The sequence below is a fragment of the Massilia sp. GER05 genome (genome assembly GCF_052056005.1).
Taxonomy (GTDB): Bacteria; Pseudomonadota; Gammaproteobacteria; order Burkholderiales; family Burkholderiaceae_D; genus Telluria; species Telluria orientalis.
Window position 1 is genome coordinate 5,154,357 of record NZ_CP178858.1, and the last position, 459,246, is coordinate 5,613,602.

379 protein-coding genes, 5 tRNA genes, 6 pseudogenes and 1 riboswitch (2 of these 391 running past the window's edge) are annotated in these 459,246 nt (G+C 67.0%); of the genes and pseudogenes, 191 read left to right on the plus strand and 199 right to left on the minus strand.

The genetic code is table 11. The features are described from left to right. Nucleotides 1-1,015 carry the 3' portion of a TCR/Tet family MFS transporter gene (locus tag ACL58G_RS22820; RefSeq protein WP_440963274.1) on the plus strand. 221 nt of this gene lie to the left of the window's left edge, so the window shows 1,015 of its 1,236 coding nt (coding positions 222-1,236); its start codon lies off the left edge, out of view; its stop codon occupies nt 1,013-1,015. Then, nucleotides 1,012-1,848, plus strand: a complete 837-nt coding sequence (locus tag ACL58G_RS22825; protein WP_413388270.1) for an EamA family transporter — start codon at nt 1,012-1,014, stop codon at nt 1,846-1,848. The genes ACL58G_RS22820 and ACL58G_RS22825 overlap by 4 nt, the downstream gene beginning before the upstream one ends. 2 nt (nt 1,849-1,850) lie before the next feature. Here ACL58G_RS22825 and ACL58G_RS22830 read toward each other — a convergent pair whose 3' ends face one another. From ACL58G_RS22830 to ACL58G_RS22845, 4 genes are all read right to left on the minus strand, one after another. Next, on the minus strand, nt 1,851-3,347 hold the full coding sequence (locus tag ACL58G_RS22830) for a glycoside hydrolase (protein ID WP_413388269.1): 1,497 nt from the start codon (nt 3,345-3,347) through the stop codon (nt 1,851-1,853). Continuing rightward, nucleotides 3,348-4,850 (minus strand): tryptophan halogenase family protein, encoded by a 1,503-nt coding sequence (locus ACL58G_RS22835; protein WP_413388268.1) that lies wholly within the window; start codon nt 4,848-4,850, stop codon nt 3,348-3,350. A gap of 92 nt (nt 4,851-4,942) precedes the next feature. Beyond that, nucleotides 4,943-7,762: a TonB-dependent receptor gene (locus ACL58G_RS22840; RefSeq protein WP_413388267.1), complete on the minus strand. Its 2,820-nt coding sequence runs from the start codon at nt 7,760-7,762 to the stop codon at nt 4,943-4,945. Between the two features lie 315 nt (nt 7,763-8,077). Beyond that, a complete protein-coding gene (locus tag ACL58G_RS22845; RefSeq protein ID WP_440963275.1) occupies nt 8,078-10,261 on the minus strand; it encodes a TonB-dependent receptor plug domain-containing protein in 2,184 nt (727 codons plus the stop codon). 191 nt (nt 10,262-10,452) lie between these two features. Between ACL58G_RS22845 and asd the strand changes: the two genes are divergently transcribed. Further along, nucleotides 10,453-11,304, plus strand: a complete 852-nt coding sequence (gene asd / locus ACL58G_RS22850; RefSeq protein WP_413388265.1) for an archaetidylserine decarboxylase — start codon at nt 10,453-10,455, stop codon at nt 11,302-11,304. A 56-nt stretch (nt 11,305-11,360) separates the two neighbouring features. After that, nucleotides 11,361-11,927 carry a DUF7010 family protein gene (locus tag ACL58G_RS22855; protein WP_413340039.1) on the plus strand — a complete coding sequence of 189 codons (567 nt, stop codon included), beginning with the start codon at nt 11,361-11,363 and terminating at the stop codon, nt 11,925-11,927. A 3-nt stretch (nt 11,928-11,930) separates the two neighbouring features. On the opposite strand, the gene ACL58G_RS22860 is transcribed toward ACL58G_RS22855, so the two are convergent. Beyond that, nucleotides 11,931-12,842, minus strand: a complete 912-nt coding sequence (locus ACL58G_RS22860) for a LysR family transcriptional regulator (protein WP_413340037.1) — start codon at nt 12,840-12,842, stop codon at nt 11,931-11,933. A 105-nt stretch (nt 12,843-12,947) separates the two neighbouring features. Here ACL58G_RS22860 and ACL58G_RS22865 point away from each other — a divergent pair, with 105 nt between their 5' ends. The 3 genes from ACL58G_RS22865 (at nt 12,948) to ACL58G_RS22875 (ending at nt 15,058) form a co-directional block, all read left to right on the plus strand. After that, nucleotides 12,948-13,541, plus strand: a complete 594-nt coding sequence (locus tag ACL58G_RS22865) for an FMN-dependent NADH-azoreductase (protein ID WP_413340035.1) — start codon at nt 12,948-12,950, stop codon at nt 13,539-13,541. 28 nt (nt 13,542-13,569) lie between these two features. After that, the gene (locus ACL58G_RS22870) at nt 13,570-14,463 is read left to right on the plus strand and encodes a pirin family protein (protein ID WP_413388263.1); all 894 of its coding nucleotides are present in this window, start codon (nt 13,570-13,572) and stop codon (nt 14,461-14,463) included. Between the two features lie 109 nt (nt 14,464-14,572). After that, on the plus strand, nt 14,573-15,058 hold the full coding sequence (locus ACL58G_RS22875; RefSeq protein ID WP_413388262.1) for a hypothetical protein: 486 nt from the start codon (nt 14,573-14,575) through the stop codon (nt 15,056-15,058). Here ACL58G_RS22875 and ACL58G_RS22880 read toward each other — a convergent pair. Continuing rightward, entirely contained in the window at nt 15,027-16,175 is a 1,149-nt protein-coding gene (locus tag ACL58G_RS22880) for an acyltransferase family protein (RefSeq protein ID WP_440963276.1), read from the minus strand. The two genes, ACL58G_RS22875 and ACL58G_RS22880, sit on opposite strands and share 32 nt — an antisense overlap. Before the next feature lie 91 nt (nt 16,176-16,266). Between ACL58G_RS22880 and ACL58G_RS22885 the strand changes: the two genes are divergently transcribed. Both ACL58G_RS22885 and ACL58G_RS22890 read left to right on the plus strand, forming a co-directional pair. Beyond that, the gene (locus ACL58G_RS22885; protein ID WP_413388260.1) at nt 16,267-17,241 is read left to right on the plus strand and encodes a succinylglutamate desuccinylase/aspartoacylase family protein; all 975 of its coding nucleotides are present in this window, start codon (nt 16,267-16,269) and stop codon (nt 17,239-17,241) included. 68 nt (nt 17,242-17,309) lie between these two features. After that, nucleotides 17,310-17,921 carry a LysE family transporter gene (locus ACL58G_RS22890; protein WP_413388259.1) on the plus strand — a complete coding sequence of 204 codons (612 nt, stop codon included), beginning with the start codon at nt 17,310-17,312 and terminating at the stop codon, nt 17,919-17,921. A gap of 27 nt (nt 17,922-17,948) precedes the next feature. Here ACL58G_RS22890 and ACL58G_RS22895 read toward each other — a convergent pair. The 4 genes and pseudogenes from ACL58G_RS22895 to ACL58G_RS22910 form a co-directional block, all read right to left on the minus strand. After that, a pseudogene (locus ACL58G_RS22895) lies at nt 17,949-18,173 on the minus strand (lipid-A-disaccharide synthase N-terminal domain-containing protein); the annotation flags it as partial. Next, nucleotides 18,166-19,029 (minus strand): phosphatase PAP2 family protein, encoded by an 864-nt coding sequence (locus ACL58G_RS22900; RefSeq protein ID WP_413388258.1) that lies wholly within the window; start codon nt 19,027-19,029, stop codon nt 18,166-18,168. The gene ACL58G_RS22900 and the pseudogene ACL58G_RS22895, both read right to left, overlap by 8 nt. 4 nt (nt 19,030-19,033) lie before the next feature. Then, nucleotides 19,034-20,632, minus strand: coding sequence for an ArnT family glycosyltransferase (locus ACL58G_RS22905; RefSeq protein WP_440963277.1), 1,599 nt, complete (start codon nt 20,630-20,632; stop codon nt 19,034-19,036). Then, nucleotides 20,629-21,669 carry a glycosyltransferase family 2 protein gene (locus ACL58G_RS22910; protein WP_413388256.1) on the minus strand — a complete coding sequence of 347 codons (1,041 nt, stop codon included), beginning with the start codon at nt 21,667-21,669 and terminating at the stop codon, nt 20,629-20,631. Before ACL58G_RS22910 ends, ACL58G_RS22905 begins: the two co-directional genes overlap by 4 nt. A 205-nt stretch (nt 21,670-21,874) precedes the next feature. Between ACL58G_RS22910 and ACL58G_RS22915 the strand changes: the two genes are divergently transcribed. Next, a complete protein-coding gene (locus ACL58G_RS22915) occupies nt 21,875-22,642 on the plus strand; it encodes a substrate-binding periplasmic protein (protein WP_440963278.1) in 768 nt (255 codons plus the stop codon). 18 nt (nt 22,643-22,660) lie between these two features. On the opposite strand, the gene sugE is transcribed toward ACL58G_RS22915, so the two are convergent. Further along, the gene (gene sugE / locus ACL58G_RS22920) at nt 22,661-22,981 is read right to left on the minus strand and encodes a quaternary ammonium compound efflux SMR transporter SugE (protein ID WP_056131479.1); all 321 of its coding nucleotides are present in this window, start codon (nt 22,979-22,981) and stop codon (nt 22,661-22,663) included. Between the two features lie 162 nt (nt 22,982-23,143). On the opposite strand from sugE, the gene ACL58G_RS22925 reads away from it, so the two are divergent. The 3 genes from ACL58G_RS22925 to ACL58G_RS22935 all read left to right on the plus strand — a co-directional run bounded on the left by ACL58G_RS22925 (nt 23,144) and on the right by ACL58G_RS22935 (nt 27,888). Next, nucleotides 23,144-24,208: an alkene reductase gene (locus ACL58G_RS22925; RefSeq protein ID WP_440963279.1), complete on the plus strand. Its 1,065-nt coding sequence runs from the start codon at nt 23,144-23,146 to the stop codon at nt 24,206-24,208. Nucleotides 24,209-24,403: 195 nt separating this feature from the next. Further along, nucleotides 24,404-27,067 carry an aminopeptidase N gene (gene pepN, locus ACL58G_RS22930; RefSeq protein WP_440963280.1) on the plus strand — a complete coding sequence of 888 codons (2,664 nt, stop codon included), beginning with the start codon at nt 24,404-24,406 and terminating at the stop codon, nt 27,065-27,067. Nucleotides 27,068-27,069: 2 nt separating this feature from the next. Then, nucleotides 27,070-27,888, plus strand: coding sequence for a hypothetical protein (locus tag ACL58G_RS22935; protein WP_440963281.1), 819 nt, complete (start codon nt 27,070-27,072; stop codon nt 27,886-27,888). Nucleotides 27,889-27,907: 19 nt separating this feature from the next. On the opposite strand, the gene ACL58G_RS22940 is transcribed toward ACL58G_RS22935, so the two are convergent. Further along, on the minus strand, nt 27,908-28,276 hold the full coding sequence (locus ACL58G_RS22940) for a hypothetical protein (protein ID WP_440963282.1): 369 nt from the start codon (nt 28,274-28,276) through the stop codon (nt 27,908-27,910). A 130-nt stretch (nt 28,277-28,406) separates the two neighbouring features. Here ACL58G_RS22940 and ACL58G_RS22945 point away from each other — a divergent pair, with 130 nt between their 5' ends. Next, nucleotides 28,407-29,273, plus strand: coding sequence for an endonuclease/exonuclease/phosphatase family protein (locus ACL58G_RS22945; RefSeq protein WP_440963283.1), 867 nt, complete (start codon nt 28,407-28,409; stop codon nt 29,271-29,273). A 78-nt stretch (nt 29,274-29,351) separates the two neighbouring features. Beyond that, nucleotides 29,352-29,798: an acyl-CoA thioesterase gene (locus tag ACL58G_RS22950; RefSeq protein ID WP_440963284.1), complete on the plus strand. Its 447-nt coding sequence runs from the start codon at nt 29,352-29,354 to the stop codon at nt 29,796-29,798. Between the two features lie 29 nt (nt 29,799-29,827). Here ACL58G_RS22950 and ACL58G_RS22955 read toward each other — a convergent pair whose 3' ends face one another. The 5 genes from ACL58G_RS22955 to arsC form a co-directional block, all read right to left on the minus strand. Continuing rightward, nucleotides 29,828-30,196, minus strand: a complete 369-nt coding sequence (locus ACL58G_RS22955) for a hypothetical protein (RefSeq protein WP_413388247.1) — start codon at nt 30,194-30,196, stop codon at nt 29,828-29,830. A 177-nt stretch (nt 30,197-30,373) separates the two neighbouring features. After that, nucleotides 30,374-31,204 carry an aldo/keto reductase gene (locus ACL58G_RS22960; RefSeq protein WP_440963285.1) on the minus strand — a complete coding sequence of 277 codons (831 nt, stop codon included), beginning with the start codon at nt 31,202-31,204 and terminating at the stop codon, nt 30,374-30,376. After that, nucleotides 31,201-33,309, minus strand: a complete 2,109-nt coding sequence (fusA, locus tag ACL58G_RS22965; RefSeq protein ID WP_440963286.1) for an elongation factor G — start codon at nt 33,307-33,309, stop codon at nt 31,201-31,203. The genes ACL58G_RS22960 and fusA overlap by 4 nt, the downstream gene beginning before the upstream one ends. 247 nt (nt 33,310-33,556) lie before the next feature. Beyond that, nucleotides 33,557-35,035, minus strand: a complete 1,479-nt coding sequence (locus ACL58G_RS22970) for a glycoside hydrolase family 30 protein (RefSeq protein WP_440963287.1) — start codon at nt 35,033-35,035, stop codon at nt 33,557-33,559. A 99-nt stretch (nt 35,036-35,134) separates the two neighbouring features. Further along, nucleotides 35,135-35,482 (minus strand): arsenate reductase (glutaredoxin), encoded by a 348-nt coding sequence (arsC, locus tag ACL58G_RS22975; RefSeq protein WP_440963288.1) that lies wholly within the window; start codon nt 35,480-35,482, stop codon nt 35,135-35,137. A gap of 160 nt (nt 35,483-35,642) precedes the next feature. Here arsC and ACL58G_RS22980 point away from each other — a divergent pair, with 160 nt between their 5' ends. Then, on the plus strand, nt 35,643-36,275 hold the full coding sequence (locus ACL58G_RS22980) for a 1-acyl-sn-glycerol-3-phosphate acyltransferase (protein WP_413388242.1): 633 nt from the start codon (nt 35,643-35,645) through the stop codon (nt 36,273-36,275). Here the strand turns inward: ACL58G_RS22980 and ACL58G_RS22985 are convergent. The 11 genes from ACL58G_RS22985 to ACL58G_RS23035 all read right to left on the minus strand — a co-directional run bounded on the left by ACL58G_RS22985 (nt 36,249) and on the right by ACL58G_RS23035 (nt 45,476). Next, complete coding sequence (locus ACL58G_RS22985) at nt 36,249-36,863, minus strand: HupE/UreJ family protein (RefSeq protein WP_440963289.1); 615 nt, start codon at nt 36,861-36,863, stop codon at nt 36,249-36,251. The two genes, ACL58G_RS22980 and ACL58G_RS22985, sit on opposite strands and share 27 nt — an antisense overlap. A gap of 12 nt (nt 36,864-36,875) precedes the next feature. After that, the gene (gene ureG, locus ACL58G_RS22990) at nt 36,876-37,487 is read right to left on the minus strand and encodes an urease accessory protein UreG (RefSeq protein WP_440963290.1); all 612 of its coding nucleotides are present in this window, start codon (nt 37,485-37,487) and stop codon (nt 36,876-36,878) included. 13 nt (nt 37,488-37,500) lie between these two features. After that, nucleotides 37,501-38,166, minus strand: a complete 666-nt coding sequence (locus ACL58G_RS22995; protein WP_413344103.1) for an urease accessory protein UreF — start codon at nt 38,164-38,166, stop codon at nt 37,501-37,503. After that, on the minus strand, nt 38,163-38,672 hold the full coding sequence (gene ureE / locus ACL58G_RS23000; RefSeq protein WP_413388238.1) for an urease accessory protein UreE: 510 nt from the start codon (nt 38,670-38,672) through the stop codon (nt 38,163-38,165). The genes ACL58G_RS22995 and ureE overlap by 4 nt, the downstream gene beginning before the upstream one ends. A gap of 15 nt (nt 38,673-38,687) precedes the next feature. Next, complete coding sequence (gene ureC / locus ACL58G_RS23005; protein WP_440963291.1) at nt 38,688-40,388, minus strand: urease subunit alpha; 1,701 nt, start codon at nt 40,386-40,388, stop codon at nt 38,688-38,690. After that, a complete protein-coding gene (locus ACL58G_RS23010) occupies nt 40,389-40,706 on the minus strand; it encodes an urease subunit beta (protein ID WP_413388236.1) in 318 nt (105 codons plus the stop codon). 7 nt (nt 40,707-40,713) lie between these two features. Further along, the gene (locus tag ACL58G_RS23015; RefSeq protein ID WP_413344107.1) at nt 40,714-41,016 is read right to left on the minus strand and encodes an urease subunit gamma; all 303 of its coding nucleotides are present in this window, start codon (nt 41,014-41,016) and stop codon (nt 40,714-40,716) included. A gap of 9 nt (nt 41,017-41,025) precedes the next feature. Then, nucleotides 41,026-41,850: an urease accessory protein UreD gene (locus ACL58G_RS23020; RefSeq protein ID WP_440963292.1), complete on the minus strand. Its 825-nt coding sequence runs from the start codon at nt 41,848-41,850 to the stop codon at nt 41,026-41,028. Between the two features lie 254 nt (nt 41,851-42,104). After that, the gene (locus tag ACL58G_RS23025; protein ID WP_156133696.1) at nt 42,105-42,266 is read right to left on the minus strand and encodes a hypothetical protein; all 162 of its coding nucleotides are present in this window, start codon (nt 42,264-42,266) and stop codon (nt 42,105-42,107) included. Between the two features lie 91 nt (nt 42,267-42,357). Next, on the minus strand, nt 42,358-44,025 hold the full coding sequence (locus ACL58G_RS23030) for a SulP family inorganic anion transporter (protein WP_440963293.1): 1,668 nt from the start codon (nt 44,023-44,025) through the stop codon (nt 42,358-42,360). 14 nt (nt 44,026-44,039) lie between these two features. Continuing rightward, nucleotides 44,040-45,476 (minus strand): diguanylate cyclase, encoded by a 1,437-nt coding sequence (locus ACL58G_RS23035; RefSeq protein ID WP_413388233.1) that lies wholly within the window; start codon nt 45,474-45,476, stop codon nt 44,040-44,042. A gap of 147 nt (nt 45,477-45,623) precedes the next feature. Between ACL58G_RS23035 and ACL58G_RS23040 the strand changes: the two genes are divergently transcribed. Genes ACL58G_RS23040 through ACL58G_RS23050 form a run of 3 tightly spaced genes read left to right on the plus strand, consistent with a single transcriptional unit; the run spans nt 45,624 to nt 48,002 of the window. Next, the gene (locus ACL58G_RS23040) at nt 45,624-46,595 is read left to right on the plus strand and encodes an SDR family oxidoreductase (protein WP_413388231.1); all 972 of its coding nucleotides are present in this window, start codon (nt 45,624-45,626) and stop codon (nt 46,593-46,595) included. Between the two features lie 18 nt (nt 46,596-46,613). Then, on the plus strand, nt 46,614-47,714 hold the full coding sequence (gene ku / locus ACL58G_RS23045; RefSeq protein WP_440963294.1) for a non-homologous end joining protein Ku: 1,101 nt from the start codon (nt 46,614-46,616) through the stop codon (nt 47,712-47,714). Beyond that, nucleotides 47,715-48,002, plus strand: coding sequence for a hypothetical protein (locus ACL58G_RS23050; protein WP_413388229.1), 288 nt, complete (start codon nt 47,715-47,717; stop codon nt 48,000-48,002). Between the two features lie 48 nt (nt 48,003-48,050). On the opposite strand, the gene ligD is transcribed toward ACL58G_RS23050, so the two are convergent. Together ligD and ACL58G_RS23060 are read right to left on the minus strand one after the other, a co-directional pair. After that, nucleotides 48,051-50,669 (minus strand): DNA ligase D, encoded by a 2,619-nt coding sequence (ligD, locus tag ACL58G_RS23055; protein ID WP_440963295.1) that lies wholly within the window; start codon nt 50,667-50,669, stop codon nt 48,051-48,053. A gap of 160 nt (nt 50,670-50,829) precedes the next feature. Then, nucleotides 50,830-52,500 carry a M28 family metallopeptidase gene (locus ACL58G_RS23060; protein WP_413388226.1) on the minus strand — a complete coding sequence of 557 codons (1,671 nt, stop codon included), beginning with the start codon at nt 52,498-52,500 and terminating at the stop codon, nt 50,830-50,832. Nucleotides 52,501-52,711: 211 nt separating this feature from the next. On the opposite strand from ACL58G_RS23060, the gene ACL58G_RS23065 reads away from it, so the two are divergent. After that, nucleotides 52,712-53,047, plus strand: coding sequence for a hypothetical protein (locus ACL58G_RS23065; protein WP_440963296.1), 336 nt, complete (start codon nt 52,712-52,714; stop codon nt 53,045-53,047). A 117-nt stretch (nt 53,048-53,164) separates the two neighbouring features. Continuing rightward, nucleotides 53,165-54,109, plus strand: a complete 945-nt coding sequence (locus tag ACL58G_RS23070; RefSeq protein ID WP_440963297.1) for a D-2-hydroxyacid dehydrogenase — start codon at nt 53,165-53,167, stop codon at nt 54,107-54,109. Here the strand turns inward: ACL58G_RS23070 and ACL58G_RS23075 are convergent. Then, nucleotides 54,106-58,011, minus strand: coding sequence for a sensor histidine kinase (locus tag ACL58G_RS23075; RefSeq protein ID WP_440963298.1), 3,906 nt, complete (start codon nt 58,009-58,011; stop codon nt 54,106-54,108). The two genes, ACL58G_RS23070 and ACL58G_RS23075, sit on opposite strands and share 4 nt — an antisense overlap. 87 nt (nt 58,012-58,098) lie before the next feature. Here ACL58G_RS23075 and ACL58G_RS23080 point away from each other — a divergent pair. The 3 genes from ACL58G_RS23080 to ACL58G_RS23090 all read left to right on the plus strand — a co-directional run bounded on the left by ACL58G_RS23080 (nt 58,099) and on the right by ACL58G_RS23090 (nt 58,847). Continuing rightward, nucleotides 58,099-58,175, plus strand: a tRNA-Arg gene (locus ACL58G_RS23080). Between the two features lie 75 nt (nt 58,176-58,250). Beyond that, nucleotides 58,251-58,712 (plus strand): N-acetyltransferase family protein, encoded by a 462-nt coding sequence (locus ACL58G_RS23085; RefSeq protein WP_440963299.1) that lies wholly within the window; start codon nt 58,251-58,253, stop codon nt 58,710-58,712. Nucleotides 58,713-58,770: 58 nt separating this feature from the next. Then, nucleotides 58,771-58,847 (plus strand) — tRNA-Arg (locus tag ACL58G_RS23090). 38 nt (nt 58,848-58,885) lie between these two features. Here the strand turns inward: ACL58G_RS23090 and ACL58G_RS23095 are convergent. Continuing rightward, the gene (locus tag ACL58G_RS23095; RefSeq protein WP_440963300.1) at nt 58,886-59,080 is read right to left on the minus strand and encodes a hypothetical protein; all 195 of its coding nucleotides are present in this window, start codon (nt 59,078-59,080) and stop codon (nt 58,886-58,888) included. Nucleotides 59,081-59,092: 12 nt separating this feature from the next. After that, the gene (locus ACL58G_RS23100; protein ID WP_440963301.1) at nt 59,093-59,947 is read right to left on the minus strand and encodes an SPFH domain-containing protein; all 855 of its coding nucleotides are present in this window, start codon (nt 59,945-59,947) and stop codon (nt 59,093-59,095) included. 151 nt (nt 59,948-60,098) lie between these two features. On the opposite strand from ACL58G_RS23100, the gene ACL58G_RS23105 reads away from it, so the two are divergent. From ACL58G_RS23105 to ACL58G_RS23130, 6 genes are all read left to right on the plus strand, one after another. Further along, nucleotides 60,099-60,175, plus strand: a tRNA-Arg gene (locus ACL58G_RS23105). Between the two features lie 122 nt (nt 60,176-60,297). Continuing rightward, nucleotides 60,298-60,930 (plus strand): S8 family serine peptidase, encoded by a 633-nt coding sequence (locus ACL58G_RS23110; RefSeq protein ID WP_440963302.1) that lies wholly within the window; start codon nt 60,298-60,300, stop codon nt 60,928-60,930. Then, nucleotides 60,863-61,036, plus strand: a complete 174-nt coding sequence (locus tag ACL58G_RS23115; protein WP_440963303.1) for an Ig-like domain-containing protein — start codon at nt 60,863-60,865, stop codon at nt 61,034-61,036. The genes ACL58G_RS23110 and ACL58G_RS23115 overlap by 68 nt, the downstream gene beginning before the upstream one ends. A gap of 48 nt (nt 61,037-61,084) precedes the next feature. Beyond that, a tRNA-Arg gene (locus ACL58G_RS23120) sits at nt 61,085-61,161 on the plus strand. Between the two features lie 120 nt (nt 61,162-61,281). Continuing rightward, nucleotides 61,282-61,358, plus strand: a tRNA-Arg gene (locus ACL58G_RS23125). 402 nt (nt 61,359-61,760) lie between these two features. Beyond that, a complete protein-coding gene (locus ACL58G_RS23130) occupies nt 61,761-62,312 on the plus strand; it encodes an FxDxF family PEP-CTERM protein (protein ID WP_413388218.1) in 552 nt (183 codons plus the stop codon). A gap of 49 nt (nt 62,313-62,361) precedes the next feature. Here ACL58G_RS23130 and ACL58G_RS23135 read toward each other — a convergent pair whose 3' ends face one another. Together ACL58G_RS23135 and ACL58G_RS23140 are read right to left on the minus strand one after the other, a co-directional pair. Then, on the minus strand, nt 62,362-64,251 hold the full coding sequence (locus ACL58G_RS23135; RefSeq protein ID WP_371765043.1) for a hybrid sensor histidine kinase/response regulator: 1,890 nt from the start codon (nt 64,249-64,251) through the stop codon (nt 62,362-62,364). Beyond that, the gene (locus ACL58G_RS23140) at nt 64,251-64,835 is read right to left on the minus strand and encodes a YfiR family protein (protein ID WP_413388217.1); all 585 of its coding nucleotides are present in this window, start codon (nt 64,833-64,835) and stop codon (nt 64,251-64,253) included. The genes ACL58G_RS23135 and ACL58G_RS23140 overlap by 1 nt, the downstream gene beginning before the upstream one ends. 606 nt (nt 64,836-65,441) lie before the next feature. Here ACL58G_RS23140 and ACL58G_RS23145 point away from each other — a divergent pair. The 5 genes from ACL58G_RS23145 to ACL58G_RS23165 all read left to right on the plus strand — a co-directional run bounded on the left by ACL58G_RS23145 (nt 65,442) and on the right by ACL58G_RS23165 (nt 74,421). Then, complete coding sequence (locus tag ACL58G_RS23145; protein WP_413388216.1) at nt 65,442-66,275, plus strand: response regulator; 834 nt, start codon at nt 65,442-65,444, stop codon at nt 66,273-66,275. 233 nt (nt 66,276-66,508) lie between these two features. Then, nucleotides 66,509-69,553 carry an ATP-binding protein gene (locus ACL58G_RS23150; protein ID WP_440963304.1) on the plus strand — a complete coding sequence of 1,015 codons (3,045 nt, stop codon included), beginning with the start codon at nt 66,509-66,511 and terminating at the stop codon, nt 69,551-69,553. A 158-nt stretch (nt 69,554-69,711) separates the two neighbouring features. Beyond that, on the plus strand, nt 69,712-70,734 hold the full coding sequence (locus ACL58G_RS23155) for a GGDEF domain-containing response regulator (protein WP_413388214.1): 1,023 nt from the start codon (nt 69,712-69,714) through the stop codon (nt 70,732-70,734). A gap of 132 nt (nt 70,735-70,866) precedes the next feature. Next, nucleotides 70,867-71,793 carry a hypothetical protein gene (locus ACL58G_RS23160; RefSeq protein ID WP_440963305.1) on the plus strand — a complete coding sequence of 309 codons (927 nt, stop codon included), beginning with the start codon at nt 70,867-70,869 and terminating at the stop codon, nt 71,791-71,793. 309 nt (nt 71,794-72,102) lie between these two features. Next, nucleotides 72,103-74,421 (plus strand): TonB-dependent receptor, encoded by a 2,319-nt coding sequence (locus ACL58G_RS23165; RefSeq protein WP_440963306.1) that lies wholly within the window; start codon nt 72,103-72,105, stop codon nt 74,419-74,421. A 41-nt stretch (nt 74,422-74,462) separates the two neighbouring features. Here ACL58G_RS23165 and ACL58G_RS23170 read toward each other — a convergent pair whose 3' ends face one another. After that, nucleotides 74,463-74,909 carry a hypothetical protein gene (locus tag ACL58G_RS23170; protein ID WP_413388211.1) on the minus strand — a complete coding sequence of 149 codons (447 nt, stop codon included), beginning with the start codon at nt 74,907-74,909 and terminating at the stop codon, nt 74,463-74,465. 226 nt (nt 74,910-75,135) lie between these two features. Here ACL58G_RS23170 and ACL58G_RS23175 point away from each other — a divergent pair, with 226 nt between their 5' ends. Next, nucleotides 75,136-76,782: a response regulator gene (locus ACL58G_RS23175; RefSeq protein ID WP_440963307.1), complete on the plus strand. Its 1,647-nt coding sequence runs from the start codon at nt 75,136-75,138 to the stop codon at nt 76,780-76,782. A 94-nt stretch (nt 76,783-76,876) separates the two neighbouring features. Here ACL58G_RS23175 and ACL58G_RS23180 read toward each other — a convergent pair whose 3' ends face one another. After that, on the minus strand, nt 76,877-77,386 hold the full coding sequence (locus ACL58G_RS23180) for a hemerythrin domain-containing protein (RefSeq protein WP_413341724.1): 510 nt from the start codon (nt 77,384-77,386) through the stop codon (nt 76,877-76,879). Between the two features lie 156 nt (nt 77,387-77,542). Here ACL58G_RS23180 and ACL58G_RS23185 point away from each other — a divergent pair, with 156 nt between their 5' ends. Continuing rightward, nucleotides 77,543-78,268 carry a sensor histidine kinase gene (locus ACL58G_RS23185; RefSeq protein ID WP_413388208.1) on the plus strand — a complete coding sequence of 242 codons (726 nt, stop codon included), beginning with the start codon at nt 77,543-77,545 and terminating at the stop codon, nt 78,266-78,268. A gap of 3 nt (nt 78,269-78,271) precedes the next feature. Here the strand turns inward: ACL58G_RS23185 and ACL58G_RS23190 are convergent, their stop codons facing one another. Both ACL58G_RS23190 and ACL58G_RS23195 read right to left on the minus strand, forming a co-directional pair. Continuing rightward, nucleotides 78,272-79,576 (minus strand): NAD(P)/FAD-dependent oxidoreductase, encoded by a 1,305-nt coding sequence (locus ACL58G_RS23190; protein WP_440963308.1) that lies wholly within the window; start codon nt 79,574-79,576, stop codon nt 78,272-78,274. Between the two features lie 79 nt (nt 79,577-79,655). Further along, nucleotides 79,656-80,156, minus strand: a complete 501-nt coding sequence (locus ACL58G_RS23195) for a hypothetical protein (RefSeq protein ID WP_440963309.1) — start codon at nt 80,154-80,156, stop codon at nt 79,656-79,658. 178 nt (nt 80,157-80,334) lie between these two features. Between ACL58G_RS23195 and ACL58G_RS23200 the strand changes: the two genes are divergently transcribed. From ACL58G_RS23200 to ACL58G_RS23215, 4 genes are all read left to right on the plus strand, one after another. Then, a complete protein-coding gene (locus tag ACL58G_RS23200; protein ID WP_440963310.1) occupies nt 80,335-81,006 on the plus strand; it encodes a hypothetical protein in 672 nt (223 codons plus the stop codon). A 63-nt stretch (nt 81,007-81,069) separates the two neighbouring features. Next, nucleotides 81,070-81,198: a hypothetical protein gene (locus ACL58G_RS23205; RefSeq protein ID WP_413388205.1), complete on the plus strand. Its 129-nt coding sequence runs from the start codon at nt 81,070-81,072 to the stop codon at nt 81,196-81,198. A gap of 92 nt (nt 81,199-81,290) precedes the next feature. Next, nucleotides 81,291-81,395, plus strand: a riboswitch (TPP riboswitch). A gap of 94 nt (nt 81,396-81,489) precedes the next feature. Then, nucleotides 81,490-82,749: a D-amino acid dehydrogenase gene (locus ACL58G_RS23210; protein WP_440963311.1), complete on the plus strand. Its 1,260-nt coding sequence runs from the start codon at nt 81,490-81,492 to the stop codon at nt 82,747-82,749. Nucleotides 82,750-82,813: 64 nt separating this feature from the next. Beyond that, a complete protein-coding gene (locus tag ACL58G_RS23215) occupies nt 82,814-83,056 on the plus strand; it encodes a hypothetical protein (RefSeq protein ID WP_440963312.1) in 243 nt (80 codons plus the stop codon). 71 nt (nt 83,057-83,127) lie between these two features. Here the strand turns inward: ACL58G_RS23215 and ACL58G_RS23220 are convergent, their stop codons facing one another. Continuing rightward, nucleotides 83,128-83,307, minus strand: a complete 180-nt coding sequence (locus ACL58G_RS23220; protein WP_413388202.1) for a hypothetical protein — start codon at nt 83,305-83,307, stop codon at nt 83,128-83,130. Nucleotides 83,308-83,515: 208 nt separating this feature from the next. Between ACL58G_RS23220 and ACL58G_RS23225 the strand changes: the two genes are divergently transcribed. Further along, a complete protein-coding gene (locus tag ACL58G_RS23225; RefSeq protein WP_440963313.1) occupies nt 83,516-84,784 on the plus strand; it encodes a DEAD/DEAH box helicase in 1,269 nt (422 codons plus the stop codon). Here the strand turns inward: ACL58G_RS23225 and ACL58G_RS23230 are convergent. The 3 genes from ACL58G_RS23230 to ACL58G_RS23240 form a co-directional block, all read right to left on the minus strand. Then, the gene (locus tag ACL58G_RS23230; RefSeq protein WP_440963314.1) at nt 84,774-85,109 is read right to left on the minus strand and encodes a hypothetical protein; all 336 of its coding nucleotides are present in this window, start codon (nt 85,107-85,109) and stop codon (nt 84,774-84,776) included. The two genes, ACL58G_RS23225 and ACL58G_RS23230, sit on opposite strands and share 11 nt — an antisense overlap. 89 nt (nt 85,110-85,198) lie before the next feature. After that, nucleotides 85,199-85,696 carry an N-acetyltransferase family protein gene (locus tag ACL58G_RS23235; RefSeq protein ID WP_440963315.1) on the minus strand — a complete coding sequence of 166 codons (498 nt, stop codon included), beginning with the start codon at nt 85,694-85,696 and terminating at the stop codon, nt 85,199-85,201. Continuing rightward, the gene (locus ACL58G_RS23240) at nt 85,693-88,383 is read right to left on the minus strand and encodes a bifunctional acetate--CoA ligase family protein/GNAT family N-acetyltransferase (protein ID WP_440963316.1); all 2,691 of its coding nucleotides are present in this window, start codon (nt 88,381-88,383) and stop codon (nt 85,693-85,695) included. Before ACL58G_RS23240 ends, ACL58G_RS23235 begins: the two co-directional genes overlap by 4 nt. 88 nt (nt 88,384-88,471) lie before the next feature. Between ACL58G_RS23240 and ACL58G_RS23245 the strand changes: the two genes are divergently transcribed. Beyond that, nucleotides 88,472-89,422 (plus strand): cation diffusion facilitator family transporter, encoded by a 951-nt coding sequence (locus ACL58G_RS23245; protein ID WP_440963317.1) that lies wholly within the window; start codon nt 88,472-88,474, stop codon nt 89,420-89,422. Here the strand turns inward: ACL58G_RS23245 and ACL58G_RS23250 are convergent. After that, nucleotides 89,383-89,772 (minus strand): hypothetical protein, encoded by a 390-nt coding sequence (locus tag ACL58G_RS23250; protein ID WP_440963318.1) that lies wholly within the window; start codon nt 89,770-89,772, stop codon nt 89,383-89,385. The two genes, ACL58G_RS23245 and ACL58G_RS23250, sit on opposite strands and share 40 nt — an antisense overlap. A gap of 144 nt (nt 89,773-89,916) precedes the next feature. Here ACL58G_RS23250 and ACL58G_RS23255 point away from each other — a divergent pair, with 144 nt between their 5' ends. From ACL58G_RS23255 to ACL58G_RS23270, 4 genes are all read left to right on the plus strand, one after another. Next, nucleotides 89,917-90,258: a hypothetical protein gene (locus ACL58G_RS23255; RefSeq protein WP_440963319.1), complete on the plus strand. Its 342-nt coding sequence runs from the start codon at nt 89,917-89,919 to the stop codon at nt 90,256-90,258. Nucleotides 90,259-90,323: 65 nt separating this feature from the next. Next, the gene (locus tag ACL58G_RS23260) at nt 90,324-91,727 is read left to right on the plus strand and encodes a TolC family protein (RefSeq protein WP_440963320.1); all 1,404 of its coding nucleotides are present in this window, start codon (nt 90,324-90,326) and stop codon (nt 91,725-91,727) included. Then, nucleotides 91,724-93,091 (plus strand): multicopper oxidase family protein, encoded by a 1,368-nt coding sequence (locus tag ACL58G_RS23265; protein WP_440963321.1) that lies wholly within the window; start codon nt 91,724-91,726, stop codon nt 93,089-93,091. The genes ACL58G_RS23260 and ACL58G_RS23265 overlap by 4 nt, the downstream gene beginning before the upstream one ends. A 77-nt stretch (nt 93,092-93,168) precedes the next feature. Beyond that, nucleotides 93,169-93,303, plus strand: coding sequence for a hypothetical protein (locus ACL58G_RS23270; RefSeq protein ID WP_440963322.1), 135 nt, complete (start codon nt 93,169-93,171; stop codon nt 93,301-93,303). Here ACL58G_RS23270 and ACL58G_RS23275 read toward each other — a convergent pair. From ACL58G_RS23275 to tssF (ACL58G_RS23285), 3 genes are read right to left on the minus strand one after another with little or no spacing between them, the layout of a single operon-like run. Further along, the gene (locus ACL58G_RS23275) at nt 93,284-95,689 is read right to left on the minus strand and encodes a heavy metal translocating P-type ATPase (RefSeq protein ID WP_440963323.1); all 2,406 of its coding nucleotides are present in this window, start codon (nt 95,687-95,689) and stop codon (nt 93,284-93,286) included. The two genes, ACL58G_RS23270 and ACL58G_RS23275, sit on opposite strands and share 20 nt — an antisense overlap. A gap of 53 nt (nt 95,690-95,742) precedes the next feature. Continuing rightward, nucleotides 95,743-96,744, minus strand: coding sequence for a type VI secretion system baseplate subunit TssG (gene tssG / locus ACL58G_RS23280; RefSeq protein ID WP_440963324.1), 1,002 nt, complete (start codon nt 96,742-96,744; stop codon nt 95,743-95,745). Beyond that, a complete protein-coding gene (gene tssF / locus ACL58G_RS23285; RefSeq protein ID WP_440963325.1) occupies nt 96,735-98,576 on the minus strand; it encodes a type VI secretion system baseplate subunit TssF in 1,842 nt (613 codons plus the stop codon). The genes tssG (ACL58G_RS23280) and tssF (ACL58G_RS23285) overlap by 10 nt, the downstream gene beginning before the upstream one ends. Before the next feature lie 98 nt (nt 98,577-98,674). Here tssF (ACL58G_RS23285) and ACL58G_RS23290 point away from each other — a divergent pair, with 98 nt between their 5' ends. Continuing rightward, nucleotides 98,675-99,385, plus strand: a complete 711-nt coding sequence (locus tag ACL58G_RS23290; protein WP_440963326.1) for a glutathione S-transferase N-terminal domain-containing protein — start codon at nt 98,675-98,677, stop codon at nt 99,383-99,385. A gap of 6 nt (nt 99,386-99,391) precedes the next feature. Here the strand turns inward: ACL58G_RS23290 and ACL58G_RS23295 are convergent, their stop codons facing one another. Then, nucleotides 99,392-100,120 carry an SDR family oxidoreductase gene (locus ACL58G_RS23295; RefSeq protein WP_413388186.1) on the minus strand — a complete coding sequence of 243 codons (729 nt, stop codon included), beginning with the start codon at nt 100,118-100,120 and terminating at the stop codon, nt 99,392-99,394. Here ACL58G_RS23295 and ACL58G_RS23300 point away from each other — a divergent pair. Next, nucleotides 100,111-100,293 (plus strand): annotated as a pseudogene (locus ACL58G_RS23300) (hypothetical protein); the annotation flags it as partial. The gene ACL58G_RS23295 and the pseudogene ACL58G_RS23300 overlap by 10 nt on opposite strands. A gap of 55 nt (nt 100,294-100,348) precedes the next feature. On the opposite strand, the gene ACL58G_RS23305 reads toward ACL58G_RS23300, so the two are convergent. Together ACL58G_RS23305 and ACL58G_RS23310 are read right to left on the minus strand one after the other, a co-directional pair. Beyond that, the gene (locus ACL58G_RS23305; protein ID WP_440963327.1) at nt 100,349-101,041 is read right to left on the minus strand and encodes a hydrolase; all 693 of its coding nucleotides are present in this window, start codon (nt 101,039-101,041) and stop codon (nt 100,349-100,351) included. A gap of 198 nt (nt 101,042-101,239) precedes the next feature. Then, the gene (locus ACL58G_RS23310; RefSeq protein WP_413345112.1) at nt 101,240-101,572 is read right to left on the minus strand and encodes an energy transducer TonB; all 333 of its coding nucleotides are present in this window, start codon (nt 101,570-101,572) and stop codon (nt 101,240-101,242) included. Nucleotides 101,573-101,806: 234 nt separating this feature from the next. On the opposite strand from ACL58G_RS23310, the gene ACL58G_RS23315 reads away from it, so the two are divergent. From ACL58G_RS23315 to ACL58G_RS23325, 3 genes are read left to right on the plus strand one after another with little or no spacing between them, the layout of a single operon-like run. Then, nucleotides 101,807-102,556 carry an SDR family oxidoreductase gene (locus ACL58G_RS23315; RefSeq protein ID WP_440963328.1) on the plus strand — a complete coding sequence of 250 codons (750 nt, stop codon included), beginning with the start codon at nt 101,807-101,809 and terminating at the stop codon, nt 102,554-102,556. 13 nt (nt 102,557-102,569) lie between these two features. Further along, a complete protein-coding gene (locus tag ACL58G_RS23320; RefSeq protein ID WP_440963329.1) occupies nt 102,570-103,469 on the plus strand; it encodes an SDR family NAD(P)-dependent oxidoreductase in 900 nt (299 codons plus the stop codon). Nucleotides 103,470-103,500: 31 nt separating this feature from the next. Next, nucleotides 103,501-104,388 carry a LysR family transcriptional regulator gene (locus tag ACL58G_RS23325; RefSeq protein WP_413345336.1) on the plus strand — a complete coding sequence of 296 codons (888 nt, stop codon included), beginning with the start codon at nt 103,501-103,503 and terminating at the stop codon, nt 104,386-104,388. Here ACL58G_RS23325 and ACL58G_RS23330 read toward each other — a convergent pair. Next, nucleotides 104,379-105,053, minus strand: a complete 675-nt coding sequence (locus ACL58G_RS23330; protein WP_440963330.1) for a M24 family metallopeptidase — start codon at nt 105,051-105,053, stop codon at nt 104,379-104,381. The genes ACL58G_RS23325 and ACL58G_RS23330 overlap by 10 nt on opposite strands. A 173-nt stretch (nt 105,054-105,226) precedes the next feature. On the opposite strand from ACL58G_RS23330, the gene ACL58G_RS23335 reads away from it, so the two are divergent. From ACL58G_RS23335 to ACL58G_RS23345, 3 genes are all read left to right on the plus strand, one after another. Further along, entirely contained in the window at nt 105,227-106,198 is a 972-nt protein-coding gene (locus ACL58G_RS23335; RefSeq protein ID WP_440963331.1) for a GlxA family transcriptional regulator, read from the plus strand. Nucleotides 106,199-106,286: 88 nt separating this feature from the next. Continuing rightward, the gene (locus ACL58G_RS23340; protein ID WP_440963332.1) at nt 106,287-108,188 is read left to right on the plus strand and encodes a putative bifunctional diguanylate cyclase/phosphodiesterase; all 1,902 of its coding nucleotides are present in this window, start codon (nt 106,287-106,289) and stop codon (nt 108,186-108,188) included. Nucleotides 108,189-108,378: 190 nt separating this feature from the next. Further along, a complete protein-coding gene (locus ACL58G_RS23345; protein ID WP_440963333.1) occupies nt 108,379-108,936 on the plus strand; it encodes a TetR/AcrR family transcriptional regulator in 558 nt (185 codons plus the stop codon). 5 nt (nt 108,937-108,941) lie between these two features. Here the strand turns inward: ACL58G_RS23345 and ACL58G_RS23350 are convergent, their stop codons facing one another. Then, on the minus strand, nt 108,942-110,006 hold the full coding sequence (locus tag ACL58G_RS23350) for an aldo/keto reductase (RefSeq protein ID WP_440963334.1): 1,065 nt from the start codon (nt 110,004-110,006) through the stop codon (nt 108,942-108,944). Between the two features lie 137 nt (nt 110,007-110,143). On the opposite strand from ACL58G_RS23350, the pseudogene ACL58G_RS23355 reads away from it, so the two are divergent. Together ACL58G_RS23355 and ACL58G_RS23360 are read left to right on the plus strand one after the other, a co-directional pair. After that, nucleotides 110,144-110,644, plus strand: a pseudogene (locus tag ACL58G_RS23355) (AraC family transcriptional regulator); the annotation flags it as partial. Between the two features lie 33 nt (nt 110,645-110,677). Next, nucleotides 110,678-111,037: a helix-turn-helix domain-containing protein gene (locus ACL58G_RS23360; RefSeq protein ID WP_440968098.1), complete on the plus strand. Its 360-nt coding sequence runs from the start codon at nt 110,678-110,680 to the stop codon at nt 111,035-111,037. Nucleotides 111,038-111,108: 71 nt separating this feature from the next. Here the strand turns inward: ACL58G_RS23360 and ACL58G_RS23365 are convergent, their stop codons facing one another. The 16 genes and pseudogenes from ACL58G_RS23365 to ACL58G_RS23440 all read right to left on the minus strand — a co-directional run bounded on the left by ACL58G_RS23365 (nt 111,109) and on the right by ACL58G_RS23440 (nt 125,481). Then, nucleotides 111,109-111,273, minus strand: coding sequence for an SRPBCC family protein (locus ACL58G_RS23365; RefSeq protein WP_156403797.1), 165 nt, complete (start codon nt 111,271-111,273; stop codon nt 111,109-111,111). Then, the gene (locus ACL58G_RS23370; protein WP_413389105.1) at nt 111,194-111,445 is read right to left on the minus strand and encodes an RHS domain-containing protein; all 252 of its coding nucleotides are present in this window, start codon (nt 111,443-111,445) and stop codon (nt 111,194-111,196) included. The genes ACL58G_RS23365 and ACL58G_RS23370 overlap by 80 nt, the downstream gene beginning before the upstream one ends. Nucleotides 111,446-111,525: 80 nt before the next feature. Next, complete coding sequence (locus ACL58G_RS23375) at nt 111,526-112,053, minus strand: SMI1/KNR4 family protein (protein WP_440963335.1); 528 nt, start codon at nt 112,051-112,053, stop codon at nt 111,526-111,528. 815 nt (nt 112,054-112,868) lie between these two features. Next, nucleotides 112,869-113,342 (minus strand): macro domain-containing protein, encoded by a 474-nt coding sequence (locus ACL58G_RS23380; protein WP_200948866.1) that lies wholly within the window; start codon nt 113,340-113,342, stop codon nt 112,869-112,871. After that, nucleotides 113,339-113,497, minus strand: coding sequence for a hypothetical protein (locus tag ACL58G_RS23385; protein WP_156403799.1), 159 nt, complete (start codon nt 113,495-113,497; stop codon nt 113,339-113,341). The genes ACL58G_RS23380 and ACL58G_RS23385 overlap by 4 nt, the downstream gene beginning before the upstream one ends. 98 nt (nt 113,498-113,595) lie before the next feature. Continuing rightward, a complete protein-coding gene (locus tag ACL58G_RS23390) occupies nt 113,596-115,113 on the minus strand; it encodes an RHS repeat-associated core domain-containing protein (protein WP_440963336.1) in 1,518 nt (505 codons plus the stop codon). A 212-nt stretch (nt 115,114-115,325) separates the two neighbouring features. Then, nucleotides 115,326-115,706 (minus strand): hypothetical protein, encoded by a 381-nt coding sequence (locus tag ACL58G_RS23395; RefSeq protein WP_440968191.1) that lies wholly within the window; start codon nt 115,704-115,706, stop codon nt 115,326-115,328. 73 nt (nt 115,707-115,779) lie between these two features. Then, nucleotides 115,780-116,255: pseudogene (locus ACL58G_RS23400) on the minus strand (IS5 family transposase); the annotation flags it as partial. A gap of 117 nt (nt 116,256-116,372) precedes the next feature. Then, nucleotides 116,373-116,711: a DUF7716 domain-containing protein gene (locus ACL58G_RS23405; RefSeq protein ID WP_440963337.1), complete on the minus strand. Its 339-nt coding sequence runs from the start codon at nt 116,709-116,711 to the stop codon at nt 116,373-116,375. Nucleotides 116,712-116,725: 14 nt separating this feature from the next. Then, nucleotides 116,726-117,046, minus strand: coding sequence for an SMI1/KNR4 family protein (locus tag ACL58G_RS23410; protein ID WP_413342489.1), 321 nt, complete (start codon nt 117,044-117,046; stop codon nt 116,726-116,728). A 191-nt stretch (nt 117,047-117,237) separates the two neighbouring features. Beyond that, nucleotides 117,238-117,711: a hypothetical protein gene (locus ACL58G_RS23415; protein WP_413342487.1), complete on the minus strand. Its 474-nt coding sequence runs from the start codon at nt 117,709-117,711 to the stop codon at nt 117,238-117,240. 395 nt (nt 117,712-118,106) lie between these two features. Next, a pseudogene (locus ACL58G_RS23420) lies at nt 118,107-118,424 on the minus strand (RHS repeat-associated core domain-containing protein); the annotation flags it as partial. Between the two features lie 1,064 nt (nt 118,425-119,488). Beyond that, on the minus strand, nt 119,489-119,869 hold the full coding sequence (locus tag ACL58G_RS23425; protein WP_440963338.1) for an SMI1/KNR4 family protein: 381 nt from the start codon (nt 119,867-119,869) through the stop codon (nt 119,489-119,491). A 125-nt stretch (nt 119,870-119,994) separates the two neighbouring features. Beyond that, nucleotides 119,995-120,414 (minus strand): HNH/ENDO VII family nuclease, encoded by a 420-nt coding sequence (locus ACL58G_RS23430; RefSeq protein ID WP_440963339.1) that lies wholly within the window; start codon nt 120,412-120,414, stop codon nt 119,995-119,997. Nucleotides 120,415-120,538: 124 nt separating this feature from the next. Then, entirely contained in the window at nt 120,539-120,994 is a 456-nt protein-coding gene (locus ACL58G_RS23435; RefSeq protein ID WP_413342481.1) for a hypothetical protein, read from the minus strand. Between the two features lie 8 nt (nt 120,995-121,002). Next, nucleotides 121,003-125,481, minus strand: a complete 4,479-nt coding sequence (locus ACL58G_RS23440) for a DUF6861 domain-containing protein (protein ID WP_440963340.1) — start codon at nt 125,479-125,481, stop codon at nt 121,003-121,005. 137 nt (nt 125,482-125,618) lie between these two features. Here ACL58G_RS23440 and tssI point away from each other — a divergent pair, with 137 nt between their 5' ends. Genes tssI through ACL58G_RS23475 form a run of 7 tightly spaced genes read left to right on the plus strand, consistent with a single transcriptional unit; the run spans nt 125,619 to nt 132,222 of the window. Further along, nucleotides 125,619-127,985 (plus strand): type VI secretion system tip protein TssI/VgrG, encoded by a 2,367-nt coding sequence (gene tssI, locus ACL58G_RS23445; protein WP_440963341.1) that lies wholly within the window; start codon nt 125,619-125,621, stop codon nt 127,983-127,985. 8 nt (nt 127,986-127,993) lie between these two features. Beyond that, nucleotides 127,994-128,851, plus strand: coding sequence for a DcrB-related protein (locus ACL58G_RS23450; protein WP_440963342.1), 858 nt, complete (start codon nt 127,994-127,996; stop codon nt 128,849-128,851). Next, nucleotides 128,852-130,126, plus strand: a complete 1,275-nt coding sequence (locus tag ACL58G_RS23455) for a PAAR domain-containing protein (protein WP_440963343.1) — start codon at nt 128,852-128,854, stop codon at nt 130,124-130,126. It begins immediately after the preceding gene. A 31-nt stretch (nt 130,127-130,157) separates the two neighbouring features. Continuing rightward, nucleotides 130,158-130,886, plus strand: coding sequence for an SMI1/KNR4 family protein (locus ACL58G_RS23460; RefSeq protein WP_413388160.1), 729 nt, complete (start codon nt 130,158-130,160; stop codon nt 130,884-130,886). After that, the gene (locus tag ACL58G_RS23465; RefSeq protein WP_440963344.1) at nt 130,879-131,283 is read left to right on the plus strand and encodes a tetratricopeptide repeat protein; all 405 of its coding nucleotides are present in this window, start codon (nt 130,879-130,881) and stop codon (nt 131,281-131,283) included. Before ACL58G_RS23460 ends, ACL58G_RS23465 begins: the two co-directional genes overlap by 8 nt. After that, nucleotides 131,280-131,753, plus strand: coding sequence for a hypothetical protein (locus tag ACL58G_RS23470; RefSeq protein ID WP_440963345.1), 474 nt, complete (start codon nt 131,280-131,282; stop codon nt 131,751-131,753). The genes ACL58G_RS23465 and ACL58G_RS23470 overlap by 4 nt, the downstream gene beginning before the upstream one ends. Before the next feature lie 16 nt (nt 131,754-131,769). Then, entirely contained in the window at nt 131,770-132,222 is a 453-nt protein-coding gene (locus ACL58G_RS23475) for an SMI1/KNR4 family protein (RefSeq protein WP_413388157.1), read from the plus strand. An 85-nt stretch (nt 132,223-132,307) separates the two neighbouring features. Here the strand turns inward: ACL58G_RS23475 and ACL58G_RS23480 are convergent, their stop codons facing one another. Beyond that, the gene (locus ACL58G_RS23480; RefSeq protein WP_440963346.1) at nt 132,308-132,838 is read right to left on the minus strand and encodes a PEP-CTERM sorting domain-containing protein; all 531 of its coding nucleotides are present in this window, start codon (nt 132,836-132,838) and stop codon (nt 132,308-132,310) included. A 314-nt stretch (nt 132,839-133,152) separates the two neighbouring features. Here ACL58G_RS23480 and ACL58G_RS23485 point away from each other — a divergent pair, with 314 nt between their 5' ends. The 3 genes from ACL58G_RS23485 to ACL58G_RS23495 all read left to right on the plus strand — a co-directional run bounded on the left by ACL58G_RS23485 (nt 133,153) and on the right by ACL58G_RS23495 (nt 134,150). Further along, nucleotides 133,153-133,557 (plus strand): hypothetical protein, encoded by a 405-nt coding sequence (locus ACL58G_RS23485; protein ID WP_440963347.1) that lies wholly within the window; start codon nt 133,153-133,155, stop codon nt 133,555-133,557. Beyond that, nucleotides 133,550-133,795, plus strand: coding sequence for a hypothetical protein (locus tag ACL58G_RS23490; protein WP_440963348.1), 246 nt, complete (start codon nt 133,550-133,552; stop codon nt 133,793-133,795). The genes ACL58G_RS23485 and ACL58G_RS23490 overlap by 8 nt, the downstream gene beginning before the upstream one ends. A gap of 85 nt (nt 133,796-133,880) precedes the next feature. Further along, nucleotides 133,881-134,150, plus strand: a complete 270-nt coding sequence (locus tag ACL58G_RS23495; protein WP_440963349.1) for a hypothetical protein — start codon at nt 133,881-133,883, stop codon at nt 134,148-134,150. A 12-nt stretch (nt 134,151-134,162) separates the two neighbouring features. Here the strand turns inward: ACL58G_RS23495 and ACL58G_RS23500 are convergent, their stop codons facing one another. Further along, on the minus strand, nt 134,163-135,152 hold the full coding sequence (locus tag ACL58G_RS23500) for an aldo/keto reductase (protein ID WP_440963350.1): 990 nt from the start codon (nt 135,150-135,152) through the stop codon (nt 134,163-134,165). A 132-nt stretch (nt 135,153-135,284) separates the two neighbouring features. On the opposite strand from ACL58G_RS23500, the gene ACL58G_RS23505 reads away from it, so the two are divergent. Next, nucleotides 135,285-135,491 carry a LysR family transcriptional regulator gene (locus ACL58G_RS23505; protein ID WP_440963351.1) on the plus strand — a complete coding sequence of 69 codons (207 nt, stop codon included), beginning with the start codon at nt 135,285-135,287 and terminating at the stop codon, nt 135,489-135,491. A 16-nt stretch (nt 135,492-135,507) separates the two neighbouring features. Further along, nucleotides 135,508-136,173, plus strand: a complete 666-nt coding sequence (locus ACL58G_RS23510; RefSeq protein WP_440963352.1) for a LysR substrate-binding domain-containing protein — start codon at nt 135,508-135,510, stop codon at nt 136,171-136,173. Here the strand turns inward: ACL58G_RS23510 and ACL58G_RS23515 are convergent. Further along, on the minus strand, nt 136,170-137,951 hold the full coding sequence (locus tag ACL58G_RS23515) for an amidohydrolase (protein WP_440963353.1): 1,782 nt from the start codon (nt 137,949-137,951) through the stop codon (nt 136,170-136,172). The genes ACL58G_RS23510 and ACL58G_RS23515 overlap by 4 nt on opposite strands. Before the next feature lie 103 nt (nt 137,952-138,054). Here ACL58G_RS23515 and ACL58G_RS23520 point away from each other — a divergent pair, with 103 nt between their 5' ends. After that, on the plus strand, nt 138,055-138,252 hold the full coding sequence (locus ACL58G_RS23520) for a hypothetical protein (protein ID WP_056131219.1): 198 nt from the start codon (nt 138,055-138,057) through the stop codon (nt 138,250-138,252). Between the two features lie 2 nt (nt 138,253-138,254). Here the strand turns inward: ACL58G_RS23520 and ACL58G_RS23525 are convergent, their stop codons facing one another. From ACL58G_RS23525 to ACL58G_RS23540, 4 genes are all read right to left on the minus strand, one after another. After that, nucleotides 138,255-139,175, minus strand: coding sequence for a pirin family protein (locus tag ACL58G_RS23525; RefSeq protein ID WP_413388151.1), 921 nt, complete (start codon nt 139,173-139,175; stop codon nt 138,255-138,257). Nucleotide 139,176: 1 nt separating this feature from the next. After that, nucleotides 139,177-139,560 carry an OsmC family protein gene (locus ACL58G_RS23530; protein WP_440963354.1) on the minus strand — a complete coding sequence of 128 codons (384 nt, stop codon included), beginning with the start codon at nt 139,558-139,560 and terminating at the stop codon, nt 139,177-139,179. Between the two features lie 111 nt (nt 139,561-139,671). After that, nucleotides 139,672-140,091 (minus strand): DoxX family protein, encoded by a 420-nt coding sequence (locus tag ACL58G_RS23535; RefSeq protein WP_440963355.1) that lies wholly within the window; start codon nt 140,089-140,091, stop codon nt 139,672-139,674. A gap of 50 nt (nt 140,092-140,141) precedes the next feature. After that, nucleotides 140,142-140,843, minus strand: a complete 702-nt coding sequence (locus ACL58G_RS23540) for a pirin family protein (RefSeq protein WP_440963356.1) — start codon at nt 140,841-140,843, stop codon at nt 140,142-140,144. Between the two features lie 225 nt (nt 140,844-141,068). Between ACL58G_RS23540 and ACL58G_RS23545 the strand changes: the two genes are divergently transcribed. The 3 genes from ACL58G_RS23545 to ACL58G_RS23555 all read left to right on the plus strand — a co-directional run bounded on the left by ACL58G_RS23545 (nt 141,069) and on the right by ACL58G_RS23555 (nt 144,998). Continuing rightward, nucleotides 141,069-142,742, plus strand: a complete 1,674-nt coding sequence (locus ACL58G_RS23545; protein ID WP_413388148.1) for an AMP-binding protein — start codon at nt 141,069-141,071, stop codon at nt 142,740-142,742. Between the two features lie 345 nt (nt 142,743-143,087). Beyond that, nucleotides 143,088-144,035, plus strand: a complete 948-nt coding sequence (locus tag ACL58G_RS23550) for a LysR substrate-binding domain-containing protein (protein ID WP_440963357.1) — start codon at nt 143,088-143,090, stop codon at nt 144,033-144,035. A gap of 123 nt (nt 144,036-144,158) precedes the next feature. Then, complete coding sequence (locus tag ACL58G_RS23555; RefSeq protein WP_413388146.1) at nt 144,159-144,998, plus strand: alpha/beta fold hydrolase; 840 nt, start codon at nt 144,159-144,161, stop codon at nt 144,996-144,998. Between the two features lie 18 nt (nt 144,999-145,016). On the opposite strand, the gene ACL58G_RS23560 is transcribed toward ACL58G_RS23555, so the two are convergent. Beyond that, nucleotides 145,017-145,181: a hypothetical protein gene (locus tag ACL58G_RS23560; protein ID WP_413388145.1), complete on the minus strand. Its 165-nt coding sequence runs from the start codon at nt 145,179-145,181 to the stop codon at nt 145,017-145,019. A 115-nt stretch (nt 145,182-145,296) separates the two neighbouring features. On the opposite strand from ACL58G_RS23560, the gene ACL58G_RS23565 reads away from it, so the two are divergent. After that, nucleotides 145,297-146,244 carry a LysR family transcriptional regulator gene (locus ACL58G_RS23565; RefSeq protein WP_440963358.1) on the plus strand — a complete coding sequence of 316 codons (948 nt, stop codon included), beginning with the start codon at nt 145,297-145,299 and terminating at the stop codon, nt 146,242-146,244. Here ACL58G_RS23565 and ACL58G_RS23570 read toward each other — a convergent pair. After that, nucleotides 146,213-147,181: a TIGR03571 family LLM class oxidoreductase gene (locus ACL58G_RS23570; RefSeq protein ID WP_440963359.1), complete on the minus strand. Its 969-nt coding sequence runs from the start codon at nt 147,179-147,181 to the stop codon at nt 146,213-146,215. The genes ACL58G_RS23565 and ACL58G_RS23570 overlap by 32 nt on opposite strands. A 202-nt stretch (nt 147,182-147,383) precedes the next feature. On the opposite strand from ACL58G_RS23570, the gene ACL58G_RS23575 reads away from it, so the two are divergent. The 8 genes from ACL58G_RS23575 (at nt 147,384) to ACL58G_RS23610 (ending at nt 157,503) form a co-directional block, all read left to right on the plus strand. Beyond that, the gene (locus ACL58G_RS23575) at nt 147,384-148,646 is read left to right on the plus strand and encodes a cytochrome c (RefSeq protein ID WP_440963360.1); all 1,263 of its coding nucleotides are present in this window, start codon (nt 147,384-147,386) and stop codon (nt 148,644-148,646) included. Continuing rightward, entirely contained in the window at nt 148,643-149,101 is a 459-nt protein-coding gene (locus ACL58G_RS23580) for a (2Fe-2S)-binding protein (RefSeq protein ID WP_440963361.1), read from the plus strand. The genes ACL58G_RS23575 and ACL58G_RS23580 overlap by 4 nt, the downstream gene beginning before the upstream one ends. Beyond that, nucleotides 149,098-151,335: a molybdopterin cofactor-binding domain-containing protein gene (locus ACL58G_RS23585; RefSeq protein ID WP_440963362.1), complete on the plus strand. Its 2,238-nt coding sequence runs from the start codon at nt 149,098-149,100 to the stop codon at nt 151,333-151,335. Before ACL58G_RS23580 ends, ACL58G_RS23585 begins: the two co-directional genes overlap by 4 nt. A 130-nt stretch (nt 151,336-151,465) precedes the next feature. Further along, nucleotides 151,466-153,481, plus strand: a complete 2,016-nt coding sequence (locus tag ACL58G_RS23590) for a sensor histidine kinase (protein WP_440963363.1) — start codon at nt 151,466-151,468, stop codon at nt 153,479-153,481. Then, nucleotides 153,474-153,800, plus strand: coding sequence for a helix-turn-helix domain-containing protein (locus ACL58G_RS23595; RefSeq protein WP_056131176.1), 327 nt, complete (start codon nt 153,474-153,476; stop codon nt 153,798-153,800). Before ACL58G_RS23590 ends, ACL58G_RS23595 begins: the two co-directional genes overlap by 8 nt. Before the next feature lie 24 nt (nt 153,801-153,824). Beyond that, on the plus strand, nt 153,825-155,687 hold the full coding sequence (locus tag ACL58G_RS23600) for an amidohydrolase (protein WP_440963364.1): 1,863 nt from the start codon (nt 153,825-153,827) through the stop codon (nt 155,685-155,687). Between the two features lie 16 nt (nt 155,688-155,703). Then, a complete protein-coding gene (locus ACL58G_RS23605) occupies nt 155,704-156,399 on the plus strand; it encodes a YoaK family protein (RefSeq protein WP_440963365.1) in 696 nt (231 codons plus the stop codon). A gap of 273 nt (nt 156,400-156,672) precedes the next feature. Then, nucleotides 156,673-157,503 carry an alpha/beta fold hydrolase gene (locus ACL58G_RS23610; protein ID WP_413389103.1) on the plus strand — a complete coding sequence of 277 codons (831 nt, stop codon included), beginning with the start codon at nt 156,673-156,675 and terminating at the stop codon, nt 157,501-157,503. A 152-nt stretch (nt 157,504-157,655) separates the two neighbouring features. Here ACL58G_RS23610 and ACL58G_RS23615 read toward each other — a convergent pair whose 3' ends face one another. The 4 genes from ACL58G_RS23615 to ACL58G_RS23630 form a co-directional block, all read right to left on the minus strand. Continuing rightward, the gene (locus ACL58G_RS23615; RefSeq protein ID WP_413388136.1) at nt 157,656-158,279 is read right to left on the minus strand and encodes a response regulator transcription factor; all 624 of its coding nucleotides are present in this window, start codon (nt 158,277-158,279) and stop codon (nt 157,656-157,658) included. A gap of 68 nt (nt 158,280-158,347) precedes the next feature. Then, complete coding sequence (locus tag ACL58G_RS23620; protein ID WP_413388135.1) at nt 158,348-158,743, minus strand: response regulator; 396 nt, start codon at nt 158,741-158,743, stop codon at nt 158,348-158,350. After that, the gene (locus tag ACL58G_RS23625; RefSeq protein ID WP_440963366.1) at nt 158,727-159,002 is read right to left on the minus strand and encodes a XapX domain-containing protein; all 276 of its coding nucleotides are present in this window, start codon (nt 159,000-159,002) and stop codon (nt 158,727-158,729) included. The genes ACL58G_RS23620 and ACL58G_RS23625 overlap by 17 nt, the downstream gene beginning before the upstream one ends. A gap of 95 nt (nt 159,003-159,097) precedes the next feature. After that, nucleotides 159,098-159,784, minus strand: a complete 687-nt coding sequence (locus ACL58G_RS23630) for a hydrolase (protein WP_440963367.1) — start codon at nt 159,782-159,784, stop codon at nt 159,098-159,100. A gap of 133 nt (nt 159,785-159,917) precedes the next feature. Here ACL58G_RS23630 and ACL58G_RS23635 point away from each other — a divergent pair, with 133 nt between their 5' ends. The 3 genes from ACL58G_RS23635 (at nt 159,918) to ACL58G_RS23645 (ending at nt 164,394) form a co-directional block, all read left to right on the plus strand. After that, nucleotides 159,918-162,932: a triple tyrosine motif-containing protein gene (locus tag ACL58G_RS23635; protein WP_440963368.1), complete on the plus strand. Its 3,015-nt coding sequence runs from the start codon at nt 159,918-159,920 to the stop codon at nt 162,930-162,932. An 86-nt stretch (nt 162,933-163,018) separates the two neighbouring features. Next, nucleotides 163,019-163,891, plus strand: coding sequence for an AraC family transcriptional regulator (locus ACL58G_RS23640; protein ID WP_413388132.1), 873 nt, complete (start codon nt 163,019-163,021; stop codon nt 163,889-163,891). Beyond that, nucleotides 163,888-164,394, plus strand: a complete 507-nt coding sequence (locus ACL58G_RS23645) for a DUF1993 domain-containing protein (RefSeq protein WP_413388131.1) — start codon at nt 163,888-163,890, stop codon at nt 164,392-164,394. Before ACL58G_RS23640 ends, ACL58G_RS23645 begins: the two co-directional genes overlap by 4 nt. Before the next feature lie 14 nt (nt 164,395-164,408). Here ACL58G_RS23645 and ACL58G_RS23650 read toward each other — a convergent pair whose 3' ends face one another. Genes ACL58G_RS23650 through ACL58G_RS23660 form a run of 3 tightly spaced genes read right to left on the minus strand, consistent with a single transcriptional unit; the run spans nt 164,409 to nt 169,371 of the window. Beyond that, complete coding sequence (locus tag ACL58G_RS23650; protein ID WP_413388130.1) at nt 164,409-165,005, minus strand: hypothetical protein; 597 nt, start codon at nt 165,003-165,005, stop codon at nt 164,409-164,411. Further along, complete coding sequence (locus ACL58G_RS23655) at nt 165,002-166,612, minus strand: hypothetical protein (protein ID WP_413388129.1); 1,611 nt, start codon at nt 166,610-166,612, stop codon at nt 165,002-165,004. Before ACL58G_RS23655 ends, ACL58G_RS23650 begins: the two co-directional genes overlap by 4 nt. Then, complete coding sequence (locus tag ACL58G_RS23660) at nt 166,609-169,371, minus strand: type VI secretion system Vgr family protein (RefSeq protein WP_440963369.1); 2,763 nt, start codon at nt 169,369-169,371, stop codon at nt 166,609-166,611. Before ACL58G_RS23660 ends, ACL58G_RS23655 begins: the two co-directional genes overlap by 4 nt. A gap of 456 nt (nt 169,372-169,827) precedes the next feature. On the opposite strand from ACL58G_RS23660, the gene ppk1 reads away from it, so the two are divergent. Continuing rightward, nucleotides 169,828-171,987, plus strand: coding sequence for a polyphosphate kinase 1 (gene ppk1, locus ACL58G_RS23665; RefSeq protein WP_413388126.1), 2,160 nt, complete (start codon nt 169,828-169,830; stop codon nt 171,985-171,987). Beyond that, a complete protein-coding gene (locus ACL58G_RS23670; RefSeq protein WP_413388125.1) occupies nt 171,953-172,426 on the plus strand; it encodes a SixA phosphatase family protein in 474 nt (157 codons plus the stop codon). Before ppk1 ends, ACL58G_RS23670 begins: the two co-directional genes overlap by 35 nt. Here ACL58G_RS23670 and ACL58G_RS23675 read toward each other — a convergent pair. After that, entirely contained in the window at nt 172,418-173,641 is a 1,224-nt protein-coding gene (locus ACL58G_RS23675) for an MFS transporter (RefSeq protein WP_440963370.1), read from the minus strand. The genes ACL58G_RS23670 and ACL58G_RS23675 overlap by 9 nt on opposite strands. An 89-nt stretch (nt 173,642-173,730) precedes the next feature. Between ACL58G_RS23675 and ACL58G_RS23680 the strand changes: the two genes are divergently transcribed. The 4 genes from ACL58G_RS23680 to ACL58G_RS23695 all read left to right on the plus strand — a co-directional run bounded on the left by ACL58G_RS23680 (nt 173,731) and on the right by ACL58G_RS23695 (nt 178,420). Next, entirely contained in the window at nt 173,731-174,522 is a 792-nt protein-coding gene (locus tag ACL58G_RS23680; RefSeq protein ID WP_413388123.1) for an AraC family transcriptional regulator, read from the plus strand. Nucleotide 174,523: 1 nt separating this feature from the next. Then, nucleotides 174,524-175,657 (plus strand): helix-turn-helix domain-containing protein, encoded by a 1,134-nt coding sequence (locus ACL58G_RS23685; RefSeq protein WP_440963371.1) that lies wholly within the window; start codon nt 174,524-174,526, stop codon nt 175,655-175,657. A 122-nt stretch (nt 175,658-175,779) separates the two neighbouring features. Continuing rightward, entirely contained in the window at nt 175,780-177,207 is a 1,428-nt protein-coding gene (locus tag ACL58G_RS23690; protein WP_440963372.1) for a polysaccharide deacetylase family protein, read from the plus strand. 46 nt (nt 177,208-177,253) lie between these two features. Next, nucleotides 177,254-178,420, plus strand: a complete 1,167-nt coding sequence (locus tag ACL58G_RS23695; RefSeq protein WP_440963373.1) for a helix-turn-helix domain-containing protein — start codon at nt 177,254-177,256, stop codon at nt 178,418-178,420. On the opposite strand, the gene ACL58G_RS23700 is transcribed toward ACL58G_RS23695, so the two are convergent. From ACL58G_RS23700 to ACL58G_RS23720, 5 genes are all read right to left on the minus strand, one after another. Continuing rightward, a complete protein-coding gene (locus tag ACL58G_RS23700) occupies nt 178,353-178,991 on the minus strand; it encodes a GNAT family N-acetyltransferase (RefSeq protein WP_440963374.1) in 639 nt (212 codons plus the stop codon). The genes ACL58G_RS23695 and ACL58G_RS23700 overlap by 68 nt on opposite strands. After that, nucleotides 178,942-179,460 (minus strand): nuclear transport factor 2 family protein, encoded by a 519-nt coding sequence (locus tag ACL58G_RS23705; protein WP_440963375.1) that lies wholly within the window; start codon nt 179,458-179,460, stop codon nt 178,942-178,944. Before ACL58G_RS23705 ends, ACL58G_RS23700 begins: the two co-directional genes overlap by 50 nt. 103 nt (nt 179,461-179,563) lie before the next feature. Continuing rightward, entirely contained in the window at nt 179,564-181,015 is a 1,452-nt protein-coding gene (locus ACL58G_RS23710; protein ID WP_440963376.1) for a Ppx/GppA phosphatase family protein, read from the minus strand. Between the two features lie 86 nt (nt 181,016-181,101). Beyond that, entirely contained in the window at nt 181,102-182,790 is a 1,689-nt protein-coding gene (locus ACL58G_RS23715) for an alkaline phosphatase family protein (RefSeq protein WP_440963377.1), read from the minus strand. A gap of 81 nt (nt 182,791-182,871) precedes the next feature. Beyond that, nucleotides 182,872-183,783, minus strand: a complete 912-nt coding sequence (locus tag ACL58G_RS23720; protein ID WP_440963378.1) for a LysR family transcriptional regulator — start codon at nt 183,781-183,783, stop codon at nt 182,872-182,874. Between the two features lie 112 nt (nt 183,784-183,895). Between ACL58G_RS23720 and ACL58G_RS23725 the strand changes: the two genes are divergently transcribed. After that, entirely contained in the window at nt 183,896-184,642 is a 747-nt protein-coding gene (locus ACL58G_RS23725) for an SDR family oxidoreductase (RefSeq protein ID WP_440963379.1), read from the plus strand. 59 nt (nt 184,643-184,701) lie between these two features. Here ACL58G_RS23725 and ACL58G_RS23730 read toward each other — a convergent pair whose 3' ends face one another. Then, nucleotides 184,702-185,721 carry a LacI family DNA-binding transcriptional regulator gene (locus tag ACL58G_RS23730; protein ID WP_413342787.1) on the minus strand — a complete coding sequence of 340 codons (1,020 nt, stop codon included), beginning with the start codon at nt 185,719-185,721 and terminating at the stop codon, nt 184,702-184,704. A gap of 191 nt (nt 185,722-185,912) precedes the next feature. Here ACL58G_RS23730 and ACL58G_RS23735 point away from each other — a divergent pair, with 191 nt between their 5' ends. From ACL58G_RS23735 to ACL58G_RS23745, 3 genes are read left to right on the plus strand one after another with little or no spacing between them, the layout of a single operon-like run. Beyond that, nucleotides 185,913-187,253: a GH1 family beta-glucosidase gene (locus tag ACL58G_RS23735; RefSeq protein ID WP_440963380.1), complete on the plus strand. Its 1,341-nt coding sequence runs from the start codon at nt 185,913-185,915 to the stop codon at nt 187,251-187,253. Between the two features lie 44 nt (nt 187,254-187,297). Next, nucleotides 187,298-188,350, plus strand: a complete 1,053-nt coding sequence (locus ACL58G_RS23740; RefSeq protein ID WP_413388113.1) for a glucokinase — start codon at nt 187,298-187,300, stop codon at nt 188,348-188,350. Next, a complete protein-coding gene (locus ACL58G_RS23745) occupies nt 188,337-189,704 on the plus strand; it encodes an MFS transporter (protein ID WP_413342793.1) in 1,368 nt (455 codons plus the stop codon). Before ACL58G_RS23740 ends, ACL58G_RS23745 begins: the two co-directional genes overlap by 14 nt. A gap of 118 nt (nt 189,705-189,822) precedes the next feature. On the opposite strand, the gene ACL58G_RS23750 is transcribed toward ACL58G_RS23745, so the two are convergent. Both ACL58G_RS23750 and ACL58G_RS23755 read right to left on the minus strand, forming a co-directional pair. Then, the gene (locus ACL58G_RS23750) at nt 189,823-190,578 is read right to left on the minus strand and encodes a hypothetical protein (RefSeq protein ID WP_413388112.1); all 756 of its coding nucleotides are present in this window, start codon (nt 190,576-190,578) and stop codon (nt 189,823-189,825) included. A gap of 87 nt (nt 190,579-190,665) precedes the next feature. Continuing rightward, a pseudogene (locus ACL58G_RS23755) lies at nt 190,666-191,192 on the minus strand (M23 family metallopeptidase). A gap of 90 nt (nt 191,193-191,282) precedes the next feature. On the opposite strand from ACL58G_RS23755, the gene ACL58G_RS23760 reads away from it, so the two are divergent. Beyond that, nucleotides 191,283-193,097, plus strand: a complete 1,815-nt coding sequence (locus ACL58G_RS23760; protein ID WP_440963381.1) for a sensor histidine kinase — start codon at nt 191,283-191,285, stop codon at nt 193,095-193,097. Between the two features lie 69 nt (nt 193,098-193,166). Next, a complete protein-coding gene (locus ACL58G_RS23765; protein WP_440963382.1) occupies nt 193,167-196,574 on the plus strand; it encodes a response regulator in 3,408 nt (1,135 codons plus the stop codon). Here ACL58G_RS23765 and ACL58G_RS23770 read toward each other — a convergent pair. Further along, on the minus strand, nt 196,552-196,947 hold the full coding sequence (locus ACL58G_RS23770) for a cupin domain-containing protein (protein WP_440963383.1): 396 nt from the start codon (nt 196,945-196,947) through the stop codon (nt 196,552-196,554). The two genes, ACL58G_RS23765 and ACL58G_RS23770, sit on opposite strands and share 23 nt — an antisense overlap. 201 nt (nt 196,948-197,148) lie before the next feature. On the opposite strand from ACL58G_RS23770, the gene ACL58G_RS23775 reads away from it, so the two are divergent. The 4 genes from ACL58G_RS23775 (at nt 197,149) to ACL58G_RS23790 (ending at nt 200,355) form a co-directional block, all read left to right on the plus strand. After that, nucleotides 197,149-198,147 (plus strand): LysR family transcriptional regulator, encoded by a 999-nt coding sequence (locus ACL58G_RS23775; RefSeq protein WP_440963384.1) that lies wholly within the window; start codon nt 197,149-197,151, stop codon nt 198,145-198,147. Further along, nucleotides 198,144-198,956, plus strand: a complete 813-nt coding sequence (locus tag ACL58G_RS23780) for a DMT family transporter (RefSeq protein WP_413388105.1) — start codon at nt 198,144-198,146, stop codon at nt 198,954-198,956. The genes ACL58G_RS23775 and ACL58G_RS23780 overlap by 4 nt, the downstream gene beginning before the upstream one ends. Before the next feature lie 126 nt (nt 198,957-199,082). Then, nucleotides 199,083-199,562, plus strand: a complete 480-nt coding sequence (locus ACL58G_RS23785; RefSeq protein ID WP_440963385.1) for a carboxymuconolactone decarboxylase family protein — start codon at nt 199,083-199,085, stop codon at nt 199,560-199,562. Between the two features lie 13 nt (nt 199,563-199,575). Next, nucleotides 199,576-200,355, plus strand: a complete 780-nt coding sequence (locus ACL58G_RS23790; protein ID WP_440963386.1) for an SDR family oxidoreductase — start codon at nt 199,576-199,578, stop codon at nt 200,353-200,355. On the opposite strand, the gene ACL58G_RS23795 is transcribed toward ACL58G_RS23790, so the two are convergent. Further along, nucleotides 200,322-201,317: a GlxA family transcriptional regulator gene (locus ACL58G_RS23795; RefSeq protein ID WP_440963387.1), complete on the minus strand. Its 996-nt coding sequence runs from the start codon at nt 201,315-201,317 to the stop codon at nt 200,322-200,324. The genes ACL58G_RS23790 and ACL58G_RS23795 overlap by 34 nt on opposite strands. Nucleotides 201,318-201,469: 152 nt before the next feature. Here ACL58G_RS23795 and ACL58G_RS23800 point away from each other — a divergent pair, with 152 nt between their 5' ends. The 5 genes from ACL58G_RS23800 to ACL58G_RS23820 all read left to right on the plus strand — a co-directional run bounded on the left by ACL58G_RS23800 (nt 201,470) and on the right by ACL58G_RS23820 (nt 207,860). Further along, a complete protein-coding gene (locus tag ACL58G_RS23800) occupies nt 201,470-202,885 on the plus strand; it encodes a circularly permuted type 2 ATP-grasp protein (RefSeq protein ID WP_413388101.1) in 1,416 nt (471 codons plus the stop codon). After that, nucleotides 202,885-203,832 (plus strand): alpha-E domain-containing protein, encoded by a 948-nt coding sequence (locus tag ACL58G_RS23805; RefSeq protein ID WP_440963388.1) that lies wholly within the window; start codon nt 202,885-202,887, stop codon nt 203,830-203,832. Before ACL58G_RS23800 ends, ACL58G_RS23805 begins: the two co-directional genes overlap by 1 nt. A gap of 1 nt (nt 203,833) precedes the next feature. Continuing rightward, complete coding sequence (locus ACL58G_RS23810; protein ID WP_440963389.1) at nt 203,834-204,643, plus strand: transglutaminase family protein; 810 nt, start codon at nt 203,834-203,836, stop codon at nt 204,641-204,643. Nucleotides 204,644-204,679: 36 nt separating this feature from the next. Then, complete coding sequence (locus ACL58G_RS23815; RefSeq protein ID WP_413388098.1) at nt 204,680-205,555, plus strand: peptidase; 876 nt, start codon at nt 204,680-204,682, stop codon at nt 205,553-205,555. A gap of 244 nt (nt 205,556-205,799) precedes the next feature. Continuing rightward, entirely contained in the window at nt 205,800-207,860 is a 2,061-nt protein-coding gene (locus ACL58G_RS23820) for a family 43 glycosylhydrolase (RefSeq protein ID WP_440963390.1), read from the plus strand. A 40-nt stretch (nt 207,861-207,900) separates the two neighbouring features. On the opposite strand, the gene ACL58G_RS23825 is transcribed toward ACL58G_RS23820, so the two are convergent. Further along, entirely contained in the window at nt 207,901-208,278 is a 378-nt protein-coding gene (locus ACL58G_RS23825) for a winged helix-turn-helix transcriptional regulator (RefSeq protein WP_413388096.1), read from the minus strand. An 86-nt stretch (nt 208,279-208,364) separates the two neighbouring features. On the opposite strand from ACL58G_RS23825, the gene ACL58G_RS23830 reads away from it, so the two are divergent. Then, the gene (locus ACL58G_RS23830; RefSeq protein WP_440963391.1) at nt 208,365-208,799 is read left to right on the plus strand and encodes an oxidoreductase; all 435 of its coding nucleotides are present in this window, start codon (nt 208,365-208,367) and stop codon (nt 208,797-208,799) included. A gap of 64 nt (nt 208,800-208,863) precedes the next feature. Here the strand turns inward: ACL58G_RS23830 and istB (ACL58G_RS23835) are convergent, their stop codons facing one another. Beyond that, entirely contained in the window at nt 208,864-209,649 is a 786-nt protein-coding gene (gene istB / locus ACL58G_RS23835) for an IS21-like element helper ATPase IstB (RefSeq protein ID WP_413382469.1), read from the minus strand. Further along, a complete protein-coding gene (istA, locus tag ACL58G_RS23840; protein ID WP_440962794.1) occupies nt 209,646-210,725 on the minus strand; it encodes an IS21 family transposase in 1,080 nt (359 codons plus the stop codon). Before istA (ACL58G_RS23840) ends, istB (ACL58G_RS23835) begins: the two co-directional genes overlap by 4 nt. A gap of 234 nt (nt 210,726-210,959) precedes the next feature. Here istA (ACL58G_RS23840) and ACL58G_RS23845 point away from each other — a divergent pair, with 234 nt between their 5' ends. The 3 genes from ACL58G_RS23845 to ACL58G_RS23855 all read left to right on the plus strand — a co-directional run bounded on the left by ACL58G_RS23845 (nt 210,960) and on the right by ACL58G_RS23855 (nt 215,584). Then, on the plus strand, nt 210,960-211,685 hold the full coding sequence (locus tag ACL58G_RS23845; protein ID WP_413388089.1) for a VRR-NUC domain-containing protein: 726 nt from the start codon (nt 210,960-210,962) through the stop codon (nt 211,683-211,685). Nucleotides 211,686-211,694: 9 nt separating this feature from the next. Next, nucleotides 211,695-212,771 (plus strand): type VI immunity family protein, encoded by a 1,077-nt coding sequence (locus tag ACL58G_RS23850; protein WP_413388090.1) that lies wholly within the window; start codon nt 211,695-211,697, stop codon nt 212,769-212,771. 470 nt (nt 212,772-213,241) lie between these two features. Further along, the gene (locus tag ACL58G_RS23855) at nt 213,242-215,584 is read left to right on the plus strand and encodes a glycoside hydrolase family 31 protein (RefSeq protein WP_413388091.1); all 2,343 of its coding nucleotides are present in this window, start codon (nt 213,242-213,244) and stop codon (nt 215,582-215,584) included. 34 nt (nt 215,585-215,618) lie between these two features. Here the strand turns inward: ACL58G_RS23855 and ACL58G_RS23860 are convergent, their stop codons facing one another. Both ACL58G_RS23860 and bufA2 read right to left on the minus strand, forming a co-directional pair. Then, entirely contained in the window at nt 215,619-216,182 is a 564-nt protein-coding gene (locus ACL58G_RS23860) for a multinuclear nonheme iron-dependent oxidase (RefSeq protein WP_440963392.1), read from the minus strand. Between the two features lie 39 nt (nt 216,183-216,221). Next, a complete protein-coding gene (gene bufA2 / locus ACL58G_RS23865; RefSeq protein ID WP_440963393.1) occupies nt 216,222-216,572 on the minus strand; it encodes a BufA2 family periplasmic bufferin-type metallophore in 351 nt (116 codons plus the stop codon). Between the two features lie 414 nt (nt 216,573-216,986). Here bufA2 and ACL58G_RS23870 point away from each other — a divergent pair, with 414 nt between their 5' ends. Further along, on the plus strand, nt 216,987-220,103 hold the full coding sequence (locus ACL58G_RS23870; protein ID WP_440963394.1) for a TonB-dependent receptor: 3,117 nt from the start codon (nt 216,987-216,989) through the stop codon (nt 220,101-220,103). Nucleotides 220,104-220,220: 117 nt separating this feature from the next. Here ACL58G_RS23870 and ACL58G_RS23875 read toward each other — a convergent pair whose 3' ends face one another. Beyond that, nucleotides 220,221-220,964 (minus strand): oxidoreductase, encoded by a 744-nt coding sequence (locus ACL58G_RS23875; RefSeq protein WP_440968101.1) that lies wholly within the window; start codon nt 220,962-220,964, stop codon nt 220,221-220,223. Between the two features lie 92 nt (nt 220,965-221,056). Here ACL58G_RS23875 and istA (ACL58G_RS23880) point away from each other — a divergent pair, with 92 nt between their 5' ends. Then, nucleotides 221,057-222,136 (plus strand): IS21 family transposase, encoded by a 1,080-nt coding sequence (istA, locus tag ACL58G_RS23880; RefSeq protein WP_440962794.1) that lies wholly within the window; start codon nt 221,057-221,059, stop codon nt 222,134-222,136. After that, nucleotides 222,133-222,918 (plus strand): IS21-like element helper ATPase IstB, encoded by a 786-nt coding sequence (gene istB, locus ACL58G_RS23885; RefSeq protein WP_413382469.1) that lies wholly within the window; start codon nt 222,133-222,135, stop codon nt 222,916-222,918. The genes istA (ACL58G_RS23880) and istB (ACL58G_RS23885) overlap by 4 nt, the downstream gene beginning before the upstream one ends. Nucleotides 222,919-222,989: 71 nt before the next feature. Here the strand turns inward: istB (ACL58G_RS23885) and ACL58G_RS23890 are convergent, their stop codons facing one another. Then, nucleotides 222,990-223,433, minus strand: coding sequence for a PAAR domain-containing protein (locus ACL58G_RS23890; RefSeq protein ID WP_440963395.1), 444 nt, complete (start codon nt 223,431-223,433; stop codon nt 222,990-222,992). 226 nt (nt 223,434-223,659) lie between these two features. Next, on the minus strand, nt 223,660-226,692 hold the full coding sequence (locus ACL58G_RS23895; protein ID WP_440963396.1) for a TonB-dependent receptor: 3,033 nt from the start codon (nt 226,690-226,692) through the stop codon (nt 223,660-223,662). 454 nt (nt 226,693-227,146) lie between these two features. Between ACL58G_RS23895 and ACL58G_RS23900 the strand changes: the two genes are divergently transcribed. Then, entirely contained in the window at nt 227,147-228,406 is a 1,260-nt protein-coding gene (locus tag ACL58G_RS23900) for an ROK family protein (RefSeq protein WP_440963397.1), read from the plus strand. Nucleotides 228,407-228,429: 23 nt separating this feature from the next. After that, nucleotides 228,430-229,506, plus strand: coding sequence for an oxidoreductase (locus ACL58G_RS23905; protein WP_440963398.1), 1,077 nt, complete (start codon nt 228,430-228,432; stop codon nt 229,504-229,506). On the opposite strand, the gene ACL58G_RS23910 is transcribed toward ACL58G_RS23905, so the two are convergent. Next, nucleotides 229,503-229,922, minus strand: a complete 420-nt coding sequence (locus ACL58G_RS23910; RefSeq protein ID WP_413388084.1) for a MarR family winged helix-turn-helix transcriptional regulator — start codon at nt 229,920-229,922, stop codon at nt 229,503-229,505. The genes ACL58G_RS23905 and ACL58G_RS23910 overlap by 4 nt on opposite strands. Nucleotides 229,923-230,017: 95 nt before the next feature. Here ACL58G_RS23910 and ACL58G_RS23915 point away from each other — a divergent pair, with 95 nt between their 5' ends. Further along, nucleotides 230,018-230,752, plus strand: coding sequence for a siderophore-interacting protein (locus ACL58G_RS23915; protein WP_440963399.1), 735 nt, complete (start codon nt 230,018-230,020; stop codon nt 230,750-230,752). Between the two features lie 86 nt (nt 230,753-230,838). Here ACL58G_RS23915 and ACL58G_RS23920 read toward each other — a convergent pair whose 3' ends face one another. The 3 genes from ACL58G_RS23920 to ACL58G_RS23930 all read right to left on the minus strand — a co-directional run bounded on the left by ACL58G_RS23920 (nt 230,839) and on the right by ACL58G_RS23930 (nt 234,979). After that, nucleotides 230,839-231,396, minus strand: coding sequence for a PEP-CTERM sorting domain-containing protein (locus ACL58G_RS23920; protein WP_440963400.1), 558 nt, complete (start codon nt 231,394-231,396; stop codon nt 230,839-230,841). Between the two features lie 11 nt (nt 231,397-231,407). After that, nucleotides 231,408-233,750: a family 43 glycosylhydrolase gene (locus ACL58G_RS23925; RefSeq protein ID WP_440963401.1), complete on the minus strand. Its 2,343-nt coding sequence runs from the start codon at nt 233,748-233,750 to the stop codon at nt 231,408-231,410. Nucleotides 233,751-234,013: 263 nt separating this feature from the next. After that, on the minus strand, nt 234,014-234,979 hold the full coding sequence (locus ACL58G_RS23930) for an MBL fold metallo-hydrolase (protein ID WP_440963402.1): 966 nt from the start codon (nt 234,977-234,979) through the stop codon (nt 234,014-234,016). A gap of 114 nt (nt 234,980-235,093) precedes the next feature. Between ACL58G_RS23930 and ACL58G_RS23935 the strand changes: the two genes are divergently transcribed. Together ACL58G_RS23935 and ACL58G_RS23940 are read left to right on the plus strand one after the other, a co-directional pair. Further along, nucleotides 235,094-236,206 carry a sensor histidine kinase gene (locus tag ACL58G_RS23935; protein WP_440963403.1) on the plus strand — a complete coding sequence of 371 codons (1,113 nt, stop codon included), beginning with the start codon at nt 235,094-235,096 and terminating at the stop codon, nt 236,204-236,206. Beyond that, a complete protein-coding gene (locus ACL58G_RS23940; protein ID WP_440963404.1) occupies nt 236,203-237,003 on the plus strand; it encodes a LytR/AlgR family response regulator transcription factor in 801 nt (266 codons plus the stop codon). The genes ACL58G_RS23935 and ACL58G_RS23940 overlap by 4 nt, the downstream gene beginning before the upstream one ends. Here ACL58G_RS23940 and ACL58G_RS23945 read toward each other — a convergent pair whose 3' ends face one another. From ACL58G_RS23945 to ACL58G_RS23955, 3 genes are all read right to left on the minus strand, one after another. After that, nucleotides 237,004-238,905, minus strand: coding sequence for a sialate O-acetylesterase (locus ACL58G_RS23945; RefSeq protein ID WP_440963405.1), 1,902 nt, complete (start codon nt 238,903-238,905; stop codon nt 237,004-237,006). 60 nt (nt 238,906-238,965) lie between these two features. Further along, nucleotides 238,966-241,308, minus strand: coding sequence for a dockerin (locus tag ACL58G_RS23950; protein WP_440963406.1), 2,343 nt, complete (start codon nt 241,306-241,308; stop codon nt 238,966-238,968). Between the two features lie 297 nt (nt 241,309-241,605). Beyond that, complete coding sequence (locus tag ACL58G_RS23955) at nt 241,606-243,933, minus strand: dockerin (protein ID WP_440963407.1); 2,328 nt, start codon at nt 243,931-243,933, stop codon at nt 241,606-241,608. 200 nt (nt 243,934-244,133) lie between these two features. On the opposite strand from ACL58G_RS23955, the gene ACL58G_RS23960 reads away from it, so the two are divergent. After that, nucleotides 244,134-245,087, plus strand: coding sequence for an IS1595 family transposase (locus tag ACL58G_RS23960; RefSeq protein ID WP_413388074.1), 954 nt, complete (start codon nt 244,134-244,136; stop codon nt 245,085-245,087). A 101-nt stretch (nt 245,088-245,188) separates the two neighbouring features. Here ACL58G_RS23960 and ACL58G_RS23965 read toward each other — a convergent pair whose 3' ends face one another. Both ACL58G_RS23965 and ACL58G_RS23970 read right to left on the minus strand, forming a co-directional pair. Beyond that, nucleotides 245,189-248,215 (minus strand): TonB-dependent receptor, encoded by a 3,027-nt coding sequence (locus ACL58G_RS23965; RefSeq protein WP_413388073.1) that lies wholly within the window; start codon nt 248,213-248,215, stop codon nt 245,189-245,191. Between the two features lie 218 nt (nt 248,216-248,433). Beyond that, complete coding sequence (locus ACL58G_RS23970; RefSeq protein WP_413388072.1) at nt 248,434-249,672, minus strand: ABC transporter substrate-binding protein; 1,239 nt, start codon at nt 249,670-249,672, stop codon at nt 248,434-248,436. 66 nt (nt 249,673-249,738) lie between these two features. Here ACL58G_RS23970 and ACL58G_RS23975 point away from each other — a divergent pair, with 66 nt between their 5' ends. The 3 genes from ACL58G_RS23975 (at nt 249,739) to ACL58G_RS23985 (ending at nt 254,471) form a co-directional block, all read left to right on the plus strand. Further along, entirely contained in the window at nt 249,739-250,434 is a 696-nt protein-coding gene (locus ACL58G_RS23975) for a response regulator transcription factor (protein ID WP_413388071.1), read from the plus strand. Continuing rightward, nucleotides 250,418-251,872 (plus strand): sensor histidine kinase, encoded by a 1,455-nt coding sequence (locus tag ACL58G_RS23980; RefSeq protein ID WP_413388070.1) that lies wholly within the window; start codon nt 250,418-250,420, stop codon nt 251,870-251,872. The genes ACL58G_RS23975 and ACL58G_RS23980 overlap by 17 nt, the downstream gene beginning before the upstream one ends. 61 nt (nt 251,873-251,933) lie before the next feature. Continuing rightward, nucleotides 251,934-254,471 carry a bifunctional diguanylate cyclase/phosphodiesterase gene (locus ACL58G_RS23985; protein WP_413388069.1) on the plus strand — a complete coding sequence of 846 codons (2,538 nt, stop codon included), beginning with the start codon at nt 251,934-251,936 and terminating at the stop codon, nt 254,469-254,471. On the opposite strand, the gene ACL58G_RS23990 is transcribed toward ACL58G_RS23985, so the two are convergent. Together ACL58G_RS23990 and ACL58G_RS23995 are read right to left on the minus strand one after the other, a co-directional pair. Next, entirely contained in the window at nt 254,460-255,392 is a 933-nt protein-coding gene (locus tag ACL58G_RS23990; protein ID WP_440963408.1) for an SDR family NAD(P)-dependent oxidoreductase, read from the minus strand. The genes ACL58G_RS23985 and ACL58G_RS23990 overlap by 12 nt on opposite strands. An 84-nt stretch (nt 255,393-255,476) precedes the next feature. Beyond that, a complete protein-coding gene (locus ACL58G_RS23995; RefSeq protein WP_413388067.1) occupies nt 255,477-258,185 on the minus strand; it encodes a glycosyl hydrolase 115 family protein in 2,709 nt (902 codons plus the stop codon). A gap of 154 nt (nt 258,186-258,339) precedes the next feature. Here ACL58G_RS23995 and galB point away from each other — a divergent pair, with 154 nt between their 5' ends. The 10 genes from galB to ACL58G_RS24045 all read left to right on the plus strand — a co-directional run bounded on the left by galB (nt 258,340) and on the right by ACL58G_RS24045 (nt 271,086). Beyond that, the gene (galB, locus tag ACL58G_RS24000) at nt 258,340-261,114 is read left to right on the plus strand and encodes a beta-galactosidase GalB (protein WP_440963409.1); all 2,775 of its coding nucleotides are present in this window, start codon (nt 258,340-258,342) and stop codon (nt 261,112-261,114) included. Between the two features lie 104 nt (nt 261,115-261,218). Further along, nucleotides 261,219-262,220, plus strand: coding sequence for an SDR family oxidoreductase (locus ACL58G_RS24005; RefSeq protein WP_440963410.1), 1,002 nt, complete (start codon nt 261,219-261,221; stop codon nt 262,218-262,220). A 20-nt stretch (nt 262,221-262,240) separates the two neighbouring features. Next, nucleotides 262,241-264,028, plus strand: a complete 1,788-nt coding sequence (locus ACL58G_RS24010) for a thiamine pyrophosphate-requiring protein (RefSeq protein ID WP_440963411.1) — start codon at nt 262,241-262,243, stop codon at nt 264,026-264,028. Nucleotides 264,029-264,186: 158 nt separating this feature from the next. Beyond that, the gene (locus tag ACL58G_RS24015) at nt 264,187-264,924 is read left to right on the plus strand and encodes a hypothetical protein (protein ID WP_440968103.1); all 738 of its coding nucleotides are present in this window, start codon (nt 264,187-264,189) and stop codon (nt 264,922-264,924) included. Further along, complete coding sequence (locus ACL58G_RS24020; RefSeq protein ID WP_440963412.1) at nt 264,921-265,532, plus strand: gluconate 2-dehydrogenase subunit 3 family protein; 612 nt, start codon at nt 264,921-264,923, stop codon at nt 265,530-265,532. Before ACL58G_RS24015 ends, ACL58G_RS24020 begins: the two co-directional genes overlap by 4 nt. Further along, entirely contained in the window at nt 265,529-267,157 is a 1,629-nt protein-coding gene (locus ACL58G_RS24025; RefSeq protein ID WP_440963413.1) for a GMC family oxidoreductase, read from the plus strand. Before ACL58G_RS24020 ends, ACL58G_RS24025 begins: the two co-directional genes overlap by 4 nt. 12 nt (nt 267,158-267,169) lie before the next feature. Beyond that, nucleotides 267,170-268,327 (plus strand): alpha-hydroxy acid oxidase, encoded by a 1,158-nt coding sequence (locus ACL58G_RS24030; RefSeq protein ID WP_440963414.1) that lies wholly within the window; start codon nt 267,170-267,172, stop codon nt 268,325-268,327. Further along, entirely contained in the window at nt 268,328-269,572 is a 1,245-nt protein-coding gene (locus tag ACL58G_RS24035; protein ID WP_440963415.1) for a family 1 glycosylhydrolase, read from the plus strand. Nucleotides 269,573-269,635: 63 nt separating this feature from the next. Continuing rightward, complete coding sequence (locus tag ACL58G_RS24040) at nt 269,636-270,217, plus strand: PEP-CTERM sorting domain-containing protein (RefSeq protein WP_440963416.1); 582 nt, start codon at nt 269,636-269,638, stop codon at nt 270,215-270,217. Nucleotides 270,218-270,291: 74 nt separating this feature from the next. Then, entirely contained in the window at nt 270,292-271,086 is a 795-nt protein-coding gene (locus tag ACL58G_RS24045; RefSeq protein ID WP_440963417.1) for a YdcF family protein, read from the plus strand. Between the two features lies 1 nt (nt 271,087). On the opposite strand, the gene ACL58G_RS24050 is transcribed toward ACL58G_RS24045, so the two are convergent. The 13 genes from ACL58G_RS24050 to ACL58G_RS24110 form a co-directional block, all read right to left on the minus strand. Then, entirely contained in the window at nt 271,088-272,239 is a 1,152-nt protein-coding gene (locus tag ACL58G_RS24050) for a diguanylate cyclase (protein WP_440963418.1), read from the minus strand. 93 nt (nt 272,240-272,332) lie between these two features. Beyond that, a complete protein-coding gene (locus ACL58G_RS24055) occupies nt 272,333-272,659 on the minus strand; it encodes a cytochrome C oxidase subunit IV family protein (protein WP_440963419.1) in 327 nt (108 codons plus the stop codon). Between the two features lies 1 nt (nt 272,660). Next, on the minus strand, nt 272,661-273,305 hold the full coding sequence (locus tag ACL58G_RS24060) for a cytochrome c oxidase subunit 3 (protein WP_440963420.1): 645 nt from the start codon (nt 273,303-273,305) through the stop codon (nt 272,661-272,663). Further along, on the minus strand, nt 273,302-274,885 hold the full coding sequence (gene ctaD, locus ACL58G_RS24065) for a cytochrome c oxidase subunit I (RefSeq protein ID WP_413388055.1): 1,584 nt from the start codon (nt 274,883-274,885) through the stop codon (nt 273,302-273,304). The genes ACL58G_RS24060 and ctaD overlap by 4 nt, the downstream gene beginning before the upstream one ends. Then, on the minus strand, nt 274,860-275,810 hold the full coding sequence (gene coxB, locus ACL58G_RS24070; protein WP_413388054.1) for a cytochrome c oxidase subunit II: 951 nt from the start codon (nt 275,808-275,810) through the stop codon (nt 274,860-274,862). The genes ctaD and coxB overlap by 26 nt, the downstream gene beginning before the upstream one ends. Next, the gene (locus ACL58G_RS24075) at nt 275,800-276,555 is read right to left on the minus strand and encodes an SCO family protein (protein WP_440963421.1); all 756 of its coding nucleotides are present in this window, start codon (nt 276,553-276,555) and stop codon (nt 275,800-275,802) included. Before ACL58G_RS24075 ends, coxB begins: the two co-directional genes overlap by 11 nt. Further along, nucleotides 276,552-276,872, minus strand: coding sequence for a hypothetical protein (locus ACL58G_RS24080; protein ID WP_440963422.1), 321 nt, complete (start codon nt 276,870-276,872; stop codon nt 276,552-276,554). The genes ACL58G_RS24075 and ACL58G_RS24080 overlap by 4 nt, the downstream gene beginning before the upstream one ends. Beyond that, a complete protein-coding gene (locus ACL58G_RS24085; RefSeq protein ID WP_440963423.1) occupies nt 276,865-277,872 on the minus strand; it encodes a hypothetical protein in 1,008 nt (335 codons plus the stop codon). Before ACL58G_RS24085 ends, ACL58G_RS24080 begins: the two co-directional genes overlap by 8 nt. Next, nucleotides 277,869-278,465 carry a c-type cytochrome gene (locus ACL58G_RS24090; RefSeq protein WP_440963424.1) on the minus strand — a complete coding sequence of 199 codons (597 nt, stop codon included), beginning with the start codon at nt 278,463-278,465 and terminating at the stop codon, nt 277,869-277,871. Before ACL58G_RS24090 ends, ACL58G_RS24085 begins: the two co-directional genes overlap by 4 nt. Continuing rightward, a complete protein-coding gene (locus tag ACL58G_RS24095) occupies nt 278,462-278,998 on the minus strand; it encodes a DUF3341 domain-containing protein (protein ID WP_440963425.1) in 537 nt (178 codons plus the stop codon). The genes ACL58G_RS24090 and ACL58G_RS24095 overlap by 4 nt, the downstream gene beginning before the upstream one ends. After that, on the minus strand, nt 278,995-280,359 hold the full coding sequence (gene nrfD, locus ACL58G_RS24100) for an NrfD/PsrC family molybdoenzyme membrane anchor subunit (protein WP_440963426.1): 1,365 nt from the start codon (nt 280,357-280,359) through the stop codon (nt 278,995-278,997). The genes ACL58G_RS24095 and nrfD overlap by 4 nt, the downstream gene beginning before the upstream one ends. Further along, nucleotides 280,356-283,130: a 4Fe-4S dicluster domain-containing protein gene (locus ACL58G_RS24105; RefSeq protein WP_440963427.1), complete on the minus strand. Its 2,775-nt coding sequence runs from the start codon at nt 283,128-283,130 to the stop codon at nt 280,356-280,358. Before ACL58G_RS24105 ends, nrfD begins: the two co-directional genes overlap by 4 nt. After that, nucleotides 283,109-283,759, minus strand: a complete 651-nt coding sequence (locus tag ACL58G_RS24110) for a cytochrome c3 family protein (protein ID WP_440963428.1) — start codon at nt 283,757-283,759, stop codon at nt 283,109-283,111. The genes ACL58G_RS24105 and ACL58G_RS24110 overlap by 22 nt, the downstream gene beginning before the upstream one ends. Before the next feature lie 209 nt (nt 283,760-283,968). Between ACL58G_RS24110 and ACL58G_RS24115 the strand changes: the two genes are divergently transcribed. Further along, nucleotides 283,969-285,570, plus strand: coding sequence for a methyl-accepting chemotaxis protein (locus ACL58G_RS24115; RefSeq protein ID WP_440963429.1), 1,602 nt, complete (start codon nt 283,969-283,971; stop codon nt 285,568-285,570). A gap of 400 nt (nt 285,571-285,970) precedes the next feature. After that, entirely contained in the window at nt 285,971-287,638 is a 1,668-nt protein-coding gene (locus ACL58G_RS24120; protein ID WP_440963430.1) for a sodium:solute symporter family transporter, read from the plus strand. A 344-nt stretch (nt 287,639-287,982) separates the two neighbouring features. On the opposite strand, the gene ACL58G_RS24125 is transcribed toward ACL58G_RS24120, so the two are convergent. Beyond that, nucleotides 287,983-288,633 (minus strand): TetR/AcrR family transcriptional regulator, encoded by a 651-nt coding sequence (locus ACL58G_RS24125; protein WP_440963431.1) that lies wholly within the window; start codon nt 288,631-288,633, stop codon nt 287,983-287,985. A gap of 172 nt (nt 288,634-288,805) precedes the next feature. On the opposite strand from ACL58G_RS24125, the gene ACL58G_RS24130 reads away from it, so the two are divergent. Further along, nucleotides 288,806-289,699 (plus strand): NAD(P)/FAD-dependent oxidoreductase, encoded by an 894-nt coding sequence (locus ACL58G_RS24130; RefSeq protein WP_440963432.1) that lies wholly within the window; start codon nt 288,806-288,808, stop codon nt 289,697-289,699. 57 nt (nt 289,700-289,756) lie between these two features. Here the strand turns inward: ACL58G_RS24130 and ACL58G_RS24135 are convergent, their stop codons facing one another. Together ACL58G_RS24135 and ACL58G_RS24140 are read right to left on the minus strand one after the other, a co-directional pair. Further along, the gene (locus tag ACL58G_RS24135; RefSeq protein WP_440963433.1) at nt 289,757-290,656 is read right to left on the minus strand and encodes an alpha/beta hydrolase; all 900 of its coding nucleotides are present in this window, start codon (nt 290,654-290,656) and stop codon (nt 289,757-289,759) included. Between the two features lie 102 nt (nt 290,657-290,758). Further along, nucleotides 290,759-293,092 carry an outer membrane protein assembly factor BamB family protein gene (locus tag ACL58G_RS24140; RefSeq protein WP_440963434.1) on the minus strand — a complete coding sequence of 778 codons (2,334 nt, stop codon included), beginning with the start codon at nt 293,090-293,092 and terminating at the stop codon, nt 290,759-290,761. 294 nt (nt 293,093-293,386) lie between these two features. Here ACL58G_RS24140 and ilvD point away from each other — a divergent pair, with 294 nt between their 5' ends. After that, a complete protein-coding gene (gene ilvD, locus ACL58G_RS24145; protein WP_440963435.1) occupies nt 293,387-295,261 on the plus strand; it encodes a dihydroxy-acid dehydratase in 1,875 nt (624 codons plus the stop codon). Nucleotides 295,262-295,347: 86 nt separating this feature from the next. Here the strand turns inward: ilvD and ACL58G_RS24150 are convergent, their stop codons facing one another. Then, the gene (locus ACL58G_RS24150) at nt 295,348-296,100 is read right to left on the minus strand and encodes a sulfite exporter TauE/SafE family protein (protein ID WP_440963436.1); all 753 of its coding nucleotides are present in this window, start codon (nt 296,098-296,100) and stop codon (nt 295,348-295,350) included. 351 nt (nt 296,101-296,451) lie between these two features. Here ACL58G_RS24150 and ACL58G_RS24155 point away from each other — a divergent pair, with 351 nt between their 5' ends. From ACL58G_RS24155 to ACL58G_RS24205, 11 genes are read left to right on the plus strand one after another with little or no spacing between them, the layout of a single operon-like run. After that, nucleotides 296,452-297,558: a methyl-accepting chemotaxis protein gene (locus ACL58G_RS24155; protein WP_440963437.1), complete on the plus strand. Its 1,107-nt coding sequence runs from the start codon at nt 296,452-296,454 to the stop codon at nt 297,556-297,558. A 14-nt stretch (nt 297,559-297,572) separates the two neighbouring features. Beyond that, the gene (locus ACL58G_RS24160) at nt 297,573-297,941 is read left to right on the plus strand and encodes a response regulator (protein WP_105377323.1); all 369 of its coding nucleotides are present in this window, start codon (nt 297,573-297,575) and stop codon (nt 297,939-297,941) included. A 44-nt stretch (nt 297,942-297,985) separates the two neighbouring features. Then, the gene (locus tag ACL58G_RS24165) at nt 297,986-298,288 is read left to right on the plus strand and encodes an STAS domain-containing protein (RefSeq protein ID WP_440963438.1); all 303 of its coding nucleotides are present in this window, start codon (nt 297,986-297,988) and stop codon (nt 298,286-298,288) included. Nucleotides 298,289-298,290: 2 nt separating this feature from the next. After that, the gene (locus ACL58G_RS24170; RefSeq protein WP_440968105.1) at nt 298,291-300,420 is read left to right on the plus strand and encodes a chemotaxis protein CheW; all 2,130 of its coding nucleotides are present in this window, start codon (nt 298,291-298,293) and stop codon (nt 300,418-300,420) included. Nucleotides 300,421-300,444: 24 nt separating this feature from the next. Beyond that, a complete protein-coding gene (locus ACL58G_RS24175) occupies nt 300,445-302,088 on the plus strand; it encodes a methyl-accepting chemotaxis protein (protein ID WP_440963439.1) in 1,644 nt (547 codons plus the stop codon). Nucleotides 302,089-302,118: 30 nt separating this feature from the next. Then, nucleotides 302,119-304,035: a HAMP domain-containing methyl-accepting chemotaxis protein gene (locus ACL58G_RS24180; RefSeq protein ID WP_440963440.1), complete on the plus strand. Its 1,917-nt coding sequence runs from the start codon at nt 302,119-302,121 to the stop codon at nt 304,033-304,035. 16 nt (nt 304,036-304,051) lie between these two features. Next, nucleotides 304,052-306,214, plus strand: coding sequence for a HAMP domain-containing methyl-accepting chemotaxis protein (locus ACL58G_RS24185; protein WP_440963441.1), 2,163 nt, complete (start codon nt 304,052-304,054; stop codon nt 306,212-306,214). A 14-nt stretch (nt 306,215-306,228) separates the two neighbouring features. Further along, nucleotides 306,229-306,738, plus strand: coding sequence for a chemotaxis protein CheW (locus ACL58G_RS24190; protein WP_413345811.1), 510 nt, complete (start codon nt 306,229-306,231; stop codon nt 306,736-306,738). Between the two features lie 5 nt (nt 306,739-306,743). Further along, the gene (locus ACL58G_RS24195) at nt 306,744-307,562 is read left to right on the plus strand and encodes a CheR family methyltransferase (RefSeq protein ID WP_440963442.1); all 819 of its coding nucleotides are present in this window, start codon (nt 306,744-306,746) and stop codon (nt 307,560-307,562) included. Between the two features lie 5 nt (nt 307,563-307,567). Then, nucleotides 307,568-308,647, plus strand: coding sequence for a protein-glutamate methylesterase/protein-glutamine glutaminase (locus ACL58G_RS24200; protein WP_413388029.1), 1,080 nt, complete (start codon nt 307,568-307,570; stop codon nt 308,645-308,647). A gap of 55 nt (nt 308,648-308,702) precedes the next feature. Beyond that, nucleotides 308,703-309,314 carry a hypothetical protein gene (locus ACL58G_RS24205; RefSeq protein ID WP_440963443.1) on the plus strand — a complete coding sequence of 204 codons (612 nt, stop codon included), beginning with the start codon at nt 308,703-308,705 and terminating at the stop codon, nt 309,312-309,314. Here ACL58G_RS24205 and ACL58G_RS24210 read toward each other — a convergent pair. Next, nucleotides 309,301-310,572, minus strand: coding sequence for a cytochrome P450 (locus ACL58G_RS24210; protein WP_440963444.1), 1,272 nt, complete (start codon nt 310,570-310,572; stop codon nt 309,301-309,303). The two genes, ACL58G_RS24205 and ACL58G_RS24210, sit on opposite strands and share 14 nt — an antisense overlap. Nucleotides 310,573-310,693: 121 nt before the next feature. Between ACL58G_RS24210 and ACL58G_RS24215 the strand changes: the two genes are divergently transcribed. The 4 genes from ACL58G_RS24215 to ACL58G_RS24230 all read left to right on the plus strand — a co-directional run bounded on the left by ACL58G_RS24215 (nt 310,694) and on the right by ACL58G_RS24230 (nt 314,924). Beyond that, entirely contained in the window at nt 310,694-312,142 is a 1,449-nt protein-coding gene (locus tag ACL58G_RS24215; protein WP_440963445.1) for an amidase, read from the plus strand. After that, a complete protein-coding gene (locus ACL58G_RS24220; RefSeq protein WP_413388024.1) occupies nt 312,127-312,882 on the plus strand; it encodes a TetR/AcrR family transcriptional regulator in 756 nt (251 codons plus the stop codon). Before ACL58G_RS24215 ends, ACL58G_RS24220 begins: the two co-directional genes overlap by 16 nt. 222 nt (nt 312,883-313,104) lie before the next feature. After that, on the plus strand, nt 313,105-313,695 hold the full coding sequence (locus tag ACL58G_RS24225) for a VOC family protein (RefSeq protein WP_413388023.1): 591 nt from the start codon (nt 313,105-313,107) through the stop codon (nt 313,693-313,695). Next, entirely contained in the window at nt 313,668-314,924 is a 1,257-nt protein-coding gene (locus tag ACL58G_RS24230) for a HupE/UreJ family protein (RefSeq protein WP_440963446.1), read from the plus strand. The genes ACL58G_RS24225 and ACL58G_RS24230 overlap by 28 nt, the downstream gene beginning before the upstream one ends. A gap of 3 nt (nt 314,925-314,927) precedes the next feature. On the opposite strand, the gene ACL58G_RS24235 is transcribed toward ACL58G_RS24230, so the two are convergent. The 9 genes from ACL58G_RS24235 to ACL58G_RS24275 form a co-directional block, all read right to left on the minus strand. Beyond that, nucleotides 314,928-316,880, minus strand: a complete 1,953-nt coding sequence (locus ACL58G_RS24235) for a sigma-54-dependent Fis family transcriptional regulator (RefSeq protein ID WP_440963447.1) — start codon at nt 316,878-316,880, stop codon at nt 314,928-314,930. A gap of 83 nt (nt 316,881-316,963) precedes the next feature. Then, nucleotides 316,964-317,977 (minus strand): lipoyl synthase, encoded by a 1,014-nt coding sequence (gene lipA, locus ACL58G_RS24240; protein WP_440963448.1) that lies wholly within the window; start codon nt 317,975-317,977, stop codon nt 316,964-316,966. Nucleotides 317,978-317,985: 8 nt separating this feature from the next. Next, nucleotides 317,986-319,563 carry a GMC family oxidoreductase gene (locus ACL58G_RS24245; RefSeq protein ID WP_413388019.1) on the minus strand — a complete coding sequence of 526 codons (1,578 nt, stop codon included), beginning with the start codon at nt 319,561-319,563 and terminating at the stop codon, nt 317,986-317,988. A gap of 34 nt (nt 319,564-319,597) precedes the next feature. Continuing rightward, nucleotides 319,598-320,173: a gluconate 2-dehydrogenase subunit 3 family protein gene (locus ACL58G_RS24250; RefSeq protein WP_413388018.1), complete on the minus strand. Its 576-nt coding sequence runs from the start codon at nt 320,171-320,173 to the stop codon at nt 319,598-319,600. Between the two features lie 11 nt (nt 320,174-320,184). After that, entirely contained in the window at nt 320,185-320,958 is a 774-nt protein-coding gene (locus ACL58G_RS24255; RefSeq protein ID WP_413388017.1) for a lipoate--protein ligase family protein, read from the minus strand. Beyond that, nucleotides 320,958-321,635: a dihydrolipoamide acetyltransferase family protein gene (locus ACL58G_RS24260; protein WP_413388016.1), complete on the minus strand. Its 678-nt coding sequence runs from the start codon at nt 321,633-321,635 to the stop codon at nt 320,958-320,960. Before ACL58G_RS24260 ends, ACL58G_RS24255 begins: the two co-directional genes overlap by 1 nt. A 3-nt stretch (nt 321,636-321,638) precedes the next feature. Further along, entirely contained in the window at nt 321,639-321,884 is a 246-nt protein-coding gene (locus ACL58G_RS24265) for an acetyl-CoA carboxylase biotin carboxyl carrier protein subunit (RefSeq protein ID WP_413345795.1), read from the minus strand. Then, nucleotides 321,881-322,948 (minus strand): alpha-ketoacid dehydrogenase subunit beta, encoded by a 1,068-nt coding sequence (locus ACL58G_RS24270; protein ID WP_413388015.1) that lies wholly within the window; start codon nt 322,946-322,948, stop codon nt 321,881-321,883. Before ACL58G_RS24270 ends, ACL58G_RS24265 begins: the two co-directional genes overlap by 4 nt. 15 nt (nt 322,949-322,963) lie before the next feature. Next, nucleotides 322,964-323,974: a thiamine pyrophosphate-dependent dehydrogenase E1 component subunit alpha gene (locus ACL58G_RS24275; RefSeq protein ID WP_371762795.1), complete on the minus strand. Its 1,011-nt coding sequence runs from the start codon at nt 323,972-323,974 to the stop codon at nt 322,964-322,966. 263 nt (nt 323,975-324,237) lie between these two features. Here ACL58G_RS24275 and ACL58G_RS24280 point away from each other — a divergent pair, with 263 nt between their 5' ends. From ACL58G_RS24280 to ACL58G_RS24295, 4 genes are all read left to right on the plus strand, one after another. Further along, entirely contained in the window at nt 324,238-325,440 is a 1,203-nt protein-coding gene (locus ACL58G_RS24280; RefSeq protein WP_440963449.1) for a hypothetical protein, read from the plus strand. Nucleotides 325,441-325,469: 29 nt separating this feature from the next. Then, nucleotides 325,470-327,134 carry a pyrroloquinoline quinone-dependent dehydrogenase gene (locus ACL58G_RS24285; protein WP_440963450.1) on the plus strand — a complete coding sequence of 555 codons (1,665 nt, stop codon included), beginning with the start codon at nt 325,470-325,472 and terminating at the stop codon, nt 327,132-327,134. Nucleotides 327,135-327,223: 89 nt separating this feature from the next. After that, nucleotides 327,224-327,583: a c-type cytochrome gene (locus tag ACL58G_RS24290; RefSeq protein ID WP_440963451.1), complete on the plus strand. Its 360-nt coding sequence runs from the start codon at nt 327,224-327,226 to the stop codon at nt 327,581-327,583. Nucleotides 327,584-327,592: 9 nt separating this feature from the next. Beyond that, on the plus strand, nt 327,593-328,372 hold the full coding sequence (locus tag ACL58G_RS24295; RefSeq protein ID WP_440963452.1) for a substrate-binding periplasmic protein: 780 nt from the start codon (nt 327,593-327,595) through the stop codon (nt 328,370-328,372). A 1-nt stretch (nt 328,373) separates the two neighbouring features. On the opposite strand, the gene ACL58G_RS24300 is transcribed toward ACL58G_RS24295, so the two are convergent. Continuing rightward, on the minus strand, nt 328,374-329,174 hold the full coding sequence (locus ACL58G_RS24300; RefSeq protein WP_440963453.1) for a hypothetical protein: 801 nt from the start codon (nt 329,172-329,174) through the stop codon (nt 328,374-328,376). A 199-nt stretch (nt 329,175-329,373) separates the two neighbouring features. Between ACL58G_RS24300 and ACL58G_RS24305 the strand changes: the two genes are divergently transcribed. Genes ACL58G_RS24305 through ACL58G_RS24330 form a run of 6 tightly spaced genes read left to right on the plus strand, consistent with a single transcriptional unit; the run spans nt 329,374 to nt 337,728 of the window. Then, on the plus strand, nt 329,374-330,213 hold the full coding sequence (locus ACL58G_RS24305; protein WP_413388010.1) for a M15 family metallopeptidase: 840 nt from the start codon (nt 329,374-329,376) through the stop codon (nt 330,211-330,213). A gap of 16 nt (nt 330,214-330,229) precedes the next feature. Next, entirely contained in the window at nt 330,230-333,997 is a 3,768-nt protein-coding gene (gene tssM / locus ACL58G_RS24310) for a type VI secretion system membrane subunit TssM (RefSeq protein WP_413388009.1), read from the plus strand. Beyond that, entirely contained in the window at nt 333,994-334,980 is a 987-nt protein-coding gene (gene tagF / locus ACL58G_RS24315) for a type VI secretion system-associated protein TagF (RefSeq protein WP_440963454.1), read from the plus strand. The genes tssM and tagF overlap by 4 nt, the downstream gene beginning before the upstream one ends. Nucleotide 334,981: 1 nt before the next feature. Continuing rightward, complete coding sequence (locus ACL58G_RS24320) at nt 334,982-335,776, plus strand: OmpA family protein (RefSeq protein WP_440963455.1); 795 nt, start codon at nt 334,982-334,984, stop codon at nt 335,774-335,776. Nucleotides 335,777-335,795: 19 nt separating this feature from the next. Next, complete coding sequence (gene tssA, locus ACL58G_RS24325) at nt 335,796-336,830, plus strand: type VI secretion system protein TssA (protein WP_440963456.1); 1,035 nt, start codon at nt 335,796-335,798, stop codon at nt 336,828-336,830. 28 nt (nt 336,831-336,858) lie between these two features. Next, nucleotides 336,859-337,728: a LysR family transcriptional regulator gene (locus tag ACL58G_RS24330; protein ID WP_440963457.1), complete on the plus strand. Its 870-nt coding sequence runs from the start codon at nt 336,859-336,861 to the stop codon at nt 337,726-337,728. On the opposite strand, the gene ACL58G_RS24335 is transcribed toward ACL58G_RS24330, so the two are convergent. The 13 genes from ACL58G_RS24335 to ACL58G_RS24395 form a co-directional block, all read right to left on the minus strand. Then, nucleotides 337,690-338,412 carry an SDR family oxidoreductase gene (locus tag ACL58G_RS24335; RefSeq protein ID WP_440963458.1) on the minus strand — a complete coding sequence of 241 codons (723 nt, stop codon included), beginning with the start codon at nt 338,410-338,412 and terminating at the stop codon, nt 337,690-337,692. The genes ACL58G_RS24330 and ACL58G_RS24335 overlap by 39 nt on opposite strands. Before the next feature lie 98 nt (nt 338,413-338,510). Beyond that, on the minus strand, nt 338,511-339,557 hold the full coding sequence (locus ACL58G_RS24340; protein WP_440963459.1) for a LacI family DNA-binding transcriptional regulator: 1,047 nt from the start codon (nt 339,555-339,557) through the stop codon (nt 338,511-338,513). Continuing rightward, a complete protein-coding gene (locus tag ACL58G_RS24345) occupies nt 339,554-340,663 on the minus strand; it encodes a glycoside hydrolase family 43 protein (RefSeq protein ID WP_413388000.1) in 1,110 nt (369 codons plus the stop codon). Before ACL58G_RS24345 ends, ACL58G_RS24340 begins: the two co-directional genes overlap by 4 nt. A gap of 13 nt (nt 340,664-340,676) precedes the next feature. After that, entirely contained in the window at nt 340,677-343,028 is a 2,352-nt protein-coding gene (locus ACL58G_RS24350) for a beta-galactosidase (RefSeq protein WP_413387999.1), read from the minus strand. Between the two features lie 75 nt (nt 343,029-343,103). Further along, nucleotides 343,104-346,088 (minus strand): TonB-dependent receptor, encoded by a 2,985-nt coding sequence (locus tag ACL58G_RS24355; protein ID WP_440963460.1) that lies wholly within the window; start codon nt 346,086-346,088, stop codon nt 343,104-343,106. 307 nt (nt 346,089-346,395) lie between these two features. Then, nucleotides 346,396-349,005 carry a type VI secretion system ATPase TssH gene (gene tssH, locus ACL58G_RS24360; RefSeq protein ID WP_440963461.1) on the minus strand — a complete coding sequence of 870 codons (2,610 nt, stop codon included), beginning with the start codon at nt 349,003-349,005 and terminating at the stop codon, nt 346,396-346,398. A 27-nt stretch (nt 349,006-349,032) separates the two neighbouring features. After that, nucleotides 349,033-350,115, minus strand: coding sequence for a type VI secretion system baseplate subunit TssG (gene tssG, locus ACL58G_RS24365; protein ID WP_413387995.1), 1,083 nt, complete (start codon nt 350,113-350,115; stop codon nt 349,033-349,035). Beyond that, nucleotides 350,079-351,920 (minus strand): type VI secretion system baseplate subunit TssF, encoded by a 1,842-nt coding sequence (gene tssF, locus ACL58G_RS24370; RefSeq protein ID WP_413387994.1) that lies wholly within the window; start codon nt 351,918-351,920, stop codon nt 350,079-350,081. The genes tssG (ACL58G_RS24365) and tssF (ACL58G_RS24370) overlap by 37 nt, the downstream gene beginning before the upstream one ends. A gap of 1 nt (nt 351,921) precedes the next feature. Continuing rightward, complete coding sequence (gene tssE / locus ACL58G_RS24375) at nt 351,922-352,416, minus strand: type VI secretion system baseplate subunit TssE (protein ID WP_413339864.1); 495 nt, start codon at nt 352,414-352,416, stop codon at nt 351,922-351,924. Between the two features lie 15 nt (nt 352,417-352,431). Continuing rightward, nucleotides 352,432-352,926 (minus strand): Hcp family type VI secretion system effector, encoded by a 495-nt coding sequence (locus ACL58G_RS24380; RefSeq protein WP_056125847.1) that lies wholly within the window; start codon nt 352,924-352,926, stop codon nt 352,432-352,434. Nucleotides 352,927-352,976: 50 nt separating this feature from the next. Next, complete coding sequence (gene tssC, locus ACL58G_RS24385) at nt 352,977-354,464, minus strand: type VI secretion system contractile sheath large subunit (protein ID WP_413339866.1); 1,488 nt, start codon at nt 354,462-354,464, stop codon at nt 352,977-352,979. 2 nt (nt 354,465-354,466) lie between these two features. After that, nucleotides 354,467-354,970, minus strand: coding sequence for a type VI secretion system contractile sheath small subunit (tssB, locus tag ACL58G_RS24390; protein ID WP_413339867.1), 504 nt, complete (start codon nt 354,968-354,970; stop codon nt 354,467-354,469). A gap of 27 nt (nt 354,971-354,997) precedes the next feature. Continuing rightward, nucleotides 354,998-355,606, minus strand: coding sequence for a tetratricopeptide repeat protein (locus tag ACL58G_RS24395; protein WP_413339868.1), 609 nt, complete (start codon nt 355,604-355,606; stop codon nt 354,998-355,000). A 322-nt stretch (nt 355,607-355,928) separates the two neighbouring features. Here ACL58G_RS24395 and tssK point away from each other — a divergent pair, with 322 nt between their 5' ends. Both tssK and icmH read left to right on the plus strand, forming a co-directional pair. Further along, nucleotides 355,929-357,278 carry a type VI secretion system baseplate subunit TssK gene (gene tssK / locus ACL58G_RS24400; protein WP_413339870.1) on the plus strand — a complete coding sequence of 450 codons (1,350 nt, stop codon included), beginning with the start codon at nt 355,929-355,931 and terminating at the stop codon, nt 357,276-357,278. Nucleotides 357,279-357,294: 16 nt separating this feature from the next. Continuing rightward, the gene (icmH, locus tag ACL58G_RS24405; RefSeq protein WP_440963462.1) at nt 357,295-358,059 is read left to right on the plus strand and encodes a type IVB secretion system protein IcmH/DotU; all 765 of its coding nucleotides are present in this window, start codon (nt 357,295-357,297) and stop codon (nt 358,057-358,059) included. Between the two features lie 44 nt (nt 358,060-358,103). On the opposite strand, the gene ACL58G_RS24410 is transcribed toward icmH, so the two are convergent. The 3 genes from ACL58G_RS24410 to ACL58G_RS24420 form a co-directional block, all read right to left on the minus strand. After that, entirely contained in the window at nt 358,104-358,961 is an 858-nt protein-coding gene (locus ACL58G_RS24410; protein ID WP_440963463.1) for an aldose epimerase family protein, read from the minus strand. 103 nt (nt 358,962-359,064) lie between these two features. Then, entirely contained in the window at nt 359,065-360,255 is a 1,191-nt protein-coding gene (locus ACL58G_RS24415; protein WP_413338402.1) for a XylR family transcriptional regulator, read from the minus strand. A 386-nt stretch (nt 360,256-360,641) separates the two neighbouring features. Next, the gene (locus ACL58G_RS24420) at nt 360,642-361,844 is read right to left on the minus strand and encodes a helix-turn-helix domain-containing protein (protein ID WP_413338401.1); all 1,203 of its coding nucleotides are present in this window, start codon (nt 361,842-361,844) and stop codon (nt 360,642-360,644) included. 315 nt (nt 361,845-362,159) lie between these two features. On the opposite strand from ACL58G_RS24420, the gene ACL58G_RS24425 reads away from it, so the two are divergent. Beyond that, on the plus strand, nt 362,160-364,274 hold the full coding sequence (locus tag ACL58G_RS24425; protein ID WP_413338398.1) for a beta-galactosidase: 2,115 nt from the start codon (nt 362,160-362,162) through the stop codon (nt 364,272-364,274). A gap of 122 nt (nt 364,275-364,396) precedes the next feature. On the opposite strand, the gene ACL58G_RS24430 is transcribed toward ACL58G_RS24425, so the two are convergent. From ACL58G_RS24430 to ACL58G_RS24465, 8 genes are all read right to left on the minus strand, one after another. Continuing rightward, entirely contained in the window at nt 364,397-365,332 is a 936-nt protein-coding gene (locus ACL58G_RS24430) for an alpha/beta hydrolase (RefSeq protein ID WP_440963464.1), read from the minus strand. A gap of 19 nt (nt 365,333-365,351) precedes the next feature. Continuing rightward, nucleotides 365,352-367,820: a TIM-barrel domain-containing protein gene (locus tag ACL58G_RS24435; RefSeq protein WP_440963465.1), complete on the minus strand. Its 2,469-nt coding sequence runs from the start codon at nt 367,818-367,820 to the stop codon at nt 365,352-365,354. Beyond that, nucleotides 367,817-369,811 carry a glycoside hydrolase family 97 protein gene (locus ACL58G_RS24440; protein ID WP_440963466.1) on the minus strand — a complete coding sequence of 665 codons (1,995 nt, stop codon included), beginning with the start codon at nt 369,809-369,811 and terminating at the stop codon, nt 367,817-367,819. Before ACL58G_RS24440 ends, ACL58G_RS24435 begins: the two co-directional genes overlap by 4 nt. A gap of 2 nt (nt 369,812-369,813) precedes the next feature. After that, nucleotides 369,814-371,445 (minus strand): alpha-L-fucosidase, encoded by a 1,632-nt coding sequence (locus ACL58G_RS24445; protein ID WP_440963467.1) that lies wholly within the window; start codon nt 371,443-371,445, stop codon nt 369,814-369,816. Nucleotides 371,446-371,556: 111 nt separating this feature from the next. Next, entirely contained in the window at nt 371,557-373,074 is a 1,518-nt protein-coding gene (locus tag ACL58G_RS24450; protein WP_440963468.1) for a tryptophan halogenase family protein, read from the minus strand. A gap of 79 nt (nt 373,075-373,153) precedes the next feature. After that, a complete protein-coding gene (locus ACL58G_RS24455) occupies nt 373,154-376,198 on the minus strand; it encodes a TonB-dependent receptor (protein ID WP_440963469.1) in 3,045 nt (1,014 codons plus the stop codon). Nucleotides 376,199-376,375: 177 nt separating this feature from the next. Then, entirely contained in the window at nt 376,376-377,587 is a 1,212-nt protein-coding gene (locus ACL58G_RS24460; RefSeq protein WP_413387982.1) for a helix-turn-helix domain-containing protein, read from the minus strand. A 131-nt stretch (nt 377,588-377,718) separates the two neighbouring features. Next, entirely contained in the window at nt 377,719-379,875 is a 2,157-nt protein-coding gene (locus ACL58G_RS24465; protein WP_413389099.1) for a glycoside hydrolase family 3 C-terminal domain-containing protein, read from the minus strand. A 275-nt stretch (nt 379,876-380,150) separates the two neighbouring features. Between ACL58G_RS24465 and ACL58G_RS24470 the strand changes: the two genes are divergently transcribed. Further along, nucleotides 380,151-381,044 (plus strand): alpha/beta hydrolase, encoded by an 894-nt coding sequence (locus ACL58G_RS24470; RefSeq protein ID WP_413387981.1) that lies wholly within the window; start codon nt 380,151-380,153, stop codon nt 381,042-381,044. A 66-nt stretch (nt 381,045-381,110) separates the two neighbouring features. Here the strand turns inward: ACL58G_RS24470 and ACL58G_RS24475 are convergent, their stop codons facing one another. The 4 genes from ACL58G_RS24475 to ACL58G_RS24490 form a co-directional block, all read right to left on the minus strand. Beyond that, complete coding sequence (locus ACL58G_RS24475; RefSeq protein WP_440963470.1) at nt 381,111-383,879, minus strand: TonB-dependent receptor; 2,769 nt, start codon at nt 383,877-383,879, stop codon at nt 381,111-381,113. Between the two features lie 219 nt (nt 383,880-384,098). Further along, nucleotides 384,099-385,352, minus strand: coding sequence for a DUF2264 domain-containing protein (locus tag ACL58G_RS24480; RefSeq protein WP_440963471.1), 1,254 nt, complete (start codon nt 385,350-385,352; stop codon nt 384,099-384,101). 16 nt (nt 385,353-385,368) lie between these two features. Continuing rightward, nucleotides 385,369-387,711, minus strand: coding sequence for a beta-galactosidase (locus ACL58G_RS24485; protein ID WP_440963472.1), 2,343 nt, complete (start codon nt 387,709-387,711; stop codon nt 385,369-385,371). Nucleotides 387,712-387,735: 24 nt separating this feature from the next. After that, a complete protein-coding gene (locus tag ACL58G_RS24490) occupies nt 387,736-390,603 on the minus strand; it encodes a TonB-dependent receptor (RefSeq protein WP_440963473.1) in 2,868 nt (955 codons plus the stop codon). A gap of 283 nt (nt 390,604-390,886) precedes the next feature. Here ACL58G_RS24490 and ACL58G_RS24495 point away from each other — a divergent pair, with 283 nt between their 5' ends. Further along, nucleotides 390,887-391,966 carry a LacI family DNA-binding transcriptional regulator gene (locus ACL58G_RS24495; protein WP_440963474.1) on the plus strand — a complete coding sequence of 360 codons (1,080 nt, stop codon included), beginning with the start codon at nt 390,887-390,889 and terminating at the stop codon, nt 391,964-391,966. Here the strand turns inward: ACL58G_RS24495 and ACL58G_RS24500 are convergent. From ACL58G_RS24500 to ACL58G_RS24520, 5 genes are all read right to left on the minus strand, one after another. After that, nucleotides 391,905-393,245, minus strand: coding sequence for an MFS transporter (locus ACL58G_RS24500; protein ID WP_440963475.1), 1,341 nt, complete (start codon nt 393,243-393,245; stop codon nt 391,905-391,907). The genes ACL58G_RS24495 and ACL58G_RS24500 overlap by 62 nt on opposite strands. Nucleotides 393,246-393,434: 189 nt before the next feature. Beyond that, a complete protein-coding gene (locus ACL58G_RS24505; RefSeq protein WP_440963476.1) occupies nt 393,435-394,604 on the minus strand; it encodes a glycoside hydrolase family 88/105 protein in 1,170 nt (389 codons plus the stop codon). 16 nt (nt 394,605-394,620) lie between these two features. After that, nucleotides 394,621-396,606, minus strand: coding sequence for a heparinase II/III domain-containing protein (locus tag ACL58G_RS24510; RefSeq protein WP_440963477.1), 1,986 nt, complete (start codon nt 396,604-396,606; stop codon nt 394,621-394,623). A 123-nt stretch (nt 396,607-396,729) separates the two neighbouring features. Then, nucleotides 396,730-397,746: a LacI family DNA-binding transcriptional regulator gene (locus ACL58G_RS24515; RefSeq protein ID WP_413387972.1), complete on the minus strand. Its 1,017-nt coding sequence runs from the start codon at nt 397,744-397,746 to the stop codon at nt 396,730-396,732. A gap of 60 nt (nt 397,747-397,806) precedes the next feature. Next, on the minus strand, nt 397,807-399,165 hold the full coding sequence (locus ACL58G_RS24520) for an MFS transporter (RefSeq protein WP_413387971.1): 1,359 nt from the start codon (nt 399,163-399,165) through the stop codon (nt 397,807-397,809). Between the two features lie 179 nt (nt 399,166-399,344). Here ACL58G_RS24520 and ACL58G_RS24525 point away from each other — a divergent pair, with 179 nt between their 5' ends. From ACL58G_RS24525 to ACL58G_RS24535, 3 genes are all read left to right on the plus strand, one after another. Continuing rightward, nucleotides 399,345-400,442: an alkene reductase gene (locus tag ACL58G_RS24525; protein WP_440963478.1), complete on the plus strand. Its 1,098-nt coding sequence runs from the start codon at nt 399,345-399,347 to the stop codon at nt 400,440-400,442. A gap of 64 nt (nt 400,443-400,506) precedes the next feature. Continuing rightward, the gene (locus tag ACL58G_RS24530) at nt 400,507-401,727 is read left to right on the plus strand and encodes an MFS transporter (RefSeq protein WP_440963479.1); all 1,221 of its coding nucleotides are present in this window, start codon (nt 400,507-400,509) and stop codon (nt 401,725-401,727) included. After that, nucleotides 401,724-402,908, plus strand: coding sequence for an FAD binding domain-containing protein (locus tag ACL58G_RS24535; protein WP_440963480.1), 1,185 nt, complete (start codon nt 401,724-401,726; stop codon nt 402,906-402,908). Before ACL58G_RS24530 ends, ACL58G_RS24535 begins: the two co-directional genes overlap by 4 nt. Here ACL58G_RS24535 and ACL58G_RS24540 read toward each other — a convergent pair. From ACL58G_RS24540 to ACL58G_RS24550, 3 genes are read right to left on the minus strand one after another with little or no spacing between them, the layout of a single operon-like run. Further along, nucleotides 402,847-403,470, minus strand: coding sequence for an HD domain-containing protein (locus ACL58G_RS24540; protein ID WP_440963481.1), 624 nt, complete (start codon nt 403,468-403,470; stop codon nt 402,847-402,849). The genes ACL58G_RS24535 and ACL58G_RS24540 overlap by 62 nt on opposite strands. Then, a complete protein-coding gene (locus tag ACL58G_RS24545; RefSeq protein ID WP_440963482.1) occupies nt 403,467-403,859 on the minus strand; it encodes a cupin domain-containing protein in 393 nt (130 codons plus the stop codon). Before ACL58G_RS24545 ends, ACL58G_RS24540 begins: the two co-directional genes overlap by 4 nt. Before the next feature lie 10 nt (nt 403,860-403,869). Beyond that, on the minus strand, nt 403,870-404,328 hold the full coding sequence (locus ACL58G_RS24550; RefSeq protein WP_440963483.1) for a carboxymuconolactone decarboxylase family protein: 459 nt from the start codon (nt 404,326-404,328) through the stop codon (nt 403,870-403,872). A 96-nt stretch (nt 404,329-404,424) separates the two neighbouring features. On the opposite strand from ACL58G_RS24550, the gene pdxR reads away from it, so the two are divergent. The 5 genes from pdxR to ACL58G_RS24575 all read left to right on the plus strand — a co-directional run bounded on the left by pdxR (nt 404,425) and on the right by ACL58G_RS24575 (nt 410,926). After that, on the plus strand, nt 404,425-405,849 hold the full coding sequence (pdxR, locus tag ACL58G_RS24555) for a MocR-like pyridoxine biosynthesis transcription factor PdxR (protein ID WP_440963484.1): 1,425 nt from the start codon (nt 404,425-404,427) through the stop codon (nt 405,847-405,849). 61 nt (nt 405,850-405,910) lie between these two features. Then, nucleotides 405,911-406,579, plus strand: coding sequence for an ABC transporter ATP-binding protein (locus ACL58G_RS24560; protein ID WP_413345966.1), 669 nt, complete (start codon nt 405,911-405,913; stop codon nt 406,577-406,579). Continuing rightward, entirely contained in the window at nt 406,576-408,480 is a 1,905-nt protein-coding gene (locus tag ACL58G_RS24565) for an HlyD family secretion protein (RefSeq protein ID WP_440963485.1), read from the plus strand. The genes ACL58G_RS24560 and ACL58G_RS24565 overlap by 4 nt, the downstream gene beginning before the upstream one ends. 8 nt (nt 408,481-408,488) lie before the next feature. Beyond that, nucleotides 408,489-409,694: an efflux RND transporter periplasmic adaptor subunit gene (locus ACL58G_RS24570; RefSeq protein WP_413387961.1), complete on the plus strand. Its 1,206-nt coding sequence runs from the start codon at nt 408,489-408,491 to the stop codon at nt 409,692-409,694. After that, nucleotides 409,691-410,926, plus strand: a complete 1,236-nt coding sequence (locus ACL58G_RS24575) for an ABC transporter permease (protein WP_413387959.1) — start codon at nt 409,691-409,693, stop codon at nt 410,924-410,926. Before ACL58G_RS24570 ends, ACL58G_RS24575 begins: the two co-directional genes overlap by 4 nt. Nucleotides 410,927-410,929: 3 nt before the next feature. Here ACL58G_RS24575 and ACL58G_RS24580 read toward each other — a convergent pair whose 3' ends face one another. From ACL58G_RS24580 to ACL58G_RS24630, 11 genes are all read right to left on the minus strand, one after another. Continuing rightward, the gene (locus tag ACL58G_RS24580; protein ID WP_413346260.1) at nt 410,930-411,259 is read right to left on the minus strand and encodes an L-rhamnose mutarotase; all 330 of its coding nucleotides are present in this window, start codon (nt 411,257-411,259) and stop codon (nt 410,930-410,932) included. Between the two features lie 10 nt (nt 411,260-411,269). Then, a complete protein-coding gene (locus ACL58G_RS24585; protein WP_440963486.1) occupies nt 411,270-412,100 on the minus strand; it encodes an amidohydrolase family protein in 831 nt (276 codons plus the stop codon). A gap of 25 nt (nt 412,101-412,125) precedes the next feature. Continuing rightward, nucleotides 412,126-413,040 carry a GntR family transcriptional regulator gene (locus tag ACL58G_RS24590; RefSeq protein ID WP_440963487.1) on the minus strand — a complete coding sequence of 305 codons (915 nt, stop codon included), beginning with the start codon at nt 413,038-413,040 and terminating at the stop codon, nt 412,126-412,128. 79 nt (nt 413,041-413,119) lie between these two features. Further along, on the minus strand, nt 413,120-414,130 hold the full coding sequence (locus ACL58G_RS24595) for a zinc-binding alcohol dehydrogenase family protein (RefSeq protein ID WP_413389098.1): 1,011 nt from the start codon (nt 414,128-414,130) through the stop codon (nt 413,120-413,122). 129 nt (nt 414,131-414,259) lie between these two features. Beyond that, nucleotides 414,260-415,390, minus strand: coding sequence for an FMN-dependent L-lactate dehydrogenase LldD (gene lldD, locus ACL58G_RS24600; RefSeq protein WP_440963488.1), 1,131 nt, complete (start codon nt 415,388-415,390; stop codon nt 414,260-414,262). A gap of 9 nt (nt 415,391-415,399) precedes the next feature. Beyond that, complete coding sequence (locus tag ACL58G_RS24605) at nt 415,400-416,164, minus strand: SDR family NAD(P)-dependent oxidoreductase (protein WP_413387952.1); 765 nt, start codon at nt 416,162-416,164, stop codon at nt 415,400-415,402. Further along, entirely contained in the window at nt 416,157-417,455 is a 1,299-nt protein-coding gene (fucP, locus tag ACL58G_RS24610) for an L-fucose:H+ symporter permease (RefSeq protein WP_440963489.1), read from the minus strand. Before fucP ends, ACL58G_RS24605 begins: the two co-directional genes overlap by 8 nt. 122 nt (nt 417,456-417,577) lie before the next feature. Further along, nucleotides 417,578-418,444: a fumarylacetoacetate hydrolase family protein gene (locus ACL58G_RS24615; RefSeq protein WP_440963490.1), complete on the minus strand. Its 867-nt coding sequence runs from the start codon at nt 418,442-418,444 to the stop codon at nt 417,578-417,580. 43 nt (nt 418,445-418,487) lie between these two features. Continuing rightward, nucleotides 418,488-419,474 (minus strand): aldo/keto reductase, encoded by a 987-nt coding sequence (locus ACL58G_RS24620; protein WP_440963491.1) that lies wholly within the window; start codon nt 419,472-419,474, stop codon nt 418,488-418,490. A gap of 1 nt (nt 419,475) precedes the next feature. Next, nucleotides 419,476-420,705: a UxaA family hydrolase gene (locus ACL58G_RS24625; RefSeq protein WP_413387946.1), complete on the minus strand. Its 1,230-nt coding sequence runs from the start codon at nt 420,703-420,705 to the stop codon at nt 419,476-419,478. After that, nucleotides 420,702-421,040: a UxaA family hydrolase gene (locus ACL58G_RS24630; RefSeq protein WP_413387944.1), complete on the minus strand. Its 339-nt coding sequence runs from the start codon at nt 421,038-421,040 to the stop codon at nt 420,702-420,704. Before ACL58G_RS24630 ends, ACL58G_RS24625 begins: the two co-directional genes overlap by 4 nt. Before the next feature lie 177 nt (nt 421,041-421,217). Between ACL58G_RS24630 and ACL58G_RS24635 the strand changes: the two genes are divergently transcribed. Both ACL58G_RS24635 and ACL58G_RS24640 read left to right on the plus strand, forming a co-directional pair. Continuing rightward, complete coding sequence (locus ACL58G_RS24635; RefSeq protein ID WP_440963492.1) at nt 421,218-424,061, plus strand: ligand-binding sensor domain-containing diguanylate cyclase; 2,844 nt, start codon at nt 421,218-421,220, stop codon at nt 424,059-424,061. Nucleotides 424,062-424,148: 87 nt separating this feature from the next. After that, nucleotides 424,149-424,586: a Rid family hydrolase gene (locus tag ACL58G_RS24640; protein WP_440963493.1), complete on the plus strand. Its 438-nt coding sequence runs from the start codon at nt 424,149-424,151 to the stop codon at nt 424,584-424,586. Here ACL58G_RS24640 and ACL58G_RS24645 read toward each other — a convergent pair. Further along, the gene (locus ACL58G_RS24645) at nt 424,583-425,476 is read right to left on the minus strand and encodes a LysR substrate-binding domain-containing protein (protein ID WP_440963494.1); all 894 of its coding nucleotides are present in this window, start codon (nt 425,474-425,476) and stop codon (nt 424,583-424,585) included. The genes ACL58G_RS24640 and ACL58G_RS24645 overlap by 4 nt on opposite strands. A gap of 75 nt (nt 425,477-425,551) precedes the next feature. Between ACL58G_RS24645 and ACL58G_RS24650 the strand changes: the two genes are divergently transcribed. Next, nucleotides 425,552-426,730, plus strand: a complete 1,179-nt coding sequence (locus tag ACL58G_RS24650; RefSeq protein WP_440963495.1) for an MFS transporter — start codon at nt 425,552-425,554, stop codon at nt 426,728-426,730. An 80-nt stretch (nt 426,731-426,810) separates the two neighbouring features. Then, nucleotides 426,811-427,194: an SMU1112c/YaeR family gloxylase I-like metalloprotein gene (gene gloA2, locus ACL58G_RS24655; RefSeq protein ID WP_440963496.1), complete on the plus strand. Its 384-nt coding sequence runs from the start codon at nt 426,811-426,813 to the stop codon at nt 427,192-427,194. A gap of 15 nt (nt 427,195-427,209) precedes the next feature. On the opposite strand, the gene ACL58G_RS24660 is transcribed toward gloA2, so the two are convergent. Further along, a complete protein-coding gene (locus ACL58G_RS24660; protein WP_440963497.1) occupies nt 427,210-427,968 on the minus strand; it encodes a sulfite exporter TauE/SafE family protein in 759 nt (252 codons plus the stop codon). Continuing rightward, nucleotides 427,962-428,840, minus strand: a complete 879-nt coding sequence (locus tag ACL58G_RS24665) for a LysR substrate-binding domain-containing protein (protein WP_413387931.1) — start codon at nt 428,838-428,840, stop codon at nt 427,962-427,964. The genes ACL58G_RS24660 and ACL58G_RS24665 overlap by 7 nt, the downstream gene beginning before the upstream one ends. Before the next feature lie 117 nt (nt 428,841-428,957). Here ACL58G_RS24665 and ACL58G_RS24670 point away from each other — a divergent pair, with 117 nt between their 5' ends. Continuing rightward, on the plus strand, nt 428,958-430,487 hold the full coding sequence (locus tag ACL58G_RS24670) for an MFS transporter (protein ID WP_440963498.1): 1,530 nt from the start codon (nt 428,958-428,960) through the stop codon (nt 430,485-430,487). Here ACL58G_RS24670 and ACL58G_RS24675 read toward each other — a convergent pair. Next, nucleotides 430,457-431,491: a LacI family DNA-binding transcriptional regulator gene (locus tag ACL58G_RS24675; RefSeq protein WP_440963499.1), complete on the minus strand. Its 1,035-nt coding sequence runs from the start codon at nt 431,489-431,491 to the stop codon at nt 430,457-430,459. The two genes, ACL58G_RS24670 and ACL58G_RS24675, sit on opposite strands and share 31 nt — an antisense overlap. 156 nt (nt 431,492-431,647) lie before the next feature. Between ACL58G_RS24675 and ACL58G_RS24680 the strand changes: the two genes are divergently transcribed. Genes ACL58G_RS24680 through ACL58G_RS24700 form a run of 5 tightly spaced genes read left to right on the plus strand, consistent with a single transcriptional unit; the run spans nt 431,648 to nt 438,689 of the window. Continuing rightward, nucleotides 431,648-434,287, plus strand: a complete 2,640-nt coding sequence (locus ACL58G_RS24680; protein ID WP_440963500.1) for a TonB-dependent receptor domain-containing protein — start codon at nt 431,648-431,650, stop codon at nt 434,285-434,287. Between the two features lie 10 nt (nt 434,288-434,297). After that, nucleotides 434,298-435,476, plus strand: a complete 1,179-nt coding sequence (locus tag ACL58G_RS24685) for a cytochrome P450 (RefSeq protein ID WP_413387922.1) — start codon at nt 434,298-434,300, stop codon at nt 435,474-435,476. Further along, nucleotides 435,473-436,498 carry a hypothetical protein gene (locus tag ACL58G_RS24690; protein WP_413387920.1) on the plus strand — a complete coding sequence of 342 codons (1,026 nt, stop codon included), beginning with the start codon at nt 435,473-435,475 and terminating at the stop codon, nt 436,496-436,498. Before ACL58G_RS24685 ends, ACL58G_RS24690 begins: the two co-directional genes overlap by 4 nt. Then, the gene (locus ACL58G_RS24695) at nt 436,495-437,745 is read left to right on the plus strand and encodes a hypothetical protein (RefSeq protein ID WP_440963501.1); all 1,251 of its coding nucleotides are present in this window, start codon (nt 436,495-436,497) and stop codon (nt 437,743-437,745) included. The genes ACL58G_RS24690 and ACL58G_RS24695 overlap by 4 nt, the downstream gene beginning before the upstream one ends. A 23-nt stretch (nt 437,746-437,768) precedes the next feature. After that, nucleotides 437,769-438,689 (plus strand): alpha/beta hydrolase, encoded by a 921-nt coding sequence (locus ACL58G_RS24700; protein ID WP_440963502.1) that lies wholly within the window; start codon nt 437,769-437,771, stop codon nt 438,687-438,689. A 5-nt stretch (nt 438,690-438,694) separates the two neighbouring features. Here the strand turns inward: ACL58G_RS24700 and ACL58G_RS24705 are convergent, their stop codons facing one another. After that, nucleotides 438,695-440,386: a glycoside hydrolase family 43 protein gene (locus tag ACL58G_RS24705; protein WP_440963503.1), complete on the minus strand. Its 1,692-nt coding sequence runs from the start codon at nt 440,384-440,386 to the stop codon at nt 438,695-438,697. 321 nt (nt 440,387-440,707) lie between these two features. On the opposite strand from ACL58G_RS24705, the gene ACL58G_RS24710 reads away from it, so the two are divergent. Further along, entirely contained in the window at nt 440,708-441,160 is a 453-nt protein-coding gene (locus tag ACL58G_RS24710; protein WP_440963504.1) for an RrF2 family transcriptional regulator, read from the plus strand. Nucleotides 441,161-441,230: 70 nt separating this feature from the next. On the opposite strand, the gene ACL58G_RS24715 is transcribed toward ACL58G_RS24710, so the two are convergent. Genes ACL58G_RS24715 through ACL58G_RS24725 form a run of 3 tightly spaced genes read right to left on the minus strand, consistent with a single transcriptional unit; the run spans nt 441,231 to nt 442,692 of the window. Then, complete coding sequence (locus ACL58G_RS24715; RefSeq protein ID WP_413387911.1) at nt 441,231-441,653, minus strand: hemerythrin domain-containing protein; 423 nt, start codon at nt 441,651-441,653, stop codon at nt 441,231-441,233. A gap of 39 nt (nt 441,654-441,692) precedes the next feature. Then, a complete protein-coding gene (locus ACL58G_RS24720; RefSeq protein ID WP_440963505.1) occupies nt 441,693-442,229 on the minus strand; it encodes an IS630 family transposase in 537 nt (178 codons plus the stop codon). After that, nucleotides 442,198-442,692: a helix-turn-helix domain-containing protein gene (locus tag ACL58G_RS24725; protein WP_440963506.1), complete on the minus strand. Its 495-nt coding sequence runs from the start codon at nt 442,690-442,692 to the stop codon at nt 442,198-442,200. The genes ACL58G_RS24720 and ACL58G_RS24725 overlap by 32 nt, the downstream gene beginning before the upstream one ends. Nucleotides 442,693-443,602: 910 nt before the next feature. Here ACL58G_RS24725 and ACL58G_RS24730 point away from each other — a divergent pair. Next, complete coding sequence (locus ACL58G_RS24730; protein WP_440963507.1) at nt 443,603-446,743, plus strand: TonB-dependent receptor; 3,141 nt, start codon at nt 443,603-443,605, stop codon at nt 446,741-446,743. Here the strand turns inward: ACL58G_RS24730 and ACL58G_RS24735 are convergent. Further along, nucleotides 446,740-447,777 carry a LacI family DNA-binding transcriptional regulator gene (locus ACL58G_RS24735; RefSeq protein ID WP_440963508.1) on the minus strand — a complete coding sequence of 346 codons (1,038 nt, stop codon included), beginning with the start codon at nt 447,775-447,777 and terminating at the stop codon, nt 446,740-446,742. The genes ACL58G_RS24730 and ACL58G_RS24735 overlap by 4 nt on opposite strands. Before the next feature lie 518 nt (nt 447,778-448,295). On the opposite strand from ACL58G_RS24735, the gene ACL58G_RS24740 reads away from it, so the two are divergent. The 5 genes from ACL58G_RS24740 (at nt 448,296) to ACL58G_RS24760 (ending at nt 458,242) form a co-directional block, all read left to right on the plus strand. After that, on the plus strand, nt 448,296-449,183 hold the full coding sequence (locus tag ACL58G_RS24740; RefSeq protein WP_413387905.1) for a LysR family transcriptional regulator: 888 nt from the start codon (nt 448,296-448,298) through the stop codon (nt 449,181-449,183). Between the two features lie 117 nt (nt 449,184-449,300). Then, on the plus strand, nt 449,301-450,641 hold the full coding sequence (locus ACL58G_RS24745) for an enolase C-terminal domain-like protein (protein WP_440963509.1): 1,341 nt from the start codon (nt 449,301-449,303) through the stop codon (nt 450,639-450,641). A 138-nt stretch (nt 450,642-450,779) separates the two neighbouring features. Continuing rightward, nucleotides 450,780-453,716: a TonB-dependent receptor gene (locus tag ACL58G_RS24750; protein WP_440963510.1), complete on the plus strand. Its 2,937-nt coding sequence runs from the start codon at nt 450,780-450,782 to the stop codon at nt 453,714-453,716. 151 nt (nt 453,717-453,867) lie between these two features. Further along, on the plus strand, nt 453,868-456,831 hold the full coding sequence (locus ACL58G_RS24755) for a glycosyl hydrolase 115 family protein (protein ID WP_440963511.1): 2,964 nt from the start codon (nt 453,868-453,870) through the stop codon (nt 456,829-456,831). A gap of 31 nt (nt 456,832-456,862) precedes the next feature. Further along, nucleotides 456,863-458,242 carry a glycoside hydrolase family 43 protein gene (locus ACL58G_RS24760; RefSeq protein ID WP_440963512.1) on the plus strand — a complete coding sequence of 460 codons (1,380 nt, stop codon included), beginning with the start codon at nt 456,863-456,865 and terminating at the stop codon, nt 458,240-458,242. Between the two features lie 47 nt (nt 458,243-458,289). Here ACL58G_RS24760 and ACL58G_RS24765 read toward each other — a convergent pair whose 3' ends face one another. Beyond that, on the minus strand, nt 458,290-459,246 hold the final stretch of the coding sequence (locus ACL58G_RS24765; RefSeq protein ID WP_440963513.1) for a glycosyl hydrolase 115 family protein. It continues 1,980 nt past the right edge of the window; 957 of the gene's 2,937 nt are visible here — the last part of the coding sequence; the start codon falls outside the window, past its right edge — the gene reads right to left on this strand; it ends in the stop codon at nt 458,290-458,292.

A 459,246-nucleotide genomic window follows, 5' to 3' on the forward strand; every position in this document is an offset into this window, starting at 1 on the left:
CCCCGTGCTGCTGTATTCGATGGGCGGCATGTGCATCAACTTCCTCGCGACCGCCTGGGCGCCCAATCTTGCATGCCTGTTCATCGGGCGCGTGATCGGCGGGGCGTCGTCGGCCAGCATGTCCGTCGCGTCCGCGTACGCATCGGACGTGTCGACGCCGGAAAACCGCGCGAAAAGCTTCGGCAAGATCGGCGCCGCGTTCGGCTTCGGCTTCATCTGCGGACCGATCCTCGGCGGCCTGCTGGGCAATATGGGATTGCACCTGCCGTTCTACGTGGCGGCCGCGCTGTCCGCCGCGAACTTCGTCTACGGCTACTTCGCGGTGCCGGAATCGCTGCCGCGCGAGCGCCGCGCGGCGTTCCAGTGGTCGCGCATCAACCCGTTCACCTCCCTGCTGCGCCTCGTGCGCCGCACGGATATCCGCGGCCTGATCACCGTCTACACGCTCGTCGCCTTCGCCCAGATGATGCTGCAGTCGACGTGGGTGCTGTTCACGACGTTCCGCTTCGACTGGACGCCGCGCGACAACGGCATCGCCCTGTTCTGCGTGGGCGTGTGCTCGATCGTCGTGCAGGCCGGGCTGCTCGCGCCGCTGATCCGGCGCTTCGGCGAAGTGCGGCTGTCGCTGATCGGCCTCGCGTCCGGCGCCGTCACCTACTTCCTGTACGCGATCGCGACGCACGGCTGGATGATGTACGTCTTCATCCTCTGCAACCTGCTGTCGTTCGCCGCGGGACCGGCGCTGCAGGGCATCCTGTCGAAATCGTCGTCCAGCCGCGAACAGGGAGAACTGATGGGCTCCCTGCAATCGATCAGCAGCATCGGCCTGGTCGTCGCGCCGCTCGTCGGCACGCTGCTGCTGGGCGCCGCGAGCGACCTGCCGCCGCAGGACTGGCGCGTGGGCGGGCCGTTCTTCCTGTGCGCCGCCATGCAGGCGGCCGCGCTGCTCGTCGCACACCGCTACTTCCGCCGCCACGGCATTCCCGAGACGGCACCGGCGGCCGAGCAGGCGTGACGCCTTCCGTGCTGTGCGCCGTGCTGGGCGCGGCGTTGCTGCACGCGAGCTGGAACACGCTGCTCAAGCGGCGCGGCGAGCCGCTGCTCGCGACCGTGCTCGTCGTGGCCGGATCGGCCTGCGTCGCCATCGTCCTGCTGCCTTTCCTGCCGGCGCCGGCGCGGGCCAGCTGGCCGTTCATCGCGGCGTCGGGCGTCGTCCAGGCAGCCTACTTCCTGCTGCTCATCGAGACCTACCGCGACGGCCAGGTCAGCCACGCCTACCCGCTGATGCGCGGCTGCGCGCCGCTGCTCGTCGCCATCGTCAACGGGCCGCTGACGGGCGACCGGCTGAGTCCCGGCCAGTGGGTCGCCATGCTGCTGATCTGCGGCGGCGTGCTGGGGCTATGGCTTGCCCCGCGCGCCGCCGGTGCGCGCCGGACAACCGTGTTCGCCCTGCTGACGGCCGGCGTGATCGCGGCCTATACGCTGATCGACGGCCAGGGCGTGCGGCGTTCCGGCGCGCCGGCCGCGTACACGCTATGGATCTTCCTGCTGACGGGCGCCTGGGTGTGCGCCTGGACGGCCCGCGGCCGCGTGGGCGCGCTCGTGGCGTTCGCGCGCGCGCATCCGCTCGTGGCGCCGCTGGGCGGCCTCGCCTCCGTCGGCTCGTACGGCATCGCGCTATGGGCGATGACGCGCGCGCCGGTCGCCGCCGTCGCCGCGCTGCGCGAGACATCGATCCTGTTCGCGACCGCGATCGCCGCCCTCATCCTGCGCGAACCCATCGGCCGCGCACGGCTGGCGGCCGTCACCCTGATCGCGTGCGGCGCGGTCGCGATGCGGCTGGCCTGACCCTATTGTCGAGGCGTCGCAACGACAGTCACCACCGACATGGGCCGCGCATGCACCGACAACCTGGCGCCGCATGATGCGGGTTTCGACGTCGCGAGGCTGTCTTCTGCCTGGGTGATATAGGTCTTGCATGTCATCGTGCCGCGCTTTGCATCCGGCAGCCGGATGTCCAGCATCCGCGACACGATCCCCGGATTGACGGCCACGATGACGACTTCGTGCGTTTCCGGATTTTCGGCCACCAGCGCATCCTGGTTATCGGATTTCAGGAACCGATATCCCGGCCTGATGAATCTCGTAAAATTGGCAAACGCCCAGAATTTCTTGGTGATTTGGTAGTCCGGTCGCTCGAGGTTTGAAAAATCAGTCTTGATCAATCCCCAGTTCGAGCTCTTATTGGGATCGGACGACCTGTTTTCGATGGCTTGCCACAGGACCCAGGCGCGCGGATTCATGCTGTTGATGTCAGTGACGATCTGCTGCGCCAGAGCAATGGCCGGGCGCATGTCGTTGATGTCTTCCCGCACATTGCTGGGCGATAGATCGACTTCCGACATCCATAACCGTTTTCCCGACGTTTCCGCGATGTCCCGCACCCCACTTTTTGCTATCCATTCGTAGGTATGGACGTTGAGTTGCCGGATAACGCTTTTCGCATCGGGTGACAAACCGGCCCAGTCGACGAAAAAAGTCTGGGGATTGGTTTCGTCCGGCCCCGATATTTCCGTCTTCATGCCATATTCGGCCAGCACCTTGGCCAACGCAATGAACATGCGCGATTGCGCTTCCGGCGACCAGTGAGCGCCTTCCTGTTTGTTGGTGGAAAACCAATAAGGCGTATTGGGCTCGTTGACCGGAGACAGGGTCCTGAATCGGATACCGTGGCGTCGCTCGAGCTCCGCCGTGACGCGCGCGAGATATTTGGCAAACTGGGTTTCGAATCCCGGACGAAGGTTGTCCTCCAGCCCATTGACGTTACCGGAAACCAGGCCACTGCGCGTCATGAAATACGGCGGCGAGTTCGAAAACGCCTCCAGGATCAAATCGGGCGGCGCGACCCGCGCCTTGATGGCATCGAGCCACCAGCGCTGCCCGGCATCCGCGGACCAGTCCCAGGCATCGTCGGCGTCCGGATTCCACCCATCCGGCTTGCGCCAGAATCCGGGAATATCGCCACCGGGGCGCAAATACGCTGGTGCCCCGGGCGCATTGCCGCCACCAATATTGTAACGCGCGATATTCAATGCAAGACCGTCCCGCCCATAGAGCAAATCAGCCAACCGGGTGCGCTGCGGCTCGGCGAATTTCCCGGTCACATGGGCAAACCAGGCGAGCGCGGTGCCCCATCCTTCAAACGGCGGCGTCGGATGCCGCCAGTCGACATGGATCACGACGGGAACGGTCGCCGGCTTGTCGCCAGTATGTCCGGCATGGGCGCCGCTTGCCAGGACACCCAATCCGACGACAACCATATACTGCAGTACCTTGCGCAACCTCATTCAGCGATTCTCCATGGTCGAGGCCAGCTTGTGTTCCTTGATGTAGGCGGCGTGATCCGGAAGCCTTGACACGATTTTCTTGAAGTTGCGCTCCAGATTGCTGTACGCATTCGCGAGCATGGCGTCGTCTTGAAGGGCCATCGTAGGCATGTAGGCTCTTGGCCGAATCCCTTGGCCCAACAGGACGGCATGCCACGACGTGCTTTGGAACAGTTCTTCGGCGGCAAGGTTCAGTTGTCCACGCTCACGGAACAGCTCAATTCTTTCCTGGAGACTGTCCGGAATCTGCATGGCTTTCACGTAGCGCCATAATGCCGAGTCGTCACGTTCCGTCGCGTGGTAATGCAGGATGAGGAAGTCCCTGACGTTTTCGACTTCCCGGGTCGCCTCCTTGTTGAAAGCCTGTGCGCACACCGGGGCCAAACCGGCGTCCGGAAAATAGCGGATGAGTCGCTGGATGCTGGATTGAATGAAATGAATACTGGTCGACTCCAGCGGCTCCAGGAATCCGCTGGCAAGCCCGATGGCGACCACGTTCTTCGTCCAGGGCGTCCTGCGCCTTCCTGCCGTGAACTTGATGCGGTTGATCGGCGCCAGCGGCTCCCCCTCCAATCCATCCAGCAGACACCGCTCCGCCGCTTCATCCGTGGCAAATTCGCTCGAATACACCACGCCGTTACCAACGCGATGCTGCAAAGGTATCCGCCACTGCCAGCCGAAAGGTCTGGCGGTGGAAATCGTATAGGGCGTCAGTGCCAGCTTTCGTTCGCAAGGCACCGCACAGGCGCGGTTCATCGGCAGCCAGCGCGACCAGTCTTCATACTCGACACCCAGCTCCTGCCCGAGGAGCATGGCGCGCATGCCGGAGCAGTCGATGAACAAGTCGCCCGGCACGAGCTCGCCCGTCTTGAGCTTCAGGCCTGTGACATGCCCGTTTTCCGGGTCACGCTCCGCCGTCAGCATGTCGCCAATCTTGTGCGACACCCCGCGCGCCAGGCAGACCCCCTTCAAGTATTTCGCATAGCGGCCGGCGTCGAAGTGATAGGCGGACTGGAGGTGCTGCAGCGGATCGCCCGGCCGTTCGGACGCGGGCGCAAATACGTTATGTCGCGCTGCCAACGTGCATAGCGAGAATTCGGAGAAGTCCGAAACCTGCCCTTTCTCCTTCAAACGCAGCCAGTACTGGAAGAAGTAGCCGATGTCGCGCTCCACCCCATACGCGCCGAAAGGGTGGAAATACGTCGAACTGTCGTTGAGCCAGCCGCGAAATTCGATACCGAGTTTGAACGTCGCGCCGGTGGCGCGTATGAACTCGGCTTCATCGATGCCGATCATCTGATGAAACGTGCGGATCGGCGGGATCGTCGCCTCGCCAACGCCCACCGTGCCGATGGCGTCCGATTCCACCAGCACGATCTCGACGGCTTGACCGAACGTGTGGGACAACGCGGCCGCCGTCATCCATCCGGCGGTTCCGCCGCCGAGGATGACAACCTTGGCCATCCATCTATCCTTGACCATCCTGCCCCCTTGTGGATCGCGTTCACAAAAAGCGCGCCGCGGAAAGACCCGCGGCGCGTTCGCTCATATCAGCGTTAGAAGCTTGCCTTCAGGGACACACTATATCGACGATCGTTAAGTTGCCACAACAAACCGCCCGAGGGCCGCTCGACATACGTGTGGTACATCGAGTTCCTCAGATTCACGGCGTCCGCCGACAGCGTGAAGATCTTGTTGATCTGGTAGCTCACCGACGCATCGAGCGATGAATACGGCGCCGCATACTGGTTCGCACCAAACACACCGCTGCCGTTGATCTGGTCGAGGTAGGAGGAACGCCAGTTGTACGCAAGACGCGCTTGCAGCGGTCCCTTTTCATAGAGGCCGATCAGGTTGTAGCTATTCTTCGACAACTTCGGCAAGGGAATGAGGGTTCCGGGCTTGAGCTCGACTTTCGAGTCGACATAGGTGTAGTTGGCCTGGATGCCGAATCCCTTGAACGGGTCGGGAAGGAAATCAAAGAACTGGGTAAAGCCGGCTTCGATGCCTTTTACCGAGCCCTTGCCGAGATTGATGCTGGTGCCGATATCGTAGACGACGCCACCGAAGTTCATCGGTTCGGTGCCGCCGGCCAGGTAACCGTCGATATCCTTCTTGAATAACCCCAGGAACGCCATATTCGACGTGCCCCAATAGTCTTCCAACGTCAGATCGTAGGACGTCGCAGTCATCGGCTTCAGGTACGGATTACCGGAACTGCCCGTCGGGCGGCCGTTGGCGTCGTATTGCGAAGGGATGTTTGGATTCAGCTGGACATGGGCGGCCATGTCGGTAAAGTTTGGCCGCGTCATCGTCTTGCTGTAGCCAAAGCGGACCTGCACATCCTCGTTCAGGTGCAGGCGTGTATTGAGGCTCGGGAGGAAATTCCGGTAGCTGTTATTGAGCGTGGCGGCACGCGACCCGTTGCTGTCCTGGACATAGCCGATCGACGTCTGGTCGGTCTTCACGACGCGAATACCGGCGGTACCGTCGAGTTCGTAACCGAATACGCTGGTACCGAAATCACCCGTGACAAAGAACGACCGCGTCTTTTCGTGTTGCTCGTTGATATCCCCGGGACGGAACGTCGTGTCGAATGTATACGTATTCGGCTTGCCGGCGAATAACTGCGCATACGTCGCGACGGTTCGATCGAGAACGCTCGAGTTGGGATTGGCGTACTCCGGGAACACGGCGACTGGCCAGCCAATACCCGGCTGCATGAAATTGCTGGAAGGCCCAGCGTAGGCGAGATCCGGATGTTGCGCAACCGGAATAAGCGGGCATGCGCCCCAGCTGGGGTTGGTGCCCGTATCGTTACAGACACCGGTATTGTTCCAGTTACCCCGCAACAGCACCTTGGTATCGGCTGCGCGTATGCCGACGTGCAGTTTGGTAAAGAAATGATCGCCGAGGTCATAGTCGAAATCCTGGCTGAGGGCCGACATCTTCAGCTTGTGACGGTCGACCGCATTCGCGAGCCACTCGTAATACCAATTCTTCGGATTGCCGAAATAGGCGTAAGGATTGGCCGGATTGGCTGGATCGACGATAGAAAATGTCGGGATCCGGCCGCGCACGTCGAAAGCCAGGTTCAGGTTGGGGATATTGGCGACACTCCTGCTTTCATTATCGTAAAGCTTGATGGAGTCGCCATTGCGGTCGGCATCGTAGTTGGCACGTTCATACGCGAAGTCGGTCTTCGACTTGAGCCTGTCCGAAATGCGCCACTTGACGTTCACCGCGGACAGGTTCGTGCGATTGCGAACGTCCTGGTCGAACCGGGAGGATGAAAAAATCTGCGGCGACAACGTGCCGCTCGTGGCACTGCCATCAGGTGCCCACGTCCATGTGGAACCTGCCGCTGCGCGCGGGTCGCTGTTCTTGTCGTCGCCGTAGATGTATTCGCCGCGCCGGATGAACGTGTAGTTCGAATAGAGGTTTTGTGCCGTGAGGAGAACGTCGCTGTTCACCTGCCACTGGTAGGCGAGCGCCAGGCCCTGGCGCTTTCGCTCACCCGAGTCCTCGTACATCTCGAAGGAGGTCGGCACATAGAGTTCCGAAAGCGCCCCCTTGTTCGGCATCGAATTGTAGGCCGCGACCTTGGCCGCCGAGGGCGGTTGCGCCGCGTCCGTCGCACATTTCCCAACCGTTGCCGTCAGGCAGTGCTGCTGCTGTTGAAGAACGGCGTCCTGGCGATAATAGGTCTTGCTCGCGGTCGCATTCACCAGGAAGCCCATGCGGCCGAAATCCGTCTTGAACTGGCGGCTCAACAGGCCCGATCCCGCCGGCGAATACTTGCGAATGCGGTCGTAGTAATTGGACTTGAGCGTAATGACGTTGACGTCTTCTTTCGAGTCGAACGGCAGTCGCGTGCGAATGTTGACCACGCCGCCGACACCGCCTTCGATCAGGTTCGACGCCGCGTTCTTGTACACGTCGACGCCGGCCATCAGTTCGGAGGGGAGCCCTTCCAGGTCCGGTGCCCGGCCCCCGTTCGCCGTGAAGAAGTCGCGCCCGTCGATCAGGTTACGGACTTGCGTAATGCCGCGGATCGTGATCGCGGGCTCGGTGCGATGGTCGTAATCGGTGCCACCCTCGCCATAGCGGCGCTGGATCTGGACGCCGGCGACCCGCTGCAGCGACTCGACCGTACTCACGTCCGGCAGCTTGCCGATATCGGTCGCCTGGATCGAGTCGACGATCTGGTTGGCGTCCTGCTTGAGATCGCGCGCCGATTTCAACGCCGCGCGCTGACCGGTGACGATAACGGTGTTCGGGGCGCTCGTGTCCCCGCTTGCACTCGCAACGTTCGTGTCCTGCGCATGCGCGGCAATGGGCCCTGCCACGAGAAGCGCGCAGGCCTGGGCCACCATCGTCTTTCCAATCGTTTTTACATTTCCGTTTCGCACAGCAAATATCTCCTTATAGTAATTTTTGGGCATTGCCTTGTATGCTGCCGGCTCGTATGGATCACATTCCAGCCGGCGGGAATGTCGCGCAAGTCATCGCGCTCGACCACCGGAGCAGCGCGACAACGTTATCGCATAAATACAATGTTACGAGAAAGGATTGCCAACAATCCTATGCGGATTTTGTATGGTGGTATAACGATTGCGGATAGATCGGGATAGGCGTCCGGCCCGGCGTGGCCGGGCCGGTGCGCGATGCTGCGGCGCGTCGGTGCGGGATCAGAACTTCTTTTCGAGCGTCGCGCGCACGCTGCGGTACAGCGGCGTGATGGTGCGCGTCGACTGCGTGCCGTTGCCGGCCAGGACGTAGCTGCTTTCGCTGATATAGTCCTGCGCGAGCAGGTTCGCGGTGGCGACGCGCAGTTGCAGCTTCGGGTCGAATTTCCACAGCGTGTACAGGTCGAGGTCGCGGCGCACGGACTGGTAGCTGATCTGGTTCGCCGAGACGCGCACCTGGCCGCCGTTCTTGAACACGTACGAGCCGCCCACGGTCAGCGGTCCGCGCTTGTAATCGGCACCCAGCGTGGCCGAGACCGGCGTCTGCGCGTCCAGGCGGTTGTTCGGCCCCGGCACGGAGTCGACGGTCGACCAGTTGCGCGACAGGCTCGCGCGCAGGTCGAGCGCCTCTTTCGTGTCGATCAGGGCCTTCAGCGGGAATTTCGCTTCCAGTTCCAGACCGTGGGTACGTGCCTGGCCCGCGTTGGATGGCGTCGACACCCAGCGCGTGCCGTCGAACAGTACCTGGTTGCGCGTGTAGTCGTCGATGCGCCGGCTCGATACGCTCGCCGACAGCAGCGCGCCCTCGGCCCAGTAATGCTCGTACGACGCGTCGATGCCCAGCGCCAGCTCGGGCTTCAGGTTCGGGTTGCCGATGAAATCCGGCTCCGTCTGGCTATTGTTGACGGACGTGAAGCGGTGCGGGATGAGGCTCTGCAGGCCCGGCGCCTTGTACGTGCGCGTGACGGCGAAGCGGACTTGATCCCCCTTCGTGTCGGGCAGCTTGTACAGCGTCTGCATCAGCGGGCTCCACACGGTCGAGCGCGAGTGCGCCGTCGCGAACGTGTTGCCTTCGGTTCTCGTCTGGATGCCTTCCCAGCGCGCGCCCAGGTACACGGACCAGCGCGGCGTCACGTTCCACTCGTCCTGCGTGTAGACCGCCAGCCGGGCGACGTGGGCATTGTAGATTTCGTCGCCGCCGGGCAGCGCGACGTCGGGCCGGAAATAGTCGCGGTCGCGCCGGGCATCGTCGCGCGTCGAATAGCCGCCGTCCCAGCCGAACGCGAGCGCGTGGCCTTGCCAACTGGCGCTTGTGTATTTGCCCATCGAACTGATGCCGCGGTCGGTGCCGGCCGAGAAGATGACCTCGTGCAGCGCTGGGGAGGCCGGGTTGCCGCTGCCCGTGCGATACGTCGCGTTGGCAAGGGCGCCGTACAGCCCGCTCAGCTTGGCGTCCAGCTTGCCGCCGCCCGCGAACTTGTGCACCCAGTTCAGCTCTTCGCGGAAGAAGCGGTTGTCGTTGCTCATCGTCTGGTCCAGCGCGGGATACGCGGCGAGCGGGCCGAGCCGGGTCGTCAAACGCCCCTCGGACGCGTTCTGGAACCGGTTGATGTTGAAGAACGTCTGCGACGTCAGCGTGTCGCCGTTGTCGAAGCTCCAGTTCAGGCGCGGGCTCAGGTTGAAGGCCGTGAACCGGGCGGCGTCGGACTGGCCGCCCAGGCGCAGGCCGTCGAGGCGGCCGGCCGTGTCGAGATGCCGTTCGACGGTCGCCGGCTCGCGCCAGAAGTGCGAGCGCGACAGGTTCGCCGCCAGCGAATACGACAGCTTGCCGGCGCGGTCCGACAGCTGCAGGTTAAAGGACGGATTCGCCACGTCATGCCCGTGGCCATAGCCCGCCTTCAGTTCGCGCTGGGCCGTTTTCACCGTCTTCTTGAGGACGATGTTGATCGTGCCGGCGATCGATTGCGTGGAGAATTCCGCGCTCGCCGCGCGCAGCACTTCGATGCGTTCGATGACGTCCGGCGCCAGCGAATCGATGGAAAACCCGGCCGGCGCGCGCTCGCCGTTGAGCAGCACCTGCGTGTAGCCGGCGCCGAGCCCGCGCATGCGGATCTCGCCGCCCCGTCCGCCACCCGTCCCGCTGACGGTCACGCCCGGCACGCGCTTCAGCACGTCGAGCACGCTCGTGTCGCCGTACTTGACGATCTCGTCGTGATTGACGACGATCTTGCTGGCGGTGTCGTCGCGGCGCGGATCATAGGCGTCGGCCGCGCCTTTGACCTCGACTTGCTGGATCTTGTCGTCCTTGGCGAGCGGTGCCGAAGGTTGTTGGGCGTGGGCGATGCACGGGGCGGCGATGGCGGCGATGGCGGCGGCCAGCAAGGTCAGGCGGAATGGCGTTTTCACGGTATGCATGTCAGAATGGCAAAAGAGACCGGCCGCCATTGTCCGACAGATCGCCGGCCTTTTGTTGCTTTTGCGTAAATATTTTTGATATGCATTGGCGCGCGGCCGGCCCTGCGGGCCGCCCGCCCGTGGTTTTGCCTTAGAGAACATCCGTGCCGCTATAATGGCGCGTCTTCATATCGAGGTTCACCGTGTCCGATCGCCTGAAAGTCCTGCCCCAGTACCTGTTGCCGAAACGGCGCCTCACGACGTTTGCCGGCCGCGTGGCCGGTGCCAATGGCGGCACGGTGACGACGCGGCTGATCCGCTGGTTCGTCGCGAAGTACGGCGTGAACATGCTGGAGGCCGAGAATCCCGACATCACGAGCTACAAGAGTTTCAACGAATTCTTTACCCGTCCGCTGAAAGCCGGCGTGCGTCCGCTGGCCGAGGCCGACTTCGTCTGCCCCGTCGACGGCGCCATCAGCCAGTTCGGCGCGATCGACGATCACCACATCCTGCAGGCCAAGGGCCACCGCTTCACGACGACGGAACTGGTCGGCGGCGACGCGTCCCTCGCCAAGCAGTTCCAGCACGGCTGCTTCGCCAACCTGTACCTGTCGCCGAAGGATTACCACCGCCTGCACATGCCGTGCGACGGCAAGCTGACCCGGATGATCTACGTGCCGGGCGCCCTGTTCTCCGTGAACCCGACGACCGCGCGCGGCGTGCCGAACCTGTTCGCGCGCAACGAGCGCGTCGTGTGCGTGTTCGAATCGCCGGAACACGGCACGTTCGTGCTGGTGCTCGTGGGCGCGACGATCGTCGGCAGCATGGCCACCGTGTGGCACGGCGTCGTGAATCCGACGCGCCTGCAGAAGGTGACGGAGTGGACTTACACGGACCGCGACATCGTCCTGAAAAAGGGCGAAGAGATGGGCCGCTTCCTGCTCGGCTCGACGATCGTCATGCTGTTCCGCCCCGACACGATCCGCTTCAACCCGGACTGGGCGCCGGAACGCGCCGTGCGCCTGGGCGAATTGATGGGCAACCGGCCGGCCTGATTGTACTGACAAGTTTTTCGTGGCAGCATGGACGCCTTATTTCATGGAGGCAAGCCATGCAGGACACCCTTACCGTCGCCGGCGCCCAGCAGGACATGCGCACGGCTTACCTGGGCGGCGCGCCCGGCCTGTTCGTGTCGGGCACCGTGTGGACCATCGCCGGTCTCGTCTGCCTGTGGAAGTCGCCGCGGGACGCCGTCTGGGCCCTGTACGCGGGCGGCGTGCTGATTCATCCCGTGTCGTCCCTGCTGACCCGCCTGCTGGGGCGGTCCGGCAAGCACGCCGCGGGCAATCCGCACGGCATGCTCGCCTTCGCGACGACGATCTGGATGATCATGATGCTCGCCCTCGCCTACGGCATCTCCCTGTGGCGCATCGAGCTGTTCTTCCCCGCGATGCTGTTCGTCATCGGCGGGCGCTACCTGACGTTCGCCACGCTATTCGGCACGAAGCTGTTCTGGGTGTGCGGCGCCGTGCTGGCGCTGGCGGGCTACGGCCTGGCCGCCCTGCATGCGGCGCCGGCGGTGGGCGCGTTCGCCGGCGGCGCCATCGAGATCGTGTTCGGCGCCATCGTGCTGGCCGCCCTGCGCGGGACGAAGGACACGTTGCGCGTATCGGCCTGACGCTTATTCGGACTTGTTCCGGTCCTTGCAAAACACCTCGTCCAGCATATCGAGGAACGCCCGCGTCTTCGCGGGCATCAGCCGGCGGCCCGGGAACACGGCCCAGCCCGTCGAGCCCGGCAAATCCCAGTCCGGCAGCACGCGCACCAGTTCTCCCTTCCTGACGTGCTTGGCCACGATGAAATCCGTGCTCGCCGCGATGCCGGCCCCGCTGCACGCGATCTTCGCCAGCAACTGCGGCGAATTGGCCGTCAGGCGCGCCGTCAACTCCTTTTCCCAACGCACCTTGCCGCGCTGCAGAATCCACGGCACGGCACCGCCGGACCGGCTGAGGATGCACAGCAGGTCATGCTGCAGCAGATCGTCCGGATGCTCGGGCAGGCCCCGCCGCGCGAGGTAGGACGGCGCCGCGTACAGGCCGAACTGCTGGATCGCGACGCGGCGCGCGGCCAGCGTGGAATCCTCGGGCAGGTCGCCCATTCGGATCGCGATGTCGAAGTTTTCCGCGACGAGGTCCACGCGCCGCGGCGACAGGTCGAGTTCCAGCGACACGGCCGGATAGCGGTCCATGAACTGCGGGATCATGTCGGCCATGACGACGTTGGCGAAATCCTGCGGCATCGAGATGCGCAGCTTGCCGCTGGGCGCCGCCTGGCGGTGCTGGGCCAGCGCGCCCGCCGCCTCCACCTCTTCCGCCACCTTGCGCGCGTGCTCCAGCAGGCTCGCGCCGAACTCCGTCAGCATCAGGCGCCGCGTCGTCCGCTGCAGCAGGCGCTCGCCCACGCTCGCCTCCAGCATCGCGATGCGGCGCGATACGGTCGACTTCGGCAAATCGAGGCGCTGCGCGGCCATGCTGAAGCTGCCCGCCTCGACGATACGGGCGAACAGCAGCAGGTCGTTCGGTTCGACGTCCATATGATTGTTCCACTCGTTGAATAATGTTATCCATTCTAACGTCTACCGCACGATATTTGGAACCGTTAAAGTGTCCATATCGAAACGCAAACCAAGGAAGACACCATGAACATCCTGCAGATCAATTCCAGCCTCCGCGGCACCCAATCCGAATCGACCCGCGTGGCCAATGCGATCGTCGCCAAAGTGGCCGCCGCCAATCCGGGCGCGACCGTCACGGTGCGCGACCTGGGCGCGAACCCGCATCCGGTGCTGGACGAAGCGGCGCTGGGCGCCCTGTTCACTCCGGCCGACCAGCGCACCGCCGACCAGGCTGCCCGCGTGGCCCTGGACGACGCGCTGATCGCCGAAGCGCAGGCCGCCGACGTGATCGTGCTCGGCGCCCCAATGTACAACTTCGGCATGCCGATCCAGCTGAAAGCCTGGTTCGACGCCATCGCCCGCGCCGGCGTCACCTTCCGCTACACGGAAAGCGGTCCGGAAGGCCTGCTGAAGAACAAGAAGGTGGTCGTGGCCACGGCGCGCGGCGGCATCTACCCGCTTGACGCCGATCCGCAAGTCCCGCACATCCGCATGCTGCTGAACTTCCTGGGCCTGACGGACCACCAGTTCATCTACTCGGCGGGCCTGGCGATGGGTCCGGAGGCGGCGGCGAAAGGCCAGGCCGAAGCGGACGCCGCGGTCGCAGCACTGGCATAAATCATTAACATTGCGTCGAGGAGAGATCATGACCCAGCAAGTGCAAACCCAGGCCGTGGCCACCAGCCGCGGCGTCGAACGCCTCGTCGGCGGCCAGTTCGTGATGGATGGCGCAGGCGTCAAGATCAACCGCGTCCTGACGCAACCGCTGCAGCGCCGCCTCGACCCGTTCCTGATGCTGGACGCGTTCGGCAGCGACAAGGCCGGCGACTACATCGCCGGCTTCCCGGAGCACCCGCACCGCGGCTTCGAGACCGTCACCTACATGCTGACCGGGAACATGCGCCACCGCGACAGCGCCGGCCATGAAGGCGCGATCACGAACGGCGGCGTGCAGTGGATGACGGCCGGCCGCGGCGTGATCCACTCGGAAATGCCGGAGCAGAACGAAGGCCTGATGGAAGGGTTCCAGCTGTGGCTCAACCTGGCCGCCAGGGACAAGATGAGCGCGCCGTGGTACCGCGACATTCCCGCCGAAGCCGTGCCCCGCTTCACCCTGGACTCGGGCGCGACCGTGCAGGTGATCGCCGGCAGCTCCCACGGCGTCGCCGGCGCCGTGCAGCGCGAGGTGACGGAACCGCTGTACCTGGACATCGAGTTGCCTGCCGGCGCCACGTTCGAGCAGGCGCTGCCGGCCGGGCACAACGCGTTCCTGTACGTGTTCCGGGGCGAGGTCGTCGTCGAGGGTAAAGCCGTGCCGCAGGCCCGCATGGCGATCCTCGACAACGCCAAGGCCGCCGACGGCGTGCGCATCAAGGCGTCGCAACCGTCGCGCCTGCTGCTGATCGCGGGCCGGCCGCTGAACGAGCCGATCGCACAATACGGCCCGTTCGTGATGAACACGCAGGCCGAGGTGTTCCAGGCCGTCGAGGATTTCCGTAACGGGAAATTCACGGACAGCACGGCGGCTTCGGCGGCGTAAGCGCTCGAGCTGGTTTTGCGCGCGGGCGAGCGACCTGGGGTCCGCTCCCCGCGCATTTCCTTTTCTTGGTCTACACTAGCGCGCATTGCCCGATTGACGTTCGCTAACGATGCCGCTTCTCCCCGTCCTGTCGTCCCTGCTGTCCCGCGCCAGCCGCGCCCTCGGCCTGGAAAGCGTCGACGCCTTCCCGCCCGGCCACCGCTATTCCCACACGCGCTGGGACCGCGCCTATTTCGACATCGCTTCCGACCTCTCGGCGGACCAGATGGAGACGGCGATCTGCGAAGCCATCACGAACACCCCCACCGTCTTCGCCCACATCACCCATCCGACCCCGCGCATGCAGCGCGCGCTGCTGGCCATCATCCACGCGCGCCTGCGCCGCGGCGGCACGGCGCCGACGGACCTCGTCGCGATGCTGATCGACGCCTGCGACAGCCCGCGCACGCCGGAAGCCCTGCCCGGCCTGCGCGCGGCGCTGGCGTCCACGGACGGCTACGACCCGTCGATGCGCATCGCCCACCTGCAAGCCTGGCTGGCCGACATGCCGGCCGCCTTCGACGTCATCGAAGCGCCGGTGCGGGTGCGGGGCTGAGTGCCGCATCCCAGCGTGCGCGCAGGCGCATGAACGGCGCCTCGACGAGGACGTACAACAGCCCCCCGGCCGCCAGCGATGCCGCCATGCATGCGGCGACCGTGATCGCCTCCTCCGCCCCGTGGCCCGCCTGCGCCAGCCGTTGCGCGACGAGGATGCTGACGGATTTGTGCGTCAGGTAGATTGCGTACGACCACAACGCGAGGCCGGCCGCGCCCGGCACGCGCACGCGGTGCAGCAGGGAATGCGGCGCCAGCGCGGCCAGGATCAGCAGGGCAAAACCGAGGGCGAGCAGCGGGTAGCCGGCGACCGTCTGCGCAAATCCATAGTGATCGTCAAGAAACCATGCAAACGCGACACCGATGACGGCGGCCCCGGCCGCGAGCAGCGCATCGCCGTACGCAAGCAAGCGGCGCCACAACCCGGGCGCGCGATGCTTCAGCAGCGCGAGCGCCACGCCCGCCAGCAATTCGTCGGCGCGGCACCAGCTCGAGTAATAGATGTACTGGTAGTAGTAACCGAGTCGGTTAGGTGCATTCTCGCCGTCCTGCCAGATCGTCGCGCGGGCCAGCATGCCGCCCGCGACGGCCAACAGCAATGCGCCCCACGCCCAGCGCTGCCGCACGCCACCTTGCCCCAGTGCGGCACCGAGGATGGCGGCCGCCGGCAACAGCATGTAGAACTGCTCTTCGATGCACAGCGACCACGCGTGCGAAAACGCGGTGCCCGGCTGCAGATGGATGTTTTGCGTGAACGTCAGGTATTGCCACAGCGGGAGCATCGGCGTGTCGCCGCGCCACGCCGGCCACAGCGCGTACAGGGCCAGCACGGCCCAGAAATTGGGAAGCGTGCGCAGCAGCCGCCGCACGTAGAACCGGCCGAGTCCGAACCCGCTGGCGGAACCGAGCGCCGCCAAGATCTGGTTGCCGATCAGGTAGCCGGACAGCGCGAAGAACAGGTCGACGCCCGCCCAGCCCATCGTCCCGACCCAGCCGAACGTGGGCGCGTCGCTGACGAACAGCGTGTAGTGGTGCAGCACGACGAGCGTGACCGCAAGGGCGCGCAAGGTGTCGAGGCCGTGGATGCGGGACGCAGTCCCCGTATTGACGCCGTCCATGCTGACATTCTTCTACGAAAACCACGGATGATGCCATGGGCGGGGCCGGCACGCTACAATGCCGGCATTCTTTTTTCCTGGAACACGACGCATGATCCCCGCCAGCCAGCTGCACTTCAAGTCCGTCAACTACACCGGCCAGGGCCCCGGTCCGAAAGTCATCATCATGGGTGCCACGCACGGCAACGAAAAGTGCGGCACCCAGGCCATCCAGCGGATCATGGCGGAGATCGACGCCGGTACACTCCCCATCGTCAACGGCAGCGTGACCTTCGTCCCCATCGTGAACCCGAAGGCGTATGCGCAGAACACGCGCTCGGGCGACCGCAACCTGAACCGCGACCTGTCGCCGAAAGCGGAGCCGCACGACTTCGAAGACCACGTCGCCAACTGGCTGTGCCCGCTGCTGGCGCAGCACGACGTGCTGCTCGACCTGCACTCGTTCAACGCCGCGCACGGCGAACCGTTCGTGATGGTCGGCCCGCTCGACAACGACGGTCCGCTGGAGCCCTTCACGCACATGCGCGCCGAACGCGCTCTGGCACGCCGCCTGGGCGTGCGCCGCTTCGTCACGGGCTGGATGGCCGCGTACGGCGGGGGCGTCCAGCGCCGCTCGCGCGGCAACGCGCAGGAACTGCAAACGGTGCTGCGCTACGGCATGGGTACGACGGAATACATGCGCAGCACGGGCGGCTACGCGCTGACGCTCGAATGCGGCCAGCACCTCGACCCGCGCGCGCCGGACGTCGCGTACACCGCGATCATGAACACCCTCGCCTTCCTGAAAATCATCGACGCACCGGAACCGGAACCGATCCCGTTCGAACAGATGGAAGCGCTGCAGATGGTCGTCGTGCACGACAAGCTCGACGCCGGCGACCAGTTCACGCGCCAGTGGGCCAGCTTCGACCCCGTCGCGGAAGGCGAACAGATCGGCGTGCGCGCGGACGGCTCGCCCGTCGTCGCGGAATTCGCGGGCCGCATCCTGTTCCCGGACGTGAACGCCCAGCCGAACCACGAGTGGTACTACCTGACGCGTCCGAATCCCGCGTTCGGGCGCGAGTGATGTCGAGGTCTGCGGACTGACGCGGACGGTGCTACGATGTCCGGCACCGTCCACGCCGCCTTCAGACCATGACGTCCAACACCTTGTTCCTCATCCTCGGCATCCACGCGCTGGCGCTGATCTCACCGGGCCCCGACTTCGCCGTCGTGACCCGCACCGCCATCGTCTCCGGGCGCCGCGCCGGCCTGTGGGCCGCCGCCGGCGTCGCGACGGCGATCGGCATCTACGTCCTCATCTCGGTCCTCGGCATGTCGCTCGTGCTGGCCGCGCTGCCGGGCCTGTCGCGCATCCTGGCCGTCGTCGGCGCGCTGTACCTCGCCTGGCTCGGCATCCAGTGCCTGCGTTCCCGCGGCCAGTTGCCCGAGGCGCAGGCGGCCCAGGCCGGCCACAAGGCGTTCGTCAGCGGCTTCCTCACCAACCTCCTGAATCCGAAGGCCATGCTGTACTTCGGCTCGGTGCTGTCCCAGGCATTGAAGCCGGACCTGGCCACGGCCGACGTCGCCCTGCTCTGGACGCTGCTCGTCGCCGAGTCGCTGCTGTGGTTCGCGCTCGTCGCGCTGCTGTTCTCGTCGCGCCCCGTGCTGGCGTGGCTGCGCGCGCGCCTCGTCTGGCTCGACCGGACGGTGGGCGCCATACTGCTCGTGCTGGCCGCCAAGGTCTCCCTGCTCGCCGTGCGCTGAGCGCCGGATCAGCCGCAGGTTGCGCAGGTAGATCGCGACGCCAAGGCCCTGCCCGGCGACGAACACGGGATCGCGCCGGTGCAGTGCATAGGCGAGCAGCAAGAGCGCGCCGGCGATGCTCAGGTACCAGAACGACACGGGGATCACGCTGCGGCGGTTGCGCTCGCTGGCCAGCCACTGGATGACGAACCGCCCCATGAACACGGCCTGTCCGCCGAAGCCCAGCAGCAGCCACCCATCTACCTCAGCCATCCTGCCTCCTTCTCTGGACCCGCTGGACGAGCCGGACCAGGCCGATCTTCGGCGGCCACCAGCGCAGCTGCGGCGCGCGGATCGGCGGTGCTCGGGACAGGCAACCGATGTCCCAGGCGCCCCAGGCGACGCACGCGACCGCGAGCAGGCGCTGTGCCGGCAGGATCGCCGGAATGCCGATGTGGCGACTGACCACGAGGCTCGCCGCGACGGCCATCAGCAGCGCGCCGGCGAGCTTGCCGGCCGGTCCCGCCGTCTGCCATGGTCCGTGCCGGCTGGCCTGCAGCGCGAGGCCGCACCACGCGCCCAGCCAGCCGCCCAGCATGCCCCACAACACGTCCAGCGGCCAGTGCACGCCGACCATGATGCGCGACACCCCGACGAGACTGGCCAGCACGAGCAGCAGGCCGCGCCACAGCCGCCGGCCGCGCACGCCCATCGCCCAGATGCCGGCCAGCGCGAACGCGGCCGCGGCGTGGCCGGACGGGAACGACACGCGGCGGTAGGCCGGTCCGGCCTGGTGAAACGCGCCGCCCGCGAACACGGACAACGGACGCGGCACGTCGACGAACTCCTTCGTGACCTGGGTCCACAGGCCCGCCACGATGGCCGCCAGCAGCGCGGCCCAAAAGAGGCGCGGCGCGCGCCGGATCCAGGGCAGCACGAGCGCGAGCGCCACCGCGCCATCGCCCAGCATCGTCAGGTGGAACCACACGAGGTCGCCGACGGCCTGGCCGGTCCGGTTCAGCCACAGGAACAGCGCACGGTTGGTGTCCGTGGCGAGGATGCCGGCCACCAGCGCCAGCGCGACGGCGGGCGGAAGCCAAGTCCAGGGCGAGCGCAGCGAGACGGGCATCGCCTCACCCTTCCACGCGCACCAGCAGCACGCCGCCTTCGCGGTACAGCACGCGGACGGGCGACGGCAAACCGTCCAGCGCGTCGCTGCGCGTGAGGATGACGTCGCCCGGGCCCGGCGCGTCCGTCGCGGGCGTGACGGCGCCGCGGTAGACGGAAAAGCTGGGCACGTTGATGCGCCAGCTGCGCACGGGCCAGCCGGCCTGCCGGGCCAGCAGCGCGGCCCGCTTGACGGGGCCCTGCTGCAGCTCGGCCGCGGCGGGCAGCAGCAGGCCGCCGATGGCGTACGAACAGGCCAACGCCGCCGCGACGAGGCGGGGCCACGGCCCCCCCGTGCGCGGCCGTCCGGGCCACAGCATCAGCAGCACCACACTAGCGAGCAGCGCGACCGCCTGCGCATGCCAGGCCGGGCCAAGGACGTCGGTCCGCGCCAGCGCGTCGCGCACATAGGCGTTGCGCGCGCCCGGTGCGGCAAGGCGCAGTGCGGACGGCAGGGCCGCGACGGCGCCGCCCAGCACCAGCGCCGGCAACAGTGCCGCCACGCGGCTGCGCAGCGTGTGGCGCCGGCGCGCCATCAGGATGAACAGCGGCGTCGCGCCGTACAGCAGGTAATGCGTTAGCTTGGTGCCCGCCAGCGTGAAGAAGCCGAACACGAACAGGAACCAGCACCACAGCAGGGTGTCGAGCGGTGTCGCGCGCAGCCGCCGCATGCCGGGAAGCGTGGCGAGCAGGAGACCCGTGTACGGCAGCACGAGCAGCAGCAACGCCGGCAGGTAGAAGAACGGACTGCCCGCGTGCCCTTGCAACGGCACGAGGAAGCGTTCGACATTGTGGCGCATAAAAAAGCCGGCCAGGAACGCATCGCCCTGGGCCGCGTATTCCAGCGCATACCAGGGCCCCGCGACGCCGAGCAGGATCAGCCAGCCGGCCGGGTCGCGCACCGCGCGCCACCAGCCGGCCATCCGTCGCTGCAGCCCGAACGCGAGCAGGCTGGCCGCAGCCGGCACGAGCAGCGCGACCGGTCCCTTCGTCAGCACGCCGAGCGCGATCCAGAAGAATGCGCGGCGGCGCCAGCGCGGCCGCGGGTCGACGAGCTCGCGGTAGACGTCGAACAGCGCCAGCGCGAGAAACAGGTTCAGCAGCGCATCGGCGATCGCGCCCCGGCCGATCACGACGATGCCCGCGCTCGTGGCCGCGATGAACGCGGCGGCGCGGGCCGTGTCGCGGTCGACAACGCGGCGCGTGAACGTGTGAATCGCGGCGATCCACGCCGTGGCCGCGAGCGCGGACGGCAGCCGCAGCGCGAATTCGTCCAGGCCGAACAGGCGCACGGACGCGGCCTGCAGCCAGTAGATGAGAATCGGCTTGTCGAAGCGCGGCTGGCCGTTCAGCCACGTCGACACGTAGTCGCCGCGCACCAGCATTTCCCGCGTCGCTTCGCCGAACGCCCCCTCGTCCACGTCGAACAGCGGGATCGCGCCCAGGTTGTAAAACAGCCCAAGCCACACGGCCGCCGCGAGCAGGACCGGCCATGCCCATGCCGCCAACAGGGCGCGCGCCCCGGACGGGGGCACCGGTACCGTTTGACCACGCGCCGCGCTCATGGCCGCTCCCGTGCCGTACGCGGCCGCTGGTGGGACGGCAGGTCCTCGCCGCTGCCGCCGACCGTCTCGCGCACGAGATAGGCCGGCGCACCGCCCGCTTCGAACCAGGTCCGGGCCACCATTTCGGTGAGGATGCCAGTGCAGACGAATTGCGCCCCGATCACCACGAGCAGGATGGCCAGCAGGAGCAGCGGGCGCCCCGCGATGGCGGCGCCCTCGCCCAGCTTCTGCCACGCCAGCCACCCCAGTGCGGCGAGCCCGGCGCCGCCGCATCCGAGCCCGATGCGCCCGAAGAAGTAACCCGGGCTGGCGCGGAAGCGCACGAAGAACGCCATCGTGAGCAGGTCCAGCAAGACTTTCACGGCGCGCCCGAGGCCGTACGCGCCGTATTTCGAGCGGCCGTGACGGCGCGGGAAGTGACTCACCTCTTCCTCGCGGATGCGGTCCGGCGACGTGAGGGTCGCCATCCAGCTCGGGATGAAGCGGTGCATCTCGCCGTACAGGCGCACCTGGCGCAGCACGGCGGCACGGTAGACCTTCAGCGTGCAGCCGTAGTCGTGCAGCGGCACGCCCGTCAGCAGGCCGATCAGCCGGTTGCCCAGCCGCGACGGCAGGCGCCGCCACAGGCCGTCGCGGCGCGCGCGGCGCCAGCCGACGAGGAGGTCGAGGTCTTCGTCGAGCAGGCGGCGCACCATGCGCACGATGTCATGGGGATTGTTCTGCAGGTCGCCATCCAGCGTGGCGATGACGGTACCGCGCGCGAGATCGATGCCGGCCTGCATGGCGGCCGTCTGGCCGAAGCCGCGGCGCAGGATCGCGCCGCTCAAGTGCCGGGGCCCTGCGGCGACGGCCTCGCGGATGCGTTCGCTGGTACGGTCGCGGCTGCCATCGTCGACGAGGATCAGTTGCCACGGCCACGGCGCGCCCGCCAGCGCGGCCTGGACCTGGGTCACCAGCGGCAGCACGTTGTCTTCCTCGTCGCGCAGCGGCACGACGATTGAGAGCGAATGGCCCGCCCCGGATCCCGGCTCACGCATGGCGAACTCCGTGCCGGCCGGCGTGTGCAACCGGGCCCGGCTTCGCGATGAAGTCCATCATTCCATCTCCTTGTCGATGCCGGCCGCGGCGGGCTGGCAGCGGTATCTTCGCGCGCGGCCGCGATGCGGAGACGATTCAGGTCAAACGTGCGCGGATCGTGCGACAATCGGCAGTCTCGCAAGATCTCGACAGAACGACATGCGAATGGAGAATTACCCAAGGACAGTGTGGTGCGCGGTGCTGGCATGCGCGCTCGCCGCGGGCCCGGCGGCACGGGCGCTGGAGGTTCGCGTTGCCTCCCAGGAAGTGCTGGAACCGAAGTGGCTACGCGCAGGCGGACGCGTCACCGGCATCTGTCCGGACATCATGGCGGCCATCCAGAAGATCGAACCGCGCCTGCGCTTCACCGGCTACCAGCACACCAGCCGTTCGCTGTCCGGCATCGAAACGGGACTGGAGACGGGCACGCTGGATGCCGCCTGCGGCCTCGTGTCGTCGGCACGCCGGCTCGGCATCGGGCAGCCGGTGGGCAAGCCGATCTACCAGGTCCGTCATTACCTCGTGGTACGCAGGAACGATCCGGTGACGATCGAATCGGAGGAAGACCTCGCGCGGCTGGGCGACCTCGTCACGACGCAGCGCGCCTCGGTATTCACGGAACGCCTGGTCGCGGCCGGTGTGCGGATCGACGATGCGACCGACGACAACCGCGCGAACCTGCGCAAGATCCTGGCCGGCCACGGCCGCTTTGCCTACGTCAACGACCTCACGCTGCACTACCTGATCCGCCAGGAAGGGCTGGAAAACCGCGTGCGCGTGCTGCCGGTCGTGCTGGCCGACGAGCCGACGTATTTCTGGGTCAGCCGCAGGGCCGCGCCCGCGCTCGCGCCGCTGCTGGGCGCGGCCCTCGACGAGCTGAAGACCCGCGGCGAACTGGACCGCATCTACGCACGCTGGGCCGGCACGCCCTGATGTTGCCCCAGACTCTGATCAGGCCGGCGTCAGCAATTTGAGGCCGACGATGCCGGCCGCGATGAGACCGATCGACAGCAGCCGCAGCGCACCGGCCGGCTCGCCCAGCAGCACCATGCCGGCCACCGCCGTGCCGATCGTGCCGATGCCGGTCCAGACCGCGTAGGCGGTACCGAGCGGCAAAGTCCGCAGCGCCAGGCCGAGCATGCCGACGCTGCCCGCCATCGTGGCGAGCGTAAACACGGATGGCCACAGGCGCGTGAATCCCGCCGTGTACTTGAGTCCGACCGCCCACGCGACTTCCAGCAGGCCGGCCACGGCCAGGTAGATCCAGCTCATCGATTGCTCCTGCCCGACGAAAAACCGGCCAGTATAGCAGCGGTCCCGCGATGCCGCCCCGGCACGGCGAAATCGAGCCGTCCTCTGCAGGATTTCCGACCCTGCTTTAAGATGCCCTCTTGCGCCGCACGAACGCGGCGGATCAACGAAACAGGAGTACCGATGACGACTTTGTTTGACCCGATCAAGGTCGGCAGCCTCGAGCTGCCGAACCGCATCATCATGGCGCCGCTGACCCGCTCGCGCGCCGTGGGCGCCGGCCGCGTGCCGAACGCCCTGATGGCCGAATACTACGTACAGCGTGCCTCGGCCGGTCTGATCCTGTCGGAAGCGACCTCGGTGACCCCGATGGGCGTGGGCTATGCCGACACCCCGGGCATCTGGTCCGACGAGCAGGTCGAAGGCTGGAAGCAGGTCACCGCCGCCGTGCATGCCGCAGGCGGCCGCATCTTCCTGCAGCTGTGGCACGTGGGCCGCATCTCCGACCCGCTCTTCCTGGACGGCGAGCTGCCGGTCGCGCCGTCGGCCATCCAGCCGAAAGGCACCGTCAGCCTCGTGCGCCCCGTGAAGCCGTACGTCACCCCGCGCGCGCTGACGCTCGAGGAGATCCCCGCCATCGTCGCCGCCTACCGCAAGGGCGCGGAGAACGCGAAGAAGGCCGGCTTCGACGGCGTCGAGATCCACGGCGCCAACGGCTATCTGCTCGACCAGTTCCTGCAAGACAGCACCAACCAGCGCACGGATGCGTATGGCGGCTCGATCGAGAATCGTGCCCGCCTGATGCTGGAAGTGACGGATGCGTGCATCGAGGTGTGGGGCGCCGACCGCGTCGGCATGCACCTGGCCCCGCGTCGCGATGCCCACGACATGGGCGACTCCACGCCGCTGGACACGTTCGGCTACGTGGCCCGCGAGCTCGGCCGGCGCGGCATCGCGTTCATCTGCGCGCGCGAAGCGATCGGCGCGGATCGCCTCGGCCCGCAGCTGAAAAAGATCTTCGGCGGCGTCTACATCGCCAACGAAAAGCTGACGAAGGAAAGTGCGGAGCAATTGCTGACGAGCGGAGACGCGGATGCGGTCGCCTTCGGCCAGTGGTTCATCGCGAACCCGGACCTGCCGGAGCGCCTGAAGCGCAATGCGCCGCTGAACGCGCCGCGTCCGGACAAGTTCTACGCGCCGACCGCCGAAGGCTATACGGACTATCCGGCCCTGCGGGCCAACGGCTGACGTCGCCTTGATGTGCGGACGGACGCCCTGTTCGTCCGAACATCTTCTTCCTTTCTCATGCATATATCCCGGTAAAAAAACCTACATTCGCAGGCGTCACCGATACGAATACTATTGCTGACATGATATTCTTGTGAGATTCCTACGGGCCGTGGCCACAAGCCGCGGCCTTCGTTCAGCCTCGCAAGGAGTCCCGTGAAGACCTGCCACCCCCGCCTGATGCCGCTCGCCGTCGCCACCGCGCTGGCGTTTGCCTCTACCCCTTTTGTCCACGCCGCCCCAGGCAAAGCGAACAGCGCGGCGCGTGCCGACAACGCCTACCTGTCGCAACTCGACGCGGCCGCCCGCTCGGCGCGCGTGTCCAACGTCGACTACCTGCTCGATTTCACGCTCACCGGCAAGGAGACGTTCAGCGGTACGACGACCCTGGCGTTCGACCTGAAGGATGCGGACAGCCCGCTCACCGTCGACCTCGACAAGGCCACGATCAAGTCGCTGACCGTCAACGGCAAGACCGTCACGCCGCGCTACAACGGCTGGTTCATCACGCTGCCCGCCCAGGATCTGGTCAAGGGCCGCAACACCGTCGTCGTCGCCTACGAACGCCCCCACAGCACGAACGGCGAAGGCCTGCACCGCATGGTCGATCCCGTCGATGGCCGCGTCTACACGTATTCGCATTTCGAACCGGCCGCCGCGCACCAGATGTTCGCCGTGTTCGACCAGCCCGACCTGAAGGCCACATACCAGGTGACCGTGAGCGTCCCGGCCGACTGGCAGGTGATCTCGACGACGCGCGAGACGAACGTCGCCCCGGCCGGCGACCTGCGCCGCTGGACGTTCGCGAAGACCAGGAAGCTGAGCCCGTACAATTTCTCGATGCACGCCGGTCCCTACAAGATGTGGGAAGACACGAGCGGCAAATACCCGATGCGCCTGTTCGCGCGCCAGTCGGTCGCCGCGCAGGTCAAGCCGGCCGAATGGTTCAAGTACACGAAGGCCGGCCTCGCGTTCTTCGACGATTACTTCGGTATTCCCTACCAGTTCGAGAAGTACGACCAGGTGCTCGTGCCGGACTTCCTGTACGGCGCGATGGAAAACGCCGCCGCGATCACGTTCGCCGAGCGCGGCTTCATGTACAAGGCCGACATGACGGCCGAACAGCGCGCGCGCCTCGCCTACGTCATCATGCACGAGATGGCGCACCAGTGGTTCGGCGACCTCGTCACGATGCAGTGGTGGAACGGCCTGTGGCTGAACGAAAGCTTCGCGTCGTTCATGGGCACGCTGGCGACGGCCGAGGCCACGGAGTTCAAGGACGCGTGGCGCGCCTTTTATTCGGAAGGCAAGCAGCGCGCCTACGCGCAGGACCAGCGCACCACCACGCACCCGATCGAAGTCCCGGTGCCGTCGACCCGGAACGCGTTCGACAACATCGACAACATCACGTATTCCAAAGGCGCGTCGACCCTGATGCAGCTGCGCCACCTGCTGGGCGCCGACGTGTTCCGCAAGGGCGTGCACAACTACCTCGTCAAATACCAGTACCGCAACGCGAAGCTGGACGACTTCATCGGCAGCCTCGGCCAGGCCGCCGGCCGCGACCTGACGGGCTGGACGAAGGAATGGCTGTACCAGCCGGGCGTCAACACGGTCGCCGCCGACTACACCTGCAAGGCCGGCAAGGTCACCGGCTTCACGCTCACCCAGACCGCGCAGAGCAAGGCCCTGCCGACCCTGCGCGAACAACGCGTGCAGGTCGCCGCGTTCCGCCTGGAAGGCAAGGAGTACAAGCTCGAACGCAACGTCGCCGTCACGTACAAGGGTTCGAAAACGCCGGTCCCGGCCATGAACGGCGCGGCCTGCCCGGACCTCGTCTACCCGAACTACGACGACTGGGGCTTCGTGAAGGTCCAGCTCGATCCGCGCTCGTTCGACAGCGCACGCAGCCACCTGGCCTTTGTTGCCGACCCGTTGCTGCGCGCCATGCTGTGGCAAAGCCTGTGGGACGGCGTCCGCGACGGCAAGCTTGCCCTCAACGACTTCCTGTCCACGGCACTCAACAATGCGCCGCAGGAAAAAGACTACACACTGCTCGGCGACGTGCTCGGCAAGGTCCTCGGCGCGAAGCGCTATCTCGACCTGATGGATCCGCAGGCCGCATACGCCCAGGCGGTCACCCGCCAGCTGGAAGACATGGCCTGGACCAGCACCCTCGCGAGCAAGGGCGACGACAACTTCCAGCGCCGCTGGTTCGGCACCTATGTCGACGTCGCCAGCTCGCCGGACGCGCTGCGCCGCCTCGCCGCCCTCCTCGACGGCAAGGAACAGGTCGACGGCCTGGCGATCAACCAGGATCTGCGCTGGGCGATCATCGGCCGCCTGAACCGCTACAACTACCCCGGCGCCGCCGCCCTGATCGACGCCGAGCAGGCGCGCGACAAGTCCGACGCCGGCCAGGCCGCCGCCCTGGCGGCCGTCGTCAGCCGCCCCGATCCGGCCGTCAAGACCGAATGGCTGGACACCGTGCACGACCTGCAGACGAAGCTGCCGTTCTCGAAGGTGCGCACGGCGATGGAGCACCTGTACCCGGCCGAGCAGCACGGCCTGGGCGAGCAGACGGCAGGCGCGCGTCTTGCACGCCTGCCGCAGCTCGACAAGACGGCCGGTCCTGTCTTCATGCGCGCCTACGGTCCGGCACTGATCCCGGCCGGCTGCACGCCGGCCAGCGTCCAGCGCCTGCAAGCGGCGGCCGACGCCGGCAAGGACCTGTCCGCCGGCACCCGCCGCGCCCTCGTCGACGCGGTGGAGGACGCGCAGCGCTGCGTCACCATCAAGCAGGCGATGACCGCGCACTGACCATGCGGAACGGCGCATACACGCTGCCCAACGCCACGTTCGACGCGCGCCGGCGCGGCGTGCTGGCGTTCACGTGCGCCGCCCACCTGCTGGCGCTGTTCCTGTGGACGCAGGAACGGCGCGCCCTTCCCGTTCGGCCGCCCCAGGCCGTGACGATCCTCCTGCAAACCGACCGTGCCCAGCCTGCGCGGCCGCCGCTGGACGCGGACATGCACCTGCTGCCCGTGCCGTCGATGCCGGCCGCGCCGCCCATCGCCGCGCCCGCGATGCAGCCCGAACCCGCGCACCGTGCCGATGACGACGATCTACAGCACGCCACCCGGCGCAACCGGCATGCCGACATACGTGCCGACGCACCTGCCGACGCCGCGCCCGCCGCCGCACCACCGGCGCCGGACACCCTCGCGCCCAACCCCATCGACACGGCCCAGCCGGTCGCCCCGAACACGGACGCGCGCGCCGCGCAAGGCGGCATCGTGGCCGGTCTCGCGAAGCAGCAGGCCGGGCGCGTCGACCGTGAACTTCGCAAGGGTAAATCGGGCGTGCCGACCGAAGCCGATACCCCGGCGGCCCGCTTCCAGCGCGGAGTCGAGTCCGCCTACATCGACCGCTCGCTGACCTGGCAGTCGGACACGTACACGTCGCCGGACGGCGTGGTCATCTACCGCTTCCGCCAGGGCAATCGCGTGCGCTGCCGCCGCGCCGGCGGCGTCGGCATGCCCCTTGCCGGGATGCCGGGCACCGGCTCGATCACCGCGGCAAGCGCGGGCGCCGCCGGCGCCACCGACTGCCCCAAGGGCGTCGTGTGGAACCAGGACTGATGATCGTCGCCGCACTGCCCTAGCGCCGTGCCGACCTGGCCGGCCTGTCGCCGCTTCCTCCTTCCTCGCCATTGCCCGGCTGTTCCGGCGCGCGGCACAGCTCGGCCATCCGTTCCCATGCCCCTTCGGCCTGGCAATGCAGGGGGGCATACGCCTGCAGCGCCTTGGACAGGTCGATCGGCTTCATCCCGTTGACCCGGACGTTGTTGTTCACCTTGATGCACATGACGTCCTGCCACGCCGCCGAGTAATTGCGGGGGATGGGTACCGGCCCACGCAACCTGCGTGCTGCCGTTTCACACGCGTCCTGCTTCAGGTACTGCCCCCGCAGGTTGGCCTGGTCGAGCGTCACGTCCAGGCCCTGCTGCAGGTACAACAGAAGAATCATCGTGTACATCGTCGCCCCTCCGTCATTTGCATAGACCGTACGCCATTCCGGCAGTTCGCTGCGCACACCTGAGCTGGATCAGTCCGCGGCATCGGTGCCGCGCTAGCCTGACGATCTCGAAAGGACGGCCATGCTCACACTGATTACCTGGAACATACAATGCGCCCGCACGCCGGACGACGGCGCCGACCTCGACCGCGTCGTCGACCGCGTGCTGGCGTTCGGTGCCCGCTTCGACATCCTGCTGCTGCAGGAAGTCGGCTGCGGCCTGCCCGCGCGCGACGGCCGCCCCATCGGCGACCAGTTCGCGGGGCTCGCCCGGCGCCTCGACCACCTGCACGCCGCGTCCGCGTTCGCCCTCGACGCGTGCAACCCGGACGGGTCCCCGCGCCGCCTCGGCTGCATGACGTTCGCGCGCGGCCACATCGTCCACGTGCGCCGCCACGCCCTGCCCTGGCCGTCCGATCCCGGGGTGCCGGCGATGCCCCGCGCCGCCCTCGAGACCGTCGTCGCGACGGCGGACGGCATGCTGCGCGTGCTGAACGTCCACCTCGAATATTTTTCCGCGCGCCAGCGCATGGCCCAGGTCGCTCACCTGCGCGAGCTCCAGGCGGAAGCGCTCGCGCACGCGGGCGCCGCCGGCGCGCCGGCGGCGCCGCCCGACGGTCCGGGCGGCGTCCCGTTCGCGCCGCTGCCGCATCCCGCCGCCGCCGTGCTCGCCGGCGACTTCAACATGGTGCCCGGTTCGGATGGCCGCGCGCGCCTGCTGGCGCCCGGGCCGGACGGTGGCGCCCTGTGGCGCGACGCCTGGGAACTGGCGCATCCCGGCGAACCGCATGCGCCGACCGTGGGCCTGCACGACACCACGGCCGAACCGCCCCGCACGTTCGATTACGCCTGCGTCAGCCCCGCGCTGGCGCCACGGGTGCACACGGTCCGCGTCGATACGGCCGCGAGCGGATCCGACCACCAGCCGCTGCTGCTGGAGCTGGCATGAACAGCCCGGCCGTAAAGACCATCCTGTGCGCGCGCCGACGTAGAATAGGCGGCACCGCAGCAACTGGAAGGACTTGTCTTGGATTGGGATTTCCCACACCCGTTCACCCTGCCCCGCGTGCCCGAAGCGGCCGACATCGACGGGCTGAACCACACCAACAACGCCGTCTACGTCCGCTGGTGCGAACAGGCCGGGTGGGCCCACTCGGAGGCGCTGGGCCTGTCGCTGGACGATTACCGGCGCCTCGACCGCGCCATGGCGATCCGGCGCGGCGAATACGATTACCTGCTGCCGACCTTTGCCGGCGAGGCGCTCGTGCTCGGCACATGGCTCGTCGCGGGGGACGCCAAGCTGGCAATGGAACGCCGTTTCCAGCTCGTGCGCGAACGCGACGGCGCGACGGTGCTGCGCGGCCGCTGGGACCTCGTGTGCATCGAACTGTCGAGCGGGCGCCCGCGCCGCATGCCGCAAGCGTTCCTGGACGCGTACATGACGGTGGTGGTGGACGCGCAGGCCGCGTCCTGACGCGCCGCGGGGCAGCGCCCGCGCGGACGTCAGCCGCCATTTCCCTTCTGTGCCCGCACGAGCCAGCGCAACGCGCCCCACAACAGCAGGATGGCGATTACCGACGAGGCCCCCAGCACCAGCAGCGTGAGGTCGTACCGGGCGTTGCCGAAGATCCAGGCACCGCCCGACACGACCGTGAAGATGTTCGCGAACACGAAGAATTTCGCGGCCGTCAGCAGGCAGTGCCGTGCCGCCCGGTCGCGAACGGCCGGGTCGGCGGACTCGAGGTCCCGTTCGAGCGCCTGCGACGCCGTACTGGCGCTTTCCAGATACCGGTAGATATAGCTCGCGACCACGCTGCTCGCCACGCCCACGAGGACGAGGACGATGTCCTTGGCTTCGATCTGGATGTTCATGGTCTCGGGTCCGTGGGTCCACCGTCCGGCCGGCTGCCGTCGACGTTCGAGTGGAACGAGGCCGCAAGATTCCGTGCGCGCGACCGCCAGGCCGATGCGATCAAGCACCGCCCGCGCGCGCTGGCATCACTCGGCGTCGATGAGGGGCGCAGACTATGACGGCGCACTGAACCGCGGTCAGCGCATCGCCAGCGGCCGGCGCCGGCCCGGCGGCGGAAAGCCGGCGTCCAGCAGCGCCAGGTCGTCGGCCGTGAGTTGCGGCGCGAGGTCCAGCGCGGCGCGGTTGGCGCGCACGTGGGCCGGCCGCACGGCCTTCGGGATCGTGACGACGCCGTCCTGGCGCAGCAGCCACGCCAGCGCCACCTGGGCCGGCGTGACGCCATGGCGGCGCGCCACCTCGCCCAGTTGCGGACGGGTCAACAGCGGCCGCTGCTCGGCCGGCGTCGATTCCAGCGGCGAGTACGCCATCACGGGGATGCCGCGCGCGCGGCACCACGGCAGCAAATCCCATTCGATGCCGCGCTGGACCAGGTTGTACAACACCTGGTTCGCCGCGATGCCGGCACCGCCGGGCAGCGCGGCCGCTTCCAGCATGTCGTCCGTGTCGAAATTCGAGACGCCGTACGCGCGGATCTTGCCCTCGTCGCGCAGGCGCTCGAACGCCTCCAGCGTCTCCGCCAGCGGCACGCTGCCGCGCCAGTGCAGCAGATAGAGGTCGAGATGGTCCGTGCGCAGCCGGCGCAGGCTGCGCTCGCACGCGGCGCGCACGCCCGCGCGCGAGGCATTGTGCGGATAGACCTTGCTGACGAGGACAACGCCGTCGCGGCGGCCGGCGATGGCCGCGCCTACCACTTCCTCGGCACCGCCTTCGCCATACATCTCGGCCGTGTCGATCAGGGTCATGCCGAGATCGAGGCCGAGCCGCAGCGCGGCCACCTCGGCCGCGCGGGCGGACGGATCCTCGCCCATGTTCCAGGTGCCCTGGCCGAGGATCGGGAGCTGCATCATTTCGCCGCCCTGGCCGTCGCGATCTGGTCGAGGATGTGCTTCGGCACGGCGGCGTAATGCTTGAACTCCATCGTGTACGTGGCCCGCCCCTGCGTCAGCGACCGCAGGGTCGTCGAGTAGCCGAACATTTCCGCCAGCGGCACGACCGCGTTGATCAGCTTCCCGCCGCCGCCCGGGATCTCGTCCATGCCCTGCACGACGCCGCGCCGCGTGGACAGGTCGCCCATCACGTTGCCCGTGAATTCCTCGGGCGTCTCGACCTCGACCTGCATCATCGGCTCGAGCAGTTCCGGCGACGCCTTGCGCATGGCGTCCTTGAACGCCATCGACGCGGCGACGCGGAACGCGTTCTCGTTCGAGTCCACGTCGTGGTACGAACCGAACGTCAGGGTCGCGCGCACGTCCACGACCGGATAGCCCGCCAGCACGCCGTTCGGCAGCGTCTCCTGGATGCCCTTGTCGACCGCGGGGATGAACTCGCGCGGCACGACGCCGCCCTTGATGGCGTCGACGAACTCGTAGCCCTTGCCCGGCTCGAGCGGTTCCAGCTTCAGCACGACGTGGCCGTACTGGCCCTTGCCGCCCGACTGCTTGACGAACTTGCCTTCGACGTTCTCGACGGCCTTCTGGATCGTCTCGCGGTACGCCACCTGCGGCTTGCCGACGGTCGCCTCGACGCCGAACTCGCGCTTCATGCGGTCGACGAGGATCTCCAGGTGCAGCTCGCCCATGCCGGACATGATCGTCTGGCCCGACTCCTCGTCCGTGCGCACGCGGAACGACGGGTCTTCCTGCGCGAGGCGCGACAGCGCGATGCCCATCTTTTCCTGGTCGGCCTTCGTCTTCGGCTCCACGGCCTGCGAGATCACGGGTTCCGGGAACGTCATCTTTTCCAGCACGATGACCTTGTCCGGGTCGGACAACGTATCGCCCGTCGTCACGCCCTTCAGGCCGACGGCCGCCGCGATGTCGCCCGCGAAGACCTCCTTGATCTCCTTGCGTTCGTTGGCGTGCATCTGCAGGATGCGGCCCAGGCATTCCTTCTGGCCCTTGGTCGGGTTGTACACGGTGTCGCCCGAATTCACGACGCCCGAGTACACGCGGAAGAACGTCAGCTGGCCGACGAACGGGTCGGTCATGATCTTGAAGGCGAGCGCGGAGAACGGCTCGTCATCGGACGGATGGCGTTCCAGCGGCTTGTCGTCCTCGTCGTGGCCGGCGATCGCGGGCACGTCCACCGGCGACGGCAGGTATTCGATGACGGCGTCCAGCATCGCCTGCACGCCCTTGTTCTTGAACGCGGAGCCGGCCAGCATCGGCACGATCTCGCCCGCGATCGTGCGGGCGCGCAGCGCGGCCTTGAGCTCGTCTTCCGTGAGCGCCTCGCCGTTCAGGTATTTTTCCGTCAGCTCGGGCGTCGCCTCGGCGGCGGCCTCGATCATCGTCTCGCGCCATTTCTCCGCGACGGGCACGAGGTCGGCCGGGATGTCTTCGTAGCTGAAGCGCACGCCCTGGCTCGCGTCGTCCCAGCGGATCGCGCGCATCTTGACGAGGTCGATCACGCCCTCGAAGTGCTCTTCCGCGCCGAGCGGGATCTGGATCGGCACGGCGTTGCCCTTCAGGCGGTCCCTGATCTGCTGCTGGACGCGGAAGAAGTCGGCGCCCACGCGGTCCATCTTGTTGACGAACGCGATGCGCGGCACCTTGTACTTGTTGGCCTGGCGCCAGACGGTCTCGGACTGCGGCTGCACGCCGCCGACGGAATCGTAGACCATGACGGCGCCGTCGAGCACGCGCATCGAGCGCTCGACCTCGATCGTGAAGTCGACGTGGCCCGGCGTGTCGATGATGTTGATGCGGTGCTCGGCGAAGTTGCCGCCCATGCCCTTCCAGAAGGCCGTCGTCGCGGCCGAGGTGATCGTGATGCCGCGTTCCTGTTCCTGTTCCATCCAGTCCATCGTCGCCGCGCCGTTGTGCACCTCGCCGATCTTGTGATTCACCCCGGTGTAGAACAGGATGCGCTCCGTGGTGGTGGTCTTGCCGGCATCGATGTGGGCGCTGATGCCGATGTTGCGGTAACGCTCGATGGGGGTCTTACGGCTCATCACAATCTCCTGTGGATACGGAACGCCAATGTAAGTGCATATACCCCCACTTTCAAGGCCGGGCCGCGTGAACCGGTCTTAAGGCAGGGGGCATGACTGCACAATGTAACTGAAGTGCGGCGTTCGTGCTGGAGATGCCGCCTGAACGTCGCCCCCCGCGGAGGAGGGATGGCGCCACGGGCGCGGCGACGGCTCGAACCCGGAGCCCCGCCTGCGCGGGGATGACGGATCATGCGCTACGGATGAATCAGCCGACGATGGTCTGCAGCCCCCGCGCGGGTATCTCGACCGCGACCTCCTGCCGGTCGACGAACAACCGGTAGCGCTGCGGCTGGTCGCTGCGGTTCATGACGACGACGGCGAGGCGCCCGTCCGCGTTGCGGAACGCCGTCGCGTCGAGGGTGCTGCGGCTCGTCGTGGCGCCCACGCGGCGCGCCTTCGGCCGGATGTAGCGGCTGAAGTGGCCGATGGCCGTGTAGATGGGCGTGAACACGAGCTGGCCGTCGTCGTTCGCGTGCAGCGGCGCGAAGCAGAAATTGTTCTTGTGGTTCGGGCCGCCGCGGCTGTCGAGCAGCATGTTCCAGTCGACCCAGCCGCTGGAGCCCGCGTTCAGGTCCGCGATCATCTCGCGGCCGTAGCGTTCGCCGTTGGCCCAGTCCTGCAGGCGCGCGGGATCGAATTTCTCGATGCAGCCTTCCGTCATCAGCAGGTTCACGTCCGGCCAGGCCGCATGCACGGCGGCAACGTTGCGGTGCATGGGTTCGCCGCCCGCCCACGTCTCGTACCAGTGGTAGCCGACGCCCCAGATGTACGGCCGCGCCTTCGCATCCGCGAGAATCGTCGCGGCGCGCTGCGGCAGCAGGTCGCGGTTGTGGTCCCACACGATGACTTTCCTGCCGCCCAGTCCCGCCGCCTTCAGCGCCGGGCCGAGGTGGTCGCCGAGGAAGCGCGTTTCCTCGTCCGCGCTGAAGATCATCGACTCCCACTTCTGCTTCGCCATCGGCTCGTTCTGCACCGACAGGCCCCACAGCGGGATGCCGGCCGCTTCGTACGCCTGCACGAATTTCACGACGTAGCGCGCCCACGTGTCGCGGTACTCGGGCAGCAGGCTGCCGCCGGCGAGCATGCTGTTGTTCGACTTCATCCATGCCGGCGCGCTCCACGGGCTGGCGAACACGCGCATGTCCGTGCCGTGGGCGCGCGCGGCCGCCAGCGCGGCGCGCAGCAGCGGCACGCGCAGCTTCAGGTCCGGCGCGATGCTGAACGATGAGAGCGACCGGTCGCCGTCGTGCACGTACGTGTAGCTGCCGCTGCCGAAATCGGAACTGTGGATCGTCGTGCGCAGGACGTTGTAGCCAAGGCCCGCGCGCGGGTCGAAGTAAGCCGCCAGGAATGCCTGCTGCTGCGCCGGGGTCAGGGTCGCGTGGACCTCGGCGACGGCGTCCGTGACGGCGCCGCCGAAGCCGAACACTTCCTGGTAGCGCTTCGACGTGTCGACGAAGACGGCGATGTCCGTCTCGGGCGGCTGGCCCGCCGGCTGGAAGGCGCCGAGCGGACGCGCGGCGAAGCGGTCGGCGCCGGGGGCGGACGTCACGACCTGCCAGCCGGTGCCGCCGGCCGCCGGGGCGGTTGCGGGCGCCGCCGCGGTCCGGCCGGCCACGGCCACCTGTCCGCCCATCAGTGTCGCGGCGCCCAGCAGCCGCATCGCATCTCGTCTCGTCGTCATCGTGTCTCCTGTCTGTGTTGTCGGCCGCGCGATTGGAAACGTTACCAATCGAAGTCGGACGACTATACCACTCGTCGTTTCACGATGTCAAAAGACGTGTCAAAGGATCTCCCGCACCAGCTCGGCCGGCCGGCACAGCCGCACACCCTTGTTCGTGACGACGAACGGACGATTGATGAGGATCGGATGCGCGACCATCGCGTCGAGCAGCGCGTCGTCGGTCGTGGCCGGGTCATCCAGGCCGAGTTCCTTGAACAGCGCTTCCTTGCTGCGCACGGCGTCGCGCACTTGCAAACCCGCGCGGGCGATCAAGTCCTTCAGCTCGTCCCGCGTCGGCGGCTGCGCGAGATAGTCGACGACGCGGGGTTCGGCGCCGGTCGCGCGGATCGTCTCCAGGGTCGTGCGCGACGTGCCGCAGCGGGTATTGTGAAAAATCGTGATATCCATCTTGAAAATCCTTGTTTGAGAGGCAAGGATGATACCGACGCGACCGCAACGCTTCCAGTCTTTTTGCTTGTCCGCCTTCTGGTAGCGCTATAAAATGCCCGGTTTGCTTGCCGAGGCGCAATCATCATTGCTTGCAGGCGGCCCGCCGTATGGAGAGAACATGGACGACTACCTGGTGCGCCCCGAGGGGTTGCCGACCTGGCGCCAGCGCGCCGCGCTGCGTCTGCTGAACGCATTCGGCTGGCGCTTCAATTTCAAACCCCTGCCCGGTCCGCACGGCATCGTGGTCGTGTATCCGCACACGTCGAACTGGGATTTCCCCATCGGCCTGTTGGCCAAGTGGGCCGTCGGCATCCAGTTCCGCTGGCTCGCCAAGGATTCGCTGTTCCGCGGCCCGATGGGCGCCCTCATGCGCTACTGGGGCGGCGTGGCCGTCGACCGCAGCTCGCCGCAGGGCGCGATCCGGCGCCTCGCGCAGACGATGCACGCGGCCGACTGGTTCTGGCTCGCCATCACGCCGGAAGGCACGCGCAGCTACCGGCCGCACTGGAAGAGCGGCTTCTACCGCATCGCGCTGGCCGCCGACGTGCCGGTGCTGCTCGTCGCGCTCGACTACGGCAAGAAGGTCATCGACGTCACGCGTACGCTGGCGATGACGGGCGACGAGGCGGTCGACATGGCCGCCATCGCGCAGGCGTACGACGGCGTGCGCGCGCTGTATCCGGAGAACGCGGCGCCGATCCGGCTGACCGAACCGGGGTCGCGTTCAGACGACGCCCGCAAGCAGGTATAAGCCGGCCGCGCCGATCGCGGCGCCAGCCATCCGGCGCACGCGTTCCCCCGGCAACGCGCCGGCCAGCATCAGCAGGGCGCTCGCGACGAGGAAGCCGGCGCCGCTCGCCATCCCCGCCAGTTCCCGCCCGTGCGCCAGCCCGTGCAGGAACGCGCATCCCCCCACGACGACGATCGCCACCTGCGGCGGCAGGCGCCGCTGCAGGCCCGGCGCGCACGCAACCAGGGCGCCCAGCAGCAGCACGGTCGCGGCGATCGACGTCTCCAGCGCGGGCAGCACGAGGCCCGCGCCGGCGCAGGCCGCGCCGAGCGCCATCATCACGAGGAACGCGGGCGGCAGCACGGCGCCATGGCGCTGCTGCCGGCTCCACAGGCCGACCGCCAGCAGCGCGCACAGGTGATCCAGCCCCGTCAACGGATGCAGCAGGCCGGCCGTGAAGCCGCCGTCGGGATGGCCCGGATGCGCGGCCGCCGGCAGCGCCACGGCAAGGGTCGCAAGCGCGGCGACCGCGCCACCCAGGCGCGTGGACGGACGCGGGCACGGGCCTTCATGACGCACGCGGACGTTCGTGTTGTCGTTCCATTTCATGGCTTTCCCCTTTCATTGGTCAAGTAATCCCTGCTCGCGGATGAAGCAAACGACGGTGTCCACGCCCTCGCCCGTGCGCAGGTTCGTGAACACGAACGGCCGCGCCCCGCGCTGGCGCCGTGCGTCGCGCGCCATCACGTCCAGGTCGGCGCCCACGTGCGGCGCGAGGTCCGTCTTGTTGATGATGAGGAGGTCGGAGCGCGTGATGCCCGGCCCGCCCTTGCGCGGGATCTTTTCGCCGCCCGCCACGTCGATAACGTACAGGGTGAGGTCCGACAGCTCGGGGCTGAACGTGGCCGCGAGGTTGTCGCCGCCGGATTCCACCAGCACCAGTTCCAGTGCCGGAAAGTCGGCCTGCAGCCGCGCGATGGCTTCCAGGTTGATCGACGCATCCTCGCGGATCGCCGTGTGCGGGCACCCGCCCGTCTCCACGCCCATCAGCCGCTCGGACGGCAGCGCATTCGCGCGCAGCAGGATCTCCATGTCTTCGCGCGTGTAGATGTCGTTGGTGATCACGGCCATGTCGTAGCGGTCGCGCATGCGCCGGCACAGCATCTCGCACAGCGCCGTCTTGCCGGAACCGACCGGACCGCCGATGCCCACCCGCAGGGGATTCGATGTCATTGCTTTACCTCTTTCAGGAACGGTATAACCGCCCATGCTGCACCTCGTGCCGCATCGACAGCATGGACAGGCCGGGCGACCAGTTCGACAGGTCCGCATCGGGCAAGGCGCGCGCCGTGGCGGCCGCGCGTTCGAGGTCGGGCCGCAGCGACAGCAGCAGCCGCTGCCCCGCCACCTGCCCCAGCGGCACCGACTTCACGCACACGAGCACCTGGTTCTCGGCCCACGCGAACAGCAGCGCCAGCAGCGCCTCTTCGTGCGGGATGTCGAGCGCGTCGACGGCGCATGCATAGGCGGCCGGCAGCGTCACCTCGTCGCCCAGCAGGCTCACGTCGGCCACGCCCAGCTCCGCGATCAGGCGCGTGAGCGAATAGCCCATCTGGACGGTCTCCGCGCGCGACTCGGCCGTGTCGCGCGACGCGAGGAAGCAGGCGCTCCACTCGTCGACGCCGGCGGCATCGCGCGCGGCGAACGCGTTCAACAAACGCCACAGCAGCGGCGCGTCCCAGCGCGCCAGCACCTGGTCGAGATAGCGCACGAGCCACGCATGCGCGCTCACCGCATCGTGCACGCGGCCTTCCTCGATGGCCGTCTCCAGGCCCTGCGAATAGCTGTAGCCGCCGATCGGCAGCGCCGGGCTCGCGAACTGCAGCAGGTGCAGCAGGCTCGCGGCGTTCATAGGTCCGCCGGACGGTGGATCTTTTGCCGCAGCGGCACGGGCGCCAGCAGGCCGCCGCCGTGGGCGTGATGGCCGTGACCGTGGCCGCCCGCATACGCGCCCGCTTCCGGTTCGAACTTCGCCAGCTCTTCCTCGACGTGCGCGCCCAGGCCCGCCACCATGTCCTTCAGCACCGGATCGACGCGGATGCGCAGCCAGCCCGCGCCGACCTGCGTCTGCGTGTGGCGGTTCCCGAGGTGGAACGCGCAGCGCGCGAGCAGCGTCGGGTTCGCGCAGCGCACGAGATAGGTCGGCTCCGCCGCGGCGACGACCCGCACGACGCGCCCGTCTTCCCCCGCCAGCAGGTCGCCGTCGCGCAGCACCGTGCCGCGCACCAGGAACAGCGCGACTTCCTCGCCGGACGCGAGCCGCGCGCGCTGGCGGCAGCGTTCGCGCTGGTCGTACGGCAGTTCGAGCAGGTCGTGGACGGTGTCCGCGTGGGCGATCTTCGTATGCAGTGACATCATGGTGGCTCCCGATGATCAGAACAGGAAATACCGCTGCGCGAGGGGCAGCACCCTGGCCGGCTCGCACACGAGCGGGCGCCCGTCGGCGCGCACCTCGTACGTTTCCGGATCCACTTCCATGTGCGGCGTGGCGCCGTTGTGGACCATGTCGCGCTTGCGCAATCCGCGCGTGCCGCGCACCGGGATCACGGTCTTCGCCAGTCCCAGCTCGCGCGCGATGCCGAGGTCGAATGCCGCCTGCGACACGAACGTGAACGATTTGCGGAGTCCCCCGCCGAATGCACCGAACATCGGGCGATAGTGCACGGGCTGCGGCGTCGGGATCGACGCGTTCGGGTCGCCCATCAGGCTCGCCGCGATCATCCCGCCTTTCAGGATCATCGACGGCTTCACGCCGAAGAACGCGGGCCGCCACAGCACGATGTCGGCGATCTTGCCCGGTTCCAGCGAGCCCACCGCGTGTGACAGGCCGTGCGCGATGGCCGGGTTGATCGTGTACTTGGCCACGTAGCGTTTTACGCGCGCGTTGTCGCTGCGGGACGAATCGCCTTCGAGCGGGCCGCGCTGCACCTTCATCTTGTGCGCCGTCTGCCACGTGCGGGTGATGGTCTCGCCCACGCGGCCCATCGCCTGCGAATCCGACGACATCATCGAGATGGCGCCCAGGTCGTGCAGGATGTCTTCGGCGGCGATGGTCTCGCGGCGGATGCGCGATTCCGCGAACGCCACGTCTTCCGCGATGGCGGGGTCGAGGTGGTGGCAGACCATCAGCATGTCGAGGTGCTCGTCCAGCGTGTTGATCGTGTACGGGCGCGTGGGGTTCGTCGACGACGGCAGCACGTTGTCCTGGCCGACCGCGGCGATGATGTCCGGCGCGTGCCCGCCGCCCGCCCCCTCCGTGTGGAACGTGTGGATCGTGCGGCCCTTGAACGCGGCCAGCGTGGATTCCAGGAAGCCGGCCTCGTTCAGCGTGTCGGAGTGCAGCGCGACCTGGACGTCCATGCGCTCGGCGACGGACAGGCAGTTGTCGATCGCGGCCGGCGTGCTGCCCCAGTCCTCGTGCAGCTTCAGGCCGACGGCGCCGGCCTCGACCTGTTCTTCGAGGGGCCGCGGCTGGCTCACGTTGCCCTTGCCGAAGAAGCCGAGGTTCATCGGGAACGCGTCGGCCGCCATCAGCATCGAATGGATGTGCCACGCGCCCGGCGTGCACGTCGTCGCCGCGGTGCCGACGGCGGGGCCGGTACCGCCGCCCAGCATCGTCGTGATGCCGGACATCAGGGCCTCCTCGATCTGCTGCGGGCAGATGAAGTGGATGTGCGTGTCGATGCCGCCCGCGGTGGCGATCATGCCTTCGCCCGCGATGATTTCCGTCGCGCCGCCGATGGCCATCGTCACGCCGGGCTGGATGTCCGGGTTGCCGGCCTTGCCGATGGCGGCGATCAGGCCATCCTTGATGCCGATGTCGGCCTTGACGATGCCCCAGTGGTCGACGATGACGGCGTTCGTGATCACCGTGTCCATCACGTCCGCGCGGACGCGCTGCGACTGGCCCATGCCGTCGCGGATCACCTTGCCGCCGCCGAATTTCACTTCCTCGCCGTAGATGGCGTAATCCTTTTCGATGTCGATGACGAGCGCCGTGTCGGCGAGGCGGATGCGGTCGCCCGTCGTCGGTCCGTACATGTCGGCATACGCCTGGCGGGAGATCGTGGCCATTCAGGCGCCTCCATCGAGTGGGCCGCCCATCAGGCCCTGGAAGCCATGCACGATGCGCGCGCCGCTCAACGCCACCAGTTCGACGGTGCGCCGCTGACCCGGCTCGAAGCGCACGGCGGTGCCGGCCGCGATGTTCAGGCGCATGCCGCGCGCCAGCTCGCGCTCGAACCGCAGCGCAGCGTTCGCTTCGTAAAAGTGGTAGTGGGAGCCCACCTGCACGGGACGGTCGCCCGCGTTCGCGACGACGAGCGCCACCGTGGGCCGGCCCGCGTTGATGACGATGTCGCCATTCTCGAGGAAGTATTCGCCGGGGATCATGGGGCGCTCACGGGATCGGGTTGTGGACGGTGACGAGCTTGCTACCGTCCGGGAACGTGGCTTCGACCTGGATGTCCGGGATCATCTCCGGCACGCCGTCCATCACGTCGGCGCGCGCCAGGATCATGGTGCCCTCGCTCATCAGCTCGGCCACGCTGCGGCCGTCGCGGGCGCCTTCCATGATCGCGGCCGTGATCAGCGCGACGGCTTCCGGGTAGTTCAGCTTCAGGCCGCGCGCGCGGCGGCGTTCGGCCAGCAGCGCGGCCGTGAAGATCAGCAGCTTGTCTTTTTCGCGTGGGGTCAGGTCCATGGCGATCCTTTACGTATTCCAGATGCGCGGCGGCGTGGCCGGCCGGTCCAGCAGGTGCGGCCGCAGCGCCGTCCACGCCCCCGTCAGCGCGGCACGGGCCCGTTCGCCGTCGTCGCCGAGGAAGCGCGCCACGAACACGTGCTTGACCTGGCTGACGGCGAGGCCCGGATCGACGGCGCGCACCGCGTCCCGCAGGCCCGCCGGCACGGGCTTGCCGACGGCGACGAGCGTCGCGCAGACGCTGTGTCCCTCCATGCCCAGCGGGCTCGCGAGCAGCGCCGGCGTGGCGCCGCCCTGCTCCCACCACACGGGCCGGCCGTCGATGCGGATGCGCGTGCGCTGCCCCACCTGGCCGCGCGTAAAACGTTCGCCGGACGCGCGGCGGCCGAAGCACAGCACCTCGCTGCCGATGTAGACGGCGCCCGGGGCCAGGTCGACGTCGTGCGCGAGCATCACGTCGGCCTCGTCGTAGACGATGGTTTCCTGCGGCAGCCATTCGATCGCGGCGCCGGGACCGGCGGCCAGGCGCACGTCCTGACGCGACGTCCGGCCGTTGGCGCGATACCACTTCGCGGCGCCGGGCGACGTGGCCAGCACGTGGCAGCCGGCCGGCACGTCGAGCGCGATGTCGAGCCGGTCGCCGCCCACGATGCCGCCGGGCGGGTGCACGACGATCACGTGGCAGGTTCCCGGCCCTTCGGGATACAACGCCTTCTGCACGCGCAGCGGCCCGCGGTGCTCGCGCCGGACGAGCCGCGTGCAGCCGCCGTCGCGGGCGAAGCCGAGACGGAGGGATGCGTGCCAGGAGGTGCAGGTTGGATCGTCGAAGGGCATACCCGATGAGTTAGCACGATGCGTGCCACTCGCGGGACGGAGGAACGCGCGGACGCGGCGCACCAGCACGGCACCGGCGGCACCGGAACGGTGCGGGCGCACGCCCGGATCAGGTGATCAATATGATTTCGGCAACGTCAAAGGTGAAGCCGACAGAGGGCCGCGCGTGGCGACCAGGAGAGGAAATCGGAGGGTGTCCGCGGGCCCGACCGGCGATAGCACCGGTCAAGCGGGCGAACCAGGGCTGAAAAAAATCAGCGGCGGCGGCGCAGCGGGCGGGCGATGCGGACCGGACGCAGGGCGCGTTCGCGGTCGGCGGCACGCTTGTAGGCGGCCAGTTCGAACGTCAGCGCCAGGGCGATGCCGGCCGGGACAGCGGCGGCGAAGCCGAGGGCGAGCAAGGCGACGGTTGACAACAGAATAACGATAGTACTTGGGCGCGGCATGATATCCACCTTTTCTCTAAAACCGTGGTTCCATCCTGCCACAGCTGGGATTTGCTTGCAATCACGTGTCGTGTCGTGCGAGGGCATTCCAGGCATTTGCTGTACTTAAAAAGAGACGTCCGCTGAGCTCACTCAACAAAGTCGACGCGCGCAGGCGGTCCAGCACCGGTCCCTTGACCTCGGCCAGGTGCAGGCGGACGTCGCGCCGGGCCAGGGCGCGATTCAATTCGAGCAACCCGAACAGCGCCGAACTGTCGATGGCGTTCACGGCCGACAGCACGAGCACCAGGTGGCGCGCCTCGCGGTGCGCGGCCAGTTCTTCCTCGATGCGCTCACTGACCGCTTCGATATTCCCGAAAAACAGCCCCGCGTCCACGCGCAGCAGCAGCACGTTCGGATCCGTCTCGGCCGAGTACCGGTCGATGTTGCGGAAGTGTTCAGTGTGCGGAATCCGGCCCAGCACCGCGATGTGAGGCCGGCTCTCGCGCCAGATCATCGTTCCCAGCGACAGCAGCAGCCCCAGCACGACGCCCGCCTCCACCCCGAGCAGCAGGACGCCGCCGCTGGTGGCCAGCAGCGCGAGCGCGTCGGCGCGGTCGTAGTTCCATGCGGTGCGCAGCGTCGACCAGTCCAGCAGGCCGAGCACGGCGACGATGATCGTCGCGGCCAGCACGGGCAGCGGCAGCAGCGCCAGCCAGCCGGTGGGCAGCACGAGCGCGCCCGCGAGCAGCGCCGCCGTGATCACGCCCGCCAGCTGGGTCCGCGCGCCGGCCGCGAAGTTCACGGCGGAGCGCGACAGGCTGCCGGTCACGGGAAAGCCGCCGGACAGCGCGCTGCCGACGTTGGCCAGGCCCAGCCCCACGAGTTCGCGGTTCGTGTGCAGTTTTTCCGCGCGCTTCAGCGCGAGCGTCTGCGCACCCGACATCGCGATCAGGAAGCTCATGAAGCCGATCAGGAGGGACGGTTTCAGCAACGCCTGCCAATGCGCGGCGGACGTCGCCAGGCTCAGGCCCGGCAGCCCGGCCGGCACGGCGCCGATCACCTGCACGCCCATGCGGTCGAGGCGCATCGATGTCACGAGTGCGATGCCGCCCAGGACGAGCACCATCGGTGCGAGACGCGCGGCGACGTCGGCCGCGCCGGACGGCATGCCGAGCCGGCGCAGCAGCGGCGCCAGCCAGCGCCGCGCGAACAGCAGCAGCGCGATACTCCCCACGCCCAGCGCGGCGCTGGGGCCGTGCACGTGCGGCAGCGCGCCGCCCAGCAGGGTGCGCACCTGCCCCAGCGAGATGACGACGGCGGAGCCCAGCGTGAAGCCGCTCATCACGGGGCGCGAGAAGAAGTTGGCGAGGTAGCCCACGCGCAGCAGGCCGCACGCGAGCAGCACGACCCCGGACACCAGCGCCAGCTGCGCCGCCAGCATGCCGTACAGCGCGCTGCCCGGCGATGCTTGCGGCGCCAGCGCGGACGCCGTCATCAGCGAGATGATCGCCATCGGCCCGACGGATTGCGAGGAACTCGTGCCGAACAGGGCGTACAGCAGCGGCGGCACGATGCTGGCATACAGGCCCGCGACGGGCGGCAGGCCGGCGACGAGCGCGTAGGCCATGCCCTGCGGGATCATCATCATGGCCACGACGATGCCGGCGCCCACGTCGCCCGCGAGATCGTCGCGGCGATACGTCCGCAGCCAGCCGAGCAGGCGCGGGCTCGTCGCTACCGTGCGCATCGGCGCGCCGCCGCTCACTGCATCGCCAGTTCGACGCAGTTGCGGCCCGCCCGCTTGGCGCGCGCCAGGGCGGCATCGGTCCGCTGCGTCAGCGAATCGCCGCTTTCCTGCTCGCCCAGCTGGGCCACGCCGAGGCTCACCGTCACGTGGTCGCAGCCGGGAATCTCCGCCTGTTCGATCGCCACGCGCACCTTTTCCGCCATTTTCAAACCGTCGATGGCGCTCGTGTGCGGCGCGATGATGTGGAATTCCTCGCCGCCCGAGCGCACGAGGATGTCGCTGGCGCGCAGCACCGCGCGCGTCGTGTCGGCCACGGTGCGCAGCGCCACGTCGCCGACCGGGTAGCCGTACGTGTCGTTGACCGCCTTGAACCGGTCGATGTCGAACGACAGCAGCGCGAGCGGCACGCGGTAGCGGCGGGCGCGCTTGATCTCTTTTTCCAGCAATTCCTCGCCGTGGCGGCGGTTCGCGACGCCGGTCAGCGCATCCGTCGTCGAGATGTACGTGAGGCGCGCCATCAGGTGCTCGTTTTCCTGGCCGATGGCGACGAGGCGCAGGCCGAAGGCGGCCAGGCGCGCCACGTCCTGCAACGTCGCCCACTCGTCCGGCATGAGCTCGCGCGCGGCGCCGAACAGCAGCGACAGCGCGCCGCGCGGCGTGCCGGGACCGTCGGCGGGAATGGGCAGGCCCAGCGCCATCGCGACGCCGTGCGCGCGCAGCCCTTCCGCCAGCGCCGGTTCGCCCGATTGCTCCGGGACTTCGATCAACGCAGCCGCGCCGCCCGCCGCGGCCAGCAGGCCGGGGAATGCGTGGCGCAGCGGCGCCTGCAGGAGGCGGTCCGTGCGCTGCAGCAGCGCGCCGAGCAGCAATCCCTCCGGTCCCTGCTGGGCTTCCAGTTGCAGATCGTTGCCCTCCTTGAGCAGGAAGACGCCCGCATGCAGCACGCCCGGCCACGCGCACAGCGCGGCGCACAAGGCTTCGGACAACGTATGTGCGTCTTCCGCCTCGTCGAGCGCGGCCTGGACGCGGGCGCGCAGGTCCAGCAGGGTGCGCAGGCCGGCGGCGCCGCCCGACGGCGCTTGCGGCTGCGCAAGGCGCCTGCTCACCGCGGCGCGCAGCGCGGCCGCGTCGAGCGGCGTGACGGCATAGTGCACGGGGCCGTGCGCCATCAGCGCGGGCAGCCAGGCGGCGCCGGCGAAAGGACATAACAACAGCACGGGTGCGCCGGCACGGCGAACGACGAGGTCGCCGAGGGCTTCCGCGTCGATGCTGGGCTCGAAGCGGTCGAGGTCAATCACGAGCAGGTCCGGCTGCTCGCGCGCCAGCAGGCTCGCGGCGACGTCGGCACTGTCGGCCAGGTGCAGGCGTGCGAACAGGGAGGCGCAGGCGTCCCCGAATTCGGCGCGCCGTTGCGCCATCGGACTCAGGTAAATCGCGGTCTGCTGCAGCATGAATCACCTCTGGAATACTTTGTTACGCTAACAAGTTTGCCACAAAGCACCTGTAACGGCCAGCAAATGCTCGCAATGTGTGGAAGCGCACCGTCAGCGCGTCCTTCAGGCGGGAATACTGGCGAAATCATGCACAAGGAGGGCACCATGGCAATACAGGACGACGCAGCGAACAGGCAGAAGGCCATCCAGAACCGCCAGGACCAGGCTGACGCCAGCATGCAGAAGGGTGACCAGGGGTCGGGCGGCGCAGCCCAGACGGGTATCCAGCAGCCCAGCGGCGACTTCCCCGCCCAGCACCTGGCCAAGCCGGGCATCGAAGCCCAGATGGAGCTGAAGCCGAAGTTCATGGCCGAGCACTACAAGGGCAGTGGCAAGCTGGCGGGCCAGGTCGCCATCGTGACCGGCGGCGATTCCGGCATCGGCCGCGCCGTCGCGATCCTGTTCGCGCGCGAAGGCGCCGACGTCGCCGTCCTGTACCTGAACGAACACGAGGACGCGGCCGAGACGCAGCGCCTGATCGAGGCCGAGGGCACGAAATGCGTGACGGTCGCCGGCGACGTGAAGGACATGGAATTCTGCCAGCAGGCCGTCGACCAGATCGTCGCCAAGTGGGGCCGCCTGGATGTCCTCGTCAACAACGCCGCGTTCCAGGAACACGCCGAGTCGCTGCTCGACCTGACGGAAGACCGCTTCGACGAGACGATGCGCACGAATATCTACGGCTACTTCCACATGGCGAAGGCCTGCCTGCCCTACATGAAGCGCGGCGCCGCGATCATCAACACGGGCTCCGTGACGGGCCTGAAGGGGTCGAAGAAGCTGCTCGACTATTCGACGACCAAGGGCGCCATCCACGCCTTCACGATGTCCCTCGCCGCCAACCTGCTGGACCAGGGCATCCGCGTGAACGCCGTCGCGCCGGGCCCCGTGTGGACGCCGCTGAACCCGGCCGACCAGTCGCCGGAAGACATCACCAAGTTCGGCCAGAGCACGACGTTCGGCCGTCCCGCGCAGCCGGAAGAGCTGTCGCCGGCGTACGTCTACCTGGCATCCAACGTCTGCTCCGGCTATGTGACCGGCGTCGTGCTGCCGATCACGGGATCGGTGGGCGAATAACCTCGAGGAGAGCTCCAGATGGCACGCAGCATGTGGAAAGGTGCGATCAGCTTCGGGCTGGTGCACATCCCGGTCGAGATGTATCCGGCGGCGAGCGACCAGGGGCTCGACCTGTCGATGCTCGACCGGCGCGACTTCGCGCCGATCGGCTTCAAGCGCTACAACAAGGCGACCGGCAAGGAGGTCTCCTGGGACGACATCGTCAAGGGCTATGAATACAGCGACGGTGAATACGTCGTCCTGTCCGACGAAGACCTGCGCCGCGCCAACCCGGAAGCGACGCAGACGATCGACATCATCGCGTTCGTGAACGCCGAGCAGGTCCCGCTGATCTACTACGAACAGCCCTACTACCTCGCGCCCGGCAAGGGCGGCGACAAGGTCTATGCGCTGCTGCGCGAGACCTTGCGCGACGTCGGCAAGATCGGCATCGCCAACGTCGTCATCCGCGTCAAGCAGCACCTCGCCGCCCTCGTCTGCGTGGGCGACACCATCGTGCTGAACACCTTGCGCTACCCGGACGAGATCCGTCCCACCGACGAGCTGAAGATCCCGGCGGCGGACTCGAAGGCGGCGCAGGTCACGGAGAAGGAATTGCAGATGGCCAGGGCGCTCGTCGAAGGCATGAGCGAGAAGTGGAAGCCGCAGCAGTACCACGACACGTACCGCGAGGACGTGATGGCGCTGATCAAGAAGAAGATCGCCGCCAACCAGACCAAGACACTCACCGAACCGGAGCCGGAAGAAGAGAAACCCGCCAAGTCGAACGTCATCGACCTGGTCTCGCTGCTGCAGGCCAGCCTCGGCAAGAAGCCTTCCAAAGCCGCGGCGGACGACGATGACGACGACGAACCGCCGCCGCGCAAGGCGAGGAAACCGTCTGAGGACGACGAGGATACCGACAAGGACACGGGCAATCGGCCGCCGCCACGCGCGCGCAAGGCGCCTTCGCATGCGGCCACGCACGCGAGCGCAAAACGTACGTCAGCGGGCACGACAGCGGCCAAGTCGGCCGCGACGAAGACGGCGGCGAAGACGGCGGCAAAGAAAACCGCCGCGAAAGCCGCGCCAAAACCCGCGGCGAAAGCGGCGCCCGCCCGGCGCAGGAAGGCCGCCTGAGTGGATCCCGATACGCTGCTGGACCTGCTGCAATGGCCCGCGATGGCGGTCACGCTGGTGGCCGCCTTCCTCGTCGGCGCCCGGCACGCGAAGAAACGCGTGGTCGGGTTCTGGACCTTCATCCTGAGTAACGTGCTGTGGATCGTGTGGGGCGTGCACGACGAGGCGTGGGCGCTGATCGCGCTGCAGGCCGGCCTCGCGGCGATGAACGTGCGCGCGATCTTCCGCAACGAGCGGGGCGATCCGGCGGACGAACAAGTCGACGCAAAGCGGCGTACTACCCGATAGTGGCGCCGGACCTTTCGCACGTCGTTCCCGCCTCCGCGGGAACGACGATCATTTTTTCTCCGCCTTGAACCCCAGCGCCTTCATCGCCCTGGTCAGCGTGACCGCGCTCTTGTCGTAGTCCGCCCACGGCGCATTGCCCTCGTCCAGCCGGGTGTGCACGTTCTTGACGGTCCACTGGCTGCCCGACTTCAGCTTCGGCAGTTCTTCCCAGCGCACGGGCACGGAGATGCCCAGGCCCGGACGCGCGCGCGCCGACCACGCGGCCACCGTCGTCGCGCCGCGCCCGTTGCGCAGGTAGTCGATGAAGATGCGGCCCACGCGGTTCTTCGCGCCGCTCTTGGCGGAGAAGCGGTCCGGGATCGTCTTCGCGAGATGCGTCACGATCGCGCGCGAGAAATCCTTCACCGTGTCCCAGTCCAGCTTGGGCTTCAGCGGCACGACCACGTGCAGGCCCTTGCCGCCGCTCGTCTTGAGGAACGGGTTCAGCCCCAGCTCCTCCAGGAACGCACGCACCAGCTGGGCCGCTTCCCGCACCTTCGCAAACTCGACGCCCTCGCCCGGGTCGAGGTCGAACACCATGCGATCCGGCGTGTCGTAGTGTTTCGACGTCGCGTTCTGGCTGTGGATCTCGACGACGTTCCATTGCGCGCTGGACAGCAGGCCTTCGATCGTCGCGATCTCCGTCATGCGCGGGTGGTCCGGGTCGAGCGCCTGATCCATCTGCGCGACGCCGGGCATCTTCGCGGTGTCCGCGACGTGCTTCTGGAAGAACAGCTCCTTGCCGATGCCGTCGGGCGCGCGCACCAGCGAGACCGGGCGGCCCTTCAGGTGTTCCATCATCAGTTCGCCGACCAGCGCGTAATACCGCACCATCTCGACCTTCGTGACGCCGCTTTCCGCATCCATCACGCGGTCGCCGTGCGTGACCTTGAACGTGGCGGGCAGATTGCCCGGCAAGCCGCTCTCCGGCTCGGCCTTCTTCGCCGTCCGCTTGTTCGTCGTCCGCTTGTTCGTCGTCTGTTTAGCGGCGGGTTTCGCATTTTCCACGGGTGCCTCCTGCATGTGCCTGGGCAGTTCGCGCACGACGCTCTTCGCCGGCTTGTCCTTGCGCAGGCCCTGGAACACGGGGTGGCGGATGGAGTCGGTGGCCGTCCATTCCGAGAAGCTGACTTCCGCGACCAGCTCCGGCTTCACCCAGTGGTTCGTCCGTCCCGGCACGGCGCGCGCCGGGAACGGATTCTCGTCCGTCTCGATCGCTTCCAGCACCTCGCGCATGTGGCGCAGCGACGCGCCGTTGAACCCGCTGCCGCAGTTGCCCGCGTAGCGCAGCACGCCGTCCTTATCGTAGTACCCGAGCACCAGCGAACCGATGCCCGTGCGGGCGCCATGCGGATCGGTGTAGCCGCCGATGACGAATTCCTGGCGCTGGCCGCATTTCAATTTGATCCACTCGGGCGAGCGGCGCGTGACGTAGCGCGAGTCCTTGCGCTTGCCGATCACGCCTTCCAGGCCGATCTGGCACGCGGCCACGACGAGCTGCGCCGGGTCCGTCCCGAATTCGGCGGAGAAGCGCACCGTATCCGACGGCCGCGCTGCCAGCGCCTCCTGCAGCAACGGACGCCGCTCGTCGAGCCGCACGTCGCGCATGTCGTAGCCCTTGAAGTACGGGGCGTCGAATATGAAATAAACGATTTGCGCGCTGTTGGAGCCGTCGAACGCCAGCTGCAGCAGGTTGAAATTCGGCTTGCCGTTCTCGTCGTGGACGACGATCTCGCCGTCGTACCAGCCGTCCGGCAGTTTCATCCGGCGGATTTCCTGCTGCAGCGGTTTCAGCTTGTCGGTCCAGTCGTTGCCGTTGCGGGTGACGAGGCGGACGTCCTTGCCCTGCACGCGCGTGACCATGCGGTAGCCGTCGAACTTGATTTCGTAGATGTAGTTTTCCGGATCGGCGGGCGGGCCGTCCACGAGCGTCGCCAGTTCGGGCGTCAGCGTCTCCGGCAGGTCGGCCTTGACGGCGCCGGCGGGCATGGCGCCGCGCTTCGGTTTCGCCGCCTTTCCGGGCGCCGGCTTGTCGGCCTTCGGTTCCTCCACCTTCACCTCGGCGCCATGCTCCGGCATCGGCAGATCCTTCACGCTGTCGGGGAATTCGTCGACGACGGAGAATTCGGCGGCCGGCTTCGCGTATTCGTCGTTTTCCTTGATGAGCAGCCACGGTTCCTGCTTGTCGTCTTCATGGCCGCGCAGGCGCACGAGCACCCAGCGGCCGTGCATCTTGTGGCCGTGCATCTCGAACTTGATCTCACCTTTTTTATAACCCTGGCGCGGGTCGCCGACGGGCTCCCACGTCCCTTTATCCCAGATGATGACCTTGCCCGCGCCGTACTGGCGCGGCGGGATGGTGCCTTCGAAATCGGAATACGAGATGGGATGGTCTTCCACGTGCACGGCCATGCGCCGGTCGTGGGTGTCGTAGCTGGGGCCTTTCGGTACGGCCCAGCTCTTCATGACGCCATCGAGTTCCAGACGGAAATCGTAATGCAGGCGGGAAGCCCAGTGCTTCTGGATCACGAAGGTGAGAAGGCCCTTGCTGACCTCCCCACCCTCTGCGGGCTCGGCAGTGATCTTGAAATCGCGCTTGGCCTTGTACAGCTTTAACGGGTCGGGCATGGCATCACCTCTGCAGTGTGTGCCTTAGTGTAGGCAGTAGCTGCAGACGCGACTGTTCGCTGGCTAACTCTATGTGGTGCGCGTGGGCACGGGGTGCCCACCCTACGTGCAACTCGAGCGTAGTCCGCGTGGGCACGGGGTGCCCACGTTCGTATGCATGTTACTTGCGTTCCGCGGCGGTCTGGTCGCGCGCCGCACGGAACTCGGAGTCCTTCGACCAGTTCGGCCAGGCACCCGAATCGGCCAGGTCGCGGCCCACCGAATACAGCACGCCGAGATCGCGCGCCATGCCGGTGAACGGCCACGAGGCGCTCCATTCGTCGGCCGGCTGGTGGTACGCGACGGACACGTAGTTGTCCTCGGCGGCCTTGCCCGCCGCGACGCCGCCCTGCTCCCAGTCCTCGCCCGAACCGAACGAGATCGCCGGCACGCCGTGCTTGGCGAACGGGAAGTGGTCGGAGCGGAAGAAGTGGCCCGCTTCCGGTTTCGGGTCGGCCGAGTAGCGGATGCCGTTCGCCTTGGCCTTCGCGACCAGCTGGTCGAGCAGGTCGAGCTTGGCGCTGCCCGAGATCGTGAAGTCGCGCGACGGGCCGTACGGGCTCAGCGCGTCCATGTTGATCACGCCAACCGTCTTGCCCAGCGGGTAGACCGGGTTGTTCGCATAGTATTCCGAACCCAGCAGGCCCTTCTCCTCCGCCGTCACGGCGAGGAAGACGACGCTGCGTTTCGGTGCCGGCGCCTTCGCATAGGCACGGCCCAGTTCCAGCAGCGCGGCGATGCCGGTGGCGTTGTCGACGGCGCCGTTGTAGATCTTGTCGCCCTTCGCGTCCGGCAGGCCGACGCCCAGGTGGTCCCAGTGGCCGCTGTAGATCACGACCTGGTCCGGGTGCGCGCTGCCCGGACGCACCGCCAGCACGTTCTTCGACGTGATGACCTTGGCGTCGACGGCGTAGTGCGCGGACATCGTCACGCCCTTCAGCTCGACCGGCTTGAAGGCGCGGGCCTGCGCCTGCTTCTTGAGCTTGTCGAAGTCGAGGCCGGCGCGCTTGAACAGGTCGACGGCGACGTCGCGCTGGATCCACGCTTCCACCGGCGCGTGCGCTTCCAGCGGGTTCTTGCGCACGATGTCGTACTGGACGTTCGTGTTCGAATTCTTCACCGTGGCCCAGCCGTACGACGCGGGCGCGGTCTCGTGGACGATCAGCGTGCCCAGCGCGCCGCGGCGTGCCAGTTCCTCGAATTTATAGGTCCAGCGGCCGTAGTAGGTCATGGCCTTGCCGCCGAAGTCGCCCTTGCCCGTCTCGAAGTCCGGGTCGTTGATCAGCACGACGGCCAGCTTGCCCTTCAGGTCCTGGCCCTTGAAATCGTCCCACTTGCGTTCCGGTGCCGTCACGCCATAGCCGACGAACACGAGCGGCGCATTCTTGAAATCGACGCTCTTCGCGCCCGTCATCGCGGCGCGCACGGCGACTTCGTTACCCTGCGTGAAGGCTTTCGTCGTGCCGCCGGCCGTGACGGACACGTCGACCGGGCCGCTGATCTCGAAGCGGCCCAGCGGGACGTCCTGCGTCCAGCCGCGCTTGCCGTCGACGAGGTCGCCGCCCGGCTGCAGGCCGGCCTGCTTGAACTGTTCGATGATGTAGTTGACGGTCTTCGTCTCGCCGGCCGTGTTCGGGCCGCGGCCTTCGAACGCGTCGGACGACAGGACTTTCACGTCCTGCGACAGGATTTTCGGATCGATGTGGACGGCGTCTGCGGCCTGGGCGGCCAGCGCCGCGGTGGCGAGCGCGATGGCGGTCAGGGTGGTACGGAGGGAAGTTTGTAGTGTCACGAGCGGTCTCTTGGGCGTCGAATTATTGGATGGGCACGGATAGTGCCGCCAAAGTATCGTTCGAATGATTTCCACTGTCAAACATCGTTCCGACAAAAGGATTTCCGTACGTACACTTGTAACGGGATGTAAAGGATCGTCAACCACGCGCCGCATGGCCGCGTTTCTGGCCCAGTAGCACACCTTAACGACACCTGAAGGAAACACCGCCATGAACAAAATCGTCGCCACCCTGATCGCAGGCCTGTTCGCCACCTCGGTGTACGCCCAGACGACCGCCACCCCGGCCACGCCCGCCACGCATGCCGAAGTCAAGGCCGACAAGAAAGCGGCGAAGGCCGAGGCCAAGGAAGAGAAGGCCGACGTGAAGGCCGACGCGAAGCTGGAGAAGAAAGCCGCCGAAGCCAATGCGGACGTCGCCGTCGCCAAGGCCGACGCCGCGAAGACGAAAGCCAAAGCACACAAGAAAGCCGCCAAAGCCAAGGCGGAAGCCGCAGCCGACAAGGCCGAGGCACACGCAGACCAGAAAGCCGCCGCTGCCAGGTAAGCCCCCTCCGGTAGCGCACAACCGGCTCAAGCCCCTCCATCCTCCGAAGACAGGGTTCGCCCTGTCTTTTTTTCGTCCGCGATCTACAATGGCAGTCCGTTATCAGCCGGGACTACCATGCACGACATCGTCTTTTTGGACCGCGACAGCCTGATCGCCACCATCCGCAAGCCATCCTTCGAGCACCGCTGGCGCGACTACCCCGCCACGAACGCGAACGAGGTCGTCGAACGCCTGCGCGGCGCCACGATCGCCATCACGAACAAGGTGCCGCTGCGCGCGGACGCGATCGCGCAACTGCCGGACCTGAAGATGATCGCCGTGGCCGCGACGGGCACTGACAACGTGGACCTCGCCGCCTGCCGCGAGCGGGGCATCGTCGTCGCGAACATCCGCAACTACTCGCTCGTCTCCGTGCCCGAACATTGCTTCGCGCTGCTGCTCGCCGTGCGCCGCAACCTGCGCGCCTACGTGGCCGACGTCGAGGACGGGCGTTGGGAGCAGTCGACACGTTTCTGCCTGCTCGACCACCCGATCGGCGACCTGGCCGGCAGCCGCCTCGGCATCGTGGGCTATGGCGCGCTGGGGCGCCGCGTCGCCCAGATCGCGCGCGCGTTCGGCATGGACGTCGCCGTCACGTCGCGCTCGCCCGTGGCGGACACGGACGTGGTGCAGTTGCCGCTGGATGAACTGCTGGCCACGTCGGACGTCGTGAGCCTGCACCTGCCGCTGACGGACCAGACCCGCCACATGATCGGCGCACGCGAACTCGCATCGATGAAGACAAGCGCCATCCTGATCAACACGGCACGCGGGGGCCTCGTCGACGAAGCGGCGCTGGCGCAGGCGCTGACGGACGGGACGATCGCGGGCGCCGGGTTCGACGTCCTGAGCAAGGAGCCGCCCGTGCCGGACAACCCGCTGCTGCAGCTGCGGTTGCCGAACTTCGTGCTGACGCCGCACGTGGCGTGGGCCAGCGGCGGCGCGATGCAGACCCTGGCCGATATGCTGGTCGATAATCTCGAGGCGTGGGTGGCCGGAAAGCCGACCAACACGGTCTAGCCGTCTGCCCGCAGCGGCAGCTCGACGACGAACACCGTGCCGTGCCCGGGCCGGCTCTCGACCCGGATCGTCCCCTGCAGCAGCGTGGTCACGAGGTTGTACGCGATGTTGAGGCCGAGGCCCGTGCCGCCCCGCCCCATGCGCGTCGTGAAGAATGGATCGAAGATGCGCGACAGGTGCTCCGGCGCGATGCCGCGGCCGTCGTCGGAGAATTCGATGCGCACGCGGTCGCCGTCCAGCGGCCGGGCATGGATGCGCATGCGGCCGCCCGGCGCGTCGAACGCGTGCAGCAGCGCGTTGTTGATGAAGTTGATGACGACCTGGCCGAACGGGCCGGGATAGCTGTCCATCGCAATGCCGGCCGGGACCTGCAGGTCGAGCGTGTGGCCGGCGCGGCGCACCTGGTTCATCATCGTCGCCGCGATCTCGTGGCAGGCCTGGTCCAGGTCGAAGCGGCGCCGCTGCGTGCTGGCCTGGTCCACCGACACCTGCTTGAAGCTGTTCACGAGATCGGCCGCGCCGTGCAGGCTGCGCACGATGAGGCTTGCCGCTTCGCGCGCCGCCGCGATCCACGTCTCCAGGTCCGATTTCTTCAGCTCGTTGTGCGCGAAGCGGTCGGCCAGCGCGTTCGTCTTTTCTTCCAGCGTGCTGGCCATCAGCAGGCTGTTGCCGATCGGGGTGTTCAATTCGTGCGCGACGCCCGCGACGAGGGCGCCGAGCGAAGCGAGTTTTTCGCGCGCGGCCAGCTGGGCCTGGGTTTCCTTCAGCTGGCGGTAGGCGTCCGCATTGTCCAGCGCGACGCCGACATAGGACGCGAGGGTGCTCAGCATGTCGAGCTGCACGTTCTGGTACGCGCCGGGCCGGCCGCTCTGCACCGTGATCACGCCCAGCACGCGCTGGCCCACGAGGATCGGCACGACCATCAGCGAGCGCGGCGCCGGCAGCGTGTCGGCATCCGTGCTGGCCGGATCCGCGCCCAGCACGTCGCGCACGAGTCCCGAGAACCGGGCGTAATCGCGGGCCAGGTCGCCGATCAGGATCTCCTCGCCCGTCACGCGGCAGTATTCGCCGAGGCCGCGCACGCGCGCGGGGAAGCGCCCCTGGTCGGGCACGCGGCGGCCGTCGGCGACGACGTACGGGTAGTCGATCGGCCCGTCCACGCGCGCCACGCCGATCGCGAACAGCGGCGCGTCCATCAGCTGGCGCACCTGGCCGTACACGTTGGCCATGATCGCCTCGCCGTCGAGGTTCGCCGTCAGTTCACGGCCGATGTCGGACAGCAGCGCGATGTTGCGGCGCGCCTGCTCCACCGCTTCCTTCTGCGCTTCCGCCTCCTGCTTGCGCTTTTCCGCCCGTTCCTTCTGCAGCACCAGCTCCGCCGTGCGCGCGCCGACCTGGCGTTCCAGGCGCGCCTTCTGCTGCACGAGCACGCGCACGCGCAAGCGGTACAGCGCGACGGCGATGGTCGCCAGCACGCTCGCCGCGAGCAGCCGGAACCACCACGTCGCCCAGAACGGCGGCGGGATCTTGATGTTCAGGGTAGCCGGACGTTCGCTCCACACGCCGTCCTTGTTGGCGGCCTTCACCTCGAACACGTACTCGCCCGGATCGAGGTTCGTGTAGGTGGCGAAGCGCTTGCGGGCATCCGTCTCGGTCCAGTCCCGGTCGAAGCCGAGCAGCCGGTAGGCGTAGCGGTTCGCCTGCGGATCGGCGTAGTGCAGCGCCGCGAATTCCAGGGTGAACACGGAATCGCGGTGGCTCAGGCGGATGTCGCGCAGGCGGTCGACGGCGACGGGCAGCGCGCGCGGCCGGTTGAACACGAGGAAGTCGGTGATCACGACGGCGGGCGGGAACGGGTTGTCGTGGATGTCCTCCGGCTGGAACGACGTCATGCCGTCGATGCCGCCGAAATGCAGCTCGCCGTCCGCGCCGCGCGCCGCCGAGCCGACGAAGTACGAGCCGTCCGTCAGGCCGTCCTTGGCCGTGTAGTTCTTGTAGCGCCCCGTCTCCGGATCGACGCGGGTGAGGCCGGTCGTCGTGCTGACCCAGATCTGGCCGTTGCCGTCTTCGAGGATGCCGCCGATCGGCACCTGCTCGCGCGTGGGCGCGACGGGGAACCGGCGGAACACCGTCTTGCCGCCCGGCCCCCGCTGCATGCGGTGCAGCCCGCCCGCCGTGCCGACCCACAGGTCGCCGCGCGCGGACTCGTACAGATAATAGACGCGGTTGTGGCCCAGGCTCGCGGGGTCGCGCGCGTCGTGGCGGAAGTGCGTGAACGTGTCCGTCGCGCGGTCGTAGCGGTCGAGGCCATTCTCCGTGCCGATCCAGATCGTGCCGGCACGGTCCTCGAACACGGCGAAGCCATAGTTGTCGCCCAGGCTGGCCGGATTCGCCGGGTCGTGACGCCAGCCGCGCAGCGTGCCGTCCGCCGCCAGCATGAACAGGCCGCCGCGCGTGACGATCCACAGCGCGCCGGTGTGGTCGAGCGTGAGCGCCTGGACCCAGCTGGCGCCCGCCTCGCGCCCGAGCGGCACGGGTGTAAAACGGCCCGTCGCCGAATCGCGCCACGACAGGCCGCTGGGCGAGCCCACCCACAGCCGCCCGCGTCCCGGCAGCACGCTGCCGACCGTGTCGTCCCGCAGGCTGGCGGGGTCGCGCGGATCGTGGCGCAGCATGTTCACGCGGCCGCTCTCCGGATCGAGGTGCAGGATGCCGCCGCCGGTCGTGCCCAGCCACAGGCGGCCGTCGGCGCCGACGGCGATGCTGCGGATCTTGCGCGCACTGCGCGGGTCCGCGACCTGCCCCGGCAACAGCGCGAAGCGGGAAAAACCGCCGCTGGCGAGGTCCGCGCGATTGACGCCGCCGAACATCGTGCCCGCCCACAGCGTCCCCGTGTGGTCGACCCAGATCGACATGACGCGGTTGTCGGACAGCGTGTGGCGGTCGAGGGGCTGGCTGGTGTAGCCGATGAAGCGCCCGGTCGTGGGGTCGCGCCATTTGAGGCCGTCGAGTTCCGTGCCCACCCACAGCGTGTTGCCCTGGTCGTGGTACAGCGACTGCACGCGGCCGTCGTTCATGCCTTCGTCGGCGCCGACATGGTGGCGCTGCGGCGCACCCTGGCCGATGCGCCACGCTTCCAGGCCGGCGTCGGTGCCGATCCACAGCGTGTCGCGCGGGCCCATCGACAGCGCGACGACCGCATTGCGCTTGCCGGCGTCGATGTCGTAATGCGCGAAGCGGGCGGCGCCCGCCGGCAGGTGGTCGAGACCGACGCCGGTGCCGATCCACAGGCCGCCGCGCGCATCGAGGGCGAGCGCGGTGACGCGGTCGTCGCGCAGGCTGCCGGGATCCTGGCCGTCGTGGCGCAGCGTGCGTAGCGTGCCCGTCGCCGGATCGACGTGCACGATGCCGTCGCTGGTGCCGACCCACAGGCCGTTGGCGCCATCGCCGATGATCGCGGTGACGGCGCTGTTGCGCGCATTGCGTTCCGTGCCGGCCAGCAGCGGCAGGCGAATGAACTTGCGGCTCGCGGGATCGAACCGTGCGAGCCCGCCGCGCGTGCCGAACCACAGCCGGTTCTGGCCATCCTCGTACGCGGCCTGCACGTAGTTGTCGGCGAGGCTGGCGGGGTCGCTGGGGTCGTTGCGGAAGACCTGGTTGCGGTAGCCGTCGAAGCGGTTCAGGCCCGCCTGCGTGCCGAACCACATGAAGCCGTCGTGATCCTGCAGGATCGCGAGGACGGATTCCTGCGACAGCCCTTCTTCCAGCCCGATGCGCTCGAAACGCAGGCTGCGCGAACCGCCCGCCAACGCCAGCGAGCTCACGCAGGCCAGCAGCAGGCCGCACAGCATGCGCCGCAGCGCTTGGTTGACGAATGGGAAGGGTACGGGTTTCCAGGGCACCGGGCTAATCTACCAGAACCCCAAAAAATGTTGAAAGAAATTAAGACTTCCTCATTCGTCATGCCACTGCTATAATGCGTGCATCGGGCGGCTGTAGCTCAGCTGGATAGAGTACTTGGCTACGAACCAAGGGGTCGTGGGTTCGATTCCTGCCAGCCGCACCAAGTGATACGAAAGGCCAGATCGCAAGATCTGGCCTTTTCCATTGGTCGTTCCCATTTGCTGCTCTACATCTCATCATGTCCGACCAGCTCATCATTCGCCCTCTCGATCCCCAGGACCTCGCCGGCTGGCGCCCGCTGTGGGACGGCTATAACGCCTTCTACGGACGCAGCGGCCCCACGGCCCTTCCCGAATCCATCACGCAAGTCACGTGGCACCGGTTCTTCGATCCAGCGGAGCCCGTGCACGCGCTGGTCGCGGAAAGCGCAGGCCGCATCGTGGGTCTTGCCCATTACATCTTTCATCGCAGCACGACGCGACTGCATGACGTCTGTTACCTGCAAGACCTGTTCACCGCACCCGACAGGCGCGGACTGGGCGTCGGCAGGCAGTTGATCGAAGCCGTCTACGACAAGGCGCGCGCGGCCGGCAGTTCGCGCGTGTATTGGCAGACGCACACGGACAACGCAGCCGGCCGCGCCCTCTACGACAAGGTCGCGCGGCACCTGGGCTTCATCGTCTATGCGCACGAATTGTGACGACCTTGCCAAACACGCTTTTCCAAACAATAATCCGCTGCTATAATGCGTGCCTCGGGCGGCTGTAGCTCAGCTGGATAGAGTACTTGGCTACGAACCAAGGGGTCGTGGGTTCGATTCCTGCCAGCCGCACCAGCTTATACGAAAGGCCAGATCGCAAGATCTGGCCTTTTTCATTTCGCGCTCCCCTCTTCCTCGTCCGGCTGCGCGGTCCCGACCCGGACGCCCCGCCGCGCCAGCGCCTCGCGCAGCAGGAATTCGATCTCCGCGTTCACGCTGCGCAGATCGTTGGCGGCCAGGCGCTGCAGTTGCTCCCACAACGCCGGATCGATCCGCAGCGGATAGGACTTCTTGCCGGGACTTGCCATCGACGCACCGCCTCAGTTGTACAGGGTGCCTGCATTGATGATGGGCTGCGCGTCGCGGTCCGAGCACAGCACGACCAGCAGGTTGCTGACCATCGACGCCTTGCGTTCCGCGTCCAGCTCGACGATCTCGCGCTCGGCCAGGCCTTTCAAGGCATCTTCCACCATCGTGACGGCGCCATGCACGATGCGGGCGCGCGCACTGATGATCGCCTGCGCCTGCTGGCGGCGCAGCATCACCTGGGCGATCTCGGGGGCGTAGGCCAGGTGCGTCAGCTTCGCATCCAGGGTTTCCACGCCCGCCGCCTCGAAGCGCGCCGTCAGTTCCACGCTGAGCGCGTGCGCCACTTCCGCCGCGCCGCCGCGCAGTGTCGTTTCGCCCGGCGCGAGGTCCTCGCCTTCGTCGTACGCATATTGCGCGGCCAGGTGGCGCAGCGCAGCCTCGGCCTGCACGCTGACGTAGCGCTCGAAATCGTCGACCTCGAACAGCGCCTGCGCCGTATCGCGCACGCGCCAGACGACGGCGGCGGCCAGTTCGACCGGATTGCCCCGCTTGTCGTTGACCTTCAGCGTGGACATGTTGAGGTTGCGCGCCCGCACGGTCAGCTTGCGCTTGCGATACAGCGGGAACGCCCAGCGCAGGCCCTCGCCGCGGTCCGTGCCCACGTAGCGGCCGAACAAGGTCAGCACGGCCGTCTCGTTCGGCTGCAGCATGTACAGCCCTGCGCACATGAACACGCCGGCAAGGACGAGCGCAATGCCGGCCAGCGCCGCCCCGCCCGCCATGCTGCCCAGGATGGACAGGTGGACCAGCCAGGCGCCGGCCAGGACGGCGAGGATGCCACCGCCCAGCGCGAGGTAGCCATTCATCGAAGCGAGCGGTATTTCCTGACGAGTGAGTGCAGACATGCCGGATCCCATGAGGTTATATGAAAGTGATATCACTTTACGATCACCTTTCCGGGTTGTCAAGCATGCCGTTTTGTCATTCGCGGCAAGCCTGCTATAATGCGTGCCTCGGGCGGCTGTAGCTCAGCTGGATAGAGTACTTGGCTACGAACCAAGGGGTCGTGGGTTCGATTCCTGCCAGCCGCACCAACTCATTACGAATGGCTCATAAAACGCGTTGCGGTTTATGAGCCATTTTTCATTGATACGCACGCGGGCACGGCACTGCCGTCGCCGGCACGGCGGCAGCCACGTCCAACAACGCGGCCGGCGTGGCCGGCATCGCGGGCGCGGCCAGCATCATGCCCCTGCGCATCGCCTACAGCGACAGCACCGGATGCCAGGCCTACTTCAGCACGATCGCCAGCGGCATCACCTATGCGGCCGACCACGGCGCCCGGATCGCGAACATCAGCTACACCGGCATCGCCGGCAGCTCCGCCATCCTCAGCGCGGCCCGCTACATGAACAGCAAGGGCGGCCTCGTGTTCGTTTCCGCCGGCAATAACAACGTCGACGAAAAAGTGGCGCCCGATCCGGCGCTGGTCGTCGTGTCGGCGACCGACGGCAACGACGCCAAGGCCAGCTTCTCGAGCTGGGGCAGTTTCGTCATCATCGCGGCGCCGGACACGAATATCTGGACGACGAACAATTCCCTCGGCTATTCGGCATGGAACGGCACGTCGTTCTCGGCCCCGGTCACCGCCGGCGTCGCGGCGCTGATGATGGCGGCCCGTCCCGATCTGGGCGGCGACACGATCGAGTCGCTGCTGTACTCGACGGCCGTCGATCTCGGCGCGGCCGGCCGCGACCCCATGTTCGGCTATGGCCGCGTGGATGCCGCCACCGCTCGTCATCGACGGCCAGACGAAGGCCCAGGACACGGGCGGCACGCTCGGCTATAACTGGAACACGCGCAAGGTTGCCGCCGGCCAGCACACCATCACCGCGACGGCGCGCGATGCCGCGGGCAATACGAGCAGCACGTCGGTCACCGTGACGACGAAGTGACCTCGTATTTGCCAAAAGGAAAAAGTCGGCTATAATGCCGGCCTCGGGGCGGCTGTAGCTCAGCTGGATAGAGTACTTGGCTACGAACCAAGGGGTCGTGGGTTCGATTCCTGCCAGCCGCACCAACTTATACGAAAGGCCAGATCGCAAGATCTGGCCTTTTTCTTTATCTTCGCGGATTTCTGCCGAACCGGCATCATTGTCCTTTGCGAAACCGCGATTCGCCGCTATAATGCGTGCCTCGGGCGGCTGTAGCTCAGCTGGATAGAGTACTTGGCTACGAACCAAGGGGTCGTGGGTTCGATTCCTGCCAGCCGCACCAGCTTATACGAAAGGCCAGATCGCAAGATCTGGCCTTTTTCATTGCCGCGCCCCCTCCTGCCAGCCATATCCCCTGCGATTTTGACGAGCGCCCAATGTCCGCTTGCAAACAGAAAAAACTCAGCGGCGGATTTTCTCGCGTCTTTACGTAGGATTGGACCTACAAATACTATGCAATTTGGCTGATTTCCGCCGTCGTTTGATGCCAGACACACCAACTCCTCTATGAAAAGCGGGTGAAAACCGCATCCTCACGGAAACTATTTATGTTCAGCATCTTTCCACGAAGAAGCGCACACTTCGGTGATTTTTCGTGCGTTTTATCGATGATTTGATACGATGAAGTTCCCCGATTCTTGAAAACCAAGCTGCAGGACGCGGCTGTTTCTTTGCGAGGTAAGAAATGAAAAAATCACTGATTGCTGCTGTTGTATTGGCTTCTGCGTCGTTCGTTTCCACCGCTGCCATGGCGGCCACCGTCGGCAACACCCCGCAGGTCCTCGACCTGACCGACGGCGCCGGCTTCTTCGGCGATACGTTCGCAACCGGTAACAACGGCAATACCTTTGCCGACCGCTTCACCTTCTCCGTCGAAGGCACCACCGGCTGGAACCTCGACGCCATCATCTCGTCGGTGAGCCACAGCGCCGACACCGGTCTCGACATCACTGGCGTGTCCCTGTACAACGCCACCGGCAATGCGCTGATCTCGTCGGGCAAATCGCTGCAGTCCGGCAACATCGACGTCTGGACGATCTCGAGCGACAACCTGTCTGCCGGCAACTACTACCTGCAAGTGAGCGGCAACCTGGTGTCGGACCAGGCCGCGAGCTTCGGCGGCGCGGTGTCCCTGGCTGCCCCGGTGCCCGAACCGGAAACCTACGGCATGATGCTGGCCGGCCTGGGCGTCCTGGGCTTCCTGGCGCGTCGCCGCAAGCAGGGCAAGCCGGCTTGATAGCCCCCTGCGCATGAGTCGGGCGGAAGCGCACGCGCTTCCGCTTTTTTTATGTGCGCAGCTTCTTGATGACGCTGCGGTTCCCCAGGATTTCCTCGATCTGTTCGAAGCGCACGGGCTTGACCATGTGGTGGTCGAAGCCGGCCTCGAACGCCAGTTGGCGGTCCTTTTCCTGGCCCCAGCCCGTGACGGCGACCATGACGGTCATCGTGCAGCACGACAGGTCGCGGATGCCGCGCGCCAGGTCATAGCCGGACATCTGCGGCAGGCCGATGTCGAGGAAGGCGTAATCCGGACAGAAGCGCTTGGCCGCGGCCAGCGCATCCGCGCCGTTGTGCGTGATGACGACGCTGTGCCCCATCGCCGTCAGCAGCGCGCCGATGCTGTTGACGAAGTCGACGTTGTCGTCGGCGAGCAGGATGCGGTACGTTTCCGCGCTGATGAACGACATTGGCGTCGGCTTCGCGGGCAGTTCCGGCTCGACGACGATCGGCAGCCGCACGACGAACTGGCTGCCATGGCCGAGGCCCGCGCTGTGCGCCTCGATGGAGCCGCCGTGCAGCTCGACCAGCTTGCGCGCCAGCGACAGCCCCACGCCCAGGCCGGCCACCGAACGCTCCAGCGTCGAATCGACCTGCACGAACATCTCGAATACGGTGTCCAGCATGTCCGGCGCGATGCCGATGCCCGTGTCGGACACGACCAGCGTCAGCGTGCGGTCATCCACCGTCGCCCTCAGGCCCACACGGCCGCCGCGGTTCGTGTATTTGGCGGCATTATTCAACAGGTTCGAAAGGATTTGCGCGAGACGCGTCGCGTCGCCGTTCAGGAATACAGGGCGGTCCGGCAGGTCGATCGTCAGCTCGTGGCCATGCAGTTCGATGTACGGCCGCACCACCTCCAGCGCATCGTTGACGACCGCTTTCAGTTCCACGCGGCCGCTCTTGATGGTGAATTTGCCCGTGTTGATGCGCGAGACGTCCAGCAGGTCGTCGACGAGGCGCACCATCTGGCGCAGCTGGCGCTCCATGATGTCGGTCGCGCGCTGGGTCGCCTGCGCGTCGCCGCTGCGCAGGCGCAGGATGTCGAGGCCCGTGCGGATCGGCGCCAGCGGGTTCCTCAGCTCGTGCGCCAGCGTGGCGAGGAATTCGTCCTTGCGGCGGTCCGCGAGGCGCAGCGCTTCCTCCGCGCGCTCGCGCACCTGCATCTCGTGTTCGAGAGTCGCGTTCGCTTCCTGCAGCGCGTGCGAGCGGCGGCCGATCTCGGCAAGCATGTCGTTGAAGGCGGCGACAAGCACGCCGATTTCGCCGCTGTCGTTCCCCGGCACGCGCAGGGTGAAGTCGCGCCGCTGCATCACCTGGCGCGCGACGTTCGTCACCGCCGCGAGCGGCCGCGTGATGGCGGCCTGCAGGCGCGACGCGACCAGGCCCGCGATCAGCAGCGCACCCAGCATCACGGCGCCGAGGATGGCGCCATAGCTGAACAGGCGGTCGACGAGGCCGTAGCGCGAGCGCAGGTAGACCGTGCCGACCATCTCGCCGTTTTCCACGATGTTGCGGAACACCGCCACTTCGCCGCCCTCGATGCGGTAGCCGGACGGGGCCGGGCGCGCCGGGATCGCCTGGTTCGGGGCCGCCGCGTACGTGGCGAAGCGCGTGCCGTCGCTCGTGTAGATCGCGGCGGCGAGGATCTGCGGGCGCACGCGCAGGACGGCCAGGTTCTGGCGCGCCGTCTCCTCGTCGTTGAACGTGAGGGCCGGGGCCGTCACGCGCGCCATGATGTCGGCCTGCGTCATCAGGTCGTCCGTCCAGTAGCGCTGGAACGCGCGCAGGTCGAACAGCAACATGGCGACGGAAGCCGCCAGTAACGCGACGAACGTCGTCGATACCGCCATCAGAATCAGTTTGCCGCGGACCGTGCCGCCGTCGCGCACCACCATCACTGCGCTCCTTTCTGCACCCGGTTCGCCACCGTCAGCAGGCGCGAACTGAGTTTGATGCCATTGCGTTCCGCCGCATCCAGCGCGACGTCGAAGCGGACCCGTTCGTCCACGATGCGGAAATTGATCACACTACCGACCTGCAGGCCGTTGTCGCATTCGGTCACGACGAGCATCGCCCCGGTCGCCTGGTGGACGATGCGCGCGACCCGCTGCGGATCGCTCCCGCCCACGAACAGCAGGTGCACGCGGGCCGCCGCGTCGCTTTCGCGCAGCTCGCGCACTTCGATCATGCGGTTGTTGACAGTGCGTCCGGCCACCACGCGCGCCAGCTCGACGGCGAGGTCGTTGGCGCCGATCACGCCGATCGTCAGCGGCGCCGTGGCGTCGGCGAACGCGCTCGCGGGAAAATCGGTATAGCCGAGGAATTTGTACAGGAAGGCCGCCTTCACGCGCCGCTCCAGCGGCGCCCCCGGCACGGCGCTCTGCGCGCGCGCGGGCGGCACCAGCCCGGCACCTGCGCACAGCAAGGCCAGCGAGGCCAGCGCCCAGCCGGCAAAGGACCGGCGCAGGCCTCGATTCATGGATGGCTTCAGTTGACGATGCATCGGCCGGATGGCAAACCCTGGACTGGAAACGGTGGCAGGAAGCGCCCGGGCTTTCGGCGCCCTACGGAACGGCCGGAAATGGACGGCCCATGATAGCCGGGTATGGTCGGCCATGCCAACGCGGCGCCCTGCGGCAACGTCCACGCGGATGGATCGACTCGAAAATTCGTAAACGACAGCAAGGCGTCTTTAAACATTTTGCTATCGTAGAACATTTTCTTTGGTGCACCAAGAGTGACCCGATTGAAGCGTGCACGGCTGTGTCATTTATAAAAGCAATGGCTGACATTAGAAATCTAAATTGGATTTCTTTTTTGCGATGCAGCATTATGAACCTGTCTCCTCTATTCTCCTCCAAGGATAGATTCAGCCCGCTCCCGTAGCGGGCTTTTTTTTTCCCCGGCGCACGCACGGGGCCACATATGCTGTAGTGCAATATCAATCGTGCACGATGTTGTTGTTTTACGACCCGGTTACCGTCTTTTCCGACTCTGCGCAGAGCGCGCAGTCGTGTCGCCCCCTGCTTACAATTTGGGGTACTATGCAACCTCTTTTCGTTTAGATAACAATATTTACCGCGCTATGCTCCATCCCGGCAGGTCCGCACACTCTTCCAGTTCCTACGACTGGTCCGCTTCCCGGCTCGGCGAACCGCAGCAATGGCCGCAGGCACTGAGGCTGGCCGCCGACGTCATGTTCAACACGCCGCTGCCCCTGCTGCTCGTGTGGGGACGCGACATGACGGTGCTGTTCAACGACGCCTACGGCGCGCTGGCCGGGCCGGCGTACGGACGGGTCCCCGGCGGCAGCGTGCCGCCCGTGATGCCGCCTCCGCTGGCGGTGGCGGGCGCCGAACTGCAGCGCGCCTGGAACGGCGAGGCCGCGTACGCGCCGGACCGCAACCTCATGTTCGCGGGCAGCGCAGGCGGCAGCGGCCGCTACGACCTGTATTTCACGCCCGTGCGGGGGGACGGCGACGCCGTCGCGGGCGTGCTGTGCGCGCTGGCGCCCGCCGCGCCGGTCGTGGAGGCGCCGGCCGAGTCGAGCGGCCCCATGCGCATCCTCGTCGTCGAGGACAACGTCGACGCGCAATACCTCGTGTGCGAGATGCTGCGCGCCTTCGGCCACGAGGCGGACGGCGTCGGTCATCCGAACGACGCGCTCGCGCGCCTTGCGGCCGGGCAATACGACGTGTTGTTCACGGACGTCAGCCTGCCCGGCATGTCCGGCGTCGACCTGGCGCGCCAGGCCGTGACGCAGGCACCGTCGATGCGGGTGATCTTCGCGTCGGGTTATGGCGACACCCTGCTGCGCCACGTGGAATTCCCCTACCTGTCACTGCAGAAGCCCTATGAGCTGGACCAGCTCCAGCAGGCGCTCGACAAGGTGGCGCATCCGCTGCCGGTGCGCACCTGAACGATGGCCCAAAGGTGTGCAACAAAGCGCCCGGGCTGGGCTAGAATCGGTGTACGGCTCATTACGCGCCGTGGACGGACGTGCCCGTCCATTTTGCGTGACACCACCGTCGCGCGCGCAGAGCCCAACACGATGATCGATTTCGAGCCCACCGGCAGTGCACCCCGCCCCTCCGAGCTGACGGACATGCTCGACCCGGCGCCGTCCGCGATGGTCTCGCGCGGAGGCGTACGGTGAGCAACGAGCGCGACGAGCTGCGGCATCCCTCCGCGCAGCCCGCTGCTGCTGCGGCCGCCGCCGCGCGCGAACTGCAGGAAGCGCGCGAAGCCCTGCGCCTGGCCAACGCGCGCATGGAAAACATGCTCGAGAGCCTGGTCGACGGCTTCTGCGCGGTCGACCACCACTGGCGCATCATGTACATCAACGGGCGCGCGCTGGAGATGCTCGCGCCCCTGCAGAAGACCCGGCCCAGTCTGGTCGGCCACGACCTGTGGGCCTCGTTCCCGGAACTGCGCGGCAGCATGCTCGAAACCGTCTACCGGCGCGCGATGGTCAGCCGCGAGACGGCGATCCAGGAATTCTTCTGGCCGGCGCTGAAACGCTGGTTCGAGGTGCGCGCCCATCCGTCGCCGGACGGCCTGACGCTGTACTTCCAGGACATCAACCGGCGCAAGGCCGACCAACAGGCCCTGCAGCAAGGCAACAGCCGCCTGCAGGTGGCACTGGCCGCGGGCCGCCTGGGCGACTGGCGCTGGGACGCCGCCAGCGACCGCGTGATGCTGGGCGAACGGGCGGCCGCCATCTTCGGCCTGCCGGCCGAGCAGCCGCTCGCGTGGAGCGAACTGCGCGCCCGCATCGACCCGGGCGACCGCGAAAGCGTGCGCCGCGCCGTGCTGCAAGCCTTTGCCGGCCACAGCGACCTCGAACTGGAATGCCGCCTGCCGGGCCCGAGCAGCGAACCGCGCTGGGTGGCGCTGGTGGGCCGCGCCGATTACGCCGACCAGGCGCGGCGCGAAGGCGTGCTCGGCATGACCGGCGTCGTGCAGGACGTCACGGCCCGGCGCAGCGCCGCCGACGCCCTGCGCCAGAGCGAGGAAGTATTGCGCGCGCTGGCCAACACGATCCCGCAGCTGGCCTGGATGGCGCAGGCCGACGGCGCCATCGTCTGGTTCAACGAACGCTGGTTCGAATACACGGGCACGACGCCGGACCAGGTCGTGGGCTGGGGCTGGCAGACGGCCGTCGAGCCGACGGTGCTGCCGGCCGTGCTGGAGCGCTGGAACGCGAGCATCAAGAGCGGCGACCCGTTCGAAATGGAATACCCGATCCGTGGCGCGGACGGCCAGTACCGCTGGTTCCTCACGCGGGTGAATCCCGTCCGCGACCGCCACGGCAAGGTCCTGCGCTGGTTCGGCACGGACACGGACGTCGACGAGGTCAAGCGGGCCGAGCAGGCGCTGCGGGACGAATCGCACGTGCTCGAACTGCTCAACAGCACCGGCAGCGCGCTCGCTTCCACGCGCGACCTGCGCTCGCTGCTGCAAGTCGCCACGGACGCCGCCACCGGCATCGCCGGCGCGCGCCAGGGTGCGTTCCTGTACCACGGACGCAACGACGGCATCGAGCCCGATGCGAACAACCTGTTCACCCTGTACACCGTGTCCGGCGGCAGTCCGGTCGGATTCGAGGCGTTCGGCGCGGCCGGTCCCTCCGGCCTGTTCGGCCCGGGCCTGCTGGACCATCCGGCGGGCGTGATCCGCTCCGCCGACGTCACGCTCGACGCACGCCTGCGCGACGCGCCGCCGTTCGCTCTGCCGGCGGGGCACCCGGCCGTGCGCAGCTATCTCGCCGTGCCCGTCATCGGCCATTCCGGCGAGTTGCTCGGCACGATGTTCTTCGGCCATCCGGAACCGGACGTGTTCAGCGAACGCACGGAACGCATCGTGCGCGGCATCGCGGCCCAGGCCGCCGTCGCCATCGACAACGTGCGCCTGTACGAAGCCGCCCAGCGCGCCGCCGAGGAGCGCAAGGTGCTGCTCGAAAGCGAGCGCCAGGCGCGCGCCGAGGCCGAACGCACGAGCCAGATGAAGGACGAATTCCTGGCCACGCTGTCGCACGAACTGCGCACGCCGCTGTCGGCGATCCTCGGCTGGGCCCAGGTGCTGCGGCGCGGCAGCCGCGACCAGAACGACCTGCAGAAAGGCTTGCAGACGATCGAGCGCAACGCCCGCGCCCAGGCCCAGCTGATCGAAGACCTGCTCGACATGAGCCGTATCACGTCCGGCAAGGTCCTGCTCGACATGCAGGCCGTGGCGCCCGCGAGCTTCATCGACGCGGCCATCGAGACGGTGCGCCCCGCGGCCGATGCGAAGAACATCCGTATCGACAAGCAGTACGCGGCCGATCCGGGCCTCGTCGCGGGCGACCCGGCGCGCCTGCAGCAGATCGTGTGGAACCTGCTGTCGAACGCGATCAAGTTCACGCCGCGCGACGGCCAGGTCAGCATCGAACTCGCGCGCAGCGATGCGAGCGTCGCCATCACCGTGCGCGACAACGGCGCGGGCATCCGGCCGGAATTCATCACCCACGTATTCGAACGCTTCCGCCAGGCGGACGCATCGATGACGCGCCGCCACGGCGGCCTCGGCCTCGGTCTCGCGATCGTGAAACACCTGATCGAGCAGCACGGCGGCACCGTCCGCGCCGAGAGCGCCGGCGAGGGCAAGGGCGCCAGCTTCACCATCGAATTACCGCTCGCCAAGCAGCAGCCGCCGGCGACGCGCAGCGCACGCGCCGCGATGATCCTGCCGACGCCCGCCACGCCGGAGATGACGGTGCTCGACCTGTCCGGCGTCAACGTGCTGGTGGTCGACGACGACCGCGATGCGCGCGAACTGATCAAGCGCATCCTGAGCGATTGCGGCGCGTCCGTCCGCATCGCCGCCAGCGCGCGCGATGCGTTCGCCCTGTTCAAGGAGCGCGTGCCGAACCTCCTGATCAGCGACCTGGGCATGCCCGAAGTGGACGGTTTCGAACTGCTCGACTGGGTCCGCCACCTGGGGCGCGACGAAGGCAGCCAGGTCCCGGCCATCGCCCTGACGGCATTCGCCCGCTCGGAAGACCGGCTGAGCGCGCTGGAGGCCGGATTTTCGGCGCATATCTCCAAACCGGTCGAACCGAGTGAACTAATTGCAACAGTTGCTTCCGTTGTCGGCCCCTCCTCTCCGCTCGTGAATCGTGCTGCCGCATCCACGGCGGGCAGAAATGGCGTACGCTAATAGGGACTCGCGTAATTCGAAAGATGTTCCTACCCAAGGACGCGGCGCTGTCCTACAAGAAATTCTCGGCGTTTTGCTAGACTATGAAATGTTGTTCTAGAGCTGGTATGAGTAGTTAAGGAACAAATAATACCGGCCTTGATTTGACGAGAGTACGCATGCCCAGCCGACAAGACATCCTGAACGCGAAGATCCTGGTCGTAGACGATTCCCCGGACAATATCGAATTGATGGAAGAGATATTGCGCGAGGAAGGCTACACCGACGTCAGTTCGACGATGCTGCCGGAACAGGTGTGCCCGCTGCATCGCGAACACAACTACGACCTGATCCTGCTCGACCTGCAAATGCCGGGCCTGAACGGTTTCCAGGTCATGAAAGGCCTGAAGGAAATCGAACAGGGCGGCTACCTGCCCGTGCTCGCCCTGACGGCACAGCCCAGCTTCAAGATCGCCGCGCTGGAAGCGGGCGCGCGCGATTTCATCAGCAAGCCGTTCGACCTGCTCGAAGTGCACAAGCGCATCCATAACATGCTGGAAGTGCGCCTGCTGTACAAGGAACTGGCCCAGTACAGCCGCGCCCAGCAGGAACTGGCGCTGCACGACGCCCTCACCGGCCTGCCGAACCGCCGCCTGCTGGAAGACCGCATCGAAACGGCCGTGCAGCACGCCAACCGCAACCACCACAAGGCCGCGGTGATGTACCTCGACCTGGACGGCTTCAAGGCGATCAACGATACATACGGCCACGCCTACGGCGACGAGATCCTCAAAATGGTGTCGCAGCGCCTGCTGTCGAATTCGCGCAAGGAAGACACGGTGGCGCGCCTGGGCGGCGACGAATTCATCGTCCTGCTGGCCGACGTGCACAGCCTGGCCGATGCGCAGGGACCGGCCGCCAAGCTCGTCGAGGCGCTGTCCGAACCGTTCTTCATCAACGACCTGACCCTGCAGTTGTCGACGAGTATCGGCATCAGCCTGTATCCGGACGACGCGGAAAACGTCGTCGACCTGATCAGCATCGCCGACTACGCGCTGTACGAAGCGAAACGCGCCGGCAAGAACCGCTATTGCGCCAACGGCAGCGCCGCGCGCCAGGCCGCGCTGGCCGTCAAGCCGACCATGCCGCCGCCCGCCACGCCGGCCGTCGCGCCGTCGCCGGAGCTGGCGCAACACCGCTGACCGTCGCCGTCTCCATCCCGACGCCCGCCTTGCGCGGGCGTTTTGTTTTTCTCTTTACAACATTCTCCACCTCTAATGTAAAATTTGACAATTGCAATTTAGCATTTTCGATTTTTCACTTTTGAGGACCTCATGGAAGACCTGAAGGAACCGGCCACCGCCACGCCCGTCCACCCTGCCCGGCCGCCCCGCCGCTGGGGCCGCCTCGTACTGTATGTGCTGGCCACGGTCGGCGCGCTCGCCCTGGCCCTGATCGCGCTGGCTTACTGGCTGCAGGCGAAGGACGCGCAGAAACGCGTCACGATCGACGAAGCGGCCGTCATCGACGACGTGATGGGCCAGACCTACGGCAAATACTCGGCCGCGAAAAAGGGGTGGCTGTACGTGGGCGAAGACAACGTGACGTACCTGATGCGCGTCGTGCAGCAGGCAAAGATCCCCGACGGGGCGGCCGGCGACGAGCTGTACTTCGTCGCCAGCGGCGCCGCCGTGAACGGCGACGGCCAGGCGGTCTATGGCGTGTTCTACGTGCACCCGGACGGCCAGGACGGCGGCCTGGCCCAGGAAAATACGCAGATCCGCTTCCTGTCCAACGCCCCGGTCAAGCCTGAACAGGTCCGCTTCGAAGCCCTCAGCGAGAACCTGTGGGGCTGGGTCGTCAAGACGCGCTGGGACGCCGAGCCGGACAGCGAGGCCGTCACGACCATGAATACGGTGCTGGCACCGCACGACGGCCAGATCGCCGTGCTGGGAGAATTCCTCGCCGCACGCGACGCGAAGCCGGAGGGGTCCTGCGAGGACGCGAAGGCCGCGTACGACGCCTGGCTGGCACAGGTCGCGAACACGGAGGATGGCGACGACGGGGGCATACCGCCGGCCCGCTGCGACAAGCGCCGCTGGACCTATCGCACGGCCACCGTCAACGGCAATATCCCCGTGCCGATCACGGTGACGGCGGGCGGCACGCTGGACGACAAGCCGGTGGAAGCACAAACCTGGAAGCTGATGTTCGACACCAGGACCTTCAGCTACGACATCCCGCCGGACCTCCAGAACTAGCGTCGGTGTTGGCCTTTAACAACAGGGGAAACGTTGCTTGAATCATACGCCGGGCACGCCAAGGATGCCCGGCGCCGACCCTCACCACCGCCCGCTCTCTCTGGAATCCGCAAATACGATCGTGAACCCCAACCCGTCACTATGCAACAATGGGTCGGCACCGGCAAATACCGTTTAGTTAAGTAATTTATACGTTTTCAAAATATATACATCGACATCTTTTCCAAATGTCTTTACTGCTAGGATGAGCAATCTTTGCCAAATGACAAAGAGAATAAAAACAGGCATCAAGACAAGGAAGAGATATCCATGAGCGTACGCCCCACCCGACTGTTTGCCCGCACGCTGCTCGCCGCCGCCGTGACGAGCGCCTTTCCCATGATTGCCCTGGCCGACGAGCCGGACCAGGCCGTGGCCGCGCAAGACATCTCCACCGCAGCCAAACCCGCCGGCCAGCGCCTGGAAACCGTGATCGTGACCGCCCAGCGGCGCGCCGAGAACCTCAAGGAAGTCCCGATGTCGGTCACCGCCATCAAGGGCGAGAAGCTGGACGTGCTGACGTCCGGCGGCGCCGACATCCGCTTCCTGGCCGGCCGCTCGCCCTCGCTGAACGTCGAATCGGACTACGGCCGCTCGTTCCCGCGCTTTTACATCCGCGGCCAGGGCAATACCGACTTCGACCTGAACGCGTCGCAGCCGGTCGGCCTCGTCGTCGACGACATCGTGCAGGAAAGCCCCATGCTGAAGGGCTTCCCCGTGTTCGACGTGGACCAGGTCGAAGTGCTGCGCGGCCCGCAAGGAACGCTGTTCGGCCGCAACTCGCCCGCCGGCGTGATCAAGTTCGATTCCGCGAAACCGGTGTTCAAGACGGAAGGCTATGCCGTGCTCGGCGCCGGCAATGACGGCACGATCAATGCGGAAGGCGCGTACAACGTGCCGCTGTCGGACATGCTGGCGCTGCGCGTCTCGCTGCAGTCGCAGCACCGCAACGACCGCGTGCACAACCCGCGGCCCAACGCCTACACCCGCGATTTCGAAGGCTACGACGACAACGCCGCGCGCATCCAGCTGCTGTTCAAGCCGACGCGCGACTTCTCCGCGCTGTTCAATGCCCACGGCCGCGACATGAAGGGCAATGCGACCCTGTTCCGCGCGAACATCATCAAGAAGGGCACGAACGACCTCGTCGACGGCTTCGACTACGACCGCTACCCCACCGACGGCGGCAACAGCCAGACCTTGCGCACCAGCGGCGCCAACCTGCGCCTGCGCTGGGACCTGGACGGCATGACCCTGCACTCGATCACGGGTTACGAGCACGCGTCCTTCTACAGCCGCGGCGACGTGGACGGCGGTTTCGGCGCCGTGTACGCCCCGCCGATGGGACCGAACTATCCTGGCCAGAACGCCTTCATCCCGTTCACCGTCGAGACGGCCGACCTGTTGCCGGAACACGACCAGACGACGCAGGAAATCCGCCTCGAATCGAACACGAAGGATCCGCTGCAGTGGATGGCCGGCGTGTTCTATTTCAACGAACACATCCGCATCGATTCGATCAGCTTCAACACGCTGGCGCCGGGCAATCCGCAGAACGACGCCTACGCGACGCAGACGCAGGACGCCCGTTCGTGGGCCGTGTTCGGCACGCTGAACTACAAGGTCTCGGAGCAGCTGAAACTGCGCGGCGGCCTGCGCTACACGAGCGACAACAAGGATTTCGTCGCGCAGCGCTTCGAACCGCCGCAGACGAGCGGCCCGCTGCCGCTGCACCGCGATTCGCACAACGTGAGCTGGGATGCGTCGGCGACCTATGCGCTGGATGCGGACACGAACCTGTTCGCGCGCGTGGCGACCGGCTACCGCGCACCGTCGATGCAGGGCCGTCTGAACGGCCTCGGCGACAAGCCGTCGATCGCGGGTGCGGAAAAGGCGTTGTCGTATGAAGCGGGCATCAAGGCCGACCTGCTCGACCGCCGTGCGCGCCTGTCCGCGACGGCGTTCCAGTACCGCGTGAAGGACAAGCAGCTGACGGCCGGCAGCGGCACGATCAACATGAACCAGCTGATCAACGCCGGGAAGGTCACGGGCCAGGGTGTGGAACTGGACTTCCAGGCGATCCTGGCGGACGACTGGCGCGCGAGCATCGGCGCGAGCTACAACGACACCGAGATCAAGGATCCGAACCTGTTCGTGCAGACCTGCGGCAACCAGCCCAATACGGGCGGCGTGAACGGCTGCACCCCGACCGGCGCCCCCGGCCCGTTCCCGTACACGCAGAAGCTGAACGGCCTGCCGCTGCCCCGTTCGCCGAAATGGCAGACGAACTTCACGTTGCGCTATTCGCATCCGCTGGCCGACGGTGAACTCTATGCGCTAACGGACTGGTCGTACCGCACCGAGTACAACATGTTCCTGTACGAAGCGAAGGAGTACAAGGCGAAGGCCCTGCTGGAAGGCGGCCTGCGGGTCGGCTACAAGTGGGACAACGGCAAATACGAGCTTGCCGCATTCGCCCGCAACATCACCAACCGCATCCAGGTCGTGGCGGCGATCGACTTCGACAACCTCACGGGTATCGTCAACGAACCGCGCAACTACGGCGCGCAGTTCCGCGTGAACTTCTGATGGCACGGGTGTGCGCCGGCCGGGCGCACACCCGCAACGAGTCAGGCCGCGCCGGCCGTCTTTTCCCCGCCCGGGCCCAGCGCCCGGCAACCGACCGCCTGCTCGTTATGCGCCTCGATGGCGGCCGCGTTCTGGTGGTCCGAGCTCGCATCCACCTTTTCCGGCGCCACCTCGATACGGGTGATGCTGGACGCCACCGAGACCGGGTCGCTGGCCGGGAACGTCATTTCCACGGCGTCGTCGAGCAGCGTTTCCTTGGCCACGGCTTCGCGCGGCTCGGCTTCGGCGCTGGCCATCGTGCGGATCGCGCGCGCCCATTTCACGACCTTCAGGTCCGCCAGGTCGGCGATGGTATTGATACCGAACGCATCACGCAACGCATCCGCCTGCTGCTGGGTGACGTCGCGCAGCGCCGTCACGGGCTGGTGCACCAGTTCGCGGAAACATTTGTCGTGATGGGTGTCGTTTACGATGATTTGAATATTCATGTCTGTCCTTTCAAGTGGGCCCCTGACACGTTTCCACTATCGCATACGGCCCTGACACGGTATGTGCGGCACCGAACGATGGCCGCGCACGATTGATTTTCGGGTAAGGACGCGCCCGTGCTACCATGACGAATTGCAACAGTTTTTATCAATATATTTTGCAAAACGGCATGCTCTGCTATCCTGCCGAGCTTGTGAATACAGTTTCCGAGCCTGTTCGAACGCCGTGTCCCACACCGAAAAACCGAAGATTCTCGTCGTCAACGACGACGCTGCCAGCCTGCTTGCACTGACGAGCCTGCTGGAGCAATGGGCCGACGAAAGCAATTACGAGGTCCTGTCCGCGCGCTCCGGCCAGGATGCGCTGCGCCAGGTACTCCGTCACGATTTCGCGGTGATCCTGCTCGACGTGAACATGCCCGGCATGGACGGATTCGAAACGGCCGAGGCGATCCACCTGCGTCCCCGCTCCGCCGACATCCCGATCATCTTCGTCACGGCCTTCCTCGCCGACGAGATCGACCGCCTGAAGGCCTATCAGCGCGGCGCCGCCGATTTCCTGTTCACCCCCGTGATCCCGCAGGTCCTGCGCGCCAAGGTGCAGGTGTTCGTGGCGCTCGCGACGAAGAACGAGCAGCTGAAGCGCCAGGCCGAAAAACTGTCCCAGCGCACGACCGAGCTGACCGCGACCAATAAACGTCTCGTGCGCGAGATGGAAGAGCGGCGCGCGGCCGAACGCAAGAGCAGCGCCAAGGACGAATTCCTCGCGATGCTGGGCCATGAGCTGCGCAATCCGCTGTCCGCCATCAGCAGCGCCGGCTCGCTGCTCGGCATGCCGGGCGTCAGCGGCGATTCAATCGCGCGGGCGCGCCTGATCATCCAGCGTCAAAGCCAGCATTTGTCGCGCATCGTCGACGATTTATTGGATTTGTCGCGCGCCATGTCGGGCAAGATCCTGCTGTCGCGCAAGCGCCTGGACATGGCCACGCTCGTCTCCAGCTGCCTCGACACGTTCCGCGCGACGGGCCGCACGACCGGCTACGACATCGACGCGCAACTGGCGCCGGCCTGGGTCGACGGCGACGCGACGCGGCTGGAACAGATCGCGACGAACCTCATCGACAACGCGCTGAAATACACGCCGGCCGGCGGCCGCATCGAGATCACGGTGGTGCCGATCGGCGAAGACGTCGTGCTGCGCGTGAGCGATTCCGGCGTCGGCATCGCGCCGGACCTGCTGCCGCACGTGTTCGACGTGTTCGTGCAGGGCGCGATCTCGATCGACCGCTCGCAGGGCGGCCTCGGGATCGGCCTGTCGCTCGTGCGCCGCCTCGTCGAACTGCATGGCGGCACCGTCAACGCCAGCAGCCCCGGCAACAGCAACGGCAGCACGTTCGAGATCCGCCTGCCGCGCACCGACGCGGCGCAGGCCGCCGACGCGCCCGCGCGCGCCCGGCCGCAGGAAGCCGGCAAGCCGAAAGTCCTGCTGATCGAAGACAACGACGACGGCCGCGAGATGATGGCGACGATGCTCGCGTCGTTCGGCTACCCGGTGTTGCAGGCAGGCGACGGCCTGGAAGGCGTGCGGGTGGCGTGCTCGGAAACGCCGGACGTGGCCCTCGTCGATATCGGCCTGCCCGGCATCGATGGCTACGAAGTGGCGCGTCGCTTGCGCCAGGACCCGGCGGCGCGTGCAATCCGGCTGATCGCGGTGACGGGTTACGGTCTCGAAGAGGACCAGCGCCGCGTCATGGAGGCGGGTTTCGACCTGCACCTCGTGAAACCCGTGGATCTGAATGCCCTGCTCGAACAGCTGGCCGCCGCGGCGCCCGCTCCGGACGACGCGGGCCGGCCGGCGGCCGTGCAAACGTAGGGCGGGCATTTGAGGCCGGGGGCCTCAAATGAAACGTGCCCACGCGTAGCGCCAGCACGATGCCGGCGTTCGCGTGGGCGGAGGGCCACCCACCCTACAGCGTCGACATCAGTTCCTGCTTGCGCAGTGCCATTTCCTGGCCCAGCGCGAGCAGGTCGAGGCCTGCCTTCTTCGCCTTCGGGAACATCTCTTTCTCTTCTTCCTTGACGTGGTGCTCGATCTGTTCGCTGAGCACTTTCACTTTCGCGTCATACAGGTCGTCGTCCGGCTGCATTTCCTGCAGCTGCTTGATGAGGTCTTTCGCCGCGGCGTGCTCGACGATCGCCTCGTCGACCATGTCCTCGCCCTCCTCGACGTTGGCCGCGCGCACGGCCGGATAGAAGATTTCCTCTTCGATGGTCGTGTGGGCGATCAGCGCCTTGCAGATCTTGTCCTTCAGCTTTTCCTTGCTGGTGGTGGCGCGGTCGCCCAGCTGTTCGAACTGTTCGAACATCTCGGACACTTCGCGGTGGTCGGCGGTCAGGAGGGCGATGGCGTCCTGGCCTGCGGCCATGGCGTTCGACTGGGTGCCGGCGCGTGCGCCGGATTGGGTTCTCGTGCTCATGTTGACTCCTTCAGTGGGGTTATCGGCGCTCGGCCAGAGCCCTTAGAATGACCGGATCTGCAACATCGGACTGTACGGGAACTCACAAAGACGATTCCTGCGCCGTCCCGGGCCAAGCTGTTGTATCATCCCGAGAAACATAATTTGGTTGCCTTCATGAAAGTTTCGGAACCTCACCCGCCGGATTCCGGGGAAGACAGCCAGCATGCGGCGCGTGCCGCCGAGCTGGCCGAACTCCTGGCCCATATGACGACCTGCTGGGACGAAGAACGGCGCCTGCTGGCCCGCCGGCTGCACGACAGCCTCGGTTCGTCGATGACGGCGCTGACGATGCATCTCGGCCTGCTGTCGCAGCACCTGCAGGAACAGCCGCAGCGCGACCGCGCCGCGCAGATGAAGCAACTGCTGAACAACATCATCGAGACCAACCGCAAGATGCAGTTGGCGCTCTGGAACGACAAGCTGGAATTCCTCGGCCCCAAGGCCGCCATCGCGGAACTCGTGCAGGAATGGAGCCGCGAACACGGCATCAAGGCGAAAGCCAGCATGCCGGACGAAGATCCCGACTACACGCGCGCCCAGGGCGTGGCGCTGCTGCGCTGCGCCGAGGAAGGCCTGCGCAACATCGTCAGGCACGCGCAGGCGGCGAAGGTCGACGTGATCCTCGACGACGACGGCGACCAGGCCATGCTGACGGTGCGCGACGATGGCGTCGGCCCCGGCACGGCCGCCTCCCCGCCCGCGAGCTGCCACGGCCTGCGCATGCTGCGCGAACGGGCCCGCACGCTGGGCGGCACCTTGACCATCGGCGCCGGACCCGACGGCAAGGGCACCGCGCTCACGCTGGTCTTTCCAAAACAGGGAAACGGCGAGGCGACGTAACGCTCAGTGCAGTTTGACGAGCGGCGTCGTCCGCCGGATCAGGAAGCGCGCGAACGCCATCAGGCCCGTGCGCAGCGATCCCAGCACGGCATTGTGGTGCATCAGGTGCAGGCTCATGTACATGATGCGCGCCATGAACCCTTCCACGAACAGGCTGGCGCCCCGTAGCGAACCCATCAGGCTGCCCACCGTCGTCTCGCGGCCGATCGAGACGAGCGACCCGTAATCGCGGTAGACGTAGGGATCCTTCTGCGGTTGTTCGCCCTTGTCGAGGCGCAGGAACGTCTTGAGCAGATAGTCGGCCTGCTGGTGCGCGGCCTGGGCACGCGGCGGCACCGGCTTGCCGTTGCCGTCCGTGCAGGCGGCGCAGTCGCCCAGCGCATACACGTCGGGCACGCCTTGCACGCGCAGGTGCGCGTCCACCTCGATCTGGCCGCCCTTCGCGACCGGCAGCCCCAGCGAGCCCAGGAATTCCGGCGCGCGGATGCCCGCCGCCCACACGCACAGGTCGGCCGGATAGACATTGCCCTTGTTGTCGCTGACCTGTTTCTGGCTGATGCCGTTCACGCGGCAATCCGTCACGACGCGGATGGCGCGCTGGTCGAGCAGGCGCGCGGCCGCGGCGGACACCCGCTCGGGCAGCGGCGCGAGGATGCGCGGCGCGCCTTCGAGCAAGGTGATGCGCACGTCGCGCTTGACCTGCAGGCGCCGGAAGCCATACGCGGCATACACGCCGGACGCCTCGCGCAATTCCGCCGCCAGTTCGACGCCCGTGGCGCCGCCGCCGATGATGACGATGTCGAGCCCGGAGGCGCCGGCACCGTCCTCCTTTTGCTGCTCGGCCTGGGCGAGCAGGCGCAGCAGGCGCAGGCGGAACCGTTCGGCGTCCTCGGTGGCATTCAGGGAAATCGTGTGTTCGCGCGCGCCGGGCACGCCGAAATAATTCGACGTGCTGCCGACGGCGATCACGAGCGAGCGGTAGCCGAGGGTGCGCTCGGGCAGCACTTCTTCGCCGTCGCCGGCCGCGGTGACGGGAGCGATCGTGATGCGGTGCGCGGCCGCATCCAGCGCCGTCATGGCGCCGTACACGAAGGAAAAGTCGCGGTCGTGCGCCAGCATCTGGTACGACAGGCCTTCCTGGTGGATATCCAGCGTGCCGGCCGCCACCTCGTGCAGCGACGGCTTCCACACGTGGTACAGCCGGCTGTCGACCAGCGTCACCTTGTCCGGGCCGAGTTTGCGGCCCAGTTTGCAGGCCAGCTCCAGTCCGCCAGCCCCGCCGCCCACGATCACGATATCGCTTTGCAAGCCTGCCTCCGTCGGTCGCGCCCGTTGCCGGGCTCACGCAGGCAGTTTACTACGGGGCGGCGAAACCACCCGGCACGGATCAGTCGTGGCCGTGTCCGTGACCCTTGCCGTGACCGTGACCGTGACCATGGCCATTGCCGTGGCCGCGGTCCCAGTCGCCGCGGTGGCCGCGGTCGTCGCGGTACTCGACGCGCTCGACGACACGCACTTCGCGCGGGCCGCCGCGGTAGTCGCCGCGGTAGCCGACATGCTCGCGGTAGCGCGGCACATACGTGTTCGTGTACCACTCGTCGCGCACGAACAGGACCGGACGGCCGCAGGCGCCGTAGCGGCCGCAGAACCTGGCCCAGTGCTTGCGGTGGCCCGGCGGCACGCGCAGGTACACCGGTTCCGCCACGTAGTGCGGCGCCGGCGTGATGATCACCGGCTGCGGCGCGTACACGACGGGACGCGGCACGTAGTCGCCGATGTCGATGCGGCCATAGAAGCCGGGCTGGCCGATGCTGACGGAGACGTTGGTCTGCGCCAGGGCCGGGAGGGAGGCGGCGCACAGCGCCACGCCGAAGATCAGGGCTTTCATAGGATGACCTCGTTGTAATGTTTAAGTGAAGTTTATCAAATGAAAGCATATGCACAATTCGCTGCAACACCTGCTTACATTGTCGTTCCGGGCGGGATTACCACAAACCGCAGCGCAACAATTCCACTGCAGTAAGTGCGCAGCTACAATCGCGGCCTCAACCACTGAAAGGCTATCGATGTTCGCAAAATACACCGTGCTGGCCGCGGCCGCCCTGCTGGCGGCGGGTGCCGCCAACGCGCAGGTCGGCGTAACGGCCGACCTCGGCTCCACCGGCGTGGGCTTCCACGTCGTCGTGCCGATGGAAACCTATTTGAACGGCCGCTTCGGCGCCAACTACTTCCGCCACAACTTCGACAAGACGTCCGACGGCGTCGACTACGACATCAAGGGCAAGCTGCAGACGTTCGACGTGCTGTTCGACTGGTACCTGACCGAAGGCAGCACCTTCCACCTGACCGGCGGTCTCGTCTACAACGGCAACAAGTTCAATGCGAAAGCGAAACCGAACGGCACCGGTGGATTCACGCTGAACGGCCACGCGTATTCCGCTACCGACGTCGGCCTGCTGACCGGCCGCATCGACTACCGCAAGGCGGCGCCCTACCTGGGCATCGGCTGGGGCAACGCGCTGGCCCGCTCGTCGCACTGGACCACGAACATCGATCTCGGCGTCTTCTACCAGGGCAATCCGAACGTCCAGCTGGCCAGCGTCGGCTGCACGGTGTCGAACACGGTCTGCAAGGCCCTCGCCAGCGACGTCGCCGCGGAGCGCCTGCGCCTGCGCGACGACGTGGATGCGCTGAAGGTCTATCCGGTCGTGCGCGCGAGCATCGGCTACCAGTTCTGACGATGTGACCGGCGCGCCGCGCGCCCCGGCGTTGCGCTACGATGCTGCCAAAGGAGGCGCATCATGAACCATCGCGCACGCTGGAGCCTGCTGCTCCTGGCCTGCCTCATGCTGGTGGCCTGCCAGGACCGGCGCGAACCGGTGAAGCCCACCGTCGTGCCGGCCGCGGCCGCCATCGCCGTCACGGCCTGACCGCGCGATCGCCGCGCGGCCTGCCCGCCTTCCGGCCCCGTCCGCGGGCCGGTGTCCCCGTGCATCCTCGTGTTAGAATCTTCCCTGCCATAAGGCAACGCTAGGGGTCCTGCAGCCGCCACCGCGGCCGCGGGTGAGAAACACCCTCCGAACCTGATCTGGGTAATGCCAGCGAAGGGAAGCATGCGGATTCCGGTCGCGCACCGGCTCCGGTTCTCCCTTGCCGGCTCCACCCGTCGCACTTACGAGGAGCCGCATGCATCGTCCCGTTTTCCATCTGGTCGCGCACCCATGAACGTGATCGTCCTGGGCGCCGGCGTCGTCGGCACGGCATCCGCCTGGTATCTCGCAGAAGCCGGCCACGACGTCACCGTCATCGAACGCCGGAGCGGCCCCGCGCAGGAAACGAGCTTCGCGAACGGCTGCCAGATCTCCGTCTCGCACGCCGAACCGTGGGCCACGCCCGCCGGCCTGCTGAAGGTCGTGCAGTCGCTGGGCCGCGCCGACGCGCCGCTGCTGTTCCGCCTGCGGGCCGACCCGCTGCAATGGCGCTGGTGCCTGCAATTCGTGCGCGAATGCGCGCCCGGCCGCGTGGCAGCCAACCTGCGCCGGATCGTCGCCATGGCCGAATACAGCCGCCGCAGCCTGCAGGCGCTGCGTGCGCGCACCGGCATCGAGTACGACAGCCTCACGCGCGGCATCCTGCACTTCTACACCGACGCCCGGGAATTCGAGCGCGCCTGCCACGCGGCCGCCGCGATGCGCGACCTGGGCTGCCCGCGCATGACGGTCGATGCCGACGAGGCCGTGCGGATCGAGCCGGCCCTCGCGGCCGTCCGCCGCAAGCTCGTCGGCGGCGACTTCACGGCCACCGACGAATCGGGCGACGTCCACCGCTTCACGACGCAGCTCGCGGCACACGGCGCGGCGGCCGGCATCCGTTTCACGTACAACACGACCGTCACGCGCCTGCTGGCCGAAGGCGACCGCATCCGCGGCGTGGAAATCATCGATGCGGACGGCCGCCACCGCGTGCTGCATGCGGACGCCGTCGTCGTCGCCCTTGGCAGTTTTTCCGTCGGGCTGCTGGCGCCGCTGGGCATCCGGCTGCTGATCTATCCAGGCAAGGGATATTCCGCCACCTACCCCATCCTCGACCCGGACGCGGCGCCCACGGTCTCGCTGACGGACGACGGCCACAAGCTCGTGTTCTCGCGCCTCGGCGACCGCCTGCGCGTGGCCGGCACGTGCGAACTGAACGGCTACACGCGCGACCTGAACCCCGTGCGCTGCGACGCGATCACGCGCCGCGTGCGCGCGCTGTTCCCGGACGCCTGCGACTACGACAACCCGACCTACTGGGCCGGCCTGCGCCCGCTGACGCCCTCGAACGTCCCGTACATCGGCCGCACGCGCTACGCGAACCTGTACCTGAACACGGGGCACGGGACGCTCGGCTGGACGATGGGGTGCGGGTCGGGGCGGGCCATCGCGGACATCGTGTCGGGGAGGACGCCGGAGGTGGACTTCGCGTTCACTTGCGGGGCGTGACAATCGGCGTGTTTTGCGGCGCGCGAGCCATGCTACATTACCGTCTTTACACGACAAGGCAGCAATGAAAAAGCTATTCGAAAAATACCGGTGGGTCGAACTCCCCTGCCTGTTTTGCGCGATGGCGCTGGCCCATGCGCTGCTGCGCGCCGCCGGGCTGGACGCCGCACTGCCCGGCCACGGTTCTTCGCTCGCGCAGCTCGCCGCCTGGACCTGCTGCGTCTTCGCCGTCGACCGGGCGCTCCGGTTCGCACTGTGGGCCGTCGTGCTCGTCGTCGCGCCCGGGCGCGCCGCCGATATGCCTTGAAGCCGGCTTGAAGAATCCGGCGGCCGTCATCCGCGTCCTGTACGCGGTCCAGCGAACCTGGGCACCGCAACTCAACCCGGCGCGTCGTCTCTGACGAACCGGCCGCTGCGCACCAGCGCCCGTTCGATGTCGGCCACGACCCGGTCACCCCCGTCGCGGGCATGAATGACACAGGCCCACACGTCGTCGTCGATCTCGTAGCATCCGCCCGCGTACGACCATGCGCCCACATAGCGGTCGCTCGCCATCATCGCCGGCGCGGATGTCGGTGCGCTCGTGGCACCGAGGCCAGTGGCCAGGAGGCGCGCGAAGTCCGGAAATCCCGGCGCCCGGTGATCCCCGCAAAATTCGACGCGCTGTCCCGTTCCGCCGCTTACGGACCTGATCCGGAATGTCTCCACGTCCCCTCCCTGCACCGACAGGTTACACTGTCGCCTTTTACAAACCGCCTCGTTCACCATGTCGTTCGCATCGCTCGGCCTGATCGACCAGATCACGCGCACCCTCGCTTCGCTGTCCTACACCACGCCCACCGCCGTCCAGTCGCAGGCGATTCCCGCCGTGCTGGCCGGCCGTGACGTCATGGCGGCCGCCCAGACGGGCACCGGCAAGACCGCCGGCTTCGCCCTGCCCCTGCTGCAGCGGCTCGTGATGGACGGCGCACAGGTGGCGGGCAATTCGGCGCGCTCCCTGATCCTCGTGCCGACGCGCGAACTGGCCGAACAGGTACACGAGAGCGTGCGCGCCTACGGGGCCGGACTGCCGCTGCGCACGATGGTCGCGTACGGCGGCGTCAGCATCAATCCGCAAATGATGCGCCTGCGTAAAGGCGTCGACGTCCTCGTCGCCACGCCGGGACGCCTGCTCGACCTGCAGCGCCAGAACGCGGTGCGCTTCAACCAGGTGCAGACCCTCGTGCTGGACGAGGCGGACCGCATGCTCGATCTCGGCTTTTCGCGCGACATCGACAACCTGCTCGCGCTGCTGCCCAAGCGCCGCCAGACCCTGCTCTTCTCCGCTACTTTCTCCGACCCGATCCGGGCGCTGGCGACGAAGCTGCTGGTCGATCCGGTCAGCATCGAGGCCACGCCGCGCAACACGACCGTGAAGGCGATCCGCCAGTGGATCGTCCCCGTCGACAAGAAGCGCAAGCCGGACCTGTTCCTGCACCTGCTGAAGCGCCATGGCTGGCCGCAGGTCCTCGCGTTCGTCAAGACCCGCAAGGGCGTCGACCAGCTGGTCGACCTGCTCGACGCGAAAGGCATCGCGGCCGACTCGATCCACGGCGACAAGCCGCAGCCCGCCCGCCTGCGCGCGCTCGACCGCTTCAAGGCGGGCGAGGTGCGCGTGCTCGTCGCGACCGACGTCGCCGCGCGCGGCCTCGACATCGAGGAACTGCCGGTCGTCGTCAACGTCGACCTGCCCATCGTGGCGGAAGACTACGTGCACCGCACGGGACGCACGGGCCGCGCGGGGGCGTCCGGCGAAGCGGTGTCGCTCGTGTGCGCGGACGAAGTCCAGCAGCTGGCCGCCATCGAGGCGCTGACGCAGCAGGCCCTGGAGCGCAAGGACGAAGCCGGCTTCGAGCCCGAGCACCGCGTGCCGCAGACGAATGCGGCCGGGCAGGTCGTCAAGAAGCCGAAGAAACCGAAGAAACCGAAAGGCGGCACGAAGGACGCGCGTGGCGACGCACCCGTCGTGCGGGAAGACGTGCGGTTCAGGCGCTGAGCGGTCTGCCGGCGCCGCGCGCTCCCGGCTGCAGCGCCAGGTAATGCCCGGCGCGGAAGAACACGTAAAAGAGGAGCGTCAGCAGCGTCGCGTTCGGACCGCAGTCGAGCACCTGCGCACTGCCTTCCGGCACGTCGACGTCGACTGCCGGCGAGCCGCACCAGCCGATCTTCAGCTGCACGCGGTGCCGCCCCGGTTCCACGTCCAAGCGGATTTCCTGGCCGTCGGCGACGCGCCCGCGCTCGTTGCCGTCGACGAGGACGATGTAGTCGCGCGCCATGTCCTGCAACACCCCGGCGCGCCTGCGCACGATCAGTTCAGCCATGTCGTCTCCATTGGTTCAACCGCACCGATTTTACGTGATGCAAACAGGAAAATAATCACGGTTTATCACGACCCAGCGGGGTGCCCCGGTCAAAGCGCCCGGTACATGATATGAGCATCGACGTAGCCGTGCCGGATATGATCGAACGCGTCGGGCACGGTCCCGATGACGGCAAAGCCCAGGCTTCGGTAGAGGGCGAGCGCTGGCAGATTGCAGCGGAGGACCTGGTTGAGCTGCATGGCCCGGAAGCCAGCCGCCTGCGCCGATCGCATGCAGTGTTCGACCAGTGCCCGGCCGACGCCCCGGTTGCGTGCATGTTCGCCGACCAGGAAGGTGGCCGTGGCGATGTGCGAGCCTCGCCCCGGCATGGCCGGACCATAGCGGTACATGCCGAGCACGCCGCCACCGTCGCAGGCGAGCACACAGCCCCTGGCCCCCAGCCAGACCTGGTCGATCATGTGGTCGTCGATGCCGTCGACGAACGGCAGTGCGCTGCCTTCCGCGCACACCGCTTGCAACAGTCCGAGCATCGCGCCTGCATCGTCACGTGTCGCCGGCCGCATTTCCATCTTGTCGTTCGACGTCACCGCAACTCCAGCCAGAATTTACGCACACCCTCGTCCTCGTCCACCGGCCCGACGGTGAACCCGAGCTTCTTCACGAGGCCGATGACGGGCGCGTTCTGCGGCAGCGCCTCGCCCACGATCTCGCGCGTGCCGCGCGCGCGGCAGTAGGCGATCAGCTTGTTCATCAACATGACGCCCAGGCCCTTGCCCTTCAGGTCGGAGCGCACCGTCACGGCGAATTCCGCGCTCATGTTGTCCGGGTCCGCCACGACGCGGGCGACGGCCAGCGTTTCGGGATCACCGTCCGGCGCCGTGCGCGTGGCGATGAAGGCCATCTCGCGGTCGTAGTCGATTTGCGTAAAGCGCGCCAGCTGCGCGGGCTGCAGCTCGCGCACGCGCACGAACATGCGGTAGCGGACGTCGTCCGGCGTGAGCGCGTTGAAGAACGCCACGTGCGCGGCGCCGTCTTCCGGGCGGATGGGCCGCAGCAGGATCGTCCCGCCCTGCCACGGCACCACTTCTTCCAGCTCGACCGGATACGGGCGGATCGCGAGCCGGTCGAGCGCATTGCCGGCGCGGTCGGCCATCGCGATGCGCATGCGCGCGTCCAGCACGACGGCGCCGTTGGCGTCCGCGAGCAGCGGATTGATGTCCAGTTCGACGATCTCCGGCACCTCGGCGATGAGGCGCGCCACCTGCACGAGCACGGCGGCGATCGCGTCCAGGTCCGCGGCCGGGTGGTTGCGGTAGCCGGCCAGCTGGCGCGCCACGCGCGTGCGCGCGATGAGGTCGCGCGCCAGCACCGTGTTCAGTGGCGGCAGCGCGACGGCGTGGTCGTTCACCGCTTCCACCGCGAGGCCGCCCTGGCCGAACAGGATCACGGGCCCGAACACGGGATCGGTGGCGGCGCCCGCGATCAGTTCGTGCGCTTCCGGATTGCGCGCCATCGCCTGCACGATGAAGCCGTCCAGGCGCGCGTCCGGCTTCAGTTCCGCGAGGCGTCGCGCCATGCGTTCCGTCGCCGCGCGCACGGCGTCGGGCGTGTCCAGGTCGAGCGAGACGCCGCCCACGTCGGACTTTTGCACCACGTCCGGCGACAGGATTTTCACGGCGACCGGATAGCCGATGTCCGCCGCCATCGCCACCGCCTCGTCCGGGGTCGCCGCGGCGCGCGTGGGGACGGTGGGGATGCCGTAGGCGTCCAGGATCGCCTTCGTGTCCGGGTCGTCCAGCAGGTAGCGGCCCGTCCGGCGGCCACGCTCCAGCGCGGCGCGCACGAGGCCGCGCGCGCGTTCGCGGTCCGGCTCGCCGTCGCCGACGGACGCCGGCACTTCCATCAGCAACTGCTGGTTGCGGCGGAAGTTCACGATCTGCAGGAAGCCGTTCACGGCCGCTTCCGGCGTGCGGTAGGCCGGCATGCCCGCCTCGTACGCGATCGTGCGCGCCTCGCCCACGGACTGCAGTCCGAGCCAGCACGCGAGCACGTTGCGCGACGACGCCTTCGCCAGCGGCGCCACGGCGCGCGCCACGTCGGCCGGATCGACGACCGCATTCGGCGCGTGGATCATCACGACGGCGTTGGCCTGCGGGTCGTGCAGCAGCACGTCGATGACGTCGCGGTAGCGCTCGGGCGGCGCGTCGCCGCGCAGGTTCAGTTCACCGGTGCCGCTCCATTCGGGCACGAGGTCGCGCAGCCTGGACACCGTCTCCGGCGCGAGTTCCGCCTGCTGGCCGCCGCCGTACTGCAGCGCGTCGCTCGCCAGCACGACGGGGCCGGCGCCGTTGCCGAGGAGCGCCAGCCGCTCGCCGAACAGCGGCTTCGCGCGCGCCAGCGTTTCCACGGCCGCGAACAGCTGGTCGGTCGTGTACACGCGCAGCATGCCGGCGCGGCGGATGGCGGCGTCGTAGACGTCGTCCGGCCGCGCGAGCACGCCGGACAGGCAGGCACCGGCCGCCGCCGCTTCCAGCGACCGTCCGGCCTTGAGCATCAAGGTCGGCTTGCTGCGCGCCGCCGCGCGCGCGGCCGACATGAACTTGCGGGCGTAGCGCACGCTCTCCGCATGCACCAGGATGGCGGACGTGCCGGGATCGCTGGCCAGGTAATCGAGCACGTCGCCGAAGTCGACGTCGGACGATTCGCCCAGCGCGAGGATCGTGGAAAAGCCGACGTTGCGCGTGCGTGCCCAATCGAGCACGCCCGCCATCAGCGCGCCCGATTCGGACACGAACGCGATCCGCCCCGCCGCCGCGCCGCCCATCGCAATGCTCGCGTTCAGGCCGATGCCCGGCGCCAGCAGCCCGGAACTGTTCGGGCCGAGGATGCGCAGCAAATACGGGTTGGCGGCATCGAGCATCGCCTGCTTGATGCTGCGGCCGCGCAGGTCGCGCGCCGTCGACACGCCGGCGCTCATCACGATGGCCGCCCGCGTCCCCAGCTCGCCGAGGCTGCGCACGATGCCGGGGAGGGTGGACGGCGGCGTGCAGATGATCGCCAGGTCCGGCGCCGCCGGCAGTCGCGCGACGTCCGGCCAGACCTCCAGGCCGTCCAGCGTCCCGTACTTCGGGTTCACGGGGTACAGCCGCCTCTTGAAGCCCCCTTCGCGCAGGTTGCGCAGCATGGTCGCGCCGACGCTTCCCGGACGTTCCGACGCGCCGACGAGCGCCACCGACTTCGGGGCAAACAGTTGCTTGAGGTTACGTACGCTCATCCACCCGCTCCCAGCCGTGCAAGCCGCTCCACGCGGATTGGCTACACTTGGTTCGACATAGACAGGATGATATCAGCGCTCACACACCATGACGGAAACAAACAGGGAAGAAAGCGGAACAGACGGCGGCTCGCGCAAGGTGATCTACGCGGCGATCGTCGCCAACCTGGGCATCGCCGCCGCCAAGTTCGTCGTCGCCGCCATCACCGGCAGCGCCGCGATGCTGGCCGAAGGCATCCACTCCGCCGTCGACACGGGCAACGAATTCCTGTTGCTGGTCGGTGAGCGCAACAGCGAGAAGCCGCCGGACAAGCGGCATCCGTTCGGCTACGGCAAGGCCTTGTATTTCTGGGCGCTGCTCGTCGCGCTGTCCGTGTTCTCGCTGGGCGGCGGATTGTCCATCTACCACGGCATCAGCGCGTTGCGCCATCCGGAGCCGCTGGAGGATCCGATGTGGAACTACGTCGTGCTGGGCGTGTCGGCGTGCTTCGAAGGCTATAGCTGGAACGTGTCGCGCAAGGCGTTGAACAAGCGGCGCAAGGCGGGCGCCTCGCTGTGGCAGACGGTCCACGCCAGCAAGGACGCCTCCGTGTTCACCGTGTTCATCGAAGACACGGCCGCCCTGCTGGGCCTCGCCATCGCGGCCGCCGGCATCCTGCTCGGCCATGTGTTCGACAGCCCGTATTTCGATCCGGCCGCGTCGGTGCTGATCGGCCTCCTGCTCGTGGGCGCCGCGTTCGCCCTCGCGCGCGAGACCGGCGCGCTGCTCGTGGGCGAAGGCATCGGCACGGACGCCACGCGGCACGTGTGCGAAATCCTGCGCGACGATCCGGCCATCGAAGACGTCGGCAAGCTGCTCAGCATGCAGCTGGGGCCGGACGAAGTCCTGCTGACGGCGGCCGTGCGTTTCAACCGCGGCATGCGCATCGACGAAGTGGAGGCGGCGATCGAGCGCCTCGAAAAGGCCGTGACGGCCGTGTATCCGGCCATCCGCCACATCTATTTCGAATCGGGCGCGCTGCGCTCGGCGATGCGCTGATCGGCCTGCGCGACGGGCAGCGCCCGGAACCGCGGCGAACGGGCGCGGAACTCGCGCAGCAGGCCGTCGACGACGGCCGCGGTGTGCAGCCGCAGCACCGCCGGATCGGGATCGCGCTTCGCCACGGCGGACAGCACAGTGCATTCCGCCAGCTGCGCCAGCGCCACCGCGACCCCGGCGCGGCCCGGCATGACGGGCGCGCTGGAAAAGTGCGGGCGCAAGTGACGGTCCAGCGCGAACGAGCCTTGTACGAGGCGATCCACGCCCATGTCGAAGATCACCCGGTCGATGACCTGCGCGGCCCGTTCGCCTACCTGGCGCTGGCTGCGCATGGTCCGTATCGCGAACATGCGCCTCAACATCCCGTCCCCGTTTGTTCTCGTTGTAATAACATTATGCTAGCACGCGTGGCCATTCTTGCATCATTTATTACGCCCTGGATGCATCGAAATGCAACAGTCCATCGTGCTAGAATGCGCCCGATGAAGACCGTGATGCGCTCACTGATCGCCTGGCTGTTGCTGCTCGCCCTGCCCTTCCAGGGCCTGGCTGCGGCACGCATGCTGCCGTCCGTGATTGCACCGGCCATCACGCACGCGACGCCGGTCGCGCAGCACTGCCACGCCACGGCCGTGGCCAGGGCGGACGACAGCGCTCACCAGCACGAGCACCGCGGCGCCTGCGGCGATTGCTGCATCGTCGTCGCGCTCGTGCCCGTGCCGCTCGTTCCTCCGGCGTTCCCGCCGCCTTCCACCGCGATCCCCTTCCGCGCCGGCCACCTGGCCAGCGTCGACCCGCCCCTGCTCGAACGCCCTCCGCGCCGCCTCGCCGCCTGATCGCCGTAGTCGCCGCCCGCGCCCGTGCGCGGCGGTGCCATTCACGCATTCGCAACGAGGACGACATGAAACGACACACGCGCGTACACGCGCTCGTACAGACTTCTTCCGCCGCCGCGCTGGCCCTGCTGGCCGGCTGCGCCACGGTCACGCCGGACGGCGGCTTCGGCGATGTCGCCGCCACGACACAAAACCGCATCGGCACCGCGCCGCAACTGACGCGCGACGCCACCGGGCAAGGCGCGCTCGCCGCAACGCTGCGCGACCTGCCCGTGTTCCGGGAAGGCCGGCCGCTGGACATGGACACGGCCGTGCGCATCGCGCTCGTCAACCACCCGGGGCTGCAGGCCACGTACTGGAACGTCGGCATCGCGCAGGCGGATCTCGCGCAGGCGGCGCGGCCCCGCAATCCCTCGTTCGACTTCACGCAGCTCGCCGGCGGCGGCGTCCTCGAGATCGAGCGCGGCATCACGCTCGACCTCGTCGGCCTCCTGACGACGCCGCTGGCCGCGCGCATGGAGACGCGCCGTTTCGAACAGGTGAAACGCGAGGTGGGCGCGGCCATCGAACGCCATGCGCTCGAGACGCGCACGGCGTGGATCGAGGCGGTCTCCGCGCGGCAGACGCTGGAGTACGCGCGCCGCGTGCAGGCATCCGCGGAAGCGGGCGCGGAACTCAAGGGCCGCATGGCGAAGGCCGGCAACACGAACCAGCTCGAACTGGCGCGCGAACAGGTGTTCCTGGCCGAAGCGGCGCGCGACGCCGCACGCGCGGACAAGCGCGCAACGAGCACGCGCGAGCGCCTCACGCGCGCGTTGGGCCTGTGGGGCCAGGACGCGAACTACGCCCTGCCCGACCACCTGCCCGACCTGCCGGCCGCGCCGGCGGAGCTGCCGGACGTCGAACGCATCGCGCTGGCGCAGCGCCTGGACGTGCGCGCGGCGCAGGCCGAGGCGGCCGCCACCGCGGCGGATCTCGGGCTCACGCGCACGACGCGCTTCATCAACGTGCTGGACCTCGGCGTCGCCAACAAGATGCAGACGGGCGAGCCGACCGGGCGCGGTTACTCGCTGTCGCTGGAACTGCCGCTGTTCGACTGGGGCGGCGCGCGCGTCGCCCGTGCCGAAGCCACGTATCTGCAGGCGGTGAACAAGGTCGCGCTCACGGCCGTCACGGCGCGCAGCGAGGCGCGCGAAGGCTATCTCGCGTACCGCAACGCATACGACGTGGCGAAGCACTACCGCGACACGATCCTCCCGCTGCGCAAAAGGATCGGGAAGGAAGTCCTGCTGCGCTACAACGGCATGCTCGCGAGTCCGCACGACCTGCTGGCCGATGCGCGCGCGCAGGCCGAAGCGGTCAGCGCCTACATCGAGGCGCTGGACACCTTCTGGACCGCCCACGCCGAGCTGGAAGCCACGCTCGGCACCCGACTCAGTTCCCAGCAACACAAGGATCACGCACAATGACCACCCGTCGCAACTTCATCACCGGCGCGGCCGGCGCCATGGTCGGCGCCTCGCTCGTGTCGAAGGCCGGCGCGGCCGCCATTCCTGAAGCCCCGGTCCAGTCGTCGCCCGCCACCCAGCCGCCGCTGCATCCGCCGGGCGGCCGTCCGTACAACCCCGTCGTCACCCTGAACGGCTGGAGCCTGCCGTGGCGCATGAAGGATGGCGTCAAGGAATTCCACCTGGTCGCCGAACCCGTCGTGCGCGAGATCGCGCCTGGCATGAAGGCGAACCTGTGGGGCTACAACGGCCAGAGTCCGGGCCCCACCATCGAGGTCGTCGAGGGCGACAAGGTGCGCATCTTCGTGACCAATAAACTGCCGGAGGCGACGACGATCCACTGGCACGGCCAGATCCTGCCCAGCGGGATGGACGGGGTGGCGGGGCTCGTGCAGCCCGCGATCGCGCCGGGCAAGACGTTCGTCTACGAATTCGTCGCGCGCTACGCCGGCACCTTCATGTACCACCCGCACAGCGACGAGATGACGCAGATGGCGATGGGCATGATGGGCTTCTGGGTCACCCACCCGAAGGACCCGCGCCGGCACGCCGTCGACCGCGACTTCGTGTTCCTGCTGAATGCGTACGACATCGAGCCGGGCAACTACACGCCGAACGTGAACACGATGCTGGACTTCAACCTGTGGACCATCAACAGCCGCGCCTTCCCCGGCACCGACCCGATGGTCGTGCGCAAGGACGACAAGGTGCGCATCCGCATGGGCAACCTGACGATGACCAACCACCCGTTCCACATCCACGGCCACCGCTTCGAGGTGACGGGCACGGACGGCGGCTGGATCCCTCCAGCCGCGCGCTGGCCCGAGGTGACGGTCGACATCGGCGTGGGCCAGATGCGCGCCATCGAGTTCGTCGCCGACAATCCCGGCGACTGGGCGTTCCACTGCCATAAATCGCACCACACGATGAACGCGATGAGCCACGCCATGCCGAACCTGATCGGCGTCGACCAGGCCGGCGTGGCGAAGAAGATCAACGACCTCGTGCCGGGCTACATGGTCATGGGCGACAAGGGCGGATCGATGGGCGGCATGCACATGGCGCTGCCGGAAAACACGTTGCCCATGATGGCGGGCCGCGGGCCGTTCGGCGACATCGAGATGGGCGGCATGTTCACCGTCATCAAGGTGCGCGAGGGCCTCGCGCGGGGCGATTACCGCGATCCCGGCTGGTACAGGCATCCCGCCGGCACGGTGGCGCGCGAGTGGACGGGTCCCGTGCCCGACGCGGTCGGCGCACCGGCGGCGCCGGCGTCAGGGGCGGTGATCGGGACCGCCAAGCGCGGGGGACACGAGGGGCATTGAGCAAAGCAGCTCCGTCGTTCCCGCCTTCGCGGGGACGACGCTTACCTGCCGCAGTATCACCCCGGGACGCGCAGGACGTGCTGCAAGCGGCGCCCGAACTGGCGGTGACGGCCGACGGCCAGATCGCCGTCCGGGGCAACACGCAGGTCACGGTCCTCGTCGACGTCGCCCGGCGCGTGTACGTGGGGCTCGTCAAGCGCTTTTCGCGGTGACCGGATAGCCGGCCGCCACGATCGCCTCGGCGATTTTGTCGAGGTCGGCAACGCTGTCGACCTTGACCTTCTTCGTGGGCAGGTCGACTTCGACTTTCGCATCCTTGTCGAGGGCCTGCACGGACTTCGTGACGCGGCCCACGCAGTGGCCGCAGCTCATGTCTTCGACGGTCAGTTCATACATCTTGTGTGCTCCTTGGGGTTGGGTTGGAATGGGTTCGGGTGCGGGCCGCGGCGCCGGCCGCCAGCGCCGCAGCAGCAGCGCGTTGGTCACGACGCTGACGGAACTCAGTGCCATCGCCGCGCCGGCCAGCACGGGGTTCAGCAGGCCCAGGGCCGCGACGGGGATGCCGACGACGTTGTAGACGAACGCCCACACGAGGTTCTGGCGGATCTTGCGCCACGTGCGGTCCGAGATGTCGATGGCGTCCGCGACGAGCAGCGGGTCGCCGCGCATCAGGGTCACGCCGGCCGTGTGCAGCGCGACGTCCGTGCCGCCGGCCATCGCGATGCCGACGTGGGCCGCCGCCAGCGCCGGCGCGTCGTTGATGCCGTCGCCCACCATGCCCACTGTACGTCCTTCCGCCATCAGGCCGCGCACGACGTCCGCCTTGTCCTGCGGCTGCACCTGCGCGACCCAGCGCGTCAGGCCGAGCGCCTGCGCGACGGCGCGCGCGCTGCCTTCGTTGTCGCCGCTGAGCATCATGCTGTCCACGCCGAGATCGCGCAGGCGGGCGATGGCGGCGCGGCTCGTCGGTTTCAGGCTGTCGCCGAACGCGAGCACGCCTTCCACGCCGATGCCGCCGCCCGCTTCACGCGCGAGCCACGACACGGTGCGCCCGTCCGCCTCGTGGCGTTCGGCCGCGGCCACCAATGCGGCAGCCGGGGAACCGGCGCCGATTTCGTCCAGCAACCGGCGGTTGCCGATCCAGACGGTTGCGCCGTCCACGCGGGCCCGCACGCCGCGGCCGGGCAATGCCGCCGCTTCCGTGGCGGCTGGCGTGGCCACGTCCCGCGCCGCCGCCAGCGCCGTCACGGCCCGCGCCAGCGGGTGCGCACTGCCCTGCTGCACGGCCGCAGCCAGCGCCAGCAGCCGTGGCGGGTCGTCCCCTTCCAGTGCCACGACGCGGGGACGGCCTTCCGTCAGCGTGCCCGTCTTGTCGAACACGACCATCTGCAACGCGTGCGCCGTCTCCAGCGCTGCCGCGTCCTTGATGAGGATCCCGTGGCGCGCGGCGGCGCCCGTGCCGACCATGATGCCCGTCGGCGTGGCGAGACCCAGCGCGCACGGGCACGCGATCACCTGAACCGCGACGGCATTCAGCAATGCCTGCTGCCAGTCGCCCGTGGCGAAGCCCCATGCCAGCAGCGTGACCAGGGAAATCAGCAGCACGACGGGCACGAACACGGCACTGACCTTGTCGACGAGGCGCTGGATCGGCGCCTTCGCGGCCTGCGCATCCTCGACCATGCGGATGATCCGGGCCAGCATGCTGTCCGCGCCGACCGCGGTCGCCTCGACGAGCAGCAGGCCTTCGCCGTTGACGGCGCCGCCCGTCACGCGATCGCCCGCGCCCTTCGCCACGGGCAGGCTTTCGCCCGTCAGCAGCGCTTCGTCGAGGTGGCTCGCGCCTTCCACGACCTTGCCGTCGGCGGGCACGCGCTCGCCCGGCCGCACGACCATCAGGTCGCCGGCGCGCAGGGCGTCGAGTGCCATGACGGTGTCGCGGCCGTCGCGCCGGACGATGGCTTCCGAAGGCCGCAGCGCCTCGAGCGCGCGGATCGCCGCGACGGTCTGGTGCTTCGCCCGGCCTTCCAGCCATTTACCGAGCAGCACGAGCATGACGACGACCGCGGCCGATTCGAAGTACAGGTGGCCGTGGCCGCCCGCATTCAGCAACTGCCAGAGCGACAGGAAATACGCGGCCGACGTGCCGATGGCCACGAGCAGGTCCATGTTGCCGGCGCCGGCCCGCAGCGCCTTCCAGCCCGCGCGGTAAAAGCGCGCGCCGAGCCAGAACTGGACGGGCGTCGCCAGCAGCAATTGCAGCCAGCCGGGCAGCATCCAGTCGATGCCGAACGGTGCCAGCAGCATCGGCGCGATGAGGGGAAGGCTCAGCAACGCTGCCAGCGCCACGGGCCACCACGTCGGCAGGCCCGGCGCAGTTTCCGCCTTCGGAGTCCCGGTCGGCCGCGCCGTGTAGCCGGCCCGCTCGACGGCGGCCAGGATGGCCTGCAGGTCGAGCCCCTCGCCCTGCACGGCCGCGCGTTCCGTGGCCAGGTTGACGCTCGCGTCGCGCACGCCCGGCACGGCCTTGATCGCCTTTTCGACGCGCGCCACGCACGAGGCGCACGTCATTCCGCTGATGTCGATATCGATCGCCATGGGTATCCTCCTGTCATTACCAGTACAGGATATGCCTTCCCACAATGGGAAGGTCAAGCGGATTGTAAAGCGGGCAGCGGATCCAGCGGGCGGAGTTCGTAACAGAGGTCGGCCCGGTCGGCCGCGGCGGGCACCGACAACAGGTAGCTGTCCAGGCCGAGCCGGCGCCCGGACGCGTCCAGCAGCGCCGGCCCCAGGTCGGCCTGGCGCAGCACGAGCACGATGTCGTAGGCAAGGGTCGGCACGGCGAACAGCCGCAACAGGGTGCGCAGCGCGCCGGCGCCCGGGGCGCCGGGCAGGAAGTGATCGTAGCGGGCACGGTCGAGGGGGCCGATGCGCACGCGCACGCGCAGGTCCGGCCGCCAGCTGCGTTCCCCCAGCAGTGCGCGGCGGCCGAGCAGCGCGTTGGTGCCGACGATCGTCTGCTCGCCCGGGGCCAGCGGGTCCCAGTGGCCGATGCCCTCCTGTACCCGCACCGCCACGCCGAAATGGCTGGACAGCACCCGGCCCAGCACGGCCCCCGACACGGGCCGCCGGCGCAGCAGGCCGGCGAACGCGGCCAGCGCGGTGTCGGGCACGCCGTCGTGTGCGAACACGCCGCCGCCGGGCACGCCGGCCAGCGCCAGCAGCAGCGGGAGGAAGGCGTCGCGCGGGGCGGCCACGAGGTGCTCGACGCGGTATTTCTGCCACGCGCGGTACCACAGCGCGAGCATGCGCGTGCTGAACATGTCGAGGAACGCGCGCGCCGCCTGCGCGTCCTGTCCGTCCTGCGGCAGCGCGAGCAGGCGTTCCGTCACGTGCAGCGGCAGCGCCCCGTGCGCGCCCAGCAGGCCCATGAAACTCGGCGTCAGGCGGTAGCCGTCGGGGTCCGCCGCGGCGGCCTCGATCTGGCTGGACGGGAACGCCAGCGCGAGGCTGTTCGCGAAGCGCAGGTGGCGGGCCAGCGCGCGCCGTTCGGGGATGCCGCGCGCGCCGAGCGCCAGCAGCAGCATACGCACGGCCTGGACGAAGTCGAAGCGCTGGGGCTCGGCCAGCAGGCGGGCGATCAGGTCCATCCGCCGCCGCTCGTGCGTGGAGAGCAGGCGATGATTTCGCGGCCGGTCTGTTGCGACACGACTTCCAGCCGCGTGAAGCAGTTCAGGTGGCCGTTCAGCGCGAAGTACTGGTCGAGCACCTGCACGAACGGATACAGGCCCGTGCCCGCGAACGCTTCCTCGTCGACGGTGAGGCGGATGCCGATGCCCGGCATCAGGCTCGCGACCGGCGCCGCACCCACCCACGCGCGCACCGTGCCGTGTTCGAGCCCCACGATGCCCGCGATCTGGCGCTGGGCGACCGGGGACCGCGGCAAATCGTACAGCGCCAGCATTTTCTGGAAATCGGCGAGACCGGCCATCGTCAGGCCCGCGTGGTTCAGCGCCAGGTGGGCGATCAGGCGCCAGTGCGACCCGCGCGTGCCGCCGAAGCGCCGGCCTTGGGTCGGTTTCCTCAGCATGCGGATGGGCGCCAGCGTGGACAGTTCGTCGCAGCGCAAGTCTCCCTGCGGCTGGCCGTAAGGCAGGCGTGACGGCACGTCGCGGTTACTGCACGTCAGGTCCGTGGACAGGGTGGCGCCGGCCGCGTCCAGCGGATGGAAATCGGCGTCGACGAGGGCGATGCGCATCTCGTGGCCGGGGCTGACGGCTGCCGTCGCGTAATCGCGCCGCGCGATCCAGTAGTGCGCGCGGTGCGACGCTTCGCCGCCCGCCCTGCCCTCGTCGCCGGGCGCGTAGAGGGGATCGAAACGGGTGACCGTGCCCGTCCCTTCGCGCACGAGCCGCACGGCGTCCACGCTGTGGATCTCGTACGCGCCCGCGTGCGCGCCGTCGGCCAGCAGCGGATGGTCGGCGCTCGTGTACGCGAGCTGCACGGGCGCGCCGGCCTTCGGAAACAGGTTGACGACGGGCGTGCAGCCGGGCAGCAGGTTGCGCGCGTCCAGGCCGGCCAGCAGGCGGGCGGCATCGGAATCGGGGGCGATGCCGGACAGCGCGAGGTGCAGCGTGAACCGGCGGCAGCGCGGCGGCAGCATGCCGGCCAGCGCCGCGAGGTCGACGTCGATGAAATTGAATTTTTCCGGATAACAGAAATACTCGGTCAGCAGGCGCGGCGCCGGGTGCGAGCGGGCGGGATACGGCAGCATGGCATCGGCGTCCGCGAGACCGGCCAGGCGCAGCGGGACGCGCGGCAGCGGCAGCCAGCCCTTGTCGCCTTCCGGCTGCACCCAGGCGGCGGTGCAGCGCAGGAACAGCGCGTCGATCAGCGCGGCGCGGGTCGACGCCTCGCCGTCCGCGAACAGGCGCCACGTCGGCGGGAGGCGGCCGACGTCGCCGCGGGTCGCCGCGATCGTCAGGCTGATGCCGCAGCCGGCCCCGCGCGGTGCGCGCGCGGTGCGCGGCGCGTCGAGCAGCGGCACGAACGCGAGGCGGGCGACGGCGAGCGGCGCCAGCAGCACGTCGTAAACGGTGCGGAACAGGCACGGCGTGTCGGTGCCCGCGCTCGAGCGCAGCATGGTCCCGCGCGGCAGCACGGACGGGGTGTCCGGCACTTCGGCCGGCCCGCGCTGTCCTACCTGGACGATGGAATACGACGGCAGCGGCCGCAGGTAGTGCGGGTACAGGCTGTCGAGCAGCGCTTCCGTGAACTTGGGGTAGTCGTCGTCGAGGCGCTTGTGGATGCGGGCGGACAGCAGCGCAACGGACTGGATGAGCCGGGCGACGCCGGGATCGTCCCACGTCTCGCCGGCCACGTGCAGGTCGCTGGCGGGCTTGGGATAGCGGGCGCGGAATTCGCGCGCGAACTGGCCGAACAATCCCAGCTCTTCCTCGTAATAGCGCAGCAGGTCGTCCATGGCTCCCCGTCGTTGCCCAAGACCAAGATGTATGCTCCCACCCGGCGAAAAACCGTACCTTGAGTACAATCAACGCTCTCAACCCGAAGGAGACCGCCGTGACCGACCTGAACGACTTCCTCATCACGCAGAGATGGCCCGCGCAGCACCCCGACCGCCTGCAGCTGTATTCGCTGCCCACGCCGAACGGCGTCAAGGTGGCGATCATGCTCGAAGAAATCGGCCTGCCCTACGAGGTGCACCGCGTCGCGTTCGACAAGAACGAGCAGACGTCGCCGGAATTCATGTCGCTGAACCCGAACAACAAGATCCCCGCGATCATCGACCCCGACGGCCCGGGCGGCAAGCCGCTGCCGCTGTGGGAATCGGGCGCGATCCTGCTGTACCTGGCCGAGAAGACGGGCAAGCTGATCCCGGCCGATCCGGCGCTGCGCTACCAGACCATCCAGTGGCTGATGTTCCAGATGGGCGGCATCGGCCCGATGTTCGGCCAGCTGGGCTTCTTCCACAAGTTCGCCGGCCGCGAGTACGAGGACAAGCGCCCGCGCGACCGCTACGTGCACGAAGCCAAGCGCCTGCTCGGCGTGCTGGACGGCCACCTGAAGGGCCGCGCCTGGATCATGGGCGACGAGTACACGATCGCCGACGTCGCTTGCTTCCCGTGGGTGAACAACCTGGTCGGCTTCTACGACGCGGCCGAGATCGTCGGCTTCGACCGCTTTCCGGAAGTGGGCCGCGTGCTGGAAGCGTTCCGCGCGCGCCCCGCCGTCATCGATGGGCTGCAGATCCCGCGCGCTCCCGCAGCCTGAAAGTGCTCAACTGAGCATCCGCAGGTCGGCGATGACCTCGGCGCCAAACCCGGCGCCGAGCAGGTAGTCGACCAGCCGTTCGGCGCATTCGTCCGGCTCCACGAGCGCGCCGGTCTCCTTCATGTCGACGAAGCGTTTGCGCATGGGGAAGCGGTCTTCCGTCGTGGCGCGGATCTCGGCCTGCATGTCCGTGTCGATGACGCCGGGCGCGAGGCTGCAGATGCGCACGCCGCGTTCGCAGTCGAGGGCGACGGCGCGCGCGTGGTGGTCGAGGGCGGCCTTGGTGGCGCAGTAGACGCTCCAGCCCGGGTACGCGTTGCGGCCGGCGCCGCTGGAAATGTGCAGGATGCGCCGCTGCGCCCCGCCGCTGGCGCGCACGACGGCGGCGGCGAGCGCCATCGGCGCGGCCACGTTCAACTGCACGGCGCGCAGCACGGCTTGCGGGTCCTGCGCGTCGAGCGGGCCGACTGGGCTCACCATGCCCGCATTATTCAGCAGCAGGACGGCGCCGGTGCCGTCCAGGTAATCGCCCAGCATGCCGTCCGCGAGCCAGCGCGACAGCGCGACGCTGTCGGCCAGGTCCAGTTCGACCTCCTCGAACAGGTCGGGATACGCGTCGACCAGTTCGGCCGAACGGGTGCGCGCCAGGCCGAGGACGGGTACGCCGCGCGCCAGCAGATTGGCGGCGAGCGCGGCGCCGAGGCCCCTCGTGTGGCCGGTGACGATTGCTTTCATGGGAGTCTCCTGGGGCGGGTGAATCAAATGTTAACCCAAGGACGTCCTACCGCCAATCGTGCGCACCTATACGAACGTGTGAGCGAACGTATGAGCGAAGCGGCCACTGGGTGTGGGCGCAGTCGCGCGGCAAGGTCGTCGAGCGCGGGGCGGACGGCCAGCCCGTCCGCGTGGTCGGCACGATGGTTTTCATGATCGCTCTCTTTCCAGGCGTTTCGGACCTGAAGCTCAGCGTACGGGTGCCGCAACCGGGGCCAGCACCGGGTTGTCGCCCTGGTTGCGCGCCGGTGCCTTGTGCACCATCGTGTAGGCGTAGTCGACGCCCATGCCGTACGCGCCCGAGTGTTCGGTGACGATCTTCATCACGGCATCGTAGGTGTCGCGGTGCGCCCAGTCGCGCTGCCATTCGAGCAGCACCTGCTGCCACGTCACGGGCACGACGCCGGCCTGCACCATGCGCTGCATCGCGAAGTCGTGCGCGTCCTTCGACGTGCCGCCCGACGCATCGGCCACCATGTAGATCTCGTAGCCGCCTTCCAGCATCGCGGACAGCGCGAAGGTCGTGTTGCACACTTCCGTCCACAGGCCGGCGACGATGATCTTCCTGCGGCCGTTGGCGGCCAGGGCATCGCGCACCTTCTGGTCGTCCCAGGAATTCATCGACGTCCGTTCGAGAATCTCCTTGCCCGGGAAGACATCCAGGATCTCGGGATAGGTCTTGCCGGAGAAGGAATCGCTTTCGACGGTGGTGATCACGGTCGGGATGTCGAACGCCTTCGCCGCCTTGGCCAGGCCGACCACGTTGTTCTTCAGGGTCTGGCGGTCGATCGACTGCACGCCGAACGCCATCTGCGGCTGGTGGTCGATGATGATCAGTTGCGAGTTATGCGGGGTCAGGACTTCCAGTTTGGCGTTGCTCATGATGTTCTCCAGTGTTATCGGTTGGGGGGTCGATATTGCATCGAACGTTTCGAAGATCTCCTCTTCGTTGTTCGCTGCGATGGAGACATTATGCGCGGTGGCCCGGCATTAAAAAAACGAGAAAATTGCCAGGCTTTTATCGAATTTTTCGAACGTTGGTTGAGCCGCCGGCGACCGAAGCCGGCGGCCCGATCCGGATCAATCGTTGATCCACTTGTATTGCACGGTGGACCAGCTCGGCTCGCCGTCCTTGCCGGCGGCACCGAACTTGCACGTATAGCTGGCACGCAGCGAGGCCCGGTCCAGCGCGCGGTGGCCGCTGGACTCGACGACCTTCGCCCGCTTGACCGAACCGTCAGGGTCCACGAGCACGGCCAGGCGGACGGTGCCCTGGAGGTATTCGTCTTTCAGGTCCGACGTGAAGGCCGGCGTGCTGCAGGTAGCGGGTCTCAGGCGCGCAGCCGGTTCGGCGGCGTGGGCGTTGAACGAGAGGACGGATGCGAGAGCAACAAGGTGACGTTTACCGATCATGATCAGCTCCAGTGGTTGGGTTCGAATAGCGAGACTGCGAATCCAATTTACTGCGCTGCAGCATGCTTGAAAAATTTATTGTTCGAATGGCAGTTATGCACCGTCCGGTTATATCGGCGATAAACGCGCCAGATTGTTATTCAAGATGGAATTCTGAAGGCAAACTTTGCTAGATTATCTTTGCATCAAAATCAATCATCATGACTCCACGCTCAACCAACCAAGGAGGTCACGATGAACACCCAAGCCCAACACACCCCCCGCGTCGCCCTGGTCACCGGCGCCTCCCGCGGCATCGGCGCCGCCGTTGCGAAACGTCTCGCCGAAGACGGGTTCGCCATCGCCGTCAACTATGCCGGCAACGAGGCAGCCGCCAACGCCACCGTCGCCGCCATCGAAGCGGCAGGCGGCCGCGCCATCGCCGTGCGCGCCGACGTCGCCAAGGTCGACGACGTGAAAGCGATGTTCGCGGCGATCGAGGCAAAGCTCGGCCCCGTGGACATCCTCGTCAACAACGCCGGCATCCTGCCGTACGTGACGATCGCCGAGACGACCGACGAGCAGTTCGAGCGCACGATGGCCATCAACGTCACCGGCACCTTCAACACGATGCGCGAAGCGGCCACGCGCCTGAACGAAGGCGGACGCATCGTCAATTTCTCGACCAGCGTGCTGCACATGGCGCCGCCGACCTATGGCGTGTACGCCGCCACGAAAGGCGCGGTGGAAGCGCTGACCCGCGTGTTCGCGAAAGAGCTGCGCGGCCGCGGCATCACCTGCAACGCCGTGGCGCCGGGCCCCGTCGCGACCGAGCTGTTCCTGACCGGGAAGTCGGATGAGCTGGTCCAGCAGATCGCGAACTCGGCGCCGCTGGGTCGCCTGGGCCAGCCCGAGGACATCGCCGGCGTCGTGTCCTTCCTGGCCGGTCCGGACGGCGGCTGGGTCAACGGCCAGGTCCTGCGCGCCAACGGCGGCATGGCCTGAGGAGATCGCAACCATGGACCAGGCAGTCATCCTCATCACGGGCGCCGGCAGCGGCATCGGCAAACTCTCGGCACAGGCGCTGGCCCGCGCCGGCCACACGGTCTACGCGTCGATGCGCGACGTCGCAGGACGCAACGCGGCCCGCGCCGCCGCAGCGCGCGACTGGGCGCGGCAGCACGGCGCCGACCTGCGGCCGCTCGAACTGGACGTGCTGTCCCAAGCCTCGTGCGACGCGGCCGTCGCGGCGGTCGTCGCGGAACAGGGCCGGCTGGACGTCGTCGTGCAGAACGCGGGCCACCTGGTCGTCGGCCCAACCGAAGCCTTCACGGCCGAGGAAGTGGCCAAGGTGCTGGACACGAACTTCCTCGGCGCCCAGCGCGTATTGCGCGCGGCCCTGCCCCAGCTGCGCGCCCAGGCATCCGGCCTGCTGCTGTGGATCTCCAGCACGACGACGAAGGGCGGCTTCCCGCCTTTCCTCGGCCCGTACGGCGCGGCGAAGGCGGCGCTGGATTCGCTCGCGGTGTCGCTGTCGTACGAAATCTCCCGCTTCGGCATCGAGACCGCGATCATGGTCCCCGGCGCGTTCACCCGCGGCACGGAGCACTTCCCCAGCGCCGGCAAGCCGGCGGACGCCGCACGGATCGCCGCGTATGCCCGCTACGACGGGGTGCTGGACCAGGTGGGCGAACGCCTCGACGCGTTGACGCCGCCGGAAGCCGATCCGCAGGCCGTGGCCGATGAACTGGTGCGCATCGTCGGACTGCCGCGCGGCCGGCGGCCGTTCCGTACGGTGGTCGACTTCGTCGGCGACGGCGCGCGCGAGGTGCTCGAGGTGGCGGAGGCCGTGCGCGTGGACTTCGCCCGCCGCATCGGCATCGCCGACCTGCTGGTGCCAGCCGCGCCGACCGTATAATCGCAGAGGGAGGTGGCGCATGTCGACGCAGATGGACCGGTTTCAGGAAATGCAGATTTTCGTGCGCATCGTGGAGCGCCGCAGCTTCACGCAGGCCGCCGAGGACCTCCTGATCCCGCGCGCCACCGCGACCAATGCGATCAAGCGGCTGGAAAACCGCCTCGGCACGCGCCTGCTGGAACGGACGACGCGCGCCGTCGCGCCCACGCAGGACGGCGCCGCTTACTACGAACGGTGCGTGCGCCTGCTGGCCGACCTCGACGAAGCGGAAGACGCGTTCCGCGGCAGCGAGCCCGCGGGCCTGCTCCGGGTGAACCTGCAGCCGACGCTGGCCCGCTACTTCGTCTTTCCCGCGCTATCGGGATTCCTCGCGCGCTATCCGCGCATCCAGCTGCACGTGGGGGAGGACGACCGCCTCGTCGACCTCGTGCGCGAAGGCGTCGACTGCGTGCTGCGCGCGGGCCAGCTGCACGATTCGTCGATGGTGGCACGGCGCGCGGCCGACATCGAGCAGGTGACGGTCGCGAGTCCCGCCTACCTCGACCGCTTCGGCACGCCGGCCGCGCTGGCGGATCTCGTGCATCACCAGGCCGTGCACTACGTGTCGACGGCGACGGGCCGGCCATATCCGCTGGAATTCATGACGGACGCGGGCCTGAAGCTGGCGACGCCGCCCGGAATCGTCTCCGTCACCGGCACCGAAGCCTACACGGCGGCCGCGCTCGCGGGCCTCGGCCTCGTGCAGGTGCCGCGCTACCGCATCGCCGGGCAGCTCGCGGACGGCCGTCTCGTCGAGGTGCTGGCGGACGTGCCGCCGCCCACCATCCCCGTCTCCGTGATGTATCCGCACGCGCGCCAGCTGTCGGCGCGCGTGCGCGTGTTCGCCGACTTCCTCGTGCAGTGCTTCCGTCAGACGTAGTCCGCGTCGTCCAGCAGCATGTCCTCGAAAAACGCACCGAAGCGGCGCCGCGGATCGAGCAAGTGGATCTCGAGGATCCAGCGCATGGCCGATGGCGCATGGTCGTAATCGGCCAGCGCGCCCGTGTGCAGCGCCGCGTGCGGGAAGTCGGAGACGCGGTGGCCCGGCAGGTCCGGATCGAGGTCCCAGCCCAGGTCGCGGGCACGCCGGTCCGCGAACTCGTACAGCTTCCTGCCGCTCCAGTCCTGCGTCTTCCACGCCTGGCGCACCTCATGGAACAGGCGCTCGGCGTCGGCGGCGCAGCGCGCATACCCGGGCACGTCACCGACCGTGAACGTGGCGCCGCCGTCGCCTTCCCAGTGCTCCACGCGCGGCGCGATGTCGATGAAGAAGATGTCGTGCTCGCCCAGCACGATGCCGGGTGTCGACGCGCGCTTCATCGGCAGGATCGTGTTGGCGCCGAAGCGCACGCGCACCGGGTGCCAGCTGAGGGTGTGGCCCCGCGTGGCGATGACGTCGCGCGCCATGGCCACGGCGTCTTCTTCCACCATGCCGGGCCGGATGCGCCGCGCGATCGCGGCGATGGCCTTGCGGGTCTCACGACGCGCGCGCAGCATGCCGTCGACGGAAAATGCGGGGCCCACGCGTTCCGCAGTGTTGTCCATTGTCGTCCTTTCGTGTGTTGGGGATGACGCCATTCTGGCGCCGGGCCGCGCGCCGGCGCCGGCAGCGTGCACCGGTTTCCCGCCACGGTGCGCGCATTTCCCGCCACGCCCCGCCGCGGCCACGCACGCGCGGCTATAGTGATGGCGTGCTTGTCGATCCCAGGAGCCCGCGCTTGCCCACCATCGCCATCCTCGCCTTCCCCGGCGTGCAGTCGCTCGACGTCACGGGTCCGCTCGACGTGTTCGCGGAAGCCAACCGTTTTCTCGCGCCGCGCGACCATTACCGCATGCGCGTGCTCGGCACGGTGGACGGCCCCGTCGCGTGCTCGAACGGGATGCTGCTGCAACCGCACGCGCGCTACGACGAAGACGACGCCGCACCCGACCTGCTGCTGGTCCCCGGCGGCCCGGACCTGCCGCGCCGGCCGGCCGATACCGCGCTCGCCGCGTGGCTGCACACGATGAGCACCCGCTGCGCCCGCATCGCGTCCGTCTGCAACGGCGCGTTCCTGCTCGCCCACGCGGGCCTGCTGGACGGCCGCCGCGCCACCACGCACTGGAACGACGTGGCGCTGCTGGCCGCGCGCTTTCCGCGGGTGGCCGTCCAGCCGGACCGCATTTTCGTGCGCGACGGTCCGGTCTATACGTCGGCCGGCGTCACGGCGGGCGTCGACCTCGCGCTGCACCTGGTCTACGAAGACCACGGCGCGGACGTATCGCTGAACGTGGCCAAGCGCCTCGTCGTGTTTACCCAGCGCAGCGGCGGGCAATCGCAGTTCAGTCCTTACCTGACGCCGTACGTGGGCGACGATTCCGTGCTGCGCACCGTCCAGGACCACGTGCTCGCCCACCTCGCCGCGCCGCTGACGGTGGCCGACCTCGCGCGGGTGGCGGCGCTGAGCGAGCGCCACTTCGCGCGCCAGTTCGCGCGCGCGGCCGGGGTCACGCCGGCGGAATTCGTCGAGCGGGCGCGCGTGGACGCGGCCAGGGTCCTGCTCGAACGCTCCGACCGGCCCCTCAAGACGGTCGCGCACCGCTGCGGGTTCGGCACTTCGGCGCGGATGCGCGCGGCGTTCCTGCGCCACCTGGGCGTCAGCGCGCTCGATTATCGCCAGCATTTCGGCGCATTCCGCCAGCGTGATTAATTCCTGGCTGCAACGCCATGCCAAGCTCGTGCCTCCGCTTCGCCGGTCGTGGCAGAATGTGACTCAACGAAGCTCCTCATGACACGACATGCAGACCCCATCGATACCGCTCGACGAAGCGCGCCGGTTGACGGCGCTGCACGCCACCCGCCTCCTCCACAGCGCCCCCGAGGACGCGTTCGACCGCATCACACGCATGGCGAGCCGGCTGCTGAAGATGCCGATCGCGCTGGTCTCGCTGGTCGCCGAGGAAGACCAGTGGTTCAAGTCGCGCTGCGGCATCGACATGACCGGCACCCGCCGCGAGATCTCGTTCTGCGGCCACGCGATCCTCGACCACGAGCCGCTGATCGTCCCGGACGCGACGCAGGATGCGCGCTTCGCCGACAACCCGATGGTCGTCAATCCGCCGCACGTGCGCTTTTATGCGGGCGTGCAGCTGTACTCGATCGACCGGATGCCGCTGGGGACCCTGTGCGTCCTGGACCGCGTGCCGCGCACGCTGAACGAGGAGGAACTGGACATCCTGCGCGACCTCGCGCGCATGACGGAACAGCTGATCCACTTCCGCCAGCTGGCGACCGCGGCGCAGTCGCTGCACTCGCACGTCTACGTCGACAATGCGAATCCCGACCTCGCGGCGGCCGCGGGCCAGGTCGAATTCCTGCTCACGCACGACGTACTGACGGGCCTCGCGAACCGCCAGGTGCTCGTGCGGACGATCGGCCAGAACCTGGACAAATGGAAGAGCGACGGCCTGCACACGCTGGTCGCGACGATCAACATCGACAAGTTCAAGCGCCTCAACGAGCTGCTGGGCCACCATGAAGGCGACAAGGCGCTCGTCGCCATCACGTGGAGCCTGCAGAACCTGCTGCGGCCGGGCGACATGCTGGCGCGGGCCGGGAGCGACGAATTCGTCGTGCTGCTGCCGGGCCTCGGCGACGACAGCGTCGCGCGCGACCGCCTGCGCCAGCTGCTGCAGGCCGCCACGCGCGAATTCAAGACGCCGGGCGGCGCGATCCCCCTCACGTGCAGCATCGGCTATGCGATCTTCCCCGAGGACGGCACCGACGGCGACCTCCTGCTGAACAACGCGACGATGGCCGTGCGCCGCGCCAAGGTGCTGGGCGGGGGCCAGATCCAGCGCTATTCGGAAGAACTGAACCAGGCGTTGCAGCGCAAGCTCACGCTGGAAAACCAGTTGCGCCATGCGATCGAGCGCGGCGAACTGTATTTGAACTATCAACCCAAGACGGACCTGCACAGCGGCGGCGTCGCCGGCCTGGAAGTCCTCGTGCGCTGGAAGCATCCCGAGCACGGCAGCATCTCCCCGGCCGAATTCATCCCGATCGCCGAGGATTCCGGCCTCGTCGTGCCGATCGGCGAATGGATCCTGCGCACGGCCGTGGCCCAGCGCCGCGCGTGGACCGATGCCGGCGTGCCCGACGTGCCGGTGGCCGTCAACCTGTCCGGCAAGCAGTTCCTGGGCACGGACGTCGTGGCGCTCGTCGGCGCCGTCCTCCGTGAATCGGGCCTGCCTCCGCGCCTGCTGGAGCTGGAACTCACGGAAAGCATTTCGATGGACGACCCGGTCCGCACCGCGGACCTGATGCGCCAGCTGCGCGAACTGGGCGCCACGCTCAGCATCGACGATTTCGGCACCGGCTATTCGAGCCTCAGCTACCTCAAGCGCCTGCCCGTCGACAAGCTGAAGGTCGACCGCTCGTTCGTCCTCGACGTGCACCAGAGTGCCGAATCGCTGGCGATGGTGAAGGCGATCATCGCCATGGCGCACACGCTGCGCCTGGAAGTCATCGCCGAAGGCGTCGAGAACGACGGGCAGCTGGCCGCCCTGCGCAGCGCGGGCTGCGACCAGATCCAGGGCGATTACTTCAGCAAGCCGCTCGACGCCGACGCCTGCGCCGAGTACCTGCGCAAGCACGGGGCCGCCACCGAGGCGCTGCCGGCCGCGGCCGCGTCGCACTAAGCAGTAAAGACGGCCTCGCGCAACACGATTCCGGCAAATTCATGGCCGGAATTGTGGAATCCCTCATTAAGGCTTACAATGGTGACACGGAGCGTTGCCTAAATTCATGAGGCACATCCGTCGCTCAACGGGTCCGTCGCTTTCGGCCGCACGGACCGCATCCGAATCATTGCAAACCAATCCCATAACTATGCGTTACTCGAGTAACCATAAGGCCGAAACGCGCCAGCGCATCATCGGCGAAGCGTCGCGCCGCTTCCGCAAGGACGGCATCGAAGGCACGGGCCTCGTGCCGCTGATGAAGGCGCTCGGCCTGACCCACGGCGGCTTCTACGCCCATTTCGAATCCAAGGACGCGCTCGTGCAGGCTTCGCTGGAGGCCGCCGTCCAGCAGACGCTGGAACGCTGGCTGCCATCGGCGGACGCCGCGCCGCGCGCCGTCATCGACCATTACCTGTCGGCGGAACACCGCGACGAACCGGGCGAAGGCTGCCCGCTCCCCACGCTGGCCGCGGAGCTGGGCCTGCGCGGCCAGCCCAGCGCGACGGCCGACGCCATGGTGGCGCGCATGACGGCGCTGCTGGCCGAGTGCCGCCTGGCGCCCGCCGCCGGCGACGAGGGCATCGTCGCCCTCGCCGCGATGGTCGGCGCGCTGACGCTCGCGCGCGCCGTGTCGGACCGCACCGCATCGGACGCCATCCTCACGGCCGTGCGCGGCGCCATGCAACCGGCCGAACCGGAGGCTTGATCCCGTCACCGGCCGCGCCGTTCCACTGCCGCGCCGCCGAACACGAGCTGCTGCACGAGCGGCCGTTCGGTAAAGCGCTGCGGGAAGATGGGCGCCGGCCGGCTGGCCGCATTTAGGCGCGTCACGTGGTCCGGATCCAGTTTCACGTCCAGCGCGCCCAGGTTGTCCTGGGCCTGCGCGAGCGTGCGCGCGCCGATGACGGGCGCCGTGACGGCAGGATGCAGCAAGGTCCACGCGAGCGCCACCTGCGCCGCGCTGGCGCCGGTCGCGCGCGCGACGGCCTTCACTTCCTCCGCGATGCGCAGCGACGCCTCGTTCAACAACCCGGTCGACGCGATCACGCCCTTGCGCGTGTCCGCCACGCCGGCCGCGTCGTTCGTGGCGAGGTCGGACATCCCGTACTTGCCGCTCAGGAGACCGCCGCCGAGCGGCGACCATGGCATCACGCCGAGTCCCAGCGCGCGCGCCATCGGCATCAGTTCGTGTTCGACGCTGCGCTCGACGAGGCTGTATTCGATCTGCAGCGCGACGAACGGCGACCAGCCGCGCAGGTCGGCGATCGTCTGCAGCTGCGCCACGCGCCACGCCGGCGTGTTGCAGATGCCCAGGTACAGCACCTTGCCGGCGCGCACCAGGTCGTCGAGGGCGCGCAGGACTTCGTCGGGCGGCGTCGTATCGTCCCAGGCGTGCAGGTGCAGCAGTTCGATGCGGTCGGTGCCGAGCTGGCGCAGGCTCTGCTCGACGGAGCGCACGAGATTCATGCGGTGGTTGCCGCCCGAATTCGGATCGCCTGGAGCGCGCGCCATCGTGAACTTGGTCGACAGGACGATGCGGTCGCGCCGCCCTTCCATCAGCTTGCCGAGGATGCGCTCGGACGCGCCGTTCGTGTAGTTGACGGCCGTGTCGACGAAATTGCCGCCGAGGTCCACGTAGGCGTCGAAGATGTTCCGGGCCTCGGCTTCGTCGGCGCCCCAGCCCCAGTCCTGGCCGAAGGTCATCGTGCCGAGCGCCAGCGGCGAGACGCGCAGGCCGGAGCGGCCCAGCAGGCGGTATTGATCGAGTGCGGTCATGGTGATCTCCTGTGCGGTTGAAAGTGGGCACAGTGTCGGGCCGCACAGCCGATCGGCGGTAGCGCAAACGTCGCACAAGCTTGCACGATCGTCCGGCGGCGCGCACGCCCGCCTGCTGGCCTGCTATCCTTGCCGCCATGGATACGCTCGCCCTCTTTGCCGCCGCCATCGCCCGCCACGCCCCCGTGGACGGTATTCACGACACCGTTCTTCCGGGCGTCCGCCTTATCCGATCGTCCAGCCCGACGATGCCCATGCCCGTGCTGTACGAACGGACCGTATGCCTCGTCGCGCAGGGCCGCAAGCGCGCCGTGCTCGGCGCGACGGCCTTCGTGTACGACCCCGCGTACTACCTCGTCGCATCCGTCGAACTGCCCGTGACGGGCGCCGTGATCGAGGCGTGACCGGAGCGGCCGTATTTGTGCCTGAGTCTCGACCTGGACATGGTGGTGCTGGGGGACCTGGCGGTGCGGCATCCTCCCGCCGATGAGGATGGTGGAGAAGACGTGGGCATGGCACTGAACCGGACGACGCCCGAACTGCTCGACGCGGCGCTGCGGCTGGCGCGACTGCTCGACACGCCGGCCGACATCGACGCGCTGGCGCCGCTCGTCACGCGCGAGATCCTGTACCGGTTATTGACGGGCGCCGGCAACCGCATCGTGCGCCGCATGGCGCGTGGCGACAGCCGGCAAAACCAGATCGCCCGCGCCATCGTCTGGCTGCGCGCGCACTACGCGCGCGACTGCCGCATCGACGAGATGGCCGACGTGGCGCGCATGAGCCGGTCGACCTTTCACGCGCATTTCAAGGCGGTGACGGCGATGAGTCCTCTCGAATTCCGCACGCAGTTGCGCATGCAGGAGGCCAGGCGGCTGATGGTGGCCGAGGGGATGGATGCGGCCAGTGCGGGGTATCGCGTCGGGTATGAGAGTCCGTCGCAGTTCAGTCGGGATTATGTGCGGTTGTTTGGGGTGCCGCCGGGCAGGGATGCGGGCAGGTTGAGGGAGACGGCGGGCGTGGCGCACTGAAGCCGATCAGCGCCTCTCGACGCCGGCGCCCGCTGGTTGGCCGACCGCAACGCGGCCAACACTGCCGAAGGTCAGTGGGCGGTTTCACCAAGTGCCGTGCGCAGTCCATCAAATCCCGACTTGTACATCCCGGCGACGATTTCCTTTGCCTTGGCGTCATCCACATCCTTGGCCGCCGGGTCGCGCTTGAACCGGCTCTTCCACGTGATTGTGCTGCCCTTGCCCGAAGGTGCCACGGCGAGTCCTCTTCCTGCACAACCTCGAGCACATTACCGGAAGCCGATAATGCGCAGCCCACTCGACCCGCCCACCCGCATCGGTCCTCTCCCGCGGCGTCCCCAAACGGTCCGTATGCAAATGCCGCAGCTCGGCCCGCGCCGCGCCCTCCCGACCAGCGACAGCATCCATCCGCGCCAGCGGCACAAACGCATCCTCGCCATACACGCACGTCCGCGAATGAGTCCCGCACTGCTCGCTGAATCAAGCCATCATGAATCATGAGCCACAATTCGTTTCCCAAGAAACTCATAAAAATTCTCTGCATACAGAATGTGCTCTCCCGACGGAAGCCTGAGATATATCGAACATTCGCCGTCTTTGAAATTCATATAGTCAAAGAAGAAAACTTCGCCAAGATCAGTTTCGCTAATGACAAGTTTTGAATCATCAAGAAAGCCAGCCTTGCGATTCATTAAGTGGCGAAAAACTATGTCTCCCCCATTAGCCGACTCGAAAGGAATTCCGTAAATGCTATAAATCTCTTCCCCTCCGACTTCACCGCCTGCATATCGTTTGAGAAACCATTTATATGATTCCGGCAATTTGCGGTTTAGTGCATTTTCTGCATTTGCCAGCCATTCATCCTCGACCGCATCGGACGATAATCCAAAATTAATGATCGACTGATGGGCCGCGATCAATTCCTCAACTCCCGTTGCTGTTAAAGGTGTACTCACAATCTGTTGTGCCCCATACCCCTCGGATCTCCCCGTTCTGCGCATAGTTTGAGAAACCATTTGTACAATCGTGGCGACTCACGATTTAGCTTTTCTTCCGCCTTCATCAGTCATTCATCGTTGACCGCATCAGAGGGCAATCCAAAATTAATTACCGATTGATGGGCAGCAACTAATTGCTCCACCTCTGCCACTGCCAAGGAGACGATTATCGTCGTCAAGCAACTTCGTCGAGTTCGCAAGCTTCGACTTGGCGCCCAATGACGTAGCACTGTCCGTCCTCGCGCACTTCATCCAGGGAGCTCGGATCGCCAGCCAGACTGTAATCGCCGTCAATATCAATACACCACAAATCTCCAAAGTTAAGCAGTTTCACTCCGGAGGATATGGAATTAAATTGATTTCCCTTAACTTTTGCAACGAGCTCCTCGACGTCTCCAACCACCACTTTAACCTTGCGCCAAACGTTGCCGTCCAGCTTATGATTTCGAGCGTAAAGAACTATTTCTGCAGCGAGCGGCTCGTTAGACGTGTAAAAGTACCTGAACGATAAAATTAGACCGTCGTCAAAACGCCCATCCTGGCACTCAAGCAATAGCAGAAGAAACGGCCGGAACTATTCGTCAAGCGCATCTACGATCAAACGGGACTCGACACTTCGCGTCTTTCTGTTACGGCCTCAGCAACGATGCGCAAGAATGGAGTCCAGTCGCAGACGTGCGCCGTCCTGCAGAACTTCGCTGATATTGCTTTTTTCACGCACGCATTCGACAACCATTTTTGCGAGATTATTGGACGCAACGTCTTCGAAAACAAACTCCAATAGCCCACTCATTAGTCAATAAATCCTGCTGCATGCTCGGCGGCTTGCATGATTATGACATAACCTGCAATGCTGCTCCGGGCACAAATTCTTCGCACACATATACATGGATGGGACTTTCGCCAAAACTCCATTCAATGATCGACTTGATTTCATTCCAGTCACCCCCTCCCAATCCAGCACCAATGCGCGGCATATAAATTTCAGAAATTTCGGCATCGGTTAGAAGTTTCTTTAATCGAGCCATCGAAATTTTTATGGCTGAAACGTCAGCCTTTGACCTCCAGGTCCTTTGCGTTCCCAAGTTGTATATTCTGGTCGCACCGTCAGTCCACTCAAAGACATCGCCTAGAACGAAGGCACCAGTCTTGCATAATTCTCGATACCGTGCGTACATCAATGGCCATTTTTCACGAAATGTAACGGCAATGCCTTTCCCCATTGCGCCAGCACAGTTACAACCGTGCGCAAATGCTTGAGGCGAGCTCACTGCAAATATATCGCCTTTGCAAAATATGACGGTCACTGCTTTTTTCCTTCAGCCCAAATTCTCTCAAATGTTTCTCGATCCAATTCTTCCGCCTCTTGATCCGATTCATCAAATTCTGGCTGATCAGTAAAAGGATAATCTTCACTATACTGAGATCCAGGTTCAGCCCAATAAATTTCGGAACCAAACACATCGATTTGCCGAGTGATTAAGTTCTCGGGCGATACCTCGCAATAGAACTTCCCCACTTCACCCTTAAGCGATTCAGAGTAGAAACAATAGTACCGCATCAAAATGTCCTTCCTGTCCGTACGATTCGACCCGTCAAATCCATGTCGTTTTTGTTCAGTATAAATTGAACATGTTCGCGGAATTCTGTGCCGGATGAATTAAGACCTTGCCTAACCGAAAGACCGGCAATGTCGATCTCAACAAAATTCGTAAGTTTCCCCAACTTTCTAGGATCATTAAACAGGAATCGTGAAGCCTGTCCGCCTGAGATGGCTCCATTACCTAGCTGCTCTGCCGACAGCTGCCCCACCGTGCGTGCCCCAACCATTTCTGGCGCCAAATCAGTGAGGTATTGCCCATCGCCGTAACGAGCATGTGTTACTCCTGTCGAGACCCGCAGTTCTTGTGAACTGATAATTCCCCGCATTCCTGCCTCATCAGTGTAATGAAACAGGGTTTGCCTGCCACCAGTATAAGCGGCGCTCGGCAGTCGAACTGCTCCGCCCGCAAATTCGGAGACGATTTTATTCGCATCATTCGCGTTACTGGTCTTGCATGGACTTAGACCGAGCGGATCGACCGAGGCTGTTGGATTGGCAGAGTATGCGAAAGTGTTTGCCCCGCCAGACAATCCGATGGGATCAATCGAAACAAATCGCCCAATGTCCGGATCATAATAACGGGACCGGTTGTCATGCAAGCCCGTTTCGCTGTCGAAATACTGCCCCTGAAACCGAACAGGCTGTGCCTCCCCGATCTCATCGGGCGACACCACCTCCGGCGAATCCTGCTGCGCAACCTCAAGTACATTCGCCCAGGCCCGATACCGCGCAGCCCACACGACCCGCCCACCCGCATTGGTCATCTCCCGCGGCGTCCCGAGATGATCCGTATGCAGATGCCGCACCTCGGCCCGCGCCGCGCCATCCGCGCCAGCAACAGCGTCCACGCGCGCCAGCGGCACGAACGCATCCTCGCCATACACGTACGTCCGCGCATGACTCCCCCGGTTCTCGCACAGCAACCGGTTCCCATCCCACACGAACCGCGTGACGCCAAACGCATCCCGCTTCGCAATCCGGCGTCCGAACGGATCGTAGGCATAGCTGACCGTCTGCGCAGTATCGATCTCCCCGCGCGCCACCACGCTGCGCACCAGCTGATGCGCCGGATTCCACTCGAACCGCATCCGCGTATGCTTGCCGACCAGCTTCTCGACCACGTTGCCGTGCGCATCGTAGTCATAACGCTTGTCCTCGTACACCCGGATGCGGTTGCCCTCGACGCGCCCGACGGCCGCCACTGTCGTGTCGAGCATGTTGTGCGCCGGATCGAACCCAAAGCGCTCGCTCGACTGCGGCTGCACGGCCGACAAAATGCGTCCGATCGGATCGTAGCTGTAGCGTGTCACACCGTTGCGCTGGTCGTCGATCGATACGAGGTTGCCAACTTCGTCGTACTCGTACTGCCGCGCGATGACGGTCGACGCGCCCTCGCCCGCCGTCTGCGACAACAGCCGCCCCACGGGGTCGTACCGGAACTGGCTGACGAGCGTCCCCTGCGAGCGGGCGATCATCCGGTGCGCCCGGTCCCCGTTCGATGTCGGTAATGACCTCGCCGTCCAGGTTCACCTGGTGCAAATGGCCCGAGCCGTAGTACAGGTTGTTCAGGACACGCCCATCCGGCAACGTCGTCTGCACCCGGTTGCCCAGCTCGTCGTACTGATGACGAAGGACACACGAAACGCCCGAGGCATCCGTCTGCTCCGCAATCAATTGCCCGACCGCGTCATACGTCATGCCAACCGTCGCATCCGCATTGATCGCCTGCGTCATGCGCCCCAGCGCGTCGTAGGCGAAGCGCAGCCGCATCTGCTGCGCCTGTGCCGCACCCCGTCACGCGCGAGATCACCTTTTCCGTCAGCTGGCCCAGCGCATCGCGCACATACGTCGTCGCGATGGGCGTCAATTCCGTGCGCGGCGCGCAGCCCAGCTCGTCCTTGCCGACGATGAGCCCGCTGTCGTCGTAGCGATAACGCGTCACGCGCGCATCGAAACTGGTCTCTTCCGCCAGCCGGTCCAGCGTGTCGTAAACAAACCGGTGCACGTCGCCGTTCTCGTTGATCAGTTCCGCGATCCGGCGCGCCGTGTCGTAGCGGTATTCCAGCACGCCGCCGCGCGTCGATGAATTTCAGCGGCTTGCCATCGCGATCGAATTCGTAGGCGGTGCGGTGGCCCGGATTTTCCAGTGTGGTGGCATCGATATCAAGATGGACCTTGCGCCACTGGCGGCGGTAGTCGGCGCCGCGCTTCTTCGTCTTCCACCCGCCTTCACCCAGCATCTTGATGCAGGTGCAGTCGACCAGCAGATGCAAGCCCGTCGTCGTCGGGTGCGCTCCGATCATCGCCGCCAGATGTTTTTGGCGCCGGCTGACGGTGCTGAAGTCGGGAGTCTGCCAGTCCAGGCCGGCTAGCCTGAGCAGACGTTGCGTCATGCCCATCGCCTGTCGCAGTGGCAGATTGAACAGGCTTTTGATCGTCAGGCAGAACTGAATCGCCGCCTCGCTGTACCTGGGTCTGCGGCCCCGTTTGCCGTTGGCGCCGCCGTGCCAGCGCATGTCCTTGCCAGCCGAAACAGCAGCGATCGGCTCGCTCTCAACGCTTCGTCGTATTCCTTCCAGTTGGTCGTTCGGTATTTCGGTCTGGTTGGCGCGCACATGCCGCTGGTTTACCCATGGTCCGGCTCGGCCTCTGCAGGGACAGATTTGTGCAACAAAGCCAGTACGGACACAGCCGAGTTTCTTAGCGCGCCCTCCGTGCCTTTTTTACCGGTCAATCATTTCCGCGGATCAAAGAAGTCATCTTTCTCACGATAAAAATTTATGGCGAAGATGATTTCCGAAACAAACGCTCCAGGATTTCTCTTCCGCTCGAAATTAACTACATCTCGAAAAGTTTCCATATCAAATAGTTGCCGCACATTCCTAACTTCCGCAATCTTTGGCAGATGCGTCCCTGGAACGACGTCTTCGAGTTCTTCATCCCCTTCCAAAACGAGGATCTCTGTGTGCTGAGGATCGCCCTTCCACGCACTTTCATTAATAAAAAGAGCCGAATCCCAGTAAAGCCCGTGTAACTCACCAAGCAAATCCTGAATCGATTGATATATTTTCATAAACGCTCCTAAAATTAACGGCAACGGGTTCCGCCACCCCATGTGTTCCGACCGCCAACACCATTTGCATGATAGTCAAGATGGCGCGACGCGTGATCCGCTCTGTCAACCAATTGCAGCGTCGTCAAATTTATATTTTCGTTTTGTGAGAATGGGTTAAATATCCATAAGAAATTATCTATCTTCCCAGTGCCAAATAAGTTTATAAACTCTTTGTAATCTTTGGGAAGAGAAGTTGCAAGCGTGGCTTCAATCTTCGACCAATCATGCTGTTGGGGAGCTTCGTTTGGATTGTTTGGCGGAGTAATCAATCTTGCGATGTCGCTGATGCTCATTTTTAGGTTGCCCGAGCCGTATTACAAGTTTTTCCGAACATGGCCATCCGGCAGCGTCGTATTCACAATATGGTACCGGGTCATTATCACGCTCGACCTGGACAATGTTTTTCGTGGCGTCCCCTTGGCTCGATGTCCTGTTTTACCTATCCCTTGAAAAGCCTTATCTCTTTGGTTTTACTTCATCAGTCCTACCGCAATTCCATGACAGGACCGACTCGATCTTTCGAGAATAGTTGCGTCTGCTTGTCCGAAGCGGGCTCTAAGCCGCCGAAGAAATTGGCGATGCGATATTTGACGCTGAACCCTTTAGCCCAACGATAAAGCTCTTCAGATGTCGATATACCTGCTTTCTTGCAATCGAAACTTGAAAAAAGCAATGAGACATCGCTGATGTCATCATAATGAATTATACGCAACGTTACACACTCAACTAAGTTCTCACCGACACTCAGGTGTTTGAGATTAGCGGTGCACGCAACGTCTTCATCGCCAGCTGCGATTTTCGACAAGTAGGCCGAGTCGAGAACAGAATCCAGTCGCAAGGGTACGCCGTCCCGTACCACTTCGCTGACGTTGTTCTTTTCACGCACGCATTCGATAACCATTGCCGCGAGATGACTGGGCGAAACCTCTTCGAAAACAAACTCCAATAGCCCGTTCATTAGTCAATGAATTCTTTAAAGGTCTTATCTTGATTCAACCGTACTCCACGACCATCAGGCAAACGCTTTTCCAGAAAGACCAGATTCCCATCCGCTATCGGTGAAAAGTCACCGGGAGCCCGAATGATATCCTTCAGGTGGAACTTGCCTTGCTCGTTCCAAGTGGTCATTTTTCCTTTAATCTTCCCCCATACCTCGGCCCCAGAAACAGACGGATTGCTAAACGTAACAGGTCTTCCGCTATGTTTGGCAAGCGCATGCCCGACGATAGTAGATCCTTTATAGGGCACTTGTGCAGATGACAGAACTGTCTTGGTCTCAGATAGGGTAAGACCCCATGAGGCTGGCGTCGCGATCTTATTCGCCCCTTCCGTATTGCCATTTTTACATTGACTCAGTCCTGCCGGATCCACCCAGCCAACTGGGTTAGACGCATAACCATAACCATTTGTACCGCCAGCTAGGCCAATCGGATCAATCGAAACAAACCGCCCAATATCCGGATCATAGTAACGGAACCGGTTGTAATGCAATCCGCTTTCGTTATCGTGATACTGCCCTTGAAACCGAACAGGCTGCACCTCCCCGATCTCATCGGGCAATACGACGACCGGCACCTCCTCCCGCACAACCTCGAGCACATTCCCCCAAGCTCGATACCGCGCAGCCCACACAACGCGCCCATCCGCATCGGTCAACTCCCGCGGCGTCCCCAAATGGTCCGTATGCAAATGCCGCATCTCGGCCGGCTCGGCGCCATCCGCACCTGCCACTGAATCCAGCCGCGCCAACGGCACAAACGCATCCTCGCCATACACATACGTCCGCGCATGACTCCCGCGCTCCTCGCACAGCAACCGGTTGCCATCCCAGACAAAGCGGGTCACACCAAACGCATCACGCTTGGAAATCCGGCGTCCGAACGGATCGTAGGCATAGCTGACAGTCTGCGCGCTATCGGTCGGCCCGCGCGCCACCACGCTACGCACCAGCTGATGCCCAGGATTCCACTCGAATCGCATCCGCGTATGCTTGCCGACCAGCTTCTCGACGACATTGCCATGCCCATCGTAGTCGTAACGCTTGTCCTCGTACACGCGAATACGGTTACCTTCGACGCGGCCGACCGGCGCCACGGTGGCATCGAGCAGGTTATGCGCCGGATCGAACGCAAACCGCTCGCTCGACTGCGGCTGCACGGCCGACAAAATGCGCCCGATCGGATCGTAGCTGTAGCGTGTCACACCGTTGCGCCGATCGTCGATCGACACGAGATTGCCCACCTCGTCGTACTTGCGCGCGATGATGGTCGATGCCACCTCGCCCACCGTCTGCGACAACAGGCGCCCCACCGGGTCGTACCGGAACTGGCTGACGAGCGCCCCCTGCGTGCGGGCCACCATGCGGTGCGCCCGGTCGCGCTCGATATCGGTGATGACCTCGCCGTCCAAGTTGACCTGGTGCAGGTGACCCGAGCCGTAGTACAGGTTGTTCAGGATGCGGCCATCCGGCAGCGTCGTCTGCACGTGAACACGCAGCGCAAGCGAATTATCTGCCCGATACAACCGCAGCCGCACCACGGCTGACGCTACCGCGTCGACGAGCGCGTCAACTAATCTATTTGTTTGAGAAGAATTCTCGCGAAAAATTGACGGCTAAATATCTTGCGAAACCCACACCGCTGAATTAAGGCATCATGAGACATGAGCCTCAATTCGTTTCCCAAGAAATTCATAAAAATTCTCAGCGTACGGCATATCCTCGCCCGACGGGAGCCTTAGATATATCGGACATTCGCCGTTTTTGAAATTTCTATAGTCGAAGAAAAAACTTCACCAAGATCAGTCTCACTAACAACAAGTTTTGAATCGTCCAGCAGCCCAGCTTTACGATTCATTAGATGTTGAAAAACTATGCCCCCATTCGCCGACTCAAAAGGAATTCCATAAATACTGTAAATCTCTTCCCCTCCAATTTCGCCGCCTGCATATTGCTTGAGAAACCACCTATATGATTCTGACAACTTTCGATTCAGCGCGTTTTCTGCATTTACCAGCCATTCATCGTCTACCGCATCGGACGATGATCCAAAATCAATGATCGACTGATGGGCCGCGATCAATTTTTTAATCTCCGTCGCCGTTAAAGGTGGATTCATAATTTATTGCGCCCCATCGTTAGTCGCACGGTTCGCCGAATAGCGAGCCTTCCATGCATCAAATGCGGACCGATCAATCCCCGAAGGGATAACGTTGGGATTAATGTGAATTATTTCACTATTTTCTAATGGAATGTCTGCGTCAACTCAGCTATCGCGCTGTCATTTGATTGGAGCATGTGGTGAAGGTGTATGGGCTTCCCATCCGTGCCAATCGGCTCGCGACCTGTCGCCATCCTCTCAATATTCGTTCCGGAAATAACTTTCCCGCTTGCGCACCACGACTTGACTAAATTTTGATCAAAAGTATCATTTCTGGGATAGGCCGTAATTCCTTCAAATTCAGTCTGATTTGGCCAATAAACCCTGCCAGGATTTCCGCCATTTTCAGAAAATCTGCATGGCGTTAAGCCTAGCGGATCGACCCAGCTTATTGGATTGGAAGTATAGGCGAAGGTATTAACTCCGCCCAATAGACCGATCAGATCAATGGAAACAACCCACCCAATATCTGGATCATAGTAGCGGAACAGGTTGTAATGCAAGCCAGTTCGTTGTCGCAATATTGGGTTCAATATGGCAAATGACCCGGTTTCGACCATTTGTCCTGGTTCGGCCAAATTAACACCGCAGCTTGACCCGCCAAGTGCTCACATTAACGTGAAGGTTTTAATTTGCCGCATTGATGTGATTTCGCCATTCTTCAATCAATCCTTTAGCCAGAATGGCATCAATGACCCCGTTATCGATAGTGCCCACATATTGCCCGTCCAATTCAAACTCGAATTCAAGTCCATGCTCTTGCGATAAGCGCTGGACGGAATCGACAATATATTCAACCTCTTCAAGAAGAAGCGCATCGATTTCGCGGGGCAGATGATTAGAGGGCGACGCCGAATAAATCTCATGCACCCCCCCCACTGTTTCAACTAGAGCGTCACCTGGACGCGTCCCCGTGCTTTCCACAGTATCGACAAACTCAGGGGCACGGATAACCCAAGTTCTCAATGACGACATTTTTTCAATTGCATCCCTTACCAATTTCCGAGCTTCATCGTCCACGTCTTGGGCCAGAAAAAAAAGTAATTTCTGCTTTGGGTGCGATTCAACGAACTGGATTTGCATAATATTTATCAAGGCTCAGTCAATTTAGGTGGATAAAAAGGCAGGGCTGATCCGGGGCCGCCGACGTTATAACGGAACCCTCCAGGAAGATGAGCGTTCAAATGACGAGTTGCTGGCAACGGAATTGTCACCGGAGTACTAGCGATATGATGCATAGAAATTTTTTCGCCCATTAAACCGACATCTTCCGGAAAAAACATAACCCATGCCTCATCTACTATAGGGGTCCTACCCTTAGCGATTGCTGATAAATTATCTCCGCTAAGTATTTCGCCATATCCAATGCTATCCCAGTGATCACGAAGAGCACGCCAATCAGCAGCATTTGTTCGAGTTACTCCCGAGCGTGTTGTATTCGGTTGCCTTGGCAAAGTGTCGGTCCGCGTAGCACCTTTTTCACTTGGCGTTCCCTGACCGGCCCGACACGGGCTCAGACCAAACGGATCAATCCAGGTCACCGGGTTCCAAACATACGTAAATGTGTTCGCCCCACCAAACAGACCGATCGGATCAACTGAAACAAACCGCCCAATATCCGGATCATAGTAACGGAACCGGTTGTAATGCAATCCGCTCTCGTTATCGTAATACTGCCCCTGGAACCGAACAGGCTGCACTTCCCCGATCTCATCAGGCGAAACCACCTCCGGCGAATCCCGCTGCGCAACCTCGAGCACATTACCCCACGCACGATACCGCGCAGCCCACACGACCCGCCCACCCGCATCGGTCATCTCCCGCGGCGTCCCGAGATGATCCGTATGCAGATGCCGCACCTCAGCCCGCGCCGCGCCACCCGAATCTGCGACGGCATCCACCCGCGCCAGCGGCACGAACGCATCCTCGCCATACACGTACGTCCTCGAATGACTCCCCCGCTGCTCGCACAGCAACCGGTTCCCATCCCACACGAACCGCGTGACGCCAAACGCATCCCGCTTCGCAATCCGGCGCCCGAACGGATCATAGGCATAGCTGACAGTCTGCGCCACATCCGAAGGCCCACGTGAAACGACGCTGCGCACCAGCTGATGCGCCGGATTCCACTCGAACCGCATCCGCGTATGCTTGCCGACCAGCTTCTCGACGACATTGCCATGCGCATCGTAGTCGTAGCGCTTGTCTTCGTACACGCGAATGCGATTGCCCTCGACGCGGCCGACCGGCGCCACCGTCGTATCGAGCAGATTATGCGCCGGATCGAATGCAAACCGTTCGCTCAGCTGCGGCTGCACGGCCGACAAAATGCGTCCGATCGGATCGTAGCTGTAGCGTGTCACACCGTTGCGCTGATCGTCGATCGATACGAGGTTGCCCACCTCGTCGTACTCGTACTGCCGCGCGATGACGGTCGACGCGCCCTCGCCCGCCGTCTGCGACAACAGCCGCCCCACGGGGTCGTACCGGAACTGGCTGACGAGCGTCCCCTGCGTGCGGGCGATCATCCGGTGCGCCCGGTCCCGTTCGATGTCGGTAATGACCTCGCCATCCAGGTTGACCTGATGCAGATGGCCCGAGCCGTAATACAAATTGTTCAGGATGCGGCCATCCGGCAGCGTCGTCCGCACCCGGTTGCCCAGCTCGTCGTATTCATGACGCAGCACGGTCGACGTACCCGAGGCATCCGTCTGCTCCGTCACCAGCTGACCGATAGCGTCATATGCCATGCTGACAACGGCATCCGCATTGATCGCCTGCGTCATGCGCCCCAGCGCGTCGTAGGCGAAGCGCAGCCGCATCTGCTGCGCCTGTGCCGCACCCGTCACGCGCGAGATCACTTTTTCCGTCAACTGGCCCAGCGCATCGCGCACATACGTTGTCGCGATGGGCGTCAATTCCGTGCGCGGCGCGCAGCCCAGTTCGTCCTTGCCGACGATGAGGCCGCTGTCGTCGTAGCGGTAGCGCGTCACGCGCGCATCGAAGCTCGTTTCTTCGGCGAGGCGGTCCAGCGCGTCGTAGACGAAGCGGTGCACGTCGCCGTTCTCGTTGATCAGTTCGGCGATCCGGCGCGCCGTGTCGTAGCGGTATTCCAGCACGCCGCCGCGCGCGTCGATGCGTTTCAGCGGCTTGCCGTCGCGATCGAGTTCGTAGGCGGTGCGGTGGCCCGCGGCGTCGACGTGGGCGACGAGGCGGCCCAGCCGGTCGTATTCGTAGCGCTCGGTCGTGCCGTCCGCATGCGTCACAGCCTGCATGCGGCCGAGCGCGTCGTAGGCATACGTGCTCGAGTTGCCGTTCGGGTCGAGCGCGCGCACGAGGCGCCCCTCGTCGTCGTAATCGAAACTGCTCGTGCTGCCCGAGCAATCCGTATAGCGGATCAGTTGGCCGGCGCGGTTGTACGCAAGCGCCTTGACGCCGCCGCGCGCGTCGATCACCTTGACAGGCAGGCCGCGATCGTCGTACTGGTACGCCGTACGCTGACCCAGCGCGTTCGTCACGCTCGTCAGGTTGCCCTGCGCGTCGTAGCGCAGCACGGTCGTCGCGCCGAGGGCGTCGGTGATGAGGGCCGGCTTGTCGAAGCGGGCGTCGTAGACGATGCCCGTGCCCCGCCCGCCCCGCTCCACGCGCACGATGCGGCTGCGCTCGTCGTAGCGGTAGCGCACCGTGCGGCCGGCCGGGTCGGTCAGTTCGAGCAGGTTGTCGTTCTCGTCCAGACGACGTGTCGTGACGCCGCCTGCCGCATCCACCTGCGCGACCAGGCGCCCGCGCGCGTCGAACCGGTAGTGCTGCACGCGGCCCAGCTGGTCGGTGACGACCGTCTCCTTGTCGAGATAGCGGAATGCCCACCACTGGCCCGTATTGGTCCAGTTGCGCACTACCTTCCCATCCGGCCCCTCGACGTCGTACTCATAGCGCGACACGAGGCCGTCCGGCTGGCCGTGTTCCACCATCACATGGTTGCGGTAGCCGAACTCGCGCACGACATCGCCCGCACGGTTGCGCACGCGCCGCAGGTCGCCCGCGCCGTCATACTCGTAGGACACCAGCGTATGCGCGCTGCCTTCCGGTTCCGCGGGCATCAAGGTCACGCCCAGCAGGCGCATGCCGCCCGCGACGCGTCCGAACTCGAGGGCCAGGCTGTGCCCCGCGCTGTCGTCGATGCGTGCGGGCAGGCGGCGGGCGTCGTACGTGACGCGGATGTGGTTGTCGTTCGCATCCTGCCAGCCCGTCAGGCGGGCGATGCCGTCGCCGTACAGGACGGCGAATTGCGCGCGCAGGCCATTGTTGTCGACCAGCTCGAACGTCGTATCTCCCGTGCGCGCCAGCGTGATCTGTTCGGACGGCGAATGGATCGCGTCACCGACCCGCGGCAGCGAGAACGTGATGCCGCGATCAAACGCGTCCAGCACGACGACCTCGTCGACGCTGAGTTGCAGGCTGTCGCTGATGGGCAGCGCCCAGCCCTGGCCCAGCCAGCCGGCGCGGTGCAGCGCCGAGCTGTACGTGCGCTGCCAGACCAGCGGCAGCGGCGCGGGCAGCGCGAAGTCGAGGTCCAGGTCGCCCAGCAGGATCTTGTCGCCCGTGATCGGGTTGACGGGCTGGCCGACGAGGTTGCACGGCGGCTTGCTGGTGGCGACGCCGCGCTTGACCTCCGACGGTCTCTCGGCCGGTTTCTGCGCCTCCACCGGTTCCCTCGCGACGCCCTTGCCCGCGCCGGCTTCGGCCTGTCCCTGTGCCGACGCGAGCCTGGGCTGCAGGTTCGGATGCGCCATCAGCTTGTCGCGGTTCTCGCCGACCCATTCCGCGAACTTCGGCCCCAGCCGGCTCTGCGACAGGTTGCGCACGAGGAGCGAACTTTGCACCTGGCCGCGCGACAGGTACAGCACCAGCGCCGTCAGGATTGCCTTCACGAGCAGCATCTGCCCTTGCGCGAACGATTCCGTCGCCTCGCGCAGCATCGTCGTGCGCCGGGCGGTCGCGTCCGCCGGCAGGTCGCCGGCGTGCCACGCGGTCGCGAAACCGTGGGCCGCATGCCGGCACAGGTCCGGCACCGTGCCGCTCATGTCCATGACCAGCATCCCGAGACCCATCCAGACGAGGATCTCGCCGCCGATCGCGACGCCCGCCTGCGCGCCCACCGCCGCGCCCGGGATGGCGCCCACGCCGAAGGCCAGCGACCCCAGCGCCCCGCCCGCCGCCGCGCCAAGCACGGCGCCGCCGCCCAGGTACAGCGCCATCTGCTTCATGACCTCGTACAACACGTCGACGATCACCGCGAAGTTCAGGCCGGCGAACTGCTGCCTGAGCAGTTCCGCGAAGCGCGGCCGGGATGCGTCGAGCGCCTGCTTGACGGCCAATGCGTTGCGCACGCCGCCCATGTCGGCGCCCGTATCGGCGATGCGGCCGAGCGTCGCGCTCGCCTCGTTCGACCAGCGCTGTACGCGCCGCGCGATGTCGAGCCGGGCCTGCGCGCCGGCCTGGGCATAGTGGCGCTGCATGGTGTCGAGGGCGCGCGTCAGATCGGTCCAGTTGCTCGAAAAGTCAGACATGTGCTCGCAGGAAAACAATTGTGAACGGCGCCAATGGCCGATTTAACGAACAGGAAATTTCTGATAGTATATACATGATTTAACATAAATCTAACAATCCCCCGTGCGGAGGACACATTCGATGCAGGAGCTGCGATATGTCATCAGATTCGCTCGATAACCGGATAAAGGCGCTCGGCGTTGCCGGCACTGCCCTCGACACCGCGGCGCAGCTGAAAGCCGGCTCGGGGGGCGCGGCCCTGGCGTCGGGCGTCGCCGGCCTGGCCGGGCACGCGAGTCCGCAACTCGCGCAGGCACTCCAGGTCGCGTCGCAGGCGCATTCGCTGGCGCAGCATGCCGGCGCGCTGGCCGACCATGCGGGACCAGGCGCGGACCAGCCCGCAGCGCTGGCGCAAGGCGCGGCGGTCGCGGAAAACCTCGCCATCGAAGAACATCCCCTGGCGGGCCAGGCCGTGAGCGATTTCGCCGGCAACGAGCCGCACTACGTGCCGCCCAATATCGATCCCGCCGGACAGGACGACGCCGCATCGGCCGTGGCATCCCTGCTGGCGAAGTTCAACGACGGCAAGCGCCTGCTGCGCTTCTATTCGCCGCTGCAGGGCGACAAGACCCTGCTGATCGAATCGCTGAGCGGCTCGTCGGCCATGTCCGACCAGTTCGTGTTCAACCTCAGCCTGATCTCGGAAAACGCCGCCATCGACCTGAAAGACCTGATGGGCAAGAACGTCAGCGTGGGCGTGCAGCTCGCGGACGGCAGCGAACATTTCGTCAACGGCTACGTGCACTCGTTCGGCTTCAGCCATGCGGACGGCGGCTTCGCGTTCTATCACGCGCAGATCGTGCCCTGGCTCAGCTACCTGAAGCAGCGCGTCAACTCGCGCATCTTCCAGGACCAGAGCGTGCTCGAGGTCCTCGACACGATCTTCAAGGGCGACTACAACGGCCTCGCCGCGTACGAATTCCGCGTCAGCCAGACCTACCGCCCCGAAAACTACATCGTGCAGTACGACGAGACGGACGAGCACTTCGTCTGCCGCCTGATGGAGAAGTACGGGCTGTTCTACTATTTCGACCACAAGCCGAACGGCCACGTGATGGTGATCAGCGACGATTCGCGCTCGGGCGCGTTCTGCCCGCCGCAGCCGGATCACGCCGAGGTCGAATTCAACGGCGGCAACCGCTGGCACGACCGCGACAGCGTGACGGCGTTCGCGGCCGAGCGCAACCTGCAGCCGACCAAGGTGGCCCTGAACACGTTCGACTTCAAGGCGCCCAATGCGATGCAGTACGTGGAGCTGCCCACCGTGACGCAGCAGGGCGACATGCCGGCCATGGAAATCTACGACGGCAACCCTGCCTTCTCGTACAAGGACAAGGACGACGGCCAGCGCGAAGCGCGCCAGCGCCTGGAAGTGCTGGAGTGGCAGGCCAAGGTCTTCACGGGCGCCTCCGACTGCCGCGGCCTCGTCGCCGGCCGCACGTTCAGGCTGCAGGGCCACCACTGGTTCGATCCGTCCACCGAGGGCGACAACGATTTCCTCGTGCTGTCCGTGCAGGTCAGCGCCCGCAACAATTATTTCGAGCGCGGCCAGAGCGACGTCTACCGCAACACGTTCACCGCGATCCGCCGCAAGATCCCCTACCGCCCGCGCCGCGCGCACCCACCGCCGCGCATGCCCGGGCCGCAGACGGCGACCGTCGTCGGCCCCAAGGGCACGGAGATCCACACGGACCAGTACGGCCGCATCAAGGTGCAGTTCCACTGGGACCGCTACGGCCGCCGCGACGAACGCAGCTCGTGCTGGATCCGCGTCTCGCAGCCGTGGGCTGGTCGCGGCTGGGGCACGATTTCCGTGCCGCGCATCGGGCAGGAAGTCATCATCGACTACCTCGAGGGCGACCCCGACCGCCCCGTCTGCACGGGACGGCTGTTCAATGCGGACCAGCCGGTCCCGTACGGCCTGCCGGACGGCGCCCACATGATGGGTTTCAAGAGCCGCTCCACGCCGGGCGGCGGCGGCTTCTGCGAGATGGTGATCCATGACAGCAAGGGCAAGGAACTGATCAATATCCACTCGCAAAAGGATATGGTCACGACCGTGCAGAACACGCAGGCGACGGTCGTCAACGGGCCGCACCAGACCAACACGGTCAGCACGGGCTACCAGACCAACACGGTCAAGCAGTACATCGTGACGACGGCGCAAACGGGCCATATCCACGACACGGCCAAGACCAACATCGAGCTCACCGCCGAGGACGACTACATCCACGCGACGGCCAAGACCAATATCGAACTGGTGGCGCAGACGGCCCACCTGCACCAGACCGCGAAGCAGAACATCGAGCTGACGTCGCAGACGGAGCACATCCACCTGAAGGCCAACACCGACATCACGCTGGAAGTCGGCAGCAGCAAGATCGTGCTGCAGGCCGACGGCACGATCCTGATCCAGGGCGTGAACGTCGCGGTGATGGGCAGCCGGATCGACCTGAATAAATAAATGAGCCAATGAGCGAGCGCGCCATGTACCACGCCAACCACGCCACCTTCGAACTGCCCGCGCAGTTGAAGGACAAGACGATGCACATGTTCACCCTGCGCGACGATGGTCCGAGCGAGTTCAACGTCGTCGTCTCGCACGCGGACGTCAAGCCCGAGGAAAGCCTGGACCAGTTCGGCGACCGCCTGGTCAAGGAACTGACGCGGGCACTGCCCCGGTTCCAGCTGAAGGCGATGACGGAGCGCCTTGTGGACGGCGCGCCGGCACTGGAACTGGCCTACAGCTGGCGCAACGAGGCGGGCTTCATGCACCAGCGCCAGGTCATCACGCTGGTCCAGGGCGGCAAGCCGGGCACGATCGAAGCCATGCTGATGGCGGCGACGTGCCTGCGCGAGTTCAGCGACGAGTGGAATGCCGCGTTCGACGCGATCGTGGACAGCATCCGGCTGCGCCGTCCGCTGCCGCAAGCGCAGGATGGCCCGGCCGCTGTGCCGTCCCCTGCCCTGCCCACGATCTTCGCATTGTCCGAACCGCGCAAGACCCTGCACGTGTTCGCGGACAGGCACGAGGCGGGCAGCAAACTGTCGGCGCGCGACGTCAACCAGGACCACTGGGAATTCTATGACGCCGAGGGCACGCGCCTGCAGGCGAACGTCTCCCGGACGAACGCCGGCCTGTCGCTGCTGCGGCCGTCGGGCACGGTCACGCTGGAGCGCACGGCGGAACCACCGGGACCGGCACTGGCCGAGCGGCTGCACCTGGCCCAGTACATCCAGGCCAGCTCGTCGTCCGTGCCGTTCTACAGCCTGACGGAGGTGCGCGCGCATCTCGATCGGGTCACCAGCGACCGGGCCGCGGAGCGCTAGATGCCGGCGGCGGCACGGCTGGGAGACCCGATCGGGCACAGCCCGACCATGAGCTGGCTCCTGAAAGGCCTCCTCATCGGCGCGGCCATCGCGGTGGCCGGCGTGGCGATCGTGGGCACGGGCGGCCTCGCGGCGGTCGCCGTCGTCGGCGCGGGCGCGGCGATGGGCGCGGGCCTGGGCGAAGCGATGAGCACGATGAGCTTTGCCGGCAAGGAGGTCACGGGCGCCATCGCGATGACCGGCTCGTCCAACGTGTTCGTCAACGGCCTGGCCGCGGCCCGGGCGCACGTCGACCAGGTCCTGTGCTCCAAGCATCCCGGACCGATACCGATCGCGACGGGCAGCGGCCAGGTCTACATCAACGGCATGCCCGCCGCGCGCGTGGACGACAAGACGGGATGCAGCGCCGTCATCACGAAGGGGTCGGGCAACGTCTACATCGGCGGCGGCACGACGCAGACCGACACGATCAATCCGGAAAACCTCGTGCCGGGCTGGGTGCATGCGTCGTTGCTGGTCGTCGGCGTCGGCGCGGCGATCGTCCTCGCCGGGCCCGTGGTCGCCGTGGGCGGCCTCGTGGGCGCGTTCGCGGGCGGGATCGGCGGCGGCTGGGTGGGCGGCAAGATGTTCGGCGAAGGCAGCGACGGCCAGAAATGGTCGGCGATCGCGGGCAGTTTCCTGGGCGGGTATCTCGGTGCGAAGGCCGCGCCGGGGGCGTGGGAGTTCGCGCAGCGGGTCCAGGTGTCGGTCGAACCGGGCACGCTGGGCATGAACGGCGGGAACGTCCGCGTCTCGCTGCGCCCGCCTGCGACGGCCGCCGAGCCGCCGGCCACGCCGCCGGTGGAACCGCCGGCACGCGTCTCGGCATCGACGTATGCGCGCCTGCGCGCCAAGACGCCGAGTTCCGCCATTCAAAAACAGGTCAACGAAGGCGTGACCTTGCCGATGCCCGACCGGGCACTGCCGGGCCTGACGGTGACGAAGCCGCTGCACGCGGACCATATCGTGTCGATGAAGCAGATCACGGAAATGGAGGGATTCGCCCGGCTGTCGCAGGAAGATCAGCTCGCCGTGCTGAACAATCCCCGCAACTTCATCGGCCTGAGCGAGACGGCGAATACGTCGAAGGGCGCGAAATCGTTCGCCGAGTGGACCGAATACAAGAAAGGCGGCATCGCCGTGGACCCGGCATTCCGGCAGGAGATGATGCAGAAAGAGGTCGACATGGCGGCCGAGTTGCAACAGCAGATTTATAATCTCCTGGGCGGCGGCTAGCGTGCACCGGCAATCACTGAAAGACGAAGCGATGACAACAACACCCGACAAGAACGCGGTACTGAATGAATTGCAGCAGTTCGTGCAGCCGGCCGCATTGATGGCCTCGCCGGCCGAAGCGGAAGCGGATCCGGCAGTGCCCGTGCAGTGGCTGCGCTTCCTCGACGAGCAGGAACACGGCCGCAGGCTCGCGCTGCTCACGGAATGGAGCGACTTTGCCGCGGAGTGGCCCAGCGTCCAGGATTTCCTGCGCACGATGCTGAAGCACCTGTACGTGATGCGCGAACCGGACGACACCCCGTCGCTGCTGTATCTCTACACCGTCGGCGGCAAGGACCTGAACTTTTTCCGCGGCCGCGCGCCGATCACCGACGTGCCGGAGCGCCTGCGTCCGGTCTGGGACTGGGTGCCCGCCAAATTCCGCGATTTTTATACGCAGTTGCACGACGGCTGGACCTTCCTGCCGGCGAATTCGATGGGACCGCTGCCGGTCGAGGATTGGGCATTCCTGTCCGACGACAAGTTCGACATCGACGACGACACCGCGCGCCGTCTGCCCATCGATATCTCGCGAACCGTCGCCGTGTTTCACAACGGCGCCGGCGATTACCTGTGCCTGAATTGCGTGGGCAACGGCGAAGCGACAGGAGTCATCTGGTGGCACGAAGATCCCGAGAATCCCGAGCCGGTCGATTTCTGGGGCGTACTGGATGCCTGGGTCGGCATTTTTCTCGAAGAAGCCGACCGCCACGGTGCATGAGCGGATCGCCGCCCTGTGCAAGGAAGGCGATGCGCTGGCGTCGGCAGGCAGCCTCGACGACGCCAAACTGAAATACATCGCGGCGCTGAAGCTGCTGCCTGGTGAGCCCAGGCAGTGGGAAGCCGCGACGTGGATTTACGTGGCGCTCGGCGACGTGCACTTCCACGCGCAGCGCTTCGACAAGGCCTTCAAGTGTTTTCATAACGCGGTCCAATGTCCGAAAGGGCTCGGCAACCCCTACATTCACTTGCGTCTTGGGCAGCTCTACTTCGAACAGCGTCGCTTCGATAAGGCAGCCGATGAACTGACGCGCGCGTACATGGGTGGGGGGATCGATATCTTCATGGAAGACGACGCCAGATACCTGACGTTTCTCGAGACAAGGATCTCGCTGTGAAACGCCCCATCCATTACTGCAAAAGCTGGTCCCGTGCGAAGAAAAAACCGACCGAGCTTTGGCCCGCCGGGAAGGCCGAGGCGGCGCATCTGCATCGGCAACCCTATACGGCACTCGTTGGCAGCGCCGAACGGCCGTATTGTTTCGTGGACGTTGCCGCCAACGTCGTGGTCGTCGGTTTCCTCGACAGCATGCTGCGCGAATCGCTGACGTATGCATTCAAGGAAGTCGAGGCCGGGAAGCTGTTCATGACGATGGCGGTTCACCGGGACTTCGAGGCCGACACCGACAGCGTGACGGGTGGCGTGACGTACCTATTCGATCGAAGCGGCACGATGCGGATCCGGCGCGAGTATTTCCGCCCGCATCGCGCGGAAACCGCGGCGGCTTCGTGCGATCCAGCGCCGCTTTACGACATGAGGCCCGAATTCGGACAATACGACGATATCATTCGCGTCGAGAGACAATGAGCGAGGGCCCAAAACAATGGATTTCAATACCGTTCGCGATCACCTGATTTCGCTGAATGTATCACCACGAGCGCCGGCGACACAACATCAGCTCGACGCCTTCGAGCACCGTTTTCGCGTCAATTTGCCCACCGACGTGAAAACGAATTACTCGATCATGAACGGCGCCGACGACTGGACCGACAGCCACACGTCCTGGATAAGGTTCTGGCCCATCGAAGAATGGACGCCCACGACCCCGGAGTTCGCCAGCGATGACGTATTCAAGTCTCTGTCGTCGTATGTATTCGTTTGCGCGGATTACGCGATCGAGTGCGTGTTTTATGTCATCGATCTCGACAACGCCGCGCCGACATTCGGCCACGTTTATAGCCTTGGCGCTACACGTGCGGGCCTTACTGCAACGAGTTTTTCCGAGTTCATCATGAAAGTGGCGGAAGATCACGGTGACCTTCACAGCTATGGATAGACCTCCGATCTTCTCCTCGTGACGATGTGCTCGCGTTGAGCGACGCCAGCCCGGCGCTTTCCGGCACGCCGGGCCGCACCGCGGCTCAGGCTGTCCCGCCCCCTTTGCCCTGCGTCTTCGCACGCCGCATCAGCCCCGCCAGCGACACGCCGAGTCCGATCAGCGCGAGGCTCGACGGCTCCGGAACGGTGGCCGCCGGATCGGCGAAGGTCAGTTCCAGGTTATCGAGGTTGAGGATGTGGTTGGGATCGTCCGCGTAGATCGCGAATCCATAAATGTCCTGCGCACTGGTCAGCGCCACATGTCCGCGCAGGTTGCTCCCGCCCGGGTTCGGGTTGGCCAGCAATGCGCTGGCGATCGTCTGGCCATTCTTGTCGTAGGCGACGAGGTTCACGTCCCACGACGAAAAACTGTCGATGCCGATGGCGGTCACGGGCTTGCTCAGCAGCGCAATCGGGTAGGTCGAGCTGATGAAGTGATTGGATGGATTCCCGTCATAAAAGTCGGCATGCAGCAGCGTCCCCTGGGTAAAACTCAGCCCGAGCGCGGCGTACAGCTGGTCCAGCGGTTGCAGGAAGGTGGAGGCGGTCGGCACATCGTCGGCGGTGCCAAGCACGCCGTCCGCGCCCGGGACATGTTCGAAATCGATGAGGACAGGGCTTGCGAACGCCGGCATGGCGGCAAGGCCGCAGGCCGACAGGAACAGGGAGCAAAACAGTTTTTTCATCGGATGGACGGTGACGTTGAGTTGAGGAGACCCTGTACGGGCAGGCTGAAGCGGTAGCGATACTATTGAGTACTTGCACTCATGTCCACAGCCCGGCGCAAGCGTGCGCGCCCATCCAAGACGCATACGCGTGTTCGTGAAAATGTGTGAGCCTGTAGCGCGGCAGAGGTGCTATCGTTACGCCGCATCCGCTTCAAAACGACATGAACACACGACTGGAAATCACGATGAAACACCTGGTGCTGGCTACCGCCATCGGCCTGTCTTCGGCGCAGGCGCTTGCCTGCCCACTGTCCGACTCGCTGGCGAAGCGCTACGGCATCTCGTTCTCGGGTTTCAGCACCGCGGTGCCGGAATCTGTCGCGCCCGACACGGCCCACGGCGGCCCCTTCATCCGCGTGCGCATGCCGGACGCAAGCAATGTGCTGGATGGCTTCCACCACACCATCGTCATGGATCGCAGCACGAAGAAAGCCTGGATTCTCCGCACCGGCGGCTTCGTGGGCGTCTACCAGTGGTTTGGGCCGGTCGACGTCATCGATCCTGCGCTCGACAACTGCCGGCTGGAGCCGACGGACGGCGCGAATCGGGCGGAACGCCATGGATGACTCGCTGCACGTGCGCGTGACCGATGACGAGACGATCAGCATCGATGGACGCCTGGTGGCCGGGAATGCCGAACTGGTCGACGCGCTCAGGTCCGCCTTGCGGGACAACCCGAACGTGGCGCTCGTGATCGAACCGGTGAAGCCCGAGTACTACACGGGCGTCGCGAAGGTCATCTACGCAAGCCAGCGCGCCGGGGTACCGGTCGAGAACCTGCGCTACGCGACCGGGGCTGCCTAGCGTGCGCCGCAGCGTGCCGTTGTTTCGAGGCCGGCAGACATGCGCCTGCAGGCAACCGCCGTTCCGGTTCAACGATTACGATACGGTGGAACTCGGCGAAGACAGCCGCGGGGCCGACGTCTCGCTCTCGACCTGCAACGCGTGCTGTACGATCTGGCTCACGTATCGCATCGACGAGCCGCACTATCATCGTTCCGGCCGCTGGTGGCGCGTCGACGTCGCCGCCGCGGACGCGAGCACGTTGTCCGCCGCGACAGCCAGAGACCATGTCGAGCGTTCCCCCGCGGGGTTCGTCGGCGGCTCCTTCTTCGACTCGCCAGGCCGCGCCGTCACGGCCCCGATCACCGTCAGGTAAGTCACGCCCCCATCAACGATCCACCATCGCCATCGCCTTCTCGTTGTACCGCGCCCCCGCCACGCCGATCTGCTCAAGCGCCCCATCCAGCCGGCGCAGGTCCTCGTCATCCAGCTTGAGATCGGCCGCCGCGAGATTCTGTTCGAGGTACGTCCGGCGCTTGGTCCCCGGAATCGGCACGATGTCGTCGCCCTGCGCCAGCAGCCACGCCAGCGCCACCTGCCCCGGCAGCGCGCCATGCCGCGCCGCGATCTCCTTCACCAGGCCGGCGATGGCGAGATTACGGTCGAAGTTCCCGCCCTGCAGGCGCGGGTCGTTCTGGGCGCGGAAGTCGTCCGCCGGATAGTCCTCGGCACGCTTCGCCGTGCCCGTCAGGAAGCCGCGGCCGAGCGGACTGAACGGCACGAGACCGATGCCCAGTTCGCGCAGCGCGGGCAGCACGTCGGCGTCGAGGTTGCGCTCCCAGATCGAGTACTCGCTCTGCAGCGCCGACACGGGCTGCACGGCGTGCGCGCGGCGGATCGTGGCGACGCCCGCCTCCGACAGGCCGAAGTGCAGCACCTTGCCTTCGCGGATCAGGTCTTTCACAGTGCCCGCCACGTCCTCGATCGGCACGTTCGGGTCCACGCGGTGCTGGTACAGCAGGTCGATGCGGTCCGTGCGCAGGCGCTTCAGCGAGGCCTCGACGACCTCGCGGATGTGTTCCGGACGGCTGTCGGCACCGGCGAAATGGCCCTTGCCGATGACGAAGCCGAACTTGGTCGCGATCTGCACCTCGTTGCGCCGGCCTTCCAGCGCGCGGCCCAGCAATTCCTCGTTCGTGAACGGGCCGTACACTTCCGCCGTGTCGAAGAAGGTGCAGCCCAGGTCGATGGCGCGGTGGATCGTCGCGATCGATTCCGCGTCGTCCGGCGTGCCGTAGGCGTGGCTCATGCCCATGCAGCCCAGGCCGATGGCGGAGACTTGCAGTCCTTGGGATCCCAGTTGTCGAGTCGTCAGCATGTTCTTCATCCTTTTTTGCAAAATGCCGCCGGCGGCGGCTTGAAGACAATGTAGTCGTTGCACCTTGCAAAGAAAACACCAATAATCGGATAATCATTTTCCAAAAATGGAAGATGAGAGGAAAAGCGCGCCTTGGACTGGAACGATCTCAAATTTTTTCTGGAAGTGGCGCGCGGCGGCAGCCTGACGCGCGCGGCGGACGTGCTGCGCGTGAGCCAGTCGACCGTCGGCCGGCGTATCGCCGAACTGGAAGCGCGCCTCGCGACGCGCCTGTTCGCCCGCCACCAGAACGGGCTACCACCTGACGGACGAAGGCCGCGAACTGCTCGGGCGCGCTGAGGCCGTCGAGGACAACATGCTCGCCTTCGAACGGGGCGCGTCCGGCCTGAGTCCCGGCGTGTCGGGCCTCGTGCGCCTGGCCACGTCGGACAACCTCGCATCCGACCTCGTGATTCCCGCCCTGCCCCGTTTCGTCGCCCGCCATCCGCAGTTGCGCCTGGAGATCGTCACGACGACGGCCGCCGTGGAACTGGGCCGGCGCGACGCCGATCTCGCGCTGCGTCTCGTGCGCCCCAGCCACGGCAACCTGAAGGCGCGCCGGCTCGGGGCGATGTCGTACGGCGTGTACGGCCACCGCGACTATCTCGCGCGCCATCCGGCAGCCGGCGACGATCCGCTCGCGGGCCGCGCGATGATCACGTGGGACGAAGCGCACGCGCACCTGCCGGCCGCGCAGTGGCTCGCGAAGCGGGCGCCGGATGCGCACGTGGTGCTGGCCGTGTCCACGCTGCGCGCGCAGATCGCGGCCGCGCGCGCGGGGCTCGGCCTCGCCATCATCCCGGACTTCCTCGTCACGGATCCCGATCTCGTCCGCGTGCTGGCGCCGGGCGATGTGTTCAGCGACGGCGTCTGGCTCGTGCTGCATGCGGATCTCGCCGCGTCGAGCCGGGTGCGCGCCGTCGCCGACTTCCTCGCGGAGACGGTCGAAGCAGCCCGCGCCGCGCTGGCGGGCGAGGCTTAGCGGTTCTGGTAGCCGCCGTACGTCGCGACGGGACTCCACGCCGGCGACACCGGCAGCGCCTTCGGTGCGAGCGGCGCGTAGTCGCCCGCGCCGTAGACCACCTTGCCGTTGACGACGGTGAGCACGCTTTCGAGCCGCTTGATGCCCTCCGCGTCCATGGCGAAGTAATCCTGCGGCAGCACGACGAAGTCGGCGTACTGGCCGCGTTTCAGGGTGCCCTTCACTTTCTCCTCGCCGCTCATCCACGCGGACCCCGTCGTGATCAGCTTCAGCGCTTCGAAGCGGGTCAGGCGGTCGCCATCCTGCCAGATCTGCAGGCCGCCGGCCGTCTTGCCGGTGACGGCCCAGTACACCGAGGGCCACGGGTTGTAGCTGGAGACGCGCGTGCCGTCCGTGCCCAGGCCGACGGGGATGCCCTGCGCGAGCATCTTGCGGATCGGCGGCATCTGGCGCGTCTGTTCGCCGTAGCGCTTAAAGTAAGACTCGCCCTGGAAGTGCATGCGGTCCTGCACGGCAATGCCGCCGCCCAGCTTCCTGATGCGCGCGAGGTCGGCGTCGGTCACGGTCTCGCCGTGGTCGATGATGAAGCGCAGGCCGTCCAGCGGCGTCTGCGCATCGACCTTCTCGATGACGTCGAGATCGCGCGCGATACTCTCGCCATACGTCGCGTGCAGGCGGAACGGCCAGCGGTTCTTCACGAGCAGCGACACGACGGGTTCGAGGTCGTGTTCCATCGAGGCCGGCAGGTCCGGACGGGGCTCCAGGAAGTTCTCGAAGTCGGCCGCGCTGGCGACGAGGTTTTCGCCCGCGCCCTCGGCCGAGAAGCCGTTCGGGTACAGCATGTGGTCGTTCTGCTTCGGATGCGTCATCGTCAGCCAGCGCTGGAAGTCTTCCAGTTCCTTGCCGGCCTTTTGCGCGAACAGGTAGTAGGCCGTGCGCACGGTCAGCTTGCCCTGCTTCGCGAGTTCCAGCGACACGCCGTAATCGTCCGGGTAGTTCTGGAAGCCGCCGCCCGCGTCGATGGCGCTCGTCACGCCCAGGCGGTTCAGTTCGCGGTAGAACTGCAGGGTCGAGTTGACCTGGTCGTCGTGGCCCAGCTTGTTCGTCTTCGCGAGGGTCGAGTACAGGATCAGCGCGTTGGGCTTGGCGATCAGCTTGCCGGTCGGCTGGCCGTTCGCGTCCAGTTCGACCTCGCCGTCCTTGTAGTGCGTGTTGCGGTCGTAGCCCAGCGTCGCGATGGCCTTCTTGTTGAGGAAACCGAGGCCGTACAGGTACAAGATGAACACGGGCTTGTCCGGCACGGCGGCATTGATTTCTTCCAGCGTTGGCAAGCGTTTTTCCTCGAACTGCCATTCGTTCCAGCCGCCCACGACCTTCACCCACTGGCCGTCCGGCGTGCGCGCGGCCTGCTCCTTCAGCATCGCCAGCGCGCGCTTCAGCGACGTCACGCCGTCCCAGCGCAGCTCCATGTTGTAGTTCAGGCCCTCGCGGATCACGTGCAGGTGCGAGTCGTTCAGGCCCGGGATCACGGTGCGGCCGTGCGCATCGATCACCTGTGTGTTCGCGCGCTTCAGTTTCAGCACCTTCGCGTTGCTGCCGGTGGCGAGCACCTTGCCGTCCTTGACGGCGATGGCCTGCACGAACTCGCCCTCTTTCGCCATCGTGGCGATCTTGCCGTTCGTGAGGATCAGGTCGGCCTGCGCGAAGGCGGCGCCGGCCGTGAGGAAGCCCGCTGCGGCCAGGGCGGCGCGCAGCGCGGGGATACGAATCGTGTTCATGATGTCTTTCTTCGGTTGCTCAACGGGCGCAGGTTAGCGGATCGCAATGCGTGGCACACCTGCCTTACGACCGGGCCGGCGGGCTTCGTGTTAGCATCCGACGATGGAACGACGAAGCGACTACAAGACCGCCCTCATGATCGAATCCACGATCCACGAGGCCCAGGAACAGAACCGCTCGCCCGCGCGCGCACTGGCGTCGCTGGGCGTGCCGTTCGAGATTGCGATGCGGGTGCTCACGCGCCCCGACGAGCGGCGCCATGCGGTGCCGCCGCCGCGCAGCGCGGATGCCCAGGGCTAACTTCAGGGATAGCGGACCGGCCGGCCCGGCAGATCCGGTAAGGGAATGAATTCCGTCTCGCCCGGTACCTGCGGGAAGCGCTGGGCTTTCCAGTCTTCCTTCGCCTGCTCGATGCGGTCGGACGAACTCGAAACGAAATTCCACGTCAGGTAGCGCGGGCCATCCATCGGCTCGCCGCCCAGCAGCATCACGCGGGCGCCCCTGTTCCCGCTCGCCGCCAGCGTGACCGTCGCACCCGGTTTCAGCACGAGCAACTGGCCCTGTTCGAAGCGGCCGTCGCGGCCCAGGTCGAGCGTGCCGTCGACCACGTACAGCGCCTGTTCCGGATACTCGGCCGGCAGCGTCAGGCGCGCGCCCGGCTGCAGCGCCAGGTCGACATAGAACAGCGGCGATTGCACGGGCACGGGCGAGCGCTTGCCGAAATAGCTGCCGGCGATGATGCGGGCGGTGGCGCCGTCGCCGTCGAGGATCGGCAGCTCCTGCGAGCCGATGTGCGCGAAGGCGGGATCGCACTCTTCCTTCTCCTTCGGCAGCGCCACCCAGCACTGGAGGCCGAACAGGTTGGAGCCCGCCGCGCGCACGTCCGGGCCGGTGCGCTCGGAATGGACGATGCCCTTCCCGGCCGTCATCCAGTTCACTTCGCCCGGCTTGATGTCCTGCACGGTGCCGAGGCTGTCGCGGTGGCGGATCTGGCCGTCCAGCAGGTATGTGACGGTGGCCAGGCCGATGTGCGGATGCGGCCGCACGTCGATGCCTTCGCCCGCGTGGAAGACGTGCGGCCCCATCTGGTCGAGGAAGACGAACGGACCGACCATCCTGCGGTCCTTGTGCGGCAGCGCGCGCCGCACTTCGAAGCCGCCGCCCAGGTCGTGCGTGCGGGGGATGACGATGGTTTCGAGACTCTCGTGTTCGAACGCGTCCATGTCAGCGTGCCTCCGTGGTGATCTGGATGGTCCCGGACAGCGTCTTGTGCACCGGGCATTTGTTGGCGATGTCGGTCAGGCGGGCCTTCGTCTCGTCGTCCAGCGCGCCGATGTATTCGATCGTGCGGTGCAGGCCGTAGGCCGCGCCTTCCTGGCCATGCTTGATCGAGACCTTGATCTCGTCCAGCGGATAGCCCTTGCGCCTGGCGTACAGGCTCACGGTGAGCGTCGTGCAGGCCGCCAGCGCGGCGGCCAGGATGTCGTGCGGTTCCGGGCCGCTGTCCTCGCCGCCGAATTCCGGCTTCACGTCCGTCAGGATGCGGTGTTGGCCGATCTCGATCACCTGCTGCAGCGGCCCCGTGCCGCGATGCGTCGTCACTTCCATGGCTCGTTCTCCTCGTCTCTTTCGTTTGCGTGGATGTCCGCCACCCGTGTACGCCAGGTCGCGGACAAATTGTACGTCACGTGCGCCGCCGGCCGCGGCGCGTTGTCATTCTCAGGCTGCCCGGCTGCGCAGTACGTTCACTCGTGCGGCGCTCGTCTCGCGCTGGCGTTCGACGTCGAACAGGGCCAGCAAGCCGCCGAAGATCGCCACGTTCTTCAGGAAGTGGTTCAGCTGGTTCTGGAACTCGGCCGCGTCCACATGCCAGAAGCCGTGGAAGATCAGGGTGACGGGCACCGTGAACAGCGCCAGCGCCAGCGCCGCGTATTTCGCCTGGATCCCGGTGACCAGCGCCAGGCCGCCGCCGACCTCGAGCAGGATCGCGCACGCCAGCAGCAACCCGGCCGCCGGGATGCCCAGGCTGTTCATCCATCCGGCCACGTAGCCGAAGCCGATGATCTTGTTGATGCCCGATGCCAGGAACAGGGCGCCCACCAGGGCGCGGCCGACGGGGTAGAGCTTAGTGGTTTCCATGAATTTCTCCTTGAATATCGTTGCGTTTGACTCGTTAATGTTCACCAGGTTCAGACCGGCAGGTCGAACAGCAGCACTTCCGCATCCTTCGCGTCCGACAGCGCCACGACGGCCTCGTCGCTGACCTGGACGGCGTCGCCGGCTTCCAGGGCGCAGCCGTTCACGGTCAGGCTGCCCCGCGCCACTTGCACGTAGGCCTGGCGGCCCGGCAGCAGCGCATGGTCGGCGCGCTCGCTGCCATCGAGGATCGTCGCGTAGATAGCGGCGTCCTGGCGCAGCGACACGGAACCGTCGCGGCCGTCGTTCGACGCGATCAGGCGCAGCGTGCCGCGTTTGCTGTCCGTGTCGAAGTGCTTCTCTTCGTAGCCCGGCTCGCCGCCCGCCTCGGCCGGGATCACCCAGATCTGCAGGAAGTGCACGGATTCCGTCGCCGAGTGGTTGTACTCGCTGTGGGTGACGCCGGTGCCGGCGCTCATGCGCTGCACGTCGCCGTAGCGCAGGACCGAACCGTTGCCCATGCTGTCCTTGTGCTCCAGCGCGCCGTCCAGCACGTAGGAGATGATCTCCATGTTCTTGTGGCTGTGCGGATCGAAGCCGCGGCCCGGAGCCACGCGGTCTTCGTTGATCACCCGCAGCGGGCCGACGTTCATGTGGGCCGGATCGTAGTAGTGACCGAACGAGAAGGTGTGCTGCGAGCGCAGCCAACCGAAACTGGCGGCACCGCGGTCCGCGCTTTTACGTACTTTCAGCATGATGTTCTCCTTGTGATCGTGATTTGGGTGTTCGAACAGTTCGAACACACTGCGCTTTCCTGCTGGCTTATTGCCCTCGAAAGCGCGTTTCCATGGAAAGCATTATGGTCGGTGCCAGGCAAGAAGAAAAACGAGTTGTTTTACGGTCTATCATCGATTTTTTCGACAATCGACCGCCGCGCATGGACGCTACACTGTGTCGGAAGGGATAAACAGGAGACACAGATGCAAGCCAGCTACGTCCACGGAGCGCACTCGCTCCCCCTCATCGGCGACACGATCGGGGCCCACCTCGACCGCATCGCCGAGCGCCATCCCGACCGCGATGCGCTCGTCATCCCGCACCAGTGCGTGCGCTGGAGCTGGCGCCAATTGCGCGAAAGGGCCGACCGGCTCGCGGCCGGCCTGCTGGGCCTGGGCTTGCAGCCCGGCGACCGCATCGGCATCTGGTCGCAGAACCGCGCGGAATGGGTGCTCACGCAATTCGCCACCGCCAAGGCCGGCCTCGTCATGGTCAACATCAATCCGGCCTACCGCCGCGCCGAGCTGGAATACGCGCTGGCCAAGGTCGGCTGCCGCGCGCTGATCCTCGCGCCCGGCTTCAAATCGAGCGACTACCTCGGCATGCTGCGCGACCTCGTGCCCGAACTCGATGGCGCCGCACCGGGCGAACTGCGCAGCGCGACGCTGCCCGAGCTGCGCCACGTGATCCGCCTCGGTCACGAATCCACACCGGGCATGCTGGCCTTCGACACCGTGGCGCAATGCGCGACCCCGGCCGACATGGCGCGCCTGCACGCGGTGGCGCGCACCCTGCAGTTCGACGACCCGGTCAACATCCAGTTCACGTCCGGCACGACGGGCGCGCCGAAGGGTGCCACGCTCACGCACCACAACATCCTGAACAACGGCTTCTTCATCGGCGAGGCGATGCGCCTGACGGAACGCGACCGCCTGTGCATCCCCGTCCCGCTGTACCACTGCTTCGGCATGGTGCTGGGGAACCTCGCCTGCATGACGCACGGCGCCGCGATGGTCTATCCCGGCGAAGGCTTCGATGCCGGCGCGGTGCTGGCCACCGTGCAGGCCGAGCGCTGCACGGCGCTGCACGGCGTGCCGACGATGTTCATCGCGCTGCTGGACCATCCCGGGTTCGCATCGTTCGACCTGGGCAGCCTGCGCACGGGGATCATGGCAGGCTCGCCCTGCCCGATGGAAGTCATGCAGCGCGTGATCCGGCAAATGCACATGGACGAGATCACGATCGCCTACGGCATGACGGAGACGTCGCCCGTCAGCTTCCAGACCTCCGTCGACGACCCGCTCGCGTGCCGCGTGGGCACGGTCGGGCGGATCCACCCGCACCTGGAAGTCAAGATCGTCGACGCGGAGGGCCAGGTCGTCCCGCGCGGGGAAACCGGGGAGCTGCTCACGCGCGGCTACTCGGTGATGCTCGGCTACTGGGGCGACGAGGCTCGCACGCGCGAGGCGATCGACCCGGCCGGCTGGATGCACACGGGCGACCTTGCCACGCTGGACGCGGACGGCTATTGCCGCATCGTGGGCCGCGCCAAGGACATGGTGATCCGCGGCGGCGAGAACATCTACCCGCGCGAGGTCGAGGAGTTCTTGTATCGCCATCCGAAGGTGCTGGACGTGCAGTGCGTGGGCGTGCCCGACCCGAAATACGGAGAAGAACTGTGCGCGTGCATCGTGCTGCGGCCGGGCGAACATGCGGACGCGGACGAGATCCGCGCCTTTTGCCAGGGGCAGATCGCGCACTACAAGATCCCGCGCTATATCCGTTTCGTGGACGGGTTTCCGATGACGGTGACGGGGAAGATCCAGAAGTTCATGCTGCGCAAGGAGGCGGCGGATGAATTGGGCCTGCATACCTGACACGTCGTTCCCGCGAAGGCGGGAACCCAAGTTACACGCTTAGTGGTAGCGCACTCAAAATTGGGCCCCGCCTCCGCGGGGGCGACGGTTATTACTCAGGAAATCATTCATGAAGTGTCTCGTCGTGATCGCCCACCCCGTCCATGACAGCCTGTGCCGCGCGCTGGCGCAGCACGCCATCTCCACCCTCACCGCCCACGGCCACGACGTGGTCGTCGAAGACCTGACCGGGCCGAGTCGCTCGCGCCGGATCGGGTGCAGGCGTTCCGCGCCCGTATCGGAAGGACGTTGTCGAAGTGGGCGCGCGCCTGATACGATGCGCCCCTCGCCCTCGATTGCCCGCACATGCTCAGACTCAGCCTGGACGCCCTCCTCACCGTCGACACGATCGCCCGCCGCGGCAGCTTCTCGGCCGCCGCGAAGGAACTGTATCGCGTGCCGTCGACGATCTCGTACACCGTCTCCAAGCTGGAGGACGACCTGGGCGTGCAGCTGTTCGAGCGCTTCGGCCCGCGCGTCGTCCTCACGCCGGCCGGCGAAGAGCTGCTGAAGGAAGGCCGCTACCTGCTCAAGGCCGCGGGCGACCTGGAGAGGCGCGTGCGCCGCGTGGCCTCCGGCTGGGAGACCGAATTCACCATCGGCATGGACTCCGCACTCGCCCCGCTCGGCCTGCGGGACGACATCCGCGCCTTTTATGAAGTGGCCGACCAGACCCGGTTGCGCATCGTGCGCGAAGCGTTGTCCGGCACGTGGGAAAGCCTGCTCGACCGCCGCGTCGACCTCCTCGTCGGCGCGGCCGGCGAAGGGCCATCCGGCGGCGGCTATACGGCCGAACCGCTGGGGACGATGTCGTTCGTGTTCGTCGTCGCGCCTTCCCACCCGCTGGCCAGGGTCCGGCACCGCCTGGGCAAGGCGGAGCTGACGGCGCACCGCGCGGTGTCCGTCGCCGACTCCGTCCGGCTGCTGCAGGCGCGCACGGTGGGCCTGCTGTTCGGCCAGGACACCCTGACCGTGCCCGACATGCAGACGAAATACGAATTCCAGCTGGCGGGCCTCGGCTTCGGCTTCCTGCCCGAGGCGTGGGCGCGCGCCGACATCGCGGCCGGCCGCCTCGTGCAGAAGGAAGTCGAGGAACCGAAGCCGGACGAGACGCTGTACATGGCGTGGCGCACGGGCGAGGAAGGCGCGGCGCTGAAGTGGTGGCGCGAGCGCATGCGCGCGTCGGCGCCGGTGGACCGCATGCTCGCCCTCAACTGTCCGGTCGAGAAGGCAACACCCGATACCGCCGGGTAAGCAAAACCTATACGTTCGTATGACTAGACCGCCCGCGCGCCGCTCCCGACAATGTCCGGGTCCGGATGCGGCGGCGCGCGCTGTCCCTTCCGGCTTCCAGCCACCAACCCGAAGGGACACGCCATGACCATCACCCGCACCGCCAACACCATCACGACCCGCGACGGGACCATCATCCACTTCACGGACTGGGGCCACGGTCCCGCCGTCGTGTTCAGCCACGGCTGGCCGCTGCAGGGCGACGCCTGGGAAGACCAGATGATGTTCCTGGCGAACCACGGCTACCGCGTCATCGCCCACGACCGCCGCGGCCACGGCCTGTCGAGCAAGCCCTGGCACGGCAACCACATGAACGACTACGCGGACGACCTTGCGCAACTGGTCGAAGCGCTGGACCTGACCGACGTGACCCATGTCGGCCACTCGACCGGCGGCGGCGAAGTCGCGCGCTACATCGGCCGCCACGGTACCGGCCGCGTCAAGCGTGCCGTGCTGGTGGGCGCGGTGACGCCGCAGATGGCCAAGTCGGACGCGAACCCGAACGGCGTGCCGATGTCCGTGTTCGACGGCATCCGCGCGGGCGTGCAGGCCGACCGCGCCCAGTTCTTCAAGGACCTGAGCATCCCGTTCTACGGCTTCAACCGCGAGGGCGCCAAGGATTCGCAGGGCGCGCGCGACACGTTCTGGCTGCAGGGCATGCAGTGCAGCGTGCGCGCCGCCTACGAGTGCATCAAGCAGTTCTCGGAAACCGACTTCACGGAAGACCTCCAAAAGATGACGATCCCGACCCTCGTCATCCACGGCAGCGACGACCAGATCGTCCCGATCGACACCACCGCGCGCCGCGCCGTCGAGATCCTGCCGCAGGGCCGCCTGGTCGTCTACGAAGGCGGCCCGCACGGCCTGGCCTTCACCCACAAGGACCGCCTGAACGCCGACCTGCTCGCGTTCCTCCGTTCCTGATCCGGTCACAGGTCGACCTTACGCCGGCAGCGCCGCGCCCTCCGCGGGCGCGGGCGCCGGCGCGTCGCTGGCGCCGAACAACCCCATCATCGCGACGGCCGGCGCCGCCGTATGCACTTCCAGCACGATACACAGGCCGCCCATCAGGAGGCCCAGCAGCGCGAACGTCAGGTAGTAACGCATCATCCCCTCCCAATCGGGCCGAATCGATCATGAAACCATGGTAGACGCAGATCGGCGCGCGGCACAGTATCCTTTGGTATGAGTAGCGTAAAACCACACACGACATGAGGATACGATGGACCGCTTCGCCGAACTGAAGGCCTTCTGCACCGTCGCCGCCACCGGCGGCTTCTCGCCCGCCGCGCGCCGGCTCGGACTCGTCACCTCGTCGGTCGCGCGCCTCGTCGACGCCCTCGAAGGCCGCCTCGGCGCCGTGCTGCTCAACCGTTCCACCCGCAGCGTCACCTTGACGGACGCGGGCCGCACGTATTACGAGGAAGCCCTGCGCATCCTGGAACGCCTCGACGCGGCCGACGAAGCGGCGGCGGACGGCGCGGCCGGCGTGCTGCGCGTGGCGGCGCCCGTCACCTTCAGCACCCTGTACGTCGCGCCGATCCTGCCCGCGCTGCGCGCGCGCCACCCGCGCCTGACGCTCGACCTGCGCCTGGACGACGCGCCCGCCAACCTCGTCGACGAAGCGATCGACGTGGCGATCCGCATCGGCAGCCTCGACCCGCAATCGAACCTCGTCGCGCGCAAGCTCGCCGCCCACGACCGCGTGCTGTGCGCCAGCCCGGCCTACCTGGCCGCGCATGGCGCGCCGGAGACGCCGATCGCGCTCGCGGCGCACGACTGCCTGCAGTTCGCGTTCGGCGCCGGCCGCCGCACGTGGCGCCTGCAGGCCGACGATTCGAAAGCCGACGCGGAAGACGTCGAGGTGCGCGGCGTCGTTCACGCCAATAATTCGGAAGTGCTGCGCCAGGCGGCGCTGGGCGGCCTTGGCATCGCCATGCTCGCGCGCTGGCTCGTGCAGCGCGACCTGCGCGCGGGCACGCTCGTGCGGGTGCTGCCCGGCTACCGCGTCAATCCGGGCCCGATGGACGTCGGGCTGTACGCGCTGTATCCCGCGAGCCGGCGCAACTCGACGAAGATCCGCGCCTTCGTCGACCTGCTGGCCGAGCATCTCGCGGAACAGGACCTGGGCGACCACCTCAGCGGCCAACCTGGCGCACCGCCAGCGTAGGCAGCCGCGGCACGATCTCGCGCCCCAGTTCCTCGACCTGGTCCTCGACCGTCCGCGGCCCCTGCAGGTTGACGAGCATGTGCGCCACGCCCAACGCCGCCATCCGCTCGAAATAGACCAGCAGCGCACGGCGGCCGGCGCGCAGGCCCAGTTCCAGCGGTTCCGCGGGCGCGTCCGGGTCGGCCAGCAGTTCCAGCTGCAGCGACTGCACGAACGGTTTCGATACCCCGCCGGCCCGCTCTTCCAGCGCCCGCTGCCACAGCGCGATGCGGCCCTGCTGGCGCGCTTCCTCGCGGTGGTACGTGGCCCAGCCGTCCGCGTGCGCCGCGATCCATTGCAGCGACTGGCGCGCCGTGCCGACCGCGAGCAGCGGGATGCGCGCGCCCGGTACCGGTGTCGGCGCGTAGCCGCCCGTGCCCTCGAGCAGGTCGGCACGCACCTGCGCATCCGTCGACAGGGCGGCGGCCAACGTCTGCCAGCGCTCGCGGAACAGGACTTCCGGCGCGGTGTCGACGCCGAACGGCGCCAGTTCCTCCGGCCGGTCGCCCGAGCCGAGGCCGAGGATGAAGCGGCCGCCGCTCAGCCGGTCCAGCGACCACGCGGCCTTGGCGACATGCAGCGGATGGCGCAGCGGCAGCACGGCGGCGGCGGTGCCCAATGCGGTGGACGCCGTCGCGCCGGCCAGCAGCGTCAGCCAGATGAACGGATCGTCCAGCACGGCGGCTTCTCTCGTGCTGCCCTGCGGGACGATCAGCGGCACGTCGCGGGCCCACAGCGCGGCGATGCCGAGCGCGTCGGCGCGGGCAGCCAGCGCCGCCTCGCGCGCGCTGTCGGCCGGTGCGCCGGGCGCGCGGGCGAGAGGCGTCATCAGGCCCAGCGTGAGGTGCCCCGCGCCGAGCACGCGGTGCCAGGCGCGGTTGTAAGTTAAGGCTGTCATGGCGATCTCCTGCGAACGTCCAGCATACCGCGTCGGCGGCGCGCGCGTCGGCGCCTGCCGCGCAAGACACTCTTGCGCCAAAAGCATCAATCGACCGGGCCGTCCGGCGCTACAGTGACGGCCAGCCGGTATCCCTTTGTATAACTAGACGATGGGGCGGCCATGAATCGACAATCGCCGCAACCGAATCAAGGAATCCACGATGAGACTGCGCACCCTCGCCGCCGCCGGCACCGCCTTCGTGGCCGTCGTACTGGGCGGCCTGTATGCCTGGACCCGCCCGGCCGCGATCGCACCCGCCGCCGGCCCGCCGCCGCCACCCTCCGCCGCCGTCCTCGCGGCCGGCGCACGCGTCGTGGCGCTGGGCGACTGCATGGTGTGCCATACCGCGCCCGACGGTCCCGCCTATGCCGGCGGCCTCGGTCTGAAGACGCCGTTCGGCATCATCTACAGCACCAACATCACGCCCGATCCCGAGACGGGCATCGGCCGCTGGACCTGCGCCGCATTCAAGCGTGCGCTGCGCGAAGGCGTGGCGCGCGACGGCCACCTGCTGTATCCCGCCTTCCCCTACATCCATTACACGAGGATGTCCGACGAGGACATCGAACTGGCCTACGCCTGGCTGATGTCGCGCCCGCCGGTGCGCGTAAAACAGCCGACTAACGACCTCGCGTTCCCGCTGAATTTCCGGCCCCTGCTCGCGTTCTGGAATGCCTTGTACCTGCGTCCCGGCGACGGCGCGGCGCCGGGCGCGGGCCAGGTCGAACGGGGCCGCTACCTCGTCGACACGCTGGGCCACTGCGCCTCCTGCCACAGCGGCATGAATCTGCTGGGCGGCGAGCGCAGTCCCGCGTTCCAGGGCGGCACCGTCGACGGCTGGCATGCGCCCGCGCTCACTCGCCTCGCGCAAGGCGATGCGCCGTGGACGCGCGCCGAACTCGCGGATTATCTGCAGGGCGGCCTGTCGCTCACGCACGGTGCCGCGAAGGGGCCGATGCGGCCCGTGACGGAACGGCTGGCCGGCGTGCCGCGCGCGGACGTCGCGGCGATGGCCGCCTACCTGATGACGATCCAGCAGCCCGCAACCGCAACGGCAACGGCCGTCCCGGCGGTCGCACGAACCGGATCGTCCGGCGCCGCCCTGTTCGCGGCCGCCTGCGCCGGCTGCCACACGCCGTCGGCACCGATGATGCGTCTCGGCGGACGGCCGGGTCTCGACCGCAGCAGCGCCGTGCTGGGCGACGATGCATCCAATTTCATCCAGACCGTGCTGCACGGGATCCCGTGGGAACGCCCCGCGCCCGGTGGCGCGGCTGCCGCCTACATGCCGCCGTTCGCCGACGTGCTGTCCGACGCCCAGGTTGCCGAGCTGGCCGCGTGGGTGCGCACGGGCGCCGGCCGTCCCGCCTGGTTCGACGTGGCCGCCGCGAGCGCGAAGCTGCGCAAGGAGATGCAACCATGATCAAGGTCGAGATCAACGGCCGCGCGCACGACCTGCGCGCGGATCCCGCCACGCCGCTGCTGTACGTGCTGCGCAATGAATTGCACCTGAACGGCGCCAAGTTCGGCTGCGGCATGGGCCAGTGCGGCGCCTGCACGGTGCAGCTGGACGGCAAGCCCGTGTTTTCCTGCGTGACGCCGCTGGCCGCCTGCGCGGGGCGCAAGGTACGCACCGTGGAGGGTCTCGGCAGCGCCGCCAGGCCGGGCAGGCTGCAGGCCGCGTTCATCGAGCACCAGGCGGCGCAGTGCGGCTATTGCATCGCCGGCATGATCGTGCGGGCGCAGGCCCTGCTCGACAAGGTGCCGCATCCGACCGACGAGCAAATCCGCCGCCACATGGAACCGAATTTGTGCCGCTGCGGCACGCACCACCGCATCCTCGCGGCCATCCGCGCCGCGGCGGGAGAACCCGCATGAATGAAGTCAATCAAGGCCGCCGCGCCTTCCTCGAAGGCGGTGCCCTCGTCCTCGCGTTCGCGCTGCTGCCGCGCGCCGCGCGCGCCGAATTCAACGGCATGGGCGTGCCGCCGGTCGCCAATGCCAAACTGGCCGGCAGCCTGCAGCGCACGCCCTTCCTGGACGCGTGGATCCGCCTGGCGCCCGACGGCAAGGTGACGGTCTTCAGCGGCAAGGTCGAACTGGGCACCGGCGTGCGCACGGCGCTCGCGCAGGTCGCGCTCGAACAGCTGGAACTGCAGCCGGGCGACATCGAGTTCGTGCAGGGCGACACGGCGCGCACGCCGAACGAGGGTTTCACGGCCGGCAGCCACACGATGGCCGACAGCGGCAGCGCGCTGCTGCATGCGTCGAGCCAGGTGGCGGCGCTGCTGCGCCGGGGCGCGGCGGCGCAGTGGCGCGTGGGGCCGGAGACGGTCTTCCTGCGCGCGGGCCGCGCCGTCGGCCCCGACGGCCGCAGCATGCATTACGGCGAAGCGCTGCGCGGCCTGGACGCGGCCGGGTTGCACCGCGCGGCCAGCGAAACGTCGCCATTGCGTCCACCCGCGCGCTACCGCCTGATCGGCAAGCCACTGGCCCGCTTCGACATCCCGGCGAAAGTCACGGGCGGCGCGGCGTACGTGCAGGACATGCGCCTGCCCGGCATGCTGCATGCCCGCGTCGTGCGGCCGCCGCGTCCGGGCGCGAAGCTCGTGCGCGCCGACCTCGACGCCATCCGGCGCCTGCCGGGCGTGCGCCAGGTGGTGCGCGACGGCGACTACCTGGCCGTGCTGGCGGACGACGAATGGCGCGCGATCCAGGCGATGAACGCGCTGACCGCGAACGCGCAATGGCAGGGCGGCGCGCCGCTGCCGCGGGCAGACGCGATCCACGCGACCCTGCAGGCATTGCCCGCACAGAACATCACCATCCTCGACCGCGGCAAGGTGGACACGCCCGCGGCCGGCCCCGGCATCTCCGCCCGCTACACGAAGCAGTATGTCATGCACGGCTCGATCGGCCCGTCGTGCGCCGTCGCCCGGCTGGACGGGGACATGCTGACCGTCTGGACGCACACGCAGGGCGTGTATCCGCTCCGGGCCGCGCTGGCGGAACTCACCGGCATGCCGCTCGCTAAAGTCCGCTGCATCCACACGGAGGGGTCGGGCTGCTATGGCCAGAACGGCGCCGACGACGTGGCGGCCGATGCGGCGCTGCTGGCGCGCGCCGTGCCCGGCGTGCCCGTGCGCGTGCAGCTGATGCGCGACCAGGAAAACCTGTGGGAGCCGTATGGCCCCGCGATGGTGACGACCGTGCGCGCGGCGCTCGACGGCCAGGGCCGCATCTCGCACTGGGATTACGCGCTGTGGAGCGGTTCGCACAACGAACGGCCCGGCAACGCGGGCAAGCTGGTCCCCGCGTGGCTGCTGGCGCAGCCGATTGCGCCGTCGCCGTCGCAGCCGATGCCGATGCCGGAAGGCGGCGGCGACCGCAACGCGCTGCCGTTGTACGCGATCCCGAACGCGCGCGTCGTGAACCATTTTCTGCCGGTGACGCCGCTGCGCAGCTCCGCGATGCGCTCGCTCGGGGCGCACATCAACATCACGGCGATCGAAGGGACGATGGACCAGCTGGCGCAGCTGGCCGGCGCCGACCCCGTGCGCCTGCGCCTCGACCATCTGGGGAACGAGCCGCGCGCCCGCGCCGTCATCGAAAAGGCGGCCGCGCGCTTCGGCTGGGGCAAGTCGAAGCCGGCGCCGGGACACGGCTACGGCTTCGGGTTCGGCCAGTACAAGAACATCATGGCCTACGTCGCGATCGCGCTGGAACTCGCGGTCGACAAGGACAAGAACACCGTGCGCATCGTCCGCGTGGCCTGCGCCGCCGACTGCGGCCAGGTCGTGAATCCGGACGGCGCGCGCAACCAGCTCGAAGGCGGCATCATCCAGGCCGCCAGCTGGACCCTGCACGAACAGCTGCGCTACGGCCCGGACGGCATCGCCAGCATGGACTGGAGCACCTACCCCATCCTGCGCTTTTCCGGGGTGCCGGAGCGGATCGACGTCGACCTGCTGGACCAGCCCGGCCTACCCTTCCTGGGTGTCGCGGAAGCCGCGCAGGGCCCGATGGCGGCCGCGCTCGCGAACGGGCTGGCCAACGCGACCGGCGCGCGCCGCCACGACCTGCCGCTGCTCGGGCGGCCCTTCCCCGCCTGAGGCTGCGATGCTCGCCATTCATTCAAGACCCGCATCGATCCTCCTTTCGTATGAGGGGATTGTCCTACAAGGCCGCGATACTGGTTCAGCCCCGGCCCAATTCGCGCCGGCGGCACACTTGAGCGCGCACATGAATCGAACGACCGTACCTAACGAACCTGCTTGTGCCCCGCCCGCCCCGCTCGCCGCCGGCGCGGCGGCGTCCGAGCCCCATATCGCCGCCTGCCGGCGCGCCTGGCAGCTGCTGTGCGACGCCGGCCTGCCCACGCTGGCCGACGTCCCCGTGCTGGCCTGCGACCCGCTGCTCGCCGACGCGCTGCAGGATGCCTTCAATGCGGGCCGTTTGCCCGGCGCGCTGATCGAAGCGGAGATCCGGCGCGCGCTGCTGGACGGCCCGCGCGACGCCACCTTGCTGGCCGCCGTGCTGCTGGCGGCCGTCGCGCTCGAGCGCTTCCACGGCGGCCGCCGCGCCATGCTGCTCGCCGAAACGTGCGCCGTGCGCGCCCGCCATGACGATGGGCGCGCCGTCGCCGGCGCCGTGCTGCGCGCCCACGCCACGCTCATTCTGTCGCGCTGCGCACCGCTGCGCGAAGCGGCGCTGCTGCAAGCGGAAGCCTGCCGCCTGGAAGCCGGCCGTCCGGACACGCTGGCCCGCAACGCCGTGCTGTGGACGGGGGTGCGCCTGCTGTGCGGCGCGCCGCTGGCCGAGCTGCTCCATTACGCCGACGCCGTCCGTCAGTCGGTCCCGTTTGGCAACGTTTCCGTCGCCACCAGCCAGCTGGACAGCCGCATCGCCCTGTTCCGCGCGCTCACGGACGGCCCGCGCCCGCCGCACATGCCGACCGTGCCCGCCGACGCCATGCAGTTCGGGTGCTGGCTCGGCAGCCTGCAATCCGCCTGGCTGCGCGGCGAAACGGGCGCGGCGCGTGCGGCGCTGGCCGCCGCCCGCCAGCTCGTCACGCCGGTCACGCCGCCGTGCGAGCTGCTGCCGTATCACCTGTTCGGCGCGCTGACGCTGGCGCGGCTCGACCATGTAGCGGGCGCCACGGCCGCGCTGCGCGCGCACCGCCGCGCCCTGCAGGCGTGGGCCCGGCGCGCGCCCGACGTGGCCGGCGCGATGGCGCTGCTCGCGCTCGCGGCCGAGCACGATGCCGCCGGTGGCGCGCGTGCCCTCACCGCCTACGAACGCGCCGCCGCGCAGGCCCAGTCGGCCGGCCAGGCCTGGGTCGCTGCCCTGGCATGGGAAGGCGCCGCGGGCCTGTGCGCCCGCCACGGCCTCGCCGGCGCGCTGCCGGGCTACCGCAAGCTCGCGCTGGACGCCTGGCGCGACTGGGGCGCGCACGGCCGCGTACGCGACCTGATGCTGGCCTGGGACGCGGCGCCCGCCGCGCCCGACCACGACCAGCAGACGCGCGCCGCGCGCGCCGGCACGGTCGGAGAACTGGGCATCACGATCGCGCACGAAGTCAACCAGCCGCTGGCCGCGATCCTGCTGCACGCGGCGGCCGCCCGGCGCTGGCTGCGCCGCGGCCAGCCCGACACGACGCGCGCGCTGGAAGCGCTGGAACAGATCTCGGCGTGCGGCCGCCAGGCCGGCGACATCGTGCGCAGCGTGCGCGGTCTCGCGCGGCGCGAGGGCGAAGCGGCCAGCATGTTCGCACTGGACACGGCGGTCGGCGAAGTGGCGCAACTGCTGCGCGCGCTGATGGTGCGCCAGAACGTGCAGCTGGAGACGCGCCTGCTGCTGCCGGAACGCCAGATCCACGCGAGCCGCGCCCAGATCCAGCAGGTGCTCATCAACCTGCTGCTGAACGCGATCGAGGCGCTGGCGGGCGTCAGCGACCGGCCGCGCCGCATCGTGCTGGAATCCGTGCCGGCCGGCCCGGCACTGGTCGAGCTGCGCGTGCGCGACAACGGCCCCGGCATCGCCCCGGCCGACCGCGAGCGCATCTTCGACGCCCTGTATTCGACCAAGGCGCACGGCACGGGCGTCGGGCTGTCGATCAGCCGCGCCATCGTCGAGGCGCACGGCGGCCGCATCGAATGCACGGCCGCCGAGCCGCACGGCGCACTGTTCCGCGTCGTGCTGCCCGTGCGCAGCATCGCCAGCGTCGTCCCCCCGTCCGAAAGCCGCGACCATGCCTGAAAATCCCGCGCCCGTGATCCGCGTCTGCCGCTACATCGACGACCACCTGACCGAGCCGCTCACCCTGGCGGACCTGGCCGGCCACGCGGGCCTGTCGCGCCATTATTTTTCGCGCCTGTTCCGCGCCACGACGGGCGACCCGCCCATGCGCTACCTGATGCGGCGCCGCATCGAGCACGCGCGCCGGCTGCTGCTGGACCGCCGCCACAGCGTGTGCGAAATCGCCATGCTGTTGCACTTCGCCGACCAGAGCCATTTCTGCCGCAGCTTCCGCCGCAGCACGGGCCTGTCGCCGCTGCAGTACAGCCGCGCGCAGTAATATATTTACATTCTGGAGGAAACCATGAACCTACCCGCCATCGCCGACCTGATCCTCACCAACGGCCGCTTCCACACGCTGGACCGCTCCAACCCGCAGGCGGACGCGGTCGCCATCGCCGGCGGCCGCTTCGTCGCCGTGGGTGACGCCGCCGACGTCATGCGCCATCGCGGCGCCACGACCCGCGTGATCGACCTGGACGGCCACACCGTCATCCCGGGCCTGAACGATTCGCACCTGCACCTGATCCGCGGCGGCCTGAACTACAACCTCGAGCTGCGCTGGGAAGGCGTGCCGTCGCTGGCCGACGCGCTGCGCATGCTGAAGGAGCAGGCCGACCGCACCCCGAACCCGCAATGGGTGCGCGTGGTCGGCGGCTGGAACGAATTCCAGTTCGCGGAACGGCGCATGCCGACCCTGGACGAACTCAACGCGGCGGCACCCGACACGCCCGTGTTCGTCCTGCACCTGTACGACCGCGCCCTGCTCAACCGCGCCGCACTGCGCGCCGTCGGCTACGACAAGACGACGCCGAACCCGCCCGGAGGAGAAATCGTGCGCGACGCCGCCGGCAACCCGACCGGCATGCTGATCGCGCGCCCCAACGCGATGATCCTGTACGCGACCCTGGCGAAAGGCCCGAAGCTGCCGCTGGAGCAGCAGATCAATTCGACCCGCCACTTCATGCGCGAACTGAACCGTCTCGGCCTCACGAGCGCGATCGACGCGGGCGGCGGCTTCCAGAATTATCCCGAGGACTACCAGGTCGTCGAACAGCTGGCCGCGCAAGACCAGCTGACGATCCGCATCGCCTACAACCTGTTCACGCAGAACAAGGGCAAGGAACTCGACGATTTTAAGAAGTGGACGGAGATGGTGACGCCGGGCCAGGGCAGCGACTGGTACCGCCACAACGGTGCGGGCGAGATGCTCGTGTTTTCCGCCGCCGACTTCGAGGACTTTTTGGAACCGCGCCCCGACCTGCCCGCCGGCATGGAGGATGAACTCGAGCAAGTGGTGCGCCACCTCGTGTCGAGCCGCTGGCCGTTCCGCCTGCACGCGACCTACGACGAATCCATCTCGCGCATGCTGGACGTGTTCGAGAAGGTCGACCGCGAGATCCCGTTCAACGGCCTGCGCTGGATGTTCGACCACGCCGAGACCATCACCCCGCGCAACATCGAGCGCGTGAAGGCGCTGGGCGGCGGCATCGCGATCCAGCACCGCATGGCCTTCCAGGGCGAGTACTTCGTCGACCGCTACGGCGCGAAGGCGGCCGAATCGACGCCGCCGATCAAGCGCATGCTGGACGCCGGCGTGCCCGTCGGCGCCGGCACGGACGCCACCCGCGTGGCCAGCTACAACCCGTGGACGGCGCTGTACTGGCTCGTCTCCGGCCGCACCGTCGGCGGCCTGCGCCTGTACGATGCCGGCTCGCGTCTCGACCGCCACACGGCGCTGGAGCTGTGGACCGCGGGCAGTGCCTGGTTCTCCAGCGAACAGGGACAGAAAGGCCGTATCCAGGCGGGCATGCTGGCCGACCTCGCGGTGCTCTCGGCCGACTACTTCCGCGTCGACGAGGACGCCATCAAGGCCATCGAATCCGTGCTGACCGTCGTGGGCGGGCGCATCGTGTTCGGCCAGGGTGCGTTCGACAAGCTGGCGCCGCCCGCCATTCCCGTGCTGCCCGAGTGGTCGCCCGTGGCGAAGGTGCCGGGCCACTACCGCCCCGTCCAGCAACCGGTCGCCGCAAAGCTGCCGCACCAGTGCCGCGGCGCGTGCTCCGTCCACGCGCATGCGCACGACCGCGCGCGCAAGTCGGATGTTCCGGTGTCGGATTTCGGCGCGTTCTGGGGCGCGTTCGGCTGCAGCTGCTTTGCGTTCTGAGGAGGAGACCATGTCCATGAAACCCAGTGACCTGACGCTCGGCGTCGGCCTCGGCCTGCTGGCCGGCTACATCGACACGTCCGCGTTCGTCGGCCTGTTCGGCCTGTTCACGGCGCACGTGACGGGCAACTTCGTCCTCATCGGCAGCGAGCTCGCACGGCCGTCGCACGCCGGCGTGCTGCCGTTGAAATTCCTTGCGATTCCCGCGTTCGCGGCCGGCGTCGTCGTGGCGCGCCTGATGGACGTGCGCTGCGCGCGCCTCGGCCACAATCCGGCCCGCCCGCTGCTGGGCATGCAGTTCGTGCTGCTCGCACTGTTCACGATCGCCGGCCTCGCGGCGTCGCCGCTGGCCGGTCCGGAAGCGCCGCTGGTCCTCGTGACCGGCATGCTGGGCACCGCGGCAATGGGCGTGCAGAACGCCGTCGGCAAGCTGCAGCTGGGCCGCATCGCACCCACGACGGTCATGACCGGCAACGTGACGGAGCTCCTGATCGACATGACCGACCTGGCCACGGGCCGCGCCACGCCGGCCGTCAAGGCGCGCTTCGTGAAGTTCTTCTGGCCCGTGCTCGCGTTCGCACTCGGCTGCATCTCAGGCGGCATGGCGTGGATGGCGTTCGGATTCTGGTGCTTTGTGCCCGCACTCGCGCTGCTCGCGTGGCTCGTGCTGCTGGACTGGCCGGCGCTGGAAGCGGCACCGGCGGCGGCGTAACGTCAACGATACGCGAACGTCACGCGTGGGCATGGCGTGCCCACCCTACATTCCGGCGCGTGTTTTTTGCCGCTCGCATCGGGCATCGTAGCAGCCGAACATCGGTTCATCGCAACAACACCAAACGAAAGGGAAAACGATATGAACGATATGAACGATATGAACGCCAGGCGCCGGAGCATGCTGGGCGGCGCCGCCGCGCTGCCCCTGGCCATGATGGCTGCCGCCGGTTCGGCGCAAGCTGCCACGGAATCGAAAGGCGGCGCCGCCCGCATGACGTCGAGCTACGTGCGCACGAAGGATGGCGTCGACATCTTCTACAAGGACTGGGGCAGCGGCACGCCGATCGTGTTCTCGCACGGCTGGCCGCTGAGTTCCGACGACTGGGATTCCCAGATGATGTATTTCGTCGAGCGCGGCTTCCGCGTCGTCGCGCACGACCGCCGCGGCCACGGCCGTTCCACGCAGGTCGGCGCCGGCCACGACATGGACCACTACGCCGACGACCTGGCGGCCGTCGTCGAGCACCTGGACCTGAAGGGCGCGATCCACGTCGGCCACTCGACCGGCGGCGGCGAAGTCGTGCGCTACCTGGCCCGCCACGGCCAGTCGCGCGCGTCGAAAGCCGTGCTGATCGCGGCCGTGCCGCCGATCATGGTCAAGACGGCGACGAACCCGGGCGGCCTGCCGAAGGACGTCTTCGACGGCATCCAGCAGCAGGTCGCGACGAACCGCGCGCAGTTCTACCGCGACCTGCCGTCCGGCCCGTTCTACGGCTTCAACCGTCCGGGCGTGAAGCCGCAGGAAGGCATCATCCAGAACTGGTGGCGCCAGGGCATGATGGGCGGCGCCAAGGCCCATTACGACGGCGTCGTCGCGTTCTCGCAGACCGACTTCACGGCAGACCTCAAGAAGATCACGCTGCCGGTGCTGGTCCAGCACGGCGACGACGACCAGATCGTGCCGTACGCCGACTCCGGCGTGCTGTCCGCCAAGCTCCTGCAGAAGGGTACGCTGAAGACCTACAAAGGATTCCCGCACGGGATGCCGACGACGCATGCGGACGTCATCAACGCCGACATCCTCGCCTTCATCAAGGGTTAAGCGGGCGGCTGTGCATGGTGGGCACGGGGTGCCCACGCGCCTACGATTCAATTTCAGGCCGTAGCCGTAGGGTGGGCACCCTGTGCCCACGCGCCTACGATTCAATTTCAGGCCGTAGGGTGGGCACCCTGTGCCCACGCGCCCGCTGCGGATCAGCGGCTGCGCACGCTCGCGATGCCGAGCTTCTCCGCCATGCGCACCAGTTCGGCCAGGGTGCGCGTCTGCATCTTCTGCATCAGGTTGCGCTTGTGGACCTTGGCCATGATCTCGCTGATGCCCATCTCGTCGGCGATCTGCTTGTTCAACAATCCGCCGATCGCGAGGCCGAACACCTCGCGCTCGCGCGGCGTGAGCTGGGCGTGGCGGCGCGCCAGCTCGTCCGCTTCGCGGCGCTGCGCGATGCGGCTCGCATCGCTGGCCAGCGCCTCGCCGACGGCGGCCAGCAGCGCGTCCGGATCGACGGGCTTCGTGAGGAATTCGTTGGCACCGGCCTTCATCGCCGCCACGGACAGCGGGATGGTGCCATGGCCGGTGAGGAAGATGACGGGCAGCGCCAGGTGGCGCTCGGCCATGTGCTGCAGCACGCTCATGCCGTCCAGCTGCGGCATCTGCATGTCGAGGATCAGGCAGGCCGGCACGGGCGGCGCCGGCTGCACGAGGAAGTCGGCGGCGTCGGCGAACGCGCGCACGTCGTACCCCTCCGCCTCGAGCAGGTGTTCGAGGCCGGAACGCACGTTCGCATCGTCGTCCACCACGATCACCAGCCGCTCGCCCATGCCTGCCTCCTCGTCCGTCGCAGACGCAAGCATAGCCGAAAACACCGGGTTGCGCGGAGGGGCGGTCATCACCGGACGGCGTCCGGCGGCATCGGGATCGAATCGATCAGCGCCAGCAGGCAGTCGGCGTCGACCGGCTTGAGCAGCAGCGTCAGCGCGCCGACCACGCTCGCGCGGCGCACGAGCGCGGGATCGTCGTCGCCCGTGATGAAGATGACGGGCAGGCTCGGGGCCAGCGCGCGCAGGCTTTCGCGCAGCGCGAAGCCGTCCGGCTCGCCGATGTGGATGTCGAGCACGGCGCAGTGGGCGCGCACGGGGTCGCAGGCGTCCAGCGCGGCAGCGGCGCTCGGATAGCCCTGGGCCGCGTAGCCGGCCGCGCGCAGCAGGCCGAGCATGCCGGCGCGGACGGTGTCGTCGTCGTCCACCACGAGCACCGTCTGGCTGCCGTCAGGCTGCGCGATCATGGCCGGCCTTGTTGTCCGCCGGTGCGGGCGGCGGCGTCACGCCGCTGATGCGGCTCACGCACTCGCTGCGGAACCAGGAAATGGTGACGGGCTCGCCGGAGATCAGGCGCTTGGCGATGGGCACGGCCTGCTCGCCCACCAGCATGCCGAACAGGCCGATCAGCGCGATCGCCGGCGGCGCGGGCGAACGGACCTGCAGCAATGCGTAAATGCAGCCGACCAGCAGGCCGACTGCCAAGGAAACCAGGTAGAACTTCATACATCCCCCTGTGGATGAATGGCGGGAGCGGCCCCGGCGCGGATAGGCGCGGGGCCGCGGACGCGCGCACCGGGATGGCCGGCGCGCGCGAAAAATCAGCGTGCCGGTACCGGCGCCAGCGTTTCGTGGCTGGTGGTGCCGCGTTGCGGTGCCTTGTGCACCATCGTGTACGCGTAGTCGATGCCCATGCCGTACGCGCCCGAATGCTCCTTGGCGATGCCGGTCACGGCGTCATAGGTGTCCTTGTGCGCCCAGTCGCGCTGCCACTCCAGCAGCACCTGCTGCCAGGTCACCGGCACGACGCCGGCCTGGATCATGCGCTGCATGGCGTAGTCGTGGGCTTCCCTGGTCGTGCCGCCCGAGGCGTCGGCGACCATGTAGATCTCGTAGCCGCCTTCCAGCATCGCGCACAGGGCGAAGGTGGTGTTGCAGACTTCCGTCCACAGGCCGGCGACGACGACCTTCTTGCGGCCGTTGGCGGCCAGCGCGTCGCGCACTTTCTGGTCGTCCCACGAGTTCATCGAGGTGCGCTCGAGGATGGGCTGGTTCGGGAACACGTCCAGCAGTTCCGGGTAGGTGTAGCCCGAGAAGCCTTGCGTCTCGACGGTGGTGATCGTCGTCGGGATGTTGAACGTGCGGGCGGCCTTGGCGAGGCCGACGGCGTTGTTCTTCAGGACCTGGCGGTCGATGGACTGGACGCCGAAAGCCATCTGCGGCTGGTGATCGATGAAGATGATCTGGCTGTTCTGCGGCGTCAGCACTTCGAGTTTTGGATTGCTCATGGGATGATCCTCTGGGAGGGATGAAAAGATGGTCGGTGGTGCACTGGCCAGGCCATGGTAGTCCCGCCCCTCCCGCATTGCCAGTATCCGTTCGTATAGGCGCGCAGGCACGGCGTGCTTTACAATCCGGTCAATGTTCCGTTCCGCCATCGTCTTCCTCCTCGCGCTCTTGTCCGGCAGCGCGCACGCGCTCGACCCCACGCTGTCCATCGCCCAGCTGCACCACGACGCGTGGACGAGCAAGGACGGCATGCCGGGCGACGTGTGGGAGATGACGCAGGACCGGGACGGTTTCATGTGGTTCGCCACGCCGTCCGGCCTGTACCGCTTCGACGGCGTGCGCTTCGAGCACATCCGGTCGCTCGGCGGCGTGCCGCTGCTGTCCAACGTGATCGCGACGGTGCGCGCGTTTCCCGACGGGTCGCTGTGGATCGGGTACCGCTTCAACGGCCTGTCGGTGTATCGCGGCGGCCGCCTGCGCCATTATGCCGAGGCGGACGGCCTCGAGCCCTCCATCGTGTATTCCGTCGTGGCGGACGAGCGTGGGCGCACCTGGGCCGCGACCGGCAAGGGCCTGTTCATGCTCGAAGGCGCGCGCTGGCGCAAGATCGGCGCGGACTGGGGCCTCGCGGGCACGTCCGAAGGCGTGCGCCGCGACCCGTCCGGCCGGCTGTGGGTGAACACCGAGAACGCCCTGTACTACCGCGATCCCGGCGTCGACCGGTTCGTCGCCACGGGCCTCGCGGGCCAGCACTTCAACGTCATCGCCGACCGCGACGGGCGCCTGTGGCTGTGGTACCTGGACCGCATGACGCGCCTGCCGGAGCGCCTCGCCACGCCGCCGCGGCCACGCGACTGGTGGATGACGTCGTACTCGTTCGACGCCATCTTCGACCGCGACGGCAACCTGTGGCATGCCGGCTGCGACGGCCTGTGCCGCCTGGGTCCGGCGGCGCTGGCGCGCGTCGACACGTGGCGCCAGCGCATCGATCCCCGCGAGCGCGCGCCGTCGGGCCTCGTCACCGGCGCACCGATGGTCATGTTCGAGGATCGCGAAGGGAATATCTGGCTCGGCACGCGCGGCGGCGTCGAGCGGTTCCGGCGCAACCGGGTCGTGTCGCTCGACCTGCCGCCCGGCTACTCGAACGTGACGATGGCGCTCGACGACGCGGGCCGCGTGTGGACGGGCGCGGAGAGCATCCGCCGGTTGCGGCTGTGGACGTACGACGCGGCCGGCCTCGCCGAACAGCCCGAGCGGGACGTGCGGGCGCTCGCCACGGCCGCGGACGGCGCCCTGCTGGTGGCACGGCCCGGCGTCATCGAACGGCGCAAGGCCGGCGCCGTCACGCGCATCCTGCTCCCGCGCGACGTCCCCCTGGAAGCGATGGACGCCGGCGTGCGCACGATGCTGGACGATGGATCCGGACTGTGGGCCGGCTTTTCCTACAACCGCACGTACCGCTGGGCAGGCGGCCGCTGGCATCCCGCGCACGAGGCCGGCCTGCCGGACACACAGGCGATCAGCATGGCGCGCGGCGCCGACGGCACGTTGTGGTTCGGCTACCGCGACAGCACGGTATGCGCCCTGCGCGACGGGAAGGCGCGGCGCTACGGTGCCGCGGACGGGCTCGACGTCGGCGTGATCGGCAGCGTGGCCGACGCGGGCGGCGTCGTGCTCGCGGCCGGCGACAAGGGTCTGTCGATGCTGTCCCGCGGCCGCTTCGTCCCGGTACGGCTGGCCGACCCGCAGGCCCTGGCCGGCATCACCGGCATGCTGCTGCGCGCCGACGGCGACCTGTGGCTGAACGGCAGCCGCGGCCTCGTGCGCATCCCGGCCGCGCAGTGGCGCGCGTTCCTGAAGGCGCCGGCCGGCACCATCGCCGCCTACGACCTGTTCGACGCGACCGACGGCTATCCAGGCATCGCGCAGTTCCGCTCGGGGCAACCGAGCCTGATGGAGACGCCCGACGGCCGCCTGTGGCTGTACGGCACCGACGGCGCCGCCTGGATCGACCCGGCCCGCCTGCCCCGCAACCGGCTGGCGCCGCCCGTGCACATCACGAGCGTGACCGCCGGCGGGCGCACGCTCGATGCAACGGGCGGCTTGATCCTGCCGGCCGGCACGCGGGACCTGCAGATCGCCTACACGGCCCCCAGCTTCACGATGCCGGAGCGGGTCCGCTTCCGCTACAAACTGGAAGGCGTCGACGACGACTGGCGCGACGCCGGCCCGCGCCGCACGGCCTATTACACGCGCCTGGGTCCTGGCCGCTACCGCTTCGCCGTCAGCGCCGCCAACGAGGACGGCGTGTGGAACCCGACGGGGGCCGCGCTCGACGTCACGATCGCGCCCACGTTCGTGCAGGGCGCGCCGTTCAAGGCGCTGTGCGCCGCCCTCCTCGCGCTGGCGGCATGGCTGCTGTACCGTTTGCGCCTGCGCCGGGTGACGCTGCAGCTGCGCCGCCTGCTGCAGGAGCGCGCGGGCGAACGCGAACGCATCGCGCGCACCTTGCACGACACGCTGATGCAATCCGTGCAGGCCCTGTTGATGCTGTTCGAGCACGCGCGCGACCGGCTGCCGCAGGACTGCCCCGACCGCCCGCTGATCGACCGCACGCTCGAACAGGCGCGCAACGCGCTGCGCGAAGGCCGCGACGAGCTGACGGCGCTGCGCGGCGCGGCGGCGCCGGCCGAGGACCTCGTCGGCGCCGTCGTCCCGCTGGGCCACATCCTCGGCGAGCAGTTCGGCGTGCGCTTCGACGTGCGCGTAGAGGGCCAGCGGCGCGCGCTGTGCCGCGACGTGGCCCAGGAGACGTGCTTCATCGCCCGCGAAGCGCTGCAGAACGCGTTCCGGCACGCGCGGGCGAGCGAGGTCGTGCTGGAGGTGGCCTACGGCGAGCAGGCGTTCGAACTGCGGGTGCGCGACGACGGCCGCGGCATCCGCGAGGCCGCCCGGCCCGGCCACTGGGGCCTCGCGGGCATGCGCGAGCGCGCGGCGGCGATCGGCGCGCGGCTCGACATCGGACCGGGCGCCGAACGCGGGACGGTCGTCGCGCTCACGGTGCCCGCCGGCCAGGCGTACGAGCGGCCGGCGCGGCGGCCGTGGTGGCGCCGCCTCGCCGGCGGTGTCCCGGCCGGCCAGCCGTAGATATGCATATGTGTCATGGTAGCGTCGATCATGTTACGATCAGTGTCCCGTAATGACATGCGCGTCCTTTACGAACGAACGACATCATGATGACTCTCCACGACCTTCGCCACCTCGCCATGCGCCATGCCGGCACGGGCCCGGACTGCATCGTGCCCGGGCTGCGGGTGCGTTCGGTCACGGCGCCGACCATGCCGATGAGCGGCATCGAAGAGCCGATGTTCGCGCTGATCCTGCAGGGCCGCAAGCGCTCGACGATCGGCGGGCGCACCTACGAGTATGGTCCCGGCGACTGCGTGATCGTGTCGCTGACGATGCCGTCGACGGGCCAGGTGACCCATGCCAGCGAGGCCGAACCGTATCTCGGCGTCGCGCTCACGCTGCGCCCGGCCGAGATCGCGGGCCTGATCGTCGAAGCGGAAGCCGAGGCGCCGCCGGCCGCCGCGCCCATGGCCGTGCATGCGGCGTCCAGCCAGCTGCTGGATGCCGTCGGGCGCCTGGTGACCCTGCTCGACCACCCGGACGACGCGCGCATCCTGCGGCCGCTGCTGGAAAAGGAGATCCTGTGGCGCCTGCTGTCCGGCCCGCACGGCCCGATGCTGCGCGAGGTGGGGCTGGCCGACAGCCGCGCCTCCCGCATCGGCCGCGCGATCCGCTGGCTGCAGCAGCATTACGCGGAACCCGTCTCGACGCAGCAGCTGGAGGCGGTGAGCGGCATGAGCGCGTCGTCGCTGTTCCGCCACTTCAAGGACTTCACGTCGCTGAGCCCCCTGCAATACCAGAAGCAGATCCGCCTGCACGAGGCGCGCGCCCGCCTCGCGGCCGCCAGCTGCGACGTGGCGGCCGTCGCGTACCAGGTCGGCTACGAAAGCCCGTCGCAGTTTACGCGCGAGTACAGCCGCATGTTCGGACGGCCGCCGCGCGACGATCTCCGGCGCGTGCGGGAGGCGGTCGTATGACGGTCACGCCGGCCCGGCTTTTCCTGCATTACCTGGGTCGACTGGACGCCCTCCTGAAGCAGGTCGAGGCGTTCGACGGGACCGTTGCGGACCGCCGCCTGCACCCGGACATGTTCCCGCTGCTGCAGCAGGCCCGGGTCGCGATCGGGTTCACCTTGCGCGCCACCTGTCCGCTGGCGGGACGCGAGATCGTCTCGTTCCGCGCCGACGCGTTGACATTTCCCAGCGTCTTCGGCGAGCTCGAAAGGACGATGGCGTACCTGGCGGCGATCCCGGATGCGGCATTCGACGGGATGGATGGCTTGACGGTCGATACGACTGCGGGCTTCGCCGAGCTATCGTTGCCCGCGACGGAGTATTACCAGATGTATGCGGTGCCCAACTTCTTCTTTCATTACTCGATGGTCTATGCGATCGCGCGCCAGGCCGGCGTGCCGGTCGGGAAATCCGATTTCGACGGCTACCATCACTATCCGTCAGAATTCGCATTTTCGAGTCAGTGATTTACCGTCAGTTGCTAAGTCACGTACTTTCTCTCGAGTTTAGCAATAGTCCTCAACTTCCTTTGAGTGTCGTCGCTACGCAATTCAGCCACCAGCGCCCTGTAATTCTCCTTCTCAGCTGGGGTCACTTGAGGGACTCTTAACGCGTCCAACAAGTGCCGACTTGCCCTGGCGACCGCACTCCCGCTGACTTCTGTCAGAATAACGCTTTTAAAAAAAGCCATTGTATTTTCGTTTTGTGGCGTGCTATGTATAGCGTCCACCACAAGCGGCCTGACATTTTCCGAGTATCCAGGATAATCATCAATCATATGCTGTTGGTAACGCAAATCTCCAGAATATTTTACGATTTGCTGTTGCAACATATAAGTATCAGCATAAGGCTTCCCCCGCAATTTGGCTTCTCTATCCTTCGCAACTGCTAGCGCTTTTTGGGGCTCAAGAAAAAACAACCACTCGATCCCCCACGGGAGCTCCGTTACCAACAGTTCAAATGCCTTTTTTTTCTCATTCTCATCCAGGCCCAAGAATACATCCTGACTATAGCCGTCGGCTTTTTCCGGCCCTGTCGATTCATATTGCCTCATAAATTTTTCGAACGCCAGCGTCATCGCCCCTCCCCAAATAAATTTTTAGCAATAGCACCATCTGGCTCCATTGTCGTGCTCTTAAGGATATTGCCCAACTTGTCCATCCCATAAATCTTCATCGATGTAACCTTACCCTCATCTACTATCGTCGTCCACTCCCTTGTCCTCCAAGTGGGACCACCAGCCGGGAACTTCTCAATATCTTGGATGATCTCGATATCCCCGGTTGCATGTTTGGCATACTCAGTAGACACGTCACCCCACAAATTCCAACCATGGGGCCCCATGTCCTTTGCATCCCATGAAAATGTTTTATTCAAGTCCTCCCAACCATCAATCACTTTGCCACCTGGAGTTTGCTCGAGGATAATTTTTCCTTTTTCAGTCGCTATTTTTCCCGCCAAATTCTTATTGCCGGACCAAAACATTTTCTCCTTATCGGACGTTACGTCCAACCTTGCAATTATAGTCTTCATTGCAGCTTCCTTCTCTGGCACTGTCTTTGCATTCTTTGCCGCTTCAACATGAGGCTGCAGAATTGCACGTGCCTCATCAATTTTGCCTTCCTTCGACAACTGCGTAATTCGCTCACGTTCTGCGGCGATGGCAGCATCGGCCACCGCCTGCTTCTTAGTATTTGGCGATTCATCAGGGGATTTAATTGGCTCAGGATTGTTTTTGAGTGGAGCGCTCGAGTCTGGCTCTGTCTTGGCTATACGCTTAACACTGGCATGAGACGTTGCTTCACTATTGGGTTCGGGTATTGTCGCGTCTCCCTTCTCCAACACCTTTCCCGAGGTATCTCTAACTCGCTGTTTCATCGGCGGTGCCGCAACGGTGTTTTCTGTCCGCACACCGGCAACCGTCGTATGCACTTCTTTCGGCGTGCTCTGCGCCAGCACATTCGCGAGCCTTCTATCGAGCTCTGCCAATGCCTTTGGCACTTGCCTGAGCGCGTCACGCTGGACACTATAGAACTTCTCCTCCCACTCTGCCAATTTGGCAATAGTGGCCTTGACTGTTTCGAAGGACGGCAGAGTCTCCAGATGAACACGTAGCGTCCTTACAACCTCTATGAGTTTCCCGATAATTTTGCTTACGGCCTGAATCAGGGCCTTTTCGTATTTCGCGAACCGAATTGCGCGCAAAAACTTCAGGATGTCGCCCTCCATGAATTTTTGCAGGAAGTGCAAGAGTTCTGCGAGTTTAGACGTCTCTTTGATCAGCAAAAGCATGACTGCGCGTAGCGCGGCGCCGAGCTCCGAGCCGGCGATTCCACCGACGATGGCACCTACCCCGAGCGCGACGGCACTGCCAGCAGCCATCGCGATTGGCAGGGCAATGACGATCAGGCATGCGCACAGGAGTGCCCACTCCATAAGTTCGTCGCGCTTCTCCGGGTGGATGGCCAGACGCAAGACCACGGCTACGGCGTCGCGCGCGCTCGTGACAATAACCACACCTGGAATAAAGCTGACCAGCATGTCGGCAACCACGGCGGACAGCGGTCGATGGTCGGCGAACTCTCCGAAGAGCACAGACTGGAGCCATTCCATTCCGCCAACGACATGTCCCCACGCATCCGCGAGTATGGTATGTTGATCGGTTGACGAAGGACTTTGGCTCATGCATCACCTTCACGGACTTTGCTGCCTGGAGTCCAATTCAGCAATTGATGGATATCTTCGTGTAATTCCGACGCTACATTTGCCCTCACCTGCAATGGCTTGTAGTCATACTCGATCTTTGCAGTGGTACCCGCTGACACGTCGCTGATCCGGGCAATGCCTTGGGCGTCGAGTGTTCCTTTGCGAACGCTGCCATCGCTTAACGTCGCCTTGTAGACAGCCCCGGCTAGTGGCAGCCCCCAGTTGGTTACATGACGAAACTCAAGATCCGTCTTTTGCGGATCGGCCTTGAGCAAATGCGGCATGACGTACGAATTCGTGGTCGGTCGTTCGAAGCTGTGTGCTGACGCTTGTGAAATCCACCTGCCAGACGTGCCGTTGGTAATGCCCGAGGCGTTGATTTTTATAAAAGAGCCGCCTGCCGAGATGACCACTTCCTCTTTTGCGTGAATTTCGATACGGGAAGTTGTCGAAAGCAAGCGCACCACTTTTTCCGCGATAAGGTCGAGGTCATTAGCTTGCGCTTGCACCTCGACTTTCCCCTTCCCCGAGAAGAGTTTGATTCCAGCATTCGAAGCAAACAGACTGATCTTTTCAGCGACGCTGACAAGCAAGCTTTTTCCGGCCGCGATATTGGTGTCCTTTCCGGAAGACAGCGTTACCTGATCGCTTGCATTGACATGCGCGCCTTTTGCGCTCGTCAGCCCGATGCCGGACGGCGACGCGACCAATATGATGGGTTCTTTGAAGCGCTTAGCATCCCTCTGTCCTGGACCTTCATAGCGGTCCTGTGTCGCATCGATAAACTGTCCGAGTACCTCCTGACCGGCGAGGGCCTCGGCTCCAGCTTTGGATGCAGTTTCAGAAAGGTCCTTAACTAGCGATGCGCCCGCTTTCAGTTGGCTAGAGGCTTCCGTTGCGTCGAGCTGCGTACCTTGCGCTCCTGGACGCCCATAGGCACTGATATATAGTCCCTTGTTCGTGACAATTGCGCCAAATTCATCGGTACTCAACGCAAATCCGGTTCCGAAAAAACGGGTCCGCTCATTGCCCTGTTGCGTGATTAGATAACCGAGGTTTAGCTGCGCATGAGCACTCGTAGTGTAGAGCTGGACCCTATTTTGATTAGTCGTGTCGTCAAGAACAAGTTGATTGAACCCGTTGCCATTAAATTCCTTTGACTTATAGCCTGAAAGCCTGCCGTTGGTATGCCATTGCGGCGTCTGATCCTGGTTATAGAGCCGGCTGGTGACAACGGGACGGTCAGGATCACCGCCCAAGAAGGTAACGATGACTTCCTGACCAACGCGGGGCACGCTGATGCCCCCCCATCCCTGACCTGCGTTTGGGTAACTGACGCGCACCCAGCAGGAAGCCCGTTCATCACCAGGATTTTGTCGATCCCAACGAAACTGGACCTTGACGCGGTTGAGATAATCGGTGTGAACCTCTTCACCGGGGGGGCCGACAACGATGGCAGTCTGCGGATGTAGCTCAGGCTTGATGTGTATAAGCGGGCTGCGGAACGGAACGATGCGTCGCTGTACTTCAAACCTGTTGAAGCAGTGGCCATTGCTACCATTCCTGGTCGATTCTCCACTGCCCGGCTGCCCGAGCCCGATATCACGCCCAATTCCAGATTTAAACGCTTCGGTTTGCGCCACGAGGCTCCCTGGAAACTCTCTGGCACTATTCGCCAGCGATAGGTTGTTTTCAATACTCCACTCAACAGCGACGACCATGAACCGACGGCCTTCTTCTGTCTCGACCTGATGTGCAGGATGACCTTCCAACGTGAACCATCTCCCGACGGGCAGAGAGCGTACCCCGGAGACTCCATAGAAACGCTTTATGCTGGACTCCCATTCTTCCACGCGGATACGCGACTGTTTGTCCCCCTGTTCTTGTCTTGAATATGTATAAGCGCCGGTATATTCATAGATCTCCAGTTGGCTTGGGAGTCTCCCGTGCTCCGCGAGTACGGCCGTGTTACTCTGTTTTTGATAGGCAGGAGCCTTGTAATCGTTAGTTCTGAGAGTGAGCTGGCTCGACTTCAACGTACGGTTTGCGCTCCAATGCACAATGCTATGTAGCTCATCCTCGGTGCTTCCGCGATGAAAATGAATTTGCTGAGGCACGACCGGTCTGAGATGATGTGTCGCATCCGTAACGACGAGCACGTGGGCTGTACCATCGGCATTTTGCTCGTGGTAGCTATACCAGCCTTCGTCTTCCATCAACCGATGAACGAAGTTCCAGTCAGTTTCGTATTGGGTGCAATAGGAACGTCGTGAAACCGGCTCGGTAAGATCAAAGCGAAAATTCCCGCGCGCCTGCGGGTGTGCAGAAAACACCTCGGCAAGAATGTCGTCCGCTTTCTTGTCTTGCCAAACTCGCGCGTCCTTGCGGAACTTTAGAAAATACAGCCATGGCGCAAACGCTATTTGGCAGAACGTCAACCCGCCATCGCTTCCTAACCGCTTCGCCGTATGCACGTAGCCGTTGATCGGCAAGTAGCTCCTATTGGCCTGTTTAACCCAGAGCGTTACTGGCTGCGCAACCAGCTTTTTCAGTTCGACATCACTGCGTACCGATATGACATCGATCGTATACTCGTAACCCCTGCCCAGCCGCTCATGAGCGATTACACGTTGGGGAAGAAATGTCTCGTCACCAAGCGGGCCTGTCAGCTTCAGAAGCCTATCTTGCTGTCCGATGAACGCTTGATATACGGTTTGAGCACTTTTCAGATCGGCCATTGGAACGATTACCTCATCGCTGTTGAGTCGTCAAGGAATTACTATTGACAATGAGAATGCCCGGAGCAAGCCAAGGAGTGCCGTGCTTTCTACGGCAATACGGTCGCGACAGCTCGTTATCGTGACATAACAAGTGCGACTTCCATTGAGTAACCGCAGACAACTTGTAGCTACGCAAGGTCATGACCGTCCGAGCGTGTGTGCGTCAGAACGGTGAAGGCGGCAGATAAGAATTCGCGATCTGCTCAAACGGCGCGGGCATCTTCAAGCCCGCCTCGGCTCCTTCAGGCCCGAATTGGACAGCGGAGTGGATTTCGTTGCGTAAGAATCTGAAACGCGTGCAAGCCCGCCCACTCTAACCATTGTGACGGGACGACGCTGCCGAGCGTTCTCTGTCACAATGTTGTCATAATCGGCTTCTACACTCCGTTGTCACGAGTGAAATATTCCCGAAAAATGGATATGAAGTTAAAAACGGACGAGGCACTTGCCGCGCTTCCGCCCGATAGCCCACACCTGTTCCTCAACCGCGAACTGTCGCTGCTCGAATTCAATCGCCGCGTGCTCGAAAACGCGGAAGATCCGTCCGTCCCGCTGCTCGAACGCCTGCGCTTCCTGACGATCGTCTCCAGCAACCTGGACGAATTCTTCGAGGTCCGCGTCGCCAGCCTGCTCGCCCAGCACCAGGCGCACGGCGGCCCGGAGCCCGGCCAGGCCGACCTGGACGGCGCCGCCGACGAATGCCGCCAGATCATCGCGCGCCAGTACGCGCTGCTGAACGACCAGATCCTGCCGCAGCTGTCCGCGAACGGCATCCACCTGCTGCGCCGCTCGGACCGCAACGCGGCGCAGAAGGCGTGGGTCAAGCAGTACTTCGACAAGGAGGTGCGCCCGCTGCTCACGCCGGTCGGCCTCGACCCCGCGCACCCGTTCCCGCGCGTGATCAACAAGAGCCTGAACTTCATCATCGAACTGGCCGGCAAGGATGCGTTCGGACGCGGCACCGGCATCGCGATCATGAAGGCGCCGCGCGTGCTGCCGCGCCTGATCCGCCTGCCGGACGAACTGTCCGACAAGCCTGGCGCGTCCTACTGCCTGCTCACGTCCGTGATCCAGGCCCACATGGCGGACCTGTTCACGGGACGCGAGGTGGTGTCGTACTCGCAGTTCCGCGTCACCCGCAACAGCGACCTGTGGGTGGACGAGGAAGAAGTGAAAAACCTGCGCCAGGCGCTGCAAAGCGAACTCCATAGCCGCAACTACGGTTTCGCCGTGCGCCTGGAAGTCGCGCGCGGCTGCCCGAAGCACCTGGCCGACTTCCTGCTCGACCAGTTCTCGATCGACCGCTCGCGCCTGTTCACGGTGGACGGCCCCGTCAACATGGGCCGCCTGCTGGAAATCGCCAACAGCAACGCCCGTCCGGACCTCAAGTTCACGCCGTATGCGCCGGGCTTCCCGGCCAAGCTCGTGAACGCGCACGACACCTTCTCCGTGCTGCGCAAGCAGGACGTCCTGCTGCACCATCCGTACCAGTCGTTCCAGCCCGTGATCGAATTCGTGCGCTGCGCCGCGGCCGATCCGAACGTGGTCGCGATCAAGCAGACGATCTACCGCGCCGGCTCGAACTCCGAGCTGATGGATTCGCTGATCAACGCGGCGCTGCGCGGCAAGGAAGTCACCGTCATCGTCGAACTGATGGCGCGCTTCGACGAAGAGGCGAACATCAACTGGGCCGAGCGGCTGGAAGAAGCCGGCGCCCAGGTCGTGTACGGCGTCGTCGGCCTCAAGACGCACGCGAAGATGGCGCTCGTGCTGCGCCGCGAACCGGACGGCCTGCGCCGCTACGCCCACCTCGGCACGGGCAACTACAACCCGACGACGGCGCGCTTCTACACGGACTTCGGCCTGCTCACGTCGGACGAGGAGCTCACGGCGGACGTCAACGAGGTGTTCATCCACCTCACGAGCATGACGCGGCCCACGCAGCTGTCGGCGATGTGGCTGGCGCCGTTCACGCTGCAGAAGGAAATCGTCAAGGCGATCCGCCAGGAAGCGGCGATCGCGCGCGAAGGCAAGCCGGCGCGCATCATCGCCAAGATGAATTCGCTGACCGACGAATCCGTGATCCGCGCCCTGTACGAAGCGTCCGCGGACGGCGTGCGCATCGACCTGATCGTGCGCGGCGCGTGCTCGCTGCGGCCCGGCGTGCCGGGGCTGTCGGAGAACATCCGCGTGCGCTCGATCGTCGGCCGCTTCCTCGAACACACGCGCGTCTACTACTTCCGCAATAATCTCAAGAACGACATCTACCTGGGCAGCGCGGACTGGATGAACCGCAACCTGTTCCGCCGGGTCGAGGTGGCTTTCCCCGTCCGCTCGCCGGCGCTCAAGAAGCGCGTGCTGCGCGAGGGCCTGCAAGTCTATTTGAAGGACAACGTGAATGCCTGGGAACTGGGCAGCGACGGCCGCTACAAGCGCCGCAAGGCCCGCGGCAGCCAGGCGGCCTTCAGCGCCCAGCAATTCCTGATGGAGACGCTGGGCGCGCAAAGCACCGCCCACGGACATAACAAGGAGAACGACCATGGAACTGATCCTGTGGCGCCACGCCGAGGCTGAGCCGCACGTGCCCGACCGCCAGGGCGATCAGTTGCGCGAGCTGACGGCCAAGGGTGCGCGCCACGCGTCGCGCGTGGGCGCGTGGCTCGACCGCCAGTTGCCGTCGCACTGCCGCATCCTGTCCAGCCCCGCCGCGCGCTGCGTGCAGACGGCGCAGGCGCTGGGCCGCAAGTTCATCACCGTGGAAGCGCTGAACACGGATTCGTCGGCGGAGCGCATCCTGGAAGCGGCCGGCTGGCCGGACAACAAGAATCCCGTCGTCGTAATCGGGCACCAGCCGCTGCTCGGCCAGGTGGCGTCGCTGATCTTTGCCGGGACCGCGCAGGACTGGAAGATCCGCAAGGCCAGCGTGTTCTGGATCGCCAGCAAAGGGGAAGACGATCCCGCGCCGTTCGTCAGGCTGGCCGTGGGGCCGGATATCGTGGGCAAGTTACGCTAGCGGCGCGTTCTGCAACCTGCCGCTCCGCGTCCCGCCGCCCACGCCCACCGCCGTGACGATCGCCAGCGACTGGAACAACGCGATCCCCGCGAACAGCCAGCCCGGATGCCCCGCATCCATCACGAGCCCGAACAGCGCCGGCCCCACGGACAGCCCCGCATCGAGCCCCGAATACACGATCCCATACACCCGCCCCGTCGCATTCTTCGGCGCCGCCGCGCGGATCATCAGGTCGCGCGACGGTCCCGCGATGCCCGAGAAGAAGCCGACCAGCGCCATCAGCGGCAACGCGAGCCAGCCCGGCACGACGGCCACGCCCAGCAGCAGCGCCAGCGCGGCGGCCACGGCAAAGGCGATGGCCACCGTGCGGTCGTGGTCCTGCCGGCCTGCCCCGACGAAACCGCCCAGCAGCATCCCGCCCGCCGACGCCAGCATGTAGGCCGTGTACGACCCCGTCGCCAGCTCGCGCGAGATGCCATACAGCTGCATCAGGCCGATCGACGCAAAGGCCTGGATGCCGCCCAGCGCCACGGCCGTCAGGAAGAAGAACGCGAAGCACATCCACACGGCACGCAGGCGCAGGAACGACAGCGTCCCTTCTCCGCCGGCGGCGACCGGTGCGGCGACCGGTTTCGGTTCGGGCCGCAGGTGTGCGCGATTCAGCATCAGGATCGCCAGCACCAGGAACGGCAGGCTCGCCGCCGACGCGAGCGCCATGCGCCAGCTGGAGAACGCGGCGACGGTCGTCATGAACAGCGGCGCCGCGGCCCAGCCGATGTTGCCGCTGATGCCGTGCACGGAAAAGCCGTGCGCGAGCCGGGCGCGCGAGACGCGCTGGTTCAGCAGCGTGTAGTCGGCCGGATGAAAAATGCTGTTGCCGACGCCGGCCAGCAGCGCGCCCGCCATCAGCGCCGCATAGCTGCCGGCGACGGACAGCACGAGGGCCGAGACGCCCAGCATCGTCATGCCGAAGAACAGCACGCTGCGGGCGCCGACCTTGTCGACGACGAAGCCGGCCAGCGCCTGGCCGACGCCCGACACGACGAAGAACGCCGTCAGCAGCAGGCCCAGTTCCGCATAGCTGAGGCCGAACGCGGGCTTCAGCCAGGGAAACAGCGCGGCCAGGATCAGGTGGTAGAAGTGCGACGTGCCGTGGGCGAGCCCCACCAGGGCGATCACGCGCGCGTCGGCGCGCAGGGTGCTGTCTTGTGACATATTTACTCCAGGGGAAAACGCCAGTGTAGGCAAATGGACCACGGCTGAATTACGATAGCAGGACAACTTCTATCGAGAATCGGACATCCGTGAGCATCCCCGTCGTCCACCATACGCAGCCGTTCCCCGACTGCTTCGATCCCACGCCGGCGCGGCCCGTCACCCTGACGGCGCGCGACCTGGTGGCGCTGGACAATGTTGCGCCGCACACGCACACGTTCGGCCAGCTGACCTATGCGCGCGAAGGCGTGATCCGCCTGACGGCCGCCGGCAGCAGCTGGATCGTGCCGCCGTCGCGCGCGATCTGGACGGCGCCCGGCGTCGTGCACGAGGTCACCGTGCTCGAACCCGTGCGCCTGCGTCCCGTGCGCATCCACGCCGCGCGCTCGCCCTTCCCCTTTGATCCATGCCGCGTGCTGGAAGTGTCGGCCTTGCTACGCGAACTGATCCTCGCACTGGAACAACTGCCGCAGCTGGAACCGTCGCCGCGCGCGACGATGCTGTCGGAACTGATGCTGGACGAGCTGGCGCGCTCGCCCGCGCTGCCGATCCGCGTGCCGCTGCCGCGCGACAAGCGGCTGCAAAGCCTGTGCGAACGCCTGCTCGATGAACCCGGCGCCACCCACACGCTGGCCGACTGGGCGCGCCAGGTGGGCGCATCGGAACGCACGCTGGCGCGGCTGTTCGAGCGGGAACTGGGCATGAGTTTCACCGAATGGCGCCAGCAGGTTCGCCTCGCGCACGCGGCGCCGCTGATCGCGCGCGGGATGCCGCTGTCCCGCGTGGCCGAGGAACTGGGCTATACGAGCCAGTCGGCCTTTTCGCACATGTTCCGGAAGACGTTCGGCTGTTCGCCGTCGGCGTTTTTCGCGCAGCGCTGACATGCAGCACTTTTACAGGAAGGCCCTCGGCGCGTTCGTGCTGCTGCTGGCCGCCGACGCGCTGATCGCGGGTTTCTGCATCCATCGCAGCGCGCCATCCGCGTCGCTCCTGCCGCGGGATCGCACGGCGCCCCGCTGGCACGCCGCCGCCATCGATGACGCCCCGTTCGGCGGCGCGTCGACGTTACGCATCCAGGAGGCCACGCGGCAATCGCTCCGGTTCGACTTCAAGGTATCGGACGCCATCCCGCATCCCTGGGCGTGGGCGGCGCTGCAGTTCGATGGGACGGCGGATCTGTCGGCGTACTCGACGGTGACCTTCCTTGCGAAATGCACGCCCGCCAATTCGCTGATCCTCAACGTCACCGTGGTTGACGAAGGTGTCGCCAAGCCCGCCATGACTTTCTTTTCCTGCAACGAAAAGGGCATGCCGGTCTCGCTGGACCTTACCCGCCTGGCCATTCCGGAGTGGTGGTACGACGCCCAACATGTCGACCTTGCGCGCCGCTCCTACCGGCTGGATCGGGTGGTAAAACTCGAATTCGGCGCGAGCCAGTACAGCCCGCGTGAGCTCGATTCGCATGTCGAGATCAGCGGTCTCACGCTGCATGGCCGCGACGACCGCTACCTCGTCGCACTGGCCGTGATCCTGCTGATCGGCTGGAGCGCCTTCGGCATCGGCTTCTACCGGGCGCAGTCCCGCGCCCTCGGTGCGAAGGTGATATCCCGGCTCAGGAACGACCGGTCCTTCGCGGCGTATCGCCAGCTGACCGTCGAACGGTTCGAGGACAAGGAAAAGGCCGACATCCTGCGCTTCATCGCCACCCATTACGCGCAGGTCGGACTGGACCTGGACGCCGTCGCCGCAGGCACGGGCGCGGCCCGCGGCAAGGTCAATGATGTGCTGAAGACCGAACTCGGCATGACATTCCCCGGCTATCTGAAGAAGCTGAGGCTGACCGAAGCAGCCAGGTTGCTGACCGACGCAGCCGGCGCGACCGTGGCGGAGGTCGCGTATTCGGTCGGCTATGCCAATGGCTCGTATTTCAACAAGCTGTTCAAGGAAGAATATGGTTGTTCCCCCAGGGAATTCAGAAGGCTCGCAAGCCGGCTGAAAACGCCTTCCGGGCACTAAAACAATCTGCAGACATTCTTATAAATTTCTGCACACGATGGAAATTTCCGCAATAAGCGTTAGAGCGCCATCGGGCGGATGCCTACGATCGGGGTCGACAATAACGATTGGAGGAGTCCATCTTGAACAGGAAGTACAACATCCAGGCCGCCATCCCTGCCCTGCTGGTGGCGTTTCTTTCAGCCTGCAGCGGAGGCAGCAGTGCGGGCGGCAGTGCGGGCGGCAGTGCCGTCAACGGTCCCGACGTCCAGGCGGGCGCCGGCGGCGCGGCCGCGGCCGCCCCCGTCCTGTCGGTGCCGGCCAGCCTGGGCGTCCACGAAGGCCTGACTGCGACGTTCCTTATCCCGACGGCGACCGTCGCCGGCGGGCGTACCGCCACGTGGTCCCTCGCCGGCGGCGACGCGGCGCGCTTCAAGATCGATCCCGCGACCGGCGCCCTGTCGTTCCGGCAGGCGCCGGACACCGCGCAGCCCGGCGACGCCGATGGCCACAACGACTACGACCTCAGCGTGCAGGTCAGCGATGGCCAGCGCACCAGCCAGGCCCCGCTGAAGGTACAAGTGCTTCCCTGGAACGACGGCGGCGCGGCGGGCCTGCCGCTGCCGCTCGCGGCGAGCGACGTGGCCCGCCCTGGCGACACCACGGGCCAGCCCGGGCTGCGCGTGCTCGACTGGGCCGGCTTCAAGGCCGCCCTGTCCTATACCTTCGACGACTCGCAGCCGTCGCAGATCGATCACTATCCGGACCTGAGGGCGCAGCGCGTCCGCGTCACCTATTACGTCAATCCGGTCGCCAACTGGTATCCCAACTACGACGCCACGTGGAAGGACGCGGTCGCGCAGGGTTCGGAAATCGGCAACCACACGACGCACCACTGCCGGGCCGCGGAACTGACCGACAACGATCCCAAAACCTGCCCGGCAAGCCTGGGCAGCGCCGGGGCCGAGTTCGACGACACCGGCGTCTACATCCGCACGAAGCTCGGGCAGTCCGCCGTCTGGACGTCCGCCTACCCGTTCGGCGACACGGACTACAAGGCCGCGGCCGCATCGCGCTTCCTCGTCTCGCGCGGCGTGTGGCCGGGCATGGTGGCAGCCGGCACGGGCAGCGACGCGCAGAACCTGCCGCTCGCCGAGTTCCCCAGCGACACGTCCAAATTCGACGCCGCCGCGAGCCAGGGCCGCTGGATGATCTATCTGTTCCACACGCTGCTGCCCACCACGCAGGACTGGGGCGGCGGCGTGGACATCGGCGCGGTCACCGGCAACATGGCCCACGCCAAGGCGCTGGGCACGGTATGGATCGACAGCGTGGTCAACATCGGCGCCTACTGGCGCGGCCAGCAGTTGCTGCAGGCAGCCACGCCCACGGCCAGTGCCGGCGTGACCACGTGGCGCTGGACGCTGCCGGCCAACTTCCCGACGGGCCGCAAGCTGCGCGTCGTGGTGAACGGCGGCACGCTGTCGCAGAACGGCAAGCCCCTGGCCTGGGATCGCCGCGGCTACTACGAGGTGTCGCTGGATGCGCAGTCGCTGAGCTGGGCGCAGTGACGCGTATAAAATGATTCCCCCGCGCGGGGAATCACTACATAGGCCCATGCAAGAGTTCTACAAGAAAGCGCTGGTTGCGCTCATCCTCGTCCTGGTGGCCAATGCGCTGGTCGCCTGGTTCTGCATCCGCCAAAGCCACCCGTCCGCCAGGCTCATTCCCAGGGAACGAAGCGACGTGCACTGGCGCCCGGACGTCATCACGGACGCCTTCCTGGGCGGCACGTCGACCATTCGCATCCTGGAACCGGGCCGCGCTGCGCTGCGCTTCGACTTCCGGGTCACGCCCGCCGCCAGTTATCCCTACGTGGCGGCCGAAATGCTGCTGGACGATGGCCAGGCCAAGGCGGGGCCGGCCGACTTGTCGAAGTACACCACCGTCACGTTCGTCGCCAGATGCGCGCCCGCCAATTCACTGCTGTTCAGCCTGTCCGCGTTCGACCCGGCCATCTCGACGCCGGGCCTGTTTCATACCTACCCGTCGCCACAAACCTACTTCTCCTGCAGCGAGCAGGGCACGCCGGTGTCGCTGGACCTGACCCGCCTGACGATTCCGCCGTGGTGGTTCCAGACGTCGAAGGTCGACCCGGCGCGCCAGTCCTACGATCTTGGGCAGGTCGGCAGATTCGTATTCGGCGTCACCCAGAAGAGCCCGCGCGACACCGATTCCAGGGTCGAGATCAGCGAATTCACGCTGCACGGCCACGACGAGCGCTACGGTGTCGCGCTGGCGGTCATCTCGGTGATCGGCTGGGGCGCGTTCGCCGTCTGGTTCTTGCGGGGACACTCGCGGGCACTCGTCGCCAGCCTGCAGTCGCAACTGAAAAACGACAGGCAATTCGTCGCCTACCGGCAGCTGACCCTGGAACCGTTCAGGGACAAGGAACAGGCTGCCATCCTGCACTACATCGGCACCCATTACATGAACCCCGACCTGGACATGGGCACGGTGACCGCGCGCATCGGCGCGGACCGCGAAAAGATCAACGAGATCCTGAAGTCGGAGCTCGGCATGACCTTCACGGCCTACGTCAATCAATTGCGGCTGACGGAAGCGGCGCGGCTGCTGACCGAGCAGGCCGGCACGCCCATCGCGGACATTGCATTTTCGGTTGGTTATGCGAACGTCTCGTACTTCAACAAGCTGTTCAAGGAAGAATACGGCTGCACGCCGGGGGCGTTCCGGCGCCATGGCACCCGTGTGAGGCCTGGCTGACGCCCAGGCGCCGCTCCAGGCCCGCCCGGACGTCCGGCCAGTCGAGGTCGGTGATCGCGAACAGCACGCTGTCGCGCACGTGCCCGGTCCACGTGACCCGTTCGCGCCGCAGCACGCCTTCGCGCACGGCGCCCAGTTTCGCGATGGCGGCCTGGCTGCGCACGTTGCGTGCATCCGTCAGCAGCTCGACGCGGCGCATGCCGCTCCCGAACGCGTGCGCCAGCATCAGGTATTTCGCTTCCGCGTTGACGGCCGTGGAGCGCACGTCCGGGTGGATGAACGTGCCGCCGATTTCCACGGTCTGGCGCGAGGGCTTGATGTTCAGGAAGCTGGTGGTGCCGACGACGGCGCCGCTCGCGACGGCGCGGATGGCGTAGGCGATCCAGCCGCCCTGCGCCACCTGTGCGTTGAGACTGTCCCAGAAGCCGTCGAAGCCGTCGCCATGCCCGTTGATCGCGAACAGCTGCCATGCGTCGGGGTCGCAATCGAGCGCGCCGCGCACGGGTGCGCGGAGCGTCTCGTCAAAAGGTTCGAGCCGCACGTGGCGGCCCGCGAGGGGGACGGGGTTCATGTCCCCCATGATAGCAGAGCGTTAATGAACAGAACGGCTGCGCCGCGGTGATGCCCGCGCCGGCACCCCGCGGCTGGTAGGCCTGCGCGGCCTGGTGGGTATCGTCGTATTCCTTGAAGCTGGCGATCTTGCCGCCGGCGACGCGGAAGATATGGCACCAGTCGCCGCTGAACTCGGCGCCGGTGGCCTTGACGACGAACGTGCCGTGGCCCTGCACGACCACCTGGTCATCCTGGGCGATGAAGCGGTCCGGCTGGAATTCGCGCGGTTCCTGGCACTCGGCCAGGATGCGGAAGAAGTCGGCCATCTCGCTCACGCCATGGCGTTTGCCGCTGAACGGAATGCCTTCCACTTCGGGCAGCTCCCAGTCGATGTCCTGCGCAGCCAGGCCGAGCAGCGTTGGGATGTCGCCCCTGCCGTACGCGTCGTACGCCTGCTTGATCAGGCTGATGTTGGCTTGCTCGTTCATGATCCTCTCCCTGAAAGTCGATGATCGGACTTCCAGTATCGCTTCCGCACCCGGGATTGCAAGCGCGGTCAGGCGGCGGGCGGCGCGCCGAACGTGCGGCGGATCACGTGGTCACGCTGAACGGCACGCCCACGTCGTTCCACGCGTCCGCCTCTTTCTCGAACCAGGCGGCGACCGTCGGGTGCTGGCGCAGCCAGCCGCGCGGCGTCTCGATGTCGATGCGGCCCTTCATGCGCAGGCGGACGGCGTCCACGTCGCCATCCACGCGCGCGTGCATGAACACGGCGGCCAGGCGCAATGCGAGCACCGCCTTGGCCAGGTCGGGGACGCCCAATACCTCCCTCACCTTGCGCAGGTTGCCCTTCTGGCCCAGCACGATGAGGCTCATCAGCCGCTGCTCGCGCGCCGTGAAACCGGGCAGGTCGGCGTGTTCGACGATGTAGGCCGCATGCTTGTGCGCGCCCGTGTGCGAGACGGCCTGTCCCACCTCGTGCAGCATGGCGCTGCGCAGCAGGTGGTGGACGACGGCTTCGTCCTGCGGCGCCAGCTTGTCGAACAGGGTCTTCGCGATGGCCGCCGTGCGCGCGGCGCGCTGCGCGTCGACGCCGAAGCGGCGCATGCAGTCCTGGATGGCCAGGTCGCGGCGGTCGTGGCGGTTGGCGCGCAGTTCCAGGTCGGACAGCACCCCGAGGCGCAGGCCGGCGTTAATCGCTGTCATGGCGGCTACCCCCAGTTCCTGCATCACGCCGATCAGGATCGACAGGCCGCCCGTCATCACGATCACGCGCTCGCGTTTCACGCCCGGCAGGTCGAACGCGTCGACGTGGCCAAGCTCGATGAGCCTGTCGCGCAGCGCGAAGAGGCTCGCCAGCGACATCGTGCCGTCGCCGATCCGGTTGCGCGAGATGACCTCGCTGATCGCGCGCATCGTGCCCGACGAGCCGTAGACCGCATCCCAGCCATGCTGGCGGTACTGGCCGGCCAGGTCTTCGAACTGGGCACGCGCCGCGTTGACGGCCGTTTCGAACGCGTCCGCGCTGATGTGGCCACCGCGGAAATACGTGGCGCTCTGCGGATGCGTGCCGGTGGTGAACGACTCGACGATGCGGATGTCGTCGCCATCCGCCGCGATGACTTCCGTCGAGCCGCCGCCGATGTCGATCACGAGCCGCCGCCCGGTGCGCCGGCCCAACGCACGTGCGACGCCCATGTAGATCAGGCGCCCTTCTTCCTCGCCGGAGATGATCTCGATCGGATAGCCGATCGCCTCTTCCAGGCGCGGCAGCACGGCCTCCGCATTGGTGGCCACGCGCATCGTGTTGGTCGCGACGACGCGCACCGCGTCCAGCCGGAACTGGCGCAGGATGCCGCTGAAGTCGCGCAGGGTGCGCAGCGCCGTCTCGACCGCAGCCTCCGACAGCGCATTGTCCGGGCCGAGGCCGGCCGCGAGGCGGATCGGGTCGCGCGCCGTGCGCACGATGTGGATCTGGCCCGCGATGGGCTCGCCGATGTGCAGGCGGAAGGAGTTTGAGCCGAGGTCGACTGCTGCGTACATGGAAGGGCTCGCATTGAGTGGCGTTGACGGCAGTATAGCGGCCCCCGACGCTCCCGCGTCTCCCGTTACGTCTTCAGGGAACGCCATCAACGCAGCGCCTCCTTCAGCACGCGCCCTTCCGCGCCCGCCGGACGGCGTACATGCAGGATCTGCGCCAGCGTCGGGGCGATGTCGACGACTTCCGCATAACCTGGCTGTTCGCCCGGCCGGATCCACCGTTTGCCCATGACCAGCAGGGGCACCGACGTGTCGTACTGCCACGGCGTGCCATGGCTCGCGCCCGACGAACCGCTGCCGAAGATCGTGTACGGCGTCGTCACGACCAGCAGGTCGCCGGACAGCTGGCTGTTCCACGCCCGCTGCATCAGCGTGCCGAGGCGCGATTTCGCGGCGACGCCCTGCTCCAGCTGCGTGCGCGTGAAGACTTCCGAGATGCCCGGCTGCGTCAGCAGGAACCTGGCGGCGGCGTTTTCCACGTCGGCACGGACAAGGCCGCGGCGCGCGATCGCCTCGTCGTCCAGGCGCACGTCGGGCAGCAGCGATGTCTTGACGAGCTTCGCGCCGTCGAAGCGCTCGGCCAGCGCGGCGTTCAGGTTTTCGAGCAGGGTCTTCGGATTCACGCGCAGGGCGTCCGCATGCTGCGTGCGCGCGAACTCGGCCGTGTTGGCGCAGCCGTGGTCGGCCGTCAGCACGACGAGGACGTTGTCCAGGCCGACGCGCTTGTCGAGGAACGCGAAGAATTCGCCGATCTTGCGGTCGATCCGCTGCAGGTGGTCGTGCGACATGCGGCTTTCCGGGCCGTACGCGTGATTCACGTAATCGTGGCCGGAGAGACTCACGCCCAGCAGGTCCGGCGCGCCGGTCGGATTGCGGCCCAGCTGCTCGCCGTCGACGGCGGCCTCCGCGAACTCGAGGGTCAGTTCATCCACGGCCGGGCTTACCTTCAAGCGGCCGTAATAGTCGGCGGCCGGCTTGCCGCTCTCGCTGTAAAACATGAAAGGAAAACGGTTCGGGTTGGACGTCGTCGCTTCCGGGTACGGGGCGTCGTCCGCGTAGGCCTTGTCGTCCAGCAGCGGCTTCCACGACTTCGCATAGTAGCGGTCCTGCGGTTTCGACGCGCGGAAGCGTTCGACCCAGGCCGGATGCTTGTCCATGTAATAGGTGCTGCTGGCAAAGTCACCCGTCTTGTCCATGTACATGTATGCGGTGCCCGTCTTGCCCGCGAGCAGGATCGCGCCGCGGTCCTTGCCGGAGACGGTCACGACCTTGCTGCGGTTGCCGGTGGCGTAGCGCAACTGGTCGCCGAGCGTGTCCACGCGCAGGTTCGCGGGCGACGTGCCGTCGTGCGGGTCCGTCTCTTCGTCGATGTAGTGGTAACGGGTGTCCTCGGTGCAATAGACCTGCTTGCCGTTCGAATCGATCCAGTTGTTGCCGATGATGCCGTGCCGGTACGGGTACGCGCCCGTCAGCACGGCCGAGTGGCCGATGGCCGTCACCGTGATCCCGTGCGCCTGGTGCGCATCCGTGAACGACGCGCCCTGCTCCAGCAGCCGGCGCAGGCCGCCGGGGCCGAATTGGTTGCGGTAGCGCTGGACCTGCTCGGCCGGCAGGCCGTCGATGACCATCACGACGACCAGCTTCGGCGGCTGCGCCTGCGCGGCGCCCTGGCCGGATGCGGCCGGCCTGTCGGCACCCGCCGCGGGGGCCAATGCGGGCAGCCAAAGCGCGCAACAGGTGATCAGGGTGAGCGAAGTCTTCAGCCAGGACGGTCTCATGCGGTCGGTCTTTCTGTCGGGTTGCTGGTGATTGGCAATCGTACATTGTATTAAGGCCAGATGTCAGTTCCGTGACAGCCCTCAGCCCGCGAAGTGCGCCGCCAGCCCCTGCTCCCGAAAACGCTCGACGACGAACTCGACGAACACGCGCGTCTTGGCAGGCAGCAGCCGCCGGTTCGAATAGTAGAGGAACAGCGGGCCCGTCTCCGCGTACCAGTCCGGGAGAATCCGCACGAGGCGCCCGTCCGCCAGCAGCGGCCCCGCGTGCGGCGCGGGTAACAGCGCGATGCCGAGACCGGCGGCGGCCGCATGCGCCATCGCCTCCGGATCGTCCAGCACGGCCACCGGGCGCGGATCGTAAGGCGCCACGCGGCCCGAGGCGTCGCGCAGCGTGAGTACCTGCAGCCGGCCCGTGCGGATCGAGCGGCGCGCGATGCCGTCGTGCGCGGCCAGGTCGTCCGGGTGCGCGGGCGTGCCGCGCCGGGCCAGGTAGTCGGGCGACGCCGCGAGCACGATGCGCACCCGCGCCAGTTCGCGCGCGACGACGCCCTGCGGCAGCTCGACACCGCCGCCGATCGCGACGTCGAACCCTTCCGCGATCAGGTCGACCTGGCGGTTATCGAAGTGCAGGTCGGGCAGCACATCGGGATAGCGGCGGCGGAATTCCGCCAGCATCGGCACGAAATGCATGCGTCCGACGGCCGGCGCCATCGCCACCTTCAACGGCCCCGCGGCGCGGTTGGCGCCCTGGCGCACGACGGCCATCGCGTCCTGGATGCGGTGCCAGGGCTCGGCCACCTCGCGCAGCAACTGCTCGCCCTCCTCCGTCAGACTCAGCTTGCGCGTGCTGCGCCGGAACAGGCGCACGCCCAGGTTCGCCTCGAGCCGGGCCACGTTCTTGCTGACGCCGGCCGGCGTGAGCCCGAGGCGCCGCGCAGCCGCCGAAAAGCCGCCGTCCTCGGCGCTGTAGATGAAGGAATCCAGATGCTCCATGGCCGACCTTTAACTAAGGGTTGAAAGTCTTGTGCTTTTTGACCGGCTAGTTTGAACCGGGAGTTGGAATGATACTGCAGACATCAACCACCCCAACCGAATGGAGAGCATCATGGCAAACACGAACCTGAACGACAAAGTCGCCTTCGTCACCGGCGGATCGCGCGGCATCGGCGCGGCCATCGTGGAGCGTCTCGCCCGCGACGGCGCGGCGGTCGCCTTCACGTACCAGTCGTCGGACGCCGCCGCGCAGGCGCTGGCCGGACGCATCGAAGCCGCGGGCGGCCGCGCCCTCGCCCTGCGCGCCGACGTGGCCGATGCGGAGGCGCTCGCCGCCGCCATCGACACGGCCGCCGCGAAATTCGGGCGGCTGGACATCGTCGTCAACAACGCGGGCGTCTTTCTCGGCGGCCACGTGACGGAATTCCCGCTCGCCGACTTCGACAAGACCGTCGCCGTGAACGTGCGCGCCGTGTTCGCCGCGGCGCAGGCCGCGGTGCGCCACCTCCCGGATGGCGGCCGCATCATCAACATCGGCAGCACGAACGCGCTGCGCATGCCGTTCGCCGGCGGCGCGGTCTACGCGATGAGCAAGTCGGCCCTCACCGGCCTCGCAAAAGGCCTGGCGCGCGACCTGGGGCCGCGCGGCATCACCGTCAACAACGTGCTGCCGGGGCCGGTCGACACGGACATGAATCCGGCCGACACGGATTTCGGCAAGTCGCTGCACGGCTTCATGGCCCTGCCGCGCCATGGCCGGCCGGAAGAAGTCGCGGCGATGGTCGCGTGGCTGGCGAGCCCGGAAGCGAGCTTCGTCACGGGGTCGGACCTGGCGGTCGACGGCGGCTTCGCGGCGTAAAACCGGGGTCAGAGCCCCGATTTTGGAAATTTCCCAAAATCGGGCTCTGACCCCGGTGTTCAGTCGACGCGCTTGACGGACTCGCGCACGACGAGGTTCAGCTGCGGCACCTCGATGTCGAGCATCTCGTGCCCGATCATCTTGACGATCGCGCGGCCCAGGCATTTGCCGACGTCGAACAGCGGCTGGCGCACGGTCGTCAGCGGCGGCGTCGTGTACATCGAGCTGTGCAGATCGTCGAAGCCGATCACGGAAATGTCCTCCGGCACGCGGATGCCACGCCGGTACAGCGCCAGCCGGGCGCCGTACGCGGTCAGGTCGTTCGCGCAGAAGATCGCGGAAAAGCGCTGGCCCGATTCCAGCAGGCGCTCGACGGCCAGCAGGCCACTCGATTCCTGGAAGTCGCCGCCGACGATCAGCTGCTGCTGTTCCTTGATGCCGTGCTTCGCCAGCGTGTCGCGGTAGCCGGCCAGGCGGGCCAGCGCATCCTGGTGGTCGGACGGGCCGGTGATGAACGCGATGTTACGGTGGCCCTGGTCGAGCAGATAGCTCACCGCCTCGCACGCGCCCCAATAGTTATCCAGGCAGAAACCGTACGCGCGCGGCGAACTCAGGTCGCGGCCGAAGGCGACGATGGGCACGCGCTGCGACAGTTTCAGGATCTGCGCATCCTTCAATTTACCGCTCAGGATGACGAGGCCGTCGACGCGGCGCGCGATCAGGAGCTCGATGCGCTCGGCCTCCTCGTCCGCATGCCAGTGGCCGGACACGATCAGCGGCGCGTAGCCCGTGCCCTGCAGGGCCTCGTCGATGCCGGCCATGGCGTCGGCGAAGTAGCCCGACACGAGCGACTGCGTCAGGACGCCGATCGTGCGCGAACTGCCCGTCTTGAGGTTCTGGGCCAGCACGTTGGGCTTGTAATTGAGCTTTTCGATGACGCTTTCGATGGCCTGGCGCTTTTCCTCCGACACCTTGGCGGTGCCGTTCAGGAAGCGCGAGACGGTTGCCGCGGACACGCCCGCCACACGGGCGACCTCGTGGACCGTGACCATCGGCGAACTGCTGGAATCCTTTTTCATGCGTTTCGGCCTGCATCTATACACGGCGGCTGCCGCGAAGCTCGTGAATATACACCAGACATGCCCGTTTGACATGTGGCATTGATGCTTGGAAGGAAAAAATGGTGTTGACACCCTGCCGATGACGCATGTACGATGAAATCGATTTCAAGCGAATTCCAAGTTCATTCTCATAACGACTACAACGCGCCATGACCGACTCCATCCGTTTTCCTTCCAACTTCACGTGGGGCGTCGCCACCAGCGCCTTCCAGATCGAAGGCGCCTTTGACGCCGACGGCAAGGGCCCTTCGATCTGGGATACGTTCTCGCACGATCCGGCCAACATCATCGACGGCAGCAACGGCGACGTCGCGTGCGACCACTACAACCGCTACCGCGACGACGTGGCGATGATGGCGTCGCTGGGCGTGAACGCCTACCGCTTCTCGATGGCGTGGGCGCGCGTGCAGCCGACCGGCAAGGGCGCATGGAATGAACCGGGCTTCGATTTCTACACGCGCCTGCTGGACGCGCTGGACGAAAAAGGCATCGTCGCGCACATCACGCTGTACCACTGGGACCTGCCGCAGGGCCTGCAGGACGACGGCGGCTGGATGTCGCGCGACACCGCGCACCGCTTCGCCGACTACGCGGCCGAAGTGGCGCGCCGCTTCGGCAACCGCGTGGCCAGCATCGCCACGCACAACGAGCCGTGGTGCACGGCGAACCTCGGCTACGGCAACGGCCAGTTCGCGCCGGGCGTCGCGGATAAAAAACAGGCGATCCAGGTGTCGCACCACCTGCTGCTGTCGCACGGCCTGGCCATGCAGGCAATGCGCGCGGTGAATCCCACCTGCCAGCTCGGCATCGTGCTGAACCAGTGGACCGCGGAACCGGCCACGGACACGGAAGCCGACCGCCGCCTGGCCGCACTGGAATGGGCCAATTCGATCGAGTGGTTCATGGACCCGATCTTCAAGCGCCGCTATCCCGCCCTGTCGCTGGAAGCGCATGGCGCGAACGCGCCGGTCGTGCATGCGGGCGACTTCGACATCATCGCCCAGCCGCTCGACTTCCTGGGCGTGAACTACTACCGCCGCGAAGTCATGAGCGCGGAAGTCCCGCCGCGCAAGCCGGAAGGTGGCCTGGGCTTCACCGACATGGGCTGGGAAATCTACCCGCAGGGCCTCACGGACCTGCTCGTGCAGCTGAAACTGGAGTACCCGGACCTGCCGCCGGTGTACATTACGGAAAACGGCATGGCCGCGGTCGACAGCGTCGGCGCCGACGGCCAGGTCAACGACACCCAGCGCGTGGAATACGTCCGCACCCACCTCGAGGCCCTGAAGGCCGCGATGGACGCGGGCGTGGACGTGCGCGGCTACTTCCTGTGGAGCCTGATGGACAATTTTGAATGGAATTCCGGCTACGAGAAGCGGTTCGGCATCGTGTATGTCGACTACGCGACGCAGCAGCGCATCCCGAAAGCGAGCGCGCTGTGGTACCGCGACTTCATCGCCGGTCAGCGCGCCGCATTGCGCGCAGCCTGACCCCCACGGGGGTGAGGTGAGAAAAACAGGAGACCGAGGAAGACATGAGGGATACCATGGATGATGTGCTTTTCGGCGGCGCCCGCCTGCTCGCCGACATCGGCGGGACGAACGCCCGCTTCGCGCTGCAGCGCGGCCCCGGCCGCATCGAGGAAATCGCGACGCTGGCCTGCGCCGCCCACGCCACGTTCACGGATGCCGTGCGTGCCTACCTGGCCGGCCATCCCGGCGCCGCCCGTGAACTGCGCCATGCCGTGATCGCGATCGCGAATCCGGTCGAGGGCGATTTCATCAAGATGACGAATCACCACTGGCAGTTCTCGATCGACGCCGCGCGCCGCGACCTCGGCCTCGACACGCTGCTCGTCGTGAACGACTTCGCCGCGCTGTCGATGTCGGTGCCCAGCCTGGCGGACGCGGACCTCGAACAGGTCGGCGGCACCCGCGTGAGCCCGGACGCCGTGATCGGCCTCGTGGGCGCCGGTACCGGCCTCGGCGTCGGCGGCGTGATTCCCGACGCCGGCCGCTGGAAGGTGCTGCCCAGCGAAGGCGGCCACGTCGCGTTCTCGCCGTCGAACGCGCGCGAACAGGCGATCCTCGCCTACTGCTGGACGAAATGGGACCACGTGTCGGCCGAGCGCCTGATCTCGGGCCCGGGTCTCGCCACCATCCACGAGGCGCTGTGCGCCATCGACGGCGTCGCGGGCGCAGCGCTCGAACCGGCGCAGGTCGTCGAGCGCGGCCTGGCGGGCGATGCACTGTGCGCGGAAGTGCTGGACGTCTTCTGCGGCGCGCTGGGCACGATGGCCGCGAACGTGGCCGTGACCCTGTGCGCGCGCGGCGGCATCTACATCGGCGGCGGCGTCGTGCCGCGCCTGGGCGAGTTCTTCGCGAAGTCGTCGTTCCGCGCCCGCTTCGAGAACAAGGGCCGCTTCACCGACTTCTGCAGGCAGATCCCGGTGTACGTGATCCACGCGCCCTACCCCGCCCTGGCCGGCGCCGCCGCGATGCTGGACCAGCAGCTGGTCGACGCCCGCGCTGCGTCCCAGCGCGCCCCGATCGACTCCGTCACGGCGGCCCATCATGCGCACACCTGACCGCATCAGCCACCCGTTGCTGTGGGTACCCACCGGGTACTTCACGATGGCGATGGGCTACATCATGCTGACGAGCGTCACCGCCATCATGTTCAAGAACATCGGCATGGACAATACGCGCGCCGCCGCGTATTCGAGCCTGCTGATCTTCGCCTACACGGCAAAGCCGCTGTTCGCGCCGTTCGTCGAGATGTACCGGACGAAGAAATTCTTCGTGCTGCTGATGCAGGTGCTGATCGCGCTGGGCTTCGCCGGCGCCGGGCTGGCGATGAGCCTGCCCAACTGGATGGTGGTGATGCTGTCGCTGTTCGTCCTGATGTCGTTCATCGGCGCGACGCAGGACATCGCCAGCGACGGCGTCTACGTGACGTCGCTCGACACGCGCACGCAGGCGCTGTACTGCGGCGTGCAGAGCCTGTCGTGGAACGTCGGGCCGATCGTCGCTTCCGGCTTCCTCGTCTACCTGAGCGGGCGCCTGCACACGGAGGTGTTCCACCACGATCCGAAGGTCTTCGGGCCAGACTGGATGGACGCGTGGCGCGTGATCTTCTTCATCGTCGCCGGCCTCGTCCTCGTGATGGCCGCCTGGCATGCGCGCGTGATGCCCGAGGGCGCGCGCGCGGAAAACACGCCGACGAACGTGCGCGGCGCCGCCGTCATCCTGCTGGATTCGTTCGTCACGTTCTTCCAGAAGCGCGACGTGTGGAAGATGATCGCCTTCGCGTTCCTGTTCCGCTTCAGCATCGGCATGCTGGAAAAAATCGGCCCCTTCTTCATGGTCGATTCGGCCGCGAAGGGCGGTCTCGGTCTCTCCAACGAGAGCCTGGGCATCATCTACGGCACGTGGGGCCTGATCGCGGTGCTCGCCGGCTCGCTGCTGGGCGGCATGTTCGTCGCGAAGCGCGGCCTGAAGCGCACGCTGTTCATCCTGTGCTGCGCCGTCAACATCCCGAACCTGACCTTCCTCGCGATGGCCATGGCGCTGCCCTCGGATCCGTGGACGATCGCGGCCGGCGTCATCGTGGAAAAATTCTTCTACGGTTTCGGCTCGGTCGGCTACATGATCTACCTGATGCAGCAGCTCGCGCCGGGCAAGTACACGACGACGCACTATGCGTTCGGCACGGGCCTGATGGGACTGTGCATGATGGTCACGGGCTCGCTCAGCGGCATGCTGCAGGAATACCTGGGCTACGTCAGCTACTTCGTCGCGGTCATGATCGCCACGATCCCATCGTTCCTCGCCACGTGGTTCGCGCCGTTCCACCACGACGACGGCATGGGCGCCGGCGGCGACAGCGTCAAGCACGCGTCGGCCGCCAATGACGCAAACGCCTCTCACCGCGCGGCCTGAGACCCAGGCCGTCATTTCAAGCCGGGCCGCGTGCCCGGCTTTTTTTCGCCCGCAATCTCGCTTGCCTGAGAGATGTTGCCTAAAACCGGGCTCTGACCCCGAAGTCTCGACTTCGGGGTCAGATCGGGTCGGTCGCCAGCTTCGAGCGCCGCACGGGTGCGCGGATGCCGTAGCGCTGCGCCGACTGGCGCACGAGGTTTTCGAACCACGGCGGCGCGTCCGGCGCGATCACGATGGTGCGCAGCAGGCGGTCGGCGTCGATGGGCACGACGATGCCGGGCTGGCGCAGGTCCGGTGCGGACGCATCGCGGGTGCGATCGATGATCACGCGCACCTCCTTTTCGTATTCGTAGGCCTTGGTCTTGTAGGCGAAGATGCGCGTGTAGTCCGGCGAGACGTCCAGCTTCGGGTCGCTCCAGTGCTTCACGTATTCCACGCGGGCGATCGAGATCTTGTGCTCGGCGATGTGTTCCACCGTGTCCGCGAGCTGGCCGACCGTCGTCGTCAGCGCCACCGCGCATTCCGACTTGCCATATAACGCCCACATGGCCGCGCTGTCGTCCTGGTTGCGGTGCCAGCAGTTGATGAAGACGGATTCGCGCATGCGCCGCTTGAACTGCTCGTAGTCGTAGTCGATCTCGCCGCGCGCGTGCGCTTCGCTGATCTGGGCGCGCAGCGACGGCGTGAACGCGCCTTCGAACTTGTCGCTGAAATGGTCGGCACGGCAAAAGAACAGCGTGGAATTCTCGAAGAAATCGAACAGCTTGGCCGCGTCGAGATAGCGCCACAGCACAGTGTCGCTGCGCAATGGTTCGCCCGCGCTGCGCCGGTCGGCGCGCGCAAGATCGACGATGGTGCCAGCTGCAATATCCATGGCTTGAAACTCAGGTTTACCTCGGTTGTATACCTGATTGTAGTGCGTGCGCGTCCCCCGTCATCGAACAGCCGTGCGCGTGTAGGACTATGCCGATCCAGCCTTCAGCAGCGGATAGGGATTGATGGCTCCGCCCGCCGTATAGATGCCGTAATGCAAGTGCGGCGGCGTGGTCGCGGCGTTGCCGGTATTGCCAACATAGCCGAGGATGCTGCCCATCCGCACGCGCATGCCCGCGCGCACGTCGCCGTAGCGGTCCAGGTGCGCATAGTAGTGGCGCTGGCCGCCGGGGGTCCCAGCACCCAGACGACCTGCCCGCCCAGCCGGTTGGTCCCCACGCGCAGCACGATGCCTTCCGTGCTCGACAGCACGGGCGTGCCCCGCTGCGCGAAGATGTCGATGCCCTCGTGCCTGCGCCCGCCGCTGCGCGCGCCGCCCCACGTATCGGCCAGTTGCGCCGCCTTCACGCCGGCCACGGGCACCGGCAACGCCGCCGGCGCCGGCAGGGAGCCGAGCCGGATCGCGTAGACGACGTCGTCCACCCACGGGCGCAGGATGCCCTCGGCGGCGAGCAGGAGGACGGCGATGAGGAGGCTGCGCAGCAGGGTTCGCATGCGGGGCAGATGGGGATGGCCGTCCCGAATCACAGGGGACACACGTCGTCGAGCCCGCAATCGCCCCCCACATGGGTAGAATAGTTAAACATGAAGCCCGGCGCCGACACAATGCTCATCCACAGGACACATCGGTACGTCAATATCGCAGCAGCCATCAGCATAGCTGTACTGCTCGCAGGCATCTCCACGCTTGCCGTCGGCATCCAGCGCACGGCTGCGTCCTGGCGCTGGGTCAACCACACGCGCGAAGTGCTGCAGCACGTGCAGGGCACGCAAAGCCTGATCAACGAGGCCGATGCGCTGCAGAAATCGCTGCGGCTCGAATACAGCCGGCGCGACGATGCGGAATTCCAGGAGCGCCTGACCGCCCTGCCGCACGCACTCCAAACGCTGACACAACTGACCAGCGACAATCCGACCCAGCAGCGTACACTGGCCGACCTGCGCCGGCTGCTGGACGAGTACGTGCGCAACCTGCGCACCGGCATGGAGCGCGCCATGGCCTATCCCAGCAAGGACGACGAGCGGGCCTTGCGCCAGGCGATCGCCCTGCGCATCGCCGCGTTGCTGGCCGAGGAAGAGCGGCTGCTCGTGCTGCGCGACGCGGCCGCGGGCACCGACCGCGCACGCACGATCGCGGCCGCCGGCGCCGTGTCCGTGCTGTCGGTCGCGCTGCTGTTCTTCGTCCGGGCGATGGCGCGCCGCGACGCCGACTTTCTTGCCGACCAGCGGGCCAATCTCGACGCGACCCTGCGCAGCATCGGCGAAGCCGTGATCGCCGTCGACGTGTTCGGCCGCGTGCGGTTCATGAACCGGGTGGCGGAACAATTGCTCGGCTGCGAAGAGGCGCAAGCGCGCGGCCAGTTGCTGACGACGGTATTCCGCATCGCCGGCTCGCGCAGCGACGACGACGCACTGGCCGCCGCGCTGCGGGCGGCGCTGCGCGAAAAGCAGGCCGTGACGGGCATTCCGATTACCGGCAGCAGCTCCGCGCACCCGGAGCGGATGCGCGCGTGGCAGCTCAACTGCCAGCCGCTCCTCGTCGATGGCGAGGTGCGCGGCGCCGTGATGAGCATGCTGGACGTGACGGCGCTGAAGCGCGCCCAGCGCGAACTCGGCGACGCCAACCTGTTGCTCGAACACCGCATCCAGGACCGCACGGAGCAGCTGGCGGAGGCCAATATCGAGTTGCGCGCCTTCGCCCACACGATCGCGCACGACCTGCGCGCGCCGCTGCGCAACGTGCAGGGCTACGCGGCCGCGCTGCTGGAAGACGAGGCGGCCACGCTGAGTGCGAAGGGCGAACGGTTCCTGCGCCGCATCCTCGCCGTCAGCCAGCACATGGACCGGCTCGTGACGGACCTGCTCGCCTACAGCCAGCTGGCGCGCGCCGAGCTGCGCCTGCAACCCGTCGAACTGGACCGTGTCGTGCAGCTCGCGCTGGGCGACATGGAGATGCAGATCGCGGCGGCCGGCGCCCGCATCGAGGCCGCCTCCCCGCTGCCCACGGTGCTCGGCAACGAAGCGGTCCTCGTGCAGGTATTCGAGAACCTGATCGGCAACTCGATCAAGTTCGTCGCCCCGGACGTGACGCCGCACGTGCGCATCGATGCCCGCGTCGACGCCGACGCGGCCTGGGTGCGCATCGCGGACAACGGCATCGGCATTCCGGAAGACAAGCGCGAGCGCGTGTTCGACGTGTTCGAGCGCCTGCACGGCGAAGACCAGTACCAGGGCACGGGCATCGGCCTCGCGATCGTGAAGAAAGGCGTGGAGCGCCTGGGCGGCACGATCCGCGTCGAACCGGCGCCGGATGGAACCGTGTTCCGGCTGTGCCTGCAACGGCCGCGTCCGCAACCCCGGCCGGCCGCCGCGCCGGCGGATGCGCCGCCGGTGGCCTGACGCGGCCTGTCATATTACGGCTACAATAGGAAGCCTTGCACCACGACAAGCCCCGTCCGCGACCCCACCATGCCCCTGCGCTTCCTCCTCCTCGACGACAATCCCGACGACCGCCTGCTCGCCCGCCGCGAACTCGAACGCCATTTTCCGGAGTGCCAGTCGACGGAAGTGGGCGACCGCGCAGGCTTCGAACAGGTCGCCGAAGCCGGCTTCCCGTTCGACCTCGTCATCACCGACTACCAGATGCGCTGGACGACGGGCCTGGACGCGCTCAAGCTGATCAAGGCGCACGTTCCGCAACTGTCCGTCATCATGTTCACCGCGACGGGCACCCAGGAGATCGCGGTGGAAGCCATGAAGCACGGCCTGGACGACTACGTCATCAAGAGCCCGCGCCACTACGCGCGGCTGCCCGTCGCCGTGCGCACCTGCCTCGACCGCACCGAGATCCGCTCGCGCGCCATCCGCAGCGAGACGCGGCTCGCATCGCTGCTCGAGAACATCCAGGTGGGCGTCTTCCGCATTTCGCTCGAAGGGGAGATCGAGGAAGGCAACCGCGCGTTCTGGAGCATGCTGGGCCTCGGGTCCGGCGAATTCACGAAGGCGGCGCACCACCCGCTGATCGAGGATGTGCGGCAGCACATACCGGAACTGAAGGCGACGCTGGATGCGGCCGACCTGCAGCTCGACGCGGGCGACCTCGACATGGGCGGCCGCGCCTTCAAGGTCAAGCTCGTGCGCGTGCGCGTGAACGGGCACGACGCGGTCGACGGCATCGTGGACGACGTAACATCGCTGCGCCGCGCCGAACTGGAGATCCTGCGCCTGAACGCCGACCTGGAACAGCGCATCGCCACGCGCACGCGCCAGCTGCAGGAGGCGAACGAGGCGCTGGAGACGTTCGGCTTCTCCGTCTCGCACGACATGCGCGAGCCGCTGCGCACGATCCAGGGCTATGCCAATGTCCTCAAGCAGGATTTCGCCGAGGGCCACCTCGACAAGGCGAGCCTGTACATCGGCCGCATCGAGGCCGTCGCGCACCGCGTCGACACGATGGTGTCCGATTTGCTCGAATTCGCGCGCCTGTCGCGCACCGAGATCGCCACCGAAAACGTCGTCGTCACCGAAGCGCTGCACGAAGTGACGGCCGCGCTGCACGCCGAGATCCAGCAGGCGAAGGCCCGGCTGCAGATCGACGTGCCGGACGGCCTGACCGTGCGAGCGCACCGCCGAGACGTTCGTGCAGGCGCTGACGAACCTCGTGTCGAACGCCGTCAAGTTCGTGCGGCCCGGCGAGACGCCCGTCGTGCGCATCGGCGCCAGCGCAGCGGGATCGATGGTGCGCGTCACCGTGGCCGACGACGGCATCGGCATCGCGCCGCCGGCCCAGGCCCGCATCTTCAACGTGTTCGAACGCCTGCACAGCGAGGAGGAATACCCGGGCACCGGGATCGGCCTCGCGATCGTCAAGAAGGGCGTCGAGCGCATGGGCGGCCGCGTCGCCGTGGAGTCGGCGCCGGGCAGCGGGGCCACGTTCGCGGTCGACCTGCCCGCGCCGCCGGAGCCCGTGTGACGTTCGCCGCCCTCCTCGTCGACGACAGCCCGGACGACCGGGCGCTCGTCGCGCGCGAGCTGGGGCGGCATTTTCCCGACGTCCGCATCACCGAGGCGGGCAGCCCGGAGACGCTGGCCGCGGCGCTCGATGACGGCCGCTTCGACATCGCCATCACGGACTACCGCCTGCGCTTCACGGACGGCATCACGGTCCTGCGCGAGCTGAAACGCCGCTTCCCCGCGCGTCCCGTGATCATGTTCACGGCGAGCGGCAACGAGGAAATCGCCGTCGAGGCCATGAAGGAAGGCCTCGACGACTACATCACCAAGACGCCCAAGCACTACCCGCGCATCGGCTATGCGGTGCGCGCCTGCCTCGACAACGTGGCGCAGCGCGCGCGGGCCGAACAGGCGCAGGCGCGCCTGGAGATCGCGCTGCGGTCGGCCGGGATGGCGACGTGGCAGTACGATCCGCGCGACCGCACGATCGCCGCCTCCAGCGACCTCGGGCCGATGCTGGGCCAGCCGCCCGGCCATGCGCCGGCGACCGTGGACGCCTGGCTGGCCGACATCCACGACGAGGACCGGCCCCACGTGATCGACGCGTGGAAGGCCGCGTTCGCGGGTGCGGACCACTACCGCATGCAATACCGCTTCCGCGGCGCCGACGGCATCGTGCGCTGGATCGCGTCGAGCGCGCGCGTGCTGCGCGGCGCGGACGGCAAGCCGTCCATGGTGATCGGCACGGCGCGCGAAGTCACGGCCGACATCGAGACGCGCCAGAACCTGGAACGCAAGACCGGGGAACTGGAACGCGCCGACCGCCAGAAGAACGAATTCCTGGCGATCCTCGCGCACGAGCTGCGCAACCCGCTGGGCGCCGCGCGCTATTCGATCGCGCTGCTGCGCCAGGCCCCGGACGACGCCGCCGCGCGCGCCCGCGCCATCGACGTGATCGACCGCCAGATCGGCCACATGGCGAAGATGCTGGACGAGCTGCTGGACCTGAGCCGCATCGCCCACAACCGCATCGAACTCGAACGGGCGCCGCTCGACGTGCGCGGGATCGCCGAACTCGCGTGCGAGAACGCCCTGCCCGCGCTCGAGGGCAAGGGCCACGGCCTGCGCCTGTCGCTGCCGGCGGAACCGGTCATGGTCGTCGGCGACGAGGTCCGCCTGACGCAAGTCGTCGCCAACCTGCTCGTCAATGCCGCCAAGTTCACGCCGGCGCCGGGACACATCGAGGTGCGCGTGGCGCGCGAAGACCTGGACGCGGTGATCGAGGTCGCCGACGACGGCATCGGCATCGCGCCGCACCGGCTGGACGGCGTGTTCGAGATGTTCTCGCAGGGCGAGACGAAGGCACACGGCGGCACGCCCGGCCTGGGTATCGGCCTCGCGGTCGTGCGCTCGCTCGTCGGCCTGCATGGCGGCACCGTGCGCGCGTTCAGCGCGGGCGCGGACCAGGGCACGCGCATCCGCGTGACCCTGCCCGCCCTCGCGCAATCCGCGCCTGCCGCCGCATCCGGCGCACCGGCGGCCGACGGCGGCGCCCGCGGCCTGCGCGTGCTGCTCGCGGACGACAATGCCGACGCGGCGAACCTGCTGGCGCTGCTGCTGGAAGCCGAGGGACACACGGTCCACACGGGGTTCGACGGCATCACCGCGATGGCACTGGCCGAAGCGCACCGCCCGGACGTGATGGTGCTGGACATCGGCATGCCGGGCGCGAACGGCTACGAGGTCGCGCGCTGGGTACGCGAACAGCCGTGGGGCGCGGCCGTGCGGCTCGTCGCCGTGACCGGCTGGGGCATCGAGCACGACGGCGGCCAGGCGCTGGACGCGGGCTTCGACGTGCGCCTGGTGAAGCCCGTCGACATGGCGCAGCTGCTCGCTGCCGTCAGTGGTTCCCCACCGGGATGAGCGCCGGCTTGTCCTTGTCCTTCAGCAAGAACACGACGAAGCGCGCCGGCTTCGTCTTGCTCGCATTGCGGCCGACCGTGTGCACGTCGCGCGGCCCTTCATAAAAAGTCTCGCCGGCGCGCAGCGTCTTTTCCTTGCCGCCCTCCACACCCATGACGATGGTCCCTTCGAGCACGTAGACGAAGCCGTGCGCGTCGTGGCGGTGCACGGGGTCGGCCGCGCCGGGCGCGTAGTCGACGGTGAGCGTCATGACTTCCTTGCCCGGCGCGTCGGACAGGGCCTGGTTCATCAGCGTCTTGACGACGGGTTCGGGCGGGGCCGCGTGGGCGAGCGTCGCGCAGGCGGCCAGGGCGAGGGGAAGGTGGCGGAACATGATCGAGGTCCTTGTTGTGCGTGAAAACGCCAGTGTAGACAGCGCGCCCGCCCTGCGACAGGCGCCGGCGGGGACGCAAGCCGGTGCCGCAAAAACACCAATCGGCGCGGGCGGCGCTGGCAGGAAACCGGGGATTCTTGTCATTGCCGCTGGAAGGGAGCAGGCCTACCATCGGCGTACTTGCGTACCGACAGGACAGCCGTGCCCCGCAGCCTCACTTCCGTTCTTCCCAGCCCCGACCGCAACGACGCGCTGGCCTCCAGCTTCGCCACGACGTATGCGGGCGTGGTCGCATTCATGGCCGTCGTCCACGAAGGGAGCTTCGCCCGGGCGGCCGAGCGGCTCGGCATCGGGCGCTCCGCCGTCAGCCGCAGCGTGCTGAAACTGGAGACCCAGCTCGACACGCGGCTGTTCCTGCGCACGACGCGCAGCACGGCCCTCACGGCCGAGGGCCAGCGCTTCTTCGAGGGCTGCCGGCCCGGCGTCGACCGCATCTTCCAGGCGCTCGACGAGATGCGCGAGCTGCGTACGGGCATCCCCCGCGGGCACCTGCGCATCTCGTCCACCGTGGGCTTCGGGCGCAAGATCGTCGCGCCGCTGCTGAAGGATTTTCATGCGCGCTACCCGGACATCACCGTGGACCTGATCCTCGACGACCGCCCCACCGATTTCACGTCCGACCGCATCGACGTGGCCTTCCGCAACGGCCGCATGGACGACAGCCAGATCGTCGCCAAGAAGCTCGTCCCGATGCGCATGCTCGTGTGCGCATCGCCCGCGTATGCGCAGCGCCACGGCCTGCCGCGCACGCCGGACGAACTGGCGGGTCACGGCTGCGTCAACTTCCGCTTCGCGTCGGGCCGCCTGTTCGACTGGGAATTCAAGGTCGACGGCGCCGTGCACAAGCACACGCCGCAAGGATGGATCTGCTTCAACGACGCCGACCTCGTGCTGCAGGCCGTCCTCGACGGCGACGGCATCGCGCAGATGGCCGGCTACCAGATCCGCGACCACCTGCGCGCCGGGCGCCTCGTCGCCTGCCTGGCCGAGTACGCGCCGGACGACCGCGGCCACTTCCTGTGCTACCTGAGCCGGCACCACATGCCGATGCGCGTGCGCGTCTTCGTCGACGACATCTCGCAGCGCATCCGCGCCCTCGGCCTCGACGATCCCGACCTGGCGGGCGGAGGCCAGCCATGAGCCGGACCGCCTGGGCATGCGCGCTCGGCGCCATCCTGCTGTGGGCGCTGTTCGCGGCCCTCGTGCGCCTGGCGGGCGACGCCCCGCCGCTGCTGCTGACGGGCGTCGCGCTGTGCTGCGGCGGCCTCGCTTCCATCCACCGGTGGCGCGAATGGAGGGTGCCGGCCGCCATCCTGGGTTTCGGGATCGCCAGCCTGTTCCTGTACCACGCGAGCCTCGTGGCCGCGTTCCGGCTCGCGCCGATCGCCGAGGCGAACCTGCTGAATTATCTGTGGCCGCTGTTGATCGTCGTGCTGGCCCAGCGCGCCGTGCCGCTGCGGCGGCGCCAGCTGGCCGGCTGCATCATCGCCTTCGCGGGCGGGGCGCTCGTCATCGCGCCGTCCGCGCCCACCGTCACGCATCTCGCCGGCTACGCGCTCGCCGTGCTCGCGGCGTTCACGTGGGCCGTGTATTCGCTGGCGCCGTCCCGCCTGCCCGCCTATTCGTCCTGGGCCACGGGCGGTTTCTGCCTCGGCGCCGGCCTGCTCGCGCTGGCGGCGCACGCGCTGTTCGAACCGCCGTACCGGCCGTCCGGGACGGAGCTCGCCGGCATGGCCGCCATCGGCATCGGGCCGCTCGGTCTCTCGTTCGTCCTGTGGGACCGCGCCATGCGCCTGGGCCGCGCGGCGACGATCGGGTCTCTGTCCTACCTGACGCCCGTGCTGTCCACGCTCGCGCTGGCCGTCACGGGCGCCGTGGCCGCAGGCAGCTGGTGGCGCCTGGGACCCGCGCTGCTGCTCGTCGTCGCCGGGGTGCGCCTGTCGCGCTGATTGGTGCGCTCATTGGTGCGCTCATTGGTGCGTTTTCGGCACCACCGTGCGGCCGGCCAGCCGCCTACCGGCCGCGCGGCGCGCTGCCTACACTCCTGTCGTACCACAACCACCAAGGAGAACGAGATGACCCAGCGTATCAACTACCTCAAGCAGTCCCCCGCCCTCTTCAAGAAGCTCGTCGAGCTGGGCACCCTGATCAACGACGGCAGCATCGAGGAAAGCATCCGCGACCTCGTCGCCATCCGCGCGTCGCAGATCAACGGCTGCACCTTCTGCATCGACATGCACGTGAAGCAGGCCACGATCCACGGCGAGCGCGCGCTGCGCCTGCACCATCTGGCCGCGTGGCGCGAATCGACCCTGTTCGCCCCGCGCGAACGGGCGGCGCTGGCGTGGACGGAAGCGCTGACGACGCTGTCGCGCCAGGGCGTGCCGGACGAGATCTACGAGCGCGTGCGCACCCAGCTCACGGAGCAGGAACTCGTGGACCTGACGTACGAGATCATGGCGATCAATGCGTGGAACCGCATCAACGTCGCGTTCCAGGCGGTGCCGGGTTCGTACGACAAGGACTTCGGCCTGGACCGCGCCAACCTCGCCTGACAAGGAGACATCCATGAACATCGTCGTCATCGGCGGCACGGGCCTCATCGGCAGCAAGCTCGTGACCCTGCTGCGCGCCCGCGGCCATGAAGCGCTGGCCGCGTCCCCCAACTCGGGCGTGAACACGCTGACGGGCGAAGGCCTGGACGCCGCGCTGGAAGGCTGCGACGTCGTCGTGGACGTGGCGAACTCGCCGTCGTTCGCGGACGACGCCGTCCTCGAATTCTTCACGACCTCGGGCCGCAACCTGCTGGCCGCCGCACGCCGGGCGGGCGTGCGGCACCACGTGGCCTTGTCCGTCGTCGGCACGCAGCGCCTCGCCGAGAGCGGCTACTTCCGCGCCAAGATCGCGCAGGAAGAGCTCATTCGCGCATCAAGCCTGCCGTACACCATCGTGCACTCGACGCAGTTCTTCGAATTCCTCGGCGCGGTTGCAACTGCGGCCGCGGCGGCGGGCCAGGACGACACGATCGCCCTGTCGCCCGCGTTCATCCAGCCCATCGCCTCGGACGACGTGGCGGCGGCGCTGGCGGATGTGGTCCTCGGTGCGCCCGTGAACGGCATCGTCGAGATCGCGGGGCCGGACCGCTTCCGCCTGTCCGACCTCGTGCGCGACTACCTCGCGGCCAGGGGCGACACGCGCACGGTGCGCGCCGACGTCCACGCGCGCTATTTCGGCGCGGAGCTCAAGGAGGACACGCTGGTGCCGCAGGGCCCCGCGCGCCTCGGCGCCAGCCGCATCGGCAACTGGCTGCAGGCTCAGGCGCCGGCGCCGGCGAGCCGCTTGCGGTAGGCCGAAGGCGTCTCGTCCAGGTGGCGCCGGAACGCGGTGCACATGCGGTCCTCGTCGCCGAAGCCGCACTGGCGGGCGATCTGGGCGAGATTCGCTTCCGACTGTTCCAGCATGCGCTTCGCCGCGCCGATGCGGAACAGTTCCACCGCCTTCGCCGGCGGGCGGCCGGTCTTCTGCTTGTAGACGCGGGCGAAGTTGCGGGCACTCATATGGACCTGGGCGGCCAGGCGTTCCACGGTGAGACCGGCGTCGTGCAGGTTGTCGAGGATCCAGCCGTGCAGCGCGTCGAATGCCGCATCGTCGCGCACCTGGGCGCGCAGCAGTTCGCTCTCCTGCGCCTGGCCGCCGGCGCGCTTCATGAACACGACCAGTTCGCGCGCGACGTCCATCGCGAGCGCGCGCCCGCAATCTTCTTCGACGAGCGCCAGCGCGAGGTCGATGCCGGCCGTGACGCCCGCCGACGTCCACACGGGATCCTGGCGCACGAAGATCGCCTCGCGGTCCACTTCGAGCGCGGGGAAGCGTTGTTCCAGCACGTCCGCCATGTTCCAGTGCGTCGCCACGCGCCGTCCATCCAGCAGCCCGCCCTGCGCGAGCAGGAACGCGCCCGTGCACACGGACGTGACGCGGCGCGCATGCGGCGCGGCGCCGGCGATCCAGTCGACCGTCGTGCCCACGTCCGCGAGCACGGCCGCGATGCCCGGCGCACCGGGCACGAGGATCGTGTCGAGCGCGCGCCCCGCGAACTGCGCGGCCGGCAGCGTGTCGAGTGCGACGCCTTCGGCCGTCACCACGAGGCCGCCGTCCACGCTGACCGTGTGCCGTTCGTACGGCACGAGACCCCGCTCCGCCATCCGCTTGGCGGCGCACCAGAACACGGTCTGCGGCCCGGTCAGGTCGAGCAGACCCATGCCCGGGAAGGCGACGAACAGGACGAGGGGGGAAGCAAAGACAGGGGTCATCGTATGTACGGCTGGGTGGATCCTGCGATCTTACTGTGCGTGCGGGCGATGTCAAGCCGCGGCACCGCCTGCACCGGAATCGTGCGGCGCAGCCGTATTCCGCTGGCACGCTTCTTGATACGACTTCCGTGTCGACATCACGGAAGGCGGCCATGACAGACTTTTTCAACGAGATGACGGCGGACGGCGCGGGCGCCGTGCGCGACCACTATCGCGCCTTCGACGACTGGCTCAGGCACCAGCCGCCCGAGCGGATCGAACGCAAGCGCGCCGAGGCGGACCTCACGTTCCGCCGCGTCGGCATCACCTTCGCCGTGTACGGCGACGGCGCCGGCACCGAGCGGCTGATCCCGTTCGACACGATCCCGCGCATCATACCGGCGCACGAGTGGGCGCGGCTGCAGGCGGGCCTCGCGCAGCGCATCAAGGCGCTGAACATGTTCGTGCACGACATCTACCACGGCCAGGACATCGTCCGCGCCGGCATCATCCCGGCGCAGCAGATCTACCAGAACGCGCAGTACCGCCCGGAGATGCAGGGCATCAGCGTGGCGTCCGACATCTATGCGCACATCGCGGGCGTGGACATCGTGCGCGCCGGCGAAGGCGAGTTCTACGTCCTGGAAGACAACCTGCGGGTGCCGTCCGGCGTGTCGTACATGCTGGAAGACCGCAAGATGATGATGCGCCTGTTCCCGGAACTGTTCGCGCGCCACCGCGTCGCGCCCGTGGAGCACTATCCCGACATGCTGCTGGAGAACCTGCGCTCCGTCGCGCCGGCCGGCGTGCTCGACCCGACCGTCGTCGTCATGACGCCCGGGACCTACAACTCGGCCTACTTCGAGCATGCGTTCCTCGCGCAGCAGATGGGTGTCGAGCTGGTCGAGGGCAAGGACCTGTTCGTGGACGCCAACGCCGTGTACATGCGGACGATCCGCGGACCGCGCCGCGTCGACGTGATCTACCGCCGCCTCGACGACGATTTCCTCGATCCCCTGGCATTCCGCGCCGATTCCACGCTGGGCGTGCCGGGCCTCCTCTCCGTCTACCGCGCCGGCCGCGTCACGCTGGCGAATGCCATCGGGACCGGCGTCGCCGACGACAAGTCCATCTACCCGTACGTGCCCGACATGATCCGCTTCTACCTGTCGGAAGAACCGCTGCTGCACAACGTGCCGACCTGGCAGTGCCGGCGGCCGGAAGACCTCGCGTACACGCTGGACCACCTCGACCGGCTGGTCGTCAAGGAGGTGCACGGCGCCGGCGGCTACGGCATGCTGATCGGGCCGGCGGCCTCGAAGCAGGAGATCGAGGATTTCCGGCGCCGCCTCCTCGCCCGCCCGGACGGCTACATCGCCCAGCCGACCCTGGCCCTGTCGGCGTGCCCCACCTACGTGGAAAGCGGCATCGCGCCGCGCCACATCGACCTGCGTCCGTTCGTCCTGTCGGGCAAGACCATCTCGATGGTGCCGGGCGGCCTGACCCGGGTCGCGCTGCAGGAAGGCTCGCTGGTGGTGAACTCGTCGCAGGGCGGCGGCACCAAGGACACCTGGATACTGGAGGAATGATGCTGAGCCGCACCGCAGACCACTTGTACTGGATGGCGCGCTACACCGAGCGCGCCGAGAATACGGCGCGCATGCTCGACGTCGCCGTGCAGACGGCCATGCTGCCGCAGTCCGCCCTCGACACCGAACAGGCGTGGCGCGCCATCCTCGGCATCTCCGAGCTGCAGGGCGCGTTCGACGCCGCCTACGGCACGCTCGACGCGAAGAACGTCCTCGCCTTCATGGTGAGCGATCCGGCCAATCCGTCGTCGATCGTGGCGTGCCTGACGGCGGCGCGCGAGAACGCCCGGGCCGTGCGCGGCGTGCTCACGACGGAAGTGTGGGAAACGCAGAACGCGACATGGATCGAGCTGCGCGACCGCCTCGGCGCGAACCTCGACGCCGACCCGGGCGAGTTCTTCGACTGGGTCAAATTGCGCTGCCACCTGGCGCGCGGGGTCACGCTCGGCACCATGCTGGACGACGAGGCCCTCGTGTTCATCCGCCTCGGCACGTTCCTGGAGCGGGCCGACAACACGGCCCGCCTGCTGGACGTGAAATACCACGGCGCCGGCGCCGCGGCCACGCATGACGTGCTCACGCAGCGCGAGTTCTATTACTGGGCGGCGCTGCTGCGCTCCGTGGCCGGCTTCGAAATCTACCGCAAGGTCTACCGCGATTCGATCACGCCGGCGCGCGTGGCCGAACTGCTGATGCTGCGCGCCGACATGCCGCGCTCCCTGCTCGCCTGCATGGAGCAGGTCGTCGCGAACCTGAAGGCCGTGCGCAACGACGTCTCCGCCGGCACGGAGCGGCTGGCGGGGAAGATGCACGCCGAGCTGCAGTTCGCGCGCATCGAGGACGTGCTGGCCGCCGGCATCGACGAGACGCTCGGCACCTTCATGGAAAACATCTACGCGCTCGGCAACGGCATCAGCCGCGATTTCCTCGTCCCCCTGGGAGCCTGACATGCACCTGTCCATCCGCCACGAAACCCTGTACCGCTATTCGCAGCCGCAGGCCTACAGTATCGAGCAACTGCACCTGACGCCGCGCGCCGAGCCGCAACAGCAGGTGCTGTCCTGGCACATCGCGACCCCCGGCCATTGTGCCGCTTACGTGGACGCTTACGGCAACGCCTCGCACATGCTGACCTTGAACGCGCCGCACACCGCCGTGCGCATCCTCGTCGAAGGGATCGTCGCGACGGTGCCGCTGCCCGGCGGGCGCCTGCAGGCCCACGACAGCCTGCCGCCGCTGATCTTCACGGTCCCCACCCGGCTGACGCAACCGACGACGGCGCTGGCCGACGTCGCGGCGGCCTGCCTGCCGGCGCGCGGGAACCCGGTGACGACGGCCGACCTGCTGCGGCTCGCCGCGCACGTCCACGGTGCGATCACGTACCAGACTGGTGCCACCCACGTGGACACGGCCGCCGCCGAGGCGATGCTGCTGGGCGCCGGCGTCTGCCAGGACCATGCCCACGTGTTCCTCGCCTGCTGCCATGCGCACGGGGTACCGGCGCGCTACGTGTCCGGCTACATCGATCCGGGATCGACAGGCCACGCGGCCAGCCATGCGTGGGTCGACGCCTGGGCCGAGGATGCCGACTTCACGGGCTGGGTCAGCATCGACGTGACACACAACCGCCTGATGACTGACGGGTACTGCCGCCTGGCGATCGGCCGCGACTATGAATCGGCCGCCCCCGTGCGCGGCATGCGGCGCGGCGGCGGCGACGAAGTCATGCGGGTCGAGGCGCAGATCGTCCCCGTGTAGAATGACCGCTTTCCTCGACCATTACGGATTTCGCCGATGACTTACTGTGTGGGCATGCGCCTCGAGGCCGGCCTCGTGTTCCTTGCCGATTCACGCACGAACGCCGGCGTCGACCAGGTCGGCACGTTCCGCAAGCTCTCCGTCTTCGAAAACCCGGGCGACCGCATGATGGTCATGATGACCGCGGGGAACCTTGCGATCTCGCAGGCCGTGCGCCAGACCGTGTCGGCGTGGGTGAGCGAGAACGGCACGACGATCTGGACCGCACCGGACATGTACGAGGCCGCGCGCATCGTCGGCGAAGCGGTCCGCGCGATCTACCGGCAGGAGTCGAGCCGGCTGGCCGAGCACGGCGTCGACTTCAACATCAGCATCGTGTTCGGCGGCCAGATCCGGGGCGAGCGCTGCCGCCTGTTCTACGTGTACTCGGCCGGCAACTTCATCGAGTCGCACGACGAAAACCCCTATTTCCAGATCGGCGAGGCGAAATACGGCAAGCCGATCATCGACCGCGTCGTCACGCCGCGCACGTCGCTGGACGACGCGGCCAAGTGCGCCCTGATCTCGATGGATTCGACCCTGCGCTCGAACATCTCGGTCGGCCTGCCCCTCGACCTGCTCGTGTACGAGGACGGCAGCCTGGCCGTCACCCGCTTCGTCACCATCGACGAACACAACCAGTACTTCCAGCTGCTGCGCACCAGCTGGGGCCAGCAACTTAAAACCGTGTTCGAGGGAATCGCCGCACCCGTGTGGGACGCCGCGCCGGGCACGACGGACAACGTGCTCTCCTCCGCCAACCTGCACAGCCGGCCCGTGCGTGCGGCGCTGCCGCCGGGCATGACGGCCGGGGCGCCTCCGGCGCCATTACAGTCGGTCGCCGAACAGCCGCCCGCGCCTGGCCAGCATTGACCGCGCCGTCCGGCACAGCCGCGGAGCGATGATTTTTTCCTGGCGACCGATATCGGGTTGGGTATCGCTCATGTCGGTTAGTTGCAGAACTGATGGCGGGTTATCGCGTAAAAGCCAGCAATAACAACGACTTGGCGACGCCGGCGCGCCGTGCACCTGCCGCCGCCGGCACCACACCGCCCTTTTGACAGCGCTAGCATGCATGCCCTACATTGCCGGATGCCCTGAATCCACCGGACCGCACATGACCGCACACCGCCCCCGCCCGCCGCGCCTTGCCGCGACGGTCCTCGCCCTCTGCGCCGCCCTCGCCTGCATGGGCGCACGCGCGCAGGAAGAACCGCGCCCCGCCACCGGCCTGTCGACGTCCACCTGGACGCCGGACAACGGCAACGGCACGTTCACGAACCCGCTGTTCTACGACGAGTTCTCCGACCCGGACATGATCCGCGTGGGCGACTGGTTCTACCTCACCGGCACGACGATGCACGCGATGCCCGGCCTGCCGATCCTGCGCTCGCGCGATCTCGTGAACTGGGAATTCCTCGGCTATGCCGTCGACAAGCTGGACTTCGGCCCGGCCTACCGCCTGGAGGACGGCAAGAGCATCTATGGCCAGGGCATCTGGGCCCCGAGCCTGCGCTACCGGAACGGCACGTTCTACATCTTCAGCAACGTGAACGGCCGCGCCACGCAGATCTTCTCCGCCACCGATCCGCGCGGCCCCTGGACGCACCGCGAGATGAAGCGCAGCCTGCACGACCTGTCCGTCCTGTTCGACGACGACGGCAAGGCGTGGGTCGTGTGGGACCACCAGCGCATGCACATCGCGCAGCTGACGGACGACCTGACGGACATCGTGCCCGGCACCGAGAAAGTGCTGTTCGCGCAGGACGCCGGCATGGGCGAAGGCGCGCACATCTACAAGATCCAGGGCAAGTACTACATCCTCTCCGCCAACTACGCGGGCGGCTTCCGCATGCCCGCCGCGCGCGCGGACAAGGTCGATGGACCGTATGAAGTGAACCAGGCGATCAGCAAGGACGAAGACTTCGGCATGGCGCAGGGCTACCGGCTGAAGGACAACAGGACCCTCTCCGCGATCGAGCCGCCGGACCCGTCGGCCCGCAACAGCAACTCGCTGCACCAGGGCGGCATCGTGCTGACGCCCGCCGGCGAATGGTGGGGCTTCTCGATGATGGATTTTAATTCGGTCGGCCGCCTGCTCAGCCTTTCGCCGATCACGTGGAAGGATGGCTGGCCGTACTTCGGCCTGCCCGGCAACCTGGGCCGCAACCCGCGCACGTGGGTCAAGCCGAAGACGGCCGCGCCCTCCCCGATCGCGGTACCGTTTGCGCGCAGCGACGATTTTTCGGGCACGACCTTGCAGCCGCTTTGGCAGTGGAACCACGTGCCGGTCGACGGCCAGTGGTCGCTGACGGAGCGCCCCGGCTACCTGCGCCTGCACGCGCTGCCGGCGACGTCGTTCTGGCAGGCGCGCAACAGCCTGACCCAGCGCGCCATCGGCCCGCGCTCGTCGCCGACAGTGACGCTGGATGCGTCCGGACTCGCGGACGGCGACGTCGCCGGTCTCGCCCTGCTGAACCTTCCGTATGCGACGCTGGGCGTGGAAAAGACGGCGACCGGCCTGCAAGTGGCACTGTACGACCAGGTAGCCGACCGCACCGTGCGCGTGCCGCTGCCGGCCGGCGCCACGCGCGTGCAGCTGCGCGCGGATTGCGACTTCCTCACGGAGCAGGCGCGCTTTTCCTGGTCCGTCGACGGCAAGGACTTCGCGCCGATCGGCGCGCCGTTCACGATGGTGTTCCAGCTGAAGACGTTCCAGGGCGTGCGCTATGCCCTCTTCAACTACAACCAGTCCGGGAAGACGGGTGGGCACGCGGATTTCGACAGCATCGACGTCTACCAGCCGAATCCGCACGGCCTGATGCGCGCGATCCCGTTCGGACAGCGCATCCAGCTCGCGGAATTCAAGACCGGCCGCAAGGTGGCGCCGTATCGGGTGCAGGACATGGGGCTCGGACGTGTCACCCTGCAGTCCGGCGCGGCCTGGGTCAGCGTCGACGCGAAGGGTAACGTGGGCGTGCGCAAAGGGAAGCCCGGCAAGGCGGAGAGCTTCCAGTGGATCGAGACGCCGACCGGCGAACTGGTGCTGATGTCGCTCGTGACGAACCGGTTCGTGCGTGTCGATCCGGTCACGCATGCGGTGCGGGCGGACAGTCCGGGGCCGGTGCCGGATGGAAGCGACGGCGTGCGGTTCAACTGGTCGCCCATCCAACGATAAACGCCGCGCGCGGGCGGCGCATTCCGGTCGCGAACGCCTTTCAGGCAGCGCGATGTCGAACGACGGCGGCGCAGGGCAGAAGCCTGTCCGCTTCGTCGAGCTCGGTGGCGTGGAACGTCCCCCAATCGATGAGCGATTCCAGGACAGGCTCCAGGCTTGCGCCGAGCGGCGTGAGCTGGTACTCGACGCCCTGGGGGTCCCCGGCACTCGACCGTCGTGTCACCGTCCCGTGTTCTTCCAGCGCGCGCAACTGCTCGATCAGCACCTTTTGCGATATCCCGACGATACGCCGCTCCAGATCACGGGTCCGTTGCGGCCCGTCCAACAATACATACAAGAGCACCGCTTTCCAGCGTCCGGCGAGGACACCCAGCGCACGCTCGACCGGCAAGCCCGGCAATCGCTTCATGATCTTCATTTCTCTGCTAACCGATTGGTGTGTAGATCGCGGGGGCCATCGAACATTAAGATTTTCTTTCGACCGAACCAACCCGAAGGAAATCCATGATAGACCTGTTCGACTCTTTTATGCTTGGCGGATCCGTTCAGCTGAAGAACCGGATCGTGATGGCGCCCATGACGCGTACGCGGGCGTCCGAAGGCGATGTTCCCAACGACCTCATGGCGACTTACTACGCGCAACGGGCAAGCGGCGGCCTGCTCGTGACCGAGGCGACCGACGTTGCGCCATCGAGCAACGGCTACGCGCTGACGCCTGGCATCTACACGGAAGCCCAGCGAGCGGGCTGGCGCAAGGTGACGGAACGCGTCCACCGCGCAGGGGGCACGATCTTCCTGCAGCTATGGCACGTAGGCAGAATGGCGCACCCGTCGCTGATGCCGGACGGGCAGGCGCCGTTGGGCGTCTCCGATGAAAGGGCGGAGGCGAATGTCTTCGCACACGGTCCGGACGGGATGTCAACGGCGATTGAAAACTGATACAGATTTCGTCATGCCAGCGATTTAAAACTGATACACCGCCGTCGCCGAACACCGTCCGTGTTCAGCCCAGTTCTGCAACGTCGTTCCCCCTCATCATTCCGGCCTGTCGCTGGTGTTTCAAGCGATAGCTTTCCCCTGCAATCGGCACGATATGCGCATGGTGCAGCAACCGGTCGAGCAGGGCCGCAGTCAGCGTCGTGTCCTGCGCGAAGGTCGTGTCCCATTGCCCGAACGGCAGGTTGCTGGTCACGACCAGGCTGCTGCGCTCGTACATGGCCGCGATCACCTGGAAGAACAAATTGGCCTGTTCCCGGTTCATCGGCAAGTAGCCGATCTCGTCGATGATCAGGAGCCGATATGCCTTGATCGCGCGGTGCATCACCGCCTTCAGATTGTTCTGCGTGTGCGCCGTCGTCAACGCCAGCAACAGGTCGGCTGCCGTCGTGAAGCGCGTCTTGATGCCGGCCTGCGTGGCCTTGTAACCGAGGGCCATTGCCAAGTGCGTCTTGCCCACGCCGCTGGGGCCGACCAGTACCACGTTTTCATGCCGTTCGACGAAGCCCAGGCCGGCCAACTCCTCGACCTGGCTGCGTTTGACGCCCTTGGCAAAGTCGTAGTTGAACTCATCCAGCGTCTTCACTGCCGGGAATCCGGCCAGCCGGGTCAGCGTGCTTTGCTTGCGCACATTGCGTCCAGCTACTTCCTCCCTCAGCAAGCCTTCCAGGAAGTCGCTGTAGGCCGTTCCCTGCTTGGCTGCCTTCTGGGTTGCGGCGCTGTAGCCCTGCGCCACGAACGGCAGGTTCAGGCTCTCGCACAGCGCCGCGATCCGCTCATGCTGCAGATTCATGCCACCACTCCTTCCGATACCCGCATCAGCAGCGCGTCGTAGACCTGCAGCGGATGCTGTACCGGAGAAGGTTGCGCGATCCGCTCCACCACTGCCGCCGGCCGTGGTGCCGCAGGCGCCGTTACTGCCGGTTGCGGCCGGGCTGCCGCAATGTCTGCCCGCCACGGTGCTGGCAGTGGCTGCAGGTGCTCCGACTCCCGCTTCAACGCCGCGGCTGGCGGCTCCCCGGTGGTGCCGTGGATGCGTGCATTGGCCACTTCTTGCAACCAGTGAGCCACTTCCACGTTGGCCGTTACGACATCAAGCTTCTGGCCGCTCTGCGCCAGCCGGCTCACCAGCGGCACGTAGAACGAACGGCGCAGATAACCGTTGAAGCGTTCGACCTTGCCCTTGGTCTTGGCACGGTACGGCTGGCACAGCTTGATCACAAAGCCGCTATGCCTGGCATAGTCCAGGAAGCCGGCATGGAAGCGGTGCTCGCCTTCGCCGTAAGCGTCGCGCTCCAGTACCACCGTCTTCATGTTGTCGTACAGGACCCGCCGCGTCACGCCACCGAAGGCAGCGAAAGCGCGCTCGTGGCAAGCGATCAGGGTTTCCACCTTCATGTTGCTGACGAACTCCACATAGCTGGCCCGGCTAAAGCCGAGCGTGGCGCAAAATGCATACAGCGGCGCGCTGCCCTTGCGGAACTCGACCCAGTCCACCTGCAGCTGCTCGCCCATCGCCGTCTCGAAACGCACCACCGGATCTACCGGCGGCGTCGGGCGCAGCGTGCGCATGAAGGCGCGCAGCTGGCTCATGCCGCCTTCGTAGCCGCGCGCTGCGATCTCACGGTACAGCACCGTGGCTGGAATCGTATCGGGCTGGGCGGCCTGCTGCCGATCCCTCAGATACCGCTCGAATTGCGCCAGCTTCGTCTGGCGCTTGACCTTGCGCTCGTACTTCGGCACGGCCTCCAGAGCCAGATGCCGGCGCACCGTGTTCACTGCGCAGCCGACTTCAGCGGCAATCTGCCGAAGGCTCAACCCATGCTTCTTCAGTAGCTTGACTTCCACGTACACCTCTTTGGGTTTCAAGGCCGCTCCGCAAAGCGGCCATCTTCTCAAATCGGTGTATCAGTTTTCAATCGCTGCCTGTATCAGTTTACAACCGCTGCTGACATCTACCGGGGAGCCTGTCGCAGGAGAGCGGGTACGTCTGCGTTCTACGAGCGGCCAGTATCTCGAAAGAACGACCGACGCCGACGGTTTTACGCAGTGGGTAGAGCGTGACGTCAACGAAGCATTGGCTTTGGAACTTCTGGGGCAGCAATGACCGAGCCCACGAAACCAACTCCACCACTGGCTACCGGCGGTATGTCGCGAGACGGCACAACGACAGTTGTTAATATCAATCGTGTCAAGCTCGATTACGTCGATAAGAAAGTCTTGTGCTCGGCCATATGCAAGTGCAAAGACACGCCTGGTGTCGGCAAGGATGGCCGATCGCTGAAGCAATCGTGCGTGTCTGGACGACTAAATAGCCTCGACGCTCTCCTAAAACACCTGAGCCCGTATAAACCTGAGGTGAACTACGACATGACGAAGGAGCCCCCGGCGCCAATAATGCATAGCGAGATCGAAACGAGAGCACATGATTGGCTGCCTGGCTGGATCAAGAAGTATTGGCATATTCCGGACGGAGACGGCAACACGCGGCCCGGATTCAAGGCTGGGAAGGGCTATATTCGCCGGCCCGACGTCGTTATCGTAAACGATCCCAGTAAGCCTCCGACTCAGGACAACATCAAACAAGTTGTCGAGATAAAGTTCCCGCCGGATACAATTACCAAGCCTCAGGAAGATGCGTACATACACATTGCCGGTGACGATAAGAAGGTAGTGGTTATGGGGCCAGAAGAATGCGACTGTGATCAGCCTGATCCCGATCCGCCGAAGGTTCCGGTCGAACAGCTAGGTGCGGCAGCAAGTATTGCCGGAATTTTGTACACCCTTTTTACCAAGCGGCCTCCGCCTGTGCCAGCGCCGGCTTTATAAGGAAACACCATGTCCGATTTACCTTTCGATCCGGTTGAATTGATGCGAGAGCATCCCGAAAAAATGCGCATTCCCGGCGGTCTGTTGACGAAGCAAGGCGCACAAACCTACGTGGGGAGTATGCCCGCCGTGACCGGGACGCTGTTCTTTAACGACGCGCACGTTCCGGAGGTGCGTGAAGCGATTTGTGCTTGCTTTGACGAGTATGAAGTAGTTGCGAAAAAACATTTAACTTGGCTTTGGCGAGCCGAACCGCCGGAAGGCCCGGACAAAATTGCGTACTTAAAATCCAAGCCCATGCGCGCCATGATGAAGCGCATGGATGAAGACGACCTGGTCAGTTTCACATACATCAGCGGCGAACAGCCGCACGAAGCAGGTGAGTGGGAATTCCAGGTGTTTGGTCGACGCGGCTGGGAAGCGAAAATGATTGTGCGCGGGACTTCGTCTCTGCGTTTCAGCATGCCCCTGCTATATGTCGAGGAACACCCGGCTGACTTTCAGACCATGTTCGTGAACTTTGCACGACGTCTGAACGCCATTCACGGTTACGCCGGCTATGGTCTGGTCGTATCGGTGGTACGAGAAGACGAAAATCAGCCTTTCGAAGCATATCTTTCCGAAAAGCTGAATGGACTCGATGTTGGCCAGCCCATTGACGCTTCCCGTACCGCGCACCAAGGAATTAAGACCATATCCTGGCTGACGGCCGTCAGCCAGGATATGGTCGAGAAAGTTGGTGGACTGGGGACGATTCGCTCCGAACTGCCAATGGACTGGTTCGCGCTCTATAACTACGGTGCCGGTCTCGTGATCCAGGCCGGACCCAAGCCCGAGGCAGCGCCGACCGACCAGCCGAAGCCAGCTTGTCTCGTGTTGCCGAACAAGCTCTTTCAATCGGTGCGCGCGCCAAAAGTCGATTTGCATTATGCGTCAAAGAATGGCGAACCCCGTCTGACAGGGTGGGGAGCCGAACAATGGCTGAAACGATTCGACATCGACGAAAGCGAACTTATGGTTTATAAAGCCCAGCTTCTCGACGAACCTAAGCTCACGCCATCCACGACGTTGCCGGACAGGCTGTAAGGGCCATGCGCTCCATTGTTGCGCCACCGCGCGGCTGGTGCGGTCTGCCCCCGGCAGTATCGCGACGGTGCCGGGCATCCGTGACGAGGCCTTGCTCGCGCCGACACTGACACAGATGGGAATGATCGTGCCGCGCCTTGCTGCCAGGGCGCGCCGGGCAACTGCCATCCCAATGTGCTGAGGTGTCGCGATCAACGCGTTATGGTAGCGTATAGCAATGCGGTTCAAGCAGATTTTTATCCCTTTCCGGCGTTTTTAGCGATTGCGTATGTGACCGCTAACAGCGACAATAACAGTTCAACTATAACGCGCACGCCGCCGCTCCCGGCAGGTAATGTGCCGAGGAGACGTCCGAAACCGCCCGCCACGCGCGTGCCACGGGTCATACGGCCCGTAATGACAGCCTCTCCGGCCCATCGCCGCCACTTGCGAACGCGTCGCCCGATTCACCCCCTGCGATAGAGGACTGGATGAGACTTACCCTGCACCGCACGCTGATTGCGCTAACATCGGCGCTTGCCTTCGTACCCGCGGCCTTCGCCGCTCCGCTTACCACCCTGGACCGTAACGGTGCCTGGGTGTCGGTGGAAGCGTATGGCCCGAACATCGTCCACGTGACGATCGCCGTCGACAAGGACGAAGTCCTCAAGGGGCCGGGCTACGGCATCCTGAAGAAGAACGCGGACAACGGCGCGTTCCGCCACGCCGCGGGCCAGGACGGCGACACGTTCACCTCCAATGGCATGACCGTGCACGTGAACGCGGCGCCGCCGGCGCGCACGCCGAGCCAGCCGGAGAAATACTTCGCGCCGTCGCTGGCGCCGGTGGGCCTGCAGGTCAAGAACGCCAAGGGCGAGCAGATCCTCGAGATGCAGGGCTGGGAGATGTCGCCGCAGACCGTCAACGGCGAGAAGACCTACCAGGTCGGCGCGTCGTTTGCCGCTGCCCGCGACGAGCATTACTACGGCATGGGCCAGAACCAGGAATCGACGGGTCCCCTGGACCTGCGCGGCCGCACGCTCGAGTGCAAGCACTGGTACGACGCGCCGACCGGCGAATCCGTCTGCGTGCCGTTCATGGTGTCGTCGAAGGGCTACGGCATCGTGTGGGACAACCCGTCGGTCACGCGCTTCAACGCGGGCATCCACGGGCGCACGAGCTTCCAGTCGAACGTGGGCGAGCGCGTGTCGTTCTTCGTAATCACCGGCAAGACCAGCGACGAGATCTACTCGGGCTACGCGCGCCTGACCGGCAAGACGCCGATCCCGCCGAAGGCCGCGTTCGGCCTGATCCAGTCGAAGGCGCGCTACGACAGCCAGCAGGAAGTGCTGCGCGTCGCGAACACCTATCGCCAGAAAAAATACCCGCTCGACGTGATGGTCGTCGACTGGTTCTACTGGACCCGCATGGGCCAGATGGACATCAACCCGGCCGAGTTCCCGGACCCGGACGGCATGAACAAGCAGCTGCACGACATGGGCATGCAGTCGATCGTCTCGATCTGGCCGCGCTATGAAACGGCGGGCCGCTACTTCAACGAGCTGGATGCGAAGGGCTATCTGCTGAAGGACAAGGACGGCAAGACCGTCGACGGCCTGCCGTTCCGTTCGGACCGCACCGGCGGCCTGATCGACGCGACCAATCCGAAAGCGCGCCAGTGGTTCTGGGAGAAGTCGCGCGACAACATCCTGTCGCACGGCTTTGACTACCCGTGGCTGGACGAGACCGAACCGGACCTCGTCCCGGACGGCTACTTCTATTCGATCGGCTCGGGCGACCGTTACCACAACCTGTTCCCGCTGTTGCACGTGGAAGGCTTCGCCGACAACATGCGCACGTGGAAGCCGAACAAGCGCGTGCTGATCCTGTCGCGCGCCGCCTACCTCGGCTCGCAGCGCACGGGCGCGCTGTTCTGGTCCTCGGACGTGAACGCGACGTGGGAAGCGCTGCAGCGCCAGATCCCGACGGGCCTGAACATGACGGCTTCCGGCATCGCGCTGTGGGGTAACGACATCGGCGGCTGGCAGGGCATCCCGGGCAAGAGCGACGGCACCAAGCCGCCGCTGCTCGATCCGTCGGATGCGCGCGACGTCGTCGGCCAGAACGACGACTATCCGGAGCTGCTGACCCGCTGGTTCCAGTACGGTACGTTCCTGCCCACGCTGCGCCTGCACGGCCAGCACAAGCACACGGACATCTGGTCCTTCGGCAAGCAGGCGGAAACCATCCTGGCCCGCTACGACACGCTGCGCTACCAGCTGATCCCGTACATCTACAGCCAGGCCAAGTTCACGCACGACACGGGCGCACCGTTCATGCGCGCCCTGTGGATGGACTTCCCGAACGACCCGAACGTCGCCAACATCGGCACGCAGTACATGTTCGGCCCGGCGTTCCTGGTGGCGCCGGTGACGGAGCAGGGCCAGACGGAGAAGAACGTCTATCTGCCGGCCGGCACCGACTGGTACAACTTCTGGACCGACGAGAAGCTCGCCGGCGGCCAGTGGGTCAAGGTCGCCGCACCGATCTCGCAGATCCCGGTGTTCGTGAAGGCCGGCTCGATCGTCCCGTTCGGCACCGACATCCAGTCGACCGCGACGAAGCAGGGTATCGCGTCGATCAAGGTCTACCCGGGCCGCGACGCGTCCTTCGACCTGTATGACGACGACGGCGTGTCGTACGATTACGAGAAGGGCAAGGGCACGACGACCCGTCTGCAGTGGAACGACGGTGCCGGCAAGCTCGAGGCCCGCGGTGGCGATGCGAACCTGGCGAAGAACCTGTCGAGCATCGTGAAAGTCGTAGGTAAATAATCGCGTGACGCATGGTGGGCACAGGGTGCCCACTTTACGAATTCGACGCAGCGGTAGGGTGGGCTCCCCGAGCCCACCAACTCCCGATCATCCGGTCCAGCGACCAGTCTCCCCCTCCCTTCGCAATCAGCGGCACCAGCAGCGCCGCCCAGCCCAGGCCAGCCCAGGCCCAGTCGGCGAGCCGCGTGCACAGCGCGCCGGAGCTCCCTGCGGCGCGGGCGAACTGCAGTGCTTCGAAATCCGCAGCCGCAAGCACGCGCAGGCGCGCGCGACGAAGGCCGTCGCCAGCGACCACTCGATCCACGCCAGTTCGCGCAGAACCCGGTGATCCGGGAAGGCATCCAGCGTCCACGCGCGCGGCGGGTTGCTCCGGCTGTGGCCCGCGAGATGGACCCTGGCGCACGTGCTGCGCGGGGATGCCGTCGAGATAAGCGAAAGGATCGAAACCGCGATTCGCGGCGCTGACGTGCACGTCGTTCACGTCCAGCGGCAGGCCGCAGCCCGTGCAAGTTGAAACGGCCGGTGCGCGACCACGAGAGGTGATCCGACCCATACGGGGGATCGCCCGCGCCGACGAGCGCCTTCGGGCGCTTGACATGGCTCGCTCATTCGATCGGTGTGCGTGGTAACGGTCGCGTCACGCCGGCGTTCGCGCGGGCTCGCGGAGCCCGCCCTGCGCTTCTTCGGTGACGACCTGTTCTTTTTCGGTCGGCGTGCCGCCGGGCGCCATGCATTCCGTCGGCGTCTTGGCGATCACGCCCTGGCCCTTGCACTGGTTCCGGCCCTTGCAACCGTTCTTCGCCGTGGCACACAGGCGCTCGCCCTTGCAGGCGTTGATGCCGTAGCAGCGGCCCGGCTGTTCCTGGTCCTTGCCGGCGGCATGCGACGGGCTCGCGATGCCGGGGGGGGCGATGGCGATGGAATCCCCGGCAATGCGTCGACGGGGAATTACGACACATTTGAACCCAAACCCATGTGATGCATGCAACCTGAATAAGGTCAGACATCCTATGTGTTGTTATCGCATAACACCCCTAACACGCAATTTGTGGTAGCGGATAGCAAATCTCAGAGGGAGCGTCCCCGTCTATGAGGCGAGCGATATGAATTCGAGTATCGATGACGAGAAAAAATTTATTGGTTCGATGATATTTACTCAAGTATGGTACCTACATGTCAGACGTCGTACTTGAATAACAACCTTTATAGGGTGTTTTCATCGATAGTCCGGCGCAGTTCGTACCGTGGCCAAAAATGTTAGCGTTTAACATTTTGTGTTAGGGCGAGCGCAAAAAATACCGAACAAGGAGAACCGTTACCGGAAAATGAACGCTGCACCGACCATCTCACCGCAAGACCAAAAAGGCCTCAAGGCCACCAGAGAAGAAGAGAGAGGAGACAAATGATGCACCACTGGAACAGCGCCGCCCGGCGCAAGACACCGTATTGCCGCAACGCGTTTGCACTGACCGTCCTGGCCGGCCTCGTGTCCAGCGCCTGGGCGCAGGACAACACCGAACTGAAGGCGCAGGGCAGCGCCCCGACCGTTACCGTGACGGGCTACCGCAGCTCGCTGGCATTGTCCGCGCTGGAGAAGCGCGAGAACAACGGCCTCACCGACACCGTGTTCTCCGAGGACATGGGCAAATTCCCCGACCCGAACATCGCCGACGCGCTGTCGCGCGTGCCGGGCGTCACCGTGACCCGCGCGTCGATCGACGGCGAAGGCATGAACATCTCGATCCGCGGCATGGGGCCGGCGTTCACCCGCGTGCTGCTGAACGGCGCCCCGATGGCGTCCGCTTCGGCCGGCAGCTGGGGCGGCAACATCAGCGCCAACCGCGAAGTGGACATGGACTTCCTGCCGTCCGAACTGTTCCGCAGCGCGACCGTGTACAAGAGCCAGCAGGCCGACATCAGCGAAGGCGGCGTGGCCGGTACCGTCAACATGCGCAGCGTGCGCCCGTTCGACAAGAACGGCTTCCGTTCGGCGTTCACGGCCAGCGGCAACTACCGCGACAAGGACGGCAAGTGGGGCAACACGGGGTCGGCCCTCGTCAGCAACACGTGGAACACGCGCTTCGGCAAGGTCGGCGCGCTGTTCGGCTTCGCCTGGGGTAACACGAAATACCACACCGACGTGTTCCAGACCGTCGACATGCGCACGTTCCGCCTGAATGCGGACCAGCGCAACGCCTCCGACCCGGCCTCGATCGGCGGCGACTACTTCAACAGCCCGACCACCGTCCCCAGCGGCATGGACCTGTCGTCCCTGCCGGCGTACGCGCAGGCCGTGCTGAAGCCGGGCGCGCCGATCGACCGCGCGATGCTGCTGGCGCTGAACCCGGGCGCGACGATCCAGCAGATCGACAACGGCCTGATGGGCCGCCTGCCGCGCTACCTGGTGTATGACGGCGAGCGCCGCCGCCGCGGCGAGACGCTGAGCTTCCAGTGGCAGCCGAACGAGGACTGGATGGTCTACACGGACCTGATCTTCGCCCAGAAGGGCAACAAGATGCAGCAGGAAGACATGGCCGCCGGCATGCGCGCCAATACCCCGATCCCGATCGGCCTGACGTTCGACCGCACCGACTGCTCGGCCTATTGCACGATCACGGGCGGCACGCTGGCGAATACCTTCTGGGGCCTGGAGTTCCGCCCGATGAAGGAAAACACGCACTTCCGCAGCATCAATCCGGGCTTCGAGTGGCACGCGTCCGACCGCCTGACCATCGACGGCCACGTCAACTACACGGACAGCGAGTTCTACCGCGACATGCCGACCGTGCTGGTGGCGACGCAGTCGGCGCCGACCGTCGTCAAGTACGACAACTCGACGCCCGGACAGATTCCGGTCATGTCGAGCAACATCGACATCAACGACCCGACCAAGTTCGGCTGGTACCAGCCGGGCCAGGGCCTCTCCGGCCTGCGCGGCGACATCTACCAGCGCCGCAACACGACCAAGGGCTCGCGCCTGAACCTGAACTGGGGCGACGACACGTTCGCGATCAAGGTGGGCGGCTCGTTCGACGACATCACGCGCCGCTACACGGACTACGGCAACGCCGACGCGTGGATGAACTACACCTGCGGCAACCAGACCAGCTACCAGTTCATCCAGCCGGACCGGGCGCTGCAAGGCCAGTGCGACGGCCGCTTCGCGCCGGGTCCGATCCCCGCCGGCACCTATCCCGGCTACGGCACAGGCTACACGCAGGGCCAGACGGCGCCGCTGACCTATCTGGGCTCCGCGGTCACGAACGGCGACCTGGCGAAGTACGTCCACAAGAGCGATCACGGCTTCATCACGATCGACTGGGACAAGTTTGCCCAGGACACCAACTACCAGCACTACCGTAACCTGTTCTTCGCCGCGCCGACGACCAACGGCGGCTACCTGCGCGAGAAGGTGTCGGCATTCTACGTCTCGACCAATGGCCGCTTCCCCGTGTTCGGCCACACGCTGCGCTACAACGCCGGCGTGCGCTACGCGACGACGGAGCAGACGATCGGCGCCCCGGTCAACACGCCCGACCCGCGCAACGCCGCGCAGGGCCTGCAACAGGGCGGCCGCTACCCGGACATGCAGACCTGGGTGTACGAATCGACCAAGTACCACAACATCCTGCCGTCGTTTAACCTGTCGTACAACCTGACGAAGAACGTGATCGCGCGCCTGTCCGGCTCCAAGTCGCTCACCCGCGCCAATCCGGCCGACCTGCACCAGACCCAGCTCTCGATCGGCGACCAGGGCGTGAACCAGGGTAACGTGACGAACCCGAACCTGAAGCCGTTCAAGGCCAACAACCTGGACGCGGGCCTGGAATGGTATTTCAGCCGCGAAGGCTATGTCGCGCTGTCCGGCTTCGCCAAGGACATCGTGAGCCGCCCGGGCCAGCGCCAGATCGACTACACGTTGTCCGACCTGGACAAGATCTACGGCACGGTGGGCCTGACGGACGCGCAGCAGGCGGCCGTGGACGCCGCCGGCGGTCGCGACAAGAAGCACGTGATCATCACCGAGCCGTACATGATCGACTCCAAGCTGAAGGTGCGCGGCCTGGAATTCACGTGGCAGCAGCCGCTGGACATGCTGCCGGTGAAAGGCTTCGGCTTCACGGGCAACTTCACGTACACGAAGCAGAAGGATGAAGCCGCGGGCGCACCGCCGGTGGCCGGCGTCCCGCCGCGCACCAACAACCTGACCGTGTACTACGAGAAGGACGGCCTGAACCTGCGCGTATCGCGCCAGTACCAGGCTAGCCTGATCAGCAACACGAACACGGGGCTGGGCAATGGCGTGTATGCGTATTCGACGGGGCGCTCGCAGGTCGACATGTCGGCCGGCATCAACCTGCAGAAGGTGTTCGGCTTCGGCTACAACGCGGACCTGACGCTCAGCGTCTGGAACCTGAACAACGCGAAGAGCCAGAACTACACGGCGTTCTCCAACGCGATCTTCGACGAGAACAAGCCGGGCCGCAGCTACACCATGTCCCTGCGTACCTCGTTCTGATCACTTAGTTGCGTCTCCCCGGGCCGTTTTGCTGGCGGTCCGGTATTCATGGAGCGGCCGTGTCTCCGGCCGCTCCTTTTTTATTTCGCAGTTTCCGGCCCGCGGGCCGCGCGCCCGTCAGGCCGCGCGAGCGTCGTCGTCGGGCGTCGCGTAGACCGGGAAGTCCGTATATCCGGCTTCGCCACGGCGCGTGTAATAGGACGAGGGGGCCGCTTCAGCCAATGGCCAGCCGTGTCGCAGCCGTTCGGCCAGGTCAGGGTTCGCGATATAAGGCCGACCGAAGGCGATCAGGTCGACGAGGCCGGTGTCGAGAGCACGTTGCGCACTGGCGCGGCCGTCGAAGCCGCCACACCAGATAATCGCACCCCTGAACTTCGTTCGCACTTCTGCAAGCAGGGCGTGATCGATGTGGCTGGCCTGGAACTCGGCGGTTTCCATATTCCCTTCGGGCATCAGCTCGTACACGAGATGCAGATAGGCGACGCCGCGTCGCCCCAGTTGCTCGGCAACATAGACCAGGGTTTCCACCGCAAGCGGGTCCGTCGGCATGGCGTTGAATGTTCCGAACGGGGAAAGGCGAACGCCGACGCGTCCGGGGCCAAGTTCCCGTACCGCCGCGTCGACGACTTCCATCAGGAAACGGGTACGGTTGGCCACGCTTGCGCCACCATAGCGATCCGTACGGGTATTCAGTACCGAGTTCATGAATTGATCGAACAGGTACCCGTTCGCACCATGGAGTTCGACGCCATCGAAGCCGGCGTCGCGCGCGTGGGCGCAGGCCTGGGCGAAGGTCGTCACCAGCTCCGCGATTTCATGGGTATGAAGCGCCCTGGGCGCGCCCGCCGGGACATGCCCCAGCCTCCCGTGTCAGCAGCGGTTGTAAACTGATACAGGCAGCGATTGAAAACTGATACACCGATTTGAGAAGATGGCCGCTTTGCGGAGCGGCCTTGAAACCCAAAGAGGTGTACGTGGAAGTCAAGCTACTGAAGAAGCATGGGTTGAGCCTTCGGCAGATTGCCGCTGAAGTCGGCTGCGCAGTGAACACGGTGCGCCGGCATCTGGCTCTGGAGGCCGTGCCGAAGTACGAGCGCAAGGTCAAGCGCCAGACGAAGCTGGCGCAATTCGAGCGGTATCTGAGGGATCGGCAGCAGGCCGCCCAGCCCGATACGATTCCAGCCACGGTGCTGTACCGTGAGATCGCAGCGCGCGGCTACGAAGGCGGCATGAGCCAGCTGCGCGCCTTCATGCGCACGCTGCGCCCGACGCCGCCGGTAGATCCGGTGGTGCGTTTCGAGACGGCGATGGGCGAGCAGCTGCAGGTGGACTGGGTCGAGTTCCGCAAGGGCAGCGCGCCGCTGTATGCATTTTGCGCCACGCTCGGCTTTAGCCGGGCCAGCTATGTGGAGTTCGTCAGCAACATGAAGGTGGAAACCCTGATCGCTTGCCACGAGCGCGCTTTCGCTGCCTTCGGTGGCGTGACGCGGCGGGTCCTGTACGACAACATGAAGACGGTGGTACTGGAGCGCGACGCTTACGGCGAAGGCGAGCACCGCTTCCATGCCGGCTTCCTGGACTATGCCAGGCATAGCGGCTTTGTGATCAAGCTGTGCCAGCCGTACCGTGCCAAGACCAAGGGCAAGGTCGAACGCTTCAACGGTTATCTGCGCCGTTCGTTCTACGTGCCGCTGGTGAGCCGGCTGGCGCAGAGCGGCCAGAAGCTTGATGTCGTAACGGCCAACGTGGAAGTGGCTCACTGGTTGCAAGAAGTGGCCAATGCACGCATCCACGGCACCACCGGGGAGCCGCCAGCCGCGGCGTTGAAGCGGGAGTCGGAGCACCTGCAGCCACTGCCAGCACCGTGGCGGGCAGACATTGCGGCAGCCCGGCCGCAACCGGCAGTAACGGCGCCTGCGGCACCACGGCCGGCGGCAGTGGTGGAGCGGATCGCGCAACCTTCTCCGGTACAGCATCCGCTGCAGGTCTACGACGCGCTGCTGATGCGGGTATCGGAAGGAGTGGTGGCATGAATCTGCAGCATGAGCGGATCGCGGCGCTGTGCGAGAGCCTGAACCTGCCGTTCGTGGCGCAGGGCTACAGCGCCGCAACCCAGAAGGCAGCCAAGCAGGGAACGGCCTACAGCGACTTCCTGGAAGGCTTGCTGAGGGAGGAAGTAGCTGGACGCAATGTGCGCAAGCAAAGCACGCTGACCCGGCTGGCCGGATTCCCGGCAGTGAAGACGCTGGATGAGTTCAACTACGACTTTGCCAAGGGCGTCAAACGCAGCCAGGTCGAGGAGTTGGCCGGCCTGGGCTTCGTCGAACGGCATGAAAACGTGGTACTGGTCGGCCCCAGCGGCGTGGGCAAGACGCACTTGGCAATGGCCCTCGGTTACAAGGCCACGCAGGCCGGCATCAAGACGCGCTTCACGACGGCAGCCGACCTGTTGCTGGCGTTGACGACGGCGCACACGCAGAACAATCTGAAGGCGGTGATGCACCGCGCGATCAAGGCATATCGGCTCCTGATCATCGACGAGATCGGCTACTTGCCGATGAACCGGGAACAGGCCAATTTGTTCTTCCAGGTGATCGCGGCCATGTACGAGCGCAGCAGCCTGGTCGTGACCAGCAACCTGCCGTTCGGGCAATGGGACACGACCTTCGCGCAGGACACGACGCTGACTGCGGCCCTGCTCGACCGGTTGCTGCACCATGCGCATATCGTGCCGATTGCAGGGGAAAGCTATCGCTTGAAACACCAGCGACAGGCCGGAATGATGAGGGGGAACGACGTTGCAGAACTGGGCTGAACACGGACGGTGTTCGGCGACGGCGGTGTATCAGTTTTAAATCGCTGGCATGACGAAATCTGTATCAGTTTTCAATCGCCGTTGACAGTAGAGCGATCCACGACCTGGAAACGGCCGCGAAACCGGTGCTCCTCTTTACCCACCGCTTCATCCTGATAGCCAGCAGCCTTGGTCTCACCGACACTCCCAAAGCCTTTTGGAAGCGCGCCGCCGGCTGCGGACTCGGCAGCCCCCTGCCCGGCCCCACCCGACGGCTCGGTCAGCGTCATCATCTGACTGGATATCAACGTGGCGCCGCAGGCAACCTTGCAGCCGTGATAGGCAACGGCATGGCCGTCATCGATCAGGCTCGGGTCGCCCTGACTGATCGGGAACACCCCTTTGCAACGCGGACACGACACCATGTCGCCGACGCGCGCCCACCCCTTCCCCATCGTGTCGCAAGTGGGTGAGCACGTGATGACTGTGCCGCCATGGCTGGTCTTATCGCCGAGAACGATCAATGGCTGGCTCATCGCCCCTCCTGAGTGATTAGATCGAAATGCCGGGGCGAATGTTAGCAGCGCAGCAATTCCGAAGGCTCACCAAATGTCACGCAGGAAAATTTTCGCGACACATCGCACAGCCCACAGGTCAGGGGGTTGAGCTACTTCAAAGCCGACAAAGCCAAAAACGAAACGGGCCACCCCGCAGGGTAGCCCGGCATCCCACGCGACGCGGAAGCGCCGCGTCAGCAACTCATCAGAACTTGTAGCGCGCGCCCAGCATGTAGCGCGGGCCGCCGGTCGTGACCTGCAGCACCTGCTGGTCGCTGCGGCCGTGCGTGCGCTGGGTCGAGTCGGTCAGGTTGATCGCCTCGAGCGACACGGACAGGTTCTTGTTGACGTTGTAGCCGATCGACAGGTCGGTCTGGCCGTACGGCTCGACGTACTGCGGGTTCGGCTTGCCATTGTCGGCCACGTTCGCCAGGAACTCGCCGCGCCAGTTGTAGGCCAGGCGCACCGACCACTTGTCGTCCTCGTAGATACCGACCAGGTTGGCCGAGTTCGACAGGCCGACCAGCGCGAACTGGTTACCCGTGCCCAGGTTGTCGTACTTGAGGTCCGACTTCACGTACGTGTAGTTCGCCTGGAAGCCGAGGCCGTTGCTGAACATGTGCTGCCAGTTGACTTCCGCACCCTTCAGCGAGGCCTTCTTCTGGTTGATGTACGTTGTGATCTGGTACGGCAGCGCCGGGTCGCCCGGCACGCCCGTGATCGTGCCGGTGTAGTGCCCTTCCCCGTTGATGCCCTTCGACGTCACGCCCGGCTGGCCGTTGAAGTTCTTCAGGATGTAGTCGCGCATGCAGTTCGTGTCGGTCGCCACGCAGCCCGACGCGATCGCAGCCTTCCAGTAGGCGCCGCCCACCGGCGTCAGCGCCGTCGGCGACGGCGACGTGACGACGGTCTGGCCCGCGTAGTCGGACAGGTCCTTGTGGAACAGGCCCAGCGACACCATGCTCTGCTTCGTGTAGTACCACTCGGTCGACAGGTCCAGGTTCTTCGACTTCACCGGCGTCAGCGCCGGGTTGCCGCTGCTGCCCGTCACGCCCGTCACGCCCGCCGTCGAGCTGTACGTGGTACCGCCCTGGATCTGGTCGTAGCGCGGACGGCCGATCGACACGCCGTAGCTCGCGCGCACCTTCAGGTCGGAACGCACGTCCATGTCCCAGTCCACGGTCGGCAGGAAGTTGCTGTACTTGCCATGCTGCGTCTGGAAGACCTGGTTGCCGAAGTCCACCGGCAGTTCGTTCTGCGAGATCCAGCGCACGCCGACCGGCAGCTTGGCGAGACCGGTCGACGCGACGTCGGTCTTCTCGTAGCGGAAGCCGATACCGGTGTGCATCGGCAGCGCGGTATCCCAGTCGGTGTTGAACTGCATGTACAACGCCTTGGTCTTCTCGATCGTCGTGCGGTCGAAACTCGGGTTCGCGAGGCTCGGGGTGTAGCCGGCCTGGTCGCCCGTGACCTTGATCGCGTTGTCGCGCACCTTGGCGAAGTCGAACAGCATGAACTGGTTGTACAGGCGCGGATCGCCCGAGCCACCCAGCTTGCTGAAGTACTGGCTGATGGTGTCGGCATGCCACAGGCTCTGGTCATAGTCGACGCCCGCGTTGTTCGACGTGCCGCCCGCCCACGTGTCGCGCTGCACCTGCTGGAACACGGAATGGTTGTTGACCTTCGTGTGCGACAGGCCGAAGTTCAGGTTCGACGATTCGAACAGCTTCAGGCTGCCGCCGGCCTGGATCTGGTCGATCTTCATCTTGTTCAGGCCGTCCTGGAACCACGAACCGGACACCTGGTTCGGCGAGGCCTGGTAGTTGGCGCCGCCCGGGATGACGAGGATCGGCATCTCCTGCGTGAAGTCGACGCCGGTCGTGTTGCGGCTGAAGGTGACGGTCGCGAGGTCGTTGTTCGAACCGAACGGGCTGTCCTTCTCGGCCTTGGCCTGCGAGTGGTGCATGTCCAGCGACAGGCGCAGGGCCGGCGAGGCGCGCCACTGCGTGTTGAAGCCGATCGAGTCCAGGGTCGACTTGGTGGCGAAGTTACCGCCGTTCATCGCCAGATCCTGGTTCTTCACCTGCTCTTCATAATAGATCGGCGACGCGAGCGGACCGTTGGTCCAGCTGCTGGTCTGGGCGTTCAGCGGGTGATTGAACCAGACCGACAGTTCGTGGTACTTGGTCTGGATCTTGTTCTGCGCGTACGTGTAGTCCAGCGTGGTCGTCAGTTCCTTGACCGGGCGGAACTGGAACGTCAGCTGGCCGTTGGTACGCTGGCGCTGCGAGCCGCGCACGAAGTACGACAGGTTCTGCGGCGTCAGGTAGATGTCGGACGCCTTCGGCGGATTCGTCACGCCGGCGCCGTTCGCGGGGATCGGACCCGGGTCGTCGCTGACGGTGTTGCCCTTGTACGGGCCGAGCCAGCCGTTGGTGATGGCCGCCTGGTTCACGCCCAGGTTGCGCGACTGGTAGCTGCCGGTGACGGCGAGGCCGAACATGCCGTCGTTCCACGTGGTGCTGTACAGGCCCGAGACTTCCGGCGTGATCTTCTTGCCGGCGTCGATACCCGGCAGGTTGTTGTTCGACTTGTCGTACACACCCTTGACGCCGATGCTGGCCTGGCTGCCCAGGTCGAGCGGACGACCGGTCATGATGTTCAGCGTGGCGCCGATGCCGCCCGGGGGCGTGTCGGCGCGCGCGCTCTTGTACACCTGGATCTGCGACACGGCTTCCGAAGCGAGGTTCGAAAAGTCGAATGCGCGGCCGGCCTGGTCGGCCAGGCTGGCGGTCGGCATCTGGCGGCCGTTCAGCAGCACGACGTTCAGGTCGGGGCCAACGCCGCGCACGGTGACGTTGGCACCCTCGCCGCGCGAACGGTCGATGGACACGCCGGAAATGCGCTGCAGCGATTCGGCCAGGTTGGTGTCGGGGAATTTGCCGATGTCGTCGGCGACAATGCCGTCGACGATACCATCGGAGTTACGCTTCAGGTTCAGCGTGGACTGCATGCTGGCGCGGATACCCTTCACGACGACGGTGTTCGTCGCGACGCCCTGCACCGGCGCGGTGACGGCCGGGTCGTTGGGCGATGCGACGCCATTGGAAGCACCATTGCTCGCGTCCTGTGCGAATGCCGGTGCGACCAGGGCGGCGCAGGCGCTCGCAACGGCGAGGCTGATCAGGCGGTGCCTGGTGTTCAGGTGGTGGGTAAAGACCCTCTTGGTGTGCAGCACTGTGTCTCCTCTCGTCTCTCGAAAAAAACGCCGCGCCCGCCGGGCGGCGACGTCCGTGGTGGTGGTACTACTCCTGGCGTACCCGCTTCATGGATTGACTCTTTGGTCACTGATAGCGGACATCATTTGTTTAAGATTAAGAACAATACTTCCATTGGTCAATCGGTCGAACCAACTGTTTGCACGGTCGAGAGGCGCCCGCGCACCAGTTTGGGCGGTGGTTATTCGTGAGAATGATGCATTACGTAACGTACGTATGGCCATGTCCGGTTTTTGTTCAAGAAATCGATTTCATAAATAAATCAATTACTTCGTTCGGAACCGCGACAAAGCGCATCCCGTTATACTTTTCACCAACCGACAGCGCGGGAGTTATGATTATGCATAATGCATGACCAACAAAATTTTCCAATCTGTTGCATAATCATCACAACCCACTTGATTTTTCCCACCCATGCCCGTCACCGGTGACCAGCAACTCCTCAAGCAACTGAACCGCATGGCACTGGTTCGCCAGGTCAGCATCCAGCCTGGACTGTCGCGCGCGGCGCTGGCCGATGTGCTGGGCCTGACGAAATCCACGATCAGCCTGCTCGTGCGCGAACTGGTCGACGAAGGCTGGCTCACGGAAAGCGAACTGCTCGTGACGGGCGAAGTGGGCCGGCGCGCCACGCCCCTGCACCTGGACCCGTCGCGGCTCGCCCTGCTGGGCGCCGACCTGGGCGTGGACGAGGCCCGCGTCGTCGCGACGAACCTGCTGGGCGAAGTGCTCGACACGCGCATCCTCACGTACGAAGACCCGGCCGATCCCGCCTCGTGCATCCGCCTCGTTGCGCTCGCGCTCGTGAAACTGGCGAAGCGGCTCGCCCGCCCTGCCGGCCACGGCAAGCCGCGGCGCGTGCTCGGCGTCGGCATCGGCCTGCACGGCGCCGTCGACGAGGCCCTGGGCCTGCTGCGCCACGCGCCGCACCTGGGCTGGCGCGACATCGACGTGGCCGGCATCGTGCGGACGCACGTCGCCGGCTCGCCGCTGGACGGGCTGCCGCTGTACATGCAGAACGAGGCGAACGTGGCGGCGCTGGGCGAATTCGAATTCGCCGACCAGTCGGGCACCGATCCGCTGATCTACCTGTCGATCGGGTATGGCGTGGGCGCCGGCGTGATCGTCAACGACCGCCTGCTGACCGGCCTGCACGGCTATGCCGGCGAGGTGGGCCACGCGATCCTGCAGGCGGGCGGCCCGCTGTGCCAGTGCGGCCGGCGCGGCTGCGCCGACGCGCTGATCGGCCTCGGTTCGCTGCTGGGCCGCGAACGCCCCAGCCATCCCGCGCTCGAGCGGCTGTTCCAGCGCGTGGCCGACGGCGACCCGGCGACGTGCGCCGCCGTGGACGCGGCCGGCCGCCAGCTCGGCATCCTGCTGAACAACCTGTGGGCCGGCTTCGATCCGATGGCGATCGTCATCGGCGGCCCCGCGCTGCAGCTGGGCGACGCCTTCATCGAACCCGCGCGGCACGTGCTGGCCGCCTATGCGCACGCCGCCATGCTGCCGCCGCCCGCCATCCGCACCTCGCATTTCGGCGCCCAGGCCGTCGCCGTGGGCGCCGCCGCGCTGGCGCGCTACCGCGTCACGCGTCCGCTCGACGTGCTGCGCATCGAGCGCGAGACCGGCCGCGGCACGGCCACCCGCCCGGCGGGGCTGGCGCTGCCGCACTGACCGCAACAACATCAAGGAACACAATGACCGCTGACACGATCAACGTTGGACTCATCGGCTATGGCTTCGCCGGCCAGGTCTTCCACGCGCCGCTGCTGCGCACGACCCCGGGTCTCGCCATCGCCGCCGTCTCCAGCCGCAATCCGGACAAGGTACGCGCCGACCTCGGCAGCGTCGCCGTCCATGCGGAGCCGGCCGCCCTGCTCGCCGATCCGGACGTCGCCCTCGTCGTGCTGGCCAGCCCGAACGCGACCCACTATCCGCTGGCGCGGGCCGCGCTGGAGGCGGGCAAGCACGTCGTCGTCGACAAGCCGTTCACGGATACGGCCGCGCAGGCCGCGGAACTCGTGCGCCTTGCGGAAGACAAGGGCCTGCTGCTGAGCGTCTACCACAACCGCCGCTGGGACAGCACGACGCGCACCGCGCTGCGCCTGCTCGCCGGCGGCACCCTGGGACAAGTCCGCCACGCGGCCATGCACTTCGACCGCTTCCGCCCGCAGCCGCAGGAACGCTGGAAGGAAGAGGCCGATGCGGGCGGCGGGATCTGGCTGGACCTGGGTCCGCACCTGATCGACGAAGCCCTGCTGTACTTCGGCGAGCCGCTCGCGATCGAGGCGGACCTGCCCATCCTCCGTCCGGGCAGCCGCTGCGAAGACCAGTTCCAGGCGCGTCTGCGCTATGCGGACGGCCTGCGCGTGGACCTCGGCGCCAGCATGCTGGCCGCCGTCGCGCGCCCACGCGTGGCGCTGCATGGATTGAACGGGAGCTGGGTCAAGCAGAGCCTCGACCCGCAGGAAGCGGACCTGATCGCGGGCCGCCGGCCGAGCGGCGATGCGGCCGCATGGGGCGTGGACGCCGAGACCGGCGTGCTGGCCGTCCTGAACGATGGCAAGGTGGCGTCGTCCGCCGTGCCGACCGAAAACGGCGCGTATCCGTCGTACTACGCCGGCATCCGCGACGCGCTGCTCGGCAAGGCGCCGAATCCCGTGCCGGCCCATCAGGCGCTGACCGTCATGCGCCTGCTCGACGCCGGCCGGATCAGCGCGGCGGAACGGCGCGAAGTGCTGTTGTCCGAAGTCCCCGCCCTGAGCCTGCCTTAAGCCTGCCCCGCCTCCAGGTTCGCGCGCACCCGCTCCAGCAAGTCGAGCAGGGTCGCGCGGTCCGCTTCCGCAATCCCCTCCAGCGCCGTCTCGGCCAGCGCGCCGTCATGGCGGTGCAGCGCCGCGAACATCGCCTTGCCCGCCTCCGACAGCGACAGCCGCGTGCTGCGCTTGTCCGTCTCGTCCGCGACCGCGTCGAGCAGCCCGCGGTCGCGCAGGCCGCGGATCAGGCGTGCCAGCTGGGCCTTGTCGCGTCCCGAATGCGCGGCGAGGTCGCTCTGCGTCGCACCGGGCCGGCGCGCGAAGAAACCCAGTACCTTGATCTCCATGTGCGCCAGGTCGTGCGGCCCGGCACGCAGGCTGCGCTGCTGGGCCGAACGGTACAGGTGCATGATCGCGTGGACGCGTTCCAGCACCTCGAGCGCGGGCGACGGGGGATTTTGGTTGACTTCATCAACTATATTTCGCATAATGGGCAGGTAGGTGACATTATCAACTAATTGGAGCAACGATGCAGCAAGCTGAACACCTTCTCGTCCGCCGCGTCCGCCATGAGCTCAAGCTGCGCGAACTGACCGTGGCGCGCATCGAACGCCTGGGCGACGCCTTCGCCGCCATCACCTTCACGGGCGCGGCGCTGGCCGATTTCACGTCCCTGTCGTTCGACGACCACGTCAAGTTCATGTTCCCGGACGCGGATGCGGACGGCGGACAGGTGAGGCGCGACTATACCCCACGACGCTTCAGCCGCGAAGCCCTGGAACTCACGATCGAGTTCGCGCTGCACGGCGACGGCAAGGCGTCCGATTGGGCTCGCAACGCGGTGGTGGGGCAGCGCGCCCTCGTTGGCGGGCCGAAAGGTTCGATGATCGTGCCGTTGGAACTCGACTGGCACCTGTTGACGGGCGACGCGACCGCCCTCCCCGCCATCGCGCGGCGGCTGGAAGAACTGCCGGGCGGCAGCCGGGCGATCGTGCTCGTGCACGCGGCGCCGGCCGACCGGCGCGTGTTGAGGAGTGCCGCGGACGTGGACCTGCGCTGGTTCGATACGCCGGAGGCGCTCGTCGCGGATCTGCAGGCGCTCGCGCTGCCGCCCGGCCGCGGGTTCGCGTGGGGCGGCGGCGAAGCGTCATTGATGGCGCGGGTGCGCCAGGTGCTGAACGAACAAGGCGTGCCGCGCGAGGCGACGCGGGTGTCGGCGTACTGGAAACAGGGCGTCGCCGAGCACCACGAGAACCTGGAGTAATCGATGACGATTGCGCTCGGTGGGCACAGGGTGCCCACCCTACGTCTTCGTGGGCCGTAGGGTGGGCTCCCCGAGCCCGCCACGCCTCACACGGCGCGCTTGCGCCTGCGGCCCGCCATCAAGGCGAACAGCGACGTGCCCATCAACGCCAACGACCCCGGCTCCGGCACCGTGAACTCGTCCATCGCCCACGCCGTCGGGCTGCTGTTGTAGATGACGAGCGTATCGATGCCGGCCCAGTCCAGCTGGACCCAGCGCGGCGCCGTCGTGTCCAGCGTGAAGGCGCCCGACGTGACCAGCAGCTGGCCGTTGCGCCAGCCTTCGAACGAGATCTCCTGGTCGATCCAGGCCGACGTGAAGTACGCGCCGGTGAACGCCCACGCATTGCCGTCCGCCTTCGAAATCGTCGCGGGCTGGCCGAACCAGTTGTACGCCACGTTGGCCGGCGACACGACGCCCGCCTCGAAGCCGCTGCCCGGGTACGCATCGGCACGGATCGTCCCCATGTTGTCCCAGTTGAAGCCCGCGTAGCCGGCATCGATGGGCAGCGACTCGTCGCCCGGCAGGTCGTCGAAATGGATGACCGTCGCATGCGCCAGCGCGCAGGCCATCGTGGCCAGCAGGCCGATGATCGTCTTCTTCATGTTCATCCCTTTCAGTGTGCGATGCCGGCGACTTCGGCATCGCTCAAGGCCGCGTTATAGATGCGCAGTTCGTCGATCGCGCCCTTGTACGGGGTGTCCCAGTAATTCACGCCCAGCGCGAAGGTGCCGGTCGTCGTCGTGAACACGTTCGGGAAGTTCGTGCCGGAGAAGCGCTTGACGCCGTTCACGTACACGTTGACGGCGCCGTTGTTGACGGTGAACGCCACGTGCGACCACTGGTTCACGGGGATGTTCATGCCCAATCCCGCGTCGTACCAGGCGGCGCCCGACCACAGCATCGACGCGCCGCCCACGCCGCCATGCCCCATCGGCAGGAAGCTGACCCACGAATCGGTCGTGCGCGCGCCGAAGAACGTCGTCGTGAACGCCGTCAGTTGCGCGGGTTTCAGCCACATCGCGACGGTGTACGTGTTCGACGAGATCAGGCCGTTCGGCAGGCGCACGCCGGTCGCGCCGTCGAACACGGCCGCGTTGCCGCGCATGCCGGCGCCGTACGTCAGGCTGCCGCCCGCCGTGTCGATCTTGCCGCCGCTGACCGAGCCGGCCGCGAAGGCGCCGTTCGAATCCGCGAGATTGCCGTCGAACGCGTAGTACGCGACCAGGCCGCCCAGCTTGCGCACGGTGACCGTGAACGTCTTCGTCAGGGTGGCCGTGCCCTTCGTGATGCGCGCGGTCAGCGTGACGTTCACGGCGCCGGTGGCCGGCGTCGTCACGACGCCCGTGTTGCTGACCACCGCCGGGTTCGACGACGTCCAGCGGATGACGGCATTGCGGGCCGCGCTCGTCGGCAGCGTGAGGTTGCCCGTGACGGCCGTCGTGGCGCCGAGGCTCAGCTCATTGTAGATGGCGGTCGCGACCTGCATGTCGGTGCGCGGGATCAGGCGGCTGCCGAAGATGGCGATGCCTTCGCGCGACGACGCGGTGAACGTCGTCACGTACGACCGCGACGTCTCGTCCCACTGCGTCAGCAGCACGCCCTTGTACGTCGATGCGCCCGGCAGGTTGATCTCGACCTGGTTGGTGCCCATCCTGCGCCACGTGCCGGACACTGCCCCGGTGATGCTGCCGTTGGCGTTCAGCGTGATCAGCTGCGACTTCTTGATGGTCGCCGTGATGTCCTTGCCGTGGTTGACGTACAGGTAGTCGCCGAACACGAATTCCGGCCGCACGGCCGTCGCCGTCTCGTTCGCGTAACGGTACGGCGCCACGACGGGCCAGCCGTCCGCGTTCATGAACATCTGGTGCACGCGCACCTCGTGCTGCTCGCCGCGTTCCGGGAAGCGCGTGTGGAAGATGAGGAAGTGCTTGCCGGTCGCCGGGTCGTACCAGGCCGAGTTGTGGCCCGCCGAGACATAGCCCGTGCCGATGCCGGTGCCCGCCTCGCCCAGCTTGCGCTCGAACAGGAAGTTACCCATCATCTTGACGCCGTACGGCGCGATCGACGCGTCGTCGAACAGCGGTTTCGACGGATCCGACTTCACGTTCGCCATCGCATTGCCCTGGGCGTCATAGTACGGGCCATCCGGATTGGTCGAGCGCGCGACACGCATGTTGTAGCCGCCGTTCGCATCCAGGCCGCCGAACGAGGTAAAGAGGTAGTAGTACGACGTGGCCGGGCTGTACATGATGTACGCGCCTTCGATGCGGGAGTGGTTGCCCCCAGTGAGGCGCTTGCCGTAGCCCTGGTTCGGATACGGGAAGCCGGTGGCGGGGTTCATCTGCATGATGAAGATGCCGCCCGAGTACGAGCCGTAGACCATCCACAGCTTGCCCGCGTTGTCGAAGAAGACGTTCGGGTCGACGGTGTTCGGGTGCTTCAGCGCGTCGTAGACGGTGCCGTCGTAGCTCGGCTGGCCCCACATACCGGACTTCAGGATCACGCCCTTGTTGACGTACGGGCCTTCCGGACTGTTCGCGACGGCGATGCCCAGCGCGGACCGGGGCGCGTCGCCCTGGCAGGCGTCGTAGTACATGTAGTACTTGCCGTCCGCGAGCTGGCGCACGTCCGGCGCCCACAGGGTCGTCGTGTTCGCCCATGCGAAGGTCTCGGCCAGTTCCGTGTAGACGTTCTTCGAGCCGTTCAGGAACAGCGGATTGGTGGCGCTGACGCCGTCCGTCATCTGCGTCCACTTCATGAGGTCCTTCGACTTGGCCGATGCCAGGTGCGAGCCGAACACGTAGAACGTGTCGCCGGCCTTCAGCACCGACGGGTCGTGCACGGACGCGTTCTGGAACGTGGGGAGCGTGGCGCCGGCCTGGGCGCATGCATTGGCGGCGATGAAGCAGGACGCGAATAGCGCGCCCAATCCCGCCAGGGACAAGGGTTTGTTCACTGTAGTCTCCGTCTAATAATTATGGTTGCGGACGGAGAATGCGGCATTTTCAGATGCTTTGCAACAGGGCCGGCAGCGCATCTAAGTCACTGATTCGACCGGATAATTTACAGATTTCAGCAGAGAAACAGCTGCGATTCCAAAAAAACGGATTTAGGGTCGTAAATAAAAAATATGATGATCGATGAGGGAATCCGCGATAACTTTTTTTGGAATGGAATCGATTCGAAAACCAAAAAGGATATCGCAGGTTTTTTTACGTGTTACAAAAAATATTTTGCGGCCAGCGTGCCGTCGCGGCCCAGCAGGTACCGGTCGAAGTCGCGCGCGAGGAACAGGCTGCCCGCGTACTCGCTCCTTGCCTCCGCCTCCAGCGCGCCCATCGACAACGGCCCTTCGCCGTCCTGGTAACGGGGACTGAAATGGGTCAGCACGAGGTTCGGCAACCGGGCCGCCTGCGCCATCCGCGCCACCCGCAGCGCGGAACTGTGCATCGGCCCCGGCCCCACTTTGAGTAGCACCTCTTCCGTGTAGGTCGCCTCGTGGATCAGCACGTCGGCCGTGCGCGCCGCCTCCAGCAGCAGCGACGGGTCGTCGTTGTCGCCGCCCACGACGACCGTGCGCGCCTTGCGCGGCGCGAGCAGCCAGTCGGCCGCATGCAGCACGCGGCCGTCGTCCAGCACGACATCACTGCCTTGCTGGAGTTCGCCCCAGGCGGGGCCCGGCGCGATGCCGGCCGCGCGCAGCCGGGCCGTATCCAGCTTGCGCTCCACCGTGCGCTCCGTGAAGCGGTACGCCCAGGACGGGATCCGGTGCGACAGCGCGATGGCGTCCACGGCCAGGTCGGGCAGGACCGGCCTGCCGGCCAGGCCGTCGACGGCGATGAACTCGAGCGGATACGGCAGCCCCAGTTCGCTCGTCGCCATCGCGCCGTCGATGAAGGTGCGCAGCGCCGGCGGCCCGACGAGGGCCAGCGGGGCCGTGCGGTTCAGCATGCCGGCGCTGGCCAGCAGGCCGGGCAAGCCGTAGCAGTGGTCGCCGTGCAGGTGGGTGATGAAGATGGCGCGCAGGTCGTGCAGCGACAGGGTCGTATGGAGGATGCGGTGCTGCGTGCCTTCGCCGCAGTCGACGAGCGACCAGCCCCCGTCCGGCCCCCGGAGGGCCAGGCCGCTCACGTTGCGGGTCTTGCTCGGGGTGCCGGACGAGGTGCCGAGGAACTGGAATTCCATGCTGGACGGGCCAATAAGTGGTTTCGGTCCGATTATCCCCCGTTTCGGTCGGCCCCAAGGCGGTTTCGTCGCAGCCGGGTTGCCGCCGTCCGGGCCCGGCGGCACAATTCCGGCATGAACACCCTCTTCCGCTTTTTTCCCTCCACGCGGGGCGCGTGCCGCCCGATCGTCCGCCGCCTGGCTGACGACATCGGCCTGACCGTCATCGTGTGCAGCATGACCGCCGTCCTGATCACGCTCGTCAACGGCAGGACGTTCGAACTGTACGACCAGATGGTGTACTCGATCTGCGTCGGCCTCGTGGCGCTGGTGGTCCTCGACGGCGTCCGCCTCACGCTCCTCGACGATCCGGCACGGCGCCGCCGCTGGCTGGTGCCGTGCATCGTGCTGCTCGTCGCGATGGCGCCCGTCGCGCACTACACCGGCATCTCGATGGGCAGCCTGATCCTGGGCCACCCCCTGCCCGACCTGTCCGAGTACCCGAACGACCATGGCCAGAAAGGCATGATCGGGCTGACCTTCCTGGCGATCAGTGCGATGGCCCTCCTGATCCTGAACCGCGAACGGGTCGAGCGCATCAAGCTGGAACGCACCGAGGCCAAGGCGCGCGCCGAGACGATCGAACGCCAGGCCCTGCAGGCGCAACTGCGGCTGCTGCAGGCCCAGATCGAACCGCACATGCTGTTCAACACGCTGGCGAACCTGCAGGGCCTGATCGCCATCGACCCGCAACAGGCGAGCCGGATGCTGGACCACCTGATCCAGTACCTGCGCGCCACCTTGTCCGCCACCCGCGCCGAGACGACGACGCTGGCCCAGGAATTCGAGGCGGCCGAAGCCTATCTCGGCCTGATGGCCGTGCGCATGGGTGCGCGCCTCGCGTACCGCTGCATCCTGCCCGCCGAACTGCGGAGCGCGCGGCTGCCGGCGATGCTGCTGCAGCCGCTCGTGGAAAACGCCATCATCCACGGCCTCGAGCCGAAGATCGAAGGCGGCACCGTGACCGTGGAGGCGAGCGCGCGCGCCGGCCTGCTCGAGATCTGCGTCAGCGACACGGGCCTCGGCCTGGACGACACGCAGACCGCGGCCAAGGGCACCGGCGTCGGCGTGACGACGACCCGCGAACGCCTGCAGGTGCTGTACGGCGCGCGCGCCGCCCTGACCCTCATTCCCGCCCAGCCGCACGGCGTGCTGGCCCGATTGACGCTTCCTTTGGAGACCGCATGAACGCAACGCCACCCATCCGCGCCCTGATCGCCGAGGACGAACCGATCCTCGCCGCCACGCTTGCCGCGACGCTGCGGCGCCTGTGGCCCGACCTCGACATCGCCGGCACGGCGCCGAACGGCGTCGCGGCCGTGCAGCAGGCGCTGGAACTGCAGCCGGACATCCTGTTCCTGGACATCAAGATGCCGGGCCAGACCGGCCTGGAAGCGGCGCAGGAACTGGCCGAACGCTGGGAAGGTGCGCGCCCGTTCCCGCACATCGTGTTCGTGACGGCGTACGACGATTACGCGGTGCAGGCGTTCGAGCAGGCCGCCGTCGACTACGTGATGAAGCCGGTGAGCGACACGCGCCTTGCGCGCACCGTCGAGCGTTTGCAGGCGCTCACGGTGCGGGACGCGCCGGCCGCTGACGGCCTCGCGCAACTCGTCGAGCAGATGCGCGCCCTGCTCCCGGCAGGCGCGGCACCGGCCGAGCGCCTGACGGTGATCCGCGCGGCGGTCGGCAACATCATCCGCATGATTCCCGTGCAGGAGGTGCTGTACTTCCAGGCGCTCGACAAGTACGTGAACGTGGCGAGCGCCGAGGGCGACGCGCTGATCCGCCTGAGCCTGAAGGACCTGCTGCCCCAGCTCGATCCGGACCAGTTCCGCCAGATCAGCCGCGGCGCCATCGTCAACATGCGGCACGTGACGAGCGCGAGCCGCGACGATGCCGGCAAGCTGACGCTGCACCTGCGCAACCGGGCCGACAAGCTGCGCGTCAGCCCGTTGTTCGCGCACCTGTTCAGGCAGATGTGATCAGCGCACGTCCAGCCGGAACGGCGCGGCCGGCAGGCCGTCGCCGCCGAACAGGTTCACGAACGGCGCATCGGCCCACGCGTAGCGTACGCGCGTGACGCCGGGCGCCGCCGCACCGGGCAGGACGATCCGGTCGCCGGCGACGCGCGCGTCGGCATAGCGGCATGCCTTGCCCGCGCACACCTCGAAGCCGATCGCGCGGTCGGCCGAATACGTCTTGAGGCCGGCGCCCGTGTCCCTGAACGTCACGACGATGTCCTTGCCCTTGCGCGCCGCCGCGACGGCCGTCGGGCCGCCGGGCGCCGTCTGCGCGCCGTACGCGACGGCGCGCGCCGCCCGCGCGAGACGTTCGCCGACGACCGTCTTCTGGGTGGGGTGGATGTCGAAGCGGTCGCCCACGTCGAGCGTGACGGCCAGCCCCGCGTGCGCATCATGCGCGACGGTGTCGGCCTGCGCCGCGCGCAGCTCGGCCCATGTGGAATCGCCCGGCGCCGTCGCCGTCGCGCCGTACGACGTCAGTTGCACGACGAGGAAGGGCAGCGTGGGCTGGCCGAAGCGCTGGCGCCAGTCGCGCATCAGCATGGGCAGCAGGGTGCGGTATTCATCCGCCGCGTCGGCATTCGCTTCGCCCTGGTACCACGCCGCCAGCTTGAATTTGTAGCCGACCAGCGGCGCGATCATGCCGTTGTACAGCGTCGTGTAACTCGTCAGCATGTCCCACGGTGCCGGCGGCACGGCGAGCCCCTTCAGCGCGCTGCCGCGCCGGACCTTCCACGCGGCCGGCAGCGGGATCGCCTGGCCGTCGCTCAGGCCGATGGTACGGTTGGCCGGCGCGCCCGTCATGCCGCCGCTGCCCAGGACGCGCAGGACGATCACGTTGCGGCCCGGCTTGAACACGCCCGCCGGCACCGTATAGTCGCGCCCCAGCCAGGCCAGCCCGGCGCCGCCCACGCGCTGGCCGTTGACCCAGGTGGTGTCGTACGTGTCGACGGGGCCCAGGTGCAGCGCGTTGGCCGCCCGCGCCTGCGCTTCCGTCAGCGTGACGGTCGTACGGTACCACGTGACGCCGTCGAAACTGGAGCCAGCCGGCGTGACGCTCTCCCACGCGCTGTCGTCGAAGTCCGGCGCGACGAAGGCGCGCTGCGCGGCCGTCGCCGGGTCGTGCGCGCGCCACCAGGCTTCCGTGCGCGCATCCTGGGCGCGCTGCGCCGCCGCGGGATCCGTGCCGTATTGCGTCACGAGGTCGATGCCCGTCTTGTAGTCGCCGAAGGTGCGCAGCGACTCGGCCCCGATCCAGCCCTGGATCGTCGTGCCGCCCCAGCTGGCCTGGATGAAGCCGACCGGCACCTTGTAGTCCGCCTGCAGCGAACGGGCCATGTAGTAGCAGACGGCGGAGGCGTCGCCGATGGTGTCCGCGTTCATCGGCGTCCACGCGGCCGGCGCGAGGAGGTCGTCCTGCGGCGCCAGCGCGCTGTTGCGCGGGACGTTCAGGTAGCGGATGCGGTCGTTCTGCGCGGTATAGGTGGCGCCGATGGCGTTCGTCGACGCGCGCTGGAGGAATTCCATGTTCGACTGGCCCGAGCACAGGTAGACGTCGCCGAGCAGGATGTCGGCGCGGCTGACCGTCTGCCCGTCCGAGGTCGCGGTCAGCGCGTACGGCCCGCCCGCCGGTTGCGGCGGCAGCTGCACCTTCCACTTGCCCTGCGCGTCGGCGCTGGCGCTCGCCGTCTGGCCGCCCAGGGTCACGGTCACCTTGCCGCCCGCGCCGGCCGTGCCCCACACGGCAATGGGCTGGTCGCGCTGCAGCACGGCGTGGTCGGAAAAAATGCGGGCGAGGCCGAGGTCGGCCGCCTCGGCCGGCAGGCAGGCGGCGAGTGCGAGTAAGAGGAAGGTCTGCTTCATGATGTGTCGTTGTCGATGAAAAAAAACCGCCGCGGCCGATGCCGCGGCGGTCGATACTGCTCAGTTAGTATAGATCACGCCACGTCCGTTGCCGCTGAAGTAGATGCGCCCGTACGTGCTCCAGTCGCCCGCGATCACGCCGATGCCGGCGTACTGGTGGGCGTCGTCGTTGAAGCGCGCCCACGTTGCGCCGCCATCGTCGGAATGCCAGATGCCCCACACGCCGCCCCGCGTGCCGACGACGTAGACCGCGGCCGAGTACGACGCGCCCGACTGCGCCTTGCCCAGCGCGATCCTGGTGGCGCCTTGCAGCGCCCCCGTCGAGCCGCTGGCGGCGACCGTCGCGAAGCCGGAGAGCTTGGTCCAGCTCGCGCCCGAATTGGTCGAGTGGTACACGGCGTTGCCGTCGGCCACCCACAGGTCGCCCGAGGCGTTCGGATTGCCCACCATCGTCGTGAGCCCGAAGTCATTGGGGGCGAAGTTCGCCGCGACCGAACCCTGGACCAGCGCGAACGAATGGCCCCCGTCGGTCGACTGGTAGACCTTGCCCGTCGTGCCGTTCCACCACGCGCCGCCCCCGTCGAAGGCGTACACCTTGTTCGGGCTCTGGCGGTCGACGACCAGGCGATAGGCGTTATTCAGGCCGCCGTTGGGCGCGGGCAGGCCGCTGACCTGGGTCCAGCTCGCGCCATTGTTCGAGGTCCAGGACGGGATCGAATTGGCGGGCGCCCACACGATGTTATTGCGCGACGTCGTCACGATGCTCACCGTGTCGGCGAAGTTGGTGGAGGCGCCGGCGGGGAGCGATGCGAAGTTCGACCACGAGTTGCCGCTGTCGCCGGACCAGGCGCCGTAGGCGGTCACGGGCGTGTTGGAGGTGATACCGACAGCGACGATGTAGTTCGGATCGGACCACAGCACGTCGGCGGCGTCGCCATTGCCCCATGCGCTGTTGGGCGTCCGGGTCGGCTTCGTCGCGAGGTCCGTCTGGACCCAGTTGCCGATATCGCCCGCGCTGTTGACGAACTTGTACGACGCGCCGGCCGGCGGCGTGACGAGCGCCAGGGTCGCGGTTTCCTCGAGGTTGTTGACCGGAGCATCCCAGCTCGGGTTGGTGGCCGACGCGTTCCAGGTTTCCCAGACGCCGCCGCCGTGGACGTGCAGGATGTGATCCTTGTTGGTCGGATCGATCTCGATGTCGTCCACCCAGCCCCTGTAGTCTCCGCCCCAATGCGTCATGCCGTCCGCGATTTCGCGCCAGCTGCCGGGGGCGCCGCCGTTGTCCGACAGCTGGACGACCGGCTGGCCGGCGCTCCAGGTACCGGTCACGGCCAGCGCGATGCGGGCCGTCGAGCCGGTGCCGTAGACCGACACGCCGCCGTAGCCGCCCTGCGTGGTGGTGGCGAGCTGGGTCCAGGACTCGTTGAAGCTTACGCCGCCGAACCGGTAGAGGTAGCCGGGACCGCCGGCGCCCTGCCCGGCGTTCTGGTTGAACACCACGTAGTAGTTGCCGTCGCTGGTGCGCACCATGTGCGGGACGTAGTAGCCGGACACGTTGGACGGCACCGGCACCGGCGTCCACGTGGCGCCGCCGTTGACGGACTTGTACATGGTCGAGGTCAGGCCCGCCTTCTGCACGTAGTCCGGCGCGATGGCAGCGTACATGATCCACGTCGTCGCGCCGCCGCCCACGTTCGAGTTGTCGAACATGATCTGCTCGACGCCCACCGGAGAACTGCCCAGCCCCTGGATCTCGCTGGCCGACAGCACCTTGCTCGACAACCCGGTCTGGGTCCAGGTCTGGCCCGAGTTCGTGCTCTTCCACAGGCCGGCCGTGCGCGAGGCGTAGAACAGCGTCGACGGGTTGGTGGGGTCGGCCTTCAGGCGTTCGCCGATGGCGCGGGCATTCTCGTTGCCGCCCACCGGAAACGGCAGGTCGTAATGCGTCCAGCTGGCACCGCGGTCGCCCGAGACATAGATGCGGCCGTTGATCGGGGTGCCTTGCCAGTCGTGCGACGTGATGCCCGTGACCAGGTACACCTTGTTGTCGTTGGTCGGATCGACGGCAATGCTTTCGACGCCGTGGTAGGCACCGTCGCCCCCGCCGAACCCGATGCCGTCGGTGATGGGCGTCCACGAGCCGCCCCCGTTCCAGCGGTAGGCGCCGCCGACGTCGGTGCGGGCGTACATGACGTTGTAGCTGGTCGGATGGTAGACGAGGCCGGTGACGTAGCCGCCGCCGCCCCACTTCGCGCTCGTGTAGCTCGTGGCCGAGCCGACGGTGGCCGCGACGACGGGGGCTTGCGCCGTGGCCGACGGGCCGGCGGTGCGGTCGCCGCCGCTGCAGCCTGCGACGAACGCCGCAACCGCGGCCGAGATGATGAACAGGTGCTTCCGATGCATGAGATCTCCTCTATTGGATTGGCTGAGAACGTAGCTCCGCCGTCCTGGCTGCGCCCGCATGCGTGTGCCGGCACTCGTTATGGTGAAAACAATCCCGTACTCTTGGACATCCCCGATCGGAGCACATTAATGTGTCGACGTATTTTTATTAACAAACATTAAAGAGTTTAATGCCCGTATTTTTCAACTGTCAACACAACTCACGGTTACAGGAGATGTAACAGGAAATGAACGACAAGTCCGCTGCAGATCGTTCCCGTTCTGCAGCGGTCCTGGGTTGCCTCAAGGTCGTATTGCTCAGTTGCTGTAGATGAGGCCGCGGGCGGCGCCGTTGACGTAGAGTCGGCCGTAGGTGTTCCAGTCGCCCGCCATCACGCCGGAGTCGCCGAACTGGTGGTTGTCGTCGTTGAAGCGGGCCCAGGTGGCGCCGCCGTCGTCCGAGTGGAAGATCCCCCACTGGCCGTTCAGCGTGCCTTCCACGTAGATCGCGGCCGAGTACGGCGCGCCGGCCAGTGCCTTGCCCAGCGCGACCTTGGTGGCGCCCTTCGTGCCGTTGGCGGACGCGAACGCGCCGACCTGCACCCAGTTCCAGCCCGAATTCACCGAGTGGTACAGGGCATTGCCGTCGGTCACCCAGATGTCGCCCTCGGCGTTCGGGTTGACGACCATCGCCGTGTCGCCCCAGGCGTTCGGCGCCATGGCCTGCGCACCCCACATCCCGCTCAACCCGAAGTTGTGGCCGCCATCGTACGAGATGTAGACCTTGCCCGGCTCATTGCTCCACGGCGCACCGCCGGAATCGAACGCATAGACCTTGCTCGGATTCACGCGGTCCGCGACCACGCGATAGGCGCGCTGGAAGCCGTTCCAGACGGCGTTGAACGCCGGCAGGTTGGTCGCCGTCCAGCTTGCGCCGCTGTTCGTGCTGTACGACGGCACCGAATCGGGCGGTGCCCAGACCAGGTTGTTGCGGGACGTGACCGCGATGCTCTGCACGTGGCTCTGGCTGGCCGCGGCGCCGGTCGGCAGGGACGCGAACTGGTTCCAACTGCTGCCGGCGTCGCCCGACCAGAACGCCTTGACGGTGTGGCCGTTCTTGTTGTCGACGCCGGAGGCGGCGATGTAGGTCGGGTCGGACCACGCCAGGTCGGCCGCGTTACCGCTGCTCCACCAGTTCATGGGGCCGCGCGTCGGCCGCGTCGCGAGGTCCGTCTGCGCCCAGGTGCCGATGTCGCCCGCACTGTTGATGAACTTGTAAGGCGCGCCGGCCGGCGCCGCGACGAGGGACAGCGTCACCGTCTCTTCGAGGTTGGCGACCTTGGGACTCCAGGTGGGCGTGGTCGACGACGCATTCGTCGTTTCGCAGATGCCGCCGCCGTGAATGTGCATGATGTGGTCGCGGTTGGCGGGGTCGATCGCGACGCCCTCGACCCAGCCTGCGCACTCGTCCGCGGCGATGCCGGTATGCGGCATGTTGGCTTCGGCTTCGTGCCAGGCGAGGCCGTCGTTGTCGGACAACTGGATCAATTGGTTCGAGTCGGCCCAGCCGGTCACACCCAGCGCGATGCGGGTCGTCGGGCCGGTGCCGGACACGGACAGGCCGGCGAAGCCGACGTTGGCGTCGAACTTGAGCTGGTTCCAGGTGCCGTTGTTGCTGGCGCCGAACTTGTAGAGATAGCTCGGACCGCCGGCGCCCTGGGCCTGGGCGCCAGCGGCCGTATTGGGATGCGCGCGGAACGCCATGTAGAAGTTGCCGTCGGCCGCACGCACGACGTGGGGAATATCGTAACCGGCCACGTTGGACGGGATCGCAACGGGCGCCCACGTGGCGCCGCCGTTGGTGGACTTGTACAGGGTCGACGCCAGGCCCGCCGCCTGCGCGTAGTCGGAGGCGACGGTGGCCCAGACGATCTGGGTCGGCGCTGCGTTCTGGCTCTGCACGAACGGGGTATCGTAGATGATCTGCCCGACGCCATACAGGTTCGGCCCCTGGAGCACCGTCTTGCTCGAGAAGCCCGTGACCTGGTTCCAGGTATGGCCCGAGTCCGTGCTCTTCCAGATGCCGGACTTGCGCGAGCCGTACATCAGCGTCGTCGGATTCTGCGGATCGACCGCCAGGCGTTCGCCATAGGCCCGAGCGTCGTCGTTGCCGCCGATCGCGAACGGCAGGTCGTAGTGCGTCCACGTGTTGCCGCGGTCGCTGGAGATGTAGATGCGGCCGGGCGTGTCGTTACCCACGCTGTCGCCGGTCATCATGTAGACGAGCTGGTCGTTGTTCGGATCGAGGGCCAGGCTTTCGACGCCATGGAACCGGCCTTCGCCGCCGCCCCAGCCAATCCCGTCGGTGATGGGGATCCACGTCGACGCGGCCGCATCCCAGCGGTAGGCGCCGCCCACGTCGGTGCGGGCGTACAGCAGGCTCGCATTACGCGGGTGGTAGACCAGGCCGGTAACGTAGCCGCCGCCGCCCCACTTCACGCTCGTCCAGCTGGTGGCCGAGCCGACGGTCGCGGCGAGGACCGGGGCGGCCGTGCCCGTCGCGCCGGGGGTCGTGCTGCCGCCGCTGCAGCCGGCGAGGAGTGCTGCGAGCAAGGCCGGGATGATGATATTCGTTTTCCGTTTCATGATGTCTCCGTTGTTATCGAGAGGAACATTAACATGATGCATATACTTAGTTAATGAACATGAACGGAGTCTAATACTCACACTTTTCCACTGTCAACAGAAACACGCATATAAAAAAGGCTGTGTTCGCGCTAGTTATGTGAACTGTAATTCGTTGCAGAGGTCATACGCATCGTCGAGTTAACTCATGAGGAGTGGCGATGCGCGGCCTGACGTTCGACGAATTGTTCGCCATGTTGCTGGCGGTGCGGTTGTCGCCAGACGACCTGACCCGGCTACGGGAATGGATCGGCGGCATCGCGGATCCGGCCGAGTGCATCGCCCTGATCGAGCAGGCGGCGGCGGGCCGGCCGTGTCCGCACTGCGGCTGCGCCCGTAAGCACCGCTGCGGCCAGGCGAGTGGACTGCAGCGCTTCCGTTGCCTCACATGTGCGCGCAGCCACAACGCATTGACCGGTACGCCGCTGACGCGGCTGCGCAAGAAGGAGCTCTGGCTGCCGTATCTGCAATGCGTGCTCGAATCGCGCACGGTGCGTAATGCCGCGCAGGTCGTCGGGGTGCATCGTACGACCAGTTTTCGATGGCGCCATCGGTTCGTGCCCGGCGCCATGCGCGACCGGCCGGCAACGCTGTTGGCCATCGTCGAAGTCGACGAGACGTATCGGCTCGAATCGCAGAAGGGGGCACGGAATCTCGCGCGGCCGCCGCGAAAGCGGGGCGGCGTGGCCAAGCGGCGGGGTATCAATCGAGAACACGATTGCCTGCTCATCGCGCGCGACCGCAGCGGCCGTACGCTCGATTTTCATACGGGGCGCGGCCAGGTGACGGTGGCGCAATTACACGAGTGCCTCAAACCCGTGCTGCCGGACGACGTCCTCTTGATCACCGACGGCGCCATCGTCTATCGGCATTTCGCGGAGCAGGCCGGCATCACGCATGAAGCGGTGAACGTGAAAGCGGGCATCCGGGCGCGCGGCGCGATTCACATTCAAAACGTGAATAGCTGGCACAGCCGCTTCAAGAGCTGGCTGGTGCGGTTCCGCGGCGTGGCGAGCCGTTACCTGATCCACTACTCGGGATGGCAGCGCATGCTGGACGATCGTCGGCTCACGAAGCCGGCTCATCTGCTGTGCGCTGCGGTCCAGCTCGGCTAGGCAAGCGGGTTACCGAATTACCGCGAACACAGCCATAAAAAAAGGCGGCCGAAGCCGCCTGAAACATCTGCCGTCAGCAGAAGAGAGATACCTGGTTCGCGTCAGAACGAATAACGCATCTGCGCCGTGTAGCGCGGACCGGTCACGTACGCGCCGCGGACCTTGAAGCCGACGCCCTGCTGCATCAACTGCTTGTACATGGCGTTGTTCAGGTTCTGCGCCTCGAGGCCGAACGACAGGTTCTCGGTGATCTTGTAGAAGACCGACGCATCCACCTGGCCGTAGGCGTCCGACCACGTCGGCAGCGCGTACTGCACGTTGTGCTGGCCGAACGTCGGGCTGTTCGGGTTGGTGTCGGTGCCGTCGCCGCCGTTCGTGCCGTTGGCGTTGATGGCCTGCAGCGACTTCGAACGCCAGCTGTACGCCACGCGGGCCGAGATCGGACCACGGTCGAACAGCAGCGCCAGGTTGTACGAGTTCTTCGACAGGCCGTTGAGCGGCAGGTTGCCGAAGGTCTTGCCGTCCACGTCGCAACCGTTCAGGTTCAGGTTCAGGTTGTCCGCGCCGCTGCCGCCCGAGCAGTACGCCTGGTACACCGGGTGGTACAGGTCCTGGCTGCTCTTCACGTACGTGTAGTTCGCCTGCACGCCGAAGCCCGCGAGCCAGCCTGGCAGCATGTCGAAGTACTGCTGGTACGCCAGTTCGATGCCCTTCGCCGTGCCGTTCGCGCCGTTCACCGGACCCGTCGTCACGAAGTCATGCATCGTGCCGTTCACGTCCGGCAGCGAGAAGTTGTAGCTCTGGTTGATGATGACGTCGCTGAGCTTCTTGTGGAACAGCGCGGCCGTGAACGAACCCGTCGGCGCGAAATACCACTCGGCCGTGATGTCGGCCTGCTTGGCCATCGTCGGACGCAGCATCGGATTGCCGCTGCCGGTACCGGTGAGGCTGACATTGCTGACGTTGACGACGTTGGTCGCGGTGTTCGTGCTCGTGGTGGTCGCTTCCGACAGGCTCGTATAGGCCTGCAGTTGCGAGAAGTCCGGACGCGACATCGCCTTGCCGTAGGCGAAGCGGAATTGCAGCTTGTCCGACGCCTTCATGCGCAGGTTCAGCGTCGGCAGCACGTTGCTGTACGAATTGTCGAAGTCCTGCTTCTGCTGGAAGTTCGGGATGTTCGGGATCGGCACGCCGGTCACCGTGGCGCCGTCCGGGATGCTCGGGGCCGTGAAGCTGAACACCGTGTAGCCGTGGGCGACCATGTTGGTCTTCACGTAGCGCACGCCGATGTTGCCGTCGATCGGATACTTCAGGTCGTCGAAGCCGAAACGCAGCTGCGTGTACAGGGCCTTGCTGCGCTCCTTCTGGTCGTTGGTGCCCGACGGATCGGTGCCGAACGTCGCCGGTTTCCAGGCCCCGCAGCTGTCCAGCGTGCCGCCGCTGCGCTCGGCGCACAACACGTTGTAATACTGGTGCAGCTGCGAATACGTGCCCGGAAAGCCGTCGGCCACCGACGTGTTCGGGAACACGACGGCCGGCACCGACGCCTTGCCGTTGAAGAAGTTCGGGAACGTGTTCAGGTGCGTGCCGGCGGAGAAGCGCGGATCGCCCAGGTAGGCCAAATGGGTCAGCGGCTGCCACGAACCGACCGGGCCCACCTGCCACGGCTGGGTGATCGCCGCCCAGTTATAGCCCGGCACGGAGTTGATCGTCGTCGCATCGCGGTCGGTCAGGCGCACGCCCACGCGCAGGTCGCGCAGCACGGGATTGTCGAACTCGTACTTGACGTCGGTCTTCCAGGCCTTCTCGTTGGCGACGCTCGCGTCCTGGTGCTCCATCGTGAAGCCCCAGTAGTAATTGTTCGGATTGGCCATGTACGCCTTCGTGGCGTCGTCGAACGTCAGGCGCGCCGGCGTCGTGCTCATGTCCATGCCCATCTGCGGGATCTGCAGGCCGGTAGCGACCGTCGAGTCGAAACTGCCGGTGGTGGCGCGCACCTTCTGCAGGTCGGTCGTCACGGTCCACTGGCTGTTCAGGCGCCAGCGCAGGTTCCACGAAATGTCGGTCGTGGCCGACTTGCGCGTCGAGGTGCGGGTGTCGTCGTTGAAGTTGACGCCGCCGTCGGTCGGATCGGTGAGCACGCCGCTGATCATGGCGCCCTTCGGATCGAACTTGCCGTTCGCGACCTGCAGGTTGTACGGGCTGGACTGGCCGAAGATCGCCTGCTCGTCCCACTTCATCTTGTAGCGCGACTTGAACCAGGTGAGCGACGACTGGACGTTGCTGTTCGGCTTCCACTGGAACGCAGCATAGCCGCCGTCGCGCTTGCGGTCGAATTCCAGCGAACGGAAGCTCGCGGCGTTCGGCACCCAGACGGTCTGGCCGGGCACGACGTCGGTGCGCGGGTAGTAAGGCGAGACCTGGAAGGCGTCGGTGCGGGTGCCGCTCTGCGACGTGGCCAGGTCGAACAGGGCGCCGAACTCGCCGAAGCGCGTCTTCCAGCGGTCGGAGAACATCATCGAGTACGACGGCTGGGGCTTGCCCTTCTTCAGCGTGGAATACGTATCCTGCGCCGAGACCGACAGCTTGCGGCCCTTGAAGTCGAACGGCATCGCGGTGCGGAGGTTGATCAGGCCGGAGATGCCGCCTTCGATCTGTTCGGCCGACGGGTTCTTGTAGACGTCGATGCCGGCCATCAGCTCGGGCGGCACGTCTTCGAAATTCAGCGAACGGCCACCGTTGGCCGAGAACGAGTCGCGGCCGTTCAGCTCGGAACGCACGTAGCTCAGGCCGCGGACCATCACGCCCGAACCTTCGACCGAATAGTGTTCCGGGTCGCCCTTGGCCATGGTGCGGTCGATGGTCACGCCGACCACGCGCTGCAGCACCTCGGTGACCGAACGGTCCGGCAGCTTGCCGATGTCGTCGGCGACGATCGAGTCGACGACCTCGTCGGCGTTCTGCTTGATTTTCTGGGCATTTTCCAGCGAGGCGCGCTGGCCGACCACGATGACCGACGTGGTCCCATTGTCGGTGGCAGGGGTGGTTTGTGCATATGCCATGCCGCTGGCGAGCAGCACGACTTGAGACACGCCGACGGCGATAGCCGTTTTCCTGAACTGGTTCACATCATCTCCTTGGTTTGGAATGCGCCGTCGACGCGGCGTGAAACATTATTAACGAATATTCTCGTTAAATTAACGTGGCATTAATTAAGTCTACGCCGCAATGTTTTTGTTAGTCAAATCAAATAGTGAGAATGTTCACGGGTGTGGCCGAACAGATACACGCGAAAACTCACACTTCGGACCGAAGCGCGACGGTGCAAGGAGCAACAGGAGGGGAATCAGGGACGGCGGGCGGCCGCGACGAGGCGCTGCATCGTCGCGCGGGCGGTGATGCGGTCGTCGTGCCAATAGGCGCTGACGGCTTCGCGCATGGCATCCTCGACCGCGGGCGGCAGAGTCATGGAGATGCTGGGGACGAGCGTGCCGCCACGGGAGGCGGCCTCGAAGGCGGCGGCCGACTGCTTCGCGCAGCGGTCGAATTTCGTGAGGTCGACGCCCTGGCGCACCGGAATCGACCCTTTGACGAGGTTGAATGCCTCCTGCACGCCGGGCGCCAGCAAGTCGGCGGCGAAGTCCTGCTGGGCGCGGGTCTTGGCGGGGCTGTTAACCTTGAACAGGGCGAACGAGTCGACCGTATAGGCATAGGCCTTGGCCGTTCCGGGCGCGGGCACGCAGGCAAACTCCAGGCGGCCGCTGCGCTGCGCCGTCTGGAAGATGGGCTTGGCCCAGTCGCCCATGAACTGCATGCCCGCCTCGCCGTTCGCCAGCCGCGACGCCGCCACGTTCCAGTTGCGCCCCATCGCGGCGACGTCGGTGTACGGCTTGATGCGGCGGAACGTCTGCAACGCCTGTTCCATGACCGGGCCGGCCAGTGCGCCGGGGTCCAGCGCCACGAACGCCTTGCGGTAGAACTCGGGGCCGCCGACGCCCAGCACGACGTTTTCGAACAGGAGGAAGTCCTGCCAAGGCTGGCCGCCATGCGTGACGGCGATATACCCGGCCCGCTTCATGGCGTCGGCCGCGGCGAAGAAGTCGTCCCACGTGACCGGCACCTGGGCATTGGCGCGCTTCAGGATGCGCGTGTTAATCCACAGCCAGTTGATGCGGTGGATATTGGCCGGCACGGCGACGTAGCTGCCCTTGTACTTCATGGCGTCGCTGACGACGCGCGGCAGCACCGCGTCCCACTGGCCCGCGCGTGCCGTGGCATCCAGGTTGGCGAGGGCGCCTTCGCGCGCCCATTGCTGGATGACCGGCGCCTTCACCTGGGCCGCGGCCGGCGGATTGCCCGACTGGACGCGCGAGCGCAGCAGGAAGAGCGGAAAGCCGTTCGCGTCGGCCGTCACGGCGAAGTCCTTCCACGTATGTCCCTGGCGCTGCAAGGTCGATTTCAGCACGTCCACGGCGCGTGCGTCGTCGCCCACGTCCCAGAAGTGGAGCACCTCGAGTTCGCCCGCGTGTACGGCAGTGGCGCACCAGGCGGTAGCGAGCGCAATTGCCGTGGCGAAGACTTTCATGGCGTGCATCTTAGCCCGAAACGGTCGCCGATGGTAACGCCGTCACAAATCCGTTAATATTAAGAAATGCAACTTTTACTCGCCGAAGACGACCCCATCCTCGCAAACGGATTGACCGCACAACTGAATGCCGCGGGCTTCACCGTCGAGCACGCACCGAACGGCCCGGTGGCGGAATACCTGCTCACCCGGCAGAACTTCGATATCGCCATCATCGACCTCGGCCTGCCCATGGTCGATGGCCTCACGGTATTGAAGAACCTGCGCGCGACCCGGCCCGACTTGCCGGTGCTCGTCCTGACGGCCCTCGACCGGCTCGACAGCCGCGTGGCGGGCCTGAACGCCGGCGCCGACGACTACATGACGAAACCGTTCGAGTTCCCGGAACTGGAAGCGCGCCTGCGGGCGATCCTGCGGCGCGCACGCACGTCGGCGGCGGCGCCCGCCGACGTCGCGCTGTCCGGCCTCCACTTCGACCGGGCCGCGCGGCGCGCCGTCATCCACGGCGAACCGGTCGAGCTGAGCCCGCGCGAAGCGACCCTGCTGGAACTGCTGCTGGTCCATGCCGACAAGGTCGTCACGAAGGACCAGATCGCCACGGCGTGGGCCGGCGACGGCACCGAAGTCGGCGCGGGCAACACGGCGGAGGTCCACATCCACCGGCTGCGCCGCAAGCTGGAGAGTTCGGGCCTCGAGATCCGCACCGTCCGCGGACTCGGCTACCTGCTGGCCGTCGAGCGCGCCGATGGACGACCGGCCTGAACGGGGAACCCGCACGCTCTCCCTGCGCCGCCAGCTGGTCATCTGGGTGCTGCTGCCCCAGCTCGTACTGTGGGTCGCGGGCGGCTTCGCCACGTACCGGCTGGCCGTCCGCTACGTCAACCAGGCGGCCGACGCGACCCTGTCCCAGGCCACCCGCGCGCTGGCCCGAAGGGTCAAGCCCATCGGCAACGGCCTGCTGATCGATTTCCCCCGCGCCGCGCAGGAAGTGCTCGAGACGGATCCCAACGACCGGCTGTTCTACATGGTCAGCACGCCGCCCGGCGAATTCATCCTCGGCAACAACAGCATCCCGATGCCCCCCGCGTCCATGCGGCCGCGCCTGAACGACCCGTATTTCTACGACGGCGAGATCAAGTCCGCCGGTCCCGCCGGCGGACGCGGCCTGCGGGAATCGATGAAGGTCAGGATCGCGGCGCTCTATCTCCCTTACGCCGCGCCGGAAGGCAAGGAGCAGTGGATGCTCGTGCAGGTGGCGCGCAACATGGCGCACCGCGAGGACATCTTCAAGCTCATCCTGATGGACACCCTCCTCCCGTTGTCCGCACTGATTCCGCTGCTGACGCTCATCGTCTGGATCGGCACCGGCGCCGGCCTGGCGCCGCTGCTGCGCCTGCGCAAGGAGGTCGAGGGCCGCTCGCCGCTCGACCTGGCGCCGCTGCGGATCGAATCGGCGCCGCAGGAAGTCCACTCCCTCGTGCGCGCGCTGAACGCCCTGCTCGCGTCCGTGCGCCAGAACGTGAATGCGCAAAAGCGCTTCATCGCGGACGCGGCGCACCAGTTGCGCACGCCGCTGGCGGGCCTGAAGAGCCAGACGGCACTGGCGATCGCGGCGACCGACGACCCCGCGCTGATCGCGCGGCTGAAACTGGTGGACCAGAGCGCGACCCGCGGCGCCCACCTGATCAACCAGTTGCTGATGCTGGCGCGCGCCGATCCCGAGGCCGCGGCGGCCTCCGACAAGGCGCCGCTGGACATGCCCGCGTTCGTCCAGGAGATCGTCGCCGAATACGTGCCGCGCGCGCTGCGGGCGCAGATCGACCTCGGCATGGACGATGCCGAGCCGCCCGCCGCCGCGCCGCTGCGCATCGAGGCCAACGCCCTGCTGCTGCGCGAAGCGCTCACCAACGTGATCGACAACGCGATCAAGTACACGGGCCGCGGCGGCGAGATCACGGTCCGGGTTGCGCCGGATGGCGGCGACGTCCTCGTGACCGTCACCGACGACGGCCCGGGCATCCCGGAAGCGGACCGCGCCCGCGTCTTCGAACGGTTCGTGCGCGCCACGGACCAGGGCGAAGGGTGCGGGCTCGGGCTGGCGATCGTGCGCGACATCGTCGCGCAGCACGGCGGCACCGTCGAGCTGCAGGATGCACGGCCGCGCGGCCTGCGCGTGGCAATCCGCCTGCCCAGGCGGTGATCGCCCCCCGGCGGACGTCCGCCGGTTTATACTTGGGCTCGACATCAATGTATTGACGAACGTGCCCACTCCGACCCCTACCCCGCGCGACACGCGGCCGCTCGCGGCGGCGGCCATGCTGATCGTCGCGCTCACGGTGACGCTCGCCGGCCTGTTGGTGTCGAGCTACCACGACACGATCGAACGCGAGCAGACGAATCTGCGCAACCTGGCGGAAGCCTTCGCCGCCCAGACCCATTACGCCACGCTCGCGCTGGACCTGGCCCTCGCGCGCGCGGCGGAGCACGCGCCGCACGACGGCTCGGACACGGCGGCCGCCTTGCCCGGCGGCGCGCCCGAAGCCATTCCGGCGCGCGTGCGCAGGCTCGGGCCGGACGCGCCGCGCCGCCCGCTGCCTTCCGGCGCGCCGAAGATCGGCATCGCGCTGCCGCCGGACGGCGGTCCCGCCACGATCACCCTGGCGCGGGTGCTGCCCACCGGCCCGGCCGTCATCGAGGTGGACGCCGCCTACTTCCAGCGCATCTTCGATCCCGCCGACCTCGGACACGGCGGCTCCGTCACCCTGCACCAGCGCGACGGCACGATGCTCGTGCGCAGCCCGACGCTTCCCAGGGCCATCGGCCACTCCTTCATCCACACGCCGCTGTTCCAGACGCACCTGCCGCGCGCGGCCGTCGGCGCGTTCGAGGCGACGAGCCCCATCGACGGCGTGAGCCGCCTGTACGGCTACAGCGCCGTCGCCGGCTACCCCCTGCTGATCGTCACGGGTCGCGACCTGTCCGACACGCTGGCCGTGTGGCGCGGCTGGCTGTGGATCGCCGTGCTGGCCTGGGCGCTGCTGTCGGTCACGCTGGCCGCGCTGGCCTGGCGCATGAGCCGCGAGGCGGCGCGCCAGGCCGCGCTGATCGCCCGCCTGCAGGCCAGCGAGCGCCGGCTCGCGGACGGTGCGCGCTACCTGAAGACCATCCTCGATTCGCTCGCCACGCCGCTGTGGGTGCTCGATGCGAAACGGCGCATCGTGCTGTTCAACCGCGCCTTCCTGCAGTTCACGGGCCGGAACGAGGACGCGGTGACGGGACGGCTCGAAACGGAAGTGCTCGACCCGGCCGGCGCCGATGCGCGCGCCCGGCTGTATGCGGACAGCGCGGCCGACGGCGTGCATGCGCTGGAGGCGGAAATCCGCGACGGCAGCGGCGCCACCCGCACCGCGATCCAGCTCGCCGCGCAGCTCGGGAGCGAAGGCGGCGCCGTCCAGATCGTCAACAGCCTCACCGACATCACGGAACGCAAGCAGGTCGAACTGCGCCTTGCCTACCTGGCCGACCACGACCCGCTGACCGGTTTGCCGAACCTGAACCAACTGCGCCGCGTGCTGGCGGACGCGCTGCGGGGCGAACAGGTCGTCCTCCTGCTGATCGCGCTGGAACGCCAGCAGGAAGTGGCGGACCTGCTCGGCATCGAGGCGGGCGACGACGCCGTGCGCCAGGTCGCCGCGCGGCTCGACGGGCTGGCGCCCGCGGCCCTGTGCGTGGCGCGCGTGAAGACCAACGAATTCGCGGTGGTGCTGCCGGCGGGGCCGGGCCACCGCCCCGTCGACGCCGTCGCGCTCGAACTGCACGCGCTGCTGGCCGAACCCGTGCGCGTGGGCGGGCGCGAGTTCCACCTGGCGCCCGTGATCGGCATCGCGACGTATCCGCAGGACGCCGCGTCCGCCAACGAGTTGATGCGCCTGGCCGACATCGCCAAGCACCGCGCCCGCAGCGACGCGGGCGAGCCCGTACATTTCCACTCCGAGTCCACGCACCTCCAGCTGGACGAGCGGCTCACCATCGAGGAACAGCTGCGGTACGCGCTGGCGCGCGGCGAGCTGACGCCGCACTACCAGCCGAAGGTGGACATCGCGACGGGACAGGTGACCGGGTTCGAGGTGCTGCTGCGCTGGAACAGCCCCGTGCTCGGCCCCGTGTCGCCGGCGCGCTTCATCCCGATCGCCGAGCAAACGGGCCTGATCGTGCCGATCGGGACATGGGTGCTGCGCACCGCGTGCGCGCAGGCGAGCCGCTGGGCGCGCGAACACGGCATCGCCACCCGCGTCGCCGTGAACCTGTCGATCCGCCAGTTCTACCAGAAAGATCTATTGAAGGTGATCGCCGATGCGCTGGCCGACGCGGGCCTGCCGCCGCAAGCGCTCGAACTGGAGATCACGGAAAGCATCGCGATGAGCCGCGTGGACGTCGTCGAGCGCCTGCTGGGCGGCATCCGCGACCTCGGCGTGGAACTCTCGATCGACGATTTCGGCACCGGCTATTCGAGCCTGGCCTACCTGAAGCGCTTCCCCGTGCAGCGCCTGAAAATCGACCGGGCGTTCGTGCGCGACCTCGGGCGCGACGCCGACAGCGCGGCCATCGTCCGCTCCGTCGTCGCGCTGGGCCACGGCCTCTCGATGCGCATCGTGGCCGAAGGCGTGGAGACCGAGGAGCAGCTGGCGCTGCTGCGCGCGCTCGGCTGCGACGAATACCAGGGCTATCTGTTCGCGCGACCGATGGACGCATCCGCCGTGCCGGCCCTGCTCGGCCGCCCCGTCACGTCAGGCGCGTGAACGCACGGCCCTGCGCGGACGGACGCCGGCCGGCGGCAACGGGTGCGCGGGACGCGCCGGCGCGGGGACGTCGGCCGACGCGGCCAGGTCCGCCCACGCATCGAACCCCACTTTCAGCACGCGCAGGCGGTCGTACGCACGCTGCAACGCCGCCCGTCCCAGCACGAGACGCAGCGGACCGCGGCCGGCGGCGACGGCCTGCATGATGGCCTGGGCGCCGCGCGCGGTGTCGACCTGGGCGGCGCCCCGGCCCAGTGCCGTGCGGCTCGCCATGCCATCGTAGTCGGCAATGCCGGCCAAGCGCGGGACGGCGCCTTCCGCGTCGTCGCCGCTGCCCGGATCGACGAGCGTGACGCCGATGCCGAGCGGTTCCACTTCATAGAACAGCGCCTCCGCCAGTGCTTCCAGCGCGGAGCGCGCGGCATGGCTGAAGCCTTCGAACGCGGGCGCCTGCACGGACGCGCGGGCCAGCATCACGATGTGGCCGGCACGGCGCGCGCGCATGCCGGGCAGCACACGGCGCGCGAGGTTGATCGGGCCGAACACGTTTTCCTCGAACAGGGCGCGCATGGCGCCCTCCTCGCCTTCCTCGATCGCGCCCGGATAACGCTGGGCGGCGCTCGTCGCCAGCACGTCGATGCGCCCGAACCGCCGCTCGGCGGCGACGACGGCCGTGTCGACGCTGGCGGCATCCGTCACGTCCAGCGCGAGCGCCAGCGCGCGGTCCGGATGGCGGTCGACGAGGGCCTGCAGCTGCGCCGGCGCGCGCGCCGCGAGGACGGCATGCTGGCCGGACGCCAGCACGGCCTCCGCCAGCGCGGCGGCGAGGCCGGTGGTGGCGTCGGCGATGAACCAGAACGGGTTGCGTGGATTGCGACATCGTTCCTCCTTGCTGCGTGCGGAGTGCCAGACTTTAGGCACTCCAGGAGGATGATTCTAGATGCTGGACGGGTACGATTGAATAGGCGATTTTCCGAAAGTCTTGCCTAAAATTCCAAGCAACATTCAATCCAGCGGCGGCATGCCGTAGTAATCCGGCGCGCCGTCCGGCACGACGTCGATCCGGTCCAGCACGACGCCGGGGTCGAGCGCGTGCACCGCCAGCGTATGCATGCCGGGCGCCAGGCGCCCCACGCGCCACGCGCGCACCGCCATGTTGGACAGCACGTCTTCCTTCCATTGCTCGCTGCGGCCGACGGTCGTGATGTCGACCACTTCCGGCGCGCCGCCGTCGAGGCTCACGGCGAAGCGCACGCGGTGCGCCGCCGTCAGCGGATGCTCGGGCACGGCGACGAGCCTGATCTGCATGTCGCCGGCGTCCGCCGTCGCGAATCGATACACCAGTGGCGCGCTGGCCGCGAGATCGCCGACCGCGCGCGACGGCAGGTCGAGCCGCGCGCGCATCGCGCCGCCGGACGTGCCGAGGCCCGGCTGCGGCGTCCAGTCGCGCGTGGCCGCGGCGCTGCCGGCGCGCAGCACGACGATGCCGCCTTCCCCGAAGCGCACGTTCACGGCCTGCTCTCCGCATTGCAACGACAGGGCCGGGTCGGCGCCGCCGTCGTAGCGCAGCGTAATGCGCTGCTCGTGGCCGTGCGCGCCATCCAGCGTACCGCCATTCGGATCCGCCTGCACGGCGCGGGCGCCGGCCCGCACGGACCAGCGCGCGTCCTGTCCGCCGTAGCTCACCAGCGTCACGGTGCGCGTGGCGGGCTGGCCGCGGCGCAGCACGAGCCGGTCGCCGTCGACGGCAAACGGTGCCGGGTAGACGATGCCGCAGCCGCGCCGGGCCGATACGCTCCACGTCGGATACTCGGGCTCCGCGAACACGGGCAGGCGGCGCGGCGCGATGTCCATGATGCCGCGCCACTTGCCGCCCGCGAGGCCGTTGTACGCGGCCGCGTCGGCGACGAGCGCCGCGTGCGCCGCCTTTGCCTGGCGCGCATACAGGTTGCTGGACGGCCGCTGCTGGCGCGCGTATTCCGCCGCGAGGTCCAGTTTCAGTATGCGCGTGTTCAGGTTCGCGCTCGACCGCACCGGGTACAACACCAGTTCGAAGTACGCGTCGCGCAGCGGCGCCGGGATGCGCGCGGCCAGCGCTTCGGCCCGCGCCGTCAGCGCGCGGTAGTCCGCGAGCCGCCGCTCCGCTTCGTCGCCGCCCGTGCGCACATAGGCCGTGGTGCGCACGGGACGCGTGGGTTCCGTCTGGCTCCAGCCCATGAATTCGGGACGGCGTTCCCACGCGAGGCGGTAGTACTCGCGCAGGATGGCCGCCGCTTCCGCGGCGTGAACGCGTCCGAACTGCGCGGCGGCCCACGCCTCCAGGTGGCGCGCGGGATCCCGCTGCAGGACGTCGGCGTCGAACGCGGCATCGAGGAAGTACTGCGTGAGGTATTCGGCCGGCTTGATGTCGCCCACGTTCAGCACCCACAGGCGGCGCGCACCGGTCGCCCACGCGCGCTCCAGCTGGTCGCGGATCAGGGATGGATGCGTCGTGGCCAGCCACAGGTAGTCGTGCGGCCGGCCCCAGTACGACACGTGGTAATAGATGCCCTGCCCGCCCGCCCGCCGGCCCTCCCTGTCCGTGCCCAGTTGCGCGAGATAGCCGTAGTTATCGTCCGGCCACACGAGCGTCACGTCGTCGGGCACGGCGAGGCCGAGGTTCCAGTAATCCAGCACTTCCTTGTACATCGTGAAGGCTTGCGGGATGCGCGCGGGCGGCTTGCCCTGCGCTTCGCCCAGCATCGCGCGCTGGACCTTGAACACGTCCTGCAACGTGTCGCGCGCCTGTTCGGGACTGGCCGCGCCCTCCATCGCGGAATCGTGCACGCCGCGCAGGCCCAGCGACGTCATCGTCTCCATGCCTTTGACTTCGTCGATGCGCGTGCGCCAGTAGTCGACGAGGCGGTCGCGGTTGCGGAACCAGTCGAACGGGCCGCCGTTCCATTCGCGCACGTTATTGCGCATCATCGGCTCCGCATGCGACGTGCCGACGATGATCGCGTAATCGTCGGCCGTCCGTGCATTGCCCGCGACCTCGTAGAACGGCCGCGTCGATTCGTGCATCGCGGGCCACACGAGGTTCGCCTTCAGGCGCCACAGCAGCTCGAACACGCGCGCGTACGTCGCCGGACCGATGTCGTGCGCCGGATCGAACGTTTTGGCCGCCCACGGCTGCAGCCCCCAGTCCTCGTCGTTGATGAAGATGCCGCGGTACGCCACCGCCGGCGCGTGCGACAGACGCGGCGCGCCGTCGACGGCCGGGCGGTCCAGGTGCGCCGGCGCGACGTCGGCCCACCATTCCCACGCCGAAACGCCCAGCTCGCGCGACAGGTCGACGACGCCGTACACCGCGCCGCGCCGGTCCGATCCCGCCACCAGCAGCAGCGCGCGGCCGCCCGCCTCGCCCGCCACGCGCAGGTAGCGCTCGGACTGGCCGGCCAGCGGCGCGAGGTCCGCGCCCAGCGCCCGCGCCGCCTCCTGCACGAGAGCCGAATCCGCCGTGCCCACGACGACGCAGCGGCGCGGACAATCCTGCAATCGCGTGGCCAGCGCCGGCGCCGTGCCGCTCACGCGTTCGAGGTCGCGCGCGAGCATGCCGGCGGCGAGCCGCATCGTGGGCTGGCCGGCGTGGACGATGGTGGTGTCGTTGAGCTCGAACGGCTGGGCGCGAACGAAGCTGGCGGTAAAAGTCAGGATGAGGGCGAGGCGGCGCATGGGCGGACATGGTAGTGCGGCGCCGCCGGCGAAACAATCAAAAAATTGATCATTTGCATTTGACCAGCCGGACCTTCACGCATACACTTCGAATGGTTGCGCTACCATTTCAAATGTTATAACAAGCTGCGCAGCTGCCTACCAGGAGGAGACTGTGCAACACACGCATCGCAAGGCCGCACGCCGGCTCGTATCCACGCTCGGCATCACCCTTGCCGCCACCCTGCTTCCCGCCATGTCGCCGCTCGCCGTCCAGGCCCGGGCGGCCGACCGCCTCGCGCCGCGCCAGCGCATCCTGCTGGACGATGGCTGGCGTTTCCACGCCGGCGACCCGGACGGCGGCTCCGCGCCGTACCTGTACGACGTCCGGCCGGAAGTGACCGCATCGGCGGACGGCAAGGTGGCCGACGCCCGGCCCGAGGAAGCGGCCCGGGTCGCGCACGCGGACACGCCCGTGCTGAAGCCCTGGATCCTCCCGAGCGGCAATGCATTCATCCGCGATCCGGCCCGCCGCTACCGGCGTCCGGCAGCGGAACCGGCCGTCGACGCACCGTTCGCCAAACTGGCATTCGACGACGGCGGCTGGCGCCCCGTCACCCTGCCGCACGACTGGGCCATCGAAGGCCCGTTCCTGACGACGGGCCCGTACGGCGGCATGGGCCGCCTCAAGACGTGGGGTCCGGCCTGGTACCGGCGCAAACTGGACATTCCCGCCGCCGACCGCGGCAAGAAGATCTTCCTCGACGTCGACGGCGCCATGTCGTACGCGAGCGTGTGGGTCAACGGCCACCTCGCGGGCGGCTGGCCCTATGGCTACAACTCGTTCCGCATCGACCTGACGCCGTGGCTGCGGCCGGGCGGCGCGAACCAGCTCGCGATCCGGCTCGACAACCCGCCCGAATCGGCGCGCTGGTATCCGGGCGCGGGCCTGTACCGCAACGTCTGGCTGACGAAGACGGCGCCCGTGCACGTGGGCCAGTGGGGCGTGACCGTGACGACGCCGGACGTGTCGGCCGAGGCGGCGCGTGTCGCGTGGCAGGTGGCGCTCGACAACGAGGGCAGCACGCCGGCCAGCGCGACGGTGACGACGGAACTGTACCTATTGGACGAGCGCGGACGCATCGCGGGCAAGCCGGTGGCGACCGCCGTAGCGGCACCGACGACCGTCGCCGCCGGCACGAGCGGCAGCGTCAGCGGTTCGACGACCGTGAGCAAGCCGCGCCTGTGGGGCCCGCCGCCCACGCAGGTGCCGCACCGCTACGCGCTGGTGGCGACGGTGCGCCAGGACGGCCGTGTCGTCGACCGCACCGAGACGCCGTTCGGCATCCGCACCGTGCGCTTCGATCCGAACCGGGGACTCCTCGTCAACGGCGAGCACATCCCCTTGCGCGGCGTGAACAACCACCACGATCTCGGCGCGCTGGGCGCCGCGTTCAACGTGCGCGCGGCCGAGCGCCAGCTGGAGATCATGCGCGCGATGGGCGCCAACGCCGTCCGCCTGAGCCACAATCCGCCCGACCCGCAGCTGCTGGACCTGGCGGACCGCATGGGCTTCCTCGTGATGGACGAAGTGTTCGATTCGTGGGAGCGCAAGAAGACGCCGCTGGACTTCCACCTGGTCTTCCCCGACTGGCACGAGCAGGACCTGCGCGCGATGATCCGGCGCGACCGCAACCACCCGTCCATCATCATCTGGAGCATCGGCAACGAGGTCGGCGAGCAGTACACCGACAAGGCCGGCGCCGCCGTGGCGCACGAGTTGCACCGGATCGCCCGCGAGGAAGATCCGACCCGGCCGACGACGACCGCGATGAACTACGCCAAGTCGGATATGCCGCTGCCCGCGGAGGTCGACGTCATCGGCCTGAATTACCAGGGCGAAGGCATCCGCCAGGATCCGGAATTCGAAGGGACCGACCGGATCCGCACGCCGCCGCAGTACCCGCTGTTCCATGCGAAATTCCCGGACAAGATGATCCTCAGCACCGAATCCGCGTCGGCCTTCAGCAGCCGCGGCGTCTATTTGTTCCCGGTGCATCCGTCGAACAGCTCGATCGTCCGCGACGGCCGGGGCGGCGACTCGCACAGCCAGCAGGTCAGCGGCTACGAACTGTACGCCGTCGATTTCGGCGCGTCCGCCGACAAGGTGTTCGCGCAGCTCGACCGCAACCCTTACGTGGCGGGCGAATTCGTCTGGACCGGTTTCGACTACCTGGGCGAGCCGACGCCCTATTACGGCGCGCGCAGCTCGTATTCCGGCATCGTCGACCTGGCCGGCTTCCCGAAGGACCGCTATTACCTGTACCAGTCGCGCTGGCGCCCGGACCTGCCGATGGTCCACGTGCTGCCGCACTGGACGTGGCCGGAGCGCGTGGGCCAGGTCACGCCCGTGCACGTGTTCACGTCGGGCGACGAGGCCGAGCTGTTCGTCAACGGCAAGTCGCAGGGCCGCCAGAAGAAGGCGCCGTACGCCTACCGCCTGCGCTGGGATGCCGTGAAGTACGAGCCGGGCGAGATCACGGTCGTCGCGTACAAGAACGGCAAGGAATGGGCGAAGGAAACCGTCAGGACGGCCGGCGCTCCCGCCGCGCTGCAGGCGCAGGCCGACCGCACGGCGCTCACCAGCGACGGGCGCGATCTCGCCTTCGTCACCGTGCGCATCGTCGACAAGGATGGGCTGCCCGCGCCGCGCGCGCACGACCGCGTGCGCTTCACCGTCGAGGGACCGGCGGACCTCGTCGCCACCGACAACGGCGATGCGACGAGCTTCGAATCGTTCCAGGCGAAGGACAGGGCCGCGTTCAACGGCCTCGTGCTGGGCATCGTGCGGACCCGGGCGGGTGCCGGCGGCACGATTACCGTGCGCGCGGACGGTGCCGGGCTGAAGGGTGCTGTCGTGACGTTGCGCAGCCGTCCGGCAACCCCGTAGAACGTGCATTTGTTCAAGAACTTTTTCACAAACATAACGTGACGAGGCTCATCGACGGTTGGTGCTAAGCTTGCCCTGCATCGCACCATCGGAGGGCCTCGGTTATGCCGGAAGCACGCCATGAAGTCGTCGTCGTCACGGGTGCCAGCGCGGGGATCGGCCGCGCCGCGGTACAGCAATTCGCCCGCGCCGGCGCACGCATCGCGCTGATCGCGCGCGACCCGGAACGCCTGGAAGCGGCGCGTGCGGAAGCCGAACGGCTCGGCTCGCCGCAAGCGATCGCCATCCCCGCCGACATGGCGGATCACGCCCAGGTCGAGGCCGCCGCCGAACGGGCCGAGACCGAACTGGGCCCCATCGACATCTGGATCAACAATGCGATGGCGACCGTGTTCGCGCCGTTCGCAGATATTTCTCCGGAAGACTTTCGCCGCGTCACCGACGTCACCTACCACGGCTTCGTGTGGGGCACGATGGCCGCGCTGAAACGCATGCGGCCCCGCAACCGGGGCACCATCGTGCAGGTCAGCTCGGCGCTCGCGTACCGCTCGATCCCGCTGCAATCGCCCTACTGCGGCGCCAAGCACGCGATCAAGGGTTTTACCCAATCCATCCGCACGGAACTCGAGCATGAACGGAGCGACATCCACGTCGCCGTGGTCGACATGCCGGGCGTGAACACGCCGCAGTTCGAGTGGTGCAAGACCACGCTGACGCACCATCCCAAGCCGATCGGCACGTATTACCAGCCCGAAGTCGCCGCGCGCGCCATCTACTGGGCGGCCCATGCGCGCCGGGCCGAGATCTGCGTCGGCGCGCCGACCTTGTCCACCGTGATGGCCGAGAAATTCGTCCCGCGCCTGCTCGACCGGTACCTGGCCCGCAAGGGCGTGGCGGGCCAGCAGGGCCCGCGGCCCATCCCGGCCGACCGGCCGAACAACCTGTGGCGGCCCGTGCCCGGACCGTATGCCGCGCACGGCACCTTCGACGACGGCGCGAGCACGCGCAGCATGCAGCTGTGGGCGACGACGCACCGCGCGTGGCTGCTGGCCGGCATCGGCGCCGCCGGCGTGGCACTGGGCCTGAGGCAGCTGCGCAGACACTGAACACTTAACGAGGACACGACATGAGCAAATCCGTAGGCGACTTCTTCGTCGAACGCCTGTACGAATGGGGCGTCCGTACCATCTTCGGCTATCCCGGCGACGGCATCAACGGCGTGCTGGGCGCGCTGGACCGCGCGCAAGGCAAGATCCAGTTCATCCAGGTGCGGCACGAGGAAATGGCCGCGTTCATGGCCGCCGCGCACGCCAAGTTCACGGGCGAGCCGGGCGTGTGCCTGTCGACGGGCGGCCCCGGCGCGGCCCACCTCGTGACGGGCCTGTACGACGCCAAGTGCGACCACGTGCCGGTACTCGCCATCTGCGGCCAGGCGCCGACGACGGCGCGCGGCGCGCACTACCAGCAGGAGCTGAACCTGGACCGCCTGTTCCAGGACGTGGCGGATTACGTGTACGAGGCGAGCCAGCCGTCGCAGGTGCGCCACCTGCTCGACCGCGTCATGCGCACGGCGCTGGGCCGCAACGGCGTCAGCGTCCTCGTGCTGCCGAACGACCTGCAGGAAAAGCCGTACGAAGACCCGCCGCGCAAGCACGGCTCGGTGTTCTCCGGCATCGGCTACACGAAGCCGCGCGTCGTTCCGTACGAGGCCGATCTCGTACGCGCGGCCGACGTGCTGAACGCGGGCAGCAAGGTCGCGATCCTCGTCGGCGCCGGCGCGCTGCGGGCGACCGACGAAGTCATCGCCGTGGCCGAGCGCCTGAAGGCCGGCTGCGCCAAGGCCCTGCTGGGCAAGGCCGCCCTGCCCGACCACCTGCCGTGGGTGACGGGCTCCATCGGCATCCTCGGCACGAAGGCCAGCTGGGAGATGATGAACGACTGCGACACCCTGCTGCTGGTCGGCACCGGCTTTCCGTACGCGGAATTCCTGCCGAAGGAAGGCAAGGCGCGCGCGGTGCAGATCGACATCGACCCAACGATGCTGAGCATACGCTTCCCGGCCGAGGTCAACCTGCACGGCGACAGCGCCGAAACGCTGCGTTTGCTGCTGCCGCTGCTGAAGGACAAGACCGACACCGACTGGCGCGCGAAGATCGAACAGGAAGTGCGCGAATCGTACAAGACGCTGGAAGAACGGGCACTGGCATCCGCGAACCCGATCAACCCGCAGCGCGTGTGCTACGAGCTGTCGCCGCTGCTGGCGCGCGACGCGATCGTCACGAGCGATTCCGGCTCCTGCGCGAACTGGTATGCGCGCGACCTGAAGGTGCAGCGCGGCCAGATGTATTCGCTGTCCGGCGGCCTCGCGTCGATGGGCGCGGCCGTGCCGTATGCGATCGCCGCCAAGTTCGCGCACCCGGACCGCCCCGTGATCGCGCTCGTCGGCGACGGCGCCATGCAGATGAATAACATGGCGGAGCTGATCACCGTGGCCAAGTACTGGAAGCGGTGGAAGGACCCGCGCTGGATCGTGTGCGTCTTCAACAACCAGGACCTGAACCAGGTGACGTGGGAACAGCGCGTCATGGAAGGCAATCCGAAGTTCGAGGCGACGCAGCAGATCCCCGACGTCCCGTACCACCGCTTCGGCGAATTGATCGGGCTGAAAGGCATCTTCTGCAACGATCCCGACCAGGTGGGCGAAGCGTGGCGCGAGGCGCTGGCGGCCGACCGTCCCGTCGTCCTCGAATTCAAGACGGACCCGGAAGTGCCGCCGCTGCCCTCGCACATCACGCTGGAGCAGGCCAGGCACTTCATGACGACGATCGCCAAGGGCGACCCGAGCGAAGGCTCGATGCTGGCCGGCGTGGCGAAGCAGGTGCTCAGCACCCTCCTCCCCGGAGACAGGAGGTGAACACGGTGGCGCCCGCCCACGCGCGCCCCACGGCGCGTGCGCTCGGCGCCGCCACCCTCGGCCTGGCGCTGGGCGCTTTGTTGCTGCGACGGCGACTGCCCGCGCCCCCGCCGCCCGCACCTGACCGGACCGCCGACCGCTTGTACCAGGCCGCCGCGCTGCTGGCCGCGTCCGTGCTGAGCGACAGCGCGCTGGAACACTACCGGGGCGGCTTCGAGAACCCCGGCATGTTCGCGCCGCTCGCCAGCGCGGCCGTCGTGCTGGGCTGTGCGCTGCGCGCGAAGCCCTCGTCCGCACCGTATGCGACCGCCTGCGCCGTCGGCACGGCGGGTCTCGGCTTCCACGCGTACAACGTGCTGCGCCGGCCCGGCGGCCTGTCGTGGGCGAATCTGTTCTATGCGGCGCCCCTCGGCGCGCCCGCCGCGCTCACGCTGGCCGGCGTGCTGGGCCTCGCCGCCCGTCCCGTCGCCGCCGGCGCCCCCACGCTCGCCGGCCTGCCGTCCGGCCGCGCGCTGTGCGGCCTGGCCGCATTCGGCCTCACCGGCACGAGCGCGGAAGCGGCGCTGCTGCACTTCCGGGGCGCGTTCCAGCATCCCGCCATGTGGCTGCCCGTCAGCGTGCCGCCCGCGGCGGCCGTGCTGCTGGCCGGCGCGGCGCTGCCCGGCCGGCCAGGCCCGCGCCGCTTGACGGATGCGCTGCTGAAGGCGTGCACGTGGCTCGGCGCGCTGGGGATGGCCTTCCACGCCCGCGGCATCGCAAGGCAGATGGGCGGCTGGCGCAACTGGAGCCAGAACCTGCTTGCCGGCCCGCCGCTGCCGGCGCCGCCCAGCTTTTCCGCGCTCGCACTCGCCGGCCGCGCCGCGCTGGCGCTGCGTGCGGCGCAGGAGCGGCCATGAACGAGGACGCTCCCACGCCGCGCTTTCCCGGCTACGACGTGCTGGCCAGGTGGGACAGCCCGTCGTTCGACGCCATCACCCGTAACACGCTCGCGGCCCGGCTGGACGACGTGCCGCCCCGGCGCTGGCTGACGCAGGACGAGTGGGACCTGCTGGATGCGATCAACGCGCGCCTGCTGCCCCAGCCCGACCGCGCGCACCCCATCCCGATCACGCCGTGGATCGACGCCATGCTGCACGACGACCGCGGCGAGGGCTACCGCCATCCGGACATGCCCCCGCTGCGCGCCGCCTGGCGCCAGGGCCTGGCCGCCGTCGACGACGAGGCGCGCCGGCTGCACGACCGGCCGTTCGTCCGGCTCGATGCGGACGCGCAGGACGCGCTCCTGCATACCCTCGAAGGCGGCCGCGCCATGTCTCCCCGCTGGCAGGGTCTCGACGCGCGGCGCTTCTTCATCCATCACCTGCTCAAGACGGCGGCCGGCTTCTATTACGCGCATCCCCTCGCCTGGAACGAGATCGGCTTCGGCGGGCCGGCGAACCCCCGCGGGTACGTGCGCCTCGGGTTCGACAGCCGCGACCCGTGGGAAGCGAAGGAGGCGCCGTGATCGCGCCACGGACAGGCGGCGGCCGCGCACCCGACGTATTCGAACGCGGAGGCTGGGTGACGATGCGCGAATACGGCGACGACGAGGTGGTGGATTTCGCCATCGTCGGCGCCGGCGCGGGCGGCGCCACGCTCGCGTGCAAGCTGGCGGAAGCCGGCTTCTCCGTCGTCGTGCTGGAAGCGGGCCCGTTCTGGCGCCCGCTGGAGGATTTCGCGTCGGACGAGGAAGCGCAGCAACAGCTGTACTGGCTGGAAGAACGCCTGTCCGGCGGCGCCGATGCGCTGGCCCTCGGCGGGAACAATTCCGGCTGGGGCGTGGGCGGGTCGACCGTCCACTTCAGCATGATCTCGCTGCGCTTCCGGCCCGAGTGGTTCCGATCGCGCAGCCAACTGGGCTACGGATTCGACTGGCCCATCACGTACGACGAACTGGCGCCCTATTACGACGAGGCGGAGCGGGCGCTGGCCGTGTCCGGACCGGTCAACTATCCGTGGGGACCGCCGCGCCGCCGCTACCCGTACCGCGAACACGAAATGAACGCGGCGGGCCTCGTGCTCGCGCGCGGCGCGGAAAAGATGGGCATCGAGTGGTCATCCGTGCCGCTGGCGACCGTGTCCGCACCGCGCGGCAAGTCGCCGCCGTGCGTGTACCGGGGCTTCTGCAACTTCGGCTGCGCGACGAATGCGAAGCAGAGCGCGCTGATCGTGTGGATCCCGCGCGCGCTGGCGGCGGGCGCGGAAGTGCGCGACCTCGCGATGGCCGGCCGCATCGAACTGGGAGAAGACGGCCGCGCGGCGGGCGTGCACTATCGCCGCAACGACGCCTGGCGCTTCCAGCGCGCGCGCAACGTCGTCGTCTCGGGCTATGCGATCGAGACGCCGCGCCTGCTGCTGAATTCCGCGTGCGGCCGCTTCCCGCAAGGCCTCGCGAACGGCTCGGGCCTCGTCGGCACGCACCTGACGACGCACGCCGGCCCCGGCGTGTGGGCCCGCTTCGACGAAGCCATCCGCTGGTACAAGGGCCCGCCCAACATGGCCGTGTGCGAGCACTGGAATTACACGGACGCGGGCAAGGATTTCCATGGCGGCTACGCCTTCATGAGCCAGGGCCCGCTGCCGCGCGCGTGGGCCCAGCTGCTCGTGACGGAGCGGCATCTATGGGGCATGGCGCTGCGCCGCGAGATGGCGGACTACAACCACATGGCGGGCCTCGTCGCGGTCGCCGAGACGGAGCCGCGCGCGTGCAACCGCGTGGCGCTGGCGGATGTGCGCGACCGCCACGGCTTGCCCGTCGCGCACGTGACGTTCGAATATTCCGCCAACGACCGCCGCATGCAGGACCACGCGCGCCGCTTCATGGGCGAGATGCTGGCGGCGGCCGGCGGCAAGGACGCCTGGACGAGCGACGACACGAGCCACATCCTCGGCACGTGCCGGATGGGCAGCGACCGGGAGACGAGCGTCGTGGATGCGGACGGCCGCAGCTGGGACGTGCCGAACCTGTGGATCTGCGACGGCTCGCTGTTCCCGACGGCGGGCGGCGTGAACCCGTCGCTGACGATCCAGGCCCTCGCCTGCCGCATGGGCGCGCGCATCCGGGCGCTCGCGGCGCGCGGGGAATTGTAGGAAGGACCGGACATGAGCAAGGTAGCCAGCATCTTCGACCTCGAATGCCTCGCGCGGGAGCGCCTGCCCGGCGTCGTGTTCGACTACATCCACGGCGGCAGCGAACAGCAGCTGACCGTGCGGCGCAACCTGGACGACATGCGCGCGCTCGCGCTGCGCCAGCACAGCCTGCGCGACGTGTCGCACCGCGACACCGGCGTCAAGATGGCGGGCGACCCCGCGCGCATCCCGCTTGCCCTCGGCCCGACGGGCCTCGCGGGCCTCACGTGGGCCAACGGCGAATGCGAGGCGGCGCGCGCGGCGGTGGACTTCGGCGTGCCGTTCTGCCTGTCGACGTGCTCCATCAATTCCATCGAAGACGTGGCGGAGGCGATCGACAAACCGTTCTGGTTCCAGCTGTACCTGATGAAGGACCACAAGGTCAACGAAAGCCTGATGCGCCGCGCCCACGATGCAAACTGCTCGGCGCTCGTGCTGACCATCGACCTGCACACGCAGGGCAAGCGCTGGGCCGACGAAAAGCACGGCCTCGCGGTGCCGCCGCGCCTGACGCCGGCGAACATCATGCAGATGGTGGGCCACCCGCGCTGGCTCGCGAACATGGCGTGCAGCAAGCGCCATACGTTCGGCAATTTCGAGCACGAGATCAAGGAGGCCGGCTCCATCGGCTCGCTGTCGAAGTGGATCGACGAGCAGTTCGATCCTTCGTTCGACGTGAACACGGCGCGCTGGGTGCGCGAGAAATGGCAGGGAAAGCTGATCCTGAAAGGCGTGATGAATCCGGACGACGCGCGCACCGCCATCGACATCGGCGCGGACGCCATCATCGTGTCGAACCACGGCGGGCGCCAGCTGGACGGCGCGCCGTCGTCGATCTCCGTGCTGCCGGAAATCGTCGATGCCGTGGGCGGCCGCATCGAAGTCCTGTTCGACGGCGGCATCCGCACGGGCGGCGACATCGTCAAGGCGATCGGCCTCGGCGCCCACGCCTGCCTGTCCGGGCGCGCGTGGCTGTACGGCCTGGCCGCGCGCGGGCGCGAAGGCGTCGCGTGCGCCCTCACCCTGCTGGAGCAGGAACTGCAGGACTGCATGCTGCTCACGGGCCTCGACAACCTGCAGCGCATCGAGCCGGGCGTCGTCACCGCGCAGCCGCCGCTGGGGAGGCGCTGAATGCTGCCGTTCATGTTCGCCACCGGAATCGAGAACAGCGCGCCGACGATAGCCAATGGCCGCATCCGCCGCGACCAGATGGAAGAATGCGGCCACTACCGGCTGTGGCAGACGGACTTCGCGCTGGTGGCGCACCTGGGCGTCCGCACCCTGCGCTACGGCGTGCCGCTGCACCGCACGTGGCTGGGGCCGGACCGCTACGACTGGGCGTTCGCGGACCAGGCGTTCGGGGCACTCCAGCGGCTCGGCATCGACCCCGTCGCCGACCTGTGCCACTTCTGCGTGCCGGACTGGGTCGGCAACTTCCAGAACCCGGATTTCCCGGCGCTGTTCCAGGGCTATGCCCGGGCCTTCGCGACGCGCTATCCGTGGATCCGGCTGTACACGCCCGTCAACGAGATGTACGTGTGCGCGAAATTCTCCGCGCTGTTCGGGTGGTGGAACGAGCAGGCGCGCGATTTCCGGTCGTACGTGACGGCGCTGAAGCACCTGGCCCGCGCCAACGTGCTGGCGATGCACGAGATCGTGAAACTGCGTCGCGACGCCGTGTTCATCCAGAGCGAATCGAGCGAATATTTCCACGCGACGCATCCCGACGCCGTCGCGGAAGCCGAACGGCGCAACCGCCTGCGCTTCCTGTCGCTCGACTTCAACTACGGCCGCCCGCTCGAGCCGGTACAGCGCGAGTTCGTGCTGGCGCACGGCATGACGCCGGACGAATGCCGCTTCTTCGAAGACCACGCGCTGCGCGACCGCTGCATCCTCGGCACCGATTACTACATGACGAACGAACACGACGTCGAACCGGACGGCACTGCGCGCGATGCGGGCGAGACACTTGGGTACGCGATGATCGCGCAGGAATACGCACAGCGCTACGGCCTGCCGCTGATGCACACGGAGACGAACCTCGACCAGGGGCCGCGCGGCGACGAAGCGCGCGAGTGGCTGCGCTGCCAGTGGGCCCACGTGCGCGGCTTGATGCGGAGCGGCGTGCGGGTCGGCGGCTTCACGTGGTATTCGCTGACCGACCAGGTCGACTGGCACATCGAACTGCGCGAAGACCGCGGCATCGTCAATCCGCGCGGGCTGTACGACCTGGACCGCCGCATCCGGCCCGTCGGGACGGCGTACCGCGACCTGATCGCGGCCTGGGATGGACGACTGTCGACAAACTTGACAGGCGACACCGACGCTTATCGCAAGTCATTGACTTCCAACGACAAAAAGTCACGGCACGATTGATGCTTGTCAATACACCGCAATGTACATCCACTCATCGAAGGGGGTATCGACATGATCGCGACAATGAAGAGATTCACCGCACTCCTCTGCCTGTGCGCCGGCACGGCCTGGGCTGCGCCGGTCTACACGTACAGCTGGACGACGACGAGCCAGGGCTTCGGTGCGCACGTCGGCCAACCGACGTTCGCCACGTTCGACGTCGCCGCGAGCGTCGTCCAGACGGGCACCATCGGCTACAACGACATCACGAATATCCAGATGGCGTACCCCGGCCTCGCGTTCGACAATACCACCGCCAGCATCATCGGCTGGACGTTTTCCGTCCCTGTCGATCCTGTCACGGGCGCGCTGCAGTACCTGGATCCGGGCCAGGGCCTGGCCGTCATCGCGTACGCGGGGGCGTCGATCAACGATGCGACCACGTTCCTCAGCATCACGGTCGGCAGCCCGGTGGGTGGTGCCGTGAAGGACCAGTTCAATGCGCTGAACAACGGCAGCCCGTGGGCCGGCTTCCCGACGGCGGGCTACTGGACCGCGCGCTTCGTCGACGATGGCACCGGCAACCCGGTGCCGGAACCCGGCACGCTGGCGCTGCTGGGCCTCGGCCTCGCGGGTGCGACCGCCGCGCGCCGGCGCAAGACGTAAAGCCGGTCACGGGCCGCTTGACGCGGCGGCCCGGCTGCGGTCTACTCCGGGCGCCACCATCACGCCCACGATCCATGACCTTTGCACCGCTGCTCGACATCGTCAACCTGATCCCGCGCGGCCTGATCCTGCCGCCCGCCAGCCTGTTCCTCGTCATCGTCATCGGCCTCGTGCTGTGGCGCCGCCGGCCGCGCGCCGGCCGCATCGTCGCCGGCACCGGGTTCGCGCTGCTGGCCTTCCTGTCGACGACGGGCGGCGCCACTCTCCTCGTCGCACCGCTGGAGCGGCTGACGGCCCCGCTGCAGGAACCCGAGCGCGCCGGCGCCCAGGCCATCGTCGTGCTGGCGGCGGGCCGCGTGCGGCATGCCCCCGAATACGGGGACCGCGACATCCCCGACTACATCGCCCTCGCGCGCCTGCGCTACGGGGCGCACCTGCAGCGCAAGACGGGACTGCCCATCCTCGTCAGCGGCGGCAACGGCGGCATCGACAAGGGCAACCCCGGCGGCTCGGAAGCCGACAGCATGGCCGCCGCCCTGCGCGAAGATTTCGGCGTGCCGGTGAAGTGGCTCGAGGGCCGCTCCGGCGACACGGCGGAGAACGCGGCCTTCAGCGCCGCCATCCTGCGCGCGGACGGCATCCACCGGATCCTGCTCGTCACCGACGCGATGCACATGCCGCGCGCCAGCGCCGTGTTCGCGCGCGCCGGGCTGGACGTCGTCAGCGCGCCCACGATGTTCTTCGGCCGCCAGCCGCTGTCGATCCATGCCTGGGTGCCCAGCGCCGAGGGCATGCGCCGGTCGTGGTATGCGACGTACGAGTGGATCGGCCTCGCCTGGTACCGCGTGCGCGCGGCGGGCGGCCGCTGATTCACCGTCCGGCGAGCGTCGCGCACACCCTGTTGCGCCCGCCCCGCTTGGCGGCATACAGTTGCGCATCCGCGGCGCCGATCAGCGCTTCGGACGACGCGGGCAGCACCGGCGCCTGCGCGGGCACGGACGCGATGCCGAAGCTCGCCGTCGCCTTGACGGTTGCGCCGGGCGCGTCGGCGAAGGCCGCGCGGATGCGTTCCGCGAGCGTCTGCGCGCCCGCGAGGTCCGTCTGCGGCAGCACGAGCAGGAACTCCTCGCCGCCGTAGCGGACCACGCTGTCGACCGTGTCGCGCGTGAGCGACAGCAGCAGGCCGGCGAAATCCGCCAGCACCTGGTCGCCGGCCGCGTGGCCGTAGGTGTCGTTGATGCGCTTGAAATGGTCGAGATCGCACAGGACCACCGACAGCGGCGTGCCGTAGCGCCTCGTGCGCTCCAGCTCCGCGTTCAGCAGGCCTTTTTGCAGGAAGCGGCGGTTGTAGCAGCCGGTCAGCGGATCGCGGTCGGCCAGCTGCTGCAGCTGGATCGACGCGCGGAACTGTTCGCGCTGGGCGACGTGGAAGCGGCGCGCGGCGATATAGCCGAGCGCATTGCCCATCACGAGCAGCAGTACGAGGGTCAAGAGATCGTCCGCCCGCAGATTGCCCTGGATGACCAGCAGCGCGGCGAACACGATGCTCGACCCGACGCCGATCGCCACCGCGTAGACAAAACGGTTGGGGATCGTGACGTAGACCGCCATCAGGATCAGCGCCTGCGACATCGCATTCCACGCCAGCACCTCCGGCTGGAACCAGCACACGACCATGAACACGGCCAGCGCGACGACGAGCAGCGTACACGCGGCCCGGATCGACACCCGCACCGACCGCGGGCGGCGGACGATGGCCGCGAAGCAGCCCAGGCCCACGAGCGCCACGACCATGCGCAGGCCCATGAGCATCCACGCGATCGCCGTGGCGCCCAGGGTGGCGAAGTCGGTGGCCGCGAACGCGACGTAGAACGCGGCCGCGAACAGCAGGCTGGCCTTCAGCTGGCGGTTCCGCTCGGGCAGGAAGTGGTGCGTGAAGCGTGACTCGCTGGCCGGGTCCGCGAATTCGGCGCGGCGGCAGTCGATGGTCAGGCTGGGACGTTGGGGATCTTGGGACAACACGGCGGGATTCGGTGGAAATGGGGCGAATGGCGGCAACCGGGCATTTTAATTCAAGGTAACTAAATTTGCCATACGGAAATTTACTTACAACGCTTACCGGCTCCCCAACCGCGGCGCCACCGTCGCCGGCTGTTGCCACGGCGCCTTGAGTGCCGTGCGCGTCGTGTAATCCGTCAGCGCGAGCCCGAACAGCAGCGCGAGCGTGACGGCGCCCGCGACGGCCGCGAGCCGCAGCAGCGCGGGCGCGCGCTTCAGGCGCATGAACACGAACGCCACCAGCGATGCCTTCGCCAGCGCCACCGCGAGGCTGATCGCCGTGTTCAGCCAGCCCAGGCGCAGCAGCGCGCAGGCGGCCGTCGTGGCCAGCAGCGCCATCAGCGCGAGCCACGTGAGCACCAGCGGGCGTACGGTCCGGTCCACGTCAGCCTCCCGAGCGCAGGGTCAGGTACAGCAACGGGTAGAGGAAGATCCACACCACGTCGACGAAGTGCCAGTACAGGCCGGCCAGTTCCACGGCGTCGGCGCGCGGACTGCGCATCAGCCACAGGCAGGCCGACACGCCGATGAACAGGTGCAGCGCGTGCAGGCCGGTCGCGGCGAAGTACAGCAGGAAGAACAGTTCCATGCCGTAGACGGTGCCCAGGTTCCCGCCGTCGGACGGGTGAAAACCGGCGCCGGGGAACAGGTGCTCGTCGAATTCCTGGTGCCATTCGACGCCCTTGATGGCGAGGAAGACAATGCCCAGCGCCGCCGTCAGTGCCAGCAGGCGCGCGGCACGGCGGCGATCCCGCATGTCGTTCCCTTTTTGCGCCGCGTGGCCGGCCAGCGCCATGCAGAAGCTGCTGGTCAGCAGGACGGCCGTGTTGACGGTCCCCAGCAGCATGTCCGTGTGGCGGCTCGCCATCCCGGTCGCTTCCGGGTGGTGCATGCGCAGATACAGGTAGCCGAACAGCAGCGGCCCGAAGAACAGCAGCTCGCTGGACAGGAACACCCACATGCCGAACGAGCGCGCGAAGTCCTGCTGCGCGTGGTCGCGGAATTGCGGTTCCAGGACCGGCGCGTTCATGGCCCCTCCGGCGTGTAGGCATACGGCTCGCGCACGACGACCGGCGGCGTCGCGAAATTGTGTTCGGGCGGCGGCGACGCCGTCTGCCATTCGAGCCCCGTGGCCAGCCATGGATTCGCCGGCGCCCGCGCGCCATGGCGCAGCGACCATGCGAGGTAACCGAGCGGCATCAGGTAGCCGATGGCCAGCGTGACGGCGCCCGCGGACGACAGCACGTGCAGCAGCTGGAATTCTTCCGGATAGCTGTGGTAGCGGCGCGGCATGCCCGCATAGCCCAGCAGGTATTGCGGGAAGAACGTCAGGTTGAAGCCGGCGAAGATCACGAGGGCCGCGATCCTCCCCCACGTTTCCGAATACATCCGCCCCGTGACCTTGGGCCACCAGAAGTGGATGCCGCCCAGGTAGGCCATCACGGAGCCGCCCACCATGATGTAGTGGAAGTGCGCGACGACGAAATAGGTGTCGGACAGGTGCACGTCCAGCGCGAGCGCCGCGAGGAACAGGCCGGTCAGCCCGCCGATCGTGAACAGGCCGACGAAACCCAGCGCGTACAGCATCGGCGCGGAAAAGCGGATGCTGCCCTTGTACAGCGTGGCCGTCCAGTTGAACACCTTGATCGCGGACGGGATCGCGACGAGGAACGACAGCAGCGAAAACACCATCCCCGCGTACATCGACTGGCCGCTGACGAACATGTGGTGGCCCCACACGAGGAAGCCGATGACGGCGATGGCGAGGATCGCGTACGCCATGAAGCGGTAGCCGAACACGGGCCGGCGCGCGAAGCACGGGATGATCTCGCTGGCGACGCCCATCGCCGGCAGCACCATGATGTACACGGCCGGGTGCGAATAAAACCAGAACAGGTGCTGGAACAGCAGCGGGTCGCCGCCCAGCGCCGGGTCGAAGATCCCGACCTGGAACAGCCGCTCGATCGCGACCAGCACCAGCGTCATCGCCAGCACGGGCGTGGCCAGCACGAGGATCAGCGACGTCGCGTAGTTCGCCCACACGAACAGCGGCAGGCGGAACCACCCGAGGCCCGGCGCGCGCAACGTGTGCACGCTGACGATGAAGTTCAGCCCCGTCAGGATCGACGAGAACCCGAGCACCAGCACCCCGCACAGCGCCGCGACGACGTGCGAGTTCGAGAACATCGACGAGAACGGCGTGTAGAACGTCCAGCCGGTGTCGACGCCGCCCGCCAGCAGCGCCCACAGCACGATCGCGCCGCCCGCCATGTACAGGTACCAGCTCGCGAGATTCAGCCGCGGGAATGCGAGGTCGCGCGCGCCGATCATCAGCGGCATCAGGAAATTCCCCAGCACCGCGGGGATCGACGGGATCAGGAACAGCCACACCATGATGATGCCGTGCGCCGTGAACAGCTTGTTGTACGTGTCGTCGCTGACGAGGTCACCCTGCGGCGTCGCCAGCTCCAGGCGGATCAACGCCGCCGCCACGCCGCCCAGGAAAAAGAACAGGGTGATGGAGATGGCATACAGGACGGCGATGCGCTTGTGGTCGCGCGTCGTCAGCCAGTCGGCCAGCCTGTCACCGCCCGCGAGGTAGCTCGTCATGCGCGCTCTCCCTGATGTATTCGATGATGGCCAGGATGTCTTCCTCGCCGATCTGCCCCGCGAACGACGGCATGATGGGCGCGTAGCCCGCGACGACGTCCTTCGTGGGCACGAGGATGGAATCGCGGACGTACGGCTCGTCGGCCGTCAGCTCGCGGCCGTCCGCGAGATGCACGCGCCGGCCCAGCAGGCCCGTGAGGTCGGGCGCGTGCACGTTCGATCCCGGGTCGTGGCAGCCGCTGCAGCCGTAGCGGCGATACAGTTCGTAGCCGCGCGCCGCCATGCCCGGCTGGTGCGGGCCCGCGTCCAGCCACTGCGCGAACGCCGCCGGCCGCATGACGACGATCCGGCCCAGCATCATCGCGTGCTCCGTGCCGCAGTATTCGGCGCAGTACAGCCGGTATTCGCCCGTGCGGCTGGGCGTGAACACGATGGACGTGTAGCGGCCCGGGACGACGTCCTGCTTCACCCGGAAGTCCGGGACGAAGAAGCTGTGGATCACGTCCTGCGACGTCATCACCATGCGGATCGGCCGGCCCAGCGGCAGGTGCAGCTCGCCCTTTTCCCTGCGGCCGTTGCGGTGCTCCGCCTCCCACATCCACTGCTTCGCGACGACGAACACGGGCATCGCGTTGCTGGGGGCCTGGTACAGCTTCAGGTAGTCGATCGCGCCCCACGCATAGATCCCGAGGAACAGCAGCAGCGGGATCACGGTCCACGCGATTTCGACGGGCAGTCCCTTCTTCGGCACGTGCGTGCGGTCCGCGCCGGAACCGGCCCGGTAGCGGATCGAGAAGCCGACCATCAGCACGAACAGCACCAGCGCGACGGCACCGCACAGCAACAGCAGGCACAGCGCGAGGCTGTCCAGGCGCGTGGCGGAGACGGCGGCGTCCGCCGGGAGCAGGTGGAATTCAGGACGCACGCCGCCCTCCCCGCCGCCACAGCCAGCCCAGGAACAGCAACGGCAACAGCAGCACGCCTGCGCGCACGAACGCCAGCGCACCCGCCGTGTGGCGGCCGGACGTGGGCGCGAAGTGCGCGCACAGCATCAGCACCTGCTCGCCGAACGAGGGCGTCGGTGTCCTGACCGCGGCGCGCAGCGCGGCCGGATCGAAGCGCACGCCGGAGAAGGCGCGCGCGATGCGGCCGTCGGCGTCCAGCACGACGAAGCCGGCCGCGTGGGCCAGCTCGCCCGTGTCCTTGTCCGCCACGGAACGGTAGCCGAGGGCGTTCTCCAGCCGCGCCAGCGTTTGCGCGTCGCCAGTCAGCAGCGCGAGATCGCGCGCGCCGCCGGGCAGCAGCGCGGCATACGCGCGCTTTCTCTCCGTGGCCGCGGCGGCGCCGTCGCGCGGATCGATGGAGAGGCCGACGAGGCGATAGTCCCCGGCCGCGAGCCCGGACAGCGCGAGCGCCTGCAGCACGCCTTCGAACACCGTGCTGCACAGGTTCGGGCACGTGTAATAGCCGGGCACCAGCACCACCGGACGGTCGAACAACGCGGCCAGCCGGACGGGTTGCCCGGCATCGTCGCGCAGCACGGCGTCGAGCGGCAGCCGGGTGCCGGGCACGGGATCGAAGCGCGCGGCCGGGGGCGGCGGCAGTTGCAGGGCCTGCGCGGCGGCCGGACCGCCGGCCAGCATCAGCAGGAAGGCGAGTGCGGCGATCATCTTGCCCCCTGCGCCGCCATCAGCTTCATGGCCTCGTCCAGCGGAATCCGGGCGATGCCGGCTTCGCGGTCGACCCAGCCGTAGCTGCCCGTCGCGCGGCGCTTCTCCTCGAAGTAGGCGGCGCGGTCCGGCTGCGGGGCCGGCTGCAGCAGCGGCGCCTTGCCGGCGAATGCGTGAGGCGGCGTGTTCGCGGCCGCAGCCTGCTCGCGCAGCATCAGCGCGGCCGCGCCGAGCGCACAGGCGATGCCGGCCACGATGATGCAGGCGCCGATGCGCAGGCCGCGCAGATCGAGATCGCCGCCCGTGTAGTCAGGCATGGACACTCTCCTTCCTCGTCCTGTCCAGCGCGAGCCACGCCGCCAGTCCGAACCAGGCCGCGACGAGTGGCGCGAGCCACAGCCAGTGGCGCGTCAAATGCTCGACGGACGGCAGCACGAGCCACCAGCAGTCCAGCAGGTGAGCCGCCAGCAGCGCGGCGGCCAGCACGCCCATCAGCGCGGGCGCCGTCTTCGCGTGGCGCGACAGCAGGATGCACAGCGGCCCGGCGAAGTGGCCGACGACGAGCACCCACGCGACGGCCTGCCAGCCGGGCGCGCCGCGGCGCAGGTACCACGCGATTTCGTGCGGCAGGTCCGCGGCCCAGATAATCAGGAATTGCACGTACGCGAGGTAGGCCCACGTCAGCACGTACATCATGAGCAGGTTGCCGAGGTCGGGCAGGCGCTTGCGCGCGGCGCCGCGGTCGATCAGCAGCACGGCCAGCGCCAGCCCCGTCAGCATCTGGCCCGTGCCCGCCAGCCAGCCGAACACGCTGGAATACCACTCGGGCTGCAGCGACATGATCCAGTCGACGGCCGCGAGACTCACGGAGAAGCCGTAGGCGACCAGGCACAGGGCCGCGCGCAAAGGCGACCGCGTGCGGGCACGCGTCTCGACGATGGCAAGTCCGCACCACAGCAGCAGATAGCCGATGCTGCGGATCGTGAAGAAGACGGGACTCAGCCACATCTGGCGGAATGCGCCGTCCTGCACGCCGTGCTGCCACGGATACAGCAGCGGTGCGCCCAGCAGCACGGGCAGGAACAGGATGCACGCGAGCGGCAGCCAGCGCGCCGCACGCAGCAGCGGGCCGCGGATCGTCTCGCCCCACGCGCCGCCCGTCAGCTGGTGCAGCCACACGTTGGCGAGACCGCCCAGCAGCGCGCCCGTGACGAACCACCACGCGGCGAGATAGCTGGCCAGCAGCGCGCGCAGGTCGAGGCGCCAGCCGGCGACGGCGGCGACGAGCGCGAGAACCGCCAGCGTGCGCGCCTTCATGGCTGCGCTCCCAGGTGCGCGCGCACGTCCGGCGGCAGGCTCGCCGCGTCCGCATGCTGGCTCAGTTGCAGCGCGCGGATGAAGGCGACGATGGCCCAGCGGTCGGCGGGCTCCACGCGGTCGCCGTACGGCGCCATCACGCCGTAGCCGTTCCTGATGACGTCGTAGATGTGGCGGTCGGGCGCATTGCGCAGGCGGTCCTGGTGATACGTCGGCGGCGCCGGGAAGCCGCGCCGCACGACGAGGCCATCGCCGTCGCCGGCCGGGCTGTGGCAAGGCATGCAATAGATCATGTAGCGGTCGTGGCCGCGCTTCAGCAGGGCCATGTCGACGGGATACGGGTTCGTCTGCGCGTCTTCCGCCAGCGCGTCGCGCCGCACGAGGTCCGTGCCCGCGCGGCCGCCGGAACTGTCGGCGAACGCGCCCCGCGCACGCGGTTCCGTGCCGGCGACGGGCTGCCGTACGGACGCGCCGTCCTCGAACAGCGCGCTCGGCGCGTACGTTTTATAGCGCGGCTGGTCGTACATGTCCTGCTTCGCGCCTTCGCAGCCGGCCAGGGCACACAACGACAGGGCGAACACGATACGCTTCATGCCGGCACCTCACGCAGCAGCAGCGGCTGCAGTTCCTCCAGCAGGTCGCGCGCCGGGCCGGGCGCGAATACGGGATCGCGCGCGGGCAGGCACAGGAAGAAGCGGTTGCGGCTCGCCAGTTCGAATTCCTCGACCTCGAACAGCGGATGGTACAGCCGCGGCAATCCGTTCAGCACGAGCATCGCGAGCACGGCCGCCACGGCCGCGCCGAGGATCGTGATCTCGAACGTGGCCGGAATGAACGCGGGCCAGCTGTGCAGCGGCCGGCCGCCGATGTTGATCGGGTAGTCGACGACGGCCGCATACCATTGCAGGAAGTACGTCCCGGCCCCGCCGAGGATCCCGCCCAGCAGCGTGAGCGGCGCGATCCAGCCCTTGTCGGCGCCGACGATGTCGTCCAGACCTTCGATCGCGAACGGCGAATAGGCCTCCACGCGCGTGTAGCCGTTCGCGCGCGCATGGCGCGCGGCCGCGCACAGGGCGTCCGCGCTGGGAAACTCGGCCAGCAGGCCGTACACGCCCGGTCCGCTCATGCCTCCCCCTTCGCCGATTCGCGTACCAGCTCGCGCATCTCCGCGATCGAGATCAGCGGCAGGAAGCGCACGAACAGCAGGAACAGCCAGACGAACAGCGCGATGGAACCGAACAGCGTGATCCAGTCCCAGCGCGTCGGATAGAACATGCCCCACGCGGACGGCAGGAAGTCGCGGTGCAGCGACGTGACGACGATGAGGAAGCGCTCCATCCACATGCCGCAGTTGATGACGAGGCTCAGCACGAACAGCAGCGCCGCGCTGTGACGTACGCGCCGGAACCAGAACAGCTGCGGCACCAGCACGTTACAGGCCAGCATGGCCAGATACACGGGACCGTACGGCCCCGTGAAACGGTTGACCGTCATGTAGCGCTCGTAGATGTCGCCGCTGTAGAACGACGTGAAGATCTCCGCGAGGTAGCCGTAGCTCACGAGCCAGCACGTGGCCAGCAGCACCTTGGCCGCGTTGGCGAGATGCCGGCCCGTGATGAAATCCTGCAGGCCGAACGCGGCGCGCAGCGGGATCGCGAGCGTCAGCACCATCGCGAAGCCGGAGAACAGCGCGCCGGCGACGAAGTATGGCGGGAAGATCGTCGAGTGGTAGCCGGGCGTGTTCCCGACGGCGAAGTCGAGCGACACGATCGTGTGCACCGACACGACGAGCGGCGTCGCCAGCCCCGCCAGCAGCAAATATGCCCATTCGTAGCGCGCCCAGTGGCGCGCCTCGCCGCGCCAGCCCAGCGCCAGCAGGCCGTACGCGATCTGGCTTTTCCTTTGGCCGCGCTGGCCGGCGCGGTCGCGCAGGGTGGCGAGGTCCGGGATCAGGCCCACGTACCAGAACAGCAGCGACACGGTCAGGTAGGTCGCGATGGCGAAGAAGTCCCAGACCAGGGGGCTGCGCCACTGCGGCCACACGTTCATCACGTTCGGATAAGGCACGAGCCAGTAGAAGAACCACGGCCGGCCCAGGTGCAGGATCGGGAACAGGCCCGCGATGCCCGCCGCGAACAGCGTCATCGCCTCGGCGAAGCGGTTGATCGACGTCCGCCACTTCTGGCGCAGCAGCAGGAGCACGGCGGAGATGAAGGTACCGGCATGGCCGATCCCGATCCACCACACGAAGTTACCGATGGCGAAGCCCCACGCGACGGGAATGTCGACGCCCCAGATGCCGATCCCCTTCACGAGCAGCCAGGAAACGGCGACCAGCAGCGCGCACACGCCTGCGGACGCGACGAGGAACGCCGTCCACCAGCGCCAGCCGAAATGGCCCGTGAGGACGATGCCCGCGATCTTGTCCGTGACGCTCGCATAGCCCCAGCCGGGGCGCAGCACGTCGGTATTCTCCGGGGTACTCATTCCAGCTCCGGATCGGGGTTCAGCACGCGCCTGAGGTAACTCGTGCGCGGGCGCGTGTTGAGTTCTTCCAGCAGGTGGTAATCGAGCGGCGACGCCTTCGCCGCGACGACGTCGCTGGCGGGGTCGTTCAGATCGCCAAAGCGGATCGCGCGCGTGGGGCACACGGCCTGGCACGCGGTGACCATCTCGCCGTCGCGGATGCGCCGTCCCGCCTTCTCGGCCTCGATGCGGGCGCGGGTGATCCGCTGCAGGCAGTAGCTGCATTTCTCCATCACGCCGCGCCGGCGCACCGTCACCTCGGGATTCTGCAGCGCCTTCAGGCTTTCCACTTTTTGGTTCGCGTACTGCAGGAAATTGAAGCGCCGGACCTTGTACGGGCAGTTGTTGGAGCAGAAGCGCGTGCCGATGCAGCGGTTGTAGACCTGCACGTTGAGGCCTTCGCTGTCGTGCATCGTGGCGCCGACCGGGCACACTTCCTCGCACGGCGCGTGCTCGCAATGCATGCACGGCACGGGCTGGAACAGGGTGCGCGGGCCGGCCACGTAGCGGTCGACGCGGATCCAGTGCATGCTGCGGCCCCGCGCCACTTCCTCCTTGCCGACGACGGGGATGTTGTTCTCGGCCTGGCACGCGATCGTGCACGATGCGCAGCCGATGCACGCATTCAGGTCGATCGCCATGCCCCATTTGTAGTCCTTGTATTCGCGTTCGGGATACATCGACGCCTGCTCCGGCCGTTCGCGTGCCAGTTCGCGCACGTGGACGCGAACTTGAACCGGACTGCGGCCCTGCATGTCGACTTCCTTCTGGCGGAACACGAGATCGTGCGTGCGGCCCGTGCGCTCGACCGTCAGCGCGGGCAGGGAAACGCGGGTGCGCAGCCGGTACGCGTCGAAGCCGACGCCCTCCCCGACGCCGCCCGCCGCGCGCCGGCCATACCCCAGCGGCAGCGTGACGACGCCCTCGGCCTGCCCCGCCACGACGAGCACCGGCGCATCCACCGTCCGCCCGTCCACGCGCAGCCGCGCGACGGCGCCGTCGGCGAGGCCCAGGCGCTGCGCCGTCGCCGGGCCGATCAGCGCCGCGTTGTCCCACGTGAGCGACGTGAGGGGCCGCGGCAACTCCTGCAGCCACGCGTTGTTGGCGAAGGCGCCGCCATCCACGGCCGGGTCGGGCGCGAACAGGGCGACGAGCGGCGGCGCGGCCGGCACGGGCATGGGTCCGGGCGGACGCGCGGCGGGCACGGACACGGGCCGCGCGGCGCTCCCGGCGACGCTGCCCCGGCGCAGGCTGTCGCGCCACGCCGCGTCCGCGCCGCCCCACGTCGCGCGCACGAGCGCGTGGCCGTTTCTCGTCTCCGCGCCGGCCAGCAGCGCGAGGATCTCGTGCGCGGAGCGGCCGCCGTACAGCGGCGCGATCAGCGGTTGCACGATGCTCGCCGTGCCGTCGTGCGCCCGCGCATCGCTCCACGCCTCGTAGCAGTGCGCCATCGGCAGGTGCCAGCCGGCCGCGCGCGCGGTCTCGTCGCGGTACAGGCCCAGGTGGGCGGAGAGCGGCACCCGCCGCAGCAGCGCGGCGAAATCGAGGTCCGCGGGCGCATCGTAGGCCGGATTCGCGTCCAGCATGAGCAAGGTGTCGACGCGGCCGGCGCGCAGGTCGCCGGCCAGCGCGGCGATCGACGCGCCGTGGTCCAGCGGGCTGCGCTCGACCGGCTCGATGAAGGCGAGCGGACCGTTCAGGCGCTGGGTCAGCGCATATGCAAGCGCGCGGCCGGCCGGGCTCACGTTCGGGCCGGCGACGACCAGTGCCGCGCCGCGCGCACCGTCCAGCGCCTGCGCCACCGCCGCCTCCCACCGGTCCAGCGCCGCATCGGCGGCGCGGCCCGGGTCGGCGCCCACGCCCAGCCTGGACGCGATGCGCATCAGCGCGGCCTCGATCTCGTGCGGCGCCCGCGCGAGGCGCGCGTCGGCATACGCGCCGGTCAACGTGGGCGTCGCTTCCAGCACGTACAGGCGGTTCGCGTCCGGCGCTGCTCCCAGCCGGCGCGGCGCCGTGAACGCCCGCGCATGCGCCAGGCTGCCGGGCAGCGTGCCGAACAAATCGGCATCCAGCGCGAGCACGACCTGCGCCTCGTCGAGCCGGTACACCGGGTCGAGCGGCCGGCCGAACGCCAGTTGCGCCGCGTGCGCGGCACCGTCGTCGTGCAGCGGGTCCCACGCATGCCAGCGCAGGTTCGGCAGCCGCTGCTGCAGCGCCGCGATCTGCGCCGCCAGCGTGGGCGACGTGACGGTGCCCGTCAGGATGCGCAATCCCGCGCCGCCGTCCTGCTCGAAGCGGGGCCGGCGTGCCTGCAGCGCCGCCTCGAACGCGCCCCACGTCGCCATCTCGTCGCCGCGGAACACGGCCTGCGACCGGTCCGGGTCCCACAACTGCAGGATGGACGCCTGCGCGAACACGTCGGTGGCGCCCGCGCTCACCGGATGGTCCGGATTGCCCTCGACCTTCGTCGGCCGCCCCATGTTCGATTCCACGAGCACGCCGTGCGCGAGCCCGTTGCGCACGAACGCGGTCGCGTAAAACATGGGCAGGCCCGGCACGCCCTGCTCCGGCATCGTCGCGTACGGGACGATGGTTTCGGCCGGCGGCCCGCTGCACCCGGCGCCCGCCAGCGCGGCCGATGCGGCCATCAGCTTCAGGAAGCGGCGCCGTGCCGGTTCGTCCTGGGCAATCGGAATGAGCGGATGCGTCTTCATCGGTGGCAGGTCGAACAATTGGTGAGCGCCTGCGCATCGCGCAGGTGGTACAGGCGGTTCAGCTGGCGGATCTCGTCCGCGCTGAGCGGCTTTTGCGGCGCCATCGACAGCACCTGGTTCAGCGGCCGCACGTGGTTGGGCGCGTCGCGGTGGCAGCGCAGGCACCACTGCATCTCCAGCGAGGCCGTGCGCCACGTGATGGGCATCTGGTCCACGCGCCCGTGGCACTCGATGCAGGCAACGCCCTTGGCCACGTGGATGTCGTGTTCGAAATAGACGAAGTCCGGCAAGTCGTGCACGCGCACCCAGTGGAGCGGCTTGCCCGTGCGTGCGCTTTCGTGCAGCGGCGCAAGCAGCGGCGAATCCACGAACAGCTGCGAATGGCAGCTGAGGCAGACCGACGTCGACGGCATCCCGGCCGTGGCCGAGTTCTCCACCGACGTGTGGCAGTAGCGGCAATCGATGCCGTCGTCGGCCACGTGGTGCTTGTGGCTGAACGGAATCGGCTGGGCGACGGGGGCGAAGGTCACGTTACGCGGCGACATGGTCCAGCGGGCCAGCGCGATCCACGTTGCGAGCCCGACCAGCAGACCCAGCAGGATCAGCTTGACGAGCAGGACTGCGGAACGGGAGAACGGTGGCGTCATCGTGCATGAGAACGGTAGTGGATCCGGAACACACGAACGCAGTATAGGCTGTCGATCCTGCAACACTCCGCACGTTACCGCTGGGAAGCAAACATTTGTAGCAAACTATTTCGATTGTGGAATATACGTATAACTACATTGCATGACTTCAACATTGAATGTCGGTTATCATCGTTGGTTTGTGGAAACCTTATCGTGAAGAAATGCCGATGAACTGGTTCAACCGTCTACGCCTGGCGAGCAAGCTGGGCATTACGTTCGCCGCCGTCCTCGCACTCACCGTGCTGGTCGGCGCCATCTCGATCCATCAACTGGCGAAGGTCAACGACACGTCGCTGCGCCTGTCCGGGCACTGGATGCCGGGGATCCGCGTCATCGAAGACATCAAGTCGCAGGTCGCCCGCATCCGCACGCGCGAGCTGCAATACATTATCTCGAGCGATCCGGCCGAGATGGACAAATACGACAAGGTGATCGCGCAAGACCTCGAAGACTTGCGGCGCATGCAGGACGACTACGTCAAGCTGCTCGAATCGCCGGAAGAACAGCAGAGCTACGCGGAATTCCTCGGCCTGTGGCAGCGCTACATGGCGGAAGACGCCAAGGTCCGCGCCGCCGCGCGCCAGAACGACGGCGCCCTGGCCAAGTCGCTGATCCGCGGCGAATCGAACAAGCTGATCGTCGCCATCCGCGCCAACGTCGACAAGGCCGTCGACAACTACACGGCAGGCGGCCGCGCCGCCGCGCTCGATGGTTCGCGCCGCTACGCGTCATCGCGCGTGCTGATCGTGTCGCTCGTCTGCGGCTGCGTGCTGCTGGGCGCAGCCGGCGCCACGCTGCTCACGCGCTGGCTGATGCGCCGCCTGGGCGGCGAGCCGGACTACGCGACCGACATCGTCAAGCACATCGCGGCCGGCGACCTGTCGATGGACGTGCAGACCCGCCCCGGCGACCAATCCAGCCTGCTCGCCGCGATGAAGGCGATGCAGGGCAACCTGGCCCACATCGTCGGCAACGTGCGCGCCGCGACCGGCACGATCTCCAGCGCCTCCACGCAGATCGCGGCCGGTAACCTGGACCTGTCCTCGCGCACCGAGCAGCAGGCCAGCGCCCTGCAGCAGACGGCCGCCTCGATGGAAGAACTGACCGCGACCGTGCGCAACAACGCGGAACACGCGAACCAGGCCAACACCCTCGCCGACACGGCCGCCGGCGTCGCCCAGCAGGGCAGCACGGCCGTCGCGCGCGTCGTCGACACGATGGGATCGATCCACGCGTCGTCGCAGAAGATCGTCGACATCATCGCCGTCATCGACGGCATCGCCTTCCAGACCAATATCCTCGCGCTGAACGCGGCCGTGGAAGCGGCGCGCGCCGGCGAACAGGGCCGCGGCTTCGCCGTCGTGGCGGGCGAAGTGCGCACGCTGGCCCAGCGTTCGGCCGCCGCCGCCAAGGAAATCAAGGAGTTGATCGGCGCCTCCGTCCAGCAGGTCGAAGCGGGCGCGGGTCTCGTCTCCGAAGCCGGAGCCACGATGCGCGAAGTGCTGCGGACCGTGCAGCAGATGCACGAGCTGATGGTCGAGATCAGCCACGCCGGCCGCGAACAGCGTGCGGGCATCGAGCAGGTGAACAAGGCCGTCTCGCAGATGGACACCGTCACCCAGCAGAACGCCGGCCTCGTCGAGGAAGCCGCGACGGCGGCCCAGAGCCTGCACGAACAGGCCGAGGCGCTCGACCATCTCGTCAGCGTGTTCAAGCTGGACGAGGCCGCGCGCCGTTCGTCCGGCAGCCGGGCGCTCGTCGTCGGCTGACATTCATGCTGTGTCTGTTCACACCTCGAAACCCTCCCTCAAGACACCGTAGGGCGGGCATTTGAGGCCGGGGGCCTCAAATGAAACGAGCCCACGCGTTTACGCCAACTCATGGCGAACGTCACGCGTTACGCCAACACGGCGAACGTCACGCGTTACGCCAACACATGGCAAACGTCACGCGTGGGCACAGGGTGCCCACCCTACGCGATGTTTGCGCAAACAAATTGTGTTATAAAAGTGCGTAAAAAGGACTTTTCGGAATAGCATTTCTTGAGCGTTTCCGATAATCTCTTGTAGATTGGAAGCTCGGAGCCGGCGTCGCCGGTTCCGGCGGACGATATAACAACCAGCGGATGGTGCCTCGTTCGAGCACTGTCCGTCATTCGAGACAACGCTCATGAACCTGATTTCCCGCCTGGACACCATTGTCTTCCTGTTCTACTTCGTCGTCGTCGCAGGCTACGGCCTGTGGGTCTACCGCCGCAAGAAGAGCGCCAACACCTCCGCCTCGCACGACTACTTCCTGGCCGAAGGCTCGCTCACGTGGTGGGCCATCGGCGCCTCGCTGATCGCCTCGAACATCTCCGCCGAGCAGTTCATCGGCATGAGCGGTTCGGGCTTCCGCATCGGCATGGCCATCGCCGTGTACGAACTGATGGCCGCCGCCACGCTCGTCATCGTCGCCGTGTTCTTCATGCCGGTCTACCTGAAGAACCACATCTACACGATGCCGCAGTTCCTCGAACAGCGCTACGGCAAGGCCGTCGCCACGACGATGGCCCTGTTCTGGCTCGGCCTGTACGTCGTCGTCAACCTGACCTCGATCCTGTACCTGGGCGCGCTGGCCATCGGCAGCGTCACCGGCATCGGCGTGCTGCCCTGCATGCTGTTCCTCGCCGTCTTCGCCGCCATCATCACGCTGGGCGGCATGAAGGTCATCGGCTACACGGACGTCATCCAGGTGACCTGCCTCGTCATCGGCGGCCTCGTGACCACGTGGCTGGCCCTGGACCTCGTCGCCAAACTGGGCAACGGCCACGGCGCGCTGCAAGGCTTCTCGACCTTGTACAACTCGACCCGCGACCACTTCGAAATGGTGCTGGGCCGCGACAACCCGAACTACATGGACCTGCCGGGCCTGTCCACGCTGATCGGCGGCATGTGGATCGTGAACCTGAACTACTGGGGCTGCAACCAGTACATCACGCAGCGCGCGCTCGGCGCCGACCTGCCGACGGCCCGCAAAGGCCTGCTGTTCGCCGCGTTCCTGAAACTGCTGATGCCGGTCATCGTCGTCATGCCGGGTATCGCCGCGTTCGCGCTGGACCGTTCCGGCGCGCTGGGCGACGCGATGCGCGTCGGCGGCGAACTGAATCCGGACCGCGCCTACCCCACCCTGCTGGCACTGCTGCCGTCGGGCCTGAAAGGCATCGCGTTCGCGGCACTGACCGCCGCCGTCGTCGCATCGCTGGCCGGCAAGGCCAACTCGATCGCCACGATCTTCACGCTCGACATCTATCAAAAACGCCTGCACCCGAACGTCACCGAGCAGAAGATGGTGTGGATCGGCCGCATGACCGTCGTCGTGTCGATGCTGCTGGCCGTGCTGATCGCCCCGCTGATGGGCATCGACAAGAAGGGCGGTTTCCAGTACATCCAGGAATACACGGGCTTCGTCTCGCCGGGCATCCTGGCCATGTTCCTGCTGGGCTTCTTCTGGAAAAAGACCACGTCCAGCGCCGCGATGTTCGCGACCGTGGGCGGTCTCGTGTTCTCGATCATCCTGAAGTTCCTGCCGGGGATGATGGACCTGTCCTTCCTCGCCCCGATCGGCTTCGCCCACGACAACGGCTCGGGCGTGTATGAGATCCCGTTCCTGGACCGCATGTTCATCGTGTTCTGGCTGGTGGTCGCCGGCATGGTCCTGCTCAGCACGGTGTTCGCCCGCGGCAAGGTGAAGGGACTGATCGTCGACACCAAGCTGTTCAAGGTCGACGGCGCGTTCGCCCTCGGCTCGGCCGTCATCTGCGTAGTGCTGGCCACGATCTACGGCATGTGGTGGTGATATGCAATCGTGGGCACGGGGTGCCCACTCTACAGCCTACGGCATGTGGTGGTGATATGCAATCGTGGGCACGGGGTGCCCACTCTACAGCGATGACGTAGGGTGGGCTCCCCGAGCCCACCAAGCGCCAGCGATACGAAGGCAGCCTGCGGGCTGCCTTTTTTTATTTCAGGAAGACTCCAGCACCGAACTGCGCTGGACTACGCCAAGGCCCGATATAACAGGTTTATCAAGGACTTGGGCGAGTTCAACATATGCCGGCGCTTTCCGACACCCGGGCGGCAAAGAGGAATCCAACTTGCAGCCATGCCTGCCATTCGGCACCGCCGACCAGCTACCTTCGGTCATCCGCCTGCGTGGTCGTTGCCACCGTGCGCGGCGATGAACATGGTGACGGCCGAACGGCAGTAGGATTCGATTTCGTTGTCGTCCGCTGCCCTCGCCTGATCGAAGCGTACGATCATCAGGAGATCGGATCCTTTGAAAAGCGCGGCAAACAGGCGGGCGGACCCGCGAGGATCGGGCACGTTCAGAAGCGCCTTCGCGTGCAACTGACGCAACAGGGCCTCGATTTGGGCAATGACATGGGCGGGGCCGGCTTCGTAATGGAGCCTGCTTAACGAGCTTTGATTCGTCTTGTCGGCCATGACCATGGCTTCGACACTGCGGACGTCTGGTCTCAACAGCGTGCGGAGCAGGGATGATCCCACCGCCATCAGCCGATCTTCGACCGAACCGTCGACGCCTTCAAGAACGGCCTGTGGTGCAAACAACCGATGGCAGCCGGCCGTGATAGCCGCGCTGAACAGCGCCTCCTTGTTGTCGAAATGCCGATAGATGCTCAGCTTGGATATCTTCGCCCGCTGGGCGACCTTGTCCATTGTCGTCGCTTGAAACCCCAGCTCCACAAAGAGTTCGTTTGCAGCGCTGACTATCGTTTGGCCAAGTGCTTCGTTGGCGGGACGGCCGCGGCGCCCGTGCTTTTTTTCGTTCACGTCGTTTCCAGTACTTGACAGTATCTTAATTCACGATCTAAGATACTGCATGGTATCGTAAATTTGCGATCCACTGTGATCGAAATTGGCCGCGCTTTCCACCACCGGTCTCGCCCAAGCACATTCCACCGCAAAGTCAGCCTCAACCATCGACAACACGGAGCCCACCACCATGAATGACGTCATCATCATCGGCGGCAGCTTTGCCGGCCTCGCCGCCGCGCTGCAGCTTGGCCGTGCCCGCCGCACGGTCACGGTTCTTGATACCGGCCTGCCGCGCAATCGTTTCGCCGACCATTCGCATGGGCTGCTCGGCCACGACCACAAGCCGCCGCAGGATATCCTGGCGGAGGCGCGGCGGCAGCTGGCGCGCTATCCCACGATCAAACTGGTCAATGCCCGCGCCGAGAGCGTCTCCGGCACCATGGACGATTTCTCCGTCCTCACCGGCGATGGCGAAAGCCTCAAAGCGCGCCGCCTGATCCTGAGCTATGGCGTCGCCGATCAAATGCCTGGTATTCCGGGCTTCGCCGAAGGCTGGGGTACCTCCATCGTGCCTTGCCCCTATTGCGACGGCTTTGAAGTCGCCGGCCGGCATTGGGGCCTCGTCTGGTCCGGCGCCCCGTCGCATAACTATGTCAGGCTGTATCACGACTGGACCGACACCCTGACGGTCTTCGCCGATGGTCACGACATTCCACCGGAGATCCGGGCAGATCTGGCACGCCGCGGCATCCCGGCCGTCGATGGCCGCATCACCGAGATCGACCGTCACGAAGGCAATAACACCATCGTCAAAGTCGACGCCGGCCCCCAGGTCGCGGTCGACATCCTGTTCGCGCACCCGCGCAACAAGCCATCCGCACGCCTGCACGAAGCGCTGGGCCTTGCCACGGTCGATACGCCCCAGGGCACCGCCCTCAAAGTCGACGAGCGCCGCGAAACCAGCATGCGGGGCATCTACGCCGCGGGCGACCTCGCCAATCCCCAAATGCCCTCGGTTACCACGGCCTCATGGCAAGGCGCGATGGCGGGCATCTTTGCCCAGCAGTCGATGCTGGTTTGAGGACACCGATTCCCCTCCCTGCCCGAGCCAGGATCTCCGCCGAGCAGCGGACAATTTTTATCGCCGCCGCAAGGCCGCGCCGATGAACGCGACGACCTCCGCCCGGCACCGCCACGCCTCGCGCAGCGCGTTCATGTAATAAAAGCTGTGCGGCACGTCGTGCCAGATGGTGAGCGTCACGCGGTTGCCGGCCCGGCGCGCGCGTTCGACCGCGCGCGTGCTGTCGTCGAGGATGATCTCGGTGTCCGACACGTGGAAGTGGAGCGGCGCGAGTCCCGCCCAGTCGCCGAACAGCGGCGACACGTCCGGGTGGTCCGGCGCGACGCCTCCCAGGTACGTCATCCGCACCCATGGCCAGATGTTCGGTGACTGCATGCTGTCGCGCGCGGCGTTGGCGGCTGCGGACGGACTGCCGGCCGTCAGGTCGATCGGCGCCGACAGCAGGATGCTGCCCGCCGGCTGGGGCCAGCCGTTGTCCCGCGCCCGCATCAGCAGCACGAGCGCCAGGTTCGCACCGGCGGAATGCCCGATCACGACGATCTTGTGCGCCGGGATGCCGGCGGCAAGCAGGCCGGCGTAGACGGCGCAGCAGTCGTCCAGGCCCGCCGGGAACGGAAACTCGGGCGCGAGCCGGTACGGCACCTGCACGACGGGACATCCGGTACGGCGCGCCAGGCCGGCACAGTAACGGCGATCGGCCGCCGCCGCACGCACCGCGAAACCGCCGCCGTGGAGATACAGGATGACGCCGTCGCGCGCGGCCTCGCGCCGCCCGATCCATTCGACGGCCACGCCGCCGGCGTCGGCGACATCGACGCGCACGGGCCGCCTGCCGAGCGTCCCCAGACGGTCGATACGGTGATACGCCGCGCGCATGCGTGCGACGGACGGGATGTCGTCCCAGAGGGGCTTCAGGGTGCGTCGCAGCCCCGCATTCACGATGGTCCGGATCAGCATGCCTTATGTTACATCTTCATGCCCACGCTTGGCCTGCTCACGCACGCCATGGCGCTCGACCATCTTTGCCCATCCTTCTCCGCGCGGCCCGGCCGATACAGGTCACCGTGGCAGCGCGTACACCGCCAGCTGGTCGCCCACCTGGTCCTTGATGATCGGATTGCCGCCGGCCACGAAGGCGACGTACTGACGGCCCTTGTATTCGTACACCGCCGGATTCGCGACCACCGGGGCCTGGACCAGGTCGGACCATAACTCCTTACCCGTCGCGAGCGAATAGGCCCGCACTTTCGCATCCATCGAGGCGCCGATGAAGATCAGGCCACCTGCGGTCACGGCCGGCCCGCCGATGGTCGGCGAGCCCAGGCTCTCCGGCATGTAGAAGCCGTACTGCTGGGATGCGCCGACGGGGCGACGCCAGTTGATCGCGCCGGTCTTCATGTTGATCGAAACCAGTTCGCCGAAGGGCGGTTCCCAGCATGGCATGCCGAGCCAGTTGAGCGCGTTTTCCAGCATGATGCCGAATGGCGCCCCCTTCTGCGGATAGAAGCCCTGCTCCGCGCCGGAGCCCCTGGCCACGCTGTCGTACACATTGCGTGGCAACAGCTTGAGTTGCTGCACGAGATGCGACGTGTTGACGATCGCCGTCTCGCTGCGCGGGTCGAAGGCGACACCGCCCCACTGGACGGCGCCGGCGCTGAACGGATAGCCCAGCGTGCCGGCATCCCCGACGGTCGGCGGCGTGTACATGCCATCGTAATGCATTGCATCGAACAGGCGCGAACACTGGCCGAAGCCGACCATGTCGGCAATCCACCACACCTTCGGCTTGCGGGACTGGTCCAGCAGCGGCGCAGGCCGGGTAGGAACCGGCTGGGTCTTCGCGTAAACCTCACCGGGCACATTGCCGGTGGGGACCGGCCGCTCCTCGATCGGCCAGACATCCTCGCCGGTCCTGCGGTTCACGACGAACAGGTAGCCCATCTTGGTGGCCTGCATCAGCGCCGGAACCGTCTTGCCATCGACCGTGATGTCCATCAGCGTCGGTGCCGAATTGATGTCGTAGTCCCAGAGGTCATGGTGCACCCACTGACGCGACCACACCACCTTGCCGGTGTCGATGTCGACAGCGGTGGTGGAGGTCGCCAGCGGGACAGGTTCGGCGCGATTGCCGCCCCAGTAGTTGGGCGAAGGCGACGACACCGGCAAGTACACGAGCCCAAGCGCCTCGTCGACCGACATCGCGGTCCACACATTGGCAGTGCCGCTCTGTCTGACGATATCGTCGGGCAGAATGTTCAGGACCCACTCCAGCTTGCCGGTGCGCGCATTCACCGAGAAGACCCTGCCCGGCGGCGCCTCGGCCAGCGCCCAGTCCTTGCCGGCCCAGCCCATGATGAGGTGGTCGCCCGCCACGGTGGGCGGCTGGAGCACCGACAGCGGCCAGGCATCATTGATGTTGTTCCATTTATTGACGTTGAGTACGCCGTGGTCGGCAAAGCCGGGGCACGGCTTGCCCGTGTCGGCATCGACGGCGAAGAGTCGCGCATCCATGGTGCCGATGTAGACGGTCTTCTGGCAGGCCTGCCCCGCGACCGGATGCCGGGCTTCCCAGTAGGCGACGCCGCGGGTCTTCAACGCGGGCTGCGTAAGCGCCTTCAGGGTCGAATGGGTGTCGAACCGCCAACGCTCCTTCCCGGTCGCCGGATCGAGCGCGATGATCCGGTAGAACGGTGTGCCGATGTACAGGGTCTCGTTGGCATAGATGGGCGTGGCCGACCAGACGGTCGGCGGCTTGCCGCCGCTGCCGTCGGAGACATCCCCGGTATGGTACTCCCATGCCAGCTTCAGCTTGCCGACGTTCGAGGTATCGATCTGCGACAGCGGTGAGTATTTCTGCGCGCTCAATTGCCCGTGGAAGCTGTTCCAGACCGGCTTTGGCGGTGCCAATGGTTGTGGCTCCGGCGCGTCTTGAACATTCCCGGCCGCCGCCGCCCCCTGGGCCGTCGCAGCCGGCAGCCGGCCGATGGCTGCGAGGCCAAGGCTGATGCCCAGAGCAGGCACGAGCAACAGCGAGGCGACGGTCGCCGCCGGGTGCCTGTCCGGGCCACTCATCGAATCGACGGCCAGCGCCAGCAGCGCGACGACCATGGCGGCAACCAGCAAGAACTCATGCAGCAGCCAGGCCGCCGCCAGGGTGCCGAGCGCCATCAGAAGCGCGAGGACCCGCACGAGCCGGGAACGGCCGGTGCGCCTGCGCGCCAGGACAAAGCCGAGCAACGCCAGCAACAGGGTGGACACGACGACAGCGAGGGCGCCGATCGTTCCGGTCACGCCGGTCATCGGCGCGAAATAATTGAACAGTGCGACGCCGAGCCCGGCCAGCGCCGCGATCGTCAGCGTCGCCCCCGCCACACCATGAAATCTCCGTGTCATGCCCGTACGCTCCTCCAAAAGAATCGGCTCGGTTCATCGGCCGTAGCCGGGAAGACGCGAACACGTCACCCAGGCCACGCGTGGTCCATCCAGACAAGGCGTAACTTGCCGCTCGTGAATTCAGTTGAAGAAATTATAGGACTCGCTTTCACGGCGGGCAGCCCGATACGGAACCCGGCGGGCGGCCCGGCGTGATCGATATAAAATGCGAATCACAGCCCACCGAATCATATATTGGACAACTTTCCATACCCACGGCAATCTTGGGGTTTTACGATTTCCCGAGGAGACACCATGCCGACTTACCGTTCCCACACCACGACCCAGGGCCGCAACATGGCGGGCGCCCGCGCCCTGTGGCGCGCGACCGGCATGAAGGACGGCGACTTCGACAAGCCGATCATCGCCGTCGTCAACTCGTTCACCCAGTTCGTGCCGGGCCACGTGCACCTGAAGGACCTGGGCCAGCTGGTGGCGCGCGAGATCGAGGCGGCGGGCGGCGTCGCCAAGGAATTCAACACCATCGCCGTCGACGACGGCATCGCGATGGGCCACGGCGGCATGCTGTACTCGCTGCCGTCGCGCGACCTGATCGCCGACTCCGTCGAGTACATGGTCAACGCCCACTGCGCCGACGCGATGGTCTGTATCTCGAACTGCGACAAGATCACCCCGGGCATGCTGATGGCCGCCATGCGCATCAACATCCCGACCGTGTTCGTGTCGGGCGGCCCGATGGAAGCGGGCAAGGTGATCAAGGTCGTCAACAACGACAAGAAGATCATCAAGCTGGACCTCGTCGACGCGATGATCCAGGCCGGCGACTCGAAGATCTCCGACGCCGACGTGGCCGAGGTCGAGCGCTCGGCCTGCCCCACCTGCGGTTCCTGCTCCGGCATGTTCACGGCGAACTCGATGAACTGCCTGACCGAGGCGCTGGGCCTGTCGCTGCCGGGTAACGGCACCATCGTCGCCACCCACGCCGACCGCAAGGAACTGTTCCTGCGCGCCGGCCGCCTGATCGTCGACCTGGCCAAGCGCCACTACGAGGGCGACGACTACACGATCCTCCCGCGCAGCATCGCGACCAAGACCGCGTTCGAGAACGCGATGGCGCTGGACGTGTCGATGGGCGGTTCCACCAACACGGTGCTGCACCTGCTGGCCGCCGCGCACGAGGCGGGCGTGGAATTCACGATGGCCGACATCGACCGCATCTCGCGCAACGTGCCTTGCCTGTGCAAGGTCGCGCCGATGACGAACAAGTACCACATCGAAGACGTGCACCGCGCCGGCGGCATCGTCGCCATCCTCGGCGAACTGGCGCGCGCGGGCCTGCTCGACACGTCGCTGCCGACCGTGCACTCCCCGACGCTGGGCGACGCGATCGAGAAATACGACATCAAGCGCAGCGACGACCAGGCCGTACATCGACTGTTCCGCGCGGCGCCGGGCGGCGTGCCGACGCAGGTCGCGTTCTCGCAGGCCGAGCGCTTCGACAGCGCCGACCTCGATCGCGCCGAAGGCTGCATCCGCGACCGCGCCCACGCCTACTCGCAGGACGGCGGCCTCGCGGTCCTGTACGGGAACATCGCGGAAAAGGGCTGCATCGTGAAGACGGCCGGCGTCGACGAAAGCATCCTGAAGTTCTCGGGCAAGGCGCGCGTGTTCGAAAGCCAGGACAGTGCCGTCGAAGGCATCCTCGGCCAGGATGAGAACAAGCGGGTGAACGCGGGCGACGTCGTCATCATCCGCTACGAAGGCCCGAAAGGCGGCCCGGGCATGCAGGAGATGCTGTACCCGACGTCCTACATCAAGTCGAAGGGGCTCGGCAAGGCGTGCGCGCTGTTCACGGATGGCCGCTTCTCGGGCGGCTCGTCGGGCCTCGTGATCGGCCACGCGTCGCCGGAAGCGGCGGAAGGCGGCGCGATCGGCCTCGTCGAGGAAGGCGACATGATCGACATCGACATCCCGAACCGCACCATCAACCTGCGCGTGACGGCTGAAGAGATGGCGCACCGCCGCGCGGCGATGGAAGCGCGCGGCGACGCCGCGTGGCAGCCGGTCAACCGCGAGCGCGCAGTCTCGCAGGCACTGCGTGCCTACGCGGCGCTGACCACGTCGGCCGACCGCGGCGCCGTGCGCGACCTGTCGCAACTGAAGCGCTGACCGGCAGCCTGACGAACTTGGCGGCGATGCTGGCCGCGATGGCCAGCACGCCTATGGTTGCGAGCAATGCCTGCAGCATGGTGTCCTCACACAAAGTAGGTTTTGACGAAGAAGGCAACCGTGATCGCGGTCGTCGCGCACAGCGTGACGGCGCGGATCACCCCCGGCGGCGCCCGCCGTCCGATGTGCGCGCCGCCGTACCCCCCGAGCGTCGCGCCGGCCAGCAGCGCCAGCGTCTCCGGCCAGCGCACCGCGCCGGCCGCGATGAACGCGAGTACCGCCACCGTGTTCGCCGCGCTGACCAGCAACGTGCGCGGCGCATTCAACAGTTTCAGGTCGCGGTTGTCGAGCAGTCCCCACATCGCGATCATCATGATCCCCACCGCCCCGCCGAAATAACCGCCGTAGACGCCCAGCGCGAACTGCACGGCCAGCACCGCGCGTGCGTGGATGCGCCAGCGCGCGCGCAGGGCTTCGCCGATGCGCCGCCCGAACGCGAGCGCGATGGACGCCACCAGCAGCAGCCAGGGCAACACGGCCGTGAACGCGCCGGATGACGTCCGCAGCAACAGCACGGCGCCGACGAGGCCGCCGCACAGGGTCGCGGCCAGCAGCGCGCGCAGCGGCACGGCGCCGACCGGCCCCAGGCCGTCGCGATAGGCCCACGCGCTGGCCAACCCACCCGGAAACAGCGCGACCGTGCTCGACGTATTCGCCTGCACCGGAGGCACACCCGCCGCGATCAGCGCCGGCAGGCTGACGAACGAACCACCGCCCGCCAGCGCATTCATCGCACCGGCCACCACGCCTGCCGCGAAGGTGAGAATCATCGTATTCATGTCACGATGGTAGTCGACGGGCTGGGCGCCCGCAATCCGGCAATTCCGGCGTCACGCTTCGACCCAGCCGAAGGCACAATCACGCCCGCCATGCCTGCGCGTAAAATATTGGAACGATAATCCCGGGATTCCCGCTGGGTTGGCAAGGCGTCAAAACCGCGTAGCGAATCGAAAAGTCCTTTTGCGACAATATGTTAGCGATCACTCAAGCAAGTGTTGTTTTCCCCGCGTATCCGTGACATTTCTCGGCAAGAAGCTTGCCACACGGCAATTCGATCTGACATGATCAGCACCGATGCGGTCCGAGATACCGCAAACACGAAACCTACCCGAACATCGACGGAGCGCCGCGTGCCCCGACTACGCCCCCTGCAAACTTATTCCCCGCTGATCGTGGCCGTGGCCGCGTCGGGCGTCATCGTCCCGCTGGCCGGCTGGCAGTGGCACGGCTGGCTGTGCGCCGCCCTCCTCCTGGCCGGCGGCGCGTTCGCCGCCCTGCGCGCGCCCCTGCCGCAGGCCGGGCAATCCCCCGGCGCCGACTTCGCCGACCGCCGCGCGTTCAGCGCCGACGTGGCCGGCGTCTGGACGTCGCACATCGATGCGTCGCGCGACCAGATGGAGACGGCCGTCGTCGCCCTCGTCGAGCGCTTCTCCGGCATCGTCACCCGTCTCGGCCAGGCACTCGACGCGTCGGGCACGGCGCGCAACGGCGACACCATCGTCGACGCGTTCGCGGCCAGCGAAAAGGAATTGCGCTCGCTGCTGGACATGCTGGCCGGCGCGGCCGCCAGCAAGCAGCAGATGCTGCAGAAGATCGAAGGCCTGGAAGAAATCACGGCCACCTTGCAGAAGATGGCGGCGGACGTCGCCAGCATCGCGTGGCAGACCAACCTGCTGGCGCTGAACGCGGCCATCGAGGCGGCGCGCGCGGGCGAGGCGGGACGGGGTTTCGCGGTCGTCGCGAGCGAGGTGCGCATGCTGTCGAACCGCTCCGCCGACGCGGGCAAGCACATCGCCGAACAGGTCGGCCGCATCAGCGCCGCGATCGACGTCACGTGCCGCGCGGCCGAGGACTCCATGCGCGCGGAGACGCGCGCCGTGCAGGCGTCCGAACAGATGATCGGCAACGTGCTCGGGTCCCTGCGCGGCGTCACCGACGCCCTCGTGGCCTCGTCCGGCCTGCTCCAGCGCGAGAGCGCCGGCATCCAGGCGGAAGTCGGCGACGCGCTCGTGCAGCTGCAGTTCCAGGACCGCGTCAGCCAGATCCTGTCGCACGTCCGCGACAACATCGCCCGCCTGCCCTCGTGGCTGGACGAGCAGCAGCAAGGTGGCGGCCTCGATGCCCGCAGCCTGCTGGCCGAACTCGAAAGCACTTACGCGATGGCCGAGGAACGCACGCTCCACAAGAGCACCGCGAAGCCCGCGCCGCAGCTGGCCGAAGACATCACGTTTTTCTAGACTAGGATTTAACCATGGCAAAAACCATCATGGTGGTGGACGATTCGATCTCGATCCGCCAGGTCGTCGGCATCGCACTCAGGCAGGCCGGCTATGACGTCATCGAAGGCGTCGACGGCAAGGACGCGCTGGCCAAGCTGACCGGCCAGAAGGTCAACCTGATCATCAGCGACGTCAACATGCCCAACATGGACGGCATCGCGTTCGTGCGCGAACTGAAGACCCGTCCCGCCTACAAGTTCACCCCGGTCCTCATGCTGACCACCGAGTCGCAGGAAGACAAGAAGGAACAGGGCAAGGCCGCCGGCGCGAAAGCGTGGATGGTCAAGCCGTTCAAGCCGGAAGCCCTGCTGGCCGCCGTCCAGAAGCTGACGTTCGGCTGACCCACCGCGCCGGCGCAGGCCGGCCATCACGGAGCAATGATGCAATGACGATTATTGGCGAAACGAGCCAAGGGGCCGCCGCATGCCTGGCGGTCGAAGGCGAAATGACGATCTACCGCGCCGCGGAGCTGCACCCCGTGCTGCTGGACGCCGTACGCACGATCGATGCGCCCGCGCTCGACCTGTCCCAGGTGACGGAGTTCGACTGCGCCGGCATGCAGCTGCTGCTCGTGGCGCGGCGTGAAGCCCGGCGCCTCGGCAAGGCGCTCGCGCTGCGGGACGCCAGCCCCGCCGTGTGCGACGCGTTCGCAATGCTCGGCATGACCGCCGAAGGAGAGCCTGCATGAACATCGACATCGACCATGTGACGCACACCTTCATCGCCGAAAGCCGCGAACTGCTGGAGCAGATGGAAAGCGCCCTGCTCGCGGTCACGCGCGACGGCCTCGACGCCGTCAACGCGATCTTCCGCGCGGCGCACACGATCAAGGGATCGGCCGGCATGTTCGGCCTCGACCCCGTCGTGCGATTCACGCACGTGGCCGAGAGCGTCCTGGACAAGGTGCGCGACGGCGCCATCCCCGTCGGCGACGAACTCGTCGCGCTGCTGCTCGCATGCCGCGACCACATCGGCGCCCTCGTCGACGCGGTGGAAAGCGGCACCCTCGACGATGCGGATCTCGCCGCGGCAGGCGCGCCGCTCGTCGCCCAATTGCAGGCCTACCTGGACGGCGGCGCGGCACCGGCGCCCACCGCCGCCGCCGCCACCACGGCACCCGAAGCGACCGGCGGCGCGGCCGGCCACTGGCACATCTCGCTGCGCTTCGGCCCCGACGTGCTGCGCAACGGCATGGACCCGCTGTCGTTCATCCGCTACCTGGGCCAGCTGGGCACCATCACCGGCATCGCGACGATCGCCGACGACCTGCCGGCGCTGGACGAATTCGATCCCGAGTCGTGCTACCTCGGCTTCGAGATCGGCTTCCACAGCACCGCCGACAAGGCGACGATCGACGGCGTGTTCGACTTCGTGCGCGACGACTGCGCGATCCGCATCCTGCCGCCCGAGAACCGCCTCGCCGAATACCTCGCGTGGCTGGACGAGGCGCCGGCGCAGCGCGAGCGCCTGGGCCAGATGCTCGTCCGCTGCGGCAGCGTCACCGCGCACGAACTGGAACACGCGCTGGCGGCGCAGGCTGCAAGCAGCGCGCCGGCGCAACCGATCGGCGCGATCCTCGTCGAACAGGGCACCGTGCGCGCACCCGTCGTCGAAGCGGCCCTCGCGAAGCAGCGCCAGGCGCCGGACGCGCCGCGCCAGCAGCAGGAAAGCCGCTCGGTGCGGGTGGATGCGGACAAGCTGGACCGCCTGATCAACCTCGTGGGCGAATTGATCATCGCGGGCGCGGGCGCCAACCTGATCGCGCGCCGCACGCAGATCCCCGAGCTGCTGGAATGCACGTCGACGCTGTCCAGCCTCGTCGAGGAAGTGCGCGACAGCGCGCTCCAGCTGCGCATGGTGAAGATCGGCGCCACGTTCAACCGCTTCCAGCGCGTCGTGCACGACGTGGCGCGCGAGCTGGGCAAGGACATCCGCCTGGTGGTCAGCGGCGAGGACGCGGAACTGGACAAGACCGTCGTCGAGAAGATCGGCGACCCGCTCACGCACCTCGTGCGCAACGCGATGGACCACGGCATCGAGCCGGCCGACGTGCGCGCCGCGCGCGGCAAGCCGGCCCAGGGCACCGTCGCCCTGAACGCCTACCACGACTCCGGCAGCATCGTGATCGAAGTGTCGGACGACGGCGGCGGCCTGAAACGGGAGCGCATCCTCGCGAAAGCCGTCGAACGCGGCCTCGTCGAGCCGGGCCGCCTGCTCACGGACAAGGAAATCTTCAACCTGATCTTCGAACCGGGCTTCTCGACGGCGGAACAGGTGACGAACCTGTCCGGCCGCGGCGTGGGCATGGATGTCGTCAAGCGCAACATCGTCGCGCTGCGCGGCAGCGTGGACATCGCCAGCACCGAAGGGCAAGGCACCACCGTCACGGTGCGCCTGCCCCTGACGCTGGCGATCATCAACGGGTTCCAGGTCGGCGTCGGCAAGTCGGTGTTCGTGATCCCGATGGACATGATCGAGGAATGCATCGAGTTCGTCGAACAGCCGGGCTGCGACTGGGTCGATTTGCGCGGCCAGCCGCTGCCCTTCGTGCGCCTGAGGGAACGCTTCGGCGTCAAAGGCGTGCCGGCACGGCGCCGCAGCATCGTCGTCGTGCGCTACGGCGGCAGCAAGGCCGGCCTCGTCGTCGACAGCCTGCTGGGCGAATTCCAGACCGTGATCAAGCCGCTCGGCAAGGTGTTCGCCGGCGCCCGCTTCCTGTCCGGCTCCTCGATCCTCGGCAACGGCGACGTCGCACTGATCCTCGACATGGCGGCCCTGCTGGCCGGCGTCGAACACGAAAGCCAGGCCGCCGCGGCCTGACATTTAACTGAAGTGGAGAGCCACATGCTCAAGAACCTGAAAATCGGCATCCGCCTGGGCCTCGGCTTCGGTGCGGTACTGCTGCTCCTGCTGGCGATCGCGCTGCTGACCATGAACCGCATGGCGGTCATGAACGACGCCACCGCCTACATCACGGCGGATGCCTACCCGAAAGTCGCCATCGCCAAGGACCTGATCCGCGACGTCGTCGACGCCCCGCGCCAGATGCGCGGCATGCTGCTCACCAGCGACGAAGCGGAAAGCGAGCGCTATCGCAAGGTGATCGAACAGCTGCGCGCCGACACGAACGGACGCATCGCCGAACTCACCCGGCTCGTCGCCAGCGAGACGGGCAAGAAGATGCTCAAGCAGATCACCGACAGGCATGCGGCCCTGGAACCGGCGTATGCCCAGTTCTATGGCCTGGTGCGCGGCGACCGCCAGCACGCCGCGGAATTCGTCAGCAAGACCTATGTCCCGCTCAACCGCGAACTGATCGCGGCCGTCGACGAACTGACCAGGCACCAGTCCGACAAGATGCAGAAGAAGGCCGACGAGGCGGGCGCCACGTATGAAGAGACGCGCCGGCTGGTGATCGCGATGACGGCGGGCGCCGCCCTGCTCGCGCTGACCGTGGCGGCCTTCATCACCCTGTCCGTCACCCGTCCGCTGCGCGTCGCCGTGAACGCGGCCGACCGCCTGGCGGCCGGCGACCTCACGGTGCACATCGACAGCCATGCGCGCGACGAGGCCGGCCTGCTGCTGGCCGCGATGAAGAACATGATCGCGAAGCTGACGCAGGTCGTCGGCGACGTGAACGGCGGCGCCCAGTCGCTGGCATCGGCGTCGGAGGAAGTCAGCGCGACGGCGCAGGCGCTGTCGCAGTCGGCGTCCGAGCAGGCGGCCGGTGTCGAGGAGACGAGCGCCTCGCTGGAACAGATGACGGCATCGATCTCGCAGAACACGGAGAATGCCCGCGTCACCGACGGCATGGCCACGCAGGCCGCGCGCGAGGCCGCGGAAGGCGGCGAAGCGGTGAAGGCGACCGTCGCCGCCATGAAGCGGATCGCAAAGCAGATCGGCATCATCGACGACATCGCCTACCAGACCAACCTGCTGGCGCTGAACGCCGCCATCGAGGCGGCGCGCGCCGGGGAACACGGCAAGGGCTTCGCCGTCGTCGCCGCCGAGGTGCGCAAGCTGGCCGAACGCAGCCAGGTCGCCGCGCAGGAAATCGGCGAAGTGGCGACGAGCAGCGTGGAGCTGGCCGAGCGCGCCGGCGGCCTGCTCGACCGGATGGTGCCGAACATCCGCAAGACCTCGGACCTCGTGCAGGAAATCACGGCCGCGTCGGAAGAGCAATCGGCCGGCGTCGGCCAGATCAACGCGGCAGTCGGCCAGATGAGCCAGACGACGCAGCAGAACGCATCCAGTTCCGAGGAGCTGGCCGCGACGGCCGAGGAAATGAGTTCCCAGGCCGAGCAGCTGCAGCAGGCGATGGCGTTCTTCCGCCTGGCGGGCGGCGACGCGCCGGCGCCGGCGCGCCAGCCTGCACGGCGCGCGCCCGCGCATCCGGCCGCGACGCCGAAGCGCAAGGGCATCGCCATGCACAACCCCGCGTACGCCGCCGAGGCGGACCTGGACGAAGCCAGCTTCACCCGATTCTGATACCCCGCAGCCGCCCCGAGGAGACCTGCCATGTTCCGTAACCTGAAAGTCAGCGCCCGCCTGGCACTTGGCTTCGGCACCGTCAGCGTGTTGCTGGCCGCCGTCGTCGCGATGGGCATCCACAGCGTCGCCAGCGTGAGCGACAACGTTGGCGAGATGGCCAACGACAAGTATCCGAAGGTCGTGCTCAGCTACGACGCGATCGGCAACATCCACGAGATCGCCACCGCGATGCGCAACATCGTGCTGACGGAGGATCCGGAAGCGACCCGGCGCGAGCTGGCGCAGTTCGACGAATCGCGCAACGACCAGCGCGCGGATATCGAGAAGCTGCAGAACCTCGTCAAGTCGGCCGCCGGACGCCAGATCATGGAGGGCATGAACCAGCAGCGCCAGAAAAACCTGGTGGTGCAGGACCAGTTCGTGCGCCTCATACACGAAGGCAAGCGCGCCGAGGCCAGGACACTGCTGACGACGCAGATCCAGCCGGTGCAGGACGCGTACATCAAGGCGATCGAAAAGCTGATCGATCACCAGAATGCGTCGATGGAGCAGTCGGCCACGGACGCGTCGGCCGAATACGTCGAGACCCGCAACCGCCTCACGCTGCTGGGCGCCGCCGCGGTCCTGATGGGCATCGGCATGGCTTTCTGGATCACCCTGAGCCTCACCCGTACGCTGGGCGGCGAGCCGGCCTACGCGGCCGACCTGCTCAAGCGCATCGCGAACGGCGACCTGTCCGGCGACGTGGCGCTGCGCCGCGGCGACAACGACAGCATGCTGCACGCCGTCGGCCAGATGGTGACGAAGCTGCGCCAGGTGATCGCGGGCCAGCGCGCCGTCGTGGAAGCGGCCAACCGCGGCGAGTTCGGCGTACGCGTCGACACGGCCGGGATGCAGGGGTTCCAGAAAGAGATGGGCGATGGCCTGAACCAGCTCGTGACGACGACCGGCGCCAGCATCGACGACGTCGTGCGCGTCATGTCCGCGCTGGCCGAAGGCGACCTGACGAAGCGCATCGACAAGGATTACCAGGGCGCGTTCGCGAAGCTGAAGGATTATTCGAACGGCACCATGGACCGGCTGGCGCAGGTCGTCGGCGACGTCAACGGCAGCGCCCAGTCGCTGGCGTCGGCGTCGGAGGAAGTCAGCGCGACGGCGCAGGCGCTGTCGCAGTCGGCGTCCGAGCAGGCGGCCGGCGTCGAGGAGACGAGCGCCTCGCTGGAACAGATGACGGCATCGATCTCGCAGAACACGGAGAATGCCCGCGTCACCGACGGCATGGCCACGCAGGCCGCGCGCGAGGCCGCGGAAGGCGGCGAAGCGGTGAAGGCGACCGTCGCCGCCATGAAGCGGATCGCGAAGCAGATCGGGATCATCGACGACATCGCCTACCAGACCAACCTGCTGGCGCTGAACGCCGCCATCGAGGCGGCCCGCGCCGGGGAACACGGCAAGGGCTTCGCCGTCGTCGCCGCCGAGGTGCGCAAGCTGGCCGAACGCAGCCAGGTCGCCGCGCAGGAAATCGGCGAAGTGGCGACCGGCAGCGTGGAGCTGGCCGAGCGCGCCGGCGGCCTGCTCGACCGGATGGTGCCGAACATCCGCAAGACCTCGGACCTCGTGCAGGAAATCACGGCAGCGTCGGAAGAGCAATCGGCCGGCGTCGGCCAGATCAACGCGGCAGTCGGCCAGATGAGCCAGACGACGCAGCAGAACGCATCCAGTTCCGAGGAGCTGGCCGCGACGGCCGAGGAAATGAGTTCCCAGGCCGAGCAGCTGCAGCAGGCGATGGCGTTCTTCAAGCTGGACGCGGGACACAGCATCAAAGCGGCCGCCGGCAAGCCGTTCAAGACAAATACGGCGAAGCGCCATGCCCCGAGGACGATCGGGACGCTGGCTCTCGCCTCGGTCGGCGCACCGGACGAAGCCGACTTCGCACATTTTTAAAAGTTAAGGAAATACCATGACAGTCGTAAAGAAGATGATCCTGCTCGTGCTGGCAGCGCTCATCGGTATCGTCGCCCTGGCGGCAATGGGGCGCTACCAGCTCATCCGCGTCTACGATGCGGCCAGCTACGGCACGGTCAATTCGGTTCCCAGCTTCCTCGCCCTCGACGAAGCGTTCGAACAGCTGGCCGTGTACCGGACCCGCGTGTGGCAGCATATCGCGCAGACCGACGCGGACAATCTGGCTGCGATCGACCAGCAGATCGGCGAGAACCGCCGCAAGATCGACGAGGCGCTCAAGAAATACGAGTCGCTCGTTTCGGACGACAAGGACAAGGCGCTGCTCGCGACCGATCGCGCCAGCCTCGCGGACTACGCCCGCGTCGTGGATGAGGTGCTGAAGCTCTCGCGCGGCGGCAAGAACACCGAAGCGCGCGACCTGATGATGGCGAAGGTCGCCCTGGCGGACAAGAACTGGGAAGCGTTCGCGAACCACCGCACGTACAACGAGGAACTGGCGAAGAACGGCGGCGAGCGTGCCGTCGCGATCCAGAACTCGGCGGAGACGATGTCGCTCGCCTTTGCCGTCGCCACGCTGGCGGCCGTCGGCCTGCTCGGTTTCTACATCACCCGCAGCCTGCTGGCCCAACTGGGCGGCGAACCGGCGTACGCGGGCGCCGTCATGGCCCGCATCGCGGGCGGCGACCTGGACGCCGACATTCACACGAAGCCGGGCGACGACGCCAGCATGCTGGCCGCCGTCAAGGGCATGGTCGCGAAGCTCACTCAGGTCATCGACGGCCAGCGCGCCGCGGTGGAAGCCGCGAACCGCGGGAATTTCGATGCGCGCGTCGACCTGGCGGGCCTGCAGGGCTTCCAGAAGGAGATGGGTGAAGGCCTGAACCAGCTGATGGCGACGACCGGCGCCAGCATCACCGACGTGGTGCGCGTGATGGGCGCGGTGTCGCGCGGCGACCTCTCGAACCAGATCGACAAGCCGTACCAGGGCGCCTTCGGCGAGCTGAAGGAATATACGAACAACACCGTGCACAAGCTGACGCAGGTGATCGAGGGCCAGCGCCGCGTCGTGCAGACGGCCAATCGCGGCAACTTCGACGAGCGCGTGGAACTCGCGGGCCTGCAGGGCTTCCAGAAAGAGATGGGCGAAGGCCTGAACCAGCTGGTGGCGACGACGAGCGCATCGGTCGAGGACGTGGTGCGCGTGATGGGCGCGATGTCGGAAGGCGATCTCACCAAGCGCATCGACAAGTCCTACGAGGGCGAGTTCGCCAAGCTGAAGGAATACGCGAACAACACCGTGGACAAGCTGGCGCAGGTGGTGGCCGAGGTCAACGCGGCCGCCGATTCCCTCGCCAGCGCGTCCGAGCAGGTGAGCGCGACGGCGCAGTCGCTGTCGCAGGCATCGGGCGAACAGGCGGCGGGCGTCGAGGAGACCAGCGCGTCGGTCGAGCAGATGACGGCATCGATCGCGCAGAACACCGAGAACGCGAAAGTCACCGACGGCATGGCGACCAATGCTGCCAGGGAAGCGACCGAAGGCGGCGCGGCCGTGAAGGAAACCGTGGCCGCGATGAACCAGATCGCCAAGAAGATCGGCATCATCGACGACATCGCCTACCAGACCAACCTGCTGGCGCTGAACGCCGCCATCGAGGCTGCCCGCGCCGGCGAACACGGCAAGGGCTTCGCCGTCGTCGCCGCCGAGGTGCGCAAGCTGGCCGAACGCAGCCAGGTCGCGGCACAGGAGATCGGCGAAGTGGCGACCAACAGCGTGGAGCTGGCGGAACGCGCCGGCACCCTGCTCGACCAGATGGTGCCGAACATCCGCAAGACGTCGGACCTCGTGCAGGAAATCACGGCCGCGTCGGAAGAACAGTCGGCTGGCGTCGGCCAGATCAACGCGGCGGTGGGCCAGCTTGCCCAGACGACGCAGCAGAACGCGTCCAGCTCCGAAGAGCTGGCGGCGACGGCCGAGGAAATGAGTTCCCAGGCCGAGCAGCTGCAGCAGACGATGGGCTTCTTCCGCCTCGCGGCCGGCGCGGCTGGCCAGACTGCCCGCACGCGCCCGGCGCCCCGCGCCAAGCGCACGACGCTGCGCGTGGCCGGCGGCGCGCCCATCCAGGCCGAGCCCGACGAAGCCAGTTTCACCCATTTCTGATCCACGGTGACCGTATGACGCACACGAACCAGGCAACGCACGCGGACGGCCAGTCCGCCCAATACCTCACCTTCATGCTGGGCGGCGAAGCCTTCGGCATCGGCATCATGGCCGTCAAGGAGATCATCGAGTTCTCCGGCCTCACGGAAGTACCGATGATGCCGGACGCGATCCGCGGCGTGATCAACCTGCGCGGCGCCGTCGTGCCCGTGATGGACCTCGCGGCCCGCTTCGGCCGGCCGCAATCCGTGGCGGGCAAGCGCACGTGCATCGTCATCGTCGAGCTGGAACACGACGGCGAGCGCCAGCTGACGGGCGTCGTCGTCGATGCCGTCAGCGCCGTGCTGGACATCGCGGCCGCCGACATCGAGCCGGCGCCGTCGTTCGGTACGCGCATCCGCGGCGACTTCATCGCCGGCATGGGCAAGGTGAACGGCAAGTTCGTCATCCTGCTGAACGTGCAGCAGGTTCTCGCGCTGGACGGCCTGCCCGACCTGGCCGGCGCCGACGCCCTCGCCGCCTGAGCGCCATGCAGAACTGTGCGATCAGCCAGGGCGAGTTCGCGCGCTTCCAGCGCTTCATCTTCGACATCGCCGGCATCTCGATGTCCGATTCGAAGAAGGCACTGGTCAGCGGCCGCCTCGCCAAGCGCCTGCAGCATTTCGGCCTGCCGTCGTACGACGCCTATTTCCGGCTGCTGACGGACGGCGCGCACAAGGACGAGGTGCAGCTGGCCGTCGACCTGCTGACGACGAACGAGACCTATTTCTTCCGCGAGGCGCGCCACTTCGAGCTGCTGCGCGAAGCGGCCGAAGCGGCGCGCCCGTCGCTGCGGGCGAATGCGCCGTTCCGCGTGTGGAGCGCGGCCTGCTCGTCCGGCGAGGAACCGTACAGCATCGCGATGGTGCTGGCCGACGTGCTGGGATCGGCGCCGTGGGAAGTCGTGGCCTCCGACATCAGCACGCGCGTGCTGGAGCGCGCCCGCACCGGCCACTATCCGATGGAACGCGCGACCCACGTGCCGCAGGACTACCTGCGCCGCTATTGCCTGAAGGGCATCCGCGACCAGCACGGCACGCTGCTCGTGGAACGCGGCCTGCGCGAGCGCGTGCAGTTCCGCCAGGTGAACCTGAACACGGCGCTGCCCGGCGACCTGGGCACCTACGACCTCGTCTTCCTGCGCAACGTGATGATCTACTTTAACGGCGACACCAAGCGCCACGTCGTCACGCGCATCATGCAGCGCATCAAATCGGGCGGCCATCTGTTCATCGGCCACTCGGAAAGCCTGCAGGAGATGGGCGACGTGCTCCGTGCCGTGATCCCTTCCGTCTACCGTCTACCCTAACCGGCATGAAAACAATCGATGTGATGGTGGTCGACGACTCGGCCGTCGTGCGCAAGGTCGTCGGCGCGGTGCTGGAATCCGCGCCCGGCATCCGCCTGCTGCACGCCGTGGCCGACCCACTGCTCGCCATCGAGCGCATGAAGCAGGCCTGGCCCGACGTGATCCTGCTGGACGTGGAGATGCCGCGCATGGACGGCATCACGTTCCTCCGCAAGATCATGGCGGAGCGGCCCACGCCCGTCGTCATCTGCTCGACGCTGACGGAAAAAGGCGCGGAGACGACGATGGCCGCGCTCGCGGCGGGCGCCGTGTCCATCATCACGAAACCCAAGCTGGGCCTGAAGGACTTCCTCAGCGAGAGCGCGGACGAACTGATCTCCGCCGTGCGGGCGGCGAGCCACGCGAACGTGCGCAGGCTGGCGGCACGCGCCGCGCCCGCGCCCGTCGCCGTAAAGCTGACCGCGGACGCCGTGCTGCCGGCCGCGCCCGACACGCGCGCCCTGCTGCGCACGACCGAGCGCGTCGTCGCCATCGGCACCTCCACGGGCGGCACGCTGGCTTTGGAAGAAGTGCTGGCGGCGCTGCCGCGCGTCACGCCCGGCATCGTCATCGTGCAGCACATGCCGGAAAAATTCACGGCCGCCTTCGCCGACCGCCTGAACGGCCTGTGCCAGATCGAGGTGCGCGAGGCGCGCCACGGCGACCGCGTGCTGCCGGGCCGCGCGCTGATCGCGCCGGGCGGCAGGCACATGCTGCTGCGGCGCGACGGCGCCAACTACCACGTGGACGTCATCGACGGCCCGCTCGTGAACCGCCACCGCCCGTCCGTCGACGTGCTGTTCCGTTCCGTCGCCAGGCACGCGGGCGCCAACGCGCTGGGCATCATCATGACGGGCATGGGCGACGACGGCGCGGCCGGCCTGCTCGAGATGCGCAAGGCGGGCGCGCGCACCGTCGCGCAGGACGAGGACAGCTGCGTCGTCTACGGCATGCCGAAGGAAGCCGTCAAACGGGGCGGCGTCGAGAAATCCGTGCCGTTGAAAGCGATCGACCGCGAGATCCTGCAGCAGCTCGGGGTGCGCTGATCGCGTATCATCGCTCCTGAACAGCCGATCCAGAAGCTGATGCCAGGAGAGTGAGATGAACAAAGGAATGTATGCCGCCGCGCTCGCTGCGTGCCTGACGGCCTGCGGCGGTGGCGGCGGCAATGCCGGCACGGGAAATACCCCGCTGACGCCGCCCGTGTCCAGCAACGGCAACCTCGACGCGTACGTCGGCACGTGGACCTCCGCGTGCGCGTCGCACGCGGTCGACACGGCCGTCATCGCGCGCGCGGCCGGATCGAACAACGCGCTCACGATCGCCGTCACGACGAATTACTATGCCAACACGGCCTGCACGGGCGACGTCATCGCCACGCAAGTGTGGAGCGCCCCTACGACGGCGACCTGGGTCGGCACAGTGGCCTCGTCCATCATGCCGGGATCGGTCTCGGCCTCCATCGACAAGGTGACGGCGCAGCAGCCGCAGCGCAGCGTCACGTTGACGGGCACCTTCGTCAGCCGCAAGATCGTCGACGGCCAGCCCAACTGGTGCATCGATTACGCGGGCGGTGCCGTGTGCGTGCCCGACCGGATCTACGCGGCCGAACCGGCGCCGTTCGACGGCCTGGCCATCGTGGGCGGCGAGCTGGTCGAGGTCAAGTCGAACGGCGTCAACTACGACGCCGTCGAGCGTTTCACGAAACGCTGACGGGCAGCGCGGCCAGCCCGCGCAGGCCGGCGATGCCGTTCCAGCGCGGGGCCGCGTCGGGCATGCGGAGCGTCGGCCAGCGGCGCAGCACGGCGCGCAGCACGACGTCGACCTCCAGCAGCGACAGGCCGGCGCCGATGCACACGTGCGGTCCGCTGCCGAACGACAGGTGGCTGCCGGCGCGGCGCGTGATGTCGAACGTGTCCGGATCGGCGAAGCGGTCCGGATCGCGGTTCGCCGCGCCGATCAGCGCGATCACGAGGTCGCCGCGCCTGAGCGTGGTGCCGTGCAAGGTGAGTTCCGTGGCGACGCGCCGGCCCGTGTACTGCACGGGACTGTCGTAGCGCAGCAGTTCGCGGATGGCGAGCGTGATGCCGTCTTCGTCCGCGCGCAGCCGCGCCCACGCGTCCGGGTGCGTGAGCAGCGTGTACAGGCCATTGCCGAGCAGGTTGCGCGTCGTCTCGTGGCCGGCGAACAGCAGCATCGCGCATTGCGCCAGCAACTCGCCGTCCGCGCGCAGTTCGCCCGCGGCCTCGGCCTGCAGCAGGCGGCTGACGAGGTCCGTGCCGGGGGACGCCCGGCGCGCGGGCAGCAACGCGTCGAAATAGCGCACCATCTGCAACAGGCTGCGCTGGGCCGCGCGCAGCTGGTCGGCCGTCGGCTGCAGCGCGCCGATGAAGGCGGCAAGGTCGTCCGACCACGCCATGAAGCGCGCCTCGTCCTTGCGGGCGATGCCCAGCATCAGGCCGATGACGCGCGACGGCAGCGGACGCGCGACTTCGGCGATGAAGTCGAAGCCGGCTTGCGCGTCGAGACCGTCCAGCAGTTCGTCGGTGAGCCGCTCGACGTCGGCCCGCAAGGTGCGGATCAGGGTCGGATGAAAACCGGCCGCCATCGCCTTGCGCACGCGCTGGTGGTCGGCGCCGTCCAGGAACACCATCGCGCTGCCGAACAGGCGCTGGAACAGGTCGAGGCCCGCCTGGGCGCGGCGTCCCGCCAGGCTCGCGTCGACGCCAGGGATGCGCTTGATCCAGCCGCCCGTGCGCTGCGACGACAGGCGCGCATCGCGCAGCGCCAGTTCGATGTCCGCGTGGCGCGTCAGCACCCAGGCGCCCTGGAACACGTCCTCGCGCCACAGCACCGGTCCCGCCGCGCGCAGGCGGCGATAGGTGGGATACGGATCGTGCAGGAAGGCGGCGTCGAACGGTGCCGCGTCCGCATCCGGCACGACTGGCGCGAGATCTCTCATGCGATTCATTGGATGATGGTCTGCCGGCACATGCCGGGGCCCGCACTTTATCATTTTTCGGCCCGCCGGTCGCGCTTGACGATTAAAAAAGAATGATGCATTCTCTTTTAAAATCTCACCGGAGACGACCATGGGAACGACTGGACGGGACGTCGCGCTGCTGCTGGACCTGGACGCGACGGGGCAGGCGGCGCTGATCCGCACGGGCGACATCGCGCCCGCCGAGCTGCTGGAGGCTGCCATCGCGCGCATCGAGGCGCTGCAACCGCGCGTGAACGCGCTCGTCGACTTCGACCCCGAGGCGGCACGGCGCCAGGCGGACGGCCGCGAGCCCGGCGGCGTGTTCGCGGGCGTGCCCACGCTCGTCAAGGACCTGCTCGCGGTTCCCGGCTTCCCGACGGGGTTCGGTTCGCGCCTGTTCCACGGCGCGCGGCTGCCGGGTACGTCGCCGTATGCGCAGGCGCTGCGGCGTGCGGGCCTCGTCGTGCTGGGCAAGAGCACCACATCGGAATTCGGCCTGCTGGGCACGACGGAACCCCTCGCGACGGGCCCCACGCGCAATCCATGGCGGCACGACCTGTCGGCGGGCGGTTCGTCCGGCGGCGCGGCGGCGGCCGTCGCGGCGGGGATGGTGCCGGTGGCGCACGCGTCCGACGGCGGCGGTTCCATCCGCGGCCCCGCCTCGTTCTGCGGCCTGTTCGGCTTCAAGCCCAGCCGCGGACGCACGGTGGCCGCCGATATCCCGCCGGACATGCCGACGGCCGCCCTCCTTGCCGACCACTGCGTGAGCCGCTCGGTGCGCGACAGCGCGGCGTGGCTGAAGGCGACCGAAGCGCCCGGCCACGCGGCGCCGCTGCCGGACCTCGCGGCGCTGCGCGACACGCCGCCCCCACGCCTGCGCATCGGCGTCTACCGCCGCGACCTGTTCGGAGAACTCCCGTCGCCCGACGCCCTCGCCGCGCTGGACGCCGCCACGCGCCTGTGCACGGACCTGGGCCACGACGTCGTCGAGACGGCGGGCCCGGCCTGCGACGCACCGGCCGTGAGCCGCGCCTTTTTCACGCTCACGGCGGCCGGGCTGGCCGGCATGGCGGACCAGGCGGCGGCGCTGATGGGGCCGGCCTTCGACGCGGGCCTGTTCGAACCCTATACGCGCGACCTGGTCCGGCGCGCGCGGGCGGCATCGGCCGACGAGGTGCGGGCCGCCGGCGCGGCGCTGGCGGCGGCAGGCGCGTCGGCGCGGGCGGCCGGCGCCGGTTTCGATGTGCTGTTGAGCCCCACCGTCCCGTTCACCGCCTTCCCGCTCGGCCGCCACGGCCCCGGCCAGGACCCGGACGACCTGATCGCGTTCACCAACCGGCTGGCCGGCTACACGGTGCCCGCGTCGCTGGCGGGCTGGCCCGCGATGTCGGTGCCGCTGTACTGGTCCGATGCGGGCCTGCCGCTGGGCTGCCATTTCACGGCCGCGCACGACGCGGATGCGCTGCTGCTGCGCCTCGCGTTCCAGCTCGAAGCGGCGGCGGACTGGGCGCCGCGGCTGCGCGCGATGCAGGACGGGCTGGCATGCCGCAACGATTGAAAGACGACGTCCGCGACCGCATCCTGGCCGCGGCCGCGCGCACGTTCGCGCAGCGGGGCTATGTGCAGGCTACGCTGGCCGACATCGCGCGCGACGCGGACATCGCCCCCAGCAACATCTACAAGTACTACGGGAGCAAGCAGGCGCTGTTCGACGCCGTCGTCACGCCCGCCATCGCGGCACGCCTGTTCCGTCTCCTGCGCGCGCGCCTGCGCGAGTTCGACACGCTGGGCAGCTGGTCCGACGCGCATGCGGACGGCTCCGCCCACGCGAAGGCACTGCTGGAGTTCTGGGTCGAGCACCGGCTCGCGGTGCTGATCCTCCTGAACGGCGCGGCGGGCACGCGCTTCGCGCCCGTGCGCGAGCGCATGGCGCAGGAGATGGCGCGCCAGGCGGCCCGCTTCGTGCGCCGCCAAACGGCGGCCGCGCCCGACGCCCACTTCGACATGGTGCTCCGCCAGGTCTTTGCGAACACCGTGGCGATGATCGCGGCCATCCTGGAACGGTACGCGTCCGGTGCGGACATCGCGCAAGCGTTCGCGACATTCTGGACCTATCAGCTCGCGGGACTGGAGGCGCTCGTCAGGAACCGCAACCGCGGCGCCCGGCAGCGCGCACCGGCTTGCGCTGCCCAGGGTGACACGGGCTACCACGGCAGGCCGGAAAAGGCCGTGCACCACGACGCGTCCGACCATTGCGCGGCACGGCTGGCGACCACCGCGTGCTGGAAGAAGACGTGATCGCGCCGCGTCGAGACCGGGCGCATCGAGGCGGGTCGCGTCGGCTCGCCGAACCGTAAGCCGGCGCGGGCTGCGACAGATGTTGCGCACGCGCGCGACAGATGTGCCGTCCGCGCCGCCCGCGCAGGGGCGCGCGCCCCTCGCGCCGGCCTGGCTTGCAATTTGCTCTCCCATGGATGCCGCCGCAGCGACGGCGGACCACCATCAACATCAGGAGACAGCATGAACTTCAAACGCGCACTCGCCGGCATCGGCCTCGCCCTCGCCCTGCCCTTCAGCGCCCACGCCGGCATGCCCGGCATGGAAGGCGCCCACCACGTCGGGCTCACGGTGCCGAACATGGACGACGCCGTCCGCTTCTTCGTCGACGTCGTCGGCTGCGAGGAATCCATCAAGCTCGGGTCGTTCAAGTTCGCCGACGACTGGATGAACGTGCACCTGAACGTCAACCCGCGCGCGGAGATCAAGCGCTTCCAGATGGTCCGCTGCGGCCATGGCACGAACCTGGAGATCTTCGAATACTCGGCGCCGAACCAGGGCAGGACGCCGCCCCGCAACAGCGACGTCGGCGGCCATCACCTCGCGTTTTACGTCGACGACATGGACAAGGCCGTCGCGTACCTGAAATCGAAAGGCGTGCGCACGCTGGGAGCGCCCAGCACGTTCACGGAAGGCCCGGCGGCCGGCCTGACGTGGATGTACTTCCTCGCGCCGTGGGGCCTGCAGCTGGAAATCGTCAGCACGCCGAAGGGCATGGCCTACGAGAAGACGGCCAGGCGCGCCCTGTGGGATCCGCGCTCCCCGGCCAAATGAAGACGGCGACGATGGCGGTGCTGGCCGCGAAATGCGTCGCGATCTGCGCCACGGTCCTCGTCGCGGTATGCCTGCCCGGCCGCGCGTGGGCGCATGTCGACGGCCGGGTCAGCGTGCGGGTCGTGCACTTCACGTACGACGCGGCGGGCATGACCGCGTACTACCGCGTGTCGCTCGCGCCACTGGGACCGGCACCGTACGTCGTCGCGAGGAAGGAAAGCGGCCAGTGGTTTCATTACGTGGACACGGCCGCCGTCGATCCGCTGGCGGCGGCGCGCGTTCTCGCCGCCGCGCACACCGTGTCCGTGGATGGCCGGGCGGTGGCGCCGAACGTGCTGGCGGCCGCCGTGCACGTGAAGGGCAGCGTGCCGCCGTTCGCCACGCCCGCGCAGGCGCGCGCGGCGGCCGCGACGCGCACGCCGCTGCCGGCGGCGATGCCCGACATCGGCGACGTCGTGCTGGACGCCGCCATCGCGTATCCCGGCGTGCGCCCCGCGGCGTTCCGCTTTACCGGGACGCTCGCGCCGGGGAAGCTGTCCGACGCGCCGCTGAACACGATCCTGCTGTCGCACCGCGCCGGCACGACGGACCAGTACCGCATGGATGGCGCGGCCATCGACGTCAACCCGTCCTGGTGGCTGTCGGTCTGGCAGTTCATCCACGCGGGGGCCGCCCACATCCTCGAAGGCGCCGACCACCTGCTGCTGGTCGTGTGCCTCGTCGCGGGCGGCATGCGCCTGCGCGCGATCGCCCTGCGCATCACCGCGTTCAGCGCGGGCCACGCATGCGCCATCGCGGCCAGCTTCTACGGCCTGCTGCCCGACCGGCCATGGCTGATCCCCGGCGTGGAGCTGCTGATCGCGCTGTCCGTGCTCGGCACGGCGCTGCTGATGCTGGGCCGGCGCGAACGCGGGGGCGCGCCGGCGCTGGTCTTCGTCGTGGGCCTCGTGCACGGCTGCGGCCTCGCCGTCGGGCTGCGCGACCTGCTGTCGGACACGGGTCCGAACGTCGTCGCGTCGCTCGTGTCGTTCAACGTGGGCGTGGAAGCGGGCCAGCTGCTCGTCGGCGCGGCCGTATGGCTGCTGCTGGCGGGCGCCAGGGGCCTGGCGCCCGGCCGGGACGACGGAATGCGCCGCTGCGTCGCGCTGGGCGTCGCGCTGGTGTCGCTGGCCTGGGTGATGGAACGGACGGGACCCGTCTGGGATGCGCTCCAGACGGGCGTCGCGTGAGGGTCAGCGCTGGTTCGGTGGGACGATGCCGTACTTCTTCATGTAGCGGTACACGGTGGCGCGCGCGAGGTTGAGCTCTTCCGACACCTTGGTCACGCTCCACTTGTGGCGCACGAGCGCGTCGAGCAGCGGCGCGGCCTCGCAGTCCTCGCCGCCGGACGGGATCGCGGCGGCGACGGGAGCCGCCGGAAGGCTGGAAAACTGCTCGGTCAATTCCTGCGGCAGGTCGGCCGCCGTGATCGTCTCGCCATCGGACACCGCCAGCGCGAAGCGCAGCACGTTGCGCAGCTGGCGGATGTTGCCCGGCCACGCGAAGCACAGCATGGCGTGCATGGCGTCCAGCGACAGGTGCGCGTCCATGCCGAGCAGTTCCGCCTCCTCGGCCAGGACTTTTTCGATCAGGTAGCGCTTGTCCGCGCGGTCGCGCAGCGCCGGCAGGTGCAGGGTCGCGCCGCACAGTCGGTAATACAAATCTTCGCGGAAGCTGCCGGCGCTGATCAGGTTGCGCAGGTCGCGGTGCGATGCCGCGATCACGGTCAGGTCCACGGGGACGGGCTTGTCCGCGCCGAGCGGCAGGACTTCCTTTTCCGACAGCACGCGCAGCAACCGGGTCTGCAGGTGCAGCGGCATGTCGCCGATCTCGTCGAGGAACAGGGTGCCGCCGTCGGACTGCAGGATCAGGCCCTTCATGCCTTTCGCGCGGCCGCCCGTGAACGCGCCGGCCGTGTAGCCGAACAATTCGCTTTCGATCAGCGACTCGGGAATCGCGCCGCAGTTCACGGCGACGAACGGCTTGTGAGCGCGCTCGCTCGACCGGTGCAGCGCCTTGGCGATGACTTCCTTGCCGGTGCCCGTCTCGCCGTGGATCAGGATGTTCAGCTTGCGGTTCAGCAGGCGCTTGGCCTGGTCCAGCAGGCGCCGCATCGTGTTGTCGTCGCCGGCCAGGCAATCCAGTTCCGGATGGTGGGCGGGCGCCGCGCTGTCCGCCGTCTCGACGACGACGCTGCCGCGCGCGGCCGGACGCGGGCGCGGCGCCTTCACGCTCGCATAGAACATCTGGTTCGAGCCGCGCGTGACGATCGAGCGCTCGCCCATCGTGCCGGCGCGCGCGAGCCGCAGCAGGTCGTCGGGCGCGAGGTCGAACAGCGCCGTGAGGGGCTGCCCGACGACGTCGCCGGCCGCGCGGCCGAACAGCCGGCGCGCGCCCGTGTTGGCGCCCACCACGATGCCGTCGTCGTCATAGGCCAGCATGATCTCGCCGCTCACCTCGACCAGCGCCCATGCGGTGCCGAGGCGCAGGATCCAGCGGTCCTGGAAATGGCGCAGGAAGTTCGCATCCTCGATCATTTCCGCATACATCATCGTCAGGTGCAGCGCGAGATGCTGGCTTTCCTTGTACGTCGGCGACGTCAGCGCCGACAGGTCGAGCACCGCGAGGAATTTGCCTTCCGGGTCGAACAGCGGCGCGGCGGAACAGGTCAGCGGGATATGGGTGGGATCGAAGTGGTCGTCCTGGTGGCATGTCAGTGCCGTCTGTTCGGCCACGCAGGTGCCCACGCCGCAGGTGCCGGCCGACCGCTCGCTCCATTCCGCGCCCAGGTACAGGCCGGCCCTCTTGAGGTCCGGCGCGCGCGCGTCGTTGCCGATGTAGTCGACGGTGACGCCCTGCGCATCCGTCAGCAGCAGCACGTAGCCGAGACTCGAGACGCGCTTGTACATCTGCTCCATGCCCACGCGGGCCACCTGCATGAACTCCTCGATCTGTTCCTGGTGCGCCCGGAGGGTGGCGGACGTCACGATGTGCGGCGCCTTCGGGCGCGCCGGATCGAGCCCGTAATCGTTCACGCAGCGGCGCCACGAGTTGTGGATCAACTCGTTGGCGCCGTTCGCGGCGGTACCGTGCATGGCCACCGACATCACGTTGTCGATGTGCCGGTTCTGTGCCTGATTCGTCATTGTCGTCTCCTGCAGCGCCGGCAACTCGTCGTTTGCCGGTCGTGTACTTACGGTTTATGGTACTCCATTTATGAACTGTAAACTCATCCCATGTGTTCGGGTGCGGCGCGGAACGGCTGCAGTTCGTCCAGCGGATCGCTGGCGCCGAACAGCCAGCCGCGGTCCAGGTCCGCCGCCGCATGCTGCACGTCCGCATGGTAGCTCGACCGCACGAGCGGGCCCACGGCCGCATGCGCGAAGCCCAGCGCCTCCGCGGCGTCGCGCAGGCGCGCGAACGCGTCCGGCGTCACATAGCGGCGCACGGGCAGGTGCGCGCCGGACGGCGCCAGGTACTGCCCGATCGTGACCATGTCCACGCCGTGCGCGCGCAGGTCGTGCAGCACGTCCTCGACCTCGTCGTCGGTCTCGCCCAGGCCCACCATCAGGCCCGACTTGGTCTTCACGCCAGGGTGGCGCTCCTTGAACCGTTCCAGCAACGCCAGCGAATGCGCATAGTCGGCACCGGGCCGCACGGGCCCGTACAGGCGCGGCACCGTCTCGATGTTGTGGTTCAGGACATCGGGCGGCGCCGCATCCAGCGCTTCCAGCGCGGCATCCAGGCGCCCGCGGAAGTCGGGCACGAGCACTTCGATGCGGGTCGCCGGTGCCGCGGCGCGCACCGCGCGGATGCAGGCGGCGAAGTGGCCGGCGCCGCCGTCGCGCAGGTCGTCGCGGTCGACCGAGGTGATCACGACGTAGCGCAGGCCGAGCGCCGCCACCGTGCGCGCGAGCCGCTCCGGTTCCGCGGCATCGAGCGGATCGGGCCGGCCATGGCCCACGTCGCAGAACGGGCAGCGGCGCGTGCACTTGTCGCCCATGATCATGAACGTGGCCGTGCCCTTGCCGAAGCATTCGCCGATGTTCGGACAGCTGGCCTCCTCGCACACCGTCGTCAGCGCGTTCGCGCGCAGGATGGCCTTGATCTCGAAGAACCGCGACGACGGCGCCGGTGCCCGCGTGCGGATCCAGTCCGGCTTCGGCAAGCGCTCGGCCGGCACGATCTTGATGGGAATGCGGCTCGTCTTGGCCGCGCCCAGCTGTTTGGAGGTCGGCTTCATCGCTGCTCCTACACCGCGCCGCGCGCCAGCTCGCCGGCGATGTGCTCGGCCTGGCGGATCGCCAGCGCGACGATGGTCAACGTGGGATTCGCGGCGGAACTCGACGCGAACTGGCTGCCGTCCGAGATGTACAGGTTCTTGACGTCGTGCGTGCGGCCCCATTTGTTGACGACGCCGTCGCGCGCATGCTCGCTCATGCGGTTCGTGCCGAGGTTGTGGCTGGCCGGGTACGCGGGCATGTCGATGACGCGCGTGGCGCCCACCGCTTCGGACAGCTTGCGGAACTGGACCAGGCCGTGCGCCGCGATCGCGTTGTCGTTCTTGTGGTACGTCTTGGACACGATCGGAATCGGCAGGCCGTACTGGTCCTTCTCGGTCGGGTGCAGCGTGATGCCGTTCTGTTCGCGCGCCATGTCTTCGCCGCAGACCCAGATCGCCGTCATGTGGTCGTACATTTCCAGCGCCGACGTCACGTCCCGGCCCCAGCCGCCCGGCTTCATGAAGGCCGCCGTGTACGGCAGGCCCAGGGCGAGGCCTTCGAGATAGTAGCCGCCGTTGAAGCCGCGCCGCGTGTTCAGGGCCACCTCGTCGGCGACGACGGCGCCGATGTCGAAGCCGCGGTTCATGTACACGGGCTTCTTGTGGATCGCCACGGCGGCCGCCGTCGCATGGTTCATGTAGTTGCGGCCCACCTGGCCGGACGAATTCGCGAGGCCGTTCGGGAACATGGCCGACGCGGAGTTCAGCAGCAGGCGCGGCGACTCGATGGAATTGCCGGCGACGGCGACGAGGCGCGCCTTCTGCAGCACGTGGCGGCCCTGGCTGTCCGCGTACAGCACGCCATTCACCTTGCCGGTCTTGTCGTGCTGGATCTGCAGCACCATGCTTTCCGGGCGCAGTTCCACGCGGCCGGTGTCCAGCGCCTTCGGCACTTCGGTGTACAAGGTGGACCATTTCGCGCCCACCTTGCAGCCCTGCATGCAGAAGCCGATCTGCTGGCAGCCGGGACGCCCGTCGTACGGCTGCGAATTCGATGCGACGGGGCGGATGATCTTGTTGTAGCCGATCTTGCGCGCGCCGGCCGCCACGACCCTGGTCTGGTTCGATTCCGGCATCGGCGGCAGGCCGCTCGCGCGCGTGCCGGCCACGCCCATCTTCTTTTCCGCCAGTTCGTAGTACGGCTCCAGTTCCGCCAGCGTGATGGGCCAGTCGAGGATGTTGGCGCCGTCCACCTTGCCGTAGGTCGTGCGCGTCCTGAAGTCGTGCTCCTGGAAGCGCAGCGCGACGCCCGACCAGTGCACGGTCGACCCGCCCACCGCCTTGACGATCCACGCCGGCAGGTTCGGGTAGGTCTTCGTGTGGTGCCAGCCGCCGGCCGAAATCCGCTTGTCGAGCCACGAGATCTTGTTGAACATGGCCCACTCGTCGTTCTCGAAGTCCGCCTGCGTGAAATGCTTGCCCGCTTCGAGGATCACGATCTTGTCCACGCCGCGCTGGGCCAGTTCGTTGGCCAGCGTCGCGCCGCCCGCGCCCGAGCCGATGATGACGATCGCGTCGTCGTCGCCCAATTCGATTTTCTTGCTCATTGCCGTCTCCTGTCTTTTGTTATGGTGTGGGCGTTTACAGCCAGTCGATGTCGTTGAAGCCGCGGTTGATGTAGCCGCCCTGCTCCCACGACGACCCCTCGTAGCCGAGCAGCGGCCACACCGCCTTGTTGTCGTACAGGCTCGTGACCATCTCGCCGCGCACCTTCTGGAAGAACGGCGACGGCTCGATCGCCTTCAGGAGGCTGACGCGCTCCGACTCGCGCCCGACGGCCGCATAGGGCTTGCCGAAGCGTTTCATGGCGGCCTTGTCCAGGTCGCGCACACCGTCGCGGAACAGGGCCGCCTGCTTCGGATCCTTCGCGGCCGCACGCTCGAACGGCTGGATCGCCTCGACGTAGTAGCGGTCAGCCAGTTTGTCGTGCGGGAAGACGTCGCGCGCCATGCGCAGCAGGGTCTGCGCGGTGGCCGCGCCCAGCGTGGGAAAGTCATGCGCCAGGTGTTTGTCGTTCGACGCGGCCAGCGCGGCCGGGCCGGCGGCCGCCGCGCCGATGGCCATGGCGCCGCCGCGCAGGAAGCCGCGGCGCGTGACGGTGACGACCTTCGGCAGCACGCGCATGCCCGTGCATGCGTTCGATGGTTGATCTTTCATGTGAACCTCTTTCAATGGGACAGGGTGGGAAAATGGACCGGCGCGGGGCCGGGCGGCCGCGGGGGGAATGCATCGGACGCGGCGCCCAGCACGTCGGTGAGCATGTGGTGCAGGCGCTCGGCCAGTACCTCCGCCAGCACGGGCGCGCCGAGCTGCTGGGCGAACGACGTGGTGCAGTCGTCGAGCAGCGCCGCGTCGGCGGATTCCTGCCCGAGCGCGCCGCACAGCAGCGACCAGTCGGGCGGCGCGATCAGCGTCCCCGACGTCATCAGGACGCCCGTGCGGCGCCGCAGCTGGGCCAGGCCGACGATCTTGCGCGTGCCGACGACGACCTCCCACGGCGACAGCCCGCCGTAGCACGCCCACTTCAGGCGCGCGTCGCCCGGCCGCAGCCGCACTTCCTCGGGCGGGATCGCATACGCGGGAATGCCGGCGTCGCGCAGCAGGCCCGCGTGCAGCGCACCCAGCCAGCGGTAGCTGGACAGCGTGCTGCGGCCGAGCAGCGGATGGTCCGGCGGCAGCACGACGGACGCGCTGACCATCCACGGCCCGGTCAGGACGGCGCCGCCGCCCGAGCCGCGCTGCACGACGGAGCCGGCCAGCGCGTGGCCAGCCACGAGCCGCTCGCGCAGCGCCGTCTGCGAGCAGCCCAGCACGACGCCGGGCACCCGGTAGGTCCACAGGCGCACGCGCGGCTCGGTGACGGGCTCGCGCAGCTGGGCCGCGTTCCACGCCTGTTCCTCGTACGAGGTCACCGTGTCGATGAAGACCATCCGGGCATCCATTACAACTCCTTCGCGGCTTCCAGCCGCCGTTTCAGGTCCGTCAGGAACAGCGCGGCCGGGAAGCCGTCGACGGCCCGGTGGTCGAACACGAGGTGCAGGCCCATCATCGGCGCGATCGCGACCTCGTTGCCCCGCGCCACGGGCCGGGCCGCGACGCGCGTGACGCCGAGGATCGCCACCTGCGGGCTGTTGATGATCGGCGTGAAGCTGTCGATGGCGGTATTGCCCAGGTTCGTCACGGTGAACGTGCCGCGCTGGTAGCTGCCGGCCGACAACGTGCCTGCACGCGCGCCTTCCGCCAGGGTGCGCGCCTCGCGCCCCAGCTCGGCCGCGCTCTTGCGGTCGGCGTTGCGCAAGACCGGCACCATCAGCCCGTCGTCCAGGCTGACGGCCAGGCCCAGGTTCACGTCGTCCAGCAGCTCGATGTCCTTCTCGCGCATGCGGGCGTTCAGGCGCGGGTGCGCGCGCAGGCACAGCGCGACGGCGCGCAGCACGTACGCGGTCAGGCTGACCCGCTCGTCCTCCGGCGCCGCCGCGCGCAGGGCCTGCAGCGCGGTCACGTCCACCTCGACCGACTGCGCCACGCGCGGCACGCGCCAGCCCTGCTCCATGTTGCGTGCGATGGCCCCGCGCATCCCCGTCAGCGGCACCGTCGCGGGTACGGTCACGGCATCCATGGCCTACCCCTCGATCCGCGCCAGCACGGTGTGGCGGCCGAACGTGTCGCCCGCGGCGACCTCGATGGCGGCCAGGCGGCCGGCGGCGGGCGCCGTCACCTCGTGCGTCGTCTTGACCAGTTCCGCGACGACGAGCGTCTGGCCCGCCGTCACGGGCTGGCCCACCTCGACCTGCCAGTCCTGCAGCAGGGCTTCCGTGCCCTCTTCCACATCGTCCCAGACGCCACCGTCCAGTTTCACGTCGATCATGCTTGTGCTCCTTGTTGAAGTTGATGAATGGGTTGCGCGCGCATCAGGCCGCGCACGGCGTCGACGATGGCGTCCACCTGCGGGATGACGGCCTGCTCGAGCGGTCGGCTGAACGGGATCGGCACGTCGGGCACCGCGAGGCGTTTTACCGGCGCGCGCAGCTGGATGGTGTCGAGGTGTTCGGCGACGAGCGCGGCGATCTCGCCGGACAGGCCGAAGCTCAGGTAGTCTTCGTCGGCGATCAGCACGCGGCCCGTCCTGGCGACGGACGCCAGCACGCCGGCGCGGTCGAGCGGGACGATGGTGCGCAGGTCCAGCACCTCGACGGAGATGCCCTCCGCGGCGAGCTGCCCGGCCGCGATGGCGGCCTTCTGCACCATCTGGCTCAGCGTGACGATGGTGACGTCGCTGCCCTCGCGCACGATGCGCGACTCGCCGAACGGGATCGCATAGGCTTCCTCGGGCACGGCGTTCGTGCTGCCCTCGAAGTACGACATCCACGACAGGCCCATGATCCCCTTGTGGTAGCAGAACACGACCGGGTTGTCGTCGCGGATCGCCTGGGCCATGAGGCCTTTCGCGTCGTACGCATTGGACGGCACGACGACCTTCAGGCCGGGCATGTGGGCGAAGCTCGCGTACAGGCATTGCGAGTGCTGGGCCGCGTCGTTGTAGCCGCCGCCGATGCCCGTCGTGATCACCACCGGCAGTTTCAGCGCGCCGCCGGACATGTACGAATTCTTCGCCATGTGGTTGTAGATCTGGTCGAAGCAGACGCCGAAGAAGTCGACGAACATCAGTTCCGCGATGGGACGCAACCCTTCCGCCGCGGCGCCCACGGCCGCGCCCATGAACGCGGTTTCCGAGATCGGCGTTTCCATGATGCGCTCGGGGCCGAAGCGGTCGAGCAGGCCCGTGGTGGCGGAAAAGATGCCGCCGTACTTGCCGATGTCCTCGCCCATCACGAACACCGACGGATCGCGCTCCATTTCCTGGCCGATGGCTTCGGCGATGGCCTGCGCCATCGTGAGCGTGCGCACGGCGCCTTTGCTATTGCTTTGCATTGTCTGTCTCCTTGTTCATTCGGCAAATACGTGTTTCAGGGCGTCCTGCGGATCCGGGTACGGGCTGTTGCGGCCGAACGCGAATGCCGCCTCGACGCGGCCGGCGACGGCCAGGCGCAGGTCGCGGTCCTGCGCATCGTCGATCAGGCCTTCCGCACGCAGGCGCGCGCCCAGCCGCGCGATCGGATCGTCCTGGCGCAGCGCCGCGCTTTCGCCTTTCGGCCGGTAGGTCTCGGGGTCGCCCTGGAAGTGGCCGAAGTAGCGGTCCGTCTTGACTTCGATGAGGGTCGGGCCTTCGCCGCGGCGCGCGCGGGCGATGGCGGCGCCGGCGGCCGCGTACACCTCGACGGCATCGTTGCGCTCGACGAGCACGCCCGGCATGCCGTAGCCGGCGCCGCGCACGGCATTCGACGCCACCGACGTCGACACGGATTTCTCGACCGAGATGCCGTACTTGTTGTCTTCGCAGACGAAGACGACGGGCAGCTTCCACACGGCGGCCAGGTTCAAGGCTTCGTGGAACGCGCCCTGGTTGGCGGCGCCTTCGCCGAAGAAGGCGATCGCCACCCAGTCCTTGCCGAGCTTGCGCGCGGCGAGCGCGGCGCCGCAGGCCTGCGGGGCGCTGGCGCCCACGATGCCGCTGCAGGAAAACTTGGTCGGCACGTGGAACAGGTGCATGTGGCCGCCCTTGCCGCGGCCCAGGCCCGTGTCCTTGCCAAACATCTCGGCCGTCATCGCGTCGAGCGGCACGCCCTTGGCGATGGCGAAATGGTGCGAGCGGTGCGCGCCGACGACGCTGTCGTCATTGCCTAAATGCGCGCACACGCCGACGGCGACCGGCTCCTGGCCGGCCGCGAGGTGCATCTCGCCCGGCACGGGGCCGGCGCCGATGTCGAACGCGAGGCCCTTCTGGATCTTCGGGGGCAGCTTGCCCTCGAGGTAAACCTTCGCCATCGTTTCTTCGTACTCGCGGATCTCGATCATCTTCTCGTACATCCAGAGCAGGTGTTCCCGTGTCGGCTGCATGTTGCTGTCTCCTTGTCTGTGGGTTGGTGCATGCACCTACCCCTTCAGCAAATTCGATGCCATGCCCGTTTCCCCGTCGCGACGGGCAAAAACGCCCGTTTCGGCCGCGCGGACGCGCCATCTGTCGCAGGCACGGGCCACCCGCCTGCGACATCTGTTTCAGCGCGGACGGCCGCGCGCAGCCCTGCAAGAGTGAGCCGCGCGGTGGCACCGTTTTTGCAGATGCGACCAGCGCAGTACCTACAACAATCAATGGAGACGACATGAAAGAGACACACAAGACGGGCAAGCTGCTTGCGCTGCTGGCCTGCGCGGCCGCGGGTTCCACCCACGCGGCCGTGGAATTCGAGACGCCGGGCGGCTGGAAGCTCGGCACGGACGGCTGGATCATCGTGCAGGCGCACCGCCAGAACGGCGACGACGCCGGCACGACGGGCTTTCGCATGACGTCGGGCACGACGCCGAGCCTGTTCGCATTCACCGTCACCTCGCCCGCCATCGACGGCATCACGTACAGCAGCCGCGTGGGCCTGTACATCAACTCCCAATCGGGCGAAGGCAACTTCCGCAACGCGGGCAACGTCGGCAACACGGGCAGCAAGTCGCTGGACCCGCGCGAGATGTGGGCCAAGGCGACCGCCTCCTGGGGCGAGATCGTGATCGGCAAGTCCTACGGCATCTACCAGGCGGAACCCGTGCTGGCCGATGCGTCCGTGCTGGCGGGCGGCCTGACGGGCTACGACGTCGTCAACACGACCAACGCGCTGGCCGCGACCTTCAACGCGGGCTATATGTACACGAACTTCAACGCGGGCCTGCGCTACAACTCGCCGAAGACCGCGCCGCTGTCGTTCTCGGTGGCGCTGTACGACCCGAGCCAGATCCGCAACACGTTCACGGGCGCCGGCGCGGACCAGACGAATTCGCCGCGCGTGGAAGGCGGCGTGTATTGGAACGACCAGCTGGCCGGCGCGAAGTTCAAGCTGTACGGCGACTTCACGTGGCAGACGGCGCGCCACTGCACCGTCGCGGGCGGCGGCGCCTGCGTCCAGGACGACGTGCACACGCGCGGCATCTCGGCCGGCACGACGGTCGACGTGGGCCCGCTGAACTTCCACGTCTCCGGCTTCAAGGCGGACGGCCTCGGGTCCGTGCTGATGCAGGACGTCGACGCGCTGGATGCCGCGGGCCGCGAACGCCGCAGCCGCGGCGGCTTCGCCCAGGTCGTGTGGCATGCGACGGATGCGCTGTCGCTGCGCGCGAGCTACGGCCGGACGCGCATCGACGACACCGCGAGCACGCCGGGCCACCTCGCGCAATCGCGCATCGGCGGCGCCTATTACGCGGTGAACCCGCACGTGACGGTGTATGCCGAACTTGCGCGCTCGACGTTCTCGCTGAACCCCGTGTTCGGCCGGCCGACCAACACCCGCTACGCGACGCTCGGCGGCCGCTTCGTGTGGTAATCCATCCAACGCATTCCGAGGAATCCAACATGCATCCGACCACCCGTTCCAACACGGCGGCCGCCGTCGCCGCCTTCCTGCTCGCCCTGTCCCTCACGCAGCCCGCCGCCGCCCACGACGACGAGGACGCCGCCAACTGGACGCAATACCACCGCACGTCGAACGCCTGGCGCTATTCGCCGCTGGACCAGATCACGACGCGCAACGTCAAGCAGCTGAAACCCGTGTGGATCCACCAGCCGGGCGAGATCACGTCCGGCCTCGTTTCCACGCCGCTCGTGAAGGACGGCGTGCTGTACTACGTTGGCCCCAACAACCACGTGTTCGCGCTGGACGGCGCCACCGGCAAGCCGCTGTGGCACTACCAGCCGAAGCTGGCGGCCGTCGCGTCCGAAAGTTTCTATGCGTCGCTGGGCCGCAGCCTGACGCTGGGCCACGGCCGCATCTACCTCGGCACCCTGGACGGCCGCTTCGTCGCCATCGACGACAAGACGGGCAAGGAAGTGTGGTCCACGCAGCTGACGGACCTGAAGAAATGCTTCGGCTGCCTGTTCTCGTCCTCGCCGGTGCTGGCGGGCGACGTCCTGATCGGCGGCACGACGGGCGGCGACCAGGCGCAGCGCGGCAAGATCTACGCGGTGAACGCCATCACGGGCGCGCAGATGTGGACCTTCGACACGATCCGCGACGATCCGGCCAGCTGGCCCGGCGACACGGGCGAAGTCGCGGGCGGCGGCGCGTGGATGCCGGGCACGTACGACGCCGCGTCGGACACGTTCTTCATCGGCACGAGCAACGCGGCGCCGGACTTCTACGGCGACGGCCGCAAGGGCGACAACCTGTACACGGCGAGCCTGCTGGCGCTCGATCCGAAGACGGGCAAGCTGAAATGGCATCGCCAGGAAATCCCGCACGACACGTTCGACTACGACTCCACCTACGAAGCCCTGCTGCTCAAGAAGGACGGCAAGGACGTCGTCGTCCACCTGAACAAGAGCGGCTTCGTGTTCGTGATGGACAAGGCGGACGGCAAGCTGGAAAACGTGTGGCCCCTGAGCCAGACCTACAACTTCGTCAAGACCATCGATCCGAAGACGGGGGAACTGATCGGCCGGCGCGAGATGCCGGTCGGGAAGGAGACCCTGCTGTGCCCCTACCTGCTCGGCACGCGCAGCTACAACGCGGGCGCGTACAACCCGAAGACGAAGCTGTGGTACACGAACGCGATGGAAGTCTGCCAGAACGTGATCCCGGCCAAGCAGGAGACCTCCGGCATGGGCATCGCGAGCCTGTACCTCGGCGTCGACAAGCTCGAGGCGGTGCCGCCGCCGGACCGTCCCGCCGAAGGCCGCCTCGATGCCCGCGACCCGCTCACGGGCAAGCTGAAATGGAGCGTCAAGTACCCGGTCCCCGGCCTGGGCAGCGTGCTGACGACGGGCGGCGGCCTCGTGTTCAACGGCGACCCGCAAGGCTTCGTGCACGCGTATGACGCCGACACGGGCGCGGAGCTGTGGAAGTTCCAGACCGGCTCCGGCATCCGCGGCGGCATCGTCAGCTATGCGGTGAACGGCAAGCAGTACATCGCCGTGCCGAGCGGCTGGGGCTCGCTGGCGCCCGGCTTCATGGCCTCCGCGTTCCCGGCCGTGAAGCAGCTGACGGGCGGCGCGGCGATGGTCGTGTTCGCGCTCGACTGACGTTCAGCGCGCGCGGCGCGCTCGTTTTCACTTCACCGCGGGCGCCGCGCGCGCCCGCTTCACCACCAACGACAATCAAGGAGACTCTCATGTTCAAACCCATCGCCTGCGCCCTCGCGGTCCAGCTGCTGTGCGCATCCGCCGCCATTGCCGTCGCGCCGACCATTTCCGGCCCCGCCAGGCCCGACCAGGCCATGATCGACGCGGGCGCGAAGCGCTTCAACCAGAGCTGCGTCTACTGCCACGGCAATGCCGGCTCGGGCGGCAAGGCGGCGCCGCTGCAGGGCCGCGACGACCTGACCAGGGAATACGTCATGGAGACGATCGCCAACGGCAAGCAGCGCGGCGCCTTCAACATGCCGGCGTGGAAAGGCGCGTTCAACGAGCAGCAGATCCAGGAGCTCACCGCGTACATCCTGTCGCTGAAGAATGCCGGCGCGGCGAAATAGGAGGCCGCCATGGCGCGTCTTCGTAAGCATGGCCTGGTCGCCCTGGCCTGCGTGGCGGCCACCGCACAGGCGCGTACGCTGCCCGAGATGGCGGCGTCGAACGAGTTCGTCATCTGCGCGGCGCCGGACGACATGCCGTTCTCGCGGCGCGACGGCACGCCCGCCGGGCTGTACGTCGACCTGGGCCGGCTCGTCGCGTCCGACCTCGGTCTCACGCTCGCCATCCGCTGGATCCCGCGCCGCGAACTGGCCCGCCGCGTGGGCTGCGATGCGATCATGGGCGCGGCCGTCGTCAAGGAGGAGGACCACCCGGCGTCGTGGCGCAACGTGCTGACGGTGCCGTGGATGCGGGCCGGTGCGGTCGTGGTGGACACGGGCCGCGCTCCCGGCGCGACGCTGGACACACTGCGCACGGGCAGCGTCGCGGTGCCGAGCGGCTCGTGGGCGCACCGCTGGCTCGATGCGCACGGCGTGCCCGTGTGGGTGCGGTTCCGGACCGATCCCGAGATCATCGCCGCCGTGGTGCGGGGCGACGCGGACGCCGGCGTCGTGTCGGACGTGGCGGCCGGCTGGTATCGGCAGCAAGCCGGCACGGGGAGCCTGCGCGTGCTGGACACGCTGCTCGATCCGGCCGAATTCGCCTTCGATGTGGCGATCGACCTGCTCGACACGGATGCCGCCACGCTGGATCGCGTGAACGGCATCGTGCGTGCGCGCCTGGCCGACGGCGCCATCGCGGCGCTCGGCATGCGCTACGGCGCGTACCGGCCGCCGGCCGGACAGCGCTAGGTCACGACTCCGCGTCCGCGCGCGCGGCCCGCACGCGCTTGCACGCGGGCTCCTTGGGGCCCGCCGCGGCGCACACCCGCGCGCGGCACTGCTCTTCGCCGGCCGCGTTGTAGCGGCGGCACGACGCCAGCTGTTCCGCCGGCGTCGCCTTGCCCCGCTTCGGTTCCATGTGGCCGATCAGCGCGGCCAGCAGCACCACGTCGCTGTCCTGCTCGCGCACCGCGCCCGGCTTCGTCTTCGCCTTCTTGTCCTTCGCGGCCTCGCGCGCCCGCTCCTGCGCCCGCTCCTGTGCCTTGGCGTGCGCGACCTTTGCATGCGCTTCCTTGCGTTCGGCCTTCTCCACCCGCGCGGACTTCTCCGGCTTGGCCGCCCGCTCCTTGTGCGGCGCGGGCACGGCCGGCGCCATGTCGGCCAGCGGATTGCTCATGGGCTCGACCGGCGCCGCCGGCTCGTCGTGCAGCACGGCGGCCGCCGGTGCCGGTGCGGGCGCCGGCAGCGCGACCGGCGTGACGGACGGCGTGGCCGGTGCGGCCGCGACCTGGACCGGCGCCGCGGCAGGCACGGACCGTTCGTCGCTCCCGCCGAACAGGAACAGCGCGCCGCACACGGCAACCACGCCGGCGGCCACGCCGCCCCAAGCCAGCGCACGCGAACGGGGCCGCGGCCCGGGTGCCGCCGCTGCCTGCCCGGGCATGCCGTCCAGCGAACTGAGGATGCCCTGCCGCTCCTGAACCGGCTGCTCTTCGGGCGAGAGCAGGCTGGGCCGGCCGCCTCGGACCGGGCGATCGCCTTGATGTTGCAAATCAGCTCCTTAAAAAAGTTTGCATTACTTTACAAGAATCAAGACAATTGTGCCTCTAATTTGCTTTTAATCGTGCGCGATTAACACAATTGGTGAGTTTTTGCGTTTTTTCAATCGTGCGCGGGGTTGTCGCTTACCGGATTTATACTTTCGGGAAATATTTCTTCGACAACAATGTGAACAGCTTCCGGAGAGAGCGGTGTGGGTGTTGGCAGTAACGGTGTATTTCGTGTTGGCGTGCGCGATCAGCTGGATGGTGCTGTTCCCGGCCGGCCGCGAATTCGTGCTGGACGCGCTGGCGGGGGCCGGGCTGCGGCTGGGCCGGCGCGCGGGCGCGCTCGCGCAGCAGCGCCTGCGCGACGCGGATGCGCTGGCCGCGAACGGCCGCGCGGCGGCGGACAGCCTGGCCGGCTTCGTGCGGCGCCACTGGATCGCCTGCGCGTGCGGCGCCGCGCTCGTCGGGCTGCCGCCGCTGGCCGCCCTGCTGCTCGCGGAACGGCCCATGCTGAGCGGCTACGAGTCGACCGAGCGCCCCATGAACACGCAGGTGGCCGACCTGCTGCAGGGCGAGCAGCTCGTGCCGCCGCCCCCGCTGCCGCCGCTCGTGTTCACGACGGCCGAAGTGGCGCAGGAACGGCCGCTGCTCGCCTCGGCCAGCCGCGACTGGGCCATGCTGAACGCGGACTACACGCAGCGCCTGCTGACCGTCTTCCGGATCATGAAGGAGCGCCATGGCTACGAGATGGCGATCCTGGAAGGCTATCGCAGTCCCGCGCGCCAGGATGCGCTGGCCGCGCTGGGACCGGGCGTCACGAACGCGCGCTCGTGGCAAAGCTGGCACCAGTACGGCCTCGCCGCCGATTGCGCGTTCGTCCGCGACGGCAAGCTCGTGATCTCGGAAAAGGATCCGTGGGCGATGCGCGGCTACCAGTTGTACGGCCAGGTGGCCGAATCCGTCGGCCTCACGTGGGGCGGACGCTGGAAAATGATGGACTTCGGGCACACGGAACTGCGCCTGCCCGGGGTCATGAAGCATTAATCACACTCTCGTAATCATGCAAAAAATCTGGGATTTCCTGACCACCCGCACCAGCCTGGCCGTCATCGGCTGGGTGGCTTTCGCCGCGCTGCTGTTCGTGGCCGCGCGGCTGCTGCAATGGCCTGCCTCGCTGCCGTGGATCGTGCTCGGCATCGCGCTCGCCGTCGGCGCCGCCGTCTGGCTGTTCCGCCGCTGGCGCCATGCGAGAAAGGCCGGACAGATCGGCGACATGCTCGAACAACAGGCCAACCAGGACCAACATCGACCCGTCCCCGACGCCACGCAGCGCCAGGAGACGGAAGTGATCCGCAAGCGGCTGCTGGACGCCATCGCGACGATCAAGGGCTCCAAGCTGGGCCAGTTGTCCGGCAGCGCCGCGCTGTACGAACTGCCGTGGTACATGATCATCGGGAACCCGGCGGCCGGCAAGAGCACGGCGATCGCCAGCTCGGGCCTGCAATTCCCCTTCGCCGACAGCAAGGTCGTGCAGGGCGTGGGCGGCACGCGCAACTGCGACTGGTTCTTCACGACCGAAGGCATCCTGCTCGACACGGCCGGGCGCTACTCCGTCGTCGACCAGGACCGCGCCGAGTGGTTCGGCTTCCTCGACCTGCTCAAGAAGCACCGCCGCAAGGCGCCGATCAACGGCGTGATCATCGCCGTCAGCATCGCGGAACTCACGCGCAACCGTCCCGAGTTCGCGATCAACCTGGCCAAGAACCTGCGCCAGCGCGTGCAGGAACTGACGGAGCGCCTGGAGGTGCACGCCCCCGTCTACGTCGTGTTCACGAAGGCCGACCTGATCGACGGCTTCAACGAATTCTTCCAGGACAGCGAACGCGCCGAGCGCGAAAAAGTGTGGGGCGCGACGCTGCCCTACGACCAGCACGTGACGAGCGAACGCCTGCTCGACCAGTTCGACGCCCGCTTCGACGAGTTGTACGACGGCCTGAAGGAACTGAGCCTCGCGAACATGGCGCTGCAGCGGCGCGAGAGCATGCCGTCCGGCGTGTTCACGTTCCCGCTCGAATTCGCGTCGATCAAGCCCGCGCTGCGCGCGTTCGTCGCCACGCTGTTCGAGGACAACCCGTTCCAGTTCAAGCCCGTGTTCCGCGGCTTCTACTTCACGAGCGCGCTGCAGGAAGGCGAGACGGTGTCGACGTCGTCCGCCCGCGTCGCGCAGCGCTTCGACCTGCGCCTCGCGCCGCCCGCGCACGAAGACCAGCACCAGCAGCAGGGTTACTTCCTGTTGAACCTGTTCCGCAAGGTGATCTTCGCCGACAAGGACCTCGTCGCGCAATACGCCAGCCCCGCCAAGACGCGCCTGCGCTATGCCGCGTTCTTCGCCGCGACGGCCATCGTCGGCCTCGCGCTCGGAGGCTGGAGCTGGTCGTACATGAACAACCGCCAGCTCGTCGCCAACGTCCAGGCCGACCTGGACCAGGCGATCCGCGTGCAGAGCAAGAGCCTCGACCTGCAGTCGCGCTTCCAGGCGCTGGAGATCCTGCAGGACCGCATCGAGCAGCTCGACCGCTATGCCGAACACCGCCCGCTGAGCCTCAGCCTCGGCCTGTACCAGGGCAACCTGCTGAACCGGAAACTGAAGGAAGAGTACTTCGCCGGCGTGCGCGAACTGATGCTGAAGCCCGTCGGGCAATCGCTGGAATCGTACCTCGCCGACGTGAACGGCAACGCGGGCCAGCTGCAGCCGTTGAACAAGCCCGCCGGCACCACCGCGCCCGCCGCCGACGCGCCGCAACAATTCAAGGACGCGTCGCCCGCCGATACCGAAGACGCGTACAACGCGCTGAAGACGTACCTGATGCTGGGCGATAAATCGCGCGCCGAGAGCGCCCACCTGAACGACCAGCTGACGCGCTTCTGGCGCAACTGGCTGGAATCGAACCGCGGCGCGATGCCGCGCGAGCAGATGATCCGCAGCGCCGAGCGCATGATCTCGTTCTACCTCGCGCAGGTGAACGACCCGTCGTGGCCCGTCATCGACACGCGCCTCGCGCTCGTCGACCAGACCCGCGACAGCCTGCGCAAGGTCGTGCGCGGCATGCCGGCGATGGAGCGCGTGTACGCGGACGTGAAGGCGCGCGCCGCCACGCGCTATCCGTCGATCACGGTGGCGCGCATCGTCGGCGACCAGGACAAGGACCTCGTCCTCGGCAGCTACGCCATCTCCGGCGCCTTCACGCGCCAGGCGTGGGAAGGCTTCGTGCAGCAGGCGTTCCGCGACGCCGCCAACCGCGAGCTGCAGAGCGCCGACTGGGTGCTGAAAACCGCCGCGCGCGACGACCTCACGCTGGAGGGCAGCCCGGAACAGATCCAGAAATCGCTCGTCGACCTGTACAAGGCGGAATACGCGCGCGAATGGCAGAAGTTCATGCAGGGCGTGACGGTGAAGGACCTGGAAGGGTTCGACGGCGCCGCCGCCGCGATGAACCGCCTGGGCGATCCGCAGAATTCGCCCATCAACAAGCTCGTGTCGACCGTGTACGAACAGACGTCGTGGGACAACCCGACCCTGGCCGGCGCCACGCTGCAGCGCGCGCAAAGCGGCCTGACGGGGTGGTTCCGCGAGACGATCCTGCGCCAGAAGCCGGCCATCGTGAACGTCAGCCTGCCGGCGCAAGGCACACAAGCCGCGTCCACCCCGGCGCTGGGCCCCGTGGGCCGCGAATTCGCCGGCGTCGCCCGCCTCGTGGTCGCGCGCGACAAGGACGCGTCGCTGATGCGCGGCTACGTCGACAACCTGTCGAAGCTGCGCGCCCGCTTCAACCAGATCAAGAACCAGGGCGACCCCGGCCCCGGCGCCAAGCAGCTGATGCAGCAGACCTTGGACGGCAGCGGTTCCGAACTGGCCGACGCGCTGAAATACGTGGACGAGCAGATGCTGGTCGGGATGACGGACGCCCAGCGCCAGGCGCTGCGCCCCGTGCTCGTGCGCCCGCTGATGCAGACGTTCGCCGTGATCGTGCGGCCGGCGGAAGCCGAGATCAACAAGGTGTGGGCGGCGCAGGTGGTACAACCGTTCAACCGCGACCTGGCGACGAAGTATCCGTTCTCGACGGAGTCCAAGGCCGAGGCGAGCAATGCGGAGATCGGCCAGATCTTCGGCCCGGACGGCGCCATCGCGAAATTCTTCAACACGACGGTGGGTCCGCTGGTCGTGCGCCGCGGCGATTCGCTCAGCCCGCGCACGTGGGCGGACATGGGCGTGAACCTCGCCCCGAACGTCGTCGCGAGCTTCCCGGGCTGGGTCGCGCCGCTGGCGGCCGGCGGCGTCGCCAATGCCGCGGCGAGCAGCGGCGGCGAGGCGCAGACGCGCTTCGACCTGCAGGCGCTGGGCACGCAGGGCGCGACCGAATTCACGCTGGAGATCGACGGCCAGTCGCTGCGCTGGCGCGGCCAGCCGCAGCCTTGGGTGCACATGGTGTGGCCGAATCCGCAGGGCGTGCCGGGCGCGAAGATCACCGCGCTGACGCCTGAAGGCCGCAACGTCGTTATACTGGACGAACCGGGCCACTTCGGCCTCAAGAAAATGATCGACGCGGCCCAGCGCAAGCGCAAGCCCGACGGCGCGTTCGAGTTGTCGTGGCAGGCCGGCGGCGTCACCGTGACGGCGAACCTGAAGGTCTTGCCGGCCGCGCCGGCGCCCGCACCTGTCCAGGCGTCCACGTCGGGCCAGGGCTTCAAGCGCCTGCGCCTGCCGGAAACGATCACGGCGCCGCGCACCGCCCCGGTGCAGACGGCGCTGGCGGGAGCTGCGCAATGAGCCGCCTCACGACCCCCGTCAGCGTCGGCTACTTCGGCAAGCTGCCCAGCCGCGGCGACTTCGTGCGCGGCAGCGCCAGCCCAGCCCTCCTCAAGGTGCTGGACGACTGGCTGTCGGAAGCGATGGACCTGATGAGCACCAACGCGCGCTGGAAGCTCGCGTACGACACCGCCGCGCCGCTGCACTTCGCGTTCGTCGGCCCGCGCCGGCGCCACGCGATCGGCGGCCACATCGTGGCGAGCAGCGACGAATCGAGCCGCCGCTATCCGTTCCTGATGGCCGGCGCGATGGAAATCGCGGAACCCGCCGCGTTCCTGCCCACGACGCCGCTCGTGTTCACGCGCCTGTGGTGCCGGCTCGAGACCCTGACGGCGGGCGTGCGCAACGCGGGCGACCCGGCCGCGCCGCTGCTTGCGGCCAGCAGCCAGCCGATCGACCTGGACCTGCGCGCCGCCGCATACGACCCGGCGTTCGACGACTTCCTGGAAGTGCAGACGATCGCCGCGCTGGATGCGCTGCTGGCGGGCGCCGGCTTCGCCGTCTCCACGCGCCAGGTGCTGCTGGCGCTGGGCATGCTGCTGCAGCCGGTGCTGGCCAGCGGGTCCGGGCGCCTGGAAAAAAGCCTCGTGCTGCCGCTGCCGGAAGACCCCATCCACCGCAACCTCGTGGCCGCGTTCTGGATGCACGTGATCGCGCCCTTCCTCGCGCGCGCCGACTTCGAACTGGCGCTGTTCGTCACGCGGCTGGACGGCCGGCCGGCGCTCGTCGTCGGCTTTTCCGGCGCGTCGGCGCAGACGCTGCGCACGCTCATCGACCCGCAGGCGGGCCTCGACCACCTCATCGGCTTCGCCGACCTCGAATGGGTCGAGGACCAGGTCGACGGCGACTACGCCGTGCGCAAGCTCTCCGCCTGGCTGGCGCAGGGCAGCCTGTCCCTCAAGTCCGCGCTCGATTCCGTCGCCGCGGCATTCATCGGAACCTGATATGCGAATCTTCACCCAGCGCGCCCTCCTCGCGTTCTTCGTCACGTGCCACGCCGGCATCGCCGCCGCGCAGAACACCGCGCCCGCCCCCGCCGCCGCGCAACCGGGCCAGGTCACGGCCAGCGGCACCGTGCCGGACGAGGCGACCAAGGCCGCCGTGCTCGCGAAGCTGCGCGAGGTCTACGGCGCCGACCGTGTCGTCGACCAGATCGCCATCGGCCCCGTCGCCATGCCCGCGAACTGGAACGGCTACGTGCAGAAGCTGATCACGCCGGACCTGCGCCAGATCAGCCGCGGCCAGCTCAGGATCGACGGCAGCAACGTCAGCCTGCGCGGCGAAGTCGCGAACGAGGCGCTGCGCCAGCGCATCGCGAGCAACGTCGCCACCAACCTGAACCCGACCTACACCGTCAACAACGGCCTGCGCGTCGCCGCCACCGAGCAGGCCCTGCTCGACAACACGCTGGCCAACCGCACCGTGGAATTCGAGAGCGGCAAGGCGACCCTGACGCCGACCGGCCGCGCGATCCTCGACGAGATGGTCGCGGCGATGCAGAAGCTGAAGGGCCGCCGCATCGAGATCATCGGCCACACGGACAGCGCCGGCCTGCGCGCCAGCAACGTGAGCCTGAGCCAGGCGCGCGCCGCCACGGTGAAAGCCTACCTGGCCGCGCACGGCATCGCGGAAGAGAACCTGTCCGCCAGCGGCCAGGGCCCGGACCGCCCGATCGCCAGCAACGACACCGCCGAGGGCCGCGCGCGCAACCGCCGCATCGAATTCCGCCTCGCGCAATGATTTTCCATTGAAAGACACCATGTTCACCGCCGACGCCCTGCTCGCCCCGATCTCCGCCGCCGCCCCGTGCGGCGCCGACCTCGCCTTCTCGCCCGAACTGGACGCCATCGCCCGCGCGCGCCAGTTCGACGACCCGTCGCTCGCGCAGGGCGAATGGGTGACGGACCTGAAGGAGGCCGACTGGGGCTTCGTCGTCGACCGCTGCGCGCGCCTGCTGGCCGAACAGACCAAGGACCTGCGCCTCGCCGTCTGGCTGACGGAAGCCGCCGCCAAGCGCCACCACCTGCGCGGCCTGGGCGAAGGCTTCCGCGTACTGGCGGGCCTGTGCGAACGTTACTGGGACCTGGGCCTGTATCCGGAAGCGGATGGCGGCGACCAGGAACAGCGCATCGGCAACCTCGCGTGGATCCTGTCGCGCACGCGCGCCCTCGTGCGCGAGATGCCGCTGACCGAAGGCCGCGGCACCGCGTATTCCACCGTCGATTTCGAAGCCGCGCGCCGCCGCGCCGCCGCCGGCGGCGAGGCAGACACGGCGCCGCGCCTGGCCGACATGGAAGCGGCAAAACGCGGCAACTCCACCGCCTTCATCGAGGGCATGCGCGCGGACGCGGAAAACTGCCTGGACGCGCTCGCGCAACTGGAACGCGCGGCCGACGCACGCCTCGGCCAGGACAGTCCCGGCTTTTCGCAGGCGCGCGACGCCGTGCAGGCGCTGCTGCACACACTGCCGGCGCCCGCGGCCGCACCGCAGGCCGTTGTTCCCCCGGAAGCGCCCGCAGAACCATCCGCTGGAGCCCAAGCCGTCGTGACGGCGCCGCAGCCGCAGGCCGTCGTCGCAGGCGCGATCCGCTCGCGCACGGACGCGATCGCGCAGCTGCGTTTGATCGCGAAATTCTTCCGCGAGACGGAACCGCACAGCCCCGTGTCGTACTTCGTCGAGAAGGCCGCGGCGGCGGGCGAGCAGGATCTGCACACGTGGCTGCGCTCCGTGGTCAAGGACCAGGGGGCGCTGGCGCATCTCGAGGAAATGCTGGGGGTACCGCCGGCGGGGTAAACTCTTCCGCACCATGGACCTCAAACGATTGAAAACCTTCGTCCGCGTGGCCCGCACGCTGAACTTCAGCGAGGCCGCGCGGCAGATCCACCGCACGCAATCGAGCGTCACGGAACAGATCCAGGCGCTGGAGGCCGACCTCGGCGTGCCCCTGTTCGACCGCTCGAACCGCAGGCTCGCGTTGACGGACGGGGGCGCGTGCCTGCTCGATTACGCGGACCGGCTGATCGGCCTGGCGGACGAGGCGCGCGCCGCCGTCCTCGCCGCGGCCGGCAGCGCATGCCGGACGCTGGAGGTGGGCGGCATCGAGACCCTCGCCGCCGCATTCCTGCCGGACGTCGTGGCGCGCATGGCGGCCACCCACCCGGACATCGCCGTCCGCGTGACCGTGGCGCAGACGTCGACACTGCATGCGCAGGTGAAGGACGGCACGCTGGACGCCGCCCTCTTCTTCGGTACGCGCCCGCACGACGACGGCGTTCGATGCGGCGTGATCGCCCATGCGCCCCTCATGCTGATCGTGCCGCCCGGCCATCGGCTGGCGGCGCGCGCGAGCGCCGGCCACGACGACGTCGCACACGAGCGCTTTCTCGTGACGGCGCCGGGCTGCGCCTATCGCCGGATGTTCGAGGCGGCGTTCCGGTCGCGCGTGGACGGAGAACCCGTCATCGCCGGGCAGTCCGACAGCGTGGCGGCGATCGTTCGCATGGTCGAACGGGGCCTCGGTTGCGCCATCGTGCCACGCATGGTGCCCGCGCTCGCGGACGCGCGCGTCGCGATGGTGCCCTGGCGTGGCGAAGGCGCGACGGTGCCCCTCTCACTCGCCTGGCGCGCGCGGGCGTCGTCCGCGATAACCGCGTTACACGAGGCGGTGGCCGCCGTCGAGATGCAGTACTGAACCGGTGGCGTAGCCGTTGCGCATCAGGAAGCGGATGCCGTCGGCGATGTCGTCGGGCCGGCCGATGCGGCCGACCGGCAGCTTCTGCGCCATGGCGTCCAGCCGGGCCGGCGCCTCGGCGCCCGCGACGTGCTGCCAGATCGGCGTGTCGACCCAGCCCGGCGACACGACGTTGACCCGGATCGGCGCCAGCTCGACGGCCAGCGCGTACGCGAGGGACGCGAGGGCGCCGTTGACGCCGGCGACAACGGACCCGCGCGGCGCCGGGCGGTAGGCCGCGATCCCGGACGTGAACGTCATGGAGCCGTGCGCGGCGAGCCGGGACGTACCGTGCTTCGCCAACAGCAGCGGCCCGAAAAACTTCGAATCGAAGACCTTGCGCGCCGCGGCCAGCGCCAGGTCGGGCAGCAGTTCATAAGCGCCTTCGATGTCCGCGGCGGTGGACACGATGTGATCCAGGTGGCCGCATTCGCCGAACAGGCGGATGACGTCGTCCTCCCGCGTGATATCGGCAGCGACCGTGTGGACGTCGCCCACGTCGGCCAGCGCGGCCCGCGCCCGTGCCAGGCGGTCGGGCGAACGCCCCGCGATGACGACGGCGCTGCCGTCCGCGAGCAGCGACCGCGCGAGACTTAGTCCCATCCCCGAACTGCCGCCGACAACCAATACCTTTTCCTTGTTCATTTCCCCTCCCGTGACATCGATGGCGCGATTGTCGGCGCACCGTACCGGAAAGAGAAACGGGAAAAACCGATCGGCGCCATCGGCAACGCCGATGACCGTCAGTCGGCCCCCGAGGTGGACTCCCGCACCACCAGCGTGAACGGCATCAGCTGGTGCCGCCGGTCGTAGGCGTGACCCGAGCGCTGGGCGCGGACATGCTCGATCAGCAGCGCGACGGCGCTGCGCGCCATGTCCGTGATCGGCTGGTGGATCGTCGTCAGTTCCGGCCACACGGTCGTCGCGACGGGCGTGTCGTCGAAGCCGCAGACCGTCAGGTCGTCCGGCACCTGCAGGTGCATCCCGTGCGCCACCGCGATGACGGCGGCCGCCATGTCGTCGTTGCTGGCGAAGATCGCGGTCGGCCGGGTCGGCTGCCCGAGCAGCTCGCGCGCCGCCAGCAAGCCGGAACGGTAGGTGAACATGCCCTGCGCCACCCGCTCGGCGGGCACGTCGAGGCCCGCGCCGCGCATCGCATCGATGAATGCCTGGTAGCGCAGCTGGGTCGGCGTGTGCTCCGGGTCGCCCTTGATGAAGCCGATGTCCGTGTGGCCCAGGGCGAGCAGGTGCCGCATCATCGTCAGCGCGCCTTCGTAGTCGTCGATGCGCACCGCCGACATCCGCGGCGACGGCCGCGCCGTGGCCACGGCGACGGACGGGATGCCCAGTTCCGCAAGCATCTTGAGGGCGGATTTCGAATCGCACAGCGGCGGCGGCACGAGGATGCCGTCGGCGCCGCCGTCGATCAGGCGGTCGATCGCCTTGCGCTGGCTCTTCAGGTTGTCGCAGTGTTCGAGGATCAGGTGCGCGCCGCTCTGGCCGCACTCGGTGAGCGCGCCGACGAGGAACGCGCTGAGGAAGGCCTCGCTGGGATTGCTGTACAACAGGCCGACACGGAGTGTACCGATGCGCGCGGCGCGCGCCGCCACATTGACCTCGTAATTGAGTTCGCCGATCGCGCGCATCACCTTTTCCCGGTTCTTGATGCTGACGCTCGTATTGCCGTTGATGACGCGCGAGACGGTCATGGCCGAGACCCCGGCCCGGCTGGCGACGTCCCACACCGTCGCGCCGCCCGCAGAGCGGTCGGTCTTGCCGGGTTCGGTCATCGATTGCCTCCCATGGCGCCAGGCCCGTCGCAAGGCAGCTTGTCCATCTCCGCCAGCGTCCACTGGTCGCGCCAGCGCACCACCGGCTTGCCGCCTTCCCATTCGATGGGCAGCCACACGTAGCGCCCGTCGATGGCATTCTCCTTGCGCCACACGTCGAGCATCAGGATATGCCGCGTGCAGCCGTTGCGCTGCAGGGTGAGCGCGTAGGTCGACTGGCCGCCGAACGTGATCTTCTGCTGTTCCGGCGTGCCGCGCACCGGGTTGCCCAGCGCCGTCCACGGACCCAGCGGGTTGTCCGCGACGTACGACTTCGCCGCGTTCGGCGCCCAGCCCGTCAGGCCCGACGTCACGAGGTAGTATTTGCCGCCGTGCTTGAAGACGGCCGGCGCCTCGTCGTCGCCGTTCGGCTTCACGCGCGCGTACTGTCCGGCCGAACGCAGGTAGTCGTCCGTCAGGCGCGACACGTGCATCGTGTGATTTTCCTCCGACGCGTAGAACTGCCAGGCCTTGCCGTCGTCGTCCACGAACAAGGTCATGTCGCGCGACATCTGCCCGCCCGCGAAGTCGCGCGCGAGGAAGGACGTGGCGGCATCCTTGTCGTCGGGCTTGACATCGACCGGCCATGCACCCGCGTCCGGCCGGAACGAGCCTTGATACACGTACGGCCCCGTCACCTTGTCGGCGACGGCCACGCCGGCGCGCGCCGCGTCGTAGCGCTTGCCCTTCAGCTCCAGGTGGAACCACATGACGAACTTGCCCGTCTTTGCATTGCGGATCACTTTCGGCCGTTCGATGATCGCATCGCGCACGATGTCGCTCGCGGGGTCGTCGGTGACGGCGAGCGCGATGCCCTCGTCCTTCCAGTCGGTCAGGTTGCGCGAACTGTACACGTGCACGCCGACCTGCGCGCGATTGCCGGCCGTGCCGGCGACCTTGTGCTCGCCGAACCAGTAATACACGCCGTCGTGCCGCAGGATGCCGCCGCCGTGCGCATTGATGTGCACGCCCTTGTCGTCGGGCCAGATTGCGCCGGGCCGGAACACGTCGCCGGCCTGCGCGTGGGTCGCCACGGCCAGGACCGCGGCTGCCAGGAATACTTTCATTGCGTCTCCTCGATTATTCCACCACCAGCCTGTCGCCCACGTAGGCGCGGAAGCGGCGGATGCGTCCCGCGGTGCCGTCCGGCCCCTGGCGCGGCACGTAGCGCAGCCCCGCCACGTCCATCTGCCGTCCCAGGTCGATCACGAGGCGGTGCGGGTACGCGGCCTTGTCCGCCGTGATCCAGTAATCGCTGTTCTGGCCGTTGATGGCGTTCAGCGCGCCGCCGTCTTCCTTCGTCGCTTCCTCGCTGTCGACCCAGGCGATGGTCCAGTTGGACTGGTCGAGCGTCTTGCCGTCCTTGTCCAGCAGGGCCAGCTCCGCCACGGCCGCATACGGCTTGCCGTCGAACGCGTCGAGTCCCTCCAGGCAGAACTGGCGGCCTTTCACCGAAGCGGGAAAGCGCACGTCCTGCGTCTGCGAGCCGGGCGCGAATTCGCCGTCGTGCGCCGGCTTCACGCCGTCCAGCTGCAGGCGGACGGTGCTCGGTGGGCGCGGCAGGTCGCGCTCGCGGTGCAGCTGGTCGAGGATCGGGGTCGTACGTCCCGCGATCGTCGGTGTGCCCTGCCCGCGCGGTCCCGTCAGGTCGAGTACCACGACCTCGTTGCGGCCCTTGCGGATCCACGGTCCCGGCAGATACATCGTCTGTGTGGGGCCGATGCTCCAGAACCTGCCGAGGCAGCGGCCGTTGACCCAGACGACGCCCTGGCCCCAGGCCGCCATGTCGAGGAACGTATCGTCGGTGCGCGCGGCATCGAAGGCGCCGCGGTAGAACGCCGCGCCCTTGCCCCAGCCTTGTTTGAAGGCGAGCGGCGGCAGGACGCCGTCCGCATCGAAATCGATGGCGCGGATTTCCCAGTTCTCCAGCGGCTGTGCGGTGCCGCCCTTCGCGGTGAACGTGACGGGACCGTGGATGCCCTTGCGGTCATGGATCTCCACGCCGAAGTTGACGCGCGCGATCGTGTACAGCAGGATCTCGAGCACGGCCGGCTTGCCGCGCGCCGGTACGTCGACCTTGTAGCGGCGGTAGCGCGTGTCGAACGTGCCGACCTGCCTGCCGTCGAGCGTGATCCACGCGAGGTCGCGCGCGCGCGCCACTTCCACGACGCCCGCCGGACCGGCCGGCAGGGTCACGCGATACGAGACGAGGCCGCGGCTGATGTCGTACTGCTCGATCGGCTTCGGTGATACTGCCTTGATCACGCGCGCGGGTAGCGCGGTCTTCACCGGCATGGACTCGGCCAGCGCGAACGGGGAAATCGACATGACGGGCATGCGCGGCGGCGGCTCGGGCAGCGTTTCGCCCGGCGCGAGGAACGGCGTCATCGCCGCGCGGTACGCGTCGAACTTTTCGCCGATCCAGCCCGCTTCTCCGATCGGCGCGTCGTAGTCGTAGCTCGTCGTATCGGGCCGGAACGGACGGTCGCAGCCGCCCCACAGGCCGAACGTCGTGCCGCCGTGCGCCATGTACAGGCTGAACGAACCGTTCGCCTTCAGCATCGCGGCGATGTCCTTCGTCGCACCCTCGACGCCGCCGCCGTGGTGCGGCGAGCCCCATGTATCGAACCAGCCTGAGTAATACTCGCCGCACATGCGGGGGCCCTTCTGCACGGCGTCCAGCGCCTTGAAGCCGGCGGCCGGATCGCTGCCGAAGTTCGCCACCGTGAACAGTTCGGGGATGTGCGTGCGCGCGACGGCATTCGTCGGATTGCACTGGAACAGCGGGACGTCGAAGCCGGCATCCAGCAGCGCCTGGCGCAGCACGCGCAGGTAACCCACGTCGTCGCCGAAGAAGCCGTATTCGTTCTCGACCTGCACCATCAGGATCGGACCGCCGTGCGTGACCTGCTGCGGGCCGAGCACGCGCCCGACTTCCTTCAGCCAGCGCCGCGCCGGCGCGAGATAGGCTTCGTCGCGCGTGCGCAGGAACGCGTGGCCGTCGTGCTTCAGCAGCCACCACGGCAGGCCGCCCATCTCCCACTCGGCGCAGGCATACGGGCCCGGACGCAGGATCACCCACAGGCCTTCCTGCTGAGCGAGCCGGCAGAATTCCGCGGCGTCGCGCTGGGCGGCCCAGTCGTAGCGCCCTTCGCGCCACTCGTGGTAGTTCCAGAACAGGTAGGCGCAGACGGCATTCAGGCCCATCGCCTTGATGGTCTTCAGGCGGTGCGACCAGTACTCGCGCGGCACGCGCGCGAAGTGCATCTCGCCGCAGCGGATCTGGATCGGCTTCCCGTCCAGCAGGAAGTCGTGGTCGCCGATCGCGAACCGGTGCGAGGCTGCCGCGTGGAGGGTGCCCGTAAACGGCAAGAGCGCAGCAGATGCAGCCGCGCGCTGCAACAGGCGGCGGCGCTGGAAACTGATGGTCATGTGGTCGGTATCCAAAGAAAAAAACCGGCACGGCCGGCCGCGCAGTGCGGTCGTCCGTGCCGGTGCTTGCCGTGATCAGAACTTGTAGCGCAGGCCGAGGCTGAACGAGCGGCCGTTGTCCATGTGCGAGTACTCCCGGCCCGTTTCCATGGTTTGCACTTCGCCGGCGTAGCGGTTGGGCGCCGTGTTCGTGATGTTCGACGCATTGAAGGACAGCGTCAGGTGCTCGTCGATCGCGTAGTTGATCGATCCGTCGACCAGACCGTAGGACCCGATGTAAGTGCTGAACAACGGAATGAGTCCGTTGTAACCCCGGTTCTGGGACGAACGCCAGGTGTACACGAGGCGGGCCGACAGCTTGCTGTCCTCGTACATGCCGGTAAGGCTGTAGCTGTTCTTGGATACGAAGTTCTGCTGCGCGTCGATGAAGATGGGCGCCGTGTTCGTGCCGATATTCAGCGGAGCGGACGTATCGACATACGTATAGGAGCCTGCCACACCGAAGTTCTTCAGCCAGCTATCCTTGTCGTTGAAGAACCACTGCCCGGACAATTCCACGCCGCGCGCATAGCCCTTCGCGGCATTGACGTTCTTCGAGACCATCCACTGGCCATTCGAGCAGCCGTTGCTGGGCCCCGTGTAGGACACCGCATTCTGCGGCATCCCGCAGCTCGAGAGTTGGCTGAAGAAGCCGCTGATGTCCTTGTTGAACAGGCCGAGCGCCAGATAGTTCGTCGGGCTGAAATAGCGCTCGAGCGAGAGGTCGACACTGTCGGCTTTCTGCGGGCTCAGGTCCGGATTGCCCACGTTGGCGGTGCCGTTTCCGAAGTTGTACGAGTAGTTCGGATTCAGCAGGTCCAGATTGGGACGGGTCATGCCGCGGCCATAGCCGAAGCGGGCCAGGAAATCCTTCGCGATGTCGTAGGTGACGTTAAACGCCGGCAGGACATTCGTGTAGGTCGTCGTTTTCGTATTGTCGATCAGCGGGGACGTCGCCTGGGCCGGGTCGGAGAGGACGCGCGCGGTCGCCTGGGACTTGGTGCGGACGACACGTACGCCGACGTTACCCTTGAGGCGCTCGTCGAACGCCGCGAAGTCGGTGGAGACGTAACCGGCCAGCGTATTCTCGTTGAGATAACGACGGCCCAGCTCATATTCCGGGTAGCTGCCCTCGGGGACGATATTCGCTTGCGGGAATTGTGCGGCAACCTGGTTGCCCAGCAGCGCGTCCGGGTTGTACACGACAAAGCCCCCGGTATAGCCGTTCTGATTGCCCAGCATGTTCGTCGGCGCCTGTCCCAGGACGCCCGGCTTGGACGCCGCGGAAATCGCGTTCGAGTAATCGGCGGCGAGCGGCTTGCCGTCCGTCGTCAACCACTTGCCCCCGTTGTAGGGATTCTTGTCAAAGAACCGATTGGTCTGATGCGCAAAGCGCGTGCCGAACTTCAACCTGGTGAAGAAGCCGTCTTCGAACGTATAGATGCCGCTGAGCGCGGTCGCGGCGCCATTGTCGTGGAATTCCTGGTAGCCGTCGCCGCTGTATTTCTGGAAGACGAATTTGGCTGGATCGGACCAATCGTTGCCGTGAATGTCGGTGTAGTGGCCGTCGTTCCAGTTCTGGTTGACGCGAGTAATATCGAAGTACTGGCCGGGTGCGTTGCCCATCTCGACACGGCGGTTGTCCTTGATGCGGTCCGCCCTGATGTAGTTGATATCGCCCTTGAGCGACAGTGCGGGGGTCGGGCTCCACTCGACGCCCGTGGCCACGTTCCAGGTCGTGTACAGGCTGTGCTCATCGCCGCCCCACGTACCGATCGGCTGGTTCAGGAAGGTACCGCCGAGCGCACGCTGGGTAGTCACGACGTCGTTGCTGCCGCCGTTGGCGTTGCGGTTGGCCATGTACTCGTTGATGGTGAACGGCGTGAGCGTCAGGTTCTGGACGTTACCCCCGTAGTCGTTGAAAATGCGGGTAAAAAGATAGTTCTGGTTGTACAGGTAAGAGGTGTAGGCGCCTTCGGTGTAGAAGCGCAAGGTATTGTTGACGCGATAATCGGCCCCGAGGTTCAGGGCTTTGCGCGTGCGCGCGATGCTTTCCACACTGGGCCAGGGACCGAGGGTATTGGCGGAGATAATGTTGGCGGCCTGTGCGGGTGTCAGCTTGGACGTGTCCGGCACTGCGTTGGGAGTAACGGTGCCCGCCGCCGGTATCACGTCCACGGGCGCCAGGTAAGTGATGTCGCTGCGGCCGACATATTTCGACATGGGCAGGGCCACGTTATTGCCCGTGTTCGCGGCCGCCAGGCTCGCGTACTCGGCGCTGTCGCCACGAACCGTGCGCCGGTAATTCATACCGCCATTGGTGCCGGCAGAGTCGTTACGGCTGGTGGTCTTCTGGAAGGCGAAGGCGGCCATCACGCCGATGCGCGAACCGCCGCCGAGATCGAAGCGGTTGGCGAGCAGTCCGCTTACTTCAGGTTCTTTCTTCCGGACGAGATCGTTGTAGCGCATATTGCCGTTCAGCACAGCGGTAAAACCCTTGAAATCGCTCGGATTGCGGGTGCGCAGGTTGATCAGGCCGCCGATGGCGCCTTCGACGTGTTCGGCGGAAGGGTTCTTGTAGACGTCGATGCCGGCGACCATGGCCGGAACCGCGTCTTCGATGTTGAATTCGCGCGAGCCGGCGGTGAAATAGGCGCGTCCGTTGATTTGCGACGCCGTCTGGTTCGACAGGCCGCGGATGGTCATGCCGGAGCCGTTGCCGCCCGGCGAGGCGCCTTCGCCGCCGTAGCGGTAACCCTGCACGCCCGGCAGGCGTGTGAGCGTTTCCGCGACGTTAGGATCGGGCAGCTTGCCGATGTCGTCGGCAGTGATGGAGTCGACGACTTCCATCGCGTTCTTCTTGATCGACAGGGACGATTCCGCGCTGGCGCGGAGGCCCTTCACGACGACGGTGTTGGCTTCGACCGGCGCGACCTGTGCCAGCGCTTGCGACGCGAAGGCCTGGGACAGGGCCAGTGCGACGAGGGTCATGCGCGGGACGTTGTAGTATTTCTGGTGCATCTTCTTCTCCTCCAAGTAATCCGAATGGACTTGTCGTCTTATTGTTTCGCTGGTTTTACGGCTTGCCATGCAGCCGGCTGCCGTTTTAGATATCGATAACAATGCGAATGGATTATAGGAGTTCGCCGAGTAATAAAAGCAACCATTCGGCGTTATGATTTTTACTAGTGATGCGAGGAAGATACGGTAGAGACGGGCGTTATCGCTAACACGGCCCTAAAACCGTGCAGCGTGGATCGGCGCGCACCGGCGTCGACCACACCCTGTTTGTTATCGATATCGACGAGCGCAGCCCGCCCGTCCATTTCTACGCGATTGCATACGTGAAATCGCCGCTCTCGTCGGCGCCCACCGCGATCCGCTCGATCGCCGCCCCTTCCGCCATGCGCGCCAGGACGGCCTCGGCAATCTGCGGCAGCAAGGTGCCGTTGAGGATGTTGTCGACGTTGCGCGCGCCGGAATCGACTTCCGTGCAGCGGGCCAGCACCGCATCCACGAGCGACTCGTCGTACGCGAACGCCGCCTTGTGGTTGGCGGCCACGCGCTGGCCGATGCGTCCGAGCTTGAGTTCGATGATTTGCGCCAGCACGTCGTCCGGGATCGGATAGAACGGCACGACTTTCAGGCGGCCCAGGAATGCCGGCTTGAACTGCTTGACGAGCGCGGGACGGATCAGCGCCTCCAGTTCCTCGGCGCCCGGCACCTCTTCCGGCGCCTTGTTCAGGCAAGCCTGCATCAGTGTGCTCGACGCGACGTTCGACGTGAGGATGATGAGGGTGTTGCGGAAATCCACTTCGCGGCCTTCCGCGTCGTCCAGCACGCCCTTGTCGAAGATCTGGAAGAACAGCTCCAGCACGTCCGGGTGGGCCTTTTCCACCTCGTCGAGCAGCACGACGCTGTACGGGTTGCGGCGCACGGCCTCCGTCAGCACGCCGCCCTCGCCATAGCCCACGTAGCCCGGCGGCGAGCCTTTCAGGCCGGAGACGCTGTGCGCTTCCTGGTATTCGCTCATGTTGATGGTGACGAGCTTGCGTTCGCCGCCGTACAGCACGTCGGCCAGCGCCAGCGCCGTCTCCGTCTTGCCGACGCCGGAGGGGCCGACGAACAGGAACACGCCCTGCGGCTTGTTCGGATCGTCGAGGTTCGCGCGCGCCGTGCGCACGCGCTGCGCGACCGCGTCGATCGCATGCGATTGGCCCAGCACGCGCTGCTCCAGCAGGTCCTGCAAATTCAGCACCGTGCGGATCTCGTCCTTGACCATCTTGCCGAGCGGGATACCGGTCCAGCCGGCGACGATGCCGGCGACCACGTGGCCATCCACCTGCAGCGGAACGAGCGGCGTTTCGCCCTGCACGGCCTTCAGTTCGTCGCGCAGGCCACGCGCGTCTAGCGCTTCGCGGATGCGGACCACGAGATCGCGCTCACGCTCCCAGCGCGCACGCAACGTGGCCAGTTCGTCCTCGGCGGCACCGCGCGCCGCGGACAACTCGCCCAGCCGCGCGTCGTGCGCGCCCTCGCCCGCCGCCTGCTCGCGCTCCAAGGCCGCGCGTTCGGCATCGAGGCGCTCCAGCTGGCGCGTGAGGTCTTCGATGCGGGCCGGCGCCGCGTCGCGGCCCAGCGCCACTTTCGCGCACGCCGTGTCCAGCACGCCGATGGCCTTGTCCGGCAGCTGGCGCCCGCTGATGTAGCGGTGCGACAGGCGCACGGCTTCCGTGATGGCCTCGTCGTGGATGCGGACATTGAAATGCTTCTCCATCAGCGGCGCCATCCCGCGCAGCATCGCGCACGCCAGTTCCTCGCTCGGCTCCTCGACCTTCACGACCTGGAACCGGCGCGCCAGCGCGGGATCCTTCTCGAAATATTTCTTGTACTCGCTCCACGTGGTGGCCGCGATCGTGCGCAGCTCGCCCCGTGCCAGCGCCGGCTTCAGCAAATTCGCCGCGTCGTTCTGGCCCGCCTGGCCGCCCGCGCCGATCATCGTATGCGCCTCGTCGATGAACAGGATGATCGGGTGCGGGCTTTTTTTCACTTCGTCGATGGTGTTCTTGAGGCGGTTCTCGAACTCGCCCTTCACGCTGGCGCCGGCCTGCAGCAGGCCCAGGTCCAGCACGTGAATTTCCACGCCGCGCAATACCTCGGGCACGTCGCCCGTCGCGACGCGCAATGCAAGGCCTTCCACGACGGCCGTCTTGCCGACGCCCGCTTCGCCCGTCAGGATCGGGTTGTTCTGGCGGCGGCGCATGAGGATGTCGACGAGCTGGCGGATTTCCGCGTCGCGCCCGATCACCGGATCGACCTTGCCGTCGCGCGCGCGCTGCGTGAGGTTCGTCGTGAACTGGTCCAGCGCGGGCGTCTTCGACGGTCCCTGGCGCCGCAGCTCGCCCACCGGGTCGCCGCCCGCGTCCTGCACGGGCGCCGCGGCGACGGCCGGTGCTTCGTCGGAGCCGCCCGTCACGTCGTCGAAATGGTGCTTGATGCGGTCCAGGTCGAATTCGGCGAACTGCGGCGACACCCGGTGCGCCAGCTGCGCCAGCTCGGGAGAACTCAGGAGCGCCTGCAGCAGATGGCCGCTGCGGATGCCGGCCTGCTGGCCCGCGCGCAGGTCGAGCGACGCGATGAGCCACGCGTGTTCGAACAGTTTCGGCAACCGCTCCGAGAACACGGGCGTGCGCGTGTTGCCGCTCCTGAAGCCGGCCACTTCCGCGTGCAGGTCCGCCTCGAGCCGCTCGATCGACACGCCGCAGCGCCGCGCGATCACGGCCAGGTCGCACGCGGGCTGTTCCAGCAGCGCGAGGAACAGGTGCTCGATGTCGACCTCGTACTGTCCCAGCGACACGCACAGGCCGGCCGCCCGCGTGGCGGCCGCGCGGCAGGTGTCGTCCAGTTTGCCGATCAGGGTTTTCAGGTTGATGCTCATCGCGTGTCCTCTTTCAGTTGGCATGTCTTAGTTTGCGTGAATCTCATAGCGCACATCGGCGCGGTCTTGTATTTGGGGGCCGTCGACGAGGAACCCGTCCCAGCCCAGGCGTGCGCCGGCCGTCCGCGTGCCGGCCAGCGTGCTGCCCCGCACGTCGGCCGCGCGCAGCACGAGCTGCACTTCGTATTCGAGCGACAGCCCGGTGAACATGGTCACCATATTGCCCAGCGCGCGCGCCGCGCGCCCGCCCGGCAGGAAGGCTTCGTAGGACGGCAGGTCCAGCGGACCGATGACGAGGCGCAGGCGCAGGTCGCGCTGCCACACGCGCGTGCCGGCCATGGCGCCGCCGCCCAGCGTGGCGTTGCCGAGGCCGAGCGCCGTCTGCTGCGTGGCCGGCACGTCGTACCAACGGCCGATGAACTGCTCGGCGCGCACGGGCTGGCCAAAGTACTCGGACAGCACGCGCGCGATCTGCACGCTGGACGCGGGCCGCTGGCGCATCGCGGTGGCGAAGTAGGCGAAGGTTTCGTCCAGCACGCCGTCGCCGTGGTCGGACAGGCGTCGGCGCAGCGCCGTGTGGCCCATGCCGGCCAGCGACAGCAGCAGTGGCAGGAAGCCATCCCGGCGGCCGCCGTATTTCAGCTCCAGCCGGTACTTGCGCCAGGCCTCGTAGAACAGGGCCAGCGTGCGGGTCGAGAACGTGTCGAGGAAGGCGCGCGGGCCGTCGTCCCGTTCGGCGATCTGCTGCGCGGCCACCCGCTCCGTGTAATGGGCCGGCAAGGCGCCGCTCGAACCCAGCAGGCCCATGAACGTGGGCGTCAGCCGCACGTACTTCAGCTCCTGCGACTGCAAAGCGGCGGCCAGGGCGGCGCTGTTCGGCGCGACCGTGCGCGGTTCCGCGTGCAGCGCCTCGATCTCGCTGGCCGGGAAGGCGAGCGAGGTCGAATTGCTAAAGCGCAGGAAATTCGCCAGCGCGCCCTCTTCCGCCATGCCGCGCTTGCGCAGCCACAGCTCGATCATGCGCACGGCCTGGAAATACTGGAAGCGGTACGGCTGCGCGAACAGCCGCTCGATTACAGCAGGCTCAAATCGCCGCTTCGGGGCGTGCATCGCAGCAGCTCTCCTCCGGTCTTGTTGGAAACGATCACGAGTTGCGTGAAGCTGTTGGCGTGCACGTACAGGCCGAGGAAGCGTTCGACGATGTGGGCGAACGCGTCGACGCCGCTGCCGACGAACGCCTCCTCGTCGATCGTCAGCCGCACCTCGATGCCGCGCACCATGCAGGCGAACGGATTCCCCGGCAGCCATGCCGTCGCGGGGCGGTGCTCGACGGCGAGGATGCCGCCGATCTGGCGCTGCGTCGAGGGTGAGCGCGGCAGGTCGTACAGGGTGAGCATCTCGCGGAACGCGGCGATGCCGCCGCCCGACAGCGACAGATGATTCAGCGACAGGTGCGAGATCAGGCGCCAGTGCGCGCCGCGTCCGCGCTCGAAGCGGTACGACGGCGTGGGCTTGCGCAGGAAGCTGATCGACTGCACCGTCGATCCGCCCTCGATGAACAGGTCGCCGCCGCGCACGCCGTACGACAGCAGCGCGGGCAGGTCGCGGTTGGTGCACGTGAGCTCGATGCTCAGCGTGTCCGTCTCCACCTCGGCCGGGTCGAAATCGATGTCGACGAGGGAGATCTGGGTCTCGTAGCCGGGGCTGCGTTCGGCCAGCAGCGGGTCGCGCCGCATGATCCAGTAATGGCCGCTCTTGTCGGGCATCTGGCCGTGGCGCAGCGAGTAAAACGGCCGAAACTCCACAATGGATTCGCCCTGCGGGGTCTGGCGCACGAGGCGCACGCTGTCGATAGCCTGCACCTCGAACGCGAAGGCGCGGCGCGCGTCCGCCAGCACGGGATAGCTGGCCGTCGTGTGCGTCAGGCGGATCGGTTCGCCGCGCTGGCGGAACAAATTCACCACCGGCGTGCAGCCCAGCAGCAGGTTCGTCGCGGACAACGTGCCCAGCATGCGGGCCGCGTTCGAATCCGCGCGCAGGCCGGACAAGGCCAGGTGCAGCGTGATGGTACGCGTCCCTGCCGGCAGCGCGGCCGTCAATGCGGCCAGGTCGATGTCGAAGAAGTTGAACTTCTCGGGGAAGCAAAAATATTCGGTGAGCAGGCGGTACGCCGTGTGCGAGCGGGCCGGGAAGTCGATCAGCGACTCGTCCTCGCCGAAGCCGGCCGGCTGCAGCGGGATCTTCGACAGCGGGATCCAGCGCCCGTTGCCGTCGGCTTCCGCGTACGCGCACACGCCGCGCATGAACAGCGCGTCGCGCAGCGCGGCGCAGAACGACGGTTCGCCGTCGATGAATACGCGCAGGCTCGCCAGCTTCAGGCCCGCGATCGGATTGGCGCCCGTGGCGGCCAGCGTGATCGACAGCTTCGACGTCGCCTGCGGCGGCGGACGCACGGCGTCGGGCGCGTCGAGGATGGCGTCGAAGCGGGCGCGCGCCAGGTCCAGCGGCGCCACCGTCACGGGGTAGGCGGTGCGGAAGGTGCACGGCGCGCCGCGCACGGGGCGCGTGGCGAGCTGCGTGCCGCGCGGGATCTCGCCGGCGGCGCCGGGCTGCGCGGCGGCGCCGCCGAAGTCCATGCGCGCGATCGAGCACGATGGGAACGGGCGCAGGTAGTGCGGGTACAGGACGTCGAGCAGCGCTTCGGTGAATTCGGGGTAGTCGTCGTCGAGGCGCTTGGCGATGCGGGAATTCAGCAGCGCGAACGATTCGATCATGCGTTCGATGTGCGGGTCTTCGCACACTTCGCCGCCGATGAGCAGCTTGCCGGCGATCCTGGGGTAGCGCTCGGAGAATTCGCGCGAATGGCGGCGCAGGAAACCGAGCTCCTGCTCGTAATACGGTAATAACTGGTCCAACTCAGGCTCCCGGCGCCGCCGCACGGCGGGCCTTGCTGATGGTGTAATGCTGGCTGGAGGGCTGCAGCACGGCGTCGAAGTTGACCGGCTCGTGCGCCGCGCTCACGACCATCAGCGCGGTGATCGAAAAATTCAGGCGGTTCACGGCATCGTCGCGCAGTTCGAGGCGGGCCTGCACGTTGCGCAGGCGCGGTTCGTGGCGCGCGATCGCCGCTTCCAGGCTACGGCAGATGAAGGCGCGATCGTCGGTGCTCGACAGCGACAGGCCCGCGAAATCGTGCAGGCCGTACGCGACGATGGAACGCGCGCATTCGGGAAAGCGCCGGAATGCCTCTTCCGGCATCACGGCGCGGGTATTCAGCAGCGCCTCCAGGTCGCGCGCCACCGAATCCTTCATTTCCTCGAGCGAGACGCGCGGCACGGTGCCCGTCTGGGCCTGGCCGGGACGGTCGATCAGGCGATCGAACAACCCCGGCATGAATCCTTTGGCGGACATCGTGCCGGCGCGCTATCAGGCCGCGATCTTGTTGGCCGACAGGTCCCAGCCGCCCGACGTGTTACCGCCCGTGCCGCCGTTGACCTTCTGCTGGGTGTACTTCCATTTCACCTTGGAGTACTTGATCGACACGTCTTCGGTCAGGATGTTGCCCTGCTCGACGGACGGCGAGACGCTGGAGATCAGGACGTTTTCCAGTTCGATCTCGAAGTACTTGACGCGCTCGCCCTGGCCGTCCGCACGCAGGAACTCGAACTTCGCTTTCGGGATGGTCTTGCCCGACGAGCAGGTCTGCAGCAGGATCGGGGTGGCCAGGTCGGCCAGCTTCGAGACGACGATGTCCTTGTGCTCGGTGCGCTCGGCGGTGTGGCCGCCGCCGGTCGACGCGGTGGCCGATTTCGGTTGCAGGACTTCCCACTGGACGCTCTTGACTTCGATCCAGTCCTTGTGTGCGGTGTCGGCGGATTCGCCTTTGATACCGTCGATTTGCAGGTAGACGTCGATTGCCATGTTGTGTTTTTCCTTTCAGTTCAGTTGATACGGGGGGACTACAAAGTTGATCAGGTGGCCGATGCCGGCAGTTCCGCGACGAGGCGCAGCGATACGGACAGTTCGTCGAGCTGGAAGTGCGGACGCAGGAACGAGACGGCCCGGTAGACGCCCGGACGGCCCGGCACTTCCTGCACCTGCACGCTCGCTTCGCGCAGCGGGAACTGCGCCTTCTGTTCCTGGCTCGCGTTGTCGTCCAGCAGGACGTACTGCGTGAGCCAGCGGTTCAGGAAGTCCTCGACGTTGGCCGCGGCGGCGAAGCTGCCGATCTTGTCGCGCATCATGGCCTTCATGTAGTGGGCGATGCGCGAGACGGCGAAGATGTATTGCAGCTGGGCCGACAGCACGGCATTCGCGTTGGCGGCGTCGCTCGCGTACTTGCGCGCCTTCTGCGCCGACTGCGCGCCGAAGAAGGCCGCGTAGTCCGTGTTCTTGCAGTGCACGAGCGAGATGAAACCGAGGTCCGACAGCTCTTTTTCGCGGCGGTCGGTGATGGCGATCTCGGTCGGGCATTTCAGCGCGATCTCGCCTTCGTCCGTCTTGAACGTGTGGGTCGGCAGGTTTTCCACGAGGCCGCCGCCTTCCACGCCGCGGATCGCCGCGCACCAGCCGTAGTCCTCGAACGCGCCCGTCAGCTTGGTGCCGAACGCGTAGGCCGCGTTGCACCACAGGTATTTGTGGTGGTCGGTGCCGTCCACGTCCTCGACGTAGTTGAAGCCTTCGGTGGTGGCGCCGTCGGCCGGGTTGTACGGCAGGCGGCCGAGGAAGCGCGGCAAGGTCAGGCCCACGTAGCGCGCGTCTTCCGATTCGCGGAACGCCTTCCATTTCGCGTATTCGACGGTGTCGAAGATCTTCGACAGGTCGCGCGGCTTGCCGAGATCCGAATAGCTTTCGAGGCCGAACAGCTCGGGCGACGCGGCCGTGATGAACGGCGCGTGCGCGGCCGCCGCCACGTGCGACATCTGCTCGATGAAGTACATGTCTTCCGGCTGGCGGGTAATCTCGAAGTCGCCCAGCAGCGCCCCGAACGGCGCGCCGCCGAAGGTGCCGAATTCTTCTTCGTAGACCTTGCGGAACATGGTGCTCTGGTCGAACTCGATGGCGCTCTGGAAGTCCTTCACCAGTTCGCGCTTGGTCGCGTTGAGCATCTTGACCTTCAGGTTCGGGCCCGTCGCCGTGTTGTTGACGAGGTAGTTCAGGCCCGTCCAGCTGGATTCCAGCTTCTGGAATTCCGGCGCGTGCATCACCGCCGACAGCTGCGCGGAGATCAGGCGGTCCAGCTCCGCCACGCGGGCGTCGATGGTGGCCGCCAGGTTGTCGGACACGACCACCGTGCCGTCCATGACCTGGTTGACCAGTTCCGCGATCAGGTCGCGGGCGCGCGCATGTTCGGCGCTGGATTTCGCCACCTTGCTCTGCTCGACGATCTGGTCGAGCAGGTCGGCCTCGGGTGCGAGGGGAGTGTCGGCCGCGAGGGCCGCGTTCTGGAGTGCGGACATGATCACTCTTTCGTCGTCGGCTGGCCCAGCTTGGCCAGGGTTTCGGTGCTGTTCAACACGTCGTTGAGCAGGTCTTCGAGCTTGTCGTTACCGGCCAGCTTGTTGCGCAGGTCGGCCAGCTTCGTGCGGGCCTCGAGCAGCTTACGCAGCGGCTCGACCTGGTTCACGACAGCCTCGGGACGGAAGTCGTCCATCGAGCGGAACGTCAGGTCGACGGCGAACTGGCCGCCCTCGCCCGTGAGTTCGTTGTTCACGCGGTACGTGGCGCGGGGTTCGACGCCCTTCATGACTTCGTCGAAGTTGTCGCGGTCGATGCCGACGAAGCTGCGCTCCTTCAGGCGTTTTTGCGGGACTTCGGAATTCCCGCCGAAATCGCCGACGACGCCGACGACCAGCGGCAGCTCCTTGTTCTCGATCGCATCGCCGATCTCGACGTCGTACGTCATTTGCACGCGCGGCGGGCGGACTTTCTGCAGTTTTTTCTGCACACTGGAATTTCTGGACATGGGATTCCCCTGTGGTTGTTTCGGACGTTATTTCAGTGCGCCGAACGGATCGGCACCGGACGCGCCGGCGGCGACGGCGTGTTTCGCCTTCGGCCTGGCGCGGCCCTTCGCGGCGGCTTTCGCCGGCGGCGCGGCCTGCACGGGCGGCGGCACGAGGATCTGCTCGCCGAGGCTCTCGCGCAGCAGCTTGGCCAGGTCCTGCGACTCCGTCTTGATCGAGCCGGACAGGTTGTTCTGGCGGCTCAGGTCGGCCAGGGCGCGCGTCGACAGGCGCAGGCCGCTGATGGCGATGATGCTGTTCGCCAGGCGGTCGTTCGGATCGCGCACCAGCACTTCCTGGGCGCTGACGATCGCTTCGCCGTACTGGCCGGCGTCGTAGCGGGTCTGGGCGATGCTGGACCACGGCGCCTTGTCGGCCGGGTAGGCGGCGGCCGCCTCCTTCCACAGCGTGACCGCGTCTTCCTTGCGGCCGGCGGTGCTGGCCTCGGTGGCCTTGGCCAGCAGCTCGTCCATCGTGGGCACGGGCGGCTTCTCGGCCAGTTCCGGCTTCGTCGTCGCGCAAGCGGAAAGAAGGAGGGCGCAGGCGGCGGCGCCAACGAAACGGCTCAAGCGGCCAACGGGAAATGCAGGGGTCATGCGGGTCCTCGCAAAAGGGTGAACTAAGTGATGCCTTGGTATTAACTTTGTAAAACTTTTTTTATAGTATCAGAATTATATTATTGATCAACCTCAATTTTATTTACAATCGTACGCGGGTCAGTGACGAGTGAAATGCTCACCAATTTCCACTATTTCCCATTGATTTTCCTTGTAACCTGACGGCATCTGACGTTATGCCAAAGAAATATCACGAATTATCACAAAGAAAATTTGTGTCATAATCGTGCGCTAAATTTCCGTAAGAAATGTTACTGTTCTGCCATTTTCATTTTCAGCAGCGCCAGGGGATAACCAACGCATGAGCGGCAAAATCTTATGGGGCGAAGGACTATTCCTCCGCCCCCAGCATTTCCAGCAACAGGACCAGTACCACGAGGATCGGCTGCACCGCACGGCGGGCCTGCTGCACCCGTATGCCTGGGGCGTCGTCGCGGTCCAGGTCGACCGCGACGCGCTGGCCAACGACGCGCTGCGCCTGCTCGAACTGTCGGTGCGTTTTCCCGACGGCGAGCTGTATTCCGCGCCGGGCGGCGACGACCTGCCGGACGCCGTCGACCTGAGCCAGCTGCCGCAATCCGTGCAGACGGTGACGTGGCACGCCGCCCTGCCCGGCTTCAAGCCATACGGCGCGAATTTCAGCGGGCACCGGACCGACGGCGACGGCACGCACACCGCGCGTTTCGCGCAGCTGGACCGCGACACGCCGGACCTGTACACGCAGGCCGCGAGCGCGCAGCTGACGTACCTGCGCAAGACGGTGCGCCTCGTGTCGGATGGGGAGCCGCTGGACGCCTACGTGCACGTGCCCGTGCTGCGGCTGCGCCGCGCGGCCACCGGCGGCTTCGAGCTCGATGGGTCGTTCGTGCCGCCCAGCCTGACGATCAGGAGCGCGCCGCTGCTGTTCCTGCAGCTGCGCCGGCTGCTGGATGCGCTGCAGGCGAAGGTCAGTGCGCTGTACGGCCACCACCGCGAACCGAGCCGGCACGTGATCGAATTCCGCTCGGGCGACATGTCGTCGTTCTGGCTGCTGCACACGGCCAGCACGGCGTGCGCGAACCTGTCGCACTACTTCCACAATCCGGCGCTGCATCCGGAACGGCTGTACGAACAACTGCTGTCGCTGGCGGGCAGCCTGATGACGTTCTCGAAGAGCTGGACCCTGGCCGACCTGCCGCCGTACCAGCACGCCGACCCCGGCCCCGCGTTCGCGACGCTGCACCAGATCATCCGCGAACTGCTCGACACCGTGATCTCGTCGCGCTACTTCGCCATCGCGCTGCGCGAAGTGAAACCGTCGTACTGGCATGGCATGCTGGACTCGGAAAAGATCGACGACAAGACGACGTTCTACCTGGCCGTGTCCGGCGACATGGCGGCCAGCGAACTGGTGGACGTGGTGCCGCTGCGGCTGAAGATCGGCGCGCCGGACGACGTGGAAAAATTCGTGCTGTCCGCGATGCCCGGCGTGCGCCTCGTGCACGCGCCGCAGGTGCCGGCCGCCGTGCCGGTGCGGCCAGACGCCGTCTACTTCGCCATTGAAGCGAAAGGCCAGATGTACGAGCGCATGCTGCAGGCGCAGTCGATCTCGATCTACGTCCCCGGCAGCATGGCGGACGTGAAGCCCGACCTCGTCGCCGTGACCTCCTGAACCCGAGAGACCTTCCATGACCACCGCAACCGCACCTTCCCTCATGGCCGCCGGCACCCCGGCGGCGGCGCCGGCGGCGCCGCAGACGCTGCTGGACCTGATGTACGACGGCTTCTACGCCCTGTTCATGCTCAAGAACGGCAACGGCCCGCAGGACGACGCCGCGTTCGCGCGCAAGATGACGCAATTCCTCGACGACTTCGGGCGCAACGCGCGCAAGCACAACGCGTCGCCGGACGACGTCGACGCCGCGAAATACGCGTTCTGCGCCGCGGTCGACGAGATCATCCTGCGCTCGCACTTCACGATCCGCGACGCGTGGGAGCGCCGCCCGCTGCAGCTGCAGCTGTTCGGCGACCAGCTCGCGGGCGAGCACTTCTTCGAACGCCTGGAACAGCTGCGCGCGCGCGGCAGCGCCCACGTGGAAGCGCTCGAAGTCTTCCACATGTGCCTCCTGCTCGGCTTCCAGGGCCGCTACATCCTGGAGGGGACGGAAAAGCTGAACTACCTGACGTCGCGCCTGGGCGACGAGATCGCGCACATGAAGGGCAAGCGCGGCGGCTTCGCGCCGCACGCGGAACGTCCCGACCAGATCCGCCACAAGCTGCGCAGCGACCTGCCGCTGTGGGTGCTGTACTCGGTGTTCGGCCTGATCTGCGTGCTGGGCTACGTGGGACTGCGCACGTCGCTCGGGCACACGAGCGAGGCGCGCATGAATGCGTACAGCGACGTCGTCAAGATGGCGCCGCGGGCGGCGAATCTGACGATCACGCTGCCTTGACGTTCGCGCGGGCACGGGGTGCCCGCCCTACCCGCTACACGAAATTACGCCTGCAACGACAACCGGTAAACGGTCGTCTGCCGGTACACCTGCCCCGGATGCAGCATCACGCGCGGCCACGCCGCGCTCATGAGGCCGGGTCGCGCGTGGGCTTCGACGCGGAACGCGTCCAGGCGCGGCAGGCCCGCGCCGCTGCTGAAGCGCACGGCCGCCTCGGTCGTGTGCAGCTGGAGGCGGCGCCCGGAGGCCGGGTCGAACACGCGGGCCACTTCGCGCAACTGCCCCTGGCCGCCGGCGAAGTGGTTGCGGACGCAGAAGCAGTGATCGAAGCCGCCGGCGCGCTGCAGCTGGGTGTCGGTCCAGTGCAGGCGCGGGCCGATGGCGGCGGCCTGGCGGAAGTCGAAGGCCGTCCCGCCCACGGCGGCCACGCCGGCGGGCGTGCCGCCCGGCCCCGTTTCCTCGAAATAGTCGGCGTCGATCTGCACCATGTGGTCGCCCACGTCGGCCAGGCTGCCGGAGAGATTGAAGGAAGGATGCGCCAGCGCCGCGAGCGGGATCGGCACGCCGGCCACGGCCTGGTACTCGATCGACAGGGCGCCCTCGTCGTCCAGCCGGTAATGCACGAGCATCCCCGCCCCGTCGCCGCCCGCGGTGAGCGCCAGCGACACGACGCCGTTCGCCTGCCGCCCCTCCCAGCGCGTGGCGCGGCCGCCGGACGGGATGCCGTCGAGGTCCGACTGCACGACATCGGCCATGCGCCCGTAACGGTCGGGCGCGACCCAGGCACGCAATTGCGCGCCCCGTTCGCCGATCGTCACGGTCATGCCGGCCGCGTTCTCGAGCATGAACGAGCGTTCGCCGGCCGACACGGCCGGGGCGCCCGGAATGAGGTGGATCGTCATTGCAGTCTGGCTTCCCGAGGTTCGATAGGAAGCCATTCTCCCGGCCCGCGCGTTGTGTTTCAATTACGAAAATCACCAACGGGCCGAACGATTCTCGCCGATGCTACGCCGCGGTGCGTTCGCCCAGCGCCCGGTCGCGCCATGCGCGCGGCGTGCAGCCGAGTTCGCGCTTGAACACGAGGTGCATGTACTGCGTGGACGTGAACCCGCAGCCCAGCGCCACGTCCGCGATGCTGCGTTCGCCGCTTTCCAGTCCCGCCTTGGCCGCTTCCAGCTTCGACTTGAGGATCATGTCGTGCACGCTGCAGCCCAGCTCCTGGCGGAAGTAGACTTCCAGCGAGGAGCGCGACACGCCCACGTACTCCGCCACCTGGTGCGTCTTGATGCCCTGGCACGCGTACTGGCGGATGTAGTGGCAGGCCCGCATCACGTGCGGATGCTTGACGGCCTGGTAGCGGCTCGACGCGAGGACGTTGATGCCGGCCGGCGGCACGAGGATGCGCGTGTTCGACAGGCGCACGCCGTGCAGCATCTGCTCCAGCAGGTGCGCCGCCGTGCGGCCCATCTCGTGCGCGCCCTGGATCACGGAGCTGAGCGGGATGCGGGTCAGCATGCGCACGAGCGGGTCGTTGTCGATGCCGATCAGCGCCACCTGCTCCGGCACCGAGATGCCGGCGATCGCGCAGGCCTGCAGCAGCTGGCGCGCGCGCGCGTCCGTGACGGCGATGACGCCCACCGGCTTGGGCAGGCTGCGCAGCCAGTCGATCTGGCCCTGCACCGCCGCGTCCCACGACGCCGCGCTGGTCTCGCAGCCGCGGAAGATCTCCGCTTCCATCCGGTCGTCGGCCATCAGGGTGCGGAACGCGCGCTCGCGCTCCTGCGCCCAGCGGCTTTCCTGCGCTTCGGGCAGGCTGAACATGGCAAAGCGTTGCAGGCCGACGTCGATCAGGTGGTCGCGCGCCAGCTTGACCAGCTTGACATTATCGGTCGCGACATAGGGCACGCCGGGCGGATACGCGTCCTCGTTCGCATAGGAACCGCCGACGCCGACCACCGGCACCGTGCAGCCGGATAATGCCCGGACGACGGCCGGGTCGTCGAAATCGGCGATGACGCCATCGCCCTGCCAGCGATCCATTCCATTCAGGCGCAGGCGGAAATCCTCTTCCAGAAATAAATCCCAGGCCACGCGCGTACCGCCCAAATGGCCGGCAATTCCGGCAATCACATCGCGATCGAAGGTTTTGTTTCCGTTGAATAGCAGCGCTATCCGATAGGCTTTCGTCGTTTTCACTCTTGTCGTCTCCTGTGAAACTATTTTTATTTTGTTTCCGGGCTAAACGGGCCCGGCATGGCATGTTTAGTAAACAGCTCAGTAAACAGATAACGCAGCAACAAGGAGATCAGGCAGCGCAATGCCCGGCAAAGCGGGGCAAACAATGGATGGTGTTTTCCAGACGGCGGGAAGATGCGCTCATTGCGAGCGCGCGGCTGGAATGGGTTGGGCACGGGACATGCGCAGTCATGGGATGGTTCCTCGTAGCGTGACCGGGGTGCCGGTGGCGGCGCCCCTTCAGCTCAAGAATAGGATCCCACCCCGGGGCGCCTATAACGTCAGCAAGCGGATTTCTTTCACCGTGCAAAAAGTACGATCAGTTTTGCAGGGAGTGGAAGGCTGGATCAGCCGTTTCCCACCTTTTTTGGCCGTGACTCGGCGTCGATGGACGGCTGGCCAGGTGCCAGCGTCCGGAATGCCTTCGGCGTGCAACCGTACTCTTCCTTGAACAAACGGTTGAAATACGACACGTTGGCATAGCCGACCGAATAGGCGATTTCCGCCACGGTCGCGGTGCTTTTTTCCGTGAGCAGGCGCGCCGCTTCGGTCAGCCGCAATTTATTCACATAACCGGTGAACGTCATGCCGAGTTCCGTTTTCAGCAGCTCATTCACTTTATTCCGGTTGGCACCGGTGCCGGCCACCACGCTTTCCAGTTCCAGTTCGGGATTCGTGTAATTCGTCGCGATATATTTCAGCACCGTCGCGCTTTCCTCGTCCCGATATGGCTGCACGGTTAATTGGCGGTAAGCGACCAGCGGCAGATCCTTTTTCAATCTGGAATTCAGGCTGGCGGCCAGGGTCCTTGTATGGGTCCGGAAAAACCAGATGCCGAACATGATCCAGCCCGTTACGAGAATCACGGCAAGCGCGCCGATATACCGGTAATCCTGCCTGTGCAATTTGATATTGCTGATTTCCACGTGCGCATCGAGGTCGAATGGCGTTCGCGAACTCGAACCGAAGGAAAACTGCGCCACCTTGTCGAGCTGGTAATCCTTGGACGACAGCGGCAGTTTCATCATCGACAGCCACCAGTCGGGGACGGTCAGCCGCCGGATGTCGATGGACACGGGCACGCCTTGTTCGTTACAAGGAAAGAACGTACCGGGCGACCGGTAGGTGAGGTACTGGCCCGGGACCGAGATCTTGTCGTCGAACACGGTCATGCCCAGCATCATCGGATAGGCGGGCAAGCAGCGCGCGGTGAACGTGATGGTCTCGTATCCCCGCAGGTCGACCGTGGCCAGGTTGCCCTTCGCGTCCTTGGCCATGAACCGGATGCCGGCAAACGGAAACTTGCCGTCGTGCGTCAGGCGGTAGTCGAAGGATACCGCGCCGGGTCCCGCACCGCGCAGATTGACTGCCGACGTGCCGTCCAACTCCTTGTCGGACACGGCGACGGGGTCCCAGCGGATGCCGTCCCGGAGCGCCGGCGACAACGTATAGGTCGGCTGGCTCAGGAAAATGAACAAGGCCGCGAGCAGCGCATCCACGACCAGCAGCGCGATCAGAAAGAGCAGCGACTTCTTGTAAAACTCTTGCATGGTCGTACGGCCGTTGAGTGATCTTCGATCGCTCCGATCATAACAGCCCGGTCAATACGAAGGCAAAAAAAGGGGCGGCCCAGGGCCGCCCCATAAAACCTACCATGCCAGGCGGTAGGAGACTACCCAGCCATTGTGGAAGCCATGACGCGCCGCCGCAATTGTGAAAAATGCCAGCACCCCATACGAAATTGCCCAACCTCGACACCTACGACAAATCGTATGGCAGGAAGCGAATTTCGTAATTGCCCGACCCTGTCCCGACACGTCAGAATGCATGACTATCCAGACCTCTATCCATAAGAAAGGCTACGAATGTTCACCCGGAGACTCCTCCCACTCGCGCTGGCGTGCGCACTCGCAGGCGGCGCATGCGCCCCCGCCGCGGCCGCCCAGCCGGACTTCCCGACCGTCCTTTACGGCGCCGCGTACTATCACGAATACATGCCCTACGAGCGGCTGGACAAGGACGTCCAGATGATCAAGGCGGCCGGCTTCAACGTCGTGCGCCTGGGCGAATCGACATGGAGCCTGTGGGAGCCGGAGGACGGCCGCTTCGAGACGGCGTGGATGGACCGCGTCGTCGACGCGATGGGCAAGGCCGGCATCAAGGTCATCATGGGCACGCCCACCTATTCGATCCCCGCGTGGATGGCGCGCCAGCATCCGGAAATCCTGGCGACCAAATTCAACGGCGCGAAGAACACGTACGGCATGCGCCAGAACATGAATACGGATTCTCCCGCCTACCGCTTCTACGCGGAGCGCCTGATCCGCCGCATCGCCGCGCACTACAAGGACAACCCGAACGTCATCGGCTGGCAGGTCGACAACGAGACGGGCAGCTACGGCGCCGCCAACGACGACGTCTTCATCCGCTTCCAGCACTACCTGGAAAAGAAATTCGGCACGCCGGAAAACCTCAGCCGCGCCTGGTTCCTGAACTACTGGGGCCAGGACCTGCATTCGTGGACCGACCTGCCCCGGCCGGACGGCGCCCAGAGCACGGGCTACAAACTGGAATGGTCGCGCTGGAGCCAGATGCGCGTGACGGACTTCCTGCACTGGCAGGCGCAGCTCGTGCGCGAATGCGCGGGCCCGCGCCAGTTCGTCACGCACGATTTCGCCGGCTCGCTGCACGGCGACGTCAACGAAAGCGCCGTCGCGCAGAAGCTCGACGTCGCCGGCGTGAACATCTACCACTGGGGCACGCAGGACCAGTACAACGGCGCTGCCCAGAAGCTCGACGGCGACTTCACGCGTTCGCTCAAGGGCGGCAACTTCCTCGTCACGGAAACGAACGCGCAGACGACCGACTGGAGCTCCTCGTTCCAGTACCCGCCGTACGACGGCCAGTTCCGCCAGGACGTCTACACGCATTTGTCCAACGGCGCCAACATGGTCGAATACTGGCACTGGGCGTCGATCCACGCGAACCAGGAGACGTACTGGAAAGGCGTCCTCTCGCACGACCTGGAGCCGAACCGCGCCTACGCGGAAATGAGCCGCACCGGCAAGGAACTGCAGAAGATCGGCCAGCGCCTCGTCGACCTGCGCATCCACAACGACGTCGCGATCCTGTGGAGCCGCGATTCGCTCAATGCCATCAACGACATGCCGTTCGCGAAGCAGTCGCAATGGGGCTCGGCGGGCAGCAACGCCGACTACGGCTCGGAAGTGCGCCAGATCCACCGCGCGCTGTACGACCTGAATGTCGGCACCGACTTCGTGTTCCCGGACACGGCCGACCTGTCCGCGTACAAGGTCCTGGTCGTGCCGTCGCTGTACATCGCGGACGACGCGCTGCTGCAGCGGATCGCCGAGTTCGTGCGCAAGGGCGGCCACGTCGTGATGGGCTTCAAGAGCGGCTTCGCGAACGAGAACGCCGCGGTGCGCTGGACGATGGCGCCGGGTCCCCTGCGCCAGGTGCTCGGCTTCCACTACCAGGAATTCTCGAACCTCGCACAACCGCTCGCGCTGAAGGGCGACCCGTTCCAGGCCGGCGACGACAACAAGGTGCGCCACTGGGCCGAGTTCCTGCAGCTGGATACGGCGAAGGCGCTCGCCTGGTACGACCACCCGTTCTTCGGGCGCTGGCCGGCCATCACGGCGAACCAGTTCGGCGCGGGCAAGGCCGTCTACGAAGGCACGTATTTGTCGGACAAGCTGCAGAAGGCCGTGCTGCAATCCGTGCTGCAGGAGAAGGGCCTGATCGGGCCGGACCAGCAACTGCCGTCGCACATCCAGGCGCGCACGGGCGTGAACCGGTTCGGCAAGACCATCCGGTATTACTTCAACTACTCGGGCAGCCCCGCGACGTTCACGTACCGCCACAAGACCGGCACAGACCTGCTGACGTCCCGCGCCGTCAAGGGCGACGAGACCGTCACGCTGGCGCCGTGGGATCTCGCGATCGTCGAGGAGAACTGAAAAGGAGCCTCGGAAAACCGTCGCGAGCGGCAGCAATGTTGTCCGAGAAGCGCAGCTGTACGAGTAGTACAGCGAGCATCGCAGGGCAACAGTGCAACGCGCAGCAGGTTTTACGACGCTCCTTAACGGAACAGCAGCTGGGCGTAGTGATACAGGTTTTCCGCCCAGCTGTCCCGGTCATGCCCATACCCGTCCACGTTCCACACGTGGGCGACGCCCTGCTCGCGCAGCTGGCGGTGCACGCCCTGCGCGACGTTGATCAGTCCATCGCGGTTGCCGCACGACAGATACACCAGTTTCAGCTTGCCCTTCGCCTGCGCCGCCTCACCCGCCAGCTTCGCGGGCGCTTCCGTGTTCGGCGCCGGCGAGAAACCCGCCACCCAGTTGAACGCTTCCGGATGCCCCAGGCCGAAATTCAGCGCCTGCCCGCCGCCCATCGACAGGCCGCCGATCGCGCGGTGCGCGCTGTCCTTCAGCGTCGGATACGCGGCGTCGACGGCGGGAACCAGTGAATCCAGCAGGTCGCGCTCGAAACGCGCGAAGCCGGCCGCGTTTTCCGGCGTGAAGACCTTGTTCTCCGGCGGCGCGCGGTCGTCCGCCAGTGCGCGGCCGTTCGGCATCACGACGATCATCGGCACGATCTTGCCGGCGGCCGCGAGGTTGTCGAGGACGTCCTGCGCGCGCACATAGCCGCGCCACTCGTCCTGGTTGCCGCCGATGCCGTGCAGGAGGTACAGCACCGGGTAGCGGTGCGACTTGTCGTAACCGGGCGGCAGCCAGACGTTCGCCGTGCGGCGCTTGTTCGTGACGCTGGACGCGTAGGTGAACGTCTCCACCTTCCCTTGCGCGCGGCCCGGCTGCGCATCCGCGAATCCGGCGGGCGGCGGCGCGAACGCGCGCACGTCGTCGGCGGCGAGGACGATAGTGCGCGCGAAATTGGCGCGCGCCGTTTCTGCGCTGACCTTGGCGTTGTCCTTGGCGCCGACGTCGGTGTCCTGCGCCTGGGCGGCGGCGCACAGGAGGGCGGCCGCCATGGCGGCGGCAAGCTGAATCTTCATGTCTCGGTTCCTGAATGGATTATTGTTGGATTGTCACGGCCCGGCCATCGTACACGAGATCGGCCGCCTTGCCCTCCCGGCCGACGATGACGACCTTGAACCGGCGCCGCGCCTGCATGCCGGGGAACGCGCCGCGGCGCTGCGCGATCGTCAGCTTGTGTGCCGCGTCGTCCCAGTGCATGCCGGTCAGTGCGTATTCGCCGCGCTCGTAGCCCCAGCCCTCACCGGCGTCCTCATAATACGTGTAGTCGCCGTCGGCGCCCGGGTAGATCCGCAGCTCGATCGGCGCATCGGGCCGTTCCGACGCATATTGCACGACGGGGCCCAGCGGGACGATGCTACCCGCCCGGACGTGCACCGGCATGCGGTCGATCGGCGCGGCCACCGCGACCGTGCGGCCGCCAGCCAGCCGCTCGCCGGTCCGGAAATCGAACCACGTGCCCGCCGGCAGATACACGTCGCGCGTGCGCGCCGCGCCCTCGATCGGCCGGGAGCCGGGGGCGAAATACATCGGCGTCGTCACGGGGCTCACCATGATGCCGTCGCCGAACAGCATCTGCGACTTGAGGTCGTGCGTGCGCGGGTCATTTGGGAACGCGAACGCCACCGGACGGATGAACGATGCGCCGCGCAGGTGCACGAGGCCGGCCTGCGAATAGATTGCCGGCAGCAGGCGGTAGCGCAGCTGGATGGCATCCACGATCGCGTCATAAAACGGCGTGCCCGGCGCGCCGAAGTGCCACGGCTCGCGCGGCGTGTCGGTGCCGTGGCTGCGGAACATGGGCAGGAAGACGCCGAGCTGCAGCCAGCGCGTGTAAAGCTCGCGGTAGCCCAGGTCGGCGGCGCCCTGGTCGAAGTCGCCGGCCATGAACCAGGGCCGGCCGCGGGCGACGAAGAATCCTCCGATGTCGAACGTGACGTAAGGGTTGCCCGATGCGCTGTAACTCTGGACCGCCGCGACCTGTTGCGCGAACACGGACCACGTGGCCGAGATGTCGCCGGTCCATGCGACGGCTCCCGCCGCCTGGCTGCCGGGATAGGCGGACCGCGTCAGGTTCACGAGGCGTTTGCCGGGCGCGTGCCTGCGCCAGTTGCGCATGAAATGCTGCGCGTCGACGAGCGCGTACGCGTTCAGGTACTGCGGATCCATGACGCGCGCCAGGCCGTCGACGTTGACGTCGTCCGCGCGCCCGGAACGCTTGGCATCCCACGTCCAGTCGGCGACTTCCGGCTCCGTCGAGTCGCACCACCACGCATCGATGCCGTGCCGGCCCAGGTATTTCCACACGTTGCTGAAATAGACGTCGGCCGCCTCGGGACGGAAGAAATCGACGTACGGCGTGCCGCCGCTCAGGTAGCCGCCGTCCTTCAGTTCCTTGCCCGGTGCATCGAGCGGGCTCGGATTCGGCCAGATCGAGATCATCACGTGCGCGTTCTCATCGTGCACGGCCTTCGTCATCGCCGCGATATCGGGATAGCGCGCCGCTTCCGGCACCGGGCTGCCCCAGTGGTCCGGCGTCCAGTAATTCCAGTCCTGCACGATGAGGTCGAGCGGGATGCGGCGCTTGCGGAATGCCTTCACCGTCTCGACGACTTCGTCCTGCGTCTTGTAGCGTTCCTTCGACTGCACGTAGCCGTACGCCCAACGCGGCAGCATCGTCGCGGCACCCGTCAGCTCACGGTAGCCTTCGACCGCGCCATCCATCGACGGCCCCAGGATGAAGTAGTAATCGAGATCGTCCACGACGTCGCTCGTCACCTGCATTCCCGTCTTCCCGTCCGCGAACGTCATGGCGCTGTACGTGTCGAACAGCACGCCGTAGCCGCGCGTTGACACGACGAACGGGATCGCGATGCGCAGGTTGTGCTGGTACAGGCGCCTGGTCTTGCCGCGCAGGTCGAGGTCGGCCGTCTCGTCGAAGCCCAGGCCGTACAGCGCTTCGTCGTCGCCCAGGCGGAACCGCGCCGTCGCCTTCCACGCGTCGCGGTCCTTCATTTGCACATACTTGCCGGCCACCTGCCGGTCGCCGTCGACCGTCTTGACGGTGGACACCGTGGCCGGATCGGGCGTCGACTTGAACACGGCGACGCGGTCGAACGCACGGGGCGCCGCATCGTCTTCGCGCAGCAGCACCGCGCCGGCCGCGTTGCGGAACGCGAGCGCGCCCGTCTTCCGGTTCACCGCGACGCCCGCCTGCGCCGAGCGCAGGATGCGGGCCTCGCCCTCGTCGCTGGCCGTGATCGCCCCCGGCTTGGCGGCGACCGGCACTCGCATGAGGTGGGCGGACGTCGACCAGTCCCCATTGCGCGTCGCCGTGACGTGCACGATGCGGTCGGTGACGAATTCGACCTTCACGCGGGTGTCGTCCACCCGGTATTCGATGCCGCTGCCGGACTCGCGCACGTCCCGGATCGCCGCGAACGCGGCGTCCCGGCACAGCAGCAACACGCACGCCGCCAGCGCGGCCCGCAGCGGCCGCCGCATCATTGCGCTCCTTGCGTCAGCGTGACCACGGCACCGCCGGAACCGGCGAGCTTGAGCTGCAGGCGGCTCTTGCCCGTCACGCGCGTGGTGCGCGCAGCGAGGTGGTTGCGGTCCTTGCCGTCTTCCAGGATGGCGGCCGAATAATTCGCGCCCGGCGCCAGGAAGTCCAGCGGCACGTCGACGGTGCGGCCCGACTCGTTCGTCATCGCGCCGATGTACCACGTGCTGCCCTTGCGGCGGGCGGTCACGATGTACTGGCCGATGTCGCCGTCCAGCACGCGCGTCTCGTCCCACGTGGTCGGCACGGCGCCGATGAACTTCGCGCCGTCGGCCCAGGTGCCGTCCGCGTTGCGGTAGGCGTCCGGGCTGTCGGCGACCATGCCGAACGGCGAATCGTACACGACGTACATGGCGACGGCCTGGCCGCGCGTCGTCTGCACGAACGGCTTCACGTTGCGGCGCTGGGCCATGAAGTCCTTCGCCGCGATCGAGCGGAAACCGCCCGGCGTGTAGTCGATCGGACCGAGGATCATGCGCGTGAACGGCAGGGTCACGTTGTGGGTCGCCGTGACGCGTGCGCTCCACTTGTTGTACTCGGCGCCCATCACGCCTTCCTGCGTCATGTAGTTCGGATAGGTGCGCGTGAGGCCGTCCGGCGGATACGCGCCGTGCAGGTCGACCATCAGGTGGTGCTTCGCGGCCTTCGACAGGATCTTGTGGTAGAAGGCCACCATGTCCTGGTCGGTGCGGTCCATGAAGTCGACCTTGACGCCCTTGATGCCCCACGATTCGTACAGTGCGAACGCGTCGTCCATCTGGCGGTCGAGCTGTTTCCACTGCAGCCAGACCCACACGCCGATGTTCTTCTGCTTCGCGTACTTGATGATCTCCTGCATGTCCATCGCGGGGACCGGCTTCAAGGGATTGGACGGCAGCGGTTGTTCGGAGCTGCCTTCGTACCAGCCTTCGTCGATCAGGATGTAGTCGAGGCCCAGGCTGGCCGCGAAGTCCGTATAGGCTTTATAGGTTGCGGTGTTGACGCCGGCGCCCGGCATGTCGACGGCCCAGCCGTTCCACCAGTCCCACGATGCCTTGCCCGGCTTGATCCAGCTGGTGTCCGCGATCGTCGACGGGCTGCCCAGCGTCGCGATCAGGCTGGATTGCGTCAGGCCGCCCGGCGTGTCGGCCACCATCACCACGCGCCACGGCGTGGCGAGGGGCGCGTCGGCCAGCATCGTGCGCACGGCCGGACCATGCACCTGCACGTCGCCGTCGTAATGCGGCGCCAGCACGACCGCGACGCCCAGGCCGCCGTCGCCGCGGCCGGAATAATACGCGCCGGCATAGCCGCGCTTGTCCGCTTCGGCGATGGCGAACGTGGTCTTCTTGTTGCCCGTCTTGCACACGAGCGGTGCGTCGAACGTGTGGTGCGGACGGATCGTCGATGCCGGCACGGGGTCGAACTCGCCCTCGTGCGAGCTGTCGAAGCGGCCCGGATTGAAGCCCCAGCAGCGGTAGTCGGCCGGGAAGTCGAAGCGCGTGGCCTCGCCGTTGATGCCCAGGTCGGCCACCTGCTGGCGCGGCAGCACGTAGCGGAACGCGACGCCGTCGTCGTAGGCGCGGGCGACGAGATTGACCTTGACCGGCTTGTCCTTGCCGGCCAGTTGCAGCTCGACCTGGCTGTAGCGGTCCGCGACGCTGGCGGCCTTGCCGGCAACGGGGTGCCACGTCTCGTCGACGGTCTTGTTCTCGACGCCGGTGACGCGCAGGGTGGTGCCGTCCAGCGCGCCCTGGGTCGTGGAGAGGCCGAGCGGGGATTGCGCGATGACGGTCACGCCGTCGCGGATGACCGTGTAGGCCAGCTGGCCGTCGGCGGCGGTGAGTTCGATGCGGGTGCGGTGGTCCGGCGACACGACCGTGTACGGCGCGGCGGCGTGCGCCGGCATGGCGGCGGCGATGGCGGCGAACGCCGGGATCAGGTGTACGTGTTTCATGTTCAGGCGACTTTCAGCGTGATTGCATACGGAAGTGCGGCGCGTTCGCGCGGCAGCGTGACCTGCAGGCCCTCGGCCGTCTGGTGGAACGCGAGCACGCCGCCGCCCACGAGTTCGACGCGGGACACGGCCTTCCTGAGGTGCTCGCCGCCGGCGCGCATGGCCTTGATGGTCACGGTGCCGTCTTCCGGCCAGCCCATCACGAACGCGTACACGGCGTCCTTGCCGGTCGTGAAGCGGATGTCCGCGGCGGAGAACGGCTTGCCCTTGCCTTCGTTGAAGCCGGGGCCGGACATCGGCGCCGCGGCCGCCTCCGCCACCGGGCCTTCGCCGTACAGCGCCCACGGGCGCGAATCGTAGATGCCTTCGCCGTTGACGGCCATCCAGCGGCCGATTTCCTCGACGATGGCGCGTTCCTGCTCGTCGATCGTGCCGTCGCCGCGCACGGGCACGGACAGCAGCAGGTTGCCGTTCTTGCTGACGATGTCGATCAGCGTGTGCACCACGGTCTGCGCGCTCTTGTACGCCTTGCGGTCGTAGATGCGGCGGTCATAGTGCCAGCTGCCGATGCAGGTGCAGGTCTGCCACGGCAGCGGTTCGATGCGCGGGCTCTGGCCCCGCTCGATGTCCCACACCATCGACTTGCGCTGCACCTCGTCGAGGATCTTGCCGTTGACGACGGCTTCGACCTTGCCGTGCTTCGCGACGCTGCGGTTGTACATGTGCGCGGCCAGGCGCATGCCGATGTCGCTGACCGGATACAGGGGCAGCACCGTGTCGTCGTAATACACGAGGTCCGGGTCGTAGTTGTCGAGCAGGTCGACGGTGCGGTTGTACAGCTTGTCCGCATACGCCTTGTCCGGCGGGAGCACGCCGCCGCCCCATGCCCAGCGCTGGTCGGTGCTGCCGCCGTCGCGGCTGACTGGGTGGTTCTGCGCGTACAGCGCCTGCGGATCCAGCCCGTTCCACCACTGGCCTTTGCCGTCGGCCTTCTTCAGCCGGCCGTCGTACGGCACCCCGGCCAGCGGGCCGGTCTTGTCGGCGCCCTGCGCCGTCTCGTACCAGTTCCATGCGTGGGCCGCGTGCACGGACACGCCGAAGCGCAGGCCGTGCTTGCGGGCCGCGTCGCGCCAGCCGCCGACCAGGTCCTTGCCCGGCCCCAGCTTCGTCGAATTCCACTCGGGCTGGTAGCGGCTCTTGTACAGGTCGAAGTTGTCGTGATGGTTCGCCAGTGCGACGAAGTACTTCGCGCCGGCCTTCTTGTACAGGCCCACGAGTTCGTCCGGATTCCAGCGCTGCGCCTTCCAGCGATGGATCACGTCCTTGAAGCCGAACTTCGACGGATGACCGTATTTCGCGACGTGGTATTGATAGTGATCGCTGCCCTCCTCGTACATGCCGCGCGCGTACCAGTCGCCGTGCTCCGGCTCGCATTGCGGGCCCCAGTGCGCCCAGATGCCGAACTTGGCGTTGCGGAACCAGTCCGGGGTTTCGTATCTGGACAGCGAGGGCCAGGTCGGTTCGAACGGGCCGGTTGCCATGGGCACGCGGGCGCCGGCGGCGCCGGCATACGGGGACACGGCGAGCGCCGGGATGGCGGCCGCCATGTGCTGCAGGAGTTCACGTCGTTTCATCGGTATCTTTCCAAGGTAGGTGACGGCCGCTCGACAGGCGGCTCTTCGACTATCCACGGGATGGTGCCCGTGGCCCCGGACGCCCGCAATTATCAAATCTGCCAGAAGCCATTACGATTTTCGTATAGGTTCGCCGGTAATTTGCGCCAGGAGTTCGGCGTGGTCCGGCATCGCGCCGACCACCTGCCGGATCGTCGCGTGCACCTTGCGGAAGTGGTCCAGCAGGCGCGGCTGGTCCATGCGGTCGAGCAGCGGGTCGGTCCGCTCGGGGCGGATGCCGTGGCCCAGCATCATCGACGCGTACGAATCGGCCTGGAACCCTTCCTTGTCGTAGATGGTGATGCGGCCGGACGTGCGGAACAGGTCGATCTGGTGCTGCAGCGTGTCGGGGATGGGCATATTGGCGCAATAGCGCCAGAACTCGGAATCGGTGCGGTTCGTCAGCTTGTAGTGCAGGACGATGAAGTCGCGCACGAATTCGTAGCGCTGCGCGACGAGGCGGTTGAATTCGTCGGCGAGTTCCGGATTGCAGTCGCGGTCCGGGAAATACTGGATCAGCCAGCCGACCGCCAGTTCGATGATGTTGATGCTGGTCGATTCGAGCGGTTCGAGGAAGCCGCTCGACAGGCCCACCGCCACGCAGTTCTTGACCCACGACTTGCGCCGCCGGCCCGTCGTGAAGCGCAGCTGGCGCGGCGCGTGCAGCGCCTCGGTGTCCAGGCCGTCCAGCAGCACGCGTCCCGCCTCGTCGTCCGACATGAACGCATTGCAGTACACGTGGCCGTTGCCGTTGCGGTGCTGCAGCGGGATGCGCCACTGCCACCCGGCCGGCTTCGCCGTCGAGCGCGTGTATGGCGTGAGCTTGTCGGCCAGCGCGCTGGGCACGGCCTGGGCGCTGTTACAGGGCAGCATGGCGCTCCAGTCCTCGTAGCCAGCCTGGTACACGCCTTCGATCAGCAGGCCGCGGAACCCCGTGCAGTCGACGAACAGGTCGCCCTCGATGCGGCGGCCGTCCTTCAGCTGCAGCGCGGTGATGAAGCCCGTCTCCGGGTGCTGCTCGACGTGGCCGACCGTGCCCTCGACGCGCTGCACGCCGCGCGCCATCGCGTACTCGCGCAGGTACAGGGCATACAGGCCCGCGTCGAACTGGAAGGCGTACGAATACGCATTGGTGGGGCCGGGCTGGTCGCCGTGCGGCGGCACGAACTTGTTCTGGTGGGCCATCGCCGTCGAGATCGACCATTCCTCGTACGACGGCATGTCCGGATTGTCGCGCGCGAGATGCAGCCAGACCATGAAGGCCGGGCGGTTTTCGATGGCCGGACCGAAATCGCTGAAGCCGTGGAAGAACCGGTTGCCGAGATGGCCCCAGTCGCGGAAGTCGATGCCCAGCTTGAACGTGGCCTTCGTGCGCCGCACGAAGTCGGCGCCGTCGATGCCGAGCGCGTGGTTGTAGTAGCGGATCGTCGGCAGCGTGGATTCGCCCACGCCGACGGTGCCGATCTCCGGCGACTCGACGAGGACGATCTCGCAGGACGCGCCCAGCTTCAGCGCCAGCGGCGCGGCGGTCATCCAGCCGGCGGTACCGCCGCCCACGATGACGATTTTACGAATGGCCTTGTCGGGCATAATTTTCTCCAGTTCGGAAACGCAAAAACCTCCCGCGACCGGCCGGGTCGCGGGAGGCGTATGACTCACGGGGCGGCTATCAGAAAGTGTAGCCCATCCGCACCGTGTAGCGGCGGCCCGTGTAGAACGTGCCGCGTTCCATCATGCCGATATTCTGCTGCATGAACTGCTTGTACAGCGCATTGGTCAGGTTGGACGCCTCCACCGAGATGTTCAGGTGCTCGTTGACGTTGTAGTGGACGCCGGCGTCCAGCTGGCCGTAGGCACCGCCCCAGACCGGCAGCGCATAACCGACCGAACTGCCCTGGTGGTAGGTCGGGCTGTCCGGATTGCCGTCGATACCGTCGCTGCCGGTCGTGCCGAAGGCGTTGACCGCCTGCAGGTACTTCGTGCGCCAGCTGTAGGCCAGGCGACCGGACCACGGGCCCTTGTCGTACAGCAGGGCCAGGTTGTACGAGTTCTTCGACAGCCCGATCAGCGGCGTGTTGTCCGCGTTCAGCAGGCGGCCGTCCGTGTCGCAACCGGAGAGATCGCGGGCCAGGTTCGCGTTCAGCGTGCCCTTCGGCGTGCACCAGCCGTTCACCAGCGACTTGCCCATGTTCTGGCGGCTGTCGACGTACGTGTAGTTGGCCGACACGCCGAAGCCGGACAGCAGGCCAGGCAGCTTGTCGAAATACTGCTGGTAGCCGATTTCCGCGCCGTTCAGGCGGCCCGACGCGCCGTTGACCGGCGACGTGATCAGGAAGTCATGCGGCGTTCCCGTCGTGTCGTTCACCGTGTACGCCGACGTCTTGCCGATGATGATGTCCTTCAGGCGCTTGTTGAACAGGGCCAAAGTCAGCGAGTTGCCCTTGCCGAAGTAGTACTCGGCCGTCAGGTCGAAGTTGGTCGACGTGACGGGCTTCAGCACCGGATTGCCGCGGGCGGTGCCCTGGTAATCGATCGAGTCCACCACCGACTGGCCGTTTTCCTGGTGCGTGTTCACCTTCTGTTCCAGCGTCGTGTAGGCCTGCATCTGGTAGAAGTCCGGACGCGTCATGCCTTTCGAGTACGCGGCGCGGAACTGCAGCTCGTCGCTGGCCTTCATGCGCAGGTTCAGGCTGGGCAGGACGTTCGTGTACTTGTGGTTGAAGTCGCGCTTGTCCGCCAGGCGCGGGATCAGCGGCACCACCGGCAACGGGTTCTGCGGCGGATCGAACAACGTATAGCCGGTCGCCGCCATGTCGGTGCGCACGACGCGCACGCCTACGTTACCGTCCACCGGGAAGCGCAAGGTGTCGACGCCGAAGCGCAGCTGCGCGTACGCGGCCTTGGTCTTCTCATGCTGGCCGTTCAGTCCCTTGTCGTCGCCGTAGGCGGCCGGGTTCCAGGTTTGCGAGCACGGTTGCTTGCAGACCGCTTGCGTGTAGCTGTGCAGGGTGGTGAAGGACGCCGGCGGGCCGCCCGCCAGCAGCCCCTGGTTCGGGACGACGACGGCCGGCGGCATCCCGGCCTTGCCGCCGAAGAAGTTTGCGAACTGCGCCGTCGCGACGTCGTTCGGCATGCGCAGGTTCGGCTTGCTCAGCCAGGCGAAGTCGGACAGCGGTTGCCAGCCGTTGCCGGTGGTGTCGACCGACCACGTCTGCGAGATCTGGGCCCAGTCGCTGTCGTGCGTCGAGCGCGTCATCGCGTCGCGGTTGGTGAAGCGCACGCCGAAACGCAGGTCGTTCAGCACGGTGCTGTCGAACGTGAACTTGGCGTCCAGACGCGCCGCGTTCTGGGTCGCGATCGACTCGTCGCGGTGTTCCTGGGTGAAGCTCCAGTAGTAGTGGTTCGGATCGGCCAGGTAAGCGGTGTCCGCGGCGTCGAACGACAGCGTCGGCGGCGACGTGGTCACGTTCGTGGTCAGCTTCGGCAGGAACGTGCCGATACCCAGCGTGTTGTCGTACCCCACCGACGAGGCGGAAGTGTGCTGCAGGTCGGCGGTCAGGGTCCACTGGTCGGTGGCGCGCCATTGCGTGTTCCAGGCGATGTCGGTCGTATCGGACTTGCGGGCCGCGACGCGGCTCTGGGTACCGATGCTGACGCCCGGATTCGACGGATCGCGCACGACGCCCCGCAGCAGTACGCCGCGGCTGTCGAATTCGGCGCCGGCATCCAGCATCGCCGCGGACGGGGGCGTGTTCTGGGACACCGACGTTTCCGTCGTGGTCATGTCGTACTTCGAGCGGAAATAGGTCAGGTAGGACGACAGCTTGTCCTTCTTCCACTGCAGCGCGCCGTACAGGCCGTCGCGGTCGCGGTCGAAGTTATTGGTGGTCCAGCTGGCACCGTTCGTGATCCAGCGCGTGGCGCCGCTCTTGTCGCCCACGACGGCATCGGTGCGCGGGATGTACGGGCTGAGGCTCGTGCCGTCGCTGCGCGTGCGCATGCGCGAATGGGCGACGTCGACCAGCGCACCGAACTGGCCGTAATCCGTGTTCCAGCGGTTGGACAGCAGGCCGGAGAACGCCGGTGCATTCTTGCCGCGCAGTTGCGAACGCGACGCTTCGACCGACACGGCGCCCTTGCTGCCCTTGTAGTCGAACGGCAGCGCGGTACGCAGGTTCACGAGGCCGCTGATGCCGCCTTCGATCTGCTCGGCCGACGGGTTCTTGTACACGTCCAGGCCGGTCATCAGCTCGGGCGGCACGTCCTCGAAACTGAGCGAGCGGCCGCCGTTCGCGGAGAACGAATCGCGGCCGTTCAGTTCCGAACGCACGTACGTCAGGCCGCGGATGGCCACGCCCGTGCCTTCGGCGGCGAAGTGCTGGATGCCGTCGCCCACGCCCTGCTGCGGGTCGACGCGGTTCAGCGTGCGGTCGATCGTGATGCCGGTGACGCGCTGCAGCACCTCGGTCACGGACTTGTCGGGCAGCTTGCCGATGTCGTCGGCGACGATCGAGTCGACGATCTCGTCCGCATTCTTCTTACGGGCGGCGGCCGATTCCAGTGCGGCCCGCTGGCCCACGACGACGACGGTGGTCGTGTCGTCCCTCTTCACGGCGTCGGCCGCGTACGCGCCGTGCGCGAACATGGCCCCGCTGGCCATCAGCACGAACTGCGCTGCCCCGGTCGCGATGGCGGTTCTTTGGAACTGCTTCACTTGGTATTCTCCTCTGCGTTTTTGTGCGTCCGTTCTTATCGGAATGCCGAAAGACGGCATGTACCGCTTAATGGCGGTGCAACAATTTTGATCAGGAGCAACCGGTGGAACAATTGTGAAAATCACCAGCGCGACACATGAAAATTGCGATGTGTATGGCTTGCGCAACGACTTCACTCATGGCGCTGCGGTTTCCTGCACAGGATCGGCGGGCGGGTCCTGCTGCTCCGCCAGCGTGCGGAAGGCCTTCGGGGTGCACCCGTATTCCTCCTTGAACAGCTTGTTGAAGTACGAGACGTTGGCATACCCGACCGAGTACGCGATCTCCGCGACGGTCGTCTCGTTTTTCTCGGTGAGCAGCCGTGCCGCCTCGGTCAGGCGCAGCTTGTTCAGGTAACTGGTGAACGTCATGCCGAGTTCCGATTTCAGCACGTCGTTGACCTTGGTGCGGTTCGTCCCCGTGGCGGCGACGACGCCTTCGAGGTCCAGTTCCGGATTCGTGTAATTCGTCGCGATGAACTTCAGCACCGCCGCCTTTTCCTTGTCGCGGTAAGGCTCCAGCGTCAGCTGGCGGTAGGCGACGAGCGGCAGGTCCTTCTTGAGCTGCGCGTCCACGCTCGCGAGCATCGCGCGCGCGTGGCCGCGGAAGAACCACACGCCGAACGCGACCCAGCCCGCCGTCACGAGGCCCGCCAGCCAGGCCAGGTAGCGGTAGTCGCGGCCACGCAGCGTGATCCAGCTGATCTCGACGTGGGCCGGAACGCCGCGCGGACTCTGCGGCGTCGCGCCGAAGACCATGCGCTCCACGCGGTCGAGCCGGTAATCCTGGCGCGCCAGGTCGCGATGCACCGCGTCGAACCACCATGGGGGTATCGTCAGCCGCGTCAGGTCGAGCGTGACCGGCACGCCCGCCTCGTTGCACGAGAAATAGGTCGTGGCGGGCGGATAAGTCAGGTAATTCCCGCGCTGTGACACGTGCTCGTCGAAGCTCGAGACGATGAACATCATCGAATTGGCGGGCGCGCATTTCGCGACGAACGAGATAGTGCTGTACATCGACAGGTCGGCCTGCAGGGGCCGGCCCTCGCCGTCGCTTGCCAGCAGGTCCGCGGACGCGTTCGGATCCGGATCGGCCGCCGGCAGGTTCAGGTCGAAGCGCAGCTTGTCGCGCGCCGTGGCGTCGACCTGGACCATCGGCGGGTACCACTGCTTCGCCGTGACGCCGACGCGCCAGCGGAGCGCGCCGGCATCGCCGGCATCGCCGGCCTCCCGCGCCAGCGGCAGCTGCTGCGACAGATAGCTGCGGTCGACGAGCACGATCGCCAGCAGCGCGTCCGCGAGCACGATCAGCATGAACGCGTACAACGCCTTCTTATAAAACTCTTGCATATGGCATGGTGGGTGATTGTCTCCGGCCGTCACCTCTCATGGGGACGTCGCTGGAATCATAACAGCCCACTCACGCCGGATCGCGGTTTCGTCGCCGCGTTGCAGTTACGCAACGGGGCGACGCTCACCGGTCAGGGCGCCGCGCGCGTGCGCAGGGGCTTGCCGTGGACGTCGTACGACGCCGCTTCCAGGCGCACCGTCGTCTCCTGCGCCTTGTCGTCCGCCGCGCTGGCCGCGAGGATGACCCGGTAGTCGCCCGCCGCCACATTCCACCGCTTCGTGGGCGCGTCGTAGACGGCCAGCAGGCGCGGATCGACGGTCACGGACGCCTGCGCGGCGGCGCCGGGCCGCACGTCCACCTTCGCGAAGCCGCCCAGGCGCTTCGGCGCCTCCCAGCGCGCGCCCACGGGCGCCACGTAGATCTGCGCCACTTCCTTGCCCGCCCGCTTGCCCGTGTTCGCGACGGTGAACGACGCGGTCACGATGCCGTCGCTGACGGTGGCCTTCAGGCCGGACAACGTGAAGTCCGTGTAGGACAGGCCGTGCCCGAACGGGAACAGCGGCTTCAGGCCTTTCAGGTCGAACCATTTGTAGCCGACGGCCGCGCCTTCGTGGTAGTCGACGTCGAAGCGGCGTTCGTTCCCGTCCAGATAACCGTCCAGCACGGGACGCGGCAGTTGCGCCGTCGATGCCGGGAACGTGGCCGGCAGGTGGCCGGACGGGTTGGCTTCGCCGAACAGGATGCCCGCGATGGCCTCGCCGCCGCTCGTGCCCGGATACCACGCTTCCAGCACCGCGGCCACGTTCGACAGCCACGGCATGGCGACGGGGCCGCCCGTCTCCAGTACCACCACCGTGCGCGGATTGGCCGCGGCCACGGCCGCGATCAGGTCGTCCTGGCCGGCCGGCAGGGACAGGTCGGGCGCGTCCACGCCCTCGCCCGTCCACTGGGTCGCGAACACGACGACGGCGTCGGCCTCGCGCGCCAGCGCAGCCGCCGCGGCGCGGTCGGCGCCGTCGGCATACGTGACCGTCGCGCCGGGCGCGCGCCGGCGGATCGCTTCCAGCGGCGCCGACGGGTAATACATGACCGGGCCGGGCCAGGACGTCGGCGCGATGCCCGGCACCGCATTGCCGCCGGCCGGGTACACGAGCGACGAGCCGCCGCCCGCCAGCACGCCCTTGTCCGCGTGGCCGCCGACGACGGCGATCCGCTTCACGGCCGGGGCCAGGGGCAGCGCGCGCGCGGCATTCTTCAGCAGGACCATGCCTTCCTGCGCATCCTTGATCGACACGGCCGCATGGGCCTTGAAGTCGATAGCCTCCGGCGCCGGCGCCACGGGGTGGTCGACGACGCCGTGCTCGAACATCGAGCGCAGGATGCGGCGCGCCATGTCGTCCAGGCGCGCCTGCGGTACCCAGCCGTTCGCGACGGCTTCCTTCAGCGGCGCGCCGAAGTAGTCGGCCAGGTCGAACGGCATGCCCGACTGCTGGTCCAGGCCGGCGTTCGCCGCCGGCACCGTGCTGTGGACGGCGCCCCAGTCCGACATGACCCAGCCCTTGAAGCCCCAGTCGCCCTTCAGCACGTCGGTCAGCAGCCAGCGGTTCTCGCACGAGTAGGCGCCGTTGACGCGGTTATAGGCGCACATCACGGCGCCGGGATTGCCCTCCTCGTTCGCGATCTGCAGCGCCAGCAGGTCGGACGTCACTGCGGCCTGCTCGGAGATCAGGACGTTCAGCGTCGTGCGGCCCGCCTCCTGGTCGTTCAGCGCGAAGTGCTTCAGCGTGGAGACGACGTGGTTCGACTGGATGCCACGGATCTGCGCGCCGACCATGCGGCCGGCCAGCAGCGGGTCCTCGCCGCCGTATTCGAAATTGCGCCCGTTGCGCGGATCGCGCATCAGGTTGACGCCGCCCGCCAGCAGCACGTTGAAGCCATAGGCGCGCGCTTCCGCGCCGATCATCGCGCCGCCCGCGTAGGCGGTGTCGACGTCCCACGTGGCCGCCGTGTTCAGGCCGGACGGGAGCGCCGTCGCCGGGCGCACGTTCGGGCCGGCCTGGCTGGCGACGCCGAGGCCGGCGTCCGTTTCCCACAGGTGCGGGATGCCCAGGCGCGGCACGCCGTAGATGAAACCCGCCGACTGGTCGTGCGACGGCGCCGGGCGCTTCATCTTCTTGCCATCATTGTCCATGCCAAAGTAGCCGAAGACGAGCTTCAGTTTTTCGTCCTGCGTCATTTCGCGCAGCACGAGGGCGGCCCGCTCGTCCGCCGGAAGCTTCGCATTCATCCATGGCTCGGCGGCGAGCACGCTGCCGCAGCAGACGGCGGTGGCGCACAGCAGTGCGATCCTGTTCCTGATGGTGGCGAGACGGTCCACGTGCAGCTCCTCTTGCAAAAAGGGGAGATGGTAGCCGGGTCGGGCCCGGAACGGCACACGAAAATCGCGCGGGCGGCACATGAAATCGCAGCATCGGCAGAAATCATTGCCGCACTCCACCATTTTCATAATTGCGCCGTGCGCGCGCCCGTGACGACAATCCCTTTTATTTCAAGGGGTTTCCCATGCGCAAACTGTTGTTGACACTGTTCTTCCTCGCCGCCGGCGCCCAGGCGCAGACGGCCGTGATTCCGCTCTGGCCGGAAGGCGTGCCGAACGCGAAAGCGAATCCCGGCCCGGAAAAGATCGACGGGACCTTCATCAGCAACGTCTCGCAGCCGTCGCTGACCTATTACCCCGCCGCCGCGGGCCACGCCGCGAAGACCGCGGTCATCATCTGCCCGGGCGGCAGCTACCAGTTCCTGGCGGCGGACCATGAAGGCAGGCAGTACGCGCAGTGGTTGTCCAGCCTTGGCGTCGCCGCCTTCGTGCTGAAGTACCGGCTGGCGGACTACGGCCACCCGGCGCCGCTGCAGGACGTGCTGCGCGCGCTGCGCACCGTGCGCGCGCATGCCGCCGACTACGGCGTGGCGCCCGACCATGTCGGCGTGATGGGCAGCTCGGCCGGCGGGCACCTGGCCGCCAGCGCGGCCACGCTGTTCGACGACCCGGCAGGCCGCACGGGCGCCGCGCTGGATGCCGTCAGCGCGCGCCCCGACTTCGCGCTGCTGGTGTACCCGGTGATCACCCTGATGCCGCCGTTCGCGCACGAAGGCTCGCGCTACGCCCTGCTGGGCGCCCATCCGGCGCCGGAACAGGTGAAGGCGATGTCGGTGGAGACCCGCGTGACCGCGCAGACGCCGCCCGTCTTCCTCGTCCACGCGCAGGACGACGGCGCCGTCCCGGTCGAGAACAGCATCCTGTTCTTCCAGGCCCTCACCCGCGCCAAGGTGCCGGCGGAGATGCACCTGTTCGAGCGCGGCGGCCACGGTGCCGGCATGGGCGCCGGCCACGGCGACTTCTCGCTGTGGCCGAAGCGCGCCGAGGAGTGGCTGCGTGACCGCAAGCTGATCCAATAATCGGCGCGTCGGAATTCGGGGTCAGAGCACCGCCGCCGTGCGGCTCCGGACTCTGACCCCTGCTGCTTAGAACTGCATCCGCAGGCCGAGATTGATGCGGCGGCCGTCGTTTTCCAGCGTGAGGAACTGGCTGTCGTTGTTGGCGTACTCGTGCACCTTGGCGTTCGTCAGGTTGATGGCGTCCAGGTACAGCGACAGTTGCGGGGTCAGGTTGTAGCGCAGGCTCGCATCCGTCTGGCCGTAGGCCGCGCGGTTGCGCGGCAAGGTGCTGCCGCCGCCGCAATCGATGGAGAAGTGATTGCGCCAGTTATAGCTGGCCCGTGCCTGGAACTTGCTGTTCTCGAAGAACAGCGACGCGTTGTACGACTGGCGCGACAGGCCCGGATAGCCGCAGGTCACGGGACCCTCGGACGAATCGCGATTCGCTTCCGCATCCACGTACGTGTAGTTCGCCGTCACGCCGAAGCCTTCCAGCAGCGGATGGATGTTGTCGAACGCGTACTGGCCAGCGAGTTCCGCGCCCTTGATCGTGCCCTTCTGGCCGTTGCGGACACGGGTGTCGTGCACGATCTCGTTCGGGTACTGGGGCAGCTTCGTGTCCTGCAGCGACGTCTCCAGGAAGTCCGACACCTTCTTCATGAACAGGGCGGCGCTGACGTAGTTCGTCTTCGACAGGTACCATTCGTACGACACGTCCAGGTTATTCGAACGCATCGGCTTCAGGTACGGGTTGCCGCCGCCGCTCGTGACATAGCCGGTACGGCCGCCATACGAATTGCTGACGCCCATCTGGTTCAGCGTCGGACGGGTCAGCGTCTTCGACGCGCCGAAACGCAGCAGCATGTCGGACGTGAGGTCGAACTTGAGGTTGGCGGACGGCAGCCACGCGTTGTAGCTGTTGTCGACCGAATTCGTCTGCATCGGGCCCCAGTTCTGGATATAGGTCGTGTCGTTCGGGCTTTGCACGGCCGACAGCAGGATACGGCTGGTGCCCGAGGACTGCGACTTCACGTGCATGTAGCGCAGGCCCAGGTCGCCGGACCAGCCCTCGCCTTCCCACCTCGACTGGACGAACGCGTTCGCCACCTTCTCGCGCACTGCCCACAGCGACGGCTTCGTGTAGTCGATCGCCATCGGGCCGTTCGGGAAGACCGACTTGTCGGCGTAATGGGCCGGGTCGTTCGATTGCGGGATCAGCGACGGCTGGTTCAGGTAAGCCATGTACTCGTACGGATCGAAGCTCAGGAAGTTCGCCGGCACGCCGCCGCCGCTGCCGAACGGATTGCCCAGCGGCGTCACGGTGAACAGCGACGACGGCAGCGACACGTGGTAGCCGGAGAAGGCGTTCCACGAATCGGAGCTCCACTGGATGTGCTCGACCTTGCGCTGCGAGTACGCGGTCCCCATCTGGAGGCCCTTGAACCAGCCCATGTCCGTGTTCCAGGTGGCGTTCAGGCGGCCTTCGTGCAGGTTGTCGTGGTTCGAGGCGATGGTGTTCCCGACCGCGTGGGCGCGCACGGCCGACGGATCTGCGATACCGTCGCCGAAGTTCACGGTCGGCGTCGAGCCGAACGTCAGCACGTCGCCGTTCTTCGGCACCATGCCGGCCACGATCCACAGGTCGGGATAGCCGATCGCCGTGCGCGACGACGACAGGTCGGCTTCCAGTTTCCAGTCCGGCGACAGGTTCCACTTCGAATTCAGGCCGTAGGCCAGCGTGGTCGACAGGCGGTCGCCGCCCTTGACGATCATGTCGTTCGAGTTCGCCTCGGTCAGGATGCCCGCCGCGGCCAGGCCCGGGTTGTTGGCGACGAAGTTCGAGCCCGGACGGTCGAAACCCGTCACCTGGCCGTTCGCGTCGGTCTTCACGTTCAGCTGGGTCGGATTCATCCAGTCGCTGATGGCGATCACCTTGTTACGCTGGTTCAGGCGCGAATACAGGGCGTCGGCCGTGATCTTCCAGTCGCGCGACGGGTTGTACTGCACCGTCGTGTTGGCGACGAGGCGCTTGCGGCTTTCGTCCTCGTTCTGGAAGCCGTAGCTTTGCGGCATGAGCAGCTTCTTCGTCGTGACGTCGGCGGCCGTGAGCCCCTTGGAATTCAGGTTGCCGTTGATCGTCTTCACGTCCAGCAGGTTCCACGCGTCGTTGAGCGCCTTGTACTGGCGCGAGGCGCGGTCCGTGTACGACAGCGAGCCGGACACGCCGAAGTTCTTTTCCGCGTTCGCGTACGAGTACAGGGCGCTGAGGTTCGGCGTGTTCTTGCGCGAATTCGAGTCCCACGAATCCGACACGTTGACGACGGTCGAGCTGCCGGCCTTGCCGGACAGCGGGCGCGCCGTCTGGATGTCGACCGTCGAACCGATGCCGCCTTCCGGCAGGAAGGCCTGCGAGGTCTTGTACACGATGGCCTTGGAGATCAGGTCGGACGACAGCACGTCGAACGAGAACTCGCGGCCGCCCGTATCGCTCGTCATCGTGCGGCCGTTGATCAGGACGTTGTTGAATTCCGGACCCAGGCCGCGCACGGAGATGTAGCGGCCCTCGCCGTTGTTGCGCTGGATCTGCACGCCCGTCACGCGCTGCAGCGACTCGGCGATGTTCGTGTCCGGGAACTTGCCCGCATCCTCCGCCGACACGGCATCGACGACGCCGTCCTGCAGCCGCTTCGTCATCAGCGACGAGCTGAGTGACGCGCGGATGCCGCTGACGACCACCTGCTGCACTTCGCCGCCCGCGGGCTGCGCGGTCGCCGTCTGCGCGCCGGCATAGCCGGTGATGCACAGTTCGGCGATGACCGTCGCGAGTACGGTCTTGCTGATCCGGTTCTTGATCATGTTCTTGTCTCCAATCTCCGTTATTTGAATGTGTGATTCCTGCAAGGCGGCGACAACGTTGTCGCAAAACGGCGCAAAAAGGGGGCTCCGGCGCCGTGATCGCCGTGGTCTTTACGCCCACCGAGTTTTATTGTACGTAGCAGTGCGATCGTTGCCTCTATGGCTTCTTTACGCTCTGGCATGCCAAAAACATATAAGACGATGCGCACCGCATGTGCTTCAGTAGTTGACCGCGTAATCCTTCGGGAACGGGCGGCCTGCAAAGGCCTTCTTCTGCGTCCAGTCCTGGGCGGGGCTCGTCCAGTAGGAGTCCGTCGCCGGCAAGCCCAGCGCGAGCAGGCTTTCGGAGGCGATGTACATGCTGCCGTTGTTCGAATAGATGTCGGCCAGTTCCGGGTGGTGGCCGACGAAGCCGAGGGTCAGGTAGCCGTCCTTCGTGAAGTTCGTCGGGTCCGACCACACGGCCTCGTGCACCGCCTGCATGGCCGCCCTGACCTGCCCCTCCGGCAGGCTGGCCGGCAGCTGCTTGCGCCAGGCCAGCAGCGCGAGCGGCTGGAACACGGCCGTGCGGTACGTGAGCGAGCGGCCGATCGGGGGATACGTGCCCGTCGGCGAAATGAAGCGCTCCAGGTGCTCGCCGTAGCGCTGCATGCGCTTCGTCGCCTGGGCGCGCAGGTCCGCCGGCTTGCCGTTCCAGAACGGCGCATTGTGCCGCTCCAGCACCTCGAGGATCTCGACCAGCATCGGGTACATCACGTACGAGTTGTAGTAATCGAAGTGGAACGTCTCGCCGTCCTTGATCCAGCCGTCGCCCACGTACCACTCGTTCACCTTGCGGATCGCGACGTTCGTGCGCATCGGGTCGGCCTGCTCGCCGACGGCCAGCAGGAACGCCTCGTTCATCGCCGCGAACAGCATCCAGTTGATGTACGGCGGCTCCACGCGGCGCAGGCCCTTGATCTCGGTGACGATGCGCTGCTTCGTCGTGGCGTCGAGCGGATCCCACAAGGCTTTCGGCGCGCGCAGCAGCGCATTCGTGAAATAGGACGAGTCGACGAGCGCCTGGCCATGCTCGCGCCAGGACAGGTAGTCCGGGCTGTTCGGATCGACGGCGTGCGCATACGACTGCAGCGCGAGCTGGCGCAGGCGCGCGCGCAGGCGGCCTTCCGGCGTCGCATCGTCGGGCAGCGCCAGCCACGGCGCGATGCCCGCGATGAGCCGGCCGAAGCATTCCAGGTACGCGACCTGCGGGCTCCGGCCGTCCCACGTGGGGCTCAGCTCCAGCGCGAAGCGTTTTTTCAGCTCGCCCCGCGCCATCGCTTCCAGCACGGGCTCGGCCATCCGGCGCAGCAGGTTCAGCATCCACTCGCGGTCGTTCCCCGCGCGTGGTGCCGGCGTGGCCGCGTGGGCGCCCTTCAGGCCCATGGCACCGGCGGCGGCCGCGAAGCTGCCCATGAAGTGTCGTCGTTTCATGCGTCTCCTTCGTTGATTATTTGTCCACCACCAGGGTATCGCCCACGTAGGCGCGGAAGCGGCGGATGCGTCCCGGCGTGCCGTCCGGTCCCTGGCGCGGCACGTAGCGCAGGCCGGCCACGTCCATGCCGCGTCCCAGGTCGATCACGAGGCGGTGCGGGTACGCGGCCTTGTCCGCCGTGATCCAGTAGTCGCTGTTCTGGCCATTGATCGCGTTCAGCGCCCCGCCGTCCTCCTTCGTCGCTTCCTCGCTGTCGACCCAGGCGATGGTCCAGTTGGACTGGTCCAGCGTCTTGCCATCCTTGTCCAGCAGCGCCAGCTCCGCCACGGCAGCAAACGGCTTGCCGTCGAACGCGTCGAGCGACTCCAGGCAGAACTGGCGGCCTTTCACGGCCGCGGCGAAGCGCACGTCCTGCGTCTGCGAGCCGGGCGCGAATTCGCCTTCGTGCGCCGGCTTCACACCATCCAGCTGCACGCGCGCGGTGCTGGGCGGGCGCGGGAAATCGCGCTCGCGGTGCAGCTGGTCGAGGATCGGCGTTTCCAGGCCGGCGATCGTCGGCGTGCCCTGCCCGCGCGGTCCCGTCAGGTCCAGCACGACGACCTCGTTGCGGCCCTTGCGGATCCACGGTCCCGGCAGATACATCGTCTGCGTGGGGCCGATGCTCCAGAAACGTCCCAGGCAGCGGCCGTTGATCCAGACGACGCCCTGGCCCCACGCCGACATGTCGAGGAACGTGTCCTCCGTGCGCGCCGCATCGAAGCCGCCGCGGTAGAACGCGGCGCCCTTGCCGCGGCCCTTCCTGAACGCCAGCTTCGGCAGCACGCCGTCCGCGTCGAAATCGAGCGCGCGGATTTCCCAGTTTTCCAGCGGCTGCGCGGCGCCGCCTTTCGCCGTGAACGTGACCGGACCATGAATGCCCTTGCGGTCATGGACTTCGGGACCGAAGTTCACGCGCGCGATCGTGTACAGCAGGATCTCCAGCACGGCCGGCTTGCTGCGCGCGGGCACGTCGACCTTGTAGCGGCGGTGGCGCGTGTCGAACGTGCCGAGCTGCCTGCCGTCGAGCGTGACCCACGCGAGGTCGCGCGCACGCGCCACTTCCACGACGCCCGCCGGGCCGGCCGGCAGGGTCACCCGATACGAGACGAGGCCGCGGCTGATGTCGTACTGCTCGATCGGCCGCGGCGACTGGTCCTTGATCATCCGGGCCGGCAGCGCCGATTTGACGGGCACCGATTCCGCCAGCGCGAACGGCGCCACCGTCATGACGGGCATGCGCGGCGGCGGCTCCGGCAGCTTTTCGCCCGCCGCCAGGAACGGCGTCATGGCCGCGCGGTACGCGTCGAACTTCGCGCCGATCCATCCCGCCTCGCTGATCGGCGCGTCGTAGTCATAGCTCGTCGTATCGGGCCGGAACGGGCGGTCGCAACCGCCCCACAGCCCGAACGTCGTGCCGCCGTGCGCCATGTACAGGCTGAACGACCCATTCGCCTTCAGCATCGCGGCGATGTCCTTCGTCGCCCCTTCCACGCCGCCGCGGCGGTGCGGCGATCCCCACGTGTCGAACCAGCCGGAGTAGTACTCGCCGCACATGCGCGGGCCCTTCTGCACGGCGTCCAGCGCCTTGAAGCCGGCCACCGGGTCGCTGCCGAAGTTCGCCACCGAGAACAGTTCCGGAATGTGCGTACGCGCCACGGCATTCGTCGGATTGCACTGAAACAGCGGCACGTCGAAGCCCGCATCCAGCAAGGCCTGGCGCAGCACGCGGAGGTAGCCCACGTCGTCGCCGTAGAAGCCGTACTCGTTCTCGACCTGCACCATCAGGATCGGACCGCCGTGCGTGACCTGCTGCGGGCCGAGCACGCGCCCGACTTCCTTCAGCCAGCGCCGCGCCGGCGCGAGATAGGCCTCGTCGCGCGTGCGCAGGAACGCGTCGCCGTCGTGCTTCAGCAGCCACCACGGCAGGCCGCCCATCTCCCATTCGGCGCAGGCGTACGGACCGGGACGCAGGATCACCCACAGTCCTTCCTGCTGCGCGAGCCGGCAGAACTCCGCGGCGTCGCGCTGCGCGGCCCAGTCGTAGCGGCCCTCTCTCCATTCGTGGTAGTTCCAGAACAGGTAGGCGCACACGGTATTGAGGCCCATCGCCTTGATGGTCTTCAGGCGGTGCGCCCAGTACTCGCGCGGCACGCGGGCGAAGTGCATCTCGCCGCAGCGGATCTGGATCGGTTTCCCGTCCAGCAGGAAGTCGTGGTCGCCGATCGCGAAGCGCCGGGAGGCCGCCGCGTGCAGTGTGCCCGTGAAAGGCAGCAGGGCCGCGCCCTGCAGCAGGCGGCGGCGTTGGAAACTGATGGTCATGTGGTCGTAAGAATAAATGAAGAATCAGAGCTTGCCGCGCAGGCCGAACTTGATGGTGCGGCCGTCATACTTCGCATAGTCCATGCGGGTGCGGTGGCCGTCGCCGTACTGGCCCGTCGCATCCTCGAAGTAATCGTACGACAGCGTGTTGGTCAGGTTCAGCGCGTCGAGACGCAGTTCCAGGTTCTCGGTCAGCTTGTAGCTGATGGTGCCGTCCAGGTAACCGCGGGCGGCGCGCCAGCGAATCAAATCGTCGCCGTTGTTCTTCGGATTGTCGCCGTGCAGCGAGCGGCCCTTGTAGTTGTACGACAGGCGCATCGCCAGCGGGCCGCGCTCGTAATACGTCGTGAAGCTGTACGCGTACTTCGGCACCGAGTTGACTTCGATTTCCTTGCCGGCGTTCGTGATCCATTTCTGGCTGTTGAACGGATCGATGTGCGTATAGCTGGCCAGCGCGCCCAGGCCCTTGAACGGATCGGGCAGGAAGTTGAAGTCCTGCTGGTACGCGAGCTCGTAGCCTTTCAACGTCTGCTGGCCCGCGTTGCCGTAGGTGCGCAACGTCATCGGCAGGTTCGGGTCGACGCGGCCGTTCTTGTCCTGGAAGATCGCGCCCAGCGCCGTATCCGGCAGGCCCAGTGCGCCGAACGTGGTCTGCGTCGTGCTCGACACGGTGGCGTCGGTCAGATCCTTCTTGAAGTACGCGGCCGACAGGAGGCTGCCCGGCTTGAAGTACCACTCCAGGCTCGTGTCGAGGTTCTTCGATTGCTGCGGCTTCAGGTTCGGATTGCCGGCGGTGGCCGTGTTGTCGAACGGGTTCGGGATGACGGTCTGCGCGGCGATGATCGACAGCGATGCGCGGCTGATCGTCTTGCCGTACGACGCGCGCCAGATCAGGTCTTCCGTCAGGTCGTACGCGGCGCTGACGGCCGGCAGCACGTTCGTATACTTGCCGTGTTCCTGGTTCGGCAGGTAGGCGCCGCCCGTGCCCGACTTCTTGTAGTTGTCGATGCCCAGCTTCGTCTGCGCCCAGCGCACGCCGGCGTTGATGCGCAGTTCGCGGGAGAGCACTTCGCCCTTGAAGTCGGACTGCACGAAACCGGTGGTGACCTTCTCTTCCGCGCCGAAGCTCTGCGCCGGCGTGAAGGCGGCAGGCGTGTTGTAGGCCAGCGGGTCGTACGTCGAATACGTGTAGCTGCGCGTGAACGTGCCGAATTGATGCGGCCAGCCGTCGCCCATGTCCAGGTTCGGGATCGGCAGGGCCGACACCATGTTGCTGCGCAGGCCCGCGTCGCCGAACGATTTCAGCTTGGCCACCATGGCGGTCGTGCCGTTGCGCTTCTCGATCGTCTTCGTCGTGTCGACGTACACGAGGCCGCCCTTGAAGTGGCCCGTCCAGCCGCCCCACAGGTCGTAGTCCTGGTCCAGCACGAGGCGCGCCTGGCGGCCCTTGTCCGTCTCGCGCGTCCAGCCGGTGTTGATGTCGAAGCCCGTGAAGTTGGCGGGGTTCGTGTAGTCGACGTTCGACGACATCGACGGGTACACGTGGTCCGAACCGTAGTCGATGGTGGAATCGACGCCGAAGATCTGGCCCGACAGCGTGTCCTGGTAGCTCTTCGCGTCGCTGTTGTTCGCGGACAGCTGGCCGGTCAGCACGGTGCCCTTTTTCACTTCCCAGCGGCCGTTCAGGGCGAGGTAGCCGAACTTCGTCTTGTCCTCGCCGTACGTGACGCCGCTGCTGTACGACGTATTGCCGAAGGTGCCTGTCAACAGGTTCGACGCCGGGTCGATGTGCACGTCCAGCGGCACGAGCCCGTTGTGGCCCGCCTGGCCGGCCGGCGCGGCGCGGTTCGTCGTCTTGCTGTTGCGGATCAGGATGCCGTAATACAGTTCGTCGCGGCTGTTCTGCAGTTGCGAGGCGAGGCCGTCCAGGCTGATATTCAGGCCGCCTTCCTTGTACTGCAGCGACGTCACGAGGCCGTCGCGCGTGCGGCGGTTCTGCGAGCCGTAGAAGCGGTAGATGCGGGGCAGCAGCGCGTTGTCGACCTGGTCGCGGGTATAGCCGGACAGGTTCGCGCGCGGATCGTCGTAGTCCAGCTGCAACGCGAAGTTGCCCAGCACGGGCGAGGCGCTGCCGCGGCGCGAGCTGTTGTAGCCGCCCGTGGCCTCGAAGCCGGAGCGGTTGTTGACGGCCTTCGAGTGCGACGCACCGGCCAGGAAGCCCCAGTTGCCCCACGTGTTCGAATACAGCGCGAACAGGTTCGGATCGGTCTTCTCCGACATCGTGTTGTAGGCGGCCGACACGCCGTAGCGAACGGTGCGCTTCGGATTGTCGAACGGACGCGGTGTCTGCAGGTCGACGACGCCGCCCATGCCGCCTTCCGGCAGTTCGGCCAGCGGGGATTTGTAGAAGTCGACGCGGCCGAACAGTTCGGATGCGAACACGTCGTAGTTGAAACCGCGCGCCGCGCTGCCGATGGTGCTCGTCGACGTCGTGTTGACCGGCGCGCCGTTCAGCGTGGTCACCGTGTATTCGGTCGGCAGGCCGCGGATCGAGATGCGCTGGCCTTCCGCCGAGCTTTCGTCGCGGTTCAGGATCACGCCCGGCACGCGCTGCAGCGACTCGGCCACGTTCGCCTCGGGGAATTTGCCGATGTCCTCGGCGACGATCGAATCGCGCACGCCGATCGCCTGCTGCTTCAGGTTCAGCGCCTTCTGCAGGCTGGAACGGAAGCCCGTGACGACGACGGTGGTCGCGGCGGGCGCGTCCGCGGCCGGCGGTGCCGGTTCGGTGGTCGGCGCGGCGGGCGCCGTCGCATCCTGTGCCAGGGCCTGGTTCCCATAGGCGGCGGCCAGCGCCACCGGCAGCAGCGTGGCGAGCAACTTCTTGTTCATCTTGTCTCCATTCTTGTGTCGTTATTGGAACATGGATGCCGGTCTGGGGCACGACTAACGGTGGTCTTTACGCCGGCTGGTGGTCACGTTACCACAAGCGATTATTAAAGAGCAATAGTGCACGCACGAATCAAATCAGGGCGTAACTCATTGTTTTTATTCGATATAGCCAGCCATTTTGGCAAATTCTGTGTCGTACAACCACGACAGGCATGCCAAACGGTCATACCTTTGACGAATTTTGTGATGTACGTTGTCTCATTTTTCCGTCAGACTTCCCACCATGCGTAAAGTCAGCAAACTCAGTGAAGTCGCCCGGCTCGCGGGCGTGGCCCCGATCACGGCATCGCGCGCGATCCGCGGCGCGGGGTACGTGTCGGCCGAGACGCGCGAGCGCATCATGGCCGCCGCCGCGCAGTTGAATTACACGCCCGATCCGCTGGCGCGCCGCATGCGCGGGGACCGCAGCCGCCTGCTCGGCGTGTTCGTCAACAATTACGGCCCCGTCGTGCTGCACGAGATCATCCGCGCGTTGAGCACGCACGCGCGCGCCCAGGGCTACGACCTGCTGCTGTTCAACGCGGAACGCTTCGACAGCCCGGACCGCATGGCGACGTGCGACCTGCTGGGCAAGCTGTGCGACGGCTTGATGGTCGTGATGCCCGGTGCGGACGACCGCTTCCTGGACGCCATCGAGCGCCAGCAGGTGGCCAGCGTCGTGATCTGCTTCGATGCGCGCCCCCTCGCGGTGCCCGTCGTCGCGGCGGAAAACCGCCTCGGCGCGCGCGTGGCCGTGAATCACCTGCTGGAACTGGGCCACCGCCGCATCGCCTACATCGCCGGCAATCCGGGCACGGGGCAGAGCGCGGAGCGCGAGCGGGGCTACGTCGACGCGCTGCAGGCGGCCGGCATCACGCCCGATCCGGCGCTCGTCGTCAACGGCGCGTTCGTGCAGTCGGGCGGCTATGCGGCGACGGAACAGCTGCTCGCCCTCCCCGTCCCGCCGACCGCCATCTTCGCCGCGAACGACGAGATGGCGTTCGGCGCCATCGACGCCATCAACAGCCGCGGCTTGAAGGTCCCGCACGACATCTCCGTGATCGGCTTCGACGACATCCCGACCGCAAGCTGCGTGTTCCCCAAGCTGACGACGATGCACCAGCCGTTCGATACGATCGCCGCCTATGCCGTGCGCGAAGTGGTGGGCATGATCGCGGGCCAGACGACGGGCCCGGCGCGCATCGCCTTCCCCGCCAGGCTCACCGTGCGCGATTCGACGGGTCCGGCGCCGCAGGCGGAATCTATGCCGACGACGCCACGCCGACCCGCCCGCGCGCGGCGCGTGCCAGTGTCCGGAACATGACCAGGCTGGTCCCCGCCAGCAGGCCGCCGACGAGCAGCGTCAGGCCGTAGAAGTGGCCCGTCGTGTCGAGCAGGGGACCGAGCAGGAAGCTCAGCACGATGTTGGAGGTGGAGAACAGGAAGCGCTTGGCGCCGTCGAACTGCAGGAAGCGGGCGCGGGGGAACAGCACCATCGGCAGCGAGGCGGACGCCGTGTAATACGTGCCCGCCACGACGGCATGCAGCACGTAGACGATCGCAAAACTCTGCAGGTCGTGCACGGCGAGGAAGCCGCCGGCGCCCACGCACAGGTACAGGCCCATCGCCCACACCGTCACGCTCGCGGCGCTGTAGCGGTCGACGAGCCAGCCGATCACGTACGACAGTCCGATCGACAAGGCGTACGACAAGGCGAGCAGGCGGCCCAGGGTGGCCTTGTCCATGCCGATCGATTCCGCGTACAGCTGCGAGAACGTATTGAACGGCATGAACGTGAGCTCGGACGCCGTCAGGGCGAAGAACACGAGCAGGAAGTAGCGGTCCGACAGGCAGTCGCGCCAGTACGCGCGGCCCATCGCGCGCCACGTCATGGCCTCCTGGCCATCCACCGACGGCGGGCCGTACCCGCCCTCGTTCAAGCGCAGGCACATGAGCATGACGGCGACGCCGAAGAACAGGCCGATGCCGAGGAAGACTTCGCGCAGATGGTGTTCCGTCAACCTGAAGAACCACAGGTTGAACAGGATGCCGGCGACGAGGTTGACGATGCGAAACGCCGCGTAAAAGCGCCCGAGCACGGGCTGCGGCACGATGTCGTTGACGAGTCCCGCATACAGCGCGAGCGTGACGAGCGCGACGCCTTCGAACACGGTCCAGAACAGGCAGAACCACGCGAGCACGCACGCGTCCACGCCGGGCGACAGCGACCCGAGCAACTGGTCGGTGACGCGCCCGAACGTCGCGCAGTTGCCGAGAGCGATGAGCACGAGCGCGGCGACGGGCGTGATCCCCATCAGGAACGGCAGCCGCCTGCCCCAGCGGCTGCGGAAACGGTCGGAGCGGAAGCCGACGATGGGCACGAGCACGGCGCCCAGCAGCGCCGGCAGCGCGGACACGAGCACGGCGATCATCGTGTCGCTGGCGTGGTGCTGGCGCAGCAGTTCCATGACACCGGGGATGGCCGAGCGGTCGCGGAAGGCGATGGCGAACTCGCCGAACAGCAGCCAGAACATGACGATGGCGAGGCCCGCCGTCGTATAGCGCAACGTACCGACGGCGTGGGCGCTTTTGTCTTCCAACATGGACGCGTTTCCCACTAACAAGGGCTAAAGCATCGCCGCAGCTTAAAAAAAGCGCAAGCTTTTAATTCGTAGCGTCGGGAAATTTCCAAAAACCGGGCTCTGACCCCGGTTCTTGGAAATTGATTAAAAAAAAGCCTGCCATCCCTGGGCAGGCCGAACACGGGCGCGGCGGCCCGCGAAGGAGAGAAATCAGTGGGCCAGCTTCGCCATTTCGGACGCGGCCAGCAGCACCGCGCCCACGCCGAAATGCGCCGTCGAGTTGCGGTCCACCACCTGGCCGGGGATCGCGCGGTCGCCGATCGGCTGTACGTAGCCCACCTTGCCGTCCGCCTGAACCGCGGTGTGGGTCAGGTAATCCCAGCCCTTCGCCGCCACCGGCAGGTACGTGCCGCGGTCGAGCAGGCCGTTGTTGATACCCCACAGCATGCCGTAGGTGAAGAACGCGGTGCCGCTCGTTTCCGGGCCCGGCGCGTGGGCCGGGTCGAGCAGGCTGCGCGTCCAGTAACCGTCCGGTGCCTGGATGCCTTGCAGCGTCTGCGCCATCGCGCGGAAGCGCTCCTCGAACATCGGCCGGTACGGATCGTCGCGCGACAGGTCCGCGAGCACCTTGGCCAGCGCGGCGAACACCCAGCCGTCGCCGCGCGCCCAGAAGTCCTTCTTGCCGTTCACGCTCTTGTGCTGCGGGTAGACGTAGCGCGCGTCGCGGTAGTACAGATGCGTCTCGGGGTCGTACATCAGGCTGTTCGCGTACTCGAAATACGCGACCATCCTGTCGAGGTAGCGCCGGTCGCCGGTCAGGTGGTACATCTTCGTCATCACGGGCATGACCATGTACAGGCCGTCCGCCCACCACCAGTAGTCGACGCGGTCCGTGCCGATCTCGTGCCCCATCACCTCGCGCGCGCGGGCGACGCGGCGCGGATCCTGCGGGCCGAGGCGATACAGGTCGATATAGCTCTGGAAGCAGACCTGCCAGTCGCCGAACAGCACGTGGTCGTCCGTCTCGCCGTACGTGAGCTTCCACTCGGCCTTGTTGTCGGACCTGGCGCCCTTCCAGCCGTTGTACTCGGCCCACCGCTCGGAATACTGGCGGTACGCCTCGTTGCGCGTGACCTCGTAGGCCGCCAGGTTGCCCGTGTGGTAGACGGCCACGTTCCAGAACGCCCATTCCGTCGGCGGCGTCGTGCGCTGCCAGTAGCCGTTCACCTTGTCGATGACGGCGAGCGCTTCGGCCCGCGTCGGGATCGAGGTGCGTGCTTCCTGCGCGGGAACGGCCGCGCGATTACTCGTCATGTCCGCGCAACCGGCCAGCAGGAGCATGCCGCTCGCCAGGATGGCCGCCATCGTTCGCTTCTTCATGTGGATCCTTCAGGTTTCAAGTCGCTATCGCTACGTTCAGGTCGCCGCTGCCGAGCGGCTGCGCGGACGCCAGCCGGATGCGGTACAGCGCGTCGCCCCATTCATGCTTCAGGCCCGCGTCGTCCAGCGCCAGACGTTCGACGTCGGCACGCAGCGCGCGCGGATCGAACTTCAAGTGCACGGTCCGGCCACCGGCCACGGGCAACGCCACGGCGCCCGCCTGCGCCGCATCGGGCTTGCGTGGCGTGACGAAGACGAGGGCCACGGGCGCGGGACGGGCCAGTGCGAACGTCTCGCGCAGGTTCACCGTGCCGGCGGCGCGGTCGAGCGCGACGCGCCGCTCCCACGTCCTGATGCCCGCCTCGGGGCCGTACGCGGTTGCCAGGTCCATCGTCATCCCCATATCGTCGACGCGCACCCGGCTCGCCCGGTCGCGCGCATCCCGGCCAGCCTGCATGCGGCCGCCCACGAGCGGCAGGTTGTGCCAGCCCGATTGCATGGTCCAGATGGTGTACCGGTCCTTGCTGAACGTCTTCGCCGTATAGGCTTCGACGCCGGGGTCCACGAACACGGGCAGGCCGTCGTGGAACACGATGAAGCTGCCGGAATCGTGGTGGCCGTGGCTGCGCGCGTTCGGCGCCGCCTGCACGGCCAGGAAGAATCCATGCGCCGAGCCGCCCTGCGCCCGCGCCGTCATCAGGCCGAGCGCGGGATACCAGGATGCGCGCTGCAGCGCGTCGCGCCCGGGCGTCGCCCGCATGCGCGCGACCTCCAGCACGTCGGCCACGTCGCGCGCGAGCCGGCCCTGGTCGGACAGCGCGATGCCGCGCGCGGGCGCACGGAACGCGCCGAACGCGGCCAGGTCGACGTCGCCCGTGGCGCGCCCGAAGCGGTGCAGCAGCGGCGGCGAATGGCGCACCTTCGCGTGCGCATCGCCATAGTTCACGTACCAGTCGCCCGCCACGTGCACGTCCAGCACGTAATGCCCCATGCGGCGCACGAACGGGTCGGCCGCCAGGTTCACCGCCCCGCCGGTCGCGGCGTCCAGCGCCATCAGGCTGTCGAGGTAGGGACCGGCCGACAGCGCCCAGTAGCCGGGGCCCTCTTCGCATGCGCCGTCGTCCGAGTAGTCTTCCAGGAAGCCGTCCAGGCAGCGGCAGATCTTCAACGTGGCCGCGATGCGGCGCGCCGGATCCGGCTCCAGCAGCAGGTTCGCTTCGAGCCAGCTGGATGCGATCCAGGACGTCCAGTTGTTCAGCGGTTCCTTCTTGTCCTTCAGGCCCATCCACTTGAAGTCGTCGCGGGTAAAACCCGGATCGAGGATGCGGCGCTTCACCTCCGCCGCGATGCGCACGGTGAGCAGCGGCGACACAGTGCGCAGCTGCTCGCCCACCAGCTCATGGACATAGGCCAGCGTGACGCCCGTCTCCGCCGCGAACAGGTCGATCACGGGTTCGGCAGCATCGGGCAGGCCGACGCCACGCTCGAACATGCCGCTGTGGGCCGGCAGGCCCCAGAACGTCTCCTCGCACACGTGCCAGACACCGTCCGCGATCGCGTGCAGGTAGCGGCCCTGCCCCTGCACGCATTCGGCCAGCACGAGGCCCGCCAGCCGGCTGCGGCGCTCGAAATAGCGTTGTTCGTAATGGGTGCGGTTGCCGTTCTCCGCGAATTCCAGGAACAGGCTCGCCGGCAGTTGCGGCCACTCGGCGCCCAGCCAGGCGTCGGCGCGGGCGATCAGCGCCGCGGCCACGTCGGCCGGCACCTGCGCCCACGCGGCGCGGTCGCCCGCCCGCGGATACGGATGCCACGCCCCGGGCGGCGGCAGGCGGCGGCGCAGCAAGGCCTCGTCGACCACGGCACGCAGGTAGCGCTTGGGCACGCGCGGCGCCGGGGCCGCGCCGCCCTGCTCTCCCGCCGGTCCGGCCGCCGCGCGCAGGCCGGGCGCGCCCAGCAGCGCCAGCGCACCCAGTCCGCGGGTCAGCGCATTCCTTCGATTCATGTCGTCTCCCTGATGAGTTGTGACAACGTTACCACTCACGTTCGCAAAAGACAATAGGGTTTCGCTCAACCCGGTGGTCGATTCAGAGAGCGCGGCGGGGTGGTAACGATGCCATCGGGGCCGTCAGCCCTTCGGTGCGGGCCCCGTCGAATCGCGGATGACGAGGCGGGCCGGCAGCTCGATGCGGAAACCCTCGGCCCGGCCGTTGCGCATGGCGTCGACCAGTTCCGCGACGGCGCGCACGGCGATCTCGTTCAGGGGCTGGCGCACGGTGGTGAGCTTGGGGAAGACGACGGCCGCGCGGATCACGTCGTCGAAGCCGACGACGGAGAGATCGTCCGGCACCTTCAGCCCGGCGTCGGAAATGGCGTCCATGGCGCCGAACGCCATCGCGTCGTTGGCGGCGAAGATCGCGGTGGGCGGCTTGGGCAGCTTGAGGAGCGCCTGCGTCTCGGCAAACCCGCTGGCGTCGTTGAAATCGCCCTGGCGCAGATACGCGGGCTCGATCGCGATGCCGGCCGCGCGCAGCGCATCCTCGTAGCCGCGCTGGCGCTCCTCGCTCTGGCCCGTGAACGACGTACCGGCGATGAAGGCGATGCGGCGGTGGCCCAGCCCGAGCAGGTGCTCGACGGCGCTCTTCGCCGCCATGCGGTTGGAGCCGAGGACGACGGGCAGGTCGATCGGGCGCGCCGCGAAGCTCACCAGCACGCACGGGGCGTGCGCGCGTTCCAGCCTGACCAGCAGGCCGTCGTTCGCGTCCGGCAGCAGCAGGAGCAGGCCGTCGCACAGCTTGCGCAGCATCTCGGCCGTGCCGGCGCGGCGCGCATCGTCGAAATGGTCGGCGTTGAAGACGATGAGGTCGAAGCCGAGCCGGCGGGCCTCGTCGTTGATGGCGCTGAGCAGCTCGTGCATCACGAGCGAGCGGAAGCCGTTGACGAACACGCCGACGAGGCCCGAGTTCCCGCCCCGCATCTTCTGCGCGAGCATGTCCGGCGTATAGTCCAGCTTCGCGGCCGCCGCGAGCACGCGTTCGCGCGTCTCCTTCGCCACCCGCCCCACGCCGCGCAGCGCGCGCGACGCCGTGATCAGCGATACGCCCGCCTCTTCTGCCACTTCCGTCAACGTACTTGTCTTCTGCATCCCCCAACGTTACCTGAATGGTAGCGAACAGGCAAGACCAGGGAGGACGGGGACCGGCGCTCAGTGCAGGTCCACCTGCGCCCGCAGCGCCGGGCCGCCGGCGGCCGGCCGGTTGCGGTCGGCCGCCAGTTTCACGAGCAGCGCCGCCATCGACACGAGCGCCGCCGCGGCCACGACCATGAACACCTGGCCGAACGGCAGCTGGCGCCGCGCCAGCTCCGCCACGAGGAACGAGCCGGCGATGCCGCCGAAGCGGCCGATCCCCAGCATCCACGCGACGCCCGTGGCGCGGCCCTGCGTCGGGTAGTACGCGGCCGCCAGCGCGGGCAGCGACGACTGCGCCGTGTTCATCAGCGCGCCGGCGCCGAACACCGTGAAGGTCAGCAGGCCCACGTTGCCCGCCACCTGGCCGATCAGGAAGACGGCCAGCGCCGTCAGCCCGAAGCCGATGGCGATGACGCGGTTGGCGTCGTAGCGGTCCATCAGCCAGCCGAACAGGATCGCGCCCACGCCGCCCAGCGGGAACAGCGCGGCGATCAGCGTGGCCGTCTGCGCGGGCAGGCCCGCCTCCTTGAACAGGATCGGCATCCAGTTGATCAGCGCGTAGAAGATGACGAGACCCATGAAGTATGCGAGCCACAGCATCAGGGTGCCGACGGCGTACGAGCGCGCGAACAGCACGCCGAAGCCCCCGCCCGTCCGGGCGCCCTGCTCCGCCAGCACGTAGCGCGCGGCGTCGGCGCCCGAAGCGTGGATGCGGCGCAGCACGGCGCGGATCCGTTCAACCGGGGCGCCGCGCGCGACCATGTGGCGCACGGATTCCGGCAACGTAAACGCCATCACGAGCAGCAGAACGAACGGCGCGATGCCGCCCAGCGCCAGCACGCTGCGCCAGCCCCACTGCGGGATCATCCACGCGGCAAGGAAACCGCCGCACGCGGCGCCCAGCGGAAAACCGCAGAACATCGCGTTCGTGATGACGGCGCGGCGCCCGTCCGGACAGAATTCGCTGACCAGCGTGACGGCATTGGGCATCGCCGCGCCCAGGCCGATGCCGGTGACGAAGCGCAGCACGGTCAGGCTCTCGAGGTTGGCGGCGAACGCCGACGCGCCGCACGCCGCGCCGAACACGAGGACGGCCCCGAGCAGCACGATGCGGCGCCCCAGCCGGTCCGCCAGCGGTCCGGCGGCGAGCGCCCCGGCCGCGAGGCCGAACAACGCCGCGGACAGCACGGGCGCCAGCGCCGGCTTGGCGATGCCCCACTCCTTCAGCAGCGACGGCGCGATGAAGCCGATGGCGGCCGTGTCGAAGCCGTCCAGCAGCACGATGAAGAAGCACGTGGCGCACACGAGCCACTGGTACGGCGAAAAGGGATGGCGGTTGATGAACGCCTGGACGTCGAGGTCCGGATGGGTCATGACGGTCTCCAGAGATGCCGGCTTCGCGCCAGCGTAGCAACGGCGCGTTCGATAGTCAATTATATGTTCGATCAGCGAACGTCGTTGCCGCGTGCGCAAAGGTGTTGCCTGCTGCCGCCGGATTATCGCCGCGGGCCGGCGCCGCTACAGTGAAGCCATCTTTTCAACGGAGTCCTGACATGGCAAACCTTCTCTCACCCACCCGCCTCGGCAACCTGACGCTGTCGAACCGCATCGCGATGGCCCCCGTCACGCGCGCCCGTTCCGGCGCCGACGGCGTCCCGACCGCCGCCAACGCCGCCTATTATGCGCAGCGCGCAGCGGCCGGCCTGATCGTGGGCGAAGCGACCAATGTGTCGCGCCATTCCGCCGCGTTCGAGCTGGCGCCGGGTCTGCACGACGACGCGCAGGTGGCCGGCTGGCGCCGCGTGATGGAAGCCGTGCACGCGGCCGGCGGCCGCCTGTTCGCGCAGCTGTGGCACAGCGGCCGCGTGAGCTCCTACGCGCTGCTGGACGGCCGCGCGCCGCTGGCGCCGTCCGCCGTCAACGACGACCTGCACCTGCTGCAGCCGTACGCCGCCCTGGAGAACGGCTTTTATACGCGCATCGCGGCGTCGCCGGCCCGCGCCATGACCGTGCAGGACATCCACGCGGCCGTCGACGAATTCCGCGTCGCCGCCCGCAACGCCATGCGCGCCGGGATCGACGGCATCGAACTGCACGCCGCCAACGGCTACCTGCCGCACCAGTTCCTGTCGCCGCACACGAACCGTCGCGACGACGAGTTCGGCGGCCCGCTCGCCAATCGCGCCCGCTTCCTCGAACTCGTGCTGCGCGCCGTGCTGGACGAAGTGCCGGCCGACCGCATCGGCGTGCGCCTGTCGCCGTTCGCCGCCTACAACAATGCCACTGACCCGGCCACGGAAGAGACGTACGCCTACGTGGCCCGGATGCTGGGCGAGGCCGGTATCGCGTACCTCCACGCCGCGGATTCGAACGCGTGGGCCGGCGCGCCGGACATGGACCGCATCCTCGCCGTGCTGCGCCCGAATTTCGGCGGCGCCATCATCGCCAACGGCGGCCTCGATCCCGCCGCGGCCGACGCGCTGATCGCATCCGGCATGGCCGACCTGGCATCGTTCGGCCGCAGCTTCATCGCCAACCCCGACCTCGTCGACCGCATCCGCCGCGGCGGCCCGTACAACACGCCCGACCCGTTCACGTTCTATGGCGGCGGCGTCCATGGTTATCTCGACTACGAACCGCTGGCCGCCTGACCGAAAGGAAGTCGCGCCCGCTTCACCACGGGCGTAGATTCCGCCATTGACACAAGGAGTTTTCATGCACACCAATGCCAAACACGCCCCCGACATCGCGCCGGGCATGATCCGCCTGCTGGCCACGTCGGCCGGCCTGATCGTCGCCAACCTGTATTACGCCCAGACCCTCGTCGGCCCGATCAGCGCCGCCACCGGCCTGTCGCCGGAAGCGGCCGGCCTGATCGTCACGCTGACGCAGGTCGGCTATGCGCTCGGCCTGCTGTTCATCGTGCCGCTGGGCGACCTGCTCGAGAACCGCAAGCTCGTGTTCTCCGCCCTCCTCGCCACAGCCGCGGCGCTGGCCACCGCCGCGTTCAGCGCGAACGCGTGGATGTTCCTCGTCGCGTCGCTGGGCATCGGCCTCGGTTCCGTCGCCGCGCAGATCCTCGTGCCGTTCGCCGCGCACCTGTCGCACGAAGCGACGCGCGGCCAGGCCGTCGGCAAGGTCGTCAGCGGCCTGCTGCTGGGGATCATGCTGGCCCGCCCGGCCGCGAGCCTGATCGCGGACCACGCCAGCTGGCACGCCGTGTTCGGCGGCGCCGCCGGCGCGGTGTTCGTCCTCGCCTTCGTGCTGCGCGCCAAACTGCCGCAGCGCGTGCCCGTGCACAGCCTGTCGTACGGCCGCTTGATCGGATCGCTGTGGCATCTGCTCGCGACGACGCCGGTGCTGCGCCGCCGCGCCGCCTACCACGCCGGCCTGTTCGGATCGTTCAGCCTGTTCTGGACCGTCACGCCGCTGATGCTGGAAGGCCCGCAATTCCATCTGTCGCAAACGGGCATCGCGATCTTCGCCCTCGTCGGCATGGCGGGCGCCGTCGCGTCGCCGGTCGCGGGACGCCTCGCCGATGCCGGCCACACGCTGATGGCGACGGCCGCCGCGCTCATCCTCGGCATCGTCGGCTTCGCGCTGCCGCTGTACCAGCCCGAGTCCCGTGCGCTGGCGCTGGGTATCCTCGTCGTGGCGTCCATCGTGCTGGACATGGCCGTCGCCGCCAACCTCGTGCTGGGCCAGCGTGCCATCTTCGCGCTCGGCGCCGAAGTGCGCAGCCGCCTGAACGGCATTTATTTCGCGCTGTTCTTCGCCGGCGGCGCGCTCGGCTCCGCGGCCGGCGCCTGGGTCTATGCCCACCACGGCTGGCACGCCGCCCTGCTGGCCGGCATGGCCTTCCCCGCCGCCGCGCTGCTCGTGTGGTTCGGCGAACTGGCCGGCCGCCGCGCCACCACCGGCGCGACCGCCTCATGAGCCCGCGCGCCCTGATCATCGGCGGCTCGCTCGGCGGGCTGCTGGCAGCGAACACGTTGAAAACCATCGGCTGGAGCGTCGACGTGTTCGAGCGCTCGCCCCACGCGCTGGACAGCCGCGGTGGCGGCATCGTGCTGCAGCCGGACGTCCTGCACGCCTTCCACTTCGCGGGCATCCGGCCCGCCGGCGCGCTGGGCGTGGCGTCGCGCGACCGCATCTACCTCGACCGCGCGGGCGACGTCGTGCGGCGCGACCACCAGCCGCAGACGCAGACGTCGTGGAACGTGCTGCACGGGACCATGCGGCGCGCGCTGCCCGACGACTGCATCCATCCGGGCGAGACGCTGGAACGCATCGAGCAGGCCGGCGGCCAGGTGCGCGCGGTGTTCGCCAGCGGCCGCGTGGAGACGGGCGACCTGCTGATCGGCGCGGACGGCGCGCGGTCGACGGTCCGTTCGCTGATGCTGCCCGCGCTTGCGCCAGACCTTGCGCCGGAATACTCGGGCTACGTCGCGTGGCGCGGCCTCGTGCCGGAAGGGGATCTCGACGCGGACAGCCGCGCGGTGCTGGACGGCGTGTTCGCATTCCAGCACGACGAAGGCGAGCAGATGCTGCTGGAGTACCTCGTTCCCGGCGAGGACGGCGCCACGGCGCCGGGGCAGCGCCGCTGGAACTGGGTGTGGTATCGCAAGGTGCCGCAAGATGGCCTGCCCGCGCTGCTGACCGACCGCACCGGCCGCACGCACACGTTCTCGCTGCCGCCGGGCGCGCTGCCCGATGCGCAGGCGGCCGTGCTGCGCAAGGACGCAACCCGCCTGCTCGCACCGCAATTCAACGCGCTCGTGCAGAAAACGAAGGAACCGTTCGTGCAGGCGATCCTCGACCTCGCCGTGCCGCGCATGGTGTTCGGCCGCGTGCTGCTGCTGGGCGACGCCGCCTTCGTCGCGCGCCCGCACACGGCCGGCGGCGCGGCCAAGGCGGCGGCCAATGCGCTGGCGCTCGCGCAGGCCCTGCAGCGCACCGATCAACCCATCGAAGCGCGCCTGAAGGACTGGGAAGTCCCGCAGCTGCGCGCCGGCCGCAACCTGGTCGACTGGGGCCGGCGCATGGGCGACGGCATCATGGGTGTGCGGCGAGCAGCAGGCTACACAGATTCCCGCGCTGGAATGCAGGGTCCCTGAACGCGAGGAAGTCGTCGTTGAAGGTGCCGAACGTCGTCTCGGGCCGGTGCTTCAGCCCTTCGTAGAACGTGTCGATGACGTCGTGCGCGAAGCCGTGGCCGCGCGGGTGCGCCGCGAGCACCCTGTCCCGCTCCGCCGCCGGGATGGCGTCCATGCCGCGGCCCACCATGTCCATGCCGGCGCCCGCCTGCACGAGGCGGATCTCCGGATGCATGTGCTCGGGGATGCCGGGCGTCGTGTGCAGCGCGATCGCGAGCCAGACTTTTTCGATGTCCTGCTCGGCGATCCCGTGGCCGCGCAGGAAATCGCGCGCCGCGTTCGCGCCGTCGACCTCGAAGCGCTGCCGGCTGCCGTGGTAATGGGGCGTGATGCCGATGTCGTGGAACATGGCGGCGGCATACAGCAGCTCGGGGTCGAACGCGAGGCCGAGCTTGTCGCCCAGCAGCGCGCCCCACCAGTACACGCGAGCGGAGTGCTGGAACAGCATGTCGCTCGCCGTGTCGCGCACGTACTGCGTGATCGCGCGCGCGATGCGGCTGTCGGGCAGCATCGGCGCCATCATTTTGCCGCCGGGAGCACGAGCTTCCGCTCCCCCTCGTCCAGCACGAACACGGCGAGCAGCGTGGCCGGCTTTTCCTTGCTGGCGTTGCGCGTCACCTGGTGGCGGGCGCCCGGATCCTCGTACCAGGACTCGCCCGTACGGTAGACCTTCGGCGGCGCATCGCCGACGGCGCTGACGATCTCGCCGGACAGCACCTGCGCGTAGATGAAGGACGACTTCGGATGCGTGTGGGGCGGCGCTTCCGCGCCGGGCGCGAACGACACTTCCACCGCCACCAGCGCCTTGCCGGGCACGTTCGACAGCGCGCGGTGGAACAGGGGTTTCACCGTCTCGTGCGCGCCGGCCGCAGTGCAGAGCAGCGCCAGGAAAAAGGCGATCTTGCGCTTCATCGCCGCCTCCTCAACGCGCGGCCGTCACGGCGGCCGGCGTCGCGCGGAAGCTGATCGCCATGCGGTTGTACGCATTCATCAGGCCGATGGCGATGGTCAGGTCGGCCAGCTGCTGCTGGCCGAACACGGCCGCGGCGGCGGCGTACTCCGCATCCGGCACGCCCGTCTCGGCCACCCGCGTCACCGTCTCGGCCCATGCAAGGGCCGCGCGCTCGGCCGTGTCGAACAGGCTGCCCGCCTCGCGCCACGCCGGCACCAGCACGAGCTTCTCGACGTTGACGCCTTCCTTCAGCAGGTCGCGCGAATGCATGTCGATGCAATACGCACAGCCGTTGATCTGCGAGACGCGCAGGTAGACGAGGTCGACGAGCACCTTCGGCAGGCCGCTGCCCAGGATGTGGCCGTACACGCCGCCGAGTGCCTTCATGCCGGCCGGGGTGGCCGCGTTGTAATCCATGCGTTGCGTCATTTTGATTCTCCTGGTTGAACTGGATGAAGACATGATGCGCGTTGCGGTGGCCGAAACACAGTGCCAAGTTTGATCATTTTTAATGTACCATCGGCCATGACCACGCTGTCCATCGGCCTCGACCGGGCCAAGAAAACACCACTCGCCACGCAGATCTACGCGGCCATCCGCGCCGGCATCGAATCGGGGCAGATTCCGGCCGACGCGAAGCTGCCGTCGTGGCGCGACCTGGCCGCCCAGCTGGGCGTGTCGCGCGGCACGGTGCGCATCGCGTACGAACGCCTCGTCGACGAGCAGCTCGCGACGAGCTATGGCGCTGCCGGCACCCGCGTCAACGGGCGGCCGGCCACGCCCGGCATCCCCGGCCAACCGCCCGCGCACTTGCCCGATACTTCGCCGATCCCCGAGCTGTTCCCGACCTTCGGCGCAAAGCCGCTGCCGTTCCAGATGGGCGTCCCGGCACAGGACGCGTTCCCCTATAAATTGTGGTCGCGCGTGATGGTGCGCGCGGCCCGGCACACGGCGGCCAGCCCCGTCGGCTACCCGGACCCGCGCGGCGACCCGGACCTGCGGCGCGAAGTCGCCGCCTATCTCGGCATCGCGCGCGGCATCCGCTGCAACCCGTCGCAGGTGCTGATCACGGCGGGCTTCGCGGGCGCGCTGGGGCTCGTCGTGCGCGCGCTCGCGCTGGAAGGCCAGGGCGCGTGGTTCGAAGACCCCGGTTTTCCGCTGACGCGCACCGCCCTGTCGCTCGCGGGGACGACGGTGACGGCCGTCCCGGTCGACGCCGAGGGCCTGGACGTCGCTGCCGGTGTCCGCATGGCCCCGGACGCGCGGCTCGCCGTCGTGACGCCGGGCCAGCAGGCGCCGCTCGGCATGACGATGTCGCTCGCGCGCCGCCGCGCCCTGCTGGACTGGGCGCGCGACAACGGCGCCTGGATCGTCGAGGACGACTACCTCAGCGAGCTGCAGCTGGAAGGCCGCGCGGCGCCGGCGCTCGCGTCGCTCGACCAGGGCGGCCGCGTGCTGCACATCGGGACGTTCAGCAAGACGATCAGCCCCGCGCTGCGCCTCGGCTTCCTCGTCGTGCCGGCCGACCTCGCGCGCCGGTTCGGCGACGTCGCGGCCTGCCTCGCGCCGGCGCCCGGCGCGACGATCCAGCGCGCCGTCGCGGACTTCCTGCGGGAGGGTCACTACCTGCGCCACCTGCGCCGCATGAAACGTCTGTATGCGGCGCGGCGCGAAGCCTTGCTGCGCTGCCTGCGCAAGGAGGCCGCCGCCGTGCTGGAGGTGCAGGCGACGGCCGGCATGGCCGTCGTCACGCGCCTGCGCACGGACGTGTCCGACGTCGACGTGGCCGCGCGCGCCTTGCGGGCCGGCCTCGCGCCCGTGCCGCTGTCGCCCTGGTATGTGCATACGCCGGCCGCGCGCGGCCTGCTGCTGGGCGTGACCAATGTCGACGCGCGCCGTCTCGTGGCCGACTGCCGCCGGCTGGCGGAACTTGCCGTCATGCCAAAATAATCTACCGGTTGACGCATTTGACAATTGACAAACTGTTGTGCCTTAAGAAATACTTTTCGGCATGATAGAACTGAGTGCGATCCGCAAGACCTACCGCCTGGGCGGCAGCGACATCCATGCCCTGGACGGCATCGACCTGCACGTGGCGCGCGGCGAATTCGTCGCCGTGATGGGGCCGTCCGGCTCCGGCAAGTCGACCCTGCTGAACGTGCTGGGCGGGCTGGATCGCCCGGACAGCGGCCGCTACCGCCTGGCGCAGGACGAGATCAGCGCCCTCGACGACGACGCCGCATCCGACGTGCGCAACCGCCGCATCGGGTTCGTGTTCCAGTCGTTCCACCTGCTGCCGCGCCTGACCGTGCTGGAGAACGTACTGCTACCGCAGCGTTATGCGCGCCAGCCCGACCCGCGGGCGCCCGACCGTGCCCGTGCCCTGCTCGGCCGCATCGGCCTGGGCCAGCGCCTCGACCACCTGCCGGGCCAGTTGTCCGGCGGCCAGCTGCAGCGGGCCGCCATCGCGCGGGCGCTGCTGAACGAGCCGGACCTGTTGCTCGCGGACGAACCGACCGGCAACCTCGATTCCAGCAGCGCGGCCGACGTGATGGCCCTACTGCGCGAACTGCACGCGGGCGGCCAGACACTCGTGATGGTGACGCACGATCCGGCCATTGCCGCCAGCGCGCAGCGCACGATCCACCTGCGCGACGGCCGCGTCGCGGGCCAGTCATGAAGCGCCTCGTTCCCCTGCTGGCCCTCGTCGCCGTCGCCGCCACGGCCGCGGACACCCGCCCGGTCCTGATCACCGGCGAAGTGGAAGCGCTGGATTCGCAGACGATCTTCGTGCCGCCGTCGAACGCGTCGCCGGTCGTCGTGCGCAACTTCCTCGCCGAGGGCACGCAGGTCAGGAAGGGCGACGTCGTGCTGCGCATCGACTCCGCCAGCACGACCAATATCGACCAGCTGCGGATGGACCGCGAACGTGCCCGCGCGAAGGCGGACAGCGAGGCGGCCACGCTGGAAGTCGCGGCCATCGAGGCGGAGAAAGCGCTGGTCAACGCCCAGGCCGCATTGGACAAGGCCAAGGTCGACGCGGCGCTGCCGAAGCAGCAGATCATGGCGCTCGACTACGACCGCTACCAGGCGGCGCTGGGCCAGGCCACGCGCGACCTCGCGATCAAGCGGGACAACCTGAAGAACGCCCGCGCGGCCGTCGCCCGCCGCAAGGAGGACGGCGCGCTCGAAGTGAAGAAACTGCAGATCAACGAGGCGTTCCAGCTCGCCCAGGTGGCGCAGTCGGAAGTGCGCGCCACGCGCGACGGCGTCGTCGTCCACGGCTACAGCCCGTTCAACGGCGAGCGCATGGACGAGGGCTCCACGGCCTGGCCGGGCAACGCGGCCGGCACGGTGCTCGGCGACGGCCACATGGTCGTCACGGCCTGGGTACTGGAAGCGGACCGCCCGTACCTGCGCGACGGCCAGGCCGTCGCCCTGCGCTTCGACGCGCTGCCGGGCGTCGTCGTGACCGGGAAGCTGGCCGAGATCACGAGCGCGCCGGAAGCGCGGCCCCGCTGGGGAATCGGCCGCTACTTCCGGGCCCGGATCGCCCTGCCCGACGACCATGGCCTGCCGCTCGTCGCGGGGATGAGCGTGCAGGTGGAGCCGCTGGCGCCCGGCGCCGCGGCCGCTGGCGTCCGCCAGGCGAAGGCCGCCGCGCCCGCCGCGCTGGCGATCGAAGGCGAGATCGCGTCGCGCCGCACGATGCCGGTGTCGCCGCCGACCATCCCGCACGTCTGGAACTACAAGCTGGCGTTCCTCGCGCCGGAGGGCACGATGGTGCAGGCCGGGCAGCCCATCGCCGTGTTCGAATCCACCGAGGTGATGAACCAGCTGATCTCGCTGCAAGGCACGCTGAAGGAACGCGAACGGGCACTGGACAAGCTGCAGCTGGACCAGGCCGAGGCCGACCGCGCCGGCGTGCTGGCGCAAGCCGAGGCACAGAGCAATGCCGAGAAGGCCGCGCGCAAGGCGACCATGCCGAAGGAACTCATTCGCCGCGTCGACTACGACAAGCTGGTGATCGACCGCGCCGAAAAGGCGCAGCTGGCGAAACTGGCGCAGGCCCAGTACGAGGCGCAGCGGCGCGCGCGCCAGGCCGAGCGCGCCGGCCTGCAGTCCGACGCGGCGCAGTTGCGGGCCAAGATCGCCACCCTCGTCAAGGGGCAGTCGGCGTTGACCGTCGTGGCGCCGCGGCGGGGCCTGGTCCTGCATCGCACCGGCTTCAACGGCGAGAAGTTCGCCATCGGCAGCCAGGTCTGGATAGGCCTGTCGGTCGCGACGCTGGCCGATCCGGACCAGCTGGGCGTCAACGCCCGCGTGCCGGAAGCGCAGGCGGCGGGCGTGCGGAAGGGCCAGGCGGCGCGCGTCATCGTGGCCGGTACGCGGCAGACACTGGCGGCGCACGTGACGGGCCTGGGACGCGCCTTCCACAGCAAATCGGCGGCGCAGGCGGTCGTCATACGCGACGTCGAGCTGGAATTCGACGCGCCCGCGAAAGACCTGAAGCCCGGGGCCGCCGTCCAGGTGGAACTGCTGCCGGGCGTCGACCGCCGCGTCGCGGCCATCCGACCATGAGATTTCCGATGCCACGCCTGTCTACATTCGCCGCCATGCTGGCGGCCCTGCTGTCCGGTTGCGGCGGCGCGTCGGCGCCGGCCGGCGGCCCCGTCGAAACGCTGGCGCCGCGCGCGTGGACCGAAACGCTGGAAGCGGACGGCCAGATCCAGGCCGCCGCCAACACGCCGTTGACGGTGCCGGGCAGCGGCTGGTCGAGCCGCGTGCTGGTGGACATGGTCGCGGACGGCAGCACCGTCACGAAAGGCCAGGTCGTGGCCCGTTTCGATGCCCCGCAGGCGCGCGCGGAACTGTCGCAGGCCGACCTCGAACTGCTGCGCAAGGCGCTGGCCGAGGAGGCGAATCGCCAGAATGCGGCCGTCGAGAAAGGCGTGCTGGCCGGCGACCGCGCGAAGCTCGAGGACGACCTGGGCCTCGCGCGCCGCTATGCGAACGTCGACCTGTCCGTCTTCGCCCGCAACACGATCCTCGATGCGCTGGCCGACGTCGGCTTCCTCACCAAGAAGCGCACCTACCTGGACTGGAAAGGCGGGCAGGCGCAAGCCCGCGCCGCCGCGCAGGACGCCGTGCTGCACTCGCAACGCGACAGCGTGGCGCAGACCGCGGCACAGCAGCGCAGGAGCCTGGACGCGCTGGAACTGGTGGCGCCGCACGACGGCGTATTCCTGCTGGCCGCGCGCTGGGACGGCGCCAAGCCGCAGGTCGGCGCCAACCAGATGGCGGGCGAGCCGTTCGGCGCGCTGCCCGACCTCGACAAGCTCGTCGCCCACTTCAGCGTGGCCGAGGGCCAGGCCTACGGACTCAAGCCGGGCCTGCCCGTGCGCGTGCGCCTGGCCGGCACGGGGACAGAACTGGACCTCACGGTGACGCGGGTCGGCAGCAGCGCCAGCGTCATCTCGCCCGAATCGCCCGTCAAATACAGCGATTTCGACGCCGCCATCGGCACCGACACGGCGCGCAAGCTGGGACTGAAACCCGGCCAGGCGCTGCACGGCACGGTGCACCTCGTGACGCAGGCGGCGGCGCTGACGGTCCCGAACATCGCGCTCGTGCAGGACGGCGCCGCCTACGCCGTGTACACGGCCGATGGCGGCCGCACCGTGAAGCACAAGGTCGAGCTGGGCCGGCGCGGCCCGGTGCGCAGCGAAATCAGGAGCGGCCTCGCGTCCGGCGCGCGCATCCTGCTCCTCCCTCCAACAACGGACAAGTCATGAACCGTGCACTCCTGCTGGAAGCCGTCGCCGAACTGAAACGCCGCAAACTGCGCACCGGCCTCACCCTGCTGGGCATGATCTTCGGCGTGGGCGCCATCGTCGCCATGCTGGCCGTGGGCGAAGGCAGCAAACGCGAGGCGCTGCGCCTCGTCGCGGAACTGGGCCTGAACAACGTCATCGTCGAGAGCAAGGGCAACACGGACGAACAGTTGAAGGACATCCGCACCCGCTCGCTGGGCCTGTCCGCGGCCGATGCCGCGGCGGCGCTGTCCGTCGTGCCGGGCGCGCGGTCGGTGGCGCTGAAAAAGGAGATCAAGGTCGACCAGCTGATCGTCGACGACCGCGTCGTGAGCGGGCGCGCGTTCGCCGTGTCGCCGGCGTATGCGGACCATGGCGGCCTGCAGCTCAAGGTCGGACGCTGGCTGCGCCCGTCCGACGGCGCGACGCTGGCCCCGGTCTGCGTGCTGGGCGCGCGCCTCGCGCACACGCTGTTCGGCGCGGCGCCGGCCGTCGGCCAGCGCGTGAAAGTCAACCACGTGTGGCTGCAGGTGGTCGGCGTGCTGGCCGACCGCACGCCCAGCAAGTCGGAGTTCGAAGGCGTCAAGCTGGGCCTGGACGACGAGCGCCTGTTCGTGCCGTGGGAAACGGCCCGCGCGCGCTTCAGCTTCCGCCGCATCGAGGACGAGGTGGACGGCATCAGCGTGCGCCTGGACGGCCAGGTCGCGCCGGACGACGCGGCGCGCGTGCTGCAGGCGGTCATCCACCAGCGCCATGGCGGCGTCGACGACACGAACCTCATCGTGCCCATGGGCCTGTACCGCCAGAACCAGCAGACGCAGCGCATCTTCACCATCGTCATGAGTTCGATCGCGGCAGTCTCGCTGCTGGTGGGCGGCATCGGCATCATGAACATCATGCTGGCCAACGTGCTGGAGCGCCGGCGCGAAGTGGGCCTGAAGCGCGCACTGGGCGCGCGCCGCCGCGACGTGGTGGAACAATTCCTGGCCGAGGCGCTCGTGATCGCCGTCAGCGGCGCGCTGCTCGGCCTCGTGCTGGGCGCCGTGGCCGCGTACAGCATCGCCGCGCTGGCCGGGTGGTCGGTGGCGTGGTCGCCGGTGAGCCTGCTGCTCGCGGTGCTGGCATGCGTGGCGGTCGGGCTCGGGTTCGGCGTCTACCCCGCGCGCCAGGCGGCGGCGCTCGACCCGATCGCCGCCCTGCGCAGCGACGGCTGAAGGTCAGTCCATGTGGAACACGGGCTCCATCATCGCCCAGTGCTCGCCTTCGGCCCGGCTGGCCAGCGGCACCTGGCAAGGGCTGCAGAACGTCCACCAGCGCTGCGTTTCCGGATCGGCCGCGATATGCGCCATGTCGGCGGCGAAATCGGTGCCGTGGTATTCCCAATAGCCGAACAACAGGTTTTCCGGCTCGCGCAGGAAGATCGTGTAGTTGCGCACATTGGCTTCCGCAAGGCGGGCCAGCACTTGCGGCCACACGGCAGCGTGCAGCGCTTTGTATTCCGCGATCTTTTCCGGCTCGATGCCGATGACCATTCCCATTCTTTGCATATAAGACTCCTCAATCAATACGATAGAAACGCAGGGCATTCAGCCCGAACACGGCAAGCCGGTCGGCACCGGACAGTCCGTCCAGCAGGGACGCGCAGGCGGCGAGCCAGCGCCCATAATCGGCGGCCAGGTTCAGCACCGGCCAGTCGCTGCCCCAGATCAGGCGCTGCGGCCCGAAGCACGCGAGCAGGTGGTCGACGTACGGCCGCAGGCAGTCGACGTCCCAGTTGGCGCCCGCTTCGGTGACGAGCCCGGACAGCTTGCAGCTCACCTGAGGCAGCGCGGCCAGGCGCGCGATGTCGGTGCGCCACGGTTCCAGCACGCCCGCGGCGATCAGCGGCTTGGCGCCGTGGTCGATCACGATGGGTAGAGTCGGATGCCGCTGTGCGAACGCGAGCAGCGCGGGCAGATGGCGCGGCAGGACGAGCGCGTCGAAGCTGAGGCCATGGCGCAGCATCGCCGCGACCGAAGGCGCCAGCGCCGGATCGGCGATCCAGTCGTCGTCCTCGATGTCCTGCAGCATCGGCCGCAAGCCCTTGAGCAGCGGGTCGGCCGCGAGCGCGGCGATCCGCCGGGGCGCGTCGGGCGCCTTCAGGTCGGCCCAGCCGACCACGCCGCCGATGAACGGGTGAGCATGGGCCAGGCCGAGCATGAAGCGCGTGTCGTCCTCGTTGGGCATCGATTGCACGAGCACCGTCCTCGCGACGCCGTGCTGCGCGAGCGTCGGCGCCAGGTCGGGCGGGAAGAAATCGCGGTAGATGGCGGCCAGGTCCGGCGGCGGCCACGCGCCGTTGCGGTCGGCCAGCCGCCAGAAGTGTTGATGGGCGTCGACAAGCATCATGCTCCCTCCCGCGCCCGCGGGAGCGTCAGCCCGGGTGCGCCTTCATTTCTCTGACTCGGATCGATTGCAGCAGGGTGCTGCGTGCGGAACTCAGGTGGACACGCATCGCCTCGCGCGCGCCCCCGACGTCGCGCCGCGCCAGGGCCCGCAGGATGTCCAGGTGCTCGTGCACCGCGTACTCGTTGCGCACCATTTCCTGCGTCTTGTCCCACTGGTAGTGGTAGTGGAACACGAGCGACACGAGGTCGAAGAAGCCCTGCGCGAAGCGGTTGTCCAGTTGCCCCATCAGGAAGGCGTGGAAATCGCGGTCGAGCGCGGGAAAATCCTTGTGGTGCGTCGGCATGACGGAGCCCAGCTGCTCGTGCCGCGCGATCAGTTGCCGCAGCTCCGCGAAGGCCGGCGAATCCGGCGGCAGCGCGGCGAAGCGGTCGATCGCGGCGAACTCGAACATCTGGCGCACGTCCGCCAGCTCCATCGCGAACGAGCGGTCGAACGCGCACAGGCGCCAGCCGCCACGCGGCTTCTTTTCGATCAGGCCCGAGTGCGAGAACCCGATCAGGAATTCGCGCACGCTGATCGTGCTCGTGCCGGCCGCGCGCGCCAGTTCCGTTTCCGAGAACTCGGCGCCGGGCGGCAGGTCGCTGTGATAGATGCGCTCCATCAGCACTTCGCGGATGCGGTCCGCGCCCGTGCGCAGCTCGTCCAGGTCGAAGTAGTCCGTGCGGACGGGCTTGCGCAGCAGCCGGCGTTCCTTCAGGTCGCTGATCAGGCCGCACTCGTGGAAGTGCGCCAGCGCGCTGCGGATCGCCGTGCGGCTGCCCTCGCCCAGTTCGGCCATGTGCTGCTCGGTCGGCAGCGCTTCGCCGACCCCCACGTGGTCGGCAATGTATTGCAGCAGCAGGTTCGCGCTGCGCTTGAAGATGGTTGGAGGTCGGGCCATGAAGTCCGGAGTCGAGAAGGCCGGGTGGACAATCCCCCATTCTACCGGAACTCGCTGCCGCGCTGGGAAGCGACATCGTTCAAACCTCGACGATGGCCTTGATCACGCCGCTGGCCGGGTCCATCCAGCGCGGCAGCGTGTCGATGAACTCGTCCAGCGTGGCGCGGTGCGTGTTCATCGCCCGCGTCGGCACCAGGCCCGCCTTCATCGCCGCGAGCACCTCGCGGAAATCGTCCACGGTCGCGTTGCGGCTGCCGAGCAGGGTCGTCTCGCGCTTGTGGAATTCCGGATCGGCGAACGAGATCCGATCCAGCACGATCGACACGAGCACGTACGTGCCGCCGTGCGCGACGAACTCCAGGCCCCGCTCCATCGCCTTGATGTTGCCGGTGGCGTCGAACACGGCGTCGAAGAAGTCGCCGCCCGTGATCGCGCGGAGTGCCTCGACGTCGCCCTCGCCCGCCGTCACCGTGTGCGCGACCTTCAGCACGTCGCGGCAGAAGCCGAGGCGGTCGTCGCGCGCGTCCAGCACCGTGACCTGCGCGCCGTTCAGCGCCGCGAACAGCGCGACGGCCACGCCGATCGGCCCCGCCCCGACGACCAGCACGCGCTGCCCCGCCGCGACGGCGCCACGGCGTACCGCGTGCAGGCCGATGGCGAGGAATTCCACCATCGCGGCATCGTCGAGCGAAATGCCTTCCGTCTTGAGGACGAACTGCGCCGGGACCGCAAGGTATTCGGCCAACCCGCCGTCGCGGTGCACGCCCAGCACCTGGATCCGCGTGCAGCAGTTCGTCTTGCCCTTGCGGCAGGCGACGCAGTCGCCGCACGACAGGTACGGCATCACGAGCACCTCGTCGCCCGGCGCGAGGCCGGAGCCGGCGGGCGCCGTGGCCACTTCGCCGGACAGTTCATGTCCCATCACGCGCGGATACGCGAGGAACGGCTGCGTGCCGCGGAAGATGTGCATGTCCGTACCGCACACGCCGATGCGGCGTACGCGCAGCAGCACCTCGCCCGGACCGGCCTCCGGCACCGGCTTGAAACCCAGCTGCAGGTCGCCGGGGGATTCGCATACCACGCACTTCATCTGACTCATGTCGTTGCCTTTCGTTTTGTATTCTATAAATTTAAAACATTTATAGTCGTAAAGCAATCGAAAACCGCCATTCCCGCGTATGAAATTGAATAGCCGGCGCGGCCGCGCCGGCGCAGAAGGTCAGGCCAGGCAGTCCGGCCCGATGTCGCGCACGGATTGCACGCCCGTCAGGACCATGCTGGTGCGGATGTCTTTTTCGAGGATCGCGAGCAGGTTGCGCACGCCGGCCGCGCCGCCCGTCGCGAGCGCGTAGATGAACGCGCGGCCGATCAGGACACCGTCCGCGCCCAGCGCCAGCAGGCGGACGACGTCCAGGCCCGTGCGGACGCCGGAGTCGGCGAAGATCGTCAGGTCGCCCTTCACCGCCGCCGCGATGGACGGCAGCGCCTTCGCCGTGGACAGCGCGCCGTCCAGCTGGCGCCCGCCGTGGTTCGACACGACGATGCCGTCCGCGCCGAACGTCTTCGCGTCGCGCGCGTCGCCGGCGTCGAGGATGCCCTTGATGACCATGGGCCCCTGCCACTCGTCGCGGATCCACTGCAGGTCGCTCCAGCTGATGCCCGGATCGAAGTTGGCGGCGAGCCAGCCGATGTAGTCCGCGAGGCCCGTCGCGTGGCCGCGGTACGCGGAGATGTTGCCCAGGTCGTGCGGCCGGCCGAACAGCCCGACGTCGAACGCCCAGCGCGGATGCAGCATCGCCTGCAGCATGCGGCGCAGCGGGCCGTGGCGCCCGCTCATGCCGGAATGGGCGTCGCGGTAGCGCGCGCCCGGCACCGGCATGTCGACGGTGAACACGAGCGTGTCGATGTTCAGCTCGCGCGCGCGGCGCAGGTAGTCGCGCATGAAGCCGCGGTCCTTCAGTACGTACAGCTGGCACCACAGCGGCTGCGACGATTGCGCCGCCACCTCGGCCAGCGGGCACACGGAGACGGTGGACTGGATGAACGGGATGTTGCGTTCCGCCGCCACCCGCGCCGCCTGCACCTCGCCGCGGCGCGCGTACATGCCCGCGAGGCCGATCGGCGCCAGCGCCAGCGGCAGGCCGCGCTTCACGCCGAACCACTCGGTCGACAAATCGAGGGTTTCGGAACCCTTCAGCACGCGCTGGCGCAGGCTCACGGCCTGCAGGTCGTCCACGTTGTGGCGCAACGTCGACTCGGTGCCGGAGCCGCCGTCGAGGTAATGGAACAGGAACGGCGGCAACCGGCGGCGCGCCGCCTCGCGATAGTCGGTGGCGGAAGAGATGATCATCAGGCGGCTTTACGTGTTCAGGGTGATGAAGCCGCCGTCGATCGGATAATCGGTTCCCGTGATGAAGGCAGCTTCGTTGCTGCACAAGTATAGCGCGAGCGCGGCCACTTCGTCCGGCCTGCCCATGCGGCCGATGGGCTGCGTCTTCGACAGCTGCTCGAACATCTCCGCCTCCCGGCCCGGATAATTCCGCGCCAGGAAACCGTCCACGAACGGGGTGTGCACGCGGCCCGGCGAGATCGAATTGCAGCGGATCCCGTCCTGCAGGTAGTCTTTCGCGACCGACAGGGTCATCGCCATCACGGCGCCCTTCGCCGTGGAATACGCGAAGCGCTCCTTGATGCCCACCGAGCCCGCCACCGACGCCATGTTGACGATGACGCCGCCGCCGTTCGCGCGCAGCTGCGGGATCGCCGCGTGCAGGCAGTTGTAGACGCCCTTGACGTTGACGCTCATGACGCGGTCGAAGTCCTCTTCGCTCGTCGTGTCGGCCTTGCCGATGTGGGCGATGCCGGCGTTGTTGACGAGGATGTCGAACGGGCCGATCGCGGCCATCAGCGCTTCCACGTCGGCCTGGCGCGACACGTCGCAGGCGTGCGAGGTGACGCGGCCGGCCTCCTCGCGGATTTCGCGCACCGCCTGCAGGCTGGCGGCGTCGCTCAGGTCGACCACGTGGACATGCGCCCCCTGGCGCGCGAACAGCTGGGCGATCGCCTTGCCGATGCCACTGCCGCCGCCCGTGATGACGGCTTTCTTGTCGTTCAATTCAAACACGTTTCGTGACTCCCATGGAAGATGGCGTGGCGCGGGACTCGCGGCTGGCCTGCCGCAGCGAGGCGCGCGCGAACCAGGCGATGACGACGAAGCACAGCAGCGGCACCGCATAGCCGTACTGCACGTTGTGCGTGACGTCGCTGACGAAGCCGAACAGCAGCGGCAGCAGCGCGCCGCCGACGATGGCCATGATGATCAGGCCACTGCCCATGTCGGCGTGGTGGCCGGCGCCCTGCAGGCCCAGCGAGAAAATGGTGGGGAACATGATCGACATGAAGAACGCGATGCCGATCACCGCGGCAAGGCTGGCGACGCCGGTCGCCACCATTGCCACCGCCGCGAGCACCGTGCACGCCAGCGCGTACATCCACAGCAGCCGCGCCGGCGCCACGACGCGCATCAGGCCCGTGCCGACGAAGCGGCCGACCATGAACGCCATGCCGCAGCCCCACCCGAGGTAGTCCGCCGCCGTCACGGGCGACACGCCCGCCGACCGGGTCGCGTACAGGATGAAGAAGCTGAACACGCACACCTGCGCGCCCACGTAGAAGAACTGGGCGATCGCGCCGCGGCGGATCGACGGCACGGCCAGCGCCTCGCCGAGCGAGCTCTTGGCCGGCGCATTCTCCGAGCGGCCGCCGACTTCCGGCAGCTTCAGGAACCAGAACACGACGGCGATGGCGAGGATGACGAGCCCCAGCATCATGTACGGCCCCTTCACGCTGGCCGCTTCCGCCGCCAGCGCCGCCTGGCGCGCCGCTTCCGGCATCGCGGCGAGCTGCGCGTCGTCGGCGCCGTGCACGAGGATCAGGCGCGCGCCGATGATCGGCGCCAGCGTGGCGGCGAGACCGTTGAACGACTGCGCCAGGTTGATGCGCTGGGCCGCGCGGTCCGGCCGGCCCAGCAGGGTCACGTACGGATTGGCGGCCGTCTCCAGGATCGTGAGGCCGCACGCGATGGTGAACAGCGCGGCCAGGAACACGATGTATTGCTGCGTGTTCGCGGCCGGGATGAACATCAGCGAACCCGTGGCGAACAGCAGCAGGCCGCAGATGATCGCCGCCTTGTAGCCCGCGCGGCGGATCAGGAGGCCCGCCGGCAGCGCCATCACGAAATAGGCGATGAACACGGCCGAATCCACCAGCGCCGACTCCAGCACGGTCAGGCTGAACGACCGCCGCAGGTGCGGGATCAGGATCGGGTCGAGATTATGGACGAACCCCCACATGAAAAACAGTGTGGTGATCATCACGAGGGAAAACCGGTACTGCCGCGTCGAGGGGTCCGTCATGTCTGCAAAGTCTCCGTCAGCCAACATATCGCGTACGTCATGCGTGGGCACGTGGTGCCCACCCTACCGTATCTTGTAGCGTGGGCACCCCGTGCCCACGTGCACTGCCAACAAACTGCGGATCAGCCGTCGATCAGCGCCTCGTTCCACGCGTGGACGGTCTGCGTCTGCTCGCCCAGGCCTTCGATGCCGAGTCGCATGCGGTCGCCCGGTTCCAGGTAGACCGGATCCGGCTTCTGGCCGAGACCCACGCCCGGCGGGGTGCCGGTGCTGATCACGTCGCCCGGCTGCAGGGTCATGAAACGGCTGATGTAGCTCACCAGGTGCGCGACGGTGAACACCATCGTGCGGGTATTGCCCGTCTGGTAGCGCTTGCCGTTCACTTCCAGCCACATGTCCAGGTTCTGCGGATCGGGCACTTCGTCGGTCGTCACGAGCCATGGGCCGACGGGGCCGAACGTGTCGCAGCCCTTGCCCTTGTCCCACTGGCCGCCCCGCTCCAGCTGGTATTCGCGCTCGGACAGGTCGTTCACGACGCAGTAGCCGGCCACGTAGTCGAGCGCATTCGCTTCGTCGACGTAGCGCGCGCGCTTGCCGATGACGACGCCCAGTTCCACTTCCCAGTCGCTCTTGACGGAACCGCGCGGCAGCACGACGGGGTCGTTGCAGCCGATGATCGAACTGGTCGCCTTCGTGAACAGCACGGGTTCCGCCGGCACGGCCATGCCCGATTCGGCCGCGTGGTCCGAATAGTTCAGGCCCACGCAAATCAGCTTGCCGATGTCGGCGACGACCGGCGCGTAGCGGACCGGCTGTTCGACGACGGGCAGACGGCTCGGGTCGAGGTCCGACAGGCGGGCGATCGCGCCGGCGGCCAGCTGGGCCGAGGTCAGGTCGGGCAGCACGCCGGACAGGTCGCGGATCACGCCGTCGGCGTCCATCAGGCCAGGTTTCTCGGCGCCCTTCGGGCCATATCGCAGCAGTTTCATGGTATTCCTTTGTTACGGTGATATTGAAAAATCAGGCCGGAGATCAAGCCGACGGCACTGGCGCGGCCGGGTCCAGCAGGCCGGCGTCCTTCAGCGCGGTCCACAGGCCGGCCGGCAGCGGCTGGGAAAACCAGTGCGCGTTGCGGCGCAGCTGGTCGATGTTCTGGGCGCCGGGGATGCACGACACGACGGCCGGATGGGCCATCGGGAATTGCAGCGCGGCGGCCTGCAGCGGCACGTCGAAGTCGCGGCAGACGGCGGCGATGGCGCGCACGCGCTCGACGACTGCCGCCGGGGCGTCCTCGTAATTGAATTTGTTCGTGCCCGCCAGGATGCCGGAGTTGAACGGCCCGCCGATCACGACGCGCGTGCCTTGCCGCGCGCAGCGGTCCATCAGCGGGGCGAGCGACGCCTGCTCCAGCAGGGTGTAGCGCCCGGCCAGCAGCACGCAGTCGAGCGCGCACATGTCCATGGCATCGGCGATCACCTCCCACTCGTTGACGCCGAGGCCGAAGCCCTTGATCGCGCCCTCGTCGCGCAACTGCGCCAGCGCGCGGAAGCCGCCGCCCTCGGTCAGCTGCTTCCAGTAGTGCGCATGGCGTTCGCCGTGGGTGACGCGGCCGATGTCGTGCACGTACAGCATGTCCACGCGGTCCAGGCCGAGGCGCTGCAGGCTGTCCTCGTGCGAGCGCATGATGCCGTCGTGCGTGTAGTCGTAATGCGGCCGGAACGGCAACGGCGCCGCCCACCCGCATTCGCCCGGCTGCACGTTCGGATCGGGCCACATCAGGCGGCCGACCTTCGTGCTGATCGTGTAGTCGCCGCGCGGCCGCGATCGCAGCGCCGCGCCCAGGCGGTGCTCGGACAGCGTAAAACCGTAGTACGGCGCCGTGTCGAAATAGCGGATGCCCAGTTCCCAGGCGGCGTCGACGAGCGCGTACGCGTCCGCTTCCGCCATCGGGTCGTACAGGCCGCCCAGTTGCGCGCAGCCCAAGCCCAGTTTGGTGACGTCCATGTCGGGCCGCTTCATGTCAGGCTACCTTCAAGGGCAGGCAGCGCGGCCCGATCGGCTCGAACTGCTTGTACGTGAGGATGAATTCCTGGTGGCCCAGGTCTTCCGACTTCGTGCACTCGCCGTTCGCCACGCGGGCGACGAGGTCGACGATTTCGTCGCCGACTTCCTCGATGGTCGCATGGCCCGTGAGGATGCGGCCCGCGTTGACGTCCATGTCGTCCGCCAGGCGCTCGTAGGTCGCCGGGTTCGCGCACACCTTGATGACGGGAGAAATGGCCGAGCCGACCACGGACCCGCGGCCCGTCGTGAACAGCGTGACGTGCGCGCCGCACGCGATCAGTTCCACGATCTCGGCGTTGTCCGAGATATTCGGGAAGCCGAAGCGCGGTTCGCCGTCCGGCACCACGTCCAGCAGGTACAGGCCGCCCGTGGGCGGCTGGTCGCCCGGCTTGATGATGCCGCTGATCGGCGACGCGCCGCTTTTCGCGTATGCGCCCAGCGATTTTTCTTCCAGCGTCGTCAGGCCGCCGTCCGCATTGCCCGGCGCGAAGCTGCCGTGGCCCATGATCGTGTAGTAGCGCGACGCCTTCTCGACCGTCTTGACGATCTCGTCGCCCAGTTCCGGCGTGACGGCGCGGCGCTTCATGTGGAATTCGCAGCCGACCAGTTCACCGGTCTCCTCGAACACGCACGCGCTGCCCGCGGCAATCAGCCGGTCGAACGCCGCGCCGACGGCCGGATTGGCCGTGATGCCGCTCGTGCTGTCGGAACCGCCGCAGATCGTCGCGACGACCAGTTCGTCGAGGCGCATCGGCACGCGCTCCTGGCGCGCCAGGTCCTCGACGGCCCACTGCACCCATTCGACGCCGCTCTTCACGCCGGAGCGCGTGCCGCCGACGTCCTGGATCGTCACCGTGTGGACGGGCCGGCCGCTGTCGGCGACGGCTTGCGCGACACCGTTCTTGTCGAAGCTCTCGCAGCCGAGCGACACGAGCAGCGCCGCGCCCACGTTCGGGTGCGTCAGCACGCGGCGCATGATCGTGTCGGCGTATTCGTTCGGATAGCAGCCCGGGAAGCCGATCAGGTGCACGGGCTGGCCGGGGAACGCATTCACGATCAGGCGCGCGACGTGGTGCGCGCACTCCACGAGATAGGCGACGACGACGACGTTGCGGATGCCCTTGCGCCCGTCCGCGCGCGGATAACCGGACAGGGCGGCCAGGGTGATGTCGGTGGAGGTGGTCATGGTGCTTTGCTTCCGATGAAATGGTGGCCGTCCTGGTCGAGCGTGAAGGTCGGGATGTAGTCGCTTTCCAGGTTGTGCGTGTGGATGTGCGCGCCGATGGCGACGGGCACCGTGGCCGTGCCGATGATGGCGCCGTAGCGCAGCACCTTGTCGCCCGGCGCCAGGTCGCGCCGCGCGACCTTGTGGCCGAGGCGGACGTCGCCGGGTAGCGCAACCTCGCGGCCGTCGATGACGACCGTGGCGCCGGCCTTGAGGTCGACGCGCGCGATGAGGCAGTTATCCTCGCGCGACATGAGCAGCAGGCTGCCCGCCTGCGCTGGGGTGGTGCTGGACATGACGATCCTTTGCGGCTGACTTAAGTAACAGCATAATTGTATTCTATAAATTGAAAACATACGACTATTTGCTCTGCTGCGCTGCAGCACAAAAGGAATCGGCAAACGTAAGTACTCACGCACAATAAATGTTACTCTTACGCAATTCCAAGCCTTCAAGTCAGTCATCGTCCCGTCATGCATCCCAAGCTGCTCCTTCGTCTTGCGGCCCTGGCGCTCGCGTTCCTGTGCGCGCGCGCGCCGGCACAACACCTGCCGCTGAAGGCCTACGGCCAGGCCGAGGGCCTCGGCAACCTGTCCGTCACGGTGGCGTCCCAGGATGCCGCCGGCTATGTATGGATCGGCACGCAGAACGGCCTGTTCCGATTCAATGGCACCGGCTTCCGCCGCTACGGTCCGGCGCAGGGCTTTCCCGACAAGATCGTGACGGCGCTGGTCGACGGCCGCGCGACGGGCATGTGGGCCGGGACATACGAGAATCTATACCGGTTCGACGGCAGGCGCTTCCGTTCCGTCCGGTTCGACGGCAAGCCGATCGAGGTCTGGCCGGGCCAGCCCGTCGCCGCGACGGCGGACGGCCGCGTGCTGGTGGTGGCGCGCGACCGGCTTGTGGAGATTACGCCACGCGGCGACGGCGGCGACGTCCGCGCCTACTTCACGCCCGATCAGATCCGCGCCTACCCCGGGCTGGCAACGATCCTGAGCATCCACGCCGACGCGGACGGCGCCCTGTGGATGGGTTGCGGCACGGCCCTGTGCAGCGTCGAGCGCGGCCGCGTGACCGTCCGGGACGGCAAGGACGGATTGCCCGCGGATGCCTGGAGCGGCATCCTGCGTGATGGCGCGGGCACGCTCTGGGTGCGCAGCGCGACGCACGTCTTCGTGCTGCCGGCGGGCGCCGCGCGCTTCCAGGAGCGGACGCCGTCCGAGATCCGCAAGCGCCAGCTCCTCACGGAGATGCGCCTGGACGCGGATGGCCGGGTGCTGACGAACGCCGACGACGGGCTGCTGCGCTGGCAGGACGGCCGGTGGCAGCTGTTCGGCCGCCAGAACGGACTGGACGTCGGCGGCGGCGTCACCGCGATCCTGCAGGACCGCGAACACGGCATCTGGCTGGGCACGCTGGGCCGCGGCCTCGTGCAACTACTCGGCTACGGGAACCTCGAAAACTGGACCACGTCGCAGGGCCTGCCCAACGACGTCGTGATCTCGGTGCTGCGCGACCCTCGCGGCATCCTGCACGTCGGAACGCGCTCCGGGCATGCCTGGCAGGTGCCCGGCGAACGCCGCTTCCGCACCGACCCCGCCCAGCCCGCGTACGCGACACAGGAATGGGGCAGTATGGCGCTCGACGCGGACGGCCACCTGTGGGCGGGCACCTACGGCGGCGCGCTGCTGCGGCGCACGCAGGAGGACGGCAGGACCGCGCTGGTCGCGCAGTGGCCGCAGATCAACCAGGTGCTGGCGGACGGCGGCCGCGTCTGGATGGCCACGGAAGCGGGCATGCACGTCTTCCCCGCGACGGCGCCGCTCCCCGCCGGCGGCAACGAACCGGTCACGGATGCGGTGGCCGACGGCTGTACCGACGGGCGCGGCCATCTGTGGTTTGCCGGGATGAGCGACGTCAGGCGTTTCGACGGACGGGCCTGGGAGACCCGGTCGTACGACGCGGCGCTGGGCGGTGCCGAAATCCTCAGCCTGGCGTGCGCGCGCGACGGCAACCTGATCGCGACCACGCACGACGGCCTGTGGCGGCTGCGGCCCGGCGGCCGCGCGACGCGGATCGATGCGCCGGTGTTGCGCGACCGGTTCATCCTGAACGCCCGCGAAGACAGCCGCGGCTGGCTCTGGGTCGCGCTGGACGTGGGCTTCGCGGTATGGAACGGCAGGCACTGGCGCACGCTGGACCAGACGCAGGGCCTGGCGTGGAACGATTCGAACGGCCGCGGCACGTACGAAGACCGGGACGGTTCGATCTGGCTCATCACCAGCAACGGCCTGTCGCATGTGCTTCATCCGGAACGCCTGTTCGCGTCGGCGCTGCGCCCGCCCGTGATCGAAGAGGCGCTGCGCGGCAACGGTCCGCTGCCGGTGGGCGACGCGCCGATGCCGTGGCGGGCGGACCAGATCGTGTTCCGCCTGGCCCACCTGCAGTTCGACCAGGGCCGGGGCTGGCACTATCGTTTCCGCCTGCTCGGCGTCGACGACGCGTGGAACGACACGGTGCAGCCGGAAGTGCGTTACGCGGCGCTGCCGGGCGGCCGGTACCGCTTCCAGGTCGCCGCCGTCGACAGCGCCACCGGCGAGCAGTCGGCGCCGGTGGAACTGGCGTTCACGATCGCACCGCCATGGTGGCGCAGCGTCCGGTTCTACGTGCTGTGCGCCCTCGGCGTCGCGGGCGCATTCGTCGCGTTCCACCGCCTGCGCCTGCGCGCGCACCGGGCGCGCGAAGGGAAGCTGACGGCGCTGGTGCGCGCGCGCACGCACGAGCTGGAACAGTCACGCGAGGAAATGCGCCTGCGCGCGCTGAAGGACGGGCTGACCCAGTGCTGGAACCGGGTCGCGATGATGGACATCGTCGCGCGCGAAATCGAACAATGCGCGCGCTCGGGCGAAAGCTTCGCGCTCGTGCTGCTGGACCTCGATTACTTCAAGCGCGTCAACGATACGCACGGCCACCTGGCGGGCGACGCGGTGCTGGTCGAAACGGCGCGCCGCCTGCGCGCGGCCGTGCGGCCCTACGACGCGGTGGGCCGCTACGGCGGCGAGGAATTCGTCGTGGTCCTGCCCGGCCTGAACCTGCCGGCCGACGCGTCCCGCATCGACGCCCTGCGCGCCGTCGTGCGCGGCGAACCCGTCGACATCGGCGAAGGCAACACGCTGGCCGTCACCGCCAGCTTCGGCGTCGTCGCCTTTACGCCCGGCACCCCGCACGATCCGGTCGCCCTGCTCGGCCGTGCCGACGCGGCGCTGTACCGGTCGAAACACGCGGGCCGCGACCGCATCAGCTACGCGGATTGATCGGCCGCGGCCGCCCTATCCATTGGCCAGTGGCGGCCGTCTCGTGCGCCCGGTAGGCTGCCAAGCCTACAACACATCGGAGGGCACATGATCAACAAGAAAGTCGTGAATTTTGGCGTCGCCTGGGAAGGCCTGTTCGGCTACGTCCAGGGCATCCAGGTGAAGGACACGGTCTACCTGTCCGGACAACTCAGCCACGACCGGCAGGGCAACCTGGTCGCGCCGGCCGACCTGGACGCGGCCGGCAAGCCGGCGAACTACGACGCGATGGAAGCGCAGATCCGCCAGACCTACCGCAACGCGGTCGAGCTGCTGGCCGAATTCGGCGCCACCCTCGACGACGTCGTGGAAGAGACCTTGTACGTGCTCGACGTGGACGCGGCCTTCCCGGCGGCGGCCAAGGTCAGGAAGGAAGCGTACGGCGCCGACCAGCCGCAGCTCGCCAGCAACCTGATCGGGGTGTCGCGCCTCGCCTTTCCCGCCCAGTTGGTGGAGATCACGTTCCGCGCCGTGCTGCCCGATTAGGCGTCGGCCGCGGCCTGGGCCAGCGCCACGAACGCATCGACGAGCGGGCCGCCGCCTTCGGCATGGCGCGCGAGCAGCATCGCCGTGGTGGCGTCCGGATCGGCGAGCGGCCGGTAGACGACACCGTCCATGTGGATGCCTTCGAATGAGCTGGGCAGCACCGAAATGCCGCAGCCGGCGGCGACGAGGCCGATGATCGTCGACGGCTCGCCCGCCTCCATCGCGATGTGCGGCGTGAACCCGGCGGCGCGGCACAGGTCGAAGATCTGGTGGTAGATGCCGGTGCCCGTCTTTTCGGGGAAGACGACGAACGCCTGGTCGGCCAGGTCCTTCACCGCTATCGTCTTTTTCCGCGCCAGCGGTGCGTCGGCCGGCAGCACGAGCAGCAGCGGATCCCGGCGCAGCATCGTCAGCGCGACCGTGCGCGGCAACGGCATGGGGCCGGGCCGCACGAAGCCCACGTCCAGTTCGCGCGCCTCGATCTGCGCGAGCTGCGGCTGCGTGGGAATCTCGAGGAACGTCAGCCGCACGCCCGGATACTGCTGGCGGTAGCGCCGCACGACGCGGGCGAACAACGGCGTGAACGGCGTGGAAAACGTGAACCCGACGCGCAGCTCGCCCGCTTCCCCCAGGTGCGCGCGGCGCGCCGTTTCCTTGGCCTGTTCGGACAGCGCCAGCATGCGCCGCGCGTCCGCGAGGAACAGCCGCCCCGCTTCCGTCAGCAGCACGCGCCGCCGGTTGCGCTCGAACAGCCGGGCGCCGATCTCGTGTTCCAGCGCCTGGATCTGCTGGCTCAACGGCGGCTGGCCGATGTGCAGCCGCTCGGCGGCGCGCGTAAAGCTCAGCTCCTCCGCCACAGCCACGAAGTAACGCAGGTGCCTGAGTTCCATCTTATATTTTCAAACGATAAGTAACGCCACAAATATATATTGGACAGTCGTATCCCGCAATCCTACGATGGCCCCATGACCAATCGCACCAACCGCGCCCTGTTCTTCGGCGGCTTTTCCTGCTTCGCCCTGCTGTATTGCGTGCAGCCGCTGATGCCCCTGCTGGCGCAGGATTTCGGGCTCACGCCCGCGCAGAGCAGCCTGTCGCTGTCGCTCTCGACGGGCGCGCTGGCGGTGTCGCTGCTGTTCTCGTCCGTCCTGTCCGACCGCCTGGGCCGCAAGACCATGATGGTCGTGGCGCTCGTCGTGGCCGCGCTGATGACGGTGCTGGCCGCGGGCGCGCGTACGTATCCGCAGCTGCTGGCGGCGCGCACGCTTCTCGGCTTCGCGCTGGGCGGCATGCCGGCCGTCGCGATGGCTTACCTCAGCGAAGAGATCGAACCGGCGGCGCTCGGCGTGTCGATGGGCCTGTACATCGGCGGGAATGCGTTCGGCGGCATGGTCGGGCGGGTGCTGGCGGCCGTGCTGTCCGACTTCGTGTCGTGGCGCGCCGCGTTCGCCGTGATGGGCGTCGCGGGCCTGCTGGCCGCGTGGGAATTCTGGCGCAGCCTGCCGGCGTCGCGCAACTTCCGGCCGTCGTCCGGCGGCGTGCCGGCGCTGCTGCACGGCCTGCGCGGCCACTTCGGCGACGCCGGCCTGCCCTGGCTGTTCGCCCTGTCGTTCCTGCTGATGGGCTGCTTCGTGAGCGCGTACAACGTGATCGGCTTCCGCCTGCTGGGCGCGCCGTTCGGGCTGCGCCAGAGCGTGGTCGGCGGCATCTCGCTGCTGTATTTGCTGGGCATCTTCAGTTCGGTCTGGGCCGGCCGCCGCGCCGACCGCCTGGGCCGGCGCCACGTGCTATGGACCGTGATGGGCACGATGCTGGCGGGCCTGCTGCTGACCATGGCCCACAACGTCGGCGTCATCGTGGCCGGCATGGCGGTGTTCACGTTCGGTTTCTTCGCGTCGCACTCGATCGCCAGCAGCTGGGTGGGCCGGCGCGCCCGCACGCAGCAGGCGCTCGCGTCCGCGCTGTACCTGTGCTTCTATTATCTCGGCTCCAGCCTGGTCGGCTGGCTGTGCGGCGTGCTGTGGGAACACGGCGGCTGGGGCGGCGTCGTGGCGCTGCTGGGCGTGCTGCTGGGCGCCGCCCTGCTGATCGCGCTGCGCCTGCGCCGGCTGGAACCGGTCGGGCAGGCGCTGGCGCCGGCGTGACGATCCGCTCCCCTGCCACGGTCGGGTAGATGGCGCCGGGCTGTTACGATAGCGAACCGTCGCCCTGGACCGCTACCGTCATGTTCACCCGCATCCACCACGCCGCGATCATCTGTGCGGACTACCCACGATCCCGGCACTTCTACACCGAGGTGCTGGGCTTGCGCATCGTCGCCGAAAACTACCGCGCACAACGCGACTCCTGGAAGCTGGACCTGGCGCTGCCGGACGGCTCGCAGGTCGAGTTGTTCTCGTTCCCGAACGCGCCCGCACGCCCGTCGTATCCGGAAGCGTGCGGCCTGCGGCACCTCGCGTTCGCGGTCGACGACCTGCAGGCGTGCAAGCAGCATCTCGAAGCGCACGGCGTCGCCGTGGAACCGGTACGCACGGACGAATACACGGGCAGGCGCTTTACCTTCTTCGCCGACCCGGACGGCTTGCCGCTGGAGCTTTACGAGACCTGATCCCGGTCCGCGCAGTTACAGGTAATGCGCCCCACCCTGCCAGACCAGCTGCAGCCCGGTCACGAGCAGGCAGGCCTGCGAAATCCGGTAGAACCACACGAGGTTGATCCGGCCCTGCAGCCAGATGCCCAGCTTCACGCCCAGCGGCACGAGCGGCGCCAGCACGAAGCTCGTGCCGAGGTTGTCGAGCGACAGCTGGCCCAGCCACGCGTACGGCACGAGCTTGACCGCATTGACGGCCGCGAAGAACACGCTGATGGTGGCGACGTAGCGCACCTTGTCCATCCGCTGCGGCAGCAGGTAGACCATGGCCGGCGGTCCGCCGGCATGGGCGAGGAAGCTGGTCAGGCCCGAGACCGCGGACCAGAAGGTGCCTTTCGCCAACGAGGGGCCGGCCTGGCGCTGGTGCGCCGCCAGGCCCAGCACGTTGTTGACGGTGAAGGCCACCGCGATGCTCCCGATCAGGATGCGGATGACGTCCTCGCCCAGCATGCCGAACGTGAGGAAGCCGGCGACGATCCCGAGCAGGGCGCCGGGCAGCATGATGCGCAGCGTCGGCATGTCCCACTTGCCGAAATAGGCGCCCAGGCCGACGAGATCCATCAGGCACAGCACGGGCAGCAGGATCGCGGCCGCCTGGACGGGCGAGATCGCCAGTGCCATCAGCGGCACGCCCACGCCGCCCAGCACGCCCCCGAAGCCCCCTTTCGAGATGCCGGTCAACAGGACGGCCGGCACGGCGACGGCATAGAACAAGGGGTCGGCGATCAGCATGCTGCCCCCTCCGCCACCAGCTGCCGGATCAGGTTCTTCACGGCGGGCGCCCCTTCGCTGCGGCGGAAGACGGCGGCCAGTTCCGAGGTGACGGGGTCTCCGGCCAGCGGCTTGTAGACCACGTCCGGCAGCGCCAGCGTCGTGGCCACCACGTCGGGGACGACCGCGACGCCCTTGCGCAACGATACCTCGGTCAACACCGTCAGCAGATTGCCCGGCGCCGAGACGATGCGCGGCGCGAAGCGCCCGCGCCGCCCGACTTCGCGCGTACCGAGGTCCTGTTCGGGCACGACGAAATCGTCGTCCTCCAGCCCCTGCGCGTCGACCGCTGCGGCGCCGGCCAGGCGGTGGCTGGCCGGCAGCGCGATGCAGAAGCGGTTGCGCTGCAGGACGTGCACGCGCAATTCGTCCGGGAGCGCCATCGGCAGGCGCACGAAGCCGAGATCGACATGGCCCTCCGCGACGAGGCCCGGCAGCCGCCCCATCGGCTGTTCGTTCGCCTGCAGCTGGACATCGGGCCACTCGGCACGGAAACGCCGCATCTGCCGCTGCAGGATGCCGGCCAGCGCGGCGGAGCCCACGTAGCCGATCACGATCCGGCCGAGCTCACCGCGGCCGGCGCGGCGGCCGACGCCGACGGCCTGGTCGAACCGCAGCAGGCTGGCGCGCGCCTGTTCGAGAAACAGCTCGCCGGCCGCGGTCAGGCCCACGCTGCGCTTGGTCCGCTGCAGCAGCCGCGCCTGGAGCGTCCGCTCGATCTCCTGGATCTGCACGGTCAGCGTGGACGGGGCAATGCCCAGCCGTTCGGCGGCGCGCGCGAAATGCAGTTCTTCGGCCACCGCCACGAAATAGCGGAAATGTCGCAGCTCCATCCGTCTCCAGGCATTGAGTATTCGATAGGAACGAATTATTTCACGTTTTCCCGTTAATGAATGAAATTCCCGGCTGGGGTGTAATGCAGCTTTCATTCGAACTCAGGAGCCCCCGCGATGCCTGCCGACTCCCCGCCACGCCCCTCGTCGACACCCCTGCTGCTGACGGCCTCGCTCGGCTGCGCCGTCACGGTGCTCGACACCAACGTGGTCGGGATCGTCCTGCCGACCATCGCGCGCGAGCTGGCCGCGACGTTCGCCGACATCGAATGGGTCGTGAGCGCCTACCTGCTGTGCTTCGCGGCCCTCCTCCTGCCCGCGGGCGCCATCGCCGACCGGGCCGGGCGCAAGCGCGTGCTCTTGCTGGGCCTCGCCATCTTCGCCGCGGCCTCCCTCGCGTGCGGCGCCGCTCCCGGAGCACGGGCACTGTACCTCGCCCGCGCCGCGCAGGGCGTCGGCGCGGCCTTTCTGCTCGCGCCGTCGCTGGCCGTGATCGGCCATGCGTTCCATGACGAGCGGGAGCGCGCCCGCGTGTGGGCCTTCTGGGGCACGATCATGGGCCTGACGATGGTGTGTGCGCCGCTGATCGGCGGCGTCATCAGCCGCTGGCTCGGCTGGCGCTGGGCATTTTTCGTCAACCTGCCCGTGTGTGCCGGGCTGGCGCTCGCCGTCCTGCGCCACGTGCCGGAGTCGCGCGGCGCGGCGCAGCGGACGCTCGACGTGCCGGGCATCGTCCTGTTCGCGGCGGCCATGTTCGCCTTCACGTGGACCCTGATCTCGGGCCCCGCCGAGGGCTGGGCCAGCGTGGCCGTGCTGGCACGCGCCGCGGCCGCGCTGGCCCTGTTCGCGCTGTTCCTCGCCACCGAGCGCCGGGTCCGCGCACCGATGCTCGACCTGTCCCTGTTCGCGCAGCGGCGCTTCGTCGGCGCCGTCGCGGCCATGCTGGCCTACGCGTCCTGCGCCCAGGTGATGGCCTCCCTGCTGCCGCTCTATTTGCAGAACGCGCGCGGCGCCACGGCGCTGGAAGCGGGCGTCGGCATGCTGCCCTTCGCCCTCGCGATGCTGCTGCTGCCGATGGCCGGACGGCGCCTGGCCGCGTTCATGCCGGGCTACCGGATCCTCGCGCTCGGCCTGATGGTCGTCGCGGCCGGGAACCTCGTCATGGTGTGGGCGGCGCACCTGCCGGGCAACCGGCTGCTGGACGGCATCGGCATGGCGATCCTCGGCGCGGGCGGGGGCCTGCTGAACGGCGAGACGCAGAAGGCGATCATGGGCACCGTCCCGCCGGAGCGGGCGGGCATGGCCTCCGGCATCAGTACGACGTCACGCTTCTGCGGCATCCTGCTGGGCTTTGCCGGCATCGGCGCCGTGCTGGCGAGCGGCACGCGCGCGGCCCTGCTGGCCGGCGTGGCGCAAGCCGGCGCGACGATCGCGCCGCACCTGGTCGAGCGGGTGATCGCGGGCGACACCGGCGCCCTGCCGGCCGGGCTGGCCGGGCTGCTGCGGCGCAGTGTCGAAGCCGGGTTTGCGCATGGCTTCCTGGCGGCCGGCATCGCGGCGGCGGGGGGCGCTGCCATCGTGCATGGCTGCATGCACGACAGGGCCCGGTCGCAATCTCAGCCGCTGCCGCGCCGAAGCAGCGAATAACCCACGTCCACGACAGGCGCCGCGGACGTTTCCCCCCTCGCCTTGTTCAATAACAGCGAGACGGCCTCCCTGGCGATCGCGCTCCCATCGATCCCGATCGTCGTCAGCGCGGGTTCGAGTTCGCCCACGATGCTCGAGTTGCCGAACCCGATCACGGCGACATCCTGGGGCACCCGGAGCTTGCGCTGCCGCGCTTCGACGATGACGCCGAGGGCCATCCAGTCCGAGGAACACACGATGACATCCGTGTCCCGTTCCGACGCGAGCACGTGCGCGAGCGCCGCGCGTCCTTGCGTCACGCTGGTCGGCGGTTCGTAGCACCCGAACGGCGGCGCCTGCCGCCCCGATTCGAGAAAACAGGCCGCCAGTCCCCGGTGCCGGGCCGACGCTCTGATCCCGGTTGCCGTGGCGACGAACGGCCTGCGATAGCCGGATTCGATCAGGAAGCGGCCAATCTCGCGACCGACCGCCTCGTGCGAAAACCCGACCGCCATGTCGATCGGGTCCGCCGGCAAGTCCCAGGTTTCGATGATCGGAATATGACTCTTCGACAAAACCTCGCGCAGTTCGGCCGACTCGATCACACCGGTCACGATCACGCCGGATGGCCGATGTCCGACCATCGACCCGACCAGGTCCGCCAGGTGTTCGTCGTGCAGGCCGGTCTGGCCGATCATCACGTGGAAGCCTTCCGCCGCCAGCTGGTCCGTGAGGGCCTGGATCGTGGCCGAAAAAATGGATTGCTCGATCGTCGGCACGAGCAGCCCGATGATCCGGCTTTTCTGCGACGCCAGGCCGCCGGCGATCAGGTTCGGGTAATAACCGAGGCGCGTCGCCGCCTCCTTGACACGCTGCGCCGTCTGCAGGCTCACGCGTCCCGGATTGCTGAAGGCGCGCGACGCGGACGCCATCGACACGCCCGCCTCCGCCGCCACGAGCTCCAGCGTGGAAACACCGCCGGTCGGGCGGCGCTTTCTCGGGCGATTGTCGGATTGATCGTTCATGCGTTCCTCGGGCGTGCCAGCAGGAGTCTAGCGCATTTGCGCCCATCGAACCGCCTCATCAAAAAAGTATACTTATAAAAAATAATAGATATACTTGTATAAGCAATGGAAAGCGCTTTCCCAGTTCGCAATAAAACAATACAAGGAGACATGGTGATGAAAAAGTTGTCGTTCCAGGCATCGTCGCTGGCCGTGCTGGTTGCGTCGTCGGTATCGGCTGTCAATGCGCAGGACCAGGATCCGAACAAGGTCGTCGTGACGGGCAGCCGCATCCGGGGCGTGGCGCCGGTCGGCTCGAGCCTGATCCAGGTCGGCATCGACGACATCAAGAAGTCGGGTGCGATGACCACGGCCGACCTGCTGAAGGAGATTCCGCAGGTCACGTCGATGGGCTTCAACGCCGAGGGTTCGCTCGGTGCCGCCGCGGCGGCGAACATCACGCGCGCCACTGCCCCGAACCTGCGCGGCATCGGCCCCCAGGCCACCCTGACGCTGCTGGACGGCCAGCGCGTCCCTGCCGCGGGCACGATGGGCAATATCGTCGATCCGTCGTTCCTGCCGCCCCTGACCTTGCAACGGATCGAAGTCATCGCGGACGGCGCGTCCGCGGTGTACGGCTCGGACGCGGTGGCGGGCGTGATCAACCTGATCCCCCGCAAGCGCTTCCAGGGGCTGGAAACGATGATCCGCGCGGGCCATGCGGACGGTTACCATGACGCCCAGGCCGGGGCGATCGCCGGCAAGGCGTGGGGCGACGGCTCGGTCTTCGTGTCGTTCGACGTTGCGCACAACACCGGCATGCAGAACAGCGGCCGGTCGTTCATCGGGAGCGACCGGCGCCGTCTCGGCGGCGCCGACGCGCGCCCGAGCACCTGTGCGCCCGGGACGCTTTCCTACGGCGGCACGACCTATCCGCTGCGCGATGGCAATGGCCAGGGGCTGCTCCTGGCGAACCTTCAGAGCGGTCCCGCGAATCGTTGCGAGACCACGCCCTACACCACGCTGATTCCCGAAACCGATCGCGGCAGCGTCTTCGGTTACGCGGAACGGAAGCTGACCGACTCGATGAAGGTGTATGCCCAGGCATTCTATTATTCCCGCCGCTCGGCATCGGCCCGGGCGCTGTACACGATCACGAACTACACGGTCCCGAAGACCAACGCGTTCTATCCCGCCGACGCCGCCGCCAGCGCCACGCCCCTGCTGGCCAGCTATTCGTTCAGCGACCTGCTGGGCCCGGACTTCGCGAAGGTGACGAGCAAGGTCATGCAATTCCAGACCGGTATCGACGGCGATCTCGGCAACTACCATTACAAGGTGTCGGCCTCCACCGGGATGGGCGGCGACAGGGAAGAAAACCGCGCGGCCCTGAGCAATTACGCCCTCGCCCAGGCCATGGCGAGTTCCGATCCGGCCACCGCGTTGAACGTGTTCGGCGGGCCGCAGGCGATCCCGCGCGCGCTCGTGCAGCAACTGGCGACGGGTCAATCGATCATTCGCGGCAATACGCACCTGAACACGCTCGTCGCGGGCATCGACGGACCGCTGTTCGCGCTGCCGGGCGGCGAGGTACGTGCGGCCGTCGGCGCGGAAGTGCGCAGGGAAGCGTCCGACGCCTATTTCTCGAACAACGCCAACAGCCGCACCAGCACGACGCCCGTGGTTCTGGCCAGTGACATAGCGCGCACGATCAAGGCGGTCTACGGCGAGGTGCTCGTGCCCGTGTTCGGGGCCGGCAACCGGCTGCCCCTGGTCGCCCAACTCGACCTGTCGCTTGCCGGCCGCTGGGAAAAGTACAGCGACGTCGGCACGACCACCAATCCGAAAGTGGGCGTGAACTGGAAACCCGTCGACGACGTGCTCGTACATGCGTCGTACGGCACGTCGTTCCGTGCGCCGTGGCTGTCCGAATCGAATCCGAACGCGTCCGGGTCCGGCGTCTATATCGGCCAGCAAACGGTGCCGGGACGCGGACTCGTGCCGACCGTGACGCTGGGCGGCGGCAATCCCGGCCTGCGGCCGGAAAAAGCGCGGACCAAGTCGCTCGGGATCGACTATTCCCCGTCCTCGATGCGGGGCCTGAAGGCCGGCCTGACGTATTTCGATATCTCGTACGACAACCAGATCGTCGACGGCTTCGGATTGCAGGGGAACTACCTGCTCGATCCCGTGACGTATGCGAAATATGTCGCCTACCCCGGCGCGCCCAATTACGCCGCCCTGAAGAATCTCGTCGAGAGCTCCCCGTTCACGACGCCCGGCACGATCAACTACACCAATGCCGCAATCATGGATGCGCGCCGCACCAATACCGCCGCGGTGAAGGTCGATGGCCTGGACCTCGCGCTGAGCAACGTATGGCGCCTCGACGCCGGGATCACGTTCACCCTGCGCGGCAATCTGACTCACTACCTCAAGTACGACGAAGCGCCGAACGCCAGGGTCTTCCTCGACCGTAACAATGTGATCGCTTACCCGGCCAGGAATTCCGGCCGCATCAGCGGTGCGTGGAAGGTCGGCGGCATGTCGGCGCAACTGGCCGCCAATTACACGAACAGCTATCGCAACAACCTCTCCACCCTGATGCCGACGGTCGGTGCCTATACGACGGTGGACATGGATCTTGCGTACAGCTTCGCGAGCGGCACGGCGCTGGACGGCATCCGCGTGTCCCTGAATGCCCGCAACCTGTTCGACAAGGCGCCGCCCGCGGCCGATTACGGCAACGGTTACGACCCGTCGAAAGCAAGCGCCCTCGGGCGCGTCCTGGCCCTCACGGTCGACAAGGCCTGGTAAGGAAAACCCCATGAACGATTTCGATCCCACCCTGCCGGAAACCCTGGAGACGCCGTACGCACTGTACCGCGAGCTGCGTGCCAGCTGCCCGGTCGCCCATACGATTGAGCTCGGCGGCTTCTGGGCGTTGACGCGCCACGAGGACGTCGCCCGGGCCGCCGCCGACTACGCCACCTATACGACCACCGTGCAGAACGTCGTGCCCAGGGTCGCGGCGTCCGGACGGCGCCCGCCCCTCCACCTGGATCCGCCCGACCACACGCCGTACCGCAAGGCGATCACGCCGCTCCTCGCCGGCAAGCGCGTCGACCGGCTGCGGCCCTACATCGAACGCCTCTGCAACGAGCTGCTCGATCCCCTGGTGGCGCAGGGCGGCGGCGACATGTGCGGCGACTACGCCTCCGTGGTGCCGATCCGTGTGTTCGCCGAATGGATGAATTTGCCGCTCGAACAGGCCGAATGGCTGGCGGACGTCGCGCGCAAGTATGCCCGCGCGGTCGGCATGTCCGACCCGGAAGCGACGAAGGACAACAGTGCGCTGCTCTACGACCTGGCCGTGCACCTGCTGGACGATCGCAAGGCGCATCCGCGCGACCCGGCTGACGACGTGACGGCCGCGCTGCTGGCCGTGCGGGTGGACGGCGCGGCGCTGCCCGACGACATGATCGTCGGCACGATCCGCCAGGTGCTGGTGGTCGGCATCATCGCGCCGCAGATCGTGTTCGGCGCGATCGTGGTCCACCTGGCGAACGATCGGGACCTGCAGGACCGCCTGCGCACGGACCGCGCCGCGATCGCGCCGGCGGTCGAGGAATTCCTGCGCCTGTACACGCCCTACCGCGGCTTCGCACGGACCGCCACGCGCGACGTCACGCTGCATGGCGTGACGATTCCCGCGGGCGAGGCGATCGCCCTGGTCTACGCGTCGGCCAATCGCGATGCCGCCGTGTTCGACGACGCGGAGACGTTCCGGCTCGACCGCCCGAACATGAAGGAATCCGTCGCCTTCGGGCGCGGGCCGCACATGTGCCCGGGTGCCGGCCTGGCCCGGCTGCAGCTTGCCGTCGCGCTGGAAGCGCTCCTCGACCGCACGACCCGCTTCACGCTCGCCGGCGAGGTCGTGCCCGCCCGCATGCCGGAAATCGGTCCCGTCGCGGTGCCCGTCGCATTCGCAGGGAGGGCCGCATGAAACGGCTGTCGATCGAGTGGCTTTTGCTGATCTACTTTCTCGCGTACGCGCCGTATGCCGTGTTGACGAAGCTGATCACGAGTCCCAGGAGCGGCGTCGTGAGCCGTCCGCTGTCCGGTCTCGAGACATTACCGGTCGCGCTGACGCTCAGCAGCGCGCTGCTCGTCGTGTTCATCTGGCGCTCGGGCTGGTGGCGCGCGGCGACGCCGATGCGCGGGCTGGGCGGTTTTCCCGGCGCGACCGGCGCGACCGCCCTCGCCGGGGTCGGCGCGACCCTGCTGCTCGTGTCGGTGCCGCTCTCGTATACCTTTGCCGGCGTGAGCATCCCGTTCGTGCAGCTGCTGATGCGCGGGGACATCATCATCATCGCGCCGATCGTCGACCTCCTGTGCGGCCGCAAGGTCCGCTGGTACTCGTGGGTCGCGTTCGCGCTCGTGCTGACGGGCCTTGCGATCAACGTGACGGCGCGCGACGGTTTCCATGTCCCTCCCCTTCTCGTGCTGATCATCGTCCTGTACACGATCGGCTACTTCATCCGCCTGTTCGTCATGACCCGGATCGCGAAGAATGCCGACCCGGCGGCGACCCAGCGCTATTTCGTCGAGGAGCGGGTGGTGTCGATTCCCCTGTCGCTCCTGGTGCTGGCCGTCATCGCCCTCGCCGTCCCGGGGCCGCAGGGCGAACAGGTGCATGCCGGCTTCACGCGCGCATGGTCGTCCGACGCCATCTGGCTGCTGGTCATCCAGTCGGTGGCGCTGTTCGTCATTTCCATCGTGTCCGCACTGATCCTGCTCGACAAGCACGAGAACACCTATTGCGTGCCGCTCGAACGTTCGGCATCGATCATCGCGGGCGTCGTCGCGTCGTACGTCCTGGCGATCGGTTTCGGACTGCCTTACCCGACCCGGGCCGAACTGCTCGGTGCCGCCCTGCTGGCGATCGCCGTCGTCGTGCTCTCCCTCGGCCCACGCCTCGGCCAGCCGCGCGTGCTGTTCATGAACCAACCGGATTCCCGACCATGAAGCGACTCCTGACTCTCCTGCTGGCGGCCGTGCCGCTGGCGTCAAGCGCGGCCGGGGCGCCGCGCCATCTCGAAGGACGCCTGCCCAGCGGCGCCACCTGGGTGTTCGACGTGCCGGACGCGTGGAACGGCAAGCTCCTGCTGTTCAGCCACGGGTATGCGCGCGGCCCCGACAACCCGGCCCGCAACGTCGCCGGCGCCGAAAAGGAGGCGCTGCTGGCGGCCGGCTACGCATTGGCCGGCTCCTCCTACGCGCGCACCGGCTGGGCCGTGGAGGAGGCGATCCCGGACCAGCTGGCGACGCTCGACGCCTTCGCCGCCGCGGTCGGCAAGCCCGCACGCACCTATGCCTGGGGCAGTTCGATGGGCGGCCTGGTCACCATCGCCCTGGTCGAGCGCGCGCCGGCACGCTTCGACGGCGCGCTCGCGCTGTGCGCCTCCGCGGGCGGCACGGTCGGCATGATGAACGCGGCACTCGACGGGCCGTGGGTGCTGCGCACGCTGGCCGCGCCGGAGGCCCCGCTGCCGGTGTTGTTGACGAGTTCAGGCGAGCAGATGCGCAAGGACCTGGCCGCGTGGCGGACGCTGCTCGATGCGCAGCAAGCCACGCCCGCGGGACGCGCCCGCATCGCGCTCGCGGCGACGCTGGCGCAAGTGCCGGGGTGGACGCCGCAGCCCGTCGATGACGCCGCCCGCGTGCGCCTGCTGGCCGACGGTTTCCTGCCCGCGACGATGCTGCCGCGCGAGGAGCAGATGCAGCGCGCGGGCGGCAATGCATCCTGGAATACCGGGATCGACTATGCCGTCCTGCTGGAACGTTCGGGGCAGTCGGACTTCGTGCGCCGGATGTACGTCGCCGCCGGGCTGGATCTCGGCGCGGACCTGGCCCGGCTGGCCGGCGCGCCGCGCATCGCGGCCGACGACCGCGCGGTGGCGTACATGCGGCGGTTCTACGCGCCGACCGGGAAGGTCGCCGCGCCGGTCCTGCTGCTGCAGGCGGCCAATGACCCGGTGACGCTGGTCGAGATGACCGGCGACTACGCGCAGCGCGTACGCGCGCAAAGCGGCGACGGCATGGTGCGCGCGGCCTATCTCGGCCAGACCGGCCATTGCAACTTCACGTCGGACCAGACGCTCGGCGCGCTCGACGCGCTGGTACGGCGCAGCGAAAGCGGCCAGTGGAAAGTCGCGCTGCCGCGCCAGGTCGACTACCAGCCGGCCCCTTTCCTGCGCCACTGGCCCGACTGATCGATCACTTCGAGGAGACACGCATGCGCAATCCGCTTCACGCTTTCGCACTCACGCTCACCCTCGGCGCCGGCGCTGCGCTCGCCGCGCCGGCCGTCATGGAAGCAGACGCCGGCCTGCCGACCCACACGGTCTACCGGCCGGCACGGCTGCCGGCCGACCCGCTACCGATCGTCGCCTTCGCGAACGGCGGCTGCGAGAACGCCGGCAACCGGTTCCGTCCATTTCTGACGGAAATCGCGTCGCATGGCTACCTGGTGGTCGCGATCGGCCCGATCGTGCCGGCAGGGGACAAGGCGGTGCGCGTCGCGCCGGCGCCGGGATCGCCGGCCGCCGCGCATCCGGAACTGGCGGGGAGCACCTCGCTGGCGCCGGGGTCGACGCGGCCGTCCCCCACGTACGCGGCCCAGCTGATCCAGGCGATCGACTGGGCCATCGCGGAGAACGCCCGTCCCGGTAGCCCGTATCACGGCAAGCTCGATCGCTCACGCATCGCCGTGATGGGGCAATCCTGCGGCGGCCTGCAGGCGATCGACGCGGCACACGATCCGCGCGTGCGCACGCTCGCGGTGCTGAACAGCGGCGTCTTTCCGGCCAACGGGCGCAGCTGGGAAATCGCCGCCGCGCATGCGGACATCGCGGACCTGGCGACCCTGCACGGCAGCGTGTTGTACCTGACCGGCGACCCGCGGGACGCCGCCTTCCCGCAGTCGGAAGACAACTACGCGCGCACGAACCACATCCCCGCGGTGCGACTCTGGCGCGAGAACACGCCGCACATGGGCACGTACCGCGAAGAGAACGGCGGTGCCTTCGGTACGGTGGTTGTCGCGTGGCTCGACTGGCAGCTCAAGGGAGACCGCAACGCGGCGCACCAGTTCCTGGGCGCCGGCTGCGGCCTGTGCACACGGCCGGAATGGCATGTGCAGAGCAAGGGGTTTTGACGACGTCAGCGTCCGGCGGCCACGTAGGGACCGACCACGACGCCCACGAATCCGCCCGCCTTCTGCGTCGACAGGAAGCGGATATCGAGCTTGCCGGCCAGGGTCGTCGTCGTATCCCCGTCGCGGTAGCGGTAGCTGGCCTCGCCGCCGTCCATGTCCATGACGAGTTCGACCCGTTTGGACACAACCGGCTTGCTGGCGACCAGCGTCTCCTTGCCGCCCTCCGTCTTGTACAGGGCCACCACGTTCTTCCCGGCGCTGCGCGCCAGGCCGAGGAACACGTGGTTGCCGTCGTCCTGCATGGCGACGAGGCCCGCACGGTCGCCATCGCGTTGCGGCACGAAGTCGACGACGGTCGATACGGTCGCGACGTGATGCTGCTGGCGCCGGCCGACGAAGGCGGGCACGCCGCGCAGGTCGCCCAGCGGCGCGCCGGCACGCAGAACCAGTGCGCCGCGTTCGACGGAGTACAACGGCGCACGCGGAATGCGGATGCCGATCCAGGCCGAGGACAGCGGGCCATCGAATTCGTCGACGTACGCGAAGTTGCCGCTGGTGGGCACCGGTGCGGGCGGCTGCGCCGGCAAGGCGGGCTTGGCGACGGCATACGGCACCGTCTTGCCCTGCTCCAGGATCAGCGGCCAGCCATCCTTCCAGTCGACGGGCAGCATGAAGGTTTCGCGCCCGATGTTAAAGAAATTGCCCGGATAAGGCCGCGTCGCCAGGAAGACAGCCCACCATTGTCCGTTCTGCGTCTGCACGAAATCGGCGTGGCCGGCCGTGGTGACGGGATGCGGACGTTTCGGATCCAGGTCGCGCTGCGTCAGGATCGGATTGACGGGCCCCGGCACATAGGGTCCCGTGACGGTATCGGACCGGAGCACGACTTCGGAGTGGTTGTCGGCAGTCCCGCCTTCGGCGCAGATGAGGTAGTAGTGGCCATCCTTCTTGAAGATGTGCGGGCCCTCGATCCAGATCGGCCGCTTGTCGGGCGCCACGCCGCCGTCGACGAGGACTTTCGGCTTGCCGGCGAACTGCAAAGTGCGCGGGTCCAGCTCCGCGAGCCAGATCGCGCGATGGCCGTCGTAGCGCGGCTGGCCTTCCGGGGCATTGTTGTATACGACGTAAAGCTTGCCGTCATCCCAGACGAGGGACGGATCGATGCCCTGCAAGCCCCGGATCGTGACCGGTTGCGACCACTGGCCGGCCGGATCCTTCGCCGTGATGACGAAACTCCCGGTGCCGCCCGGGCAGCTCGAACACGTGGTGACGATATAGAACGTGCCGTCGTGGTAAGAGATGTCCGGCGCATAAATGCCCTGCGATGCGCGCACGCCGGTGAAATCGACCTGGCCGGGGCGGTCGAGCGCGTTGCCGACCTGCGTCCAGTTGACGAGATCCCTGGAGCGGAAGACGGGCAATCCCGGGAAATTCGTGAACGAGGAATTCACCAGGTAGTAATCGTCGCCCACGCGCGTGATCGACGGGTCCGGGTAATAGCCGCTCAATATCGGATTGACGAACTCGCCGGCGCGCGGCCGGACGTTTTCCTGGGACTGGCCCTGGTAGGAAAACCGCTCGAAGCGCGCGACGGTCGCGCCTGGGGCGTCTGCTGCAACGGCTGGCGCCATGGAAGAGGCGGTGCCCAGGGCCAGTGCGCCCAGGAGACACATGGCCCGTACGGAATATTTTTTCATGTGGATCGAGCTCCCGATGCTGGACCAGCCTGTGCGCTGTTCCGGTTCTTGCGTGGGAGCCACTCTATGTCAACTAATTATCCAAAACCAATGCTTTGTTTGGATTAATTAATACATAAACGGTATCGATCGGCTGCCCGGGCGCCATCCGTACCGAACTGCCCCACCAGCGCCACGAGCCGGTCGGCCTGCTGCTGCAGACTGTCGGCGGCCGCGCCAGCATGAAGTCGACGCTGGCGACGCCCTGGAACCGGCCCTCGATAAGGAACCGCAAGCAGGCCGGAGACCGCATAACATATATGCCTTATACTTGTCTGGACCATGCGCCTGACATCCTTCACCGACTATACATTGCGTACGCTGCTTCATCTCGGTAGCCACCAGGACCGCCTCGTCACCATCCAGGAAATCGCGGACCTGCACGGCATATCGAGGAACCACCTGATGAAAGTCGTGTTCGAACTGGGCCGCAGCGGCGTCATCGAGACCGTCCGGGGGCGCTCCGGTGGTTTTCGCTTGGCGCATGCGCCGAAGGACATCAACCTCGGCGACGTCATCCGCAATAGCGAAACCGACTTCTACATGGCCGAATGTTTCGATCCGGACGGCGCGCCCTGCGGACTGACCGGCGCCTGCCGCCTGAAAGGCGTCCTGCAGGACGCGACGGCAGCGTATCTCGCCGCGCTCGACCGCCGTACGCTTGCCGACCTCCTGCCGGAACCGCCGCCGCGCGAGACCCCGATCAAGGTACACCGTAAAAAGACCGTCCGCTGACGGTGCGCCGGTCTTGGCGCCGGCGAGGAAAATATCGTCGTACCTGGACTGGATCTTGTAGATGCCGGGCTTACGCAGGCGGATGGGCGGCCTCGATCGCCGGATAGAACTCGGTGTCTTCGCGCTTCATCCGTTCGAACAGCACGCGCAGGACACGGTTCGCGTCGGCACGAAAGCCTTCAGGATTGGCTTCGACACGGTTCGCGAGATTCCACCTGGTAGCGAACTCAAAATACGCGCTGGCGATGCCGTCCATCTCGCGCTGGTAGCGTTCCCCCAATCTCGCGAGCCTGGGATTCACGTCGCTCGCGAGCCCCGGGTAGAGCACGCTGTCTTCGACCCTGAGGTGGAGCTTCACAGTGCCGCTCAGCTTGACGACATGCGCGGCGATGGACGCGGCGTTTTCCACGATCCCACCCTGCGTCGCCTCGCGCAGGCGAGCGATGCCGTCAAGGATGGCGATGTGCTGCGCTTTGAATTTGTCGATGTTCATGACAGGTTCGGGTTGTCGGAATGGCTCAAGTCTAAGTACTCACCCAAAATTTACGGTGAATTCGCTGCCGAAACCTTTCATCAGGGACTGGATCTCGGCCAGTAGGTCGGCGCCGTTGACGCTGGCGAATCGGCGCCAGAAGTATTTGGCGTGCTTCCACAATATCTCGATGCGGTTGAGTTCTGGGCTGTACGGCGGCAGATAGTACAAGCACAGCCCCTTCTTGGCCCAGCGGCGTCGCTGTTTTTCCATTTCGTCGCCTTTGTGGATCCCAGCATTATCGAGCAGGACAATGCGTGGCACCGAGTGCGGCTGGTCAGCTATCCGATCAAAGAAAGCGATGACATCATCGCGCGTGGTCGGCCTCTGCTGAGTAGTCCAGATCAACCGGCCGTCGTGGCGCAATGCTCCCAGCACGTTCACGCGCTGCCGGTGCGCCAGGGGTTCGACCGAACGCGTTTGGCCGATCCGCGTCCAGCCATATTGCACCGGCGGATTTGGACTGAAACCCGATTCGTCAAAATACAGCAGTTCGCATCGCTGCTCATGATCGAGCCGGCCCAGTTCCCCAATCACCCTGCTGGCGCGTTCGAAGGCCTTCTGGTTGCGTTTTTTTTAAACTGTACCGGTAGCGCTTGTAGCTGAAATTCATCTCTTTGAGATAGCGTACGGCGGTGTTCTCGCTGATCGGCGCCTGTTCCTGCTGCCGCCCGATATGACGCAGCAGTGCGACCACTGTGCCGCCCTCAGACTGCGCCAACTCGCCCAGCGCTTGCCGCTGTTCGGACGTCCACTTCTTTGGTCGGCCAGTGTGGCGGCCTTCGTACAGTCCGGCCAACCCGAACTTGTTCCAGCGTTGCCGCCACTGCTCGACGCTGTTCAGATGCACCATGAACTCGTCCGCAGTCTGCTGCAACGTCAGCCCCTGACTCAACCGTAAAATTCCCTGCGCCCGCATCCGGGCCCTCGGGTGCGGATGGAAAATTCCCATTTCCCGCAGCGTCCGTCGTTCGTCTTTCGACAGTTCCAGCAGCTTCATCTTTAGCTCCTGCTACCTTGCCTGATCGACTTTGACAGCAAAAACTGGAAGACTACTTAGGGGATTTTCCTTAAACATGGAAATTAAATACATCTTTAAAACCAACACGCAATCTGGCGGGGCCGGTCAGAACGGAGAACCCTGCGGCCGGCCATGCTCGATTACGTAGCGCGTCATCTCGACGGATCGTGTTGCGAAGGCGCCGGGCACCCTCCCGCCGGCGAGGTGGCACATCAAACTGCATACCTGCTTTCGCAGCTCGGCCGCCTACGACGTGCTCGATCCATCGCATCTGGTGCCGCGACCTGATTCTGACTCGCGCGTCCGTGACTCCGTCGGCAATGGCGATGCCTCGTTCGCACGCTTGCGACATCGACTGGAAACCGATTAATGCAGCCCTTGGCTACGATAAATATCGCAGCTAAAAATCAGCGTTTGAAAAAATATACGGTTAAAAGTAGCCACAAAACATTGCTGAAGACGATAGACAAATGAATTCCGGCCCGCTTCGCTGAATGCATGAATTCGCTCCCTTCCAGCGTATGAACATCCATAACATCGTCCGCGGCCAACTAACAAGTGACCGCCATCCAGACGACCCACCTATCTACGCTTGGTATCCGTGCGATTCAATAAGCGTATCCATTCCCAATCCTTCTCTGTGACGAGGCTGAAGTCAACGCTCGCGCCGTAATGACAAATGTTGCATGTTAGCGCACAACATTTTGTTGATAGCGAACCGGTCCCCGTGTGCTTACAGAGCGTAGAACAAAGGAATCCAAATATTGTATTGACTGAATCAAAATTAGAATTGGCATTTTGTTAAAGCGAAAAGATACCGTTATATGGCGCCGGCGCGAACCCGCTCTATTCCGCCGGAACAAAAAATATTCAATAAACGGAGATAAGCTTGAAAAACCATAGAACACCATGCCAACCCCGCGGCCGTGTCGGATCCAACGTTTTTACGCTCACGCTGATGGCGGCGCTCATTTCGAATGCCTACGCACAATCCGCGTCCGAATCGGATAAAACCGCCGCAAAGGAGAATGTCGAGAAAGTCACCGTGACCGGTTATCGCAGTTCGCTGGCCCTGTCTGCGAACGAAAAGCGCGAGAATATCGGCTTGAGCGATACCGTGTTTTCGGAAGACATGGGCAAGTTCCCCGATCCGAACATCGCAGACGCGTTGTCGCGCGTACCCGGTGTGACGGTCACCCGGGCGTCGATCGATGGCGAGGGCATGAACGTCTCGATTCGCGGCATGGGCCCGGCATTTACCCGGGTGCTGCTGAACGGTGCGCCGATGGCGTCCGCATCGGCGGGCAGCTGGGGCGGCAATATCAGCGCCAACCGGGAAGTCGACATGGACTTTCTTCCGTCCGAACTGTTCCGCAGCGCGACGGTGTACAAGAGCCAGCAGGCCAGCGTCATCGAGGGCGGCATCGCGGGAACCGTGGACATGCGCAGCGTCCGGCCATTCGATAAAGCCGGCTTCCGGTCGGCCTTTACGCTCAGCGGCAATTACCGCGACAGGGACAAGAAGCCGGGTACGACGGGTTCGGCCCTGATCAGCAATACCTGGAACACCAGCAGGTTCGGCAAGTTCGGGATCCTGGGCGGCGTCGCCTGGGGCATGACCAAGTACCGTACCGACGCATTCGACACCGTCGACATGCGGAATCTCCAGTTGAAATCGTTCCAGGCCAACGCCGCGGACAACCCGAACAGCACGGGGGGCGGGTCGCAATCGACACCGGACAAGGTGCCGGCAGGCCTGCCTTTGAACCTGTTGCCGGATTACGCCCGTTCGGTCCTCGTGCCTGGCGCCACGATCGACCGGGCGATGTTATTGGCGCTCAACCCGGGTGCCACCATCCAGCAGATCGACAATGGACTGATGGGCCGCCTGGGCCGGCATCAGGTGTTCGAAGGCCAACGCCGCCGCGCAGGCGAAGTGATCAGCGTGCAATGGCAGCCGAACGAGGATTGGAACCTCTACTTCGACACGGTGTTCGCGCAAAAGCGCAATGAGATGGAATGGCAGGCGATGAACGTGGGCACACGTGCCAATACGCCCATCCCCATCGGCATGGAATTCGACCGCAGCGATTGCACGATCGGTTGCGTCATTACGAAAGCGACCCTGGCCAACACGTTCTGGGGACTGGAATACCGCCCGGATATCGACAAGACCAAGTTCCGCAGCCTTAACCCCGGCTTCGAGTGGCGCCCGAGCGACAAGTGGACGATCGACGGCGCATTCAACTACACGCTCAGCAAGTTCTCCCGGGACATGCCGCAGGTTAAGGTCGCGACCATGGCAGCGCCGTCGGTCATCACCTACGACAACACGACGCCCGGCCAACCGCCGACGTTCACCGGCAACCTGAACCCCAACGATCCGAGCAACTTCGGCTGGTACCAGGCGGGCCAGGGCATGTCGGGCCTGGTCATGGATTTGTACGAACGCAGCAATTCGACGCGCGGCACGCGCCTGAACGTCAAATGGGGCGACGACGACTTCAGTATCAAGGTCGGCGGCACCTACGACGATATCGAACGGCGTTACCGCAGCTATACGGTCGCCGATGCCTGGGCCAACGTTACTTGCGGCAACAACCTCAACTATACGTTCTTCGGTCCCAACACCCAGATCCAGTCCCCCGGTTGCGACGGACGGTACGCCCCGGGGCCGATGACGAATGCCGCCACCGCCTATCCGGGCTACGGTACGGGTTCTTCAGCCGGCCAGACCACGCCGCTGGCGTACCTCGGCTCGCTCGTCCCGAATACAGCACTGGCAAATTACCTGCAGCCGACGGACCATGGTTTCATTACCCTAGACTGGAACAAGTTCGCCAAAGACACCAATTACCAATATTTCCGCGACAACATTTACAAAGGTTTCTTTAGCGGCAGTGGCGGCTACATCCGTGAAGCCGTGGGTGGCGCCTATGTCGAAACGAATGGCCGGCTGAACGTGTATGGCCGGACCCTGCGCTTCAACGCCGGCGTCCGCTATGCCCGTACGCGGCAGACGATCGGCGACCTCGCGGCCACTGCGGATCCTCGCAACGCGACGCTGCAAAACGGCGGCCTCTATCCTTCCGTTGGAACCTGGTCGTACGAAACCGTGACTTACCACAACCTGCTGCCGTCGGCGACGCTCGCCTATAACATCACGCCGAAGATGATTGCCCGGATTGCCGCGTCGAAATCGATGACGCGGGCGAATCCCGCCGACCTGCGCCAGACCAGGCTCTCCATCGGCGACCAGGGTGCGCGCCAGGGCAGCATCACCAATCCGGATCTCAAACCGTTCCAGGCCAATAACCTGGACCTGGGTCTGGAATACTATATGTCGCGCGACTCCTATCTGGCCTTGGGCGCGTTCGCCAAGGACATCGTCGACCGTCCCGGCACGCACATCGTGCAGTACACGCTCGCCCAGCTGAACCAGATCTATGGCACGGTCGGCCTGACGGCAGCGCAACAGCAATCCGTCGATGCGAGCGGTGGCCCGGACAAGCACCTGGTCGAGATCACCGAGCCCTACAACATCGCCACGAAGCTGAAGATTCGCGGTGTCGAACTCACCTGGCAGCAAGCGCTGGATATGTTGCCGGTGAAGGGCTTCGGCTTTACCGGTAACTTTACCTACACCAGGCAGAAAGACGAGACCCCGAATGCGCCGCCCGTCTCCGGCGTGCCGCCACGCACCAACAACCTGACCCTGTATTACGAGCGTAACGGGGTGAACCTGCGCGTGACGCGCCAGTATCAGGCATCCACGGTCGTCAACGTCAACACCGGCCTGACGGTACCAGGGGGCGCCTACGCGTACAGTACCGGGCGCCAGCAGGTGGACTTGTCAGCAGGCATGAATCTGAAAAAGGTCTTCGGTTTCGGTTACAACACGGACCTGACGTTGAGTGTATGGAACGTGAACAACGCGATCAGCCAGACCTACACGCAATTCAACGGCGCCGTGTTTAACCAAAATATCCCTGGCCGCAGTTATACGCTGTCACTGCGTAGTACCTTCTAACACTTTCTGCCGCCCCGCAGTCGCGGGGCGGCGTCCGACTGTCTCCGCACGATGTCAAGGCTCATACTGGATCGCTCTACACTCGGCGCCCGTCCCTCGCGTACGGCCCGCACTTGCCGAAGAAGCGCATGTATCGCCAGGCCCGCCATGTCGGCAACCGGATATTTCAGCGTCGTCAGTTCGGGCCAGTTCGATGTTGCAATCGTGGTGTTACCGAAACCCGTCACAGTCAGATCGCTGGGGACATTCAAGCCGAGACGAAACGCGACCGCGACTGCCGCAGCTGCCATGTCGTCGCTGCTTGCGAAAATCGCCGTTGGACGCTTCGATAAACCGAGCAATCGTTGTGCCGCATCCAGGCCTGATCGATAAGTGAAGTCGCCGCACACGACAAGATGATCGGACCCGTCTACCCCATTTTCGTCGACAGCGCGACGATATCCTTCCAGGCGACGGATGCCGACCATATTATCCCTGGGTCCGGAGATGAAGCCGATTCGATGATGGCCGAGACGAATCAGGTGGCTTGCCATTTTGTATGCCGCCTCGCGGTCGTCGCCATACACGGCGCTGACATGCTCGTCGCTGAATGCGGACCCAATCACTACGGAAGGCATGTCCGGTGCGCAGAAAGCTCTTGTTGGCATTTCGTCCGAATAGGGTGGTGGCAAAAAGATCACCCCGTCGACCCGTATGTCCCTGGTAACGACCAAATTCACATTATTGACGACAGATTGATTAAAGAGATTCAGCAGGAATTCGCTCAGAAAACGGGAATCCTGGTTGTGAACGACACCGATCCGGACAGTTCTGGAACCGGCCAGAATGCGCGCCTGATCATTCGGCGCGTAGTGCAGTGCCTCGAGCGCAGCGGCGACCTTGCGCCGGGTACGCTCAGTGACTGCCGACTCTCCGTTCATGGTTCTCCATACGCTCATGACGGAGACGCCGGCGAATCTCGCGACGTCGGCAAGCGTTGGAATTTCGCCGTGAGCAAAACTTCGGCACGTATCGTCGATCCGAGATTTTTTCATGGTTCGAACCCAGGGAGGTTTCGTGCGGATCTGCGCGCCACCACAAGCAACAATATGTCAAAAAAATGCCCTGTCTGCCTTTCGGTGAACAGGGCATTAATACCCGATTCCGGGCGAGAGGAGACGAGAAACCGAGGTACGAAACCATATTACAGCAACACACCGAATAACCCGATTCAAATCGTATTCCTGCCGATACAACGAATGAATTGAGTGAAATCCGGTATTGGATCGTTCAATGGACAGGCCGGGAGCGGCGAAGTACCCCGGCAGAAAAATCTGCACAAAAAATACGATTATTGTATTTCACCATACAATAAATGCATGGATTAGTATTGATAACTGCACTACCCTAAGTATGATCGGACCAAACGGCATCCACCCCGAACCCGGTCTGTTTTATCAATACGCCAACCGGTACGCTGTGCTCGCGCACGGTAGGCCTTTCCTGGAGGAACCAAAATAAACAATCTCGATAATCTTCACGCCGGCTGACTCATGATTTAAGGAATAAATCGATGTTTGAATTAAGTCAGCTCCGTTGTTTCGTTGCCGTGGCCGAGGAATTACATTTCAGTCGCGCCGCGGAAAGGTTGAATATGACTCAACCTCCCCTCAGTCGCCAAATCAGGCTTTTGGAACACCACGTTGGCGCGCAACTTCTCGAACGAAATAGCAGAGTAGTACGTCTTACCGCCGCCGGGAAAGCGTTTTTACCCGAGGCAACGCAGATTTTACGCTTCGCGGAGCAGGCCTCTTTAAAAGCGCGTCGTGTCGCAAAAGGAGAGCAAGGGGCGCTGACGATCGGTTTCACGTCCGCTTCCGGATATAGCCTGCTTCCGGAAGTCGTCCGTCGCTTACGCGATTGCCGTCCCGGTATTGCACTTTCCCTTAAAGAGCTGGTCAGTACCAGCCAGGTCGAGGCGCTGAATGCCAGACAACTGGACATTGGCCTGATGCGCCCTCACCTTTTGAATAACGAGCTGGAAAGCAAGGTCCTTCTCAGCGAACCGCTCATGCTCGCCGTGCCTGCCGAATCCGTTGATCAGTGGCCAAAAGAACCGACGCTCGATTGCCTTCACGGAAAGCCGTTCGTCATGTATTCACCACAGGAAGCCAGGCCCTTTTATCACATGCTGAACGCCCGTTTTCAAAGCGCAGGCGTGATTCCGGACATCGTCGAGCATGTCGGCCAGGTCCACACGATGCTGGCGCTCGTGCGCGCCGGACTCGGCGCCGCACTGATCGCCGAAAGCGCAACGAGCCTGCAATTCAATAACGTTGCTTTTCTTCCGATACAAACGGAGCCTGTCGAGACGATTGGCGCCTGGCGGCGGGACAACGACAATCCCGCGCTCGGTCTTTTCCTGGAAGAAGTCTTGCCATCGTTTGGCTCGAACGAATAGCCGAGGCCAACATTCAATTAGTGGATCAATCGAGTCATTGATTGATTTGGACAGAATAAGCTAGAAGTATAAGATCGTTTCAGTTTGTCAACGCCATCGATCACTTCCAGCTTACTCATGAATAGTGCCGTCAAGAATGCTCCCGTCGTAACCGATCTGCGCGTCGTACCTGTTGCCGGCCAGGACAGTATGCTCCTGAACCTGAGCGGCGCCCATGGCCCCTGGTTCACACGCAACGTCATTATCCTGACCGACAGCAGCGGCAATACGGGCCTCGGGGAGGTACCTGGCGGCGAGAGCATTCGCCGCACGATCGACGATGCGCGAGCGCTCGTCGTCGGCAAATCGCTTGGCGAGTACAACAGCGTGCTGGGCGCCATGCGGACGGCGTTTGCGGACCGCGACGCCGGCGGCCGGGGCACGCAGACCTATGATCTGCGTACGGCCATCCACGCGGTAACCGGCGTCGAATCGGCGTTATTGGACTTGCTGGGCCAGTTTCTGGGCGTTCCCGTAGCGGCCCTGCTGGGAGACGGGATTCAACGCGACGCCGTCGACATGCTCGGCTACCTGTTTTATATCGGCGACCGTGACCGGACAACGCTGGGTTACCGCGCCGAGCCCGCTGGCGAGGATGCCTGGCTGCGGCTTCGTAACCAGCCGGCCCTGACCCCCGACGCAGTCGTGAAGCTTGCGGAGGCGGCCCATGCCCGCTATGGCTTCAATGATTTCAAGCTCAAGGGCGGTGTGTTTTCCGCCAACGAAGAGATGGACGCCGCGATCGCCTTGCATGAGCGGTTTCCCGATGCCCGCGTCACGCTCGATCCAAACGGGGCATGGTCGCTGAGCGAGGCGATCCGGGTCTGCCGCGACCGGGGCAACGTGCTTGCCTATGCCGAGGATCCTTGTGGCGCCGAGAACGGTTTTTCGGGACGTGAGGTCATGGCGGAGTTCCGGCGCGCGACGGGTCTGCCGACCGCCACCAACATGATCGCGACCGATTTCCGCCAGATGGCACATTCGATCCAGCTGCAGTCCGTCGATATCCCGCTGGCGGATCCCCATTTCTGGACGATGCAGGGATCTGTTCGCGTCGCGCAGCTGTGCGAGATGTTCGGCCTGACCTGGGGATCGCACTCGAACAATCATTTCGATATTTCGCTCGCCATGTTCACCCATGTGGGAGCGGCTGCGCCTGGCCGTGTCACCGCGATCGACACGCACTGGATCTGGCAGGACGGCCAACGCCTGACGAAGGACCCCCTGAAGATCGAGGGAGGCGCGGTACGGCTGCCGCAAAAACCGGGGCTCGGCATCGACATCGATATGGTCGAGCTTGAAAAAGCCCATCAGGATTACAAGAACCTGGGGACGGGCGTCCGCGACGACGCGGCCGCAATGCAATTCCTGATCCCCGGCTGGAAATTCGATAACAAGCGCCCTTGCATGTTGCGTTGATTCCAGCAAGCGCCAGTGCAATGCATTGAACCCTCGAGGCCTTTTCCGCATGTCGCGAATCGAACGGTTGCGTGAATACGCATCGCCGACAGGGTTTGTATTTTTTATTTGTTTATAAAAATAAACTTTGGAGACTCTATGAACAGCAGCACGAATCGTTCACGACACGACGCCCGTACGGGCACCCGCATCCTGCAACTCACTATCCTGGCAAGCATGGTGTCCACCGCCTATGCCCAGGAAGCGGCGCCGATGGCCCCGCAGACGGTGACCGTGACGGGTTACCGCGCCTCGCTGGCCTCCTCCGCGCGCGACAAGCGCGAAGCCACCGGCTTCCAGGACTCCATCTTCGCCGAGGACATCGGCAAGTTCCCGGATACGAATATCGCCGAATCGCTGAATCGCATCCCGGGCGTCCAGGTATCGCGTGAAATCACGGGCGAAGGCGTCAACGTCCAGATCCGCGGTCTCGGTACGAGCTTCACGAAAGTGCTGTTGAACGGCGCGCCCGTCGCCGTTGCGTCGACCGGCACGACCGACGCCCAGAGTTCGAACCGCGAGGTCGACCTCGACCTGCTGCCGACTGACCTGTTCACGAAACTGACGGTCAGCAAGAGCCCGACGGCATCGATGCTGGAAGGCGGCGCTGCCGGCGTCGTCGACATGCGCAGCGCGCGCCCGTTCGACCACAAGGGCGACTTCAATTCGTTCAACGTCGTCGGCACGCGCAGCCAGGTCGCGGGTAAATGGGGTAACCGGGGTTCGCTGGTATCGAGCCGCACCTGGAACAACACCTGGGGCCTGCTGGGCGGCATTGCCTGGGGCAGCACCAAGGTCCATACGACCGGCTACGAGACCATCGGCTACACGAACCCAAATCTCTCGGCCGCCCAAAACAACAGCCCGACGCGCAACAATACCGGCGGCGGCAACTTCACGATTCCGGCCACCGTACCGTCCAATGCGGGCAACGGACTGACGCCGGGCGCCCCCATCGACCAGGCGTTCCTGCTCGCCCATAACCCGGGCCTGACCATCCAGCAAATCGACAACGCCCTGATTCCGCGCCTGGGACGCAGCATGGCCGAGTACGGCGACAAGGGCAAGATCACCGCCGTCCTGTCCGGCGAATATCGCCCGAGCGACAGCCTGCACTTCTATGTCGACTCGATGTTCAGCGAAAAACACAATACGCTGGAGCGCACGGACACCTCCTGGGTCGGCCGCAACGGCGCCGTCATTCCGCTCAACATGAAAGTGTCGGGTGGCGACTGCGCCAATGGCTGCGTGGTGGAAAGCGGCACGTTCGCCAATGCCCAGTACTTCCTCGAGTATCGTCCCTATAACGAACGTGTACGCCTGATCGGCGTGAACCCCGGCTTCGAATGGAAACTGTCCGACAAACTGAAGATGGACGGCCAGGTGAACTACACGCGCTCGACCTTCACGCGCCAGTCGCCCACCGTCGGTCCCGTCACGGCACAAAATTCGGGCACGACCATCGATTATCAGAACGGCGCGCTCCCGAGCATTACCAGCAACGTCGACACCTATGATCCGGCCAGCTGGGTCCTCAATACCTCGCAAGGCGGCCGCGTCAGCATCAATGCCGAAGAGCGCATGACCAAGACGCAAGGCGTGCGATCGTCCCTGACGTGGGGCGACAAGGCGTTGAGCATCAAGGGCGGCTTCGCGTATGACGACATCATGCGCCGCATTACCGCACGCGACAACACGACGGCATGGCAGAACCTGGTCTGCGCCAACTCGGCCAATTGCCAGGGCCCCGGTTCGCTCGGCCTGGGCATTGCCAACTACCTGGTCCAGGGTCCGGACAACCTGCTGTCGGTCGACTTCAACCGCTTCGCGGCCGCCACCGGCTACGATGCCCTGCTGCAGTCCGCGCCGGTCGCGGGCTCCTCCAATACGGGTGCCAGCACGGGCTATATCGACGAGAAGACGACCGGCCTGTTCCTCCAGGTCGACGGTACGGTGCCTGTATTCGACCGTTCGCTGCGTTACGACGCGGGTGTGCGCTACGTGCGTACCAAGCAGAATGTCGGCGCCTACAACTCCACGGTGGACCCGCGCAACGCGACCCTGCCTGCGGGAAGCACGCCTTTCCCGAACATCAGCCAATGGGTCTATATCGACAAGACCTACAACAATACGCTGCCCTCGGCCAGCCTGGCCTACGACCTCGCCAAGAACCTGGTGCTGCGCGCGTCGGTATCGCGCAGCATGACCCGTGCGAACCCGGATGCGCTGCGCCCCGGCATCAACTTCTCGTCGCCGTCGGCCGATACCGCGACGCTGGGCAGCCCGGATCTGAAACCGTATATCTCGGATAACTTCGATGTCGGCGTCGAGTATTACATGGGGCGCGAGGGCTATCTGTCGGCCACGGTCTTCCAGAAAAACCTGAACGGGTTCACGTTGAACCAGAACGTGACGGTGCCGTTCAGCGCCCTGGCCGCCTACGGCATCACGTACAGCAACCTGACGCCGACCCAGCAGGGCTCGCTCGATGCGCGCGGCGGCCAGAATGCCGCGACGATCGTCACGACGTCGCAGCGCAACGCCTCGGGCCTGCTGAAGGTGCAAGGACTCGAGTTGGGCTGGGTGCAGCCGCTCGACAAGCTGCTGCCGTGGCGCGGTTTCGGCTTCTCGGAAACGCTCACCATGATCAACCAGAAGGCGAGCGGCGAAGGCTCCGCGGGCTTCGTCGCACTGGGCGTGCCGAAGAAGAGCAACAACTTCCAGGTCTACTACGAAAACCATGGTTTGCTGGCACGCCTGTCGCACACGTATTCGCAGGGCAGCCAGAATTCCGGCCCGAACCAGAACGGCATCACGAACGCGGCATTGTTCGGCGATGATTTCAAACAGCTCGACTTCTCGTCGCAGGTCGACCTGGCGGAAATCCTGGACCGCGACAACTATCCCACGCTGACGCTCGACGTCGTGAACCTGACGAACACGACGCGCCGTGCCTACTTCCAGTACCCGAACGCGACGTACACCAGCTACAAGCCGGGACGTACCCTGGCCGTCGGATTGCGCATGAAGTTCTGATGACCATGCCGTCGCGGTGGCCTGGCAGTACCGCCGCGACAAGACCGTGCATTGCTCCCTCCTGGCTCTCGGGAGTTTGATCGCTCTGCTCACGCGGAGCGATTTTTTTCAATGTGCGAACGACGCATCAGTGTTTTCGATAGAGGGAATCATGCAACACATGTCCGTATTCAAGCGGCGGTTTGCCACGTTCTGGCAAATCGCCTTCGTTCTTGTCATGTCGCTGGGGACGCCGTGGGCCTGCGCGGCGCCGAGTCTCGGTCTCGGCGTCCAGCTCGTTTCTGCAACCCCGAGCGCAAACAGTATCCCGCTCGTGAGTGACGGCAATGCCGCCCCCCTTTACGTGGACAAGGCGGACCACTGGGGCGTCATGCGTGCGGCAACCGACCTGCAAGGCGACATCGACAAGGTCACGGGCGCGAAACCCGCGCTGTCGACCGCGGCCGCCAATACACGCACCGCCGTCATCATCGGGACGCTGGGGCACAGCGCGCTCGTCGATGCATTGGTCAGTGCCGGCAAACTCGACGTGAAAGCGATACGCGGCAAATGGGAATCCTTCGTGATTGCCAACGTCGCCAATCCGATGCCCGGCGTCGAGCGTGCGCTCGTCATTGCCGGCAGCGACAAACGGGGGACGATCTACGGCATTTACGAGATCTCGGAACAAATCGGTGTGTCACCGTGGTACTGGTGGGCCGACGTCCCCGTGAAGAAGGCCAGCGCGCTGTTCGTACGTGCGGGCGCCTGGGTCCAGGGTCCGCCGGCCGTGAAATACCGCGGCATCTTCATTAATGACGAGGAGCCGGCGCTGGGCAAGTGGTCGCGCGAAAAATTCGGCGGCGGGAATTCGAAGATGTACACGCACATGTTCGAACTGCTGCTGCGCCTGCGCGCCAATTACCTGTGGCCCGCCATGTGGACGAATGCCTTCAACGAGGACGATCCGGACAATCCCCGGCTTGCCGACGCCTACGGCATCGTGATGGGCACGAGCCACCACGAACCGATGGTGCGCTCCCACCACGAATGGCTCGCGCACCGCCGCGACTATGGCAACGGCGAATGGAACTATGCGACGAACGAAGACGGCCTCAAACGCTTCTTCCGCGACGGCATCCGGCGCAACAAGGCCTACGAAAGCATCGTGACCATGGGCATGCGCGGCGATGGCGATACGGCGATGCCGGATGCGGGCGGTCTCGAGGCCAACAAGAAGCTCATCGAGAAAATCATCCACGACCAGCAGCAGATCCTCACCGAAGAGATGGGCGTCGACCAGCGGCAAGTGCCTCAGCTGTGGGCGCTGTTCACCGAGGTCCAGAAGTATTACGACGCGGGGCTCAAGGTCCCCGACAACGTCACCCTCCTCTTCACGGACGACAACGTCGGCAACCTGCGCCGCCTGCCGACGCCGGCGGAGCGCAAGCGCAGCGGCGGTTCGGGCATCTACTTCCACATGGACATGAATGGCGGCCCGTTCTCGTACAAGTGGCTCAACAGCAATCCGCTGCCCAAGATCTGGGAGCAAATGAATCTCGCCCACGAATACGGTGCGAACCAGATCTGGATCGCCAATGTCGGCGACCTCAAGCCGCTGGAAGTGCCGATCGAGTTCTTCCTCCGCTTGGCGTGGAGCCCCAAAGGCATGGGCAAGGACGACATCGCCGGGTGGACGCAACGCTGGGCCGAACGCGAATTCGGCGCGCAGCACGCCGCGGAAATCGCCGACCTCGTCGCGAAATACGCGAAATACAATGCCTGGCGCAAGCCGGAACTGGTGCGGCCCGATACGTTCAGCCTGGTCAATTACCGCGAGGCCGAACGGGTTTCCGAAGCCTGGAACGCGCTGGCGAAACGCGCCACGCTGCTGAAAACCTCGATTCCCGCGGACCAGCAGGACGCGTATTACGAACTGGTGCTGCACCCTATCCTCGCGCTCTCGAATTTCATCGATCTCGAGATCGCGGCAGGCCGCAACCATCTGTACGCCAAACAAGGACGCTACGCCGCGAACACGCAGGCCGAGCGCGTCCGCGCCCTGTTCAAGCGCGACCAGGACCTGTCCGATTTTTATAACACGCAGGTGGCGGGCGGCAAATGGAATCACATGATGGACCAGACCCACATCGGCTACCGCGACTGGCGTTCTCCACCCGAAAACGTCATGCCGGCGACCTCCTCCGTCCCCGCCGGCGCCGCGGGCGAATTCGGTGTCGCCATCGACGGTTCGGACCAGGCCTGGCCGGGCGGCGAAAGCACGCCGACCCTTCCGTATTTCGATTCCATCAACAAGCAGCGCTCGTACATCGACGTGTTCTCGAAAGACGGGCGCCCGCCCCGCTTCACCGCCCTCGCCGACAAACCATGGGTCAAGCTGTCGCAGGCGCCCGCGCCCGACGGGAGCAACGACCAGCGCATCTGGGTCGATATCGACTGGAGCCGCGTTCCGGTCGGGTCGGCACAACTGGGGCAAATCACGGTCAGCGAAGGCAACCAGCGCGTCGTCGTGCGGTCTTACGCGACCATCGCCGTTGGCGACGAGACCAAGGCCGCGGCCGGCGCGTTCGGCGGCCAGACCGGCCCCATCGCATTCGACGCCCAGGATGCCGTGCGCAACATCCCCGGCAAATATGCCCGCTGGGAATGGTTGCCCGACTATGGACGGGGCCCGGGCGCGATGACCGTGTTTCCGGTCACGGCGCGTAGCGCACCGTTTGCCGACTCGCCCCGTCTCGAATACCCGGTCTATTTTGCGTCGGCAGGCACCTGGCAGGTCGATCTGGTGACGGCGCCCACGCTGGACAATTATCCGGGACGCGAGCTGGCCGTCGCCGTCGCCCTCGACGACGCCGCGCCGCAGGTCGTTCGGGTATTTCCGCCGGCAACGCGAGCCGACCAGACGTTCCTTGGAAAATATCACTTCAAGAATACGTCCGAGAATGCACGTACCATGCGCTTCACGGTGAAGGTGCACGGTCCCGGCAAGTACGACCTGAAGATCATCATGGTCGACCCGACGATCGTCGTGCAGAAAATCGTCCTGTCCGATAGTCCGCTGCCCGACAGTTATTTCGGGCCGCCGTCGAAGCCGCGCAATCCGCCTGCCCACTGAGCGATTCATCACCCACCGATGAGGACCTGACATGAACCTGCGTTGCATCGCCGTCGCCGTTGCCGTTTGCTGGGGGGCCTGCCTCCCGGCGTTCGCCGAGAATCCGATCATCCAGACCAATTTCACGGCGGACCCTGCACCGCTGGTGCAAGGGGACACGGTGTATCTCTACACCTCGCACGACGAAGACGATGCGCAGGGGTTCAAGATGCGCGACTGGAAGCTGTACACGTCGAAAGACATGGTCAACTGGACCGATCGCGGGACGGTCGCCGATCTCTCGATCTTCGCCTGGGCCAACCAGGACAACGATGCCTGGGCGCCGCAAGTCGTCGAACGCAACGGCAAGTTCTACCTGTACGCGCCGGTCACGGTCAGCGGCTCGCCCCGGAACGTGATCGGCGTGGCCGTCGCCGACAGCCCGCTCGGTCCGTTCAAGGACCCGTTGGGGCGTCCGCTGATCGATCGCGGCGAAGGCTATTTCGATCCGACCGTGCTGATCGACGACGATGGGCAAGCCTACCTGTACTGGGGAAATCCGAACCTCTGGTACGTCAGGCTCGACAAGGACATGATCTCCTATTCGGGCAAGATCGAACGGATCGATGCGAAGCCCAACAACTACCAGGAAGGCCCGTGGGTCTACAAACGGAACGGCAAGTACTACCTGGCCTATGCATCCACGTGCTGTTCGGAAGGCATCGGCTACGCGATGAGCGACACGCCGACCGGACCATGGGAATACAAGGGCCAGATCATGGACCCGACCACCGAATCGACGGGCAACCATCCCGGCATCGTCGATTTCAAGGGCAAGTCCTACGTCTTCGGCTTCAGCTACCGGCTGAATTTCGCGGACACGCCGTTGCACCGGGAGCGGCGCTCCGTCTCGGTCACCGATTTCAGCTATCGGCCGGACGGCACGATTCCGACGCAACCATTCTGGAACGCGACGGGCGTGAAACAGGTCCAGCCCCTGTCTCCGTATGAGCGGGTCGAAGCCGAGACCATCGCATGGGAATCCCGCGTGAAGCGGGACTGGGACCGTCCTTTCGACTGGGTCGCCGGGGTGAGGACCGCGAAGGATCCGCGTGGCGGGATGGTCGTGTATCCGGTCGGCCCGCGTGCTTACGTGAAAGTGGCCGGGGTCGATTTCGGCGCGCGCGGGCCGCGCACGTTCAAGGCGAGCGTGGCGAGCGCCGGCCCGGGTGGCCACATCGACGTCCGGGCCGGATCGCCGCAGGGCACGCTGGTCGCAAGCGTGGACGTGCCGGCCACCGGCGGCGCGGACGCATGGAAGGAACTGGCCGTGCCGGCATCCGGCGTGACCGGCGTGCAGGACCTGTACTTCGTCTTCAATGCCAACGGACGCCACATCGTCTTCAACGTCGATTACTGGCAATTCGACTAGATGCACCATGCCCGGGCAACCTTCCGTTGCCCGGGCACCTGGCGCGCTTACTTGCCCGGGTAGTACGGGCTTTCCTGCGGACCGAGATAACTCTGCCGCATCCCGCCCGCGTCGAGTACCAGCCTTTGCAGCACAAGTCCCGGATCGAGCGCCCAGAACTTCACGGTATGCCGTCCGGGGGACGTGATGCGGTGCGTGGTCACGAAGTCCACGGCGTTGTTCGAGACCGCGCGGCTCCAGAACCCCTCGGACTGGTCGGCATGCACGTTGACCTCTTGCGGCGCTTCGTCATCGATCGATACCGCGTAACGGAAGCCGCTTCCGGGCTGGAACTTCAGTGTCGGTCCGAGGACCGCATGCAGTTTCACGTCGCCGGCCGAGAACACGTTCACCGTGTAGTCCAGATGCATGCCATCCTTGACGGCGAGTGCCGGTGCGGCGGCGGGCGTCGTGGTCATGCCGGACAGCGTGCGCCCATAGCCGGGAATCTTCAGCCACTGCCGTCCCGGCGGCGCGTAGGAGGCCGTATAGTGTTCGGCTTCGATGGCGACGACGCCCTGGCTCTCGACGTGGCCCTGCGCCGAGGCTGGCGTCAAGTCCGCAGGCTTGTGCACGGGCACCCTGACCAGGACTTCCGCGGTGTCGGGCCCCTTGATCGTCAACGTCGCCTGCGTGGTACCGGTGGGAACCGCATTCCAGTCGACGTCCACCATGATGCGCTGGTCCTTCGCGACCCGTCCGCCCGTGTGGCTGAGACGTAGCCACGGATGGCTCGCCGTGATCGTGTAGTCGAACGGCGCACTGCTGCGGTTGAACACCTCGACGTAGCGCGGCTGCTTCTCGAACACGCTGAGCGCCGGCAGTACCAGCGGCTTGGGCGGGAAGACCGGCCATGCCGTCGGCTCGCCCTGGATCGCCACGCCCATGTGGTCCGACCTGTGGATCCCGTTCGGCGCCGCCAGCTGGCCCGGCTCGGGCACGCGCAGTTCCGACACGGCCGGCAT

What these genes read in the sequence shown, in the direction of transcription:
- ureC (WP_440963291.1), bottom strand. Translation starts at nt 40,388, where the DNA reads ATGGCCACGATCTCCCGCCAGGCGTATGCCGACATGTACGGACCGACG.
- ACL58G_RS24040 (WP_440963416.1), top strand. Translation starts at nt 269,636, where the DNA reads ATGAAGAGATTCACCGCACTCCTCTGCCTGTGCGCCGGCACGGCCTGG.
- ACL58G_RS22935 (WP_440963281.1), top strand. Translation starts at nt 27,070, where the DNA reads ATGCGGAACGGCGCATACACGCTGCCCAACGCCACGTTCGACGCGCGC.
- ACL58G_RS23260 (WP_440963320.1), top strand. Translation starts at nt 90,324, where the DNA reads ATGAAACGACACACGCGCGTACACGCGCTCGTACAGACTTCTTCCGCC.
- ACL58G_RS23200 (WP_440963310.1), top strand. Translation starts at nt 80,335, where the DNA reads ATGTTCGCAAAATACACCGTGCTGGCCGCGGCCGCCCTGCTGGCGGCG.
- ACL58G_RS23410 (WP_413342489.1), bottom strand. Translation starts at nt 117,046, where the DNA reads ATGAGCATCAGCGACATCGCAAGATTGATTACTCCGCCAAACAATCCA.
- ilvD (WP_440963435.1), top strand. Translation starts at nt 293,387, where the DNA reads ATGCCGACTTACCGTTCCCACACCACGACCCAGGGCCGCAACATGGCG.
- ACL58G_RS24190 (WP_413345811.1), top strand. Translation starts at nt 306,229, where the DNA reads ATGACGCACACGAACCAGGCAACGCACGCGGACGGCCAGTCCGCCCAA.
- ACL58G_RS24685 (WP_413387922.1), top strand. Translation starts at nt 434,298, where the DNA reads ATGAACGATTTCGATCCCACCCTGCCGGAAACCCTGGAGACGCCGTAC.
- ACL58G_RS23790 (WP_440963386.1), top strand. Translation starts at nt 199,576, where the DNA reads ATGAACATCGTCGTCATCGGCGGCACGGGCCTCATCGGCAGCAAGCTC.
- ACL58G_RS23515 (WP_440963353.1), bottom strand. Translation starts at nt 137,951, where the DNA reads ATGAACACGATTCGTATCCCCGCGCTGCGCGCCGCCCTGGCCGCAGCG.
- ACL58G_RS24620 (WP_440963491.1), bottom strand. Translation starts at nt 419,474, where the DNA reads ATGAAGCGGCCCGACATGGACGTCACCAAACTGGGCTTGGGCTGCGCG.
- ACL58G_RS22940 (WP_440963282.1), bottom strand. Translation starts at nt 28,276, where the DNA reads ATGATTCTTCTGTTGTACCTGCAGCAGGGCCTGGACGTGACGCTCGAC.
- ACL58G_RS24160 (WP_105377323.1), top strand. Translation starts at nt 297,573, where the DNA reads ATGGCAAAAACCATCATGGTGGTGGACGATTCGATCTCGATCCGCCAG.
- ACL58G_RS24490 (WP_440963473.1), bottom strand. Translation starts at nt 390,603, where the DNA reads ATGAACAAGAAGTTGCTCGCCACGCTGCTGCCGGTGGCGCTGGCCGCC.
- ACL58G_RS24630 (WP_413387944.1), bottom strand. Translation starts at nt 421,040, where the DNA reads ATGTCCAGCACCACCCCAGCGCAGGCGGGCAGCCTGCTGCTCATGTCG.
- ACL58G_RS24460 (WP_413387982.1), bottom strand. Translation starts at nt 377,587, where the DNA reads ATGCAAGAGTTTTATAAGAAGGCGTTGTACGCGTTCATGCTGATCGTG.
- ACL58G_RS23725 (WP_440963379.1), top strand. Translation starts at nt 183,896, where the DNA reads ATGGCAAACACGAACCTGAACGACAAAGTCGCCTTCGTCACCGGCGGA.
- ACL58G_RS24710 (WP_440963504.1), top strand. Translation starts at nt 440,708, where the DNA reads ATGCGCCTGACATCCTTCACCGACTATACATTGCGTACGCTGCTTCAT.
- ACL58G_RS23720 (WP_440963378.1), bottom strand. Translation starts at nt 183,783, where the DNA reads ATGGAGCATCTGGATTCCTTCATCTACAGCGCCGAGGACGGCGGCTTT.
- tssK (WP_413339870.1), top strand. Translation starts at nt 355,929, where the DNA reads ATGAGCGGCAAAATCTTATGGGGCGAAGGACTATTCCTCCGCCCCCAG.
- ACL58G_RS23590 (WP_440963363.1), top strand. Translation starts at nt 151,466, where the DNA reads ATGAATCGAACGACCGTACCTAACGAACCTGCTTGTGCCCCGCCCGCC.
- ACL58G_RS24150 (WP_440963436.1), bottom strand. Translation starts at nt 296,100, where the DNA reads ATGAATACGATGATTCTCACCTTCGCGGCAGGCGTGGTGGCCGGTGCG.
- ACL58G_RS23360 (WP_440968098.1), top strand. Translation starts at nt 110,678, where the DNA reads ATGGCGCGTGGCGACAGCCGGCAAAACCAGATCGCCCGCGCCATCGTC.
- ACL58G_RS23225 (WP_440963313.1), top strand. Translation starts at nt 83,516, where the DNA reads ATGTCGTTCGCATCGCTCGGCCTGATCGACCAGATCACGCGCACCCTC.
- ACL58G_RS23180 (WP_413341724.1), bottom strand. Translation starts at nt 77,386, where the DNA reads ATGAGCACGAGAACCCAATCCGGCGCACGCGCCGGCACCCAGTCGAAC.
- ACL58G_RS24570 (WP_413387961.1), top strand. Translation starts at nt 408,489, where the DNA reads ATGCCACGCCTGTCTACATTCGCCGCCATGCTGGCGGCCCTGCTGTCC.
- lldD (WP_440963488.1), bottom strand. Translation starts at nt 415,390, where the DNA reads ATGATCATCTCTTCCGCCACCGACTATCGCGAGGCGGCGCGCCGCCGG.
- ACL58G_RS24345 (WP_413388000.1), bottom strand. Translation starts at nt 340,663, where the DNA reads ATGAAAGTATTCCTGGCAGCCGCGGTCCTGGCCGTGGCGACCCACGCG.
- ACL58G_RS23715 (WP_440963377.1), bottom strand. Translation starts at nt 182,790, where the DNA reads ATGAGACCGTCCTGGCTGAAGACTTCGCTCACCCTGATCACCTGTTGC.
- ACL58G_RS23805 (WP_440963388.1), top strand. Translation starts at nt 202,885, where the DNA reads ATGCTGAGCCGCACCGCAGACCACTTGTACTGGATGGCGCGCTACACC.
- ACL58G_RS23900 (WP_440963397.1), top strand. Translation starts at nt 227,147, where the DNA reads ATGCCCGTCACCGGTGACCAGCAACTCCTCAAGCAACTGAACCGCATG.
- ACL58G_RS24750 (WP_440963510.1), top strand. Translation starts at nt 450,780, where the DNA reads ATGAACAGCAGCACGAATCGTTCACGACACGACGCCCGTACGGGCACC.
- ACL58G_RS24640 (WP_440963493.1), top strand. Translation starts at nt 424,149, where the DNA reads ATGATCAACAAGAAAGTCGTGAATTTTGGCGTCGCCTGGGAAGGCCTG.
- ACL58G_RS23325 (WP_413345336.1), top strand. Translation starts at nt 103,501, where the DNA reads ATGGACCGGTTTCAGGAAATGCAGATTTTCGTGCGCATCGTGGAGCGC.
- ACL58G_RS24665 (WP_413387931.1), bottom strand. Translation starts at nt 428,840, where the DNA reads ATGGAGCTGCGACATTTCCGCTATTTCGTGGCGGTGGCCGAAGAACTG.
- ACL58G_RS24355 (WP_440963460.1), bottom strand. Translation starts at nt 346,088, where the DNA reads ATGCACCAGAAATACTACAACGTCCCGCGCATGACCCTCGTCGCACTG.
- icmH (WP_440963462.1), top strand. Translation starts at nt 357,295, where the DNA reads ATGACCACCGCAACCGCACCTTCCCTCATGGCCGCCGGCACCCCGGCG.
- ACL58G_RS22910 (WP_413388256.1), bottom strand. Translation starts at nt 21,669, where the DNA reads ATGCGTGAGCCGGGATCCGGGGCGGGCCATTCGCTCTCAATCGTCGTG.
- ACL58G_RS24260 (WP_413388016.1), bottom strand. Translation starts at nt 321,635, where the DNA reads ATGGATGCCGTGACCGTACCCGCGACGGTGCCGCTGACGGGGATGCGC.
- ACL58G_RS23955 (WP_440963407.1), bottom strand. Translation starts at nt 243,933, where the DNA reads ATGAAACGGAAAACGAATATCATCATCCCGGCCTTGCTCGCAGCACTC.
- ACL58G_RS23600 (WP_440963364.1), top strand. Translation starts at nt 153,825, where the DNA reads ATGAACCTACCCGCCATCGCCGACCTGATCCTCACCAACGGCCGCTTC.
- ACL58G_RS23675 (WP_440963370.1), bottom strand. Translation starts at nt 173,641, where the DNA reads ATGTCACAAGACAGCACCCTGCGCGCCGACGCGCGCGTGATCGCCCTG.
- ACL58G_RS23375 (WP_440963335.1), bottom strand. Translation starts at nt 112,053, where the DNA reads ATGGTTTCTCAAACTATGCGCAGAACGGGGAGATCCGAGGGGTATGGG.
- ACL58G_RS23500 (WP_440963350.1), bottom strand. Translation starts at nt 135,152, where the DNA reads ATGCTGACGACTCGACAACTGGGATCCCAAGGACTGCAAGTCTCCGCC.
- ACL58G_RS24095 (WP_440963425.1), bottom strand. Translation starts at nt 278,998, where the DNA reads ATGAGCGGACCGGGCGTGTACGGCCTGCTGGCCGAGTTTCCCAGCGCG.
- ACL58G_RS23920 (WP_440963400.1), bottom strand. Translation starts at nt 231,396, where the DNA reads ATGAAGAAGACGATCATCGGCCTGCTGGCCACGATGGCCTGCGCGCTG.
- ACL58G_RS23525 (WP_413388151.1), bottom strand. Translation starts at nt 139,175, where the DNA reads ATGGACGCGTTCGAACACGAGAGTCTCGAAACCATCGTCATCCCCCGC.
- tssH (WP_440963461.1), bottom strand. Translation starts at nt 349,005, where the DNA reads ATGAGCATCAACCTGAAAACCCTGATCGGCAAACTGGACGACACCTGC.
- ACL58G_RS24565 (WP_440963485.1), top strand. Translation starts at nt 406,576, where the DNA reads ATGAAGCGCCTCGTTCCCCTGCTGGCCCTCGTCGCCGTCGCCGCCACG.
- nrfD (WP_440963426.1), bottom strand. Translation starts at nt 280,359, where the DNA reads ATGAGTACCCCGGAGAATACCGACGTGCTGCGCCCCGGCTGGGGCTAT.
- ACL58G_RS23700 (WP_440963374.1), bottom strand. Translation starts at nt 178,991, where the DNA reads ATGAACCCCGTCCCCCTCGCGGGCCGCCACGTGCGGCTCGAACCTTTT.
- ACL58G_RS23860 (WP_440963392.1), bottom strand. Translation starts at nt 216,182, where the DNA reads ATGTCAAGCGCCCGAAGGCGCTCGTCGGCGCGGGCGATCCCCCGTATG.
- ACL58G_RS24540 (WP_440963481.1), bottom strand. Translation starts at nt 403,470, where the DNA reads ATGATGGCGCCGATGCTGCCCGACAGCCGCATCGCGCGCGCGATCACG.
- fusA (WP_440963286.1), bottom strand. Translation starts at nt 33,309, where the DNA reads ATGAGCCGTAAGACCCCCATCGAGCGTTACCGCAACATCGGCATCAGC.
- ACL58G_RS23455 (WP_440963343.1), top strand. Translation starts at nt 128,852, where the DNA reads ATGCCGGCGGCGGCACGGCTGGGAGACCCGATCGGGCACAGCCCGACC.
- ACL58G_RS24550 (WP_440963483.1), bottom strand. Translation starts at nt 404,328, where the DNA reads ATGACGCAACGCATGGATTACAACGCGGCCACCCCGGCCGGCATGAAG.
- ACL58G_RS23160 (WP_440963305.1), top strand. Translation starts at nt 70,867, where the DNA reads ATGGAAGACCTGAAGGAACCGGCCACCGCCACGCCCGTCCACCCTGCC.
- ACL58G_RS23100 (WP_440963301.1), bottom strand. Translation starts at nt 59,947, where the DNA reads ATGAATGGCTACCTCGCGCTGGGCGGTGGCATCCTCGCCGTCCTGGCC.
- ACL58G_RS23730 (WP_413342787.1), bottom strand. Translation starts at nt 185,721, where the DNA reads ATGAAAAAGGATTCCAGCAGTTCGCCGATGGTCACGGTCCACGAGGTC.
- ACL58G_RS24690 (WP_413387920.1), top strand. Translation starts at nt 435,473, where the DNA reads ATGAAACGGCTGTCGATCGAGTGGCTTTTGCTGATCTACTTTCTCGCG.
- ACL58G_RS23020 (WP_440963292.1), bottom strand. Translation starts at nt 41,850, where the DNA reads ATGCCCTTCGACGATCCAACCTGCACCTCCTGGCACGCATCCCTCCGT.
- ACL58G_RS24005 (WP_440963410.1), top strand. Translation starts at nt 261,219, where the DNA reads ATGCCGGAAGCACGCCATGAAGTCGTCGTCGTCACGGGTGCCAGCGCG.
- ACL58G_RS23305 (WP_440963327.1), bottom strand. Translation starts at nt 101,041, where the DNA reads ATGAGCAACGCCAAACTGGAAGTCCTGACCCCGCATAACTCGCAACTG.
- ACL58G_RS24660 (WP_440963497.1), bottom strand. Translation starts at nt 427,968, where the DNA reads ATGCTGATCGCCGACCCCTTGTTCTATGCCGTCGCCGTGCCGGCCGTC.
- ACL58G_RS23890 (WP_440963395.1), bottom strand. Translation starts at nt 223,433, where the DNA reads ATGAGCCAGCCATTGATCGTTCTCGGCGATAAGACCAGCCATGGCGGC.
- ACL58G_RS24060 (WP_440963420.1), bottom strand. Translation starts at nt 273,305, where the DNA reads ATGAACGCGCCGGTCCTGGAACCGCAATTCCGCGACCACGCGCAGCAG.
- ACL58G_RS23530 (WP_440963354.1), bottom strand. Translation starts at nt 139,560, where the DNA reads ATGGAAGTGACGACGCATCGCGGCACGGGGCCGCTGCAGCAGGTGATC.
- ACL58G_RS22835 (WP_413388268.1), bottom strand. Translation starts at nt 4,850, where the DNA reads ATGGCCAAGGTTGTCATCCTCGGCGGCGGAACCGCCGGATGGATGACG.
- ACL58G_RS24500 (WP_440963475.1), bottom strand. Translation starts at nt 393,245, where the DNA reads ATGTTGGAAGACAAAAGCGCCCACGCCGTCGGTACGTTGCGCTATACG.
- ACL58G_RS24740 (WP_413387905.1), top strand. Translation starts at nt 448,296, where the DNA reads ATGTTTGAATTAAGTCAGCTCCGTTGTTTCGTTGCCGTGGCCGAGGAA.
- tssM (WP_413388009.1), top strand. Translation starts at nt 330,230, where the DNA reads ATGCAAAAAATCTGGGATTTCCTGACCACCCGCACCAGCCTGGCCGTC.
- ACL58G_RS24440 (WP_440963466.1), bottom strand. Translation starts at nt 369,811, where the DNA reads ATGAAACACGTACACCTGATCCCGGCGTTCGCCGCCATCGCCGCCGCC.
- tssE (WP_413339864.1), bottom strand. Translation starts at nt 352,416, where the DNA reads ATGTCCGCCAAAGGATTCATGCCGGGGTTGTTCGATCGCCTGATCGAC.
- ACL58G_RS23760 (WP_440963381.1), top strand. Translation starts at nt 191,283, where the DNA reads ATGAAGCCCGGCGCCGACACAATGCTCATCCACAGGACACATCGGTAC.
- ACL58G_RS24245 (WP_413388019.1), bottom strand. Translation starts at nt 319,563, where the DNA reads ATGAGCAAGAAAATCGAATTGGGCGACGACGACGCGATCGTCATCATC.
- ACL58G_RS24615 (WP_440963490.1), bottom strand. Translation starts at nt 418,444, where the DNA reads ATGAAACTGCTGCGATATGGCCCGAAGGGCGCCGAGAAACCTGGCCTG.
- ACL58G_RS24380 (WP_056125847.1), bottom strand. Translation starts at nt 352,926, where the DNA reads ATGGCAATCGACGTCTACCTGCAAATCGACGGTATCAAAGGCGAATCC.
- ACL58G_RS24175 (WP_440963439.1), top strand. Translation starts at nt 300,445, where the DNA reads ATGCTCAAGAACCTGAAAATCGGCATCCGCCTGGGCCTCGGCTTCGGT.
- ACL58G_RS23165 (WP_440963306.1), top strand. Translation starts at nt 72,103, where the DNA reads ATGAGCGTACGCCCCACCCGACTGTTTGCCCGCACGCTGCTCGCCGCC.
- ACL58G_RS23670 (WP_413388125.1), top strand. Translation starts at nt 171,953, where the DNA reads ATGGAACTGATCCTGTGGCGCCACGCCGAGGCTGAGCCGCACGTGCCC.
- ACL58G_RS22875 (WP_413388262.1), top strand. Translation starts at nt 14,573, where the DNA reads ATGCCGCTTCTCCCCGTCCTGTCGTCCCTGCTGTCCCGCGCCAGCCGC.
- ACL58G_RS23915 (WP_440963399.1), top strand. Translation starts at nt 230,018, where the DNA reads ATGCAGCAAGCTGAACACCTTCTCGTCCGCCGCGTCCGCCATGAGCTC.
- ACL58G_RS22865 (WP_413340035.1), top strand. Translation starts at nt 12,948, where the DNA reads ATGAACATCCTGCAGATCAATTCCAGCCTCCGCGGCACCCAATCCGAA.
- ACL58G_RS24505 (WP_440963476.1), bottom strand. Translation starts at nt 394,604, where the DNA reads ATGAAGAAGCGAACGATGGCGGCCATCCTGGCGAGCGGCATGCTCCTG.
- ACL58G_RS23595 (WP_056131176.1), top strand. Translation starts at nt 153,474, where the DNA reads ATGCCTGAAAATCCCGCGCCCGTGATCCGCGTCTGCCGCTACATCGAC.
- pdxR (WP_440963484.1), top strand. Translation starts at nt 404,425, where the DNA reads ATGACCACGCTGTCCATCGGCCTCGACCGGGCCAAGAAAACACCACTC.
- ACL58G_RS23625 (WP_440963366.1), bottom strand. Translation starts at nt 159,002, where the DNA reads ATGAAGTTCTACCTGGTTTCCTTGGCAGTCGGCCTGCTGGTCGGCTGC.
- ACL58G_RS23780 (WP_413388105.1), top strand. Translation starts at nt 198,144, where the DNA reads ATGAGCCGGACCGCCTGGGCATGCGCGCTCGGCGCCATCCTGCTGTGG.
- ACL58G_RS24625 (WP_413387946.1), bottom strand. Translation starts at nt 420,705, where the DNA reads ATGACCACCTCCACCGACATCACCCTGGCCGCCCTGTCCGGTTATCCG.
- ACL58G_RS22860 (WP_413340037.1), bottom strand. Translation starts at nt 12,842, where the DNA reads ATGGACGTCGAACCGAACGACCTGCTGCTGTTCGCCCGTATCGTCGAG.
- ACL58G_RS23820 (WP_440963390.1), top strand. Translation starts at nt 205,800, where the DNA reads ATGACCGCACACCGCCCCCGCCCGCCGCGCCTTGCCGCGACGGTCCTC.
- ACL58G_RS24290 (WP_440963451.1), top strand. Translation starts at nt 327,224, where the DNA reads ATGTTCAAACCCATCGCCTGCGCCCTCGCGGTCCAGCTGCTGTGCGCA.
- ACL58G_RS23435 (WP_413342481.1), bottom strand. Translation starts at nt 120,994, where the DNA reads ATGCAAATCCAGTTCGTTGAATCGCACCCAAAGCAGAAATTACTTTTT.
- ACL58G_RS23245 (WP_440963317.1), top strand. Translation starts at nt 88,472, where the DNA reads ATGACGGAAACAAACAGGGAAGAAAGCGGAACAGACGGCGGCTCGCGC.
- ACL58G_RS24635 (WP_440963492.1), top strand. Translation starts at nt 421,218, where the DNA reads ATGCATCCCAAGCTGCTCCTTCGTCTTGCGGCCCTGGCGCTCGCGTTC.
- ACL58G_RS23935 (WP_440963403.1), top strand. Translation starts at nt 235,094, where the DNA reads ATGAACACCCTCTTCCGCTTTTTTCCCTCCACGCGGGGCGCGTGCCGC.
- ACL58G_RS23545 (WP_413388148.1), top strand. Translation starts at nt 141,069, where the DNA reads ATGCAAGCCAGCTACGTCCACGGAGCGCACTCGCTCCCCCTCATCGGC.
- ACL58G_RS24295 (WP_440963452.1), top strand. Translation starts at nt 327,593, where the DNA reads ATGGCGCGTCTTCGTAAGCATGGCCTGGTCGCCCTGGCCTGCGTGGCG.
- ACL58G_RS24180 (WP_440963440.1), top strand. Translation starts at nt 302,119, where the DNA reads ATGTTCCGTAACCTGAAAGTCAGCGCCCGCCTGGCACTTGGCTTCGGC.
- ACL58G_RS22885 (WP_413388260.1), top strand. Translation starts at nt 16,267, where the DNA reads ATGATCCCCGCCAGCCAGCTGCACTTCAAGTCCGTCAACTACACCGGC.
- ACL58G_RS23070 (WP_440963297.1), top strand. Translation starts at nt 53,165, where the DNA reads ATGCACGACATCGTCTTTTTGGACCGCGACAGCCTGATCGCCACCATC.
- ACL58G_RS23250 (WP_440963318.1), bottom strand. Translation starts at nt 89,772, where the DNA reads ATGTTCGCGATACGGACCATGCGCAGCCAGCGCCAGGTAGGCGAACGG.
- tssF (WP_440963325.1), bottom strand. Translation starts at nt 98,576, where the DNA reads ATGGACGACCTGCTGCGCTATTACGAGGAAGAGCTGGGATTGTTCGGC.
- ACL58G_RS23560 (WP_413388145.1), bottom strand. Translation starts at nt 145,181, where the DNA reads ATGCGTTACTACCTGACGTTCGCGCTGCTGGGCCTCCTGATGGGCGGC.
- ACL58G_RS23905 (WP_440963398.1), top strand. Translation starts at nt 228,430, where the DNA reads ATGACCGCTGACACGATCAACGTTGGACTCATCGGCTATGGCTTCGCC.
- ACL58G_RS23645 (WP_413388131.1), top strand. Translation starts at nt 163,888, where the DNA reads ATGACGGTCACGCCGGCCCGGCTTTTCCTGCATTACCTGGGTCGACTG.
- ACL58G_RS23450 (WP_440963342.1), top strand. Translation starts at nt 127,994, where the DNA reads ATGAGCGAGCGCGCCATGTACCACGCCAACCACGCCACCTTCGAACTG.
- ACL58G_RS22980 (WP_413388242.1), top strand. Translation starts at nt 35,643, where the DNA reads ATGGACGACTACCTGGTGCGCCCCGAGGGGTTGCCGACCTGGCGCCAG.
- ACL58G_RS24395 (WP_413339868.1), bottom strand. Translation starts at nt 355,606, where the DNA reads ATGACCCCTGCATTTCCCGTTGGCCGCTTGAGCCGTTTCGTTGGCGCC.
- ACL58G_RS23585 (WP_440963362.1), top strand. Translation starts at nt 149,098, where the DNA reads ATGAATGAAGTCAATCAAGGCCGCCGCGCCTTCCTCGAAGGCGGTGCC.
- ACL58G_RS24280 (WP_440963449.1), top strand. Translation starts at nt 324,238, where the DNA reads ATGAAAGAGACACACAAGACGGGCAAGCTGCTTGCGCTGCTGGCCTGC.
- ACL58G_RS22840 (WP_413388267.1), bottom strand. Translation starts at nt 7,762, where the DNA reads ATGGTGGCCCAGGCCTGCGCGCTTCTCGTGGCAGGGCCCATTGCCGCG.
- tagF (WP_440963454.1), top strand. Translation starts at nt 333,994, where the DNA reads ATGAGCCGCCTCACGACCCCCGTCAGCGTCGGCTACTTCGGCAAGCTG.
- ACL58G_RS23490 (WP_440963348.1), top strand. Translation starts at nt 133,550, where the DNA reads ATGGATGACTCGCTGCACGTGCGCGTGACCGATGACGAGACGATCAGC.
- ACL58G_RS22890 (WP_413388259.1), top strand. Translation starts at nt 17,310, where the DNA reads ATGACGTCCAACACCTTGTTCCTCATCCTCGGCATCCACGCGCTGGCG.
- ACL58G_RS24425 (WP_413338398.1), top strand. Translation starts at nt 362,160, where the DNA reads ATGTTCACCCGGAGACTCCTCCCACTCGCGCTGGCGTGCGCACTCGCA.
- ACL58G_RS23980 (WP_413388070.1), top strand. Translation starts at nt 250,418, where the DNA reads ATGGACGACCGGCCTGAACGGGGAACCCGCACGCTCTCCCTGCGCCGC.
- ACL58G_RS24110 (WP_440963428.1), bottom strand. Translation starts at nt 283,759, where the DNA reads ATGACGCCACCGTTCTCCCGTTCCGCAGTCCTGCTCGTCAAGCTGATC.
- ACL58G_RS24735 (WP_440963508.1), bottom strand. Translation starts at nt 447,777, where the DNA reads ATGAAAAAATCTCGGATCGACGATACGTGCCGAAGTTTTGCTCACGGC.
- ACL58G_RS22900 (WP_413388258.1), bottom strand. Translation starts at nt 19,029, where the DNA reads ATGCCCGTCTCGCTGCGCTCGCCCTGGACTTGGCTTCCGCCCGCCGTC.
- ACL58G_RS23040 (WP_413388231.1), top strand. Translation starts at nt 45,624, where the DNA reads ATGGCAATACAGGACGACGCAGCGAACAGGCAGAAGGCCATCCAGAAC.
- ACL58G_RS24320 (WP_440963455.1), top strand. Translation starts at nt 334,982, where the DNA reads ATGCGAATCTTCACCCAGCGCGCCCTCCTCGCGTTCTTCGTCACGTGC.
- ACL58G_RS24575 (WP_413387959.1), top strand. Translation starts at nt 409,691, where the DNA reads ATGAACCGTGCACTCCTGCTGGAAGCCGTCGCCGAACTGAAACGCCGC.
- ACL58G_RS24285 (WP_440963450.1), top strand. Translation starts at nt 325,470, where the DNA reads ATGCATCCGACCACCCGTTCCAACACGGCGGCCGCCGTCGCCGCCTTC.
- ku (WP_440963294.1), top strand. Translation starts at nt 46,614, where the DNA reads ATGGCACGCAGCATGTGGAAAGGTGCGATCAGCTTCGGGCTGGTGCAC.
- ACL58G_RS23310 (WP_413345112.1), bottom strand. Translation starts at nt 101,572, where the DNA reads ATGATCGGTAAACGTCACCTTGTTGCTCTCGCATCCGTCCTCTCGTTC.
- ACL58G_RS23565 (WP_440963358.1), top strand. Translation starts at nt 145,297, where the DNA reads ATGGACCGCTTCGCCGAACTGAAGGCCTTCTGCACCGTCGCCGCCACC.
- ACL58G_RS24265 (WP_413345795.1), bottom strand. Translation starts at nt 321,884, where the DNA reads ATGATCGACGTGAAACTGGACGGTGGCGTCTGGGACGATGTGGAAGAG.
- ACL58G_RS24165 (WP_440963438.1), top strand. Translation starts at nt 297,986, where the DNA reads ATGACGATTATTGGCGAAACGAGCCAAGGGGCCGCCGCATGCCTGGCG.
- ACL58G_RS24580 (WP_413346260.1), bottom strand. Translation starts at nt 411,259, where the DNA reads ATGCAAAGAATGGGAATGGTCATCGGCATCGAGCCGGAAAAGATCGCG.
- ACL58G_RS24200 (WP_413388029.1), top strand. Translation starts at nt 307,568, where the DNA reads ATGAAAACAATCGATGTGATGGTGGTCGACGACTCGGCCGTCGTGCGC.
- ACL58G_RS23785 (WP_440963385.1), top strand. Translation starts at nt 199,083, where the DNA reads ATGACCCAGCGTATCAACTACCTCAAGCAGTCCCCCGCCCTCTTCAAG.
- ACL58G_RS24755 (WP_440963511.1), top strand. Translation starts at nt 453,868, where the DNA reads ATGCAACACATGTCCGTATTCAAGCGGCGGTTTGCCACGTTCTGGCAA.
- ACL58G_RS23135 (WP_371765043.1), bottom strand. Translation starts at nt 64,251, where the DNA reads ATGGTGGTGCGCGACGGCGGCACGGTCCGCGGCAAACTGATTCTGATG.
- ACL58G_RS24520 (WP_413387971.1), bottom strand. Translation starts at nt 399,165, where the DNA reads ATGACCCATCCGGACCTCGACGTCCAGGCGTTCATCAACCGCCATCCC.
- arsC (WP_440963288.1), bottom strand. Translation starts at nt 35,482, where the DNA reads ATGGATATCACGATTTTTCACAATACCCGCTGCGGCACGTCGCGCACG.
- ACL58G_RS23630 (WP_440963367.1), bottom strand. Translation starts at nt 159,784, where the DNA reads ATGAGCAATCCAAAACTCGAAGTGCTGACGCCGCAGAACAGCCAGATC.
- ACL58G_RS24525 (WP_440963478.1), top strand. Translation starts at nt 399,345, where the DNA reads ATGGCAAACCTTCTCTCACCCACCCGCCTCGGCAACCTGACGCTGTCG.
- ACL58G_RS24115 (WP_440963429.1), top strand. Translation starts at nt 283,969, where the DNA reads ATGAACTGGTTCAACCGTCTACGCCTGGCGAGCAAGCTGGGCATTACG.
- ACL58G_RS22855 (WP_413340039.1), top strand. Translation starts at nt 11,361, where the DNA reads ATGCAGGACACCCTTACCGTCGCCGGCGCCCAGCAGGACATGCGCACG.
- ACL58G_RS22955 (WP_413388247.1), bottom strand. Translation starts at nt 30,196, where the DNA reads ATGAACATCCAGATCGAAGCCAAGGACATCGTCCTCGTCCTCGTGGGC.
- ACL58G_RS24645 (WP_440963494.1), bottom strand. Translation starts at nt 425,476, where the DNA reads ATGGAACTCAGGCACCTGCGTTACTTCGTGGCTGTGGCGGAGGAGCTG.
- ACL58G_RS24085 (WP_440963423.1), bottom strand. Translation starts at nt 277,872, where the DNA reads ATGAAGGCGCGCACGCTGGCGGTTCTCGCGCTCGTCGCCGCCGTCGCC.
- ACL58G_RS24745 (WP_440963509.1), top strand. Translation starts at nt 449,301, where the DNA reads ATGAATAGTGCCGTCAAGAATGCTCCCGTCGTAACCGATCTGCGCGTC.
- ACL58G_RS23750 (WP_413388112.1), bottom strand. Translation starts at nt 190,578, where the DNA reads ATGGATATTGCAGCTGGCACCATCGTCGATCTTGCGCGCGCCGACCGG.
- ACL58G_RS23510 (WP_440963352.1), top strand. Translation starts at nt 135,508, where the DNA reads ATGCTCGCCTTCGAACGGGGCGCGTCCGGCCTGAGTCCCGGCGTGTCG.
- ACL58G_RS24590 (WP_440963487.1), bottom strand. Translation starts at nt 413,040, where the DNA reads ATGGCCCGACCTCCAACCATCTTCAAGCGCAGCGCGAACCTGCTGCTG.
- ACL58G_RS23010 (WP_413388236.1), bottom strand. Translation starts at nt 40,706, where the DNA reads ATGATCCCCGGCGAATACTTCCTCGAGAATGGCGACATCGTCATCAAC.
- ACL58G_RS24675 (WP_440963499.1), bottom strand. Translation starts at nt 431,491, where the DNA reads ATGAACGATCAATCCGACAATCGCCCGAGAAAGCGCCGCCCGACCGGC.
- ctaD (WP_413388055.1), bottom strand. Translation starts at nt 274,885, where the DNA reads ATGACGAGCTACCTCGCGGGCGGTGACAGGCTGGCCGACTGGCTGACG.
- ACL58G_RS24255 (WP_413388017.1), bottom strand. Translation starts at nt 320,958, where the DNA reads ATGGATGCCCGGATGGTCTTCATCGACACGGTGACCTCGTACGAGGAA.
- ACL58G_RS23960 (WP_413388074.1), top strand. Translation starts at nt 244,134, where the DNA reads ATGCGCGGCCTGACGTTCGACGAATTGTTCGCCATGTTGCTGGCGGTG.
- ACL58G_RS24215 (WP_440963445.1), top strand. Translation starts at nt 310,694, where the DNA reads ATGGGAACGACTGGACGGGACGTCGCGCTGCTGCTGGACCTGGACGCG.
- ACL58G_RS24205 (WP_440963443.1), top strand. Translation starts at nt 308,703, where the DNA reads ATGAACAAAGGAATGTATGCCGCCGCGCTCGCTGCGTGCCTGACGGCC.
- ACL58G_RS23830 (WP_440963391.1), top strand. Translation starts at nt 208,365, where the DNA reads ATGATAGACCTGTTCGACTCTTTTATGCTTGGCGGATCCGTTCAGCTG.
- ACL58G_RS24430 (WP_440963464.1), bottom strand. Translation starts at nt 365,332, where the DNA reads ATGAAGATTCAGCTTGCCGCCGCCATGGCGGCCGCCCTCCTGTGCGCC.
- ACL58G_RS22995 (WP_413344103.1), bottom strand. Translation starts at nt 38,166, where the DNA reads ATGAACGCCGCGAGCCTGCTGCACCTGCTGCAGTTCGCGAGCCCGGCG.
- ACL58G_RS23350 (WP_440963334.1), bottom strand. Translation starts at nt 110,006, where the DNA reads ATGACCGCACTCGATCAATACCGCCTGCTGGGCCGCTCCGGCCTGCGC.
- ACL58G_RS23540 (WP_440963356.1), bottom strand. Translation starts at nt 140,843, where the DNA reads ATGCTGAAAGTACGTAAAAGCGCGGACCGCGGTGCCGCCAGTTTCGGT.
- ACL58G_RS23970 (WP_413388072.1), bottom strand. Translation starts at nt 249,672, where the DNA reads ATGAAAGTCTTCGCCACGGCAATTGCGCTCGCTACCGCCTGGTGCGCC.
- ACL58G_RS24530 (WP_440963479.1), top strand. Translation starts at nt 400,507, where the DNA reads ATGCACACCAATGCCAAACACGCCCCCGACATCGCGCCGGGCATGATC.
- ACL58G_RS24515 (WP_413387972.1), bottom strand. Translation starts at nt 397,746, where the DNA reads ATGCAGAAGACAAGTACGTTGACGGAAGTGGCAGAAGAGGCGGGCGTA.
- ACL58G_RS23390 (WP_440963336.1), bottom strand. Translation starts at nt 115,113, where the DNA reads ATGATCGCCCGCTCGCAGGGGACGCTCGTCAGCCAGTTCCGGTACGAC.
- ACL58G_RS24010 (WP_440963411.1), top strand. Translation starts at nt 262,241, where the DNA reads ATGAGCAAATCCGTAGGCGACTTCTTCGTCGAACGCCTGTACGAATGG.
- ACL58G_RS22925 (WP_440963279.1), top strand. Translation starts at nt 23,144, where the DNA reads ATGACGACTTTGTTTGACCCGATCAAGGTCGGCAGCCTCGAGCTGCCG.
- ACL58G_RS24035 (WP_440963415.1), top strand. Translation starts at nt 268,328, where the DNA reads ATGCTGCCGTTCATGTTCGCCACCGGAATCGAGAACAGCGCGCCGACG.
- ACL58G_RS23535 (WP_440963355.1), bottom strand. Translation starts at nt 140,091, where the DNA reads ATGGAAACCACTAAGCTCTACCCCGTCGGCCGCGCCCTGGTGGGCGCC.
- ACL58G_RS23635 (WP_440963368.1), top strand. Translation starts at nt 159,918, where the DNA reads ATGTTCCGTTCCGCCATCGTCTTCCTCCTCGCGCTCTTGTCCGGCAGC.
- ACL58G_RS24090 (WP_440963424.1), bottom strand. Translation starts at nt 278,465, where the DNA reads ATGAAGCGTATCGTGTTCGCCCTGTCGTTGTGTGCCCTGGCCGGCTGC.
- ACL58G_RS23610 (WP_413389103.1), top strand. Translation starts at nt 156,673, where the DNA reads ATGACGTCGAGCTACGTGCGCACGAAGGATGGCGTCGACATCTTCTAC.
- ACL58G_RS24075 (WP_440963421.1), bottom strand. Translation starts at nt 276,555, where the DNA reads ATGATCGCCGCACTCGCCTTCCTGCTGATGCTGGCCGGCGGTCCGGCC.
- ACL58G_RS23215 (WP_440963312.1), top strand. Translation starts at nt 82,814, where the DNA reads ATGAAAAAGCTATTCGAAAAATACCGGTGGGTCGAACTCCCCTGCCTG.
- ACL58G_RS23870 (WP_440963394.1), top strand. Translation starts at nt 216,987, where the DNA reads ATGATGCACCACTGGAACAGCGCCGCCCGGCGCAAGACACCGTATTGC.
- tssI (WP_440963341.1), top strand. Translation starts at nt 125,619, where the DNA reads ATGTCATCAGATTCGCTCGATAACCGGATAAAGGCGCTCGGCGTTGCC.
- ACL58G_RS23485 (WP_440963347.1), top strand. Translation starts at nt 133,153, where the DNA reads ATGAACACACGACTGGAAATCACGATGAAACACCTGGTGCTGGCTACC.
- ACL58G_RS23800 (WP_413388101.1), top strand. Translation starts at nt 201,470, where the DNA reads ATGACAGACTTTTTCAACGAGATGACGGCGGACGGCGCGGGCGCCGTG.
- lipA (WP_440963448.1), bottom strand. Translation starts at nt 317,977, where the DNA reads ATGAAGCCGACCTCCAAACAGCTGGGCGCGGCCAAGACGAGCCGCATT.
- ACL58G_RS23330 (WP_440963330.1), bottom strand. Translation starts at nt 105,053, where the DNA reads ATGGACAACACTGCGGAACGCGTGGGCCCCGCATTTTCCGTCGACGGC.
- ACL58G_RS23550 (WP_440963357.1), top strand. Translation starts at nt 143,088, where the DNA reads ATGCTCAGACTCAGCCTGGACGCCCTCCTCACCGTCGACACGATCGCC.
- ACL58G_RS24450 (WP_440963468.1), bottom strand. Translation starts at nt 373,074, where the DNA reads ATGCCCGACAAGGCCATTCGTAAAATCGTCATCGTGGGCGGCGGTACC.
- ACL58G_RS23210 (WP_440963311.1), top strand. Translation starts at nt 81,490, where the DNA reads ATGAACGTGATCGTCCTGGGCGCCGGCGTCGTCGGCACGGCATCCGCC.
- istB (WP_413382469.1), top strand. Translation starts at nt 222,133, where the DNA reads ATGAATCTGCAGCATGAGCGGATCGCGGCGCTGTGCGAGAGCCTGAAC.
- ACL58G_RS22905 (WP_440963277.1), bottom strand. Translation starts at nt 20,632, where the DNA reads ATGAGCGCGGCGCGTGGTCAAACGGTACCGGTGCCCCCGTCCGGGGCG.
- ACL58G_RS24195 (WP_440963442.1), top strand. Translation starts at nt 306,744, where the DNA reads ATGCAGAACTGTGCGATCAGCCAGGGCGAGTTCGCGCGCTTCCAGCGC.
- ACL58G_RS23605 (WP_440963365.1), top strand. Translation starts at nt 155,704, where the DNA reads ATGAAACCCAGTGACCTGACGCTCGGCGTCGGCCTCGGCCTGCTGGCC.
- tssC (WP_413339866.1), bottom strand. Translation starts at nt 354,464, where the DNA reads ATGTCCGCACTCCAGAACGCGGCCCTCGCGGCCGACACTCCCCTCGCA.
- ACL58G_RS23155 (WP_413388214.1), top strand. Translation starts at nt 69,712, where the DNA reads ATGCCCAGCCGACAAGACATCCTGAACGCGAAGATCCTGGTCGTAGAC.
- ACL58G_RS23095 (WP_440963300.1), bottom strand. Translation starts at nt 59,080, where the DNA reads ATGGCAAGTCCCGGCAAGAAGTCCTATCCGCTGCGGATCGATCCGGCG.
- sugE (WP_056131479.1), bottom strand. Translation starts at nt 22,981, where the DNA reads ATGAGCTGGATCTACCTGGCCGTGGCCGGCCTGCTGGAAGTCGCGTGG.
- ACL58G_RS24725 (WP_440963506.1), bottom strand. Translation starts at nt 442,692, where the DNA reads ATGAAGCTGCTGGAACTGTCGAAAGACGAACGACGGACGCTGCGGGAA.
- ACL58G_RS24270 (WP_413388015.1), bottom strand. Translation starts at nt 322,948, where the DNA reads ATGCAAAGCAATAGCAAAGGCGCCGTGCGCACGCTCACGATGGCGCAG.
- ACL58G_RS23745 (WP_413342793.1), top strand. Translation starts at nt 188,337, where the DNA reads ATGCGCACACCTGACCGCATCAGCCACCCGTTGCTGTGGGTACCCACC.
- ppk1 (WP_413388126.1), top strand. Translation starts at nt 169,828, where the DNA reads ATGGATATGAAGTTAAAAACGGACGAGGCACTTGCCGCGCTTCCGCCC.
- ACL58G_RS23975 (WP_413388071.1), top strand. Translation starts at nt 249,739, where the DNA reads ATGCAACTTTTACTCGCCGAAGACGACCCCATCCTCGCAAACGGATTG.
- ACL58G_RS24465 (WP_413389099.1), bottom strand. Translation starts at nt 379,875, where the DNA reads ATGAATGCGAAGCTTCCGGCGGACGAGCGGGCCGCCCTCGTGCTGCGC.
- ACL58G_RS23765 (WP_440963382.1), top strand. Translation starts at nt 193,167, where the DNA reads ATGCCCCTGCGCTTCCTCCTCCTCGACGACAATCCCGACGACCGCCTG.
- ACL58G_RS23950 (WP_440963406.1), bottom strand. Translation starts at nt 241,308, where the DNA reads ATGCATCGGAAGCACCTGTTCATCATCTCGGCCGCGGTTGCGGCGTTC.
- ACL58G_RS23460 (WP_413388160.1), top strand. Translation starts at nt 130,158, where the DNA reads ATGACAACAACACCCGACAAGAACGCGGTACTGAATGAATTGCAGCAG.
- ACL58G_RS24535 (WP_440963480.1), top strand. Translation starts at nt 401,724, where the DNA reads ATGAGCCCGCGCGCCCTGATCATCGGCGGCTCGCTCGGCGGGCTGCTG.
- ACL58G_RS23770 (WP_440963383.1), bottom strand. Translation starts at nt 196,947, where the DNA reads ATGTTCCGCCACCTTCCCCTCGCCCTGGCCGCCTGCGCGACGCTCGCC.
- ACL58G_RS23205 (WP_413388205.1), top strand. Translation starts at nt 81,070, where the DNA reads ATGAACCATCGCGCACGCTGGAGCCTGCTGCTCCTGGCCTGCCTCATG.
- ACL58G_RS24700 (WP_440963502.1), top strand. Translation starts at nt 437,769, where the DNA reads ATGCGCAATCCGCTTCACGCTTTCGCACTCACGCTCACCCTCGGCGCC.
- ACL58G_RS23405 (WP_440963337.1), bottom strand. Translation starts at nt 116,711, where the DNA reads ATGAAAATATATCAATCGATTCAGGATTTGCTTGGTGAGTTACACGGG.
- ACL58G_RS24595 (WP_413389098.1), bottom strand. Translation starts at nt 414,130, where the DNA reads ATGAAGTGCGTGGTATGCGAATCCCCCGGCGACCTGCAGCTGGGTTTC.
- ACL58G_RS24030 (WP_440963414.1), top strand. Translation starts at nt 267,170, where the DNA reads ATGAGCAAGGTAGCCAGCATCTTCGACCTCGAATGCCTCGCGCGGGAG.
- ACL58G_RS24695 (WP_440963501.1), top strand. Translation starts at nt 436,495, where the DNA reads ATGAAGCGACTCCTGACTCTCCTGCTGGCGGCCGTGCCGCTGGCGTCA.
- istB (WP_413382469.1), bottom strand. Translation starts at nt 209,649, where the DNA reads ATGAATCTGCAGCATGAGCGGATCGCGGCGCTGTGCGAGAGCCTGAAC.
- ACL58G_RS22880 (WP_440963276.1), bottom strand. Translation starts at nt 16,175, where the DNA reads ATGGACGGCGTCAATACGGGGACTGCGTCCCGCATCCACGGCCTCGAC.
- ACL58G_RS23255 (WP_440963319.1), top strand. Translation starts at nt 89,917, where the DNA reads ATGCGCTCACTGATCGCCTGGCTGTTGCTGCTCGCCCTGCCCTTCCAG.
- ACL58G_RS23340 (WP_440963332.1), top strand. Translation starts at nt 106,287, where the DNA reads ATGCAGACCCCATCGATACCGCTCGACGAAGCGCGCCGGTTGACGGCG.
- ACL58G_RS22985 (WP_440963289.1), bottom strand. Translation starts at nt 36,863, where the DNA reads ATGAAATGGAACGACAACACGAACGTCCGCGTGCGTCATGAAGGCCCG.
- ACL58G_RS23705 (WP_440963375.1), bottom strand. Translation starts at nt 179,460, where the DNA reads ATGAACGAGCAAGCCAACATCAGCCTGATCAAGCAGGCGTACGACGCG.
- ACL58G_RS23740 (WP_413388113.1), top strand. Translation starts at nt 187,298, where the DNA reads ATGAGGGATACCATGGATGATGTGCTTTTCGGCGGCGCCCGCCTGCTC.
- ACL58G_RS23855 (WP_413388091.1), top strand. Translation starts at nt 213,242, where the DNA reads ATGAGACTTACCCTGCACCGCACGCTGATTGCGCTAACATCGGCGCTT.
- ACL58G_RS23735 (WP_440963380.1), top strand. Translation starts at nt 185,913, where the DNA reads ATGACCGACTCCATCCGTTTTCCTTCCAACTTCACGTGGGGCGTCGCC.
- ACL58G_RS24435 (WP_440963465.1), bottom strand. Translation starts at nt 367,820, where the DNA reads ATGATGCGGCGGCCGCTGCGGGCCGCGCTGGCGGCGTGCGTGTTGCTG.
- ACL58G_RS23275 (WP_440963323.1), bottom strand. Translation starts at nt 95,689, where the DNA reads ATGGCGATCGATATCGACATCAGCGGAATGACGTGCGCCTCGTGCGTG.
- ACL58G_RS24135 (WP_440963433.1), bottom strand. Translation starts at nt 290,656, where the DNA reads ATGCTGATCCGGACCATCGTGAATGCGGGGCTGCGACGCACCCTGAAG.
- ACL58G_RS23710 (WP_440963376.1), bottom strand. Translation starts at nt 181,015, where the DNA reads ATGTACGCAGCAGTCGACCTCGGCTCAAACTCCTTCCGCCTGCACATC.
- ACL58G_RS24210 (WP_440963444.1), bottom strand. Translation starts at nt 310,572, where the DNA reads ATGAATCGCATGAGAGATCTCGCGCCAGTCGTGCCGGATGCGGACGCG.
- ACL58G_RS22870 (WP_413388263.1), top strand. Translation starts at nt 13,570, where the DNA reads ATGACCCAGCAAGTGCAAACCCAGGCCGTGGCCACCAGCCGCGGCGTC.
- tssG (WP_440963324.1), bottom strand. Translation starts at nt 96,744, where the DNA reads ATGGACCTGATCGCCCGCCTGCTGGCCGAGCCCCAGCGCTTCGACTTC.
- tssA (WP_440963456.1), top strand. Translation starts at nt 335,796, where the DNA reads ATGTTCACCGCCGACGCCCTGCTCGCCCCGATCTCCGCCGCCGCCCCG.
- ACL58G_RS24250 (WP_413388018.1), bottom strand. Translation starts at nt 320,173, where the DNA reads ATGAAAGATCAACCATCGAACGCATGCACGGGCATGCGCGTGCTGCCG.
- ACL58G_RS24650 (WP_440963495.1), top strand. Translation starts at nt 425,552, where the DNA reads ATGACCAATCGCACCAACCGCGCCCTGTTCTTCGGCGGCTTTTCCTGC.
- ACL58G_RS24080 (WP_440963422.1), bottom strand. Translation starts at nt 276,872, where the DNA reads ATGCCTGACTACACGGGCGGCGATCTCGATCTGCGCGGCCTGCGCATC.
- ACL58G_RS23655 (WP_413388129.1), bottom strand. Translation starts at nt 166,612, where the DNA reads ATGAGCCAAAGTCCTTCGTCAACCGATCAACATACCATACTCGCGGAT.
- ACL58G_RS24445 (WP_440963467.1), bottom strand. Translation starts at nt 371,445, where the DNA reads ATGAAACGACGTGAACTCCTGCAGCACATGGCGGCCGCCATCCCGGCG.
- ACL58G_RS23815 (WP_413388098.1), top strand. Translation starts at nt 204,680, where the DNA reads ATGACTTACTGTGTGGGCATGCGCCTCGAGGCCGGCCTCGTGTTCCTT.
- ACL58G_RS24350 (WP_413387999.1), bottom strand. Translation starts at nt 343,028, where the DNA reads ATGACCATCAGTTTCCAGCGCCGCCGCCTGTTGCAGCGCGCGGCTGCA.
- ACL58G_RS23615 (WP_413388136.1), bottom strand. Translation starts at nt 158,279, where the DNA reads ATGGGCGAGCGGCTGGTGATCGTGGTGGACGACGATGCGAACGTGCGT.
- ACL58G_RS24585 (WP_440963486.1), bottom strand. Translation starts at nt 412,100, where the DNA reads ATGATGCTTGTCGACGCCCATCAACACTTCTGGCGGCTGGCCGACCGC.
- ACL58G_RS22970 (WP_440963287.1), bottom strand. Translation starts at nt 35,035, where the DNA reads ATGACGACGAGACGAGATGCGATGCGGCTGCTGGGCGCCGCGACACTG.
- ACL58G_RS23580 (WP_440963361.1), top strand. Translation starts at nt 148,643, where the DNA reads ATGATCAAGGTCGAGATCAACGGCCGCGCGCACGACCTGCGCGCGGAT.
- ACL58G_RS24680 (WP_440963500.1), top strand. Translation starts at nt 431,648, where the DNA reads ATGAAAAAGTTGTCGTTCCAGGCATCGTCGCTGGCCGTGCTGGTTGCG.
- ACL58G_RS23940 (WP_440963404.1), top strand. Translation starts at nt 236,203, where the DNA reads ATGAACGCAACGCCACCCATCCGCGCCCTGATCGCCGAGGACGAACCG.
- ACL58G_RS24120 (WP_440963430.1), top strand. Translation starts at nt 285,971, where the DNA reads ATGAACCTGATTTCCCGCCTGGACACCATTGTCTTCCTGTTCTACTTC.
- ACL58G_RS23570 (WP_440963359.1), bottom strand. Translation starts at nt 147,181, where the DNA reads ATGACAGCCTTAACTTACAACCGCGCCTGGCACCGCGTGCTCGGCGCG.
- ACL58G_RS24495 (WP_440963474.1), top strand. Translation starts at nt 390,887, where the DNA reads ATGCGTAAAGTCAGCAAACTCAGTGAAGTCGCCCGGCTCGCGGGCGTG.
- ACL58G_RS23650 (WP_413388130.1), bottom strand. Translation starts at nt 165,005, where the DNA reads ATGACGCTGGCGTTCGAAAAATTTATGAGGCAATATGAATCGACAGGG.
- tssB (WP_413339867.1), bottom strand. Translation starts at nt 354,970, where the DNA reads ATGTCCAGAAATTCCAGTGTGCAGAAAAAACTGCAGAAAGTCCGCCCG.
- ACL58G_RS23440 (WP_440963340.1), bottom strand. Translation starts at nt 125,481, where the DNA reads ATGTCTGACTTTTCGAGCAACTGGACCGATCTGACGCGCGCCCTCGAC.
- ACL58G_RS24760 (WP_440963512.1), top strand. Translation starts at nt 456,863, where the DNA reads ATGAACCTGCGTTGCATCGCCGTCGCCGTTGCCGTTTGCTGGGGGGCC.
- ACL58G_RS24480 (WP_440963471.1), bottom strand. Translation starts at nt 385,352, where the DNA reads ATGAAACGACGACACTTCATGGGCAGCTTCGCGGCCGCCGCCGGTGCC.
- ACL58G_RS24560 (WP_413345966.1), top strand. Translation starts at nt 405,911, where the DNA reads ATGATAGAACTGAGTGCGATCCGCAAGACCTACCGCCTGGGCGGCAGC.
- ACL58G_RS24220 (WP_413388024.1), top strand. Translation starts at nt 312,127, where the DNA reads ATGCCGCAACGATTGAAAGACGACGTCCGCGACCGCATCCTGGCCGCG.
- ACL58G_RS23850 (WP_413388090.1), top strand. Translation starts at nt 211,695, where the DNA reads ATGTCCGATTTACCTTTCGATCCGGTTGAATTGATGCGAGAGCATCCC.
- ACL58G_RS23475 (WP_413388157.1), top strand. Translation starts at nt 131,770, where the DNA reads ATGGATTTCAATACCGTTCGCGATCACCTGATTTCGCTGAATGTATCA.
- ACL58G_RS23345 (WP_440963333.1), top strand. Translation starts at nt 108,379, where the DNA reads ATGCGTTACTCGAGTAACCATAAGGCCGAAACGCGCCAGCGCATCATC.
- ACL58G_RS24140 (WP_440963434.1), bottom strand. Translation starts at nt 293,092, where the DNA reads ATGACACGGAGATTTCATGGTGTGGCGGGGGCGACGCTGACGATCGCG.
- ACL58G_RS22960 (WP_440963285.1), bottom strand. Translation starts at nt 31,204, where the DNA reads ATGATGCAGCTCCCGATCCTCGGCCAGGGCACCTGGAACATGGGCGAG.
- ACL58G_RS23995 (WP_413388067.1), bottom strand. Translation starts at nt 258,185, where the DNA reads ATGCGCCGCCTCGCCCTCATCCTGACTTTTACCGCCAGCTTCGTTCGC.
- tssG (WP_413387995.1), bottom strand. Translation starts at nt 350,115, where the DNA reads ATGCACGCCCCGAAGCGGCGATTTGAGCCTGCTGTAATCGAGCGGCTG.
- ACL58G_RS23230 (WP_440963314.1), bottom strand. Translation starts at nt 85,109, where the DNA reads ATGGCTGAACTGATCGTGCGCAGGCGCGCCGGGGTGTTGCAGGACATG.
- ACL58G_RS23220 (WP_413388202.1), bottom strand. Translation starts at nt 83,307, where the DNA reads ATGATGGCGAGCGACCGCTATGTGGGCGCATGGTCGTACGCGGGCGGA.
- ACL58G_RS23320 (WP_440963329.1), top strand. Translation starts at nt 102,570, where the DNA reads ATGGACCAGGCAGTCATCCTCATCACGGGCGCCGGCAGCGGCATCGGC.
- fucP (WP_440963489.1), bottom strand. Translation starts at nt 417,455, where the DNA reads ATGACGGACCCCTCGACGCGGCAGTACCGGTTTTCCCTCGTGATGATC.
- ACL58G_RS23185 (WP_413388208.1), top strand. Translation starts at nt 77,543, where the DNA reads ATGAAAGTTTCGGAACCTCACCCGCCGGATTCCGGGGAAGACAGCCAG.
- ACL58G_RS23945 (WP_440963405.1), bottom strand. Translation starts at nt 238,905, where the DNA reads ATGAAGCAGACCTTCCTCTTACTCGCACTCGCCGCCTGCCTGCCGGCC.
- ACL58G_RS23145 (WP_413388216.1), top strand. Translation starts at nt 65,442, where the DNA reads ATGCTCCATCCCGGCAGGTCCGCACACTCTTCCAGTTCCTACGACTGG.
- ACL58G_RS23930 (WP_440963402.1), bottom strand. Translation starts at nt 234,979, where the DNA reads ATGGAATTCCAGTTCCTCGGCACCTCGTCCGGCACCCCGAGCAAGACC.
- ACL58G_RS23520 (WP_056131219.1), top strand. Translation starts at nt 138,055, where the DNA reads ATGGAACGACGAAGCGACTACAAGACCGCCCTCATGATCGAATCCACG.
- ACL58G_RS24130 (WP_440963432.1), top strand. Translation starts at nt 288,806, where the DNA reads ATGAATGACGTCATCATCATCGGCGGCAGCTTTGCCGGCCTCGCCGCC.
- ACL58G_RS24705 (WP_440963503.1), bottom strand. Translation starts at nt 440,386, where the DNA reads ATGAAAAAATATTCCGTACGGGCCATGTGTCTCCTGGGCGCACTGGCC.
- ACL58G_RS23620 (WP_413388135.1), bottom strand. Translation starts at nt 158,743, where the DNA reads ATGATCGCGCAGCCTGACGGCAGCCAGACGGTGCTCGTGGTGGACGAC.
- ACL58G_RS23370 (WP_413389105.1), bottom strand. Translation starts at nt 111,445, where the DNA reads ATGGATGCTGTCGCTGGTCGGGAGGGCGCGGCGCGGGCCGAGCTGCGG.
- ACL58G_RS23845 (WP_413388089.1), top strand. Translation starts at nt 210,960, where the DNA reads ATGACCGAGCCCACGAAACCAACTCCACCACTGGCTACCGGCGGTATG.
- ACL58G_RS22915 (WP_440963278.1), top strand. Translation starts at nt 21,875, where the DNA reads ATGGAGAATTACCCAAGGACAGTGTGGTGCGCGGTGCTGGCATGCGCG.
- ACL58G_RS23140 (WP_413388217.1), bottom strand. Translation starts at nt 64,835, where the DNA reads ATGAATCGAGGCCTGCGCCGGTCCTTTGCCGGCTGGGCGCTGGCCTCG.
- ACL58G_RS23030 (WP_440963293.1), bottom strand. Translation starts at nt 44,025, where the DNA reads ATGCGCACGGTAGCGACGAGCCCGCGCCTGCTCGGCTGGCTGCGGACG.
- ACL58G_RS24485 (WP_440963472.1), bottom strand. Translation starts at nt 387,711, where the DNA reads ATGACCATCAGTTTCCAACGCCGCCGCCTGCTGCAGGGCGCGGCCCTG.
- ACL58G_RS24225 (WP_413388023.1), top strand. Translation starts at nt 313,105, where the DNA reads ATGAACTTCAAACGCGCACTCGCCGGCATCGGCCTCGCCCTCGCCCTG.
- ACL58G_RS23085 (WP_440963299.1), top strand. Translation starts at nt 58,251, where the DNA reads ATGTCCGACCAGCTCATCATTCGCCCTCTCGATCCCCAGGACCTCGCC.
- ACL58G_RS23170 (WP_413388211.1), bottom strand. Translation starts at nt 74,909, where the DNA reads ATGAATATTCAAATCATCGTAAACGACACCCATCACGACAAATGTTTC.
- ACL58G_RS24470 (WP_413387981.1), top strand. Translation starts at nt 380,151, where the DNA reads ATGCGCAAACTGTTGTTGACACTGTTCTTCCTCGCCGCCGGCGCCCAG.
- ACL58G_RS23415 (WP_413342487.1), bottom strand. Translation starts at nt 117,711, where the DNA reads ATGAACGGGCTATTGGAGTTTGTTTTCGAAGAGGTTTCGCCCAGTCAT.
- ACL58G_RS23825 (WP_413388096.1), bottom strand. Translation starts at nt 208,278, where the DNA reads ATGAAGATCATGAAGCGATTGCCGGGCTTGCCGGTCGAGCGTGCGCTG.
- ACL58G_RS24410 (WP_440963463.1), bottom strand. Translation starts at nt 358,961, where the DNA reads ATGACGATCCACCTCATTCCGGGCGCCCCGGCCGTGTCGGCCGGCGAA.
- ACL58G_RS24045 (WP_440963417.1), top strand. Translation starts at nt 270,292, where the DNA reads ATGACCTTTGCACCGCTGCTCGACATCGTCAACCTGATCCCGCGCGGC.
- ACL58G_RS23065 (WP_440963296.1), top strand. Translation starts at nt 52,712, where the DNA reads ATGAACAAAATCGTCGCCACCCTGATCGCAGGCCTGTTCGCCACCTCG.
- ACL58G_RS23555 (WP_413388146.1), top strand. Translation starts at nt 144,159, where the DNA reads ATGACCATCACCCGCACCGCCAACACCATCACGACCCGCGACGGGACC.
- ureE (WP_413388238.1), bottom strand. Translation starts at nt 38,672, where the DNA reads ATGATGTCACTGCATACGAAGATCGCCCACGCGGACACCGTCCACGAC.
- ACL58G_RS23425 (WP_440963338.1), bottom strand. Translation starts at nt 119,869, where the DNA reads ATGAATCCACCTTTAACGGCGACGGAGATTAAAAAATTGATCGCGGCC.
- ACL58G_RS24275 (WP_371762795.1), bottom strand. Translation starts at nt 323,974, where the DNA reads ATGCAGCCGACACGGGAACACCTGCTCTGGATGTACGAGAAGATGATC.
- ACL58G_RS22830 (WP_413388269.1), bottom strand. Translation starts at nt 3,347, where the DNA reads ATGAGGTTGCGCAAGGTACTGCAGTATATGGTTGTCGTCGGATTGGGT.
- ACL58G_RS24670 (WP_440963498.1), top strand. Translation starts at nt 428,958, where the DNA reads ATGCCTGCCGACTCCCCGCCACGCCCCTCGTCGACACCCCTGCTGCTG.
- ACL58G_RS23130 (WP_413388218.1), top strand. Translation starts at nt 61,761, where the DNA reads ATGAAAAAATCACTGATTGCTGCTGTTGTATTGGCTTCTGCGTCGTTC.
- ACL58G_RS23195 (WP_440963309.1), bottom strand. Translation starts at nt 80,156, where the DNA reads ATGAAAGCCCTGATCTTCGGCGTGGCGCTGTGCGCCGCCTCCCTCCCG.
- ACL58G_RS23315 (WP_440963328.1), top strand. Translation starts at nt 101,807, where the DNA reads ATGAACACCCAAGCCCAACACACCCCCCGCGTCGCCCTGGTCACCGGC.
- ACL58G_RS22945 (WP_440963283.1), top strand. Translation starts at nt 28,407, where the DNA reads ATGCTCACACTGATTACCTGGAACATACAATGCGCCCGCACGCCGGAC.
- ACL58G_RS24235 (WP_440963447.1), bottom strand. Translation starts at nt 316,880, where the DNA reads ATGACGAATCAGGCACAGAACCGGCACATCGACAACGTGATGTCGGTG.
- ACL58G_RS23035 (WP_413388233.1), bottom strand. Translation starts at nt 45,476, where the DNA reads ATGCTGCAGCAGACCGCGATTTACCTGAGTCCGATGGCGCAACGGCGC.
- ureG (WP_440963290.1), bottom strand. Translation starts at nt 37,487, where the DNA reads ATGACATCGAATCCCCTGCGGGTGGGCATCGGCGGTCCGGTCGGTTCC.
- ACL58G_RS24340 (WP_440963459.1), bottom strand. Translation starts at nt 339,557, where the DNA reads ATGACCGAACCCGGCAAGACCGACCGCTCTGCGGGCGGCGCGACGGTG.
- ACL58G_RS23640 (WP_413388132.1), top strand. Translation starts at nt 163,019, where the DNA reads ATGATGACTCTCCACGACCTTCGCCACCTCGCCATGCGCCATGCCGGC.
- ACL58G_RS24475 (WP_440963470.1), bottom strand. Translation starts at nt 383,879, where the DNA reads ATGATCAAGAACCGGATCAGCAAGACCGTACTCGCGACGGTCATCGCC.
- ACL58G_RS23015 (WP_413344107.1), bottom strand. Translation starts at nt 41,016, where the DNA reads ATGGACCTGACCCCACGCGAAAAAGACAAGCTGCTGATCTTCACGGCC.
- ACL58G_RS23265 (WP_440963321.1), top strand. Translation starts at nt 91,724, where the DNA reads ATGACCACCCGTCGCAACTTCATCACCGGCGCGGCCGGCGCCATGGTC.
- ACL58G_RS24510 (WP_440963477.1), bottom strand. Translation starts at nt 396,606, where the DNA reads ATGAATCGAAGGAATGCGCTGACCCGCGGACTGGGTGCGCTGGCGCTG.
- ACL58G_RS23575 (WP_440963360.1), top strand. Translation starts at nt 147,384, where the DNA reads ATGAGACTGCGCACCCTCGCCGCCGCCGGCACCGCCTTCGTGGCCGTC.
- ACL58G_RS23295 (WP_413388186.1), bottom strand. Translation starts at nt 100,120, where the DNA reads ATGAAAGCAATCGTCACCGGCCACACGAGGGGCCTCGGCGCCGCGCTC.
- ACL58G_RS24185 (WP_440963441.1), top strand. Translation starts at nt 304,052, where the DNA reads ATGACAGTCGTAAAGAAGATGATCCTGCTCGTGCTGGCAGCGCTCATC.
- ligD (WP_440963295.1), bottom strand. Translation starts at nt 50,669, where the DNA reads ATGCCCGACCCGTTAAAGCTGTACAAGGCCAAGCGCGATTTCAAGATC.
- ACL58G_RS23660 (WP_440963369.1), bottom strand. Translation starts at nt 169,371, where the DNA reads ATGGCCGATCTGAAAAGTGCTCAAACCGTATATCAAGCGTTCATCGGA.
- ACL58G_RS24420 (WP_413338401.1), bottom strand. Translation starts at nt 361,844, where the DNA reads ATGCAAGAGTTTTACAAGAAGTCGCTGCTCTTTCTGATCGCGCTGCTG.
- ACL58G_RS23115 (WP_440963303.1), top strand. Translation starts at nt 60,863, where the DNA reads ATGCCGCCACCGCTCGTCATCGACGGCCAGACGAAGGCCCAGGACACG.
- ACL58G_RS24335 (WP_440963458.1), bottom strand. Translation starts at nt 338,412, where the DNA reads ATGAACAAGGAAAAGGTATTGGTTGTCGGCGGCAGTTCGGGGATGGGA.
- gloA2 (WP_440963496.1), top strand. Translation starts at nt 426,811, where the DNA reads ATGTTCACCCGCATCCACCACGCCGCGATCATCTGTGCGGACTACCCA.
- ACL58G_RS23795 (WP_440963387.1), bottom strand. Translation starts at nt 201,317, where the DNA reads ATGACCCCTGTCTTTGCTTCCCCCCTCGTCCTGTTCGTCGCCTTCCCG.
- ACL58G_RS23695 (WP_440963373.1), top strand. Translation starts at nt 177,254, where the DNA reads ATGCAAGAGTTCTACAAGAAAGCGCTGGTTGCGCTCATCCTCGTCCTG.
- ACL58G_RS23810 (WP_440963389.1), top strand. Translation starts at nt 203,834, where the DNA reads ATGCACCTGTCCATCCGCCACGAAACCCTGTACCGCTATTCGCAGCCG.
- ACL58G_RS24020 (WP_440963412.1), top strand. Translation starts at nt 264,921, where the DNA reads ATGAACGAGGACGCTCCCACGCCGCGCTTTCCCGGCTACGACGTGCTG.
- ACL58G_RS24545 (WP_440963482.1), bottom strand. Translation starts at nt 403,859, where the DNA reads ATGAAGCGCAAGATCGCCTTTTTCCTGGCGCTGCTCTGCACTGCGGCC.
- ACL58G_RS24715 (WP_413387911.1), bottom strand. Translation starts at nt 441,653, where the DNA reads ATGAACATCGACAAATTCAAAGCGCAGCACATCGCCATCCTTGACGGC.
- ACL58G_RS23685 (WP_440963371.1), top strand. Translation starts at nt 174,524, where the DNA reads ATGCAGCACTTTTACAGGAAGGCCCTCGGCGCGTTCGTGCTGCTGCTG.
- ACL58G_RS23240 (WP_440963316.1), bottom strand. Translation starts at nt 88,383, where the DNA reads ATGAGCGTACGTAACCTCAAGCAACTGTTTGCCCCGAAGTCGGTGGCG.